This is a genomic window from Gimesia maris, from assembly GCF_008298035.1.
Lineage (GTDB): Bacteria > Planctomycetota > Planctomycetia > Planctomycetales > Planctomycetaceae > Gimesia > Gimesia maris.
The window spans coordinates 4,780,211-5,241,583 of the sequence record NZ_CP042910.1 but is presented as its reverse complement, the minus strand read 5'-3'; the positions used below and the strand labels follow the sequence as shown (position 1 = coordinate 5,241,583).

Annotated in this window: 351 protein-coding genes, 2 tRNA genes and 2 pseudogenes (2 of these 355 only partly in view); 182 read left to right on the top strand and 173 right to left on the bottom strand. The window is 50.0% G+C overall.

Annotated elements, in window-relative coordinates; genetic code table 11:
- Both GmarT_RS19260 and GmarT_RS19255 read right to left on the bottom strand, forming a co-directional pair.
- A protein-coding gene (locus tag GmarT_RS19260; protein WP_002647680.1) for an MBL fold metallo-hydrolase crosses the window boundary here: on the bottom strand, nt 1-574 show its 5' portion. Its footprint begins 266 nt before the window's first position; 574 of the gene's 840 nt are visible here — the first part of the coding sequence; its start codon is at nt 572-574; the stop codon falls past the left edge of the window.
- A 252-nt stretch (nt 575-826) separates the two neighbouring features.
- Entirely contained in the window at nt 827-1,888 is a 1,062-nt protein-coding gene (locus GmarT_RS19255) for a Gfo/Idh/MocA family protein (protein WP_002647681.1), read from the bottom strand.
- Between the two features lie 600 nt (nt 1,889-2,488).
- On the opposite strand from GmarT_RS19255, the gene GmarT_RS19250 reads away from it, so the two are divergent.
- From GmarT_RS19250 to GmarT_RS19225, 6 genes are all read left to right on the top strand, one after another.
- Nucleotides 2,489-2,692, top strand: coding sequence for a carbon storage regulator (locus tag GmarT_RS19250; protein ID WP_002647682.1), 204 nt, complete (start codon nt 2,489-2,491; stop codon nt 2,690-2,692).
- A gap of 121 nt (nt 2,693-2,813) precedes the next feature.
- Nucleotides 2,814-3,122 carry an acylphosphatase gene (locus tag GmarT_RS19245; protein WP_002647683.1) on the top strand — a complete coding sequence of 103 codons (309 nt, stop codon included), beginning with the start codon at nt 2,814-2,816 and terminating at the stop codon, nt 3,120-3,122.
- A 326-nt stretch (nt 3,123-3,448) separates the two neighbouring features.
- Nucleotides 3,449-4,375, top strand: a complete 927-nt coding sequence (locus GmarT_RS19240) for an ABC transporter permease (protein ID WP_002647684.1) — start codon at nt 3,449-3,451, stop codon at nt 4,373-4,375.
- Nucleotides 4,376-4,430: 55 nt separating this feature from the next.
- Entirely contained in the window at nt 4,431-6,518 is a 2,088-nt protein-coding gene (locus tag GmarT_RS19235) for an ABC transporter ATP-binding protein (RefSeq protein WP_002647685.1), read from the top strand.
- Between the two features lie 15 nt (nt 6,519-6,533).
- Complete coding sequence (locus GmarT_RS19230) at nt 6,534-7,127, top strand: HD domain-containing protein (protein WP_002647686.1); 594 nt, start codon at nt 6,534-6,536, stop codon at nt 7,125-7,127.
- 120 nt (nt 7,128-7,247) lie between these two features.
- On the top strand, nt 7,248-7,865 hold the full coding sequence (locus tag GmarT_RS19225; RefSeq protein WP_002647687.1) for a DUF3124 domain-containing protein: 618 nt from the start codon (nt 7,248-7,250) through the stop codon (nt 7,863-7,865).
- 20 nt (nt 7,866-7,885) lie between these two features.
- On the opposite strand, the gene GmarT_RS19220 is transcribed toward GmarT_RS19225, so the two are convergent.
- Complete coding sequence (locus tag GmarT_RS19220) at nt 7,886-9,481, bottom strand: glycosyltransferase family protein (protein WP_149303118.1); 1,596 nt, start codon at nt 9,479-9,481, stop codon at nt 7,886-7,888.
- Between the two features lie 370 nt (nt 9,482-9,851).
- On the opposite strand from GmarT_RS19220, the gene GmarT_RS19215 reads away from it, so the two are divergent.
- The 3 genes from GmarT_RS19215 (at nt 9,852) to GmarT_RS19205 (ending at nt 13,628) form a co-directional block, all read left to right on the top strand.
- Nucleotides 9,852-11,138, top strand: a complete 1,287-nt coding sequence (locus GmarT_RS19215) for a glycosyltransferase family 2 protein (RefSeq protein WP_002647689.1) — start codon at nt 9,852-9,854, stop codon at nt 11,136-11,138.
- Between the two features lie 129 nt (nt 11,139-11,267).
- Entirely contained in the window at nt 11,268-11,972 is a 705-nt protein-coding gene (locus GmarT_RS19210; RefSeq protein ID WP_044238996.1) for a class I SAM-dependent methyltransferase, read from the top strand.
- A 102-nt stretch (nt 11,973-12,074) separates the two neighbouring features.
- Nucleotides 12,075-13,628: a sulfatase family protein gene (locus tag GmarT_RS19205; protein ID WP_002647691.1), complete on the top strand. Its 1,554-nt coding sequence runs from the start codon at nt 12,075-12,077 to the stop codon at nt 13,626-13,628.
- A gap of 200 nt (nt 13,629-13,828) precedes the next feature.
- Here GmarT_RS19205 and GmarT_RS19200 read toward each other — a convergent pair whose 3' ends face one another.
- Nucleotides 13,829-15,247: a sulfatase gene (locus GmarT_RS19200; protein WP_002647692.1), complete on the bottom strand. Its 1,419-nt coding sequence runs from the start codon at nt 15,245-15,247 to the stop codon at nt 13,829-13,831.
- Nucleotides 15,248-15,485: 238 nt separating this feature from the next.
- Here GmarT_RS19200 and GmarT_RS19195 point away from each other — a divergent pair, with 238 nt between their 5' ends.
- Both GmarT_RS19195 and GmarT_RS19190 read left to right on the top strand, forming a co-directional pair.
- On the top strand, nt 15,486-16,343 hold the full coding sequence (locus GmarT_RS19195; protein WP_002647693.1) for a deoxyribonuclease IV: 858 nt from the start codon (nt 15,486-15,488) through the stop codon (nt 16,341-16,343).
- Nucleotides 16,344-16,660: 317 nt separating this feature from the next.
- Complete coding sequence (locus tag GmarT_RS19190) at nt 16,661-18,397, top strand: hypothetical protein (protein WP_149303116.1); 1,737 nt, start codon at nt 16,661-16,663, stop codon at nt 18,395-18,397.
- 107 nt (nt 18,398-18,504) lie between these two features.
- On the opposite strand, the gene GmarT_RS19185 is transcribed toward GmarT_RS19190, so the two are convergent.
- Nucleotides 18,505-18,855, bottom strand: a complete 351-nt coding sequence (locus GmarT_RS19185) for a PilZ domain-containing protein (RefSeq protein ID WP_002647695.1) — start codon at nt 18,853-18,855, stop codon at nt 18,505-18,507.
- A 533-nt stretch (nt 18,856-19,388) separates the two neighbouring features.
- On the opposite strand from GmarT_RS19185, the gene GmarT_RS19180 reads away from it, so the two are divergent.
- Both GmarT_RS19180 and GmarT_RS19175 read left to right on the top strand, forming a co-directional pair.
- Nucleotides 19,389-21,614: an efflux RND transporter permease subunit gene (locus tag GmarT_RS19180; RefSeq protein ID WP_002647696.1), complete on the top strand. Its 2,226-nt coding sequence runs from the start codon at nt 19,389-19,391 to the stop codon at nt 21,612-21,614.
- A gap of 251 nt (nt 21,615-21,865) precedes the next feature.
- A complete protein-coding gene (locus tag GmarT_RS19175) occupies nt 21,866-22,999 on the top strand; it encodes an SDR family oxidoreductase (protein ID WP_002647697.1) in 1,134 nt (377 codons plus the stop codon).
- Here the strand turns inward: GmarT_RS19175 and nusB are convergent.
- From nusB to polA, 5 genes are all read right to left on the bottom strand, one after another.
- The gene (gene nusB / locus GmarT_RS19170; RefSeq protein WP_002647698.1) at nt 22,992-23,507 is read right to left on the bottom strand and encodes a transcription antitermination factor NusB; all 516 of its coding nucleotides are present in this window, start codon (nt 23,505-23,507) and stop codon (nt 22,992-22,994) included. The genes GmarT_RS19175 and nusB overlap by 8 nt on opposite strands.
- Nucleotides 23,508-23,588: 81 nt before the next feature.
- Nucleotides 23,589-24,071: a 6,7-dimethyl-8-ribityllumazine synthase gene (gene ribH / locus GmarT_RS19165; protein WP_002647699.1), complete on the bottom strand. Its 483-nt coding sequence runs from the start codon at nt 24,069-24,071 to the stop codon at nt 23,589-23,591.
- A 155-nt stretch (nt 24,072-24,226) separates the two neighbouring features.
- The gene (gene rho / locus GmarT_RS19160) at nt 24,227-25,660 is read right to left on the bottom strand and encodes a transcription termination factor Rho (RefSeq protein ID WP_002647700.1); all 1,434 of its coding nucleotides are present in this window, start codon (nt 25,658-25,660) and stop codon (nt 24,227-24,229) included.
- A 227-nt stretch (nt 25,661-25,887) separates the two neighbouring features.
- A complete protein-coding gene (gene coaE, locus GmarT_RS19155) occupies nt 25,888-26,529 on the bottom strand; it encodes a dephospho-CoA kinase (RefSeq protein ID WP_002647701.1) in 642 nt (213 codons plus the stop codon).
- Nucleotides 26,530-26,822: 293 nt separating this feature from the next.
- On the bottom strand, nt 26,823-29,525 hold the full coding sequence (polA, locus tag GmarT_RS19150; protein WP_002647702.1) for a DNA polymerase I: 2,703 nt from the start codon (nt 29,523-29,525) through the stop codon (nt 26,823-26,825).
- Between the two features lie 607 nt (nt 29,526-30,132).
- On the opposite strand from polA, the gene GmarT_RS19145 reads away from it, so the two are divergent.
- Nucleotides 30,133-31,629 carry a hypothetical protein gene (locus tag GmarT_RS19145; protein WP_002647703.1) on the top strand — a complete coding sequence of 499 codons (1,497 nt, stop codon included), beginning with the start codon at nt 30,133-30,135 and terminating at the stop codon, nt 31,627-31,629.
- Nucleotides 31,630-31,733: 104 nt separating this feature from the next.
- On the opposite strand, the gene GmarT_RS19140 is transcribed toward GmarT_RS19145, so the two are convergent.
- A complete protein-coding gene (locus GmarT_RS19140) occupies nt 31,734-33,554 on the bottom strand; it encodes a DEAD/DEAH box helicase (protein ID WP_002647704.1) in 1,821 nt (606 codons plus the stop codon).
- Between the two features lie 538 nt (nt 33,555-34,092).
- Here GmarT_RS19140 and GmarT_RS19135 point away from each other — a divergent pair.
- Nucleotides 34,093-36,153: a prolyl oligopeptidase family serine peptidase gene (locus GmarT_RS19135; protein WP_002647705.1), complete on the top strand. Its 2,061-nt coding sequence runs from the start codon at nt 34,093-34,095 to the stop codon at nt 36,151-36,153.
- Nucleotides 36,154-36,270: 117 nt separating this feature from the next.
- A pseudogene (locus GmarT_RS19130) lies at nt 36,271-37,581 on the top strand (sulfatase-like hydrolase/transferase); the annotation flags it as partial.
- A 199-nt stretch (nt 37,582-37,780) separates the two neighbouring features.
- On the opposite strand, the gene GmarT_RS19125 reads toward GmarT_RS19130, so the two are convergent.
- Both GmarT_RS19125 and trpD read right to left on the bottom strand, forming a co-directional pair.
- Nucleotides 37,781-38,257 (bottom strand): DUF2203 domain-containing protein, encoded by a 477-nt coding sequence (locus GmarT_RS19125; RefSeq protein WP_002647707.1) that lies wholly within the window; start codon nt 38,255-38,257, stop codon nt 37,781-37,783.
- Between the two features lie 185 nt (nt 38,258-38,442).
- A complete protein-coding gene (gene trpD / locus GmarT_RS19120; protein WP_044238963.1) occupies nt 38,443-39,474 on the bottom strand; it encodes an anthranilate phosphoribosyltransferase in 1,032 nt (343 codons plus the stop codon).
- Between the two features lie 287 nt (nt 39,475-39,761).
- On the opposite strand from trpD, the gene GmarT_RS19115 reads away from it, so the two are divergent.
- From GmarT_RS19115 to GmarT_RS19085, 7 genes are all read left to right on the top strand, one after another.
- Nucleotides 39,762-40,907 (top strand): hypothetical protein, encoded by a 1,146-nt coding sequence (locus GmarT_RS19115; protein ID WP_149303112.1) that lies wholly within the window; start codon nt 39,762-39,764, stop codon nt 40,905-40,907.
- Nucleotides 40,908-40,959: 52 nt separating this feature from the next.
- Nucleotides 40,960-42,168 carry an outer membrane protein assembly factor BamB family protein gene (locus GmarT_RS19110; protein ID WP_002649837.1) on the top strand — a complete coding sequence of 403 codons (1,209 nt, stop codon included), beginning with the start codon at nt 40,960-40,962 and terminating at the stop codon, nt 42,166-42,168.
- 47 nt (nt 42,169-42,215) lie between these two features.
- The gene (gene crcB / locus GmarT_RS19105) at nt 42,216-42,611 is read left to right on the top strand and encodes a fluoride efflux transporter CrcB (protein WP_149303110.1); all 396 of its coding nucleotides are present in this window, start codon (nt 42,216-42,218) and stop codon (nt 42,609-42,611) included.
- Between the two features lie 251 nt (nt 42,612-42,862).
- Nucleotides 42,863-43,375, top strand: a complete 513-nt coding sequence (locus GmarT_RS19100) for a TIGR03546 family protein (RefSeq protein WP_002649818.1) — start codon at nt 42,863-42,865, stop codon at nt 43,373-43,375.
- Nucleotides 43,372-45,111, top strand: a complete 1,740-nt coding sequence (locus GmarT_RS19095) for a TIGR03545 family protein (protein ID WP_002649819.1) — start codon at nt 43,372-43,374, stop codon at nt 45,109-45,111. The genes GmarT_RS19100 and GmarT_RS19095 overlap by 4 nt, the downstream gene beginning before the upstream one ends.
- Nucleotides 45,112-45,520: 409 nt before the next feature.
- Complete coding sequence (locus tag GmarT_RS19090; RefSeq protein WP_149303108.1) at nt 45,521-46,690, top strand: M24 family metallopeptidase; 1,170 nt, start codon at nt 45,521-45,523, stop codon at nt 46,688-46,690.
- Nucleotides 46,691-46,878: 188 nt separating this feature from the next.
- Nucleotides 46,879-47,874 (top strand): cation diffusion facilitator family transporter, encoded by a 996-nt coding sequence (locus tag GmarT_RS19085; RefSeq protein WP_002649796.1) that lies wholly within the window; start codon nt 46,879-46,881, stop codon nt 47,872-47,874.
- Between the two features lie 103 nt (nt 47,875-47,977).
- Here GmarT_RS19085 and GmarT_RS19080 read toward each other — a convergent pair whose 3' ends face one another.
- Nucleotides 47,978-49,411: a porin gene (locus GmarT_RS19080; protein ID WP_157159016.1), complete on the bottom strand. Its 1,434-nt coding sequence runs from the start codon at nt 49,409-49,411 to the stop codon at nt 47,978-47,980.
- An 836-nt stretch (nt 49,412-50,247) separates the two neighbouring features.
- Between GmarT_RS19080 and GmarT_RS19075 the strand changes: the two genes are divergently transcribed.
- From GmarT_RS19075 to GmarT_RS19065, 3 genes are all read left to right on the top strand, one after another.
- On the top strand, nt 50,248-63,645 hold the full coding sequence (locus tag GmarT_RS19075; RefSeq protein ID WP_149303106.1) for a beta strand repeat-containing protein: 13,398 nt from the start codon (nt 50,248-50,250) through the stop codon (nt 63,643-63,645).
- Nucleotides 63,646-64,023: 378 nt separating this feature from the next.
- Complete coding sequence (locus GmarT_RS19070; protein ID WP_002649561.1) at nt 64,024-64,383, top strand: DUF3467 domain-containing protein; 360 nt, start codon at nt 64,024-64,026, stop codon at nt 64,381-64,383.
- Nucleotides 64,384-64,928: 545 nt separating this feature from the next.
- Nucleotides 64,929-67,805: a 2-oxoglutarate dehydrogenase E1 component gene (locus GmarT_RS19065; RefSeq protein ID WP_002649562.1), complete on the top strand. Its 2,877-nt coding sequence runs from the start codon at nt 64,929-64,931 to the stop codon at nt 67,803-67,805.
- A gap of 3 nt (nt 67,806-67,808) precedes the next feature.
- On the opposite strand, the gene fhcD is transcribed toward GmarT_RS19065, so the two are convergent.
- The 4 genes from fhcD to surE form a co-directional block, all read right to left on the bottom strand.
- Nucleotides 67,809-68,729, bottom strand: coding sequence for a formylmethanofuran--tetrahydromethanopterin N-formyltransferase (fhcD, locus tag GmarT_RS19060; RefSeq protein WP_002649563.1), 921 nt, complete (start codon nt 68,727-68,729; stop codon nt 67,809-67,811).
- An 86-nt stretch (nt 68,730-68,815) separates the two neighbouring features.
- Nucleotides 68,816-69,469, bottom strand: coding sequence for a response regulator transcription factor (locus GmarT_RS19055; protein ID WP_198139461.1), 654 nt, complete (start codon nt 69,467-69,469; stop codon nt 68,816-68,818).
- Nucleotides 69,459-71,507, bottom strand: a complete 2,049-nt coding sequence (locus GmarT_RS19050) for a PAS domain S-box protein (protein WP_002649565.1) — start codon at nt 71,505-71,507, stop codon at nt 69,459-69,461. Before GmarT_RS19050 ends, GmarT_RS19055 begins: the two co-directional genes overlap by 11 nt.
- 196 nt (nt 71,508-71,703) lie before the next feature.
- Complete coding sequence (gene surE, locus GmarT_RS19045; protein ID WP_002649566.1) at nt 71,704-72,498, bottom strand: 5'/3'-nucleotidase SurE; 795 nt, start codon at nt 72,496-72,498, stop codon at nt 71,704-71,706.
- 125 nt (nt 72,499-72,623) lie between these two features.
- Here surE and GmarT_RS19040 point away from each other — a divergent pair, with 125 nt between their 5' ends.
- Nucleotides 72,624-73,256, top strand: a complete 633-nt coding sequence (locus GmarT_RS19040) for a nucleotidyltransferase family protein (RefSeq protein ID WP_157159008.1) — start codon at nt 72,624-72,626, stop codon at nt 73,254-73,256.
- 398 nt (nt 73,257-73,654) lie between these two features.
- Nucleotides 73,655-74,986 carry a hypothetical protein gene (locus tag GmarT_RS19035; RefSeq protein ID WP_002649568.1) on the top strand — a complete coding sequence of 444 codons (1,332 nt, stop codon included), beginning with the start codon at nt 73,655-73,657 and terminating at the stop codon, nt 74,984-74,986.
- A 95-nt stretch (nt 74,987-75,081) separates the two neighbouring features.
- Here the strand turns inward: GmarT_RS19035 and GmarT_RS19030 are convergent, their stop codons facing one another.
- The 4 genes from GmarT_RS19030 to GmarT_RS19015 form a co-directional block, all read right to left on the bottom strand.
- Complete coding sequence (locus GmarT_RS19030; RefSeq protein ID WP_002649569.1) at nt 75,082-75,414, bottom strand: hypothetical protein; 333 nt, start codon at nt 75,412-75,414, stop codon at nt 75,082-75,084.
- 414 nt (nt 75,415-75,828) lie between these two features.
- The gene (locus GmarT_RS19025) at nt 75,829-76,167 is read right to left on the bottom strand and encodes a hypothetical protein (RefSeq protein WP_002649571.1); all 339 of its coding nucleotides are present in this window, start codon (nt 76,165-76,167) and stop codon (nt 75,829-75,831) included.
- Between the two features lie 162 nt (nt 76,168-76,329).
- Nucleotides 76,330-76,659 carry a hypothetical protein gene (locus GmarT_RS19020; protein ID WP_149303104.1) on the bottom strand — a complete coding sequence of 110 codons (330 nt, stop codon included), beginning with the start codon at nt 76,657-76,659 and terminating at the stop codon, nt 76,330-76,332.
- A gap of 821 nt (nt 76,660-77,480) precedes the next feature.
- Nucleotides 77,481-77,810 carry a hypothetical protein gene (locus GmarT_RS19015; RefSeq protein ID WP_002646249.1) on the bottom strand — a complete coding sequence of 110 codons (330 nt, stop codon included), beginning with the start codon at nt 77,808-77,810 and terminating at the stop codon, nt 77,481-77,483.
- A 632-nt stretch (nt 77,811-78,442) separates the two neighbouring features.
- Here GmarT_RS19015 and GmarT_RS19010 point away from each other — a divergent pair.
- On the top strand, nt 78,443-79,312 hold the full coding sequence (locus tag GmarT_RS19010; protein WP_002646250.1) for a formyltransferase family protein: 870 nt from the start codon (nt 78,443-78,445) through the stop codon (nt 79,310-79,312).
- A gap of 11 nt (nt 79,313-79,323) precedes the next feature.
- Here GmarT_RS19010 and GmarT_RS19005 read toward each other — a convergent pair whose 3' ends face one another.
- Nucleotides 79,324-80,007: a uracil-DNA glycosylase gene (locus GmarT_RS19005; RefSeq protein WP_002646251.1), complete on the bottom strand. Its 684-nt coding sequence runs from the start codon at nt 80,005-80,007 to the stop codon at nt 79,324-79,326.
- Nucleotides 80,008-80,296: 289 nt separating this feature from the next.
- Here GmarT_RS19005 and GmarT_RS19000 point away from each other — a divergent pair, with 289 nt between their 5' ends.
- Nucleotides 80,297-80,779, top strand: coding sequence for a hypothetical protein (locus GmarT_RS19000; RefSeq protein ID WP_002646252.1), 483 nt, complete (start codon nt 80,297-80,299; stop codon nt 80,777-80,779).
- Between the two features lie 33 nt (nt 80,780-80,812).
- Here the strand turns inward: GmarT_RS19000 and GmarT_RS18995 are convergent, their stop codons facing one another.
- Nucleotides 80,813-82,534: an SMP-30/gluconolactonase/LRE family protein gene (locus GmarT_RS18995; protein WP_002646253.1), complete on the bottom strand. Its 1,722-nt coding sequence runs from the start codon at nt 82,532-82,534 to the stop codon at nt 80,813-80,815.
- A gap of 389 nt (nt 82,535-82,923) precedes the next feature.
- Between GmarT_RS18995 and GmarT_RS18990 the strand changes: the two genes are divergently transcribed.
- The 5 genes from GmarT_RS18990 to GmarT_RS18970 all read left to right on the top strand — a co-directional run bounded on the left by GmarT_RS18990 (nt 82,924) and on the right by GmarT_RS18970 (nt 90,537).
- Complete coding sequence (locus GmarT_RS18990; RefSeq protein ID WP_002646255.1) at nt 82,924-83,475, top strand: NUDIX hydrolase; 552 nt, start codon at nt 82,924-82,926, stop codon at nt 83,473-83,475.
- A gap of 95 nt (nt 83,476-83,570) precedes the next feature.
- Nucleotides 83,571-84,686 carry a pyridoxal phosphate-dependent aminotransferase gene (locus GmarT_RS18985; RefSeq protein WP_002646256.1) on the top strand — a complete coding sequence of 372 codons (1,116 nt, stop codon included), beginning with the start codon at nt 83,571-83,573 and terminating at the stop codon, nt 84,684-84,686.
- A 160-nt stretch (nt 84,687-84,846) separates the two neighbouring features.
- Complete coding sequence (locus GmarT_RS18980; protein ID WP_002646257.1) at nt 84,847-86,535, top strand: serine/threonine protein kinase; 1,689 nt, start codon at nt 84,847-84,849, stop codon at nt 86,533-86,535.
- 217 nt (nt 86,536-86,752) lie between these two features.
- A complete protein-coding gene (locus GmarT_RS18975) occupies nt 86,753-88,477 on the top strand; it encodes a SpoIIE family protein phosphatase (protein ID WP_002646258.1) in 1,725 nt (574 codons plus the stop codon).
- 59 nt (nt 88,478-88,536) lie between these two features.
- Nucleotides 88,537-90,537: an ATP-dependent DNA helicase gene (locus tag GmarT_RS18970; RefSeq protein ID WP_002646259.1), complete on the top strand. Its 2,001-nt coding sequence runs from the start codon at nt 88,537-88,539 to the stop codon at nt 90,535-90,537.
- A gap of 21 nt (nt 90,538-90,558) precedes the next feature.
- Here GmarT_RS18970 and GmarT_RS18965 read toward each other — a convergent pair whose 3' ends face one another.
- Complete coding sequence (locus tag GmarT_RS18965; RefSeq protein WP_002646260.1) at nt 90,559-90,969, bottom strand: hypothetical protein; 411 nt, start codon at nt 90,967-90,969, stop codon at nt 90,559-90,561.
- A 449-nt stretch (nt 90,970-91,418) separates the two neighbouring features.
- Here GmarT_RS18965 and GmarT_RS18960 point away from each other — a divergent pair, with 449 nt between their 5' ends.
- The 7 genes from GmarT_RS18960 (at nt 91,419) to GmarT_RS18930 (ending at nt 105,233) form a co-directional block, all read left to right on the top strand.
- A complete protein-coding gene (locus GmarT_RS18960; protein WP_002646262.1) occupies nt 91,419-92,576 on the top strand; it encodes a serine/threonine-protein kinase in 1,158 nt (385 codons plus the stop codon).
- A 207-nt stretch (nt 92,577-92,783) separates the two neighbouring features.
- Entirely contained in the window at nt 92,784-93,695 is a 912-nt protein-coding gene (locus GmarT_RS18955; RefSeq protein ID WP_002646263.1) for a GDSL-type esterase/lipase family protein, read from the top strand.
- 69 nt (nt 93,696-93,764) lie between these two features.
- A complete protein-coding gene (locus tag GmarT_RS18950; RefSeq protein ID WP_002646264.1) occupies nt 93,765-97,250 on the top strand; it encodes a PVC-type heme-binding CxxCH protein in 3,486 nt (1,161 codons plus the stop codon).
- Nucleotides 97,251-97,480: 230 nt separating this feature from the next.
- Nucleotides 97,481-98,491: a tudor domain-containing protein gene (locus GmarT_RS18945; RefSeq protein ID WP_149303099.1), complete on the top strand. Its 1,011-nt coding sequence runs from the start codon at nt 97,481-97,483 to the stop codon at nt 98,489-98,491.
- A 325-nt stretch (nt 98,492-98,816) separates the two neighbouring features.
- Nucleotides 98,817-100,310, top strand: a complete 1,494-nt coding sequence (locus GmarT_RS18940; RefSeq protein ID WP_002646266.1) for an aldehyde dehydrogenase family protein — start codon at nt 98,817-98,819, stop codon at nt 100,308-100,310.
- Between the two features lie 316 nt (nt 100,311-100,626).
- A complete protein-coding gene (locus tag GmarT_RS18935) occupies nt 100,627-103,770 on the top strand; it encodes a PSD1 and planctomycete cytochrome C domain-containing protein (RefSeq protein ID WP_002646267.1) in 3,144 nt (1,047 codons plus the stop codon).
- A gap of 2 nt (nt 103,771-103,772) precedes the next feature.
- Entirely contained in the window at nt 103,773-105,233 is a 1,461-nt protein-coding gene (locus GmarT_RS18930) for a DUF1501 domain-containing protein (RefSeq protein WP_002646268.1), read from the top strand.
- A 3-nt stretch (nt 105,234-105,236) separates the two neighbouring features.
- Here GmarT_RS18930 and GmarT_RS18925 read toward each other — a convergent pair whose 3' ends face one another.
- Nucleotides 105,237-105,731: a hypothetical protein gene (locus GmarT_RS18925; RefSeq protein WP_002646269.1), complete on the bottom strand. Its 495-nt coding sequence runs from the start codon at nt 105,729-105,731 to the stop codon at nt 105,237-105,239.
- A gap of 136 nt (nt 105,732-105,867) precedes the next feature.
- The gene (locus tag GmarT_RS18920; RefSeq protein ID WP_149303097.1) at nt 105,868-106,890 is read right to left on the bottom strand and encodes a DUF1559 domain-containing protein; all 1,023 of its coding nucleotides are present in this window, start codon (nt 106,888-106,890) and stop codon (nt 105,868-105,870) included.
- 387 nt (nt 106,891-107,277) lie between these two features.
- On the opposite strand from GmarT_RS18920, the gene GmarT_RS18915 reads away from it, so the two are divergent.
- Nucleotides 107,278-107,847, top strand: coding sequence for a tetratricopeptide repeat protein (locus GmarT_RS18915; protein WP_002646271.1), 570 nt, complete (start codon nt 107,278-107,280; stop codon nt 107,845-107,847).
- A gap of 56 nt (nt 107,848-107,903) precedes the next feature.
- Here GmarT_RS18915 and GmarT_RS18910 read toward each other — a convergent pair whose 3' ends face one another.
- Nucleotides 107,904-108,707, bottom strand: coding sequence for a hypothetical protein (locus GmarT_RS18910; RefSeq protein ID WP_002646272.1), 804 nt, complete (start codon nt 108,705-108,707; stop codon nt 107,904-107,906).
- Nucleotides 108,708-108,838: 131 nt separating this feature from the next.
- Entirely contained in the window at nt 108,839-109,333 is a 495-nt protein-coding gene (locus GmarT_RS18905; RefSeq protein WP_149303094.1) for a hypothetical protein, read from the bottom strand.
- A 486-nt stretch (nt 109,334-109,819) separates the two neighbouring features.
- Between GmarT_RS18905 and GmarT_RS18900 the strand changes: the two genes are divergently transcribed.
- A complete protein-coding gene (locus GmarT_RS18900; RefSeq protein ID WP_081459475.1) occupies nt 109,820-111,298 on the top strand; it encodes an amidohydrolase in 1,479 nt (492 codons plus the stop codon).
- Nucleotides 111,299-111,309: 11 nt separating this feature from the next.
- Here the strand turns inward: GmarT_RS18900 and GmarT_RS18895 are convergent, their stop codons facing one another.
- Entirely contained in the window at nt 111,310-111,999 is a 690-nt protein-coding gene (locus tag GmarT_RS18895) for a protein-L-isoaspartate(D-aspartate) O-methyltransferase (protein WP_002646276.1), read from the bottom strand.
- A 123-nt stretch (nt 112,000-112,122) separates the two neighbouring features.
- On the opposite strand from GmarT_RS18895, the gene GmarT_RS18890 reads away from it, so the two are divergent.
- Entirely contained in the window at nt 112,123-113,601 is a 1,479-nt protein-coding gene (locus GmarT_RS18890) for a sulfatase (RefSeq protein ID WP_002646277.1), read from the top strand.
- A 12-nt stretch (nt 113,602-113,613) separates the two neighbouring features.
- Here the strand turns inward: GmarT_RS18890 and GmarT_RS18885 are convergent, their stop codons facing one another.
- From GmarT_RS18885 to GmarT_RS18870, 4 genes are all read right to left on the bottom strand, one after another.
- A complete protein-coding gene (locus GmarT_RS18885) occupies nt 113,614-114,501 on the bottom strand; it encodes a sugar phosphate isomerase/epimerase family protein (RefSeq protein ID WP_002646278.1) in 888 nt (295 codons plus the stop codon).
- Between the two features lie 49 nt (nt 114,502-114,550).
- A complete protein-coding gene (gene aroF, locus GmarT_RS18880; protein WP_002646280.1) occupies nt 114,551-115,567 on the bottom strand; it encodes a 3-deoxy-7-phosphoheptulonate synthase in 1,017 nt (338 codons plus the stop codon).
- A gap of 359 nt (nt 115,568-115,926) precedes the next feature.
- On the bottom strand, nt 115,927-116,865 hold the full coding sequence (locus GmarT_RS18875) for a hypothetical protein (protein ID WP_002646281.1): 939 nt from the start codon (nt 116,863-116,865) through the stop codon (nt 115,927-115,929).
- A gap of 232 nt (nt 116,866-117,097) precedes the next feature.
- Nucleotides 117,098-117,787: a 3-keto-disaccharide hydrolase gene (locus GmarT_RS18870; protein WP_157158940.1), complete on the bottom strand. Its 690-nt coding sequence runs from the start codon at nt 117,785-117,787 to the stop codon at nt 117,098-117,100.
- Nucleotides 117,788-118,235: 448 nt separating this feature from the next.
- Between GmarT_RS18870 and GmarT_RS18865 the strand changes: the two genes are divergently transcribed.
- Both GmarT_RS18865 and GmarT_RS18860 read left to right on the top strand, forming a co-directional pair.
- Entirely contained in the window at nt 118,236-119,960 is a 1,725-nt protein-coding gene (locus tag GmarT_RS18865) for a sensor domain-containing diguanylate cyclase (protein WP_149303092.1), read from the top strand.
- Between the two features lie 185 nt (nt 119,961-120,145).
- Entirely contained in the window at nt 120,146-120,943 is a 798-nt protein-coding gene (locus tag GmarT_RS18860) for a glycosyltransferase family 2 protein (RefSeq protein WP_002646284.1), read from the top strand.
- 15 nt (nt 120,944-120,958) lie between these two features.
- On the opposite strand, the gene GmarT_RS18855 is transcribed toward GmarT_RS18860, so the two are convergent.
- The 3 genes from GmarT_RS18855 to GmarT_RS18845 form a co-directional block, all read right to left on the bottom strand.
- Nucleotides 120,959-121,951, bottom strand: a complete 993-nt coding sequence (locus GmarT_RS18855; protein WP_149303090.1) for a leucine-rich repeat domain-containing protein — start codon at nt 121,949-121,951, stop codon at nt 120,959-120,961.
- Between the two features lie 42 nt (nt 121,952-121,993).
- Complete coding sequence (locus tag GmarT_RS18850) at nt 121,994-123,031, bottom strand: mandelate racemase/muconate lactonizing enzyme family protein (RefSeq protein ID WP_002646286.1); 1,038 nt, start codon at nt 123,029-123,031, stop codon at nt 121,994-121,996.
- A gap of 138 nt (nt 123,032-123,169) precedes the next feature.
- On the bottom strand, nt 123,170-124,465 hold the full coding sequence (locus GmarT_RS18845; RefSeq protein ID WP_149303088.1) for a HEAT repeat domain-containing protein: 1,296 nt from the start codon (nt 124,463-124,465) through the stop codon (nt 123,170-123,172).
- A 733-nt stretch (nt 124,466-125,198) separates the two neighbouring features.
- Here GmarT_RS18845 and GmarT_RS18840 point away from each other — a divergent pair.
- Nucleotides 125,199-126,131: a histone deacetylase family protein gene (locus tag GmarT_RS18840; protein WP_002646288.1), complete on the top strand. Its 933-nt coding sequence runs from the start codon at nt 125,199-125,201 to the stop codon at nt 126,129-126,131.
- Between the two features lie 19 nt (nt 126,132-126,150).
- Here GmarT_RS18840 and GmarT_RS18835 read toward each other — a convergent pair whose 3' ends face one another.
- From GmarT_RS18835 to GmarT_RS18825, 3 genes are all read right to left on the bottom strand, one after another.
- On the bottom strand, nt 126,151-127,179 hold the full coding sequence (locus tag GmarT_RS18835; protein ID WP_002646289.1) for a prenyltransferase/squalene oxidase repeat-containing protein: 1,029 nt from the start codon (nt 127,177-127,179) through the stop codon (nt 126,151-126,153).
- Nucleotides 127,180-127,298: 119 nt separating this feature from the next.
- Entirely contained in the window at nt 127,299-127,658 is a 360-nt protein-coding gene (locus GmarT_RS18830; protein ID WP_002646290.1) for a 2Fe-2S iron-sulfur cluster-binding protein, read from the bottom strand.
- A gap of 123 nt (nt 127,659-127,781) precedes the next feature.
- Nucleotides 127,782-128,252, bottom strand: a complete 471-nt coding sequence (locus tag GmarT_RS18825; protein ID WP_002646291.1) for a universal stress protein — start codon at nt 128,250-128,252, stop codon at nt 127,782-127,784.
- A gap of 488 nt (nt 128,253-128,740) precedes the next feature.
- On the opposite strand from GmarT_RS18825, the gene GmarT_RS18820 reads away from it, so the two are divergent.
- Complete coding sequence (locus GmarT_RS18820; RefSeq protein WP_002646292.1) at nt 128,741-129,835, top strand: hypothetical protein; 1,095 nt, start codon at nt 128,741-128,743, stop codon at nt 129,833-129,835.
- Nucleotides 129,836-129,844: 9 nt separating this feature from the next.
- Here the strand turns inward: GmarT_RS18820 and yidD are convergent, their stop codons facing one another.
- From yidD to GmarT_RS18800, 4 genes are read right to left on the bottom strand one after another with little or no spacing between them, the layout of a single operon-like run.
- Entirely contained in the window at nt 129,845-130,096 is a 252-nt protein-coding gene (yidD, locus tag GmarT_RS18815) for a membrane protein insertion efficiency factor YidD (protein WP_002646293.1), read from the bottom strand.
- Complete coding sequence (gene rnpA / locus GmarT_RS18810; RefSeq protein ID WP_002646294.1) at nt 130,096-130,500, bottom strand: ribonuclease P protein component; 405 nt, start codon at nt 130,498-130,500, stop codon at nt 130,096-130,098. Before rnpA ends, yidD begins: the two co-directional genes overlap by 1 nt.
- Nucleotides 130,497-130,940 (bottom strand): hypothetical protein, encoded by a 444-nt coding sequence (locus GmarT_RS18805; protein WP_149303086.1) that lies wholly within the window; start codon nt 130,938-130,940, stop codon nt 130,497-130,499. Before GmarT_RS18805 ends, rnpA begins: the two co-directional genes overlap by 4 nt.
- A gap of 5 nt (nt 130,941-130,945) precedes the next feature.
- On the bottom strand, nt 130,946-131,872 hold the full coding sequence (locus GmarT_RS18800; protein ID WP_002646296.1) for a DnaJ C-terminal domain-containing protein: 927 nt from the start codon (nt 131,870-131,872) through the stop codon (nt 130,946-130,948).
- A gap of 289 nt (nt 131,873-132,161) precedes the next feature.
- Here GmarT_RS18800 and GmarT_RS18795 point away from each other — a divergent pair, with 289 nt between their 5' ends.
- Both GmarT_RS18795 and GmarT_RS18790 read left to right on the top strand, forming a co-directional pair.
- A complete protein-coding gene (locus GmarT_RS18795; protein WP_002646297.1) occupies nt 132,162-133,517 on the top strand; it encodes an ABC transporter permease in 1,356 nt (451 codons plus the stop codon).
- 54 nt (nt 133,518-133,571) lie between these two features.
- Nucleotides 133,572-134,258 (top strand): ABC transporter ATP-binding protein, encoded by a 687-nt coding sequence (locus GmarT_RS18790; RefSeq protein ID WP_002646298.1) that lies wholly within the window; start codon nt 133,572-133,574, stop codon nt 134,256-134,258.
- A 102-nt stretch (nt 134,259-134,360) separates the two neighbouring features.
- Here the strand turns inward: GmarT_RS18790 and GmarT_RS18785 are convergent, their stop codons facing one another.
- Nucleotides 134,361-134,858 (bottom strand): hypothetical protein, encoded by a 498-nt coding sequence (locus tag GmarT_RS18785; RefSeq protein ID WP_149303084.1) that lies wholly within the window; start codon nt 134,856-134,858, stop codon nt 134,361-134,363.
- Nucleotides 134,859-135,385: 527 nt separating this feature from the next.
- On the opposite strand from GmarT_RS18785, the gene argB reads away from it, so the two are divergent.
- Complete coding sequence (argB, locus tag GmarT_RS18780) at nt 135,386-136,261, top strand: acetylglutamate kinase (protein ID WP_002646300.1); 876 nt, start codon at nt 135,386-135,388, stop codon at nt 136,259-136,261.
- A gap of 5 nt (nt 136,262-136,266) precedes the next feature.
- On the opposite strand, the gene GmarT_RS18775 is transcribed toward argB, so the two are convergent.
- Nucleotides 136,267-136,761, bottom strand: coding sequence for a DUF2231 domain-containing protein (locus tag GmarT_RS18775; protein WP_002646301.1), 495 nt, complete (start codon nt 136,759-136,761; stop codon nt 136,267-136,269).
- Nucleotides 136,758-137,747, bottom strand: coding sequence for a hypothetical protein (locus tag GmarT_RS18770; protein WP_044237711.1), 990 nt, complete (start codon nt 137,745-137,747; stop codon nt 136,758-136,760). The genes GmarT_RS18775 and GmarT_RS18770 overlap by 4 nt, the downstream gene beginning before the upstream one ends.
- A 154-nt stretch (nt 137,748-137,901) precedes the next feature.
- On the opposite strand from GmarT_RS18770, the gene GmarT_RS18765 reads away from it, so the two are divergent.
- The 7 genes from GmarT_RS18765 to GmarT_RS18735 all read left to right on the top strand — a co-directional run bounded on the left by GmarT_RS18765 (nt 137,902) and on the right by GmarT_RS18735 (nt 144,696).
- The gene (locus GmarT_RS18765; RefSeq protein WP_002646303.1) at nt 137,902-139,857 is read left to right on the top strand and encodes a hypothetical protein; all 1,956 of its coding nucleotides are present in this window, start codon (nt 137,902-137,904) and stop codon (nt 139,855-139,857) included.
- Nucleotides 139,854-140,525 (top strand): ABC transporter ATP-binding protein, encoded by a 672-nt coding sequence (locus GmarT_RS18760; protein WP_002646304.1) that lies wholly within the window; start codon nt 139,854-139,856, stop codon nt 140,523-140,525. Before GmarT_RS18765 ends, GmarT_RS18760 begins: the two co-directional genes overlap by 4 nt.
- Nucleotides 140,522-141,700, top strand: a complete 1,179-nt coding sequence (locus tag GmarT_RS18755) for an ABC transporter permease (protein WP_002646305.1) — start codon at nt 140,522-140,524, stop codon at nt 141,698-141,700. Before GmarT_RS18760 ends, GmarT_RS18755 begins: the two co-directional genes overlap by 4 nt.
- An 8-nt stretch (nt 141,701-141,708) precedes the next feature.
- The gene (locus GmarT_RS18750) at nt 141,709-142,683 is read left to right on the top strand and encodes a metal ABC transporter substrate-binding protein (RefSeq protein WP_198139413.1); all 975 of its coding nucleotides are present in this window, start codon (nt 141,709-141,711) and stop codon (nt 142,681-142,683) included.
- Nucleotides 142,661-143,182: a GNAT family N-acetyltransferase gene (locus GmarT_RS18745; RefSeq protein WP_063825429.1), complete on the top strand. Its 522-nt coding sequence runs from the start codon at nt 142,661-142,663 to the stop codon at nt 143,180-143,182. Before GmarT_RS18750 ends, GmarT_RS18745 begins: the two co-directional genes overlap by 23 nt.
- A 261-nt stretch (nt 143,183-143,443) precedes the next feature.
- Nucleotides 143,444-143,683 carry a hypothetical protein gene (locus tag GmarT_RS18740; protein ID WP_002646308.1) on the top strand — a complete coding sequence of 80 codons (240 nt, stop codon included), beginning with the start codon at nt 143,444-143,446 and terminating at the stop codon, nt 143,681-143,683.
- Nucleotides 143,684-143,844: 161 nt separating this feature from the next.
- Complete coding sequence (locus tag GmarT_RS18735; RefSeq protein ID WP_002646309.1) at nt 143,845-144,696, top strand: TatD family hydrolase; 852 nt, start codon at nt 143,845-143,847, stop codon at nt 144,694-144,696.
- A gap of 74 nt (nt 144,697-144,770) precedes the next feature.
- Here the strand turns inward: GmarT_RS18735 and mog are convergent, their stop codons facing one another.
- The 5 genes from mog to GmarT_RS18710 all read right to left on the bottom strand — a co-directional run bounded on the left by mog (nt 144,771) and on the right by GmarT_RS18710 (nt 152,064).
- Nucleotides 144,771-145,313: a molybdopterin adenylyltransferase gene (mog, locus tag GmarT_RS18730; protein ID WP_002646310.1), complete on the bottom strand. Its 543-nt coding sequence runs from the start codon at nt 145,311-145,313 to the stop codon at nt 144,771-144,773.
- A 184-nt stretch (nt 145,314-145,497) separates the two neighbouring features.
- Entirely contained in the window at nt 145,498-146,952 is a 1,455-nt protein-coding gene (locus tag GmarT_RS18725; protein WP_002646311.1) for a proton-conducting transporter transmembrane domain-containing protein, read from the bottom strand.
- Nucleotides 146,949-148,340, bottom strand: a complete 1,392-nt coding sequence (locus tag GmarT_RS18720; protein WP_002646312.1) for a proton-conducting transporter transmembrane domain-containing protein — start codon at nt 148,338-148,340, stop codon at nt 146,949-146,951. The genes GmarT_RS18725 and GmarT_RS18720 overlap by 4 nt, the downstream gene beginning before the upstream one ends.
- A 48-nt stretch (nt 148,341-148,388) precedes the next feature.
- Nucleotides 148,389-151,514 (bottom strand): DUF2309 domain-containing protein, encoded by a 3,126-nt coding sequence (locus tag GmarT_RS18715; protein WP_002646313.1) that lies wholly within the window; start codon nt 151,512-151,514, stop codon nt 148,389-148,391.
- A 211-nt stretch (nt 151,515-151,725) separates the two neighbouring features.
- Nucleotides 151,726-152,064: a hypothetical protein gene (locus GmarT_RS18710; protein WP_002646314.1), complete on the bottom strand. Its 339-nt coding sequence runs from the start codon at nt 152,062-152,064 to the stop codon at nt 151,726-151,728.
- 378 nt (nt 152,065-152,442) lie between these two features.
- Between GmarT_RS18710 and GmarT_RS18705 the strand changes: the two genes are divergently transcribed.
- Nucleotides 152,443-153,114, top strand: coding sequence for a carbonic anhydrase (locus tag GmarT_RS18705; protein WP_002646315.1), 672 nt, complete (start codon nt 152,443-152,445; stop codon nt 153,112-153,114).
- A 144-nt stretch (nt 153,115-153,258) separates the two neighbouring features.
- Here GmarT_RS18705 and GmarT_RS18700 read toward each other — a convergent pair whose 3' ends face one another.
- Genes GmarT_RS18700 through GmarT_RS18680 form a run of 5 tightly spaced genes read right to left on the bottom strand, consistent with a single transcriptional unit; the run spans nt 153,259 to nt 158,925 of the window.
- Complete coding sequence (locus GmarT_RS18700) at nt 153,259-154,929, bottom strand: formylmethanofuran dehydrogenase subunit A (protein WP_002646316.1); 1,671 nt, start codon at nt 154,927-154,929, stop codon at nt 153,259-153,261.
- A gap of 58 nt (nt 154,930-154,987) precedes the next feature.
- Entirely contained in the window at nt 154,988-155,242 is a 255-nt protein-coding gene (locus GmarT_RS18695) for an FmdB family zinc ribbon protein (protein ID WP_002646317.1), read from the bottom strand.
- Nucleotides 155,243-155,281: 39 nt separating this feature from the next.
- Entirely contained in the window at nt 155,282-156,265 is a 984-nt protein-coding gene (locus GmarT_RS18690) for an ABC transporter permease (RefSeq protein WP_002646318.1), read from the bottom strand.
- A 46-nt stretch (nt 156,266-156,311) separates the two neighbouring features.
- A complete protein-coding gene (locus GmarT_RS18685; RefSeq protein WP_002646319.1) occupies nt 156,312-157,844 on the bottom strand; it encodes a sugar ABC transporter ATP-binding protein in 1,533 nt (510 codons plus the stop codon).
- Nucleotides 157,837-158,925 carry a sugar-binding protein gene (locus GmarT_RS18680; protein ID WP_230682471.1) on the bottom strand — a complete coding sequence of 363 codons (1,089 nt, stop codon included), beginning with the start codon at nt 158,923-158,925 and terminating at the stop codon, nt 157,837-157,839. Before GmarT_RS18680 ends, GmarT_RS18685 begins: the two co-directional genes overlap by 8 nt.
- Nucleotides 158,926-159,303: 378 nt before the next feature.
- On the opposite strand from GmarT_RS18680, the gene GmarT_RS18675 reads away from it, so the two are divergent.
- Together GmarT_RS18675 and GmarT_RS18670 are read left to right on the top strand one after the other, a co-directional pair.
- A complete protein-coding gene (locus GmarT_RS18675; protein WP_002646321.1) occupies nt 159,304-162,228 on the top strand; it encodes a c-type cytochrome in 2,925 nt (974 codons plus the stop codon).
- Nucleotides 162,229-162,349: 121 nt separating this feature from the next.
- Entirely contained in the window at nt 162,350-163,603 is a 1,254-nt protein-coding gene (locus GmarT_RS18670; RefSeq protein ID WP_230682472.1) for a hypothetical protein, read from the top strand.
- A gap of 43 nt (nt 163,604-163,646) precedes the next feature.
- Here the strand turns inward: GmarT_RS18670 and GmarT_RS18665 are convergent, their stop codons facing one another.
- The 3 genes from GmarT_RS18665 to GmarT_RS18655 all read right to left on the bottom strand — a co-directional run bounded on the left by GmarT_RS18665 (nt 163,647) and on the right by GmarT_RS18655 (nt 170,663).
- Nucleotides 163,647-166,541, bottom strand: a complete 2,895-nt coding sequence (locus GmarT_RS18665) for a c-type cytochrome domain-containing protein (protein WP_002646323.1) — start codon at nt 166,539-166,541, stop codon at nt 163,647-163,649.
- A 67-nt stretch (nt 166,542-166,608) separates the two neighbouring features.
- A complete protein-coding gene (locus GmarT_RS18660) occupies nt 166,609-169,122 on the bottom strand; it encodes a DUF1549 domain-containing protein (protein ID WP_002646324.1) in 2,514 nt (837 codons plus the stop codon).
- 164 nt (nt 169,123-169,286) lie between these two features.
- A complete protein-coding gene (locus GmarT_RS18655; RefSeq protein ID WP_002646325.1) occupies nt 169,287-170,663 on the bottom strand; it encodes a DUF1501 domain-containing protein in 1,377 nt (458 codons plus the stop codon).
- Nucleotides 170,664-170,865: 202 nt separating this feature from the next.
- Between GmarT_RS18655 and GmarT_RS18650 the strand changes: the two genes are divergently transcribed.
- A complete protein-coding gene (locus GmarT_RS18650) occupies nt 170,866-171,627 on the top strand; it encodes an AraC family transcriptional regulator (protein ID WP_002646326.1) in 762 nt (253 codons plus the stop codon).
- 22 nt (nt 171,628-171,649) lie between these two features.
- Here GmarT_RS18650 and GmarT_RS18645 read toward each other — a convergent pair whose 3' ends face one another.
- The 4 genes from GmarT_RS18645 to GmarT_RS18630 all read right to left on the bottom strand — a co-directional run bounded on the left by GmarT_RS18645 (nt 171,650) and on the right by GmarT_RS18630 (nt 178,595).
- Nucleotides 171,650-173,137 (bottom strand): DUF1501 domain-containing protein, encoded by a 1,488-nt coding sequence (locus tag GmarT_RS18645; protein ID WP_002646327.1) that lies wholly within the window; start codon nt 173,135-173,137, stop codon nt 171,650-171,652.
- A 68-nt stretch (nt 173,138-173,205) separates the two neighbouring features.
- Nucleotides 173,206-176,328, bottom strand: coding sequence for a DUF1549 and DUF1553 domain-containing protein (locus GmarT_RS29560; protein WP_002646328.1), 3,123 nt, complete (start codon nt 176,326-176,328; stop codon nt 173,206-173,208).
- 93 nt (nt 176,329-176,421) lie between these two features.
- Nucleotides 176,422-178,071, bottom strand: a complete 1,650-nt coding sequence (locus GmarT_RS18635) for a LamG domain-containing protein (RefSeq protein WP_002646329.1) — start codon at nt 178,069-178,071, stop codon at nt 176,422-176,424.
- Nucleotides 178,068-178,595: a sigma-70 family RNA polymerase sigma factor gene (locus GmarT_RS18630; protein ID WP_002646330.1), complete on the bottom strand. Its 528-nt coding sequence runs from the start codon at nt 178,593-178,595 to the stop codon at nt 178,068-178,070. The genes GmarT_RS18635 and GmarT_RS18630 overlap by 4 nt, the downstream gene beginning before the upstream one ends.
- A 424-nt stretch (nt 178,596-179,019) precedes the next feature.
- Between GmarT_RS18630 and GmarT_RS18625 the strand changes: the two genes are divergently transcribed.
- The 5 genes from GmarT_RS18625 (at nt 179,020) to GmarT_RS18605 (ending at nt 184,415) form a co-directional block, all read left to right on the top strand.
- Nucleotides 179,020-180,270 (top strand): beta-ketoacyl-[acyl-carrier-protein] synthase family protein, encoded by a 1,251-nt coding sequence (locus GmarT_RS18625; protein WP_002646332.1) that lies wholly within the window; start codon nt 179,020-179,022, stop codon nt 180,268-180,270.
- 327 nt (nt 180,271-180,597) lie between these two features.
- Nucleotides 180,598-180,861 carry an acyl carrier protein gene (locus GmarT_RS18620; RefSeq protein WP_002646333.1) on the top strand — a complete coding sequence of 88 codons (264 nt, stop codon included), beginning with the start codon at nt 180,598-180,600 and terminating at the stop codon, nt 180,859-180,861.
- 21 nt (nt 180,862-180,882) lie between these two features.
- Nucleotides 180,883-182,268, top strand: a complete 1,386-nt coding sequence (locus GmarT_RS18615) for a phytoene desaturase family protein (protein WP_002646334.1) — start codon at nt 180,883-180,885, stop codon at nt 182,266-182,268.
- Between the two features lie 247 nt (nt 182,269-182,515).
- Nucleotides 182,516-183,943: a phytoene desaturase family protein gene (locus GmarT_RS18610; protein ID WP_002646335.1), complete on the top strand. Its 1,428-nt coding sequence runs from the start codon at nt 182,516-182,518 to the stop codon at nt 183,941-183,943.
- A gap of 46 nt (nt 183,944-183,989) precedes the next feature.
- Nucleotides 183,990-184,415, top strand: coding sequence for a 3-hydroxyacyl-ACP dehydratase FabZ family protein (locus tag GmarT_RS18605; RefSeq protein ID WP_002646336.1), 426 nt, complete (start codon nt 183,990-183,992; stop codon nt 184,413-184,415).
- A 13-nt stretch (nt 184,416-184,428) separates the two neighbouring features.
- On the opposite strand, the gene GmarT_RS18600 is transcribed toward GmarT_RS18605, so the two are convergent.
- Both GmarT_RS18600 and GmarT_RS18595 read right to left on the bottom strand, forming a co-directional pair.
- Entirely contained in the window at nt 184,429-185,712 is a 1,284-nt protein-coding gene (locus tag GmarT_RS18600; RefSeq protein ID WP_002646337.1) for an outer membrane protein assembly factor BamB family protein, read from the bottom strand.
- A 148-nt stretch (nt 185,713-185,860) separates the two neighbouring features.
- Nucleotides 185,861-186,370, bottom strand: coding sequence for an FxsA family protein (locus tag GmarT_RS18595; protein ID WP_002646338.1), 510 nt, complete (start codon nt 186,368-186,370; stop codon nt 185,861-185,863).
- Nucleotides 186,371-187,472: 1,102 nt separating this feature from the next.
- On the opposite strand from GmarT_RS18595, the gene GmarT_RS18590 reads away from it, so the two are divergent.
- The 3 genes from GmarT_RS18590 to GmarT_RS18580 all read left to right on the top strand — a co-directional run bounded on the left by GmarT_RS18590 (nt 187,473) and on the right by GmarT_RS18580 (nt 194,127).
- Nucleotides 187,473-188,723, top strand: coding sequence for an efflux RND transporter periplasmic adaptor subunit (locus tag GmarT_RS18590; RefSeq protein ID WP_002646340.1), 1,251 nt, complete (start codon nt 187,473-187,475; stop codon nt 188,721-188,723).
- A gap of 8 nt (nt 188,724-188,731) precedes the next feature.
- A complete protein-coding gene (locus GmarT_RS18585) occupies nt 188,732-192,196 on the top strand; it encodes an efflux RND transporter permease subunit (RefSeq protein ID WP_002646341.1) in 3,465 nt (1,154 codons plus the stop codon).
- 479 nt (nt 192,197-192,675) lie between these two features.
- Nucleotides 192,676-194,127 carry a TolC family protein gene (locus GmarT_RS18580; protein ID WP_002646342.1) on the top strand — a complete coding sequence of 484 codons (1,452 nt, stop codon included), beginning with the start codon at nt 192,676-192,678 and terminating at the stop codon, nt 194,125-194,127.
- Nucleotides 194,128-194,137: 10 nt separating this feature from the next.
- On the opposite strand, the gene GmarT_RS18575 is transcribed toward GmarT_RS18580, so the two are convergent.
- A complete protein-coding gene (locus GmarT_RS18575) occupies nt 194,138-195,283 on the bottom strand; it encodes a LolA-like protein (protein ID WP_002646343.1) in 1,146 nt (381 codons plus the stop codon).
- Between the two features lie 296 nt (nt 195,284-195,579).
- On the opposite strand from GmarT_RS18575, the gene GmarT_RS18570 reads away from it, so the two are divergent.
- Both GmarT_RS18570 and GmarT_RS18565 read left to right on the top strand, forming a co-directional pair.
- Complete coding sequence (locus GmarT_RS18570; protein WP_149303078.1) at nt 195,580-196,590, top strand: glycoside hydrolase family protein; 1,011 nt, start codon at nt 195,580-195,582, stop codon at nt 196,588-196,590.
- Nucleotides 196,591-196,722: 132 nt separating this feature from the next.
- The gene (locus GmarT_RS18565) at nt 196,723-197,025 is read left to right on the top strand and encodes a hypothetical protein (RefSeq protein WP_002646345.1); all 303 of its coding nucleotides are present in this window, start codon (nt 196,723-196,725) and stop codon (nt 197,023-197,025) included.
- 16 nt (nt 197,026-197,041) lie between these two features.
- Here GmarT_RS18565 and GmarT_RS18560 read toward each other — a convergent pair whose 3' ends face one another.
- Nucleotides 197,042-197,467: a hypothetical protein gene (locus GmarT_RS18560; protein WP_149303076.1), complete on the bottom strand. Its 426-nt coding sequence runs from the start codon at nt 197,465-197,467 to the stop codon at nt 197,042-197,044.
- Nucleotides 197,468-197,514: 47 nt separating this feature from the next.
- Nucleotides 197,515-198,261 carry a phosphatase PAP2 family protein gene (locus GmarT_RS18555; protein WP_002646347.1) on the bottom strand — a complete coding sequence of 249 codons (747 nt, stop codon included), beginning with the start codon at nt 198,259-198,261 and terminating at the stop codon, nt 197,515-197,517.
- A gap of 134 nt (nt 198,262-198,395) precedes the next feature.
- Here GmarT_RS18555 and GmarT_RS18550 point away from each other — a divergent pair, with 134 nt between their 5' ends.
- The 5 genes from GmarT_RS18550 to GmarT_RS18530 all read left to right on the top strand — a co-directional run bounded on the left by GmarT_RS18550 (nt 198,396) and on the right by GmarT_RS18530 (nt 202,824).
- Complete coding sequence (locus GmarT_RS18550; protein ID WP_002646348.1) at nt 198,396-199,280, top strand: DUF1853 family protein; 885 nt, start codon at nt 198,396-198,398, stop codon at nt 199,278-199,280.
- A 111-nt stretch (nt 199,281-199,391) separates the two neighbouring features.
- Complete coding sequence (locus GmarT_RS18545; protein WP_002646349.1) at nt 199,392-200,474, top strand: leucine-rich repeat domain-containing protein; 1,083 nt, start codon at nt 199,392-199,394, stop codon at nt 200,472-200,474.
- Between the two features lie 242 nt (nt 200,475-200,716).
- Nucleotides 200,717-201,157 (top strand): TadE family protein, encoded by a 441-nt coding sequence (locus GmarT_RS18540; RefSeq protein WP_002646350.1) that lies wholly within the window; start codon nt 200,717-200,719, stop codon nt 201,155-201,157.
- A gap of 35 nt (nt 201,158-201,192) precedes the next feature.
- Nucleotides 201,193-201,666: a TadE/TadG family type IV pilus assembly protein gene (locus GmarT_RS18535; protein ID WP_002646351.1), complete on the top strand. Its 474-nt coding sequence runs from the start codon at nt 201,193-201,195 to the stop codon at nt 201,664-201,666.
- 51 nt (nt 201,667-201,717) lie between these two features.
- Entirely contained in the window at nt 201,718-202,824 is a 1,107-nt protein-coding gene (locus GmarT_RS18530) for a pilus assembly protein TadG-related protein (protein WP_002646352.1), read from the top strand.
- Between the two features lie 140 nt (nt 202,825-202,964).
- On the opposite strand, the gene GmarT_RS18525 is transcribed toward GmarT_RS18530, so the two are convergent.
- Together GmarT_RS18525 and GmarT_RS18520 are read right to left on the bottom strand one after the other, a co-directional pair.
- Nucleotides 202,965-206,069 (bottom strand): tetratricopeptide repeat protein, encoded by a 3,105-nt coding sequence (locus tag GmarT_RS18525; RefSeq protein ID WP_044237720.1) that lies wholly within the window; start codon nt 206,067-206,069, stop codon nt 202,965-202,967.
- Nucleotides 206,070-206,374: 305 nt separating this feature from the next.
- Entirely contained in the window at nt 206,375-207,349 is a 975-nt protein-coding gene (locus GmarT_RS18520; RefSeq protein WP_002646354.1) for a linear amide C-N hydrolase, read from the bottom strand.
- Nucleotides 207,350-207,722: 373 nt separating this feature from the next.
- Between GmarT_RS18520 and GmarT_RS18515 the strand changes: the two genes are divergently transcribed.
- The 10 genes from GmarT_RS18515 to GmarT_RS18470 all read left to right on the top strand — a co-directional run bounded on the left by GmarT_RS18515 (nt 207,723) and on the right by GmarT_RS18470 (nt 216,507).
- Entirely contained in the window at nt 207,723-208,424 is a 702-nt protein-coding gene (locus GmarT_RS18515) for a 3-keto-alpha-glucoside-1,2-lyase-like domain-containing protein (RefSeq protein ID WP_002646355.1), read from the top strand.
- A 20-nt stretch (nt 208,425-208,444) separates the two neighbouring features.
- Nucleotides 208,445-209,014: a putative signal transducing protein gene (locus tag GmarT_RS18510; RefSeq protein WP_002646356.1), complete on the top strand. Its 570-nt coding sequence runs from the start codon at nt 208,445-208,447 to the stop codon at nt 209,012-209,014.
- A 15-nt stretch (nt 209,015-209,029) separates the two neighbouring features.
- The gene (locus GmarT_RS18505; protein WP_002646357.1) at nt 209,030-209,479 is read left to right on the top strand and encodes a hypothetical protein; all 450 of its coding nucleotides are present in this window, start codon (nt 209,030-209,032) and stop codon (nt 209,477-209,479) included.
- Nucleotides 209,480-209,622: 143 nt separating this feature from the next.
- Entirely contained in the window at nt 209,623-210,480 is an 858-nt protein-coding gene (locus GmarT_RS18500) for a hypothetical protein (RefSeq protein ID WP_002646358.1), read from the top strand.
- A 133-nt stretch (nt 210,481-210,613) separates the two neighbouring features.
- On the top strand, nt 210,614-211,849 hold the full coding sequence (locus GmarT_RS18495) for an acyltransferase family protein (RefSeq protein WP_002646359.1): 1,236 nt from the start codon (nt 210,614-210,616) through the stop codon (nt 211,847-211,849).
- Nucleotides 211,850-211,966: 117 nt separating this feature from the next.
- On the top strand, nt 211,967-214,108 hold the full coding sequence (locus tag GmarT_RS18490) for a hypothetical protein (RefSeq protein ID WP_002646360.1): 2,142 nt from the start codon (nt 211,967-211,969) through the stop codon (nt 214,106-214,108).
- On the top strand, nt 214,105-214,620 hold the full coding sequence (locus tag GmarT_RS18485) for an SMI1/KNR4 family protein (protein WP_002646361.1): 516 nt from the start codon (nt 214,105-214,107) through the stop codon (nt 214,618-214,620). The genes GmarT_RS18490 and GmarT_RS18485 overlap by 4 nt, the downstream gene beginning before the upstream one ends.
- Before the next feature lie 128 nt (nt 214,621-214,748).
- Entirely contained in the window at nt 214,749-215,285 is a 537-nt protein-coding gene (locus GmarT_RS18480) for a hypothetical protein (RefSeq protein ID WP_002646363.1), read from the top strand.
- Between the two features lie 118 nt (nt 215,286-215,403).
- Nucleotides 215,404-215,754, top strand: a complete 351-nt coding sequence (locus GmarT_RS18475) for a hypothetical protein (RefSeq protein ID WP_002646365.1) — start codon at nt 215,404-215,406, stop codon at nt 215,752-215,754.
- Between the two features lie 15 nt (nt 215,755-215,769).
- Nucleotides 215,770-216,507 (top strand): DUF899 domain-containing protein, encoded by a 738-nt coding sequence (locus GmarT_RS18470; protein ID WP_002646366.1) that lies wholly within the window; start codon nt 215,770-215,772, stop codon nt 216,505-216,507.
- A gap of 47 nt (nt 216,508-216,554) precedes the next feature.
- Here the strand turns inward: GmarT_RS18470 and GmarT_RS18465 are convergent, their stop codons facing one another.
- From GmarT_RS18465 to GmarT_RS18455, 3 genes are all read right to left on the bottom strand, one after another.
- Nucleotides 216,555-217,352 carry a hypothetical protein gene (locus tag GmarT_RS18465; RefSeq protein ID WP_149303074.1) on the bottom strand — a complete coding sequence of 266 codons (798 nt, stop codon included), beginning with the start codon at nt 217,350-217,352 and terminating at the stop codon, nt 216,555-216,557.
- Between the two features lie 215 nt (nt 217,353-217,567).
- On the bottom strand, nt 217,568-218,431 hold the full coding sequence (locus GmarT_RS18460; protein WP_149303071.1) for a hypothetical protein: 864 nt from the start codon (nt 218,429-218,431) through the stop codon (nt 217,568-217,570).
- A gap of 308 nt (nt 218,432-218,739) precedes the next feature.
- Nucleotides 218,740-219,114: a hypothetical protein gene (locus GmarT_RS18455; protein WP_002646369.1), complete on the bottom strand. Its 375-nt coding sequence runs from the start codon at nt 219,112-219,114 to the stop codon at nt 218,740-218,742.
- A gap of 95 nt (nt 219,115-219,209) precedes the next feature.
- Between GmarT_RS18455 and GmarT_RS18450 the strand changes: the two genes are divergently transcribed.
- Both GmarT_RS18450 and GmarT_RS18445 read left to right on the top strand, forming a co-directional pair.
- On the top strand, nt 219,210-219,797 hold the full coding sequence (locus tag GmarT_RS18450; RefSeq protein ID WP_002646370.1) for a DUF1990 domain-containing protein: 588 nt from the start codon (nt 219,210-219,212) through the stop codon (nt 219,795-219,797).
- Nucleotides 219,798-219,916: 119 nt separating this feature from the next.
- Nucleotides 219,917-221,557 carry an FAD-dependent monooxygenase gene (locus GmarT_RS18445; protein ID WP_044237729.1) on the top strand — a complete coding sequence of 547 codons (1,641 nt, stop codon included), beginning with the start codon at nt 219,917-219,919 and terminating at the stop codon, nt 221,555-221,557.
- Nucleotides 221,558-221,825: 268 nt separating this feature from the next.
- On the opposite strand, the gene GmarT_RS30250 is transcribed toward GmarT_RS18445, so the two are convergent.
- Entirely contained in the window at nt 221,826-222,491 is a 666-nt protein-coding gene (locus GmarT_RS30250) for an EF-hand domain-containing protein (protein ID WP_002646372.1), read from the bottom strand.
- A gap of 396 nt (nt 222,492-222,887) precedes the next feature.
- On the opposite strand from GmarT_RS30250, the gene GmarT_RS18435 reads away from it, so the two are divergent.
- A complete protein-coding gene (locus GmarT_RS18435; protein ID WP_002646373.1) occupies nt 222,888-223,490 on the top strand; it encodes a hypothetical protein in 603 nt (200 codons plus the stop codon).
- Nucleotides 223,491-223,569: 79 nt separating this feature from the next.
- On the top strand, nt 223,570-225,057 hold the full coding sequence (locus tag GmarT_RS18430; protein WP_002646374.1) for a leucine-rich repeat domain-containing protein: 1,488 nt from the start codon (nt 223,570-223,572) through the stop codon (nt 225,055-225,057).
- A gap of 18 nt (nt 225,058-225,075) precedes the next feature.
- Here GmarT_RS18430 and GmarT_RS18425 read toward each other — a convergent pair whose 3' ends face one another.
- Nucleotides 225,076-225,720, bottom strand: a complete 645-nt coding sequence (locus tag GmarT_RS18425) for a protein-disulfide reductase DsbD family protein (RefSeq protein WP_002646375.1) — start codon at nt 225,718-225,720, stop codon at nt 225,076-225,078.
- Nucleotides 225,720-227,045, bottom strand: coding sequence for an FG-GAP-like repeat-containing protein (locus GmarT_RS18420; RefSeq protein WP_002646376.1), 1,326 nt, complete (start codon nt 227,043-227,045; stop codon nt 225,720-225,722). Before GmarT_RS18420 ends, GmarT_RS18425 begins: the two co-directional genes overlap by 1 nt.
- 341 nt (nt 227,046-227,386) lie before the next feature.
- Here GmarT_RS18420 and GmarT_RS18415 point away from each other — a divergent pair, with 341 nt between their 5' ends.
- Genes GmarT_RS18415 through GmarT_RS18405 form a run of 3 tightly spaced genes read left to right on the top strand, consistent with a single transcriptional unit; the run spans nt 227,387 to nt 229,875 of the window.
- On the top strand, nt 227,387-228,331 hold the full coding sequence (locus GmarT_RS18415; RefSeq protein WP_002646377.1) for an outer membrane protein assembly factor BamB family protein: 945 nt from the start codon (nt 227,387-227,389) through the stop codon (nt 228,329-228,331).
- Entirely contained in the window at nt 228,328-229,074 is a 747-nt protein-coding gene (locus tag GmarT_RS18410) for a TlpA family protein disulfide reductase (protein ID WP_002646378.1), read from the top strand. The genes GmarT_RS18415 and GmarT_RS18410 overlap by 4 nt, the downstream gene beginning before the upstream one ends.
- 54 nt (nt 229,075-229,128) lie before the next feature.
- A complete protein-coding gene (locus tag GmarT_RS18405; protein WP_063825430.1) occupies nt 229,129-229,875 on the top strand; it encodes a TlpA disulfide reductase family protein in 747 nt (248 codons plus the stop codon).
- 21 nt (nt 229,876-229,896) lie between these two features.
- Here the strand turns inward: GmarT_RS18405 and GmarT_RS18400 are convergent, their stop codons facing one another.
- Entirely contained in the window at nt 229,897-232,905 is a 3,009-nt protein-coding gene (locus tag GmarT_RS18400; RefSeq protein WP_044237731.1) for a M56 family metallopeptidase, read from the bottom strand.
- 10 nt (nt 232,906-232,915) lie between these two features.
- On the bottom strand, nt 232,916-233,311 hold the full coding sequence (locus tag GmarT_RS18395; RefSeq protein ID WP_002646381.1) for a BlaI/MecI/CopY family transcriptional regulator: 396 nt from the start codon (nt 233,309-233,311) through the stop codon (nt 232,916-232,918).
- A gap of 369 nt (nt 233,312-233,680) precedes the next feature.
- Between GmarT_RS18395 and GmarT_RS18390 the strand changes: the two genes are divergently transcribed.
- From GmarT_RS18390 to GmarT_RS18380, 3 genes are all read left to right on the top strand, one after another.
- Nucleotides 233,681-234,064, top strand: coding sequence for a BlaI/MecI/CopY family transcriptional regulator (locus GmarT_RS18390; RefSeq protein ID WP_044237733.1), 384 nt, complete (start codon nt 233,681-233,683; stop codon nt 234,062-234,064).
- A gap of 11 nt (nt 234,065-234,075) precedes the next feature.
- Nucleotides 234,076-235,542 carry a M56 family metallopeptidase gene (locus GmarT_RS18385; protein WP_002646383.1) on the top strand — a complete coding sequence of 489 codons (1,467 nt, stop codon included), beginning with the start codon at nt 234,076-234,078 and terminating at the stop codon, nt 235,540-235,542.
- A gap of 66 nt (nt 235,543-235,608) precedes the next feature.
- Nucleotides 235,609-236,082 (top strand): hypothetical protein, encoded by a 474-nt coding sequence (locus GmarT_RS18380; RefSeq protein WP_002646384.1) that lies wholly within the window; start codon nt 235,609-235,611, stop codon nt 236,080-236,082.
- A gap of 147 nt (nt 236,083-236,229) precedes the next feature.
- Here GmarT_RS18380 and GmarT_RS18375 read toward each other — a convergent pair whose 3' ends face one another.
- Complete coding sequence (locus tag GmarT_RS18375) at nt 236,230-237,048, bottom strand: class II glutamine amidotransferase (protein WP_002646385.1); 819 nt, start codon at nt 237,046-237,048, stop codon at nt 236,230-236,232.
- A 77-nt stretch (nt 237,049-237,125) separates the two neighbouring features.
- On the bottom strand, nt 237,126-237,767 hold the full coding sequence (locus GmarT_RS18370) for a hypothetical protein (RefSeq protein WP_002646386.1): 642 nt from the start codon (nt 237,765-237,767) through the stop codon (nt 237,126-237,128).
- Between the two features lie 199 nt (nt 237,768-237,966).
- On the opposite strand from GmarT_RS18370, the gene GmarT_RS18365 reads away from it, so the two are divergent.
- Entirely contained in the window at nt 237,967-239,532 is a 1,566-nt protein-coding gene (locus tag GmarT_RS18365; RefSeq protein WP_149303069.1) for a sulfatase, read from the top strand.
- Between the two features lie 54 nt (nt 239,533-239,586).
- Here the strand turns inward: GmarT_RS18365 and GmarT_RS18360 are convergent, their stop codons facing one another.
- From GmarT_RS18360 to GmarT_RS18315, 10 genes are all read right to left on the bottom strand, one after another.
- Nucleotides 239,587-241,155, bottom strand: coding sequence for an alpha/beta hydrolase (locus GmarT_RS18360; protein WP_002646388.1), 1,569 nt, complete (start codon nt 241,153-241,155; stop codon nt 239,587-239,589).
- Between the two features lie 36 nt (nt 241,156-241,191).
- Nucleotides 241,192-243,195 (bottom strand): hypothetical protein, encoded by a 2,004-nt coding sequence (locus tag GmarT_RS18355; RefSeq protein WP_149303068.1) that lies wholly within the window; start codon nt 243,193-243,195, stop codon nt 241,192-241,194.
- A complete protein-coding gene (locus GmarT_RS18350; RefSeq protein WP_002649676.1) occupies nt 243,186-243,722 on the bottom strand; it encodes an RNA polymerase sigma factor in 537 nt (178 codons plus the stop codon). The genes GmarT_RS18355 and GmarT_RS18350 overlap by 10 nt, the downstream gene beginning before the upstream one ends.
- A 235-nt stretch (nt 243,723-243,957) precedes the next feature.
- Complete coding sequence (locus GmarT_RS18345) at nt 243,958-244,488, bottom strand: GNAT family N-acetyltransferase (protein WP_002649677.1); 531 nt, start codon at nt 244,486-244,488, stop codon at nt 243,958-243,960.
- Between the two features lie 41 nt (nt 244,489-244,529).
- Nucleotides 244,530-244,892 (bottom strand): GNAT family N-acetyltransferase, encoded by a 363-nt coding sequence (locus GmarT_RS18340; RefSeq protein ID WP_149303066.1) that lies wholly within the window; start codon nt 244,890-244,892, stop codon nt 244,530-244,532.
- 113 nt (nt 244,893-245,005) lie between these two features.
- Entirely contained in the window at nt 245,006-245,707 is a 702-nt protein-coding gene (locus tag GmarT_RS18335) for an SDR family oxidoreductase (RefSeq protein WP_002649679.1), read from the bottom strand.
- A 166-nt stretch (nt 245,708-245,873) separates the two neighbouring features.
- Nucleotides 245,874-247,394, bottom strand: coding sequence for a sulfatase family protein (locus tag GmarT_RS18330; protein ID WP_002649680.1), 1,521 nt, complete (start codon nt 247,392-247,394; stop codon nt 245,874-245,876).
- A gap of 273 nt (nt 247,395-247,667) precedes the next feature.
- Nucleotides 247,668-249,230: a sulfatase family protein gene (locus tag GmarT_RS18325; protein WP_002649681.1), complete on the bottom strand. Its 1,563-nt coding sequence runs from the start codon at nt 249,228-249,230 to the stop codon at nt 247,668-247,670.
- Between the two features lie 98 nt (nt 249,231-249,328).
- Nucleotides 249,329-249,661, bottom strand: coding sequence for an EthD family reductase (locus tag GmarT_RS18320; RefSeq protein WP_002649682.1), 333 nt, complete (start codon nt 249,659-249,661; stop codon nt 249,329-249,331).
- Between the two features lie 37 nt (nt 249,662-249,698).
- Nucleotides 249,699-250,478: a Tm-1-like ATP-binding domain-containing protein gene (locus GmarT_RS18315; protein ID WP_002649683.1), complete on the bottom strand. Its 780-nt coding sequence runs from the start codon at nt 250,476-250,478 to the stop codon at nt 249,699-249,701.
- A 277-nt stretch (nt 250,479-250,755) separates the two neighbouring features.
- Between GmarT_RS18315 and GmarT_RS18310 the strand changes: the two genes are divergently transcribed.
- Nucleotides 250,756-251,538 carry a carbonic anhydrase family protein gene (locus GmarT_RS18310; RefSeq protein WP_002649684.1) on the top strand — a complete coding sequence of 261 codons (783 nt, stop codon included), beginning with the start codon at nt 250,756-250,758 and terminating at the stop codon, nt 251,536-251,538.
- A 49-nt stretch (nt 251,539-251,587) separates the two neighbouring features.
- Here GmarT_RS18310 and GmarT_RS18305 read toward each other — a convergent pair whose 3' ends face one another.
- From GmarT_RS18305 to GmarT_RS18270, 8 genes are all read right to left on the bottom strand, one after another.
- Nucleotides 251,588-252,025, bottom strand: a complete 438-nt coding sequence (locus GmarT_RS18305; RefSeq protein WP_002649685.1) for a VOC family protein — start codon at nt 252,023-252,025, stop codon at nt 251,588-251,590.
- Nucleotides 252,026-252,061: 36 nt separating this feature from the next.
- On the bottom strand, nt 252,062-252,427 hold the full coding sequence (locus GmarT_RS18300; protein WP_044240608.1) for a DUF2200 domain-containing protein: 366 nt from the start codon (nt 252,425-252,427) through the stop codon (nt 252,062-252,064).
- 79 nt (nt 252,428-252,506) lie between these two features.
- Entirely contained in the window at nt 252,507-253,556 is a 1,050-nt protein-coding gene (locus GmarT_RS18295; protein WP_002649687.1) for a nucleoside monophosphate kinase, read from the bottom strand.
- 333 nt (nt 253,557-253,889) lie between these two features.
- Nucleotides 253,890-254,519 carry a class I SAM-dependent methyltransferase gene (locus GmarT_RS18290; protein ID WP_002649688.1) on the bottom strand — a complete coding sequence of 210 codons (630 nt, stop codon included), beginning with the start codon at nt 254,517-254,519 and terminating at the stop codon, nt 253,890-253,892.
- Nucleotides 254,520-254,611: 92 nt separating this feature from the next.
- Nucleotides 254,612-255,307, bottom strand: coding sequence for a spermidine synthase family protein (locus GmarT_RS18285; RefSeq protein WP_002649689.1), 696 nt, complete (start codon nt 255,305-255,307; stop codon nt 254,612-254,614).
- Nucleotides 255,308-255,603: 296 nt separating this feature from the next.
- Nucleotides 255,604-256,581 (bottom strand): ADP-ribosylglycohydrolase family protein, encoded by a 978-nt coding sequence (locus GmarT_RS18280; protein WP_002649690.1) that lies wholly within the window; start codon nt 256,579-256,581, stop codon nt 255,604-255,606.
- Nucleotides 256,582-256,661: 80 nt separating this feature from the next.
- A complete protein-coding gene (locus GmarT_RS18275) occupies nt 256,662-256,907 on the bottom strand; it encodes a hypothetical protein (RefSeq protein WP_149303064.1) in 246 nt (81 codons plus the stop codon).
- A gap of 309 nt (nt 256,908-257,216) precedes the next feature.
- Nucleotides 257,217-258,194 carry a hemolysin family protein gene (locus tag GmarT_RS18270; protein ID WP_002645468.1) on the bottom strand — a complete coding sequence of 326 codons (978 nt, stop codon included), beginning with the start codon at nt 258,192-258,194 and terminating at the stop codon, nt 257,217-257,219.
- A gap of 333 nt (nt 258,195-258,527) precedes the next feature.
- On the opposite strand from GmarT_RS18270, the gene GmarT_RS18265 reads away from it, so the two are divergent.
- Nucleotides 258,528-259,448 (top strand): sugar phosphate isomerase/epimerase family protein, encoded by a 921-nt coding sequence (locus GmarT_RS18265; protein WP_044237090.1) that lies wholly within the window; start codon nt 258,528-258,530, stop codon nt 259,446-259,448.
- 202 nt (nt 259,449-259,650) lie between these two features.
- Here GmarT_RS18265 and GmarT_RS18260 read toward each other — a convergent pair whose 3' ends face one another.
- The 5 genes from GmarT_RS18260 to GmarT_RS18240 form a co-directional block, all read right to left on the bottom strand.
- Nucleotides 259,651-260,400 carry a hypothetical protein gene (locus GmarT_RS18260; RefSeq protein WP_002645470.1) on the bottom strand — a complete coding sequence of 250 codons (750 nt, stop codon included), beginning with the start codon at nt 260,398-260,400 and terminating at the stop codon, nt 259,651-259,653.
- Between the two features lie 40 nt (nt 260,401-260,440).
- On the bottom strand, nt 260,441-260,881 hold the full coding sequence (locus GmarT_RS18255) for a hypothetical protein (protein WP_002645471.1): 441 nt from the start codon (nt 260,879-260,881) through the stop codon (nt 260,441-260,443).
- Between the two features lie 58 nt (nt 260,882-260,939).
- Nucleotides 260,940-261,170, bottom strand: a complete 231-nt coding sequence (locus tag GmarT_RS18250) for a hypothetical protein (protein WP_002645472.1) — start codon at nt 261,168-261,170, stop codon at nt 260,940-260,942.
- A 507-nt stretch (nt 261,171-261,677) separates the two neighbouring features.
- Nucleotides 261,678-263,474 (bottom strand): translation elongation factor 4, encoded by a 1,797-nt coding sequence (gene lepA / locus GmarT_RS18245; protein WP_002645473.1) that lies wholly within the window; start codon nt 263,472-263,474, stop codon nt 261,678-261,680.
- Between the two features lie 130 nt (nt 263,475-263,604).
- Nucleotides 263,605-264,135, bottom strand: a complete 531-nt coding sequence (locus GmarT_RS18240) for an SMI1/KNR4 family protein (RefSeq protein WP_002645475.1) — start codon at nt 264,133-264,135, stop codon at nt 263,605-263,607.
- A 165-nt stretch (nt 264,136-264,300) separates the two neighbouring features.
- On the opposite strand from GmarT_RS18240, the gene GmarT_RS18235 reads away from it, so the two are divergent.
- Complete coding sequence (locus tag GmarT_RS18235) at nt 264,301-265,227, top strand: secretin GspD/PilQ domain-containing protein (RefSeq protein WP_002645476.1); 927 nt, start codon at nt 264,301-264,303, stop codon at nt 265,225-265,227.
- A gap of 65 nt (nt 265,228-265,292) precedes the next feature.
- Here the strand turns inward: GmarT_RS18235 and GmarT_RS18230 are convergent, their stop codons facing one another.
- The gene (locus GmarT_RS18230) at nt 265,293-265,829 is read right to left on the bottom strand and encodes a DUF2251 domain-containing protein (RefSeq protein WP_002645477.1); all 537 of its coding nucleotides are present in this window, start codon (nt 265,827-265,829) and stop codon (nt 265,293-265,295) included.
- Between the two features lie 320 nt (nt 265,830-266,149).
- Between GmarT_RS18230 and GmarT_RS18225 the strand changes: the two genes are divergently transcribed.
- Complete coding sequence (locus GmarT_RS18225; protein ID WP_044237094.1) at nt 266,150-266,551, top strand: BlaI/MecI/CopY family transcriptional regulator; 402 nt, start codon at nt 266,150-266,152, stop codon at nt 266,549-266,551.
- Between the two features lie 3 nt (nt 266,552-266,554).
- A complete protein-coding gene (locus GmarT_RS18220) occupies nt 266,555-268,375 on the top strand; it encodes a M56 family metallopeptidase (protein ID WP_002645479.1) in 1,821 nt (606 codons plus the stop codon).
- A 62-nt stretch (nt 268,376-268,437) separates the two neighbouring features.
- Here the strand turns inward: GmarT_RS18220 and GmarT_RS18215 are convergent, their stop codons facing one another.
- The 3 genes from GmarT_RS18215 to GmarT_RS18205 all read right to left on the bottom strand — a co-directional run bounded on the left by GmarT_RS18215 (nt 268,438) and on the right by GmarT_RS18205 (nt 273,971).
- Nucleotides 268,438-271,392 carry a hypothetical protein gene (locus GmarT_RS18215; RefSeq protein ID WP_002645480.1) on the bottom strand — a complete coding sequence of 985 codons (2,955 nt, stop codon included), beginning with the start codon at nt 271,390-271,392 and terminating at the stop codon, nt 268,438-268,440.
- A 297-nt stretch (nt 271,393-271,689) separates the two neighbouring features.
- Nucleotides 271,690-273,261: an ABC transporter permease gene (locus GmarT_RS18210; RefSeq protein ID WP_002645481.1), complete on the bottom strand. Its 1,572-nt coding sequence runs from the start codon at nt 273,259-273,261 to the stop codon at nt 271,690-271,692.
- Nucleotides 273,258-273,971 carry an ABC transporter ATP-binding protein gene (locus tag GmarT_RS18205; RefSeq protein ID WP_002645482.1) on the bottom strand — a complete coding sequence of 238 codons (714 nt, stop codon included), beginning with the start codon at nt 273,969-273,971 and terminating at the stop codon, nt 273,258-273,260. Before GmarT_RS18205 ends, GmarT_RS18210 begins: the two co-directional genes overlap by 4 nt.
- Nucleotides 273,972-274,255: 284 nt before the next feature.
- Here GmarT_RS18205 and GmarT_RS18200 point away from each other — a divergent pair, with 284 nt between their 5' ends.
- Nucleotides 274,256-274,852, top strand: a complete 597-nt coding sequence (locus GmarT_RS18200; protein ID WP_002645483.1) for an RNA polymerase sigma factor — start codon at nt 274,256-274,258, stop codon at nt 274,850-274,852.
- Between the two features lie 57 nt (nt 274,853-274,909).
- Nucleotides 274,910-279,760 carry a serine/threonine-protein kinase gene (locus tag GmarT_RS18195; protein WP_002645484.1) on the top strand — a complete coding sequence of 1,617 codons (4,851 nt, stop codon included), beginning with the start codon at nt 274,910-274,912 and terminating at the stop codon, nt 279,758-279,760.
- A gap of 11 nt (nt 279,761-279,771) precedes the next feature.
- Here the strand turns inward: GmarT_RS18195 and GmarT_RS18190 are convergent, their stop codons facing one another.
- Nucleotides 279,772-280,365 carry a hypothetical protein gene (locus GmarT_RS18190; protein WP_002645485.1) on the bottom strand — a complete coding sequence of 198 codons (594 nt, stop codon included), beginning with the start codon at nt 280,363-280,365 and terminating at the stop codon, nt 279,772-279,774.
- A 255-nt stretch (nt 280,366-280,620) separates the two neighbouring features.
- On the opposite strand from GmarT_RS18190, the gene GmarT_RS18185 reads away from it, so the two are divergent.
- On the top strand, nt 280,621-281,532 hold the full coding sequence (locus GmarT_RS18185) for a peptidyl-alpha-hydroxyglycine alpha-amidating lyase family protein (protein WP_002645486.1): 912 nt from the start codon (nt 280,621-280,623) through the stop codon (nt 281,530-281,532).
- Between the two features lie 28 nt (nt 281,533-281,560).
- Here GmarT_RS18185 and GmarT_RS18180 read toward each other — a convergent pair whose 3' ends face one another.
- Both GmarT_RS18180 and GmarT_RS18175 read right to left on the bottom strand, forming a co-directional pair.
- A complete protein-coding gene (locus GmarT_RS18180; protein ID WP_002645487.1) occupies nt 281,561-284,173 on the bottom strand; it encodes a PVC-type heme-binding CxxCH protein in 2,613 nt (870 codons plus the stop codon).
- Nucleotides 284,174-284,516: 343 nt separating this feature from the next.
- Nucleotides 284,517-285,920: a DUF1501 domain-containing protein gene (locus GmarT_RS18175; protein ID WP_002645488.1), complete on the bottom strand. Its 1,404-nt coding sequence runs from the start codon at nt 285,918-285,920 to the stop codon at nt 284,517-284,519.
- A 326-nt stretch (nt 285,921-286,246) separates the two neighbouring features.
- Here GmarT_RS18175 and GmarT_RS18170 point away from each other — a divergent pair, with 326 nt between their 5' ends.
- The 6 genes from GmarT_RS18170 (at nt 286,247) to GmarT_RS18145 (ending at nt 294,144) form a co-directional block, all read left to right on the top strand.
- Entirely contained in the window at nt 286,247-286,786 is a 540-nt protein-coding gene (locus tag GmarT_RS18170; protein ID WP_002645490.1) for a hypothetical protein, read from the top strand.
- Between the two features lie 239 nt (nt 286,787-287,025).
- Nucleotides 287,026-288,780 (top strand): hypothetical protein, encoded by a 1,755-nt coding sequence (locus GmarT_RS18165; protein ID WP_002645491.1) that lies wholly within the window; start codon nt 287,026-287,028, stop codon nt 288,778-288,780.
- 180 nt (nt 288,781-288,960) lie between these two features.
- Nucleotides 288,961-290,328: a DUF4365 domain-containing protein gene (locus GmarT_RS18160; protein ID WP_002645492.1), complete on the top strand. Its 1,368-nt coding sequence runs from the start codon at nt 288,961-288,963 to the stop codon at nt 290,326-290,328.
- Entirely contained in the window at nt 290,318-291,859 is a 1,542-nt protein-coding gene (locus GmarT_RS18155) for an argonaute/piwi family protein (protein ID WP_002645493.1), read from the top strand. The genes GmarT_RS18160 and GmarT_RS18155 overlap by 11 nt, the downstream gene beginning before the upstream one ends.
- Nucleotides 291,860-292,047: 188 nt before the next feature.
- Nucleotides 292,048-293,595 carry a sulfatase family protein gene (locus tag GmarT_RS18150; RefSeq protein ID WP_002645494.1) on the top strand — a complete coding sequence of 516 codons (1,548 nt, stop codon included), beginning with the start codon at nt 292,048-292,050 and terminating at the stop codon, nt 293,593-293,595.
- 180 nt (nt 293,596-293,775) lie between these two features.
- Nucleotides 293,776-294,144, top strand: coding sequence for a potassium channel family protein (locus GmarT_RS18145; protein WP_002645495.1), 369 nt, complete (start codon nt 293,776-293,778; stop codon nt 294,142-294,144).
- Nucleotides 294,145-294,198: 54 nt separating this feature from the next.
- On the opposite strand, the gene GmarT_RS18140 is transcribed toward GmarT_RS18145, so the two are convergent.
- Nucleotides 294,199-294,633, bottom strand: a complete 435-nt coding sequence (locus GmarT_RS18140; RefSeq protein WP_002645496.1) for a hypothetical protein — start codon at nt 294,631-294,633, stop codon at nt 294,199-294,201.
- A gap of 291 nt (nt 294,634-294,924) precedes the next feature.
- Here GmarT_RS18140 and GmarT_RS18135 point away from each other — a divergent pair, with 291 nt between their 5' ends.
- The 3 genes from GmarT_RS18135 (at nt 294,925) to map (ending at nt 297,470) form a co-directional block, all read left to right on the top strand.
- Nucleotides 294,925-296,136 carry an alpha/beta hydrolase fold domain-containing protein gene (locus tag GmarT_RS18135; protein ID WP_002645498.1) on the top strand — a complete coding sequence of 404 codons (1,212 nt, stop codon included), beginning with the start codon at nt 294,925-294,927 and terminating at the stop codon, nt 296,134-296,136.
- Nucleotides 296,137-296,228: 92 nt separating this feature from the next.
- Entirely contained in the window at nt 296,229-296,663 is a 435-nt protein-coding gene (locus GmarT_RS18130; RefSeq protein ID WP_002645499.1) for a VOC family protein, read from the top strand.
- A gap of 60 nt (nt 296,664-296,723) precedes the next feature.
- Complete coding sequence (gene map / locus GmarT_RS18125) at nt 296,724-297,470, top strand: type I methionyl aminopeptidase (RefSeq protein ID WP_044237162.1); 747 nt, start codon at nt 296,724-296,726, stop codon at nt 297,468-297,470.
- A gap of 81 nt (nt 297,471-297,551) precedes the next feature.
- Here map and GmarT_RS18120 read toward each other — a convergent pair whose 3' ends face one another.
- The 3 genes from GmarT_RS18120 to GmarT_RS18110 form a co-directional block, all read right to left on the bottom strand.
- Entirely contained in the window at nt 297,552-297,878 is a 327-nt protein-coding gene (locus GmarT_RS18120) for a hypothetical protein (RefSeq protein WP_002645501.1), read from the bottom strand.
- 169 nt (nt 297,879-298,047) lie between these two features.
- On the bottom strand, nt 298,048-299,013 hold the full coding sequence (locus GmarT_RS18115) for an endonuclease/exonuclease/phosphatase family protein (RefSeq protein WP_002645502.1): 966 nt from the start codon (nt 299,011-299,013) through the stop codon (nt 298,048-298,050).
- A gap of 72 nt (nt 299,014-299,085) precedes the next feature.
- The gene (locus tag GmarT_RS18110; protein WP_002645504.1) at nt 299,086-299,418 is read right to left on the bottom strand and encodes a hypothetical protein; all 333 of its coding nucleotides are present in this window, start codon (nt 299,416-299,418) and stop codon (nt 299,086-299,088) included.
- Nucleotides 299,419-299,564: 146 nt separating this feature from the next.
- Between GmarT_RS18110 and GmarT_RS18105 the strand changes: the two genes are divergently transcribed.
- Nucleotides 299,565-300,044 carry a TIGR03067 domain-containing protein gene (locus GmarT_RS18105; protein WP_002645505.1) on the top strand — a complete coding sequence of 160 codons (480 nt, stop codon included), beginning with the start codon at nt 299,565-299,567 and terminating at the stop codon, nt 300,042-300,044.
- A 99-nt stretch (nt 300,045-300,143) separates the two neighbouring features.
- On the top strand, nt 300,144-301,289 hold the full coding sequence (locus GmarT_RS18100; protein WP_187782307.1) for a polysaccharide lyase 6 family protein: 1,146 nt from the start codon (nt 300,144-300,146) through the stop codon (nt 301,287-301,289).
- A 14-nt stretch (nt 301,290-301,303) separates the two neighbouring features.
- Here the strand turns inward: GmarT_RS18100 and GmarT_RS18095 are convergent, their stop codons facing one another.
- Both GmarT_RS18095 and GmarT_RS18090 read right to left on the bottom strand, forming a co-directional pair.
- A complete protein-coding gene (locus GmarT_RS18095) occupies nt 301,304-301,786 on the bottom strand; it encodes a hypothetical protein (RefSeq protein ID WP_149303056.1) in 483 nt (160 codons plus the stop codon).
- A 14-nt stretch (nt 301,787-301,800) separates the two neighbouring features.
- Nucleotides 301,801-302,943, bottom strand: coding sequence for an NPCBM/NEW2 domain-containing protein (locus GmarT_RS18090; protein ID WP_002645508.1), 1,143 nt, complete (start codon nt 302,941-302,943; stop codon nt 301,801-301,803).
- A 215-nt stretch (nt 302,944-303,158) separates the two neighbouring features.
- Between GmarT_RS18090 and GmarT_RS18085 the strand changes: the two genes are divergently transcribed.
- The 8 genes and pseudogenes from GmarT_RS18085 (at nt 303,159) to GmarT_RS18050 (ending at nt 310,097) form a co-directional block, all read left to right on the top strand.
- A complete protein-coding gene (locus GmarT_RS18085) occupies nt 303,159-303,704 on the top strand; it encodes a hypothetical protein (RefSeq protein ID WP_149303054.1) in 546 nt (181 codons plus the stop codon).
- Nucleotides 303,705-303,825: 121 nt separating this feature from the next.
- Nucleotides 303,826-304,428 (top strand): hypothetical protein, encoded by a 603-nt coding sequence (locus GmarT_RS18080; protein WP_002645510.1) that lies wholly within the window; start codon nt 303,826-303,828, stop codon nt 304,426-304,428.
- 79 nt (nt 304,429-304,507) lie between these two features.
- Nucleotides 304,508-304,882 (top strand): helix-turn-helix domain-containing protein, encoded by a 375-nt coding sequence (locus GmarT_RS18075; RefSeq protein ID WP_002645511.1) that lies wholly within the window; start codon nt 304,508-304,510, stop codon nt 304,880-304,882.
- A complete protein-coding gene (locus GmarT_RS18070) occupies nt 304,879-305,469 on the top strand; it encodes a hypothetical protein (protein WP_002645512.1) in 591 nt (196 codons plus the stop codon). Before GmarT_RS18075 ends, GmarT_RS18070 begins: the two co-directional genes overlap by 4 nt.
- Before the next feature lie 236 nt (nt 305,470-305,705).
- Nucleotides 305,706-306,264, top strand: a pseudogene (locus GmarT_RS18065) (hypothetical protein); the annotation flags it as partial.
- 210 nt (nt 306,265-306,474) lie between these two features.
- On the top strand, nt 306,475-307,341 hold the full coding sequence (locus GmarT_RS18060) for a hypothetical protein (protein ID WP_002645515.1): 867 nt from the start codon (nt 306,475-306,477) through the stop codon (nt 307,339-307,341).
- A 6-nt stretch (nt 307,342-307,347) separates the two neighbouring features.
- A complete protein-coding gene (locus GmarT_RS18055; RefSeq protein WP_002645516.1) occupies nt 307,348-308,436 on the top strand; it encodes a beta-ketoacyl synthase N-terminal-like domain-containing protein in 1,089 nt (362 codons plus the stop codon).
- Nucleotides 308,433-310,097 (top strand): FAD/NAD(P)-binding protein, encoded by a 1,665-nt coding sequence (locus GmarT_RS18050; RefSeq protein WP_002645517.1) that lies wholly within the window; start codon nt 308,433-308,435, stop codon nt 310,095-310,097. The genes GmarT_RS18055 and GmarT_RS18050 overlap by 4 nt, the downstream gene beginning before the upstream one ends.
- A gap of 109 nt (nt 310,098-310,206) precedes the next feature.
- Here the strand turns inward: GmarT_RS18050 and GmarT_RS18045 are convergent, their stop codons facing one another.
- The gene (locus tag GmarT_RS18045) at nt 310,207-310,428 is read right to left on the bottom strand and encodes a DUF2007 domain-containing protein (RefSeq protein ID WP_002645518.1); all 222 of its coding nucleotides are present in this window, start codon (nt 310,426-310,428) and stop codon (nt 310,207-310,209) included.
- 365 nt (nt 310,429-310,793) lie between these two features.
- On the opposite strand from GmarT_RS18045, the gene GmarT_RS18040 reads away from it, so the two are divergent.
- From GmarT_RS18040 to GmarT_RS18025, 4 genes are all read left to right on the top strand, one after another.
- Nucleotides 310,794-313,379, top strand: a complete 2,586-nt coding sequence (locus GmarT_RS18040; RefSeq protein WP_002645519.1) for an ATP-binding protein — start codon at nt 310,794-310,796, stop codon at nt 313,377-313,379.
- Nucleotides 313,380-313,391: 12 nt separating this feature from the next.
- Nucleotides 313,392-314,567, top strand: a complete 1,176-nt coding sequence (locus GmarT_RS18035) for a hypothetical protein (protein WP_002645520.1) — start codon at nt 313,392-313,394, stop codon at nt 314,565-314,567.
- A 192-nt stretch (nt 314,568-314,759) separates the two neighbouring features.
- A complete protein-coding gene (locus GmarT_RS18030) occupies nt 314,760-315,899 on the top strand; it encodes a hypothetical protein (RefSeq protein WP_002645522.1) in 1,140 nt (379 codons plus the stop codon).
- A 255-nt stretch (nt 315,900-316,154) separates the two neighbouring features.
- A complete protein-coding gene (locus GmarT_RS18025) occupies nt 316,155-316,553 on the top strand; it encodes a hypothetical protein (protein WP_002645523.1) in 399 nt (132 codons plus the stop codon).
- Nucleotides 316,554-316,846: 293 nt separating this feature from the next.
- On the opposite strand, the gene GmarT_RS18020 is transcribed toward GmarT_RS18025, so the two are convergent.
- The 8 genes from GmarT_RS18020 to GmarT_RS17985 form a co-directional block, all read right to left on the bottom strand.
- A complete protein-coding gene (locus GmarT_RS18020; protein WP_149303052.1) occupies nt 316,847-318,202 on the bottom strand; it encodes a hypothetical protein in 1,356 nt (451 codons plus the stop codon).
- Nucleotides 318,199-318,612 carry a hypothetical protein gene (locus GmarT_RS18015; protein ID WP_002645525.1) on the bottom strand — a complete coding sequence of 138 codons (414 nt, stop codon included), beginning with the start codon at nt 318,610-318,612 and terminating at the stop codon, nt 318,199-318,201. Before GmarT_RS18015 ends, GmarT_RS18020 begins: the two co-directional genes overlap by 4 nt.
- Nucleotides 318,599-319,207, bottom strand: coding sequence for a hypothetical protein (locus GmarT_RS18010; RefSeq protein ID WP_149303050.1), 609 nt, complete (start codon nt 319,205-319,207; stop codon nt 318,599-318,601). The genes GmarT_RS18015 and GmarT_RS18010 overlap by 14 nt, the downstream gene beginning before the upstream one ends.
- Complete coding sequence (locus GmarT_RS18005; RefSeq protein ID WP_052301238.1) at nt 319,207-319,803, bottom strand: Panacea domain-containing protein; 597 nt, start codon at nt 319,801-319,803, stop codon at nt 319,207-319,209. Before GmarT_RS18005 ends, GmarT_RS18010 begins: the two co-directional genes overlap by 1 nt.
- 1,301 nt (nt 319,804-321,104) lie before the next feature.
- Nucleotides 321,105-321,812, bottom strand: a complete 708-nt coding sequence (locus tag GmarT_RS18000) for a DNA alkylation repair protein (protein ID WP_002645529.1) — start codon at nt 321,810-321,812, stop codon at nt 321,105-321,107.
- Nucleotides 321,813-321,848: 36 nt separating this feature from the next.
- Nucleotides 321,849-323,306, bottom strand: coding sequence for a DUF1501 domain-containing protein (locus GmarT_RS17995; RefSeq protein WP_002645530.1), 1,458 nt, complete (start codon nt 323,304-323,306; stop codon nt 321,849-321,851).
- 3 nt (nt 323,307-323,309) lie between these two features.
- Nucleotides 323,310-326,828: a DUF1553 domain-containing protein gene (locus GmarT_RS17990; protein WP_002645531.1), complete on the bottom strand. Its 3,519-nt coding sequence runs from the start codon at nt 326,826-326,828 to the stop codon at nt 323,310-323,312.
- 387 nt (nt 326,829-327,215) lie between these two features.
- Nucleotides 327,216-327,509: a hypothetical protein gene (locus GmarT_RS17985; protein ID WP_002645532.1), complete on the bottom strand. Its 294-nt coding sequence runs from the start codon at nt 327,507-327,509 to the stop codon at nt 327,216-327,218.
- A 214-nt stretch (nt 327,510-327,723) separates the two neighbouring features.
- Between GmarT_RS17985 and bshB1 the strand changes: the two genes are divergently transcribed.
- Both bshB1 and GmarT_RS17975 read left to right on the top strand, forming a co-directional pair.
- Nucleotides 327,724-328,431 (top strand): bacillithiol biosynthesis deacetylase BshB1, encoded by a 708-nt coding sequence (gene bshB1 / locus GmarT_RS17980; protein WP_002645533.1) that lies wholly within the window; start codon nt 327,724-327,726, stop codon nt 328,429-328,431.
- A 310-nt stretch (nt 328,432-328,741) separates the two neighbouring features.
- Nucleotides 328,742-330,199: a Gfo/Idh/MocA family protein gene (locus GmarT_RS17975; protein WP_002645534.1), complete on the top strand. Its 1,458-nt coding sequence runs from the start codon at nt 328,742-328,744 to the stop codon at nt 330,197-330,199.
- Nucleotides 330,200-330,286: 87 nt separating this feature from the next.
- Here GmarT_RS17975 and GmarT_RS17970 read toward each other — a convergent pair whose 3' ends face one another.
- A complete protein-coding gene (locus tag GmarT_RS17970) occupies nt 330,287-332,011 on the bottom strand; it encodes a cation:proton antiporter (RefSeq protein ID WP_044237174.1) in 1,725 nt (574 codons plus the stop codon).
- Between the two features lie 417 nt (nt 332,012-332,428).
- Between GmarT_RS17970 and GmarT_RS17965 the strand changes: the two genes are divergently transcribed.
- On the top strand, nt 332,429-333,649 hold the full coding sequence (locus tag GmarT_RS17965; protein WP_002645536.1) for a hydroxymethylglutaryl-CoA lyase-like TIM-barrel protein: 1,221 nt from the start codon (nt 332,429-332,431) through the stop codon (nt 333,647-333,649).
- Nucleotides 333,650-333,686: 37 nt separating this feature from the next.
- On the opposite strand, the gene GmarT_RS17960 is transcribed toward GmarT_RS17965, so the two are convergent.
- A complete protein-coding gene (locus GmarT_RS17960; RefSeq protein WP_002645537.1) occupies nt 333,687-334,502 on the bottom strand; it encodes a phosphoribosylformylglycinamidine synthase subunit PurQ in 816 nt (271 codons plus the stop codon).
- A gap of 343 nt (nt 334,503-334,845) precedes the next feature.
- Between GmarT_RS17960 and GmarT_RS17955 the strand changes: the two genes are divergently transcribed.
- The 4 genes from GmarT_RS17955 to GmarT_RS17940 all read left to right on the top strand — a co-directional run bounded on the left by GmarT_RS17955 (nt 334,846) and on the right by GmarT_RS17940 (nt 338,991).
- Nucleotides 334,846-335,205 (top strand): hypothetical protein, encoded by a 360-nt coding sequence (locus tag GmarT_RS17955; protein WP_002645538.1) that lies wholly within the window; start codon nt 334,846-334,848, stop codon nt 335,203-335,205.
- Between the two features lie 110 nt (nt 335,206-335,315).
- Nucleotides 335,316-336,413 carry a prenyltransferase/squalene oxidase repeat-containing protein gene (locus tag GmarT_RS17950; RefSeq protein WP_230682473.1) on the top strand — a complete coding sequence of 366 codons (1,098 nt, stop codon included), beginning with the start codon at nt 335,316-335,318 and terminating at the stop codon, nt 336,411-336,413.
- A 33-nt stretch (nt 336,414-336,446) separates the two neighbouring features.
- On the top strand, nt 336,447-337,649 hold the full coding sequence (locus GmarT_RS17945; protein ID WP_081459434.1) for an NPCBM/NEW2 domain-containing protein: 1,203 nt from the start codon (nt 336,447-336,449) through the stop codon (nt 337,647-337,649).
- A gap of 136 nt (nt 337,650-337,785) precedes the next feature.
- Nucleotides 337,786-338,991 (top strand): PQQ-dependent sugar dehydrogenase, encoded by a 1,206-nt coding sequence (locus tag GmarT_RS17940; RefSeq protein ID WP_002645542.1) that lies wholly within the window; start codon nt 337,786-337,788, stop codon nt 338,989-338,991.
- A gap of 94 nt (nt 338,992-339,085) precedes the next feature.
- On the opposite strand, the gene GmarT_RS17935 is transcribed toward GmarT_RS17940, so the two are convergent.
- From GmarT_RS17935 to GmarT_RS17915, 5 genes are all read right to left on the bottom strand, one after another.
- The gene (locus GmarT_RS17935; RefSeq protein ID WP_002645543.1) at nt 339,086-339,460 is read right to left on the bottom strand and encodes a DUF2237 family protein; all 375 of its coding nucleotides are present in this window, start codon (nt 339,458-339,460) and stop codon (nt 339,086-339,088) included.
- Nucleotide 339,461: 1 nt separating this feature from the next.
- Complete coding sequence (locus GmarT_RS17930) at nt 339,462-340,385, bottom strand: TIM barrel protein (protein WP_002645544.1); 924 nt, start codon at nt 340,383-340,385, stop codon at nt 339,462-339,464.
- A gap of 259 nt (nt 340,386-340,644) precedes the next feature.
- Nucleotides 340,645-341,151 carry a YbaN family protein gene (locus GmarT_RS17925; protein WP_149303048.1) on the bottom strand — a complete coding sequence of 169 codons (507 nt, stop codon included), beginning with the start codon at nt 341,149-341,151 and terminating at the stop codon, nt 340,645-340,647.
- A gap of 125 nt (nt 341,152-341,276) precedes the next feature.
- Nucleotides 341,277-342,317 carry a TauD/TfdA family dioxygenase gene (locus GmarT_RS17920; protein ID WP_002645546.1) on the bottom strand — a complete coding sequence of 347 codons (1,041 nt, stop codon included), beginning with the start codon at nt 342,315-342,317 and terminating at the stop codon, nt 341,277-341,279.
- Between the two features lie 104 nt (nt 342,318-342,421).
- Nucleotides 342,422-344,425, bottom strand: coding sequence for a PAS domain-containing hybrid sensor histidine kinase/response regulator family protein (locus tag GmarT_RS17915; protein ID WP_002645547.1), 2,004 nt, complete (start codon nt 344,423-344,425; stop codon nt 342,422-342,424).
- A gap of 427 nt (nt 344,426-344,852) precedes the next feature.
- Here GmarT_RS17915 and GmarT_RS17910 point away from each other — a divergent pair, with 427 nt between their 5' ends.
- Nucleotides 344,853-345,398 (top strand): gamma-glutamylcyclotransferase family protein, encoded by a 546-nt coding sequence (locus tag GmarT_RS17910; protein WP_002645549.1) that lies wholly within the window; start codon nt 344,853-344,855, stop codon nt 345,396-345,398.
- A gap of 20 nt (nt 345,399-345,418) precedes the next feature.
- Here GmarT_RS17910 and GmarT_RS17905 read toward each other — a convergent pair whose 3' ends face one another.
- Entirely contained in the window at nt 345,419-345,898 is a 480-nt protein-coding gene (locus GmarT_RS17905; protein WP_002645550.1) for a hypothetical protein, read from the bottom strand.
- Nucleotides 345,899-346,189: 291 nt separating this feature from the next.
- Between GmarT_RS17905 and GmarT_RS17900 the strand changes: the two genes are divergently transcribed.
- On the top strand, nt 346,190-348,304 hold the full coding sequence (locus GmarT_RS17900) for an FAD-dependent oxidoreductase (protein WP_002645551.1): 2,115 nt from the start codon (nt 346,190-346,192) through the stop codon (nt 348,302-348,304).
- A 53-nt stretch (nt 348,305-348,357) separates the two neighbouring features.
- Nucleotides 348,358-349,806, top strand: coding sequence for a pectate lyase (locus tag GmarT_RS17895; RefSeq protein WP_230682533.1), 1,449 nt, complete (start codon nt 348,358-348,360; stop codon nt 349,804-349,806).
- Between the two features lie 16 nt (nt 349,807-349,822).
- Here the strand turns inward: GmarT_RS17895 and GmarT_RS17890 are convergent, their stop codons facing one another.
- The 3 genes from GmarT_RS17890 to rfbC are packed head-to-tail and all read right to left on the bottom strand — an operon-like array spanning nt 349,823 to nt 352,105.
- Nucleotides 349,823-350,491 carry a histidine phosphatase family protein gene (locus GmarT_RS17890; RefSeq protein WP_157158928.1) on the bottom strand — a complete coding sequence of 223 codons (669 nt, stop codon included), beginning with the start codon at nt 350,489-350,491 and terminating at the stop codon, nt 349,823-349,825.
- A 34-nt stretch (nt 350,492-350,525) separates the two neighbouring features.
- Nucleotides 350,526-351,560 carry a 4-hydroxythreonine-4-phosphate dehydrogenase PdxA gene (gene pdxA, locus GmarT_RS17885; RefSeq protein ID WP_002645555.1) on the bottom strand — a complete coding sequence of 345 codons (1,035 nt, stop codon included), beginning with the start codon at nt 351,558-351,560 and terminating at the stop codon, nt 350,526-350,528.
- Nucleotides 351,557-352,105 carry a dTDP-4-dehydrorhamnose 3,5-epimerase gene (gene rfbC / locus GmarT_RS17880; RefSeq protein WP_002645556.1) on the bottom strand — a complete coding sequence of 183 codons (549 nt, stop codon included), beginning with the start codon at nt 352,103-352,105 and terminating at the stop codon, nt 351,557-351,559. The genes pdxA and rfbC overlap by 4 nt, the downstream gene beginning before the upstream one ends.
- A 355-nt stretch (nt 352,106-352,460) precedes the next feature.
- Between rfbC and GmarT_RS17875 the strand changes: the two genes are divergently transcribed.
- Both GmarT_RS17875 and GmarT_RS17870 read left to right on the top strand, forming a co-directional pair.
- A complete protein-coding gene (locus GmarT_RS17875) occupies nt 352,461-353,495 on the top strand; it encodes a S1C family serine protease (protein ID WP_002645557.1) in 1,035 nt (344 codons plus the stop codon).
- Nucleotides 353,496-353,574: 79 nt separating this feature from the next.
- Nucleotides 353,575-354,669, top strand: a complete 1,095-nt coding sequence (locus GmarT_RS17870) for a S1C family serine protease (protein WP_002645558.1) — start codon at nt 353,575-353,577, stop codon at nt 354,667-354,669.
- Here the strand turns inward: GmarT_RS17870 and GmarT_RS17865 are convergent.
- Together GmarT_RS17865 and GmarT_RS17860 are read right to left on the bottom strand one after the other, a co-directional pair.
- The gene (locus tag GmarT_RS17865) at nt 354,661-355,437 is read right to left on the bottom strand and encodes a (5-formylfuran-3-yl)methyl phosphate synthase (protein WP_157158929.1); all 777 of its coding nucleotides are present in this window, start codon (nt 355,435-355,437) and stop codon (nt 354,661-354,663) included. The two genes, GmarT_RS17870 and GmarT_RS17865, sit on opposite strands and share 9 nt — an antisense overlap.
- 8 nt (nt 355,438-355,445) lie before the next feature.
- Entirely contained in the window at nt 355,446-357,047 is a 1,602-nt protein-coding gene (locus tag GmarT_RS17860; protein ID WP_002645560.1) for an N-acyl-D-amino-acid deacylase family protein, read from the bottom strand.
- 288 nt (nt 357,048-357,335) lie between these two features.
- Between GmarT_RS17860 and typA the strand changes: the two genes are divergently transcribed.
- On the top strand, nt 357,336-359,159 hold the full coding sequence (typA, locus tag GmarT_RS17855) for a translational GTPase TypA (protein ID WP_002645561.1): 1,824 nt from the start codon (nt 357,336-357,338) through the stop codon (nt 359,157-359,159).
- Nucleotides 359,160-359,208: 49 nt separating this feature from the next.
- Here typA and GmarT_RS17850 read toward each other — a convergent pair whose 3' ends face one another.
- The 4 genes from GmarT_RS17850 to GmarT_RS17835 all read right to left on the bottom strand — a co-directional run bounded on the left by GmarT_RS17850 (nt 359,209) and on the right by GmarT_RS17835 (nt 368,360).
- Nucleotides 359,209-365,355, bottom strand: a complete 6,147-nt coding sequence (locus tag GmarT_RS17850; RefSeq protein WP_002645562.1) for a hypothetical protein — start codon at nt 365,353-365,355, stop codon at nt 359,209-359,211.
- Nucleotides 365,356-365,600: 245 nt separating this feature from the next.
- Nucleotides 365,601-366,407, bottom strand: coding sequence for an SGNH/GDSL hydrolase family protein (locus tag GmarT_RS17845; protein ID WP_002645563.1), 807 nt, complete (start codon nt 366,405-366,407; stop codon nt 365,601-365,603).
- A gap of 219 nt (nt 366,408-366,626) precedes the next feature.
- Nucleotides 366,627-368,090: a trigger factor gene (tig, locus tag GmarT_RS17840; protein WP_002645564.1), complete on the bottom strand. Its 1,464-nt coding sequence runs from the start codon at nt 368,088-368,090 to the stop codon at nt 366,627-366,629.
- Between the two features lie 198 nt (nt 368,091-368,288).
- Nucleotides 368,289-368,360, bottom strand: a tRNA-Gly gene (locus GmarT_RS17835).
- Nucleotides 368,361-368,948: 588 nt separating this feature from the next.
- Here GmarT_RS17835 and GmarT_RS17830 point away from each other — a divergent pair.
- Both GmarT_RS17830 and GmarT_RS17825 read left to right on the top strand, forming a co-directional pair.
- Nucleotides 368,949-369,227, top strand: a complete 279-nt coding sequence (locus tag GmarT_RS17830) for a Flp family type IVb pilin (RefSeq protein ID WP_002645565.1) — start codon at nt 368,949-368,951, stop codon at nt 369,225-369,227.
- A gap of 137 nt (nt 369,228-369,364) precedes the next feature.
- The gene (locus GmarT_RS17825; protein WP_002645566.1) at nt 369,365-369,685 is read left to right on the top strand and encodes a hypothetical protein; all 321 of its coding nucleotides are present in this window, start codon (nt 369,365-369,367) and stop codon (nt 369,683-369,685) included.
- Nucleotides 369,686-369,811: 126 nt separating this feature from the next.
- Here the strand turns inward: GmarT_RS17825 and GmarT_RS17820 are convergent, their stop codons facing one another.
- Entirely contained in the window at nt 369,812-370,831 is a 1,020-nt protein-coding gene (locus GmarT_RS17820; protein WP_002645567.1) for a Gfo/Idh/MocA family protein, read from the bottom strand.
- 355 nt (nt 370,832-371,186) lie between these two features.
- Between GmarT_RS17820 and GmarT_RS17815 the strand changes: the two genes are divergently transcribed.
- A complete protein-coding gene (locus GmarT_RS17815; RefSeq protein WP_002645568.1) occupies nt 371,187-372,044 on the top strand; it encodes a hypothetical protein in 858 nt (285 codons plus the stop codon).
- Nucleotides 372,045-372,103: 59 nt separating this feature from the next.
- Here the strand turns inward: GmarT_RS17815 and ettA are convergent, their stop codons facing one another.
- Both ettA and GmarT_RS17805 read right to left on the bottom strand, forming a co-directional pair.
- Nucleotides 372,104-373,777 carry an energy-dependent translational throttle protein EttA gene (gene ettA, locus GmarT_RS17810; protein ID WP_002645569.1) on the bottom strand — a complete coding sequence of 558 codons (1,674 nt, stop codon included), beginning with the start codon at nt 373,775-373,777 and terminating at the stop codon, nt 372,104-372,106.
- 186 nt (nt 373,778-373,963) lie between these two features.
- Nucleotides 373,964-376,090 (bottom strand): DUF2079 domain-containing protein, encoded by a 2,127-nt coding sequence (locus GmarT_RS17805; RefSeq protein WP_002645570.1) that lies wholly within the window; start codon nt 376,088-376,090, stop codon nt 373,964-373,966.
- A gap of 201 nt (nt 376,091-376,291) precedes the next feature.
- On the opposite strand from GmarT_RS17805, the gene GmarT_RS17800 reads away from it, so the two are divergent.
- The 7 genes from GmarT_RS17800 to GmarT_RS17770 all read left to right on the top strand — a co-directional run bounded on the left by GmarT_RS17800 (nt 376,292) and on the right by GmarT_RS17770 (nt 388,374).
- Entirely contained in the window at nt 376,292-376,954 is a 663-nt protein-coding gene (locus tag GmarT_RS17800; RefSeq protein WP_002645572.1) for a nucleoside 2-deoxyribosyltransferase, read from the top strand.
- Between the two features lie 38 nt (nt 376,955-376,992).
- The gene (locus GmarT_RS17795; protein ID WP_002645573.1) at nt 376,993-378,324 is read left to right on the top strand and encodes an HD domain-containing protein; all 1,332 of its coding nucleotides are present in this window, start codon (nt 376,993-376,995) and stop codon (nt 378,322-378,324) included.
- A 105-nt stretch (nt 378,325-378,429) separates the two neighbouring features.
- Nucleotides 378,430-379,659, top strand: a complete 1,230-nt coding sequence (locus GmarT_RS17790; protein WP_002645574.1) for a formylglycine-generating enzyme family protein — start codon at nt 378,430-378,432, stop codon at nt 379,657-379,659.
- A gap of 237 nt (nt 379,660-379,896) precedes the next feature.
- On the top strand, nt 379,897-380,352 hold the full coding sequence (locus GmarT_RS17785; protein WP_002645575.1) for a MarR family winged helix-turn-helix transcriptional regulator: 456 nt from the start codon (nt 379,897-379,899) through the stop codon (nt 380,350-380,352).
- Nucleotides 380,353-380,412: 60 nt separating this feature from the next.
- Nucleotides 380,413-381,708, top strand: a complete 1,296-nt coding sequence (locus tag GmarT_RS17780; RefSeq protein ID WP_230682477.1) for an efflux RND transporter periplasmic adaptor subunit — start codon at nt 380,413-380,415, stop codon at nt 381,706-381,708.
- Nucleotides 381,709-381,720: 12 nt separating this feature from the next.
- Nucleotides 381,721-385,278, top strand: coding sequence for an efflux RND transporter permease subunit (locus GmarT_RS17775; protein WP_002645577.1), 3,558 nt, complete (start codon nt 381,721-381,723; stop codon nt 385,276-385,278).
- A 204-nt stretch (nt 385,279-385,482) separates the two neighbouring features.
- On the top strand, nt 385,483-388,374 hold the full coding sequence (locus GmarT_RS17770; RefSeq protein ID WP_149303042.1) for an FG-GAP-like repeat-containing protein: 2,892 nt from the start codon (nt 385,483-385,485) through the stop codon (nt 388,372-388,374).
- Between the two features lie 30 nt (nt 388,375-388,404).
- Here GmarT_RS17770 and GmarT_RS17765 read toward each other — a convergent pair whose 3' ends face one another.
- Complete coding sequence (locus tag GmarT_RS17765; protein WP_002645580.1) at nt 388,405-389,091, bottom strand: hypothetical protein; 687 nt, start codon at nt 389,089-389,091, stop codon at nt 388,405-388,407.
- A 686-nt stretch (nt 389,092-389,777) separates the two neighbouring features.
- On the opposite strand from GmarT_RS17765, the gene GmarT_RS17760 reads away from it, so the two are divergent.
- Entirely contained in the window at nt 389,778-390,830 is a 1,053-nt protein-coding gene (locus GmarT_RS17760; protein WP_044237120.1) for a DUF481 domain-containing protein, read from the top strand.
- Between the two features lie 21 nt (nt 390,831-390,851).
- On the opposite strand, the gene GmarT_RS17755 is transcribed toward GmarT_RS17760, so the two are convergent.
- Entirely contained in the window at nt 390,852-392,930 is a 2,079-nt protein-coding gene (locus tag GmarT_RS17755; RefSeq protein WP_002645582.1) for a M20/M25/M40 family metallo-hydrolase, read from the bottom strand.
- Nucleotides 392,931-393,236: 306 nt separating this feature from the next.
- On the opposite strand from GmarT_RS17755, the gene GmarT_RS17750 reads away from it, so the two are divergent.
- The 10 genes from GmarT_RS17750 (at nt 393,237) to GmarT_RS17705 (ending at nt 407,837) form a co-directional block, all read left to right on the top strand.
- Nucleotides 393,237-395,276: an AMP-binding protein gene (locus tag GmarT_RS17750; protein ID WP_002645583.1), complete on the top strand. Its 2,040-nt coding sequence runs from the start codon at nt 393,237-393,239 to the stop codon at nt 395,274-395,276.
- Complete coding sequence (locus tag GmarT_RS17745) at nt 395,273-396,469, top strand: acetyl-CoA C-acetyltransferase (protein WP_002645584.1); 1,197 nt, start codon at nt 395,273-395,275, stop codon at nt 396,467-396,469. The genes GmarT_RS17750 and GmarT_RS17745 overlap by 4 nt, the downstream gene beginning before the upstream one ends.
- Nucleotides 396,470-396,503: 34 nt before the next feature.
- Complete coding sequence (locus GmarT_RS17740; RefSeq protein ID WP_002645585.1) at nt 396,504-397,439, top strand: 3-hydroxyacyl-CoA dehydrogenase NAD-binding domain-containing protein; 936 nt, start codon at nt 396,504-396,506, stop codon at nt 397,437-397,439.
- Nucleotides 397,439-398,206 carry a 3-hydroxybutyrate dehydrogenase gene (locus tag GmarT_RS17735; RefSeq protein WP_002645586.1) on the top strand — a complete coding sequence of 256 codons (768 nt, stop codon included), beginning with the start codon at nt 397,439-397,441 and terminating at the stop codon, nt 398,204-398,206. The genes GmarT_RS17740 and GmarT_RS17735 overlap by 1 nt, the downstream gene beginning before the upstream one ends.
- 158 nt (nt 398,207-398,364) lie before the next feature.
- Nucleotides 398,365-401,604, top strand: a complete 3,240-nt coding sequence (locus GmarT_RS17730) for a DUF1549 domain-containing protein (RefSeq protein WP_002645587.1) — start codon at nt 398,365-398,367, stop codon at nt 401,602-401,604.
- A 45-nt stretch (nt 401,605-401,649) separates the two neighbouring features.
- Nucleotides 401,650-402,948 carry a DUF1501 domain-containing protein gene (locus GmarT_RS17725; RefSeq protein ID WP_044237126.1) on the top strand — a complete coding sequence of 433 codons (1,299 nt, stop codon included), beginning with the start codon at nt 401,650-401,652 and terminating at the stop codon, nt 402,946-402,948.
- Between the two features lie 160 nt (nt 402,949-403,108).
- Nucleotides 403,109-404,449 carry a sulfatase-like hydrolase/transferase gene (locus GmarT_RS17720; protein WP_052301239.1) on the top strand — a complete coding sequence of 447 codons (1,341 nt, stop codon included), beginning with the start codon at nt 403,109-403,111 and terminating at the stop codon, nt 404,447-404,449.
- A gap of 29 nt (nt 404,450-404,478) precedes the next feature.
- Entirely contained in the window at nt 404,479-405,894 is a 1,416-nt protein-coding gene (locus GmarT_RS17715) for a neutral/alkaline non-lysosomal ceramidase N-terminal domain-containing protein (protein WP_002645590.1), read from the top strand.
- Nucleotides 405,895-405,938: 44 nt separating this feature from the next.
- The gene (locus tag GmarT_RS17710) at nt 405,939-406,724 is read left to right on the top strand and encodes a 3-keto-disaccharide hydrolase (RefSeq protein WP_002645591.1); all 786 of its coding nucleotides are present in this window, start codon (nt 405,939-405,941) and stop codon (nt 406,722-406,724) included.
- Nucleotides 406,725-406,805: 81 nt separating this feature from the next.
- On the top strand, nt 406,806-407,837 hold the full coding sequence (locus GmarT_RS17705) for a nucleoside hydrolase (RefSeq protein ID WP_002645592.1): 1,032 nt from the start codon (nt 406,806-406,808) through the stop codon (nt 407,835-407,837).
- Between the two features lie 21 nt (nt 407,838-407,858).
- Here GmarT_RS17705 and GmarT_RS17700 read toward each other — a convergent pair whose 3' ends face one another.
- Nucleotides 407,859-408,473, bottom strand: coding sequence for a response regulator (locus GmarT_RS17700; RefSeq protein ID WP_002645593.1), 615 nt, complete (start codon nt 408,471-408,473; stop codon nt 407,859-407,861).
- 825 nt (nt 408,474-409,298) lie between these two features.
- On the opposite strand from GmarT_RS17700, the gene GmarT_RS17695 reads away from it, so the two are divergent.
- Nucleotides 409,299-409,949, top strand: coding sequence for a response regulator transcription factor (locus GmarT_RS17695; RefSeq protein ID WP_002645594.1), 651 nt, complete (start codon nt 409,299-409,301; stop codon nt 409,947-409,949).
- Between the two features lie 462 nt (nt 409,950-410,411).
- Entirely contained in the window at nt 410,412-412,118 is a 1,707-nt protein-coding gene (locus tag GmarT_RS17690) for an ATP-binding protein (protein ID WP_002645596.1), read from the top strand.
- On the opposite strand, the gene GmarT_RS17685 is transcribed toward GmarT_RS17690, so the two are convergent.
- The 3 genes from GmarT_RS17685 to GmarT_RS17675 form a co-directional block, all read right to left on the bottom strand.
- The gene (locus GmarT_RS17685) at nt 412,107-414,101 is read right to left on the bottom strand and encodes a PAS domain-containing sensor histidine kinase (protein WP_002645597.1); all 1,995 of its coding nucleotides are present in this window, start codon (nt 414,099-414,101) and stop codon (nt 412,107-412,109) included. The genes GmarT_RS17690 and GmarT_RS17685 overlap by 12 nt on opposite strands.
- 611 nt (nt 414,102-414,712) lie before the next feature.
- Nucleotides 414,713-414,796 (bottom strand) — tRNA-Leu (locus GmarT_RS17680).
- A 267-nt stretch (nt 414,797-415,063) separates the two neighbouring features.
- Nucleotides 415,064-415,447 (bottom strand): GlsB/YeaQ/YmgE family stress response membrane protein, encoded by a 384-nt coding sequence (locus tag GmarT_RS17675; RefSeq protein ID WP_002645601.1) that lies wholly within the window; start codon nt 415,445-415,447, stop codon nt 415,064-415,066.
- 259 nt (nt 415,448-415,706) lie between these two features.
- Here GmarT_RS17675 and GmarT_RS17670 point away from each other — a divergent pair, with 259 nt between their 5' ends.
- The gene (locus tag GmarT_RS17670) at nt 415,707-416,906 is read left to right on the top strand and encodes a VCBS repeat-containing protein (RefSeq protein ID WP_044237221.1); all 1,200 of its coding nucleotides are present in this window, start codon (nt 415,707-415,709) and stop codon (nt 416,904-416,906) included.
- On the opposite strand, the gene GmarT_RS17665 is transcribed toward GmarT_RS17670, so the two are convergent.
- The 6 genes from GmarT_RS17665 to GmarT_RS17640 form a co-directional block, all read right to left on the bottom strand.
- Nucleotides 416,907-417,968, bottom strand: coding sequence for a dihydrodipicolinate synthase family protein (locus GmarT_RS17665; RefSeq protein ID WP_002645603.1), 1,062 nt, complete (start codon nt 417,966-417,968; stop codon nt 416,907-416,909).
- Nucleotides 417,969-418,015: 47 nt separating this feature from the next.
- Complete coding sequence (locus tag GmarT_RS17660) at nt 418,016-419,056, bottom strand: NAD-dependent epimerase/dehydratase family protein (protein ID WP_002645604.1); 1,041 nt, start codon at nt 419,054-419,056, stop codon at nt 418,016-418,018.
- A gap of 97 nt (nt 419,057-419,153) precedes the next feature.
- Complete coding sequence (locus GmarT_RS17655) at nt 419,154-419,690, bottom strand: SelL-related redox protein (protein ID WP_002645605.1); 537 nt, start codon at nt 419,688-419,690, stop codon at nt 419,154-419,156.
- A gap of 81 nt (nt 419,691-419,771) precedes the next feature.
- A complete protein-coding gene (locus tag GmarT_RS17650) occupies nt 419,772-420,011 on the bottom strand; it encodes a hypothetical protein (RefSeq protein WP_002645606.1) in 240 nt (79 codons plus the stop codon).
- A gap of 73 nt (nt 420,012-420,084) precedes the next feature.
- Nucleotides 420,085-421,464: a DUF1501 domain-containing protein gene (locus GmarT_RS17645; protein ID WP_002645607.1), complete on the bottom strand. Its 1,380-nt coding sequence runs from the start codon at nt 421,462-421,464 to the stop codon at nt 420,085-420,087.
- 152 nt (nt 421,465-421,616) lie between these two features.
- Nucleotides 421,617-422,522, bottom strand: coding sequence for a YihY/virulence factor BrkB family protein (locus GmarT_RS17640; RefSeq protein ID WP_002645608.1), 906 nt, complete (start codon nt 422,520-422,522; stop codon nt 421,617-421,619).
- A 216-nt stretch (nt 422,523-422,738) separates the two neighbouring features.
- Here GmarT_RS17640 and GmarT_RS17635 point away from each other — a divergent pair, with 216 nt between their 5' ends.
- Nucleotides 422,739-423,434: a hypothetical protein gene (locus GmarT_RS17635; protein WP_002645609.1), complete on the top strand. Its 696-nt coding sequence runs from the start codon at nt 422,739-422,741 to the stop codon at nt 423,432-423,434.
- Nucleotides 423,435-423,530: 96 nt separating this feature from the next.
- Nucleotides 423,531-424,979, top strand: a complete 1,449-nt coding sequence (locus tag GmarT_RS17630; protein ID WP_002645610.1) for a right-handed parallel beta-helix repeat-containing protein — start codon at nt 423,531-423,533, stop codon at nt 424,977-424,979.
- A gap of 8 nt (nt 424,980-424,987) precedes the next feature.
- On the opposite strand, the gene GmarT_RS17625 is transcribed toward GmarT_RS17630, so the two are convergent.
- Complete coding sequence (locus GmarT_RS17625; RefSeq protein ID WP_002645611.1) at nt 424,988-426,481, bottom strand: leucyl aminopeptidase; 1,494 nt, start codon at nt 426,479-426,481, stop codon at nt 424,988-424,990.
- A gap of 102 nt (nt 426,482-426,583) precedes the next feature.
- Between GmarT_RS17625 and GmarT_RS17620 the strand changes: the two genes are divergently transcribed.
- Entirely contained in the window at nt 426,584-427,540 is a 957-nt protein-coding gene (locus GmarT_RS17620; RefSeq protein ID WP_002645612.1) for a nitrilase family protein, read from the top strand.
- A 2-nt stretch (nt 427,541-427,542) separates the two neighbouring features.
- On the opposite strand, the gene queC is transcribed toward GmarT_RS17620, so the two are convergent.
- From queC to GmarT_RS17605, 3 genes are all read right to left on the bottom strand, one after another.
- A complete protein-coding gene (gene queC / locus GmarT_RS17615; protein WP_002645613.1) occupies nt 427,543-428,244 on the bottom strand; it encodes a 7-cyano-7-deazaguanine synthase QueC in 702 nt (233 codons plus the stop codon).
- A gap of 162 nt (nt 428,245-428,406) precedes the next feature.
- Nucleotides 428,407-429,795, bottom strand: coding sequence for a DUF1501 domain-containing protein (locus GmarT_RS17610; protein ID WP_002645614.1), 1,389 nt, complete (start codon nt 429,793-429,795; stop codon nt 428,407-428,409).
- Between the two features lie 168 nt (nt 429,796-429,963).
- Nucleotides 429,964-430,605 carry a hypothetical protein gene (locus GmarT_RS17605; protein WP_002645615.1) on the bottom strand — a complete coding sequence of 214 codons (642 nt, stop codon included), beginning with the start codon at nt 430,603-430,605 and terminating at the stop codon, nt 429,964-429,966.
- Nucleotides 430,606-430,888: 283 nt separating this feature from the next.
- Here GmarT_RS17605 and argH point away from each other — a divergent pair, with 283 nt between their 5' ends.
- From argH to bioA, 5 genes are all read left to right on the top strand, one after another.
- Nucleotides 430,889-432,268 (top strand): argininosuccinate lyase, encoded by a 1,380-nt coding sequence (gene argH / locus GmarT_RS17600; protein ID WP_002645616.1) that lies wholly within the window; start codon nt 430,889-430,891, stop codon nt 432,266-432,268.
- Nucleotides 432,269-432,316: 48 nt separating this feature from the next.
- Nucleotides 432,317-433,120, top strand: coding sequence for a tRNA pseudouridine(38-40) synthase TruA (gene truA, locus GmarT_RS17595; RefSeq protein WP_002645617.1), 804 nt, complete (start codon nt 432,317-432,319; stop codon nt 433,118-433,120).
- Nucleotides 433,121-433,258: 138 nt separating this feature from the next.
- A complete protein-coding gene (locus GmarT_RS17590) occupies nt 433,259-434,431 on the top strand; it encodes a TFIIB-type zinc ribbon-containing protein (protein WP_002645618.1) in 1,173 nt (390 codons plus the stop codon).
- 233 nt (nt 434,432-434,664) lie between these two features.
- Nucleotides 434,665-435,657 carry a malate dehydrogenase gene (locus tag GmarT_RS17585; protein WP_002645619.1) on the top strand — a complete coding sequence of 331 codons (993 nt, stop codon included), beginning with the start codon at nt 434,665-434,667 and terminating at the stop codon, nt 435,655-435,657.
- Between the two features lie 101 nt (nt 435,658-435,758).
- Nucleotides 435,759-437,126: an adenosylmethionine--8-amino-7-oxononanoate transaminase gene (bioA, locus tag GmarT_RS17580; protein WP_002645620.1), complete on the top strand. Its 1,368-nt coding sequence runs from the start codon at nt 435,759-435,761 to the stop codon at nt 437,124-437,126.
- A 12-nt stretch (nt 437,127-437,138) separates the two neighbouring features.
- Here the strand turns inward: bioA and GmarT_RS17575 are convergent, their stop codons facing one another.
- The 4 genes from GmarT_RS17575 to aceE form a co-directional block, all read right to left on the bottom strand.
- Nucleotides 437,139-438,224, bottom strand: coding sequence for a hypothetical protein (locus GmarT_RS17575; protein WP_002645621.1), 1,086 nt, complete (start codon nt 438,222-438,224; stop codon nt 437,139-437,141).
- A gap of 79 nt (nt 438,225-438,303) precedes the next feature.
- Nucleotides 438,304-439,731: a dihydrolipoyl dehydrogenase gene (lpdA, locus tag GmarT_RS17570; protein ID WP_002645622.1), complete on the bottom strand. Its 1,428-nt coding sequence runs from the start codon at nt 439,729-439,731 to the stop codon at nt 438,304-438,306.
- A 47-nt stretch (nt 439,732-439,778) separates the two neighbouring features.
- Nucleotides 439,779-441,128 (bottom strand): 2-oxo acid dehydrogenase subunit E2, encoded by a 1,350-nt coding sequence (locus tag GmarT_RS17565; RefSeq protein ID WP_002645623.1) that lies wholly within the window; start codon nt 441,126-441,128, stop codon nt 439,779-439,781.
- Between the two features lie 58 nt (nt 441,129-441,186).
- Entirely contained in the window at nt 441,187-443,880 is a 2,694-nt protein-coding gene (gene aceE, locus GmarT_RS17560) for a pyruvate dehydrogenase (acetyl-transferring), homodimeric type (RefSeq protein WP_002645624.1), read from the bottom strand.
- A 671-nt stretch (nt 443,881-444,551) separates the two neighbouring features.
- Between aceE and GmarT_RS17555 the strand changes: the two genes are divergently transcribed.
- The 5 genes from GmarT_RS17555 to GmarT_RS17535 all read left to right on the top strand — a co-directional run bounded on the left by GmarT_RS17555 (nt 444,552) and on the right by GmarT_RS17535 (nt 450,920).
- A complete protein-coding gene (locus tag GmarT_RS17555; RefSeq protein ID WP_002645625.1) occupies nt 444,552-445,601 on the top strand; it encodes a sigma-70 family RNA polymerase sigma factor in 1,050 nt (349 codons plus the stop codon).
- Between the two features lie 116 nt (nt 445,602-445,717).
- Nucleotides 445,718-446,776: a pseudouridine synthase gene (locus tag GmarT_RS17550; protein ID WP_002645626.1), complete on the top strand. Its 1,059-nt coding sequence runs from the start codon at nt 445,718-445,720 to the stop codon at nt 446,774-446,776.
- On the top strand, nt 446,773-447,645 hold the full coding sequence (locus tag GmarT_RS17545) for a dihydroorotate dehydrogenase electron transfer subunit (protein WP_002645627.1): 873 nt from the start codon (nt 446,773-446,775) through the stop codon (nt 447,643-447,645). Before GmarT_RS17550 ends, GmarT_RS17545 begins: the two co-directional genes overlap by 4 nt.
- 186 nt (nt 447,646-447,831) lie before the next feature.
- Nucleotides 447,832-448,845 (top strand): DNA-binding transcriptional response regulator, encoded by a 1,014-nt coding sequence (locus GmarT_RS17540; protein WP_002645628.1) that lies wholly within the window; start codon nt 447,832-447,834, stop codon nt 448,843-448,845.
- A gap of 380 nt (nt 448,846-449,225) precedes the next feature.
- The gene (locus GmarT_RS17535; RefSeq protein WP_002645629.1) at nt 449,226-450,920 is read left to right on the top strand and encodes a serine/threonine protein kinase; all 1,695 of its coding nucleotides are present in this window, start codon (nt 449,226-449,228) and stop codon (nt 450,918-450,920) included.
- A gap of 33 nt (nt 450,921-450,953) precedes the next feature.
- Here GmarT_RS17535 and GmarT_RS17530 read toward each other — a convergent pair whose 3' ends face one another.
- Both GmarT_RS17530 and GmarT_RS17525 read right to left on the bottom strand, forming a co-directional pair.
- Complete coding sequence (locus GmarT_RS17530) at nt 450,954-451,220, bottom strand: hypothetical protein (RefSeq protein WP_002645630.1); 267 nt, start codon at nt 451,218-451,220, stop codon at nt 450,954-450,956.
- A gap of 13 nt (nt 451,221-451,233) precedes the next feature.
- Entirely contained in the window at nt 451,234-452,295 is a 1,062-nt protein-coding gene (locus GmarT_RS17525) for an Ldh family oxidoreductase (RefSeq protein WP_052301241.1), read from the bottom strand.
- Nucleotides 452,296-452,821: 526 nt separating this feature from the next.
- On the opposite strand from GmarT_RS17525, the gene GmarT_RS17520 reads away from it, so the two are divergent.
- Nucleotides 452,822-453,121, top strand: a complete 300-nt coding sequence (locus GmarT_RS17520; RefSeq protein WP_002645633.1) for a hypothetical protein — start codon at nt 452,822-452,824, stop codon at nt 453,119-453,121.
- An 8-nt stretch (nt 453,122-453,129) separates the two neighbouring features.
- Here GmarT_RS17520 and GmarT_RS17515 read toward each other — a convergent pair whose 3' ends face one another.
- Entirely contained in the window at nt 453,130-453,777 is a 648-nt protein-coding gene (locus GmarT_RS17515; RefSeq protein WP_002645634.1) for a hypothetical protein, read from the bottom strand.
- Between the two features lie 154 nt (nt 453,778-453,931).
- Here GmarT_RS17515 and GmarT_RS17510 point away from each other — a divergent pair, with 154 nt between their 5' ends.
- Entirely contained in the window at nt 453,932-455,656 is a 1,725-nt protein-coding gene (locus GmarT_RS17510) for an arylsulfatase (RefSeq protein WP_002645635.1), read from the top strand.
- A 155-nt stretch (nt 455,657-455,811) separates the two neighbouring features.
- Here the strand turns inward: GmarT_RS17510 and GmarT_RS17505 are convergent, their stop codons facing one another.
- The 4 genes from GmarT_RS17505 to GmarT_RS17490 all read right to left on the bottom strand — a co-directional run.
- A complete protein-coding gene (locus GmarT_RS17505; RefSeq protein WP_149303040.1) occupies nt 455,812-457,611 on the bottom strand; it encodes a hypothetical protein in 1,800 nt (599 codons plus the stop codon).
- A 381-nt stretch (nt 457,612-457,992) separates the two neighbouring features.
- The gene (locus GmarT_RS17500; protein WP_002645637.1) at nt 457,993-459,549 is read right to left on the bottom strand and encodes a UxaA family hydrolase; all 1,557 of its coding nucleotides are present in this window, start codon (nt 459,547-459,549) and stop codon (nt 457,993-457,995) included.
- A gap of 161 nt (nt 459,550-459,710) precedes the next feature.
- A complete protein-coding gene (locus GmarT_RS17495) occupies nt 459,711-461,183 on the bottom strand; it encodes a sulfatase (RefSeq protein WP_002645638.1) in 1,473 nt (490 codons plus the stop codon).
- A 34-nt stretch (nt 461,184-461,217) separates the two neighbouring features.
- Nucleotides 461,218-461,373: the 3' end of an arylsulfatase gene (locus GmarT_RS17490; RefSeq protein WP_002645639.1), read on the bottom strand. The gene runs 1,479 nt beyond the window's last position; the window shows 156 of its 1,635 coding nt (coding positions 1,480-1,635); its start codon lies off the right edge, out of view; it ends in the stop codon at nt 461,218-461,220.

Below are 461,373 nucleotides of genomic sequence, written 5' to 3'. Positions count from 1 at the left end.
CAGGGGCGGTATCTCCTGTGTAACAGACCAGCGGTACTCGAATCTCTTCGCTGACCTCAATCCCCGAGATGCGCGCGTCTCGAATATCGGTTTCCGGTTTCCCCTGAAATTCCGGTTTCAACTTCTTCCGGCAGTCCCAGACCTGAAACCCAAGTGAAGGAACCGTGTGTTTGGTCTGAAATGCAGTGACAGCGTGTTCCCGTGAAAGCTGTATTTCTTCTCCATCTTTTAAGCCAATCAGCTCACATTCCATCCGGCCCCGATCCAGTTTTTGCCAGCTTTTCAACATTTTCCAGACAGGATCGACCACTTCTTCAGGCAGGTAGATCGTGGGTGGGCTCATCTTCATCATACGCCGACGGGCGACAAAAGCAGGAAGTGCCGCCATGTGATCAAGGTGCGCATGGGTAATGAAAAATACGGCTGTCCCCATGAAAGACCAGGGACTGCCACCGAGGTCAAAGCCAAGTTTAAGTTCAGGGATTCTCCAGTAGCTTTGAACGGCGGCCCGTGAGTAGCCCTCAATGGTGAAGCCTTTATATTTCACAGATTGCAGAGGCAGATTTTCGAGCATAATCGTACTGGAGAATTCAAAACTTAATGATGACTCTGAAACGGGATCGGAATCGTGTTGATTCTCCGATTGTTGTTCAAAGGGATGTAAGTTTGTAATTTAAATGGTCAAATGGAACTTCAGAAATTGAAAGACTGTCAGGTTAACCCAATTCTTTCCGTATACCAATAAATACACCGCCGGAAATCGTAAAGCGTTCGAGATTCGGCGGTGAGTTCTCGGTTATATTGATCTGACAGGCAGTGATGACACTTATTTAACGGGAATGGATCGGCCTGTTTGAATACTTTTCGCCTCGGCGTAGCAGATTTTCAGGGCATCTCTGGCCAGTGCGCCTGATAATGCTTCCGGTTCTTCGCCACTTTGAAGAGCATCGACGGCTGCCTGTAATTCCAGGGTGAATGCCGCACACCACGCATCTCCCCCTTTGAGTTTCGGGTGTTTTAATTGACCATTTTTACTAATCAGTGTGAGAGGTTGACTGACAACCCATTCCTTGTTTTTGCCGACTCCCATTGTGCCTGCACCAAACAGTACGGTTGCGTCTTCAAAGTAGAGTTCGTATCCATGCGCGAACTCCAGGCCTCTTGTCGCAATTCCCCCACTGACACAACTGACCGCCAGGTTCGGGTCATCGTAATCGTAAACAGTGTGAACGTGGTTAATAAAACCTTTATTCTCAATTCCCCGTGAAGTGACTTTTGTGGGTACACCACACATTAGACTGATCAGGTGGTTATCATGGATGTGCAGATCAATTCCCCAGCCACCCAGTTTCTGGAAATCTTCGATGTTTTCGGACCATTTGGGGGGAGCCATCACGCGGCGGAAGTGGGCCGCCAGTAGTTTCCCATATTTATTGCTCCGGACACATTCGACGGCAAACTGAAATTCAGGGAAAAAGGGCAGAACCTGGGCAACCATGAATTGGACGCCGGCTTTCTCGGCGGCTTTCACCATTTTGTTGGCCGCTTTCAGGTCGATGGCGATCGGTTTTTCAACAAGGGTGTGTTTTCCAGCCCGGATGGAATCCAGGGCCACCTGTTCATGCATTTGGGTAGGCAGGCAGATATCAACAAGATCAATATCGGGATCTGCCAGCAGATCATGGTAATCGCTGTACTGCTTTATTTTGGATAAGTCGACCTGAGAACCTCGAGGGCCAAAGTTCCCTTCAATGCTGCTCCAGTCGCCTGCCAGTTTTTTGGAATCCCGGGTTGATATTGCAGTGACCTTCGCTCCTTTGAGTTTTCTGGCTCCTTCAAAATGAGCCATTCCCATAAAACCGATGCCGATAATTCCAATACGAACCATGATGTCCCCCTGGTCAGGTGGTCGAAAATCTGAGTTAGTTAATACTGTTGCTAAAGACTGACGACCGTGGCAGCAATCGTCAAGCTTTTCACAATCGGTTTTCAGGTTCTTGATCTAACTTCCGAAGCAGGGCTTCCGAATTATAGAAAAAGTGTTTCTGCCGGATTGTTACATATGGCCTGACTGGGGACTCAGGAAGATGCCGGGGTCCTGTTTCCATTATACCGGATAGCAGAGGTGTAGTTTTCGGGAGCGGACAGAAAGGTTGCGAAGGCTGTGCCTGCTTTTTGTGCATGTTTTATCCTGCGTAAAAAATGGGCAGGGAAATGGGGTGAATGGCGAGTCTGGTGGCAGTTTTTCGGGGTTGAAGCACCTTTGTGGTAATTTTTCAGTCTGGGGTAGACATCAGAAATTAAAAAGTGTTATCATACTGATGTCGACATCGTAGTGATGGCAGTTTGCTGGTGCAGAAGGCTGTTTTTCAGCAAACCGTCTAGATGAGTACTCTTTAACTACCCTCATCCTGCAAGTTGCTTCGACCTTATTTAATAAGGTAACAGGGAAGTATGAGGGGCCAGACAACGAAGGATTCGAAAAGAAATGCTTGTATTATCACGAAAGCCCGGTGAGCGAATTCGGATTGGCGATGATGTAACCCTGACGATTGTTCGAATCGGTCCGAATTCAGTCAGATTAGGCATTGATGCCCCACGCAGTATGAGTATCGTGCGTGAAGAACTGTGTATCGATTTTTCGGATCTGCCAGAAACAGAGCAGTTCTCAGAAGAAACGACTTCGCCTTAGGTTTGCTGTCTGTCCGTTATCATTTCCTGAGGCGTTCCGTCTCACTGGATCGCACATTCGTTGCAGATCTGAACTGCATAGTTTATGGATCACTTTCACTTCGTTTGTTAAAGCAGTCGGTATGTTTGCTGAATCAGGGCAATCCGATTTGTCTGTTCCTGTTACTTTGCGCGCGGTCTATCATGGTCAGGTGCAAGGGGTCGGATTTCGCTACCGGACTACGCGTCTTGCCCACCAGTATCCGATTACGGGGTATGTGAAAAACCTGCCTGATGGCACAGTAGAACTGGTCGTGCAAACACAGGATAAAACAGTTCTGGAGCAGTTTTTTGATGATATGATGCTCACATTCGCAACTAACGTCACGGATGTTTCAGTCGAAGAAATTGACTCGGAGGCGCATTATCAGCAGTTCCAGATCGAACGCTAAAGCTATGCAATTGAGCAGTTTCAGGTTGGTATAAAGCCAATTTGGCAAATTATAGCGAACATGCCTTCCAGATTGGGGAAATCAGAGCACGAATGACCCTGTATTCTTTACTTTCCCCACCTCTTCTCGGTAAAGTAATCAGTGCCCTGTGGGCTGTTGGCAGAGATTCCCGGTGAATGTGCTGGTAATTTCATAAGTTCAAAAATAAATCCAACGTCCAGATTATTTATATCGTAACTGACAGTGGGAAACTGCGCCTGAAATAGCTTCGGGCAGTTTCTTTTCTCGAAGCCTCAATACATTCTTAACTGATTGGTGAATGAACGATGGAAAGCCTCCTGGTTTTTTCAGCAGAGCCTGTTGACTTGATGGTTCAATGGTGGTTAACCGGAGCAGGTGTATTGCTCTACTTTGTGCTGTTATTTGGGGTGGCTGCATTCACCCAGGCAGGTGTAATTGCCAGAGCCACTACCAAAGAGGCAATTCGCCAGCCCGTGTTTCTGTTGCTGATGGCGATGGGGCTGCTGTTGCTGTTGCTGAACACGTTTCTGCCATTTTTCTCCATGGGAGATGATGTCAAGATGTTGATGGACTGTGGTCTGGCAACGATTTTGATTTGCAGTCTCTTACTGGCGGTCTGGTCTGCCAGTACCAGTATCGCAGATGAAATAGAAGGCAAAACAGCAATGACACTGCTGTCGAAACCGATTAATCGTCGCCAGTTTATTATTGGGAAGTACCTGGGGATTCTAAAAGCAGTCGTCTGGCTGATGTTGCCGATGGTGATTACTTTTCTACTGCTGGTCTACTTCAAAGTCGGTTATGACGCTCGTGAAGCTTCAAGAGACGCACCGACTCATGCCGAAAAAATGGCCGCTGTCTGGTTGATTTTACCTGGCATTCTTTTGATCTATATGGAAGTTGCAATTCTGGCTGCCATCAGTGTCGCTATTTCAACCCGGCTACCGATGATGGTGAATATGATTATCTGCTTTGGTATCTATATTATTGGTCACCTTACTCCCAATCTGGTGCAGGCCAAGTCGGAGGGACTGGAGTTTGTGAAATTTACCGGGCAGCTGATCGCTACAATTCTGCCTAACCTGGATAACTTTAACATGTCACCAGCGGTTGCAACGGGAACTGTCGTTCCGCCAGTCTATATTGGTCATTCGGCATTAAGCTGTCTGCTTTATTCCGGAATTGCGATTCTGGTTGCCTTTATTCTTTTTGAAGACCGTGACCTTGCCTGAGCAGCAGGGAGCGGCCTTCTTACACTCATGAATTAAAACAGATTCGGTGGGTCTTGTGTCAAACCGTCAGCCCAACGCCTTTCATCGTGCTTTCCCCGCACGGGAATTCTTTCGTGGATCTGCCAGAACTGTTCTGTTCTGGTCGCTGGTAAATGGCCTGCTGCTTATTCTGTTACTGGTCGATTTGTTTCTGATCATCGATCTGCTTGACCATCGCGGGCGAATCACACTTCATGGAGAGCAGAATGTCAAGCTGCTGCAGGAACTGAGGACAGCTCCTGTAAGATTGCCTGTAGAACATGAACAGGCAAAATCGGTTCCTGAGCCCGAGCAGGTTCGAGCTGATGGAAAGTCCTCTGTGCCCGGTGGTGAGCCTGAACCAAAACCATCCCCGATTGCAGAAATGCCTCGGTTGGAGATGGTGAGTCTTACGGACTCTGGTATTTTGCCATCCGTCTGGTGGACGTATTCCAAATATCAGATTGGTTTATTACCACGGATGTATCAGCGGGTTCCACTACTGCAGGAGAACCAGACAGCGCTGTTCACTTTAATCTGTTTTGCGCTGGTGGTTGCCAGTATTCGAGTATTGATCCGCTGGAGATCCCGGCAGAAGAGCTTGACAATCTCGCATCATGTTTCAATGAGCTTGCGAAATATGATTCATCGGCAGGCGTTGCGCCTGGGGCCAGGGGACCTGTCCGGCAAAGAGACTGAACAGGCTTTTCAGCTGTTTATTCGAGATGTGGGAACGGTCCAGCAGGGGGTGTTTCAGTGGGTTTATGGTCAGTCACGTCATCCAATCACTCTGCTGATTCTCCTGCTGTTTGCCATGTCGATAGACTGGAGACTGACCCTGCAGTGTATGATTCCGCTGGTGGCGGCCTGGTACTTTTTGCTGCAGCATCGCAAAAACTACGAACAGGAGCAGGCAAAAACACTGGTTGCAATTGAGACAGAGTTGTCTTTACTGGCAGAAAACCTGCGTAGTACCCGACTGGTACGGGGTTTCGGAATGGAAACAGCAGAGCATGACCAGTTTCAAAAACATTTGCAGAAATATACGGAGAATATCGCGACGCTCAAGCGCGTTGAGGGGTGGGGACATCGTGTCGCGCGCGGGCTGGCAGTGTTCTGTTCCTGCATGGTTCTGTTTCTTGTCGGGTATAAAGTGCTGGTGAGTCCAGACAGCCTGCCACTTTCGGCAGCTGTTTTGATGACAGGGATCTTTGCCTTTTTCTATCTGCCGGTAAATGGATTGTATCAACTGATAGAGATACGCGATGAAGCTAACATTTCAGCGAGTTCAATCTATCGTTACCTCAACCAGATACCCTCTGTAGGGCAGGCTGTCGGAGCGAAGTTTCTGGAACCTCTGTCTCAGGCACTGCAGTTTGAGAATGTCAGTTTTCAGTTGAACAGCAACAGTCCTCCATTACTCAAAGGGTTTGATTTGAAAATTCCCGCTGGTACCAGTACGGCCCTGGTATCTCTGGAAAAACTGGCTCCACGTGCTGTGAGTTATCTGATACCGCGATTTATTGAACCTCAGTCGGGTCGTGTTCTGATGGATGGTGAAGATACTGCCTGGGTGACTCTGGAGTCTTTGCGCGCGGAAGCGATCTATGTGAGTGGAAACGATCCCTGCCTGACAGGAACCGTCAAAGAGAATATCCAGTGCGGTGATGAGCGATACTCTCTGCAGGAAGTGATTGCTGCTTCCAAGGAAGCGCACGCGCATCAGTTCATCCAGAATCTATCGCAGGGGTATGAGACCGCGCTGGGACAGCATGGTGAAGAATTGACTGTGGGCGAATGTTTTCGTCTGGGGCTGGCCCGGGCATTATTGCGGAAGCCTGCTTTACTCATTATCGAAGAGCCTGAAGACATACTGGATGAGGATACTAAAACGCTTCTCGAAGATGCGTATTCACGAATTTTTCAGAATCGTACCGTTCTGGTGATTCCTTCACGAATTACAACCCTGCGCCGCGTCAATCAGGTTGTACTGATTCACGAAGGCAAGGTGGAAGCGGTCGACAGTCAGCCGAATCTGTTAAAAAAATCTGCCCTGTATCGCCACTGGGAATACACGCGTTTCAATCAGTTCAGGCATACTCAGGAAACTTCGAACGAACGTTGAATCAAAGAAACAGATATGGATATCCTTCATTCACCTGTAGTCGAGCATGCGATACGTCTGGCTGCGGTGGCTCACAAGTCTCAAAAACGGAAGTCTTCCGGCATTCCCTATATCGCGCATCCCATGAGTGTCTGCCTGATCCTGATGAAGGCTGGTTTCGATGATGAATCGATTCTGGCGGCGGCTGTACTGCATGACGTTGTAGAAGACACGGAATTATCAATCGAAGATCTGGAGACGCATTTTTCAGATGATGTTGTGCGGTATGTTCAGGAAATGACAGAAGAAAAAGAGACGGAAGAGGGGGAGAAACGGACCTGGCCGGACCGTAAACGAACGCACATTGAAGTAATGCAGCAGGCAGCGCTGGGGACAAGAGCGATCGAACTGGCGGATAAACTCCACAATCTCGAAGCGATGCTGTTTGATCTGCAGACCGAAGACAGGCAGGAGTTCTGGGGGCATTTCGGAGCCAGTCCTGATGAAATCATACAGTATTATCATTCGATGATCGAAGCAGCAGGTCAGTCTGATTCTGAACTGAAGCCGCTGGTCGAGAACTGTAACAGTCGGCTGGAAGAATTGAAAAAGTACCTGCCTTCTACATGAGAAGGCTACTGGTACTTTTGGTGTTGCTTTAGTTTAATACAGAGGTCTCGACTGCGCTTCGACTGTGAGACATGAATGACCGGGCTGTGACAGCTGTGTGAAATAGAAAGCGAGTGCACCATGCAAGGCAAACAGGAGTACCCCGACTGGTTTCTGTGGTTGTGGGAGAAGTGGTATGTTTTGTTTCTGTTGCTCGGAGCGCTGACTCTGATTTTTATCGGCAGTGCCGTTTATCTGGATAATCGATTTTCACAGGTTCAGAACCAGCTGGAATATGTGCCCCCACGCAGTTATCAGCCACCAGACCTGAAGAAGTATCAGGCTGACAAAGCAGATCTGGAAAAACTGACACGCAGACAGTCTCTGTATGTTCCCTGCTATTCCCACATCTATTATCACGGCGGCGCTCCTTTGCTGCTGGAAACGACATTGAGTATCCGAAACATAGACCGTGAACAGCCCGTATTTATCACAGCCATCAATTATCATGATACCGATGGCAAACTGGTGAAAACTTATCTTGATCAGCCAGTCAGTTTGACTCCCTTTCAGACGCTCGAATTTCTGGTGGAAGAAAAGGACAGTACCGGGGGATCCGGCGCGAATTTCCTGGTGTCGTGGGCTGGTGATGAAAGTGTGAACCAGCCACAGGTGGAAACCGTGATGATTGGTACTTCCGGACCGCGTGCGATTGCCTTCAGTAGAAGTGCGACTGTGATTTCAACCGGCGAGAATTGATTTTTTCTGAGATCATTCTGCTACTGTGATTCAACAGATTGTTTTTCCAGAGTCGTGTTTGTGTAGGGCGTCAACTTCAGGTCTTCAGGAGCTACTGAAAGCTGCCAGACTTTACGGTCAGGAAAGTAGTCGATCAGTTTCTGGTTTTCTGCGCTAGTCAGGGAGAGCGCCCAGACTACTTCCGAATGATCGATGTCGGCTCGATTATAAACCCAGTCAAAATGGGGGTTATGGTCGGGTGAGTACTTAACAAAGATCAGGTCTTTCTGAGGCATTTTTTTTAGCTGTTCAATCAGATTGACGCGACTGGTTGCCAACCGATGCTTCATAAGCATTCGTGGGTCTGATACATATTCAGATATCTGGGAAATCAGTGTGGCGATATAAATTATTCCCAGCCCAAACAGAAACACACGTCCCTGGCTATGGTTTTTCCAGTGCGCTGCGCGCCAGTGGCGTGCACATTGAATCAAAACGTAAAATACAAGAGGTATTATCGGTGCAAGGTAGTGTAGCTGAAAAAAAGTTGTACAGAGCAAATGGATCAGTAGAACAACCAGTAATATCGAGAGTGCGATTTGTGTCCAGGTGGATTTGATTGCCCAGGGGAGAGTCAGTAGCAGGGCCGATAATGGGAAGAAAATCATCTGAAAAATAAAGGTCTGGCTTTTACCAGAAACAGATTCAAAATACCCCTTAGGATCCTGTTGTTTCTGAAATTCGTTGAATGACCAGCCTGTGTGATATTTTTTGAAGTGGGATAATTCATTTTTTACCTCACGGGGAGTGCTCCAGACAAACAGAGGAGTTTGTGAGTAAGTTTCTTCATGGACCTGATAAGCGAACTGAGAAACACTTCCTGTGACAATCCAGTTATAATAAGCAAGTGCGCCTCCGATACAGACTGCGATCAGGCCAAATGGCAAAATGATTGACTGAAAAATAACCCGTTTGGAATAATCTTGTTGTGTGACTATCCAGAAAAATAAAGTGATCAGTGACAAGCATGCCGTAACAAATCCTTCAAATGGTCGACTGATAGCCAGAATGAATATCCCTGTTCCCAGAACGAATGTCATTCGTAGATCGGGAGTATTAATCAAGCGCCGCACTGAGCCAAATAAGAGTGCCGCTCCCAGAATGGCGACTCCGCCCCCGAAGTAGTTTTGCCCCCAGATCAGGATCAGGGGATGAAATGTTGCCATCAGCCCACCAGCAAGAGCCCACCTGGGGGGGACCCAGGCCTGCAGCATCCAGCAGACTGCAGCGCAGGCGAGGCTGATACTCAACCAGACTCCAAATAAAGGGTTTCCCGTCAAAACCTGACCCAGCGCCAGAAACAGACCTTGACCGGGTGGGTACTTGGATGCATAGGTCGGCTGTTGAATGATATGAAAGGATTGAAAATGTTTCCAAAACGGATGCGGCGGATTGGTCAGCCTGCCATGTGAAAAGGTATCTGCAGCCAGCAGGTAGCTGAATTCATCATGAATTCGAGGGACTGGTTTCTGGTAGTAAGAGCTGGCAGCAGAAACTAAAAAAGAGAGGAAAAAAACGGTGAAGATTGAGATTCGAGGTCGGCTGAAAAACTGAATGACAATGCGAAAACGATTCAATACCTTAAACCGAATCCATCGACACGGCAAACAGAGCACCAGGAGAATCAGTCCAGCAAGAAGCAGCCCGTTTTTCAGTAGCAGAGCAAATGTCATCAGTTACAGACCAGATTCAGTTGAAAAAAGTAATCAAATGGTTGGAGAGTAAATGCCGCTCAGACTCTCAAGGGGGAATTTGAAAGGTACTGTAGAGCTGGTAGAGGGTTGTGATCGGGAGTGAATTTTATTGACCACCCCCCCTAGTCTGTTTTATTATGTATAGGTTGCCAGGTCGGAATCAAGTTTTTTTATCAGCATATAAATTTTCTGAACAGTCGCTTGAAATAGTGACTTGCATCAGATCCTTACAAGAGTAAATGGGCTGCAAGTTATGGAGTCAAAATGGCTTACGATTGTCATTCCTGCATTGAATGAAGAAGATGCCATTGGTGGAACTATCAGGCGATGTCTGGATGCCCGTGAAGAGATTTCGCATCAGGCTGAACTCGATGGTATTGAGATTATTGTCGTGAGTGATGGTTCCACAGATCAGACTGCTGAGATTGCACAGAGTTTTGAAGATATTACCGTCATTGTGTTTGAAAAAAACCGGGGTTATGGGGCCGCGATCAAGGAAGGATGGAGGCGCGGTCGTGGCGATTATGTCGGTTTTCTGGATGCTGACGGGACCTGTGATCCCCGTTTCTTTGCCGCTCTCTGCGAGACGGCAATTGTTGAAAACGCGGATGTAACGCTGGGTTCCCGTCTGGGAGCTGACTCACAAATGCCAGTGATCCGCAGAGCCGGGAATCGTGGGTTTGCGTTTTTAATGGGCCTGCTCTGTGGTCGAAAAGTAACAGATACTGCCAGCGGAATGCGAGTTGTTCGTCGGAATGCACTCAAACACCTGTATCCATTACCTGATGGTCTGCACTTTACACCAGCCATGAGTGCCCGGGCATTGATGAATCATTTGCGAATTATCGAAATCCCCATGAAGTATGAAGAACGTATTGGCGAAAGTAAGCTGAGTGCGCTGAGAGATGGGATTCAGTTTCTTAAAGCTATTGGGGAAGGAGTCCTCTGTTACCGACCTGAAAAAATATTTTTGTCAGGATTCACTATCTGCATGCTGATGATTCTGATTCTGGCAGCTTATCCGACTGAATTTTACTTTCAGAATCATCGGCTGGAAGAGTGGATGATCTACCGATTTGTGGTCTGTCAGTTTCTCGGGTCAATTGGAATGGCGTTGCTGTTGGCTTCAGCGCTATCTACTCGAATGGCTTGTATGAGCTCAAGGCGGGAAGATTTCGTTGGTTTCTGGTCTTCAAACATATCCAGCCTGTTTACAGGAAAACCTCTGGTTGTCATTGCAGGATTTCTTACCTTCCTTGGTCTCGGTTTTTTGTGGCCGGGGATAGTTGAATTTATTTCGACTGGAAAAATAACATTGCACTGGTCCCGAGTCATTGCCGGTGCCTTCACGTTATTTTCTGTTCTACAGATATCGATCTTTGTGGTATTGATGAAAGTAGTGGAAATCTGGAGTTATGAGCAAACTTCTCTCGAAAAGAAGAGCTATAAATTGAATCAAGTTGAAAGAATTAATATCGGTGAATCGAGTCTGGAAAATGACCTGTATGTTGTAGAACCAGATTCCCGGGTAATGAAGTGATTTAGCAGGCTGTTACCATGAAGTAAATTGCAGTGCAATTTAAACTTTCAAGTTTACATTTCGGGACTGGTACCGGAACAGTCCACCCCCAATCGCTTTGAATCTGATTTTCAGGCAGATAAGAGAACTATGCAGACGCAACAGAACCTAAACACCTCGCAGATTGAGTACTGGCATCCCGGCAGTGAATGTTGCGATGAAATCTGGGAAGCCGCTTACCGACGTTTTGAGACTCCCCAACAGGAACTCAACAAATTTCTGAAGAGACTGCACTACATGGGGGTAGCCCAGTGGGAGAAAAACCTGAAAGTCGTTGAACTGTTTTGCGGTCAGGGAACAGGATTGAATGCTCTGGAGAAGTTGGGATTTCATTCACTGGCAGGAGTCGACTTGTCTCCCTGTTTATTGCAGCAGTATCAGGGAACGGCTCAACTATATGTTGCTGATTGCAGGGATTTGAAATTTGAAGACGGCAGTCGCGATGTGTTGATCGTGCAGGGAGGGCTGCATCATCTATCCGTACTTCCAGATGATCTGAAAAAAACCTTGCAGGAGATGCATCGTGTTCTTCGTCCAGGCGGCCGCGTTGTCATTGTAGAGCCCTGGCAGACTCCCTTTTTGAAATTCGTGCACACAGTCAGTGAAATCCGTCTCTTCAGAAAACTCTGGGCTAAACTGGATGCGTTTGCCATCATGACTGAGCAGGAAAGAACCACCTATGAACGATGGTTAAGTCAGCCTGTCGAAATACTCAGCCTGTTGAACAACATATTTCAGCAAGAGCAACAGATAATTGGCTATGGCAAGCTGATGTATGTCGGACGCAAGTTGTGATCCAGACAGCCTCGCAGACTTCGATTTCTACTGGTATATTGTAGTTTCGATTTTAATCACACTACGAGCATCTTCCGAAACGACATATCAGAGGGAATAGAAATGCTGCGACTCGCTTTGATTCTGACTGTGCTGTTAACCCTGGTCGCTACAGAACTCTCTGCTGCGAAACCGAATATCATTGTAATCATGGCGGATGACCTGGGGTTTGGTGATGTTTCCTGTTATGGTGCCACCGCACTTTCAACGCCTCACATTGATCGTCTGGCGACTGAGGGGCTGCGGTTTACCAGTGGTTACTGTTCTGCTTCGACCTGTACTCCCACACGCTACTCCTTTCTCACAGGAACCTATGCTTTTCGTGGGGAACGGACAGGGATCGCGCCTCCCAATGCGCCTGCCATTATTAAGCCGGGAACGGAAACGGTCGCATCCATTCTCAAACGTGCTGGTTATACAACTGCCGTGATCGGTAAATGGCACCTGGGACTGGGGAATGCCAATGGTCCTGACTGGAATGGTCAATTGAAACCGGGGCCACTGGAAATCGGTTTTGATACCTGCTTTTTGTTGCCGACGACCAATGATCGGGTGCCTCAGGTCTATGTCAAAGATCATCGAGTACTCAACCTTGATCCTGCTGATCCCTTATGGGTGGGGAGCAAAAAACCGAACGCCGATCATCCGACCGGGCTGACGCATCGAGAGTCTCTGAAGATGGACTGGTCGCACGGGCATAATTCGACCATTCATAACGGCATCAGTCGTATAGGTTATTATACCGGAGGTCATGCGTCCCGTTTTCGCGACGAAGATCTGGCTGACAAATGGGTTGAGAAATCAGTCGAGTTTATCGAACAGAACCAGGACCACCCATTCTTTCTGTTTTTTGCATCGCACGACATTCATGTTCCACGGATGCCTCATGAACGTTTTCAGGGAAAGACGCGACTTGGTTTTCGCGGCGATTCCATCATACAGCTTGACTGGTGCGTGGGTGAATTAATGAAAACGCTGGATCGATTGCAGCTGTCCGAAAACACGCTGGTTGTGTTCTGTTCCGACAATGGACCGGTTCTCGATGATGGATATAAAGATGGAGCGATCGAAAAGATCGGCACTCATCGCGCAGCAGGACCTTATTCCGGTGGCAAGTACAGCGTCTATGAAGGGGGGACACGCACGCCGTTCATTACCCGCTGGAAGGGCCACATTAAACCGGGCGTGAGCGATCAGATGGTCTCCACGATTGATTTACCTGCGAGTCTGGCTGCATTGGCGGACCAAAAAATTTCCTCCGAGAGTTGTCGGGATAGTTTTAATATTCTAGAGGCCCTGTTGGGTAAAGCAGACTCCCCGGGGCGAACAGAACTCGTGCAGCAGAATAACGGAAACAACGGAACCTATGCGTTACGAGCTGGAGACTGGAAACTGCATCGTTATGACAAAAAGACCGCGAGAAATGTAGTGGTTGAACAACAGCTGGAAAACACGATCGTGCCCCAGTTTCAACTGTTCCATCTGGAAGATGATCCCGCAGAACAGACAGATGTCGCAGCAGAGTATCCTGAAGTGACCGAGCGTCTGAAGCAGCGTTTGAATCAAATCATAACGTCGAAGGGGAGTCGTCCTGAACTTCAGACTGTGGATCAGTAGAACTGAAGTGTCATTTTCGCTGATCAAGCAGGTATTTTGACACAAGGATCAAAAAAAATGCATTGCATCAAAGCCACGCTCCGATTTTATCTCCTGCTTTTTATAGTCCCTGGTCTGGCATTAACTTTTACTGCAGCGGGGGAAACGAAAGAGGCTCAAAAGAGGAAGTCGGAGACCATTTATTGATTTTGAGAAGACGCTTAGAAAAGAGCTGGCTTCATCTGGGCATTCAGTTCGTTCCAGCGCGTTTGTAATTCCATTCGCTTCTCAGACTGTTCTGTAGCGAGATCAATCGTTTCGCTCTTATCATTGGCGAGGTTGTAAAGCTCCCAGACTGGTTTCTCGCGTGTTCCCCGCATCTGGACGATTTTCCAGTCACCGCTGCGGAGTGCGGCTTTGCGTCCCTGTCGCCAGAAAAAATCAGCGACTGGTAACTCCGTTTTCTGTTGCAGCAGGAGGGGAAGTAAGTTGCGGCCATCCAAATTCTGAGGGAGGGAGGCACCGGCAAGTGCCACGGAGGTTGGGAAAATATCCAGACTGCTGACAGGGACATCAATAGTCTGTTTTGGCGCGAGTGTGCCTGTCCAGCGCATCAGAAACGGGACGCGTAAGCCCCCTTCATACATGCTCCCTTTTTCACCACGCAGAGGGAGATTACTGGAAGTCAGTTCGCGGGTGGGACCACCGTTGTCGCTGAGGAAGACGATGAGTGTTTTTTCATCCAGGCCTGACTGCTGAACCTGTTTGAGAATCTTCCCGATACTTTGATCCATGGAAGAGAGCATGGCTGCGAAGATCTGTCGATGGATGTCTTCGATCTGTGTGAAATGCTGTATGTCTTTCTTTTTTCCCTGCAGCGGGCTGTGGACGGCATTGTAAGCGAGGTACAGAAAAAAAGGTTTATCCTGATGGCGATTGATAAAACTGACCGCTTCCCGTGTGAACGCATCGGTCAGATATTCTGTTTCATTCACAGGTTGTCCGCCTCGAATTATGGGGTTATTGGCGTCGTAGTCAGGTTCGTCGTATCCCATATGGGTCGAATAGATCAGGTTCTCACTGATCCAGCGTCCTTTTTGTCTTCCGGGGAGCGTTTTGCGGCGCAGCATGGTAGTGACTCCATGGTAAGGAGGGGGGACAAAGTAATGACCTTCATGCATGAAGCCGAAAAATTCGTCAAAGCCGTGTCGAAAGGGGTGATAGTCGGCTGTGCCTCCCAGGTGCCATTTTCCGATCAGGCAGGTGGTATAGCCCTGATCGTGGAGTCGTTCTGCGATGGTCTGTTCATCAGGGGGGAGTCCGGTCCCTGAATCTTCATTGCGGGCACCGATGGGATTGAACTCATAACCAAACCGGGTTGGGATTCTCCCTGTTAACAACCCTGCGCGCGAAGGACTGCAATTCGGCGCGGTCACATAAGCCTGTGTAAAACGAATGCCATGACTGGCAAGTGAGTCGATATGGGGTGTCGGGATTTGTGGGTTTCCCTGGCAGCCGAGTTCGCCATAGCCGAGGTCGTCGGCCAGTAACACAATGATATTTGGTTGTTCGGCTGCTGATAAAGAGTTCAAAAAGAAGGTGAGGCTACAGAACAGGGCGAGCACAGAGAGTAATTTCATCTTCGTTCCCACATTGATCGAACAAAAAACTGAGGGCTTACTTCGCGTTATCAATTGTAATAAGGAGTTAGAACTTTTCCCATCAATTTCAGTTGATTCGAGTGGAAACGATTGATGGTAAAGGAGAGTGTTCCGGTCTGAGACTGGAGCGGTCCGGCAGGAGTGTTTATACTGATTTTATTGAGCGAAGTTCTGTGAACACAATCTGAAATGAATCAATCTTTACTGGAAATGAAACATGCCTTTACTGGGAGCACATCAGTCGATCGCTGGTGGATACTATAAAGCCGTCGATACGGCAGCTGAATTTGAAATGGACTGTGTGCAGATCTTTACCAAGAATAATAATCAATGGCGGGCCAAGCCACTGACAGATAAGGATATCAATCTGTTTCGCGAACATCTGGAGTCGACCGGGGTAGGGCGACCGTGTTCTCATATGAGTTACCTGATCAATCTGGCGAGTCCCAAAGAAGAACTCTGGAATAAGTCAATTGATGCCGTTGTCGTGGAACTACAGCGTGCCGAGGCGCTCGGGCTGGAAGGTGCAGTGATGCATCCGGGCAGTTTTGTGACGTCGAGTGAGGAAGAGGGGCTCGATCGGATCGTGGCTGCCATTGATCGAATTCATCAGGAGACAGAAGGATTTCAAACGCAAATCTGGCTGGAAACGACAGCCGGCCAGGGATCCAATCTGGGGTTTCGCTTTGAACAACTGGCCTACTTGCTGAATCAGGTTCAAGATGGCGGGCGACTGGGGATTTGTGTGGATACCTGCCATATCTTTGCTGCCGGATATCCGCTGATCAAGAAGTCGGAATATAAGGCGACCATGTCTGAACTGGACCAGGTCATTGGCTTTGATCGCATCTGTGCCTTCCATTTGAATGACAGTAAGTGCGAATTCGGCAGTCGCAAGGACCGCCACGAGAATATAGGTCGTGGCTGCCTGGGGCTGGAACCGTTCCGTCATCTGTTGAATGACCCCGTATTTCAGGACCGTCCGATGTATCTGGAAACCCCTAAGGATGAAGAAGATGGGGTGCCTCTGGATCAGATCAACATGCAGACACTGCGTTCGCTGTGCAAAGGCTGAACGATTTCTGAAAAGACTGGTAAAATCCAAAATACCCTCTCATGCGATTAAAATCGCCCAGTCGATATAGGGTAACAGGCAATTAGTCGAGCGCTGTTGCGCGCTCGATGAATCAGCTTCCCAGAACCTCAACTCCCCATTGAGGTTACTACCCGCGACCCAGGCAGAAGATCGGCCCCCGTCCAGATCTCTGCGAGCAGATGACAGGATTTGTCGTTGTGAAGATCGGCCTACTAAAACGAAGTCTGCCAACGGTATATTTATCTCTGGTTCTCCTGAGCTGCCTCAGCGCAGGTTGCCTGAGTCAATCAGCAGAGATGATTTCACAGAATAAAGAGAAACCAGCCGGACCGCTGGTCGCATCAAAAACCAGCAGCAGCTTTAATTATTTTGCTCAAAAGGCAGATAAATCGAAAGAAGAAGTACCAGCTAAGGTTAAAATCAGTGGTACATACCCAGTCGATGAGTTCGAAGATTCCTCCCCAATAGAACTGGCATCGCAGGCAACTTCTACAGTACAGACGTCGCAGGGTGAACCGAAATCATCATCGCAGCGCTTGCAGGAACCAGTCAAAAAACCTGCCATCGAAGTTTCTGAAAGCTGGCGATCAAAGTCTTTGATTGCATCGGCGAAGCGTTATCCTGCTCAAATCGCTAAAAAATTTGATCAGAATACGGAACGCGTCAGGCAGGCGTCCAGTTCGATCTCCCAGGGAATCACTACGGGAATACAACATATTTCAAATAAGTCTCCTGTGGAAACTACAGCAGTGAATGATCTGGCCTCGGGGGCATCCGTCGCAGCGAAGGTCGAGGAAAAACCAGATCTCACGGATTCGCTCTCGAGTGCGAAAGAAGTCGACCGACTTCTGGCTGAGGCAAATCAGCAGAATGTCAGAGCAGAACTGACAGAATTAGCAAAAGATCTGCATCAGGATCTGGATCAGACCGCGCCTGCTTTTGAAGATGTAAATCAGGAAATGCGTAGATTTCAGATTAATTCGATTATGGACCGAGCCCGACGTGAACTGACTCAGAAAAACTATGAGTATGCAGAATTTCTTGCAGCGCAGGCATTAGAATCGAGCTACCGGGGACATGTTGCCTTTGGTCTGGAAGAAGAATCTCCCCAAATGCTACTGGAGAAGATTAAAAAGCAAATCAGCTTGGAAACCCCGACTGAAGTACAACGAGTGCAGCATGCAGAACCGGATGCAAAACCGAATCGAGGTCAGCAGGTTCCCAATTTCCAGTTTACTCCTTCGCGTGTGCATCCCTTGAAACGTCGTGCAGTGGAGCAGCCAGATACAGGGAAAATTCAACCAAAAGCCAAGACGGGAGGCAGCGATGAATTGCCCTTGATTGTTCCCCGAAATCTGGGGACCCAGCCTCAGAAGGTCCAGATCCAACCTCGTCAATCTGCAGTCAAACAGAAAACCCCTCACTCTGGAGGCATTTCGCTGGAACCACCTTCTTTTGATTTTCAACCAGAAGAAGACAACCGGGTGCCACGCGTAGAAAACCCACGCGTAGAAAACATTGAGAAGAAATCAACGGATTCAGTTTCCTCAGCTCCTACTTTGAAGCTGGAACTGGAAGAATTGCCCGATGAACCACCTGCTAAAATCAGGTTGAGTAGTCCCGAAGCAGGGGCTGAGCAACCGGTTACGGAACAGAAGAAGTCAGCGGGGCCAGGGCCACAACTGATGCTGCCCAAGCTGCCTGGAGTGCCAGGAGATTTAACTTCACAAGTCAAACCGGGGCGGGATACATCTGCTGCACCTGTCAATTTCAGTTCGAAAATTCAGGGAGCCCGATCGGAAAAGACATTTGAGGATTTACAGGAGCAACGTTCCGACAGTGAGCGCGCCCAGTCGCAGTCCAGCCTGACGTTAGATGAAATCGAGTGGGATCTGGAAGAACGAAAGACGACGGATCGCGCAGCGGAATGGTGGGGTATCCCCACTCTGTTAATGATTGCCGGAGGGGCGATCATTTTACTGCTGCTGTCTATTATTGTGGTCCTGCTCAAACGGGGAGCCAGTTCCAGTTGAGCGGTGAGCGTTGCTTCAGGTTCCCTGCGAATAAATAGCAGCAGCAGGCTCTGAGGCTGCCTGTGCTCGAATCGCCGAGATTGAGGGTGACGGGAACCTGTGTCAGGTTAATTTTCTGGCTTTGTGACGAACTCGCCACCGCTGATGAACATTCCGTTCTCGCAGGGAGTACACCACATAATCTGAACGCGATATTCAAATTCACGCGTTTCACTGGCCAGCTTTACATTGACTTCACCCGGATTCAACATGCCTTTGTGCAACAGCCCCAGACCCTGACGGCTGATTTCCCGCGTCATAGCCGAAATGGTATTGCCGCGCGCGGTTTTGACTTCAGCGGGTACTGAGAGCTCCAGTCGATCAACATCGCGGATATTGACGGTATCACTCTTGCCAAAACTTTCCAGTACATGTTTCAGGTCGTCCATTGTGGGACGGCTCCAGGGGGTATCTTCCATTAAATCTACTCCTGCTATGAAGTCAGTTATCAAGTATTGATTCGTGCTCTGGTTCGAATCTGATATTGAAATATAGAATACAAAAATAATTGAGGACTTTCTTAGTTTCAGATTACAGGTGCAATCCGATTCAGAGTGGTCGACGGTGAAAGGTGTGGGGGTTCGTCCAGATCCGGCGATTGTGCTAGATAAACCCTGACAGTTATAACGTCAGGCGAATCTATTCAGAGCCAGAAACACTTACGTATTGTAATGATTATCCACCCTGTGAAGGTGCGAGTTGTAACAGTCATTCCAAAGACACCAGCTGATTCTGCTATAACGTCTGATGATTAGAAATTCTGAATGACGCTGTATTCATTAGCGGTTCGATATCAAACTGGGATGGTCGCAGTAATAAATAGTTCTCAAAAGTGTGTTTGTTTTTAGTGTTGCTAACAGTGATGTAAGAACGTGCGCTGACTATTGATTACTCTGATTCGAGTACTTGAACTGGCTTCAGCAAGAGAAAGCAGATTGATCTACCAAATCTTATGATGATCTCTTCCTTCTATAATAAATACAGCAGGCAACTAATCTGGGGCGTATTTTGTACGCTGCCGATTTTGACATTTCTGGCAGAGTTACTGCCTTCAAATAACGATATCGAAACCTGGTTGCCTAAAGATTCCGATGTGCGAATCGTCTATGATCGATTTAAAGCTGAGTTCGGGGCAGAAGAGGTTGTGCTCGTCGCAGTGCAGGAGGGGCTGGATCGGCCTCTGCTGGTGGAAGCAACAGCCAGCCGTATCGAGTCTTTACCGACGGTCAGACAATGCTGGACTCCCCAGCGTCTCAAATCAATATTACACGAATTTAAAGTGGAACCGGCGGAAATCGACAATCGTCTGAACGGGCTGTTGATGAATTCCGAGAAGAATGTGGCAGGCATACTGGTTCTGCTTTCTGACACTGGTATCAGAAATCGGGCCGGGACGGTACAGGGGATTCGTGAAAAGCTGGAATACAATCAGTTAACTGGAAACGAAGTTCAACTGGCGGGTGCCCCGGTTGTGATTGCGGAACTGGATCGGCTGGGCAGCCAGAAAAGCAATAAAAAGTTCTTTATTATCACGTTACTGATCAGTCTCTGCCTGTTGTATTATTCTTTTCGGGAGTGGAAAAAAACACTGGCTACCCTGGGGCTGACGATCTGGGCCATCAATCTCACGACTGCCCTGATTTATCTGGGGGGGGGCGAAATGAATTTCATCCTCGGTGCCCTGTCGGTCATGGTCATGGTTTTTACACTGGCGATCTCAATCCACGTGCATCACTATGTTGCCAGCTGTATTGACGAACCAGATCCCCTGGCGGTTGCTTTGAAAATCGCCTGGAAGCCTTGTGTCCTGGCAACTCTGACGACAACAATTGGTCTGTTTTCGCTGACCGTCAGTGAGATCGGGCCCGTGATCCAGTTTGGGTATGCTGCTTCAGTCGGGACATTCGTGTCGCTGATTACCGGTCTGGGACTGACACCTGCTGTCTTAACCCTCTGGCCCATTGATCCCAAAATGGTTCATTCCGGCGGAAAACGCTGGAACTTTCAACAGTGTGCCAACTGGCTGATTGACCATGCCGGACGCGTCTCCATTGCCACGATCATCCTGGTGATGACTACAGGGGTCGGCCTGTTCAGCCTACGCACGAAAATTGATCCGCTGGATTTTCTTCCCGCAGAAGGGCGAGTCATACAGGATGTGCGTGCAGTTCAAAATAATCTGACGGAACTCGACTCGATTGAAGCGATAGTGGATTTTGGTGATGAAGAGATTCCTTTCATCAAAAAAGTAGAGCACATTCGCAAGCTGGAAACAATTATTCAGCAGCATCCTGCAGTACGACATACAATGTCACTGGCCAGTTTTTTTCCGAAACAGTTTCCTGAAAGTCCCTTTGAGACTGCCCGTCTGTTGTCTCATGCCCAGTCTGCTCATGGAGATAACGATTTTACTTCTGATGGCGAACGACTCTGGCGGATTTCAGCACGAATCAGCAGCGACGCCGATCTGCCACAGGATCAGGTTTATGATGAACTCGCCGTCATGATTGATGATCCCAATGTGATCCTGACAGGAGTGGCGCCCCTGTTAAGACGGGCGCAGAACCAGATATTTACAGGGTTCTGGGAGAGTTTCTCAATGGCATTTGTGATCATTACGATAGTGATGATTGTTTCTCTTCGGTCCATCAAAGCCGGTCTGGTCGCGATGGTACCGAATCTGACACCCATTTGTATTGTATTCGGGATTCTGGGCTGGTATCAGATTCCCATTGATATTGGCATCATGATGACGGCCAGTATTGCCCTGGGGATTGCCGTAGATGGAACGTTCCATTTTCTCGTCCGTTACCAGAGTCAATTTCGTCTGACGAGGAATTCCGCTCAGGCGTCGCGGGATTCTCTGCTGATGACCGGCGAACCGATCTTTACTGCGGCCGTCATAACGGGGGCGGGCATGTTGGCCCTCACGTTGAGTAATTTTGTCCCGACGGCCCGCTTCGGATATATGATGACATCACTTCTCGTGGCAGCCCTGGTGGGGGATCTGGTGTTACTCCCCTGTCTGCTGGCTTTGCGACCGAAAAAATCTGATGACCAGAATGAGTCTGATCACACGGACAGTAGTCAGTCGTCTCATGACCAGCAACACACTCCCCATTTCCTCAAGCAGCACCAGCATGGAGCGAAAGATCAGTCCGGAAAAGCAGTTGCATAATCTCTTCTAGCGCCGCAATCGCAATTGACTGGTATTCTGATGGCTTTTCTTAACCCCTAGATTGATATATGAAGCCAGTTCATTATCATTGAGGCTCCCCGACCCGTAACGGGTCCGCTTCTATAGGCCGGCAGGTCCATTCATCCTCGTTTTTCCTGAACCGATCAACGAATCGTGAATACTGAAGCATTGCAGATACCGGTTATTATATCACGACTCACTCTAACTTTCAGATCACAGCGGAACACAACATGGGATATCATCTGATTACAGGTGCTACAGGATTACTGGGAAGATATTTAATTCGAGATCTGTCTTCAGCAGGGGTTCCGCTGGCAGTACTGGTTCGTCCTACAAGGCGAATGACCGTCGATCAGCGAATTGATATGATCATGGCGTTCTGGGATGAACATCTGGGGCGGGAATTACCTCGTCCCGTGGTACTGGAAGGGAATATCAATGAGGAAAACCTCGGATTGAATGAGGAACAGCTGGCATGGGCGACAGAGAATGTAGATCGCATCATCCATTCCGCGGCCAGTCTCTCCTTTTACAGTACCAGTCATGAAAGTGAGCCATGGCGTTCCAATGTAGGCGGTGTCAAGAAGGTTCTTGATTTCTGTAAAACTGCGAATATCAAAAAGTTTGATCATGTTTCCACGGCGTATGTCTGTGGTTTACGGTCCGGTAGAATTATGGAATCGGACGTTGATGTGGGACAGGAATCCGGGAATGATTATGAGCGAAGCAAGCTGGAAGCGGAGCAGATGGTGCGCAGTGCAGAGCATATTGAATCTCTGACGGTCTTTCGCCCCGCGATTATTATTGGTGACTCGAAGACCGGATTCACGAATACGTTTCATGGTTTTTACGCTGCCTTGCAACTGGGACACACATTAACCCAGATGCAGTCTCCTGATGAAACAGGACGTTACTACGCGAAATCGCGTTTTACACTGGATGGAGATGAGTCGAAGAACCTGATTCCGGTGGACTGGGTCTCTGCAGTAATGTCTTACATCATTACTCATCCAAAGCATCATGAGAAGACCTATCACCTGACACCGTTACATCCGGTCCAGTCCCGGCTTGTACATGATGTTCTGGAAGCGACCTGTAATTTCTACGGGTCAGAATTCGCCGGGGCAGGAGTGGAACTGGAAGATCCTACCGAAGCAGAGCGACTTTTCTATGATCATATCCGCGTTTATAATTCCTACTGGCGGGATGATCCTGTCTTTGACAGTACGAATACTCAAACGGCGGCTCCCCATCTGCCTTGCCCGCACGTTGATCGCGAACTTCTGACGCGTCTGTCGCAGGCGGCAATCGATATGAACTTCAGCTGGAACGACCGTACGCCGCACCGTTTTGAGGTCAAGTAGCCCAGGGATTATTCATACGGGGCTTCGGTTTGGGTTCTGGATCCGTTGGTTGAGTTTCTTCCGGTGGAACCTCTTCGGCCTGTGGTGGAGGGGGAGGAGGCAGCGGTTCGTCTTTACGCTGAACCACTTTATCCAGGATGCCGTTTACGAACTGTGAAGAGTGCGCACTGCCAAATTCGCGTGCCAGTTCCACTGCTTCGTCGATTACCACAGCAGGTGGGGTATCCGTATGCAGCAATTCATAGGTACCCAGTCTGAGAATATTTCGATCGGTGACAGCCATTCGTTTGAGTGTCCAGTTTTCGGCAACTCTCACAATATGCTCATCAAGCTGTTGTTTGAATTCCATTACTCCGGTAAACAGTTCCCAGGCAAAAGTGCGGGCTGTTTTATTACGGCCATGCTCCTCGATCATCTCGCGGATTTCATTGATGGAAATATCCGGATTCAGATCGATCTGATAAAGCATTTGAACAACTAAAAAACGCGCCTGTTTTCGCAGAGACATGGGGATATCGCTAGTATAGAAAGAGGATGTAATAAATATGATGTCGTCGGAGACGACTGTGTGGTGTCAGCAGTTATCTTCTTACGCCTGATTTTGATCGATCGATTGCAAAAGATTGACCATTTCGATAGCAGCCAGGGCGGCTTCTCCGCCTTTATTGCCGACTTTTCCACCAGCACGGTCCATCGCCTGTTCCATCGTCTCACATGTCAGTACACCAAACAGCACGGGCACGCCACTTTCCTGGCTGCTCCGCATGATGCCGGCAGCGACCTGATGATTAATATAATCATGGTGCATGGTACTTCCCTGAATGACAGCTCCCAGGCAGCAGACAGCCTGATATTTACCACTTTTGGCCAGTCGGTCTGCAACAAGCGGCAGCTCAAACGAACCAGGTACCCAGAGTACCGTGATGTTTTCCTCGGCACCACCATGGCGACGAAACGTCTCCAGGGCGCCTTCCAGCAGTCTGCGTGTAATCAGCTCATTCCAGCGGGAAACGACAATTGCGAAACTCGCATCACGAACCAGTAAATCGCCTTCGATCAGTGTGTGCTTCATTGAGGTGGTAACTTATCAATCTTCAAAAATGGCAATGTTTAATCTAACAGGTAGATCAGCAGGTAGCATGGGAAAGTAGAGCCTCCCCCGGTATCTATTCTGATCCAGATCACATGAGTCAGAGCATCAGCAGAAATTGATTTGCGGTCAGCAGATCAACCCAGATTCATGCTCAATAAAAATTCTTCATTCGTTTTCGAACGTCGCATGCGGTTGGTAAGCAGTTCCATCGCATCTACCGGATTCATGTCGTTCAGCACACGTCTGAGAATCCAGACCCTGCGAAGTTCTTCTTCGTCCATCAGCAGTTCTTCGCGACGTGTTCCTGATTTATTCACATCGATTGCCGGCCAGATACGTTTTTCAACCATTCTGCGGTCCAGATGCAATTCCGTGTTACCGGTTCCTTTGAACTCTTCAAAGATGACTTCATCCATGCGGCTGCCTGTGTCCACCAGGGCGGTGGCGACAATGGTCAGGCTGCCGCCTTCTTCAACATTACGGGCGGCACCGAAAAACCGCTTGGGGTGCTGTAATGCATTCGCGTCTACCCCACCAGAGAGAATTTTTCCGGAGTGCGGGACTTCTGTGTTCCAGGCACGAGCGAGACGGGTAATTGAATCGAGGAAGATGACAACGTCCTCACCGTATTCTACCATGCGTTTGGCCTTTTCGATTACCATCTCCGAAACCTGGATGTGACGGCTCGGGGGTTCATCAAAGGTACTGCTGACGACTTCACAGCGGTCTCCACCAACCTGGCGTTCCATGTCAGTGACTTCTTCAGGACGCTCGTCAATCAGCAGGATGAAGACATACGCATCGGGATGGCTTCCCAGTACGCATTTTGCCATTTCCTGCAGCATGATGGTTTTACCGGCACGAGGAGGCGATACAATCAAACCACGCTGACCCATACCGACAGGGGCAATCAGGTCGACGATTCTCGTACTCAGGTTACCGGCGGGCGAAGAGAGTCGGAGACGTTCCTTCGGATGCAGTGGAGTCAGGTCGTCGAAGAAGACCTTGGTGGTCAGGATTTCGGGGTCACAACCATTGACGGCTTCCACACGCAGCAGAGCAAAATACCGTTCATTTTCTTTAGGGGGACGAATCTGTCCAGCAACGATGGCTCCCGTTCGCAGACCGAAACGACGAATCTGGCTGGGAGAAACATAAATATCATCGGGACAGGGCAGATAGTGGTAATCGGGGCTACGCAGGAAGCCGAAACCATCGGGCAGAATTTCCAGAGTCCCTTCACCAAACATCAGGCCGTTGACTTTGGTACGCTCTTTCAGAATCTTAAAGATCAGATCCTGTTTTTTGAGACCCGTATATTCTGTGAGATTTTCTTCCTTAGCCAGTTGCATCAGATCTTTCATCGTCAGCTTCTGCAGATCCGCAATATGAATCTCGCTTTGTTTGATTTTCTCATATCGTTCGTCTGCTGCCCTGGTAATGGCAGATTCGCGCTGATGCCTGGTTACGGGTTTTTCCCGTTTGGAGTCCTGGTCTAACTCGCTGATATTTTTTGAAGCCACTGTTCCGTCATTTTCAGATGTCTGAAGTTTTATGGATTTGGCCATAGTGAATGCTTTCCGAATTACAAAATTAAGTGAGATGAAGTCGTGTGGAGTTCTGGAGTCAATGCAGATGTGTCGAACGCGAAGATTAATTAACCTCTGGAAAGGTTCTCTGACTGAAAAGGCATCTGGGGGTTATCTATGAATTCATCAAAGAAGAGCTTCTCATTAAATTAGTTTGAATAACTTAAGATGCAGATGAGACACCCTGAAGTTCGTCGAATAGTCTATTAATTTTTAGTTATTTGTTTCCGAATTGAATCAATGAACTTTGATAGTTCAAGGCCAGCTGATTCCAGGTCCTGACCATTCTGGATCACACCATCTGCCAGTTTACGTTTTTCTGAGAGAGGCAGTTGATGTTTCTCCCGTTTTGTTAACTCTGTTTCTGACCATCCCCTGTTTTGAGTCACCCGTTTCTGCCGTTGCTCGAAGGGGCAGTCAATATAAACGATTTGATCGCATAACTCTTTCCATCCTGCCTCGACAATCACAGCGGCGTCTACCAGGATCGCATCGACCTGGTGGAGAGACCGGGCAGATTCAATTTCCTGTTCCAACCTGCGATGAATCACCGGATGCACGATGGATTCCAGTTGTTTTAATGATGTTTGTTGTAGTTTTGATTCTCCAAAAACAAGTCTTGCCAGTTCAGATCGATCAACATTTCCCTGATCATTGAACACGGCAGATCCAAACTGCTCTCGAATTTTTTCCTGAATCTCCGGAAAATCAAGTACCTCATGTCCGATTCGGTCTGCATCGATAATCATCACAGGCCGAAACGATTTGACTTTATTGGCAACCGCACTTTTGCCTGATCCGATCCCTCCAATCAGGGCTATTGTGGGAATGAATGTATGACGAGACACAAGATGATTGTGACAACTTGCAATGGTGGAAAATGGTTTGTTTACACATTCCTTCGCAACAGAAACTTACCACACAGGAGGTTTTTGATTGCTGAATCCCTTAGCAACAGGTAGATGAGACACATAGGCGTGCATTAATATCGTTACCGATAGCGTACAGGTTGTCAACAAAAAAAAGGAAAGATCGCTATTTTACGCTTAAATTTTATATTTTGATCGGACAGGTCTCCAATCCCCCGACAGTTTCTGCTGATCGAGGGAGTCGTGTCCCCGTTGAATTCCATTCCATCATTTTACTGATGTGGAATTTCCAGGGGGTTCTGTTCCAGCCAGTTAAGTCCGCTTGACATATCTACAATCAGGGGGACTTCGAGGTCCATGGCCGATTCCATCTCTTCCCGAACGATCAGACCCAGAGTGTCCAGTGCGGTGAGCGGAACTTCGAATACCAGTTCGTCATGGATCTGCATGAGCATCCGCCCCGGGTGCTGTTCCTGTTTGATTCGATCGCTGACATTCAGCATGGCCTGTTTAATCAGGTCGGCTGCAGACCCCTGAATGACGGTATTGATGGCGGTTCTTTCAGGCATGTTAAGCTGTTTCTGCACGCCTCCCCGCACTCCCTGGATTTCACGTTTTCTGCCACAGATCGTTTCGACGAATTTCTGTTTTGCACAATCTTCGAGGATCTGATCCAGAAATTCCCTGACGCCCTGATACCGGACAAAATAATCTTCAATGAATCCAGCGGCTTCCGATTGAGGGATACCGATCGCTTCTGATAAACCAAACGGGCTCTGGCCGTAGATGACACCGAAGTTGACCGCTTTCGCAGTGCGACGCATGTCACTGTCGACCTGATCGTGGGGAACACGAAAGATATCCGAAGCAACAGCAGTGTGAATGTCAGCACCTTCGCGGAAAGCCTGGCTCAGTGCGACATCCTGACTCAGGTGTGCCAGGATCCGGAGTTCGATCTGAGAGTAATCGGCACAGAGCAGTCGCCAGTTTTCGTCCTGGGGGATAAATGCTTTGCGAATCTGCCGTCCTTCTTGTGTTCTTACCGGAATGTTCTGCAGATTGGGGTCACTCGAGCTGAGTCGACCAGTGGCAGCAACGACCTGGTTAAAGCTGGCATGAATCCGCCCGGTCTCTGGATTAACAAGGCCGGGAAGTGCATCGAGATAGGTGCTCTTCAGTTTGGAGAGATGTCGATGTTCGGTGATTCTGGCAGGCAGGGCGTGCAATGGCGCGAGCTTCTCCAGCACACTCTGGTCCGTGCTGGGACCTGTTTTCGTTTTTTTGAATACAGGTAAATTCAGTTCCTCGAATAATACCGTTCGGAGTTGCAGTGGAGAGGCGATGTTGAATTCATGCCCGGCTATTTCGTGGATTTCACTGATCAGGGTCGTTAACCGTTTTTCAAGCAGTTGGCTCTGCTGTTTAAGCTCGGCAGTATCGACTTTGATACCGGTAAATTCCATTTCGGCAAGTATAGAGATGAGAGGCCGTTCGAGTTCCCAGTAGAGCTCCCATAATCCTGCGTGTTTGAGTTCATCCTGGAGGATTCTCGAGAGTTGCCAGGCGATTTCAGCGTCTTCTACCGCGTATTCCGCGACTTTGTCGACGTCGACTTCAAACATCTTCTTCTGCTGTTTGCCGGAGCCGATCAGTTCGGAGATGGGAATCATGGTGTGATTAAGATATCGTTCTGACAGTTTGTCGAGACTGTGTCCTCGTTCCCCGGCACTGATCAGGTAGCTGGCAACCATGGGATCGATGCTGACTCCCTGCAGGAACACGCCGACCCGCATCAATACAACCATGTCATATTTGATATTCTGATTGGTAATCAGGATTTCAGGGTCTTCCAGGATCGGTTTGAGATGTTCCAGCACATATTGAGGATCCAGGGCCAACTGACCTGAAGGGCCTTCAACGGGAATGTAGAATCCGCGGTGTTTTTCCCAACTGATGGCCCAGCCCACAATTTCTGCCTCTGCCGGTTTCAATCCGGTCGTTTCCAGGTCGACGCAGAATTCATCCTGTTCTTTGAGCAGGGCCAGAAATGTTTCAAATGCCGGTTTCGTGTCGATGGTTTCGCGAATTCGTTCGACAGGTTCCGGGGGGGCTTCTGTGGAGAGGACTTCTTTCATATCTTCAGCGAAGCGGCGAAATCCAAAGTCGACAAACAGCTGATGTAAACGTTCGCGGTCAGGATGAGTCAATCGGGAGGCTTCCCAGTTGATGTTGAGATCCAGCGACTGGTTCAGCGTCACCAGTTCGCGTGACATGCGGGCCTGATCGGCAAATTCTTTCAGGTTTTGCTGTAGTTTCGGTCCTTTAGCTTTGTCTGCGTTGGCCAGCACGCCTTCCAGGGTTCCAAACTGCTCGATCAGCGTTTGTGCTTTTTTAGGTCCGACCAGCGGTACTCCGGGAATATTATCCACGCTGTCGCCGACGAGAGATTGAAAATCAATCACCTGGTCAGGTCGGACGCCCCAATCGGCCTGGACCGCTTCTGCATCCATGAACTGATTTTTGCGAATATTGTACAGACGAATTGAATCATTGATGAGTTGTCTGGCATCTTTATCATTTGTGACGATCGTCGTTTCGATCCCTTTTTCATTTGCCAGACGGGCAATCGTGGCAAACACGTCATCTGCTTCCCAGCCGGGACATTCGATCACAGGGACCTGAAATCCTTTGACAACATCCATGATATGAGGGATTTGTGGGACCAGATCTTCGGGCATCGCGGAGCGATTCGCCTTATATTCCGAATAGAGATCATTTCGAGTGCCCGGGCCACTGGAGTCCATGGCAAAGATTAAATAGTCGGGAGAGTGCGTTTTAATGATGTTCAGGATATCGCGGGTGATGCCAAATATGGCATTGGTGGGTTGTCCCGTGGGACCGGTCATAGCCGGCACAGCATGAAAAACCTGAAATACCAGAGAAAACGTATCAATGATGTAAAGTGTTTCTTTCATAAAGATTTAGCTTTACCTGAAAATTTAAAAAGAGATTGCCGAAACTGGAAACATGCAGATGTTGTATTTTTAATGAAGAACAGATGCGGATGCGTAGATCACCAACCGGTCAGTCTGCCTGGTTCATTATTGGAGAGTGTGTCTCTGATCGCTATCAACAGACCTGTTGAAGTCGAAACTCAATGGAATCTTTTAACCAGATGGCCCGAGAACTTCGGGTTACTGTTATTTTGTGTAGTTTTTCTGCGAGTTCAAGTCAGGGCAGAAGGGGGAACCAATTGTCAGCATTCTGGAGTGCATCACATTTAACCCTGGAGTCTCTCAATCTGATAGACTCGATCCAAATCGTTCAGGAGACGCGACGGTAAAACCAGGGACAGTCCAGATAGAATCAGAATGCTGCTTGACACTGGTTTTCCTGCATTTAGAATAAAGTAAAGCAGGATGCCGGTCTTTCGAGTTTTCAGAATCGACTCAACATGGTTCCCTGAGATTCCTCAGAGCCGATCATAATCATAGCTGAAAACAGTATACACTTCAAAATACGAGCTGTCATGGTGCTGAGCTGCACCCGACGGTCACTTGAAAATCCTTAAGGTTTAAAAACATGGCTGCCAGTAAACCAACTGCTGTTCACTTTTCACTGATCTTTTTTGTCATGACCACCTTGATTGTAGGCGTGGCTGCTTATCTGGGGTATTCCGACCTGTCAGAAGCGAATACCAAACTGGATCAGGCTCAGAAAGATTCCCAGCGTGATAGCGTACTCGCTCGTAAGCTGGATGAAGAAATTCAGGCTCTGAAAAAGCTGATCGGTAATCAGCAGGAAGATGTGGGGCTTGATAATAAAACTCCCAATACGGTGATTGGTGCCACAGAGCTGGATATTAAAACTCACGCTGGTGTCCTGGCAGAGGCGACTGTTAAGGATTCACTGATCAAGCTCTCTGCCCAGCTGGATCAGACCAAAACTGAGCTGGCTGCAGAACAGAAAGCGAAAAATGAGCTGGAAGCCGCTTATCAGCAGCTCAAGGGCATCATGGACAAGAAAATCGATGAACATCAAAAGGCCCGAGTGAGTTCTGAAAAAGATCTGGCTGACACTCAGAAAGTCAAAGAAGAAGAAGTCGATGCGAAGGATCAGCAGATTGCTGCTTTACAGAAAGAAAATGAAGAAATTCTGATCGAACTGGATCAATTGCGTGAAACGAACGCCAAGACCATTAAAGATCTGGAAAACAAGAACAACACCTATGCCAGTCTGATTGATACGCTTCGCAGCCGTCTGGATCAGGTCCAGAAGTTCAGCTTTGAAGTGCCCGATGGTGTGGTCCGTACTGTTGATAACAGTACCGGCGTAGTCTGGATCAATCTGGGTGAAGCGGATCGTCTTCCTAAGCGGATGACATTCAGCGTTTATCGGAAAGCGCATCAGGGAATAGGCCGGGGTGAGGAAGATATTATTGGTGCTATCGAAGTTACCAAAATTCTGGGACCTCACCTTTCGGAAGCCCGGATTGTCGGGGATGACATTTATCAGCCCATCAGCCCTGGCGACCCGATTTATACTCCCCTCTGGGGCGTAGGACGTCCGGAAACCTTTGCTATTTCAGGAATTATCGACCTGGATGGCGACGGAAAATCGGATATGGATCTGCTGAGACGTGTCATTGAGAATGCCAATGCCAAAATTGATAATCAGGTTACCGAAAACGGAGAACGCATTGGTGACGGCTTAACCGTGCATACGAAGTTCCTGGTCATTGGTGAGTCACCTGATGTTGAAGCAGCTAAAACAGACGAACAGCGTGACAAAATGCAGGAACTGCTGGCCAAGATGAAAGAGATTCGTGAAGAAGCCCGTCTGAAAGCCGTACGTGTAATCGGTATCAATGACTTCTTGAGTTATATCGGTTATAAACCACAGCGGCGTTTGTTTGTCCCAGGTTCTGGAGTGAAATCTCCTATTAAGCAGGGGGCAAAAGTGACCGGTGTGAATGACGTTTCCTCAGGAACAGTCTCCCAGGTCTTTACTCGAAGTAAACGTCTGAAACAGCAGACTTCTTCCGGTCAGACATCCAAAGCATTTGGGACCGGTAAATAAACCCGTCTCGTACGAGTTGTTATTCCAATGAAAAAACCGCGGTTGCCTGAGAGCGACCGCGGTTTTTTTGTAGCTGTTTTCCTGACTATCAGGCTGCTGTCGGATTAAGCTTTCTGCTGTCTGGGTTTACCCTTTGATTTGAAACGCTTACGTTTCGGGGCACCTGATTCAGTCTGATCAAGTCGGGAGATGCGTAACTGTTGTCCGGAGACCCAGACATTTTTCAATGCCCGAAAGATATCGCGTGGCATGCCTTCCGGAAGATCAACAGTACTGTATTCATCGAAGATATCGATTCGTCCGATGTACTGACTGTCCAGGTTAGCTTCATTTGCGATTGCACCAACAATATTACCTGGTTTGACACCGTGGCTGCGGCCCACTTGAACGCGGAAACGCTCCATGCCTTCCTCGGGGGTTTCACTGGTGGCTCTTTCCCGCCTGGGAGTAAACACCTTCTCTTTATCCTTCGTGAATTCTTTGTTTTTGAATTCTTTTTCCCTGGAGAAACGGCGTTCAGACTGGAATTGAGGCTTTCCAGAACTGTCCCGCTGTCGTTGCGGGGTTTCCCGATGGGACGTTTCTCTTTGCTGTGGTGTCTCTTTCAGGAACAGGGGACGTTTTCCCTGGAACATACAGGCCAGGGCAGCTGCGATGTCGATCTCAGATCGCTCTGATTCCGTCTTGAATTCGCTCAGCAGTTTCTGGAACTGTTCGAAGTCTGGACTATCCATGGCTTTGGTCACAGACTCTTTGAAGCGTTCTGTACGTCGCTTATTGATTTGATTGATGGAAGGAAGTTCCATCCGTTCAATTTTAAGCTTGATCGCCCGTTCAATCCCGGACAGAGAACGCTGCTCACGGGGAGAGACGAACATAATCGCTTCGCCTGTGCGGCCTGCACGTCCGGTTCGCCCGATGCGGTGCACGTAAGCTTCGGAATCACCAGGCAGATCGTAGTTGATCACATGGCTGATCCGATCAACGTCCAGTCCCCGGGCGGCGACGTCAGTTGCAATGACAATGTTGACGTGGCCGGCTTTTAACCGTCCAACAGTGCGTTCGCGCTGCTTCTGCGGGATATCACCATTCAGTGGGGCAGCGAGAAAACCGCGCGCTTCCAGTTTTTCCGAAAGTTCGGTGGTGATGCTTTTGGTACGAACGAAGATGATCACGCCATCCGTTTCTTCTGCTTCCAGAATCCGGGTCAGGGCGTCCAGTTTGTGATGGCCTTTGGCCAGCCAGTACCGCTGGCGGATGGTATCAGCCGTTCGGGTTTTATCTTTGACCGTAATTTCCTGCGGTGATTTCAGGTAATTACCGGCAATGCGGCGAATCGCTTCGGGCATCGTTGCTGAAAACAATGCAGTCTGATGGTTATCGGGAGTCTGCTCCAGAATCCATTCTACATCGTCAATAAAGCCCATTCGCAGCATTTCGTCGGCTTCGTCCAGAACCAGGCAACGCAGGTTGTCGAGTTTCAGGGTGCCACGACGCATGTGATCCATCACGCGGCCGGGAGTACCGACAACGACATGGACGCCTCGTTTTAGTGGTTGCAGCTGTCCTTTGAAATCAGCGCCACCATAAATTGGCAAAACCTGTAAGCCTTTGAGTTGTGAACCATATTCTTTGAACGATTCGCCAACCTGAATGGCCAGTTCCCGGGTGGGAGCCAGAACCAGAACCTGTGGGGCTCTGAGTTCCAGGTCAATTTTCGAAAGTAAAGGCAGGGCAAATGCGGCCGTTTTACCGGTTCCGGTCTGGGCCTGACCTACCAGGTCTCTGCCTTCCAGCAGATGGGGAATGGTCTGAGCCTGAATTGGTGTGGGTGTGTCATATCCAAGTTCAACCAGCACATCCAGGATGGGTTGGCAGAGTTCTAAATCCGTAAATTTTGCCTGCGAAGAGACATCCGTTAACATACATCAACCTTTCGACGAACCATCAGCCGGGAAGGGCTGTACGTACTCGTCGTGTAATAGAGAAAAATGGGTCGTGCAAATAATTAGAAACAGGTGAGAGTCGGCCATTCCGGACTCAGGATTCATTTTCAGGGACTATGCCTGAAAAGAGTTCTCCTTGAAGCTCTGCTTCGTATCACCCTACTGCTACTGTTTGAGAGCGGAAACCATACAAGGTTCGGCAAATGTAGCTTTAACAACACGATAAAGATCAGCAAACAGCTGATACTTTATTAAGAGATTCTGGAGATCAGCCGTTAAAGTGGTCAGGTTGTTTCTTACAGGAACATGACATTCAGGGCTACTCAACGTCGGGAATTATATCACTGCCCCCTTTTAATTGCACGCCCTGAATCGTGAAAATCATAGAATATCTGGTTTCATAATCAGTTCTCAGGAAAACCAGACAAAAAGCCGTCCGGCACTTAAGTCGGGTGTCTGTTTTACTCTACAATGCCTGATATAAAGATCATCAGCCCTTTTTTCCCGGAGTTGTTATATGGATTCGCTGGATAAACCTTCGGCAGACAGTAATAAAGCAGAAGTCCCTGATGAACAGTCACTGCTCTGGCTGGAGGAGATTGAGGGCGAACGGGCTCTCGACTGGGTGAAGGAGCAGAATAAGTTGACTTTGCAGGCGTTGACCAGTGATCCACGCTTCGAGGAATATCAAAGTGAAGCCTTGCAGATTCTGACCGCCTCCGATCGGATAACCTATGGAACGCTGCGTGGTGAATTCGTCTATAACTTCTGGCGCGACGAGCAGCATGTACGTGGAATCTGGCGGCGGATGACTCTGAAACAGTTCAGACAGGAGTCAAAACAATGGGAGATCCTGCTGGATATAGACCAGCTGGCGGAGACAGAAAAAGAGAACTGGATTTATAAAGGTGTCGACAGTCTGGGACCTGCTCACGAACGTTGCATTATCGAGCTGGCACCCGGGGGGACGGATACTGCAGTATACCGTGAGTTTGATATTCCCTCCCGTACTTTTGTGAAGGATGGTTTCAACGTACCTCTGGCAAAAACCAATCTCTGCTGGGAGAACCGCGATCAGCTGCTGATTGCGACAGACTGGGGCGAAGGGAGTCTGAATACTTCAGGGTATGCACGCATTCTGAAACGCTGGAAACGGGGAACCCCTCTTTCGGAGGCGGAAACGCTGCTGGAAACGGATGTCAAAGAAACCTTTATCTATCCGATCGATCTGGAGCATGCCGGCCAGCGCGTCTGTTTTGTGATGCGAGGACACGATTTCTATCATTTCAGTTTCTACCTGGTGAATTCAGCAGGAACTTTAAGTCAGCTGCCTCTGCCACAGAAGTGCAGTCTGTCGGGATTGTTTGCAGGGCAGTTACTGGTTGAGTTAAAGGAGGAATGGCGTGGTTCTGCAGCGGGCTCATTGATCAGCATCTCGCTGGCAGAGTTTCAGAAGACCGGTGAGATTGGTGAAGTGCTGACGGTTTTTGATCCGGGAGAAAGTGGTACGGTTTCTCAAGTTCGATGTGCGAAGGATGCCGTTTACGTGACAGGAATCGAACATGTTTCCAGTCAGATCCGAGAAGTTCGTCTGCAGGATAACCAGTGGCAGGGACGACTGCTGCCCTGGGGCGAAAATGACGTCATCTCGATCAGTTCATCAGACAGCAGCAGCAATGATCTGCTTCTGGCACGCGATGGTTTTCTGCAACCGAGCAGCCTGTATTACGTCAATTTCTTCGAGGAAGTCGATGAGAAACTCCAGTCGACACCCGCGCGGTTTAATACCGATGGTTTGACGGTTGAGAAACACTTTGCCATCAGTCGTGATAAAACGGAAGTGCCTTACTTTATAGTCTACCGGAAAGGAATGAAGCTGGATCATACTGCGCCGGTTCTGCAATACGGGTATGGCGGGTTTGAAATCTCGATTCTACCTCATTACAGCCCGGTTATGGGAAAACTCTGGCTGGAAAAAGGGGGCGTGTATGTACTTGCTAATATTCGCGGGGGAGGCGAATATGGTCCGCGGTGGCATGATTCTGCGTTACTGGAGCATCGTCAGCGGGCGTACGATGACTTTTTCGCGGTCGCAGAGGCGGTACAAAGTAAAGGTTTCAGTTCCCCCAAACACTATGGCGCCATGGGACGCAGTAATGGAGGCCTGTTGATGGGGGTCGCTTTGACACAGCGTCCTGAGCTGTTTAATGCGATTGTGTGTGGCGTACCTCTGCTGGATATGAAACGTTTCAACAAACTGCTGGCTGGTGCCAGCTGGATGGCAGAATATGGAAATCCAGATCTCCCCGAGCAATGGGAGTTTATCAGCCGATATTCTCCTTTTCACAATTTAAAAACCGAACAGGCTTACCCGAAAGTGTATTTTTTCACTTCGACCAAAGATGATCGTGTCCATCCCGGCCATGCACGAAAGATGGCAGCGCGAATGGATCAGCTGGGTTATGAGTTCTTCTATTATGAAAATATCGAAGGGGGACACAAAGGGAACGCCAATCAGAAACAGGAGGCGATGCTCAGTGCACTGGAATATCTGTACCTGATGCGACAGCTCGCCTGACTCAGAATTGACACTTCAGTCCTGATTTGTTCCGATAGATATAGATTTCAAAGTCGCTTGCCCTGAAATCGCCTACCCGGATGATCTACCCGAAGAACCCACCGTGAGGATTTTCCTATGAGTTTCCGCCAGTCTCGTTTCTGGATCTTGCTTTTTGTTTGGGTCAGTTTCAGTGTGCCTGCGCCAGTAACAGCCGCTGAAAAACCAGAAAACAAGCGACCTAATATTCTCTTAATCACTGCAGACAATCTGGGGTATGGTGACCTGGGTTGTTATGGAAATCCGGTGATGAAAACCCCCATGCTTGATCAACTGGCGTCAGAAGGAGTCCGGTTGACCGATTTCTATACTGCCTCTCCCACGTGTACCGTGTCGCGGGCGACGCTTTTGACAGGCCGCTATCCCCAGCGTATTGGTTTGAATCACCAGTTGAGTGCGGATGAGAACTATGGTGATGGCTTACGGAAAAGCGAAGTATTGATCCCAGAGTATCTGAAGCAACAGGGATATCGTACGGCCTGTTTTGGAAAATGGAACGTGGGTTTTTCGCCGGGAAGTCGGCCGACCGAGCGGGGCTTTGATGAGTTTTTCGGGTTTGCTGCGGGAAATATCGACTATTATCATCACTATTACGCCGGTCGTCATGATTTATGGCGTGGTCTGAAAGAGGTATTTGTCGAGGGATACTCGACGGATTTATTTGCTGATGCGGCGTGTCAGTATATTTCAGCTGAAAGTGATCAGCCTTTTTTCATCTATCTGCCTTTCAACGCCCCCCATTTTCCCAGTCAGCGAAACAAGCAGCCCGGTCAGGGAAACGAATGGCAGGCACCGGATTTGGCATTTGAAAAATATGGTTATGACCCGCAAACTAAAAATCCACAAGAGCGGTATCGAGCGGTCGTGACGGCACTTGACTCAGCCATTGGACGTGTTTTAAAGCAACTGGATACGAGTGGTCTCAGGGATCAAACCATTGTGATTTGGTATTCGGACAATGGTGCCTTCATGCTGAAAGAACGGGGACTGGAAGTCGCCAGTAACAAACCATTGCGCGACGGCGGTGTCACTTTGTGGGAAGGGGGGATCCGTGTTCCAGCGATCATACGCTACCCCGGACATCTCAAGGCAGGCACCGTCAATCAGAGTCCGTTGATCAGCCTGGATATTCTGCCGACTCTGATCACCCTGGCAGGTGGTCCGCTTCCTGCAGAAAGGATTCTGGATGGACAGGATATGCTGCCGGCGTTGGCAGCACAAACTGCGCCCGAGCCGCGTACTTTCTTTTTTCAATATCGAAATTTCAGCGCAGTCCGCAGAGGAAAATACAAACTCGTGCGCATCAAACCCAATCAGCCATTTATGCTGTTTGATCTGGAGCAGGATCTGTCAGAAACCACAGACCTGGCAGAACGAAATCCAAAAGTCTTAAACCAACTTCAACAGGCGTATGCGGACTGGGAACGCGAAGTGGCTGAAAATGAAGAACGGCGTAGGAAGTCAGATAACGGAAGGTGAAGCACCGATTAGACTGTGTCCCGATTTACTGTAGCGTCTCCAGGGCCATTGAGACCAGGTACATCGAGTAAATCAGATTGAGAGACACTACGGTTATGTGTGACGCACTCTAGATCAGTGGTGGTTCTTCTCCGTTTTCCAGTTCATGATTGAGAGATTCTTCAAATAGCAACTGGCGGTCCGAGAAACCTTCATCCAGCGTATGCCAGAAGGTCACATCCTCTTCACCGGACTTCCAGCAGAGATAGACTTCTTTGCCATTGCGGAGTGCAGGAAAGTTGACGACTCCAAGTGCAGGGTCTTCCAACTCAACACCCAGTTCCCGGAGTTCGTTGATATAGGCTTCCAGCTGTTCGGTATCGTTTTCGATATCCAGTTCAGCCTGCAGTAGTTCTTCGCTGTAGACGGAATCTTCGTCTCGCGCAGAAGCGCCCGGGAGACGCTTGATTTCGCTGATGCGTTCACGGCGATCATGCAGGTTCTGATACAGCTCAACGATGTCTCTGACGATCACCTGGATGAGTGGAAGTCGAAGGTTGGCCTCTTCAGGTGTGAAAATCAGCTTTCTTTGTGCTTCAGCATTCATGATGAGACCTTTATTTCTTCTAAACAGTCTTCAATTCAGTCAGCAGGCGGCTTCACTTTACTGTTGATGACTGTAACTGGTTTGTCGTAAGTTTTGGGGAATTATAAGAGGATGTTCAGATTCGGCAAGTCAACTCTGTTGAAGACGTACTGAATTCTGATTTCTCCTCTCCAATTTCAATTGTTTTATCCCTCAGTAATCTTACTGGTAAACTTGATGAGATGTTTGAGTTTTTCAAATACTTTTCCCTCATCGATCAATCGAGCGACTTTTTGAACAGCTTGCTCCAGATTTGTAGCTTGTTCCGCTGCCAATAAGGCAGCGGAAGCATTTGCAACCACAATATCACGAGCAGGTCCGTGTTCACCATTCAGAATCTCAAGAATGATTTGAGCACTTTGTTCCGAGGAGTTGACGATCAACTGACTTACGTCACATTCTGGTAATCCGAAATCTGCAGCAGTCCATTCATAATAACGCAAATCAGTGCCTGTTATTTCAAAAACAGCTGTTTTTCCCCAGAGACTAACCTCATCCAGTTCTCCGTTTCCGCAGACGACCAATGCATGTTTTCGACCTAATTTTAGCAGGGCTTGAGCTATTTTTTCAGCTGCCTGTACAGAGTTTGCCCCCAATAACTGGTATTCAGCCTTCGCTGGATTCGTGAGAGGACCAAGGTAATTGAAGATCGTACGGATTCCCAGTTCCCGCCGTACAGGGGCAACATATTTCATGGCAGAATGTAACAGGGGAGCGAAACAGAAACCAATGCCGGTTTCTTTCAGGCATTGTCCAATTTGTTCAGGTGTGAGTTCCAGTTTCACTCCCAGGGCTTGTAAGACATCTGAAGAACCACTGGAACTGGAGACGCTGCGGTTGCCATGTTTGGCGACCGGGATCCCTGCTGAGGCAGCTACGATTGCAACCGCTGTGCTGATATTGAATGTATGAAGCTGATCACCGCCTGTTCCACAGGTATCCAGCAATCCCGTGCAGTGGGTCGGTATCGCCAGGGCCCGTTCCTGCATGGCCCGAGCCGCGCCAACCAGTTCTTCGGGAGTTTCCCCTTTTATGCGGAGTGCCGTCAGAAGTGCTGCTATCTGCACTTCGCTGCATTCACCCTGCATGATAGACGAAACCGCTTCGTAGGCAACTTCGCTTTCCAGATTCTCACCCTCAAGGATTCGATTCAGCATGGTGCTGAGTACGGTTGACATCGTTGTTTTCCAGATTCTCAAAAGCAGGCGGTTCCAGTCACAATGCAGATTATAGCAAAACCCGCTGCAGGAATCAGCCTATGACGTGATTGATTGGCGGAAGTAATTTTATTTCCGGTCAGCATCATTCTTGAAATCCCAACTGGAATCACGGGAAAAAATGCTGACTTACTTGTTGGTACAGGAAAGAAACTGGTACAATTCAGCTCCATAGATTCAGACACTCCGGTTGGTCCTCCAGTTCGCGGGGGATCATTTTATGTAACGATATCCAGCGGGAGACTCCCATGCAGCGAAGCCGTTTTCTTTACTGCCTGTTGTTTCTGTCCATGACATTGACCTCGGTCAATGCGAATGATGTGGAACAGCAGATCAAGCAAATCAAACAGGTTCAAAAGGAAGGTCAGGGGAATCAGACGGCTTCTCAAGCGGTCCAGCAGCTTTCTAAGGCAGATGCTTCTGCTTTAATCCCGATTCTATCCAGTTTTGAAGGGGCCAATCCTCTGGCCGTCAACTGGCTGTGTGGCGCCTTTGAAGCAGTGGCCGCCAATGCGATCGAGCAGAAACAGTTGCCGGCTGATAAACTGGAAGCATTCGTGCTCGACAAATCAAAGAATCCCCGGGCCCGTCGTCTGGCTTATGAAACTCTGATCAAAGTCGACCCGGATGCTACCGACCGGATCATTCCCGGCATGATTAATGATGCCAGTGTCACTCTGCGACGTGACGCCGTCAAACGTTTGATCGATGAAGCGAAGGCATTGGAAAAAGCAGGCAAGAAAGATCAGGCAAAACAGATTTATCAGCAGGCACTGAGTGGTGCCACCGATGATGATCAGGTGAAAGCCATCGTAAAGCCCCTGCGAGCGCTGGGTGAGAAAATAGATCTGCAGAAACATTTCGGATTTCTATCGGACTGGAAGATCATCGGGCCTTTCGATAACACCGAGCGAAAAGGCTACGATACGGCTTACGCACCTGAAGAGAAGCTGGACTTTTCAGTCGCTTTCGAAGGCAAAGAAGGGAAGGTGAACTGGAAGTCAGTCAATACCGATGATGATTATGGCATCTTTGATATCGCCAAAGAGATCTCGCCTTACAAAGGGGCTGTCATGTACTGTGCAGCCGACTTTTACAGTCCGGATGAGCAATCTCTGGAAATTCGACTGGGCACGCCTAATGCCTGGAAAATCTGGGTGAACGGCAAATTATTATTTGCCCGCAATGAATATCATCGCGGGATGGTGATGGATCAGTACAGTGTACCGGTCACATTTAAACCGGGAAAAAATGTTATTCTGCTCAAACTCTGCCAGAATGAACAGACAGAAAGCTGGGCACAGCGCTATCAGTTTCAACTGCGGATTGCCCGTCCTTCGGGAACAGGTGTGCTTTCGGAAAAACCGGAAGCGACTACACAACTGTCGCGCTGAAGTTTCCCCACCCTGAATCTCTTTAAGCTGCTTTCCTGAAAAGGATGATGTTATGAAATATGAATCGATCAAACTGATCATCCCGGTTCTTGCTGTCTGCTTGTGTTGCGGAGCCGACTGGCCTCAGTTTCGCGGACCTCTGACAAATAACGTTTCGCTTTCCGATGCACCTCCAGCGAAAGTGGATCAGGAAAGCATCGCCTGGACCGCTGATTTAGAGGGCAGAGGCGCATCGGGGCCGATCATTGTGGGAGACAAGGTCTTTTTGACCAGCACGACCGGGTTCAAGCAGGATCAACTGCACGTATTGTGCTTTGATCTGAAGACCGGCAAGCAACTCTGGGACCGCCAGTTCTGGGCCACGGGGCGGACGCAGTGCCATAACAAGATGTGCGTAGCAACTCCAACACCGGCCAGTGATGGCCAGAGAGTATTTGCGACTTTTTCCAGTAATGATGTGGTCTGTCTGGATCTGGAGGGAAACCTGATCTGGTTTCGAGGGTTGTCGCATGATTATCCCAATGCCAGCAACAGTCTGGGTATGGCTTCCTCTCCTGTCGTTGTGGGCGAAACTCTGATTGTACCAGTGGAGAACGACGATGATTCTTTCACAACGGGACTGGATGTAAAAACAGGAATTGCACGCTGGAAAATCAAGAGACCCCGTGTTGCCAACTGGACTTCACCTGCGATTTTAAAAGCATCACCAGACACCGAACCTCTGGTATTATTGCAATCCAGCGAAGGGGTCGATGCGATTTATCCCCAGACCGGAGAAACTGCCTGGCAGTACGAAGACGGAGCCGGTCGCATCCCCTCGACGACTGTCGGTGAAAATACCCTGTTTATCCCTTCGAACGGATTGACTGCTTTAACTCCAGGTTCCAGTAGTGAGCCTCCTAAAGTATTGTGGTCTGAACAGAAACTGTCACCTGCTACCGCCAGCCCACTGGTCTATCAGAAAAAGGTGTTTACCGTGAATCGTGCCGGTGTGCTCACCTGTGCCAGTCCTCAAACCGGGGAAGTGATCTGGCGGCTGCGTCTGAAAGGTCCGTTCAGCGCTACTCCCATCGCCGCTGCGAATCATCTTTATCTGATCAGCGAAAAAGGCTTATTACAGGTGGTTCAGCTGGGGGAGAAGCAGGGAGAAGTGACAGGGGAAGTTGATCTGAAAGAAACGATCCTGGCAACGCCAGCGATTTCTGATAATTCACTGTTTCTCCGCAGTGATAAGCATCTCTGGAAAATCTCTTCCAGGTAATTCGCTTGTTACCTTGCAGAATATCAGACTGAAAAAAGGATACACGGGTGTCACAACTGCTGGCTGTTGGACTGGGTGGCTTTATCGGGGCAATTGCACGTTACAGCATTACGGATTTCATGTCGCGGAAGTATCCCGGCTTTCCTGCTGGAACCTTACTGGTCAATGCCACCGGTTGTCTGTTAATCGGCATCCTGATGGCGCTGGTGACCCACAAACAGATCCACCCTTCCGAACGGGTTCACGAGCATGTCAGCCTGTTTCTGATTACCGGGTTGCTGGGATCACTCACCACTTTTTCCACGTTTGGACACGAAACCGTCAGCTTGATCAGGAATTCTGAGTTGCATCATGCCTTCCTGAATATATCGGGCAACCTGATTGTCGGTTTCTTTGCCGTCTGGCTGGGCTGGACCTCCGTGATGTTCTGGTTACAAAAATAACGAAGACTCGGTTATCCAGTGATCTAGCCGGTCGGAACGCCACAGGTTTCGGCATTCATTTGTCAGGGAATCAGGTTGCCTGTTGTCCCTGTCAACTTTTCAAATGTTAAGATTTTCTGATTATAACGATTAAGCTGAACTCCAGACCCAGCCGATATAAATCCTAACGGGGGGAATTCTGCCTGACCTGATTCAGGCAGGCAGAATCTTTTATTCCCTTGTTTCCAAGTTTTAGCGGAGTTCGCTGTAAAATGTCATACTGGCTTCGACCTCTGCGTTTTCTGGCAGGTGCCTTCAGTGGCGCCTCTTCTCCCCGTCAACTCGCTTTGGGTTTCAGTATGGGGATGATCATCGGCCTGGTTCCCAAAGACAATCTGATCTCAGTATTGTTGCTGTTTCTACTGGCCAGTCTCAAAATCAACCTCTGCTCCGCTTCGCTGGCGACTCTGTTATTCTCCTGGCTGACATTACTGCTGGATCCACTGAGTCATCTGATCGGTCGCAGTGTGCTGCTGGCGGCTCCGCTACAGGGGATCTGGCGCTGGTTTTATGAAATGCCATTGGCACCCTGGACTGACTTCAATAATACGATTGTCATGGGCAGTCTGATTCTAGGGCTGACGCTGTTTTATCCCGTCTATCGTTTGACTCGTCCACTGTTCGAAAAATACACACCGGTGCTTTCAGAAAAACTCCAGAAATATCGGATCGTACAGATTCTCTGGGGGACTGAAGTTGGTGTTGTGGCAGGGGATGCCGCATGAAATGGAATTATCTGCTCCCTCGATTGGCACTGGCAGCGATCATCTGGAGTTTTTTCGCATTTGCCTTTGATCCCCTGGTACGTTCAGCTCTGATGCAGGTTGGAAGTTCGCTGACCGGTACTGCGGTTGAGGTTTATGATCTGCAGACCGGTTTCTTTCCACCTGCGATCCAGACTGGTCCAGGATGTATTGTCAGTCCCCGGGATGACAAAAGTTATCTGGCCTGTTTTGAACAGACACAGTTAAAATTCTCCGGCAAGCCACTATTACATCGCAAACTGATCGTCGAAACGGCGTCGATTTCTGGTGTGGAATTGTATGTTCCCAGAGATTTGACAGATGAAACGACAGTACCTTCTTCTGATCCAGCTGAGTCTGGTTCCCGTGTCAGCTTCGGCAGATTTCGTCGGCTTTCGAATCAGCTGGGGCAATCCGGTTTGGATATTTTGAAAACGACAGCTGCGGAACAACTTGATCCAGGTCGTCTGCAAACCGTCCGGGTTTCCAAAACCATCCAGGGGGAATGGAAGCAGCGTTTTCAGACGTATGATACGCGTCTCAAGCAGGTCAAACAGGAAATTGACTCCGTTGAAAACTCGGTGAAAACAGCCGAGGGTAAGACGCTGGATAAAATTAAGACGTATGCCCAGTCGGCCGAGCGTGTGGATCAACTTGTTAACCAGGGTAAGCAGATTCGCAGTGAATTAAATTCACTCCCTCAAATTGCCCAGCAGGATTATCAGCGAATTGAACGGGCCAAAGAACAGGATCTGGCAAACCTGGATCAGTTACTGGAATCAGTCTCACCTGATCCTCATAAAATACTGCATACGCTGCTGGGAGACGAATTGTCACAGCAGGTTGAGCAGGTCCTTGGCTGGACGAATTTCATGTTCCAGACCGCACAGGCTATGAAAGATGAGCAGGAGCCGGAACGAATTCAGGGTGAATGGATCGATTTTCGCAGTGATGTCAACGAACCTGATGTTCTGTTTAAGGACCTTCGATTGTCTGGGTTTGCCCGGATGGACCAGGAAAAAATTCCCTTTCTGGCGGTCGTGAAGGGGCTCTCATCCACTCCCAGGCAATATCACCAGCCGATTCAAATTCAGGCACAGGTCGATGGCGCAGCCGAGGTCAAGTTCGCGGGAGAATTAAAATATTATGAGGTTGAACCAGCACACGAGTTTGTAGTGCACTTCAAATTACCTCAACAGAAAAAAATAACGATTCAAAAATCAGACAGGATTTCGCTGGCCCTGGTAGCAGATCAGACAGAGTGCCGCACACATCTGACCTTTCGTGAGCAGGACTTTCAGTGTCGGATCGAGTTCAGTCAGACACCGGTCCGGTTTGAATTGGAGAGCACTCGCCCCGAAGCACAATCGATAGCCAGGCTGTTGCAACATTCCCTGTCTGCAATCAATTCGGTGTCAGCTACAGTGCATGGTTCGGGATCGTATGACAGGCCGGAGTGGCGAGTTGAATCCCCGTTGGGAGAACAGGTTGCCCGTGGACTGACAGCAGCCTTTCAGGCTGAGATCGCCCGTGGAAAAGAAAAACTGGCTGCGGAAATTGAACAACTGGCAAGTCAGGAACGCGATAAGCTCGTTCAGGACCTGAATCGCGATTATTCCGCAATCCTGGCTGCACTGGAGGCGGAAGAGTCCAAAGTGCAGTCCGTGATTCAAAAAGTATCCGGCCGTCCCCTGGGGCTTCGCAGTTTGCTCCGTTAATCACCTGTAAATGTCTCTCCTGAATCAAGATCCGGACGAGGACATTTTGTCCCAGCTGCAGGCGTTGCTGGAAATTCCACTTGATTTCTCTTTTAATCTGGTATGATTAATAGCAGGAAAGGAAGTGCGTTGCAGGATGCTGTTATTCTTCTTTATTCGCCTTTCTTGGCTGCACACCTCCTGTCCACTACCTGAACTTCACCTCTTTTTCGGTCTGACGAATTTGATGAGATTAACTGTTAAGACGAATGCGGTCATTCTTGGCCGAGTTCTGTGATAAACGCTTGACTTCAGCAAATTTCGATACAAAACTCATTTATTGATTCTACATTCAAACATACGTATTTCCGAGGGGCCATTTACGTGTCTTTGAGATGTCGCCAGGAATTGTTTCATCCGGGAGTCTTATATGACTATCGTGGCAGTGAATGCTCATGCACCAATCTCTTCAGGAGAAATCCCCACGTCAGACCCCCGGCGTGCCACAGATGTTGAGCAGAAGCAGCAGCAGATCATTACAATTCTGGAAGAACTGGAACTGGATGCCATCCTGCTGCAGTCCCCCGAGAATATCGCCTGGTTTACGACGGGAGCCGATTTAACCCGTGCTGGTTCGAATGAAAGCTGTGCAGCCGTATTTATTACCCAGGATGCGCGGTTGATCGCCTGCAGTAATGTGGATGCGAATCAGATTTTTGACCGTTCCATTCCCGGGCTGGGATTCCAGATCAAAACACGTCCCTGGTATGAACCATTATCTCAGCTGATCCGGGACCTGTGCAAAGGCCGCAAAGTTGCCAGTGACACGGGCATCGAGTCGACATTGAATCTGTCTGAACGATTCAAGTCGATCCGGATTACTTTCAGTGATCTGGAAGGCGAACGGATGCGGGAACTGGGGAAACTGGTTTCCCACGCGGTTGAAGCGACTGCACGACGTGTCGAGCGAGGACAGACTGAGCAGGAGATTGCCGGCTGTCTTTCACATCGACTGTTGAAGCATGGCGTTACGCCCAAACGTCTGCAGGTAATGGTGGATGGACAGAGCATCCGCTACCGTCACTGGGGATATGGCGAGGATCGGCTGGAACGTTATTGTGTCATCTCAGCCGTGGGGTCCCAGAATGGATTGCATGCGGCTGCCACCAGAACAGTTTCTCTGGGCAAGCCTCCCTCCAGCTTCATCAAATCCCATCACCTGGCCTTGCTGATGCAGGCCACCGGGATGTATTTTTCCAAGCCAGGCTGGGCATTCTTCGATACCTGGAATCGCGTGAAACGGATCTATGAAAAGTACGAATGTCCTGATGAATGGCAGCATTCTGACCAGGCTGACATCATAGGTTATTTACCCGCTGAGACTTCGATTCTGCTAAACAGTGAGTTTACTCTGCAACCGGGCATGGCTACTTTCTGGCATCCTTCAGTTGGACCTGCCATGACTGGGGATACAATTCTGATTGAAGAAGATCAGACCATTATGATAACCCCGATGGAACAATGGCCCACTGCTAAAATCATGGTCAAAGAGCACCAGATTACCTTGCCTGATATCCTGATTCTGCCTGATGAAGCATAAGTATTGGCTTGAGGATCCGTCCGGAATTTAGAAAACCCGGGTGTATTTTCGCTTACTTTGTAAAGTCACTTGTCAAATCGAGGAATTCGAATCAAGATTAACTGAACGACAGATCTGCATCTGTCTGACTTTTTCAGGTTTGCTTCAGGCCTGGACTGTATTCAATTATTCTTTGTGTTGTCTGTCTAATGGATATTGCGAATTCCTCAGAAGATACAGGGGCGTCGTCAGAAGGCCCCCTGCTGGATGTCTTTCCAGAACCACTGGAAGTCTCCGAGGATATTTCGCGCCTCCGCCGACGCAGAACTACGCGTTTATTCAAGGTTGCCTGGCTGGGGATTTCGGTTCGTCTGTTTGTGATCGTCATGGAACTGGTGGGACTCTGGTTCCTGGGGCACTCGGTTCTGCTGGTTGATGCTCTGGCCAGTAGTGCTGACGTATTGACATCACTGGCCATCTTGTTCGCGATCCGACTGGCTGAACAGCCTCCCGATGACGATCACCCCTTTGGACATGGTCGCTACGAACCACTGGCAGGTTTTCAATTAGGCATCCTGATTCTGATAGTAGGAGCAGCAACCTTCGGGTATCAGTTGTTTGCGGCGATCAGCCACGCCCATTCTGAAGTCATAGGCTGGGTGAGCTGGACGATTCCGCTGTTCGCAGCGCTACTGCTGGAAGTCACCTGTCGGGTTGTGTTCAGAATGGCACAACAGGAGAAGAGCTCTGCCATGATCGCGGAAGCCTATCATTACCGGGTCGATGCGATCACCAGTTTTGTGGCTGCTTTCGGACTGCTGGTTGCCAGCCAGATTCCCGTGTATGGCCATCTGATTGATCACATCACGGCGATGATTCTCTCTGTGATCATGGTCTATCTGGGTTGGGTGGCAGCCCGGGAAAACCTGCACGAACTGACAGATAAGGTACCTCACCAGAAATATTTTGACCAGGTGAAAGCTTCGGCGATGAAGGTGGGGGGAGTGCTGGATGTAGAGAAGGTTCGTATTCAGACAGCGGGGCCGGATGCACATGTCAACATTGACATCGAGGTGAATCCCAATGAAACGGTCGATCAGGCCCATTTAACCGCGCAACAGGTCAGATATCAGATTCAGCTTGATTGGCCCACCGTGCGTGAAGTGGTGGTCCACGTCGAGCCTTATTACGAAGCAGACCACTGAGTTCAAAAAGCTGGACTGAATCCCGTTTTACTGTAGCGTCTCCAGAGCCATTTAGACCGAGTCTATTAGATTGAGAGACGCTACAGTTAAATGTAATGGGTTCTTAGAAGCGGATAATGACATCGCCACCCAGCAGGACCTGGTAGTCCGACTGGAAGTTGCGATAAGGTCCTTGAATATTGAGCAGATTTGATCGGGTATCAGACCAGTCGAAACGCAGTTCGGGTCGAACCGTGACACAGGGGTGAGGACGCCAGTTGGCTCCCACGGTCAGTTCATAATAATTTCCACCGGCAGCCACGAATTCCGGTATCTGCAGAACACGAGAGAAATTCTGGTCACGGAAATATTCAAATCGGGCTCCCCAGGCAAATGTCTCTGTGACGTCGTAGTACAGGTATTGATTGAACGAATACCACTTTGCCGGGACGACCTGAAACTGATTATTGATGGTACCATTATCCTGAATGCCAAAATCACTCTGGAAAACATAGGTCAGGCAGTCAGAAAAGTTATGTGATAATACGAAGCTGACGAGGGTCCTGTTGGCCGTGTTACTGACTCCATTGTCCTGGTCACCTGAAGTCAGGGTCAGGTTGATGCTGGTGTCTTTGTCACTGCTGTTCCAGCCGATGCCTGCCAAAAGTTCGGCATCATCGTTCGGGTCTTCCCAGGCATCCCAGCCACGGGCAACACCGGCGAGCAGCTGTAACTGTTCTGTGACCTGAAACGTGGTCAGAATCCCTGTGTGAGTGAATGGTTCTCCATACTGCATCGAATAGGAGTGGGAATAGAAGAAGTTATCTGGTGCCGTTACTTTTTCATATCCAATGGGGGTGTAGAAGTGACCGGCTTTGATGCTGACGCCATCCAGCCATGGTACATAAAGCTCTGCATAGAGCTGAGGCATCGCCAGACCGTACATGGCATATGTGCTGCCGCCACTGGTTCGGGGACCGTTTGCACTATTCCAGTGTGGTGATCCATCGGATTCGGTTTCCAGACCGAGTGCTGTGGTATAAAAATAGTCTGTACCGTAGAGCAGGTCAGCCCGAAAACCCCAGTCCAGTTCATCGCCACCATAATTTACCTGACGTTCCATGAACAGGTACAACTGATTCATCTGGTATTCATTGGAGCGGTCGTTAAAAGTGACCGGCAGGTTGAAATTATTGGAAGGTTTCTGGAAGTTTCCCGTAAATCCCTGGTCGAGCCACCCACCAACTTGGACACGGTTCGATTTCATCGAGGGGTAAACCGGGGAATGGCTCATGAGGAACTGGTCCAGGAAATTACAGCACTGGCATTCCGGCAGGCACATTTCATTTACACAATTTGTAGTTCCAGGGTCTGTGACCTCGCAGCCTGGTGTTTCCGGCATGGAGAGCGCAACAGGCTGGTACAAGCCTTCTGCTTCCCCCTGGATCTCAGCCACTGAGTCTGCCGTTTCGATCTGGTTTTGCTGACCAAATCCGGGTGCTGGCAGACTGATCGCCAGGGCAACTACAATCCATTGTGTGATTTTTTTTATTCGCATCTTATTCCAACTCGTGCGATAGTTTGGCGATAAAGCAATCTTGGTGGTCATATGTTTTTGCCTGGTTTTCCCTGAATTATCAGAAACCATCTACTGGTAGTGAATGATTCAAGTCAATCGGACAAGTAGTTCTCTGGATCGGTCTGATCTTTATCTGAAATCTATTCAGATCTGTGTCAAACGGAGCCAGACTTCCTCTTTCATTTTCGGCTTTCCCGAATGAACGGTCCGAACCTAATTATTTGTTAAGTACCCTCATCACACTGATTTTGTGGCTCAAACCCTATTCTCACCTCTTCTTTGCCTAATTTACTACAGAGTATGAGTGTAGTGTATAAAAAAGCACATGAATGCTTTGGTGCAGAGTGATTCGATCGAAATCTGGAAGTTTTACCAGTCCAAAAGAGGATGCTCAAAATTGTATATCAGTAAAGAAACCCGATCAGAAATGTTTCATAAGTTGAACACAGATGTTGACTTGAGGCAACATCCCTAACCAAACCTGTTACTGAACAGAATGTGATTTTCTCTCCTGACCATTCTGACAGTCCTACAATCCTAACCAGCTTGTGCAAACAACGCATAATGCCATTTTATTAATTGCAATTAGTAGGATCATAGGCAAAGATATTCCATTAAGCGCATTATTATCCGCGATCTTTAGCCAAACTCTCGTATTCAAAAAAAGAAAATCCTTTTAATGAACGGGCTGTTGACTGTTAGGTTTAATGCGTGCAATCGTCAAAGTAAGTGTCTATTTTGACAGTAAAAATCCCTCACTGATCATTCCGGTTTTTAACTGACCAATACCAGAAACTGATACGAGTAAAAATTCTATGAAGAGCCTGAAAAGATTGTTTGGCCGTAAGTCTACTCGCAAAGTAACCCGTCGATTTCCATTTCGGATCTCTCGTCCGATTGGATATGCAAGCCATGTAGAGCGGCTTGAGGATCGAACATTGCTTGCCAGTAATATCCTGGCCTCTCTGGAAAGCTCGGTGAACCAGCCGAATGATACAACAGAATTGCTGCTGAATATCGGCCCGGGCAGTTCACCAACACTTGGCTTTGAAGTGCATGCCACCGCAGGCTCCGCTTTTAATCCGGCTGCGATTCAGATCATCAATACCAGTACGAATGCTGTGATTCCATTGAATCTGGCGGAAAATGATCATGCCGGCACCTCAAATTCGCTGACACTGGCCACACTGGCTCCGGGCGAATACTCGCTTCTGGTCCACGGCCAGACTGCCGCCACTGGTGGATTCATCGTTGATGTATTTTTACCCGGCGATACCGATGGCAATGGTTCTGTAAATGATACGGAATATCAACATGCCCTGGCGGCATCCTATCAGCAGATGTTTGGTTACAATCATTACACGACACAGTTCCTGATTCAGCAGATGGGCCTCAATCCGAACACCAACTTCTACTCCCAGGAGCTGGATGGGGACATGGATGGGGACATCGATAACTACGACCTGCAGATGATGAACTCCAACCGTAATATCCCGCCGATTCATCTTGAACTGATTGGCGATCAGGACGCACCAGCTGTAGTTGCAGGCCTGCAGCTTGATTCAGGGGTTTCCAACTCGGACGGTATAACAAACGATCTCACGATTGTTGGTACGGTTACTGATGAAAGTCTGATTACACAGTTTAAAGTCTCCCTGGATGGGGGCGGCTTTGTGGATATCTTCGGGCAGCTCACCGGTGGTGCCAGTGGTGGATCTTTCACGCTGACCCGTGGCTGGCTGGAAACGAACCTGAACGGCGGCGGTTCTCTGGAAGGTGGCACGCACACGCTGCACTTCATGACTGTGGATGAACATGATAATGTCAGTGCTGCCGGCGTCTTTAACGTCAACTTTGAACTGGATACGATTGCACCTGCTACAGCGTCTGGCATTTCTGATCAAAATCTGGGCGAAGATTTCACGACCGTCAATCTGGGAGCACTCTCGACCTACTTCAACCAGAATGGTGGTACCCCCCTTAGCTTCCATGTGGATTCCATCACTGATGCCATTGTGAATGTTGATTTCTCAACTGGTGACCTGATTCTGAATTCTGTGCTGAATGCAAACGGTTCCACTGATATTGTCATTCAGGCTATTGATTTAGCCGGTAATGCCGTGCTTTCTAATACATTCACTGTGGCGGTCAACGCAGTGAACGATCCTCCCGTTGCCGTAAATGGTGACGCGACCGCCTCGGAAGATATTCTGAAAAGCTTTCCTGCACCGGGTGTACTTGATTTTGTCACCGATGTGGAGAACGACACACTGACCGTGACAGAGGTCAATGGTTCCGCAGGGAATGTGGCGATCCCGGTTACCATCGGAGCCGGTGGAGAACTGAATGTCGCCGCTGATGGTAGTTTCACATTTGATCCCAAAGGATCCTATGAATATCTGGCGGCTGGTGAAACAGATACCGAAACCTTTACCTACACCGTGAGTGATGGTAACGGTGGAACTGATACCGCAACAGTGACGATCACCATTCAAGGAGCCAACGATGCACCGGTTGTGTCAGCGGCCGTAACAACGACGGTTTCGGAAGATGATGCGAACTTCAACCTGGATCTGCTGACGAGTGCCAGCGATGTGGACAACGGTGCCGTTCTGGATGTGGACACCCTGGTAAATACATTGGGGGATGACGGCGGTATCTCTGTGAACGCCAACGGGACCTCCCTGGATGTAGACCTGAGCTACTATCAGTATCTGTCTGGCAGTGATACCGAAGTAATCACTTACACTTATAATGTGATCGATGGTCTGGGCGGCTCTGTGGCTCAGACGGTAACGATCACGATCAACGGTCAGAACGACGACCCGACGGTCAGTGATCCCGTGGCAACGACTGTGTCCGAAGATGATGCGAACTTCAACCTGGATCTGCTGACAAATGCCAGTGACGTGGATAACGGCGCCAGTCTTGATGTGTCTAATATCACTTACCAGTCCGGCGATGACAGTGGTGTGAACGTGAACGGGACCTCTCTGGATGTGGATCTGAGCTTCTACCAGGATCTGGACGCCGGTGACACCGAAGTAATCACTTACACTTACAATGTGATCGACGGTTTAGGCGGCTCTGTGGCTCAGACGGTGACGATCACAATCAATGGTCAGAACGACGCTCCCACTGTGAGTGCAGCCGTCGCTTCCGTAGTGTCTGAAGATGATGCGAATTTCAATCTGGATCTGCTGACGAACGCCAGTGATGTGGATGACAGTGCCAGTCTTGATGTGTCTAATATCACTTACCAGTCTGGCGATAACAGTGGTGTGACCGTGAACGCGAACGGGACGTCTCTGGATGTGGACCTGAGCTTCTACCAGTATCTGGACGCCGGTGATACCGAAGTAATCACTTACACTTATAATGTGATCGACGGCCTGGGTGGCTCTGTGGCTCAGACGGTGACAATCACGATCAATGGTCAGAACGACGACCCGTCTGTGAGTGCAACGGTGACTTCTGAAGTATCAGAAGATGATGCGAATTTCAATCTGAATCTGTTGACGAACGCCAGTGATGTGGATGACAGTGCGAGTCTCGATGTGGATAGCCTGTCGCACCAGTCTGGCGATAACAGTGGTGTGACCGTGAACGTCAACGGGACGTCTCTGGATGTGGATCTGAGCTTCTACCAGGATCTGGACGCCGGTGATACCGAAGTAATCACTTACACTTATAATGTGATCGACGGCCTGGGTGGCTCAGTGGCTCAGACGGTGACAATCACGATCAATGGTCAGAACGACGCTCCGACGGTCAGTGATCCCGTGGCAACGACTGTGTCCGAAGATGATGCAAACTTCAACCTGGATCTGCTGACAAATGCCAGTGATGTAGATGACAGTGCGAGTCTTGATGTGGATAGCCTGTCGCACCAGTCTGGCGATAACAGTGGTGTGACCGTGAACGCGAACGGGACGTCTCTGGATGTGGACCTGAGCTTCTACCAGGATCTGGACGCCGGTGATACCGAAGTAATCACTTACACTTATAATGTGATCGATGGCCTGGGTGGCTCTGTGGCTCAGACGGTGACGATCACGATCAATGGTCAGAACGACGACCCGTCTGTGAGTGCCACGGTGACTTCTGAAGTATCAGAAGATGATGCGAATTTCAACCTGGATCTGCTGACAAATGCCAGTGATGTGGATGACAGTGCTTCACTGGATGTGGGCAGTCTGTCTCTGCAGTCTGGTGATGATAGTGGCGTGAGCCTGAATGCTGACGGCACCTCTCTGGATGTGGACCTGAGCTTCTACCAGGATCTGGACGCCGGTGACACCGAAGTAATTACTTACACTTATAATGTGATCGACGGTCTGGGTGGCTCTGCGGCTCAGACGGTGACAATCACGATCAATGGTCAGAACGACCACCCGACCGTGAGTGCAACGGTCGCTTCCGAAGTGTCCGAAGATGATGCAAACTTCAATCTGAATCTGTTGACCAATGCCAGTGATGTGGATGACAGTGCGAGTCTTGATGTAGATAACCTGTCGTACCAGTCTGGCGATAACAGTGGTGTGACCGTGAACGCCAACGGGACGTCTCTGGATGTGGACCTGAGCTTCTACCAGGACCTGGACGCCGGTGATACCGAAGTGATCACTTACACTTATAATGTGATCGATGGCCTGGGTGGCTCTGTGGCTCAGACGGTGACGATCACGATCAATGGTCAGAACGACGACCCGACGATCAGTGCGGCTGTGGCAACGACGGTGTCCGAAGATGATGTGAATTTCAACCTGGATCTGCTGACAAATGCCAGTGATGTGGATGACAGTGCGAGTCTTGATGTGGATAACCTGTCGTACCAGTCCGGCGATAACAGTGGTGTGAGCTTGAATGCTGACGGGACGTCTCTGGATGTGGACCTGAGCTTCTACCAGGACCTGGACGCCGGTGACACCGAAGTAATTATTTACACTTATAATGTGATCGACGGTCTGGGTGGCTCTGTGGCTCAGACGGTGACAATCACGATCAATGGTCAGAACGACCACCCGACCGTGAGTGCCACGGTGGCTTCTGAAGTGTCAGAAGATGATGCGGATTTCAATCTGAATCTGCTGACCAATGCCAGTGATGTGGATGCCAGTGCTTCTCTGGATGTGTCTGATATCGCTTACCAGTCCGGCGATAACAGTGGTGTGACTGTGAACGCGAACGGCACCTCTCTGGATGTGGACCTGAGCTTCTACCAGGATCTGGACGCCGGTGATACCGAAGTAATCACTTACACTTATAATGTGATCGACGGCCTGGGTGGCTCTGTGGCTCAGACGGTGACGATTACGATCAACGGTCAGAACGACGACCCGACGATCAGTGCGGCTGTGGCAACGACGGTGTCTGAAGATGATGCAAACTTCAACCTGGATCTGCTGACAAATGCCAGTGATGTGGATGACAGTGCTGTTCTGGATGTGTCCTCACTGGTAAATACATTGGGGGATGACGGTGGTGTCTCTGTGAACGCGAACGGGACCTCCCTGGATGTGGACCTGAGTTATTACCAGTATCTGTCTGGTAGTGATACCGAAGTAATCACTTACACTTATAATGTGATCGACGGCCTGGGTGGCTCTGTGGCTCAGTCAGTGACGATCACGATCAATGGTCAGAACGACGACCCCATTGCTGTAGACGATACAGTCAATGTCAATAAATCGAATATCTACAATGGAGATGTTCTGGCTGACAACGGCGGGGGAGTAGACAGTGATCCGGATCAACTCACAACTTTGACAGTTACTGATATATTGAACCCGGCCGATGATAATTCTTTGGGAAGTATCGGAGCAGAGGTAACCCTGTCTTCTGGTGCAAAACTGACAATGAATGGTGTCGGGACATTCTCCTACGATCCTTCTTCTCATGTTGATATCGGTGATGTGGTCGGGACTGCAACGATCACGGATTCCTTTAAATATACGATCAGTGATGGAGATGGTGGATCGAGTACTGCCCTTGTTACCATCATCATTTCTGCCAATCAGCCGCCTGTTACAACGGTGGATATGTTTGCGACGGATGAAGACACCGGATTAACGAACCTTGATGTTCTGTCTAATGACTCCGATCCTGATGGTGATGATTTAACTCTGGATGTCACCGGTCTCTCAGGAGCATTTTCGACACAAGGTGCAGCAATCTCGCTGAATCCGGATAATACAGTTAATTATGATCCATCCGGATTACTGGATCACCTGTCAGAAGGTCAAGTGGTCGTCGATACCTTTACTTATACCGTGGTTGATGTAAAAGGGGGTGTTTCCGTCGGGACCGTCCAAGTTACATTGACGGGACGGAACGACGCTCCGACGATCAGTGCGGCCGTGGCATCGACGGTGTCCGAAGACGATGCAAACTTCAACCTGGATCTGCTGGCGAATGCCAGTGATGTGGATGACAGTGCTTCTCTGGATGTGGGCAGTCTGTCTCTGCAGTCTGGTGATGATGGTGGTGTGAGCCTGAATGCCGACGGCACGTCCCTGGACGTAGACCTGAGCTACTATCAATACCTCGCAGGTGGTACATCAGAAGTAATCAATTACACTTACAATGTGATCGACGGCCTGGGTGGCTCAGTGGCTCAGACGGTGACAATCACGATCAATGGTCAGAATGACGACCCGACGGTGAGTGCCGCCATCATATCGACGGTGACAGAAGATGATGCGAGTTACAACCTGAATCTACTGACGAATGCCAGTGATGTGGATTTGAACTCGATTCTGCTTGTGTCTGGTCTGACACTGGATAGTAATGGGGATGACAGAGGTGTAACATTCACCCTTAACTCATTTAATATAGATCCAAGTGCCTACAACTACCTGGCTGCGGGTGAATCTGAAGTTCTCATTTACTCTTATGTCGTGAGCGACGGTCTAGGGGGCTCGACAGCTCAGACTGCAACGATCACGATTACCGGTGTGAATGATGATCCGACAGTGAGTGATGCCGTGAGTACGGAAGTGTCTGAAGACGATGCGGACTTCAACCTGGATCTGCTGACGAATGCCAGTGACGTGGATAACGGCGCCAGTCTTGATGTGTCTGATATCGCTTATCAGTCCGGCGATAACAGTGGTGTGAGCGTGAATGCTGACGGGACGTCTCTGGATGTGGACCTGAGCTTCTACCAGTATCTGGACGCCGGTGATACCGAAGTAATCACTTACACTTACAATGTGATCGACGGCCTGGGTGGCTCAGTAGCTCAGACGGTGATGATCACGATCAATGGTCAGAACGACGACCCGACGATCAGTGATCCCGTGGCAACGACTGTTTCAGAAGATGATACGGATTTCAACCTGGATCTGCTGACGAATGCCAGTGATGTGGATGACAGTGCCAGTCTTGATGTGGATAACCTGTCGTACCAGTCTGGCGATAACAGTGGTGTGAGCCTGAATGCTGACGGGACGTCTCTGGATGTGGACCTGAGCTTCTACCAGGATCTGGACGCCGGTGATACCGAAGTAATCACTTACACTTATAATGTGATCGACGGTCTGGGTGGCTCTGTGGCTCAGACGGTGACAATCACGATCAATGGTCAGAACGACGACCCGACGATCAGTGATCCCGTGGCAACGACTGTTTCAGAAGATGATACGGATTTCAATCTGAATCTGTTGACCAATGCCAGTGATGTGGATGATGGTGCTGTTCTGGATGTGTCTAATATCGCTTACCAGTCCGGCGATAACAGTGGTGTGACCGTGAATGTCAACGGGACGTCTCTGGATGTGGACCTGAGCTTCTACCAGGATCTGGACGCCGGTGATACCGAAGTAATCACTTACACTTATAATGTGATCGACGGCCTGGGTGGCTCTGTGGCTCAGACGGTGACAATCACGATCAACGGTCAGAACGACGCTCCCACGATCAGTGCGGCCGTGGCAACGACGGTGTCCGAAGATGATGCAAACTTCAACCTGGATCTGCTGACCAATGCCAGTGATGTGGATGACAGTGCTTCTCTGGATGTGGGCAGTCTGTCTCTGCAGTCTGGTGATAACAGTGGTGTGAGCGTGAATGCTGACGGGACGTCTCTGGATGTGGACCTGAGCTTCTACCAGTATCTGGACGCCGGTGATACCGAAGTAATCACTTACACTTATAATGTGATCGACGGTCTGGGTGGCTCAGTAGCTCAGACGGTGATGATCACGATCAATGGTCAGAACGACGACCCGACGATCAGTGCGGCTGTGACATCTACGGTGTCCGAAGATGTCGTGAATTTCAATCTGAATCTGTTGACCAATGCCAGTGATGTGGATGACAGTGCGAGTCTTGATGTAGATAACCTGTCGCACCAGTCTGGCGATAACAGTGGTGTGACCGTGAACGGCAACGGCACCTCTCTGGATGTGGACCTGAGCTTCTATCAGGATCTGGACGCCGGTGATACCGAAGTGATCACATATACTTATAATGTGATCGACGGCCTGGGTGGCTCTGTGGCTCAGACAGTGACGATCACGATTAACGGTCAGAACGATGATCCGACAGTGAGTGCTGTCGTGAGTACGGAAGTTTCTGAAGACGATGCGAACTTCAACCTGGATCTGCTGACGAACGCCAGTGATGTGGATGACAGTGCCAGTCTTGATGTGGATAACCTGTCGTACCAGTCCGGCGATAACAGTGGTGTGACCGTGAACGCGAACGGGACGTCTCTGGATGTGGACCTGAGCTTCTACCAGGATCTGGACGCCGGTGATACCGAAGTAATCACTTACACTTACAATGTGATCGACGGCCTGGGTGGCTCTGTGGCTCAGACGGTGACGATTACGATCAATGGTCAGAACGACGACCCGACGATCAGTGCGGCCGTAACATCTACGGTGTCAGAAGATGTCGTGAACTTTAACCTGGATCTGCTGACGAATGCCAGCGATGTGGATGCCAGCGCCGTTCTGGATGTGGATAGCCTGACGAATACGACCGGTAATATCGCAGGAGTGAGCTTGAATGCTGACGGGACATCTCTGGATGTGGACCTGAGCTTCTATCAGGATCTGGACGCCGGTGATACCGAAGTGATCACTTACACTTATAATGTGATCGACGGTTTAGGTGGCTCTGTGGCTCAGACGGTGACGATCACGATCAATGGTCAGAACGACCACCCGACCGTGAGTGCCACGGTGGCTTCTGAAGTGTCAGAAGATGATGCGAATTTCAACCTGGATCTGCTGACGAATGCCAGCGATGTGGATGACAGTGCTTCTCTGGATGTGTCTGATATCGCTTACCAGTCCGGCGATAACAGTGGTGTGACCGTGAACGCGAACGGGACGTCACTGGATGTGGATCTGAGCTTCTACCAGGATCTGGACGCCGGTGATACCGAAGTAATCACTTACACTTATAATGTGATCGACGGCCTGGGTGGCTCTGTGGCTCAGACAGTGACGATCACGATCAACGGTCAGAACGACGACCCGACGATCAGTGCGGCCGTGGCAACGACGGTGTCTGAAGATGATGCAAACTTCAACCTGGATCTGCTGACCAATGCCAGTGATGTGGATGACAGTGCTGTTCTGGATGTGTCCTCACTGGTAAATACATTGGGGGATGACGGTGGTGTCTCTGTGAACGCGAACGGGACCTCCCTGGATGTGGACCTGAGTTATTACCAGTATCTGTCTGGCAGTGATACCGAAGTAATCACTTACACTTATAATGTGATCGACGGCCTGGGTGGCTCTGTGGCTCAGTCGGTGACGATCACGATCAACGGGCAGAACGACGCTCCTGTGGTGACCGACGAACTGGATGATATTTCCCGGGACGGACTGACGCCGGAAACAATCGATCTGGATCTCCATTTCAGTGAGCCTGATGCCGGCGATTCGTTGACTTATACCGTGGAAGCGCATGTTCTTGGAGATAATCCAGGAGATGCATTACCAGCTGATTTCTGGGCGAATGTGGCAGTCGCAGGCAGTGATTTAAATATTACTTATACCGATTACAGCTCGGAACAGGTGCGTCTGCCTCTGGTGATTACTGTGACCGCGCATTCGGATGACGGAGCTTCTTCCGATGAGACCAGTACGTTTACATTAACTCCCGTTCCGCAGGCCACATTGGATATCCGTCTGATTGCCCGTGATGTTGAATCCAGTGGCAGAGACTTTACCTCCTTCCGGTCCGAAGCTGACCTGGCTGCCATCATTGCCGGTGGTAAAGGGGGAGCACGGTTCCAGTTGACCAACGGTTTACAGGATCTGACTTATTCGATCAGTGGGCTTACTGATTACAATAATGCGAATGCCGGTGACGGACCAATCGTCGATATCCAGTCAGATCTGGTTGCTGTGCGAATTGTCGATACCACAAACAGTAACATTACGCTGTTTACTCTCTATCATCAAACCAATAGCGACGATAACCCGACTGTCGACTTCTCAGCAGGAACCATGACCGGTGTCTGGGCCAGTGATGATTCCACACCGTTTACCAGTGCGATTCTGGATAAGTTATACAATGGTGATCTGGCCGTCCAAGTCGAAATTACGGGTCTCGGTAAACCTAAACTGTCTGGAAAGAATATACTGGTATCACCAGAGGTCGATGATGTGAGTAATCTGCCTTCGTCGATCACACAGGTGGTACAAGACAACTATTATGTTGTGGAAATCTGGATGAGTGACATGCTGGCACAGGTGCTGGCCTCTCAGACGACAGAGACGTCGAATGTGTCTTCTGTGGTCCTGGACATGCTCTGGGATGTTGCGGATGCGTCACTGATTGGTTATGACTTCACAATAGCTTCTTCCGCTTTCGGCTTCCTGGCAGGTGTGGACAATGCTGATTTTAGTGGCGGTGTACTCGGAAATATCAATGCCACAACAGTACTGCCAGGATTAATTACCAATGGCTATGGCCGGATAGGCTATGCTACGTTTCTTGCAGACGGAGCGGCAGACAGCGTCGATTTCACGATTGACACTACCGATTTGATCTCTGGAGCCGATGGTGTGACCCGAGGGGGAAACATTGATTTCAGTCAGATTTCGATTACCAATACTTCCGTGGATCAGGTGGCTCCCTCAGAATTCTTTGTTCAGACCGATCTCAGTAATCTGACTGTTTCCGGGACAATCACAGTCGATGGTCAGGAAATCAATCTGCTGCCTCAGTCAGCCGGCTTGAATTCCACCAGCATCAGTGGGCGACTGGATGTGGTGTTCGATGATATCAATGATCCGGGAACGATTCAGATTGTTGATTCCTACATCGAAGTGAATCCCACCGGTGACGCCCGTCCTGACCGTGATCAGTCTGAGGATTATAATATTCTGGATCTGGCCGACTTCGGCCTGGTCGGTGATCAGTTGATCCCCAATGTGTTCGGACCCTATTCTGGTGAACTGAGTCTGGCGATTCGCGATGCAGTGGCCCAGGTGCTCTCCAGTCAGCAGGCGATTGATGGTTCCGGCAACTTTGATATCTCGGAAGACTGGGTCCTGGAAAACGGGCAACTGGACTCCCTTATTGCATTAAAAAATACATTAGCCGCTGGACTTGATGATACCGTGGTCGACTCTAATTCCGAGTCGACGTTTGATGAAACGATGTCGTTCTTTACTCCGTTAGATGGAGTCCCTGGAGGACTGGCATCTTGGAGTCAGGCGAAACTGACAGAAGTATCCACAGGTGTCTTTGAACTGCTGATTCCAATCAGTCGCCGTGTGGAGTTTACGACTGAGGATGGCTACGACATCGTGTTGAATCTGGTTGGTACAGCGACTGCCCGATTCGATGTGAACCAGAATGATACCGATGAAGCCGGTGATACGATCACGACGGCCGTAGATACGGAATTAACTTCCGGGACTCCCGGGACCAAGGTTTACCAGGGGATCATCGGCAATAACGGTTCGCTGGGCGATCCTAATCAGGATGTGGACATGTTTGAGGTTCAACTGAATGTCGGAGACACAGTCACCGTTGACGTGGATGCTGACATGTTCAAGTCCGGCCTGGACAGTATGCTGCGATTGTTTGATGCAACGGGTACCCCCATCTTGACCGATCTGGTAGATCAATTCGGCAATCCTGCAGGGGACATCGATGGTGTTGTTGATGATTCCGATGATGTGCCGAACGAATTTATCTTCAACAGTGGTTCCCTGGATTCTTATTTCTCGTTTACAGCCACGACCGCTGGCACTTATTACATCGGTCTGACTGCTTTTGCAAACTATGATTATGACGCGACGACTGGTGTGGGGTCGGGCTCTGCTGATCCATCTGACACCGGTTCTTATGACCTGACGATTACCGTTGAAAACGGCGGAGCTCCGTTGCATGGAACTCAGTCCATTGTGGTTGATGCTCCGCTGGAAGACGGGACGGCCGTTGATCTGGTTGTGGTCCGCAATCAGACAGAGCTGGGGTCAAACGGACATACACTCGCACTGCCTGCCAGTGATACCTGGATTGACGAGTGGAGTTCGTTCTGGGTAGAAGTTTATGTCGAGACAGCCGATGCCAGAAGTATTACTGCGGCGGTGGCCGACTTGAATTACAACACCAGTTTCTTCACCGCAACAGCGATTGAGTTTGGCAGTGCCTTTGCCGCCACCGGCGAAGCGGTGATTGATGATGCGACAGGTGTTGTGACCGGACTGAGTGGTATCGCCAATGGTGATAAAACCGGTTATGGTAAAAAGGCTCTGCTGGCACGGGTGAAGTTTGAATCTCTGGCCCAGGATGATGTCTCCATTGACTTTGAAGACAAATTCATTGGACCGCATGCACTGGGGCTGTCACTGAGCAATGTCAGCGTCAGTCTGTTCAATGATACCGAGACATCTCTGGTCATCGGCGATGCACCTGATACGGACCTGTGGGCGATTGCCTATGATGTGAACGACGATGATACCATCAACTATCGCGATCTGATTATCCTGGCTTCCGTGTATGGTGAGAATGTACTCGATACCAATTCTCCTTATGTCTGGGCATTGGATGCTGATAAGAGTGGTACGGTAAACTATAAGGATTTGAATTTCTTCGCATCCAATTACGGCGTTCACAAAGGGGGGGATAAAGATGTGGTTTATCCATCCAACTTCCTGCAACGCTGGTATGGTAAAACCACCGATATCACCGGAGATTCTTCAGTCGATCAGGTGATGGACGAAGCTCTGGCGATCTGGCAGGATGCGTTGGGACTGGAAGAAGCACCGGATATCCAACTGGTGATTACCAACCTGGGGGGAACTCAACTGGGTGAAGGTCAGATTACCGGTGTCGACTCTGAAGGACGACCTGTCTCCGGGATTGTGACTCTGGATGATGATGCCGCCGGCCTGGGCTGGTATTCGGGGCTGGATTCCACTGTCTTCAGTTCTTCTGAACTCGAAGGGGGCGTGGCATACACGGCTGATGCCAATTCCGATGCCGCCGGCCATTACGACCTGTTAACGGTACTGTTACACGAAATTGGCCACGTTCTCGGTTTTACAAAAACATATGCTCCGTTTGAAAGCTTTGTGCAAGCGGGCGTAGGTGAAACTCTGACCTTTGTAGGGAGTGGCTTTGAAGCAACGCTGACCGACGATGGTCTGCACCTGGATGATACGGTGCATGCCGGGGATGTGATGAATGCCACACTGGATCCGGGTGTTCGCAAACTGCCTTCGATTCTGGATGCCCTGATTCTGCAGTCTGCTCACGAAGCTGCTGCTTCCGGCAGCTTTGAAATCCTGGTGGGTGTGAATGCTCCGCTGATGGCGAATCTGCCACTGGTGGCGGAACCATCTGTGACCCCGGTAACCGAGAATGAGAATTCGCTGGTGACCGTGATCGCGCCTCTGGACGACCTGTCTCCGGTTGTGTTCGACGTGACCAGCAGTCTGCAGGCAGGCGATGAGCCGGTTCAGCATGCATGGAATCAGGTCATCAACAACCTGCTTCAGAGCCAGGGGCTGGATCAGAGCGATCTCGATCTGACCGTACTGGAAGGTCTGAGCGAAGAGCTGAGCAATGATCTGCGATTCAATGGTCTCTCGATTGTTGCTGGCGAAAAGATCGACCTTTCGGATCTGGTTGATCTGGAATCCGGTGACCTGGATCTGGCGGGGCTGAGTGAAGAAATCGATGCTGACTTCGACGATGTCTTCTCAGACTGGGCAGGTCCTATACTTTAAACAATCTGCGTGACTTTCAGGCCCTGGTGTGTATGCGAGTGCTGGCATCAGGGCCTTTTTTCTTGATACATCAGGGTCTGGAAGCTGTAGGGGAGATGGGTTATCAGGTTGCGTTTAGTCAACATGCACTCATTTTCGTAAACGCTTACAGGCTGTGTTTCAAGACTTTTAAAGACTTTGCTTTCTGTTCTTGAATGCTGAACACAGCGATGGTATGTTTCAGGTGTCTTGAGATCAGTCAGGGCAAATCAGTCAAGTTATTTCGGGGTGAACTGCCGAAGTTGAGTGGTGAGGTTCATTTCAAATCAGTTCAGGTCCCATATTTCTGGAACCAGTTACTTCTTATGATTTTTGTATCACATTGAGGAGAAAAAAAGCGTGAGTGCTAAGAAAGATGACAAACCAGCTGAAGAGACAACAGAACCTGCAGCAGAAGCAGCACAGGCTCCAGCACAGCAGCAACAGGTCAAAGTGAATGACGACAATGTGACTGCCAGCTACGCCAACTTCTGTCGCGTATCCAGTACTCCAGAAGAATTGATTCTGGACCTGGGTCTGAATCCTCAGCCACTGGATCCAGCAAACACAGAGATCAGTGTTGGTCAGCGGATCATTCTGAATCATTACACCGCCAAGCGTCTCTTGAGCGCTCTCTCAATGGCTTTACAGCGTCATGAGCAGGCCTTTGGTGTTCTGGAAACAGATATCCGTAAACGAGTTGTTCGTCAGCAGACATAGTGCTTTGTCGAGCTGGAAATTGAGGGTTGGGGGGATTGTTCAGGTGCTCCGTAGTCGCAGCCTGCGATATCTATTCAACCCGATATTTCAAAATGACATTCCACTGGTCTGAATGCAGTGATTGTCTTGATTCCCGTTGCCATGGGAAACGATTGCAGGTTACAATCACGAAAGATCAAGCCTACCCGCCGGCCCGATGTCCTGGACATCGGAGCCGGTTTTTTTTTGCTGTTGTCGGGAAGGGAATGGTCGAATAATGCATGTAATGGTCTGTCAGAGGGTTGAATCCCGATTTTCCGGTTTTTCCTGAAGATTTGGATAAAAGTATGGCAGCGGTTGAGTAGGAAAGTGAAATCGACTTTGGTAACTTTCTTTCGGACAGCGCAAGTCTGCTAGAGTACAGAGCTTTAAATCTCTGATCTAATACGGTAATGTAAAAGAAACATGTTTTAAACCTGTATTCGCGACAGAGCATTCTCCCTGCGTGTCGAGTTGACACTGTGCCTGCCCTGTCCGGATTCATAATTAAGCCCGGAGAGGGCAAAATGCTTGATAAACCAGATTCAGCTTCGTATTACTCTGAAGGCAATGGGCACTCTGACAATCAACTTCCAGAAGAAATAGTCAACGATTTAAGCTCGGAATCGTTAACCTTCGTGGAGTCGCTGTACACGAGCTATCTGGAGTCGCCGAGCTCTGTCTCCCAGGAATGGCGTGACTATTTCTCGAAGTTCCCGCAGAAGATGACCCGGAGCCGCAAACCGAATTTCGGGCCCTCCTTCAAACGCCATACCATGTTCAACCCTCCTGGCAGACAGGAACGGGAGGGTATGGACCGCCAGACGATGAAAATCGCCGATCGTCAGGAGCGCCTGGACCAGTTGATTCGTAATTACCGTGTGCGTGGTCACATTCTGGCTTCACTGGATCCCTTGGGAAAGAAACGGGCCACGCCTCCCGAGTTGATGCCTGAGTTCTATGATTTCTCTGAACGGGATTACGATCGCGTCTTTTCGACGTCGACATTTGGTGGTCCGAAGCAGCGCACCCTGCGCGAGATGATTCAGTGGTTAAGAAATACTTACTGCCGATCGATTGGTGCGCAGTTTATGCACATCGACAGTCTGCGTGTGCGGAAGTGGCTGCAGAACCGGATGGAAAGTACCGCGAACTTCCTGAAGTTCGAGCGTCCCGAATCGTTGCGGATTCTGCGCCGGTTGACTGATGCCGTTGTGTTTGAAGAGTTCATCCAGAAAAAATATGTCGGCCTGAAAAGTTTCTCGCTGGAAGGGGCCGAGAGCCTGATTCCGCTGCTGGATCTGGCGATTGAAAAAGCGGGTGAGCAGGGCGTAGATGAAATTGTGTTCGGAATGGCACACCGGGGCCGCCTGAATGTTCTGACCAACATCATGGGGAAAAAACCACGCGAAATTTTCCGCGAATACGAAGACTCTGTCCCCGAAATGAGTGTGGGCCGAGGCGATGTGAAATATCACCTGGGATACAGTTCCGACTGGATGACCGAATCCGGGCACAACGTGCACCTGACGCTCTGTTTCAACCCGAGCCACCTGGAATTCGTAAACCCGGTCGCGATGGGCCGGATGCGTGCCAAGCAGGATCGCTGGTCCAATATTGATCGAACCAAGGGGATGGTCCTGCTGATTCACGGTGATGCTGCTTTTGCCGGGGAAGGGGTTGTCCAGGAGAGCCTGAACCTGAGTGAGCTGCGGGGCTATCGAACCGGTGGTACCATTCATGTTGTCGTGAATAACCAGATTGGTTTCACAACGGATCCGGCACAGAGCCGTTCTTCCACCTACGCGACAGACGTGGCAAAGATGTTGCAGATTCCCATATTTCATGTGAATGGCGAAGATCCGGAAGCGGTTGCCCAGGTGGTCCGGCTGGCGATGGATTTCCGCAAAGAATTCCACCGCGATGTCGTGATCGACATGTATTGCTATCGTCGCCGGGGACACAATGAAGGGGATGAGCCGGCATTCACGCAGCCCCTGATGTACGACATCATCAATAAGCGTCCTTCAGTGCGAGACAGTTTTCTGCAGCGCATGCTGGAACGGAAGTCTGTGACCAAAGAAGACGGAGACCGGCTGCAGGATGAAAGTGTTTCTCACCTGGAGTCCGAACTGTCAGCGGCCCGGGTCGAGAATTATCCGCATACGGTGGAACTGCCGGCAGGCATCTGGGCTGGATACCGGGGCGGTCGCGAGTTACCGGCAGACCAGATTGATACCGGAATTCCCGAGAAGAGCCTGGTGAACCTGTTGCTGAAGCAGACAGAGGTCCCCGATAACTTTACGCCTCACAAGAAGATCCAGCGACTGCTGAATATCCGTAAGGAGATGGCAGAGGGGGAGCGGAAGATCGACTGGGGAACGGCTGAGGCCCTGGCATTTGCCTCCCTGCTGACAGAAGGCTATCGCATCCGGGTCAGCGGTCAGGATGCACAGCGGGGCACATTCAGTCATCGTCATGCCGTGCTGCATGATGTTAAAAACGGTAAAAAATTTACTCCCCTGAAACACCTGGTCGAAGGACAGGGGCCGGTCGAGTTTGTGAACAGCCCGCTTTCTGAAGCAGGCGTTCTCGGCTTTGATTATGGTTACAGTCTGGACTGTCCTGATGGTCTGATTATCTGGGAAGCGCAGTTTGGTGATTTCTGTAACGCGGCCCAGGTGATTATCGATCAGTTTATTGTGAGCGCGGAAGATAAATGGCAGCGTTACAGCGGCATGGTGATGCTGTTGCCTCACGGATTTGAAGGTCAGGGGCCGGAACACTCCAGTGCCCGCTTCGAGCGTTTTCTGCAACTGGCGGCGGAAAGTAATATCCAGATCGCGATGCCTACGACGCCGGATCAGTTTTTCCATCTGCTGCGTCGTCAGATGATCCGCAAATGGCGGAAGCCCTTAATTGTGATGACTCCCAAGAGTCTGCTTCGGCATCGTGACGCGGTTTCCAGCTTCAAGTCGATGAGTTCAGGGTCATTCATCAAAGTGATCGGCGACACCACAGACCTGAACCCGAAAAAGGTCAAACGGGTTCTGCTGTGTACCGGTAAAATCTACTACGATTTGAGTGAGCACCGTAAACAGGCTGAACGGGACGATGTGGCCATTATCCGGATGGAACAGCTTTACCCGGTTCCCAAAGAGGAACTGAAACAGGCGCTGGCTCCGTATCCGGAAGGGACTCCAGTGTACTGGGTCCAGGAAGAACCGGAAAACATGGGGGCCTGGCGGTTCATGTATTGTCGCTTCAAAGGCAATCTGTTTGGTCGCCATCCATTGAAAGGCGTTTATCGTCCGGCAAGTGCCAGTCCGGCAACCGGTTCAGGACGCAGTCATCAGTTTGAGCAGGAGATGCTGATTTCCGAAAGTTTTCGGGAAGAAGAGTAACGTCTACGGGCGGTCAATCAGGTCTTTGAGATGGAAATGATGTTTCCCCAGTTTACCGCCATAGTTACCGGCGGTAATCTGGAGGATCCCCGGTTGCTGACAGACGGTATGCAGACCTGACTTCATTGCCTGTTGCACGGGTTCAAATGCTGCACCATCGATGACAATTTCGTAGACGCAACCGGTTCCCTCCGGCAGATCCGAAGTTGTCTGTGCCTGTAAAGTCGGGCAATAGGCATCGTTGGTACTGGCCTTGAGTTTTGAATAGCGGGAGCCGACTTTGCTGCCGCTGCGGACGATGCCGCCGGGGAAGGGAAGAATAGTGAGCTCGACCTGCTGCATCGCAGAGACGGCTGCTTCTGTCGCCAGAAGCCCGCTTTTCTGATCGGTGGCACAGATTAAGAGGTTACCGCCGGCGACCCCCTTGAATGTACCCGTCTGATCTTCGCAGACAAACTCTCCATCCATCACGGGCACGCGCCAGAGTCTGCGATCTCCCCACTTCTTCGAGACCTGGAAACCGTCTCCAAAAAAACGAAGCTGGCTGCCTAAGGCAATGTTCTTTTCCGGATCTTCCGGGGTATAGCCCGAGTAACAGGCAGTGGTGGGGCAGGTGAGGATGCATTGTCCCACGCGGTTGGTGACGGCTTTTTCCAGGGCGGACTGGCCGAAGGCGAAGAACATGAGGCTGACACCGGGCCGTCCATCGGGGCTTTCTGCCGGGGAGAGAAATTTTTCTACACCGGCTTCGGCGTCACAGGCAATCACGCTGGTGGCATAGCCGGTAACTTCTGCTGCTGCGATTCTGACCCAGGATTCTGTGAGAGCCGTCACGATAATTCGCGTACCGACAGTGGTAAATGCTTCAGCAAAGGTATCGCATATGGGAACGCCGTTTAGTGCCAGTTCTGTATGATTATTCAAAATGGTTCCCGGGGAATCTCAAAGGGCAATGATAAAGTGATTAAAGCGGAATTGATTATTGCGGAATCAGAGGCAAAATCAAAGTCTCACTGGTTGCGGTTGTACTCGGGAACATCTTTGATCTGCAGATCCATCTGAATCAGTTTCGGAACACTTTTAGCCTGCATTTTTTTCATGATTTTAGCGCGGTGTGCTTCGACCGTTTTAAAACTGACATTCAGCGTTCCTGCGATTTCGCGGCTGGAGAAGCCGGCAACCACGTACTCCATGACTTCCCGTTCACGGCGGGTCAATAATTCTTTCCGCTCCATCAGATCCTGATTTTGTATCCGGTTCTGTTTGTTTTTGATGTCGGTTTCGATGCCTTTCTGAATGTAATCCAGCAGCACCTGATCGCTGACAGGCTTTTCGAGAAAGTCGATTGCTCCCGCTTTCATAGCCCTGACGGCCATGGGAACATCCCCGTAACCAGAGACGATAATGACAGGAATATCGTAGCCTCGCTCCCTCAGTTTTTCCTGTAATTCAAGACCACTCATGCCGGGGATTCTGATATCCAGGACCAGACAGCCGGGAATCTCGGGTGAGTAACTCTCCAGAAATTCACTGGCAAGTTCGTGCGTCTGCACCTTCAGACCGACCGATTCAATCAGCCAGCGGAGCGATTTTCTGATGGCGGGGTCGTCATCAACAACGAAGACAGTTGCTTCCTGCTGAATAGTCATGTTTTCAGATAACACTGATTCGATCTCCATGAGCTACTGGAAAAGTGAGAATAAAACTGGCCCCCTGTTTATTTCGGCGCGGGGTCAGTTTCCCGCCGTGCGCTTCAACAATGGTCTGGCTGATTGCCAAACCGACGCCCAGTCCTTTTTGTTTTGTTGTATAGAACGTTTCGAAGATAGATTTTTCCTGACCCTTTTTCAAACCTATTCCGCTGTCTGTCACAGATATCATCAGATTCCCTGACTGATCCTGATCGGATTGGATCAAAACTTTACGTTCTTCGGGAGGCTGTTCAGACATGGCTTCGAAGGCATTTAACAGCAGGTTGACCAGTACCTGTTCAATCTGGATAGCATCTCCAATGATCCGGAGCGGTCCCGGGCTTAATTCCATTTGCAGCGTGACAGCATTACGTTGAATCTCGTGTTCGAGGAGTGCGATCGAATTTTGAATGACTGCGTTGATATCCAGTATTTTCTGTTCTACTTCGCTCTTCTGAACATGTCTTCTGAGACGCTTGATTGTTTCGCTGGCGCGTTGTGCCTGACGCGACATCTCTTCGAGAGGTTCAATCAGATTATCCAGAGTTGTGGTTCCGGACTGAATGCGGCGGATACAGCCATTTGTATAATTATTGATGGCTGCCAGAGGCTGGTTCAATTCGTGCGAGAGTTCGGCAGCCAGTTCCCCCATTGTTGAGAGTCTTGACAGGTGGGCCAGTTCCGCACGCCGCCTCACCAGTTCCTGTTCTGCCTGTTTCTGCTGGGTGATATCGGTTGCAATAACCATGGCAGCGATGATTTTTTCTTCGCTCACCATGGCACTAATGCGACAGGAGTAGAGCGTTTTTTTACCTTCCGTGTTGAGCCCTTCTGTTTCCATCAGTTGTGTCATTCCCGAGTCGAAGACTTTCTGAAGTTTCTCGCGGGCTTTATGGATGTGAGACTGATTCATGTAACTGAAAATGGGTGTGCCGATGATGTCATCCATGTTGACTGATTCGATTTGATGATTGATAAAGAGAATGCAGCCTGCCTGATCCAGGGTCAGAATGGTGTCGGGGGCATTGGTCACCAGAGAGCGCCACTTGGCTTCCGTCTGTTGCAGCGCGTTATACAGTCGGTTTCGTTTGGTGTATTCTTCGTTCAGGATGGCATGTGCATGCTCCAGTTCGGCGGTACGGGAAGCGACTCTGGCTTCGAGGTTTTCGTTTAATTTTTCTAGCTCTTCCAGGGCAGACTGTTCCCTGGTGACATCTTTGACACAGGAGAGAAGAAATGTTTCACCCCGAAAATAGATCTGGACCGCGGAGAGCATCGTGCATAAACGGGTGCCATTCGGTATGATGAAGTCAAAAGAGAGCTCGCGCGCGGTCCCTTCTTTCTGGACTTTTTCAATCATCTCCCTGCGGGATTCTTTGCTGGGCCAGAAACCGATGTCAAAGGCGCTTTTCCCCAGAATGTATTCCCGGTTGCATTGCAGCGCGGTTAGAAATTTCTCATTGACCTCGATGAAGACACCCGTGTCGATTTCCGTTATACACATCGCGATCGGATTGAACTGGAATATCTTGCTGAAGCGTTCTTCGGAACGGCGGAGTTCTTCCTGTGAAGCGACTTTTTCGGTGATATCAATGGCAACTGAAAGAAATCCGTCGACGTGACCTTGTCCATCAAAAAACGGACTATATTCCACGTCAAAGACAAGCGCGCCTGCTGTCCGCCTGCGTTGTAACTCTTCACCGTTGAGTGTTCGTCTGAAAATCTCGATCAGTTCAGGGTCATCAGCGTACTCTTTGAAAATGGATTTCCCCACCCATTCTCCCGGGAGAAATCCCAGGCGGTTGAGGCCACCCCCTTCAGAGAGTGTGACGATTCCATGACGATCAACGGCCCAGATAATCAGCGGAGGGATGGAAAGGATTTTTCGCAGCAGTTGATGATCTGAGTCGAAGATATTTTGCAGGAGTTCGCCGGACTGCAGTTCCGGGAATGTTTCCGATAAGATCCGGGAGGAGAGCCTGTTGTGGTCTGGTGACTGATTGTGATTCACTGGGCACCTCCTCAGCAACTCTTTAGTCAGATCACTGGTATCTCTTTACGTGCATTGTGAATGCAGACCCGTTCAAGGGACAGGTTTGTGAACCAGGTTTCTGTCGCATGAAACTTGTTTTCTCTTCGATTATCCCGCATAGCCGGAGAATGTCAAACTTGGGAAGGTCATATTCATTAATTACCGTTATCAAAGATCAATCGAGTTCCAGGTCGATCTCGCTGCCAGACAATTTTGGTGATGATGATTGCAGGTGATCGTGATCTGTTAAGTCAAATTTAAGTGGTGTGACAGTGACAAAGCCTTCCGACAGTTCATGGATATCAGTGCCTGGTTCCAACTGATGGTTTTGAATGGGATCGAGGCCACTCCAGAAATAGGGACGCCCACGCGGATCCATGCGTTTTTCCATGACGTCGAAATGTCGTTTTACACCCAGGGAAGTCCATTTGACTCCCCGAGGCCAATCGGGTCGTATTTCTGGAAAATTGAGATTCCAGAGACGATCCGCCGGGTATGGATCCTGTAAGAGTTTTCTGATGATCGGAATACTCTGAGCGGCGCAGCGGTCATAGTCCGGTTTCGTGTCATTGGCAAAACTGCTGGCAGCCGAGATGGCGATGGAAGGAATTCCGGCAAAGGCACCTTCAATGGCTCCGGCGACTGTTCCTGAATAGAGAACATTGATACCCACGTTTGAACCGGAATTGATCCCACTGATGATCAGATCGGGGCGCTGCGGACAGAATTCCAGGATCCCCAATTTGACGCAGTCAGCCGGGCTGCCGGCAACGGCCCAGCCCCAGTGCTTTCCACTTTCGAATTCCTGATGTATCATCAGAGGATGTAAATAGGTGATGCTCAATCCCACGCCACTTTGTTCGGACAGGGGGGCAACGACTTCGACATCCCCGAGTTGAGTTAATGCTTTCTGAAGGCTGCGAATGCCTGGGGCATGAATACCGTCATCATTAGTCAATAAAATTTGCACGATGCGTCCTTAACTCTGAATCGTTCAGATCAGTCCTGAACGACAGCTTATCTTATGGCAGTACTTCACCGGTTTTCTGATCAACTATACCGGCCTGACACTATCTTATCGAAATGAGTGATTCAATGACAACGCGCCGTCTGTTTGCTATTGTTCCTGCGGCTGGCCGAAGTCGACGGATGGGAACGCATAAGCTGCTACTGAGACTGGGAACTGAAACGGTCATTCAGCGACTGGTGCGAGGATTGAGCGGAGAAAGGATCACAAAAACCGTGATCGTCGCGCGCCGGGATGATGAGCGATTTAAGAATCATCTGGCTGATTTGCAGGTCGATCTGCTTCAGCCGGAAACAGATCCGCCTGATATGAAATCCAGCGTTCAGTATGCGCTGCGGCATATTGAAGCACATTATCGGCCTGCCGATGACGAGGGGTGGTTACTGATTCCCGCGGATCATCCCGTGCTGGAGCCTTCTGTTATTGACGAATTATGTCAGGCTTGGGAACACTGCCCGGCTGCTGTGATGATTCCCACTTATCAGAATCGAAAGGGGCATCCCACTTTTTTTCGCTGGTCTCTGGCGGGAGAGATTTTCAAGCTGCCTGTGGAGCAGGGCATCAATGCGCTGTGGCAGAGCCGGGATCTGGTGCCTCATCTACAGGAATGTAATGTACCGGAAATTCTGGTGGACCTGGATACCCCTGCCGATTTTGATGCATTGAAAAAGAAATATCACACACAGATTGAAAACGACTGATGTATCCATTGATGTAGATGTTTTCATTTCCTGTTGCATGCGACAGACCGGATGTCGTTTCTATGATTCATGTTGAGTTCTGATAACAGTTTAGTTCGAACGGATGTTGCATTTGTGAAACTTTGCAGGTGATAACGATTATAAAGTGGCACAGACAACAAGCTCTTCACTAAAAAGAGATATCCCCCTTTTTTCCTCAAGTTGCCGAAACTATGTGATCTATGCTTGAGTGCTAAATAGAACAACCCGCGATGATTTTGATTTTTCCATGCGTGACGTCAGCTTTTGATTTGCATCTTTTTTCAGGTCATGTCAATAATGCAGGCAGTCATGTATGAAATGAAAAATCGGAAAACGCACACTTTCATCATGTGACGCACTTTTTTGGAGGGGGAAAAATGAAAAAGATTCTGGCCTTAGCGTTTGCCGCCGTGGCAATGCTGGCTGTCAATGATTCGGCGCAAGCCTGCAGGTATTTTGGAGCAGCCAGTTATAACTGCTGTCCGACCACTGCCTGCCAGCCAACAGCCTGTTATACCGCTTGTCGTGTTGAGCGGAAAACATGCTACCGTACTGTATATGATCAGATTGCAGAACCTCAGCAGTACACGGCTTATCGCACCGAATACGAGACAGTTTACGAAGACAAGCAGGAAACCTGTTATCGCATGGTGAATGAAACGGTTTACCGAGATGTTGAATATACGGTTCAAAAACCGGTATTTGAAACATCAGAGCGGGAAGAGCGTTACACTGTGCGACGACCGGTTGTCGAAACCAAGTACCGTGATTGCAGCTACCAGGTACAGCGTCCCGTCTGGGAAAATCATGAACGCGAGTGTCGACGGACTGTCATGCGACCTGTTGTCGAAACCATCGAACAGGAGTGTCGCCGGACCGTCATGCGACCTGTAACGGAAACGGTCAATCAGGAACGTTGTTATACGGTCATGAAGCCGGTAACGACATACCGGACCGTGCGTCGTTTACAGGGAGTCTGGGAAACAAAGCAGATTACCAAGCCTGGAAAATGCCGTCCCTGCTGGACGACTGATGCCTGCGGGGTTCCGCGGATGACCATGGTTCAGGTACCAGGGCGAACTCACTGCCGCAAGGTCTGGCGACTGAAACGTGTTGCCTGCCAGGTACCTTGCACCAAGTATGTGCCACAAGTGGTTCGACAGAACTGCCCGGTACAGGTAACCCGTTACGTACCCGAAGTCATTGTGAACAAAGTACCTGTGAAAGTCTGTAAAATGGTACCTGAAGTGGTTGTTTCTAAAATCCCCTACCGGACTTGCCGCTGGGTTACAGAAACAGTCGCTCAGAAAGTTCCTTATCAGACCTGTAACTGGGTTTGTGAAGAAAAGGTTCGTAAAGTTCCTGTTCAGACCTGCAGAATGGTGTCAGAGAAATGCAGCCGTAAAGTCGCTGAATGCGTCACGCGGAAAGTGCCTTTCACTGTCACTCACCGTGTTGCCCGTTGCGTACCCAAACAGGTTCCTGTCACCTGCACACGGTATGTCACTAAATGTGTAGCCCGTAAGGTTCCTTACGAAGTCTGCACCATGGTTCCTACCACAGTCTGTCCTACGACTGCCTGTGCTACTGGAAACTGTGATCTGGTTCCTCAAAACCGGGAAACAGCAAAACCAGTGGTTCCCGAACCGCAGCCTGAACCGGAAGCCAATCCGGAACTCACTCCTGTCAAGCCGAGAGTATCTGCTTAACAGGACGCTGGATTCGCGTGTGATGTAAATGAACAGAGGCAGGTTTCACTTGAAACCTGCCTTTTTTTTACGTTGAATTGTGAGACTGGATCTTCTTACCAGCCTTCAGTTCCGATGCTTGAGGTCCCGGTAACGAGATCACAACTGGTATTCTTATCACAGTCATCATAAGCATCCTGGAAATGACTGCCGGCCACATAACTTTTCATTTTGCCATGAGAACCAGCCTGGAATCCGGTAAAGCAATAGGATTGATTGAGTGCGCCGATGGCATTGGAAACGTCGTTTAACTCCGTATTCACGGCGACCGCGACTTCACTTAAACCGACGATCATCGCCAGAACAGCAATCGTCAGAACCAGCACCAGTTCCGCAGAGATCACGAAACCAGCTTCATCATTGTACAAACGCTGAACGATACGCAACATGAGAGAGTCCCCTTACTTAATCGTAGAGTGCGCCGACAGTTGAATGCGTGTTCAACCAGCGGCTATGTGAGAGAGTTGTAGATTGTGAGAGAGTATTTCTGCTTGTGAAGAGAAATCAGTGAGTGCTTGCTCAATGATCAGTTCACGCAAGCCGAATAATGCAGACGGTATGCCAGAACGGTTTCATCAGCTGATTTTTTCAGATGCGTATTACAGGTTATGTTTTACGCTGTAAAAGACTTAGGTCGTATCTGGGATTCCAGGAATCCGGAGGAGGCAGAATTGTGCGGCGGATTGAAGTGTTAAACAGTCTGAACATAGAGCGTAAACAAGCTGTAAGGTCGTGTAATCGAAAAAAGAACCGGCGGACGATCCGCCGGTTCTCTGAGAGAGCTTGTGTTTTTAAGCAATCGATTACGGTGTGACGCTTTCAGAAGCAGTTACTGCCGTCGTACCAGTTACCAGGTCACAGGTCGTGTTCAGATCGCAGTCATCTGCATTATCATTGAACATGGAACCTGCTACATAGCTTTTGTGTTTGCCATCACAGGTGGCAGTGGCGGCAAAACCGGTATAAGCATAACTTTGATTCAGTGAACCGATGGCGTTTGAGACATCGTTCAATTCGGTATTTACAGCCACAGCGACTTCGCTCAATCCGACGATCATGGCCAGTACTGCGATGGTCAATACCAGGACCAGTTCTGCAGAAATAATAAAGCCGTTTTCCTCTTTCCATAAAGCCCGCAACATGATTTTATCCCCTTGATTTTTTTAATGTCTACTTTGAGAGATGTTTGAACAGAATTGAAAAATGCTTGAACTCCACATGACGGAGTTTCATTTTCTTAGAAGTAAAAACTCTGCCTGGGAGCGATCCCAGGCAGAGTTTGGTTAACTTGAATCAGATTCAAATTATGGAGTAACTGATTCAGAAGCAGTTACAGAAGTTGTACCTGTTACCAGATCACAAGTTGTGTTCAGGTCGCAGTCATCAGCAGCATCGTTGAACATAGAACCGGCGTAGTGGCTCTTGTTTTTTCCACCAGTTCCAGCGAAACCTGTGTAGGCATAGCTCTGGTTCAGAGATCCGATTGCGTTTGAAATGTCGTTCAGCTCAGTGTTAACAGCAACAGCAACTTCGCTCAGGCCAACAATCATTGCCAGTACGGCGATGGTCAAAACGAGTACTAATTCAGCTGAAATTACGAAACCTGCTTCATCGTTCCAAAGTTGATTTAACATCTTAGTGAGTTCCTTGGTCTTAAAAAAAATAATTTGAGAGACGAGTTTGTGGTCTGCTTTCCGAGAAAGAAAACAGCCCACGACATATCGATAAATCACGCAAAGGCGAAATTTATCAGTTTGCCAGATTGAGAGACTACGCTCCATTCCGGCACTTTTGTGAAATCACCGGCCCGCGATTTCACAGCACAAACTGCAGTGTTGTATTCATCAAATTTCTATAAAATGCACGTTATGACCCGCGGAGCGATGGAAGCCCAGAAAATGATGCCGAAACATCATTCGCATTGAATGCTCTCTCACCTTCATGCAATGCCGTTGACTTCTCTTCTTCTTTCGGGGACAAGTCGCGAGAATTAGAAGAAGCCTCAACACGGGTCACAACGTTGCGAATCAATCAGTATCTGTTTCTTGTGAGGTCTAAATTTCAGTTATTGTTATCATTCAGTCTTGTTGCAGATCTCATAACGCAGTCGGTGTGCCATTTGGCTGGCGGGGAGGCGTTGTGAGAAGTCCACAGAGCGTGTGGACCTGAAGAAACACGATTTGAGAATCGCTATAACTGTAATCAAGGTTGTGATTTACAGATTCTGTCGGGAAAGGGCCAGCAGGGCGCAGAAAGTTTGACAGGTTGCATTCGGGCAACACTACTTATCAAAGTTTTTAAACAGTCTGTTAAAGAGACTGTGAATCAAATGCGTTTTTTTTGAAACATCGGAACTCTGCCAGGGACGAATCCCTGTCAGAGTTCCGAATGAGTCGATTTAACTGATTATATCAGTTTCTCTCAATTCACACCTTAAGACCAAGGTGTAGTCGTTTTAGAACGTAGTAGCTTCAGAAGCAGTGACAACGCTGGTACCTGTAACCAGATCACAAGTAGAGTTCAGGTCGCAGTCATCTACCGAGTCAGCAAAGCGTGAACCGGCGTAGAAGCTTTTGGTCTTTCCACCATTTCCAAGAAAACCAGTGTAAGCATAGCTCTGGTTGAGGGCACCGATTGCGTTTGAAATATCGTTCAGTTCAGTGTTTACAGCGACAGCGACTTCGCTCAGGCCAACGATCATGGCCAGAACAGCGATGGTCAGGACGAGTACGAGTTCCGCAGAAATAACGAAACCAGCTTCGTCGTTCCAAAGTTGATTCAACATTTTAGAGTTCCTTGTGTTTTACTTGAGAGTAACGTTTTTGTTTTCGGCCCTGATCGAGAAACCATGAACCGCGAGAGACAACCCGGATGCAGACAAGCTTCCAGGTCCCGGCAGTGGTCATCAACGGATCAGTAAGATCTTGAGAGGATCTCCCCGATACATCAATGACCGTAGGAAAGCAGCAGACCAGAACAAAAGGTGAGAACCGGTTCACTCACGATGTGCCTGGGTTCAGGAGTGTGGAGAACACATATCCCCCTGCTGAATTCCCATATTGCCAGTTATGCTGATCGCACAGACCATGCCGAAGGAACTTTCTTCATAAGCCTTACAGTTGGCAAAATACGCAAGCTTTTACTAACACCTTTAATGATTGCAGTTTAACATTAACCTTTATATGACTGGATCGTCGCAGTTGTTCAGCAGGAACTCCTGCTTTTGTAAGGAATCCGAAACACTGCTTTACATTTTCTGTTTACGAAATCCAACAAATGCTTACATTGAACAGGATTGATTCACGTGCTGGACGAATCCCTTTACCTCGGATAGAAGCTGCAGGGGCTGATGTGGTGATGTGATACAATTACTGACCGGGTTAGCAGTTCTCCCATTTGTGAAGGCGTAAAGACAACATGCAGGTAACGATCACAGCCGTCGGACCAGACAATCGCGGCTTAGCTGACCCTATCGTGCACTATGTGACGGGGGTCGGGGCAAATATACATGAAATCCAGATGTATGATCATGATTCAGAACGTCTGTTTGCGATGCTGCTGCGTATCGGCTGGCCGACGGATGTCGAACCAATCTCGGTGTTACGTGAGCGAATCATGCAGATTGGAACTCAAAAGGGGCTGACGCTCCGTGTGTGGGCCCGTGATGAATACGAGCGCCCCCCCAGAATTGCCATCTGCACGACCTATCGCAGTGAACCGGCGGCAGCGGTCTTGAATAACATCAAAGAAGGTGTGATCCAGGCGGAGCCGGCAGTGATTATCGGAAACCGGGACCGTTGTCAGTCACTGGCGGAAGCACATCAGCTGGAATTTCATAACATTGGTGATGACCGTGGGAATCCGGATAATGTGCGGATGGTGGAACTGTTCGACTCATATGACGTCGATTATGTATTACTGGCCCGGTACATGCGGGTGTTACCGCCGCGAATCTGCTGGAGTTTTGCCGGCGGCCGGATTATTAATCTGCATCATGGTCTGCTCCCCTCTTTTCCCGGCTTTCAACCCTATGAAGACGCATTCAGTCACCATATGCTGACGTTTGGCGCGACGATTCATTTTATTATTCCCGAACTGGATGCCGGAAATCAGATCATTCATCAGAATGCGTTTACCGTATCACCGGGAACTCCCCTGAAAGAGATCAAACGGATCGGTGAAACCGAACATGAGCCGGAATGTCTGGTGGAAGGTGTCAGACGCGTCATTGATCGGGAAGTCGAAATGCACTTTCATCGGGTGGTGGGGATCAACGGCAAAGACTGAAAGAATTGCTTTCAGTTTTTCAACTTTGATTTCACCAGTTCAAAGACCGAGTCGAACATGGGTTCGGTAAGGCGACCCGTGAAAGTGTTCTGCTGGCTGGGGTGATAACTGCCCACGAGCCAGTGACCGTCCGGAAACTGATATTCTGCTCCATGAGAAAACACAGGCCGCTTTCCGGTTAATTTTCCTTGGCGTTTCTTGAAGTCCAGCACTGCTTTCCAGCCGATTTGCCCGAGTGCCAGGAAGACCTGAACAGGCAGCAGGTCAACGGTCTGCTCCAGCCAGGGATGACAGTTTTCAATCTCTTCGCGGGTGGGTTTGTTCGCCGGCGGCGCACAATGGCAGGTGGCAGTGATGGCACAGTTAATTAATGTGAGTCCGTCTGAAATGTGTTCTGCTGCAGGCTGGCTGGCAAAACCTGCTTTAAACAGGGCGCGATACAGCCAGTCGCCACTGCGATCTCCGGTAAACATGCGCCCGGTACGGTTCGCGCCATGGGCTGCCGGAGCCAGTCCCACAATCAGCAGTTGTGCCGCTGAATCGCCAAAATTGGGGACGGGGCGTCCCCAGTAATCCCAGTCCCGGAATGACTTTCGTTTTTCCGCAGCAATTTTCTGGCAGTGGGTCAGTAAGCGTTCACACCTGGTGCACGTAATAATGTTCTGATTTAATTGATTCCACTGTGACTCTGACATGAATTCCTCAAGACGGCAGATGAGACGTCACCTGTGGGAAGTGAATATTGTAACGATTAATCCAACAGAGACGATTAAATACAAATAAACTGCACTATCAATACCAGTAAACAGGTCGAGTCGTCAAACCGGACTCTATATTTAAAAGTAACATTTTAAATTCGAGGCTTGATAATTCGTCTCCTGCCTCTTTAGGATAGTAGAGACGTTCTTCCAGCGCCGACAGAGTGTCGGTATACGTGTCCGCATCAGATTTTCTGCTTTTGTTCTCGTTTCAGGAACAGCAATTGTGTCAAAACTACAACTTCCTCTGATTTCACTGGTGGCTGCTATTCCGGGAGGCTTCTTAGCCTATCTGCTGGTGATGGCATTTTTAAACCATGCCGAATCAATGCCGACCATGCTGCTTGCGGTAGCTGGTACCACTCTGCTGATGAGCGGTGTTCTGGTCCTGATGCCCCTCGGGGCATTGATCTTTGGTCCCAAAGGGGGGGCGAAGAAAAAAGGTAAAGGCCTTGAGGAAGCAGAGTCGTTCGATGAAGACGACGAGGAGCTGGTCTCTGATTCTGCCGCCGAACTGTCCGGAGAATTCGAAGAAGATGATTTCGACGAAGCAGACGATGACATGTTCGAATCAGCGGGTGATCTCGAAGTCGGCGATGATTTTGATGAATTCGATGGTGCCGAAGCCAGCGGGGAATTGTCAGATGGAGAATTCGACTTTGCTGACGATGAATATGAGTTTGATGAAGATGAAGAAGAGGACAAATAAAGTTCGTCCTCTACTTCTCATCGCGGTTACTGCTTATTTCAGATTCTGCTGAAAGAACTGGTCCATATCTTCAACCATGTCATTGAACCACGGCAACTGGTTCCAGCATCCATGTTTCCCCTTGGGATATACTTTAATTCCGGTCGTAACGCCGAGCAGTTTCAGTTTTTCGCGGGAAGGGACATTGCGATCTGGGTTATCGAACTCACCTGTCATAAACAGGAGAGGCGGCGTCTGCTTGTTGAAATGGAGATAGACATCACTGAGCTTATACAGTTCGGGCGCTTCATCAATCGATTTTCCCAGCCACTGATTGGAATAGGATTTATCGCCGCTTTTTCGAGAACGTTCAGCAACTGTGCCGGAAGCCATTTCCATTGGACCTGCCATTACGATTGCTGCCTGCAGCCTTGAAGTCTGATCTGTGTATCCGGCATCGTCCTGCAGCTGTTTTTCATCAGCAGCAGCCGCCATCAGGCCGACCAGGTGACCGCCGGCAGATCCGCCCACAGCACCGATCTGTTCCGGATTCACGTGATATTGTTTCGCTTCTGCTCTCAGAAACCGGACAGCCGCATTACAGTCCTGTATTCCGGCAGGGAATTTTGCTTCATGTCCCAGGCGATAGCCGACCGCCATCGTGACATAGCCACGTTCTGAAAGGGCAACCGCCAGGGCGCGGAATTTGGTTTTGTCACCTTTCATCCAGCCACCGCCATGCACGACGACGATTGCTGGGAAAGGTCCTTTCCCCGCTTTAGGGACGAAAATGTCTGCCAGCAGCTTGCGGGTTCCCGTCTGTCCGTAGACCACATTCAAATGGGGAGTGATGGTTTCCGGAACTGTGGTGGCTGGACGCTTTGATTTGCTGTCTGTTGCGGAGACAGCGGGTTCCGGCATACAGCCGTAGGCATTCATGCGCTGACGATACAGACCGCCAAAGCCTGTAATATAAAGCGAACGCATGTCCGAGTCGCCGAAGGCACAGTTGATGGGGCGTGTGGGCGTAGGGATTTTTGCCAGCAGTTTCCCCGCCGGATTCCAGATCCAGATGTCAGCAGGTCCTGCACAGTAGACGTTTCCAGCGCGGTCGACGGTCATTCCGTCTGCCCCTTTATCGGGACCGGAATCCATTTTCGCAAACAGCCGCCCGTTTTGGATGACGCCGGGACTGGCGACATCATAGGCCCAGATTTCTTTGGGAACATAGGCGGCGACGTACAGGGTTTTACCGTCCGGTGACAGGATCAGTCCATTCGGCGTTTTGATATCTTTGACAGCCACTGACTGTTTACCTTCGGGAGAAATCCAGATCACTTCACCCGAACCGGTGAGAGTGTAATAGATGCCTCCCTGCTGGTCGACGACCAGATCATTAGGTTTGCGGGGAGGTTTGGCATCCGCGGGTTGACCGGCGATGGGAGTTTTCGTTTTACCACTCAATACACAGATCTGACTGTTTCCGTTATCGGACAGAAACAGTTTGCCATGATTGAAATAGCTGGCACTGATCCGGCCGGCGTCATCCAGAAAGACCGAAACTTTACCCGTGCGCGGAGAGTAGCGATACAGTTTGCCTCCTTTGACATCCGGAAAATACAGGCTGCCTCCCCCATCCCATGCGGGGCCATCCGCCAGACCGAAATCACTGGCGATTGTTTCCAGAGCAGAAGAGGTGTCAACAATGGAATCCTCTGCGTGAACCTGATTGGATAGCATGGTAAGTGCCAGGAGTAATAGAGCGAGCGGTTTCATAGATGTTTCCTGATATCTGAGGAAAGAAGTTCCCATTTAAAGTACGCAGTTAGCCTGCCGGCTGAATATTTGACTTGTGCTTCTGCAGGGCGGGTATGGCAAAAACCACTGAGGGCACATACAATCAGGGGAGGCAATAATATCAATCCTGGATCTCCGGCTTTTTGAGCGAACCTCTGCGGCATAATTCGTATCGGAATTTCAGACAGCAAACCAGTGTTTCTGTTCTGATGTTGAATGTGAAACCAGGTTCGTCTAATTTCCATTCTCAATAAACTGAATCTGCAGATCAATCGTTAAGGGGGCGAATGAGCCTGTTCCTTACCAGAAACTTCCGCAGCCAGTCCAGGGTATTCTATTCTGTCAAATTGAAAAAATGAGAGATCACTATGAGCGAGGAAGGTCAGGATTCCGATCAGACAATTATTGAACGCCGTTTTATCAGACTGATTCAGCGGGGGCGCTGGGAGTTTGTGCAGCGAGTCAACACTACAGGAGTGGTCTGTCTATTTCCGCTGACCGTGGACCAGCGCGTGATTTTCGTTGAGCAATTCCGTCCGCCTGTGGATGCGACCGTGATTGAATTCCCGGCAGGTCTCGCGGGTGATATCGCTGGTCAGGAGGAAGAACTGCTGGAGACAGCGGCTGCCCGGGAACTCCTGGAAGAGACTGGCTACCAGGCGGGACAGATGGTGGCGCTGGGGTCGACTGTGTCCTCTGCGGGACTGACGGACGAAGCGGTCGAATTTTTTCTGGCGCTGGATCTGCAGAAAGTCGGTGCAGGAGGCGGCGATGAATCCGAAAAAATCACGGTGCACGCGGTCCCGTTTACAGAAATCGAAGACTGGCTGGATCACGCGCGACAACGGGGGTGTCTGCTGGATGCCCGGATTTACGCCGGCCTGTATTTTATCACGAAACATATTCAGAAAAACGGGTGAGCGGTTCCTGCATTCATGAAACAAAGAAGATAACATGAACTGCCGTTAATAAAGTTGATGAAACCAACATTTCCATATCAGAGAACGAGAATCAAATGAGTGAAGAATGGATTGCCGATCGGATGCATCTGATTGATGCGTCTGGCATACGTAAAGTATTTGACCTGGCAGCAAAGATGGAGAATCCGATCAACCTGAGTATCGGACAGCCCCACTTTGACACACCGGATTCCATTAAAGATGCTCTCTGTCAGGCAGTACGGGATGGTAAAAATGCCTACAGCCAGACACAGGGGATCGCGCCACTGATCGGTAAAATTCAGGCACAGGTCGATGAGAGCTACGGTCATGCCGACCGTCAGGTCTTTATCTCCAGTGGCACGAGTGGGGCATTGATGCTGGTCTTGAATGCCCTGGTCAATCCTGGTGATGAGGTAATCATTTTCGATCCGTACTTTGTAATGTATACGCACCTCACGCGTCTGGTGGGGGGGAAGCCGGTTTTCGTGGAGACCTATCCGGACTTTTCCATCGATATCGAAAAAGTCCGTGCCGCGATTACTGATCGCACAAAACTGATTCTGTTTAACAGCCCGAGTAACCCGACCGGACACGTGGCTTCTGAAGAGGAGATCCGGGCGCTGGCGGAACTGGCGGCGGAGAAAAATATTGCGCTGGTCAGCGATGAGATCTATCGTTCCTTCTGTTATGACGAGCCCTTTGTGAGTCCGGCTGCGTATAACGAGAAGGTCATCGTGATCGATGGCTTCAGTAAATCTCATTCCATGACCGGTCATCGAGTGGGCTTTGTGCATGGGCCTCAGAGCGTGGTTCAGCAGATGATCAAGCTGCAGCAATACACGTTTGTCTGCGCGCCCCATCCGGTGCAATGGGCGGCGCTGGCGGCACTGGAGTGTGATATCTCAGATCGGGTCGACGAGTATCGGGAAAAACGTAATCTGATGCGAGAGCTGCTCTCGGAAAAGTACCAGATCTCCGGTGCGCAAGGGGCGTTTTACATGTTTATCCGCACTCCCTGGGGGACAGCAACCGAGTTCTGTACTGCGGCAATTCAGAATAATCTGCTGATTATACCGGGTAATGTGTTCAGTGGTCGGGATACGCATTTTCGTATTTCGTATGCCCAGGAGAATCCGATTCTGGAGCAGGGAGCCGCAATTCTGAATCGTCTGGCAGACCATCCCATGTGAAAAATCCGTTAACGGCCTGATTAACTCCCGGCTGAAGCCGGTTTTTTGAGACAATTGAAAACTTTCTCTATACCTGAAAGGGTATCACCTCTATTATGGAGAGAGTGTGCTGCTTTCTTTCAGTGATCAAACGACTTACGATACTGCCAGATAACAACTTATGCCATCTGAAAAGCCGCAGAATAAGACCAGTAAGGTTTCAGCAGAAACCCCTGACGATCGCTCTGTCTCTCCCCCTCGTGAGCCGGAGGGGTTGCGTCTACCCCCAGTGGGCAGTTTCGTAGAAGCTGATTCCACACAGGAAACCATCTATCGTTCCAGTGAGACCACACAAAAGATACATCCCCCTGTAGAATCAGGGAGTCTGATTGGCAAACAGCTGGGAGATTTCAAGATCTTACGTAAGCTGGGGCAGGGGGGAATGGCAACCGTGTATCTGGCCGAGCAGGTTTCGCTTAAACGTGAGGCTGCCATCAAAGTCATGCACAGTGAGCTGATGAGTGATGAGACGCACGTCAGACGGTTTGAACGGGAAGCCAAAGCCGCCGCCGGATTGACCCACCCCAATATTGTCCAGGTTTATATGACAGGTGATTTTGAGGGAACGCATTATATCGCGCAGGAATATGTGCGAGGCGTCAATCTGAAAGAACATCTGGCGCGAAATACTCCGCCTGACTGTACCTTGATTTTACGGATCATGCGACAGGTTACTGCTGCCTTGAATGCTGCGGCAGAAAAGGGGATCGTGCATCGGGATATCAAACCTGAAAATATCATGATCACCTCTAGAAAACTGATCAAGGTAGCTGACTTTGGTCTGGCACAGATTGGTCAGACGGAAGAACGGGTGAACCTGACCCAGGTGGGGACCACGATGGGAACCCCCCTGTATATGAGCCCGGAGCAGGTCAACGGCAGAAACCTCGATCAGCGGAGCGATATCTATTCGCTGGGAGTGACCTGTTATCATCTGATTTCAGGTAAGCCTCCCTTTCACGGTGAGACGGCTTTGTCGATAGCTGTCAAGCATCTGAACGAAGCAGCTTACCCACTGAAAAAACGTCGCCCCGATTTACCTGAAGAACTATGCAACCTGGTGCACCGGATGATGGAAAAAGATCCGAACAAACGGCCCGGGAACGCGGCTGAGTTAATGCAGGAAATCAAAAAGATATCGGAAGACAGTCCGGGGATTCGTAAACGCAGCTGGAGTGAAATGCTCCCTTTCCAGGGAAACCGAAGTTTTCAGAAACAGCTGCTGGCATTTGTGCTCGCATCCTTCTGTCTGGGAGGCGTGGCTGCTGCGGTCGGCTGGGTGAATCGTCCTGGTAATCCGCTGGAGGCGCCCTTCACGGTCTCCGGCAATGAGGATTCGGAACCGTCGTTTATCCCTAATGAAGAAAATGCATCCAGGCAGTTCTTTCTGGCGACCCGTCTGGGTGTCAGCGAAGATGCCTGGCAGGCCGTCATCAGCAATTTTCCGGATAATGAAATCTATACACCCAAGGCTAAAATCCGCCTGGGGGTTTTGTTAATCAGGCCGGGACGGTATGAGGAAGCCAAGGCGATTTTTCAGGAACTGGTCAATTCGGGTCAGGCTGAACAGGTTACCAATGGCTATGCGGGTCTGCTTGTCTTGGAAAGCCTGAATGGTCATCCGCGAAAATCCCAGGATATCTGGGAACTTTATGTGAATAACCACCAGGAGCAACTGGATGGCGAATTGAGAGAGATCGTCTATGACGCATTGGTATGGAACCAGAATTCTCCTGAAATTGAGAAGAAAGACTATAAAAAACTGTTCGAGTCATTACAGAGCGAAGAAGAGCAGAATTTTACTCCCTGATATCGGGGGCCATGCCGGTAGGTGTTCTGAGAATCTTCGGGAGTCTCCTTGACGGAAGCGCTGTCATTTTTCAGAAAATGTTATATAATAAGCTCTTGTACTGAATGGGCCGAGAGTTTTTCTGGATCTGTGAGATTTGAAGGCAGATTCAGATCAGAGTCTCGGTACCGGTTTGTTCAACTTTATCAGTCAAACTCCAGTCTAGTCGGGCACAACGGTGGCGATTTTACAAATACTCAAAGGGAAGGTTCCCGAACAGATCGTCGAGCTGAATGGCGACCGTGTGATTATGGGACGCCACCCGAATTGTGAGATTGTGCTCGATAATGTCGCCGTCAGTCGTTATCACGCCCAGATTCTGGAGAGCCATGGCTTTTTTTACCTGGAGGACCTGCACAGTCGCAATGGCACACTGTTGAACGGAACTGTCATTGAAGGGCGTACCGAACTGCATGAGAACGATACGATCAGTATCTGTGACATCCAGATGCAGTTCCTGCTGGACTATCAGCAATCTCCTGATTTCATAGATTCCGCGATTCAGCAGACACTGGAAGTCGCGAATCAGTCACTGAAACAGGACTCTCATCTTTCACTGGATGACACGGAACCTGCTGATGGCGTGCTGGATGGGTCTTCCATCATCAGCTCGCTGGATCTGAATACCAGCAGCCATTTACGAATCAACGTCAAGCCGGAAGTCAAGCTGCATGCCGTACTGGAAATCAGCCAGATTCTCAGTCGCGCTTTAAAACTGGATGAAGTACTGCCACGTATTCTGGATGGTCTGTTCAAGATATTTCCCCCTGCGGATCAGGGTTTTATCATGCTGCAGAGCCCGGAGCGAAAAAAACTGGTGGTGAAAGCAACCAAAGCCAGACGTACTGAAGATGAAGATTCAATTCGTATCAGTACGACGATTGTCCGCCAGGCGATTATGAGCGGCTCAGCAATTCTAAGTGCGGATGCGGTCGAAGATGATCGCTTTAAAATGAGTGAAAGTATTACTTCCCTGCGGATTCGCTCCATGATGTGCGTGCCGCTCGTCTCTCAGGGAGGGGATATTCTGGGAGTGATCCAGATTGCCACCCGCGATATCGGCCAGCAGTTTGATAAAGACGATCTGGACGTGCTGGTGGCGATTGCACAGCAGGCGAGCCTGGCGGTCGAAAATGCGAAGCTGCATGAAGATCTGGTCAAACAGCGGGATATTGAACGCGACCTGGAATTTGCGCATCAGATTCAGCTGGGATTGCTGCCTCACAATCGTCCGAAATATAAAGAGTATGAATTTTTTGATTATTACGAATCAGCCCAGAGTGTCGGCGGCGATTATTTCGACTATATTGAATTGCCCAGTGGAAAACTGGCGGTGACTCTGGGAGATGTGGCCGGGAAAGGTGTCCCCGCCGCGATTTTGATGGCGCGGTTGTATGCTTCAGCCCGGTATCAGGTATTATCACGAAATACAGCCGACAAAGCGCTGGCGGAATTGAATACAGAAATCGCTTCGAGTGGAGTGGGGCTGCGTTTTATCACCTTCGTACTGGCGGTCTTGGACCCTAAAAAACATACAGTGTCCATCGTCAATGCAGGGCATATGGCCCCCCTGTTGCGGAAAACGTCGGATGGCAGTGTCGAACCGATTGCCCAGGATAAGTCGGGGATGCCCCTGGGGGTTTTGAAAAAGCAGGTGTTTCATGTGGAAACGATCACCCTGGAGAAAGGGGATACCCTGCTGCTGTATACCGATGGCGTTACGGAAGCCATGGACCAGGATAACAAGTTGTATCATAAGGATCGACTGGTCAAATATCTGAAGTCGGGACCCGACGCCGCCGAGCCGCTCGTGAAGGGGCTGCTCTCGGATGTGGAATCTTTTCGCAACGATTCCATGCAGAAAGATGATATCTGTGTGGTCTGTTTCCGCCGCAAAAAATAAAAATAATACTGGCAGAACATTTCTGAAAGATCACTGGTTCTGCTGTTCAATCTCACCGGATGAGGTCCGCTTTGACTACAGATGTACTTTCTATTCTCGGCAGCGATGGCAAGATCGCGCAGCGGCTCGAAAAATATGAGCACCGTCCCGAACAACTGGAGATGGCAGAAGCCGTTGCCAAAGCGATTGATCAGAAACAGCATCTGCTGGTCGAAGCAGGAACGGGGGTGGGAAAAAGTTTCGCTTACCTGGTCCCTGCGATCCTGGCGACCTGCAAGCAGAATGAAACCCGTTCGGGGAAAGACCGGAAGCGGCTGATTGTCTCGACCAATACGATCAGCCTGCAGGAACAGCTGATTCACCGCGATATCCCGTTTTTAAATGCTGTACTTCCTGTAGAATTTTCTGCGGTTCTGGTCAAAGGACGATCAAATTATATCAGCCTGCGACGATTGAAAGGTGCCGTTGAGCGGGCGGGCAGTACTTTTTCGAAAGAAGAGGAACTAAGCCAGCTGGATCAGATCGTGCAGTGGTCCCATAAAACAACCGATGGCAGTCGTGCGGATCTGGAGTTTCGGCCTATCCCTAAAATCTGGGATGAAATTCAGAGCGAGCACGGCAACTGCCTGGGGAAACGCTGTGCGACTTACAACGACTGTTTTTATTACCGGGCACGCAGACGCGTCTGGAATGCTGACGTGCTGGTTGTGAATCATGCGCTGTTTTTCTCTGACTTGGCGATTCGCCGGGAGGGGAGCAGTATTCTTCCCGATTACGATACCGTGATTCTGGACGAAGCGCATACCATTGAAGCCGTCGCCGGTGATCACCTGGGACTGTCGATTACGAACAGTCAGTTCGATTATCTGTTTAATAAGCTGTATAACGATCGTACCCAGAAAGGACTGCTGCTGCATCACAATCTGGTTGACTGTCAGCAGCATGTGACGCGACTGCGATTCATGGTGGAAGATTTATTCGATCACCTGCTGGAATGGCAGGATAGTTCCGGACTGGCCAATCGTCGGATCAGACAACTGCCTCCGATTGAAAATTGCGTTTCACAGGAGATGCGATTACTGGCGGCCCGCATCGCGGAATACGCGTTTACGCTGAAAAATGAAGAAGAGAAAATCGAACTGTCGGCCGCGGCAGAACGGTGTACTGCATTGGGTGACTCCTTAAACAGCTGGCTGACTCAACAGGCGGAAGCGGATTCGGTCTACTGGGTGGAAGCCACACGTGGGCGCCATCAGCGGGTGAAAATGGTCAATGCGCCGGTGGATGTCGGGCCGGTGCTGCGTGATGAACTGTTCAACCAGGCGCAGACGGTCATTTTGACTTCAGCGACCCTCGCGGTCGGCGATCAGGATTTCAGCTTTACACGCTCCCGTCTTGGATTGACTCAGTCTGAAGAATTGAAACTGGGCAGTCCGTTTAACTACCAGGAGCAGGTACGCCTGATTCTGCCCGCTGCGATGCCCGATCCAGGGGAAAACCCGGCGGCGTATGAAGCGGCGGTTGCAGAGAAATTAAAGCAGTACATCGAACAGACCGACGGTCATGCCTTCGCTCTGTTTACAAGTTATAAAATGATGCAGCAGTGTGCCGATCGTATCAGTGGCTGGCTGTCGGAACACAACCTGGCTTTGTATCTGCAGGGTGATGGTCTGCCTCGTTCGCTGATGCTGGAGCGGTTCCGCAATAATCCGCGGGGGGTTCTGTTCGGGACAGACAGTTTCTGGCAGGGGATCGATGTGCCCGGCGATGCGTTGACCAACGTCATTATCACCAAGCTCCCTTTCAGTGTTCCCGACCATCCACTGCTGGAGGCCCGGGTCGAAGCGATTCGGAACCGGGGGGGAAATCCTTTTATGGATTACCAGATACCGGAAGCGATCATCAAATTAAAACAGGGCTTTGGCCGGCTGATTCGGACCGCCAGTGATTACGGGCAGGTCGTGATTCTCGATCCGCGCGTGCGCACCAAACGCTATGGTGAAAAATTTCTGGAGAGCCTGCCCGACTGCACGCTGATCATTGATGAGCAGGATGATTGAACGTCGCAAATAGGACTGGATCTATTCTGAACCAAATACGATATCGCTGCTGCAGAACGAACCGCCAAAATTATTGGCCAGCGTGACGACCTGATCCAGGCCATCCAGGAAGAGTGTGCGGCTCAGGTCATTGAGTGGATGCAGGAAGACGGACCAGAGGACGCCATCGCCGATTGCATAGCGGGCATCCAGGGAACGGTCGAAGTTGGCTTCCATCACATCCCACAGATCGTCTTCTTCCAGGTCTTCCTCTTTGAGGATGGGCGTCATGACGCGGACGCGGTCATGTTCTTCATCGACAATCAGAAAAAGGACTCGCTTACTGTATTCCACTTTCCAGCAACCCTCTCCCGCTTCCAGAATGTTACCCACTTCATCAATCAGTTGTGAAATCGATTGCGCGTTTAATGTTGATTTGACAGTCGCAATCATTGTCCTGCTCCTTGAACAAGTATCCTGAACTTTAGAAACTGGTGACCGGTAAAAAACAGTGTTGAACCTGACGGTCCGGTATCTTGTCCAAACCAGTACTTTCGGGAACTCCGCCCTGTTTTTGCTCACAGGATGTGATACGATTCCTGTGACCGGGCCAGTTTCAGTGTGCCTTTAATGTCTATTGTTTATCACTTCACTTCAAAAAAGCAACAATTATTTTAAATCGATCCAGAATAAAAGAATGCCGCCAATTTCACATTCGCCGATTCTGGATTATGATACGCGATCCAGAATACTCTCGAATTACTATTCAATCTGAAATCATTCTGCTTCAGACCCCTCGACACTTTGAATTTCAAATCAAAGCGGTCTTACCGGTCGCCGAAACGATTTCCGCCTGAATGTTATCGGGAGGGATTTGATCCCTTTATTGATGCGGAATTCCTTTGACTACTAATGAATCTTTACATCCTGTTTCGCTGGATGAACTAGACCAGCAATATCAGATCCTGCTCGACGGTAATTCTCTGGAGTGGCACAATCAACGTGTGTTTTCCCGGTGCCTGGGGGTTGGTGGTCAGGGTGTGGTCTACCTGAGTGCGCGGGAAGGTGCGGATGGATTCCAGATTCCCGTCGCTCTCAAATTATTTTCTCCCAAACGCTATGCTGATTCAGCAGCCTATCAGTCCGAGATGGCTCGACTGTCGCAGGTCGCGGCGCAGGTTGCCCGCGTTCAGGAGAATCACCTGGTTGCTGTACAGAATTTTGTCACAAGAAACCAGGTCTACATCATGGAGATGGAGTGGATCGACGGGTACGACTTGCGAAGTCTGTTGACGCCGGCAACCTTCAAGCAGATTCGTGAACAGGTTACGTCCCGTCGCTGGAGAAACATCAACAACAATGTTTTTACCAAAGGGGTTCAGCAGCCGCGACTGAAGCCGGGAATCGCTGTGGCGATCCTGCGCGAATGCCTGGCAGCGCTGGCGGCGTTGCATCGTAACAATATCATCCACTGTGATATGAAGCCTGCAAATATCATGCTCAAGCGGAGCGGGAATGCCAAGATTATTGATATTGGATCCGCCATAGATTTGAATAATCTGCCTTCCACGCAACCCTGTACACCAACATATGCGGCTCCGGAAGTCCTGTCCGGAGGACGGGCAACCCCCCAGTCCGACCTGGCCAGCCTGGGATATATTCTGATTGAAGTCATCACCGGATTTCAACCGTTTGCAAATCTGAAATATGCACAGCTCATTAAAGCCAAACAGAATATTCTGCAACAGCTTCCCCAGTGGTTTCCCGCAGAAGAGTTCGCGCTCAGTGAACCGTTGATGAAACTGATTCATCGCCTGGTTCATCCCGACCCGGCAGAACGTTTTCCGTCAGCCGAAGCAGCAGACCTGGGGGAAGATGGTGCGGCAGAGTTTCATCGCCTGCTCGTCAAAAGTGATCTGCCCAGCGATTATGAAAATGAACTGCGGCTCTGGATTGAGGAAGTCGAAACAGACTACTTTGAGGATATCCAGCTGAACTCCGATCCGAATACCACCGTATTTACAACACGCGAGTGGGAGGAAGAGGGTCAGGAATCATGAGAATCGGGCGGTCATCAGCGCTTTCAATTGCAGAAAGTGACGCGATATCTTTACAAGACTAATTAAACAGATACGATGAGCATTTGTTGTGAATCGTCGGTTCCTGTCCTGTTTTTTATATTTCCTGATTTGCTGTAACTCACACAGCCTGTTATTTTAGCGTAGTAGAACTATCCGCTTCTCAACTACAGCTATTGAGGTTTCTCCGTGAATCAGCGTCTCACCGTCTGTCTGCTTCTCTTTATATTTTTCTCAGCCCCATTCGCATCCGCGGCACCTCCTGCCCTGGAATTGAAATCGGGAGACCGGATCATTTTTCTGGGCAACACGATGATCGAACGAGCTCAAAAGTTCGGGAGCTGGGAAAGCGTGTTTCTACGCAGTTTCCCCCAGGCGAAACTCTCGTTTCGCAATCTGGGCTGGAGTGGAGATACGGTCTGGGCGGAGTCCCGGGGTATTTTTGATCCGCCGGCCGTTGGTTACCAGCGCATGATCAAGCAGATCAATGATCTCAAACCCAACTACATTCTGCTGGGATACGGGGGGAACGAAGCCTTCGCCGGTAAAGCGGGCTTATCTGCGTTTCAGAACCAGTTACAGAAACTGATCAGCGATCTGAAACCAACGGGCGCGAAATTGATTTTCATTTCGCCACACCGATATGAAAACGAAGGCGCACCGCTGCCAGACCCAAAGAGCCATAACCAGGACCTGAAGCTGTATGCCGATATTCTGCAGCAGACTGCGGAACAGGGAGATCATTATTTTGTCGATTTTTATTCGCAGTTGATTCCGGAACCAAAAGGAGATCCCGGTTTAGAGTGGACGACCAACGGGATTCATCTGACCAAAGGGGGCTACGAACGCGCTGCCGGCATCATTGCCGTTGATCTCGGATTGAAACCGATTGAACTGTCACCTGCTGTGGCTGATGAAGTGACCCGGCTGACTTTCGATAAGAACCGTGAATATTTTTATAACTGGCGTCCACAGAATATTACCTATCTGTTGGGTTTCCGAAAACACGAACAGGGGCAAAACGCCAAAGAGCTCCCGCAGTTCATTCCGTTAATCGAAGCCAAAGAAGCCGCCATCCACAGCCTGGTTTCTTCGCATTAGCTGTCTCTGAAAGAGTCCGACCCGCTAAAATATCCCGACCTGTTATAGATCTCTGCAAGGATCGTTCCTGTGATCAATCAAGCCGCTTCGCCGTTTCAACGTATTGTCCTCAGTTCCATTTGTCTGTTGTGCCTGTTTTCTGCTACGACCGTGCGAGCCCAGCGAGACCTGACGGATATTCCGCCGCCGGATCCGGAGTTGGAACGCAAGTCGTTCAAAGTGGCTGAGGGATTCGAGGTCAATCTGTACGCCGCTGATCCGCAGATCGCCAAACCGATTCAGATGAACTTTGATGCGCAGGGGCGACTCTGGATTGCCTCGTCTGAAATTTATCCACACATCAAGCCGGGTGAAAAAGCCAACGATAAGATTCTGGTGGTGGAAGATCAGGACGGAGACGGAACCGCTGATAAAACCACAGTCTTTGCTGATGGCCTGTTGATTCCCACGGCGGTCATACCCGGTGATGGAGGTGCTTATGTCGGAAATAGTACCGAACTGCTGTTTTTGAAAGATACTGATGGCGACGGCAAAGCCGATGTTCGCAAAACAGAGCTGGCCGGATTTGGAACCGAAGATACGCATCATATTCTACACACACTCCGCCGCGGACCGGCAGGACAACTGTTTTTCAATCAGTCGATTTATATTCACAGCCATATCGAAACACCGTATGGCGTACGCCGTTTGAATGGCGGAGGCATCTGGAAGTATCAACCTGAGACCATGGATCTGGAAGTGGTCATGCGGGGCATGGTCAACAGCTGGGGCCATCACTTTGATCGCTGGGGGCAGTCATTCTGCACGGACGGTGCCTATGGTCATGGAATCAATTACACATTTCCCGGCGCAGCTTTTGTGACCGCGGTCGGCATGGATCGGGTTCTGAAAGGACTGAATCTGGGCTCTCCCAAACATTGTGGACTGGAGATCCTCAGCGGCCGTCATCTGCCCGATGACTGGCAGGGGAACATGATTACCAACGATTTTCGTGGTCATCGTGTGTGCCGTTTTGTCGTAACCGAAAATGAAGCCGGCTATGTTTCGCGCGAGCAGGTCGAACTGATCAAAACCGATCATGTTGCCTTTCGACCGATTGATGTGAAGATGGGCCCCGATGGGGCAATTTATATTGCCGACTGGTATAATCCGATCATTCAGCACGGCGAAGTGGATTTTCGCGATCCCCGCCGCGATCATACGCATGGTCGCATCTGGAGAGTCACCTACAAAGGCAAACCGACATTACCACGACCGCAGCTGGTGGATGCGTCAAACCAGGAACTGCTGGAAGCTTTAAAATTGCCCGAAGAGTGGACGCGACAGAACGCCAAGAACGTACTGCGGGAGCGGGGCCGGGAAAAAGTGGAAGCCGACCTGAAAGTCTGGTTGAAAGCACTCGATCCTCAGGATCCGCAGTTTGAACACAATCAACTGGAAGGACTGTGGGTCGCACAAAGCCTGAGCAGTGTGCAGCCTGAGTTGTTGAAACAATGTCTGTCTGCGAAAGATGGTCGCGCCCGTGCTGCCGCCATTCGCGTTGCCCGGCACTGGAAAGACAAACTACCCGGGACTTATGCAATGATCGCGCCGCTGGCGAACGATGAACATCCCCGCGTGCGTCTGGAAGCAGTCCGTGCCCTTTCGTTGTACGACGAACCGACTGTGTTGACAGACGCCTACCAGGCACTCGATCACCCGGCTGATGAATTTCTGGATTACGCGTTGTGGCTGACGACCCGCGAAACCAAATCGATCTGGCTGCCGCAGGTGCTGGAAGGAACGTCGACACTGCAAAAACATCCGAAGAAGTTGCTGTTTGCATTAACGGCCGTCAATTCTCCTGAAGTCGCTCCGGTAATTACAAAACTGATTCAGACAGGCCAGATTCCGGACAGCGAACTTCAGACGAGTCTGAATCTGCTGGGTAAATTTGCTAATGCCGGCGATCTGCAGCAGCTATATGAACTGGCTCTCAAGCCGGATACGAAGCCCGGTCACCAGGCGGCAATATTGCGTACTTTGGCCCAGGCTGTCCAGGCAAGAAAGATACGTCCTACGGGCGAACTGGAAGCGCTGCAGCAGCTGTTCCGTTCCAAAAACCCGGCAGTACAGCAGGCGGCCATTGAATGTGCGGGACTCTGGAAAATCGCTTCCTTGCAGCAACCCATTCGTGAACTGGCGCAGTCGGATCAGACCGGTCTCGAATTGCGAAAGACAAGTCTCTATGCTCTGGCTCGGCTGGGAGGCAAAGAAAACCAGCAGTTGTTACTGAAACAGAGTAAGAGCGCAGAGTCAGAAGCCCTGTCGATAGCCGCAGTTGCTGCGCTGGCGGAGATGAATGTCAAACTGGCTGCCACACAGACGGTTGATCTGATGCAGACGGTGACATCACCGGATCAATTAGCCGCGTTGTCAAATATCTTCCTGCAGCGCAAGGGAGGGACAGGCGTGCTGGTGAATGCATTGAAGGGAAAAACAATCGCCAAAGATGCCGCGATTCACCTGGGACGCTCGATTCAATCGACGGGCCGTTCGAACCCGGAACTGGCCAAAGCGATTGCCGTGGCCGGGGGATTATCCAGCAGCGGAGCGCCTCAGCCGGTCAATCTTTCACCTGAAGAAATGGCTGACATGATCCATGCTGTGAAAACAAAAGGAGATGCGCGGCGTGGGGAAGCCATCTTCCGTCGGGAAGATCTGTCGTGCCTGAAATGTCACGCGATTGGTGGCGCAGGCGGCAAAGTCGGTCCTGACCTGATCAGCCTGGGGGGCAGTTCCCAGCCGGATTACATTGTCGACTCGCTGCTCAATCCGAATAAAGCGGTTAAAGAAAATTATAACGCGGTCACAGTGGTGACGCTGCAGGGAAAAGTATTTTCGGGCGTACTCGTGCGACGTTCCGACAGTCAGCTTGTGCTGCGGGATGTGAATAATAACATCATCAATATCCCCCTGGACCAGATCGACGAAGAAGCACCGGCTGCCTCACTGATGCCGGTGGGCCTGCTGGAAAAACTGACACAGCCCGAATTGACTGACCTGGTACGATTTCTGACGGAGCTGGGGAAAACCGACGCCTACACGGTGAGTAAGGACCGCGTGGTGCGTCGCTGGCGGGTGATGAAAGGGACGCCGGGCGCCATGAATGCGATTCGCCGGACACGACATGCGACTGCAGCGACTGAGAACCCGGCCTTCGTCTGGGAACCGGCTTACAGCCGCGTGGATGGCAGTCTGCCTGTCCGCAAGTTTGACGAGATTGGTAAGCTGCATGTCTCGAACAGGGCGACAGGCGCGGCGTTTGTCCGCTGCGAACTGGAAGCGCTTTCCCCCGGCAAGGCGATTCTGAAATTTGATTCTGTGGATGGTTTGAAAATGTGGCTCGGAGAAAAACCGATCGTCCTCAAGCCGGAGACCGAAATCGAACTGACGAAAGGCGTGCACCGCCTGACCTTCGCGATTGATCTTACCCCCGAACGAGATGTGCTGCGACTGGAATTGCTCGACGCTCCCAGTTCGCCCGCACAGGTGGAGATTCTTAACGGGAAGTGAAATCCGTCGAGACTGTGGCCAGTTTTGCTGTAGCGTCTCCAGGTCCGTTTGAACCGGGTCTAATCGAGCGAGAGTCGCTATGGTTTAACGTGATGCGCTCTCGAGTTTCAATTTGTCAAACAGTGTATTCAATTGTTGACCTGTAGCTACGCGTGTATATAGAATGGACCCGTATCACTTGACCATTGTTTATTCAAGTTGAATCGAGTCTGGATGAAAGTGTTCCCTCTGTGAGTACTCCTTATCCCCGTCGTCGTCGCAAGAAGCGACCTTCCTCAGAACACATGGCTGAAGCTTCTAAGCCGAAGGAAAAACGACGTACCGGCTCCCGGAAAAATGCCAGGAAGCGTAACGAATCGATGCTCCGCGTTGTTTTATTCGGTGCTGCCGGGCTGGCTGTGATCTACGGTCTGTTCTTCATGGACTGGCAGGATATTGGAGGCACATTGGGGATGTCCCGGTCTAACGATAAACTTTTAAAAGATCTGGAGTATTATCAGAATGAGCAGATCGATCTGATTAACACTTTTCAAAATAGTGAACAGGCAAAGGCCGCTATTCCCCGACTGAATGAGATCGCAAAAGAGCTGGCAATCATTTCTGCAGAATTCGATGATTGGGTGATTGTTGAAGACGAGGATGATATTAAAGCCGTGATGCAACTGCCGCCTGAAGTGAAAGAAGAACACAGTAGGTTTGCCAGAGAATTCAAGCAGAAACGCATACAGCACTCCGTTCGTCTGACGCAGGAAATCAATCGGCTCAAGAATGAGTCTGGTTTAGGAAACTTTATCGATGTTCTTGTTGTAAACTCACAGACTTTTGGCGGTCGTTATGCTCGGGAGTGGAAATTGAATAAAGCGAAAGAAGGTCTCTATAAAGAGGGTTATTCACCTGTCACCGCGGGAACAGTACTCACGATAGGGATGCAGCTTCAGGGAATTAATTCTCAGTATGACTGGCAGGATTGTATTGTCAAAGAAATCTACTCAGACGGTAAGGTGCGAGTCAATTTTATCGATGGTAATTCTGATAGCTTGTTTGGTGGTCAAGGCTTTCTCGATTATAAGTATGAGCGAGATCGACTGCGGATTCCTGATGTGGTTCTTCTCAAGAATACAACGTCGTCTGGAACGGGACGACGCATTGACGTCTCTGCTCCGCGTGTCACAGGTGGAAGTCAGAGACCGCGTAATGAAAATCCGCCTGCCAGACGTCCCCCTTCCGATCGGGCATTTTAGTGTTCTGACATTAACAGGCAGCGATTCAGTATGACCCACATTCCAGTGGAGAAGGAAGTTAGATTGCGTAGACTGGCAACGTTCGGAAAACAAGGGGTAAATTTGACAATAGCGGAACGGTGAAAACCAGTTCCCTCTCATCCTTCAAACTAAAAAGCGTTTTCAGTTAAAATCTGGATTGGTTCCAGTTATGATAAACTGTGGCAGCAGGAAGCGGTCGGCAATTATTAACGCAAGAAATCAGCCCCTGGATCATGCATCGCAATGCTAAGAAGATCGGGGCACGAAGCAGTCTTTACTGAAATTCATTGAACAGGAGCGCGCGATGTCAACAACTACAGCGAATGATCTGTATCCCGAAGTCCAGGCCTTTCTGGAAGGAGGACCACTCAGAGGAGTCGTCGGCGGAAAAGAGATCGAATCCACGGGAGGCGAGACCTTCGTGACGTCCGATCCCGGTTCGGGAAAACAGCTGGCGGAAGTCTTCAATTTTCAGGCCGCTGACGTGGATATGGCCGTTGATGTGGCGGACGCCGCGTTCCGCAAAACCGGCTGGGCCAAACTTCCACAGAATGAACGCAGTGCACTGCTGCATCGTCTGGCAGATGCTGTCGAACAACAGAAGCATGTGATTGCGCAACTGGAGTCACTGGACGCCGGCAAAATCGAAGGTCAGGCGCAAGGGGATGTGCAGAACTTTGTCGATACGATTCGTTACTTTGCCGATCTGGCGCAACACGTCCAGCGACGGTCGGTACTGGCGGTTAAGAATCACGAAGCATGGACCGTGCGTCAGCCGTACGGTGCATGCGGATTCATCTTCCCATGGAACTTTCCCTTTTTGCTGATTGGCTGGGGAATTGCGCCCGCTCTGGCTGCCGGTAATACGGTGGTGATCAAGCCAGCCGAAGATACCCCGATGTCCGCCATCTATCTGGCGCGGCTGGCCAAGGAAGTCGGGATTCCCGATGGCGTGATCAACGTTGTACCCGGCGATGGTGCTGTTGCGGGTGCTGCTTTGTCGGGGAACCCCAAGCTGAAACGCATGTCATTCACCGGTTCCCCTGAAGTCGGTCGTATGGTGGCGGAAGCCTGCGGTCGTAACCTGGTGCCCGTCAAACTGGAACTGGGTGGTAAGGGAGCCGCGGTCGTCTTTAATGATGTCGATATTCCCGATACCGCTGAAAAACTGGTGAATGCGATTACCTTTCACACCGGTCAGGTCTGCTGTGATGCGACCCGCTGGCTGGTTCACAAAAACATTTACGATGAATTTGTGAATGAATGCGTGGGCCGTCTGCAGAAAGTACAGGTCGGATATCAGCTGGATGATGCCTCGCAGATGGGGCCGGTGGTCAACGCCAAACAGCATCAGCGCGTGCTTTCCTATCTGGAAAAAGGACAGGCGGAAGGTGCGGAATGCGTACTGGAAGGGGGCGCTGCTCAAGTTCCCGGTTACGAAGGCTACTATGTCAAACCGGCTCTGCTGGCGGGGACACTGGACAACGTGGCCGCCCGTGAAGAAATCTTCGGACCGGTGGCGTTCCTGGCGCCGTTTGAAAATGAAGAGCAGGCGATTGAAATGACCAACAGCACGGATTATGGTCTGGCCAACAGTGTCTGGACGTCCGATCTGTCACGCGCCGCCCGTGTTGCCGAAGCCATGTGTGCGGGCAACAGCTGGATTAACGCTCATAATGTGTTTGCCCACGGTATTCCTTATGGCGGTATCAATAAGAGCGGCATGGGGGGCGGCGTACTATCTGTCGAAACGCTGTTTGATTACTGGCGGAGTCTGTCCGTCGTACGTCCTCTGTAAACAGGGCTGCTTTTTCACTTTGAAAACTACGGGAAACCCGCCAGTGTTCTTTTGTTTGAAACGCTGGCGGGTTTTTGTGTTTTCTGTGTCTGATTAAGTGGATCGTTCAACTCGGAGTGGCATTTCCAGTGAGTCGATTGAAATGCTCCTCTCCGCCGACATCGTAGCTTGACAGGCGTTATTCACAGGCTTTAAGATCAATATTACGATCCGCTTGCTGGGACCCACCTGTTCTCCCGGACCATGATGGCATGTTCCGGTTCTTAAGAGACGCACCAGGATCGAATTCAGCTTAAAAACACAGGGCATGATAAGTATGCGTACCCTTTCTCTGCGGCACTGGCTGCCACTGCTGCTGGTTGGCATTTCCTGTCTGACACTGTTTGCGGACGAAAAGCAGTCGGCTCCGGCTGCGAAAACTGAGGCGACAGTCGACTTCAGTCGCGATATCCGGCCGATTCTTTCCAATAACTGTTTTTTCTGTCACGGACCGGATGAGAAACATCGGGAAGGTGACCTGCGTCTGGATACGAAAGCGGGCGCTTTTGAGTCGGTGATTGTGCCCGGCAATCTCAAAGCGAGTGCGCTGATTGAACGCATCCTGTACAATGATCCCGACATGCAGATGCCACCGGCAGAGTCTGGTAAGAAACTGAAACCGGCGGAAATCGAACTGTTGAAACAGTGGGTTGCGCAGGGCGCGACGTGGCAGGAACACTGGGCCTACATTAAACCGGAACGGGCTGCCTTGCCGGAAGTGAAACAGAAAGACTGGCCGCAGAATGAGATCGACTATTTCGTGCTGGCGCGTCTGGAACAAGCGGGCTTGAAACCAGCGAAGCCCGCAGACAAGCGGACGCTGGTGCGCCGACTGTATCTGGATCTGCTGGGATTGCCTCCCTCGAAAGAGGAAGTGGATGCGTTTGTGAAATCAGAGGATCCCCGTGCTTATGATAAACTGGTTGATCGTCTGCTGGAATCACCACAATATGCAGAGCGGATGACACTCAAATGGCTGGACCTGGCCCGCTATGCGGATACGAACGGGTATTCGATAGATGGCGGCCGTCACATGTGGCTGTGGCGCGACTGGGTGATCGACGCCTTTTATAAAAACAAACCGTACGATGAATTCATCACGGAACAGATTGCCGGCGATCTGCTGCCCGGCGCGACGGACTGGCAGAAAGTGGCGACCGGTTTTAACCGTAATCATATGATTACCCACGAAGGGGGGACGATCCCCGAAGAGAATCTGGTCAACTACACCGTCGATCGGGTGAAGACGACTTCCGAAGTCTTCATGGGGCTGACCATGGGCTGTGCCCAGTGTCACGATCATAAATACGATCCGATTACGATGAAAGACTTTTATCAGTTTTACGCGTACTTCAATACGCTCGAAGATAAAGGGCTGGACGGTAACTTCGGCATCAACTCGGGCCCCAAAATAAAAGTGAAAACAGAAATTTCCTTTGCGGCTGCAGAACTGAAGGCGCTCGATCAGGAAATTACACAGATCCAGTCCAGGTTGAATCACCCCGATGCAGTCCGGCTGGCTGAGTGGGAAAAGCAGGCCCGTCTGGAATTGTCACAGCGCGGAAAAGATTTAAAACTGCACGAACTGGAAGTGGTCAAGATTTCGGACCCGAATACCCGTACCGAATTTGAAATCAGTGAAGAGGGGCACGTACTCGCGTTATCTCCCAGCGGACGCTCTCCCTCCATTTCATTGAAGATCAAGCCCGGAGTGGAAAAACTAACCGGCTTACGAATCGTATTTTATCCCAATGAAAAAATGCCCCGCAGTAGTATCGGCCATGGTAAGCCAGGGTCATTAGAGGGGGGATTTCTGTTAACCAGTTTTGCTGTTTCCGGAACGTCGGTTCCCTCTGATCAGGTTGACCTGTATGCGATGTTAAAGGTGGCCAGGTTAACGGCGAGTGCTTCGCATCCTGATTATCCTGTGGAAGGCTGCCTGGACCCGCGCGATCATACGGGCTGGTCGCCCGCGCCACAAAATCAGAGTCAGCAGAATCTGACGGTCACGTTCGATCGACCTTATGCAACAAAAGACGCCTCCTATCTCACAGTCATGCTGGTTTGGGGAGATGGAAAATTTCGGTACGGTCAGCGGTTAATGGCCGGAGATTACAAAATCTTTGGGATATCCGGTGTGGATGATGGCACGAATATTCCGGTCGAGATTCAGAAAATCTTGTCCGTTCCTCGGCATGACCGCGCTGAAAGACAAACGACTGCTCTGCAGCTGTATTACAGTCAGATTGCCCCCGAGTTCAAAAACCTGTGGTATCAACTGGAGAATCTCAAAGAACGCCGTCAGATGTTGACCGATGAGTTTGAGACGATGGTCATGAATAAGGCTACGAAACCCCGCGAAACGTATATTTTAGATCGTGGACAATACGATCAGCCCACCGTCAAAGTCAGTACGGGAGTGCCGGGCTTTTTACCGGGAGTGCCTGAGCAGAATCCTGGAAACCGATTGGCGTTAGCGGAATGGCTGACCGCCCGGGAGAATCCACTGACGACTCGCGTGGCGGTGAATCGGTTCTGGGAAATGCTGTTCGGGCAGGGTATCGTATCTACGACGGCGGACTTCGGTTCACAGGGAGACCCTCCCACGCATCCCCAGTTGCTGGACTGGCTGGCGGTCGAATTTTATGAGCAGGGTTGGGATGTGAAACACATTCTGCGGAAGATTCTGCTCTCGGCGACCTACCAGCAGTCTTCCGAGGGTACACCCGAACTCTGGAAAGATGATCCGCAGAACCGGTTACTGGCCCGCGGTGCCCGGTTCCGGTTACAGGCGGAAGTGATTCGAGATGCGACGCTGGATGTTTCCGGTCTGCTGGTCGAGCGAGTGGGAGGCGCGAGTGTGAACCCGTATCAGCCGGAAGGTTTGTGGCGGGAAGTGAGTCATTATGGAAGTTCCCCGGCGACGGCGCAGGTCTTCGTGCAGGATCATGGCGAGAAACTGTACCGCCGGAGCATGTATACCTACTGGAAACGAACGGTGCCTCCGCCGAACATGCAGACCTTTGATGCGCCGAATCGCGAAGTCTGTCTCGTGAGTCGCGCCCGTACGAATACGCCGCTGCAGTCGCTGGTGTTGCTGAACGATGTGCAGTTTGTAGAAGCCTCACGCAATTATGCAGAACGGATCATAAAAGAGGGGGGAGACGAGATCGACTCGCGTATCCGCTTTGCCTATGAGGAGGCATTGGGGCGTGCTCCTGAAGAATGGGAACTGAAAACGGTTCGGGCCGCCTACCAGCGTGAGTTGAAGAACTATCAGGCGAATGAAGGTGCGGCTGTGGCGCTGTTGAATCAGGGAGAATCGCAGCGCGATCAAGGTCTGCCTGTGGCGGAAGCGGCTGCCTGGACGACCGTGGCGAGCATGATTTTCAATACCTACGAATTTATCACACGGGGATAAGCATGGATCCTGTATTTGAATATGAACGAAATGTGACGCGTCGGACGTTGCTGGGCCGCTCGGCTCGCGGCATCGGTGGTGCGGCGCTGGCGAGCCTGTTGCAGCCGGAGTTGTTTAACGGGAGCGCGCAGGCAGAGACAACGATCCCCGTGGGGGTGAAGAAGATTGCGCCCAAAGCGAAGCGGATTATCTATCTGTTTCAGTCGGGCGGCCCTTCGCACGTCGATCTGTTTGATTATAAACCGGTACTGCGCAAGCTGCATGGATCGGATCTGCCTGATTCTGTGAAGGGAACGCAGCGGGTGACCGGGATGACGGCGCGGCAGAAATCGTTTCCTGTCGTCGCTCCTTTCTGGGAGATGAAACAATGTGGTGAGCATCAGACCTGGATCAGCGAGCGGCTGCCTTATACGCAGACGATTGCCGATGACATTACGATTGTCAAATCGGTGCATACCGAAGCGATCAATCACGACCCGGCGATTACGTTTATCAATACGGGTTCCCAGCAGATCGGCCATGCGAGTCTGGGGTCGTGGCTCAGTTATGGACTGGGTAGTGAAAACGAAAATCTGCCCGCTTATATGGTAATGCTGTCTCAGGGCACCGGCAAGAACCCCGGGCAGCCTCTGTTCGATCGGCTGTGGGGATCGGGTTTTCTGCCTCCCAGTCACCAGGGAGTCAAACTGCGTCCTGGATCGAGTCCGGTATTGTACCTGTCAAATCCGGCGGGCATTGATCGCAAACAGCGACGGAAACTGTTAGACGATCTGGCCACGCTGAACCGGGGACAGGCGGAAGAAATTGGCGATCCGGAAATTCAGGCGCGGATCAATTCGTATGAGATGGCTTACCGGATGCAGACTTCGGTGCCCGGACTGATGGATTTGTCGAGCGAGACCGAAAAAACATTTGAAATGTATGGTCCCGAAGTGCGTAAGCCGGGAAGCTTCGCTGCGAATTGTCTGCTGGCCCGGCGGATGACCGAACGAGGCGTGCGATTCGTGCAGTTGTTTCATCGCGGCTGGGATCAGCATGTTTCACTGAAGAGCCAGTTGCCGAACCAGTGCCTGGACGTGGATCAACCTTCAGCGGCTCTGGTCAAAGATCTGAAGCAGCGAGGTCTGTTGGATGAGACGCTGGTGATCTGGGGAGGTGAATTCGGTCGCACCGTTTACAGCCAGGGCAAGATTGGGAGTCCGAGTTCGGGCCGCGACCATCACGGGCGCTGCTTCTCAATCTGGATGGCTGGCGGCGGAATTAAACAGGGGTTTGAATACGGCAAAACGGATGACTTCTGTTACAACATTGTCGAGAACCCGGTTCACATCCGCGATATGAACGCGACGATTCTGCACTGCATGGGCATAGATCATCGGCGACTGACCTACCCTTATCGCGGCCTGGATGCCAAACTGACGGGAGTCGAAGAGGCCCACGTGGTCAAGGGGATTCTGAGCTGATCGTTACATGCGCTCAAGTTCAATTTTCAATGACTCGTTGTTCCCGTTTGGATCGATATTTACTTTGACCGGTGATTTGGTTGCATCGGAATAGATGGGCGGGATGATGTCATCTTTTTCCACAATTTGAATCGGCTCTGTGACTTTTGCCCCTTCCGCTTGTCCGTCAACGGGCATGGATTCGGTATCCGGTTCCTGTGAAGTGGACTGGTAAATTGTGACCCGGAATTCACCGGCGGCGGAACCATCTCCTTCGCCATACGTAGACATCACGAATGAACCGTCTTCATTAATGGTGCCGCCGGCGGCCTTGCCTTTTTGGGGAGTGAGTGGGACAAATGAAATGGCCCCGCCTCCGGCCATCGGCTTTCCATCATAGAGCACTACGCCACTTGTGGGAAAAACGGGTACATTACCGTCGTTACCGCAGCCAGTCAGGGTGGAAGCAAGACTGAGCAGCAGACAAAATTGGATGAAGTGAGGATTCTGGAATATCATGATATTGCTTCATGCTGAATCGGATTCCAACTGAGTTCACGATAAGAATGACTCAGTAGAAACTGAAAAGGTAAACAGGCAGTATTGAATGGTCCTGTTTTCAATACTGCCTTAAGAAGACGATGGAAAGATACCTTTAAAAGTTTTCGATGACTTCCCGCCCGCCGCGTGTGCTCAACGCGTGCCAGAGTGTCATGTCGATATTATCTGAGAAAAATCTTACCGAACCATCGGCCATGGCTCCCTGAACTCCACCGGCATGATAGCTGCGTGCAGCGGAATACATTTCGGTATAAGGTGACCCGATCTGGATACAGGGCATTCCTTCATCGGGGTAACTGCGACAGCCCCAGATTCCGTCCGGAGTGGTGCTGTTAGGGCCGGTCTGAGTGCTGAAAATATTCGCACCCATCACTCCGTATGGCCAGGTACCTCGAGTATCCTGACTGGAAGGGCCGGAGGAACTTTGCAGTCGAAACTTCAGTTCGCTTAAAGCCAGCGTGTTGGTAGTACCGTCTTTAATATCTCGAATGGAGATACTGGAATTATTCCCGAAGATGCCACCAATTTTAGCATCATTGGTATGCACACGCCCATATCCGGCTTTCCCGTAGTTGGCTGCATAATTTCCCCGGGCCAGGTGTTCCAGACCGGTTCCGTTGCCAAACTGCTCTCGATTGACTGGGTGTGACGGACACAACATGGCGTTGTACGGTTTACTGCCAACCTCCATGCCCTGTGAGGTATAAGTTCCATTTCCCAGCCAGTCCTGTACTTCGTTGCGTTCATTGGCGATGGTCATGAAATCGTCGAACATGGCAGACTGCTCCAGGTTGGCGAGGATCATGAGAATCCAGGAACCCCCGATGGCGACCGCCCCTGATCCATGGGCTCCGTTCGGGTTATCGCCGGCACCGTTTGCACTACCAGGGGGGAAAACATCATAGGTCGAATGGTAGTTCTGTAATGCGAGTGCGAGTTGCTTTAGATTATTTTTGCAGGATGACCGTCGGGCGGCTTCCCGTGCCTGCTGGACTGCCGGAAGCAACAAAGCGACCAGGATCGCGATAATGGCAATGACGACCAAAAGTTCGATTAATGTAAAAGCATGACGACGATACATCCGGGGAAGATAACGGCAGAAAGAAGAGTTTCGCATCCTGTGTTCCTTGTTACTTGAATCAGTATGAGTGAAGAACCAGAAAATGAGAGAATCAGATATCTGAAACTGAAACTCGTTTTCTCGAATATGCACGGTATGAGTTCGATTAAAATATCTACCCGGTTCCAGACGTTCAATCTCATTCTGGACGAGTCGGGTTTTATTCATCGATCATTAATCCGACGTTAATCTGATTCTGACTGAAGGGGGAGAAAATTGATGAAAATGAAATGTATTGCAGAGAAAGGGGTTGTGGTCTACATTACGCGCAGAGGGGATGTCTTCGCCTGATAGCGGTTGGCTGGGTTTAAGTGCATAACGTCATGCCGTTTATGTACTTATGTAAAAAGTATATCGTGGTCGGGTTCTACAAGGATGTGTTTGATGCTGAATTTGTCATTGCGCCTGCTTTCGGGAGGCGTGCTGTTGCTGCTCTGTCTTTCGGCATGTATTCCGGTTCCGATGACGACTCCTGAACTGTATCGGCCGCTCTCTCATTTCGATCCGGCGGATAATATTACGGATTATGAGAACCATCTGGCCCGCTTCAACGTGGCGATTGAAGCGGATGCGACCGACATTGATGCCCGATTTGCCCGCGCACTGCTGTATATGGGCGTGGGAAAATATCTGCCTGCCGAGGATGATCTGACGGCGGCGATTAAGGTGGCGGATCGACGTCCCGATTACAGCAGGGAACGTCTGGCTTCCATCTATTTGCATCGAGGGTTATTGCGTTGGAACGCCGAGCAGGTTGATCTGGCAATTGCCGATTATACGCAGGCTATTGAACTGGACCCGGAAGACTGGGAAGCTTATTTTCATCGCTGGCAGGCGTACAATCATCATGAAGAACCTGAGAAAGCCGAACAGGATCGCGAACAGGGCATGAAACTCAAGCCCAGTGTCTTCAAGAAAGAGTACGTGTTACGCTATGACGGGATCGTGCTGTAGACTGCAGGACCGCTGTGGAAAATGTTCTGATGCATTCCCGCTGGTTGAAGCAGTTTCTATTCTTTTCCGTATAGTTCTTCGTAATTCTTCCATTCTTTGCGATGGATCTCATAGCGGGATATGCCTTCGTTGGTGACTTCGATTACATCCCACCCATTTTTCATGTTGAAATAATCGTTGTAGTTACTGCCTAAGAGAATCAACGCTTTCAAAGGCGCTTGAGGCGTCAGGGGAGTCTTGACCGTCTGGAATTTCTCAATCTCAACTTCAGGCAGCTTCAGGTTTAAAGGGGGAATGTATTTTCCCAGCGACCAGGAAGCGATGATGGCGTCAGGGCTTTTGACAAACTCACAGTACCGCCCACCTCCAAAACCAAACTTTTTAAGATCGCCCTGCCAGTCTTCATTATACTTGAGGGCAATGTGTCTTCGTTGCCAGTCATAGTCTGCATTGTAAAAAAACAGACTCATTCCGTTGGTTTCTTCAAAATCGGCGACATTCCATTGGGTTGTTTCCAGCTTGGATGCGGGGATGTCACGTTTCATTTTCAGTTCAATGGGAAGATTGTTTCGAATATCAAAATAGACTTTATGGATATTGTTTGCCAGGTTCTGATTCTGCTGATCCAGAACCAGGCTGGAATAACCGGCGTAGCCACAAAAAGCGAGCTGGCCGACAAATCGGTAATTAAATGGGGTTTCAGGATTCTGTTTCAGTTTTAATGCGAGTTCTCGATCCAGGTGCGAATGAAAAAATGCATCCCCGGGCAGAAAGTAATTGTTACTGGCATGTGCTGGACTCTTCTGTGCTCCTAATGTGAGTGTCACTGTAATAAAACAGATGAGAGGCATTGTGCGCATGGAAAGAACTTTCTTTCTGAACAGAGTAGACACGAGACATGGTTGCCTAGCCTAATCTTGCCGACTCCTGGTCCTGGATGCAAGAAGAATCTGTGAGACTCATCTGAACCAATTGTTATCGTGCTCATTTTTCATGTATTGTCCCTGGTGCGTCTGGGGTATGATTCCCCTCTACTCCGGTAATAATCTTTGAGTACCATTTCACGTGTGGCGTTGAGTTCTTCGTCTGACATATTCTGGATTTTTTCCGGAGTCAGGTTGTGTGTCCAGCGTCTCACACGGCTCTGGGAGGTGCCACCCAGTCCGAGAAGTTTATCCATGCGTTCGCGGCAGCGGATCTGTTCGCGTTCGGAAAGATTCCCATACTGGAGTTTATACAGATAATACTGGTATGACTGGGCAAGCAGCTGCTCAAAGGGGATGGTCAGGCTCTCGACCATTTCCCGGCGGGCACGGGTAATATAGCGTTCGACCGAACGGGGAGAGATCTGATACTCTTTGCTGATGGCCCGTTTGATATCAGACGGGTGTCTGTGCAGGCCGAGTAACATTTTGACCGCCTCGAGCAGTTGATGACGCCGTTCGCTGGAAATACGGGTTCTGGTTCTGGGGGGAGTTGTCGTCATGTTTTTGTCTCCTGTCTGAAAAGGAAAAACAGATTGTGTAATGGAAAAGATCATGCAGGTTGGCTCGTGCAGGTCAACGGCAGTTATCAGTTCTGCGCCGGATTGACGCGGGACTGGTGGAGTCAGGGGGCAAAAGTGGTATCAGACTGCAGAAAACGTGCAGAAAGCGGGACCGATAAGCGATGAAAGGATCTGCAGTCATGCGACAGATACAGGTGATTTTCAAGTGGATAAAGCCGAGAATTCAGTTATCAGATTTCTTCTGGTTCAGGCTGTGCATTGCGATGAAAAACGTGCTATGCGCGCGACGCATAGCTGGAAAGTTTCTGTGGCTGCGCGACGGAGTCAAGTCAATTTCTTTCAGTGGTTCCCGATGAACTGTTTAAATGAAACTGAACAGGGAAAAGAGATGACAACCTGCGCAGGCTTTGGTAGTCTGAATTGATCCATTCTCAATAATGCATTCCGATTTCGGAGAGAAAAAACATGATGCGAGCGAACTTTGTGAAATCTGTCGGGTGTGTGCTGACTCTGTTTCTGTTGGTTCGCCTGGTCCCAGCGAAGGAAAAAGCTCCCGAGAAGCTGAGTGCACCCCAACAGACGGCGGTCGAGGATGTCACCAGGCGGGCAGATGATCTGAAAGCGGTCAACCAGTCGATCTGGAATTACGCGGAAGTTGGTCTGCAGGAAAATCAGTCCTCCCAGTTGCTGATTGAGAAACTGAAGGAGGAGGGGTTCACGGTGAAGAGTGGCGTGGCTGATATGCCCACCGCGTTTGTGGCGAGTTATGGAAGCGGAAAACCTGTGATTGGGATTCTGGCGGAATATGATGCGCTGCCCGGCCTGTCGCAAAAGACGGTTCCCTTTCGCGAAGCTCAGACAGAAGGGGGCGCGGGACATGCCTGTGGTCATAGTGGACTGGGGACAGCCGCGCTGGGGGCTGCATTAGCGGCGAAAGTCGCGATCGACAAGCATCAATTGAAAGGGACCGTGCGTCTGTATGGAACGCCGGCGGAAGAGACCGGTCTTGGGAAAGTTTACATGCTGCTGGACGGGCAGTTTGAGGATCTGGATATCTGTCTGCACTGGCATCCCTCCAATAATACCAACGTACATCTGGGGAGTTCGAAAGCGCTGGTGTCGGTGAAGTTCACCTTCACGGGTTTGCCTGCGCATGCTTCGGTGAGTCCGGAGAGTGGCGTGAGTGCTCTGGATGCGGTCGAGCTGATGAATACCGGCGTGAATTATATGCGCGAGCATGTAAAAGAAGATGCGCGGATGCATTACGTGATCATCGACGGCGGTGGTCAGCCCAACGTGGTGCCTGCGAAAGCGACCGTCTGGTATTACGTGCGGTCAAATACGCATGAGGATCTGGAGCGGAATTATAAATGGGTGGTTGATATTGCCAAAGGGGCGGCGCTGATGACGCGGACGAAACTTGCGGTACAGGTCGACACGGATAATCACGAGTTGATTCCCAATACGCCTTTATCGGAAGTGATTCACGGGAAGTTGATGACGATCGGGCCGCCTGAATTTTCTGAAGAAGAGAAAGCGTTTGCCCGCCGGATACAGCAACCACTGATTGAGGAGTTCGGTCAGCAGTTTCCGGTAGCGATAGACAGCCGCGTGCATTCATTGCTGGAATCGAAAACGTCGTCTAAAGGTTCGACAGACGTGGGTGATATCAGCTGGCATATTCCCACGGGGGGGTTGCGGACGACCTGTTTTGCTGCGGGGAACCCGGGACACAGCTGGCAGAACGTCGCCTGTATTGGCTCTTCGATAGGTGAGAAGGGAATTCTGTATGCAGCCCAGGCGCTGGCGGCAACGACTGTGGAGTTGATGGAGAATCCTGCTTTAGTCACCGAAGCCAAAGCGGATTTTGACCAGCGAATGAAAGACCGAAAATATATCACACTGATTCCGAAGGGACAGAAGCCACCAGTGAAGATCCGGTAATGAGCAGTTGGTTACTCAGGATGATCTGAAGGGTGTCCGTATTTACCGATCAGCGGGACGAAGACGAATGCCCCCAGGACTTCTTCAGAGAGTTTTCCATTGTTGAGCGTGAAGCGGTACATGCGCTGGCCGGTTGACTCAGAGCCGAGGGGGATAATGATTCTTCCTCCCTCGGAAAGCTGTACCTGATAGGGTTCAGGCAACTCCTCTGAAGATGCAGTGACGATGATGGCATCGAAGGGGGCTGCCTGGGTCAAGCCGAGCGTGCCATCCTCGGTGTAGACGTGAACATTGTCATAACCGAGGCGCTGCAGTCGTTCGGCAGCCTGACTGGCGAGTGCGGGAATGCGTTCAATCGTATGGACTTCACGGGCGAGTAGAGAGAGGACGGCAGCACCGTAACCGGAGCCCGTGCCGATTTCGAGAACCACTTCGTTTCCAGTCAATTGTGCAGCGGCACACATGAAGGCGACGGTATAAGGTTGAGAGATAGTCTGATGACAGTCAATGGGGAGTGCGCAATCATTATAGGCAAATCGCTGCGATTCGGGAGGAACAAACTGTTCACGGGGAACACGGGCAATGGCCTCCAGTACGCGGGGGTCAGTGATTTCCCGCTGGCGGAGGTGCTGTTCAATCATGGTCTGTCTGGCTGAAATGAAGTTGTCATCGCTTTGAACGGATTCGGAATTACTGCTCATGAGAGTACGTTCCCGGAAAAAGTGATTTGAAGTTCTAAAGAAAAATCTCCTTCAGTCTGTTATCATACTATTGTGTCAAATTGCGGTTACCTCGTACATCCTGTTTGGAGACGTTATAGAATAATGTGGTTTCGAAATATTATTTACAATCTATTGTTTTTTTGGGGTTCCCTGGTTGGGGTGGGCGCTGTTTCCGCTGCTGAAACTTCGGATAATTCGCAACCCAATGTGTTACTGATTGCGATTGATGACTTGCGAACAGAGCTGGGGTGTTACGGTCTGCCTTATGTGCAGAGTCCGTCGCTGGATCAATTGGCGTCGGAAGGAGTACTGTTTACGAACCATTTTGTGCAGGTGCCGACTTGTGGCGCATCACGCTATGCATTGCTGACGGGGCGCAGCCCCCGCAATTCTGGAGTGACGCGCAAAAACCAGGCATTTTACCAGGGGGACTCCGCCTTGTCTGTGAATCAGACAGCCGGGGCGCAGACGATGCCGGAACTGTTTCGGCGGAGTGGGTACCAGACGACGTGTATCGGCAAGATTTCCCATACGGCGGACGGCCGGGTCTTTGAGTATAACGGAACAGGTGATGGTCGTGACGAATTGCCTCACGCATGGGATGAACTGGCGACTCCTTTTGGTTCCTGGAAGCGGGGCTGGGGGATCTTTTTTGCGTATGCGAATGGACGCAGTCGGGAGGATGGCAGCGGAATCCGGGACCTGATGGAGTTCAAAGTCGAGCAGGATGAAGAACTGCCCGATGGTCTGCTGGCCAGGCAGGCGATTGAAAAACTGCGTGAATACAAAGAGGGGGGCAAGCCTTTTTTCCTGGGACTGGGATTCTTCAAACCGCATTTGCCATTTGTCGCGCCGAAACAGGACTGGGACGCATTTGAGAATGTAGAAATCCCGCCGGTCCCTCATCCGGAGAAACCAGAATCCGCGTACTGGCATAAGAGCGGCGAGTTTTACAATTACGACATGGAGTTTGAGAAAACCCGACCCCTGTCACGCGAGGCGCGGGAGAATGTGCGACGAGGTTACCTGGCGTGTGTGCGTTATACTGATCGGCAGGTGGGCAAAGTCTTAACAGCCTTGGATGAACTGGGGATGCGCGAGAATACGATTGTTATCGTTTGGGGTGATCATGGCTGGTTTCTGGGGGATTCCGCATTGTGGGCGAAGCATGCGCCACTGGAGCGGGCTTTGAAGAGTACGTTGATGATCCGCGCGCCTGGTGTGGCGGAGGCGGGGTTGAAGTCGGCTGCTCTGGTGGAGACTGTGGATATCTATCCTACGCTGATTGATTTATGTCAGCCTGCATTTCGGAAGACAGAATATCCGCTGGATGGTATGAGTCTGAAACCGATTCTGACGGGTGAGGAAACCGAGATTCGTGAAGCGGCGCTGAGTTACTGGAATGACGCAGTGAGTGTGCGCACACAGCAGTATCGAATGACGGCGAGCATGAAAAGAGGGAAGCCGACCAAAATTGAGCTGTATGATATTACAGAGAATCCAGACCCTATTGAGAATCTGGCAAAGTCAAAGCCGAAGGTTGTGGAAAAGTTGAGTAAGTTTCTTCCCGGAGAGAAGTGATTACAGAATCATTCAGAGCAGATGTGTTTTCATCCAGCTCAGATATTCGCTGGCGTACTCATTCAGATTATCGAGGCTGCCTCCGCCACGGACAGGGGAACACATTTCGTAGGTGGCGATACCGTTGAAGCCACCTTCTTTCAAACCGTGGAAGAAGGATGAGTAATCGATGAAACCTGTGCCGAATTTGACAGCACGGACCAGGTCTGGTTCCTGTCGCTGGTAGTTGATGAGGTCGGGCTGGTAAGTAAAGCGAGGGAGTTTGATGTAGTCGGCGTTGGTTGTGATGGCGGTGTGGGGCGCCATTTTGCGAGCGGCATCAAACAGATTTTCGCCGCGCAGCGCAGGGGACCAGGCATCGAAGCCGAGTTTGCAGTTGGGACGGTCGATATCAAACAGAAGTTCGAGCAGGGCATCGGAATGCACGCCGACATCATGATGGTTCTGAACGGCGAGGGTGACATCGTATTCCGCTGCCCGGTCACAGCATTCCTGTAACGCGGATACCGTTTGATTCCAGAGTGCCTGGGGTGTCTGTCGGGGAGAATCATAGGCGGTAAAGATGCGAACGGTTGAAGCACCCAGCTGGCTGGCGATTTCCGCGAGTTGCTGAACGTATTGAATCTGCAGTTCGACCAGGGGAACTTCGGCTGCAGCGGAGCCAGCGAAATCGGTATAGCCGCCGATGATTGCACATTTAATCTGATGATGTTTGAGGGCACCGTTGATGGATTCAATCAGTTCCGGAGAACAGTCAAGAGGTGCCAGGTGAGGACGTTTTCCCATGAGCATCACGGAATCGTAGCCCAGTTTTGCTGACTGCGAGATGAATTCATTCAAGCTCAAGGCATGCTGTCCCCAGAAACCGGCATAACTGACTGAAAAAAGACAGAGCTTCATGAACGGACTCCCGGGAACAGGTTGCTGTGAATGAGTGGAGATGGTCCGCTTATCCTAATTCTTTCCCGACGGCTGCTGCAACCTTGCGGCAGAGATCCATCGTCTGTGAGAAGGCGTCCGGTGTCAGAGACTGGGCTCCATCGCTCATGGCGCGGGAGGGGTCCGGGTGAACTTCCAGGATCAGGCCGTCACAGCCGGCAGCAATCGCAGCGGCACACATGGGAGGGACCAGGCTGGCGATGCCCGTTCCATGACTGGGATCGATGACGACAGGCAGGTGGGTGCGTTCATGCAGGTAAGGAACGGTGGCCAGTGGAAGTGTGAAGCGGGTATGGGTTTCGAATGTACGGACGCCACGTTCACAGAGAATGACCTGCTGATTTCCCTGGTCGAGGATGTATTCGGCGGCGAGCAGGAACTCTTCGATGGTGGCGGAAGGGCCACGTTTCAGCAGGACGGGCAGGCGGGTTTCGCCGACCGCCTGCAGGAGATGGTAGTTTTGCATATTGCGGGCACCGATCTGCAGGACGTCGGCATATTTGCATAACAGATCGACATGGTTTGGTGTCATGACTTCAGTGACGACGGCGAGACCGGTTTCTTCACGAGCCAGCGCGAGGAGTTTGAGGCCGTCCTCTTTCATTCCCTGGAAAGAGTAGGGGCTGGTACGGGGTTTGAAGGCGCCGCCACGAAGTCCGGTGGCACCAGCGGCTTTGACCTGGTGAGCGACCTGCAGGATCTGTTCTTCACTTTCGACCGAGCAGGGGCCGGCGATCACGCCGACATGCGAACCACCAATTGTAAGGTCGCGTGTAGTGACGACCGTAGGTTCTGGCTTGGTTTCTTTGCTGGCGACCTTATAAGCGGCGATGATGGGGACGACTTTTTCGACTTCAGCACAGGATTCCAGTACTTCCTGATGCCCGTCGCGTTTGATGCCTGCAGCGGCGATGACGGTTCGTTCTTCACCGATGATGACGTGGGCCTTCAGCCCCATTTCTTCGACGCGTCTGACCATGGCCTGGACCATTTCTTCAGTGGCATTGGGTTTCATCACAACAATCATGGCGTTGACTCATTTCTAATTCAGTCTCAGGGAATAAAAAAAGCCCTGTAACCAGTGAGGTTACAGGGCCAATCGATTTCAGGGTTTGTTCATCAGTTAAGAACGGTATGTATTCGATCGGTCAGGTAACCTGTTCCGGTAAACCAATAGCTCAAAAAGTGCCAGGCTGTAAAAAAAGACAGCCGCACTGAATTAAAGCTAAAAGTACCAAACCGATGTGTCACGGAGAAACTCCAAAAGGGTTAAAATATGATTTCTATCGAATTTCCATCGAAGAAAACCAACGCGTAAATCATACTCCTGCAGAGCAAATTAAGTCAACCGGGAAATTCAAAAGTTTCTCAATCGGCTGGAACGATTTAGAAATGAGGGCCTTTTGAACTTCTCTTATGGAAATGTGAGAAGCTGATTCCCTGTTTTGGGGGAGAGGATTTCGGTTCCTGCTGCTTCAGATCTGCAGGTTTAAAGTGAGGATGATTTTGATTGCTTGAGGAAGTGTGAGGTAACAGTGTACGAAATAATTCTGGAATATTGCCAGGATGTGTTTCGGCGGCGAGTCCACTGCGTGCAATGCGAATGTGCTGGATTGATTTCATCGTGGCAGACTGATGGAAACACTCTTCAGGATAGCAGGCCATGATGGCTGCCAGCATTTTTTCCCAGTGGTCGCTGCATTGACTGGTCAGTCCGGCCGGGAATGAAATTCGTAAACCGGCAGTGATCAGGTCCCAGGTCTGAACGGGGGAAGGGGCATTGAGGTTTGTAGACTGGTCTTCACCAAAATCGCGCGAGCGTTCCGGATCGTGGGCAAATTCCTGCATGTTGTACCGCAGTACAAACTGCCCCAGCATCAGGTCGGTCCAGCGTTCGATTGAGCGTCTCGTGGTATTAATTCGTTTAAGGGCATCGAGGCTCAGATGATTTTCTGCCACCATCACTGCCAGTACGATCCGTTTCAGATCCAGAAATGCCAGATAGAGGCTGCGGGCGATGGGTTCGGCCTGACGCTGTTTCCGCTTTTGATCGGTCACAGCGAGAACTGTCGTGACAACACGGATCAGCATTTCTTCCGCGAAGAAATCTTTAAAAATGGCTTCCAGTTCGGATTCCGAGAGTTCACCAGGAGAATCTGATTGAGCCAATGGCTCAAGGACACGTCGCCTGAGCTTCAGATGTTCCTGCCCGTGATACCAGAAGTCACAGAGTATATCGGACGAAAAAGGGCCAGCCCCTTCAATGAGCGAAAGACTTTGAGATGCAATGACTGCTGCGATTTCTGCGGTAATTTGCGAATTCAATGGAATGCCGTTCTACCTTGAGAGTGAAATGACCCGGTGCCTGGAATCACGAAGAATTCCCAGGCTTTCTCTGGCAGGGTAAACGCAAAAGGAATACCACTTTCTCGATGAAACGGGTGAGTCTATCTAAAGGCTGTTGATAAAACGGCTTATGAGAGGGACAAATCTCACGGTGTTCCTGTCGTATGATGACGTAATCCATCGGAGTGTTGATCAAAATCAACGTGTGGTTTTATTTCTGTGGTGCAGTTTTGGCGACTTCTGCGGGATCCAGTTTCCTTATGCGAATATTTTTCAAAGCAGCCGTCGTGCAGAAAGAGGTGATGCCGAAGGGACGGGAGAGTTCAACTTCGTGGCGGATTGAGATTTTGCGATCTTTCAGATTCTGATCGACTATCTGTTTTCCATCCAGCCAGACCTGAATCTTATGGTCGGTGACCTGTAGACGAATTTTATACCATTGATTCTTTTTAAATGTCTGAAACGTGGTCGTGCTGTTTTGTGATGCGTCATCTCCGTCGATGCTGGAAATACCACACAGGCTCCCCCCCCAGCCTCCCAGGATAAAGGAGCAGGGATCTTTTTTAACAGGAAAAGTCAGTCCACAGAAGAAGTCGGTTCCATCCACGCGCATAGCTTCCAGTTCGACTTCATAGTTCGTCAGGGGGAAATCTTTCGTGTCGACGAGAGTGGCGCCGGTCAGATCGACGCCCATTTCCAGAATCAGGTTTCCCTTTTCGACATGGACTTCACCTTCCCCTCCGAATTGAGGGACCTTCCAGCCATCCAGGTTTTTACCGTTGAACAGAGAGATCCATTTCGTTTTGGGTTGTTTCTCTGCTTTTGTGCTGGCACCTGCTTCTGCTTTTTTTGTCCCATTTTTTTCTGGCTGATCCTCTGCAGAGGCTGAGGGAGCAGTCATCAGGCTGAGTGTGATTACCAGAAGCAGAGAGGTTTTCGGCAATCTGATCTGAAGAAAGGAGTTTCGGAAATGATTCAAAATATTCATAGAAGACCTGACGCTTTGTCAAAAGTATTAGGAACGGTAAATACCTGTGTCAGCGATGCCTGGAGGAGCACTTATTTGAGTCTCATCCTGTTTCAGAGACAAGTGTTAGATTCGATAAGCGACTGACATCACCTTATTAGAGAATAACGGAGTCCAAATCGAAAGCGAAAAATATCGGTTTATCTGGATTATAACGAATTCAGGGATCAGGCAAAGTGATGAGTTCAAATCATTGTAGCTGTCTGGAAAATGTGTTCATCAAACGGCATTTTCTGGGCTAGGTTTTGAGTGAACCTCGTAGAGATTCCGCGGGATTCATCAGATAGAATCGCATTTGCAGGTTAGAAAGCGCAGGGCTCAGTTGTCTTACCTTATAGCATCAATCATCGAAGTATTCACTCACAATGTGTCGCAGGGCGTCACAAATGCCAGTGTTGCGGCCATCGCTGGTGTCTGTCTGCTGCAATATATTGTGTACACACTCAAGATGTCAGCCGTCCGCAAAGAGAACGAACAGTTTCAGCGTAATCTATCTGAATTTGAAGTCGAGTTACAGGATATTCAGTCTGATCGGGCGATGACGCTGATCGAGAATCATATCTTGAGAGAGTTCGTATCGCAGTCCGATTTCGATCAGGCAATCGAACTGCTCCTGAAACGATATGTTCCTTCACTACGAGATGGGTTTGGGTTGTATTTGAATCACATTGATGGCGAATTCAAGCTTCGTGAATCACGGGGTGTTTCGCGCAACACGAAAGCCGTATATGACATTGACCGGAGTTTACTGAAGCAACTGCGGAATCAGAATGTGCTTGTACTGCGTGGTGAAAAACTCCGGGAATCGAGTGTGTATCAATGTTTTCACGATCAGGACAAAGCCCGGATCCAAAAGCTGTGCCTGCTGGCCGTCTATGATAAAAAAGATATCTCAGGAATCTTTATTACAACGGATCTGTATCCTGAAGGGGTTGATGAAGTACAGCAGATCAAACTGGCGAAGCGACTGCTGATCTGTGTGTCTCGCAATATTGTCAAGAATCAGGATTTTGAATCGCATCGATTTGAGTTACGCGTGACACGTGAACAACTCGAGTTGCGTTCTTTAGCAGACCAGCAGTTCAAGACTCCCGTGATTATGCTGGAAGAGTTTCTGGATCGATTACGACAACTGACCAATTCAAGCCGAGCAGGTCTATTTCTTTCAACGCCCGGCGATGTGAGTGGCTGCAAGGCGATAGTCGAATGTGGAATCACGCTTCAGTCCGGTGTCAAAGCCCGCTGGCGTGAACATGAGATGAACCTGGTGCAACTGGGGCTCAACTCAGGGGAAAATACTTCTCTTTCGGGTGATCAACTGGAAAACCATGGGATTCGCTCTCTGGTGGGGGCCGCTCTGATTTCACCTCTGATCACAAACCGGAAACGTATTGGTGTGCTCTGTCTGACCAGTCAGGACAGTCAACCCTATGATGAACGATCATTAAGGCTGATCTCCTGGGCTTCACAGTTTTTATCCAATACTCTGTTGAAAGTGCTCAGCCATGCGACCATTGAACGTCAGGCGAAACAGGATGGTTTAACGGGACTGGTCAATCGACGTTCGTTTGATGAACTGTTTGAAGATCAGTTTCAGCGGGCCCAATCAGCCGAGATGGCCTGTTCACTGATTTTAATCGACCTGGATCACTTCAAATCGGTCAACGATACCTATGGTCATCAGGCTGGAGATGAAGTCCTGAGACGGGTCGCGCAGATTTTGCGAGAACGCATTCAAGAGATTCGCTCATCGGATAATGTCATTGCTGCCCGCTATGGCGGTGAAGAATTGGCAATTCTGTTACCAGAAGTGGGACTGACGGGTACGGAGCGAATCGCTGAAGTGATACGTCATTCTATTGAATCCAGCGTGATCAAATTTAACGAAGTGCACATCCCAGTTACAGCGAGCCTGGGGATCTCGACCTATTCCCCCCACATAATGGATAGTGTTCAGGCGATGTTAGCTGCTGCGGACAGTGCCCTGTATCAGGCAAAAGCGGAAGGGCGCAATCGAGTTTGCAGCCTGACTTCGACCCCGGTTTAAGTGAATCCTTAAAACGAGGCTGTTTTGACTTGTTTATGCAGATCTACTCATAAACAATGCAATCCCGAGTGCGACCAGTTCACGCCGTTTATTTCGAGCGAGGTCTTGCACTGCTACCTGCGGTATCCCTGTTCTGTATCTGGAAAATGAACAGCTCATCAACAACGTTCTGAATTTGATATCTTATGTCTGACCCCGATTCCATCTCAAACAACTCCTTGTCGGTCCGTGGGCGAGTCATTGCTGTGATGCCCGCCTATAACGCTGCCAGTACCCTGGAACGGACGGTGGCGGATATCCCTGAGGGCTCAGTAGATGAAATCGTACTGGTTGATGACTGCAGCAGTGACAATACAGTCGAAGTCGCAAAACGCTTGGGCTTAACGGTGATTCAGCATGAACGAAATAAAGGCTATGGTGGAAACCAGAAGACCTGTTATCGTTATGCCCTGGATGCGGGAGCAGATTATGTCGTGATGATCCATCCTGATTATCAGTACGACAGTCGGGTCATCCCTGTGGCAACCGAACTGATTCGGCTGGGGATTTGTGATGTGATTCTAGGTTCACGCATTCGAACCCGGGCGGAGACCCTGTCGGGGGGGATGCCTTTTTATAAATATGTCGCGAATCGCTTTCTGACGATTGTCGAAAATATTGCCCTGGGTCAGAACCTGGGAGATTTTCACAGTGGCTTTCGTGCTTACAGCCGCAAAGTTCTGGAGACGATTCCCTTCGACAAGAATTCGGATGATTTTATTTTCGACACTCAGTTCCTGGCGCAGGCAGTGCGATTTGGTTTTAAGCTGAGCGACATCCCGGTACCGGTTCGTTATTTTGAAGAAGCATCAAGTATCAATTTCAGACGCAGCGCCCGTTATGGAATACTGACACTGGCAGTGATGCTGCAATTCTGGCTAAACCGACTGAAGATCTGGAAATCGGATCTGTTCTCTCAGAATCAGCAGTATCTTGTCGATTGACTGAATCACTGGTGATTACTCAGTCTTTTGCTTCTCCGGTTTCTCCTTCTCCGGTTTCGTCTGGGCCGCATCGTATTCTTTCCAGAATTCATCCGCGGCTTTGACGGTATCAAAACTGGCGCCCAGACCTTGAATCGACGGATTATCCCTGATTACATCCATGCCTTTTGTGATGTTGGCAGGGGTAAAAATCAGACGCTGTAGAGGCATTCCTTTCAGAGGCGTCAAATCGGTCACAGCGGAATTCGCGAGGTTCAGTCGCAGAAACTGCATGCCCCGCAATGGGGAGAGATCAGCGACCTTCGTGTCCTGAATATCCAGGCTTTCCAGCAGCATGCCTTTGAGGGGGGAAATGTCGGTAATTTCCGTATTGGGAATCCAGAGCGTCTTGAGGGGCAGTGTATTGATCAGACCCAGATTCTTGACCTTTGTGTCAAACAGATTGAGTTGATTGAGGGGCATGCCTTCCAGTGGTGAAATATCTGAAACGGGGGTATGTTCCATCCTGAGAATGCGAATGGGCATGCCCTGTAAGGGGCTGAGATCACTGACGAACGACCCTTCCAGATAGAGTTCCTGTATTTTCATGCCCTTCAGCGGGCTCAAATCAGTGACCGGACAATGTGTAAGATCCAGGTACTGCAGATCCATGCCTTTCAGCGGACGTAAATCAGAAACGGGACAGTTCATCAGATCGAGAAACTGGAGTTTCATACCTTTCAGAGCAGAAATATCTTCCACTCCGACCAGTTTGGCTGAAATGATTTCTCCCTTTTGTTTCCCGAACTCGGCATTGTTCTGATAGTCGGGATTATTTTTCTTCAGGCGTTCGTGGATATCCTGTTCTGTCAGAACGACAGGCCCGGCAGGTGCTGTCGGGACTGGTGGATCTGGGGTTGTATCCTGGGCTGTCTTGTCCGGGGATGCTTCGTGGCTACAGCCGGTAAACATGAGGATGCTTATAAAACAACTCAGGGAATTGATGATCAGCAGGTTTTGATTTCTCATAATAGGCAGGGCTTCACGCATTTAAAATTCAAGACAGGTGATTCAGTTTACAAGTTGCAGATGATGTTCATCAAATAGCAGACCAAAGCCGGGACGATCCGAAACTTCGATCATACCCTGCCTGATGTCAGGTTGTCCTTTAACCCAGGTCATCCAGGGGCGACCGGTCTCTGCGAGTGGCTGGGAATCCAGTGCTGTGATGGCGTGCAACGCCCAGATTTCACAACCACGATGTGGACAGACACGTAAGCCGGCTTCCTTAGCCATTGTGTAGATTCTGATCAGTTCCGTCAAACCACCGCACCAGTTGACATCGGGCTGGAGCACGGTATGCAGTTTCTGCTCAATGAGCGGGCGAAACGCTTCTGAAGTAAACTCATGCTCGCCACCAGCGATAGGGACTTCCGTTTTTTCTTTAAGTACTGCATAGCCTGCCAGATCATCCGGGGATAATGGTTCTTCAATCCATTCGATTTGAAACGGTTTGATCGCTTGCGAAATGGAGATTGTTGATTCAATGTCCCATTTCATCCAGGCATCAACCATTAGTAAAGGGGAATTGCCGATGCGGTTCCGTGCCTGTTCGATGGAGGCGACCATCAAATCGCGCTGTTCAGGAGCAGCGACTTTTCCGAGATGCAGTTTATAACCGGCGTGCTCCCCGGTCGCAGTAAGATCCTCTGTTGACCAGACCGTGTGATAGGTTGGTATTTTTATTTCAGGAGTGCCTCCCAGAAGCTCGACCACCGGTTGTTGCTCCCGCTTTCCCTGCAGGTCCCACAAAGCCAGATCCACTCCACTGAGGGCCATGATGGCGATGCCTTTGCGACCAAAAGCCAGAGTGGCCTGATACATTTCGCCCCAGAGCTGTGAAATTTCTTCCGGGTTTCGGCCGAGCAGAAGATCGCGCAGGACAGTCTTGACCACGTGTTGTCCTGCCAGGCCTCCACCGCCGACTCCATAGCCTGTGATACCGGCATCGGTATCAATGGCAACGAGAATCTGGCCCAGGCTGGTACGCCAGTCGGGTGGAGAATTATTTCCAGCGGGTTGTATCGCGCGAATGTCTGTAATTTGCATGCTGCTATTCTACTGAAAAGTGATAGAAAAAGCAGGGACGTTCAGCGGGGTGGTTGATCAGAATCAGAGGAATATCTTTAGCTGAGCATTCAGAAGAGGAAACTGTCAGTCCGAGTGACTAAGCAGAAAAGAGAAGGACTATTTTCCTTCAGCGACCTGCTGGTTCTGAGGTTTGGCTTGTACGGGAGCGACCCGGAAGTTTTTGGGGAGATTCTTCTTCAACCAGTCATCCATTCCCTTGATGGTCTCAGCGTTGATTTTGGGGTTCACACCTGGTTGCAGAATGGCAGAGATCGGTTTGATGACCTGTTTGTAGGCGTCATTCACAACTGTCTGATTGACCTGCTGTTTGAACAAACCAGTGTTATCAGCTGCGTTCTCGGGCTTGAAGGCTAGATAGACATTCCAGAAACAGCGTTTCCAGAAGAATGCGTTAGGATTGCCATTGTAAGCCTGGATCATCTTTCGTGTCAGATCCACGATGGAATAGGTAATGAGTTTGATGTCTGCATTTGCTTTGAGTGGAAGCTTACCGAGATTCTCAGCAGCAGTAGACCTGACTTCCCAGGTCCGTTTTGCGTTACTCATGACTTTTAGTAATGCATCGGTGACGATTGGCTGTCGCGCGAGGTTATCGGTAATACCCATGGAACCGAGCGCATTTATCAGGCTGCGCTGATACCAGGAAAATTCGTTGACTGACTGCATCAACTCATCAATGATTTCTTCTGCAATTTTAACCCGTAACTGGTTGGTCGGATTTCCGGTCTGTCCGATTCGAGCCAGTCCGTTTGCAGCGACAATCTTAACCTCTGTTGTCTGAGATTTATCATTCAGAACTTTGACCAGGGGCACATAAGCCAATGTGTAAGCTACACGCTCCTTTTTCTTTTGCCGATCTTCATCTCGCAGATCAAGTTGCGAAAGTAACACGGCGGCACTGAACCGAACCAGGCGATGATTGTTGAGCAGATCCTGGGCTCGTTTTGTGAGTTCTTCGAGATAAAGTTCGCGTGCCTGATAGTTACCGGAGATCTTGCCGGAAAAATTAATATCACGCAGGATATTGGCCCGCAGTTTATTCAAGTCAGTCTCGTTTTCCGGTTTATTAGGATCCTGCTTGAAGGTCATCAGGTAGACGTGGTATTTCGCTCCTTCGGCAATCAGTTTTTTGTCTTCAGCAGAACTGATTTTTCCACCCCGCAACAATTTATCGAAATCCCTTAGTTTATTTTTTCGAAAATTGACTGCTTCGTCGGGAGACATTAACTCTTTGTATACATTCAATGCATTGGGGTCTGCCGGTTGCTGGCCGAGAAGTAACGAACTGGAACACAGTAACAGACCGACTGCCAGCAGAGAATGTCTACACACTCTGGCGGTCAGCATTTCAATTCCTGAAACGGCCTGATACGAGCATATGGATTGTCGCACGGAAAGTTCCTTCATTCAACGTTCTGCTCGAACCCCAGTACAATCAGAAGCACAGGGTTTTCTCGACTTCAATTGGGAGCGTTACATTCAAGGAAAATATTACACAAATAAGGCAAATAACTCTATGGCAGCCGAATAGATTTCCTGTGATTAACTGCCGACTGCTATTCTGGTTCCGAACGAAGCGGAATGAGGATATGGATCACTATAAATCATACGATAAATATTGAGCAGATACCAATCAAATCTGCCATTTTCGAGTGGCAGATTCAGGGAATCAGCGTTCCAATTCTACTTGCACGTTCAAAATAACTCAGTTGTCGCTGCAGGAAAAAATTCCACTGTCTTCCATGGCACTGTTTTATTATCTTACGGTATCGCTTTACCTTACGAACTGTCAAGATTTTTCTCAATCCTTAAGTCGGATTTCTTCTGCAATGTGAAAGCGTCTCCGAATTTACTGTGGGTCAGGAATAATGTATCAAATTCATGGTATCTGCAGAGAATACAGGTGTGAAGAAGATGTGAGTGATTGCGGTGAGAATGTTCAGATTCCCTCTTCCGTCTGAGACTCTTTATAACGGTTATCGGGATTTTAGAGCACATCACATTTAACCATGGCGTCTTTCGATCCATTATATTCGATTTAAATGAGCCTGGAGACGCTGCAGTAAAACTGGACACGGTCTAAGGAATTCAGAGGGTGATTCGCTCTTTCTGGAATGGATGTTGTATGACGGTTTATTTTCAGAGTAACAAATTCTTAAGGCATGAGACCGGGGCACACCCGGAAAGTTCTCTGAGGCTGGAAACGGTAATGAACCAGGTTTCCACCGCGGCGATTCCCAATCTAATGATATTGAAAGACCCTACGGTGGGAGCGGGAGAGGAACTATTACGGGTTCATCCTGAAACTTACTTAAATCAGCTTCAAGCCTTCTCAGCGGCTGGTGGGGGGCGCATTGAATCCGATACGGTGATGTCTGCCGACTCGTATGAAGTAGCCCGTTATGCTGCAGGCTGTGCGGTTGAAGCCGTGGATCGGGTGATCATGGGGCAGGTCAAACAGGTATTTAGTGCCAGCAGGCCGCCGGGACATCATGCCCTTTCTGATCGGGCAATGGGGTTTTGTCTGTTGAATAATGTGGCCATTGCCGCCCGACACGCCATCGACTTTCATGGATTAAACCGTGTGCTGATTGTTGACTGGGATGTGCATCACGGAAATGGCACTCAGGATATATTTTATGAAGAAGAATCAGTCTACTTTTTTTCTGCACACCGGCACCCGTTTTATCCGGGGACAGGTCTGGGGCATGAAACGGGATCAGGAGCGGGACTGGGCACGATCTGGAACCTTCCCCTGGCATTCGGGATCTCCCGGCAGGATTATTTCTCCCAGTTTGAGCGAATGCTGGTTGACGCGGCTGCCAGATGCCAGCCTGAACTGATTCTGATCAGTGCGGGATTTGACGCGCACAAGGATGATCCGATTGGTTCGCTGGGACTGGAGACGGAAGATTTTGGTAGATTAACCCAGCTGGTAAAGGAGGTGGCGCGTGAGTACTGCGGAGGCCGCATCGTCAGCCTGCTGGAGGGGGGCTATCATCCGCAGAGACTAGCAGAGTCGGTGATCTGTCATTTAACGCATTTGGCTAATGACTGAGTCGGTATCAGGAAGACAGCTATTTCTGATAGATTGGCAGATAACCTTTATCCAACTGCAGAATCGTGGCATTAATGGCAGTCGTATAGACGGGGCCGACATGGCCTTCCATCCAGGCACCGGATGCGGACTGCTTGCGTAGAATCTGCTTGCCGATATCTTCGATGTACTTATCCCAGTCTTTGGTTTCACCGCGGTACATGACCTGGGCGTAATAAAAATGAGCGTAATGCCAGTGGCCAAAGTAACGGTTTGAATTCCCGCCAGGCCAGATATTCTTTTTACAGAAATCGAGCATGTTTTTCAGGTGATCGGAGTCATATTCTCCGGCATTGAACAGGGCAGCACAGGCAGCGGCTGTGATTGCCGGTCGGGCACCGCCGCCGCGAATGCTGTATTGGACGCCTCCTTCTGGAGTCGTACAGTCTGAGATGTATTTCTTGGCGCGGTCAATGATTTTTTTATCAACGGGGATGCCGGCATTGCGACAGGCGCGTAACCCCTGGACCTGAGTGATACAGGTTGAGCCTTCATCGAAATCATTGCCGTCTTTGGCAGAAACATATCCCCAGCCACCACGTGTTGTCTGGGCACCGGCGCAAAAATCAACGGCTTTCATCAGTACTTTTTTGAGCTCCTCACGCCGGAGCGAGTCTTCTTCTTCGCCATAAACCTGGGAGAGGAAGACCATGGAATAGCCGTGACCATAGGTGTAATGATAGTCATTCTTATAACCGATCAAACCATTGGGCTGACTCATTTCCAGCAGGTAATCCACAGCGTTCTGTACGTTCTTTGCATACTTACCGCGCGTAGTTGTGGAACCTTCCGCCAGCAATGCATTACCGGCGAGCGCTGTCATTGCTACCCGGTACTGTCCACCATTGGCTTCCCAATATCCCTGTCGACGTTGTTCCCTGGCGAGATATTCCAGGGCGTTCGTGATCGCCTGCTGGATTTTCGGGTCACGATTTTTTGCCGAGACGATATTGGAACTGGACAGAATCAGCCCTGTAGTCACCAGGCATACTGAAAGAATGAATCGCATCAATTACTCCCTCTATTCAGAGGACCCGGCGAATTTTGTCAAACAGTGCCGGAAAAATGAGAAGCTCTGAACAAAATGTGGATCAGAATGATCAGAGCTACCCGGATTTGGGTTTCGGGTTATTTATCAACCCATTCTACGGGTTGAGGTTCAATTTCGGGTTTAGGCATATGGCCTGCGTCGGCACGCCCGCTCCCTTCCAGACGACTGATTGCCCGGACGGTCATATCATGATCACAGAGTATCTGACAGCTGAGACGGCAACCGGTGACTTCACGTGCGGCGAGTGTGTTCTTTTCAGCGACCGTCATTTTTTCAGGTTCACCTTCGATAAACTCAACTCGGCACGTCGTACAGCGACTTGCACCGCCACAGGCATGTAATTGATCGACCTGGGCATCTTCGGTCAGTGCCAATACCAGGCGCTTACCGGATTCCACTTCGAATTCTCCTACATTTTCAACAGTCAGTTTCGGCATTGTTTCCTCTGTATTTCAGTTGGGGTTGAGTCCGGAATTCATCGTGAATTGAGACACCTCAGTATATCTACGAATTTCCGGTAGTGTTAACTCAATAAATTATAGTGGGTTGCAGCAGATTATTTAAGTGGGCATTACAAATTCGTGCTCCGGGTGAGAAACCGTCAGTACCGGGCAAGGGGCTTTGCGGACCACTTTTTCAGCCACACTTCCCAGTAACATGTGTTTAAGTCCGGTTCGACCATGGGTTCCAATCACAATCAGGTCGATATCTGCTTTTTTGGCATAGCGGATAATCTCCAGGAATGCGGGACCGACGGTAACTTCACGTACGACTTTCAGGTTTTCCATGCCAGGCAGACCAGGCATTTCTTCCAGCTGTTTTTGAGCCAGTCCCTGCATGTCTGCTACCAGATCATTCATTGATGTTCCCATCATATTCGGTTCCGGGAACATGGCTACGGCATCCTGAACGACATTCAGCAAGTGCAACTCGGCATCAAATCGCTTGGCAAACTCACATCCGTAAAGCAGGGCCTGTTGTCCGAATTCACTGAAGTCGGTTGGTACGAGAATTTTCTTCAAATCAATCATGGGGTCACTCCTTGTTTCATTATATCCCTCTATTGCAGTTACATCAGAGACCGGTTTTGCACTCCTCTTTAACTATTCCTCAAATTGATCCTGTCTGTCCCGGTTATAGATCAATCGGAAAGATCAGCAATGAAAAGCAGGTATATTCCTTCAAGCTTAACAGATCCGGGAATCTGGCACAGCCGCTAATATCGTTATTTTAGTGATGTTCCGTACCGTGCAACCGCTTACAGATAATACGACCGTTAGATCACAAACAATAGCTTTATCAATCACGACACTTGCATTTGTGAGAAATCGTTTAAGCGAGAATAAACGGATGGCTGTTGCGCCTATTCTAACTGATTGGCCACTTTCATATATGCGAAAACGGCAGATTTAACCGATTTTTATTCCGTGTGCCATACCACATTTTATGAGCTTGTCAAATTGGGGAAGTGGTTTTTTTAATCGGCACTGTCTGATAGACCTGGAAAGAGGAATTCAAGATGTTACAGCCCTATTCGAAAACGATCTCATTATCACTGTGCATGTTTTCCATTCCAGGGTTAGCTGGCTGCCAGTATGTCCAACAGAAGGTTTATCAGCAGGCCGCTCGTCCCAGTGCTGAGTATCAGGAGCAGATTGAGACAACGGCTCCCCGATACAAGAGCCCGGGCCAATATCATCTGGCACCGGCTCCTGCTCCGCTTGAAGACAATTTTCCCCCAGCCGCTCCGCCGAGCCTGATCCCACCAGGGGGAGAACAGACATCAAATCAGAAGCGGTCTCTCATCCGAAGGGTCTCGGAGGAAGAATCCATTGATGATTCTGAATATTTTAAGTCGATGTTCGAAGATGAGCCGGAAGAGCCGGCTCAGAAGTACCTGGGACTGGTTCCTCATTATTCAACGGTTTCCTCTTCCATGTCGAACAAAGTGAAACAGATGAATGGAAAAGTCAAAGGCTTCTATTCCAGAATGAAATCACATGTGAAGACGCCGGACTGGGTTCGCAAGGTTTCCGGCAGTCATGTCGAAGTGATCGAAGAAGATCCTTTCTGTGGTGATCTTTCCTGCATCAATTCCACGCCTGTTTTGCAAGAGTTCGAGATGTCAGAAGAGATGCTGCAACCGGAACCGGTCAAACCAGCTCCGACACTGCCTGCCCCTCCGCAGAAACTACAGCCCCAGCCGGATCTGAAATCAAAGCCGTTACCGCAACTGCCTCCGCCCGGGGAAGCAACCAACTTCAATAATTCCTGGAGAGTATCAGCGATTCGTGAGCCGCTGGCTGTTGAAGAGTTTTCAACTTCAGAAGATCAGCTGGAAATGTGGCCGTACGCAAAACAGGTTCAACAACCGCAGCAGGTTCGTAAATTCGAATTTAAGACGGCGACCCCGGTTTCTGCTCCCGACTTTCCTTATGAACAGCCCGAGCTCAACCATCCCCGGGAACTGACAGTACCTTCAATGATTTCACAGGACGAGTCTGTTCCCCTGCGAAAAATCAGTCATGAACAGATTCAAATCGAAACGTTGCCTGCCCTGCGAAGTGTAACGGAGGATACACCAATCCAGATTACACCCCGCCGCGTTTATTAAAGGAATCGATTAAGGGGGATCGTAGCCTCCGGGGTGAAAGGGGTGGCAGCGACAGATCCGCAGGACGCCTTTACAGGACCCTCGGATGGCACCATATTTTTTCACCGCCTGAATGAAATATTCGCTGCAGGTCGGGTGAAACCGGCACTGTCTGCCTATCAGATGACTGAGTGTCATCTGGTAGATGCGAACGAGACCGATTAATGTCCGGGCGGGAAGTTGATACAGCATACGTCCGAATTGCAAGGCGATTTGTTTCATCAGCCAGACTGTTGCTCCAGACGACGTTTCAGCTTCTGCGAGAGATATTTCAGAGACTTCTGATATCCTTTTAAATCCCCGTCCAGATCAGCGCGGGGGATGGCAATCAGATCGAGCCCGGCAGGTAACTGAGATCGGATCAGTCGAAATGCCTCGCGTAGCAGTCTTTTCTTCCGTGCCCGCTGGATCGCATTCCCATTCTTTTTTGAGACACTCACACCAAGCCTGGTACAAGGAAGTTCGTTTCGAATTGCAAACAGCAGGAGATTCTGATCGCCGGCCCGCTGTTTTGCAGCATAGATCGCATCGAAATCCTGCTGGCTGCGAATGCGGTGTTCGCTCGGAAAACCGAATGGTTTGACTGTAGAGGGCTCTCGCCGGGCATTGTCCTGGGAACCGGTCATGATTCTGGTTTTTCGTCGTCAGTTTCTGCTTCCGCACTGGCTTCCACTGGTGTTTCAGTCTGTTCCTTTTTTGGGGGGGGCATCTGATTCGGATAAGGACGGCGAATCATGGTGCGTACGGAATGACCGAACAGAGAGGTGAAGATCAGAATTCCGATGCCGGCACCGGCCAACAGCCACACAATCAGGATCATGACCCCCAGTTCCCGCGGACGTTCATCTTTTTCAGGTTCTTTAGATTCCGTCTCAGTCTTTTTCCCTGCCGGATCGGCTGGAAGTTCCACGCCAGCCTGATCAGGAGAATTAACGGTAATCGAACCTGCTTCCTGATCCTGAGCTGCTATGGGCTGGAGTGCCAGGGATAGCGTGAGTGAGAACACGCAAAACAGGAACAGACGGCTGATCCATCGGCTGGAAATGGAAGCGAGATTCAGTTGCATCGAATTTACCATGCTTTCGATCGGGGTGATTCCTGTTGTAAATCCTTGAGTTGCTCATACAAGGCTTTTGCCTGATCGCTAAGTGTTTTGGGAGCGACGATTTTGATGGCGCAGATCTGATCGCCGGTCTGCCTGGTTTTCTGGTCCATGATTCCTTTTCCGCGTAGGCGCAATTTGCTGCCGCTGGATGTACCGGGAGGAATCGTGACGGTGACTTCGCCTTCTGTCAAAGTGGGGACATCTACTTTGGCCCCCAGTGCGGCCTCGGTGAGTGTAATCGGGACTTCCAGTAACAGGTTGCTCCCGTCACGTTTGAAATACGGATGTGCGCCCACTTTGATGGTCAGCAGTAAATCGCCGGCCGGCCCGCCATGAACACCGGGATTTCCCTGACCACTCAATCGGATGACAGAACCACTGTCGACGCCAGCAGGTATCTTGATCGTCAGACGCTCAGAACCGCTCCCTTTCTGCAGGCTGATTTCATGCTCTCCCCCAACGGCAGCCAGGTGGAAAGGGATATCGATGGAAAGACGTTTCGACTCCCCTTTTTGCGGACGGGGTTGGGCTCGCCTGGACCCACCTCCCCGAAACGCGCCACCGAATAAATCTCCAATATCAATGCCACCACCTCCAAAGAGGTCTTCGAAGTCAACCGGTCCCGCACCGCCGGATGACTGGTAATATCCACCACCACCCGGACCTGCCTGCTGAAAAGAGTGCCCAAACTGGTCGTATTGTTTCCGTTTTTTGTCGTCGCGTAAAACGTCGTATGCTTCCTGAACTTCTTTAAATTTCTGATCTGCTGATTTGTCATCCGGCGCCATATCCGGATGGTATTTACGCGACAGTTTGCGGTACGCTTTTTTAATTTCATCAGCAGTCGCGCTGCGGGAAACCCCCAGAATATCGTAATAGTCTCGTTTGCTCATGGATTTGAAATTCGTTCGATGTACCAGGCGGCTAAGATGGATCAAGCGAGCCCGCCATACGCCATGGCGCTTTCGCTCGTTAAATGCTTTCCTGAGAGAAGCTCAACTGGGAGCATTCTACGTTTGAAATTCACTGGTTTTCAAGTTAGCTCAGTCTATAACTGCTTATAATCAGTGCTTTTATTCTAAGAATACGAATGTAAATGATTCAATGATGGATCTGATCTGCGTAGAATGCCACTACCCTGCACAGGCTGAATCGAATCAACTCACTGGAAAACGGTTTTAAATGTTAAAATTTGCGATTAAAAATCTTCTGAGCCGCTCACTACGCTCTTTTTTGTGTTTAATGGGTTTGACGATTGCGATTGCCGGAATGGTGGGGTTGTTTTCCATTGCGGGAGGGCTGGAAGAGACCGTTTCTCAAACCTTTGGGAAAATATCGGGGATCGTAGCCATGCAGCCAGGCGCGCCCATCCCTTTGTTCTCGCGGATTCCGCGTACCTGGGGCGCCGAGATCAAAGAAGTACCGGGAGTGGCAATCGTCAATCCGGAAATCTGGTCCCGGGTGAATCTGATTGAAGGGAAACCTGTGATCAGTCCGCCTCGATTTCTGTTTGGAACGGATCTGCCCACCCGTTTAGAGTTGAAGCATGGAATCTATCGTGAAGCAATTTACGAAGGTCGATTTCTGGATTTGGAGGATCGCGGAACACTAAATACGGTCATCAGTCGACAGATCGCCGAACAGCATCATAAGCAGATCGGTGACCAGATCGAAGTGAATGGCCAGACAATGGATATCGTCGGGCTCTATGAGTCGGGTTCGATCCTGTTGGATGTTGCTATTATTCTGGATATTGACGTGGTACGCGAAATCACTCGATTCGATACGGATAGTGTGAGTTGTTTTTACATCGAACAGTCGGGAGATGTCCCCAATAATAAGCTGGTCCAGGACATTAAGGATCGGTTTCGTGGTCGCGAACTGGCTTCCTGGCAGCCGGCTTCCCTGGCGCTGGCCAGTTCTTCAGATACCAATCTCCTCAAAGATTTCATGACGGCGATTGACGAGACCTTAAAAGGGAATTCCACTGATGAATATCCCACTGACAAAAAAGGGGAGAACAACATTTCGAAACCAGCAGTTGCAGATCTTAAAACAGCTAAAACAGAATCTGAGAATGCTGAAAGCGGGTTGGAAGTCCGCTCTGCTTCCGACTGGGGCGAGCGACTGGATACGTTTACTGCGGATCTGGACATATTCCTGGGGCTGATGACGGGGATCGGCGTATTGATTGCGATGCTGAGTATCATTAACACGATGCTGATGAGCGTGATGGAGCGGGTTGTGGATTTTGGTATTCTGAAAGCGAATGGCTGGTCGAATCGGGATGTGATGCTGCTGATCACGGCGGAAAGTTCTCTGTTGGGGGTTCTGGGCGGCGTTCTGGGCGGCATCCTCGGTTTGATTGCCATCGCTGTCGTCAACTGGAAGTTTGCCAGCCAGGTGCACCTGTATGCCAGCCCGGGGTTACTGCTGTTTGGTGTGTTCTTCAGTACTCTGCTCGGCGTCCTGGGAGGTCTGTATCCGGCGATCTGGACGACGCGCATGACCCCGATTGATGCCATTCGTCGCGGCTGAGAGAGATTCACTCCTGGTACCGAATTTATTCTGGATTCAGAAAGCAGATAGAGAATGATTGAAGTTCGAAATGTACGGAAGATCCACCAGAGTGGTGAAACCGAAGTGCAGGCACTTCAGGGAGTGAGTTGTCAGTTTCCCGGTCAGAAGTTTTCGTTTATTCTGGGCCCTTCGGGTAGTGGCAAGAGTACTCTGCTGTACCTGATGGGGGCACTGGATACGCCATCTGCAGGTGAAATCTTCGTACAGAACCGATCTCTTTCAACGCTGAGTCAGAATGAACGCGATCTTTACCGCCGGGAAAAAGTCGGGTTTGTGTTTCAAAATTTCAATCTGCTGAAAAATCTGAATGCGCTGGAAAATGTCCTGGCACCCTATCTGCCTCAGGGGGTCACGGCAGATCAGAGACAGCGTGCCGAAGCATTGCTGCAGCAGGTCGGGCTTGGTAATCGGATTACGCATCGTCCCAGTCAGCTCTCAGGCGGAGAACAGCAACGTGTTGCAATTGCCCGCGCGCTGCTGAAACGCCCCCTTTTGATTCTGGCCGATGAGCCAACCGGAGAACTTGATACCAGAACCGGTAAGGAGATCTTCGATTGTCTGCGTGAGATGAGTGCAGAATACAAAACGACTGTCGTGATTGTCACTCATGATGAACGCTATATCCGGGATACGGATTTCATTCTCCGCTTGCGCGACGGAAAAGTGGCGGAAGAAGAAGCATTCGAACCGGTGGAATAACAAAGCCACGATTCATAAGTCATGAATCGTGGCTGGTCGCGTCACAATGATGTTTCGTTTTTGATCTGACTATGCAACTGGAGTGTGCCTTGGGATTGGATCTCAGACGGTGTCGATTTTACCGTCATGTGTTTTACGGAATCCGGGTCCTGCCTCTTCGGGGGGAGTGGCATAAACATTCAAACGCACGATCTCAAGATCTGTCAGGTGTCCTTCAATCGTAATGTAGGCGGATGAGGGATCATTGTTTGTGGATGAATCGGACTGTTCCAGGAAATTAAAGTGGAACCGGTTGACCGACTCGAAACGATCCAGGAGTTGCAATAAATCAAACTGGAAGCTGGCGGCGATGAACTGTCCGTCCCGCTGTCCTCCGACGATTTCTGTGCTGCCGAGAAACAGGCCCACTTCCCAGCATTCTTCTGTGAACTGACAGTCGAAGCCGACGCGGCCGACTTCGTCAAACGGGTTAAAAATGTCGGCGATCTCATCGACAAAATCATTGATCCATGAGGGGCGACAGTTAAGGTTAGATGTTTCTGAAGCAAAGTTTTCCATTTGTTTCATCAGGTGTTGAATCGGCAAGTGTGAGTGGGCCAACGTTGTTTCTCCGTCTCGGTCTTTGGGGTCTCTGAGTTGTTGTCAGGCATTGCAGTCTGTTGAGCGAAAGCACTCTCGTTCTGTAGAGTTATGTATCGGGGAATTCCCTGGAATGACCACACACCTTTTCAAGGCTTCTGAAGAGATGGCTTGTATCGGGTGTGTGTCGGTGCAAAATTGCCGAACCGGACTGTCGTGCCATTCTCTCTACTTGGCGGGGCGGTATTGATCAGTCCGATTGTGAAGCCTCAGAGAGGTTTGATTCAAGTTCGATTATGCCAGATTGGTCATCACAAAAACGGTAGAAACCTGGATTTAAGATAATTGCAGTTGAAGTTGAGACAAAAATCGTAATTTCAGTGAAAAAAGATGATCTCGAACAGTCTGATCTGTTGAGCAGCCCGGGGGGATTCACGTCCCGGCGACGACTGGTTTGACAGTGACTTCAAGACACTTACAATAGCCTGCTTGTCACAAGGTAACAAATCTGAAAACGTTGATGTGTCCGGAAGGATGAAAGGTTCATTGTGGAAGGTGCCGTTCGTAAAGCAGCTGTATTGATCGAAGCATTAAGCTGGATTCGCCGATTTCGTGGCCGTTATGTCGTGATCAAACTCGGGGGAAGTGCACTGGAGGAAGAGGCAGCTGTCAAAAGTTTCCTGACGGATGTGATCTTCATGCGTACGGTAGGTATGCACCCGATTCTGGTACATGGGGGCGGAAAAGCGATCAGCCAGGCTATGAACTCAGCGGGGATCGAGCCTCGTTTCGTGAATGGACGCCGCTTTACTGATGAGCAGACTCTGGAAATTGCCACCGATGTACTCGCCAATCAGATCAGTGCCTCGCTGGTACAGGAAATCCAGTCCCAGGGCGCAAAGGCAGAAGCCCTGCATTTTGGCACTCGAAACTGCCTGCGCGGAGAGCAACTGACTCTGCAGGCAGAAGACGGCTCTGCCGTCGATCTCGGGCATGTCGGCTTTGTGACAGACGTGGATCAGGATCTGCTGGCGGAAATCTGTCAGTCTGATGCGATTCCGGTGATTCCTTCGGTCGCCCTGGATGCATCGGGACAGAAGCTCAACGTCAATGCCGATACAGCCGCTGCTGCTCTGGCCCGGATTCTCAAAGCCGAAAAACTGGTGTTCCTGAGCGATGTGCCCGGGATCTTTCTGGACCGTCACGACCCGGAAACGCTGGTTTCGCATCTGGAGACACAACGCTGTCGTGCTCTGATTGCGGATGGGACCATCGATGCGGGCATGGTTCCCAAAGTGGATGCCGCTCTGGAAGCACTAGCCAGTGGGGTTGGCAAGGTGCATATTGTCGATGCTCGGCTTCCGCATTCAATCCTGCTGGAAATTTATTCTGATAAAGGGATCGGAACCGAAATTGTTAAGTAAACTGCTCAGGGCTGATTCATCGGGGGCGTTGGATCAGAGATCGCAGCAGGTTCCGGTTTGGAAAAACCGATCTCCGGATGTCGAATCAGGCCGCCCCAGTGGGCGGCGGCACTCCAGAAAACAGCGATGGCAATCGTACCTGTCAGAATGATGGCACGCTGCCAGCGGGGAATCTTCTCTCCCTGAAATCCCTGAACCAGGGCATTTCCCACGACCATCGCCAGCACGACCATCGCTAACAGGCAGGAGCGTGCGAGCACCGCATGGAATTCCACCGTCTCGGTATTCAGTTTAACCTGCTGTTCCAGCAGTTCGTAAGCGAGGGGCCCGGAAAAGTAAGCCACTGTTGCGATCAGCAGGATCGTCAATAACAGCCAGCAACAGATCTTAAACAGACGCTCGTCGCGGAAGATCCAGGCCAGCAGGAACAGGATTGAAAGTCCCCAGCAACCGACGATGGGGACGTGTACCGTCATCAGATGGACCTGAGCGGCATTCATTTTCGACCTGTCTCGATGGCTTTACTTGGATCAACGCCTTTGTCGACCTGGCTGTAATCGAGTTCACTGCCTCCCATACTGTGAGGAATCAGATAGCAGACCGTCATCACGATCGTGGCTGTGAAAACCGCAATGCGTCCTGTCGTTGTGTTTTTCTTGCGTGGGTTGAGCCCGACGACGGAGCAGGCAAAGACCCAGGCCAGGAACATGAACAGCATTTTATTGTCGGTCCAGTCACCCCCCAGAGGAAAGCCGGTCCAATATTCTCCGAAGGCATATTTCTGTACCATTGGTCCCAGAATCATACCTCCGACAGTCATCCCGCACAGAGTCGCCCAGGCAAGCTGTTTCATATTATAGGGAGCGAAGAGTGCAGACAGGCCGGAACGCATTCCCAGGAGAATGGATATAATCATTAATGTGACATGAGGAATCAGAACGCCGTCTGGTACGGGATCCTTAAAGCGAATCAAAACAAATTGATCCGCCTGCTCGGGGAAACGGCGTGCCTGACCGGAGATTTCTGCTTCGATGTAATATTGCAGCTTACCTGCTGCAGGCTGTTTGGGAAGTGCCCCTTCAAACTGTGTTCCAGATTCCGAGGTCACTGTTTCCATGGTGACAGGAGTGAAGTCGTCGTCAGTCCGGTAGCGTTTATAGTAAAGGGTGGCGGTTGCCGTTTTGGCTTCTGCCTGGGGGATGGGGAGTTCAACAGTCGCATCGTCCGTTGATTCATGCGTCCGAATGAGTTTGGCGATGATATTTCCTGCTACCGGTACCTTCATGGGATAGGTGGGGCCGGTGGCACGCTGATAAATCATCGCGGAGGCTGCCAGAATCACAGCCAGGAACCAGAGGGCGGTTCGTTTCAGTAGCCGTTCTTTCACTGGAGGGGGGAGTTCGGCGGTAACTTCTTGTGGTTCATTGGCTTCGGGCTGATCTGATTTCTGGTTTTCTTCCATCGGAGTCCCCTTTTTCTCAAGCATCGTGAATTCTTTATTCGTAGTGTCTTATAAGCAGGCCACGATTGCAATTCTATACTGTGTCTCGGTAGGATCAAATAGTACAGAAATGTAACAAAACCTGCCTGACCAACACTCTCCTTATTGATTCACAATCATTCTGCTGCGAATTTCAATTATGACCATGCGAGATGCCAACACAGTCTGCGATCCTGAGAGGCTGCCTGGCTCGAAAAATCGGTTTCTATCCTGCTTGCTGTTCTGTCTGGCTCTGTTGATTTGTGGACTGCTTCCCGAGACGAGTCATGCGCATCCGATTTCCGACAGCCAGGAAAATGTGTATGTGACTCGAGATAAAGTTTTGATTTCGATGCAGATCTATGTGGAAGACCTGTATTTTTTCCAGAAACTGGAACCCGACGAAGAAAATATCGTTTCGCAGGCGAAAATTAAAAAAGCGATTGAACAGCACAAACAGTTCCTGCTGGACCGCCTGCTGGTGCGCGATATCAATGGAGAGAAACTGCAAGGCAAGGTGGTTTCCGTAGATGATTCTTCGGTGAAGTCTGAAGGGGTCGCCATGAGCGACCTGATGCAATTTACCCTGGTCTTTGAACTGGAATTTCCCTTGGAGAAACCACCCGAGTTTCTGACTTTCAGCCAGGAACTGGTTGATTCCAACGCTGGTTTTCCGGCGATGGTTCGATTCAATCTGAAGCAGGAAGGCTCTGAAACTCCCTATGCCGTCGCGATGAAGCCCCGCGATCCACAGACGATTCGCTTCAACTGGGATCATCCGCCGCTAGATCCTGATGCGTCGGAGTCAGACTGGCAGAAATGGCTCAAAGAACGTCGCGAGGAGACACTGGGGATTACCAGCTATGGAACCATCTATTCGTTTCTGTACATTGAAGACTTCGAAGTACGCCACGAAATTCTCATCCCCCTGGCAACGCTGGAATCATTTTTTACTCTGGATAAAAAAGATCCAGACTTTCTATCGGTTGCAGAGCAGGAAGCCTCTCGCGCGAAGATAGAGAAATTCTTTGCAAAAGCAAACCCGATTGAGATTGATGGGATTACGGTGAAACCAGTTGTTTCCCGGCTCGATTTTTATGGACTCGATTTCACTGATTTTGCCAAACGAGCCGAGAAAAAGCGCGTCAGTCTGGCGAATGCCCGCGTGGGGATCATTCTGACGTATAGCACCAAAGGAACTCCCGATACGGTGAAAGTCACCTGGGATATGTTTAACCGCAGTGTCTGGAGTGTGGAAGCCGTCTGCTTTGCCTTTGACGAATCTTACAGGCCGGTCTTTTCCAAGTTGGAACGGAACAGTGAATTCGAGTGGGAAAACCCGGGACGGAAAGTCAGTCTGGATGTGAATCCGGTGGCCGTTACTCTGCCTGCGCGTTCTCTATGGACAATCCCCGTGGTAAGTGGTTTCGGATTTCTGTTGTGTCTCATGATGAGCTTGAGTCTGATTCGTCGAGGAGACTCACACAAGCGGACACTGACTGCTGTGGCTGTGCTGTTTTTTATCAGTCTGCTCTGCCTGCCTCTGGCTCAGGTCAGTTTTGCCAGTCCGCTGCAACGCGTGCCTGAGGTCTCCACTGATAAAGCAAAAGCGGTCTTTAAAACCCTGCATAAGAACATTTACCGCTCGTTTGATTATCATAGTGACAGTGATGTATTTGACGCCCTGGCAAAAAGTGCCGAAGGTTCGTTTCTGGAGACACTTTACCGACAGATTAACCAGAGCCTGAAAATGCAGGAACAGGGGGGGGCGATCTCACGTGTGACTGACGTCAACTGGGAATCCATCGAACTTCTGCCTGTACGAGGGGAGAAAGTCAAAGGTTCTCAGGATGAACGCAGTTTCGCAGTGAAATCAACCTGGACCGTTGCAGGCACGGTCGAACACTGGGGACATATCCATACGCGTACCAACCAGTATGAAGCCCTCTTTTATCTGGAACCGGTGGAGGGGATCTGGAAACTGACCGGCATGGACCTGCTGGATGAGCAGCGATTGCCATTTAAGACCATGCTGCGAGAAGTCAAAGAGGAAACACCTGCAAATACCGAGGAGCCGACTCCCGAAAAACAGTCAGCTGATACGAGTTCGCCATGATCTGTCTGCAATCGATCCAGTTTCGGTACCCGCAATCTTCATTTCGGCTGAGTATTCCTCAACTGGAAATCAAGGAGACAGAAAAGGTCGCCGTCGTTGGCCCCAGTGGCTGCGGGAAAACCACGCTATTGAATCTGATTTCAGGTATCCTGGTTCCCGATCAGGGTACCCTGATTTCCTGTGACATCGACTTGAATACGCTCAATGACAGTCAGAGACGCGTTTATCGAATTTCGAAAATCGGCTTTGTTTTTCAGGAATTTGAGTTAATCGACTATCTGAATGTACGCGAAAATATTCTGCTTCCGTATTATATCAATCAGGCGTTGAAGCTGGATCAGAACGTGCAGGACCGTGTACAGGAATTAGCGGTTTCCATGCAGATCGATCAATATTTAAATGGTCGGATCGATCAGATCTCTCAAGGGGAACGTCAGCGAGTCGCCATCTGTCGGGCCCTGTTGCCTCAACCAGAAATCCTGTTAGCCGATGAGCCAACCGGGAATCTTGATCCCGCGAACAAACGTTTGATTCGTGATTTACTGCTGGAACATGCTGCGCAGACCAATGCGACCCTGATTATGGTGACGCACGATGATCGTCTGTTAGACCAGTTTGACCGTACGATAGACATCGAGCAGTTCCACGAGGTGATATCAGCGTCATGAGTGGAATTCTCCGACTGACAATCCGCTATCTGCTCTATAATAAATTGAAGACGATTACGCTGGTTCTATGCGTCTCGCTGGCCATTTTATTGCCTGTGCTGCTGCAGTTTGGAGTAACACAGTTCGAGCGGGATCTGATGGCCCGTGCCAACGCCACTCCACTGGTAGCCGGAATGAAGGGGAGTCGCTTTGACCTGGCATTACAGAGTATGTATTTCAGTCAGGCGGAGCTGGAATTAACTACTATGCAGGAAGTCGAAACCATACAGGAAACTGGCTACGCGCTACCCATTCCTCTAGCGGTACGTTTCACTGCTCAAGGCGCGCCGATTGTGGGAACCACCATGGATTATTTTGAATTCCGCAAACTCAGGATCGCAGACGGTACCAGTCTTCAACGTCTGGGTGACTGTGTCATTGGATCCAATGTTGCGAAGCGACTGCAGCTGAAGTCGGGTGATCGATTAATGTCCGATCCCTTGAATGTATTCGATCTATCAGGAAACTACCCTCTCAAGATGCAGGTCGTGGGAGTGTTGGACCAGGCATACTCTCCCGATGACGATGCTGTTTTTGTCGATCTGAAGACGGAATGGATTATCTCCGGTATCGGACATGGTCATCAGAGTATCAATGCAGAAACAGATCAAGATCTGGTATTAAATAAGCAGGGGCAAAGCATAATCGCAAACGCCGCAGTACCCCAGTTCAATGAAGTAACCGAAGACAATCTGGCGTCATTTCACTTTCATGGTGAGATCGAGTCGTTTCCTGTAACTTCGATGATCCTGATTCCGACTGATCCGAAATCGGAAGTGCTGCTGCTGGGGATGTATGATACAAAAGAGTCTGCCATTCAGTTGATTCGCCCCGTCGAGATCGTAAATGAATTACTGCAACTGGTATTTCGCGTCAAACAGCTGTTCGATGCGAATACACTACTGGTGTCGATTTCGGTAGGCTTACTGTTGGCACTGGTGTTTATTCTGTCTTTGAGATTACGCCAGCGCGAACGACGGACGATGTTTCAACTGGGCTGCAGTCGATTGACGATCTGGAAACTGCAACTGACAGAACTGTGTTTCATCCTGGCAGCCAGCCTGATGATCGTTTCGATCCTGACCGCTGTGCTGCGAGTGTATATTCATCAATTAATGCGAATGTGGTTTATTTAATGGTGTCGATGATGCAGCCTGTATTCAAAGTATTCAGTTTGTACTTATTGCTGATGATTTCTGCGTGTCAGTCAAAAACGGATGAGGTCCAGCAGCAGGCAGCAGAGGAGAGTCCCCGGCTTGTCGTCGTGGTCAATTATCCGCTGCAGTTTATTGTCGAGTCACTGGTCGGGCCGGAGTTTCAAATTATGAATCCGGTGCCCCCGAATGAGAATCCGGAAACCTGGCTGCCCGGCAATACGACGACCCAGACCATTCAGCAGGCGGACCTGATTGTTACCAATGGTGCCGACTTTGCGGACTGGGTTAAAAAACTCTCTCTGCCTCGCTCAAAGGTCTTACGAACTTCCCTGGTGATTAAAGATGCTTTGATTACCGTTCCCGATTTTGAAGTTCACAGCCATGGAGCAGGTGGGGCGCACTCGCATGCGGGGACGGTCGCTTTTTTCTGGCTCGATCCCCGGTTGATGGCAAGGCAGGCGGAAGCGATTGCAGAACGCTTGATCAAACTGGATCCCGGATCGGAAAAAACGATCAGAGTCAATTTGGAAAAACTGAATGATTCATTAAAACCGTTAAACCACCAGTTGGATCAGCTGCGGGAAGATTATCCGGGACTGAACTGGTATTCCCGTCGGCCCGTTTATCAGTATCTCGCCAAACGATGTGACTGGACAATGCATCATCTGCACTGGAAATCAAATGAAAAACCGAACCAGGAGGACTGGAAGCAGCTCAAGACTTTACAAAAGCAACAGAAAATATCTCTGATGCTGTGTGAATCGGAGCCAACAGAGGAACTGGTCCGTGAATTAGCAGAGCAGGGGATTACCGTATTCACACTGGATCCTCTGACAGTCGCACCTGCACAGGGGGATTATGTCAGTAACATGCAGCAGCAGTTAACCCATCTGCAAATGTTTCTGAAACAGCAGCAAAAAAATCCACTCCAGAAAACCAATGATGATGCAGATTCGCTTTGAAAATTCATCGGACCAAACTGAAATCAGAACAATCAATGAAGCAGCCTTTGGTCAACCTGCGGAAGCAGACCTGGTGGACCGCTTGAGAGCGGGCTGTCCGGAACAACTTTCCCTGGTTGCGATCCGAGAGGATCAGCAACTGATTGGTCACATTCTGTTTACGCCGGCTGTGATCGACTATACGGACGGTTCCCATATCAAAGGTTGGGGGCTGGCCCCACTGGCCGTTTTGCCTGAATTTCAAAAGCAGAGAGTCGGGTCTCAATTAGTGCAGGCAGGACTGCAGGAGCTTGAGAATCGGAATCAGCCGTTTGTGATCGTACTGGGGCATCCGGAATATTACCTCCATTTTGGTTTTGAACCCGCATGGCAGTACGGACTTACATGTGACTTTACGGGTGAAAACCGGGATGCTTTCATGATCCATTTTCCGGGAAATGATTGTTTTCAGAAGAAACCGGGAAGAGCCCTGTATCATCCGGTTTTTTACTTGCCTTAATTACTACGACTGATGCATTTATACTGAAATTATGTTTCCACTTTCGGGGAAACTGAGTTGAACTCAGTTGAGAGAGTAGGAAGTACCGATGTAAGGTATATAATAAGGAGTGATTCATTGAATCCGGGAGCGGGTTCTTTGACGCGTTTTCGAGTCCGCTTCTCCTGTTGTATTTGTATACAGGTTGAAGCTGAAGATTCGTTGAAAACGCTCGTGTATCATCAAGGAGCTTCACCAGACGTAAAAATCCGAAAGGTTTAAATGATGCAAACAGCTTTACAGGTTTTGGATCGAGAATATCTCGAAGCCCGTTGTGCCCTGGTAGAACTTGCTGCGACTCTGGATCGCATTGACCGGGCTCACGATCATGAAGAAGGGGCGGGACGCTTGCAGGATTCCCGACTGGAACTCCTGAGTGAGGCAATCGCTCTTTTGCAAGAGGAGAGTCATCTGCCCAATCGATCAGAGCGGATGCTGTTGCTCTTCTCAGATCTCGATTAGTATTTTATCAGGCCTGGAAGGGCACGTTGGCCGAAATGGTCCGCACGCTGGATGGCGTGCTCGCCTGAAATGGGCCACCTGTTAAAACAGGATTGATGGACCCCAAGTCGAACCGAATTCCTCCCTCCCCGCTTTAATCAGATTTTATCAGTGAGACGATTATGCAAATCATTCAACCTCATTATCACGCGATCGCCCGTACAGCCCAGGACTACGAACGCATGGCCATGTCCGGCGTAGTTGCCGTTGCGGAACCTGCATTCTGGGCCGGCTTTGACCGTCTGTATCCGGAAACGTTTATTGATTATTTTCACCAGATCAGTGAATTCGAACCAACGCGTGCCGCCGAGTATGGCATCAAGCATTACTGCTGGGTTGCCGTGAACCCCAAAGAAGCAGAGAACCCGGAACTCAGCCGCGAAGTGCTCAAGCACATGCCCGAGTTTTATAAGAAACCGACTGTACTGGGTGTAGGCGAAATCGGTTTTCACAAAACCACTAAGAACGAAGAAGAGATTTTCGAAGCACAGGTCGAACAGGCCATCAAATATGATCAGTTGATTCTGATTCATACACCTCACCTGCAGGATAAAGTGCGTGGCACTAAGCGGACACTGGAAGTGCTGTCCCACATGAATGTGAATCCGGAACGGGTCTGGATTGACCATGTCGAAGAGCATACGATCCGTGAGCCTCTGGAAGCTGGCTACTGGGTAGGATTTACATTGTATCCCATTACCAAGTGTACTCCCAAACGAGCCGTTGACATGCTGGAAATGTATGGGCACGAGCGGATCCTGGTGAATTCCTCAGCCGACTGGGGACCCAGCGATCCTTTCACACTCCAGGAGTGTGTCGTGCAGTATCGAGCTCGCGGGTATTCCGTTCAGGATGCCATCGAAGTCTTCCACAACAACCCGGCTCGATTCCTGGGTCAGAATCCCAAGTTTGATATCAAGCCCGTTCGACTGGAAACGATTGAAGAGAACAGTGAAAATTTAGTTCAGAACTGACACTGATAGTCATATCTGAAATTGAAAAAGCAGGAGCAGCGATTCGTTCGATTGCTCCTGCTTTTTTATTGCGCCTATTTCTTTTTAGGGCGAAACGCTTTCAGGCGTGCTTCATCTGTTTCCAGAAAGGGACCTTCTAACAGATCAATACAGTAGGGCACAGCGGGGAATACAGCGTCCAGACATTCCTGAATCGCCTTGGGTTGACCTGGTAAGTTGATGATCAGAGTTCCTCCCCGGATGACGGCCGTCTGTCGGGACAGGATCGCGGTCGGTACTTTTTCCAGGGAGACTTTTCGCATCAACTCTCCAAAGCCTGGCATCTCTTTTTCAGAAACAGCCAGTGTTGCTTCGGGAGTGATATCCCGCTTTGCCGGGCCGGTCCCACCCGTGGTGACTACCAGGCAGCACTGTTCCTGATCGCAGAGTTCTTTCAGAGTCTTTGTAATCGTCTGCAGTTCATCGGGAATGACGCGTGCGAGAGGCAGCCAGTCACTTGTCAGAACTTCCGTAAGATAGTCCTGGATCGCAGGGCCGCCGCGGTCTTCATATTCGCCACGACTGGCGCGGTCGGAAACGGTTACAATTCCAATGCGGGCAATATTTGAATGTGGCACTGTAAGTCTTTCTGCTATCAATAAAAAGAGTCTTCCAGCACAACACTTTATAACCCGTTAGTCAGAATCGCAAGCGAGCAAATACAGTAAGGTAACACGTACTGCCGTACCTGTAAAACACTGGTTCAGCTTAAGGGGAGTTTGGATTAGAATTTCATCATCTTAAATCTTGGCGTAAACCAGTTCAGGGTTGTTCTGATTCCGGTAAATCGATTTCGCTGATCTTTGAATCAATCTCTGATTTACGGAAAATGGTTTCTCGCAGATGAATCAGTTCTATGGCGGCATGATTTCTGGAAGTGACTCCCGGTTGTGGATACAGTCCTCCACCCAGGATCAGGGCTACCAGAATTAAAATCGCCACATGTTCTGAAGGTCGTGCACGGAGCGAAATGGAAGAGGTGTGCCGTCCTCCGGTAAAGACGCGAAAATAGGCCTGCAAAATAGCAATACTGTTTAACGCGGCAGCAATCACAACAGCCGTTCCAACGAGGGGGTAAACTTCAATAGCTCCCTCAATAAGTAGTTCGGTTCCGATGAATCCCACCGTTCCGGGAAAGCCAATTGATGCCAGGCCGGTTACCAGAAACAAAGCTGCCAATGTGGGAGTGTGGTCATAAAGTCCGTGGTATTCTACGAGAGAAATTCGCCCGATTCTGGCTTCGATGGAACGGAATGTCAAAGCAAATCCTGCCAGCGAGATTCCGACGGAAATCCAGACACAGAGTCCTCCCGTTAACCCCAGGGGGGTCGCCATTTCTAACCCGACCAGCACAAGTGACGAGTGACTTAAAAACAGATAACAGAAGAATCGTCGCGCTTCCCGTTGCACCAGAGTCATACAGGCGGCATAAACGGCGGTTGTCAATGAAACCAGGGCGATGCCCTGTAATGCCCAATCTGGGGCAATCGGAAAAACCAGTCTCACTACCGCATAGGCTCCAGTCATCGGAGCGACAAACAGTAATGCAGTACCGAAGGTTGTTTTCTCAAAGAGATCCGTCATCCAGCAGTGTAATGGAATGATGCCACTGCGTAGCAGAGCGGCAGTCGTCAGAAAAGCCCCTGCAATCAGCGAGATCGAATCACCGGCCTCACTGAAGCTGGAAAGGACTCCTCCGACAACTAATAAAGCGATAAAGAGACCCATATGCAGAACATACACGCGGGTCGATCGTTTATGGGCTTTGATTTCCAGGTAAGGTAGTATCGTAGCTACAGAGAGTAGCAGGATAATCCCCCATAATTCCCGGCTGCTCAACGTAGCTAACAGAATAGATTCTGACAGCAGTGTACTGCTGAATGAAAAACGGTGCCCCTTGGTTTTTAACGTTGAAAGAACGGTAAGCAGATACAGCAGAGCTGCCAGGGGAAGCAAAGGCGCACTGAGTTCGTCCACGATAAAGAAGTTTTTATTAAAGAGCAGTTTAAAGATATTCAAATGGTCTCGTGCTTCAAAAGCATGCAGGCTTTCGAAGTCAATCCATTCACAGACAGATGTGAGAAAAACCAGACCGCAGATCAGGAGGCAACTCCTGTAGGCCTTGTCTCGATCATGTATCATTCTGACCCAAAGTGCGCCAAGCAGTGTGATCAGGATCGATAGTTCCATCCAGGGAAGATGGAGTTCGGGTATCATAAGTATTCCTCCAGAGATTCCGCATGCGGCTTAATCAGATCTGACTCTCTGGATTCTCCCCCCGAGAGAAAGTTGGTCCACCGACGTTCCAGACGATCACACAGGCGGAACAGGGCCATGAAAGGACGCACAATTAAGAGATTGATAAGTATATCCAGGTAGCCGCGTTCGAGTTCAAATCGGTAAAGCATGATCCGGTAGCGTTTCGGTATAAATCGAACCCACAAGGGTTTCTTTTGGGAAAGATGAGAGCCAATGGCATTTTCCAATGTGTGATAATCTTGTAATAACGAAGGCGCTCGCAGAAGTTGCAAGGTTCGCAGACAGGCATGGCCGATGATATGAATCAGTGCGATATATCGTAATCCGCATCCAATCTCGACAACGATAATGCCAACCTGGGTGAGAGAAGCAAATGCAAGCGCACTTTTGATATCAGTCTGGACGCGGGCAACAAGTGAGCCGTAGAGGGCCGAGATCAGACCGAGAAAAATCACCGCCAGTCGTAATGTCAGCGAAAGCTCGAGGATGGGACTGACACGTAACAGCAGGTAGGCGCCAAGATGGACAGAAAGCGATCCATAAAAGATGGCGCTGGAAGGTGTTGGTCCTTCCATAGCGCGAGGAAGCCAACCGGAAAATGGGACCAGGGCTGATTTCCCGGCTGCGGCAATGAGTAATAGTAGCCCGACAAACAAAGCGTGTTGTTCGGAAATGGTGGCTTGTCCATCCGGCCACGATCCCGTTCCCATCAAGCCGTCAAAGTCTCCTGCTCCGGTTAAATGATGTAACATCAAGGCTGCAATTAAAAACGCAGCATCGGCAATTCGGTAAATTGACCAGACACGCATTCCATTGCGAACAGGATTGAGCCTTTCGTGAAAAAAGGCAACCAGTAATGCCGAGGATAAACCAACAAGTTCCCAACCGAAAAAGAGTGTTTCTATGGTTCCCGCCAGTGAAGAAACAATCATGCCGAGCAGGAAGATGGCATAAGAGACGAAAAAACGGTTATAACCGGGTTCTCGATGCAGGTAGCGGCTGGCGAATGCACCAATTGTTCCACACAGAACAAATGACAGGATACAAAATGGAATCGACAATCGATCGAAAATAAATTTCAGATGAAAGTGAAAGTGCTGTTCGGGGATTACAACCCAGTTGCCAAGTTCTATGGGGACATACCGGATATCGAGCGAAAGCATTAGCCCGAGAATTGCAACTGATGCAAACAGTCCGACCATAACCATGGTTTGCGTTGCCTGTGCCATCAGGCGTTCCCCGATCGGCCGATTTATCAATGAGGTCACACCGAACAAAGCCAGGAGCAAAGCAGGGCTCACCACCACGCACACACCAAGAAAATGAAATACAGTATCAGTGTTCATTGTAATTCAGTCATTTTATTCAGAATAAGAAGAAGCAACTATCTCAGATTATGAAGAAAGATCATGATCTCGAATGGATGCGAATCCGAGATGATCGCGCCACCCTCGGTACCAGTCAATTGATGAACCGGTAACAGGGAGTTCATTCGTTTCCGGTTCGTACATTTCAAAATCACCGTTACGGAAAATATGAATCTGGGAAGTTTCAGCATTCAGCACGGCAAGTTGTATCCAGTTACCATTCACAAGTCTGGCAATCGAAATGTTGTTTGCGATAATTCGCCTCATGGTCTCTGGTGTTGTTTCAATTACAAAAAGCAAGCGAACTGGTTCATGGATTTCAACCATTTGCCAAGGCAGCCCGGGACGCAGATCACTGGCGGCGCCATCCATCACACCCAATAGTGATGTGATGTTGTGAGCCAGTTTTGTCCCGCAACCGTAGCCTGCCGAATCTACGTAGGAGAAGTAGTATTCAAGGTTAATTCCGGCACAGACCGGGATGACAGCCTGCAGCAATCGTTCTAGAATCGAGCTGTCTGCGTCATCCTGTGTCGGGTCATAGGATGTCAAAAATGCTCGCCGATCGAGAAACATCCCGCGACTCCACTCTCTGCGGCCGACAAAGCACAGAGAATTCGTGGCATGACCACACTCTGGTCGCGACTGTGAGAGATCTTCTGCGCGACCTTCGACATGCCGCAAGGCATCGTTCACAGAGAGTAACAGTTCCGCTGATTCAAATCGTCGGCAGCGTTCATGAGCACTGCGAGCGCGGGCTTCGTTGAGATCCTTCTCCGCTTTTTCAAACAATTCACGTTGTGAAATAGGGAGCCGATCCAGATCGTACCAGGTGATGCTGTCATCGCAGGTATTATGATAACATCCTGCAAAGACGGTTTTATCTGGGATAAACAGGTTACGTTCCGAAAGAATGCGTCGAACGCGATGGTCATTCGCCATTTGAGCAAAAGCTCGCGCATTCGGGCCACCACGACCTCCACCGCAGGCTCCACAATCATAAGCGGCTTTATGCGGGTTGTTGAGGCTGGCGGAGCCGTGCCCGCAAATAATCACCAACGGTGAAAACAACTCTGGTTTCGCGAGCCCCAACGCTCTCAGGCCACCTTCAACAATATTAGCCATTTCGTCAACAGAATAACCCAGTTGACCATTACTGGGCCCGGGCTGGTCGTCCATGCGTTCCAGTCGCAATTGCGTGATCGGAGGTTGAACAATACGATTAAACATACGACGGATTTGTGCTGTTGTACGTGGGAAAAGAATTCTGGCAACAAGCGGAAAGGCTGCCAGTGAACCGAGCAGCCCTGTCAATAAGCCTCCGATGAAGGTCCGGGTTCCGATGTGCGCTTGATGTGTTGCCCGTCCAAGCCGTCGTCGCGTTTCAGCTCGTCGTCGGCTGGCTTGCGTAAGGGAATAAAGCGTCTCTTCCTGGACATAGTGGGCGGGTTTGATATTCACGGGACAGAGCGGGCTGAAGTGTGCGTCGGCCGCACCACGGTAATACATGGCGACGCCGAAGAAACCTGCGATACCGAAGGTTTGACATTCAGGAGCAATTTCTTCCAGATGCCGCCGGAAGGATTCTTCGCGATCGTCAAGGCAGCAGGCAACCTGATATGCTGGATGTTGTGAAGTTTCGGACTTAGACTGATCCCGTTGTGTGCGTTGCCGGGCGGAATGAATCGCGACTGCATCGAGAGTTTCATTGCGATATTTTCGCTCGAATGCCAGATGATAAATCCGTCGGCGTTCGAGGCTGGAAAATAATTCAAACTCCTGGACGAGGGTCTCCCATTGTTCACTGGAAAGATGGAGAAGATCCTCAGGACTCCAGCCGCGTACCTGGGCGAGCTGGAAGATCGTAAATGCCCGCTGACTGGTTTTGTTCTGCGGATGTTTGTCCGTTTGCTGAAGCAGCTCATTTCGAATGGAATCTAATTGTCCCTCAAAGCCAAACGTATTCTGCATCACAAATTTGGCTGCCAGTCGATCAAGAATCAGACGCACCGCCAGAAATTCAATCAGGCTATCTGGCGGGGCTGTGTGGGGCATCCATTCGGCATTGGTTTCCATTTGCCACACCATGCCAGCCCAGCCACGCAGGGCAAGGAGCGTCTGGGAAATAAATTCGTCACACTCGTCATCGGCGACTCCCAGTAAAGTAAGCGACTCTGAAATCGATTCCAACGGGCCAATACCTGAAGACTGCAATCTTTGAAGTTCACGTCTCAAACCGGAAAGTTCACTAGCGGGGCCGATCGCGGATTCTGAATACAGTTGCAGAAATGAATGATAGAATCCCAACTCGCGTCCGGGTAAAGGCCAGGTGCCGAAACCCTGGTCAAGAAAGGCTGCACAAAAACGGATCAGCACATCGTGAACAATAAGATCGGTATCCTTACCAGTCGATGTCAGTAATAGATCACGATGTCTGGGGCGCTTCTGCGAAAAATTTGACTTTAATTTTGTGCTTTGTACTCTGTTGTAGCAGACGCGCCACAGGAAATGTAACACAAATGATTCCCACTTGTGATCATTCCATTTTTCTATCGATTCTTTCCCAAACTGAGAGAAGAGAGTTTCCAGGATGTGTTTTACCGACTGCTCACCTCTGTTGTCTCCATTCAGATAGTCACGCATGATCCAGTGACGCGTCATTGTGGTTGTTTTTTCGCGAATTGCCGGTTCGACTTCTTGACGAAAATGCCGCAAAGCATCAGTTTCTGCAATAAACCAGCGTAATTCAGAAACTGGTCCAGAATGCAGGGGGAACTGCAGCATTGCTAATCGGAGAGCGTATCGTGTTCCGAAATTTCCAATCAGGATTTCAGCGTTTTCGCCAAGATCAGACAATAATACTGCTTCGATATCACTGACACGAATCTGATCGTTCTCAAACTTTTTTCGGTAATGATCTTCCGATAAAAACGGATGGCATCCAAATGTTCGTCCTGCTTCGACGACCCCTTCTTCAAAGGACAGATCCTCGAATGCATGCAGAGTATTATGATGCACGAAAACGGTGATGGGACCTTGAGCTGGCAAGAGATGAGCAGCATGTTCGATTGCATGACGAAGTTCGGCGAACTGTTCAGAGTGATTCGATTTTGAATTTTGATCGTCGGTGTGAATATTTGCAAATTTGTTCATTGTTCTTCACAGAATAATAGATCCAGATGTCCGAATATATCCGCGTATGGAATCCAGTTGATTTGCGTACAACATGGAGCAGGGAAGAAGCAAATTCCTGGTATCATTTCACTGCATGAAATGACCTGAGAAGCTTCAACAGTAGCAGATGCAAGCGATAAGATTGATGCATCCAGACATAGCATAATCGTGATAGAAAGCGGCCTTGGGGTCAGCAGAGAGAACGTGGAGGCGCGCGAGAGCAATTCGGACTATCATTGACCAGCGGGAGGAAGAGGCATGCCTCTTGTAGTGAGCAGACACTCGATTTATCTAGCAGGAAATCGACCGTAACAGTGGCGAATAGAGAGAGTGTTGGCTCCCGTTTTTTTAGCTCTTCTTTAGGTTTATTCTTTTCAAATTTGCCAAAAGACTGGTTGACGGAGATTTCTTGTCCATCTTCTTCTGAAGCCAGGGACAGCGCAGTGCCAAAAAAGACCCCCCAGAAGAGAACGAATAAAACAAAGAATTTCATCAACTGTTCCAGCAACATTGATTGTCTCAGCAGCATTGATTGTTTCAGCAGTATTAGGTAGCTGGCTAAATGTACACGTTGGTTCGTTGCGGTTAATGCTGGTGAATAAGAATTATCAACGATCTAAACGATAGCATAATGATTTTAAGGAGCAACGGCAAGTTCGCATGCAGGATCGCCACCGATTGTTGTAACGAACGATTGTCTCGGCGCGCTTCCGGGTATTTTCCTCTCCACAGCCAGGCTTTAAATATTTCAAGAGAGCTGCAAATTTAACTTATTTTGAGAGCTGAACTGACTAGAATGAAGCGTGGTAAAATGTTAAATCACTCAATGGAAGTGTAGAATTATCCTAACCAGATGTTTACTGTACATTAAGTGCAATGATCCTATGAAGTAAGCAGGAGAATCAATATGCAAAAGCTCGTTGACGGAATTCACGAGTTTCAACGGAACTACTTTAGCCAGGAACAGAAGTTGTTCGAAACTCTGGTTGATGGCCAAAATCCGCTTGCGCTGTTCATCACCTGTTCGGATTCAAGAATCAATCCGAACCATTTAACTCAGACTAAACCGGGTGAGCTATTTATCCAGCGGACTGCGGGAAACATTGTTCCTCCTTACGGCGCTGTGTTTGGCGGAGAAGCCGCAACAATTGAATATGCCGTGAGTGCGTTGAAGGTCAAAGATATCATTGTTTGCGGCCATTCTCATTGCGGTGCAATGGGGGGGCTGCTTGATCCGGCGTTGCTCGAAAAGATGCCCGCTGTTAAATCTTATTTACAACACGCTGAATCAACACGTAGAATTGTCGATGAGAATTACTCACACCTGACAGATCCTCAAAAGCGTCTCGTTCTGACTGTGCAGGAAAATGTGCTCGTTCAAATCGAAAATTTGAAAACACATCCGTCGGTTGCGGCGGCGGTGAGTCGTGGAGAGTTAAAGTTACATGGCTGGGTTTACAAATTTGAAACTGGTGAGGTTTATAATTATAACCCGGACGAAGGACAGTTTCTTCCCATCCAGGATGAAGAAGTCGTTTTGTCACAACCAGAAGTAAATCGAACATTACCTCCAATTTAAAGCTTATAAGTCAGCACACTCATTTAGAATATTTTTTAGCAGGTCAGTTAATTGAGTTTTTAACTTACTTAACTGACCATGCTTTTAAATATTCACCCCACTACGTCACTCTCATGACTGATAGAAGTCTGCACTATCTGTGGTTTAGCGTAAGTCCAATTGGCAGGTGATTTCTTCTGCCTGGGGAACTTCCTGACTGTCGATCTGGTAGTTCCGGAAGCGAATCGAATAGTTGTCGTTAAACCAGCTTTCGATGTGTGGCAGAAATTCCTGATCAAAGTCGGGCGATGTGTAATAGGTTTTTCCAAACGCATGCGCCTGGATTTCTCCATCAGCGACAACCTGCTGACCATCTTTATAAACCCAGCGAGGGCGTTCGAACATTTCCTGTCGATTCTGCTGTGGTGCATAGATGGTGATGTCTGCATGGGCACCGACACCCAGGTGACCTTTATCTTTCATACCCAGCACCCGCGCTGGAGCAGCCCGGGTAATGATGGCAATTTCGTAGAGTGAATATTCCCGTTCCAGATCAGCCAGCACGCTGCGTTCACGAATTGCTTCGGGCATGCGGGAGAGAAATTCCAGGCGGAAGCTGCGATCCATCAACAGGTAGATGATCTCCGGATAATGATAAAAGGCCCCGCCATTCGGATGATCGCTGGTCATGATGACCCGCCAGGGATCTTCCATCAGCAGGTACCATTCCAGTGCAATCGCCCATTGCACCGCATTGATGAGACTTTTCTGCGGGCGGTATTCGATGGGAATCACACCACAGCTACTCTCCAGTTCACAGTCTGCCGTGTACCATTTATTCCGATTAATGTTATGCAGGAACTGGCTGAAAGGCGTATCACCGGTCATGGAGAGCGTAGTGCCGGGATTGATGTGTCCCACGTCAACCGTGATGTTTTCATGCGTATTGACATAATCCACCAGTTTTTGTGTCGCGGAAGAAAAGCTGGCAGGATCGTTGGGATCGCCGTCATAGGAATGAAACTGGACGTGTGCCAGATGCCCGCGATGGCCTTCCAGAGACTCCATTGTATTGAGCGTCGTTTCCCAGTTTCCGGGAATTCCCAGGTTATTGCAGTGGATGTGCACCGAGTGTGGCAGCTGCAGTCGGTCTGCAGTTCCTGCCAGTCCGCGTACGATCTGACGAGGCGTGACACCGAAATTCTGCACGGGGGAATCCAGTTCCTTGATTGTCTTGCGGCTGATCTGCTTCCAGTCTTCGACACCACCTGGATTGACAATCTTGATGGTATAACCTTTAGCCGATTCCAATAGCCAGGCGCAATATGCATCAAGGGCATTCTGATCCTGGTTCCGCAGATGCTTCATCACGAAGTGATTGTTGCCGAACAGCAGGTAGAAGCCTTTGTCCAGGATTGGCGTGTCCTGCAGTTCTTCGTGAGCATGGCGGGCATGCAGCCCTGGAATGGCGGCGTCCATCGCAGTCGTGTAACCAATACTGGCGAACAGATAGCCGGTGGCGAAGGTACTGGGAACCACGCCGCCTGTTCCCGAACGGGTGTGTTCACCGCGATAAATGGGGGGAGCCGTGCGTTTCAGATCCGGAGTCATTTTACGACCCGCGTTGACTTTGGGACCGGCAATATGACAGTGCATATCGATCCCGCCCGGCATCACGACGTATCCGGTAGCATCCAGAGTTTTTCCTGTGAACGAATCTGCGTTGGGGGGACGGTCAATGATCTTGCCGTCCTGAATCCACAGGTCACGGACTTCGCCGTTGACTCCATTCGCTGGATCGTAAATCGTTCCATTTTTAATCCGAGACAGAGACACAGAAGACTTTCAATGTAGCAGAGGATTCAATCAAGGAGCGCGTTCACCGGTTGGTAAATCAGTGGCGGCAGCAGTTGGAGCGACCACAGCCGGGATCAGCCATGGGGAGTTGGGATTTCTTATTAGAACTTTCCCCTTTGAATAACAGTCCGCCTGAAATCAGGCGTTCCACAGGAGCCGACTCACAAGTCCCGTTTAAAGGGAGGTTTGCTTTTTGACAAACGTCCCCCCAGGTCTGAAGCGATTCTGACATCCGATGGCTGACTTCTACCGTTTTACCGTTTACTTCACAGAAATATTCATAAGTTATCATGGTCAGGAATCCATAAATGATCTGATTGATTTATCCAATTTACAAACCGGACTGCTCGCTGGACCTGCGAAATTGTGCATATCGTTTTACCAGCTCATCGGTAATCACGCCGACTAAAATCACTGCGCCAATGATAGCAAATTCGAGTTGGGAAGGAATCCCCAGCATGGTAATTGAATTTCGAAGAACCCGCATCAGCGCCGCCCCGATTACTACACCCAGAATACTGCCTTCTCCCCCTCGGATACTGCAGCCTCCCAGTACGGCAGCCGCGATTGCATATAATTCATAAAAATTTCCAATCCCTTCGGGCTGAACGGAATTGATGTCTAATGCAAACAAAACTCCGCCTAAACCGGCCAGAAACGAGCAGATCACATAAGCCATGATGACCGTCAGGTCGGTATTGATTCCTGAATAGCGGGCTGCTGCTTCGTTATTTCCAATGGCTTTAAGATACCGCCCAAAGATGGTTTTATTCAGAAGAAAGGCGGCGATCAAAGCTACGCCGATCATGATCAGAAACGGAACGGGCAGTCTGAATCCTTCCAGAAACGGAATGTTGATTTTACCCGTCGCCAGGTAGCGCAGGCTGTCATGCGTTGCCCCGAAGCCCTGGGTCTGGTCTTCCGTAATTCCCCGGGCGATCCCACGGTAGATCAGAAGGCCACATAAGGTGACAATAAAAGGTTGCAGTTTCAATTTCGTAATCAGTAAGCCATGGGACAATCCGATTACAATAGAGAGTACCGCCGAAAATAATAAAGCCAGTGGGACAGGTACACTCATTTCCATGATCAGATAAGGGAGCAGGCTGCCAACCAGGCAGATCACAGAGCCGATCGACAGGTCGATTCCACCGGAAATAATGACAAACGCTACACCGATACTGATAATTCCAAACAGGGAAGTAAGCCGAATGACATTCTGCATGTTGTAGGCGGAGAAAAAATGCTCATTCGAGGCAGCCGTCACGATGCACACGAAAATCAATAAGATTAATATGCCCAGAATTTTCTTCATGATTCGATTTCTTTAGCGCGGTGGTATCTTGGTATATTGATTCAATTCAATTTGTCACTGTTTCACTGGTTTGGCCTGTCGCCAGTTGCATGATCGCTTCTTCACTGAGCTGCTCGCGTTTCAGTTCTCCTGTCAGCTGGCCTTCATGCATCACCAGAACCCGGTCCGAAATTCCGCGAATCTCTTCCAGGTCACTACTGACAAACAACACAGCCATTCCACTGGCAGCCAGTTTGTTCATGAGAAGATAGATTTCTTCCTTGGCGCCTATGTCAACGCCCCGTGTCGGTTCATCCAGCAACAGGACGCTCGGGTTCATGGCCATCCATTTTCCCAGAACTACTTTTTGTTGATTACCGCCTGATAAAAACTGGACGATCTGTCGATCACTGGGGGTTTTGATCTTCATGGCTTCGATCATTTCGCTGGAAATTGACTGTTCCCGGGCAAAGTCAATATGCCCCAGTCGTCCCTGGTCACGGGACAGACTGGCCAGGCTCATGTTCTCGCGGACCGCCATCTGCAGAACCAGTCCCTGTGCTTTGCGATCTTCTGGAACGAGTGCCAGACCGGCCTTGATCGCGTCTTGTGGAGATTGGATTTGAACCACTTTACCGTAGACGCAGATTGATCCGTTTACTGGCGAATCGATGCCAAACAGGACCTGGAGCAGTTCCGTTCTTCCGGCTCCCACCAGTCCTGAGATGCCTACGATTTCACTTCGCCTGAGAGTAAAGCTGATCGGATGCGATGGGTTTGCTGGCGTGCGCAGTTGTTTGACTTCGAGAATCACTTCGCCGGGTTCATGCGGAGTGTGCGGAAAAAACTGCGACACACTGCGGCCCACCATCATCTGCACCATGCGATCGTGGGAAATGGAAGCGCGATCCAACTCTCCCGCGTTTTCTCCATCGCGGAGCACTACGACACGATCTGCCAGGTCGTTGACCTCTCCCAGCCGATGTGAGATATAAATAATACTTACACCCTGCGCTTTCAGATCATGGATGACTGAGAACAGGGATTCTGATTCATGGAGGGAGAGAGAAGAGGTCGGCTCATCCATAATCAGAATGCGGGCATTGATCGATAAGGCTTTGGCAATTTCGACCATCTGCTGTTGCCCGACCGTGAGGTCTCCCACCAGCGTACGCGCGGAGAGATTCAAGCCGACACGTTTAAGAAGCTTTTCTGCTTCGATCCAGGTTTGCCTGTGATCGATTATGCCCCAACTACCGGGTTCGCGGCCCAGAAAGATATTGGCGGCGATATCGAGGTTTTCACACAGATTCAGTTCCTGGTGAATCAGCGCGATACCCAGATCCAGCGCGTCATCCACTTTAGACAGGGAAATCGGTTTTCCCTCTAATGACAACTTACCGGTATCGGGTTCCTGAACTCCTGCGAGGATTTTCATCAGGGTACTCTTGCCCGCACCGTTCTCGCCGATGACAGCCAACAGCTCTCCCTGATTCAGCGTCAGGCTGACCCGATGCAATGCTTTAACACCGGGAAACTGTTTTGAAATGTGTTTGACTTCCAGTAGCGGTGTTGAGTGAGCCTGTTTAGTGCTACTCATTCGACTTGGATACTTTCGGTTTATCGGGAGAGTCACTTTCATTCCCAGAAGGAAGCTCCGTCTTCCCGGTTTTTGTTTCAGAGGCAGCTGCCTGTTCGGTATCACCCGTCAGTTTCTTCAGTTCGTCCCAGAATTCCTTTATATTCTCTTTTGTGATTTTTCGTGCTGGAATGTGAATGATTTTATTTTCGGGGATTACAGATTTGTCACCATTCGCCAGGGCATTGAGCACCCGTACCGATTCGTATCCGTACTGATAAGGGTTCTGTACGACAGTACCCACCACGGTGCCATCAATGATGCCCTGCAGACTGGCAGCTTCTTCATCAAAAGACACGATCTTAATTTCATCGAGTTTGCCTGCATCACGTACCGCTTCCAGGCAGAGCGGAGGATTATAAGCGAACAGACCCACCATACATTTCAGGTTCGGGTATTTGGCGATTGCATCCTGTGCATTTGCTTTGCCCTGGGGGAAATCAAAATCATCGGTCCGTGTGTCGAGAATCGTGTATTTCTCGTTTTTGATCACTTTTCCGGGTTCATCGTATCGTGTGTTGTCATTTGAGCGGTCCATGACTTCGTCAATGACTCCTTGCCGACGCAAGCGAGCATTTGCCTGACCCAGCCGCCCCACAAACAGCATGATTTCTCCACCCTCCGGCAACGCTTCCTTGACCAACTCTCCACACATGCGACCTGCTTCGTAGTTATCCATGCCGATATAACATTCGCGGGGACTGTCAGGCGCATCGGAATCCTGAGTAATCAGTATCGAATTGTCTGCGATTTCTTTTAACAGATCATTCTGATTGGCGGGGTCAATTGGACTGATGGCAATGCCGTCGATGCCTTGTGCTAAAAGTTCCTGAACCATCCTTTTCTGGTCGGTCACTCCCTGGGGAGGCATGCGGACTTCGACGTTGACTCCCAGGTCCTCTCCTGCTTGTTCTGCCCCTTTTTCTGCAATGACCCAGAAAGAGGCAATTCCATTGGTCACGTAGGCGACATCATTTTTCTGGCTGGCTCCCTGTTTGTTGCACCCAGCAGGTATGAGTGAAATACTAAAGATTATTGCCAAAAGGCTGCAGTTCCGAATCAATTCGCGACAGGTTTTCAAGTGAGGCTCCTTGTTTTTATTGTGCGTACGATCAGCTCAAAGAATTGAGAAGAATATGATGAATGACTCCATTATATGATGCAATGAATTCGTAGAAATATCGAGTTCATCTGCGGGAAATCAATAAATAAAAATGAATCCAGACGAGTTTTCAATGCATAATCCAGCTGTTATGATGAAGGAGTCATTACATTTTAACAACCGATATCTGAAACCTTCCCGTGTTGTCGATCTGTTCTACAGAGATGCCGACAGGCTTTATTCGATCCAGTTGACAATACCACAATTCCGTCCAACTGCAATTCTATTTCCAATTGATCACGAATCAGGGGCAGCTACATGATTCAGGCTTTTCCATCTTTGTGTGTCGCCTTGAGCGCAATCCTTGTTTCTCAAACACTGCTGGCCGCCGATCCGGCAGAGTCGCCATCCACTCTGACATGGACGTTCCAGAATCAGGAACATGGCTGGACCGCATATACCGATTGCAAACTATCGGTCAAAGATCATCTTTTACAGGTGGACAGTACTGGAAAAGATCCGCACTTCGGTCGCGAACTGAAATCGGCAGCCGGCTGGAAGCAGGTTAAATTAAAACTGCGCGCTGACTTTCCTCTGAAGGGCGAGATTTATTGGAAAACGGAAAAAAATAACAGCTATGCGGATTCCCGTTCGGAACGATTTGATTTGAAGAAGAAAAATCCCGACTGGCAGGAACTGTCGTTCGTCTTTTACGCCGATTCTGAAATGACGGGCCTCAGAATTGATCCGGCCAGTCAAACAGGTTTGATTGAAATTGAATCAATCTCACTGGGTAATACGGAGGCACCGCGATCTGCAACAGCTACCCCCGCAGACCAGATCAAACTGCTCAAAGATTTCAAAGTAGAGTTACTGTATTCGGTTCCAACCGAAGTACAGGGGTCGTGGGTGAGTATGGCCATTGATCCCAAAGGACGGCTCATTACTTCCGATCAGTACGGCGACCTGTATCGCATCACCCCGGCAAAAATTGGTTCAAAAACAAATGATACCCAGGTGGAAAAACTGAAGGTCGATATGGGCATGGCACATGGGCTGCTGTATGCCTTCGACAGTCTGTATGCCGTCGTGAATGGTGGTAAGGAACGACCTTCGGGCCTGTACCGTCTCAAAGATACCACTGGAGACGGTCAGTTTGACGAAGTCAAATTCCTGCGTGAAATTAAGGGGGGCGGCGAGCATGGGCCGCATGCCATTATTCTTTCGCCTGATAAAAAATCGCTCTATATCGCTGCAGGAAATCATACCAGTCTACCCGAACCTGAGAAGTCTCTGGTTCCCCGCAACTGGAGTGAAGACCTGCTGCTGCACCGCCTGTGGGATGCCCGCGGTCACGCCGCCGGTAAACTGGCACCAGGTGGCTGGATCTGTCGGACTGATCCTGAAGGCAAAGAATTTGAAATTGTCAGTACGGGTTTCCGAAACGAATATGACATCGCCTTTAATCCGGAAGGGGAGCTGTTTACCTATGATGCCGACATGGAATGGGACGTGGGGTCTCCCTGGTATCGTCCGACGCGAGTGAACCATGTCACCAGCGGGAGTGAATTCGGCTGGCGTTCGGGGACGGGAAAATGGCCCGACTATTATCCTGACAGTCTGCCAGCTGTGGTGAATATCGGTCAAGGTTCACCGACCGGGATTATCTTTGGCACCGGTGCGAAGTTTCCTGCCAAATACCAGGATGCGTTATTTATTTCAGACTGGAGTTACGGGATTATTTATGCGGTCCATCTCAAGCCTCAGGGGGCCTCTTATGTCGCGACGTACGAAAAATTTGCTTCTGCTACGCCTCTGCCTGTGACCGATCTGGTTGTCAGTCCTGTGGATGGAGCATTGTACTTTACGATCGGTGGTCGCCGCACACAGTCCGGTTTATATCGTATTACTTATACAGGCGACGAATCGACGGCTCCTGCAGAACCGAATCCGGATGCGCTCGCCGGTCTGCGGGAACTCCGCCGCGACCTGGAAGAACTACATGGGCAGAAGAATGAAACGATCGTTTATTCCGTGTGGCCTTATCTCGGGCACGAAGATCGTCACATCCGTTTTGCAGCCCGGATTGCCCTCGAACACCAGCCTGTCGAACAATGGCAGAACTGCGTGCTGCTGGAAAAAGATCCCACGACGTTAATCACTGGCGGTATCGCGCTGGCACGTAATGGCAGTCCTGCATTCAAAACGCCGTTAGTAAATGTGTTAAAAAAACTGGACTGGAACAAACTCACAGACACGCAAAAAATGGATCTGCTGCGTTTGTATCAACTGGTCTTTGTCCGGATGGGAGGACCGACCGAAAAAGAACGATTGGACGTACTCGCACAGATCAACAAAGCCTATCCTGCTGCCAATTCGTTTATGAATCGCGAATTAAGCCGGGTACTGGTTTACCTGAATGCTCCCAAAGTAATTGAACGTACTCTGGAACTGCAGGACAAAGCACTCACCCAGGAAGAGCAGATTCATTATGCGAAAGTCCTCATGAATCTCACGACAGGCTGGAATGACAAGCTGCGAAAGAAGTACTTCGAATGGTATCTCAAGTCGACGGCCCATAAAGGGGGCATGTCGTTCAATAAATTCCTGGTCAATATTAGAGCGGAAGCGATCAAGAATCTGTCAGAAGCAGAAAAGAAAATGCTGAAACCGGTTCTTGAAGTCAATCTCGAAAAAGCAGAACCCATCGCAGAAGGGCCGCCACGACCTTTTGTTAAGAAATGGACGGTGGAAGAATTACTGAAAGCCGAAAACAGTGATCATACTCAGCGAAACTTCGAACAGGGACGTAAGATGTTCGCCGCTGTCGCCTGTTTTAAATGTCATCGCTTTGCCGGAGAAGGAGGAACTATTGGTCCCGATCTGACCGGTGCAGGCGGCCGCTTCAATGCACAAAACCTGCTGGAATCAATCATTGAACCTTCAAAGGTGATTTCAGATCAATATGCCTCGACCATGTTTATTCTGGATGATGGGCGCGTTGTGAATGGTCGCGTGATCAATCTCAGTGGCAAAAATCTGATGGTACTCACGGATATGGCTAATCCCAGTAAACTGACTTCGATTGACCGGGATACAATTGAAGAAATGCTGCCTTCCAAGTCGTCGATGATGCCGACGGGACTCATCGATACACTCACGAAGGAGGAAGCACTTGATTTATTGGCTTTCCTGCGATCTGGTGGAGATCCAGGGCATCCACTCTTTCAGAAGAAAGACTAATTTGAAACAAAGTTCTTTGTATAACGGCTCTGTTTTATATCTGGATTGAGAGCAAAACTGCTCTTGGAATCCATCACCTGAATCTCTAAAGGGATTAACTGATACGATGAAGAATCTCAGGATGATGTCTCGCAGAGACTGGATCGCCAGTGTCGCTGCTGCGTATGGGGTTGTTTCACAGCGTGTGAACGCGGCTCCTGTAAAGTCAGTTGAAACAAAATCGATTGCCGCGGTCGTATCAATCTATGAACCTAAAACACATGCTGATGTGTTGATTGGGAAAATCCTGGAGGGCTGGAAGCAGGATGGCGGAGCAGGGCCGGCTTTAAAGTTATCCTCGCTGTATGTAGATCAGTTTACCGATCTGGATCTGTCTCGAAAAATGGCCGCGAAATATAACGTGCCGATCTTTGATTCCATTGAAAAAGCGGTCACTGTAGGAACCGACCGGATACCCGTTGATGGCGTGATCAGTATCGGCGAACATGGCGAATACCCTATTAATGCCAAAGGGCAGCAACTCTATCCTCGTCGTCGTTTTTTCAAAGAGATAACTGATACCTTTCAGAAATATGACCGCGTTGTCCCTGTCTTTAATGACAAACATCCAGGGCCCGTCTGGGCTGATGCAAAATGGATGTATGATCGTGCCCGGGAAATGAAGGTTCCTTTTATGGCCGGTTCGTCTCTTCCCCTGACATATCGGAAACCCGAACTTAATTTACCGCTGGGATCTGAAATCGAGGCCGCAGTGGGAATCGGTTATTCTGAACTCGACAGGTATGGCTTTCATGCACTCGAGTGTTTTCAATGCCTGGTCGAGCGACGACAGGGGGCAGAAAGTGGTGTGAAGTGGGTGCAATATTTAGAAGGGGACGCCATGTGGAACGTCCTTGATGAAGGTCTCGTTTCCCGAGATGTCTTTGATGCCGCACTGGCAGCAGTTCCCAAAGTAAGGGAGGGGGATGTTCGTGATGACCCGGACGCCGGACTGTTTCTCTTCCAGTACAACGATGGGTTTGTGGGAGCATTGTTCATGCTGCAGTCAGTAAACCGTACTTCGGTGGCGCTCAAGCTCAAGGGACAAGCGAAACCTGTCTCCACTCAGTTCGAAGAACGAACCGAACCTGCACATCCTCACTTTGCATATCTGTTAAAAGGTATCGAATGCATGATTCACACGGGGCGCCCCAGCTACCCTGTCGAACGGACGTTGTTAACCACTGGTATTCTCGATCGGGCTCTGACCTCACGTTTTCAGGGCTGCAAAAAGCTGAAAACTCCCGAACTGGCGATTCGTTATCAACCCGTCGCCTATCCCCACGCTCCTCACCCGGATTTGAGTAGAAACCCCTCGCAGCAGTTAGCCAGATAAAGCCTGCCAGGCATGGTTTCACTTGACACTCCCTGCGAGTGTCTTAGTTCGAACTGGCAGCCAGTTTATCTTTGTGTTTTACATGCAGGAGCACTGGAATCGAAGTCTGGTTGCCTTCCTGGGCGGCTCGAAGATGGAACAAACGGGTTGTTTCCGGGACCCACTTGGCTGCGGTCAGATAAAAGGTCCGTTCGTTCATATTATCCAAAAGCAGCAGACCATTCAGGCCTATATTATCTACATAGACGCCGTGGGGCAGATTGCGGCCTGCATACTCACGACCGAAACTGACGACTCCCTGGTAACCATTTCGCAACAGCAGAACCCGGGCTGAAATTGTCTCGCCGGGATGGATGGTCAATTCAATGGGTTTGTCAGGTATCTCGGCAATATTATCACCGGCTACGTCCAGTTTGTCGGTTTCCATCTTCACCATGCGGATAATCAGTTTTGGTTTGTTGAGCAGTTTGATCTGTCCCAGTGGATTTACCGGATGTGTAACTTCTTTGTCACCGATCTTTGCGGTCGCGGTGACGGAAACGGTTTGATAGCGACCGTCGTTGGGCAGCGGTGCAACAAGTGCTCCAGAAGTTTCCGGCACCGGGTCTGCTGATAATACGCCATAAGCCCGGTCGTGACCGGCCTGGATGATAATCGGGCTGGTGACATGAAAGCCTGCAGGCACATCAGCAATATCAACTCGAATCGGTCCATTAAAGCCATCAATGCGGTCAGCGACGACTTCGATTTCTTTTCCACTGCCGGCGTTGACCTTGGGATTGGCTCCTTTTAACGTTACCTTGAAGTCCGGCTGTCGCGGACGAACGGTCAGTTCATAATGAAAGTCTTTCCCCTGAAAGCCGCGGACATCAGAGACACGCACATAATAGACGCCATCTTGGGGAGCTTTGAAAATCAACCGGGAATCGTCACCCAGTTCCCGCCTGCCGTCATCATTGTTTTCATAATAAATGGTGAAGACGGGGAGGCCATTCGGAGGCAGTTCTGTGCCAACCGGATGAGGTTCCACAATGTAGCAGGGCTCATGCAGGGCGTGAGTGATGGGACTGGTTCCAAAATAGGTGTAGCGTTTCCCGCCACTGCCGGGGTAGACATTGAAACCGGAATCGGGACCACGCGGGTAGAGCCAGAGTTTGACGACTTCACCGTTGCAATACAGGTATTCATTCAACTCCATTTCCTGCCAGTTCTGAATACGGAAATCATTGACGATGTTCGAATCTTTACCGCGGAAAGTAAAATAAGAATCGCGGACGGCTCGCAGCAGAATGCGCGGGATCTGTTTGCCTTCCGCATCAAGCACTTCGATTTTGGAATCGAGTTTGGATTTTTGGCGGGCAGCGTTTGTTTCGATGAGCCATTCCTGGCCAGCTTTGGATTCAAAACGATACAGGTCCAGGTCCGGCTGGTCGGGTTTGTCTGAAGAGATCACTCCGCTCACCACGACCGCAGATGAATCCAGCTTTGTAGCGTCGACCGGTTGATTATTGGGTTCCTGCTCTTTGAGAGTTACGGTTTTCGCCACCTGGGTTGCTGGTGCAGTTGCCTGATTGTTTGCAGCGGTCGGGGTCTGTGTTTCATCAGAAGGAGAAAGCTGCCTGGGTAATTCAATTTTCTCAAGCAGTCCGTTATTATAACCGACCAGGGTCTCTCTGGAATCAGTAGAGAAGACCACCGAGGTCGGGAGTGCCGGCAGATTTTCCTGTACGTACAATAAAATCAACTGGCTGGCATCCCAGATTTTCAACGACTGGTCATCGGAAATCGAAGCCAGCAGTTTGCCATCAGGGGAAAAAGCAATCTGTGTCACCGGATTTTCATGAGCGAAGCGGGCATAGATCAGCGGGTTGATTTTTGCAGAGGTGCGTGAGATAAAACGCCATTTGCGAATCCGGTTATCGGCTCCCGCGGCAAGAATAAAATTGCCATCCGGGCTGAACGTCACAGAGTACTGTTCCTTGAGGGGCTGACTGAGTGTGTCCAGACGCTTGCCTGTGGAGACCTGCCAGACTTTCACGGTAGCATCAGCCGAGGCGCTGATCAGCGTCGTACTGTCGGGACTGAATGCCAGATCGAAGATGGCGCCGTTATGTCCGGTGAGAGACCGGACCTGTTTTCCCGTCGCGATATCCCAGAGGATGATGTTCTGATCATAGCTGCCCGTCGCCAGCCATTTCCTGTCGGGACTAATCGCTGCCGCGTACAGCACATCCTTATGTCCCACGAACTCATGCAGTTTCTTTCCCGATTCCACATCCCAGATGGCAGCCTGGCCAAATAGACCTGTGGTGCCCGAAGAGGTAATCAACCACTCGCCATCCGGACTGTAACGGACAGAGTTCACTTTGCCAGGCAACCCTTTCCATGACTGAATGACTTTTTTCAGATCAGGTGAGAGGAGCTTGACTTCTTCAAACCGGGCGACAGCGATCTGATCTGTTTGCGGAGACCAGGCCAGTGATGTCACCGGCTTCTGTACGGATTTGGAAGGTTTAATGTCTGGTACTGTCAGTTCCATACGGGCAGGTTCTTTACCTGCGGGGCCTTTGGCTCCCTGGTTGACCCACTCGACCAGCAGGGCAATTTCTGCATCGGTCAGCTTTTCGCCACTGTCTTCCGGCGGCATGACCGGTTTGGCTTCGCCTTTGATCATGCGGATCAGTCGGCTGCTTCCACTGTCGCCTGGTAAGACGGCCGGTCCATGCTTGCCCCCTTTGAGCAATCCCTGGTAGGAGTCGATGGCGAATTTGCCTTCTGGATCATCTACGCTGTGGCAGCCTTCACAGTATTTACGGAACAGGGGTGCGATCTGTTTCGGGTAATCGACCTGTTTCTCTGCTGCAGACAGCGAGTCAGAAAAACTGGCCAGCACGCAAAGCGAACAGAACAGCATCAGTTTTACAGGAACATTTGTCATCAGGGACCTCAGATCAGCGCTATTAAAATAGATCTCTCAAAGTATCAGAATAATGGCAGCGAACATTTTAATGATTAAATAGAAACTCGCGGCTGCTCAGAACGCCCCAGAACAGATCTTCCACTGCCTGACGTTTTTCCGCAGGCGGTGTTTCCTGGAGGAGTTTCAACAGTTTGCTTTCTTCTGCCGCTGTCGGTTGGCGGGAAAGACAGAGCAGATAAATATCTGCGATCAGTTCTTTGTCTGTTTTTTTCGCCTCCAGCATTTTCGTGACGCGGCTGGCTTTGTCTTTGAGTTTGTTGTTGATCGTATCCCCGTTTGAAATATGCAGAACCTGGACCATTGTCGGTTCTTCCGTTCGTTCACATTCACAGGTAATCATCCGTTCGTTGCGACCAAATGTTTTCAGGAAGTATGAAATGACCGAAGAGTCGTACAACTGAATTGCCCGGGTTCCCTTGGGATAAAAATCCGTTTTCTGGGGGTTCGGCTCATAGTACATCGTGAATTCTGAAGGGACATCGGTTACCTGCGAAATCGCATCCAGCAGGACTTCCGCCATCATGCGACGGGGGTAGTAGCGGGAATAAAAGCGTTTTTCATCCTTGTTCTCGGGCAGGGGCTGACTGCTGCGCTGATAAGCGGCTGACCGCAGAATGACTTTCATCAATGCTTTCAGGTCAAAGTCATGATCCACCAGGTAACCGGAGGCAGCGGATAAAAGTTCTTCATTACTGGCCGGATTGGATTCCCGCATGTCATCAACTGCTTCAACCAGTCCTACGCCGAAATAATTTGCCCAGACACGATTGGTAATCGCGCGGCTGAAAAAGTCGTTGTTCTTAGAAGTCAACCACTCAGCCAGGTAGACGCGGCGGTCTTCAGGTGAGTTAATGTCGATCGGCGTGCCATCCAGGGGGGTTGGAGGTTGTGGTTTTCCCGTGAGTGGCTGCACCAGATCCCCTTCCGTGGCAACAAACAGGGTGCGAATGCCATCGCCGGCACTTTGCGAACCACCCCAGCCTTTGGCACGAACACGGGAGAAAAAGTTTGCCATCGCGTAATACTGGTTGTTGGTCCATTTTTCGAGGGGATGATTATGGCATTTGGCGCATCCAATCGACAGACCCAGAAATGCCTGGCTGACGTTTTCTGTCATCGATTCCGGATCCTGATGGATGGCATAAAAATTGGTGGCCCCGTTTTCGATACTGCTGCCCTGGGAGGTGATCAGTTCACGCACCATTTTATCCCAGGGAGTATTCTGTTTCACATGTTCGCGAATCCAGGCATGATAAGCTTTCACAGGTTCTGGTCGGATGAGGGCACCGTTGACCAGCAACAGGTCTGACCATTTGTACGTCCAGTAGTCGATAAATTCCGGTCGGTCCAGCAGGCGGTCGATCAGCTGATTGCGTTTGTCCGGATTCTGGTCTTTGACAAATGCCTGAACTTCGTCGGGGGTGGGCAGAGTGCCGATCGTATCGACATACACGCGGCGGATGAAGTCAGTATCATTCGACTGTGGTGAAGGGGGCAGGTTCAGGCGTTTTAACTGTTTGATGACCAGTTCATCGATGAAATTATTTTGGGGTGATTTGACATAAACTTCAGGAGCAATCTCCTGCGGATAGGGAGAGGTGATTTTTGAAATTGCGATTTTGCTGGAGTAATTACAGACGATCGCTCCTTCGCCGTATCCGGTGACTTTGATTAAACCTGCTGCATCAACCGAAGCTACACTCTCATTGACTGATGAAAAACTGGTCCAGCGCGTCACATCGCGGACCGAATGATCTGAGTAATGGGCCTGTACCAGAATATGTTGTGTCTGTCCATTTGTTAGAACAGAGCGAGTTGGTAAGACTTCCAGCCGTTCAATGACAGGATCAGCTTTCTCTGGCGCTGCGGCTCCCTGAGCGATCCATTCTGACAGAATGCGGTATTCGGGGGAATCTGTTTCGAAACGCACTCCTCCCTTATGGGGGACGGCACCCGTCGGCTTAATCAGAAACAGACTGCGTGCGGGATCGGAAAGTTCAATCCGTCTACCCCGCGACTGTTTGGCAATCGTGTAATAATCGCCGAGGACATCATAGGCTTTAAGTGAGAGACGAAATCCCCCTTTGCCGGCAAGTGCACCGTGGCAGGGCCCTGAATTGCAACCTGCCTTGGTTAAGATGGGTTGCACGTCATTCCGAAAGCTCCATGCATGGGGAATCTCGATCCCGGAGACAGAAACGGTGCTTTTAGCTTCCTGGTCACCAGAACGTGCTGTGATGGCAGCGGTGCCGTTACCGACCGGGATCAGTGTCGTTCCGCTGATTTTTACGACTGCCGGATTACTCGAAGTCAGAGTCACCTTGTCTGTAACAGGACCGGATATTTCACCATTGGTCATCTGCTGGACCAGTAGATCATGCCGTGCTACTTTGTTGTTAAGCTGAACCTGTTCGGGCAGGAGTACAATTCGATCACTGGTTTCTGCTGCAGAAACGGATTTCAGAACCGGACTGAAGCTGAACGAGGTCCACAGGCAGATCAGAATACTGAATCGGTTGATTTGTTTCGAGTAAGACATCGAGCACTTCTCTTGGGAAAAATAATTGCAAGTCGCGTGAGGAATCGAAGGATGTAATGCAAGTCATCAAATCAGACGACGGTGCCACCATCTTCGCTGCACGATTCGTAAAATCGCGTAATCTATGTACCATCAGCGTGAATGATCCGCTGACTCAGGATTGCTTAAAACAGCTCGCGGATTTCATGGTTACCCACATCCACAATCGGGAAGGGGCGTCCGGAAGGACCGGGTAAAACCGTATGCAAATCAAAACCCAGGCTATGATATACGGTCGCTGCGAGATCTCCGGGGGAAACAGGCTGATCAGCGGGAACACCGCCAATGGGGTCACTGCTGCCGACCACGCGTCCGCCCTGAACCCCACCGCCGGCGAAGTAACAGGTAAAACATTGAGGCCAGTGGTCCCGGCCTCCGGCGGGATTGACTTTGGGTGTTCTGCCGAACTCAGCCACGTTGCAGACCAGCGTTTCATCCAGCATGCCTCGATCATACAAATCTTCGATCAGGGCACTGTAAGCCTGGTCATACATGGGTGCTACAATATTTTTCATACCTTCAATCGAGGTGAACGGCTTGGAGCCGTGGATATCCCAGGTCACTTCATTGAAGACGGTCAGGAAGGTATTGATGGTGACAAACCGCACGCCGGATTCGACCAGTCGCCGAGCGAGCAGGCAGCATTGACCGAAGCGGTTCATACCATATCGTTCGCGGACCTTTTTGGGTTCTTTTGAAAGATCAAAGGCTTCCCGGGCTTCCTTACTGGTCATCAGCCGGTAGGCGGAATGGAAATTCCCGTTCAGAAGTTTCGCGTCTTCAGTGGATTCGAAGTAATTGATCGTTTCATCTACGACTTCACGGATTTTTTTGCGTCGTTCCAGTCGGGCTGTTCCAATCTCTTTGGGAGGCAGCATGTCAGGAACTTTAAAATTTGGTTTTGAAGGATCTGCCATGAGAGCGAAAGGATCGTGCGCTTTCCCCAGGAAGCCGCCCGCCTGTCCGTTAGGGAGATTTCCACCGCCGCGTCCCATCGTTTCGGGAAGGACAACGTTTGCAGGCAGGTCGGTTTTTCGTCCGCGGAGGTAATCAACGACCGAACCGATGTGGGGTGTATTAATTCCGCCGGTAAACAGGCGGCCGGTCTGCATCATCTGCCAGCCGGCATCGTGGACGGCAGCTGCCGTGTGATAACAGGATCGCACCAGCGAAAACTTATCTGCGACTTTCGCATGTAACGGCAGAATCTCGGAGATGTCGATCTCAGGGGATGCGGTGTTGATTGGTTTAAAGGGGCCACGAATTTCCGCCGGGGCATCCGGTTTCATATCGAAGGTGTCTAATTGACTGGGGGCTCCCAGGTTGAAGATCATGATGGCGGAACGATTGTCGTTCTTTTTATCCACCAGGCCTTTTTCTTTCGCTTCGAGATATTGGGGCAGCGAGAGTCCCATGGCGCCCAGCGTTCCGACCTGCAGAAAGTCTCTGCGTGTCACGCCGCTACAGGTATGTGCCGTGCCTCGACCGGTAAACTTCAGCATAATGCACCCCAATCAAATGGATTTCAACACAGAGTCGAATCTTCGAAAATCAACTCTGAAATGTGGTTCAATTTCGAAATTGAAAATAGACGAATAGCTGGATTCACTTAAAAAAACGCTGATTCGTTTATTTTCGCATATCGTAGACGCTCAGATCAATGTCGTCTTGTAGAAAACACGCATAAATTTGTATTATTTACGCATGTTCGATTCTCAGAAATTCCGTGATGACTTTTTGAAACGGCTGGATAACAAGCTCCATCTGGAAGAGCTGTTTAATTACATTCCGGATGCCTACTTTTTCGCGAAGGATGCCCAGGGACGTTTTATTAACATCAGTCACACCTGGATGGACATCCGCGCGATTCCCCGTGAAGAGGACATCATCGGTAAAACTGACTTCGACATTCATCCCAAAGATCTCGCAGAACAGTATGTGGCTGAAGATCAACGCGTGATGGAGTCCGCCAGTCCGCTGCCCAATCAGGTCTGGTTGATCCCGGACCGTCACGGAAATCTCAAATGGTATCTGTGCAGTAAAATTCCTCTCTTCGGCGATGGTGGCCAAGTCATTGGTGTCGCGGGGGTCCTGCGTGATATTAAAGTGGCCGGCACCGAGTTTCAGTCGTATCAGGAACTGGATAAAGTCATCGCATATGTTCTCGAGCATTATCAGGAACGGATTCAGATTTCCGATCTGGCCGACTTGATGTATTTGTCAGTGAGCCAGTTTGATCGCAAGTTCAAAAAGCTGTATCAGATCACGCCTCAGAAATATATTCTGCGTGTGAGAATCAACGCCGCCTGTCAATCCCTGACGAGAACCGAAAAAAGGGTGTCTGAAATCGCGCTGGAGTCGGGCTTTTATGACCAGAGTTATTTCACAAAACAGTTTGTGAATCTGATGGGCATTTCTCCTTCCGAGTATCGAAAAAAGTTCAAGTCGCACGAATCAATGTCTTAGAATCTGTCGTGATTGACCTGATTTATGCGATGATGTCATTAATCACATGGCCGCCCACATCTGTCAGGCGGAATCGTCGTCCACTGTAGAGGTACGTCAGTTTTTCATGATCCATACCCAGCAGACTGAGGATGGTCGCGTGGAGATCATTCACGTGTACTTTATTCTCTGCTGCTTTGAACCCGATTTCATCAGTCGCGCCATAGCTGGTCCCCGCTTTAACGCCGCCACCTGCCAGCCAGGTGGTGAAAGCGTGCGGATTGTGATCGCGACCCGGCGTGGCACCTTTCTGGGCGATCGGCAGCCGTCCGAATTCTCCTCCCCAGATCACCAGGGTTTCATTGAGCAGGCCCCGCGCTTCCAGATCAGCCAGTAATGCTGCAATCGGCTGATCGGTTTCTTCCGCGAAGCCACTGTGGTTGCCTTTAATATCGGAATGGCCATCCCAGCTTCGCTGGTTTTCCATGCCACCTGAATAGATCTGTACAAAGCGGGTTCCTCGTTCAACCATCCGGCGGGCAATCAGGCACTGTTTGGCAAAATGCTCGCACTTCTTATTGCCGATGCCATACTGTTCCTGAAGGTGTTTCGGTTCCTGGCCGATATCGAGGGCTTCCGGGGCGGCACTCTGCATCCGATAGGCCAGTTCGAAGCTTTCGATGCGTGCTGCCAGTTCCTGGTCACTATCATTCTGCTGCAGATGCTGGCGGTTGAGCGATTTCAGCAGATCCAGTTGCGAACGTTGTCGTCCTTTTTCGGTGAGAACCGCAGGGGGCTGCAGGTTATCAATCGGCTCACCTGTCGGACGCAAATATGTTCCCTGATAGACGCTGGGTAGAAAACCGGCGCCCCAGTTCAGACTCTGTCCTTTAGGCAACCCTCGTCCCAATGGGTCGGACATCACAACAAATGCGGGCAGACTGTTGCTTTCAGAACCGAGTCCGTAGGTCACCCAGGAACCGACACAGGGGTAACCCATTTTGGGCAGGCCGCTATTCATCATAAATAAGGCCGGACTGTGATTGTTTGATTCCGTATGTCCGGAGTGGATGAACGCCATTTTGTCGACGTGTTGTGCCATGTTCGGGAATATCTCGGACACCCATTTTCCGGATTCACCATACTGTTTGAATTTGAACGGGCTTTTCATGAGCGGGCCAACCGAATTCTGGAAAAAGCCGGTTTTGTTGTCGAAGCCTTCCAGTGCCACGCCGTCCCGTTTTTCCAGTTCGGGTTTATAATCCCAGGTATCGACCTGACTGGGACCACCGTTAATAAACAGCCAGATCACTGCTTTGGCTTTCGCCGGGAAGTGTGTCGGTTTGGGTGCCAATGGATTCGTGGCCTGTATCGAAGGAGCCGCCGTTGTCTGTTCCAGTACACCCTCCTGCTGAAGGAGACTGAGCAATCCGAGTGTTCCCAGACCGCTGCCAGCGCGTTTGAGTAACTGCCGTCGTGCCAGTAACTGGTTCAGTGAGATTGTCGGTAATTCGCTGGATGATGGTCTCATCTCAAAGCCTCTCAATATGAAATTCGTTTTAAAAACGGTTTCCCGGACAGTGGTGTCTCTCAGTCTTTTTAATTCGGGTAAATGAATTCGTTTGTGCTGAGTAATGCGTGTGTGAAATCCGTCAATGCCAGCAGGGTGGCATCCTGTTTCTTCTCCGCCTGATAGGATGCCTGGTGCTGTTGAATGAAAGCGAGAGAAATCGCGGTTTCACTGTCCGTTGGATTTCGACCCAGGGCGATCTGGTATGCCTTCTGAATGTTTGTTTCGATTGATTCCGGATGATCTTTGAGGAGACGTGCTGCGAATGAGCCGGCGCTTTTTCTGATGAAGTCGGCATTCATAAACAGCAAAGCCTGCGGTGCGATTGTCGTGCTGGAACGCTGTCCGATACTGACCAGTGCTTCGGGCGCATCGAACAGCTGCATCATCGGAATCAACTGGCTGCGTTTGATTTTGAAATAGATGCTGCGTCGCTGGTTTTCCTGCTGCAGTGAGCCGGGGCCATACATAGTCGGATCCAATTGATCGCCGACATAAAGTATCGCATCGCGGATGACTTCCCCTTCCAGGCGTTGAGGAGAGCGTCGCCAGTAAAGTTTGTTCTCCGGATCAATTTTTGCTTTGGCTAGATCGAAATCGGTGGACTGCCGATAAGTGGCGCTCAACATGATGTCTTTATGCAGTGGCTTTAACTGCCAGTTATGCTTGATGAGTTGATTTGCCAGGTATTCCAGTAAATCGGGATGAGTAGGGCGATCTCCCTGCAGACCGAAGTCGTTGGGAGTAGCCACGATTCCCGTGCCGATATGGTGTTGCCAGAGTCGATTGGTCATCACGCGTGCCAGCAGGGCGCCTGCGCCCTGTCGGGTATCGGTCATCCAGTCTGCCAGCGAGGCGCGGCGGTAAGATGTGGATGCCGATTTGGGAGGCGATTTGAGCCAGGACTCTTCTTTTTTGGGGGTACGCATCAGGACCTGCAGGAATCCCTGGTTGGCAACTTTGCCTTTCTGATCCGTGTCTCCTCTTGTGAGGTGGTAGGTTTCCTCGAAGAAGTCTTTCCCTTGCGTATGATGTCGAACCGGTTTGACATCTGGGCCCTCGCTGCAGATCATGACCTTGGTCAAAGCCGGTTGTGGCTCGATTTTGAGATGCAGTTCGACTTTCTCTTTCAGAGCGACCCACTTTGGATCCTGCTGTTCGAACTGACGTTTCAGAATCTCTTTCTGAACAGTGGACAGTTTCTCCGACTTTCCTTGCTGGACGAGTTGCAGAGCCTGTGAAAGTGCTTCGGGACTGCCATTCCCGGTTTTGACTGTAGAGGCTGTGGTACTGCTGACAGAAAATCGGGGACGTCCGATGCTGTGATTCACATTGTTTGTAAACGACATGGTGATGGTCAGCTCAGTTTCTCCTGCCTGATCCAGGGGCGTTTCCAGATCGAAGATGACCGCCTGGCCTTTGCCGATGCCTCCCAGGTCGACGGCCCAGCCTGATCCATATTGACCGTCAATGGCGCTGGCGGCTGAAAGCGTGGTCTGATTCTGTTCATGCGTCGCACGGGCGTTTGTCAGTTTGAGATCTTTGGCTGTCGCCTTTTTATCCTCAGCGGATTTGGCTTTGACTTTAAAGGCGGTCAAAGAGAAGTTCCCGTTCACCGCACGGCCAGGACCCTGTTTAGGCAGAGAGCGATGCGAGAGTGCTTCCAGGCGAATCGAATGAATGGGATGAACACTGGTACGCAGCGTGAAAGTGTAATTGTCCTGGTTGATATTCGGACCGCTGACGAGGACCGAGCCGTCATCCAGTTTTTCAAAACGGGCTTTACCTTTCGAGGTGTGGCCGATGACTTCGGGGACAATCCATTCATCGAGTGGCACGCTCGCTGTTTTGCCTGAATGAAGCCACTTCTGGAATGCCGGTTCTACGGATGCCGTTTCATATTCTTGTAATGCTTGCACCAGTGGTGCGTGAGCCTGGTCAAATGCTGCTTTGTCTTTCTTATATTTTTCAGGGTCCAGGTCGAGTTCGATTTCCGTGCGCACCGTGGTCGTAAATGTGGATAGCATCCGATAGTAATCATGACTGGGGATGGGGTCGAATTTATGATCGTGACAGCGGGCACAGCCGACACTCAGCCCCAGCATCGCCAGGCTGGTTGTATTGAGCATATCGTCCAGTGCGTCGTAGCGAGTGCGTTCGACTTCATTAGCCGTAATCTGAGTCGGGAAAACGCCCGCGCCCAGAAATCCGGTTGCCATGAGCGCCAGCGGATTGTCCGGTTCAAGTTCATCACCGGCCAACTGCCATTTGACGAACTGATCGTAGGGCATGTCCTGGTTTAAAGCTTTGATCACAAAGTCGCGATAGTGGTAAGCGTAGTTTCGGTCGTAATCGTGTTCGAAGCCGTGACTCTCTGCGAAGCGGGCGATGTCCAGCCAGTGGCGGGCCCAGCGCTCGCCGTAATGCGGGCTGTCCAGCAGCCGATCGATCAGGTTTTCATAGGCAGCGGGAGACTGGTCTGCCAGGAATTCTTCGATTTCAGCAGGTGTGGGGGGCAGGCCGATCAGATCAAAATAAGCACGGCGGATATAGACGCGTTTGCTGACTTCTTCATTCGGAGTCAGCCCCTTTTTCTGTTGTTGCGCAAGTATGAACTGGTCGATGTTGTTGTGGGCCCACTCATTTTGTTTCACCTTTGGGACAGCAGGCTGATGCAGTGGTTGAAACGACCAGAATTTGCGGTCATCGCTGGTGACCTGCATGGCTCCGTCATCTGCTGTTTCCGATGTCGCCAGTGGTTTGTCAAATGGAGCGCCCAGATCGATCCACTTCGCCAGGCTGTCTATCTCTTTTTCAGAGAGTTTCGGTTCCTTGAGGGGCATATAAGGTTCTTCACGGTGTTCGACCAGCGCCATCAGGTAACTGTCTTTTGCTGTCTTGTCAATCATTCCGCTCTCCAGCAGTTTTTTACGACTGGAGAGATCGAAGTCCGCTTTGATCGATTTTCCGCCATGACATTTCAGGCACTTGGCAACGAGCAGGGGGCGGACTTCTTTTTTGAAGAGATCAAGTCCCTGCTGCATGCGCCTGGCATGGTCGGCTGGCAGAACGGTTTTCTTTTCCTCCGCCAGGAGTGAGCCTGTGCAAACAAATCCCGATATCATCGTGAGCGCGATTAGAAGGTTTCGCATCAATGCCTCGTTGTAATGAAGTTTCTGCTGGTGAGAATTCAGGGAGTGATCGTCGATTATTATTATGACACAACAATTGGTGAGAGAAATCAATCAGGAATTCGGTTTTCCCGACTGATACAACTGCAATATTTCGTCAGCAGATAACGCACGGCCGAATAACGCGAATTCATCCAGACGTCCGTTTAAGCTGCGGATAGAGTGGGCGCCCGAGTGTTCCTGCGGTCGCCAGTTACCGATCTCAGCGGGGCCGATCACCAGGGGAATCGGATTTTCAATTTCATGATGGCTGACCGCAACGCCGTCCAGGTAGTGCACGACTTCCTGTTTCTGATGATCGTAAACGGTGACCAGAAAGATCCAGCGTCCCAGGTCAGTGGGCTGCAAAACGACGGGAGAAAAATAGTTTTTGCCGGGGCCTGTTTTCACGCCCAGAATCATTTCCCCTTTGTCACTGAGCTGCCAGTGCGGATTGCCGTCGTTGTAGCCGTCGGTCAGCATCAGCGAACTGAGCCAGCGGTCAAAGCCTTCAATGCGGACCCAGGCCATGAAGGTCAGCGACTGATATTCTCCGGGAATATGAGTACGCACCCGGTCACTGGTCCGTTTAAATTCCAGGCTGCGTTTCTGTGGCCAGCGACCCGACGTCCACTGGCAACCGACAATGGCCCCATGGGACGACGATGCTGGTTTCTGCTGACTTTTGTTATTCAGGGTGCGGAGCCAGTTGGAGGACTCTTCGAAATCATAATAAGCGACGATAGAAGGATCAGCCTTCAGTAAGGCATTCTGTTTCTGCCAGCGTTCAAACTGCTGTGTCTGCTGCTGTTCTACCAGTTGAGACAGTTCTTCCGGATTGATTAAAGGCAGGATGGCTTCCTGGAGTCGATCTATCGTGCCCCGCTGATTGAACTGCACGCCTTCGCCGGTGGTTAAACTTTGAACATTCGCAGGTGTTGACTGACTGTCAGTGGAATGCAGTTCTACCTTGCCGTCGATGACCTGTACCTGTCCGCTGCCGGACTGATCGAGTGAGAGCGTAAATTCTGTTCCCAGGTCAACCACGTTCAACCGGGATGTTTCCATCGTGAAGCCGTGCGCCTGTTCGGGGACAGACGCGCGAACTTTTCCAAATTGGCAGAATGCTTTGAGCGGTGAGATCAGTTTTACTGCTGCAGGACCTTCGATGAGAATCGAAGCGCCGCTGATCAGTTCGACCTGAATCGTTCCCTGTTTCAGTTTGAGCCAGCCGGCAGAGAGGCCGGCACCAGCCTGCAGATTTCGGTTGGTGTCCCATTCGACGCCGACTGCCTGTGTTAACAGGGCAATATGATCCGTCTGTGGTTGAGAGGTTTCATCGGCTGGTTGATCAATCGATGATTCAGCGATGGCAGACGATGAGTCTGCCCGGGTATTCCAGCCGGCATAGTAAGCCAGTGAAAGCAGGAGTGTCGCTGCGACCAGTGAAGAGACCAGCATTAGCAGAAAACGGGGAGATCTCAGTCGGGAGGGATGAGCTTGTGAAACTGGTTGAGGAACCCAGTCCGCAGGTTCTGTTGTTTCGTTAGTCCAGGTAGTGAGTCCGTTATGGACCTGCATATAGTCGATATAAAGTTGGCGCTGCTCAGAATCAGATGCGAGCAGCCGTTCCAGTTCTGCCTGTTGCTGGTCGCTGATGGTGCCCTGCAGGAAGGCGTCAATCAGAAGAATCGTCTGGTTGTCGGGTGTGGGGTTCTGGTTCATGATCCCATCTCCGCAGAGTGGAGTGTCTGTTGCATGCAGTCCATCAGTTTCAGTCGCAGACGTGATAGTTTCTTATAGAGTGCATCACAGGAACGTCCTGTCTGCTCGGCCAATTCTTTAATACTGATGTCAGCGTGATAGCAGTCCTGGATGAGTTTACGGCTTTCGGCATCCAGCTTTTGAATACAGTTCTGCAAAATCCGCTGCCTGTGTTCGCTTTCAGTCAGTGATGACGATTGTTGTGCAGCGATGAGTGAGAGGATTTCATCAGAAAAATAGTGCCGATCCCGGCTCTGGACCCGTTGGAAGTTCTTCACTTCATAAAAGGCGATCCCGCAGGCCCAGGAGGAAAAACTCTGAGTCTCGTCGAATGTATCCCATTTTCTCCACAGCACCAGGCAGGTCTGCTGAAACACGTCGTCAGCGTCTGTCTGGTGGGGGAGTAATGTTCCAATAAATCCGCGAATCAGATTGTGATGTCGCGCCAGCAGAGAAACAAATTGTTCATGGGGGATCTGATTCATTGGGGAGTCTGCAGCAAATTGTGTTTCCAGGGACAGGTCCATACTGATATTCGTACGCTCAAGGCAAAACCGGACGGAGAGAATCCGTTCTTTTTTGAACCCGGATCTGTTGGATTTGAGAAATCTTCTGTAAGCCTTCCTGTACTGAGGACTTAGGGCTTTAGATGTTAAGAAAATTATTCTGGTTGAGTCACATTTTTGTGAAGGTGTTTCTCCGCATGTTTCGCGATACAGAAATTATAGCAGAACCGAAGTTGATTCTATTGCGAATCGCAAATCTGAATTGCTGCGCCACTTGCGAGTTTACAGTAGAACGGGTAATCTCCTTGGGATAATATTTAACTTTTCCCCTGCCCGACCACTGCGGTCGTGTGGCATGTGGACCATCATTGTATTATCAAATCGATCAGAGTGGTATAAATCCATGCAGGCATCAATGGATGATCAAAGCAGAATCGTCATTACAGGGATCGGATTAACCGCTCCGAATGGCAACAATCTGGATGAATTTCGGCAAAGTCTACTGGCTGGCCGTTCGGGAGTTGTGGACTACAACATCCGCTATATGGGAGATGTCCTTGCCGGCGTCTGTAATTTTGACGAATTACGCTACCAGAAACGAAAAGAAGTCCGTCGCGGAACACGTGCCGGCTCTATTGCTGTCTACTGTGCGAATGAAGCAGTCAATCAATCTGGTCTGGACTGGGAAAACGTGGCCCGTGATCGTGTCGGCGTTTATCTGGGGATTACCGAGCATGGGAATGTCGAGACGGAAAACGAAGTCTACGAGATTTCGCAGTTTGATTATGATACCAAAGTCTGGTCGCATCATCATAACCCGCGGACTGTCGCAAATAATCCAGCCGGCGAAGTGACTCTCAATCTGGGGATTACCGGTCCTCATCTGACGCTGGGGGCTGCCTGTGCTGCTGGAAATGCCGGATTCATTCAAGGCGTGCAGATGCTGCGGCTGAATGAAGTCGATATGGCCTTATGCGGTGGCGTTTCCGAGAGTATTCACACGTTTGGGATTTTCGCCAGCTTCCAGAGCCAGGGAGCTTTAGCAGTGAATGAAGATCCCACGAAAGCCTGTCGACCCTTCGATGTGCAGCGGAACGGGATCGTGGTTGCCGAGGGGGGCGCTGTCTGTACTTTAGAGCGTCTGCCTGATGCATTGGCCCGCGGCGCGACGATTTACGGTGAAATTATCGGTTATGCGATGAATTCCGATGCCAGTGATTTCGTGCTTCCCAATTCAACCCGGCAGGCGGAGTGCATTCATCTGGCACTCAAACGGGCTGGTTTAAAGCCTGAAGATATTGATATTGTCAGCAGCCACGCCACGGCAACGCACCAGGGGGATATAGAAGAAGCGAAAGCGCTTGCCAGCGTGTTTGGCGATTGCCCCAACCTGGCGATCAACAATACCAAGAGTTTTATTGGACATGCGATGGGAGCCGCCGGCGCGCTGGAAATGCTGGGGAATCTGCCCGCATTCGAAGACGGTATCGCTCACGCCACACTGAATCTCGATGAACTCGATCCAGAATGCAAATTGCCTCAACTGGTTCAGAATACACCTCGTCAGATGGAACGAGTAGAATGTATTCTGAATAACTCGTTTGGAATGCTGGGAATCAATTCCGTTCTGATTGTCAAAAAATATTCTGCCTGATGGACACTGTTCAACGGCCATCAGTCCTTCTATAAACGAGCGTTGGATCTTTCGTTTAAGAAACAGTGTTCACCCATCGTAAATGCCGATTCCATATGGATTTTCTGAAAAACTCTGCTTTATCCGGGCCTGAGTCGGTTTAAATCCATTATTAGATCGGGTTATAGTATTCCTCATGAGGGGCGGGTTTTTCGGACCCGGCTTCTAGCGGGGAGATTCTTCGTTTGTTATAAGGGTCTTCCCCTGACCGGGTTTTCCCGTGATATTTGTGAGCTTCGCTGCACGAAATCGACGTTATTGGATTTTTAGAAAGTTTGGAGTTTCTGCATGGCGCCGGAACAAATCAGATCGGTAATCTTGGATATCTTGTCTCGTATTGCTCCCGATGAAGATCTTTCGGATCTGGACGACAGTGTTCCTTTCCGGGAGCAGATGGAACTGGACAGCATGGATTTTCTGGATATTGTCATGGAGTTACGCAAACTCTATCGTGTACAGATTCCCGAAGAAGACTACGGTGAACTGGTAACTATGGACAGCACTGTAACCTACCTGACACCACTCCTGAAGGATGCGGAAAGCACCGTCTGAATCCCGTAATATCCCTCCGCCATGACCTACGATTCAATCATTATCGGTGCCGGCCTGTCTGGGCTGGCCGCTGGAATCCGGCTGGCTTATTATGGGAAACAGGTTTGCATTCTGGAGAGGCACACCACGATTGGTGGCCTGAATTCCTTTTATCGCCTGCGCGGGCGAAATCATGATGTGGGCCTGCACGCAATTACCAATTATTCACCTCCCGGCGGAAAACGGGGGCCACTGAATAAAATTCTCAGACAGCTCCGCTTCAGCTGGGAAGACTTTGATCTCAGTCCGCAGTTCGGTTCTTCTGTCGTCTTTCCGGGGCACACACTGCGGTTCAATAACGAATTCTCATACTTCGAAGCTGAGATTGCAACGCAGTTTCCCAGCCAGATTGATGGCTTTCGCCGTCTGGTCGCGGAAATAGACACTCATAATATCGGCGACCTGGGACAGACCTGGATTTCCGCCCGCGCTCGCATGGCCGAGCATATTTCCGATCCCCTGTTAATCAACATGCTGCTCTGCCCGCTGATGTTTTATGGCAGCCCGTCAGAGCATGACATGGATTTCAATCAGTTCGTGATCATGTTCCGCAGCATCTATCAGGAAGGATTTGCCCGTCCCTACAAAGGTGTGCGGTTGATTCTGAAGAACCTGGTGAAAAAATTCAAATCGCTGGGAGGCGAACTTAAATTACGGGCGGGAGTACAGCAGCTGGTTACAGATGGCAAACACGTTTCAGGCGTGGTTCTCGATGATGGCCAGATACTCGAAGCGAAAAATGTGCTGTCATCAGCAGGGTCGGCAGAGACACTGCAGTTGTGTGGCGAGAATGTTACCGAGGATGATCGTTTTACTCCCGGGGAAATATCTTTTGTCGAAACCATTTCCGTACTTGATCAGCAACCTGCTGAATTTGATCACAACGAAACCATTGTGTTCTATAACGATTCCGAAGACTTTTACTACGAACAGTCGAAAAACCCGGTCGATGTTCGCAGTGGGATTATCTGCTCACCCAATAATTTTGAGTACGATCAACCGCTGGAAGAAGGTTCGATCCGGATCACTGCCCTGGCGAATCCGGGGTACTGGATGAATCTTCCGGAAGAAAAATATCTGGAAGCCAAGAAGTACTGGTACGATCAGATCCTCGAATCCTCAATGCGATTTATACCAGACTTCCGTTCGCATGTGATCGACGTCGATACCTTTACGCCGCGCACCATCAAAAAATTCACGGGTCATATCAATGGGTGTGTTTACGGTGCCCCGCAGAAAATCCTGGATGGTACGACTCCCTTCGATAATCTTTTCCTCTGCGGTACGGATCAGGGGTTTCTGGGGATTATTGGTTCAATGCTCTCCGGCATCAGCATAGCCAATCTGCATTTACTGAACGCGAAGTAAACAAAACAGACTGCAAAGATGCTGTACTCCTGCTTCTATGTCTGGCAAAAAGACATGATTTTTTCTATTCCTCTGAGGGGAATTGTCACACTTTTGTCACAGCATCCTGATTTATTGCGGTTTAGTAGACAAAGTCCCTGTTTTTCGATAAACAGGAGATGCAAAAACTTGCCATTCATGCTGGACCAGTGAACTGTCGCTGTCCTTTCTGTTTCATCTGCTACACTCAATACGACGCTGAATTATTATGGCCAAAGATTTTCTGAAAGACACTCAAGACGAATATGATGTCATTGTGATCGGCAGTGGTCTGGCAGGCATGACCTCTGCCAACATCCTCGCCCGCCAGGGATATTCGGTACTGCTCCTCGAACATCATTACCAGTTGGGCGGAATGGCCACCTGGTTCAAACGCCAGAATGGTCATATCTTCGATATTTCCCTGCACGGCTTCCCTTACGGAATGCTCAAGAGCTGTCGTAAATACTGGACCCAGGAAATCGCCGATTCCATCGTGCCTCTGCGCGGCGTTCGCTTCGAAAATCCACAGTTCTCTCTGGAAACAACATTCACGCGTGAAGATTTCACACGGCTGCTGATTGAGAAATTCCGCATTGCACCCGAGACTGTCAAAAACTTTTTCGATACCGCCCGCAAAATGAACTTCTTCGACGATCAGGGGAAAACGACCCGTGAACTCTTTGAAGAATTCTTCCCCGGTCGCGATGATGTCGTCCGCCTGCTGATGGAGCCGATCTCCTATGCCAACGGATCTACGTTGGAAGATCCCGCGATCACTTATGGAATTGTCTTCTCCAACTTCATGCAGAAAGGCGTCTACACCTTCCGTGGTGGCACAGACCGCCTGGTGAAGCTCATTAAAGCCGAAATGGAAAAGAACGGCGTCGATGTGCGTATTCGCACACAGGTCGAGAAAGTCGAAGTCAGTTCTGATCGTCGTGTGACTGGTGTTGTGGTCAACGGAAAACGCATTGGCTGCAAAGCCATCATGTCGAATTCGAACATCAAAGGCACGATTCTCAATCTCGTCGGTGAAGAGCACTTCGATCCGGAATTCATCGAAGAAACCAAAGCAGTGCGGCTGAATAACAGCAGTACGCAGGTTTATATCGCTCTCAAACCCGGTGATGAACTCAACTTCTGCGGCGATCTGCTGTTCCATTCCGAGCATAACGGGTTCGACATCAAAGCCATGCTCAGTAAAGAAGTCAGCAGTCGTACCTTCTCGTTCTATTATCCGGAAACGCGTCCCGGCAGTGATCGTTCACTGATCGTCTCATCCACGAATGCGAACTTCAGTGACTGGGCCGACCTCCCCGAAGAACAGTATGAAGCCGACAAAAATCATCTGATCGAAACCACTCTCGATTGCCTTGAGCAGTATGTTCCCAACATTCGCGAACGTGTGGATCACCTCGAAGCTTCGACGCCGCGCACGTTCCAAAGATATACGCAGCATCTGCAGGGCGCATCATTCGGCACCAAGTTCGAAGGTCTCAAAGTCAGTAAGGAACTGCCCGAACAGATTGAAGGTCTGTATCATGCCGGTTCGGTGGGCATCATCATGTCGGGCTGGCTGGGAGCCGTGAATTACGGGGTGATTGTCAGCAATGATGTGGATAAATATCTGACCCCCGCTGCCGCCCGCATTTAGTTCTTGCCGAATCTGACTTTAAACAAATACGAAACGGAATGTTCTCGTGAATCTGGATGATATCAAAGCCTGTATTCCTCATCGCGCGCCTTTTTTGTGGCTCGATGAAGTTGTTACGCTCGAAGAAAACAGCATCCATGCCCGCAAGTTCGTTTCGCCTGAAATCGACATCTTTCAGGGGCATTATCCAGATCATCCAGTCCTGCCCGGTGTGATTCTATGTGAAGCCGCGATGCAGGCCGCTGCCGTCTTCATTGCGAAAACGGATGCTCCTGATGCAGGCAAAGTTCCTGTCGCCACCCGCTTGAATAACACCAAGTTCCGCCGCATGGTCAAGCCGGGAGAAACGATCGACATTCAGGTGACGCTGACTGAAAAGCTGGGCGGTGCTTATTTCTTCAGCGGAAAAATATCGGTCGGAAAAGAGACTGCGGTCCGTCTCGAATTTGCAGTAACCGCTGCCGACGCGTAATTCAACGCATGGCTTATTTCCCAGTCGACTGATCTTCAATCCGATACAGAAAATGCTCGGTCCGCAGAATCAGTGACTTGCCTGCGACCGCCAGTGAAGCGACACAGCCTTCGTCCAGCTTGTTCGAGGCCAGTTCCTTGTATTTCTTGCCGGGTAGAAATACCCGCGTCACGCCTTCGCGATCCGGTGCGTAGATCTTACCGTCTGCATAAATGGGAGACGCGGAAAACGAACTGCGGTCCATGCGTTCTTTCCAGGCCTCATCTCCCGTCTCTGCATCCAGGCAGGTCGCGATTCCCTTGTCATCGATCATATACAAGAGACCGTCAATCAGTAACTGGGACGGCTTGGAAGGGATCCCTTTCTGTTCGATCCATTTGACATGCGTGTCCGTGACATTCCCATTACCACCCGGGTTGACTGCGTACAGATGGGCTTTTCCAAATCCGGTGCCGACGTAAATCTTTTCGCCGTCAAACAACGGACGATTGGCGGCAGAGTGCTGTGGATAATAGAACTTCCAGTATTCATCTCCTGTCAGCGGGTTGTACGAGATGGTCGCTTTCGCAGCGGGACTGATCAGTTGCACGCGGCCCTCGTATTCGATCACGCGAGGCGTAGCAAACGCTTTTTTGAAGTCGCCGTTCTTTGTGCCATAATCGATGTCCCGATCTTTCTTCCAGACTTCTTTCCCGGTCTCTTTATCCAGCGCGACGATGTATTGGTAATCGTAACCATCGTATTGCAGGATCAGCAGGTTCTGATAAATGATGGGTGACGATCCGGCGCCGCGCCAGTGGTTACAGGGATAGTCGCGTCGCTCCCATAATACTTTCGCAGTCTTTGTATCCAGACAGGCGGTACCATACGCGCCATAATGCACATAGATCCGACCCTCTTCAATAATGGGGGTGCTGGAGGCGTGAGAATTACTGGGGTCAATATACTGGGGCTTTTCGACATCAAAAATCTTTTTATCGTGCAGGATTTTTCCTGTATTGAAATCGACGCAGACGACACCCAGCTCTTTACCATCTTTGGTTGAAGTCGTCACCCACACCTGATCTTTCCAGACCACAGGAGAGGACCAGGCTCGCCCGTGCACCGGGGTTTTCCAGACGATGTTTTCTTTCTCACTCCAGGTGGTTGGCAATCCGGTTGCCTGCGATGTGCCATCCGCGTGTGGACCTCGGAACTGGTTCCAGTCGGGTTCTTCTGCCGTTACCAGTGATGCAGACATCATCATAGCCAGCAGGGAGACAGCAGAGAGCAGGCATCGAAAGTGGAGCAGTGGCATAGCAGATTCCTGAATTGAATGATAAACAGCGGGTAGGAAAGCAGGGTTGATCGGTGGTTAATAATTAAAGGAAGTTAACACGCACGCATGATGATTTGCCTGTTTTCGATTATAAGAGCCATCACCCCCGATGCAATTGTAAAGCCATTTATTCTGTTTCTGAAGAATCTTTACGAGTGAACTCCACGTCGATGATGTCCTCTTCCGGGGGAGTATCACTGGGGTCTGCCGATTGCTGAAAATCCTGAAAATGGGTGGCACTGGTATAGAAGGTGTTCTGTGAGCGTACCTGCATCAAGGCACGCTGTTTGAGCCATTCCCCGACCCGGTCTTTGAGTAGTTCTCGAACGGGGGGAATCAGCAGGGCAAAACCGACCATGTCGGTCATGATGCCTGGAGTAATGAGAAACGCGCCGGCAATCAGAATCATCAGTCCGTCCAGTAGCACCCCGGTGGGAGGTTGACCTTGTACCATGTGCTGCTGAATCTTCCGCCAGGCCTGTGATCCCTGTTTCCGCGCCAGCCAGGCGCCCAGAATCCCTGTTACCAGCACCAGCCCAAACGTTACGACAGGACTGGTCAGAGAACTGAACCAGAGCAGCAGCCACAGCTCGGCGAGAGGAATGATCGTAAACAGGAGGAACAGTCGTAACAACACAGTCAGTCACCGGTACTAAAGAAACGGGATGCGAGACATAATCTGATATTCTATACCAAACTGACATGGCTGAACATACCCACCCGAAGAATCGCTATGTTCGAACAGGGGAGATATACACATCAGCTATATTTCAGTAGTGTTTCGACTTCTTTACCACTGCTCGACTTTCACCTCACAGATTCGACTTGATCCCGAGGTGCCGTCGAAGAAACTACGCAGTTATGCGTCGCGCGCGTTGTGTTATTTTTTTCAATCTGATCAAAGTCCACTCGTAGTAAAATCAGCACTATTAATATTACTTGCAGGTAAGTGATTTCGCTTTTCTTTTTAACCGGACGTTCCGAATGAGCACCCGTTATCGGACCTGTTTCGAACACTTGAACGACAGGTTTACGCCTGTTTTGGAAATCATTCGACCTTCTTTTTACCTTAACTGGAAGAAACCTGCGTCAGACATGATTTCAATTCTCATTGGACCTTTCCCTAAATAAAACTGTTTAAAGTAGTGCAGCAAACTTAAGTTTCAGGTAGCTGTCAGCGGGTATTCAAAACGATCCAGACTGAACGGGCTGGCGCAAACCGCAGAATGCAATTTAAGCAGAATCAGGTTCAGGTCTGTCGAGTGATCTTCTCATACTCCAGGTCTCATATATTAACACAGAACTCTGCTGAACCTGCAGTTGAAAATTTAACTCATCGTTTTGAATCTTCTCACTCTGGCTGTAGCTGAAAAGCAGGGGCCGTTTTATTTCCTGTCCAGGCGGTTTTTGAAAAATAATCTCTGTCGGCTTCGCTCAAAGCCTGCATTTATTTGCGTAGCCAGGTGCAAAATGTTGCGTTTTCACATGCAATAATTTGCACTTTCGTCGGGGGTGGGGACGCATTGCTTTAAGAATATGATTCATAGAAATGGGGGTGACAATAAAACAGGTGCCACATTCTCACTGTAAATCAGGCATAAAAAGCTTCGGGCTTAGCATTTACTGGAAATTTCAATTCGACGGTATGTCGATTGCATAAGAGCTTCTCGTACATTTTTTTACTGTCCCCGATTTATGCTCCCGTACAGGACATGAGAAACAACTGCGAGAAAAACATAATGAAACTCTCACCGCTCTCAATCCTCAGTTTGATGCTCATTACTCTTTCTATGCATGCCTGCTCCAAACTCGAGGGGCATAGTGACGTTGAGCACCATGAAGAGCATCCGCAACACAAAATTGTTGTCACCAGTCCGATGAAGAAGGATGTGGTCAGCACACAGCAGTATGTTTGCCAGATCCACTCATATCGACACATTGAGGTCCGGGCTCTGGAGAGCGGGTACCTCGAAGAAATCCCGGTCAGAGAAGGGCAGTCGGTGAAGGCCGGCTCGACGATGTTCAGGATTTTACCCACACTTTACGAGGCAAAGTTGAACGCCGAGAAGGCTGAAGTCCAGCTCGCTCAAATTGAATACAACAATACAGAGCGATTATACAACCAGAAAGTGGTAGCCCAACCGGAAGTCGCACTTGCTGAAGCGAAGCTGGCAAAGGTGAAAGCCAGGATGCAACTGACGCAGGCTGAACTGGACTTCGCGACGATCAAGGCACCCTTTGAAGGCATCATCGACAAGCAACTGCATCAGCAGGGGAGCCTGATTTCTGAGGGAGACATTCTCACGACTTTGTCAGACAACAGTGTCATGTGGGTTTACTTCAATGTCCCTGAGGCACGTTATCTCGAATATAAAGCAGACCCAGACAGGGATAATATTAAAGTAGAACTCCAGCTGGCGGATGGTTCAAAGTTTCCGTATATCGGCAAGATTGGTGCGATTGAGGCAGATTTTAATAACCATACCGGAAACATTTCCTTCCGTGCAGATTTTCCCAACCCGAATGGTCTGTTGCGACATGGGCAGACCGGAACGATTTTACTCAGCCGTGTTATCAAGGATGCAATTGTTATCCCTCAACGGGCAACGTACGAAATCCTTGCCAAGAAGTATGCCTATGTTGTTGATAAGGAAAATCTGAAGGATCACATGGAGCAGGCAGCAGGACATGATGCACAGGGACATGAAAAGCATGGCGAAAAACACAGAGATCATCATAACGGAAAGCATGCAGAGGAACATATCGGGAATCATGAAAGCGAACATGCTGCAGATCATGGCATCGTGCATCAGCGCGAAATTGTAATCTTAAAAGAATTAGATGATATCTTTCTGATCAAAAAGGGGCTCGATGTGAACGACAAGATCATTTTAGAGGGGGTCCGTCAGGTTCGCGACGGAGAACCGGTGGAATACGAGTACCTGGCTCCTGAAGATGCGCTGGAGAATCTGAAGTATCATGCAGAATAGGAACCGCCATGTTTGCTAAATTTCTTCACCGCCCCGCATTGGCCATCGTGATCTCTCTGCTCATCCTGTTCATGGGAGGGCTGGCGATCTTTGGTCTGCCCATTTCGCAGTTTCCTTCTGTGGCACCACCGAGTGTCGTGGTCGCGGTTTCATTTCCCGGCTCGAGCGCCAAAATTCTGGTCGATTCGACTCTGGTGATTCTGGAACGAGCCATTAACGGTGTGCCGAATATGCGCTACATGAGTTCCGCGGCCACCAGTGCCGGTGAGGCATCGATCATGATCGTTTTCGAGCCGGGTACCGATCCGAATGTGGCGGTTTTAAACGTGAATAACCGAATTCAAATGGTGAAAAACCGGCTCCCTCCCATCGTAGAACGCGAGGGGATTATCGTCATGCAGAACATGACGAGTATGCTCATGTATGTGAACGTTTACAGTAAAGACCCCAACCACGATCAGAACTTTCTTTATAACTACGTCAGCGTCAACCTCCTGCCAGAAATCCAGCGGATCCGGGGCGTCGGTCGGGCCACGATCCTTGGCAACCGGGCTTATGCAATGCGAGTCGAACTGAATCTCGAACGCATGCGCGCCTATAATATCTCCTCAGCCGATATAATGGAGGCGATCAAAGAACAGAGCATCATAGGTTCGCCCGGACGGCTGGGTCAGGCGACGGGAACGACGTCGCAAACGATTGAGTATGTTTTGACCTGGGTGGGACGCTACAATAAGCCTGAGCAATACGAACAGATCATATTGAGGTCTAACCCCAATGGCGAGATACTGAGGCTCAGTGACGTCGCCAAAGTCTCACTGGGTTCTTCATTTTATGACCTGTATTCTGACATAGACGGTTTGCCTTCGGCTTCCATTGTGCTCAAGCAAACCCCTGGTTCCAATGCCGCAGAAGTCATTGAGGAAGTGAAGAAGAAGCTTGAGGAAGTCAAGGGGGAATCGTTTCCTCCAGGTATCGACTATGCAGTGAGCTACGACGTTTCCAGCTTCCTGGATGCCTCGATCGAGAAGGTGCTGCATACCCTGTTTGAAGCGTTCATTCTGGTTTCGCTGGTGGTCTACCTGTTCCTGGGAGACTTTCGCAGTACACTTATTCCAACCCTGGCGGTCCCGGTATCTCTGATTGGTACCTTCTTTTTCATGAGTATGTTCGGGATGTCGATCAATCTGATCACGCTGTTTGCTCTGGTACTGGCGATCGGAGTTGTGGTGGACGATGCGATTGTGGTGGTTGAGGCAGTACATGCCAAAATGCACGAGAAACATCTCTCGCCTTACGCTGCGACCAGGGAAGTTGTGCACGAGATCAGTGGTGCAATTATCGCCATTACCCTGGTGATGACTTCGGTATTCATTCCAGTGACATTCATGCCCGGGGCGGTGGGTGTATTCTACCGCCAGTTCGCTCTCACCATGGCGATGTCCATTGTGCTCTCCGGTGTAGTGGCTTTGACACTCACTCCGGTGCTCTGCGCGATGATTTTGAAACCTCATTCAAATCACGAACAGCAACGCGGTCTGATCGGTTTTGTGAACCGAGTCATCAGAAAGAGCACAGGCCGTTACGCCAATGTCTTGCGTGGTTTGCTGTCTCTCGCGCTCGGCCTGGGGGCAGGGTACGGGATCTATGAATTGCTGCATATCGAGTTTGTCCATGAACTGGTCTCCGAACAATTTCACCTTACTGAAACGAGAACACTTGTCATCAGTGGTGTGATGGCCGTGTTATTCATATTCACATTCCGGTCCATGTTTTCGGGAAGTGAACCGGGTGAAAAGAAGAAACGCGGACCACTCGGTATCTTTTTGCATCTGTTCGACCGGGGCGTTGAAAAGGTTACGGGCGGTTTTGTTGCCATCGTAAGTCGGATCGTATCAAGACGGCTGCTGACCATGCTTGTGATTGGTGGCTTCGGTTATGGAATACTGCTGGTGAATGAAGTACTTCCTTCGGGTTTTATTCCACTTGAAGATCAGGGCGTGATCTACGGGATTATCCAGACACCTCCCGGTTCAACACTCGAATATACTAACTCAAAATCACATGAACTGCAGAAGATCTGCCAGGAATTTGAGGAAGTAACCTCTGTGACCTCGCTGGCTGGTTATGAAATTCTGACCGAAGGTCGAGGTTCCAATGCTGGTACCTGCCTGATTAACTTAAAGCCCTGGGCCGAACGTGAACTGACTTCCAAAGAGATCATTGCGAAACTTGAAGAAAAAGGTCGTGAGATTTCCAATGTGAAACTTGAATTCTTTGAACCGCCTGCCGTTCCCGGGTTTGGTGCAGCCGGGGGATTTTCGCTTTGTCTGCTCGATAAGACAAACAGCGGCAACTACGAGGAATTCGGAAAAGTGACCGAAAACTTCATGACCGCGTTGGGAAAACGCAAGGAAATGAAAGGCCTGTTCACGTTTTTTGCCAATAATTACCCGCAGTATGAGATTATAATCGACAATGACGTGGCCATGCAGAAAGGGGTGTCGATCGCCGATGCGATGGATAACCTCTCCATCGTGGTGGGCAGCACCTGGGAACAGGGCTTCATACGCTTTGGCCAGTTCTACAAGGTTTATGTGCAGTCGGCTCCCGAGTTCCGCCGGTATCCGGAAGACCTGGAAAATATGTTCGTCAAAAACGATGATGGGGAAATGGTGCCTTACTCTTCATTTATGAAGATCAAGAAGACCCAGGGGATGAACGAGATCAACCGCTACAACCTGTATACCACCGCGATTATTCAAGGAGCGCCGGCGACAGGGTTCAGTAGTGGTCAGGCCATTGATGCGATCAAGGAGGTTGCCGAACAGACTCTGCCGCATGGTTATGGCATTGGCTGGCAGGGGCTTGCCTATGACGAGGCAAACAAAGGGAACACGGCGATTTACATCTTTGCGATCGTCGTGATCTTTGTGTATCTGGTTCTGGTAGGGCAATACGAGAGTTTCCTCCTGCCACTCGCGGTGATCGCCTCGTTACCTGTTGGTCTGTTTGGATCCTTCCTGTTCCTGAAGGCAATGGGATTAGCCAATGATGTCTACTGCCAGATTGGTCTCGTCATGCTGGTCGGTCTGCTGGGTAAGAATGCGATTTTGATCATTGAATTCGCTGTTCAGCGTAGACAGGAAGGCTTGAGCATTAAAGACGCGGCCATCGAAGGCGGTAATTTGCGATTCAGGCCGATTGTAATGACCTCTTTTGCCTTTATCGCCGGCCTGGTTCCCCTGGTCCGGGCTACCGGTCCGGGAGCGATTGGTAACCGCACAATTGGATCTACGGCAGTTGGCGGAATGCTCATGGGGACATTAATTGGAGTCCTGGTGATTCCCGGTCTTTATTACCTGTTTGGCAAGATGGCTGACGGGAAGAAAATGATCCGGGACGAACACGATGAACCGCTCAGTGAATTATTTGAGCGCGACTCTTTAGCAGAAGTTGATCATGGCGCCTGAGTTGATTTGAGTCGTTTCAGGCGTTGTGAACCACTTCGTATGTGAAGCAAAAACTGCTTGAAATGCATGGATATCCCCCTCTCTTCCCTCAGTGTCTCAGTGTTGTTCGGTAGTCCATTCCCCTCGGTTTCTCTATTTCGTGTATAATTCTGGCTTGCCATGAAATCAAATTAAGTTGAGATAGAACACAAGTCGAAGAAAGAACTGACTGTGATTGTTTTGACATGTATCTGAATCTGCCGCCAAACAAGGACATGAGCTGACAATCCACACAATAAATCCACACGGAAGTGGTTGTAAACCAGCAGCTTAAAGCTCTGGCCAAGTTGTCAAGGATTAGGCAGATGATTTTATCATTTCGATATTCTACCTCGAAGATAAAGAGACTCGCTTTCTGGCCGACGGTTATTTCGTCTCTGATGTTTTTACTCACGTCGTGTAAAATTCCCTGCCTTCAAGATGCGGATGAGGGACCGGGGATGCCGGACACCTTCAACGGAAGTTACGACGAAACCAATTCGGCAGAACTTGATTTTGCGGTACTTTTTGACGACCCCATGCTGTCGGGGTTGATTGACCAGGCAATGGTCGATAACCAGGAGTTGAAAATCCTGGCTCAGGACATTGATATCGCCAACAACGAGGCTTATGCCTGGACAGGGTCCTATCTGCCTTTCCTCAATTTGCGGGCTGGAGCAGGGATCGATAAACCCGGGCGCTATACCCGTTCCGGTGCTGTGGAAGATCAACTGCAGATCGCTCCCGGTAAGGGGTTTCCTGAACCACTCCCCAACTTCCTGCTCGCAGCCGATATCTCGTGGGAAATCGATATCTGGAGAAAGCTGCGAAACTCCCGGGATGCAGCTTCCTTGCGCTATCTGGCTACCGAGGAGGGGCGAAACTATATCACGACGCGTCTGATCGCAGAGATTGCAGAAAATTATTATGAGTTGCTGGCTCTCGACAAACGGTTAGAGACGTTGGACATCACCATCGGACTCCAGGAACGAAGTCTTGAAGTTGCCAAGGCAAACAAGGAAGCAGCGCGCGGAACAGAATTGGCCGTTCAGAGGTTCCAGGCAGAAGTTCGCAAGAATCAGAGTGAAAAGCTGATTATCCAGCAGAGGCTGATTGAAACAGAAAACCGAATCAACTTCCTCGCCGGTCGTTATCCACAGTCTGTCGAGCGCAAACAGGTGGATTTCTTCGAGCTCAATATGCACACGATTAACATTGGTGTGCCATCTCAAATGCTGAATAACCGTGCCGATATTCGCCAGGCAGAACGAGAATTGCAGGCAGCGGGTCTTGAAATCCAGGTTGCCCGGGCCCGCTTCTATCCCTCTCTGGTATTGAACGCCGGCGTGGGGTATTCGGCCTTTAATCCCCGCTATCTTTTTATTACGCCGGAATCGCTGGTTTATAATGCCGTCGGTGAACTTGTAGCTCCCGTGATCAACAGACGCGCCATCAAGGCGGATTATCTCAATGCAAATGCCCGACAGATGCAGGCCGTTTATAAATATCAGCGTACTGTTTTGAATGCGTTCACTGAAGTGGTTAACCGTATCAACAAAGTAGAGAATTACGGCAAGAGCGTCGAGATCAAAAAGCAGCAGTTGAGAGCACTTGAAGAATCGGTCGATGTTGCCACAAAACTGTTCCAGAACGCCCGCGCCGAATATGTCGATGTACTGCTGGCACAGCGTGACCTGCAGGATGCGAAAGTGGTTCTGATTGAAACCAAGCAGCAGCAACTGGCTGCCATCGTGAATACCTACCAGGCACTGGGGGGCGGCGGCGTGATCCCGACATATGATTACGGCCGGGTTACAATCACAGATGAACAATATGTGCCACCCATGCTCGAGGAAGATGCCTCACCGGCAGTGGATGGAGTTGTGCCACCCATGCTGAAAGAAGAAGAGTAAATCTCCCTGTTTATTTTTCTGTGCCCTGTCTGAAGTGTTTTACCCTGATTCCATCCGTAACAACTGATACCGGTGTACCTGCTTCGAAGTCCAGTTTTGTGAAGATATCGGTCGGCAGTTGCGGGTTCAGTTCAATGCTTTCGAGAGTATACTCTTTCCGCCTTGAAGGTTTTTGTTCTGAGTTTCGTTTTCCCTCTCTGGCTCGGTAGTAGTTCGTGTGAGCCTGGCTGGGGAACCAGACGCCGGGACTGACTTCCTGCCAGGCTTCAACAAGGGACGCTGAAATCGGGAGTTCCTTTGAAACGTGGTAATTGAAGTCCTCTCTGCGCACGGGAATCAGGTTTCGATCTTGAGACAGCCAGAGGTCCGTTCGAGACCGGGGTTTACCAGTCGAGTCGAAGGTCTCCAGCTGGAGTGTGGTGCAAACCAGGCCCTGAAACGTTTCTGTGCCCAGTTTCGTAACCCGTGCTGTCAAAGCGGACTTTCCGGTAATCGCCTGTTCGGCTTCTTTTCCAGTCAGAAAGCTGGAGAGCGAAACAGGTAGCTGTCCGGAATCAAACAGAAAACGATGGGGACTGGTCTGGTTCCGAGTTCCGGATGGTGAATCTGAAATCAGACCACGTTTCTGGTTACGCGGCGGTTCCTCGTTTTCTTCATCAGACATACTTTCTTTCCAGAAACTGCGAAAAGTTGTTCCATCAAACAGAGACAGGTTTTCTCTGGTTCCTGATTCGACTCGAATCCATGTTTCATTTGTGTGAATCTCCGCGGGATCTGACGCACGATAGCCATCCTGCAGCCAGTACAAGCCGAGAGTGAAGTTTAAAACAAACCGGCCTTTCGTGTGGATCTGCTGTCGGAACTTCTTCCCCTGTCTGATGAAAGAAATGGTAGACTGGCGTTTGATTGGTTGGGAACCCTCGTATTCAATTAACTCAGCCTGATCGATTTCAGTGGCATTCAGTTTGAACTGCAGATTCTGATACAAGGCTTCGTTCTGTTTTACCTTGGAAACTAATTGCTGCAGTTCCACTGATTGATCGGGCTGTTCTTGTGCACTGATTTTTGGGTTATTCAGGAACAGGCTGGCCAGCAGCAGGATTGTAAACTGTAATGTACAGGAATATTGATTGATCCGCGTATTGTTAAGCAGCATGCAACCGCTCCTTTACTGATTTGAAATCCGACCAGAGAATAGCAGGTGACTTTTCAGTCTACTATACTAATGGATAAACTGTCGCTGGTGAATTAGAAAAAGCAGATTCACTCCAGATCATTACAAATAATAATTCCAGACCAATGCACCTTGATCCCCGCGGATACAACTTCGCCATGAATTATGACCTGAAACAGCCTCGTCTTTCCTGCTTCTGTTTAGCGTTTGTGGTCCTCTTAATTTTGAAATATGTGTCTGACTGCAAAGCAGTTGGAGAGTGTGCAGACGTCATTCAGATGAGTTCAGGGCGCCATTTATTTCTGGACGACCAACTGATCGATTCTGAAATGACTGAGCACGTGAAACGACAGTTTAATCCGCCTCACGCGCTGCGCCGTGTGCTCAGGCCCGAAAAGTCGTGGGAAGCGTTGGGGTTCATTTTTTACTGCAGCGTGGTTGACCATGACGGGACGGCGATGCTGTATTACCGCGCTTATGATGGTGAAAAGCAGAAGCACTTCTGTCTGGCAACCAGTAAGGATGGACTAACCTGGAAACGACCTGAATTAAAGTTGAGCGACTATCAGGGATCGAATCTCAATAACATTTTCCCGTTTGAAGCGGTCGAAGCCGGTGTGTTTCTTGATTCACACGCGCCTGCGGAAAAGCGGTTTCGTCTGTTGCACAATCGGCACTGGCCTGATCCCGCGCGGGCCGGCGTCTATCTGTCCTCCTCTGCCGATGGAATACACTGGCAACTGTCGGACATACGTCTGCTGCCTCGCGTTCCTGACAGTCAGCCTTCCGCCTGCTGGGATCCGAAAACACAGGAATACGCGGTCTATCTGCGGGCCTGGGATCCCAAACGTTCGATTGGTCGTGTGGCTGTCAAAGACATCGAAGTACCCTGGCCTTATGATGAAAGTGTTTCTCCTCTACATGTCTGGGGCAAGAAAAAAGTGGCAACCATCAGCCGTGAACTGCCAATTGTGATGCGGCCCGATGACAGTGACCCCGAGAATGTGCAACTTTATACCAGTAATGTGTTCCGTTACCCGTGGGCAGAGAACGCGTATTTAGCTTTCCCGGCGGCTTATTTTCTGTATCGGGGTGCTCAATTAAAAGACCGTGCTTTGAATGGCAACGATGGGACGTTTGACGTGCAACTGGCGGTCAGTCACGATGGCATTCATTGGGACAGACAGCGGCAGGCCTGGATTCAACCAGATTATTTAGACGGCGTTCAACTGCAGTTGGTCAGTATGGGCACGGGGATGATCCGCCGAGGTCGCGAGCTGCATCAGTAGTTTGTTGGCTGGCCGCATACGCATGGTCGTCCGGTCGTCTGGAATCGTGATCTGATAAATCGTAAGGAATGGCTGAAACGCGATCGGGGTGGCATCTACTGCGCCACATCGCGTCTGGATGGTTTTGCCTCCATGGATGCAGGCAATCTACCGGGTACACTCACCACGAATCCGCTGAAGATAACAGGCTGTCAATTGAAATTAAATATCGACGTCTCTGGGACCGGAATTGCAACAGTTGCAATTCTGGATGACGCAGGCAACCCGATTCCCGGCTTTGCTGCAGCTGACTGTGAAGCGATTCACGCAGATTCTGTTGACTTTCCCGTGAAATGGAACGGTGGTCATGAATTGAAAGAACTGGCTGGCAAGTCGATCCGTCTGCAGTTTCGGATGCGGAATACGAAACTCTATGCGATTGAATTCACAGAATGAATAGGTCTGGACACGCTCAAACTTCTTCGGCGTCTGCTTCGATGGTCAGCAGATCGAGAAATGATAGAAAGTGATCCGCCACGAAATATTCCTCTGTCGAATCATCCAATCCCAACCCTTCCAGTAGGATCTGGAAGTCCTGATTCACGATAATCGTGGGCGTATCGTATTCCATATGATACGCCAGTATCCAGCGTTTGCCGACTTTGAAGGGGCGGCCAAAGAACTGAAACGATTCGACGGGATCAAATAAAGGCTCTAGATCCAGTAGCAGCGGTTCGGGAAGTTTGATGCCGAAGCTGTTATAAGAGTTTTTGTCCGGAAAATGTATTGCGTAAAACTGCTGAGCTGCATTGCTGCTGAGCGGACCAAAGACCTCTTCAAAGTCCAGCGGTTTGCGTTTGAACCAGTTCCAGAAAACCATAACAGTTGTCTCACTCACTTGTGATTATTTTTAGAACGACATTTGCAGGGTTTGCAGATCTGAAGTCACTTCGAATTAGTTTCAGGTTCTTCCTCATCGTCTTCAATCTGATTCCGGCTTTGCAGCCAGCGGGCGATGCTCCAGCAGAACAGGGCCCAACTGAGGCCCGCGATCCAGCCAGCGATAACGTCGGTCGGGTAATGTACTCCCAGATAAATTCGACTCAAACCCACAAGAATCGTCAGCAGGATTGCGACGCTGATCACATAAACTTTCAAAATGGTCCGCGGGATGACTGATGCCAGCAGTGCACCGAGAGTGAGATAAATTACTGCCGACAGCATGGAGTGGCCGCTGGGGAAGCTGCTGGTGTAGACGTGTGAGAGATGCGGCACCACATCGGGCCGCGGTCGGCTGATAAAATGCTTGAGCAGGGAACTGAGCAGCAACCCTCCCAGGGCGGCTGCCAGCAGCAGTGCAATCACGCGCGGCTTTTTTTCGATCCACAAATAGCCCGCCACGATCACCGTAAACAACACCAGGGCAGCCACCCCGCCAAACGCGGTCAGGTCGCGGCCCATTTCCTGTACCCAGACCGGCCCGATCGGAGTCGCCGGATCATCCGCTTTGCGTAATGATCGAATGACCCACTTGTCAAACGCCTGCGTTTCCTGTTCAAGTACTTCATCGGCAATTTCGATAAAGGCCCAGGTGGAAACAGCAAACCCCAGACAGACCAGCAGCAGCAGCGGTTCTCGACCTTTCAACCAGATAAGAGTTCGACGAAAGAATTCCAGAATTCGCTGATGCATGATTTCGACTCTGTCATTTCACTGCAGTAGTAGTTCACGATCATTGAACACATCGGTTTTAACATGTCTGTCGTGATCAATATTCCGTTTACTGTGATTGGTTATTTTATGCGAAACTGTTTAAACTGGGAATAATGAATCAAAAAAAGTACGACTCAATCCAGCATGATCTCGATAAATCACAGTCACTGCGTGACCTGCATTGGGCCATAACCAGCGCCTCTCTGATTTCGGACTCGAGCCAAGATCCCGGCAGGTGGGAGCCCCCGGACCTGTCGCTGATTAACGAACAGGAACTGATGGACTTCCTCGTGCCTTATTCCCGCTTCCGTGTGGGGCAGTACTTTGAAGGCCTGATATTATACTGGCTGGAACGGATTCGCAGGTTGAAAATTGTCGCGCAAAATCAACAGTTGTTTGTTGAGAACCAGACGGTCGGTGAAATCGATTTCCTGTTTGAAGACGAAACAGGGGAGTTGACTCACTGGGAGACGGCTGTGAAATATTATCTGCATTATCCCGCTGAAAATACGACCGGCAGTCATTTTATCGGCCCTAACGCCAAAGACAACTTTGAAAAGAAGTGCAGGCGGTTACTCGAATATCAGCTGCCTTTGAGCGAAACGCATTTTCCTGAGGTCGTGCGGCGTGTGGCGTTTGTCAAAGGCATCATTTTTTTCAATCCTCATCTGCCAGCATCCACCCCACTCCCGGAGCGGATGTCACCTGCACATCTAAAAGGCGTCTGGTTATATTTTTCTGAACTGGACTGGCTCAAAACGCAGTATAGCGACACTGTTTATCAGATCCGTGAAAAACCGGACTGGTTGTCCCCTGCTGTCAGAGATTCATGTATTGAGAAGTTATTGACTTTCTCTGAGCTAAAACGAGCTCTGGATGTTCATTTTCAGGAAGGGGACCGACCGCTGATGATCAGTATTTTAAAAGTCGTCGAGACTGACTGTCGGGAGATTAAGCGTCTGTTCGTTGTAGCTGAGAACTGGCCGGAGCAGAGTTAAATCATAATTTGTCTGGTAATTCTTTAATCCATTCCGCCTGGTGTACCGTTACTCGTTTGAGACTTCCGTATTCTGCTGAAACGAGGATTTATTCAGACGGTATTTCGATCGATGAATCATGCTGCCGATCCTACTTTGCATGGCATTCTGAAACGTACACTGCGTTCCCGCTGGTTTTGGGGTGTTAGCGGCCTGTCACTGCTGGTACTGACGTTCATTGCGACACCGTTGATACTCAGATATCGAACACTTTTCCATATCGCAGCTTTGGACGGTACAATTGATTATGAACAACCCACTTTTGAATATACCGTTTTCCCTTCTAACTGGGAAAATGTCATACGGCAGAATCGCGACAAAAATCAGATGAAGTCGTTCGATGAGGTGGAATCAATCAGTTTGGATGTGACGCAGGACAGTGACCTGGTCTGGCTGAATGATTTTCCGAACCTGGAAAGAATTTCTTTGAGTGGAAAAGGTCTCAGTAATACAGGTCTGGTTCACTTGAAGCGTTTTCACCGACTCAAAAGATTGATGCTCTGGAATACAAGCGTCAGTGATGATGGCCTGGTTCATCTAAAAGAACTGTCACAGCTTAATCATCTGGACCTGTTCTACACACCAGTGAGTGGCTCTGGTCTGGCACATTTACAGGGGCTGACGAACCTGACCTGGTTAAATCTGCAGGGAACGGCTGTTACGAATGCCGGGTTAAAACAGGTGAATTGTTTTTCAGCTCTGCGCGTACTCAATTTAAATCAAACCAGTATCAGCGACGCGGGCCTGGTTCATTTAAGAGACTTGCCGCAGCTAATAATATTGCAGCTGGAACAAACCCAGGTGACAGGCACAGGATTATCTGAACTGTCATCCCTGCCGAAGCTGTATTGCCTCAAATTGAATGGCTCGCTGATAAATGATTCAAGTATGAGCCATCTCAAATCATTCAAAACCTTGATAAGACTGGAACTGCAGGATACACAGATATCGGACGCCGGACTGGTACATCTTTCAGGTCTGCCTCTCTTGGATGCTCTTAATTTGAGTGGGACACAAGTGACCGATGCAGGCCTTGTTTATCTGCAGGGGCTTCCCCGACTGAAAAACGTTTATCTCAAAAATACTCAGGTGACTTCAGAAGGACTGGAACAGCGTAAATTGATCCTGCAGCAGTCCAGGGATCCTCTTCCATAAAAAACAATTATGTCAGTTCACACCTGTTTCACAGTGTTGATTCTGTTTATAAGTTGCTGATGTATAGTGCTTTGCACAATCAGGGTCGGAGCTCGACAAACAGTGGGCTGCATAATTGTTGCAACCCCTCAACCTGCTCGAAAAATCTGCCCAGGCCGATAAATCGTTATAAATTCTCAGCCAACTTTGAGAAATGGGTTAAGTTTATGTAGAGCCATTCATCAGAAAGTGAGATACAGGCTATGCAAAGACTTCAGCTTTCGAAACGCCGTCTGCTTTGCTCGAATTCACCGCGCGGAACGACTCTGGTTGAGATGGCGGTAGTTTTTCCTCTCTTTATTCTCCTTGTGTTCGGGCTGGTAGAATTTGTTCGCATGGGAATGGTCAAACAGGCTCTCTCCGATGCCGCCCGGGCGGGATGCCGCCGCGCAGCACTGACCAGTACGCTGACTCACGAAGATGCCGAGGCGACAATCCGCAGATTTCTACAGTCCGCAATATCCAATTCCCAGGATGTCGAAAAATGTCGCGTCACAATCACTCCTGAAAATCTGTCCGGAATGACATCCGGAGTCGAAATCACAGCCCGAGTAGAAGTGAACTACTCGGATATTTCATGGTTAGTTCCTGGTTTCCTGCAAAATACTGTATTGCAGGGACAGGCAATTATGAAGCGGGAATGACTGATTTTCATTTCGAGTAGAGGAAGTCCGGCACCATGTACGAACATCAAAAACGCAAAATACAGAAATCGTATTCCGAACGCCGTGGAGTGGCGGCAGTAGAATCAGCCTTAGTAGTACCACTTTTAGTCATGATCGCCATGGGGACGATGGATGTCAGTCAATATGTGAATGTGGCGCAACTGGTCAATGATGCTTCATACGAAGGGGCACGTCGTGCTTCTCAAAATAACGTGAAAAATCAGTCCGAAGTTGAGCAGTCGGTGCTGAATTATTTTACCAGCCAGTTTCCCAATCAGGCTTCGGGAGAAATCGGCAGTGCATTAACCGTAAACGTGCGTGATTACTTAGAGGCAAACATTCCAAATGGAAATCTGGAAACGGTTCCCTCCGGTTCCGCGGTTTCTGTGCAGGTTATCTTTCAGTTCAATTCAGTACGCTGGCTGTCTGGTTTTGCCGGACTGAATGGCGTTTCCATTGAAACGACAACTGTCATGCGTCGCGAATAAACATTTCTCAACAAGATCTCTCACATCACAGACTATCCAGGGGACAAACCGATGCCGGATCGAAGGTATGCGAATCAAACGGGACTGAAACAACAAAATCATCGCCGGGGAGCCATTGCTGTATTTACTGCGATCATGCTGGTTCCTCTGCTGGGAATGGTCGCGTTCGCGGTTGACTATGGCTATCTACTTAAGAAGCGGGCCGACCTGCAACGCGCCGCAGATGCTGCAGTGCTGGCGGCAGTACGGGATTTGATTCCCGATGCAAATGGGACTCAGGACCTGTCAAAAGTGCGGGCGACACTGCGTCAGTATGCGGATTTGAACATCGGAGAAATTGAGGGATTTCAGGTGCTCGATTCTGATATTCAGATCGGACGCTACAATCCCGAATCAGTCTATGATAACTTTACAATTCTCGACTGGGGCACCTTTGATACCGTGCGGGTCACGCTCCGCTTTGACACACAGGCAAACTCACCTGTATCACTGTTTTTCGCCCGGTTGCTGGGAATTAATGAATCAGACCTGAATGCCACTTCGACGGCAATCCTGCAGAAAGGGAGTCTGCTGGCGCCCGGTGTCGGTGTCATGCCATTCACGATTCCCAAAGCACAGTGGGATTCCACAGAGCCGGGCGAAGTCTGGACAATTTATGGCGATGGCAGACTGGAAGATAATATTGGAGCAGAAATACCTGGCAACTGGGGGACCTGTGACATCGGCAAGTCCTACAACAGTACTTCCGACATCCGGGATCAGATTGAAGTCGGATTACGCCAGGAAGACCTGGATGCACTTGCTGCAGAAGGACGAAATGATTCGACCGAATATATCGACAGTGCCCGGCCATTGTATCTGAATGGTGATCCGGGAATCTCAAGTGGTATGAAGTCGGCTGTCATGGCTGCGGAAGGGAAGACGAAGTTGATTCCCGTTTATGATTCCGTCATGGGAAATGGGAGTGGTGTGGAATTCCATGTGATCGGCTGGGCCGTGTGTGAGGTTATCGATTCCCATTGGGGGGGAGATAAAAACACTTATGTGAAGATTAAAAAATCTTACACCTATGATGGGTTTTTAAGGCCGAACACGGATTTGCGTGTGACCGATGGTGTGGTCGATGGTGCTTTTGCCGCTGCGGCTCTTGTACAATAAACGAGCAGAAGTGATTCAGATAGGCTATCGAGGATTCGATTCCTGACCCGCGCGGTTCAGGATCATAGCTGTTGCCTTGCCGGGAATCGATTTACAGCAGGAGACCTCGAAACGCTACACTATATTATGACACAAACCTCTCAGTCTGTTTTAGTTAACCCTTCATTCCCGGGGCCGATAGTCATTCCCTGTTTTCTGAGTACCTGTCTGCTTAATACGTTCGCCGTGAGAGGGAAGTCTTTCAGCATGACAGCAGAGTGCAGCAGTAAAGGGGTGGCTTCGTTGACCAGTTGGTTTGTTGCCAGGAAGTAGGCTGAGACCAGTTCCAGATTCTGGCGGATATCGCTGTGCGATTCTTTTGTCAGGTCTGTGACTATTTTCATATTCAGTTTGCGTTTGTCCGGTCGTTTGAGAAAAATCTGTAGTTTTTTCGCATATTCAATCCAGACCGCATAATCTCTGGCCATCACGGGATTCTTTTCTAAATCGACGGTTGCCTGCAGCAGGCGATCGCGTTCTGCCTTGTTACCGGTCTGATCGGCCATACAGCTTCCCAGCAGTAATGTGGCCGGTGAGATTCGCGATAAATCACGAGTAGTCATCAGCGCGACCGATGCTTTCTGCGGCTCATTGATAATTGAATAAAAATGAAACAGCATCGTCTGATAACCGGGAGTCGAATGCGCATTCACACTCTGGAAATAAGCTTCCAGCTTATTCTGTGCTGCTTTGGCATCTCCCTTGTTATGACACAGACACCAGCGCAACCATTCAGCTGTTTGTGAGCTGTAGCGGTCTGCCGAGTCTGAAAAGATCTTGTTGGCTGTCTCGAAATCCCCATATTTTGAATGCAGGGCAATCAGACATTGAAACGAGTCGGTAGAGCCTGAGCGAAAGGCATGTTCCGCGTGCTCGAACGCTTTGTCCTTCTCGTCTCTTCTGGCATGCCAGTAAGCGAGTTGTAGTTCCCAGTGAACCGTTTTTAAAGACGGACTTGGCAGTTCCAGCATCTTTCGGGTCAGCTTGACCCACTCTTCCTCTTTGTTCTGTTTCTGGTACAGGTAAGCCAGATGAGAATAGTAGTCGTCATCCTGGGAAATCGTTGTGAGATGTGCTAATACCCGTTGCAGATCCTGTTCTCTCGTTTCCTTATCTTTATCTTTTGAAGGTTTCTGATAGCGGTCAGCGAGTGCAGCGAAAATCATCACGGACTCGGGGTATTTTTTCTCCAGTGCCTGCAATTCTTCTGGAGTCGATTTCTTATTATCGATGATGACCAGCTGGGCAGCTTCCGATTTTGGACTGATAGCGGGCATGTCATCGAAATCCCTTTCCACATAATACTGATCAGAGACCTGGCGCAGGGAGAACAGGCTGGAATAGGTATAGTCAATCTGCCCAAATCGTGAATTGGTGGCCATCATGGGGAGTTGTGCCATCTGCATCCCGACTCTGACCATGGGGGCCAGGACCTGCTTATGTCGAAACGCGGGAGCCGGGGGACTGGGAAGAGACTGATTAACCTGATTCAGTAAAGCCATTACCTGGTTCGAATTCGTCTGTTGTAATTGAATCAGATTGTAGAATTGATGTGTGCGACAGATCGACTTGTAAAATTCAATGGTCGGCGTGGGGTCGAAGCCGACATAGTTTCGTGCCATATCTACGGTCACTTCGGCATTTGTGAAGCTTCGTTCCAGCAGCATGTGAGCCAGTACTGCGCTGGTAAACTCCCGTTTGGATTCCTTTTCTGCCGCCAGTTGATTCAGCCCGTTCATCAGCTCCTCCCGGGCAGCAATTTCCTGGTTCGTTGACGCTTTCTGTGTATAAGCAGTTAACGCTGATTTGATGTCAGGGGAAATCATGTTCAAATCAGGTATTTTTTGCAGGAGCAGTAGAATCGTATTCTGTCGGAGTATATCAGACGAAATTCGCATATGTCCCACGGTGCGGCCCAGGGACAGGCCATCACTGAGTCGCAGACAGTCCGGATTTTTTCCCAGCGCCTCCAGATAATTGGTCAGTGTCTGGCTGGACAGGCCGGACGCTTCAAACAACGCAGCCAGATAGAAAGGCCCGAGGTGCGGTGCAGTAGTCTCCCGAGGTTTTCTTAACGCTTCCAGATCGTAGTCGGCGATCGCTTTGGCATAATACAGGGGGGCCTGCATGGCAGTCACCGGCTTCCAGCGTCCCTCTTTGACAGCTGTTTCATACTCAGCCAGGGTCTCAGCTGCGTCGGCATGGCGACCGTAAATGGCCTGCAGATACGCCAGCAGGACGGTCGCCTGGGGAATGGCCTGGCCGGCAGTGCGGGTGCCTAGATGAGTTCTGGCAAAGGCTTCATATTCGGTCGCAGGTGTGGAGGCGACTCCTTTCGCACGGAGTGCATAGAGCATTCCCCGTGCTTTACAGACGGAACTGAAATCGCTCCAGTAAAATTCCGTCAGAACTCCCAGGTGCCCATACGCTTGTGCCAGTTGTAGATAGGCTTTCCAGTCAGGTCCGTTTTCATCGAGAAACTGATGCAGGCCTCTAATGATCTGGTACTGGGTTATATAATCGAACTTGTACTGATCTTTGAGCAAGGATTCTGGAATCCTGGCAAACTTGGATTTCACCAGAGGGCGTTCTGGAATTCCCAGTTTTTTAAGAAGAGCCGGAAAGTCCTCGCGGGATGCGGTCGCCATCACTTCTGCCATTTGAGGCAGGATATCAGGTTCCTTCCCATCAATCTTGAAATTTTTCTCCAGCAGAAACTGACGTTCGTCCCCTTTTTCCTGATAGATGGCAAGACCAAAGACGAGATATCCTTTCGATCCACCAGGCCAGTAAGTTGATGAGACGACTCCGATTCGTCCAAACTGAGGCAATGGATTTTCGGGTAACGATTCTCCCAGCAGTGCATCGCGCGTGCGACAGCCCAGGTGCTCGCGTGCGGCGATCAGAAGTGCCTGGCGCACCAGTTCACGCGATAAAGGACCGGGTTCCTTCTGCGCACCGCCGGCCAGGTAATGGCTACTCAAATATTCCAGACCGAAAACGGGCGTGCCATCTACAGAACCAACGGTTCCGGGTGGGCCGGGGGGCAGGCGGCATGTGGTCTCGGTGCTGCCCCGTTTCTTGCGTTCCAGGCTGAACTTGATCGGTTTGATCTCTGAATCGGCGGCATTGGTATCCTGGAGCTTCAGAGAAATACTACACTGAGCGAGAATCAGACAGGCAATCAGCGTCTGTACTGGTTTCATAATCATAACCTGAAATTTGATGAGAGAACCTGTTCCACGGATCTGAAGGCGCTGGATCCTGATGACAGTTTTAAGCTTATTTGTGAGATAAGGGTCTAGTCAATAGTACAGTTGCTGGTCTGGTGGTTATTTTGGAATTTGTCCCTGCGGGGCAGGGCAAAGCACGGATTCCCTCCGATCCAGTAACATAATTGAGACGGGTCAGTGTCGGAAATCTAACAGATGATCATCTAGATTCACCCTGTCGAAGATTGATGGTGCACTCCAGGCAGTCCGCAGTGTGTGATCGATCTCGCAAGACTTTTTCAGGCAGGTGCCATAAAAGGGTAAGGTTCTGCCGGCTGGAACTGGTCGGTCTGATCGCCGCTGAGATTATAGTTGCCTACCAGTGTCAGTTTTCGTGTGCCTGAACCGGGGCTGAAATCGATCTGGTTGAGATCAACCCAGACCATCCCCGGGCTGGCGGTGTCTTCGTAGAAATAGATTTTGTGTTTCTGATCACTGACCGTACGCCAGATGGTGGAAGAGATGTTCGGTTGATCGGGAGTACTGATTCCACGGGGAACACTCACATTCCGCATCACGCTGAAAACACTGGCGGCGGCCTCACGGGGGTTGGCTGTCTGCGTACAGGCATTGATATAAAAAGAGGCCCGGGCAAACCGATCTGCTGCCCGGTTGGTGCCCGGCAGCATGACCGTTCCACCAATCTGCTGCCAGTATTTGTTCAAGGCGATCTGCTCGTCGAAAACGGGAGAATTGGTCATGACCTGATGCTGACGGCCATGGTGGATCTTTAGCTCTCCCCCAATATATTCAAAAATGGCCGAGTCGCCTGAAGGATCGGAGAGGGAGAGATGAACCGTTCCCGCGGCCCCATTGGGGGCCACCACCGTCACCATCCGGAACGTCTCTTTGCGCAGTTCGCTGACGGCCTCTTCGACCGTCGCAAACTGGTCCAGCACATACTGCGCCCAGGCGGAAATGACAATCGCAGGCCGCGGATCGTCGTCGGCCGGGTATTCTGATTCCACCAGGTACAGTAGATTGGCCACCAGTCCGGCTTCATTCATGCCATCCGCGGTTCCGCCTTCATAGAGCGAGGCGACGACGGAGCCATATTGACTGTTCCAGCTTAATGAAGCGTCTCCCAGCCCTCCGTCGCGGGACATCCCCCGCGGAAAAATCCAGAGATTGCTCTGCAGGTCTTCTTTCCAGTCCATGGTTCGACCAGTCACGGTCTCGCCTTCCGGCCCCAGGTAAACCGCCCGTGTGCACATAATCTGCTTCCTTTTCAGAATCTGGTTTCAATCCAGTTTTTCCCTGTTTATTCAAAATCTCACTGCATCAAGTGGCTTGCTGAAATAACAAGCTACTTCCCCCCCTATCATAGCAAATTCTCTTGTTACTGTCAGACCAGGAAGGGGTATGCCTGAGTTCGCAGAAGTTTCTACTAAAAAAAACGATCCTTTGTATCAGCTATTACGTTGATGATTAGCAGGAGACTCAGTATTAGTTGCGGTGAAGTTGATGAAATATCCTCCGGAAAACTGTCCCCTTTTTCGGTTTCAGGAGTGAACAGTGTCTCTGATCGGGATAAAATAAGTTGTTTCTGAAAGTCTCTCCCTCCGGCGTTCAATAAAGGTGCTCAACATGTCGTGTCAACGGTGTCTGCTTACATTGGTTTGTCTGTTCTTTCCCTTCCCGACCTTCGCGGGTGCGCCGGAAGCCATTCGCGGCGATAATTATCAGCATACGCTGTTCACGGACGACTTCTCTGAATCAGAACTGGGCAAACAGTGGACGCTCTATAAAAGTTCGTCAGTGATCAAAGACGGCGTGCTGCAGGGAGTCGAACTCGAAGGTGGCGGACATGCCGCCGTGCATCAGTTGTTGACCAAACCTTATAGCGATGCGGAACTGACCGTTGATCTCAAGTTCGCTGGTTCTCCTTCTACCAATCTGACATTTAATCAACACAAGTTTAAAGGCTCGCATGCGGGGCACCTCTGTCGCGTGGTGGTCTCGCCCACCAAGGTGACGCTCCGTGATGGTAAGACCGGTGTCTTCAGTAATGAGATCTTCAAAAAACGCCGGTCCAAAGAAAAGCTGACGGCGGAAGAACAGACGATCCTGAAAAAGACGCAGGCTGATTTTTCCGTCAAGCTGGAAAAAGACAAGTGGTATACCGTTACCGTCCGTATTAAAGGGGATCTAATGCAGGCCTTCATCGATGGCAGGCTGATCGGTTCCCTGCAGTCACCCGGTATCGCACACGCGACCAAAGACAAGATTGGTCTGGTCACGCCGAAAGAGTCGATTCATTATGATAATGTGATTGTCAAAGTGCCTTGAGCATTCCAGGAGAGTAGCCTGTGTCCCATGAATTAATCACCGTAGCGACTTTAAGTTCACCTGTGGAAGCGAGTCTGGTTCAAAATGAACTGGAGGCGGCAGGCATTCGTTCGTTTATGTCGGATGAAGTCGCTGTCGGCATGGCCTGGTACCTGGGGAACGCGATAGGCGGAATCAAAGTGCAGGTTGCCGAGTCAGATGCGCCGCGTGCATTCGAAGTTGTGCATGACCATGAACCGGTAACAATTACCGAAGAGGATTGGCGCATCACAAAGGGTCTGGATGGCGAAACAGGAGACTTTGATGAGCAGTGGGAAGAAGATGAAACTGCCGATGCCGAAGTCACCGATTCCGATCTGAATCAAATGGTCGACAGAGCCTGGAAGATGGCCGTCTATGGCATCATGTTTTTTCCGCTGCAGTTGTATTCGCTCCTGCTGCTGGCAAAAATTGCGTTCAGAGGAGAGCACCTGTCAGTCGAACAGCGGCGCAAAGTGAGGTTCAGTTACTTTGTAAATACGTGGATGATTCTGGTATTACTGTTTCTGGCAATCGATGCTTCCACTCGGTTCTTTATGCAGTTTCAGTAACAGGCAGAAAATCTCATGACAAATATTTTCTCCCTCTTCGGAGGCCTGGCACTCCTGTATAGCTCACTCATGGCTTTCTCTACCTTTGACGAGACGCATACATTACTTCGAATGTTGAATTCTAAAAATGCAACCGTCATCCTGTTCTTCATAGCGGGATTCTTCTTTTTACCGTTTGTCATCACCCTCACTCAACTGGGCTTGAACGGAGATCAGGGGAAATCTCTGGTTGAAGGCGAACCATCCCTTGAATCAAAGGAACGGCATACGCAGCTTGCAGAACACTGTCCTACCTGGCAGTATGTCTGGAAAGGTTCTATCACTTCGATTGGTGTGATCATGATTGCGTTTACTCTCTTTGGAAACAGGATCGATCCCGCTTGTGCCTTTTTCTCAGCGATCAGTTTTCTCAGTGGATACTGGTTTGTCTTCGTCTATCCGACGGCCAGAAAGCTGTTTGGCTGAAATGAGTTTTCGAAACGTATTCTGATTTTAATGCCGGGGCGCTTGCTGTCTTCTACCTCGCCCATCATGCTCTTGAATGCCTGCTACTGAAAAATGAATAATGGCACTTCCCTGACTTCCCCCCCTTGAGGACCGAATTACCGATGCGATTCAGAATATTGTCACTGGGACTCCTGTTACTGTGCAGTTCCACCGCTTTTGCCCAGAAAGATGCTACCCAAAGTAGCGAGCCAAAAACTCTGGTCACTTTTTATGTGATGGGCGACGTCCCTTACAAACCGGCTGAAGATGTCCTGCTGCCGGAACAGATTACGAAGTTACCAGACGATGCGGAATTCGTCGTACATGTGGGAGACATCAAAGCAGGAAGTACCCCCTGTCATGAAGGCGTTTATCAAAAAGTCGCAGGGATGCTGGCAAAATCAAACGTACCGGTATTTATCATCCCGGGAGACAACGAATGGAATGACTGTGCCCATCCCGCGGAAGCATGGAAGTTCTGGGAACAGTATTTCATGCGGTTCGATCGCCGCTGGCAGCATTCTTTTAAGATCTTTCGGCAACTGGAGCGGGAAGAGAACTTTTCCTTCGTGAAAGGCAATGTATTATTTATCGGAATCAATCTGGTGGGAGGACGGATTCACGACTCTATGGAGTGGAAGCAACGCCATGCCGACAATCTGAACTGGGTACAGAGTAATCTGCGTCGTTTCGGAAACGAAGTCAGCAGCCTGGTCATTTTTGGTCACGCCAAACCGGTGAAAGCGCACAACGACTTCTTCGACCCGTTGAGTGAAACAGCGAAAGCATTTCAAAAGCCGATCCTCTACATCCATGGCGACGGCCATACCTGGATTTATGATCGTCCGTTTGCCGCGAAGAATCTGCTGCGTGTGGAAGTCGATCAGGGCGGGATCGCACCACCCCTGAAAGTGACGATCACAGATGATGCAACCGACCCCTTCCGGTTTGACCGACGTAACGGGAAGCCTGTGAAATAGGCAAGAATCCTTCAAAACAAGCCTGTAATCGTGCTTTGCATCATTTTTCTGTTTGTGTCTGCCCCGAGGTGCTGGCTAAACTGAGGTAACAACCTGAGTAACAGCTTCGATCACAGACAGACGGAATCAGAACATGTTTATTACCAGACTCGAATCACTGCGGGGCATTGCTGCTCTGATGGTTGCGGTGAGCCATTGTCTGATTGTGTTTGCTGTGAATCAGAATGAGATGATCTGGGCGACTCCGCTGCAGGAGACGCAGGGAACTCAGGCATTTATCACGCGGCTGTTGCTCATTCCCTTTAATGGCGGAGCCGCGGTGACGGTCTTTTTTGTTCTGAGCGGTTACGTGCTGGGGCTGTCACTCGACCGGAAGTCAAAATCACTGGGAACGTGCTTTGCTTTTTATGTGAAACGACTGTTTCGCATTTACCCGGCGTATCTGGTCTGCCTGACGCTGATCATTTTTTCAATCGCCTGCTTTCACACCTATACTGTGTATCCTGATACCTCAGTCTGGTTCAAAGAGTGGTACCAGAATCCGATTACCATCGATAATGTACTGGCCAATTACACACTCTTCGAAACCAATCTCAATCAGGTTGCGTGGACACTGAAGGTGGAACTGGTCATGTCCGTAGTGTTTCCACTGGCGTATATTGTCAGCCGAAGTACAGGCGCAAAACTGAATCTGCTCTTTCTGTTCCTGCTCATCGTCTGCAGCCTGATCCGCGCCTTGTTGCCGGGCAGTCTCTATTTTATGTATGGGTATGTATTTTACCTGGGGCTGATCTTGCCCACATTGATAGAGAAACTGAATCAACTTGTCAGTCTGAAAGCCTGGAATACACTGTTTCTGATCAGCATTGCCTGTTTAATATCGGCTCGCTCAGTGTTCTCGCCCGGTAATCTGTTCTGCGCAGTTCTGATGGAAGCGGTTTTTGCAACACTTCTGATCGCAATTCTTGCAGACGGAAAAACCAACCCGCTGCTGAGCCGTGTCCTGGATGTTCCGCTTGTCCGCAAGCTCGGCCAGTTGTCTTACTCATTCTATATCTATCATTTTATCATCCTGTACTGGCTCGCCTGTGGTTTGCTGGCTGTCGTCAGTCCGACTGTTACCGCTGCATATCCTGTTATGCTCGGTCTGTTGCTGGCTGTTGTGTCGGTTGTGATCAGTTATTATGTCGCATTCCTTTCGTATCATTTGGTCGAACGTCCGATGATTAAATGCGGGGCGGCGACCGCCGTGAAAGTGAGTCGCAGTTCTGGTACAGTCCCGAATGTTGCTCTCGCTTCACAGGAAACAGGTTCTATTTCCGAGAGCGGGATTGAAAGCCCGTCCTTCTCCCGGAAAACGGAAAAATAGAGTCTAAAACAGGTTTCGCTGATTTCAGTCTGGATGTGATCGCTGTAAAATTAAGGGAAACTGTGTCTCACCTGTTTTCCCCTGCCAATTAGACCATCCAACTGCTGGGATCATTCCATGCTACCGCAAAAAATATCTGTCTTTCGAATCGCTATTTGTGCTGCTTTGATATTCATCGCCATTAACCCGCTTTCCGCTGAGGAAAAATCCAGTGAATCTCGCGCGTATGAACGCTGGATCTGGACCGAGTTAATTGCCTTCGATAATCAGCAGGACGATTATGGCGTTCAACAGTATCTCGATAAAGCGGGATTCACTCCCACTTCGATATGCCTGTTGATAGGTTCCCCCGATTTTGTACTGTCACATCCTGGACTGGAGCAGGACTTCCCCCTCTATCCCGAGTACTGTTCGCGAGAAGGACATGAATTCAACCGCGAGCGAAAACGTCAGGACTGGACGAGCTATCAACTTCGCTCGCTCATTAAAAATTTACAAAAGCAGGGCGTACAGGTCTTTCTCAGCACCTTTGCGAAGTATACGCGGGATAGGACTCATCGCGAATGGATCAGCGATCATCTGGAAGTCCTACATGTCTGGAAGGGCTATGGCAAAGTCTGGGGATTGAATTGTCTGGCCCGGCTGAATGACGGCTCTTATTTCGAAGATTATTTTGCATCACAGATGGTCAAAACGCTGTCTGACTACGGTTTCGATGGCTGGCATGGTGCAGATGGATTTGGCCCACTTTCAGGAAATATTCACCTGACATCTTATTCTGACGATATGATCGAGCAGTTTCAAAAGGCATCCGGTCTGGAATTACCGGCTATTGTTACACAGGAATGTGGATACGATGCCGACAAATTGACGGCACGGGGAGACTGGATCCTGAAACACAAACGGGCGGAATGGAGTGAGTTCTATGCAGATCGCTGGGCGCGGTTCTGGTCGACGATGGTGGACGCCCTGCATGCCCGGCAGAAACAGGCGGTCATTAATTCTGCCTGGGGACGGGCTCCGTTTGAATCCCTCTATCGTTACGGCATTGATTATCAGCGAATTGCCCAGACAGGCGTTGATGGCGTGATCGTGGAGACCGTTGCCGCCAGCCTGGCGATGGACCCGCGCCTTTCCGCCGTCGATCGGCACGATGACTTCCTGTCCATGCTGATGCTTATGAGAGCCGCTCTGCCCGATACACGACTGATAAACCTGCAGACGGTGCATGATGTCGTGGAGCAGTGGGACGCTATTCATCATCATCCCACCGTGCTGGAACGGGAAATTCAAGCGCTGGCGAATGTGTTTCACATTATGCCCGATGGCTCACTCAAGCCCAGTTCCGACGGTTTTCTGATCTGCCTGGGCGATGGCCTGAGCCGCGAAGAATGGCAGTGGCTGCAGGAACGCTGGGATCTCGCTTTTACACAACCTCCACTACACACAGACGGCGTAACGGTTGTCTGGTCAGACGCCGCGTATCGCGCACAAATGGCTGATTTCATTAAAACACGCAGCTGGAATACGCATCGTCTCGTTGCAGAACTGATGGGGGCCGGGGCGACGATGCAGGCGACGATTAATGTAAAATATCTCAAGCAGGCGAAAGGCGCTATTCTCGTCCCCAATCCACATCTGCTGCCCGCTGAGGAACTGGCAAGCGTAATGCAATACCAGGGAGGCCCAATCATTCTGATCGGGCGTAAAGTGGCGTCACTGCCGTCCGCTGATTTTGAATTCAGCGATGTTTATCCACCCCATGAACTCTGGTGTGGCGTATATGGCACTGGATCTGAAACAGAGATCACAGAAGTAGAAATCATTCAGGATGAAGCAGAGACGCCTCTGGGCGATCTAACCGTTATCACCGCTCCCCGCAGTTACTGGACTCATCTGACTTATCGCAAAGTTTCTCCGAGCTTCCTGAAAGCGTGCGCCGAAACACTGCAACAGGTATCCCAGGCGATTACCGTCACGTCCGATCAGGGAGCGGTGGCGTTGATGCCAGTGAAACAGGCGGATGGACGCATTCGCTTGGCGATCAAGAGTCGCTCCCTGAGTTATGCACGTCCTGAAATTGATGTCAGGAAACCAATTAAGTCGGTCAAAGTGCTGACTGACTTCCCGAGTGTTGCCATTCATCCCCAGGGCTCAAAGTTCAGTGTGCGCGTTCCGGGGCGGGGCATTATCGTTGTCGAAATTGAGTTAGAAGAAATGAAGACGGCCCCTGTTTCAACGAAAGGTCAAAAACAATGATCCGCATCGAAGAACTGTTAGAGCGAATTTCGGATCTGACGGCGGAAGATCAGGACGAATTTGAGGTTACCGTCCAATTGCAGGACCCACTTTCGGCGGATGAGCTGAAAAGCCTGATCGATAACATACCACTGCCTCAGGAGCTGTGTGACTTTTATGCTGTTACCAACGGCATGGATCTCTTATCGGCAGAGCTGTTCGACGCGGATTCACTGCAGTACGTACAGGGATTCATTACGTTCCACAGTTTTGGTAATGGCGATTTTACCTGCATCGCAACGAAAAAATCGGAGTACCCGGAGGGGAGCGTGCTGTTCATGAATCATTGTCCTGACAGCGTGGTACAGGTTGCCGATTCTCTCTGTGACTGGATGGAGAAAGTGGTCGCCGAAATTCAATCAAAGGGTGGTTTGCTGCATCCTGCCGACTACTATCGTCACCCAGACGAGCAGGGCGTCTATAGCCATGTATTGAACGAACTTAAAAGTAAAGGCGACGAACTGCATAGTTGAGCTGTTGTTTTACAATCCATAGCAAAATAGGATCTCTTCAAATAACCGGGAATAAATCCTGCCTGAAACAGATCTCATAAGCAGTAAGCGAATCTGCTTCCTTGATCTTTTTCGGGTGAGGTTCCAGCATGTCTCAGACATTTCATCGATCCTTAAGACGTCGTCTTTACTGTTGGCTGAATCGTGAGCTGCGCAGTTACGCGGTTGCACGAGTGATGACATTCATGCTGGTCTTGTCGCTGCTGGCTCTGCCGGGCTGCAGTTATTTTTACGATCTGTTTCTGGAAGGCCAGGTATTGGCGGGAGCCGATCAAACACCGGTCACGGGCGCAAAAGTCACACTTGTATTTATGAACTCAGACGGCGCCACCTGTGTGACAGATTCACAGGGGCACTGGGAGTTAAAAGAGTCTCTGAGCGGTACCTGGTTTGAGTCCGGAAAAGACAAGAAGCGGTGGCTTAAATCTGATAAAATCAAGCTGCGCATTCAAGCCAATGGGAAGACGTATGTCGTGCCCTGTCCCCGTGTGGCGTTGCAGGATTCCTATGACTGCTTTGGTTTTGTGATGACGGTGCTGGAGATACAACCGGAACCAGAAGTCAGAGAACCGCTGCCTGGATTTCAGCCGCTTGAAGCCGTAAAGCCTTTCCATTCAATTGATTAAGGCAATTTAAAAATGCTCTGACGGAATGAAATAAGTTTTTCAGGTCCTGTCGATTTGACCGGGTGCCGTTCGACTACAGGGTAGAACATCAACACACCCTGTTTTGGAGGAGCATCTGATGCCATACGACACTGACTGTCACTGTCAGAGCTATCAGCTGCCGGGCGCGGGAGAAATCCCGAATGTGCAGACTCAGAGACGCCAATCCTGGTTCAAACAGGGGCTGGTTTCAATGCTGTCGACCCTGGTGCTGATTCTGATGCCGAAATGCCCGGTCTGTCTCGCCGCCTGGGTGACGTTTTTCACCGGAGTCGGACTTTCACTGGCCGTTGCAGCCTGGCTCAGGCTGTTCCTGATCGTGGCAAGCTGTCTGGTGCTGACGCTTTTTGTGTTCCTGCGGCTGAAACATTTCTTCTCTGCCTACCCGCTGACCGGCAGAGCAATGTTTCCTTACCGAAAACATTCTTAACCGAGGAGAATTACTATGAGTACCGAAAACGCTGTCGCCCATCCCGAGATTGTGACCCAGGAACAGTGGTTGAGCGAACGACTGGATCTGTTAACTGCTGAGAAGAAACTGACGCAGCAGCTGGACCGTGTCAATGCGCTGCGGCGTAAGCTGCCGATGGTCAGGCTGGAGAAGGATTATCAGTTTGACGGACCCGATGGCAAGCTGAGTCTACTGGATCTATTTGAGGGACGCCGCCAGTTGATCGTCTATCACTTCATGTTTGATCCTGACTGGGAGAAAGGCTGTGGAGGCTGTACGGGTCTGATTAATGCGATGGGTGATCTGTCAATGCTGCATGATCGCGATACCACTTTCGCGTTGATCTCGCGAGCACCCCTGGAAAAACTGTTGAAGATGAAGGCCGATCAGGGCTGGAACCGGACCTGGGTTTCGTCCTTCGAAAGCGATTTCAATTACGATTTCCATGTGACGCTTGATGACAAGATCACGCCGCCTCAGTACAACTATCGCACCCAGGCAGAGCTGCAGCAGCGCCAAAATGACGAGCCTTATTTTCTGTCGGGCGAAATGCATGGCATGAGCGTCTTTTTCCGGTTGGGTGATGAGATCTATCACACCTATTCCACTTTTGCACGAGGCTGCGAAGGCCTGACAAATGCCTACAGCCTGCTGGATATCACACCCTACGGTCGCCAGGAAGACTTCGAAGACTCCCCCGTCGCCTGGCCACAGAAGCCAACGTATGGTTAACGAAGGAGACGCTACAGAACAGAATGAAGGAAGGAGTCGGTTAGACGTCAGTCAGAAGACCTATTTCCGGCTTCCCATTCCTGAACTGACAGTTTCGCATCTTCCAGATCCTTCTGGTGATCTCTCCGGTTCATCAGAAAAATTCTCCAGTACAAACCGAAGTTCCAGATAAAAGTGATTGTCCAGCCAACGCTGATTCCGGTGGGAGCAGGTAGCAGTTCAAATCTGAAGGGAAGATAAATGATGAGACAAGCCACTGACCAGATGCCAAAGAAATATGATGCCTCATTGAAGTTTTTATTTTCACTTGCCGAAACAGGGATGCCTTCCTCTGGAATCTTATAACGGACAAACCAGCCACACAGTGGCAGAATTGGTAACAGTAAGTATTTGATTTGTTGAAAGTACCAGGCTGGCAGAATGCTGATCAGAGCTGTCACAGTGGCAAAGATGATGATTAATTTGTCCCAACGCTTTCGAGTATGTAGGAAATCATCAGGTCGAGGTGTTCGTGGTTTAATTGTATGCCGGTTTCTCAGTGGCAGCGCAATCTGATGGCAGAACAGCGGCCAGTTTTCCTGCCTGGATTCCAGGAAATGGTCTCGGAAATATTGAATCATCCAGAGTCGTTCTTCTTTATTAAAATAGAACAGGTTGATGGTTCCGACTTCGGTGGCAGTCTCGACTTTGATTTGCCCATGTGAATATAAACTCCACCGGATTACATCGATATTGGACAGTAAAATATACTTTTTCGAAAAGACTCCTTGCAGGATCAGATTTCCATTATGAAAGGCGACTGAGACATATTTCGCGATCAGAAATGACCAGAAAAAAATGCTCATTAGTAAACCCCAAAGCATACTAAAGAAGAGGGTAGCGGAGATTCGAGTTTCAGCAGGAGCGTTGAGGCACATTCCGTAAATAAAACCCAGGCCGATTATGCCAAATAAGATCAATGAGATTATGGCTTCGTTTTGCTCCTTTTTTCCCTGTCGAAACACTCTTTCCTGTTTAACTGGTTCGGACAAATCAGTTTCATCAATGGATTTCTCATTCATCATAACCGACTTTCTTTTCTGTCAGTTATCTGGGGAGAAGATCCGGCTTCCCATTCTTCGACAGAAGCTTTCGATGCTTCCAGCTGTTTTTTGTATTGGTTCTTGTCGAGTCGGTGACATTTCCAGAGCATGGCCGCCATTCCGATCAGTGTCAGACAGGCCATGAAAATATTATTATCAAGAAGCGGGGAATCAATAAACTTAAGTCCCACCAGGATGGTCAGGTAGGTAAGCAGCATCCCTCCTGTAAAAAAGAGAAAGGAACGCAGCTCTTTGTTGGCATTGATTACTTTTGAAACCATTCCCTCCTTAGGAGTAGAGAATCTCAGAAACAGCCAGAGCGCCGTAGGCGATAAAGGGGCAGACAAAAGATGCGGTTGATTAAATTTCAAGGTCGCCAGAACTCCTCCCACCGAAAACAATAGAATCCAGGGTAGCAAAAGCCAGTCCCAGCGTTTCCTGGTGAGCAGGACTTGATCATTGTCCGGCACAGGCAGTGCCTGGGGATCATAGCGCCTGAGCGGCATCGCCACACGATGACAAAAGAGATCCCAGCCCTCTTGATCTGGTTCGGGAATCTGCGCTCGAAGATATTCCATTATCCAGATCTGCTCTTCACAGGGGAAATTCTCGAGATGGATCGTGATTTTCTCCGTCAGGGACTTCAGTTTGATCATACCAGAGGGACTGGTGATCCAGCGGAGTTGTCTGATGCTTTCGAGATCTAGTTCTTTCCGCAGCAGGACTCCCTGTTCAATGAGTTTGTTGCCTTGAATTGTCAGTGATGCGAAATAATAAGCGAGAATCATCCAGACAGAACCGGTTGTCCAGAATAGCCAGAATACGATAGAGCATAATAACATGTAATACTCACCGTCTGACATTGCTGGATCTGTGAGTAGAAAATAGCAGGAAAAAAGCATCATTCCAGCAAAACCAAGAAAACAACATAGACCCTGGTAGAGACAGTTTCTACGGTATCGAAACTTTTGCTCTTCGCTTTGGGAATCCGGAGTTGCTGTGGGTGATCCATTCATAGAAATTTATGACTCAGTTCAAGATCAGACAAAGAGTTCCTTAATCTAACAAACGGATCATAGGAAGGCAGGATCAAAAAATATGCTGAAAGGAGACATTTTCTGATAAAGGGACTCGCCTGAATGTAACAAGTTCACTTCACATTCCAGCCTCCCGCAAATGCCAGGATCAACAGGTAACCCCAGATGGGAGCCGTGATCAACACGAAGCCACTGACAATGATGAGTGAGACTGCTACTTTCATAGAGCGGTGTCTGCGATAAGCGAAGTAGATGCCCGTTCCCCAGATGGTGATGGACAGTGGTGTCAGCAGTCGAAACAGGTAAATCATGAAGCGCCCCTGGGGAAAGAGAGGCCTCAGCAGATATGGCAGAATAAAAATCACAAACGCCCAGCAGGCGAATGTCGCCAGTAGTAATATCACTGACCAGACTGCTACAATCTGCCAGGGAAATGATTTGCTTTTTGTTGTGGATTCACTAAGACCTGTTTCTTCAGAGTGATTCATCAAACGCCTTTTCTGAATAGATTACAGGAATTGTAACAGAATACTCAGAGACACAAGACCAAAGTAGAGTGTCTGACATTTAAGGTATTGATAGCATGTTTCTGCTTCAGCAGCCAAAGGCAAAACAGATTGACGACTTTATCGAAGTTCAGGCACAGCTGGAGTTTACCTACTCATCAATTGGAGCGACGCGGTCACCTGCACCGCCTGACAGCTTTCAAGTCGATCATAACCGGATCTGTCTGGGGCAGGGGCGAGCCGTTTATGAACAGGCGAAGCGGGCACTGCAGGACTGGCAGCACTTTCGGCTGAACTGGGTGAGTCTGCATCATCCCGACGCCTTGCCGGAGCCAGGACAGACCGTGGCAATCCTCGCGCATGCGCTCGGTTTGTGGGTTCTGAATGCGAGTCGAGTGGTGTATGTGCTGGAAGAAACAGAGCCCGTTCAACGGTATGCCTTCGCGTATGGTACTCTGCCCGAACATGCGGAGTGCGGCGAAGAACGTTTTCAGGTGGAATGGCGGGCCGACGATGACTCGGTCTGGTATGATCTGTATGCTTTCTCTCGACCGCAGCAGTTGTTATCGAAAATCGCTTATCCCTATGTGCGTCGCAAACAGAAACAGTTTGCCCGCGATTCGCTGCAGGCGATGAAAGCTGCAGTTGGAAAAGATAAGAAATGACTCGCGAACAGAGTACCGTTATCTATATGATCGTTAAATGCAATCATTGCTGATGTCGTATACTGAGTACGTTTCAGCGACTAAAAGTATTGACTCGCAAGCCTGCAATGGAAAACAGAATGCCAAACGGTCATACAAGCCTACCACAATCTTCCCCGGTGCTCATTGTGGGTGCCGGTCCGACGGGGCTCTCACTGGCCGTGGAGTTGGCGCGACGGAATATTGAATGCCTGCTGATTGATCGTCGCCCGGAACCTTTGCCCTTTGATCGCGCAACGGTTATTCACAGCCGCTCGCTGGAAATCTTTGAGTCAATGGGTGTCATCGATGCATTTCTGGAGCGGGGGCATCTGATGCGAGGCTTTAATATCTTTGCCTATGGTCAGATCGTCGCCCAGACCGACTTCAACGGTCTGGAATGCCGGCATCCCTACGACCTGAATTTATCGGAAAATGAAACGGAAGAGATACTGACGGAACGACTCGTCGCGCTGGGAGGCGCCGTTACGCGGGGCTGGGAACTGAGCGGCCTGCAGCAGAATGAATCACAGGTTACCGCGCAACTGCGATCCACGGAGGGAACAGAACAGACTGTAATCGCAGACTGGCTGGTAGGGACTGATGGAATTCACAGCCGGGTTCGAGAATCCTGTGGAATTGATGTCGACGGCCATCGCTATCTGCGTCGCTGGGGAGTGATCGATGGCCATTTAAAAGACTGGCAGCATGCTCCGGATCGGGCGGCGATTCAAATTGAAGCACCCGCTTTGAATCCGATTCCTCTTCCACGGGAACGCTGGCGGATTTACTTCCGGGCCGATGATGACATCGACAATGCTGCGCTGCTGGAACAGATCAACGCCGGTCTCGAGATCCTGTCCCCCGGTTCCCGTCTGCATGAACCGGATGAACCGATGTTGTATCATACCTATCGGCAGTTGAGTGCCCACTATCAGTCGGGACGGGTTCTGCTGGCCGGTGATGCCGCGCATGCCTGCAGCCCGATTGAAGGGCATGGCATGAATATGGGTATTCACGACTCGTTCAACCTGGGCTGGAAGCTGGCGCTCGTTATTCAGGGGACGGCGGATGCGAAACTGCTGGAAAGTTATGAGCAGGAACGGCGGCCCGCTGCTGCTGCCGTGGGCGCTTCTGGAGACACCGCGGAAGCGCTTCGCAGTATTCCTAATGACCCGGCTGCCATCGAGCGGGTTAAACGTGCTCTGTGTGCCCTGCTGTATACGTCCAGGGGAAAACTGCAGGCGGCCCAGGCAGAATCTGAACTGGAACTACACTATCGCGATAGCCCTCTGGTCAGTGGTTACCATTCAGCTGGCGACGCAGCCCGGCAACATTGGTTGGGACCACTGCCCGGCGATTGCACTCCCGATGCCGGTCCACTCCTGAAGTCTGGTTCTGCTGAAGCCATTCAGTTGAGCCAGTTGATCTGCAACGAGGGACACAGTCTGCTCTGGATGGCCACCGATCAGACCGAGGTTCCTGATTTCGAAAAATTCCATCACAATCTGCAAGCCTGTGGCGAATTCTGGATCATCTCAACTGCTCCGCCACCAGAGTTCCTGCCAGAATCATCTCTTCAGGAATGCTGGCTGCATGATGTCGAAGGAAAGGTACATGCGCGGTTTGGTGTGATCGACGCCAGCCTGTTTCTGATTCGCCCCGATGGGCATATCGCATTTCGCAGTGAACCACCTGAGCTGGCGCGCGTCGCCAGTTATTTTGAGAACCTGTTCAATTAGCGCGTTGCATTTCGAGTTCAGCGCGCGAAGAGTGCCGGGAATCTCCCATCGACTGGTATAGCAGACAACATCGCTCGATCTCGGAATTCGAGGATGCTGCCTGCCCCAAGGAGTTACACCGTTTTCGTCTTGGATCGATTCCCGGCACAGCGATGATGTGGACCATCAGCACACATTTAACCTGCGCCCCGTTTTACTGTAACGTCTCCCAGGCTGTTTGGTACGAGTCAAATAGATTGGAAATCGCTCAGATTCTACAGGGTGAACTCTAACTATTAGGGTCTTTCGTTCGTGTGGTGTCCGGGTTCAGTCTCCCTTTGATCTTATACAGGGCTGCCTTCTTTTCATCGGTATCGATGATCCCGTCTCGGTTGGTGTCAAGCGTGCGGAAGAGTCGCTGCAGAGAGCGTGGAACTTCGTCTGGACTGACGACGGTGTCCAGATTGGTATCCAGTCGCTTGAAAATATCTTCGTTCAGTCCAAGTCCATTGACGTCGGAACGGCCGCTGAGCATTTTGGTGCGATCGATGACGGCCAGCTGTTCCATGCGGTTCAAAACGCCGTCACCATTGGCATCGGCGTCTTTTACTTTGGATCGCATCTTAGGAGGAACTTCATTGCCGACGATCATGCCATCCCGGTTCTGATCCAGACTCAACATCATCTGTGTGACCAGTTCTGCGGTATCCGTGGTGGTAGTCTGCGTCCCTGTCATGCCTCCTCCGCCACGCATCATACTGCCACCCATCTGCGCACCTCCACCTCCCTGCTGGCACTGACCTCCTCCGCCACCTTGCTGACCCATCTGTTGGCCTCCGCCGCCTCCACCACCGCGGGGGCCGCCTCCTCCACCACCACCGCCTCGCTGGGCAAAAGCGTCTGTGGAAAACATGGATAACGCCAGAATTGTAAGTAACATACTGAATTTTCGCATACGTAAAATCCCCCTATCGGACAACAGGTGTCAAACTAAAAAATACAGTTGGCCCGATACTGCAGTGGATTGCTCGCTTAATAGCGTCAGCTGCTGGAAACTGAAGTTTCCAAAACGAATGTTTTAAGACAGGAATAAATACATGGACTCATGGTCTGAGCTGTATCTCATAATATAATAACAGTTTATGAGAGCGGATGTTGTCGTTTCGAATCAGGATCTCACCCCCTGTTTATTAAAACGCAAACCGAAATGGTATTGCTACCAGCGTTTTGCAAAAAAGGGGAACCAAATTCCGGCATTAACTGATAAAGAGAGACATACCGTTCGACAGAGACTCAATGTGTTACAATGGAAGCTGAGAAGTATGTATCCATCGCATAAAGAAACATTAGTATGATCGTTGTCAAAAACAGAGACTGGAATCGTAATTACCGGGAAATTGTCATCGACAGTATCTATGACTCTTTTCCCCCGCAATCACACTTTGCGGACATTGATGGCGAACAGTTAGTACATGCCCGGGGGGATGACTACGATGAAATCATCCGGGACTTTTCAGGGAAGACCTGGGATCAGCTGGATCACAGGTTGATCTCAATTCACCATGAAGCGCCGGTATTCATGTCATATTGGGGGTTTCTGAAATTTCTTCCTGCCTGTTTAGTCGATTTGTTTGACGACGATACTCAGGTTATACATTCTGTCTGGAACCGACTGCTGGAACTGGAAAATGAAAGTACTGTCATTCCTCAGAGCAATGAGTTAAACAACGACCAGCGTATCTGCTGTATCCTGGCATTTGTCAGAGTCACTGATTTTCCCCTCGACACGAGGATGCCTGCGCGGACACCGGAAGAATACTATCACAATCCCAGTCCGGAGGCGGCGTTTAATATTGTCACTCTGGGATTGCATCACGAACGCATTGCTGCCATCCGCACACAAATTGAAGCGATCAATGACAGCTTCGTGGGAGAACGCTGGGACAGCGGGTAGATTTCACTTGAAACTATTGCATTGAGGTTGATCAATTGATAGTTACTCAAAATAGTTTGATACTCACCAGAGAATCACAATGAAAAAAAATATGATTTTAGTGCTGTGCTGTTTTATCTGCCAGGGATGTATGCAGTCTCCTCGAGATAAAGCAATTCAGGCCATCAGAGATGCGGGGGGTAAAGTCATCTTTGCACCGGGAACGGATGAAAGTACCGGAAATCTGGGAGACAAAACGGTCAGTATGGTGATGTTAAATGAAATTCCAGTAGACGATTCGATCCTTGTCCATGTCAGCAAACTGACTGAGGTTACCTCCTTGTGGATTATCGGTACCGAAATTACGGATCAGGGTTTGACACTACTTCGAGATTTACAGGGTTTACAAAGTCTGTATATTACAAACAACCAGATCTCTGATGCTGGTATCCAGCAACTTCCGCAAGTAAAGCTTGTTGAATTAACTCTTGGTGGAACAAAAATTACAGATGAATCTCTAAAGCATTTTTCAAATAGTTCAGACCTGAATACGTTAAATGTAGGAAAGACTGCAGTTTCTGATCGTGGTCTTCAATATGTCAGTCAATTCAAAAAGTTGGAAAGGCTCTATCTTCATGAAACTCAAATTACGGATGAGGGAATGCAGCAAATTCAGGGTTTGAAAAATCTCAAATCTCTCATGCTTAATGAGACTGAAATTACGGACTCAGGATTAACTGCTCTCAGAAATCTGGATCAATTGGAGGAACTCTTTCTCAATGAAACAAAAATCACTGGTGCGGGGCTCAAAAAATTAGAGCGACTTACTCGATTAAGTAAACTGATCCTTTCAGAAACAGATATTACTGATGCTGACATCAAATATCTGAAGGAGTTACCGGCTTTGAAGAGGCTGTATTTGGATCAGACTCAGCTGACTGATGATGGTCTGTCGCAAATCGTTGACTTTCCCAGCTTGGAAATGTTGGATGTATCCAATAATCAGATTACTGATGCAGGGTTGATATACCTGCTGCAAAACGGAAAACAATGGTCATCAATTAATCTGTCAGGCAATCAAATAACTGATGCGGGCTTATCTATCTTAGGAAAATCGCATATTGAGTTAACTCTTGATTTAAGTAACACTGAGGTGACCGACGCCGGACTAAAATATTTGACCTCAATGAACATGTTGTTCGGTTTATCACTCAATAATTGCCAAATATCAGACCAGGGCGTCCAGACTTTAATGGAATTACCTGCCTTGAAGTCAATTCAATTGAACGGGACTGACATCACAGATTGCAGTCTGGAAATTATTAAAACGAAATCCGATATGCTGGTACTCTATCTGGATGATACGAAATTGACAGATGCTGGTTTCAGTCAATTGCAGGGTTTGACTGGTTTGCAAATATTATCACTCAATAATACAGCAGTGACCGACGCCAGCTTGAAGTTCTTTAATAAGATGACAAAACTATTCGAACTCAATCTAAAACAAACTGCTGTCTCAGATGCAGCTGTTCAGAAATTACTGAAAAAAATCAATAAGACCGAACAGATCTGCCACATCAATCGGTAAGCCGATGGGTCACTTCTCTCATTCTTTTACTGAATTGAGTCGGTCCACTAGAATGGTAACATGTAGTCTCTTTTGCGTCGGGCTCAAGCAGCGAAATTCATCGCAGGCCTGGTATTGCACCTGGCTGCTGATTTCATATTCACCAGGCTGGGCCTCTTTCGTTACCAGAATCATCTGTTGAAATTCGACCTGGCCTGAATAAACGGGGTGGCTGTCAGCCGACTGGGAACGACCGGTTGGGGGAGTCTGCCAGTCCCCTTGAGTCTCAAATCCGTCAGGCAATTCCAGTTTGAGTTGCGTGGCGACATTTTCGGGTTGTGCCTCCAGCGACCGGATTTCCCACAAGGGGGCAATATCAAACTTCACTGTCACAGGGAAGCTTGCTCCCGGTTTTACTTGTTGATGTGGAATTTCAAGCAGAACCGCAACCTGCTGACCCTCCACGCGATCAGAAATCACGGTCTGGCTTACCTGCTGACTTGCAGGGGGAACACTGGTTTCCACCTCAGGTTGATTCACAGTGGTGCTGCTTTCCGGAATCACTTTCTGGTCAGAAGCCTGCTCACAGCCTGAGACTGTCAACAGAAAACAGCCCAGGCAAATCAGCGACAAGATGGCAGGAATACTGAAAACAGGTTGTCGGTTCAAAAGCAGAGCGTTCATTATTTCCTCAAATACAGCCAGACGTAACCGTGGGACTTTGCCAGATCGAAACTGCGGTTTCCCTTGCCGCGCATACTTGCCAGGAAGGGACGCATCTGCTTTACGAATTCCGCATCGTATTTCTCACTCGCTTTGGCTTCAGGGCTGTCTTTAAGGGCCTTATAAGCTTCCGACCATTCTTTTGTCGCTTTGTCGCTATAAAGTTCATCACCGGGATAGCGTTTTTTGAAATCCTCCCGCAAGGCTTCGATTTTTTTGCCATACGCTTTGCCGATCGTTTCCGCTTCGGACAGTATGCGCTCAACCTGTTTTTTTTCATCTTTCGTCAGGTCTTTACGAAAATCGTAAGTCGTAGTGAAATCACCGAGAATGAGATCCAGCTTGCCATCCTGGTTATAGTCGACGACTTCAATCTGCGCGCGAATGCCGGGAACAATCTCATCTTCATTCCAGATCACCTGGTTATAGCCGTTCCCGTCATGTTTGGAGATGAGAGTTTTTCCTGCTGCAAACTGAGGTGCGGTTTTCGAGCCTGTATTGCGAAACCAGGTGACGCTCCCTGCATCACTGCCTGCCAGAATGTCCCACAGGCCGTCCTGGTCCCAGTCGGCGATGACCGGACAGCAGTGTTTTTCCACCTCCAGTGGTTTTCCATCTGCATTGACAGTCTGGTTCTCAGCAGTAAAGGCATACTTTTTTGCATCTCCTTCGTTGAGGCGCAGTTTCAGATGACCGTCAAAGCAGCCAATCAGCAGATCGAAATCGCCGTCCGCATCCCAGTCGACCGGAGCGTAAAAACTGCCGAACGACTGGTAATCCTGTTTCTGTTTGACGCTGCTGCGGACGGGGACGCCCGCTTTGTCTTTCAGTTCGACAGGTGCGGCGAATTTGTGATCGGGCAGTCCACGAAAATAGAAGCAGGTACCCGGATCATAAGAACTGCTGATGAAATCCCGGATGCCATCGTCGTCCAGATCGACAAATCGGGGTTGTCCGCCGACGCAGCAGTAGATGTTGACTTTCGCGTCCTTGCCATCCGCCTGAACTTTCCCCATATCCATATAAACCGGGGCATCACTGCGCCCCACATTTTTGTAGTAACGAAACGTGCCACTGAAATCGCCCACCATCAGATCTTTGAGGCCATCGCCGTCCAGGTCTTCAATACAAGGGCTGCTGTGTCCCCAGGCGGCGCCGGTATCGATGATTTTTCCTTCTGCTTTCAGACGAACCGGTTGTTCAAACTGGTCATCCGCAAAGATCGGAATGGAAGAGATCAGATAGAAACAGAAGACGCACAATGGAAGCAGGCGGCGTGAAGTCATCGAAAATCCTCGCAGATGGTTAAGATGATGTTTCAGTTGTTCCGTAGAATCCTCTCACCGTAAAGAGAGTCCGTGTGCCTGCCTGATTGTCTGTTTATTTATCATTTTTATTGGAGAATAACGGTATTGTATCAGCTGCGTTTCAGGCTACTGTAGTTGATTCGCCAGATCAACTGCGATTCAGGAATTCTAACCAATGAAATTTAATGGAAAATCTGTCGATTCGATGGGAAAGGGATGAAACGAATTCTGTTCTGTGTTCCCACTGAGTTGCTGGAAGGTTATGATACATAAGCTTTTGAGGTTCAATCTTCACTCGAATGTAAGGACCAGCGGTTATCATGAAACGTGCCTCGCAGTTTTTAGTAATGTTATTAACCTGTCTGCTGGTAACCGCTGTTGCGTCTGCGGAACGACTGGTGCTGGTGAGCGCTTCCTATCAGAAGGACCTTCTGGCAATCTGCTCTGCAGATGGTAAGGTGCTCTGGACTTACAAAACAGCAGGACCGAAGAAAGGGCACGCCGGCCATCACGATGTGCAACTGCTATCTGATGGTAATATCCTGTTTCACGACAGCTGGACCGGCCTAAAAGAAATCACCCTCGATAAAAAAATCGTCTGGGCTTACGATTCCGCAACGATGAATGGCAATGCCGGTAAACGTGTGGACGTGCATGCGTTCTCCCGACTTCCCAATGGAAATACGGTGATCGTGGAAAGTGGCGTGGGACGCATCATCGAAGTCGATCCACAGGGTAAACTTGTGCATCAGTTCCCTCTCAAGAAAGGGGGGACGCAATCCACCCGTCTGATGCGAATTACGCCGAGGGGAACATACCTGGTCTGTTCTGAACAGCCTGGTGTGGTGACCGAATACAATCGGGACGGCAAAATGATCTGGGACTACCTGATCAAAACCCGTGTGTATGGCGCGATTCGTTTGAAGAACGGCAATACGCTGATCGCGTCCGGCAGTGGTAACAGTATTCGCGAAGTGAATTCTGAGAAAGAGACGGTCTGGGAGATCCAGGGTAAAGTGCCAGGGACGGAAATCGAGCTCAAATGGACCACCTGTCTGCAGGAACTGGAGAACGGCCACATCGTGATTGGCAACTGTCACGCCGGTCCGGAGAATCCGCAGATCATCGAACTGGACGCTGACAGAAATGTCGTCTGGCAGTTTGACGAATTCGATCTGGTCGGTAACGGTCTGGCATGCTGGCAGATTCTGGATGATTCTCAATCCTCACTGATTCGTAAACAACTCAAAGCACAAAAACCATGAGTATCTCCACCTACAACTCGATTCTATTCGCTCTAGAGATTGGTGCCTTCGTCGCGATCTGTGTCATGATCGTTTCGTTTTTTGGCATGATCATTCAATGGAGGACACCGCGACGAGGCCGCCACATCCTGCGGCTGCTGCTTTCGCTGGGGATCATTTTCGGCTGCATCGTGGTACAACAGGCGATTTTCTGGGGGATGCTGATGCCCACTTTGCGTGAACAGCAAATAGCAGAGCATGAGTCGGGACGTGCAAAACAGCTTGATGAATCGTCTGTTCTGAAGGTAGGGGACGAGGCTCCTGAATTTACACTCACGATGACGGACGATAAAGAATTTTCGATGTCAGAGGCACGAGGCGATGTGGTGCTGATCAATTTCTTCGCAACGTGGTGTGGCCCCTGTCGCCTGGAATTGCCTCATATTCAGAAAATCTGGGAAGCGCGCAAAGTTAATCCCCGTTTTCGACTGCGGGTGATCGGTCGCGAAGAAACGCTGGAAACCGTGAAGCTGTTCTGTGAAGAGAACGGTTTCACATTCCCTGCGGCCCCCGACCCGGATCGTGTCGTGTTTTCGATGTTTGCCCACGATTTGATTCCACGGACACTGGTGATTTCTCCAGAAGGAACCATCATCTTTTCCCAGGTCGGCTTTTACGAACCGGATGTCCCGAAGCTGGAAGCTCTGCTGGACGAGCAACTGGCCGGTCTGCCAGATGCGAAAAACAAAACGGTTGCAGAGTGAGTTGAACAGCATCGCATTATTTATTTTGTGCTGTGGTCATAGCTATGGTGATTTATGAGCGGAGAGACATACAATCTGGTTGTTAATTTCATAGCGATTGCAATGTATATTGCCATTGGTGTGTTGGTGTTTTCGCTGGGTTTTATGTTGTTACGTTGGAAAACGCCAAAGCGAAGAGGACATGCACTTCGACTTCTATCCTCAGTCATTACGATACTCGGACTTTATGCACTGCTTTACGTTGTTAACTTCTGGATCTTTTTACCGTCCCTGGTCCGCGAGAAAATCGCAGAAGAGAATGCATTCCTGGAGGAGCGGCTTACCAAAACATCCATTGTACTGGTTGGCGACACAGCGCCTGACTTTTCTGTAGCAACGATAGACGGCGAGTTGTTTTCCTTAGCAGCGGCGCGGGGCGAAGTGGTGTTGATCAATTTTTATTCGAACTGGTGTGGCCCCTGTCGTCTGGAATTGCCGTATATTCAGCAGATCTGGGATGAACACAAGAGCAATCCGGGTTTTCGTCTGCTGGTAATCGGACGAGAGGAAACAGAGGAGAAGGTAAAACAATTCTGTGAGGAATTCGATTTCACCTTTCCCGTCGCTCCCGACCCCGAACGAGAGATCTATTCCCAATTCGCCCACGAACTGATTCCACGGACCCTGGTGATCTCTCCTGGTGGGAAAGTGGTCTTCTCCTCGGTTGGTTTTTATGAAGACGATCTCGAGAAACTGAAACTTGTTCTCGACCAGCAGTTGGCCGGTCTGCCATTAGAGAAAAGTAAACCTGTTGTGGAATGAATAATTAGAGAACTGATTAATTTACTTTGAATTCTTCGCCGCCAGTGCTTTGTCGATTTGTTCGCTGATGATGTATTCCATAATCCGCAGGCTGACACGGGCCCCCTCTTCCGGGGAGAGTTCTTCGGATGAATCCAGGGAAATCGATAGTTTGTCAGCCGCATTCTGGATGTACATCTCGCCTAGTTCTCCATCCCAGAAACGCGGACAGAAGATCACACGACCATCCGGATCGATTAGATAAAAGCTGAGATCGAGAATGCCGCCATGATATTGAAAATTGGTGACACCTCCAGTTGGTGCGGATTGATCAATGGCGGCGTGCGTTTCAAAACCTCGGAACTGGTGGAAGGCGCGAATCTTTTCCTTGCTCGTGCCAGGGGGATAGAGTTCCAGGAAGACGACTTCTTTTTCGGCGTATTTCGTATGGAATGCCTTAATAGTCTGTTTGAGCATCTCAAGCCACTGCTGATTTTCCGCTGGAATCTGTTCAAAATCAAAATGCATCACATCGCCCAGAAATAACAGAACCACAACTTTGCCGCGGAAATCTGCGAGATTCCGTGTGTTTCCATCCACCCACTCCTGAATCTGCAGGGGAGGTGCCTGCTCAAGGAAGTTGACGAATTCTGGCGGTTCAGGTTCAGGCTCAGGAGACAGGGGGTGTATCTTCCCCGTGACATATTTCTGCCCGTCAATCTTGTTTTCATAAACGGTTCCCTCTGGAAACTGGAGTGCCAGTGTTTCTGGCTCAATCGGTTGATTGGCTTTGATGCTGACGACTTCCCAGGTTTTACAGCGCCCCTCGATAACGGGAATGGGTAGCTGTGCTAGCCTGGCCCGCTCTTCGGGTTTCAATTTATCAGACCGCTTTTGCTGTGTGGGGTAGTCCAATGTGTATTCCTGGTATTTAATCTTTACAGGATAATAGCTGTTCGCCACCTGTTTGATCTCGAGTGTCTCCAGGTGGTGACTCAAGCCAGAGATCAACTTGTTCGACGGATCAACAACCCCCCATTCAATGCGTAAAGGCAGATAGCCACGACTGGGATCGATCCAGGCTCGCATCCGCCAGCGTGTCTCCTGCGAGCGTTGAGGATAGGCGCTGAAACTGTCAACCAGAATGACGGATTGGCCGTTCATCTGGCTTCGACCTACGATCTGGTATTGATCTGAATCTTTTGACATGGAATCATCGAGTGAATACGTCGGCAATTTCTCATCCCATCGGTATGCCTTCAGACCCAACGGCGCACTGGTGTGAAGGGAAGGTATCTCCTTCAGTTGATTTCCAATCGAAGCCTGCAGGGAACTGCGTTCTTTATTCCTGCCAAACCAGTGCCTGAGGGGAGGCTGGTTGGCCTTTGACCAGGAGATGAGCTTGATCGAATCATAGTGCTGATTCAGATTCTCCGGAGGCCAGACAGGCCCTTGATCTAATTTGGGATTCTGCTGTCGTTCACTGTCGGACCAATAGGGCCAGCGCTGGTGGAATGAGGAACCATCGGTCCAGAAATAGCGTTGCTCGACTACTTTTTCTCGCAGTCGTTCCTGGATGGCTTCGGGAGTCAACTGTCGTTCAAGTTGCTGTTGCTTCAGTTGTAATGAAATATCCATAAAGCGAAATTCATCTTCACTGGGGACTTTGCCGTCCACAGTGATCTCGCTGCGATCCAGATTTGGAAACCGTTTAATCGCCTCCAGCTCAAACTGATCTCGTGTGATACAATTCATGTTCTCTTGTGATAACACTCGATAAGTCATCTCAATGGGCAGGAGATTCTGAAGATTGGCGTGGTACCCATTCAGGATCTCTTCCACAGTTGGTAATGTATCTATTGCGACTGCTGTTTCAGATTCCGTTTCTGTTTCCGTTTGAGAATGTACGGCGATAGGCGCAAAGGGGAGCAGTAGCAGTGCCAGCACTGCGATTCCTGTTTTTAATGGTCGCGAGAGGCGACAGCGAACGGAGTCACACATAATGGATTTCAACCGTTGCTCCAGAAAATGTTGTGAACCCATGCCTGTAGCCGCGGTGATCTGCTGTGATTGTGAGACGAATCCCATGGCTTTCACGAGGACTTCGGCATAAGCACGTCGCAGGTCCGGCAGTGTTTGAATGACCCAGGCATCACAGCAGGCTTCTTCCGTGATGCGAATTTCCCGACGCAGCCACCAGAGTAGCGGGTTCCACCAGTAAACTCCAGTGGCCAGCAGTTCCAGCAATCTTACCCAGTGATCGCGGCGTCGATAGTGGGCCAGCTCATGTAATAAAAGTGTTTCCCGCTCCGCCTGATTCAGTTGAGCAAGCAGTTTTGCTGGTAAGATGATGCGGGCCCGAATGCAGAACACCCAGAGCAGCGGAGAAATATTGGCTGAAATCAGTTCGACACGCGGCACCGACTTTAAGCCGATCCGTGCTGCCAGGGATGAAGTCTGTTGAATGAGGTCATGAGACGCCGGTTGAGTATGTCGTAATCGTTGCTGAAAACGAAGAATGCGAATCGCTGACAGCAGAAAACAGACGATACTTCCGGTTCCCCAAGTGAGTATAAGAGCGGTCAGGAAAGAAATCTCACGCAGCCTGTTCCACGAGAGGAAGCCGGTCATCCAGCGGGAGTCTGCTGTATGTTTACTGGAATCAGCCTGTTTATTCTGTAGATCGATTAACTTTGATTGAGCTGTGGAGTCCGATTCTGCAGGATGTTCTGACAGGTTTTTCAAAGGAGCCCGCGATTGCTGTAAAGAGGATGACTCCACAACTGATAAGAGTTCCTGCTTGTCTGAATGATTCGTGAGTGTGTCTGTCTGTTCTGTGCTCGAATTGTCTTCCACGAAAACGGCTTCCGCCGGAAACAGTTCGATTTGAGGCTGCCAGTAAGCCGGCATGATGAGCTTGACGAGAATCAGGACCAGCAGCAGATGGATAACCGCCGGGTTTTTGATCCAGCGGCGTAACAGCATGACCACGGCAAACAGGCCACCTGCAATCAATATATTACTGAGCATTCCATTCAGCAGTAGAGGCATGACCATCTCCTTATGGTTTTTTGTTTTGCTTCGCCAGATCGTCGATCAGATCCATCAGCACTTTCTGCTGCTTTCTGCTGAGATCGTGGTGTTGTGCCAACTGCGTCAGCAGTGGTGTGAGCGAGCCTTCACAGAGCGTTTCTGCAACTTCCTGCAATCGTCGCCCGACCAGATCATCGCGGTCAATCGTGGCTTCATAAGTGAATGCGATCCCCGCGGGTTCCCGTTTGACAAAACCTTTTGTTTCCAGGCGTTCCAGCAGTTTTTTTACCGTCGAGTAATAGGCGTCTACACGCTGCGGTTCCAGAATTTCTGTTATCCCGCGAATCGTGAGCGGTCCTTGACACCAAAGTACCTGCAGAACACTCAGTTCGGCTTCCGTGACATCACGCGATTTATTGGCCATGATTACCTCACCAGAACATAGGACATGCTGTCGCAGGTAAGGGTAGGACATGCTGTCTCAGGTGTCAAGATCTGCTTTGAGCAAATTGGGGAGAGCAGAACGAAATCCCGTTTTCATGAAATGTCAGCTATGGAAGTAGCACACCGGAAAACCTCGGCGTGTTGTTTTGCTGTTCTTAGTGAACCACTTATTTACCTTCAGCTATGTTCCCATTTCCTGGAGCAGGAAGTCCGGGGATGATGCTTGACTGAGAGATACCCAAAAAATATTCAGATTCCGATTGACTCTCATGCAAAATGCATTAACATCTAATGCAGAATGAATGAAAGAATGGGTTTATGCATATCCCGAAATCAACAGGAGCGGAAAGTGCCTGAAATCGATATTGATGTGACTGACACCGAAATGTCTGTACTGGAAATACTCTGGGAGCATCCGGAGGGAATTCCTGTGCGGGAGATCGTGTTGAAACTGTATGGTAGACACGAACATTCTCTGCATGGAGGAGTGAAGAGTTTTCTCGATCGCCTGCTGGAGAAAGGCCTGGTGGCCGTTGATAAAAGTGGTTTTGCGCATCGCTTTTCAGCTGTTCTGGATCGGCAGGAATTCGTAGGGCTGCAGTTAAAGAAGATGGCGGAAAGTCACTTTGGTGGTTCCCTCACACCAATGCTGCTCTCACTGGTAGATCAGGTCAAGCTGAATGAAAAACAACGAGCTTCGATCGAGAAAATCATCAAAAACATCAAAGACTAAGGAATATTCCGATGGGGTATCTGATGTATTGCCTGCTCTGGAATCTGATGTTCGTAACCGTGGCGTCGATATTGGTTTATCTGCTGGGTTTCACTCGCAGTCTCGATGAACGACCGGCATTACGGCATGCACTCTGGCTGCTGGTGTTATTAAAGTTCGTGACGCCACCTCTGTGGGCGGCTCCACTGCTCCCAGCTGTGCAGGCTAAACAGTCAATGCCGTCTGTTGAACAACAGGTGGCGGAAACAGATCGCGTGACGAAAACTCCGATCCATTCAGTTACGGAGGAATCTGCCGGGTTCTCGGTTCATCAAAGTACACGCACCAGAGTCAGGAGTCTGACCGTTTCGATGATTTCACAGATACTCGTCGGTCTAAGCTTGATTGTGACGTTCATTATGGGAGGGCTGGCGGTGATCCAATGGTCTCGTTTGAAAAAACTGTCGACCCATTTTATTGAGCCAGATCAACGCCTCGTCGAAATGCTGAAACGCGTCTGCCAATCATGTCATCTTTCGAAAACGCCAGAACTGGTTGTGGTCAACACGATTTGTTCTCCCATGTTGTGGGCAGGGTTCCGTCGTCCAACAATTATACTGCCACAGGCAATTGCAGAAACTTTAAATGAGGAACAGCTGCAACAGGTTCTGGCGCATGAAATTGGACATCTGGTTCGTAAGGACTATCTATCCGGGCTGCTGGCCTTTGGCGTCATCAGTCTGTTCTGGTGGAACCCGCTGGCCTGGCTCGCACGTCGGGAAATGTTTCTGGCAGCGGAAACCTGTTGTGATGCATTTGCGATTACGGTGACGTCCGGCTCGCGCCAGTCATATGCCAGAACACTGTTGGCTGCAGTTGACTTTACGAATCGTGACCGATCTGTGTTACCAGTCTGGGGGACACAATTTATAGAATCCCGATCTTTAGAGAGGAGAATTAAAATGGTTGCCCGTTCTCAAGTTAAAAGTGTATTAACACATTCGCATCGTGGAGTCATCGTATGCCTGGGCCTGCTGGTTCTTGTGATAGTACCCGTGCGGGCAGAAAAAATTATGATTACTCAGACAGAAAACGCGACAGAACAGGAGCAGGATATCAGAATTCAGGCTGACAGACTGCAACAGGACAAGGTAGTCGTTCCGCCTAATACCAGGTCAGCAAATTTGCCGACTATCGCGAATGTGAAACTGATTTCCTGGTCGGGTGCTGAAACATCGAGTCGAGCTTATTTCTTTGAAACAGCTCAGGCTGCAGAATCATTTGCCAATCTGGTTAAGGCATTTCAGATTGCAGACCAGTTTAAAATCGAAATTTCAGAAACAAAACCCATGCAGACCGATCAGGATAAACGGATTTGTATTATGCCGGCGAGCTACGCCAGGCAACTGGGGCTGGATGGAGATAAATATGTGTTGTTGCAAGGCACACGTGCGGCACATTCACATCTGGAAAAAGTCGTGAGTACACTGAAAAAGTGACAAAATAATGTTCTAGCCGTGTGGCGTTGAGGGAGTTTATTTTACGTATTTCAAAGGAGATGAGAGATGTTCGCTCAGAACAGAAGCAGACATGTCACGTTCCGTTTGTTACGGAGCTTTCTAACAGTTTGTGGAATCATTCTGCTGACAGGACTTCTGCAGGCACAAACAGACTCGAATTCTTCAGTTAAAGAGAAAGCGAAACCGGGGACGAGCGCATATCATCAGCCAGGTATTGCCGATGCCAGACTTGTTGTCTGGGGAGTCGATACTTCAATCAGAGCCTACTACTTCGATACCGGCCAGCAGGCAGAGTCATTCAGTCAAGCGATCAAAGAATTCCAGATTGCGACTCCTTTTCAACTTGTGGTTACGAAAGCCGAACAATCGATGGTCGATTATGACAAACAGAGAGTGGTGTCTCCCCCGAATTATGTGGAACAGATAGAGCGTAAAAACCAGGTGTTCGTATTACTGGAAGGCACGCGCAGGCAACATGCTCAAATCGAATCGGTGATGCGAACCGTCGGACGTGATTGAGGGGCTCACTTCAAAAAGACTGACGAGACGGAAAAGCCGGAGTAAAGTATCAGCTCTTTCATCGGCAGACGAATTATAACACCGACATTGATACCGCGAAGCAGAATATTCAACGTGTTCACAGAAGTTCCTCTCCATAAGAATCGTTCATGATCCCGGACTAAACTCAGTGACGGTGGATGATCCACATTCTACAGTCAGAATCGACGATTCGTGCACTTCCTCCCAGTGGTCGGTTAAATCGTCCAGTGGTTCCGAGACGACAATCACTGCGTCTTCAGGGAGAATTGCATAGGTCCCGTCCAGGTCATGCAAGGCTCTGAGGTGGCTACTGTGATACAATGTGCGCGACTGTCGATTGCTCGAATAACGAACTGCCCAGATTCGTTCACCGTCGGAGACGCAGGCGCTGAAATAGATGGCTCCTACAATCCCGGCGGCCTGGCGGGCCTGTTCGACGTGCCCTATTGTTCTCGCGAGAGCCTGGGGGGCATCGTCTTTTAAACCGAACGTCAACGCCAGGTAAAACAGGAGTTCCGAATCGGTAGAGCCTTCAATCGACAGGAACAGATCAGGGTCGACGTCAAACAGCAGCTGGCGTTTGAGCGAATGAAATTCAGGAATAGAGCCGTTATGCTGAAACAGCCAGTTCTGATAGTTGAAGGGATGGCAGTTGGTGTTCTGGACCGGTGTGCCTGTTGAAGCACGCACGTGTGAGAGGAACAGACCCGAATGAATGTGTTCGGCCAGATGCAGGAAATTGGTATCATTCCAGGCAGGGTGTGTGTCGCGATAAACGCCTGGCGTCGGATCATCGCCATACCAGCCCACGCCGAATCCATCGCCGTTCAAACTTTCCACGTTCTGCGTGGCGTGGCGGCTCTGGTCGATCAGCGAATGATTGGGGCGGGTCAGAACATCACTCAGTCTGAGCGAGGGACCGGAATAAGCGAGCCAGCGACACATGCGGGAATCTTTCTAAAACACGAATGATGTGAACTCAATGCATCTGTTCAAATGATTTGTGATGGACCCAATTAATGTCAGGGGGAAGCTGTATTCACCTCGACGTATCGTATCATCATCTCAGCCTCCTGGGTCCCGAAGGTTGAGACCACCTGTTCGAAGAGTTTTTGACGGGTACTTTTATTGGGGACTGTACCTACCAGATAAACCTGAGCTGCTGAGGAGTAATCAGTTTTGAGATCTGGATAGTTGCCAGAGGCGAGTAGCGATTCGAGTCTTTCAATTTTTTCCGTAGTCTGTCGTTGCGTCGATCGTAATTCTTCAATTAGGGCTCCCATTACGAATGCGATTGTGCTGCAGATAACCGTCAAAATAAGGGTCGCTGAAATCCAGCTTAAAATCGGGATCCAGGACCGGCTGGTGGGAGGATGTGACAGTTTTTGTTCTGGAGTTGTTTCGGGAGTAGTTTGGCTGTGGTCCCGTAATGCAACCCAGGCGAGAACTCCTAAAGCGAGAAGCAATCCGACGCCGGTTCCCTGGGTTGCCCCTAATCGAATGCCGCCAATGAAGGGATCAATTCGGGCTGCCCGCCCGGAGAAGAATACGGAATCGTAATAGTTTGGAAAGATAATGCTGATCCACAAGCTGGCGAGGCCGCCCAGTATGGCAAAAGTGACACAACTGAGTAAGACCGTCCAGAAAGATTCTTTCGCTGTCATGTATCTGGTATCCCAACAGTGAAGTGTAACGCCTGCTGATTGATTTTAATCAAACGGAAGAATCAGGGCAACAAAATACTAACGGGAACAGCGACTTGGTTAGACAGCAGCATCTGCAGACTGGTATATTAGGTGTCTTAAACCATCACTGGTTTTATTTCCCGTTCGGAGAATTCTGTATTAGAAAGATCGTCACACCATGAGTTCGCATTTAATCCGCTCACTGCGACTGGCTGTTATTTTCTGTCTTGCTCTTTTTCTCAGTGTCACCAGCTTACAGGCTGCGCGCTTTCAGAACCAGCAGGTCAAGCCTCCGAATATCGTGGTGTTTCTCGTGGATGACATGGGGGTGATGGATACGTCGGTCCCCTTTCTGACGGACTCGAAAGGACAACCGAAACGTTATCCGCTCAACGATTATTATATTACACCCAGTATGGAACGACTGGCGAAGCAGGGGATTCGCTTCAATCATTTCTACGCGATGAGTGTCTGTTCGCCGACGCGCATCTCAATCATGTCAGGTCAGAATGCCGCCCGGCACCACGCGACCAACTGGATCAACCCTCAAAAAAATAACGCCGGGCCACAAGGACCTCCTGACTGGAACTGGGCAGGATTGAAGAAAGACGACGTGACCTTACCGCGTCTGCTGGAGAAAGCCGGTTACCGTACGATTCATGTGGGGAAAGGGCACTTTGGGGCTGATGGATTTCCCGGAGCGGAACCGCTCAATCTTGGTTTTGATGTCAATATTGCCGGATCTTCATTTGGGGCACCGGGCAGTTATCATGGCATGAAGAAATTTGGCCTGGGAACCAGGCGGGCTCATCAGGCAGTCCCTCATCTGGAAAAATATCACGATACCGATATCTTTCTGACCGAAGCGCTCACAATTGAAGCCAATGCGACTCTGGCTGAAACCGTCAAAGCGGACCAGCCTTTCTTCCTGTATATGGCACATTACGCCGTACATGCCCCCTTTGATTCCGATCCTCGTTTCGCCGATCATTACAAGGACTCGGATAAACCGAAAAATGCTCAAGCCTTTGCGACGTTGATAGAAGGCATGGATAAATCGCTGGGTGATATCATGAATCAGCTGGACCAACTGGGAGTGGCGGAAAACACGCTGATCTTCTTTCTGGGCGATAACGGCTCCGATGCACCGCTGGGACATCAACACGCGGTCGCCTGTGCTGCTCCCCTGCGGGGTAAAAAAGGGGCACACTATGAAGGGGGCATGCGCGTGCCTTTCATCGCTGCCTGGGCCAAACCGGACCCGTCGAACTCTAATCAGAAGCTGCTGCCGATCCCCCAGGACGCGCTTCAGACTCAAATTGCCGCCGTCCATGATCTGTTTCCTACGATTCTCAAGGTTGCCGATGTCAAACCGCCTCAAGGTTACATCGTGGATGGTCAACCGCTCAATCAACTGCTCACAGGCCAGCCAGATAAAGCTCATCGGGATACCTTTCTGATGCATTATCCCCACTCGCCACACCGCAGTAATTACTTTACCGTTTACCGCGATGGAGACTGGAAAGTCATCTATCACTACGTACCTTCAAAAGATTCCGAAGACTCCCATTATCAGCTTTATAACCTCGCTAAAGATCCGTTTGAGCAGCATAATCTGGCGGTATCAGAGCCTAAACAGCTCAAGCGCATGATGCAGGCGCTGATGGAAAGTATGGAACAGCATGCAGCGCTCTACCCCGTCACCAAAGACGGGAAACAACCGCTGAAGCCGTTAATGCCCTGATTGTTTTGGGAAGACTGCTGAGGATTCCGTGTTCAGAAATCGTTTCCCGGCAACTCAGTCAATCAACTGGGAAAACAGGGAAGGGGCTCCAGTTGCTTGAAACTGGAGTGGCGGTAGAGTGATTTTAGCAGGGATGCGTTGACAGGCGTCTGTTGGGTTCTGTTCATTAAAGAAGTCGGTCAGGTATTTCAGAAAGCGGGGATCGAAACTCGCAGCGTGCTGGTTGGCCGCGTGAGTCCCTCCCTCGATGGTGAGCAGATGCCCGTGGGGGAAATACTTCAACAGTTCTTCCGCATTTTCAACAGGCGTCGATAAATCCAGTGTCCCATGAATGAGCAACACTGGTGTCTGGCTGATTTCAAATTGACGAAAAGCATCATCCACTACAGGCGTGGGAGTCACCTTCCGTGTGGCTGTATAAAACCAGTTGACATCACCTAACCAGCGACGGGCTGCTTCGTCCTCCAGTTCGAGTTGACGTTTATCAGTAATACCCAGACTGTGGTCAATCAATGTCAGTTGCAGGTTATATCGCTTCACCTCAGGTCGATCATCGATAATCTTCGCTGCCAGATACTGGTAATTCTGGTCATAAAGTTCCAGTACCATTTTCGGCCAGAGTTCGAGCATGTTGCGGGAATGGACGCGAGAATTCAAAATCGGTCTTGTCAGATAGTAACGAATATCATCGACGCCGATGACAACCTCAGTTGTTCCACCTCGACGCGGATGTTTGCCGCGCACGCGTACCGGCTGATTCTCCAGCCGTGTCAGCACGGTCTTTAAAGCTCCCAGTAATCCTGCTTCTGGCAGTTTGATCGTTCCGGAAGCACGGAGTTCGTTTTCGACTCGCTGGAAGACGTTCCAGATCCCGTTGGCACTGTCATAGGTATGATTGAGCGGTTCTACCCCCGACAGCAGCATGCGTTCGACCTGTTCGGGATGCTGCTTCAGGTAGGCCAGTGCCCACTGCGATCCAAAACTGCTGCCACGCAAGGCAATCTGTTTGTAACCGCAGGAACGCCGAATCGCATCGACGTCTTCAACCAGATGCAGAATATCATATCCCCGGAGATCGAACTGCAGTTTCTGACAAGTGAGAATCGAATTTTGTAAACCTGCCTTCAAGCGTGCGCCAGCCTTGTCAAATGTCAATGCTTCCAGTCGTTGACCCGGTTGCGCAAAACACAGTTCAGGCAGTTGGTGAATTCCCGGCACATGGCTGTTCCCACGCTGATTCACAATGACAACATCACGCGTCTGGTTGAAGGCGAGCATTTCAGCATATTTGTTATACCGTTTTTGCTGTAATCCTGCTGTAATCTGTTTTGCCGTCACCGCTTCTCCCGGTCCGCCGGGCAGGAAGAAAACCGGTGGCTGCCCGGTGGGCTTTCGGGCGGGGAACCGAAAATAATGCACGGTGATGTTACGACTGCTGGTAGCGGTCCGGTTTTCGGGAACCACGATCAAGGCTTCTTCTCCTTGTAGTTGTGCTCCAAACTGGCATGGCTGGATGAGACTGGTACCCACTGCAGGAGCAGTCTGCGCTGCAGTCGAAGCGGTGTTGGAAGGGATTCCGACGACGACCAGGAGTAAGAAGAATCGCGCGAATTGTACGAGCATAACGGTAACCCCGAAATGAATATAGGATCAGCAGCTTCATCCTAACGCAGAATCTTCGTTGGTACCAGAATTATCTTTACGAGGCAGGGGGGACGACAGAGTCGCATAGAGACACAGTGCCACTAACAGCATCGCGGCAAGCAGGCTGCGTTCGTAGTAGAGCCATTCGAATAACGTCAGTTGAGTCGCTCCGGGCAAACGATTCAGGCGATCGAGCGTCACCGCGGCGATCCATTTACGGTTTGCAGGTCGAAAATTGAGCGGACGCAGGTAAGATCGGACCCAGTTTAAATCGAGCCCCTCGGGAATACCATAGATCTGCATCAGTTCGACCGCATCTGAAGTTGCCAGCATTGATGCTGACACGCCTTGATACTTTTCGAATCCTCCAGCGATCTGGAAAGAGTGGGTCTGTGTGCTGTGAAACTCGCGTAGCCACTGATGGACTTGCTTGCGGTATTTCTCACGGTCGATGGGGCGGTCGATCACCTCTAATAACTGTGTCACGCGGAGGGCAGTCTCCAGCATATCGGACGTTTTGACGACCGGGTTTTCAAGAGTGACCAGTAACCGCTGCTCTAGAAAGTCCCGATCCTCAGATGAGAGTTGATTACTATCAGCCAGGGCATAGAAGACCCAGACGTTCTGATTCAGGCCATAGATTCTACGTGGTTTTCGTGGGTTGGCTTCAGGCAGTAGTGATCGTCGTTCTTCTTCCAGATCGGGAAGTGTATCAATCTGGTCGGGGCGCACGAGTCCTACCCGGAACGCACTGCCCAGAATAAAGGTTAAAAGATCTTGATCAGTGGCGATTTCGTTGTCTAAAACGGCGCGTGCGCGGGACAGATCCGGATGAAGACCTTGTTCGATCGTCCAGCGCGCGGGGATTTCCCAGTCCTGCCAGGAAAGATAGGGGTAACGACCCATCTCGAAAGATTCAACGTGGTGCAGAATACGATCTGGTGTCGCAGGCCACCAGATCTGATTGGTGAGCCACAGCAGTAACGGAACGGTGATGCAGACATAGAGTACTCCCGGTATCCATTCAGGACGTGTCACGTGCTGTGTAGCGCCCCCCTTTCTGGAGCGTCTAACATAAGCCCAAAGCACTGCAGATATTTGAACGGCAATCATGACAGCAAAAATCAACCAGCCATAGCCGCCAAAAATAGCAGGCTGGTTACCAGTTGACTTTCTAAAAGGCTGAAGAGCAATATAGAAAAGTCCAGTAGGGATGAGAAACGTAACAAATACAAGGAGCCAATGCGGGGTTTTCTGTTTCGATTGGAATGCCTCTCTCCCTCCTAAGCGAGCCATACTGAGGATCGGAAAGGGAAGTAGAATCAGCGTTCCCATGAGAAATACTGCGGCAATCAGTTTTTGATCGACGAAATGAATCTCGCTCTGTCCGATAAAAGGATTCTGCATCACCATGCTGAGCAGGCCTAAACCCATGAAACAGCAATGACCCACTAGATAGCGATTTCCCACACCGATCCTGGCAAAGCTCGTGAGGAAATATAGTAGCAGGCCGAAGGAAGCCAGCAGGAGCAGGAAGAGTAGCCACGTCGACCCGATCATCGGCAGGATGAGAACGGCTGCATATACCATGATCGCAGCGAACCTGTGGGATCTCCACCATTGCCGAACGGCTGCCTGCATTTCCCTGGCATCGCTGATGTCAGATTGATTCTCTTGCTGTACTTTGTGAATTTTTCTGGTACTGAAAAAAGTTGCCCCGACTAATAGAAATAAGCTGATCGCGGGGAGCGCCGCATAACCCAGCAGCTTCTGCGCCAGCGTTAGTGACGAAAGCTTGACCCCTCCGCCGGCAAACTTACCGCCGGTGATCAATGGCCAGGGGATGAATGTAGCAGCGACTGTCAGGACTGGATCAGCGGATTTCTGAGACACATCCTGAAGAGGTACCACACCCGCTTCGATTCGGTCGCGGATGCCTGCTTCAAATTCGTTTGCGTCAACCTGATGGGGGCGAAGTGCTGCTCTTAAGTCGGATTCAGAAACAAGTTCTACAGGCATAGCAACATCCTTCCTATTTGAGACGGGGAGACTGTTCCATCAAGCATTCGTCGCAATGTGCGGCGTGCCTGATAAAGTCGACCTTCGACCGTCTTTTCGCTGAGCGACAACAATACTGCGACTTCTTTGACGCTGGTTTCTTCCAGGTAATGCATCAGCACCACCTGACGCTGTTTGAGAGGCAGTTGATTAATGGCGCTGCGCAGCTTTTGCAGTTGGGGAGCCGGTTCCGGATCAGCAGGAGCGGCGACCGATTCGAGGGTCGTGGCTTCCACAGACACAACATGGTTTCGGCGGCGCTTGCGACTGCGGGCCCAGTTGCGATAGCGGTTGCGTGCCACACCACTCAGCCAAGGCCCAAAAACCTCAGGCTCCGACCAGAGACCGCGACAGGATTCTCGACTCAGGTACGCCTCGGCAAAGCTGTCCTGGGCAATTTCCGCAGCGTCGTTCCAGGGAGCCCCCCAGGCAGCGATCAGGCCTACCAGCGGTCCACGATAGAGTTCTATAAGTTGTGTCAGGTCCATGCTGATCCTTTCTCTATCTATGTAGTATCCGGACCTGTTGCTGATCACACAAAAAAAAGTAGAAATATTCTTGATTACAAAAAGAAATAGAACAGGTGTGTCGTACTTTGCGTTTTAGCGTGCTGGAATGAAAGTTTTGCTGAGTCGATCCATTATTTTAATGAGGTGAAAAATAGAACTTCCGTCACGCCAGAACATAACAGTTTCATTGCAGAAATGCCGGCAATTCGCTGGATTAGAAGAGGTAACCCAGCAAATCAACGGGTCCATCCGGCCAGATTTTCTTTCCCGTTTGTTTGACCATTAATTCATTTTCGAAACGCTCCCTTCCGACTCCATAATTTATGTGCTCATCAATTCTGAGCCAGGTAAGGTCGGTCGAGATGAATTGAAATCCATTTTTTTGATACAAACGATGATCATCGGCAACGAGGAACAGAAAATCGATTCCTTTCTCACTCGCCAATGCCGAAAGTTGTTCCAGTAACTCTGAAGCAATGCCTCTGTTTCTGTAACTGGTGGCAATACATAAATCTATCACTCCAAATATAGAGAACACTGAATTCCCAACTGAGATCATTCGATGGTCAATCCCCATTTGTCCAACCAGTATTTCGTCCTCAAACGCTAAAAATCTAAAATGAGGCAACTGTTTGAAATATGATCTTTCTTTCGAATCTTCGGGAAAGCAATCATTGCGCAGCCTGGTAATCTCGTCTTGAAGCTGAGGATCGATATCGTGTTCTATTTTTTCTTCAATATGCATTGCTAAACATTCTATAGTGTCTTGTTACACTACAAATACATTCACTGACATATCTCTCGCAGATGGGTACATTCAGGATCTCCTTTTACGCGGCGGAAACCCAGGCAACGATAAAAGGCATCGGCTTCCGGAGTGTCAGTACGCAGGCGCAGTTGATCGAACACACCCTGGCAGTGGTTCTGAATTTCTGTGACAAGCAGGCGTCCGATTCCTCTGCGTCGACTGTCTACTGAGACGTATAACCGTCTGACTCGACCCACGCGATCATCGTCTGTGTACGGATCGCGGTTCAGACCACATACGCCCACAACCTGCTGGTTCTGAATTGCCAGAAGCAGTATTTCGCCAGCCTGGTCAAATCGATTTGTTCCCTCTTTCCATTCCTGTTGCAGACGATCGAGCATGTGAAATCCCTCTGCTCTGGATTCGTGTGCCAGTGAATTTATCTGATAGGGATCTTTCAATTTATGTAATGTGATCAACTTGAGCCAGTTTCTGAATGAGACACTTCGAATGGTTAAACTGATCGAGTCAGGCCGCCATCAATGCGGAGATTTTGGCCGGTGATATATTTGGCACCGTCTGAAACCAGAAAGGCCACGGTTTCCGAAATTTCGTCCATCGTGCCATAGCGTCCCATGGGGATGCGCAGCCGCCGCTCTTCCGTTTCGGGCAGGCTGTCAATGAATCCAGGTAGAATGTTATTCATACGAATGTTATCAGACGCGTATTGATCGGCATATAGCTTGGTAAACGCGGCGAGACTGGCACGAAACGCGCCTGAGGTGGGGAACAGCGGATCTGGTTCGAATGCTGCAAATGTGGATATATTGATTATCGGTCCCCCTCCACGGGACTGCAGGATCGGAGTGACCAGCCGCGCGATGCGCACGACATTGAGAAAATAGACGTCCAATGCCTGATGCCAGTCGTCATCACTGATTTCGAGAATCTGTCCTTTAGGACCATGGCCAGCGCTGTTGACGACCACGTCGATTCCTCCAAAGGAATCTACGGCGGTCTCTACGAGTCGTTTTAAATCTTCCGGCTTTTGATTCGATCCGGTGACACCAACACCGCCCAGTTCTTCGGCCAGCGCTTCACCGCGACCTGAGGAAGAGAGGATCACAACCTTAAATTCCTGTTCAGCAAGCTTTCGAGCAATCGCAGCACCCATTCCGCTACCAGCCGCTGTAATAACTGCAACTTTATCTGACATCTGAAACACCTTCTACTTATTACTTAATGTTGAATTATAGGAAGACCACGAGTTGATACCTGATCTCGGTCTGTAAAGGGTATCAGATTTCATGTTGAAATACGTGTCTATAGTCTAGTCAGCAACCGAACGGTCTTGAATTGGTTTAATTGTATGAGTACCAAAACTACTGCTCTGCCCGCCAGTTGGCAAAGGAATCCAGGTAGGACCAGCGAAAATCCTTCTGCTTACGGTATTTCATATCTCGGTTGTTGAGTTGTTCCTTGACGAACGCTTCGAGATTCGCGGGGTCGAGAAAAGGATCGCGGGTCTGCTGTTGCAGTTTTGTCAAAGCGTTGATCAGTCGAGTCTTCACCATTGTATAATCAGGATCCTCGGCAAGATTATTCCATTCACAGGGATCCTGCTGCAGGTCATACAGTTCATAACGAGGGGGTTGAGACCAGCGGGTAAACACCTGTTTTGTTTGTGGAGAAATTGTTTTCTGGTCAGCGGCGGTTGCTCCAGAAATGACAAAATGAAGATGCGATTCGTCGAGATAACTGTCGGCGATCAGATTCTCTGTCCCCGGTCGTGGATTGGAAATCAGTTTATATCTCTCATCGCGAAGTGAATGCTGGATGTAACAGTTTCGCGGAAAAGAACCGGTTGTGAAGCCGAAAATATAGTCACGCCAGTTCTTGACAGGTGCGTCTGTGAGTAAAGGTGTCAGGTCACGTCCTGCCAGCTCTTCGGGAATCTCTCTTCCTGCAGCCGCGAGGGCGGTCGGTAACAGGTCCAGAGTTGAGGTCAGTTCCTTCCGCACCATTCCCGGGTGTGTTTTCCCTGGCCAGGAGACGATCAACGGGACACGGAGTCCACCTTCGTAGACGCTTCCCTTGCCGCGTGGAAACTGGGCTCCATGATCGCCGATGTAGAAGATGAGTGTGTTTTCGGTTGCTCCCGCTTTATCGAGTTCATTCAGCAGTAAACCCACTCCCGTATCCAGACGGGCCATACAATTATAGTAGTTGGCTACCTGTTTCCGCAGGCGTGGTGTGTCAACGCCGACCCAGGGCATCGGTTTCACATCGTCGGCAGTCAGGGGGTGGGCTGGTCGTCCGTTCGCTTGTTGAATGAAGGGGAGATGCGCGTCGGGAAAGTTGACCGACAGAAACCAGGGCTGGTCTTTCGTTCGCGCAAAGAATTTCGCCGCTTGAGAGGCGTAAGCAGTCACCGGTTCCCGGCGATTGAAATTCGCAGAGCGGATCGCGCGAAAATCAAATGGAAACGCATCTTCAGGATTTACATGGAGTTTTCCGATCAGCCCCGTTTGATAACCCTGTTCCTTCAACAGCGTGACAAAATTGGGGGTCTCCTTCTGGTACAATGCAAATTTATGCGTTGCCAGGCCGATCTGACCATTCTGATGTGGGTATTTCCCTGTCAGGAAACAGGCCCGCGAAGGCGAACATACCGAGTAAGGCACGAACGCGTTTTCAAACCGAACTCCCTGTTTCGCCAGTTGATCAAGGTGCGGTGTTTTCGCATACGGGTCGCCGTAACAGCCCAATTCTGGACCATTGTCTTCCGAAACGATTAACAGAATATTGGGTGGTTTGGCAGCAAGCGCAGAATGGGTGAGCATCCCGAGCAGAAAAAACAGTGACAGGGGAAGACAAGTTGATTTCAGAGAGTGTTGTGTCATGGCGATGTTACCTGGTTTATTCGAGTGTGTATCCTGAATCTCAGTACGAATCGTTGAATCCGTTTATTCTGTCAGAATCATGTGACTCAAGCCAGAAATTAACTCAATATAACAGTCAGTCTGAATCACATTAGTTACTGATTATGACAGAGAACAAAAAGGTGCTCCGACTACATTACAAATGAGGGCATTTGTTTGTAAAGATCCTCATGAATTATGAATTTCCTGTATCTATCCGTCAGAGAAACACTTTGAGAACTTTAACTGGCCACGTTACTGTTTCTGGACTTGTTCCAGAATTGCTGAGAGTGGTTTCACAACTTCCGGATGTTCCAGCCAGACGTTCTTTGTTTCTGAAGGATCCTGTTTAAGGTTGTAGAGCTGTCCTGTCGGTTCTCCTGCTGCGGGTTCGACTTCGCGGGCACGGGTGAAGCCGCCCGAACCTCGTTTGGGAATCATCTTCCACGGTCCCTGCCGAACGGAGAAGTGACCCCACAGCGAATGATGGATGGCATACTCTCGCAGTGGCGTATCACTTTTCTTACCGAGCAGGGCGGGTAGAATATTGACGCTGTCTTGTGCGTCTCCGTCAGGCAGCTTTGTATCAGTAATCGCGGCACAGGTTGCCAGCAGATCGGTGAGTTCTACCAGTTCGTCATTGGTTGAGTCAGCCGGAGTCTTGCCGGGCCAGCGGACGATAAAGGGGACCCGATGGCCGCCCTCCCAGATGTCAGCCTTCGTACCGCGCAGGTGGGCGTTCCCCTGATGGCCACGGTCTTTAACGTACTGCCCGCGATGATTGGGCTTGTAATGTTTGAGGTCATCGGTTTCCTGAGGCGTCCACCAGTGATATAGTCCGCCATTGTCAGAGGTGAAAATCACCAGCGTGTTCTCGGCCACGCCGGTACGCTGCAGGGCATCCATAATTGCTCCGACAGTCGCATCCACCTCAAGCACAAAATCACCATATTCGCCGGCTGCACTTTTGCCTTTAAATTCGTCGTTCGGCACCAGCGGCAGATGCGGTGCAGTGAGCGGGAAATACAGAAAGAAGGGCCGTTCGGGAGATTCTTTCCCGTGCCGTTCGATGTATTTGACGGCTTCTCCCGTGAGTGTGGGCATCACGCTGCGGATTGTAAAATCAGGGGAACGCATGCCCTGATCGACAGAAAGAAATTCGGTCTGAATCCGTTCCGAAGGAATGGTAGGAAGAATTACGGGGCGATCGTTTCTGATGAAACAGAAAGGAGACATATTCAGTGAAGCCGAGATGCCGAAGTAATAGTCGAAGCCGCTGGTCAAGGGGCCGCCGAGAATCGGTTTCGTGTAATCGACGTCATCCCCCACGCGGGGACGCTGACGTCGGTCGATGGGAACAGCGGGAACCGGCTGGCCATTCTTGTCTGTCCATTGCATACCCAGATGCCATTTTCCGATACACGCGGTGTCGTAACCCGCTTTTTTCAGCAGTGAAGGGACGGTGACCTGGTCCTGTTCGATGAGAGGCGGATCGAAGCCATCCAGTACCCGGTATTTCAATCGCGTCCGCCAGCAGTAGCGACCGGTCAGAATCCCGTACCGCGTCGGCGTACAGACGGCAGACGGCGTATGGGCATCGGTGAATTTCATCCCTTCTGCCGCCAGCCGATCAATGTGCGGCGTTTTGATTTTCGATTCCGGGTTGTAACAACTCACGTCACCGTAACCGAGATCATCGGCCAGTATATACACGATGTTCGACTGCTTATCGGCAGCGTGAGCAATTGGCAGAAAAAGACTCAGGAACAGACCGGAGAGAATTAAAATCGGACGGATCGATTGCGTGAAAGACTTCATCTTGTGATGACCTTCCTGTTATGTGAATGATGGTACTTGATCAATTCACTATAAGGATCGACGTGGCGAAAATGCAACAAACGTTGGTATATTCGCTCTCACGATCCTTTCAAGTCGACAGGAATCAATACCTGTTCCTCATTATACATAAACATAACGCCGCCGGTGGCAAAATTGGAGACATCTGCGATGGTGGCCTGACCTTCCGGGCTTTCGAGAACCGCCTGCATCCCGGCAGCCGATTCCGCATACAGGCTGACCATCAGGTAATAAGGCGGAGGGCTGCCTGCTTCTGCGGAAATGCATTTGCCGATGGTCCAGCCGGTGAGGCCTTTCATGGTTTTTGCCAGGGGGATATGGACTTCGTGATAATAGCGATCAAATTCGGCAGGGTCTTGCGGGTGTCCGTACATGACAGTCAGTCGATACATTTTCGAATCCTTCGGTCAGTCAAAGAAAAGTGAGCTTTTAATTATTCGCTAAACGCAGATCCCCAAACTGTCGGACCTGATCCGTTTCAGCGATTTCGGTCGGCAGCCGTTCCATCGAACTGGCGCCATAGAAACCATCGATTCCTGGTACGCGGTCAAAGATACACTGGGCGTCGTCGGGCATCGCAATCGGACCGCCATGACAGAGCAGCAAAACGTCGTCGTGCTCGCTTTTTGTGGCGTCGAACATCGTCATGCCGAGAGTGGGTCTGTCGTCAGTGAATTCAGAAGAAGGAGTCACCATGCCGGCGATGGCATGGGCGGCGTTGCTCAGTATCCGCCGCGAGACCGAGTTGAGCCCTGACACATCGACGACGGAGTACATCATAGTGATATCACTGTGTCCCACGTAAGGCCGTGTATCCCCGCTGGCGACGGTCGAGACGATCAGTTTGGGAAAACCGACGGGGAGTGCCTGAATCGCGGGGGAAACACTCGCTGTTCCGCCGCTTCCCCCGATCGCGATCACACCTGCCACCTGTTTTGCATTGACCTCATCCGGCAGCCAGTTGCGCAGCGCTGCTGCCATCTCTGTCACAGCCTGCCCCCGGTCAGTTTGTTGCTGCAGGAAGTCGGGACCGTCGGGATGGGAGGCTGCAACCGTCTGCGCGGTGATATTGGTTTGCTCTGAAGAGCCGCGGGTACTTAAGTCGACCAGCGTGACTTCGAGCCCCGTTTTGCGAATTGTGTCTGCTACAAAGCAGAGTTCGTCGGCTTTGGTGTCCATCGTGGCGAGCGCATAGACGGTTTGCGGCATGCGAGTTCTTCCATTTCTCGTATTCAACGGTTTCCAGTCAATCCAATGTTCATAGTGAGGATGCCTGTCTGATTTTGTCAAGTCCGGCAAAAGAATACGGCATCAGACCGAAAAGGTCAGGCTGTAGTGACTGTGATCTTCATTCTGACTCGAGATTGCAGAAATTATTGATATTCTGTGACTGTTTACAACACGACTACCTGCTGTGAGGTAGAGTTCCCGATGATAGCATAACCAAAATAGCCTGATGAGCTGGAACATATAAGGAAACACAAAGATGATCAGAATGAAAATTCAACCGTTGCTGGCCTGTTGTCTGTTGGGAATCTTGCTGACGGGCTGTGCACAAAATCAACCGGCCGTTGCCGAAGCTGTGGAGGAGAAAACCGACAAAGAGAGTTCCGAAAATGTGTCGGATATCAAACCGCTGGTGAATCGTGTTCTCACCCGGGAAGAGCAGGCAAAACTGACGCCGGAGGAAGTTCTGACTCTGTTGAAAGAAGGGAACCAGCGATTCGTGGCAGGAACCCTGACGGCCCGTGATCATTCCAGGCAGGTCCGTGAAGCAGCGCTGGGCCAGTATCCTAAAGCCGTTATTCTTTCCTGTCTTGACTCGCGTGTTCCCGTCGAAGATGTGTTTGATCGCGGCATTGGCGATATTTTCGTGGCCCGCGTGGCTGGTAACTTTGAGAACACCGATATCCTGGGCAGTATGGAGTTCGCCTGCAAAGTCGCGGGGTCCAAACTGGTATTCGTGCTGGGGCATGAAAGTTGTGGTGCCGTAAATGGAGCCATTGACGGCGTCGAACTGGGCAATATCACCTCCATGCTGGCGAACATCAAACCGGCCGTCGATCACTTTAAAGATTACAAAGGCGAGAAAACAAGTAAGAATCCCGAGTTCGTCAAAATGGTGATCGCACAAAACGTTCTGGGTACGATCGACCGCATCAGAATCAACAGCCCGATTCTCAAAGAGATGGAAAAGCAGGGCGAGATCAAAATCGTGGGCGGTGTTTACAATATGCAGACCGGCGAGGTTGATTTGCTGGAACAGTAACAGGCGCAGTCAGGTCGGCCTCAGACTCATATGCTTATCGGGAAATCTGTTACTTGAGTTCCTCGGCCAGTCCGATGAGAATTCCTTCGGGGCCTCGGATGTAGCAGAGCCGGTACATGTCTTCGTATTGGACTACTTTATCGACGAGTTCCGCACCACATTTGAGGAGCCGGGCGAGGGTATCGTCGATATCCTCCACGGTGAACATGACGCGCAGATAACCGAGTGAGTTCACGGGAGTGCTGCGGTGATCGGTGACGACAGACGGGGCAAGGAACCGGGAGAGCTCAAGACGGCTGTGACCGTCCGGGGTTCTCAGCATTGCGATTTCGACGCGCATGTCGCGTAATCCTGTGACGTTATCAGCCCAGTCCCCTTCGATGGGGGCGCGTCCCTCAAGCCTGAGTCCCAGTTCGGTGAAAAAATCAATAGCCGTATCGAGATCTTCTACCACGATGCCGACGTTGTCCATGCGTTTGACTGTCATATTCTCTCCCCGGCCAACGGGCGATTCCGTTGATCATTATTCTGTTCGCAGTATCTTTTCCATCTTCCGCCCTTTTGCCAGTTCGTCGACCAGCTTATCAAGGTACCGAACCTGCTGCGTTAATGGATTCTTGATCTCTTCGATTCGATAGCCGCAAATCATGCCTGTTATCAGGTGTGCGTTGGGGTTTAATTTCGCTTTCTGAAAGAATTGTTTAAATGTTATCTCGTCTTTGATGTGTTTTTCCAAGGCCTTTTTGTTGAATCCCGTCAGCCAGGTAATGACCTGATGCAATTCATCTCTGGTCCGGCCTTTCTTTTCGATCTTAGTCACATAGTGTGGATACACTTCAGCAAACGTGAGTTTCGCCATGCGTTCATCGTGGGGGGATGTGCTGTTCATATTACGATACTCCTTCTGGTTGTTGCGTAGTCGTTTTGCATTCACTTCGCGAATAGATCGCTGCATCAAGTTCAATTTCTTATCGCGTCTCCTGCTTTGGATAAGGTCTCAAACCCAGAAGCATCTCAGCTCTTTCTGTGAGCGGCTTGTCAGCGAATTTTGGATCAGTATACTCTGCGAGGTTGCTGGCGACGAGTGAATAGACGGTCTGACGATCCTGGCTGGTGTCGACTTCAACACACTTGTTTTTGCTCTTGAAGTGTTCCACGGTGGGGAGCGTTTCTGCCTTGAAGGTGTCGAATCTCAGCTTGATGCTCTCGATGTTGTCGTCACTCCTGCCGGAGTATCTGGCACGGCCCAGGATACGCTGCTCAAGCACGGGGTAGGGGCATTCGAAGTACAATATTTTAGGCAGGTCCGCTTCCTTGCCGAAGATCTCGTGCCAGGCTTCCAGATTAGACAGAGAGCGGGGGAAGCCATCCAGCAGGAAGTTGTTTCTGCCGGTCGTTCTGATCACCGTCTCCATCTTGTCCCGCAGCAGCGTCACAATGATCTCATTGGGGACCAGCTTTCCGGCCGTGATGAATTCTTCGATGATGGCGGCATTCGGACCTCCCGCCTGACGCGCGGCCCGGCAGAGATCACCCGTGGATAAATGAGTCCAGCCGAGTTGAGACTCGGCAAGTTCACACATCGTTCCTTTTCCAGCTCCGGGACCGCCTAGTACAAACACGACGTTGGGCTCGGGGCAGGGCTGTCGCGGATCGTAGTGATGGAGTGTCACTTGAGGCGCAGGTGCCACCCCTTTTTTGTAGACGTGCCATTCTCTGTCGGTGGGTGGCAGCGCATCTTCGCAGGTGATGTCGTAGGCAAGATGACCATCGAGACGGCAGATTCTCCACGAGTGATAGCTGTTGGAGTAAGAGAGCGCAGGGCTTCTCGCGGATTTTCCATCTGCACGATCCCATGCCATCTTGCCATTCCAGTAGCCCAGGCTGGAAATGGTTCCCGATTCCGATTCTACAGGCGGTGCCACCGAAGGAACGAAGAGACCATCTACTTCGGGCAGACCAGATCCAGACACTTCGATAAAGAAGGTATTGGGGGGTGGTTCATTCGTTTCGTGCATTGTCTCTGTTCCTGATAAATGACTACTTTGGTACCTTTTACCTGAATATGTGAATCCGTCCGGACGTCGAACGCGACCTGTCTGTAGGGCTACTTATATAAACGATCATGATGCGGGTAAACAGGGCATGAAAAACTTCTTAACAGATGATCTGTTCGTTTAAAACTAATTGCTAAAGATTAAAACATTCATCTCGATCAATGAAAGGAGCTTACATCCTGCCATCTGAGTGTCGCACCAACCGAAAGATGTTTCCCAGAAAAGAATCTCCCCTGCTTGAGCTTGTCGTCTGTTGTGGGGTTTTGAAATTCGAATATCTTACGGGGCACAAGGCTATTCACACAACTTGCGTTGAAGACGGACTGACTCAAGTGAGTTGTATGTCAGCAACAGTGCTCCTTCGGCGGCATATTTCTCAAACAAATTCGTGATCAGATACTCCTCGCCAGGCCAGGGATAGGAGAAAACGATGTCAAAATCTTCGGGACCAAGCTGTAGTTCATCGTATCCGTCTTCCGCATCTGTAATGAGCCATGAATACTCGGTATTGTTCTCGGCATAAGCTTCGTCGACACAGGATTCGGCGCCCGATGGAATGAAACTGCCTTGAACGAACTCTCCGGGCAGACCAAAATCATCTGCCATTCTGCGGGATTCGTCGACCAGTTCCTGCTCAATTTCTATGCCACAGGCCGCAAACTCAAGCATCGAAGCTAACAACGTCACTACGCCGAAACCACTCCCCCATTCGCAAAACGAAGTTCCGGAGGCAAGATTCGTATCGGTAATAGTTTGCAGAGCGTGGTAGACTGTTTTGAAATCAGACGGGACGAAACCAGTGGCGCGGCGTGGGCTGGCCTGAAGAAACTGGCTGACTCTTTCATCAGCTTCGTGCAGAAAAGCAACGATCTCAGCGGGCATGAACGAATCGTTGTTTGAGATTTCAATTTCTTCTAAAGACACATCAAGTAATCCTGTAAAAACTTCGTTTCAGTGTGAGGCACCACGCCCCGTTGAGTAAAGAAAAAGTCGATTCAGTATCGACTGCAGCAGACTCAGTCACGAGCAAAAAGCAGCCAGTCGGTCTGCTCTTCGTTAATCAGATTGTTGAAAACGGTTACGGGTTCTATACGAACTTCGCGGAACACCTCGTGCAATGCATCGACAAACCGCGAACTCTCTGCGTACGACCAGACACCTAGCAGCCCGTCTGCTTCAAGATGCAGCTTCGCACGCTGCAATCCATCGACCGTATAGAATTGACTGTTGGCTTTGTCCAGGTTGTCATCCGGCGAATGATCCACGTCGATGAGGATTAGATCATGTTTCTGTTTCGGCGGACTGGCGAGTCGCTGATAGACGTCACTCTGAGTGACATTGAGCCGGTGGTCTGCGTTCAGCTTGTCTGACAGCGGAATCAACCCTTGCTCCAGCCAGTGGATCACCTGCGGAAGAAATTCGATAACTTCGCAATGGGAAACTCGATCGGACTCGAGCGCTGTCCAGGCGGTATAACCCAGGCCGAGCCCTCCGACCAGTACGTGCAAGGCGGATCCTGAATGCATTTGCAAAGCGGTTTCCGACAGCGCCTTCTCAGAAGCCGTCAGGTAACTGCTCATCAGGAATTCGTGATTGAGCGTGACCTCCGTGACAATTGTCCCTGGTTCGCATAGCAGTTCACGACGACGCAAACAGAGTATGCCAAGTTCGGTGGGTTCGTAGGCGAGGATTTCGAAGAACGGAGGTTTCAAAGAAAACAGGGTTTCGTTAGGAATGAATGGTCAGCCTGACAGGCAACGTTGCGTATCTAATTTCTTTTCATTGTACGTGCTGGGGCACGCTCATACAAGAATCGTCTCATCGGATCTGATTGTGCAATGAAGGATGAGTTGACCTGCCGGGGACCAATTCTGGGAATAAGGTTCATATTCGCCACTTTTAAGGCTTCTAATCAGGCTTCCCACGAGTTTCAGGGATGGTGACGCGCCAGCGAGCTACTTCGGTTTTCCATCTCGGCATGAGTCAGAGACTCTGATTCACGCAATTGTTATCCGCCGGATTCGTCTTGAGCAGGAATCGCCAGATGGTAGCGGGTCGCCAGCACTTCAATGTCTCTTGAATCCTGCAGGCAGTCAATCAGATTCTGCGGTATCGAATCTATACCGTGCCGTGCTCCAGCCAGTGCGCCTACGATGGCACCCAGCGTATCGACATCGCCGCCCAGGCGTACGGCGAATGTGACAGCTTCGAGCCAGGAATCCGGGCAAGTAAGGATGCTATATATGGAAGCCAATACCGTTGGTATTACGAATGGAGTGATGATTGGTTTCTCGAATTCCGGGGTGCGCTGTCCGGCGTGGGCGATGAAATCCATCGCAGCTTCGTCATTCAGATGATTCGGCAATAGCTGAAGCAGGTCAGACATCTCGGAATTGATGTCATGGCAAGCGTCTGCGAGTATTCTACAGAATGAGTGTGGATTGATGTCGCTGGCTGACGACAGTTGTTTTGCCGCCATTGCGATTGCGACACCCCCGGCGACGCTTCGCGAATCCTGATGTGTGATACGCGAGACATCAGCGACCACCGGAATCAGTGACTGGTTGCTGGCAAACCAAAGCCCCAGTGCGGCGGTACGCATTGCGGTACCATTGCCAGCCTGACCAACTGGAGCGCCCATGTTACGATGGTCACCGGTGGCAAGGTATCGCTCGGCGGCTTGAGTACAGGCACCACCGGGACCGATGACGGAATGATGTCGCCATAGCTCAGCTATCTGCCGGGCAACATCAGCAACAACGATGTCATTTTGCTCGACGATAGACTGGATTGTCGCAAGCGTCAGTTGAGTGTCGTCGGTGTATTGGCCATTGGGATAACCGTGATATTTATGGAAAGATGCAGCCAAAGAGTCAGCCGATGGAATTGAGTCGGCCCACAGTCCCTCAAACGGCGCCCCCATCGCGTCACCTACAGCACCACCAAGGAGCGTTCCGAGTACTATGGACTTTGCTGGGAGCTTCATAGGATCGACTGGGGCGCATAACGATTGATAGACAGGATTTGATTCTGTCTAAAGCTATCAGGATTTTTGTTTATTATCAATTATACGCCAGGTTCTGATAAAGCCGCGCCAATGATAAAAGGTACCAGACCTGCAATCTGGATCAGAAATGGCTTACCCGCCCTATCCCAATGCATGCAAAGAAAAATGAGAGAAACAAAAGGTATGAATAAACAACCAAGTCCCCAAAGAACACTCTCTTGAAAAGTGACGATGATGAACCAAATTCCACCTACCGCTATGGCAATGCCGCCAATCAGCATTAATATCGCAACTAATATTCCCATAGATAACTCCTTATTTTTATAGGCTCTTATGATTGATAGACAGAATTTGATTCTATCCTAATCTATCCGATATTATGTATAGTGTCAACTTGTGGTCACGTACCCTGATGTTCATGTCGGGGTTATTCAGTTAAAACAGACATTACAGCGGATGCTGCTCCTTTTTTCTCTCAGGATCACGCAGCAGAACCACTGCGGATCGCCCCAACTCCCCGTCAGACGGGAACGACGGTCATTGAGCAATCTCTGATGTAATGGGCGGTCGACAAAGAAGTAGCAGATTCAACTCAAAATCAGATTCTTTCGGCTTTACTGTCTCATTGCCACATCCTTCTCATCCTCAATTTCGCCGACGATTTCTTCCAGTACGTCTTCCAATGTCACAATGCCGATTGTTTGGTCCCGCTGCTGAACGATGGCCAGATGCTGGTGGCGTGTGCGGAACTCCAGCAGCAGTTCGTCAGCGCGCATCTCACTGCTGACGACGAAGGGAGTAAGGCTGATTGTTGTAACGGATGCCTCTGTCTTGCCCTCCATAAGCATCTTCAGGATATCGCGGGTGATGAGCATCCCCTGGATTTCGTGAGGAGATTTCTGGAACACCGGGTAGCGCGAAAACTCCTGCGTGCTGATAAGCTTTGCCGCTTCGCTGACCGTAGCCGCAGCGGGAATGGAAATTACCTGTTCCAGCGGTGTCATGATATCCTGGGCCCTCCGATCGTTCAGACGAAAGGTCCGAAAGATCATATGTCCTTCGTTTTGTTCAATGTAACCACTCTTTCGCCCCCGTTTGACGAGCGCGCGGATCTGTGTTTCCGTTCCGATTCTTCTTTGTCCCCGTTTTACCTTGTTCGAGAGCCAGGCAAGTGCCACGCTGAGCGGATAAATGGCGACACCCAATGCACGAATCATCGGAGCTGCCCAACGCGCCAGTTGCGGCGCATAATGAGATCCCAGTGCCTTGGGAATGACTTCCGAAAAGACGATTGTTCCGAGCATCAGCACGATCGTGATGGGAACCAGAGCCTGTGCCCCGTAAAGTCTGAAAGCCTGCTGGCTGACGAGAATGGGCCCGAGTACATTGATCAGATTAGTGAGAATCACGATCACGGCCAGTGAATGAGTCAGTTCCTGCTTTACTTTCCGCAACCGTCTTGCACCGTGTTTGCCAAGTTGAATCAGTTCATCAATTTCAGGATGCGAAACGCTCAGAACGGCGGCGTCGACGGCAGCCATCAACCCGGACAAGGCGATAAATATGAGAATGGAACCCAGCAGCCAAACCATGAACTCACTTCCCCTGCAATAAGAATCTGGTGAGAATGTATTTCCTCGCCGACTATGTCACATATACGACCGCATTGCAACGTCTTGAACAGAGAAGGTTTCTACACCAGACGGGACCGCTATTTTATCATCCGGCATCAGTGAAAAACCGGAAGAGGACTCAGAGCGGGCCATGTTAGATATTTGGGTTTCCCCTCGAAAAGCATCTACATTCTCAGTGCCATGTATTCGTAAAGAATGTTACAATATGTCTTAAAGAGAGACACTTGTTTTTACTATTGTAGCCTTCAAACTGAAATCGACTGCCACACGACCAGATATCAAGGAGTTGACATGCTCACATCGGATTCACTTTCTCGTCGCCATTTTATGCTGTTAGCGGCTGCCGCTGCTGCTTCTTCTCCGTTTGTTGCCCAGGGAGCAGCGAGTCAGGATGGCTATCTCAAGGGGCGCCTGTATAAGACGCTGAAGATCGGGATGGTCAAAGCGGGTAAGTCGCTGGAAGAAAAATTCGCGCTGGCGAAGGAAGCCGGTTTTGATGGCATCGAACTGAATACGCCGGGCATCAACGTCGAAGAAGTGAACGCTGCCATCAAAGCGACGGGGCTGCCTGTAGACGGGTCTGTTAACTCCAGCCACTGGAGTGTGCGTCATACCGATCCGGATCCCGCAGTGCGTGCGAAAGCGTTGGAGAGTCTGAAAGAAGCGTTGCGTCAGACGCATGCGGTCGGCGGAAATACGGTCCTGCTGGTGGTGGGCAAGGGGAGCGACGGCCCCGAAGAAGAGATCTGGAAACGCTCGGTTGAGAATATTTCAAAGGCAATTCCTCTGGCGGCAGAACTGGGCGTACCTATCGCGGTTGAAAATGTCTGGAACCAGTTCTGCTACGACCACGGAGGGGACCACACTCAGACTGCAGACAAGTTTGTGAAGTACATCGACGAATTCGATTCCCCCTGGGTTGGCATGCAGTTTGACATTGGCAATCACTGGAAGTATGGCAGCATGGGTGACTGGATTCGGCAGCTCAACAAACGGATCATCAAGCTGGACCTGAAAGGCTTCTCACGCGAAATGGGCAAGTTCACCAAGATCGGCGAAGGCGATCTGGACTGGGCCGACGTCCGCAAGGCTTTGGCAGAAATCAAGTACGCCGGCTGGGCCGCAGCCGAAGTCGCTGGCGGGGATTTGGAACGCCTGAAAGAAATCTCCGCCAACATGGATCGCGTGTTCGGTTTGACGACACAATCCTGAAATCGATGAATCAGACGCTTTGCGGTGCAGGATCGACTGTGCCGTGAAGCGTCTTCTATCACTCTCACTTCGATTGCATCGACTTGGACAGTTTGATGGTCGATGTGACTTGCTTCTTTGCAACGACCGATGCGTCGAAGCTACCGAAAAATATTTACTATGAAATGTTGCTTTGATCAGCCAACTCCGGTTCACCGATATATCATGAAACATTTTCGAGTGGTGGTTCGCCGAGTTGCCAAAGTATTTTAATTTCTGGTGCGATGTTATCCGGAAGATCTTCGGCGACGCCAACAGGCAAATCAATGGTTGCAGTTGCGGGTTGGGACAGGGCGATCGAACCTGTTGCAGTACCGGCAACGGTTAAGGCAGTACCAAACGAATTACCAAAATTCGTGTTGGATCGCAGGAATATACCGTCGTGAAAACGGACGCGGCGTCCTTTACCATCCGGATAGCGAACAGATGCGCCCACCTCGAATGATTGTCGTTTTCCTTGCAGCTTGAGGGGAATCGGGATTGCTATACGGGCAAAGCCGAATCCCGCGGGTGGGCATTCGACCTCGAATGTTATTGCATCAATCTTTGCGCGAGTAAAGAAGAAGCCACGGGCGGGGCGCAAGGCAATACGTCCAACACAAGGTTTGTCCCGTTGGGTCTGGAAATAGGCGTCCATGAACGCGATGCCGTCATAGGGGGTCACAACAAACGCAAAGCAAAAGTCATTACGATTGAAATAGGTTCCCGTGAGAGCTCGCAAATAATCGTGTTCGAGATCAGCACGAAATTGCAGTTTGAGGATCACGCCAAGGGCAAAAATTGCTGCGATCGGGCCGCCTATGCGAAATCCCCATGTCATTGCGTCAGGACGATCGGCCGTCCATGCGAGTGCTCCGGCGATGCCGCTCACGATCATCAGTAATGCACATACGGATTTGGTTGATTCACCCATGGAACTCTACTGGTTGTCTAATTCTTAGTGGGGCTGATTTCTATCTTATCAATGATGACGATAAACCCAAAAGGTAAAGAAGTCCTGATAACACAAATACACAGATGATGTACTGCTTATCCAGTTGTTTCAATACAGGCAGAGACAATAAAGTAGCCGCCAAAAAATAGATCCCAAAAATGAATCCATAACCTGAACCTTCCCCTCCCTCCATAAATACAATGGAAAAATACAAGAGTGGAATAATTGAGTAACAGAGAAACGCAGAATATTTATTGATAATAGGTTTAGGATATTGTTCAAAAATAAAATAAAAAATCCATCCTGGTACTAAAAATATTGCTGGAAAAAATCCAATGAGATAGGGGTCATCTCTACGAAATGAGATATTAAAAATCAGAATAACAGTTAATGTATTAACAAATAATGTGAACCCAAAAATTGCAATGGTTTTTTTCGCTGTCTGATAAATAAAATTCATGATTTTGCTTCCCAGCGTTATTACGCAACACCATACTCAAACGGCAGTGTCTCGAGAATCAAGAAAAAACGACACCTTTAAGGCGATTCAGGCCGTTTTCATTCGTCTTGACGGTCATGATCCATCCCCAATCTTCCATCGTTGGTTCCAGATCGGGTTCCATTTGATTGTATGGGATGAGTCTCGCATAAAACCAGCCGGAGCAGTCTCCTCCGATGAACCAGGAATCCAGCAGCTCGTCCGGCATGTCGGTGAAGAACAATTTGGTATGGAATGACACGAATCTCATTTGTTTAAATACTCTTTTGTAGTCAGGAAGAAGCTGTATGAGGTCTTATGGAAAAGTTGAGAGATGATTCAGAGTGGTGGAATAAAGTAACCTGCTAAAGTGAATCCTCAGGTCGTTCTCTCGTCACGCTGTGATAAGCTATCATCCTCTTGATCGATGTAACATTCGCCGTGGCAGTAACTGCAAGAACGATCATCGTGTCCGCCAGTCGTATAGCGGCGATGTGCTATCCAGGCCTGTGCCTTTGTAGACCGGACAAATCCGTCCTGGTCTCCGCTTTTTCTTTTGTTCTTCGGGCATCCTGGTGCTCAGGTGGCCAAACTGGAATGAGGTAGAATGCTTCGACAAAACCCAATAATGACAGGGATATTGTAATTCTGTGTGATCTCAAATCAGTTGTCAATCTGCTATGCAGAAAGGTACAACGTAAAAGAAGTTCCGTTGAATGACTCGAGTCTGAAGAAGTGGAATATTGAAGACTCCCTTTTGGAAACTTCGCCTGCCTCCCTAATCCTTATCGGTGCGCAGGACGGAGACAAACGCTTTCTGGGGGATATTGACGCTGCCGAACTGTTTCATTTTGGCTTTGCCCTTTTTCTGCTTTTCGAGCAGTTTTTTCTTGCGCGTCACATCGCCGCCGTACAGCTTTTCGGTGACGTCTTTGCGGAACGGTGCGATTGTGGTGCGGGCGATGACTTCGCCTCCGATGGCGCCCTGGATCGGGATCTTGAACTGATGCCGGGGAATTTCTTTGGCAAGTTGTTCGCAATAGTGCAGCGCCCGCGGGCGGGCTTTTTCTCGATGCACGAGGTAGGCTAGCGTGTCGACCGATTCCTTGTTGACGAGAATATCGACTTTCACAATATCGGTTGTTCGATATTCAATCGGCTCATAGTCAAACGATCCGTAGCCGCGGGTAATCATCTTCAGTTTGCCGTAGAAGTCGAAGAGGACCTCTCCCAATGGCATCACACTGGTGACTTCGATCCGATTGGCGGACAGGTAATTCATCGTCTGGCTTTCCGAGCGATGTTCCCGGCAGAGTTCCATGACCGGGCCGACGTACGTCTCGGGAGTCAGGATCGAGGCTTTGATGTAGGGTTCGCTGGCTGAATCGATCGCCGTGGGATCGGGCCAGTAAGAGGGGTTGTCGACTTCGAGCGTAGAGCCATCTTTCAAAGTCAGATGGTACTTGACCGACGGGGCAGAGATCACCAGGCCGATGTCAAATTCGCGCTGGATACGCTCTTGAATCACATCCAGGTGCAGCAGTCCGAGAAAGCCACAGCGAAAGCCAAATCCCAGGGCTGCGGAACTGTCTTTTTCAAACGTGAGCGCAGCATCGTTGATCGCGAGCTTCTCCAGGGCCTTGGTCAGCTCCTGGTAATCCCCCGTATCCATGGGATAGATGGAGGAAAAGACAACCTGTCGGGCTGGCTGGTAGCCGGGAATCGGCTCCGCGGCCTGACGATTCAGCAGGGTGATCGTATCGCCGATCTCAATATCCTGCACACTTTTGACTCCCGCGACAACATAGCCGACTTCACCGGCGCTGAGCTGAGTTTTGGGAATGAGTTTCATCTGGTTGTAACCCACTTCATCCACTGTGAAGTCGCGACCAGCGTGCATGAAATGGATCGTATCGCGCGGCTTGAGAGTGCCTTCCATGATGCGGCACTGCAGAATCACGCCCCGAAACTTATCGTAGATTGCGTCAAACACGAGTGCTTTCAGCGGTGCGTCCGGATCGCCCTGGGGCTCAGGAAGTTTCTCGACGATGCCTTGTAATACGTCCTCGATACCAATCCCGTTTTTGGCGGAAATCGGGATCGCTTCGAAAGGGTCGAGCCCCAGTTCTTCGTCGATGGCCTCCTGCGCCCGTTCGATGTCCGCGGCGGGAAGATCGATCTTGTTGATCACCGGCAGCAGAGTCAGATTATGTTCCAGCGCCAGATAGAGGTTCGCGACCGTCTGGGCTTCGACTCCCTGAGAGGCATCAACTATGATCAAGGCGCCTTCGCAGGCCATCAGAGATCGCCTGACTTCATGTGAAAAATCGACGTGGCCCGGCGTATCGATCAGATTTAACAGATAGTCTTCACCATCCGGGGCCCGGTAGTTGAGGGTGATCGAATTACTCTTGATGGTAATGCCCCGTTCCCGCTCGATTTCCATCGAGTCGAGCATTTGTTCATGCAGTTCACGGAGCGATACGCCACCACAGGTTTGAATGAGCCGATCGGCGAGCGTGGACTTGCCGTGGTCAATATGGGCAATGATGCAGAAGTTTCGTATATGTTTCATCGCGTAGTTTTAGCAGAAAGCAGAGGAAAAAAACAACTGAGAAGCCAGTCGATGTGGATGGTGCGGCGGTAACGGTGTCTGATTTCCTGATGGACCTGTTTAAGGTCATGCTTCCTTGCTGGCACCTGCATTAGTTATATTTCTCGCATACGTGATCTACCCAGTTCGCAAATTGACATTTTCCATTTTCTTCGAGCCTAATGAATTCGGAACCATTCGTGGGAATATTGGTGTTGAACTGACTTTTGACCCAGTTTTGAAAAATTAAGTTCGGTTCACTTCCTACAGGTGGTTTCGATAAATCTTCAAATCCGAGTTCGCCGTACCCAATGGCAAGCAGTCGCAGGAAATCTTTAAAATTCGCAGCGAGAACTTTGATGCCGTCCCCTTCCGAACCTAAATGCACAACGGGGAAACTCTGATCGCCGGCATCCCAGATGCAATACAGGGAGCCATCCGCACCCGCGCCGAATTGAGCGAGTTTCTCATCGACATCTCTAAATCCAAACCAGTAGAACATGGTGTCTTTGTCGCCAGCACGCAGCTCAAAGTAACCGCTGATGGGATAACCATTTTGATTGGTCCAGTCGATTAATTGCTCGAGTTCTCTGGGAAATGGGATATTGGGGGGAAAGCCTTTTTTTATATCTTTACTATTCATCAGCTTCCTATACTTATAACGACATCTTATTCAAGTAACGTAAATCGTGTCATAGTGTAACAAAAAAAACGGAACGCAGGCAGACACTGATCCGCTAGCCTCAATTTACCCGGATTGACTCAAAACGACCAGTTCAAATAGAATTCGCGTCAAAGGAGCCTAAGCATGTTTGTACGCTATACCATGATTTTTGCGTTGTCTCTGACGACGATCAGTTTCGGTGCCGAACCGGAAGAGTGCCCTGAGCCTCAGAGACTTTCCCCAGCAGTGACCGGCAAGAGCCACAGTCTGTCGGCCCTGGATCACCTCAGCAGAGCGAAGGAGCAATTGAAAGCTGCGGGTCTGAGTGAAGAAGCAGAGCAACTGCGAGAGCTAACAGACCAGATCAACCAACGCATCAACCGAGAGCGCGCTGAGTTAGCGAAACAGATTACAGCGCTTCAGAAGCAGTCGGAACAACTGCGACAGCTGACGGGAAGACCGGACAAAATTCTCTGTCGCTGTCGCTTTCTTGAATTATCCAGCAAAGCAGCAGCAGAATTTGCAGCAGCAGCTGAGCCAGTGAAATCTACAAACGGCCAACGAAGTCATCCTGATCCCACCGTCTCGATTTTTAAGAATGCAGAAGAAGCCATCGAGCAACTGAAAAAAGCGGGCAGGGTGACGGTGGTGCATGGAAGTCCGGAAATAGTCACTGTTTCTGGTCAATCAGCAACGTCAATGAGCGGCGGTAAATATCCTGTCTTGATTCCTGCAGGGGACAATCAAACTTCGGTCGAGTGGAAGCGGTTCGGCGTGTTTTGTAAGGTGGAGCCGCGTTTGCTTGATAATGGAAGAATCCAGCTCGAATTCAGCCCGGAGATCTCGCAACGCGACTACGCGAACGCGGTTAAAGTGAATGGTCTTACAATTCCCGGTCTGACGGTGCGGCGCATCTACACACAGGCGGAAATGAACCTCGGGGAAACACTTGTGGTCAGAACCGTTTCGCCTGCGGGTGGCCAAAGTCAGGTGGTGAATGCGAAATCAGATACCACCTCTTCGGAAGATACCGTCACGCTGTTTATGGTCACACCGGTTGCCATTGATTAGCTGACCGCAGTAAACGAAGTTGATTTTCAGAACCCCACGGCCTGCGACCCCAGTGCATTGGCTGGTTATTTGTCTTCGTCAGCGAAAAAATGTGCCAGCTGTGATTCATCCCAATCGTGCGTCGCGGATGCGTCGGCTGGTGGTGGGAATCCAGTGCGACAACACCCCAGCCCTTCAGAGAAATTGTAAACAGCATGCGGATAGGAGTTAATGAAGAGTGCTGCTTTCATTCCATCGCCTGACCAGATGATATGCATCTCGGAGGGTTTGTCTCTATCGGTCACAGACTGAACGTTGTAGATGTGCAACGCGTCGATGATTGGATTTTCTGGTTGGTCCGTGTCGAGGGCGTAAAAGTAGCCCGTGTCGCCATCATCTTCAAAAACTACCTGATACCGCCCCATTAAAGAGTCGGATTGGACGACTGTTTCGACGCCGACGGTAAGCGTTTCCTTAGTTACAACACTGGCAGCGAGTCGCGGTGGCATGGCTTCGGTCCGGGCGGTGAAGGCGTTATCTGATGTCTGTCGCGACTTCGTGGGGGGCTCGCCGTTGCAACCAATGGCGAGCAGTAGAGCGAATGTCGTGAGGTACTGTTTCATTGGCAGATCACTAATAACACACACAGAATTGAATTCTGTTTTAACCTATCAGAATTACTATCGATTATCAAATAAAAACATCTAGACCTTTGCCGCAGTCAAGGGATTGAGGGAAGGTCAACATCACAGCCAGGATGAGATAATCGAACGAGGCGCAAGTGCCAAATCACCATGCAGACAGGGGTCTGCTGCTCTTTGCACTGACGAGGTTGAAAAACGATAGAGTTGCTCTGAACAATAAAAATCCGGCTTGCTCTTGTGTTTTATTACACAAGTAATATAATCTTGAATATTACACATGTAATAAAATGGAGTTCCTGATGACTAAAAGCAAAAAAGCTGTCCATTTATCCCCGGGAGAAATGGAATTGATGAGTATGTTCTGGGATAAAGGTCCGCTTACTCTCGCTGAAGCACACCAGGCCTTCCGTGAATTCGGAAAGCCCATTGCCTATCCCACGATGCAAACCCGTCTGAATCGGTTAGCCGCTAAGGGGCTGGTAACAAAAAGCGACCAGCGACCGGCTCTCTACCAGGCGGTCGCAACACAGCACCAGGCCACGGAAGGATACCTCGGGCAGGTTCTCGAAAAACTCACGTCCGGAAAAGTGGTTCCGCTCATGAAGCACTTGATCACGGAACGATCGCTGACAAACGATGAAGTCCAGGAACTCAAAAAACTTTTAGACGTTGCAGAACAGAATAGCCGAAAAGGGAATTAACGGATGCATTCAGCGTTCCATTATTTATTCGATGCGGTATTGAGAGCGACCCTGGCTCTCGGCATTACCGCTTTGATCGTCAGAGGACTGCTTCTCTGGCTCAAACCGTCCTCGCCTCGCTGGCATCAGGCAGCATGGGCACTGGTTATGCTACAGGGCATCATTTTTCTGCAATATTCGGTGGCTATTCCCTGGTATCCTAGTGAAATTAATAAAAGCATTTCTTTCGAATCCGTACCTCCCGGGAAGCTGGATGCTACAGCCGTCAATCCCACTGCAAATCCATTACCAGTGATGCTTACCAATTCGGATCGTGATCTTTTAACCAGCTTCAACTGGTTCTCTTTTGCCGCCTCGATCTGGATAACAGGATGCGGGCTGGTTTTGCTCTGGTGGATTTCCGCCTGCATCTTCTCGGCAAAACGTCTTCGCAACAGTGTATCAGCTACCGAAACATGGGCCATGGAGTGGCAGGCCGTCTTAAAACAGTACGGTATCCGAAAATCAATTCCACTGCACATCACACATGATGCTGGTCCCATGCTCGGTTTGTTGCTGCGAGGATTTCGCGTTTTCGTTCCTCGACAACTCTGGTCCAGCCTGACCGAAAAAGAGCGCATGGCTATTTTGCATCATGAACTGGCCCATCTCCGACATGGAGATATCTGGAAAGGATTCCTCGCACGGCTTGTGGTTTGCCTGCACTGGTTCAATCCTCTGGCATGGTGGACTCTCAACAAGCTCGATGAGTGTGCCGAATTGCTCTGCGATGATGAAGTCCTCTACAACAATCCGGATGCCGTCGCCGATTATGCACGTGCGTTGTTTCGCATCGGCAGTGATCCCCGTCAGATTCACTCCCCCTCATCCGCCGCCCGGGGAGGAAAATTGTATCACCGCATTCGACGAATCCTCTCTCCTGCCCCCCCGGAAAGGTCCATGATGAAACGCACTTTGCTGCTTGTCGTCCCCATGCTGCTACTTGCAATCAATCTTCTTGATTTCCAGCTTGTGGCTGAAGAAAAAACAACTCAGCCTGAATCCATCCCCCGAAAGGTCGCATTCGCTCCTCCCGTGACAAATCAACCACGGGAAAAAACACACACGCTCTCAAAAGAGGAACGCTTCAAGTATATCTCCGGCACAGGTTTGAATGTTTATATCTGGGACGCAGGAAATCTGAAGCTGAAATCACAAAGGTTTGGCGATGAATCTTCTTCTCTCTTCAGCGCGGTCAGGATTCTCACAGACCTCCAGAATGTCGACCTGGGAGGGAATTCCCAGCTCTGGGTGAACACGAAACTGGGCGGAGATTTTATCATCCGCAAGGGGACATCAACAGAAGACATCATTGAGGGCCTCGGCTCTGTGCTGAACCAGGATCTGAAGCTGCAGGCCTCCCTCGAATTCAAAAAAGTCGACCAGGAAGTCTACGTGGCACGAGGAACATTTCAGGCGGCCCCTCCAGGCCCTGCATGGAGGCGACCCGAGGATAAATCCTATTTGATCTACGGTAAGGAAGGTCCCGGTCCTGATAAACAACATGGCGAAGAGGATGCCGGGAAGTTCCCTGACTTCCTCAAAGCCATTGGCTCGCGTGTCGGCCGCCCTGTCCTGAGCGACATCAAAAATCCGCCTCAAGGTTCCATTGGCTGGCGAACCTATTTCGATCACTCCGAACGCACCACATGGAAAGATTTTCCCAGACAATTTGCCAAGAACCCTCAACTGGTCCTCAAGCACGTATCTGAACAAACCGGCTTGACGTTCCACGAGGAGAATCGCGAAGTCCGCCTGCTCTTCCTGGAGGAATTGGGTAATTGACATTCTCCTTTTGCACCGAAGCAAGGTGAATGCAGTGTATTGGGGTCAATATCGAATGCAACTCACTCTGGTGATTTGATCGTTCGCAGCTGAATTTTGGAGATCCGGTACGATACATTCTTTGTTTCAGCAAGGAACAATTCTCGTCCTCTGGTCGCTGCCGAATCAGAAGAATGCCGGAATCGTTTCGGATCCCCGTGCCAGTCGATGATCCGGTTGTCGTCGACGTCGACTTCCACGCTCTCTGGAGTGACGCGGCACAGGATGGTATGCTCTTTCTGATCGGGAAAGACGCCCCCCTGGTAAGTGCTTTCATTCTGATCGCCACCACGACCATCGAGAAAATGCAGACCGCACGCCCGTCCCAGCCAGCCATCGAGCGCCAGCATGGTGCCGTTATTCTTTTCGCCTGCAACGATTTCGAGCCCCAGTGTATCACGGCCTTTGAGTCGTGTGACGACCATTAACAACTCATAGGATGCAGGGGCCTCGACAGGCAACTTGAGTCGACCGCCACTTGAAGTTGGTGTGAACAGCACGCCGTTTTTCAGCTTCCACTCGCCGCTCAATGTATCGCGTTCTAAATCGATCAGATTAAGCAGGTCGACTGGTTTGCCAGGAACAAATTCAGTGAGATCCGCATTCGGCTGAAGCAGGAATTCCGGGACATGATTCGGATGATCCGCGACAAACCATTTGTGCTCCAGGAAACGCTTCTGGACCACCCTGTCTGTTCGATTCATGTCTTCATCGTGCCCATACCCGAATCCGTGCAGTAATTCGTGCGAGATCGCCCACGGATGCTTAAACCAGTTAAAGTCTCCTGTCATTCCGCTGAGAGGCATCGTCGTTCCGCCGTGACCACCAACGGCGCCTCCATTTAACCACCAGGTCAACTTGACGCGATACGAGGGGTTGAGCGGTATTTCCCGTTCTGAGGCAATTTCGCTCAGGCTTCGCTCGACCTTCGCCAGGTAGGCAGACGTTCGCCAGTTCATATAAGCAGGCGATGTTGTCGAAACGCGTTTTGACTTCCGGGCGACAAAACGTTCTGGAGACAGAACCAGTTCTGCGGGTTGATCCAATTGATATCGCGCTTTAAGGAGAACCGTGTCAGTCACATTTCCCAACCGCTGGACGGCTTCCTGTGTCAGGGGAGGCTTCGGCGGCGCGGCGCCATCACGCATTTGTACTTCCCAGTTCCAGTCGATGGATGATTTCTGGTGATCCAGAATATGCCCCTGGGGATCCATGAGGCAAATATCGGTCCATAATTGCCGTGCGTTGGGGCTTCCTAAATTTTCGTTCGTCAAGATTGCTGCACTCGCGCGGCCGACCAGTGGGCCCCCGAGTTCAAACAGATGACCGGTCGGGGGCTGAGGCAGTACGTAACCCCGAGGATGAAAAACCACTTTGCGACCGTTCTTAATCTGGAACCAGTATCCGAGCTTCAAAAAACGGCGATTCGTTAAAAACAAGCTGTTATTCGTGATAGGAAATTCATACTGAGAGTCGGGGAAATCCAGCTTCACACCTGCCGCGACGGGCGGCAATGATTCTGATTGCCAGCCAAAAGAAGACCGGACCATGGTCTCTGCTGTTTCCTGGATTCGGCGAATTTCATTCGTTTTCAATTCTTTCCATAAAGCGACTTGCGCATACTCGTTGCTGCCAAAGACTCGGATGCGGTAGCTTTCGTCTTTGGAGAGGACTAAAGAAACATTTTCTGCCTGTGCGTTTCGTTTCCATGATACGGCACCGGTCGGCAGGATGGATCGAATTCCCAGTTGCGTCAGCTCCAGTCTGCGGAAACCTTGCACCGCCAGTTGCGGTGTTGGAATTTGAATCGATTGAAGCCTGACGGTCGTGGCAGATCCGACTTCCACGCGGCTGCTTTTTAAGGCCACGAGAACCTGCGGGCGAGGTTGATGTTGCACTTCAAACCGGTAAGAGCCGGCAGGTAACGCGATAACGGTCCGCCCAAGGTGATCAAACACATGCTGTCTCGGGATAATAGTGGGACGTTTCTTATCTTTTTCATAACGCACAACTGTCAGAGAAGCGCCGACAACATGTTGGGGCAGGTCGCAGCGAATTTCAACAGGCCAAAGCTGAGAGATCGGGATACGAACTCGCGCAGTATAGTGGTCACTCCCTGGGGCGTGTCGGTCGTCAAATCGAATAGTCAATCGATCATCAGACTTGAGCAGTTGTACCGCGCCTCTCCCTTTTTTCTCAACCAACTCTGCGGCGGACAAATTCAGTCCAGCCGGGATAAAAAAGCCTTTCGATTCGGGTTTGAATACTGGTTCCGCATAGGGATCCCAGTTTCGATCATTCAACGACACTTTGCGTGGCCAGCTTGATTCATAGTGAGTCCATTTGACTTTATCGGAATCGATATGAATCGCGTCGGCACCGTCGATCTTTGTCTGAATATTCAATTCAAGTGGCTTCGGCGGAAGACCCGTTTCAGACGTGAGGTCTTGAATCATTTGTTTTGACTGCTTGCAAATCTGATCAGCAAACGTGATGAGTACTTCGTATCTGGCAGATCCATTGTGACCCTCATCATCAAAACGGACGATCAAGCCGTTGGCATCGTAACCCAGGCGAACCTGACCCCGACCTTGAATTTTATTGATGGTAGCGCCCGCCAGTCTGATGTGACTTTGCACGAAGGGTGAGTCACTACCCACCTGGAGTGTCTGTTGTTGTCGAGGAGACCAGGGTTGCCCATTAATCTCGACATGTGTGGGCCAGGCCCACGAACCATGCTTCCAGCGGACAGCGCGGTGTGAAATATGTAATTGATCTGTCCCGTCAATATTAGCCAGGATGTGTAAGCTGGTTCCGCTCTGAGCCGTTATGTCGTCGGACGCCGTGGCCGCCGATTCACTACCTACAGAGAAAAACAGAATCAGGATCAGAGGTAGTCTACGGACTGGCGAACTGTGAAAGGGAGATGAAGAGAAACAGGCTGAGGAGACGTTGTGAGTCATTTCATGTTCTTTCACATGTAATTCCAGTTCTGTTCCACGCTATGGTCAGGTCGTATGCCAGAAAGGCTTCCTCTCACATCTGAATTCTGATCAGAAACGTCATTTCATTATGCTATCATGCGGAACTGGCTAATCAAGGTTTCGTTTCAAGGTTGTAAACGGTTTTCAGTAAATGAGGACTCAGCCATTCGATCGGATGAAAACAATCAGTGGTCAATCGAACGGGGCGTATTACGGTTAAACCTAGTTTATGGAACTCTTTTACTCGGTTCAAAAAGTCTGGGAGACGCTACAGTTAAATATGAGCCATTCTCAGTCGTGGCGCAAGGCGGTGATCGGATCGATGCGTGCCGCCCTGCGTGCGGGCAGGATTGTTGCCAGGGTGGTGACGATCATGCTGAAAGCCAGCACCAGTGCCAGCAGCCACAGTGGGAACTCAATCACGTGCTGCTGCTCGAATGTTTTGTTTAATTGTTTTTCAAGTAGCGAAATGGTATACGATTCGATCGGTATTTTGATCGCCAGACCAATTGCCATTGCGCAGAGTCCGCCGATCAAGCCGATCAGTGCGCCTTCTATCAGAAACAGCATTTGAATCTGCCCTTCGCGGGCACCCAGGGCTTTCATGATGCCGATTTCCCGCGTGCGTTCGACGACGCTCATGACCATTGTGTTGGCGATCCCTACGGCGGAAATAATTAACGCGAAAATGGCGACCAGCGAGACGATAAGAGTGACCTGGCGGACCTGTTCCTGAATGAATTCGACCATCGAAATCAATGAGTATTCACGCAGACCCATCTCACGAATCTGTTTCGAAACGGCTTTGAGGTGTGATTCATGGTCAACCAGTACAGTTGCCTGATAGAAACCATTCTTCCTGATATGCGGGACTCGCAGCGCAAATTGCGTGGCCGTTTTGATGGGTAGCAGGAAGTCAGCGAAACCATCTGTACGACCGAGACTCATATGGTCGTTCGTTTCACTCTCTGTTGGACTGCGGTAAATTCCTGCTATGGTATACTCCTGGGCGATAATTCGTTCGATAGGTTCAGACCTGGAATCGGGATCGGCGGGCGTTGTCTGAAATGCTTTTTTCAAAGCAGCACGTTCCTGCTCAGGCAGAGGCAGTTCTTCGATCAGTGTCGGTATACGATCCAGCGCGCTGTTTAAGGCAGTTAACTCTTCCCTGCTGAACTCCACGTCGCCTCCACTGCGACGCGAGAGAGAGTACGCCACGCCTTCTGCTCCCAGGCGATGTTCGATTCTGACTCTGGTGCCGATGAGTTTTTGCATTTGAGATTGAGATACAAATCCCCACTTCCAGGCGACAAATTCGTTGAGCAGAATCACCGGTTCACTGTCCGACTCGAATGCTTTCCCCACCAGGATGCGTTCATGCAACATTTCTTCGTCGGCAGACACAGATGCGCCATAACCCTGCAGTTCCTTGTCCCCCTGGATGAGTGTGACGCTGGCGGACATTTGAGGGTGGATATTTTGCACATGTTGGATGGATTCGATTTTTTCGATCCGTTCCTGCGTCAGTCCGATTCTCTCGCCACCATGTTCTCTCTGCCAGTGGAGTATGAGCATTTTACGAAGACGTGCTCGCAGGGCTTCGTCTAAATCGCGATCCACTTCCAGCTCCTCAGCTGGTATCAGTTTCTCATCAACACTCCAGTTCTGAGTGACGTGGATCTGGCGCAGTTGCTTGCTCATGCTGAAGACCCGCATGACTGCCTCCTGAACGCCGCTTCGTGAGGCTAAAGCGAAGAGTAACATCAGCGAACCAATGACGACTCCGATCAGTGAGAGCGCCGTCCGGGTTTTCTGTCGTCGAATGGCAAGGAGCGACATGGAGACGATGTCAGTAAATTTCATGCGCTGTCGGCTCCTGAATCGTGATCCAGTCGGCCATCCTGCATATGCAGTACGCGCGTGGAAAAGCGATAGGCAAGTTCTTCGTCGTGCGTGACCAGGAGTGTTGCTGTATCGGAACTTTCAGTGAATCGGCTGAGAGACTCCAGGATCTCCGCGGCGGTTGAGGAATCGAGGTTGCCCGTCGGTTCATCTGCGAGTAGAAGTTCGGGACTGTTGATCAGAGCACGTGCAATGGCGACGCGCTGCTGCTCGCCTCCCGAGAATTCGCTGGGCCGGTGATCCATTCGCCCCGCTAAGCCCACTGCCGCTAATGCTTCCTTCGCCGCCGCGATGCGATCTGACTTTCCCCGGCGGGCGAAGACCATGGGCAATTCCACATTCTGTAATGCTGTGCGCCAGGGAACAAGGTTGTAAGCCTGAAAGATCATTCCCACACGTTCCCGCCGATAGTCTGCCATCTCTGCCGGCGAAAGTTTAGAAAGTATTCGTTCGGAAACTCTGATTTGTCCGTCTGTTGGTCGATCCAGCCCGGCGATCATATTCAGCAGCGTCGATTTACCTGATCCGGATTTCCCCAGTAAAGCCACCCGTTCGCCACGACGGACGACAAACGAGACTTCACGGACTGCGTCGACAGTCTGCTGCAATTTTCCGTACGATTTCGAGACGTCGGTCAGTTCTACGATTATGTTGTTCTCAATATACGACATGAGGGGAATATGGTTCTGTAATTCAGGATGTCCGGATTGAATTATTCTTGAGAAGATAAATATAGTATGTGGTCTATGAATGGTCTATTGAAGTCCTGGTCTGGTTGATCAATTTGTCTAACTCACTTTCCCAGAAGGTTCATTGCAAATACGAAACCCAGTAAACAGACCAGCCATAATGTAACAGGACCCGAGGGACTTTCGAAGGATTTCTGAGGAATGCTGATTTGGCTGTCAGATGCGGGACCGTACTGTGTATAACAGGATAAAGGAAGTACACAATTATGAACGCAACTCCTGATACACGAGCCAGTTTGCTGATCCGCGTCCGCGATCCTGCGGATCAGGCGGCGTGGCATGAATTCGTGGAAATCTATCGGCCGGTGATCTTGCGGTTGGCCAGACAAAAAGGAATGCAGGAAGCAGATGCAGAAGATGTGGCCCAACTGGTTTTGATAGCCATTTCCAAAGCAGTTGAGCAGCGTCCTCATGATCCAGAGCGGGCAATGTTTCGTACGTGGCTGCATCGGGTGGCGCACAATGCCATTCTGAATGCGTTGATACGTGGCAAGCCTGATCGGGGTTCGGGTAAATCGGAATTGCTGGCATTGCTGAATGAACATGCTTCGGAAAACGGACCAGATTCGAGCCTGTTACGGTTAGAGTATCGGCGGGAAGTCTTTCGCTGGGCTGCCCGGCATGTGCGTCAGGAATTCCAGCCGGATACCTGGGACCTGTTCTGGTTGACCGCTGTTGAGGGACGTGAAATTGAAGAAATCGCGCAGGAATTCAGAAAAAATCGAGGCGCCATTTATGCGGCCCGCAGCCGCGTAATGCGCAGGATTCAGGAGAAAGCAGCGGAGTACGAACGTGATCTATAACACGATACCTGTCAGAAGCTGCAGGAATGTGTGTATCCGTTGTCAGGAACTAATAGGATGAAGAACAAACCAACCACGTGTCAGCCGGAATCAATCGAACTGTTCCTGCAGCAGAAAATGAGTGACAGGGAACAGACCGATTTTGAGATTCACCTGGATCAATGCAGCGACTGTCGTCAGCAACTGGATGCGGCGGCTGCCAGTGACGATATCTGGGCCTCGGTCCGGGATTCGCTTCAGGACGAAACGCTTGCATTGGGATTTCCAGATGATGATTCTGCCCTGGATGTGATTACGGATCAGGTCGCTGCCTTCTCACATCATTCCGTGTTGAATCTGCTGACACCTTCGGATGACGAGCGGATGCTGGGGCGTCTGGGAACGTATGAAATTGTCGGGGTTATCGGCGCGGGAGGAATGGGCGTGGTATTGAAGGCGTTTGATCCTGCGTTAAATCGTTATGTGGCTATCAAGATTCTGGCCCCGCATCTGGGCAGCAGTGGAGCCGCTCGTAAACGGTTCTCACGAGAAGCGCAAGCCGCCGCCGCTGTCGTACACGACAGTGTGATTGAAATTCATGGAGTGGCCGAAACCGAAGGGCTGCCTTACCTCGTCATGTCTTATGTGCGAGGCCCGTCTCTGCAGCGGCGACTGGATGATACCGGTCCGCTCGCACTGGTGGAAATTCTGCGAATTGGAATGCAGGCTGCCAACGGGCTGGCGGCAGCGCATGCGCAGGGTCTCGTGCATCGTGATGTGAAGCCAGCCAATATTCTGCTGGCGGATGGCGTCGAGCGTGTCAAGTTGACTGACTTTGGTCTGGCCCGCGCCGCAGATGATGCCAGCCTGACGCGGACCGGCATCATCGCAGGAACGCCTCAATACATGTCACCCGAACAGGCACGCGGCGAGACGGTCGATCAGGCCAGTGACCTGTTCAGCCTGGGCAGTGTGCTCTACACGATGTGTACCGGTCGACCTCCGTTCCGTTCGGAAACCAGCTATGGCGTGCTGCGGCGGATCACTGATAAAGAACCGCGTCCCATTCGTGAAATCAATCCCGAGATCCCGGAATGGCTCTGTCAGATCGTCAGCCGACTGATGCAAAAAGAACCCGCCGCCCGTTATGCGACCGCCAGTGAGGTCTCTGGGGTACTGGAAAAATGTCTGGCTCACGTGCAGCAACCGACGGAAGTTCCTTTACCGGCTTCTCTCGAAAGTCAGACAGAACCCGGTGGTTTCTTTTCGAACTCAGGTCGTAAAACGGGAGTGCTCGGACTGCTCGCTGCTCTGGCTGCGGTTGTCGTGGGAATGTGTTTCTGGCAGGCCACCGAACCGCCTGATATCGCCGGTACTTGGAACAGTGAAGGCTGGGGAACTGTCACGCTGAACCAAGAAGAAGCGGGATTTTATGCAGGGATCTACAAACAGCCGGACAATACTGTACCGGGAAGTATTCGACTAAAATGGTCGCGCATCGAACGACGCTTTAACGGAACCTGGCGTGAGGGTGAGGCACGTTTCGGCAAGCTTTCGATTCGACTCGCGGATGATGAAATTCGCGGCGCCTGGACCACCAGTCGCCAGTCTCGCGTGAATCCGGGGACTCCAGAACTGGCGGACTTATTGTGGATTCGTGGGTCTGAAGGCAATGCTGCCCATCCTCTCATCGACGTTCCCGACACCATGATTTTAAAAGGGCATGTGGTCTCTGTCGCTGATGGGGAAGCCGTACTTTCACTGGGAAAGCAAGCGGGGGTTAAAGTTGGAATGAAACTGGCCGTCATGGATCAAGGGAAAATGTGTGGCCAAATCATCATTACCAAAGTCGAACAGATTCGATCGGTCGGACGGATCTTTGAGGAGAATAAAGAGGGCCCAGTTCAACCGGGCCAGCTTGTGATCTGTTTGAAAACGAGTGGTCCCATTCCTGCTAATCGGAAGTCCGTAAATCAATCCGCTCCTGCGAATGCAGATACTGCCAAGGATAAACTGTTAAAGGGAAGTGTGGTTTCTGTAGCTGATGGGAAAGCTGTCCTTTCCATTGGAGAGAAAGACGGAATCAAAGTTGGGATGAAATTGATTGCCCTTGATCAGGGACTTGTGAGAGGAAGAATCGACATCATCAAAGTGGATGAAAATCAATCTGTCGGACGCATTCAGGAGAATCAGCATGATACGCCAGTTGAGGTCGGAAACCTGGTCGAAAGCCCGAGACCGGGTACTCTGTCTGCAGTGAATTCCTATTTGAAAAGTCGTCCTGCTCCCTCTTCAGAGAGTATAGGCGAAGCTCTCCGTCAGCTCCATCCGGATCATTTTGGGAGCATGGAAGAGCCTGTCAAGGTCCGACCGAAAACAGACGCAGAAAAAGCGATTGCCCAGCTCTCGCTGATCTCGTTTCAGAATCGAACGCATCAGGCAGTGCACGGCATCATGGTGAATGACGGCGCGGGAACCTACGTGATTACAGCCGGTATGGGACCCGAAGCGAAACCGCCGATCGCTGCGCAAATCTATCTGGATATCCCGGGACGGGGAAAAATCGGGCTGGAGTACCAGAAAGAAAGTACGAAAGAATTATACCTCTACCATACGCAGAGGAAACTGACCGACTATCGACCGCTAGATGACATCCAGCTCGAAATTGGTGACCAGTTATCGGGGATTTTACTGGGAGGGACCAACGAATTATTTGTGACTCCCCATGCCACGCGCATTACCACTCTGAGATATAAGACGAAAACGGACGCGACAGGAAAGAAAAAGGGGGCTCCGCAACTGGTAGAATTCTTAATTGATCGTAAGCTGCATTCGGGAACTCCCCTCTTCAAAGAGGGTAAACTGGTGGGGATCACACGCAGCCGGCCTCGATATATGAGCGATCCTCTGCAAGGGACGTTTGTCATTCCCGTAGGAGAAATGGTTGAATTATACGACCGGTTGAAAAAAAATCCCGAATCCAGTTCCTCATTATCCAAACCAGTTGACGAAGATTCGGTCATCTCATCCTGGAATGGATTACCGCCGAAAACAGCTGCGGAAAAGGCGATTGCCCGGCTGGTGCTGGTCTACTTTCGGGATCAGTCCCGCCGCGCGATCCCCGGAATTCTGGTCGATGCCGGCTCTGAAACATGCGTGGTCACAGCCGGGACAGCGGGGATTATTCCAGAGGGAGCGCCCCATGCCGTTGATCGGACGTTTCTTGAGATTCCCAATCGTCCGCCAATTGAAGCGATCTATCAGAAGCAGAGCACGAAGGAACTGTTCGTGTATCGGACACAGCAGCAGCTGACCGACTATCAGCCTTCAGAATATGTGCTACTGGCGGTGGGCGATGAGCTGGCGGCCATGTATCCCGGAAGTTCTCCGCAATTGAGTCTGACCCCGCAGGCAGCACGCATTGTGGGATTTGACAACGAAGAGGAACTGGAGTTGCCTCCACTAAAGAATAAACATCGATTTGAAGGCCTCATTCAACTCGATTGCAGTTTGCCTGAAGGGACACCCCTGTTCAAGGAGGGGCAACTGGCGGGACTGACTTTGCTGGGGACCCGTTTTCTGGGAGAGAAGGCGAAGAAATCCTACATGGTTCCTGTTGAGCGTATTGCAGAGTTCTGTCGTGATTTGAAAATCGTGCCGGAAGGCAGTAGACAACTCACAGATGCCATCCAGAAATTCAACCAGCAACAGCAACTGGATCCCGTGGGCAAGGGGCAGCCGCTTTTGACAGATGACGAAGTCGTGGCAGCGGTCCGCTGGGCGTTGCTGGAAAAGAAAAATCAAGGACTTTCCGCAGATCAGTTAAAACAGTTTCGTGAAATCGCAGAGCAACGAAGACTGGCTGCCGGCTGGCGACTGGAATTCGTCACCACGTTGGACGGAGTCGACGAGGAGCGTTTTCAGGCCTGGCAGGCGCAACTGGTTCTCGATCAACCCGATGGAGCACCTTTCATCCACGTGATACGGACAAGACTGTTGAATCAACTGGATGCTGCAGGTCAACCTGTTCCACTCAAAGAACCGGGTCCCTTACTGCCGGACAACACACCTCTGGCTGCGGCAATCCACGGTTTCAATTCCACTCACCAGAGCCTGGGAGGAATGGATCAACCGCCATTAACCGAACAAGAAGTCATTGCCGCGATCCGCTGGATGAAAACAAAACGGAATGAATTGGATGTGACCAATACCGAATTCAAAATATTGCAGAAGATTGCAGAACAGCGTCAGCTCCCGGAGGATGTCGGCTTTGAACTCCTGACACTGTTTCAACCAGATGATGGCTACGAGTATCTGATCTGGTCGGTTCGGCTGACATTGCCTCGCATCGAGAATAATGTTCCCTATCCCCGTTATTCAATCATTCTAAGAAAACAGTATGTTCGCTCCCAGCCAATCGATAATGGCAAAATCTCCTGGGGGCCGGTCGCCGACAATGGCTTACAGGCGGGAGTTCGTTTCGAGCCCCAGAATGAACAGTATGCGACAGGACAGCAGGTGTTGCCTCGATTTTACTATCGCAACACGGGGGATCAGTTTGTTGAAATTATGCTGCCTCGTTTAATGACACATAGTTACTACACGAAACTCTCTGCCGTCGATGACACTGGCAAACCGGTTCCCATCGATCAGGACAGGAAGCCGGCAGGTCCGGTGGGCTGGTGGTTCTTACCCTTCGGCTTTGGTGCACAGCATGAAATCCGTGGTCTGCCGATTCGGCTGGGGGATGTGGAGCGGGGGCAGGCGGAAACCGTCATTCAGGCAAAACCGGGACAGTCGGTACGAGTCCGCTTTACCTTACCCAATTATGCCGATAAAAATGCGCCCCCATTAAAGACGGGGGAAATTCTATATTCGATGGCGGAACCAGAAAAAGAGGACGAGGCCTTCAGTGAACCGCAGAATTAATGCCTGTCGCGCTAGCGGTCTGCCGGCACAACACGGCGGCGGTAACTGATCAGGAGAACCAGAAACAGGCAGACAATGCAGATGGAAAGCGGGAAGAGCACGGTGGTCAGCGAATACGATTCCAGTGCCAGCAGCGCGAAAGTGTTCCTGATGAAGAATAAAAAGATGAACAGAATGCTTTCTTCAAACGGATGATCGTAGGCTTTGCGGATGGTCGGACCAAAGCCCAGCAGATCAATGATCGTCAACAGGATGACGGCCCACATCGGGTTGGAGGTGAAATACCAGCAGGGGATCGAGAGCAGGGCCGCACTGAAAAACAGTCGGTCGAGTCGCGTAATCGAAATGTCTCCGCGCTTAATAAAAGACAGAAAAGCGATGTAGACGGTGATCACTCCTGAAATGCCAATCGGCCAGGCACCGGTTCCCCCGTTCGCTTCGAGTTGGGCAAAAAACACAATCAGTGTGGTTGTGCCCCAGATGAGCCAGGAGAACAGATGAGGTCTGATTCGTCCTGCCAGAATCCCCCGTATGTACGGAATAAAGGCGGTGAAGGTGATCACGATCGCCAGGCCACTGAAGAGTAACTTGATACGGGGGTCCATGGATGATACCTGATATTCAACAGACGACTTGATACATACGGATCAGGTGGTGGGGCGGTAGCGGTACACTGATGTGCCCGTCCAAAAAACTTATCAATAAAGGGTTTCCGGGAAGTTGTCAATCCAAGGCGGTTTCCTGTTTGTGGTTTGAAACTCGACAGAGATGTCTGAGCCGCGTACACTCATTAAAAGACAAGCTGAAGTGAACTGTTCCTGAAACAGTCAACAATTTGAATACTCCCTGGAGTCACCCGCATGAATCTGCCTCGCCGTTTCTGTCTTTTGAGTTTCCCAATAATCTGTCTGATACTGACGGCCGAGTTTACTTTCGCAGCGGACAAAATCGATTTTGAACCCGCGGCAATCAATATTGAGCTGCCGGAAGGCCTTGCACTGGGACCCTGTTCGGCTGTGGATTTCGACAGCAAAGGGCGCATGTATCTGTTTCACCGGGGGCCACAGCCGATTCTCTGTTTTGACCAGAGTGGCAAGTTTGTGCGCTCATGGGGGGATAAACTGATCAGTCAGGCGCATGGCCTGCGTGTTGCCCCGGATGAGACTATCTGGGTGACCGACATCGGTAATCACATGGTGTTTCAGTTCAACCCGGAAGGAAAACTGCTGCTGGCGCTGGGGCAGGCGGGTAAACCTGGTGACAGTCAGGATCAATTTAATAAGCCAACGGATATCGCATTCGGACCGCAGGGAGAATTTTACATCTCAGACGGCTACGGAAACAGTCGTGTGATGAAATTTGCAGCGAACGGAAAAAATCTGGGCCAATGGGGGACCCCCGGCAAGGGACCGGGAGAATTCAATCTGCCGCATTCCATTCTTGTGGATGCAAAAGGCCGCGTACTGGTCGGGGATCGGGAGAACGATCGCGTGCAGATCTTCGATCTTGAGGGGAACCTGCTGGAAATCTGGACCGGATTTGCCCCGTACGGGATGGAATTTGATTCCCGTGGAAATTTGTTTGTAGCCGATGGTCGCGCGAACAAAGTGCTGCAGTTGAATGCAAGCGGTAAGGTCGAAAATTCCTGGGGGAAAACAGGGAAGGAGCCCGGAGAATATAATCTGCCTCACATGCTGGCCGTTGATGCTGCGGGGAATCTGTTCGTGACGGAAATTGGCGGGAAACGACTGCAGAAACTGCAGCGGAAATAGTGCCGTGAGTCGTCTGTCAGCAGCCGCATCATTTCTGAGACGCACCGCTTTCCAGAAACGCAAGCAGGTCTTTGATCTCCCGATCAGTTAAGGAGTTGACTAAACCTGAAGGCATGAAGGAGATCGGCGATTCGACCATCATTTCGACATCACTGCGGTCGAAGGTACGATTCTGCCCGTGGGCATCGCGGATGGTTTCTTTCACATACGAGCGCAGACGAATTCCCGTAAAGGTGCGACCATCAGTGAGAATGATCGTACGAGGCTGGTATTCGGGAGCCATTTCCCGACTGGGTTCGAGAATGGATTTCAACAGCCAGACGCGGTCCTGTTTGTCACCCAGACTGCTTAAGTCGGGACCGACGACATTCCCGCGACCGCCGTGCCGATGGCAGTGAGCACAGTTGGCCACACGACCGTGATGAAAGATACGACGACCGCTTTCCGGGTCTGCTGGTTCTTTCACTGTTTCCAGCGCCTGGATCCAGGCATTGGTGTCGGTCAGAGCAGGGCGTCCCTCACTAAGCGATTTCGGGTTCAGTGCAGCTGCTAACAGGTCTGCGGAATCCGGGTACTTGCCGGCTAAGCTCTTCAGGGACTGTTGTTGCGGAGGTGTAAGCGTAATCGAGCGGAGCGCACGCAAAGCTTCTTCGCGCACTGCGGGTTGTTTTGCTCCAGACAGTTGTAATAAAAGGTCCGTATTCTGTTCTGCCAGCGTGGCCAGTCCGGCGATCGCTTCCGCACGCAGAGTTTCACTTTGTTGAGCGTCTTCAGCGATACCAGCCAGGATTTTCCGGGCAGCGACGGGATTGCCCGCCAGTGTGCGGACAACTTCCAGCGAAAGCGTTTCATCGTTTACGTCCAGCAACTGCTGGAGCATTTCCAGCGTCAGTCCTTTGGGAAACTTTTTGACTGGCTGATTCCCCTCTTTGGGAGCAGAAAGCGACTGTGTGGGTAACAACCGTAGTGCATAAGCTCGGATGCGTGGTGCACTGTTCGTATCCTGAACTTTGGCTAACAGCAGTTCCGGGTTGCGGATGCCTGCCTCGGGTTTTCCCTGCAGTGTATTCCAGGTAGCGATGGCGGCTTCAAAACGTTTATAATCGAGGTCGCTATCGGACAATTTTGCTTCAACTAATGGCAGAAACGCTTTCAAACCATAATCAGAAATCCAACGGAGCGTCTCGAATTGTACATCCGGATTTTTGTCGGCGAGAAACATCGGGACCCATTTCTCCGGGGCCGCCTTGGCAAGTTTCAAAGCCATTACGGCCTGAATGCGATCTGCTGCCGACCAGGTGGCGACTTCTTGAGGAGTCCAGTTCGACGCATTTCGTGAGAGTGCCTGCAGGGCAGACTGCGCGAGGAACGGATCTTGATCCTGCGCGAACTGGAATAATTCTTTCCGTGTGTGCTTTGATTTACCACTTCGCAGGAGCGCCGCTAGTTCGGCTTGTTTCGTGGGCGGTTCCAGATCCATTTTTCCGACCCAGCTGGCTTTGTTCAGATCGATTTCCAGTTTCCACAAGCGTCCATAGCCGTGTGCCTGGTAACGACCGTCGACCCAGTCGCAAAGATAAAACACGCGTTTTTGTTTTGTTGAGGCAGGATCTGCGGCGATGCAACTCGGACGGAAGTAGCGGCTTCCTTTGACTAATGTAATGGGTTTGGATGTAAAGCTGGCACCCTGTGGGGTGAGCGGATAAAAGTCAATGCGATGATCACTCCACGAAGGGACCAGCAGCCCGCGTCCCAGAGGCAGGATTCCGCAGGGGGCTTCTCCCGAGGGGTGAATCATGGGGAGGGTGCCCCGCAATTCACCATTCCAGCTGACGAAGGGGTGATGTGCTTCCGAGCCATAGCTGCGCTCATAGCCGTAATCGCCTCCTTCAATGATGTGAAGTACTCGACAGGGGGGGCGTTCGCCGGGATCATTTTCTGCAGCGAAGATTTCGCCATCTGCGCGAACACAAATGCCAAACGGGTTCCAGAAACCTTCGGCAATGCGTCTCAGTTTTTTGCCATCGGCGGTGCAACGGAAGACGCCTCCTTCACCCGCTCCCTTAACAGTGACTCCATCGGTCCCCGTCAGTGACCAGGGTTTGGCATAATTTTCACCGAGAGCAAACACCAGGTCGCCATTCGGATCCCACGCCAGTCCTTCCAGGCCGTTATGAGGATAGTCGGCTTCACTCTTCAGTACGGCGATGTTCTCTTCGATATCGGCTTTGCCGTCGCCGTTGGTATCTTTGATGCGCAGAATTCGGTCCCGTTCGGCCAGATAGACCCAGCCATCCGGTCCCAGTTCCAGGTCCATGGTCGCATCGGTGGCATTATAGAAGTCCTGTCGTTTCTGGGCACGTCCTTCTTTGTTGAGGTCAGAAAAGATCAGGATTTCATCATGCTCGGGACCAACGTAATCGTCGGGTCGAAAGTGGGTATGTGTGGCGACGACCCAGATGCGGCCCTGTTCGTCCACATCCACGCCTGTCGGAGTGGCCAGCTCGGCATGTTCGGCGACGAGTGTCAGCTGTACGCCGGGTTGTAAAATTTTGACCTGCGGTTCGCGCTCGGCTGCCGGGAGTGAACTGATGGCGAAAAGAGAACTAAAGACCAGAAAACAGAGGGCAGGATATTTCATAGATGTTATTCTCTCGTGTACTCGCGTATTTGCGTTTGAGATCGTTAGACTGTGTCCAGTTTTACTGTAGCGTCTCCGGGGTCATTTGGACCCAGTCTCGCAGATTGAGAGACGCTATGGTTAAAAGTGATGCGCTCTAGCGTACTGGAACAAACAGGCAGGACGGTTAAAAAATTCTGTATTAACCATGTTGCTGAGGTGATAGATGTTTGTAAATTGATCTGGATTCAAAAGCCCGAGAAAGACATGAAAAAACGGGTTCAAGCACGGACTGGGCCTGTGAGTACCTGATTTCTGCCAGAAGCCACACCGTGAGTTGCTTCAAATCTAAACGGCAGACTCCTTACCCAAACAGTTCCATGATCGGTTTTCCCGTGGTCAGGGTGCGCAGGATACCTGTCGGGTCTTTGGGATCGTTGATGGGGATGTCGAGGGCGTGATAGATCGTCGCGGCCAGTTCTTCGGGGCGGACGGGATCATCGGTTGGATATTGGCCGTACTTGTTCGATTTGCCGTAGACCTGGCCTCCGGCAATTCCAGCGCCGGCGAGAATCGATGAGAAACAGCGGGGCCAGTGCTGACGACCGGGAGGATTCTGTTTGAGTACATTCGGCGTGCGACCGAATTCACCGGTCACCACTACGAGTGTATTATCGAGCATGCCGCGCTCTTTGAGATCGGAGAGTAAAGCAGCCAGCGCCTGATCCAGGCGAGGCAGACAGAAGCCCATGCCATACGAACCGTTGCCGAAGGCGTTGCCCATCCCCATATTGCCGCCGTGCATGTCCCAACTGCTGCTGGGCGGACCTTTTTTGTCATGATCTGCCTGGCCGGTCCAGCCGTTGACGGTGACAAAGCGAACCCCGGATTCTACCATGCGGCGGGCGAGCAGCAGATTCTGTCCGAGCGGATGCATACCGTATCGCTGACGGACCTGATCGGGCTCTTCATGCATGTCAAACGCCTTGCGGCCTTCGGCGCGGGTTAACGCTTCATAGGTTTTCTCGCGCAGGTCAGACCAGTCTTTGACGGTCTGGTCCCGGTCGAGCCGATCGGATTCCAGTTTGCTGAGGACTTCCTTTCGCTTTTCGAATCGCGGTTCGTCGTAGGGGGCGTAAATTTCAGGTGGCTTGAAATCTTTCATCGCCGGGTGATTATTCGCTGAGCCGACAAAGACAGGCGCATAAGCGGAACCCAGGTAGCCGCCGATACCGATGTTGGGAGCGCAAAACACTGGTGGTCCCACACATTTAATGAGCCAGGCGTTGGAGACGAAATTGCGTTTGCTGGGTTTGTGTCTGGCAACATGCGAGCCCAGGTAAGGTTGTTCGTTTGACATGCCCTGCTGTACGCGTTTGTCCGACTGTCCGCTGAGCAGGTTGTGCATCGCGTCGAAGTGATTGCTGATCGCTCCCGGATGCGACATGGAATTGATCAGCGTGAACTCGTCGGTCAGCTTTGCCAGTTCCGTGTGCATCTCATTGAGCCGCATGCCCGGCACTTTGGTGTCGATGGGCATGTAAGGCCCGCGGTACTCCAGCGGGGCCTCGGGTTTCATATCCCAGGTATCGAGGTGACTCGGCCCGCCACACAGCAGGATGAAGATGCAGGACTTTTCCGCCGCGACCGCTTTGACCGACGCGTCAACTTTGTCGCTCCCCATGACCATGCCCGGCATGCCGAGACTGAGCGTTCCCAAGCCACTCGCAATCAGGGCCTGCCTGCGGTTCATCTGGAATTCGTCCATCCTCAACCTCGCTTCGATTCGCATAAACTGGAGTTGATGTGTGGGTTATATCATTTTATTCAGAGATGCAACACAAGATTCAGGGATCCTGAGGAGATTGCTGTGATCGGGACTGAAAACGTAACTCGTGCGTGGGCCTTCTGATCGTGTCATGCCTGGTCCGCGGGACTCATCCTGGGGGGGAAACTCCCGTTGATCTGCGCCAGCAGCCTGATATGATTTCTTCATTCAGACCTTATATTATTGTTTTTCTTCTTTTACATTGAGCAGGCAGTACAGGGCACATTGATCTTTTGCGTGCCGACACGGGCCTGCGGGAGGCGGTCATGAGTAATCTGAGTCGAAGAGATGCTGTGAAAATGGTGGCAGGGCTTGGCATTGTTGCCACAGGAGCCGGAGTCATTGCAACCAGGGGATCGGACAGCGAAGCAGCCGCGAAACCCAATCAGGCATCAAACCATCCACCGGCTCCCGATCAGCAACCGGAAGCGGATGCAAATCAGATCGATAAGGAGCTGAAACGGGCGATTGAAAATCCATTTCAATACTACTTCCTGGAGAAGCTATCGTTTCAGGCACCGAAGACCAATCGTGCCGTGTTTTTTACTTCTGCTTATGGCAATCCGGAAAGAGAGTCCCGGGAGGAGAGAAAGTCCCGGGAGGAGAGACTGTCGCCGTCCACAATGCGGGTCTTTCGCGCGATTACCGATCAGGACGATTTTACCAGGCAGGGGGGAGTCTACTGGAAAAGTGAAGGCACGACCGGCCAGATCCAGTTCGAACATCCGGGGGGCCTCTTCCTCGCGCTGTTCGGTCCTGAAGGGATGGTCCACTGTTATTCCCTGTTTCATCTTTTCAAATGCTGAATCACCAGGTTCACTTTCAAGAACGACAACTGTCTCACCGGATCATCTCATGCAAAGATGGTCCTTTTTTCTTTGGTGATCCTTGACTTGATCAGCCCTGCCTGCAGCCTGCCCTTTCAGATTTTTCTGTCACCGTTTAAACAAATCTGGTATACTGCAGTTTCTATAGAAGTGAACCTGTCTTTTTCTCCCCTGTTCTTGGGGTCTTATTTATTTTCATTTCTTGAGAGGAGGCTGTCATGTCTGCGTCTGCTTCTCACCGCTCGGTCCTGCGTTACCTTTACAACCACAATCCGTTCTATGTCATTAGTGCGGTATTGATGTTGTTCGCCGTGCGGTCTGCTTACGGAACCATTGAGATCGGTTCCATCAATTGCTGGGTGATGATGGGAGTGCTCGCCGGGTATACGCTGCTGCTGGCGGGGATTGGTGTGCTGATTGTCCGCTGGGGCAAGGTCTGGGAAGATGCCCGTTCGATTCTGCTGCTGTTGCTGCTGTTGTTCCTGGGGGTCTCGGTCAGTATGGATGATCTGTTCTCGCGGATTACACCCGATCAGGGAATGCTGTTAATGATCGGCGGCTTTCTGTTTTCGGCGGTTGTCTCAGAAGCCGTGTTGTGGGGCGCCGGCATTCGCCTGGGCGCCCGCTATCGGATTCCTTATCACCTGTTCCTGGCGCTGTTTTATTTCGCTCCCTGGTGGTGTTCTCCCGAGATGCATCCCCGTCCGGCTGCCGAACTCGAATGGACGCTGTTTCTGTTCCCGGTGGTCGGCGCGATTCTGTTTTTGTTTCTGCTGCCCGCCGTCCGCGGCGGTGTTTCGTATGTTAAAGGGAATGGAACTCCCTGGGGCTGGCCGTGGTTTCCCTGGATTGCGTTTGGCATGTTTGCCGCCTGTATCAGCCTGCGTTCGTTTGCGCTGTGTCTTACCTTCGGGCCAGCCGGTCCCATGTGGATTACCTCGGGAAGCGGACCCCGACTCATTTCTTTTGATACGTTGTGGGGATTCTATTTTCTGATTCCGCTTGGCTTTGTCCTGCTTCTGTTGTTGCTGGAAGGCAGCCTGGTGACGAAGAATAAAACCTTTCAGGCAGGCGTGATCCGCTTTTCGCCGTTATTACTGTTGCTGGCGATGCCGGCGACGACGGGGCGGGTTCACACCGGTTTTCTTTTCAAAGTGACGGACGTGCTGGGCGGACCGATCTGGCTGACCCTCTGGCTGCTGATCGGCTTTTATCTGCTGGCAGCGGTGCGACGTGTACCAGGCGCATTCACAGCAGGGCTGGGAGCCGTGGCTTTGCTTTCTATCGTTGGCCCCCAGACACTGGGTTCGCGGACGCTGATCGAACCGACGCCCTGGCCGTTGCTGCTGGATGGCGGATTACTGCTGATGCTGGGGCTTCGCCAGCGTTCCTCCGGAATCTGTGCGGCAGGCGTGCTGGCGGCGACAGCCGGGATCTGGCTGGTGATTCCGGACACGGTGCTGTTCGAGTACCGGTTCACGACCTGTTTTCATCTGTTGTGGATCTCAACACTTGTGTTGGGGCTGACGATGAAGGATGACTTCAGTCGCGTGCTGCAATGTGCCAGTGCGCTGCTGGTCCCGCTGGTGGCGGTCGTCGTGATTCTGAATGAGCGTGCCATGGAAATCCCGCTGGCCTGGCGACTCTCTTATGTCGCCACATGGGCCGTGGGCTGTCTGTTGATTGCCCGGCTCTGGTCGAATCGCTGGTTTACGTATTCGTTCGCCGCGACGTTGAGTATTCTGCTCTACACCAGCGCGACCTACGGATTTCGGCTGGCAACGCGCACGCTGGATCAATCGGCGGTGATCGCGTTCCTCTGGTCGGTGGGCGCGTTGTTACTCGCATTCCTGATCAGCGCCCACAAAGCCCGCTGGCTGCCCGAATATGCCTGGTTAATCCCCCGGAAAGAAACGCCGCCGGAAGACGAAATATTACCGCCGCCACCTGAATCTTCTGATGAAGAGAAGTGAGGACAGACGGCAGAATATTTAAGGGGGCAGGTCTGGATGCATTCAGGCCTGTCCTCTTTTTAAAATATTAGAGTTGTAATGTAACGACAGCAACGTTGATAAATCTTTCCTAAGTGCGTTATACTTGCTAGCGAGGTGTAAACCCGAAAAAACGGAATCTTCAAGGGAGTGATGAATACGATGGCGAAAACTGTTCCGGTTTCTAAATTCACGGAACTCAGGGGATTAGATCGCATCTCTCACATCACACACGAGATGAACTGTCTTTTTCGTGTCATCTCGCAGGATGACGTTGGCATTGATGGCGAAATCGAAGTCGTAACACCTAAAGTAGACGGCAATGGCTACGAGACCAGCGGTGGCATCATTAAGGTGCAGGCTAAGTCGGGGACGAGCTATGTTAAAAAAGACCACGGCCTAACATTCGCAACTCCCGTTCGCATGGATGATCTTGAATACTGGAACCATTGCACATTCCCGGTATTCTTTATCGTCTACCATCCTGATGACGATGCGCTGTACTTCAAGGAGATTAAAACATATATCCGAGAGACTGAAAACGTTTGGCAGACGCCTCTGGAAGTCATCTTTAACAAAGCAACCGATCTCTTTACGGCGAACGCAAAGGATAATGTTTGTGAACATGCTGCCGTAAGTCCACCTCGGATTTCGTTCGATCAACAGGAGCGTCTGTATACAAATCTGCTGCCGGTCAAGCGACTTCCGAAGACATTGACTTATGCCAAAACCCGCCGCAAATCAGCGACACGAATCAGGGAAGAGATCGAAGGCTACAAACCACCTTTCTGCATCCACGATAAGCATCTCTATACGTTGTCTGATTTACGCAATGAAAAGAACGTGCTTCGTGAAGTTTGCGACGTGAATACAATTGAGGAGATGCCGTTCTCTGCTTGGATGGACGATTTCGACTTGCGAAATCATCTTGTATACATGGTAAACCAATTGTTTGGAAGCCATTGTTATCAGTGCGGATTGGCCTATAACCGGGACTTTAAGCGAACGTATTTTCCACGTGAATCTGATGACGATACCGATAAGAGTTTTTCTCGAACATGGAGGAGTCTTCGAACCAAGCGAGACGCACCGCCTCGAACTGTTGTCCAATTCTACAAATACGGGACATTTACATTTTGGCGACACTTGGCCGCTGAGTTTCGCTTTGAGCAGTTCGGAGAAAAATGGTTTCTACGGATCACACCAAAGTATCTCTTTACGGATGACGGTAAGAAGCCTTGCAACCCAACATTGGTCGGACCATACACAACAAAACTTAAGGCGATGGAACACAATCCGCAGGTTTTAAATCATGTGCTCTTCTGGGGACAAACACTTGCGAATGGCCATTCGAGAATCGAGATGACGCTTTTCGGAGAGACGCTTGTGGTGATCGAGCCTGAACCAGCAACAGTCATTGCGGAATTTGCAATTCCGTTTGATCCGGCAACCCATGAAGAGGAACCATCATCTCCCCAGTTGACTCTGTTTGGCTTAAGCGACATGGAGGATGATTCGAATGAGTATTAGCATAGAGTATCTCAAAGAGCCAAAGCTTCAATTCGGGAAATACTTTGAGCACCAAGACACGAAAACAGGGCTTGCCGAATTCGGACCGTTTGGGAAAAACATAGCTGGTCTCCATCCCTCTGAAATCAAAATGGGTTTCATTGGCACTCGTGAAACCATCGCTGGTGCGAAGGAATGGTTAGAAGAGTGTGGGACAGAAATCGAAAGTGAAAACTCGAAAGTTATCAAAGCCAAAATCAGGGAAGTAGACAATCTTCCGAGCTTGTTCGGTCAGGACATATTTGAAGACGAACACATTCATGAACCAATCGTTCGGTTGTACAAGATTCTGAATCGTGACTTCATCGGTTTCTCAAAGGATTCTGAATTTGAGTCGTGCTTCCAGATGAACGACCGGTGGGATCGAACGATTCGACAGAACGAAATCAACAAGACGCTTGGGATCGAAGAGAAGCAACGACGGATTTGGGAACTCGTCGAATTGTTTAACGGTCATATAAAAAGCCTTGCTGAGACAAGCCCCGCTCCAGATATCATCGTCCTCGCACTGACTCCTGAAATCATAGACGAGGCATACACCGTTCAAGTTACCGGCAATTTCTTTCTAAACTTCCGGCGTGCGATCAAAGCAAAGGCAATGCAGTGGGGCGTGCCTATTCAACTAATCCAACGTAGTACCATTCTTGGCAAGAAACCGAAGGGACGTAAGACACCGCTACAAGAGAAAGCGACCAGAGCTTGGAACTTTTGCACAGCATTGTATTACAAAGCCGAGGGTATCCCTTGGTGCCCTGTGACTGTTGAGAAAGACACGTGTTTCATTGGTGTCGATTTCTATGTTGCCCAAGAAGGTAAAGACAGCCTGACTATGCGGACCAGCGTGGCACAGGCGTTTGACTACCTCGGACAAGGACTTGTGCTTCGTGGTGATCCGTTTGAATGGAACTCCGATGCGAATGGAAAGAGCCCGCACATGTCTTGTGAAGGTGCCAGTCGCTTGGTTAGTGCAACGCTGAAAGAGTACATCAATGTCCGGGGAACGCCACCCAAGCGAGTCGTGGTCCACAAACCGTCACGTTTTTGGGGACATGACCATGGTGAATATAATGAACTCGATGGATTCATCGAAGGTATCCAGTCTGTTTTTCCCGGCTGCGACTACGATCTCGTCACTTTGACTCGTTCACGAATTCGGTTCTTTCGAGAAGGTCAGTACCCACCGGCACGTGGTTCATATTTCTGCATCGAAGATGAGGCCCATTTTCTCTACACGATGGGCTTTATTCCGTATCTTGAAACATTTCCCGGCAGTTACGTCCCCGAGCCATGGCAAATCCTCGAACGTCACGGCAGTAGTGCCCCGAAAGACTTGTTCCGGGAAGTGCTGGAACTGACAAAGATGAATGTTAATAATTGCTCGTTCGCAGACGGAACACCGATTACTCTGTCGTTTTCACAAAAGATCGGCGAGATTATGAAGCACGTGTCAGATGAAGATCTCGTTCAGACAAGTTATCGATTTTACATGTAAGGCAGTAGGAAAAAAGTAGCCTTAAAAATAGGCTGGGTTCGATAATACTGGACGAGATCCCCTCAGTATGATGAAGTCAGGTTTGTCTGCCTGATTTGTTCCCTTTCATCTCATTTGTTTGTAGTCTATTGATAGGACAAATTAAAGCACTTCATGCTCGCAACAGGCGCACAGCTGAGGAAATTATCATGCGAACTCCTTTAGTCATCCCGACCTGCTGCCTGATTCTGTTGTTGCTTGCCGCATCACCAACGCCGCTTTCCGCAGCAGCTGATAAACCGAACCGACCGAATGTGGTCATCATACTGGCGGATGACATGGGTTACGGTGACGTCACTGCTCTAAACAAAGGTAGCCGCATACCGACTCCGAATCTCGATCAGTTTGCGCGGCAGAGCCTGGTCTTTACTGACGCGCATGCAGCGGGATCGTATTGTGTGCCTTCCCGCTATGGCCTGCTTACGGGTCGCTACATGTGGCGGACGCGACTGGGATCGGGGGGCAATCTCGCTAACTTCGCTGGCACGTTGATTGAACCGGGACGCAGGACGATTGCGAATCTGATGCAGGACGCCGGTTATCAGACCGGGCTGGTCGGGAAATGGCATCAGGGAATTGACTGGAAGCTGCGGGACGAAAGCGCACGGGTACAGATTCGCGTCGATCCCAATTACCAGAACTTCAAAAACATCGACTTCGCTGCTCCCGCATTAAAGGGGCCGAAAGATTATGGGTTCGCCTACTCGTTCGGCACCGCCGGTTCCGCGGAGATGAATCCGTCGACGTTCATTGTGAATAACCGGGCGGCAGTCATTCCCACATTGACGACTGCCGAGGCAAAGGAGAAGTTTGGCGAATGGTATGGCCGGGACGATAACATCATTGCCGAGGGGTATACGATGGATCGTCTGGTGCCGACGCTTTCGAACAAAGCGTGCGAGTTTGTGGAGACCGCGGTCCGCTCGAAACCCGATCAACCGTTCTTCCTGTATTACGCGATGACGACGCCCCACAATCCGATTGTTCCCAACCAGGAATTCGTCGGTAAAAGTCAGGCGGGGACGTACGGCGATTTCGTCGTCGAACTCGATTTTCATGTGGGACGGCTGCTGCAGAAACTCAAAGACCTGGGTATCGCAGACAACACTTTGATTTTCTTCACCAGCGATAACGGACCCGTTGATCGGACGCGCGGCTATCCCCAGCGCTGGGTGCGGGGAGACACGCAGATTTATGGTCACGACAGTACCGGCCCGTGCAGCGGCTGGAAGGGGGGCCTCGAAGAAGGGGGGCACCGGGTACCGTTTATCGTCCGCTGGGCTGCGAAAATCAAACCGGGAGAAGAGTGTGCGACGACGATTGTCTTCAACGATGTGCTGCCCACACTGGCGGAAATGTTGAACGTCAAGTTAGACAGCAACACTGCTGAAGACGGCGTCAGTTTCTATCCGGCATTAACAGGTGCATCGCGGCCTGTTTCGTTTCACAAAGCGATCATCCACAATCATCACAACGGCCACTTCGCCGTCCGCCAGGGAGCGTTTAAGCTGATTATCAAAGGACCGAAAACGGTGGAAGAAGTTCTGGATGCGCGTGTTCCCGTGAAATATCAGCTATATGATCTGGACAAGGATATTGCCGAGTCGACTGACGTTTCAGCAAAACACCCTGAGAAAGTCAAACAGATGCATGCACTGTTGAAACAATACGTGAAGGCAGGTCGCAGTACTGATTGATACTGAGAGCTCAATGACCTTGTTCTGGACTTGAGTTGTTCGGGTAAGCTTGTTGGAGCGGTGGCAGGAGTTTATCTTACCTCTACAACATGTCACCCGGATTGAATTCGTATCAGCGACAGTCAGACTATTGCCTGTCTGTGATTCTCTTTCTCATACTTGCAAAATGAAAAGTGCCCCATGTTACGCCATCTGCTCGAAAAACGCTTGCCTCTGTTTCTCGAATTTCTCTCTGCTTTCAGGCGTTATGCGTCATATATTCAGGAGATTATCTACGGGTTGCTCCTGATTCTTTTCCTGGGAGCGATTCTGATCTGGAGATATGAGAATATCGATTTTGGGGATGCGATTTACTTTACCTGCATCACCGGTTTGACCATCGGCTATGGTGATATCACTCCTGAGACGACCATCGGAAAAATCGTGAGTGTCGGAATTGGCCTGATCGGCATGCTGGCGGTGGGGCTTTCCGTCGCGATTGCCACCCGTGCGCTGAATGATACCGCGGTGCGACATTTTGAAATCGAACGTGAAGACCAGGCCTCTTAAGAGCAAACCTGTGAGGAGCAATGTATTATGATTGAGTAGTCTCTTGATTGTCCGTTAATGATTATGATTCCAGTGATATTTCAACAGACGCAGTCCCGTCAGTTTATCAATCAGAGCGGAAGCAATACTGAGAACCACCACGGACAGGGCCGCTGGAACAATCCCGGTACAGAGACCAATCACTGCCCACAGGCTGATCTGGCCTGCAGTGACTCCATCCGAATGCAACAGAAATGTGGACATGAGCACCAGCCAGTAAGACAGCAGCGGGATACCCAGCAGGAACAGAAATTCCCGCCTGCGACTGGAACCAGATCGTTCTGCCAGAAACATGCCAACGGAGGCGCCCAGGCAAATTATGGCACCCTGCCAGTAATGCGAGAGCGCTCCAGCCAGAAGTATGAGTGCCAGAACTATCAGCAATCTCCGAAAGTCGACTGGTAGCGACGACTTTTGTTGGAAATCAGCATCGAGATTCTGTTCTGACATGCTTTAACCCTGGAGCGGAATAGACACAAGCTTGATCAACAGGACTTCTGATGATTGAGTCCTCAACACTGGTGTATTGTATATTCTATCTCACACTGAAATAATATTGCAAAAAGTAGGATTGTTAGAAGACAACAAGCTCTTTAGTCCGGTGAAGAATGTATTATCCAGGTATGGTTTCTGATTAAAAATGGCAGACATTGTCCGTCTGGTCACGGGAACAGACATCTTTGATTTGAAAAATGTGAATGAATCACGAAACCAGATCAGTCGTTTGGGGTTAATAACAGCATGAAACATTACATCATCATTTCAATTTGTTTATTTTCATGTACAACCACATTCAGTCAGGAGCCGAAACAGGTAGCCGGTGATAGAGACTCACGTCGCGCAGCGCTGTTAAAACGGTTTCCTGAAAGCGATACCAATAAAGACGGAGTTCTGTCTGCCCGTGAATTGGCGGCGCATGTGAAAAAACAGCAGAACAGTCCGGAAATGCAGGCGCGACTCAAACGCATGCTGCAGCGATTTCCCGAGGCCGATCTGGACAAAGATGGAAAGTTGAGTGGGGACGAATTACGAAAATTTCGGGCTGCCAACCAGAAGAAAGGGACGCCGCGAACGCGACGTGGCAATGTGCCCAAGGTCGTTGCGACCGTGCCTGATGTTGCTTATGGCGATCATCCATTGCAGCGGTTTGATCTCTGGCCGGTTCCCGATACGAAGAAACCGACTCCGCTGGTTCTCTTTATTCATGGCGGCGGTTTTCGCGGGGGAGATAAATCGCTGTTGAAACGGGGGCTGGTGGAAACCTGTCACAAAGCGGGCGTGGCTGTCGCGGCGATGAATTATCGCCTGACCGATACGGGGCCGTATCCCATGCAGATGCACGATGCTGCCCGCGGCTTGCAGACCATTCGACATCGCGCGAAAGAATGGAATATTGACCCGGAACGCGTGGTCTGCTTTGGTGGTTCTGCGGGAGCCGGGATCAGCCTGTGGCTCGCCTTTCATGATGACCTGGCCGATCCGGACAGTGATGATCCGATCGCCCGTCAATCAACACGCGTCCTGGCAGCGGGGGCAATGAATGGCCAGCCCACCTATGATATTCATACCTTTCGAAAATGGTTTGGCATTCCTGATCTGGCCATGGGGCCTGCGATGCCGGCCTTCTATCATATTGAAGGTGAGGCGGACATTAATAAACTTGCCGTCAAAGCCTTGATGCAGGATGCGTCGCCGATCAGTCATCTGGACAGTGATGATCGCGTAAGTGTTTATATGACGTATAGCCGTCCTGATTCCAAAGTTACACGCGATACGGAATCGGCTATCTGGGTCCACCATGTACTATTGGGGCTCAAGTTGAAGGAAGCGATGGACGCGCAGGGGCTGGAATGTACGGTGACGGCGCCTGGCATGCCTGCTGAAAAGAGTCCGTATGATTCACTGGAAGACTTTCTGATTTCCAAAGCTAAAGGGATCCGGGCAGGGGAGTGACGATTGTCTCTTTTTCTTGCTGCTGTCGCATGTGCCTGTTAAATTGATGTCACAGGTTTTCTTCCTACTATCTCCAGCAGCCGAGACTTCTTATGCCCGTTGATCCGTTTCATCTTGCCTTTCAGGTACGTGACATTGCTGAAGCCAGAGCCTTTTATGGCGGACTGCTGGGCTGTGGTGAAGGCCGCAGTGCCGAGACGTGGGTCGATTTCAATTTCTTCGGTCACCAGGTCGTCTGCCATCTGAATCCGACTTTGGGACCCGAGGGGAAAATCGCTTCGCACGCCAATCCTGTTGACGGTCATGGCGTGCCTGTTCCCCACTTTGGCGTGGTGCTGACGATCGATCGCTGGAATTCGCTGGCGGATCGACTGCGCGAACAGGATATAGAATTCGTGATTGAACCCTACATTCGCTTTGCCGGTCTGCCGGGGGAACAGGCGACGATGTTCTTTCTGGATCCCAGCGGCAATGCCCTGGAATTCAAAGCCTTCAAAGATATCGAAACGCAGCTGTTTGCGACTTGATCTGATTATGCTAAAGTCGTGTACTGGATTACTGGTTTAAAAACGAATGAGGAATATTTCGTGACAATCGAAACTGCAAAAGACCTGAGGGAATTAAGAAAGATCGGCCGAATCGTCGCGATTACCCTGCAGGAAATGATGGCCTGTACACAACCGGGCGTGACCACAGGTGAACTGGATCTGGTGGGGAAAGCGTTGCTGGAAGCTCACGGGGCCAGGTCCGCTCCAAAACTGACATACAATTTTCCCGGTTATACCTGCATCAGCGTCAATGAAGAAGCCGCGCATGGGATTCCCGGAAAGCGGGTGATTCAGCCAGGAGATGTCGTCAACATTGATGTCTCTGCTGAGAAGAACGGCTATTTTGCAGACACGGGCGGCACCTTCGTTGTGCCTCCGGGTAATCCTCTCAAAGACAAATTAATCGCTTCTACACAGATGGCTTTAACCGAGGCCTGTCACGCTGCAAGGGCAGGACGTCCACTGAATGGGATCGGGAAATCGATTCAGAAAGTCGCGAAACAAACCGGTTTTCGCATCATTCGCAATCTGTGTAGCCATGGTGTCGGGCGAGGTCTGCACGAGGAACCTGGTGAGATTCCCGGTTATTTTGTACCAGGAGATACCAGGGTTTTGCATGAAGGGCTCGTCATTACCATTGAGCCTTTCCTGTCAACGAAAAGCAGAATCGTCACGGAAGGCAATGACGGCTGGACCCTGGCAGGGGAGGCAGGAAACTTGTCAGCCCAGTTCGAGCATACCCTGGTCATTACGAAGGGCAAGCCAATCCTGCTGACGGTGGTTTGAACCGCTGGCTAAGACATTCCATTCAGCACCGATTATATCTATCGGTCGTCGCTGATGCTCCCAAGCATAGGCTGAATGGCTTTACATATTCCGAATGTATGCTCTCGTGATCGCTGACACTACCATCGTAAAGAAAAACAGGATCAGCCCGTAGCGCGTTTTTTGTTTTAACCAGCAGACTCCCGCGATGGACAGGCCGATGCCTGTAAGCAGTAAGGCACTGCCTCCTAATATGTTTTTCCAGGTGAGTGCGACGCTGTCGAGCGCCGGGTATTCACCGTTGCTGAATTCGATGGGCCCATGCTTAATATTGTAGTACACCAGCGAACCGAGCATCAACAGGCCGCCCGCAATTAAAAACAGGCCGAACAGGGAAGTCACAATTCCTGCGATCAGATGCCAGCGCATGATTGAAATGAACCTTACTTTTTAATTTGAAACGAAATCGCAGGTCGACCTCTTCGTGTCGACGCAGTTTTCACGAACTATAGATGATCGAACTGATCAGTAATTGTAATGACCACGGAAGCACGATGCTGGTTCATGGCTCATGAAAAATGCGTTAATTGTATGATTGCTATTTGTCGATGCCTGTCGCTTCAGAGCCTTTTGGTGTCGTCGCGATCTCTGCCATAACGCCGAAATGGTCGCTGGGCCAGTCTTTACCGACAGGTTGATTGAGTACGACGCGCGTTGAGACAACGCGTGCGTATCCGCGAAAATGGTGAGGGGAACCGAGGAAGATGTAATCGATGCGACGATGATGGTCGGACAGATGCCAGAACTGTTCGGTGGTCTTTTTCGCGTAGTGATTCTGCGTGGTCCACGTAGGACCCGCACCCCGGTTGCCCGCAGCTTTCCACGCATCATAGTAATGCGTGCTGTGTCCATCCAGACTTTGAAGTCCGGTGAGATAACGAATACCGGCAGAGTCAGGCGTGGCGTCGAAATCGCCGGCGATGATCGGCGGGAAGCCGTTGGGATCGCTGATTTCACGAATGAAACGGTCCAGCGCTACGGCATCGCGTTCGCGCTGGAGTTCCCGGTCAAACTGCCAGCGCGCCGTCCCGAATGTGGAAACGAACAGCAGCCGCCCGATGGGCTGTGGTGCTGTGATTTCAACCGCCAGGGCTTTCCCGCTGCCAGGCAGACTATGAAATGCTTTGCGTTTCAAAGGCCAGCGGGATGCGACCGCGACATCCAGCAGGCGGCGTTCTTTGTTATCAGAACCATCCGATTCATGTTCGATATGGTAGTTCAAGCCCTGCAGCAACTGTTTGACCTGGTGTTCTTCTTCCGGTTTCCAGCCCGCTTCCTGAAAGCCGATCAGATCAGGCTGCAGTGCGGTGATCTGCTCGCGCAGTAGTTTCATGCGAAGTTCGTACGGCTCTGCATAATTCCAGATGTTCGCCGTCAGAACCCGCAGCGGACGGTCAAGTGTTTCGGAGGAAGTTGGTTCCTGGCCTGATGAGACCTGGCAGACCACTGAAATAACGATCAACACGCTACAGCGGGTCAGCTGGTGGGAAGAAAGTCTCTGCATGTTAAGTGCTTTCATTAATTTCGGGAAAGTTCAGATGTTTGAGGCAACTGATACCTTTAGATTCTGAATCCGTTATTGTTTATCTTCGAGCCAGATACCAAACTTGTTCCAGATGTCTTCATCAAATACACCGCCAGCAGGTAACCCGGCGGTTTGTGCGATCCTCTTCCATTGATCTGAATCGAAAGAATCTGGAACTCTGTTGGCATTGATCAGATCAATTAACAGTCCTTCGAACGCCATTTCCGGCTCATTATGGTTAAGGTAATGATCGACTCCCGCGAGTTCATTCTGGTCGAATATCCCCCGGCAAGATTCAACCAGTTCCGCGACTTCTTCGCTTAATGCTGCGATGGCCTCGCTCGACAGCGGTTCGCGATAATCATCTGGACTCTTCTCAGTCATGTTGTGTTCCCTGGCATGATTCTGAAGGCTCCCCCTTTTGGGTTTCTGTGATGAAAAACATTGTAGATCACCTGCAGGTCTTCTAGGATAGAGAGTTGTACAAAGTGTGTTGACTGCTAATTTAGACTTCTACCCAGGGGAATATCATGAAACGCGCTCATTTCAAAAATCTGTTAGTCGGAGCACTCGCTCTACTCATGTCGATGACTACGCTTGCTTCTGCCGACGATGCCAAAGAGGCCGCAATCAAAAAAGACCACAAGCTGATTGAAGGAACCTGGAGGATCAAGACCCTGGAAGTCAATGGTAACAAAGCAGGTGATGCAGACGCCAGTAAGTTTACCGTAGTCAACGGTGCGGATGGAACCTGGAGCCTGCACTCGGAAGGGAACGAGGTCGCCAAGGGAACCAGCACTATTGATCCGACACAGAAACCCAGGACAATCGACTTCATGCCAACTTCAGGGCAGGATCAGGGACAAACGCTGCTGGGTATCTACGAACTCAAAAAGAATACCCGCAAGCTGTGTTTCGCACCTGCCGGTCGGAACCGTCCGACAGAATTTTCTTCGACCGCTGAGAATCAGCATATTCTGGTGACGTTCGAGAGAGTGAAGGCGGAGTAGGGAACCTCGTGAATTGAATTTAAGTCGAATATCGAGCTGAAGGTAGTGCACAGCCGAATGTTTTTCTTGATGAGACATATGTTACAGAGAATAGTTAAAATGCTAAAACAACTCTGTGTGTTCTTGACTGTTCTTCTCCTGGCAGTCTGTCACAGCATCGCGAATACGGAAGAGGTCCGCGTGGAAACGCCGGCCGCATTGCAATCTGCTGTGAAGTCGGCCCAGCCGGGAGACGTCATCAAGATCGTCGGCGCTGACTGGTCCGATGTCAAAATCAAACTCATACTCAAGGGAACGGAAGCAAAACCGATTACCGTGCAGTCACAGGTCGCGTTCACGGGTGCGTCGGAACTGAATCTGCTGGGCGAATATGTGGTTCTCGACGGATTTACGTTTCGGAACGGCAGTCTGAAGACAGGGCATGTCATCCGTGTGCGGGGTGCACACAACCGGGTGACCCGCTGCATCATAGACAACTATAATCCTGAAAATATCGAGACCCGGTATCAGTGGCTCAGTCTGTACGGCCATCATCATCGCGTGGATCATTGCCGGTTTGAAGGTCAGAAGCATTCCGGCACCACACTGGTGGTCTGGCTCGATGAAGACGGAGAAGTGGGACGGCACCGCATCGATCACAATCACTTTCTGAACCGTCTGCAGGGGAACGGCAACGGCTTTGAAACACTGCGGATTGGTACCAGTGAAACCTCCATGAAATCTGCGCAATGTGTCGTTGCTGAGAACCTGTTCGAAAACTGCGACGGCGAAGTGGAACTCATCTCCAACAAGTCCTGCGACAATATTTACGAACGTAATACCATTGTCGGCTGCGCCGGCGCTCTGACATTGCGGCACGGCAACAACTGCATCGTTCGCGATAATCTCATTCTGGGAGACGGCGATCGCCATTCGGGCGGCATTCGCGTTGTCGGCACAGGGCATCAAATCATCGGCAATCACATTGAAGGGGTAGGGGATCGAATCGACGGCGCGATTGCATTAAGTGCGGGAGTGCAGAACCCGAAGTTGAATCAACATGCACAGGTCCAGAACGTCCTTATCGAAGGTAACACGCTGATCGATAACGCGGGAGAAGAAATCGTCCAGGGGCACGGCCTGGGCAGCCGTTCGCGCACGCTGTTGCCGGAGAATATCAAGATCAAAAACACCCGTCGCACGGGTAAGCCACAACTCAAGCGATTGAAACCCGCTGACGTCGGCCCTGATGCGAAGCAGGAGTAAGTTCTCTCTGAGTTTTACTTCGATACGACCCTACAGAAGTACTCTTTTACATGCAGACCGACGAGGGGGGAATACCCCAGGTAGAGCCAGCAGGTGTCTGCGTTTTCGAAGGTGAGCAGGGTGAGATAGTCCTGGTCAACGGGCAGTGCGACGGCTTTTGTCAACAGTGCCAGTTGAGTGGACGTGCGGCCGAGCACATGCAGGGGCTCTTCCCGGGTCCAGCCTGCGAGGATGTATTCTTTGCCCGCTTTGATATAGCGAATTTCGGGCATCGTATAGATGGCACGATGCCCGTCGTATTGCACCGTCATCTTGCCCAGCAATCGTTCCAGTCCGAGGGTTGCTTCTGCAGACAGGTTGCAGTCCGCCTCCAGATGCTGCTTTGTTAGTGGCCAGTCAGATTTCCAGGTTCCCTCAAGACCGGTAGTCCAGTCTGGCTGCGGTTCGTTTACGGAGACGGTATCGGGGGCTGCTTCCACCCATCGTTTCCTTTTCATCTCTGAATTCAGATCTATTTCAAAACATGCGGATCAAGCCAGACGGCGTGTGCTCCCCGATTAATTGCTTTTGTTTCAGTTCGAATCATCAGTCTGTTAATGTTCCTGACAGAAACTTTACAGAACAGCACATCCTTATCATCTTTAACGGAGGCTTTCCAGAGAACCCGGTTATCTCCCAGTACCATAAATGTAATAGTACCAACAAATTGATAATTATCGTCCTTGAGGGCCACGCCGGTCACAAAAGTTTTGAAATGACCGTCCAGTTGATAAGACACGCTTGCGGAACCTCTACTTGCTGGAACCATGCCCAGACCATTGGGAAATTCAAGCTGATTGACGGTAAACAGTCCCTTGCCATTTCCCGCGTCACCATTTTTTCCGAAAGGCCATCCACCATGAACCACATCTTCTTCCTGCATGTGATTCAGATACCGCAGGGGCATTTCGTTTAACCTGGCATTCAGTGCTGCTCGATCAGGGCCAAGAGTGCGCGACCAAGCCTGGCTATACAGGTCATAAGCGTGCATTTCCAGTTCCTGCTTCGTTGAGCCTTTCTCTTTATCAGCTAACTGATACCAGCCATTGGCGACTGTCAGCAGCGCATCTGCATCATTTGAGTTTGCGATTTCCTGCTTTGCCAGGGTTTGATATTCCGCATCATCCCCTTTGGCGAGCCAGAACAGTCCCTCTTTCCAGTTGTTCAACTTTAAAGCGACAAACTTTCCATATAAAGACGCTGCGTTCGCGTCGTTTGGATTCTCCTGCAGTTTTTGATGAGCTTTTTCCACGTCACGATATTCGAGCGACAGCATAATACTGCGTTTTTTTAAGCTGTTCGCCAGCGTAAAGGCATGGTTGCTGCGTGCCGATTTACCGATCTTGCTGGCGAAAGTAGCGATTTTCACTGCAGAAGAATAATCGCCTGACTGGATCGCAGACTGACTGGCGTTGATCGCGTCAAACGCCACATCTTTCAACCTCCCCTGGGAAGGTGCTGATTTAGCTGCCTGTAACAACTGCCTGTATTTCTCATCGAAATCGATGTTCTCAACAGGGGGAAACGCCTGCAGAAGCTGAGTCCCGCCTGCAAGGAGCAGGGCAGACAAGAAGATAAATGTGTGAATAAGAAACTGACGTCTCTGCGGTAACATGACTCAATCCAATCGCGTGTTTTTTTGAGCGCCTGCGTGAAATAGACAGAAATACAGTTCCTATCCTAAATGAATCAGCGTGCCGTTCCAAGCATTCTCTCTAGGGTTTCCACCGGAATTTCCCATTTGTGTTGCCATTTCCGGCTGGTATCATGGAGTGAATGCTCGAACTAAAAGTTACATCGTTACCTGGTGTGAAGTCTCTGGGGAACCCTATGTGCTGTCTCCGAATGCTGCATCATCTGATACTCAACATGGCAATCCTGATCACAGTCTGGGGCTGCACCCAGGCGGTTCCTGATAAGCCGAGTGAAAATTCCTCGGAAGTGACAACGGAGACTCAGCAGAAGTTCGCGTCTCCTGAAGAAGTCACCTCTGCCCTGGAATCGCGCTGGTCACTGGATGACATCAAAACCTATTGCATTCCGGAACGACGCTACAACCCTATGTGCCAGAACCTGGTGACAGACGTCGGAGTGACCTGGGAGGGAGCTCTCCACGAAAATGTACCGACGGGCTTTGCCTCGATCAGCTGGTACGGCACAGCAGTGGAGGGCAGGCTGCATGAATATTCGTTAGGCGTGAGTCGAGGCGAAAATTACTGGTTGCTGGAAATCGGGAATGTCAACTCATTCGACAGGCAACCCCGTGTCGCGCCCGATCCCTCAGGACCATGCTTTATCGGCAGCGCGCCCGCTGAAAATCAGGGATCTGGCAATTCAGATTCGGATGGCTTTGTTTCACCAGTCAAACGTGATTAGGTTACTAGAGTTCAAAGCAATGAGTTAAGCGTGTCAGAGAAATTGAAAGATGGAATCGGGGTCTGACCCCTTTGCATCCTGCCCCCTTTGTTTCTCCCAGTCATTGAGGTGAGGCCATAGAATGCCTGTGAAGATTAAACCATTAACGAAAAAACAACTTCGAGAGGTTTTTGAGTCCTATTCGGACGTATTTGCCCATTGGGACAAAGACGTCAGTGCTGCTACGTTTGCTAGAACTTCTGGACCGGTCAAACAGCAAGTATGGTTTGAAGGATTGCGGTCCGGTGAATACCGTCCGGCGTCAGGTGTACGAATACGAGTAGCTCCCGATGTGGCAATGCTCCACCAGTTTCTGGATATTCGCCATCGTCAGATCTTGCACTCTCAGCATGAGGCGATGCAACCGTCTGTCATCGCAGCAATGACGACTCAGTTCATGCCGCACCTCAATCAGCCGCTCGATGCTGCCGAAGTCTTACGTTTGTGTGAAGCAGAAGCAACAAACAACATTTCTGATATTTGTGGCGTTGCAGCACTAGCGGCTTATCTGGGCAGGTCAAATTTGGCTCTTGAATGGTGCAAGAAGGCAGAGGCATCTATGGCCCGCCTCGGGCGACAACCTGCCGAATGGGAACTCTCACAACACGACTTTGTGAAGCAACTTGATCTTGCCTTAAGATCAAATGCTGAAGCAGCATTCTTGAAGAAGTTTATGGTAAGCTAGTGCCCCGTCATTTTTAATAAATGGGGTTGCAGAGCTTGAGTAAATATCAGATCCTTCACACATTCAAGGAGGAACTGATATGGAAAAGAAATACATCGTTCGGCTGTCGCAGAAGGAACGTGATACGCTTACGGATGTCCGCAAGCGGCTGAAAGGTTCACCACAGAAGGTCAGGCGAGCAGAGATTCTGTTGAAGGCGGATGCGCGGGGGCCGAACTGGACTGACACGAAGATCGCTGAGGCGTTTTCGTGCCGCGTGCAGACCGTTGAAAATCTCCGGAAACGACTGGTCGTCGAAGGGTTTGAGATCGCCTTGAATGGCAAGCCCCGGGAATCACCACCGAGACAGAAAGTTCTCGACGGCAAGCAGGAGGCGAAGGTGATTGCCATGCGTCTGGGGCAGTTTAGAACACGATTTGGCGCACCAGCGCAGGAGATATTCAGACAACGATGACACCAAAACAGTTTGACAAAGTGGCACGCCAACTCTTTGCAGGTGTGCTGTCAGCATACGGATTCACTTGTGAGGGATCTCGATACTGTACGTTCTACCGTAAGTATTCTGATGAACTATTTCATTTCGTGCTTCCTGACTTGGGAACTCATGGGACATGGTTCGACGTGAAGGTGTTTCCGGCATCTCCATTGCTCGACCCGTTGTTTCAAGAGGATTTCCCCGATGACGTGGGGATTCCGACAGACAGCTATTCTTACTTGAGTGAACGAGGCATTGGTCTCGATCAGGAAAAGTTCAACTGCAAAACTGAGGAGAATATGCGTCATCGATTCGAGGCGAGCGTGCGACCGGCACTGGAAGATCGGGCGATACCTTATCTCGATCAATTTTGCTCGATTGATGACATCGTCCCCGTGTTGAGTAACCCTATATTCCGTGGGATCGGACTGCATCTTGTTGGCAAGATGGAAGAAGCCATTCCACTGCTACAACAACAAAGGGAAAGGTTGTCATTGTTAGACAGTGATACCCCGGCCATTTCAGCACGGCTGAGGTTCATCGAAGAATTGCTCGAAGGCTTTTAGCGATATCAAACACAGCCTAATTATGTTGCCGTTGTCCATTACCAGCCGACGACTACGTCGGCTTCTGCATCACGATCATCTCAGGCTGTGCCAGTTTGAACGGTTTCAGCTTGGCCGGTTGAGCAGGCTTCTATGGCTTGAACACTGGCATGCTTGATATCTAAAAACTTCAATAATGGTTTAAACGCAAATTAAACTCAGCTTGACCAATTATTTTTGTAATTTGAATCGTATCCATGTCTGATCTCACTCAAAAACTAGCCATCTTCGGCTGCCTGCTCTTCACCAGTTTCTGTTTGTGGAAAGCGGGAGCGGGGCTGATTGGTGGTGCGGATACCGAGATTCTGCCCTCTGCACAGGCGGTAGTTCTTCCTTCAGGGACGCCGCCGCGGGTGGTGACGACGCCGATTCAACAGATGCGGCCCGGGATGCGGGTGGACGGTCGGAATCCACTGCGCATTCAAACGGAAGCGACAATCGATCCTACGCCGGCAGGCTGGCGGCTGGTCTCGGTGCGGATGCGGAAACCGGACGGCAGTGATTTCGAAGCAGAACTGATGCGGCCCTTAAGCTGGATTTATCGCCACCGCGCAGCCGGGTGCGGTGATTGAGCTCAACATGCCGGAACTGCATGTGGTGGGAGCAGCGGAAGTGCTTTCGATCTCCGCCTGTCCGCCTATTGATCCGGGTGACGGGCCGGTTGTGCTTTCGACGTTCAAGAACATCGCGAACAATGTCCTCAACATTTATGTGGAAGGGGAAACCGAACCGATCGGCGTCACCGCCGGGCATCCTTGTGGTGTGCATTAGGCTCTCTGTGCTTCCAGTAAATTCAGAGTGCGAATAATTATATGTGAGAGGACTCATTAAAACAGGGGCGCTGCCCCTTTCAGTCTTGTTTCTAATCGAGATCAGAACGCTTAAAGATCGTCTCTCAAATTATTTGAAACAGTTTATGGTATGGGTGTCTTGCGAGCATTGTGTGTTATTGTATAGTATTATTCGATGCAACGATTTCCCTATATCACCGATTACATAAACGAAGTATTCGCGAAAGAAATAACGCAGTGGGATTTTATTCTGCTGCGTCCATTGCTGATCGTATTCTATTTCTTTTTACGGTTCATCAGCTTTCCGATCAAGTTTATTCTGCGACGTGGTCCACTTGGATTTGAAGGATACCTGATCGACTTCTGGATGGCCTTTGGCATAAAGTATCTGGCCCGCCATGAAGCAGCTGAGTTGTTTATGCGGCACGTGCAAATCGAGCCACTGCTTTATCGTCATATGCTTGCACGTCGTGAAACAGCGACAACAGAAAAGCAAGAGAGAAAGCTGAATGGGATCGACGGAGAATTCGGTGTCGAGAATACGAAAACCATTGTCAATCATAACCTGACAATCGGGCACGACCTGCTCTCCTACGAATTGATTGATCGTTTTGACAAGACCGTCTTCCTGGAAAATCTGGAATACATTAGATCAATTAAACCTGAAAGCCACGAAAACTTCAGTAAAGCGGTACTGGAAGAAAACCGAAAACACTCGTTTCAGCTTTTAGGGGCCACGAACCTCGTTATTTTGATTGTAACTGTCATCACTATCTTTGGTGACTTAAAAACCACAATGACGGCTTTGAACTCGTTTGGTTCCGACTCGGTGCTCTTATGGTGTATGAAACAAATCTACGCCGAGAATAAGCAGGTTCAGATCGACCTGGATTTCTTCATGCAGGAAGTGAATAATCGAGGACATTACAACAGCAGCGCTTTTTTTTCCAATCCGAGTCAGTATCTCTACTATCACATCGTTTTTGACGAGGTCGTCTATGACATGCTGATGAATCAGCCACCGGTTTCTAAGGATTCTTGAATTTTAATGTCCTGCTATATCACGCGAACTGCTTCTTATCTCCCCGGCCCTGCAGTAGAAAACGACGAAATCGAGCGGTTTATCGGATCGCTTGCAGGTGAAGCTGCGACGAAAGAAAAAATCTTATCGATGAATGGGATCGTGCGTCGTCATTACGCACAGGACCACTTACAACAAAAAACACATGATGTTTATGGACTAGGCTCCCGTGCCGCGCAGCAATGCCTGAGTGATTACAAAGAAGCTGATTCAATTACTTATCTTGCTGCGGGAACCACTTACACGCCACTGGCGGCTCCCGGATTTGCATCGATCCTGCATCATCGGTTACAGGCAGACGGTTACCTGAATTATCCCGTCGAGATCAGTTCTCACGCAGGAATCTGTTCATCAGCCGCCAATGCCATGGTGGCTGCGATCCGGTCGATCTCGGCAGGCCATCATCGTTCGGCACTCTGTGTCGGTGCAGAGCACGCCTCAGAAATTTTAAAGTCAAGTGTGATTCAACCGATCGACGATCGATCTGAACACGAAAATTTACGAAACAGCCGCTGGTTTATGTCGATTTTTTTGCGGTTCATGCTTTCCGATGGTGCGGGAGCTTTTCTACTGCAGGATCGCCCTGACTCAGAAAAATTATCACTGCGTGTAAACTGGACTCACTCCATGTCGTTTGCTCATGAAGCGCCGTTATGCATGAAGCTGGAAGGCCGCACAGCTCTGCTGAGTCAAGATCTTTCTGTTTTATCGAGCTACCTGGTTCCGCTGGCAAGCAAATTTCTGAAGATCGCCCTCGAAGCTCAGCGCGATTCTCTCGACTCATATTCTAAAATATTACCCCATATGTCGTCCTATTTCTTTCGGCGTAAAATGGAACGTGTCATCGCCTCTCATTCCAGTAATCCACAGAATCCGGTTCCCTATTGGACCAATCTTGCAACCGCTGGAAATACCGGTTCTGCCAGCATCTATGTCATGTTGGACCAGTTCCTCAGACAGCATGAACTGCTTGATGGCGACCGGATTTTGCTGTTCATTCCGGAATCGGGACAATTCAATTTTGTGCTTGTCAGCCTGACAGTGGTGCTGCCATGACAGGCACAGGTCCAAATCCAAAGGTGACAGCAAAGCAGAAAAGACTTGCTATCATTGGTGGAGGCAGCAGTGGACTGATTAGTCTGAAGAATTCGCTCGAATCGCTCAAGGAATGGGACATTGTCTGTTATGAGAAGTCGGATCGAATCACTGGCTGTTGGGGAAACCCCTATCCAGGCTTCGTCTCGACTTCCACCAAATACACCACTCAATTTTCATGCTTTACTCCCTTCGATGCCAATGTGAAGCCGGATGGGGGTGCGAGTCGATCTGAGTTCTTTCGGAATGATGAATATGGTCAATATCTGGAGCAGTTTGCAGAAACGTTCTCACTCCATGGTCATATTGCCACACAACATTGTGTGGACAAGCTGTGTCGCGATGTCGATCGAGGTGGCTGGCAATTATCGATTACCGACTTGAAAGAAGAACATGCTGAACCAATCACAGAATATTTCGATTCTGTTATCCTCTGTACCGGCTTGACTGCTGAACGAGTACAAATCGACTGCAAGATCAAGATTTTGTCTATTCCCGAACTGCATCATCCTGTCGGGCTGGGGCACATCACTGAGAATCGTATTGTGGTTATTGGCGGTGGAGAGTCTGCCGTCGATTATGCAAACCGTCTTTCGCGACCCGAGCTGAATAATCAAGTCTTTTTGTCCTTAAGGTCAGGGATTCGAGTCAGTCCCAGGTATCATCCCATTCGAGGAGTGCCATCGGACTTTTTGAGAAATCGATTGCTGCTGTCGATTCACGAAGATATTCGAAACTGGATCGGGCAACGATTCGTCGAACTGCGAATCCGCTACCAGGAAACCTTTCGCCGATTGTTTCCTGCAAAAAAGGGGGCTGATGTATCAACCAGTGAAATGGATCAGGACGTAAATCAGATCCGCAAAGAATGGGCTTATAAACTCACAAAAACGGCAAAAGATGACCTGTTCAACATGTTTCATAACAAGAGTGATGATTTTTTAGACGCTGTTGCCGCAGGCAGAATTACTATAGTCGGACCTCCCGTTGACAATCAGTTCACAGTGTTTCGCCGTTTTGATTCCGATCAGGAAGAACACATCGAGCCGTCTCTCGTTGTTCCGGCAGTGGGGTACCAGGGAAGACTGAGCGAATTGTCGGAAGGGCACCTTCAACTTTCGGACTTTTATCTGGGTTGCATACATACCACTTATCCGGATATGTTCCTTGTCGGTTTCGCACGTCCGATTATTGGAAATATCCCCTCCATTAGCGAGGTGCAGGCACGTTTTGTGTGCGGATTAATTGCTGAAACGTTTCCTCGTCCTGCCAATATCGAGACACTGCATCGGGCAGATTCCCTCCGCAGGAAAGTCCGCTATAAGGAATTGAGATTAGAGTCAATTTACCCGGTGGAGATGTTTCCTTATTGTGACCAGTTAGCCAGGTTGATGAACACGTTCCCGACATTGCGTGCTCTCGGCTCATTGTCCGTCTGGTGTCGAATGCAACTTACTCCGGCGACAACGATGCATTACGACTATCGTGAAACGCAGTCACGCGAGCGAGATGCAACAACCCCGGTCTACATGCCCGGTTCATTAATCATTATTCTGCTGGTGATCAAGCCATTCGACTTCGTGTACCGAACTTTTAGAAGATTGTTCAAGCGAAACCTCTGAATCCTTTGTTTGCCATTGTCTAAACGCGGGGCTGTTGTTGAAGTCCGACAACATCATGCGAGACCAAAAAATTTGGGGAGCAGCGTAGGTAGGATCGGGGATGTCCCCGTTAGCCGTTCTGTTGCGCGATGATTGTATTGGCTGCTGCCAGTTGATCCTGCATGACGAGCACCTCCACCACTCCGGGTGCTTCAGCCCGGAACTGCGCGGTCAGGCCTCCGGTGCTGGTCGCTTTAATTCCATGCTCATTTAAGAGAGCAACAATCAGTTCTCCTTCCAGTTCATCCGCGGCGGTGGTCACGGTCACAAGTCTGTCGTGTTGAGCAGCCATGGTCAGTACTCCTGGTGGTCACTGACAGAGTCCAGACTCCCCCGTTTAATTGATCGAGTGACAAGAATCGAAGCAGAGACGATTACGAAGGCTGATTTTCTGAATAATCGATGCTTATGCTTGAATGTGCGGATCTGGATGTTCACAATTGAACATTGATTCTCTGTTCTATACAACCAGCATCAGGGGGCCACAATGCAGCATGACGCACAGGGCAGCCAGTCAACCGAATTTTTAATACAGCGCGGTTGAATGACAGAAAGTATGATGAACTGAAGAGGGTAACGGGGTCTGACCCCTTTAAAGCTCCCCTTAAATCTATTCAATTTGATCTATCGATTCGACCTTAGATAGAAGGTGACACTATGCCCAATATGGAATTCGATTTCCAGGGTCTGATACAACTGCTGGCCAAGAATCTGTATAGCGAAAAACGCGTCTTCATCCGTGAACTCATCCAGAACGCTCATGACGGGATCCTTCGTCGCCAGTCACGTGAATCCGATGCGTTTTCACCAAGGATCGATATCGAAAGTCGACCAGACGAACTTCAATTCATTATCCGCGATAACGGGCTCGGAATGGACTTGAACGACATCGGCGAATACCTGGCTGTCATCGGACGTGGAGCAACGAGACTTGAAAAGGGGGACGTCACCGGATTAGTCGGTCAGTTTGGAATCGGCTTTCTCTCGGCGTTCATCGTGGCCGAGCGTGTTGAAGTCGAAACACGAAAGACTGGCGACGACGATGGGTGGAAGTGGTCAAACAGCGGCACTCAGGAATACACGGTAAGCAATGTCAGTAAGGACTCATTTGGAACGACCGTGACTGTCTTTCTTAAAGGGGAAGAGGACAAAGGTGTCATCCATCCGGAAGAAGTTGACAATGTCATTCGTAAATATGCCGACATGCTGAAAGTGCCGATTCATCTAAACGGCAGCCGCGAACCGATCAACCAGATGATTATGCCTTGGGACCGTGACGGATTGAACGAAGAGACGCGTGCCCGGGAAACACAAGTCTATCTGGCAAAGACCATGCCCGACAGCGCGCTTGCCCTTATTGATGTCGACATCGAGAATCCTGGTCCTACGCGAGGAGTGCTTTACATTTCCGACCAGCGTTCGCTGCCCAACCATGAACAGCCTCCGGGAAGGGTGAGGCTTTATCAGCAGAGAATGTTTCTGTGTGAAACGACGGACCTGCTGCCACCGTGGGCTCGGTTTGTCCGGGGAGTGATCAATACTTCCGCAATCATCCCCACCGCTGCACGTGACAACTTTGTGCGCGATGACACGACCGATCGCATCAAAGAAGAATTCGGACACCTCATCATTGAACGGCTGCGTGAACTTTCGCTGGACGAGCCACAACGCTTCCAGAGAATACTGAAATATCACGATATCGGTATCAAGGCAGCCTGCTACGAATACGATGAGCTTTTCCGAAACGTGGCCAACCTGCTCGAATGGCGGACGAATTGTGGGGGCAAGGCGATCGATGAGGAGAGCTACAGCGGATTTTACTGGCGACGCCTGCCTGAAATTCTTTCGGCGTTGCCTAAGTCGGAATCCGGTCCCCAGGCTCTGCCCTGTTTCGCCACGGCGTTCTCGGCGAATCAGTATTTCAATATGGCGGAATCTGCAAACTCGCTGGTGATTGACGCCAGTGGCCCCTTTGAAATGTTGCTGCTTGAGAAATACGCAGAGTTCGAAGACGTTTCCATTAAAATTATACGCGTCGATCAGATTGACGACCCGAATATCTTTCGCCACCTGGAAGAGCATCAGGAAGAGGTTCGATTTCAACGTCTGGCAACACGCATGGAACAGGTGGTTAAGCCCCGAGGCAGATCAATCCGTGTCGAGGCCCGGAAGTTCAAACCAGCAGACCTGGCTGCACTGATTCGCACCACCGAGCGTTCCGAGATGCACCACCAGGCAGAGGATCTACTGAATCAGCCTAATACACCACAGAGTATGCGTGAGATGGCGGAGACACTGCTCAAGATGACCACGGCAGAATCGATGCGGCTCACCATTAATGCGGACAACAGCCTGATTCGTGATATTGCCGAACATCCCGAGTTGTTCGGCGAACCGGAAGTCGATGAGATTCTCAGTGGCATCTACAACAACGCAATTCTCTTTAATCAGGACCTTTTAACTACGGAAAACACTCAGATTCTGAATCAGCAGATGCATCGGCTGTTAGTGAAACGCTGGGAAACCGTGGCTGACATGGCAGAGGCGGTATTGCTGCAACCGGAGAGGGACCAGCCCGAACTGGATGTGGTGCCTGCGAAAAATCCGGAGCGACAGCACCGCTGTATCTTCATGGTGACACCAGAGACTGCGGAATTTGACGACGTCATCGAAGCCGGCCGCACTGTTGTGGAAGAACGCTGGAAATGTGAGTTGCTCCTGGCTCGTGACCTGAAACAGAAATCGACAGACGGCATTCGTCGGCTGATGAATCGGGCTGACGCATTTATTGTCGAGTTTACGACCATGCAACCGCAGCAGATGCTTGAAGCCGGCGCCGTTCGATTTGATCCTCGCTCACGTCCCGCTGTGTTACTGCGCGACGAGACGCACGTAATGCGAGAGGACATGCGCTTCGATCCGGGAAATCAGAACTGTATTGTCTACAGCAATCGGGGAGACAAGTCGCTGGTGGACTATCTCGACCACGAAATGCAGAACGATGTCCACATCGCGAAGCTGCTCAAGGATTCTGCGCGGCAGCGTTTTCTCTCCTCCCGTAGACTGGTTGAACTGTTTAAGCCAGTCACGCTGGACGCATTAATGGTTCGTACCCTGGTGAGCAGATTCCCTACCGAAGAACGCTGGCGAGAAGTGACAGAGGAAGACCTCGCCGACTGCCTGGATGAACATCAGGGCTTCGCCAGCATACTTCTTGATAACGTCCACAAATCACTGAATTGAAGGCTTTAGCAAATGGGACCGGAAGCATATATACTGATAGATCATGCGTACGAGGCTTACAGGCAGGGACGTTTTGTAGAAGCGGGAGTGCTGGCGGGTCAAACATGCAATGATGCGAAAAAGGCAGGCAAAGACGAACTGGCATACGAATTGGGCTTGTTCGAAGTGCAATGCCTGCTGCGTGCAGGTAAACCGTTGGGGGCATTGAATCGGCTGCTTACGATGAAGTCCTGGAAGGCGCCGCTCCATGAGTATTTGTTCCAGATGAAAAAACAGACTTTCGATCTGTTGCGGAGTTACAATCCCGATGTGACGCAGTTAGAAACGCGGCTTGGAGAACTGGAAAGACTTGCCAAAAGCGCTCTTGATGGAGTCGTTGCCGACTTCCGACTATATGAGTATCTGTATTTGGAAGATCAGGGCAAGGATGAGAAGGCCCTCAATTCCATTGAGCTGGCGTGGTCGGAACGCGGCGCAGGAACCATGAACCACGCTCACTCAACTGCTTCTTATGGATGCCTTGTGAACCTGCGCTTGAATCGCCGCCCGCAGGCCGAGGACTGGGTAAAAATCATGGAGCGTGATGGCGAGATCACATGTCTGGGATATCGAGCCGACCTCGCGGACTGCAAGGCTGAACTCGCCCTGTTTGATGGTCGTTACGAGGACGTGTTTCACTATGCACAGCAGCAACGTCGAGTCGCCATGGAATATGCGGATAAGATACGCGTCCACGAAGCAATCGAAAAACAGGTGCGTTCGCGACTGCTTGATGCAACAAACGGAGACCCTGTCGATCGCTTGTCCGGGGTGTTAGACGTCTTCAAACAGGCGATTCCCGGGAAAAACAGCCTTCAATTACAGTTTCGTTTCAGTCTACTGCTGCTTGACATCCGGCTCGCTGCAGTACGTTGGGCTGTGGGCATGCAACCTGCAGAAGATTCCTGGTATCAGTCACCGCAAGTCGTGGCCTGTGACCTGCGCGTCGCGAAGGACGAAGCCATCCGCCGGATTGATAAGACAAAGGCTGCCATCCGACGTGCAGGCAAAATCGCTCGACAATCGGATCAGGCATTTTGCTGTGACTGGCGACAGGAAGCGGTAAATCACCGTAGAGAGCGGCTCCAGAAAATTGTTTCCAATCTGGATCAAGGCGTGACTTCCGATTTCACTGTAAACAAGGTGTAAGCAGGAATTACATGAGGGAGAGAGAGGGGGCAGATCCCATGCTGTTCGGCCTGGTAGCCTATGATGAAAAGAACTGCTCCCTTAATTTTCCTCCCGGGGAAGATCTCGCCGACTGCCTGGATGAACAATAAAGGCTTCGCCAGCATACTTCTTGATCACGTTTGCAAATCACTGAATTGAAGGCTGTCATCAATGGATTACGATGCATACATTTTACGCGAACATGCGCACGAGGCTTACGGACAGGGACGCTTTGTGGAAGCGGGAATGATGTTTGGGCAATTATGCAACGATGCGAAGCAGGCAGGCAACGAAGGAATCGCATTCCAATTTGGATTGAACGAGGTGAAGTGCCTTAAGCGTGCGGGTAAACCGTTGGAAGCATTGAATCGCCTCCTTTCTATGGAATCATGGGAGGTGTCGCGACACGAGTCTTTGTTCTCAATGAGAGAAATGACTTTCGATCTGCTGCGGCTTTACAATCCCGATATGACGCAGTTAGAAACGCGGCTTGGAGAACTGGAAAGTCTTGCTGGAAACGCTCTAGAAGGAGTCGTTGCCGACTTACGGTTCTGTGAGTATGAGTTCTTGGAAGATCAGGGCAAGAATGAGAAGTCTCTCAATGCCATAGAACTGGCGTGGTCGGAACGCGGCGCAGCAACCATGAATCACGCTCACGCAACTGCTGCTGCCGGATGTCTTGTGAACCTGAGCTTGAATCGCCGCCCGCAGGCCGAAGACTGGATAAAAATCATGGAGCGTGATGGCGAGACCGAATGCCTGGGGTATCGAGCCGATCTGGCAAACGCCAAGGCTGAACTGGCCCTGTTTGATGGTTGTGCTGAAGACGCGTTTCATTATGCACAGCAGCAACGTCAGGTTGCCATGGACTATGCAGATTTGATACGTGTCCACGAAGCCATCGAAAAACAGATACGCTCGCGCTTAATTGATGCAACAAACGGAGATCCTGTCGATCGCACGTCCGGCGTAGTAGATGTTTTGAGACATGATCTTTCCGGGAAACGCAGCGTTCAATTGCAGTTCACTTTCAGTCTGCTGATGCTTGACATCCGGCTCGCCGCAGTACGCTGGGCTGTGGGCATGCAACCCGCAGAAGATTTCTGGTATCAGTCACCGCAAGTCGTGGCCAGTGACCTGCGCGTCGCGAAGGACGAAGTGATCCGCCGGATTGATAAGACAAAGGCTGCCCTCCAACGTACGGGCAAAATCGCTCGTCGAGTGGATCAAATATTTGACTGTGACTGGAGACAGGAAGCGGTCAACAGCCGAAGAGAGCGGCTTCAGGAAGTGGTTTCCCATCTGGATTGAGGTTTTGACTTCTGATGTCGCTGTCAACGGGGAGTGATCAGGAATCACATGAGGATTCAGGTGGATCAGGCGTCTCCGTTTTTATAAGTCTGGCCAATCATTGACGACGACTGCGGCGACGTGGGGCCGCAGCCTGGAATAAGACGATTGAGGATAAAAAGGGACAGGAGGCAAATAAACGACTCCTGCTTTAAATCTCCTGACCCCGTAAGTCTCTCCGCATATAGAGGCATAGATTTATGAAAGGGTTACTTAATGGATAGAAGTGAATTACAAAAGTGTGAAATACCATCGAATGATAAGTGGGTGGTGACACAGAATCATATTTTGACGATTACTGCTGAGGAAGCGAAACATGTAACGGGTTTTGGTGAAGGCTTTAAAATCTGGGATTTATATTTTTTACAAGACATGTTTCACGCCGTTTCTACAGATAAAATGTATGTGATTGATGTTGGTTGGTATCCAGAGGGTTCACCTGAGGGACATTATTCTTTAGTTTTAATTGAAAGAAACCCGAAGGAAAATATTTATAATTGGAATGAACCACTTGTTGAATATGAGACCCGGTCTCTTGATCAACTACTCTCAAAAATAAGAGACCTGATGTCTGACGAACAGAAAATAGAGGCAGGAACAAATGAGGGTAGTTAAAGGGGGCAAGAGACAAATAATCGGAAGACAAAGAAGACATAAAGGGGGCGGGACCAATCCTGTTCGGCACAGTTTATACTACATGTAAAAAAACACCACGAACAGTGTTTTTCAGAGAGGTAATCGGGGTCTGACCCCTTTAGCGTTGTCTACAATGAGTAAATCTAAAAAGAGTACAAAGAAGCTAACATCACAGAAGTCAAACACTCGCAAAAAAACTTGAAACATATCTAACGGGCAAAAGGGGGGCAGAAGTGGAAACAGAGTCGCTGAAACTTTTAATACTTCCCTAATTATTTTAGTACTTCTTGCCATCTTTCAAGATGAGTAGTGCCTCCGCTAAGTGTGGTTTGTGTTCCCCATAGTTCTGCTGCAGCCTTCAATTTGCCGATTATTTCCTCGTTACTTGCAGATTTAATCCAGTCGCGTTCTGCGATTCTTGAAAGGAGAAAGTGATAACGACAACGTTTTGCTGCAGCTGGTGTCTGTGCTAGTCTTTTAGATTTTGGGGTAGATCGATGCATTTCACCAAACTCTGCGAAAGCATGTATTTCATCAGAAATAATCCCTTTACAAATTACGCACCCACAGACTTTTTTATAGAAATCTTTGGGGGTTTTAATCTCTAATGAATCAAAGCACCGTTCAATTTGAGGTACTCCAAATCGCCTGCGAACCTGTGGAAGGTAGTAACGAACTGTGGGGGTAGACTGCCCAATTATAGGAATAACATCCTTTTGTTCGCCATAACCTACACCATGACTGAGGCCTGAAAGGCCATGTTTACTAAGAGCCATACTAAAAAAACCACCATGTCGACTATAAACAGAAACCTTGTCACTTAATGTTTCTACTAAATTTCGAAAAGCGGTCAAGTGCTCAATGCTTGCAGAATCTTCCTGAAAAGCACTAAACCAAAACCAAACTCCCTTCACACCAGTACTTGGTAGCTCTGCCTTGATTCGTTCGATGAATTTCTTATTTAACAGAAAAGAGGAATCAGCACAGATCATTATATGGACGGGATGCGATGTGATATTTCTGGCAGTGGTAGTAGCTAATCTGAGATTAAGATCAAGCCATTCGTTCTCATTGCTAGGTTCGATGTAGAAGTAAGGTGCATAAACAGCGACTGGTCTTGGTACTTTATCAATGAATTGTACTAATTCAGAATCTGATGAAAATTCCTCTGCGATTCTGTGCAACTGGTATTCAGCAACTTGACTACATGCAGATTCTATATTTGAGTCATTGAAATCGTTCCAAGTAACAGATGAATTTCTTTCTAGTGCCTCTGCAAATGGATCGCCAAGCTGATTTGCTAATTTACTATATGATCTTTTGTAATCGCGTATTAGTTCACCATTTCGTTTTTGATCAGATTTTATCCAATCTAGATCACGTCGTAATACTCCTTTTCTGTCTGCATATTCTCCGAAGGCATAAGTCATAGGGTCTATGTAAAAAGGAAGCTCCCTTTTTTTACCACCGAACCTAACCAAAAGACTAGCTGTTGCTCCAGGTGTAGCTTCAACTAAATTGGCATTGACCGCCAAACCATCAAAAAAACGCAGGGTCTTATCGAAGTATTCTTTTTCAGCATGAGTTCCCAAACGTAGGATCAAATTTGGTTCAACAACTGGCATCATTCAGTTCCCATTAATAGGTCAATGTAATGATCACGGTAATGGGGACGAACAACTGGTGAGGGAAGTGGTTCAATTATTTGGCGACAGCGTCCTGTTTCAAAGACACTAATCAAACCAATACCGTTTTCTTGAAGCAAAGATATATCGACTTTAGCGATGTTTATAGAGGGAAGTGCAATGTAAACGAAATCCGCGCAAAGCTGGTAAATACTTGCTTGTTCAAAAGCTCTTTTCCATTTAGACAATTTCAACTCTACAGCCACAGTGCTCCCTAATTTTTGCGAAAACCCAAAAAGGTCAATTCGATATTCGTAAAATGGCAATTCGTCATATTGACGTCTGAACGTTTTGCGTCTTTGATAATTAGCAACTGGTTCGAGCAAATTTGATTCAAGATCAAAGCTCAGCATATTTTAACCTCACGGATACTATTGTTCGGTAATGAATTAATCGAAATATGACAGATATAATTGCAGACATAATTGCTAATACAGAAATCGTGCTAAATGATGCAAGGACCCATAATGAAATATCAACTTTTGTTGCTTTGTCTATTAGAAATATAAAGCTCGAAAAAAGTTGCCAGCAGAACAAACCCAAAACAATATTTCTGAACGAATCAGTCCAGAAACACCATCTTTTGCTTGCATTAAAAAGCGAATGATAATCGCAAATGAATTCAATTCGATCCTCTAGAAAATCGCGAATGGATTCACGGTAAATTTCACTACCAACTGGATTTACTGAGCGTTCAACATAAGTTCCACCATTTGGTCCGAGAACCGGTGAAGGAACAGCACCCGGACTCTCAAAAACCGGATTTAAATTTATTTCTAGAGCTCTACAAATTTTTCTGCGTAGTTCTCGTAGTGTTTCGTTGTTCCCCTTGAGTGATGCAGCAAAGCCATCAGTTCGGTCACTGTAAGCATAGAAAGCTGCTAGTGATCCAAGTAATACAGCGACATGAATTCCGAGTAACAGTTCAATTAATTCGGAATGACACATTATTTATTTCGTCCTCGAAAAACCTGATCCTTAATTTCCGATTCTACGGTCATGTCTGGATACTTTTCATAGACATAATACAACAAATCAGATAGGGAGTATGTGCCATATTTCCGTTTGACGCGACGGATTCCTTCACTTAAAGGTTTGTATTCTTCAGATTCCAGAAGGGACTGTATCCGTTGCGTTCCTTCATCTGTAATTTTAAATCGACGTTCTTCAAAAGCATCAGCTGCAGCTATTCCATCCACAGCTTCATCATTGGAGTTCTCTGCCCCGTCACCGAGCAATTCTTCAAAATCGAGCAACTCTACTTCTGCTGCCTCTCCAAGAGTAGCATCAGCGGTCACTTCAGATTCAACAAATCCGAGGTTCTCTAAAAACTCCAAATCGTCATATAGTTTTGAAGAATATGGACCAGCCTTATATGCAGAAAAATCAAATCCATTTTCAGTAGGAGTCAGATTCTCCTCACGCTCCAATAAATAAAGAAGTTTTTGCAAACGTGTAATTCCACCGATGCCTTTAGCGATCTCGCCGTCTGGGTCTATTCCCAACATCAACAGGACAAGATTACGACGACTAATAGTGGGCATTAAGAGTCTCCTGGAGCTAAGTGCTTCCAATATGTTTGATTCTATGACTCATACAGTTGTACTCTGATTTCACATTTGAACATATGTACTAAAGTGCTATTGCTATGATTAGAATCTGTTTGTGAAACATTTTCAATAACTTAGTTGGATGCCTTTGAAATAATAAAGACTATTTCAGGAGATCCCATTTACTGATTTTAGAATGAATTTCCTATATCGATTATCGGTTTTTCTTACTGTTCACTACAGTGTTGTTATGAGCATGTTGGTCTTGAACTAACATTTAAGGACCGGGTAACAGCTATTGCCCGGTCATTGTTCCGTAAATATTCGCCCAGGAACGCGGTATCTCAAAATTGACGATATATACAGTAGGCTTCAGGTATGAAGGTGTTGTACTTCCCGATCTTCACCTCGCCTGACTGGTGGCTTTCCGTATTATGAGTGGGTTATTGTTCTGTCTGCTTCCTGCCCGAATTTTATTTGGGGGCAACCCTTTTGTTACTGGTGGAGGCTGGTTGCTCGATCACTGTTGGCGAGCCAATAGTGCCACACCTGAGCTGATTGTGGGGGCAGACAGTGTTTCTTAATTGTTTCCGAGGTTGATTCATTTAATGTCTGCTTTTTCTATATCGAAGTTAACCGCGGCTAACGCCGTGCGGCTGATTTTCTGGGGGATTCGGCAGCTGGAATGACTGATTAGTCGCAGGGTATTCGCCCTGGTTGTCTCACAACTGTAACAACAGTTCGAATTAAAAAAATGCTATGGGTAAATGTGATCCGCTCCCGCTTCTGTTATGGAATGCTCCTGGTTTTGAATGGATGGCCTGGATGAAAATGGAAACTTTCTTTGTCTCTTTGGGGAACGGAAAAATGTTGTGCCAGTGGGTGGGATTTTCTCAAAGGGCGTGGGCAGGTCAAGAGCTGATGCTACAAAATTTGTGGCGATATTGGCTGAACTGTGCCGACAGGGGGGCGATGCCGGGGCGTTCCGTGGCGACAGGGGGGCGATGTGCTGGCGATCCACAGAGAATGTTTGAGCAGCCTTTGGTCAAAATGGTTCAGAAACAGGGGACTTTTATAGTACAGGTTTTGTCAGTGGTTCGCGGTGATCAGCTGCAAAAATACTGGACCACGCGCGCGACACACTTATAAGCGGGGATGATGGCGAACGGCGGGCAGGCGTCAAGAGGAATCTTTTCAGTAAAGACTCACTTTATACAGCAACGAAGGATCAGGTGAACTCAGGGAGGAGTAACCAGATGCGCGTCTTAAATCATCAGCAGAGTATTGCCTGTCTTTCAGCAGCGGGCTGTCTTGCGTTTTTTGCCGATGGTGCCGCGCTGCTGAACTTTGTGAATGTAGTCGATGGCAGCAGGGACTTTGCAGGCGGTCTGACCCATGTCGACCGAGACGGTGCCGATCTTTTCTGCGGCACGCAACGCAGCGTCGGTCAGGCTGTTGACATAACAGCCGGTGGAAATCACGAAGCCGTTCATTGCATAGCGGACCATGTTGGGCTGCTCGTGGATTGTCTGTGTGACCTGTTTGAGCAGTCGTTTGAGTTCGGTCAGGTCGAGTTCGGCGTCGTCTTTGATCGAGACGAGATTACTGAGCGTTGTCCAGCCTGTCTGAGCTTTGGCTTCCTGACGGGCGGCGATCCATTCGCGAGCCAGTTCGATCCCGTAACGACTCTCGGCTGTCACCGCAGCGACCACGGTGCCACAATGGGTGATACAGTTGGCTTTACTGAGCCAGCGACGCAGATCCGTTTTCGTCATACGGTTTTCATCGGCGATCAGGCCGGCGAGGTACTGTGCGTCGTAATTCCCGGTGTCGTAGAGATCGAGGGCCAGCTGGTAATCGGTTTTGATCTGCTTCTGCAGAATCTTGAGGTCGGCGATTTTAACGCCGAACACCGGGTCGCGGGCACCGTGGTTCATCAGGATGCGTCTGGTGGAGTCGGTTCCCAGTTTTTCCAGCTGCGCTACGATTTCGGTGACGGTCATCTTGATTCTCCGGAGGCGAGAGAACGGGTTGACGCTTTACGCGAGAATGTCTTTGATCAGGTGGTCTTCGTCGGCGGGGCCGATGAGGCGCTGGTCGAGTCCCTGGTAGGGGAATTTGAATTTGCGGGCTTCGAATCCGGTGAGGTGCAGGATGGTGGACTGCAGATCGCGGACGCTGGTTTTGTTTTCGGCGACGAAATAACCGAGTTCGTCGGTCTGGCCGTAGGAGAAGCCTTTTTTGATGCCTCCGCCGGCCATCCAGATGGTGTAGCAGTGGGGGTGATGGTCGCGTCCGAGGAACTTGGAGCCGTTGCGTTCTTCGTTCATGGAGGTTCTGCCGAACTCACCACTCCAGACGACCAGTGTTTCATCGAGGAGTCCGCGCTGTTTGAGATCGGAAATCAACGCGTAGAGGGGGCGGTCGATGTCTTTGGTTTTCTTGGGGACGCCGGTGATCAGGTCGTTGCCTTTACTCGTGCCATGCATGTCCCAGCCGTAATCGAAGAGCTGGATGTAACGCACGCCGCGTTCGACCATGCGCCGGGCAAGCAGACAGTTGTTGGCGAACGACGGGGCACCGTCGGTGGTGCCATACAGTTCGTGGGTCTCTTTGGTTTCGCTGGCGAGGTCGACGGCTTCGGGGACCGACATCTGCATGCGGAACGCGAGTTCGTACTGGTTGATGCGGGTGAGGGTTTCGGGGTTGCCGAACTGCTTGAGTTCGAATTCATTCAGCGACTTCAGGGCATCCAGACTGCGCCTGCGGACATCGCGGTTGATGCCTTTGGGGTTGGAGACGTAGAGGATGGGATCGCCTGTGGTGCGACATTGCACGCCCTGATAGACGGAGGGGAGGAAGCCGCTGCCCCAGAGACTTTTTCCGCCACTGGGATCGCTGCCGCCACTGAGCAGCACCATGAAGCCGGGCAGGTTCTTGTTTTCAGAACCGAGACCGTAGGTGATCCAGGAGCCCATCGAGGCGCCGCCGAAGCGGGGGGAGCCGGTGTAAAGGAACAGTTGGGCGGGCGCATGGTTGAACTGGTCGGTGTGCATCGATTTGATGACGGTGATTTCGTCGGCGACTTTCTGGAAGTTCGGGAGCAGCTCGCTCATCCAGATTCCCTCTTCGCCGTACTGTTTGAATTTGTACGGGGTGCCCAGCATCTTGGGGTGCCCTTTAATGAAGGGGAAGCCGCGGCCTTTGAGGAACGAATCGGGACAGGGCTGCATATTGCGTTTGATGAGTTCGGGTTTATAGTCGAACAGTTCCTGCTGCGGAGGGGAGCCGGCCATGTGCAGAAAGATGACGCTTTTGGCTTTGGTCGGCAGCCGATACGGGGGGAGTTCGGCATCGTGTTTCGCAGGTGTGCTGGCGGCGGTGGGATTGTTCTCGGCGAGCAAAGCGCCCAGCGCGAGAGAACCGATTCCGGTGGAACCCTGGGCGAGGAAATGTCGTCGGGTGACTGCCTGCAGCTGTTGTTGTTTGAGATTCATGATTTATCCTTTGGTGAGCACACCATCCATATTGAGGAGTACATTAGCGATGATTGTCCAGGCAGCGAGCTCGGCTTTGTCGTATTGAGCGGAAATCGGTTTCAGCGGGTTATCCAGAAGTTTCTCTGCTTCTTCGGGATGGGCTTTGTAAAACGCGAGTTCCGATTCGTAGAGTTTCAGCAGCGGTTCAATCTGTTCGGGCTGTGGTGGACGAACCAGGCAGAGCTGCAATCCATATTCGATGCGGGTGCGGGGCGTGTCTCCCGAGAGGAAGAGGCGTTCGCCGAGTGCCTGGGCGATTTCGATGAAGACGGGGTCGTTCATGGTGATCATCGCCTGCAGCGGTGTGTTGGTACTGATGCGTCGGATCGTACAGATTTCCCGGCTGGGGGCATCGAAGGTCGCCATGGACGGGTAGGGGACGGTTCGGCGCCAGAAGGTGTAGAGCCCGCGACGAAAGCGGTCTTCATCTTTACTGGTAGCCCAGGTGCGTTGACCGTTGAACGCGGCTCTCCAGATGCCTTCGGGTTGCACGGGGTAGACGGAAGGACCGCCGATGGTTCGGTTGAGCAGGCCACTCAGAGCGAGTGCCTGGTCGCGGATCATTTCGGCTTCCAGTCGATAACGGGCACCGCGAGAGAGCAGACGGTTGTCGGGATCTTTTTCCAGATGCACGGGCAGGGTGGTGGAATCCTGCCGATACGTGCTGGACATGACGATGGTTTTCAGGAGGGCTTTCATGTCCCAGCCGTTGTTGACGAATTCGGTGGCGAGCCAGTCGAGGAGTTGCGGATGACTGGGGAGTTCACCCTGGGTGCCGAAATCTTCTTCGGTAACAACGAGTCCTTTGCCGAACAGTTGAGACCAGAGACGATTGACGGCGACGCGGGCCGTCAACGGGTTCTGAGGATCGGTGAGCCATTTCGCAACGGCGATACGGTTTTTTGGGGTTTCTTTGGGAGGCGGATTGAAAGAGCTGAGGACAGCGGGTTCAACACGATCGCCGGGAGTGAGGAAGCTGCCTCGAACCATGGTGTGGGTTTCGCGCTGTTTGTCGACAGGGAGTTCCTGCATGACGGGGAGCTGCGGGTAAACGGGTTTGGCTTTCTGCAGTTTCGCGATCTGATCGCGGGTTGCTTTCAAAGCGGGAGCGATGCTGCGGTAGTAGGCGGCGAGTTTGTTCTGGTCGGCGGGACTACGGTCTGCGGGTTTGGTGTCGACGATGGCGAGGAGATCATCGCTGACTTTGAGTCGGGGTTCGAGTTTGGATTCGGTAGTGTAGGAGAGTCGGAATCGTCCGAGGGCGTATTGAGGATCTTTGTAATTGTGAGACAGTTTGATGAGCAGCCGCTGTTTGCCGGAATCGGCTGCGGGTTTGTTTTCCAGAATAAAATAAGCAGAGTTGGGTTTGCCGAACTGCGGTGCGATGCCCCAGCCTTTCTGGTTCCTGCTGGCCGGGTCGATGCTGCCAGTGACCGGGAAACCGGACTGCGAGAAGGAAGCGAAGGCACGACGGATCGGGAGGGAACGTTCATTCGAAACAGGCAGAGTGACAGACGGTTTGGGAGAGTCGGCGACAATGGTTTGCCAGACGACGTTGCGTGCATCGTCGAGCAGGCTGACTCTGAAGTTGGCCAGACGTTCGCCACTACCGTCGGTGCGGTTCCAGATGACGACGCGGTCGAGCGGAGTATTTTCTTTCAGTTTGAGTTCCCACCAGGGGGCGACTTCGGTTTTCGTATGAGTCGTCGACTTTGCATTGAAGTAATGGCCGTCGGTGTTGCCGTCAATCGCGAGACTGGCGGGTCCGTCGTAGGCAACGCTGGACTGGGTGGCGGTTCCCTGGGCGGCGATGTTCTTGTCCTGCTGGAAGACCTGGACTTCGGCGAGCGAAAGAATCTGCTGTTCGGCTCCCTGCTGTTCGATCCGCAGGAACTGGCCCTGCACCGGGGTGTCTGCGTGGAGCGGTTTACCGGTGAGGCTGATTTCCGAGAGGACGAAGTTGCCGTCCTTGGCGCGGCCGGGCCCTTGAGCGGGCAGGCTGGGATCGGGCAGGACTTCGAGTCGCAGGGCTTTGAGAGTCTGCAGATCGACTTCGGTTTCGATGGTGTAGGTTTCGTTCGAGGGAGACCCGCTGGCGAGAATGGATTGATCGTCGCGGATTTCCAGTTTGGTTTTATCGGAAGAGGAAGTTGCAGCGAGCGGAGTCAATGTCTGCCAGTCGGGTTTGGCGTGCAGAGTGGCTTCCCATTTCTGCTGGGCGGCAGCGAGTTCCGGCGTTGGTGTCTGCAGGCGTTTGTTGAGTGCCGCGATTTCGGTTTCGATGCGGCTGGTTTCTTTCAGCATCGCTTTGGTCGGAGCAGCGATGGTAGGGGCATCGGTGGGTTGATCGTTGTCTGCGGTCTGATTGAAGAAGGCGTAGAGCTGATAGTATTCCTTCTGCGAAATCGGATCGTATTTATGAGTATGACATTTCGCACAACCCATGGTCAGGCCCATCCAGACCTGGATGGTCGTATCGACACGATCGCTGACCGCGGCGACGCGGAATTCCTCATCATCGGTTCCGCCTTCGGTGTTGGTCATCGAATTACGATGGAAAGCAGTGGCGACCTGCTGTTCGAGCGTGGCTTCGGGCAGGAGGTCACCGGCCAGCTGTTCGAGGGTAAACTGATCGTAGGGCATGTTGTTGTTGAGCGCGGAGATGACCCAGTCACGATATCGCCAGATGGTCATGCGGAGTGGGTCGGAGCCATAACCTTTGGAGTCGGCATAGCGGGCGAGGTCGAGCCACTTTCGGGCCCAGCGTTCGCCGTAAGCAGGATCAGCCAGGAAACGATCGACGAGTTTATCGTAAGCGTCGGGAGATTTGTCTTTGAGGAACTGATCGACTTCGGCCTGAGTGGGAGGCAAGCCACGGAGATCGAAGCTGAGGCGTCGGATGAGTGTATGGCGACTGGCTTCCAGGCTGGGTTTAAGGCCGGCTGCTTCGAGTTTCGCCAGAACGAAGTGATCGATGGCATTGGTGGGCCAGTTCTGTTGTGTGACGGTCGGCAGGGGAGGACGTTCGGGAGGAATGAACGACCAGTGCCGGGAGTAGGGCGCGCCCTGGTTGATCCAGGCTTTAATTTTGGCAATCTGTGCGTCGGTCAGTTTTTCTCCGACCTCGGGGGGCGGCATGACGGCGTATTCGTCTTTGGAAATGATGCGGCGAACGAGTTCGCTCTGATCGGCTTTGTTGGGGATAATCGCGTGGGCATCACTGGGAAGTTTCGCGATAGCGGCAGGACGCTGATCGAGGCGGAGTTCTGCTTCGCGGGTGCCTTCATCAGGGCCGTGACAGTGAAAACAGTTCTTGGAGAGAATGGGGCGGATGTCGCGATTGAAGTCAATGTCGCTGCTGGCGGCGGACTTCTCTTGTGCTTTTGCTGCGGGAGATTCCGCGTAAACCACTGTGGCAGCGGCGATGAGCAGGAATGCGAGGCCTGCCTGAGGAATTCGTCCCAGGGAGAGATCAAACATGGGTATTCACCTTCGGGTAGGAACGCAAGCCGGTGCGCAGGTGAGTTGACACTATTGCAGATTCGCATCAGAGTGTCGCCTGATTCCGTCATTGCTATTTCAGGTTTGGTGACACCAGTCCGTCAGTCTGTAAGATCAACGGTAGCTGACCGTTTGAGAAACAGTCAGCAGGTAAGTTCAAATAAAGTTGGAGGCTCTAAAGCCACCTCATATATTAACTTCCGGAGTGAGCAGATGCAAGAAAATGTCCCCATTTGTCGGGAGATGCCGCTCATGAATGAATTTAAACTGAATCCAGTTTTACGAAAGCGTCTCCCGTTCTATTGGAACGGAGCAGCATAGATCGAGAGAGGCGATGGTAAATGTGATGTGTTCCAGAAGTGCGGACTATTCGATTCCCAGGTTTCGCTCGATGTTACGGGCTTTATTGCTCATGACATATTTCTGCCACCAGCCATCGGGATCGGATTCTTTCGGGCGATCGCCGCGTGCTTCATCGCCGACGTAGCTCCACTGGTCGATTTCTTCTTCACCGCTCCAGTCTGCATCGAATGGTTTGGGTTTGAAGACCCGCATGGTTTCACGGTTCAGTTCAGAGATAGGCTGCATGATGGCGTTACAGCCTGTCACGAAGAATAACGCGGGAGAGAGGACGAGACACGTCAAAATCAACGATTTCATGAGATGTTCCTCCATACAATCTACGCCGGATGAGGACAAGCTGGTCCTGAACCGTTAAGATTGATGGTCACCTGATTGGATGTGATAATTATTGAGTGGGGGGAGATCCCCGTGAGAGAGAGTGCAGCATTTTAATGATTTTGAAAACTGAGTCTACCCCTGTTTGTAGCGGTGGGGCTCAGGTGGTTTTGATCCCTGCTATGAAGGAGTTTACGTGGATTCTGCTTTAGATGTACTTGTTGTGGCTCCGCATCCCGATGACGCGGAAATCAGTGTGGGGGGAACGATTCTGGCCTGTAAATCAGCGGGGATGCGAGTAGGGGTTGTGGAATTAACCAACGGTGAACCAACGCCTTATGGCAGCCCGGAGATTCGGGAGCAGGAGACGGCAGCATCAACGGCCGTGCTGAATCTGGACTGGCGCGCGAATCTGGGACTGCCGAACCGGAGTCTGGAATCGAACCTGGAGGCACGGCGTGAACTGGCGATAGTCTTTCGGACACAGCGTCCGCGGATCATTCTGGGGCCGTACTGGGAAGATGTGCATCCCGATCATGTCTCAGCCAGCCAACTGGTGGATGCGGCTCGCTTCTGGGCAAAGCTGAGCAAAACGGACATGCCGGGGGAGCGATATTGGCCGCCTCAAATGTATTACTTCTGGAGCATCCATCTGCGGATTCACCCGAAACCGAGCTTCGTTTTTGATATTTCTGAGCATATTGATCAGAAAATGCAGGCAGTTCAGTGTTATGAAAGTCAGATGCTCACGGGGCGTCCGACGGAACATCCGACGGTCTTGGACGACATCAGAGACCGCGCACGCTACTGGGGCTGGACGATTCATCGGGCATATGGTGAACCTTTTGCCAGTCGGGAAGAGATCGGAATTCAAAGTTTTCTACCATTAACGTCTGCGGAATGAGCGTAGAGAGGGTTGGATCTGCGGATTAATTCAATCGATGAAAAAGCTCTGATTCAGAAAGAAAATAAGCCTGTTTGACCACTGATTTTCGGATCAACCTTGAAAATATGTACTTTCATCGGTTACACTTTGATGAAGAGTGTTAAGAATTTATTTTGAAACACAGAATTACGAAAGGTGCGTTCATCGGATCTATACGATCTGATTCCCTTTCAGAATACACAGAGAAGTTCTTGTTTCAACCCCGCCTTATTATGTGCACAGTGCAACCCTACCTTTCTGACAATATATATTGAGGAGAAAAAAGAAGATGTCTCAACAATCTCGTCGCGAATTTCTTGAACAATCGATGTTTGCTGCCGCTGGTGCAGCCGCCTTGAGCACTTCGATTCCTCAGCTGTCAGCAGCCGAGTCACAGTCCAGCAGCCCGAATGAAAAGCTGCGGGTCGCATTACTGGGTGTGAATGGCCGTGGTCAGTCTCACCTGAATGCCTTCGCCGGTCGGAAAGATACCGAGATCGTAGCCATCGTGGATCCGGACGAGAGCGTCGGAATGACGAAAGGTGTGGGTAATGTTTATAAGAAAACAGACAAAAAACCAGCTTATTACAAAGACCTGCGTAAAGCATTTGACGATCAGGATATCGACATCGTCAGCATCGCGACTCCCAACCACTGGCATGCCCTGGGAGCGATCTGGGCCATTCAGGCTGGCAAAGATGTTTACTGTGAAAAACCTGTCAGTCACAACGTGAGTGAAGGTCGACGCATTGTGGAAGCTGCCCGCAAGCACAATAAAATTGTTCAGACTGGAACGCAGTGTCGTTCTCAACCCGGTCTGATTGACGCCGTTGAATTTGTGAAAGCGGGGGGTATTGGCGAAGTCAAACTGGCCCGTGGTACGTGTTACAAACGTCGTAAATCAATCGGACCAAAGGGTAACTACGATGTCCCTGCCAGCGTTGATTATGATCTGTGGCTCGGACCTGCTCCGATGGCACCATTGACCCGTCAGCGATTCCATTACGACTGGCACTGGCAGACGCCAACTGGTAACGGTGACCTGGGTAACCAGGGGATCCACCAGATGGATGTCGCCCGCTGGGGTTTAGGTGTTGATAATGTGGGTTCCAGCGTCCAGGCATATGGTGGCCGTTTAGGTTACACCGATGCCGGTGATGTTGCGAATACCCAGGTCAGTATTCACCAGTTTGGCGACAAGCGACTGGTCTTCGAAGTACGTGGTCTGGAAACCGACGATTACCGTGGTGCAAAAGTAGGAGTAATCTTCTACGGAACCGATGGTTACGTTGTGATTCCTTCCTACAACCGTGCATCTGCCTTTGACCTGGATGGAAAACTGATCAAGAAATTCTCTGGATCAGCAGACCACTTTGCGAACTTTGTGGATGCTGTTCGCAGCCGTAAAATCAGTGATTTGAATGCAGATATTGAAGAAGGTCATGTTTCCAGTGCTCTATGCCATCTGGGTAACATCTCTTACGAACTTGGCGAAAAGATGCCTGTGAAGGAAGTTGCCGGCGAGTTCAAGGGAGACAGTGAAGCCCTGGAAACTCTGGGCCGATTCCGCGATCACCTGGGCAACAACAAGCTTGACCAGGATGACACCGTAATCAGCATGGGCCCCAAACTGTCTCTGGACAGCAAGTCAGAAACCTTTACCGGTGGCATGGCTTCCACAGCAAATCCGATGTTGTCTCGCGAATATCGTAAACCATTCGTGGTTCCGACTACCGCCGAGCTTTAGGATTTTGCAGACGCTATTATTTATGATCAGGCCCCTCAATCTTTGTGATAGAGGGGCCTGTTTTGGTCAGGCAGAGCCAGCCAGAACTCAGGGAGAATGGCCGTCCCTGTTTTCCTCTGTCTCGCGCGAGGATCTACTCATTAACTGATAGAGTGATGAATCAAGGAACTGTTGTGCCAGGCATTCCCCCACATGTTCTTCCTCATCGACAATCACGTCTGCACCTGCTGCCAGAAGTTGCCAGTGATGCAGATGGTAGCGGCAGCGAACATAAAGAGAAGTTCCCGGCGCCATCTGGCGTACCAGGTGAATGATCTGTCGACATATTGTTGGACTGGGAAGGGTGATAATCACCAGTCGCGCGCGGTAAAGCCCCGCATGCTCCAGTACTTCGATCTGAGTCGCATCTCCCACTTGTGCCTGCAGTCCATACTGTCTGGCGATCTGGAGGTTTTCGTGGTTCAAATCGATGACGACGATTTGCTTCAGACCGACCTGCAGCAGTTCTCCGGCGACCCGTTGTCCGGCAGGTCCGAAACCCAGAATGATAATGGAATCGGAATCCGTTTTCGAAACAGGTTCTGTTTCAACTGAACTGGCATTTACCTGGTCGGCCGGAGGCAATGGATTGGGTTGCGTTAGTCGGCGAATCATTACAGCAGCTCTTGGAGCCAGTTGGATCAAATAGGGAGTCAACAACAGAGTTGCGATGGTCGCAGCAATCATCGCGCGGAAGGTGGATTCAGAGAGGATACTGACTCCCGGTTCGCCGTGGGCAACGGTTGCCAGCACAAACGAAAATTCTCCCACCTGGGCCAGGCAGAGTCCTGTTCCCAGGGCAAACTGCCATGGTTGACCACAGAGGTAAGCCAGTCCGAATGTGATAATCAGTTTACCCAGGACGATCGCAGCGACCACCGCCAGCACGAGCCCGAGGTGACCGGCAATCCAGGTCAGGTCAGCGAACATGCCGACCGCTGCAAAAAACAGGGTAACGAGAACGGTTTTCAGTGGCTGAATATCGGCCCGGATTTGAGTGGCAAATGGAGAGATCGCCAATAAAACACCGGCGACAAACGCTCCGAGCGCAGGACTGAGCCCGAGCTGGTGCGCCGACCAGGCAGACCCAGCGGCCATCAGCATTGCCAGGAGAATTGGAAAATCACGATTTCGTCTTAGAGAAGAAAGCTCGAGCACGCGCGGCAGGACAAAATTGAACAGTCCATAAAACACGATGACAAAGACAGCCGCCAGGACCAGGGAAAGTCCCAACTGGAGAATGACATCGCCCGGGGTTCCTCCATTGAGCAGAGCCGTGACAATCAGCATCAGGGGAATGACGGCAATGTCCTGAACCAGCAGGATGCCTAACGCTGTTCGCCCATGGGGCGAGTCTAGTTCTGCACGATCATTTAACATCCGAACTACGCAGGCGGTACTGCTGAGCGCAATCATTGCTCCGACGGCAAGGGATTCAGCAATAGAGAATCCCAGGAATGCCGTCACCATTGCGCCTGCCAGCAGTGTAAAAAACACCTGCAGAGTACCTGCGAGTAACGGGACACGTCCCAGTCGGCGGAGGCGGGGGAGTGAGAATTCGAGGCCAATGGCAAACAGCAGGAGCGCCACCCCCAGTTCCGCGAGGTCGAAGATGTCTTTCTGGTTAGAAACCCAGCCAAGTAAATTTGGTCCGACCAGTGTTCCCGCTGCAATGTATCCTAATAACGCACTTTGCCGCAGTTGTTCGGCGATAGTTCCCAGCAGAAGTGCTGCCCCCAGCAGGAGCAGAATGCTCGCCAGCGATTTCCACATGGATCCATCTGAGACAGCAATTACAGGAAATAATTCTGGCAGTAAACTACAGCAGGGGAGATAAAACATTATCTGGCGGATCCTTGGTCTCTGTCAACTTCCATGTCTGGTAATCAATCTGCGCCTGTTATTGTAGACCTGTCTGACAGGTGGGCCAACTGCTTCAATGTGCAATTCGGGTTTTATCAGTTCGACTTATGGCACAGGGTGGGGGCGAATTATAGAATATAGTACTGATGACTGTCATTAGATCAGAGCCTCTCTTTTTCGAAACAGAAGTGTAATTTGAGTTATTGGAAAGGAGTGGCTTGAAATCCATCTGGAACATCAAAACTAGTACTGTATAAAACGTGAAACGGAGTTATAATCGGCGGCAACTCCGATTTCAGGACTCTTCCTTTTGTATGGATGCATTTGATGTTTCAGTTTTTCTCCGGCGCCAAGAAGCAGATCAAGAACAAGGTCAAACGGGCGGTGATCAGGCATCACCGTCGCACGGGAGCGGTGCTGTTCAGCGACACGACACTTCGCGATGGCGAACAGATGCCAGGGGCGACGCTGGATCCAATCGAAAAACTGCAGATCGCGAAAGCCCTCGAAGCGGCGGGAGTCCACTCACTGGATGCCGGCTTTCCAGCTTCCTCACAGGCAGATATTGATGCCATCCAGAGTATGGTGGGGGTGATCAAAAAGCCTGTGCTAACGGCTTTGTGTCGGACTTTACCAGGTGATGTGGATGCCGCTGATGAGGCGCTGGCAGGGAATCCCCCGCACAAACGCGGCGTCAGTCTGTTTTGTGGTACGAGCCCGTTACATCGTCAGTTCAAGCTGGAGAAAAGTAAATCCGAAGTACTGAAACTGATTGTGGACAGCATTCAGTATGCAGCGGAGAAGTTTGACATTGTGGCGTTCAGTCCAGAAGACGCCAGTCGCACGGAAGTGGATTTTTTATGCGAAGTCTACCGGGAAGCGATCGCCGCCGGTGCAACCACTATAGGTTTTCCGGATACAGTGGGCATTCTGACGCCTTGGAAAGCGCAGGACTTTATCTGTCGGATTCAGGATGAAGTACCCGGTATTGAAAACGTGCTGCTGGCAGTCCATTTTCATAATGATCTGGGACTGGCGGTGGCGAACACATTGGCCTGTATTGATGCCGGAGCGAATGTGGTGCAGTGCACGGTTAACGGAATCGGTGAACGGGCTGGAAATGCAGCTTTGGAAGAAGTGGCAATGGCGCTGCATCTGCACCAGGAAGAATACCAGCGTCCCCATCAACTGGATGTTTCTCAGCTGGCACCACTTTGTAAACTGGTAGCAGAGCTGACCGGGATTGCGCTGTCACCTATGAAACCAGTTGCCGGCAGTAATATCTTTGCGACCGAAGCAGGTATTCACCAGGATGGCCTGTTGAAGAATCCTGATACTTATCTGCCGTACAGACCGGAAACAGTGGGTGAAACCGGGATTCGACTGGTGCTCGGGCGTCATAGCGGCCGAAAAGCGATATTGCATCGGCTGCACGAACTGGGGAAAGAACCCAATGAACAGGTTGTGCAGCGGGTATTACAGGCCATCAAAGAACTCCCGAAGGGAGAGCTTGTCGACGATGATCTGTTGTTAAACCTGACAGACTGATTTCCAACTCTGAATTCGAGCAGGGAATTGTATCAGGTTATACAAAGTAGTTAACGGCATTGCGGAAGAGTTGCATACCGGCTCCTTCACCAGTGAGTCCCAGGCGCGTCCACTGAGGATGCTGTGTGGCGAACAGGAACCGTTCCGGGTGCGGCATTAAACCTAATACACGGCCTGCAGGATCACTGAGGGCTGCAATGTTACAGGCAGAGCCATTCGGATTCACAGGGTAGGGCAGGATTTCTTCCTGGAGCATGGTTTCCGTGTCCCCGGCGTCCCGGTAACACATGGCGATCTGTTGATTGGCTTTCCAGCCTTCGATGATGGCAGGGTCATTGACCGCAATGCGACCTTCAGCGTGGGCGATGGGAAGTTCGATCTGATCGATTCCCTTCAGAAACACATTTTGAGGAGCCACGACTCCCAGGTTGACCCAGAGTGACGTGTATTTTCCATTTGTGTTCCAGGTCAGGGTGGCATCGCGGGACTGGTCAGCCTGAGGAGGCCAGCCTGCTGCACCGCCAGGCAGGATTCCCGCTTTAAGCAAGACCTGAAACCCGTTACAGATCCCCAGAACAAGTTTATCTGCTGCCAGAAAGTTCCCGATCACATCAGCCAGTTGTCCCTGAAGATGGCTGGCAAAGATGACGCCCGCACCCACATCGTCCCCGTAACTGAAACCGCCGGGGAGACAGAGTATCTGGTAGTCGTTCAGTTGGCTGGGATTTTTCAGGAGTTTCAAGAGATGAATCCGGGTGGACTCGGCTCCACACAAATCAAATGCATGTGCTGTCTCGATATCGCAGTTGGTGCCAGGGGCACGTAACACACAAACTTTGGGAGGAGTAGACATAAGAGCAGAATTCATCCTTTTGCAATTCAATTTCAATTTGCGAAGTCTTGTCACTTCGTTACTGAGGATGCTATTCCGAAAACGGCTATAGTTCCAGCGTCAGCAGCCGCTTAGCCTTCGAAAAAGCAGGTTTTCCTGATTCGTGCAGTTTTGATCAAGATTGTACATTCATAAATAGATAAATACGAGCAGGTTATGACAAAGAAACGAATACAGATGAGTGAAAAACCGGTCTATTCGCTGCATGTTGGATCTGTTATAGTTCCTGCCTTATCCCAGAGCCCGTTCCGGCTTGATTCTCTTCCTGAGGGGCCAGCCTGATTTTTTCTGAGTACCCTGTTTTATGAATCCCTGTGTTCGATTGTTGCTGATTGCATTGCTGTTGCCTGTCTGTACGGGCTGCATTAATGCTTCAAATACGCGGATTTCCCGTGTTTTTTCGGGACGTCAGGCAATGACACGCAGCGATAAAATGGAAGAAAGGAAAATGCTGGAACTGGAAGATCCTTTGCCATCCAGTGCCCTGGGGCCAGATGTCGTGCGTCCGCGTGATTTCAGTACACAACGGACCGAGTCACGACTGGCGATCGAACAGTCTATTCGCACACGGCCTTACGTTCAGCCGCGTCCGGGAGAGACATTGCATCCCGTGCCTCAATTGTCGGATGGAAACTCGAAATATCCGGAAGTGATCCGACCTTAATCGGTTACGTGAACCGGTTTTTCCTGACTACAGCTTTTCATTACCCTGACATATCGTACAATGTGTAAATGAAGCGAAGCTTTCAACTCTGTTCAGGGTCAGTGGCTATTTTGCGATATCGATTTTTTCACAAAGAACAACGACCAGTCTTTCGTACCCTCATTGCGAGACTTCTGCTTGTTTCAGGTCTTATGATCGCAGGTGGACATGCAAATGTGATGGCACAGGCGGAGATTAACCGTTCAATCGATGCGCAGGGAAAAAAGTATTACACCCTGCAAACGCGGACAGCCGTCAGTCGTGGTCTGCAGTTTCTGGCAGAACGACAGCATACTGATGGTTCTTTTGGTTCTGGTTCTACTTTTAAAAGCAATGTCGCGGTGACAGCATTGTGTGGAATGGCTTTCCTCGCGGATGGTAGTACACCGGGTAGAGGTAAGTATGGAATCCAAGTGCAGAAAGCGGTTGATTTCATTCTGGCTTCCTGCAAGCCTTCAGGCTACATCATTTCACCCGACAGCATTTCCCATGGACCGATGTACGGTCACGGATTTGCCACATTATTTCTGGCTGAAGTTTATGGGATGACACACAGCAAAGATGTGCGTGCGAAACTGGAAAAGGCAGTCGAGCTGATTGTGAAATCACAGAATGCTAAAGGGGGCTGGCGATATACGCCGGAGAGTAGAGATGCGGATCTGTCTGTGACCGTTTGCCAGATCATGGCGCTCCGGGCGGCTCGGAATTGTGGGATCTTTATTTCTAAAGATGTGATTGATCGCTGTATTGACTATGTGAAACAGAGCCAGAACCCGGATGGCGGATTTCGCTACCAGCTGGTGCGTCAGGCAGAGAGCGAATTTCCCCGATCCGCTGCGGGTGTTGTCGCCTTATACAGTGCAGGCATCTACGAAGGTCCAGAAATCGAAAACGGTCTGGGTTATCTGATGCGGCATCTGCCCAACCAGCGTTACTTCCGCGGCAGTCACTATTATTACGGACAATATTACGCCGTACAGGCAATGTGGCAGGCAGGAAAAAATTACTGGGAAGGCTGGTATTCGGCAATTCGCGAAGAGCTGATCTCCGGGCAGATGTCCAGCGGCAGCTGGAGGCCGGACAGTTCCAACTGTGTCGAATACAGTACTGCCATGTCGTGTATCGTTCTGCAGATTCCCCGGAATAATATTCCCATCTTTCAGCGTTGAAAATCTTCAGCTTTTATTGTCCCTGGTGACCTCATGCGATCAATGCTGTTCTGCCTTCTGTTCATTCTCATAGGACTCATATTTCAGAGCCAGATACAGGCAGCGGAGCTGGAACTGGTCAGTGGAAAAAAACTGGACGGGACACTGATAGAAATCAGGCAGAACCAGTTGACCATGCAGATGAAGACGGGACGTGAGACTGTCGCAGCCGCAGATACCATTCGTGTCTATCTGGACCATCACCGACTTCCCTGGAAAAAAACGGGGATGCTGAGATTGGCAAACCATGATCAGATTCTGGGCGATCTGGTGCGTTCTGAAGAGGAATATCTGCTGATAAAAATGAATACGCTTCCGGGGCAGCCGGAATGGCGCGTTCCGCTGGAGACAGTTACGGCCGCTTTTTTTGACTGGCCAGCTTCGCGTTTCACTCGTACCGAGTTGCTGACAAAAATAGACTTACAGAAACAAAATGACGACCTCTTCTTTCTGAAAAATGGCGATCATCTGCAGGGAGAGTTTATCAGTTTCAATGAGAAAACGTTCCGCTTTGACTCCAGTGCAGGAGAAACTTCTGTTCCACGCGGAGGAATCCAGTGCTTCTGTTTTAACCCGGAGCTGGTCAATTTTCCTCAGCCGGATCAATTGCGCTATGTATTGACTCTTACAAATGGGACTCGAGTTACCATTTCGGAACTTGCAGTGAGCCAGGAACATGTTGCGGCGAAAACTTTATTCGGCGCCAGTCTAACTTGTCCCATCAGCATGGTCGAAACTATTACGCCAAAGGGGGGAAAGGTGATTCCGCTCTCCGATGTGAACCCTGCCTCCTACCAGTTTACTCCATATTTGAGCCGAAAATGGGATTGGCAACGCAATCGAAATGTACTTCGCGGGCCTCTGGTCACTGAGGGAACAGAATATTTCTCCGGCCTGGGGATGCACAGCGCAAGCGAGTTGCGATACCAGTTGGATGGAAAGTACTCCGGTTTTCAGACTCTGGTAGGTCTGGATGAAGCTACGACCGGGCGGGGAGACGTGGATGTATTGATTCTGGTGGACCAGCGCGTCGTCTTTCAGAAGTCCCTTTCAGAAGAACAGCGGCGGATGGTTGAGGTCCCGCGTATCGATATGACTGGCGCACAGGAACTGATACTGAAAGTCGAGTTTGGTAAAAATGCTGACATGGATGATCATGTCAACTGGCTGCGTCCTGTTCTGTTGCGGTCAGAGTGAATCCGTTTTTCTGAATGCCACACTAAAGTTGACTTGTCAATCAGTAGCATCATGGAACGGTTTTATCTATTCTGGTTAGCAGCTTCGCACGATTGTCCCACCTGTTAATTTCAAACCATTACAAAGAAGACATCTTATGAAATCCATTCCTACTCTGCTGTTTCTGTTTACGCTGTGTTTAACTGCATCGCTGATTGCTGAAGAACAGGTCGATACTTCTCCGGCGCCTGTGAAGATTGTAAAAGTATTTCCTTACCTGAAAATTGACCGGCCGATTGTAATAACCCATGCAGGCGATGATTCGAACCGTCTGTTTATAGCCGCGCAAAAAGGGAAAATCTTTGTTGTTCCCAATACGCCGGAAGATGAAGATCTGGAAGAAGGCAAATTGTTCCTCGATATTTCGGAACGTGTGTCTTATCACGATAAGAAAAATGAAGAAGGATTACTGGGACTGGCTTTTCATCCCGATTACAAATCCAATGGCGAATTTTTCGTGTACTACAGTACGCCGGGCAAATCACATAATTATTCTGTGATATCCCGCTTCCGGGTTTCCAAAGATGATCCTGATAAAGCGGCTGCCGATTCCGAAGAAGTTTTAATGCGTGTTGCACAACCTGCCTGGAATCATAACGGCGGGACAGTCGTTTTCGGGCCGGATGGGATGCTGTATATCGCCTTTGGCGATGGCGGGGCTGGCGGAGATGCGTTTCATAATGGACAGAACCTTTCCAGCGTGCTGGGCAGTATCTGCCGGATTGATGTGGATCATAAGTCGGAAGGATTGAACTATGCGATTCCCAAAGACAATCCCTTTGAAGACGGGAAGAAAGCAACTTTCCCCACCATCCGCAAGGAAATCTGGGCATACGGATTACGAAACCCCTGGCGGATTGCCTTTGATCCCAAAACCGGTGTGCTGTGGGCAGGCGATGTCGGACAAGGAATCTGGGAAGAAATTGATCTGATTGTCAAAGGTGGAAATTATGGCTGGTCCGTACGCGAAGGGAAGCACCCGTTTGGTCTGAATGGCGTTGAGCCTCGTAAACATCTGATCGAACCGATCTGGGAATACAATCATGAAGTCGGCAAATCGATCACGGGGGGATCGGTTTATCGCGGGAAAGCAATTCCCGCCATTGCAGGGGCTTACATTTATGGTGATTATGTTTCCGGCAAATTCTGGGCGTTGAACTACGACGCTGAGAGTAAAAAAGTCACCGCCAATCATGTGATCGAATCTCCCAGTATCCCGATGATGACGTTCGGGACGGATCAGAATGGCGAAATGTTTCTCTCTTCATCCTTCAGTGAAATCTTCATGCTGAAAGCAAAATAGAGAGTCCACGGAAATCAACAACCAATAAAAAACCACGGCAGACCAGATAACTGGCTCCGTGGTTTTTTTGTCTGGAAATGGAATTCCTGGAGAATCAGACTTTGACGGCGTACTCCTGCAGATCTTCGAGGTCGACAAATTCGAGCGTTGAAATGTGACAGGCTTCCAGTTTGACGCGGGGAGCCATCCCTGCTTCGAGCGCTTCTTTCCAGCGTTCGACACACAGGCACCAGCGATCTCCCGGTTTCAACCCTGGGAAATCGTACATCGGATGGGGCGTGCTCAGGTCATTCCCGCGCTCTTTCGAGAATTCGAGGAACTCAGCAGTCGCTTCAATACACACCGTATGCAGCCCCATGTCGGAGGCGCCCGTATTGCAGCAACCATCCCGATAAAATCCAGTCACAGGGTCCAGGGAGCAGGTTTCCAATTCCGTTCCGAGAACATTTTTTGCTTTTCTCTGAGTCATGTTAGAACCGGTCTACCTCTCTATATGCTTCGATGACGGCCATGTCACCTTCTTTACCTGGTTTGGAATTACCGTGTTCCATACCAATAATTCCGTCAAAGCCTTTGGAGTGAATGTGCTTGAAGACATTCAGATAATTGATTTCACCCGTACCCGGTTCTTTGCGACCCGGGTTATCGCCTGACTGAAAATAGCCAATTTCATCCCAGCTGTTGTCGATATTGACAATCAGGTTGCCTTCGGTGATCTGCTGATGATAAATATCAAACAGGATTTTACAGGAAGGACTGTCAACGGCTTTACAGAGAGCATAAGCCTGAGGAGACCCCTGCAGGAACACACCGCCGTGATTGGCAAACCAGTTGAGTGGTTCCAGGACCATCACCATACCGTGCGGTTCAAAGATGTCGGCACAGCGTCTGAGTAATTCGATCACGTTGGCAGTCTGATAGCCTTCTGCCAGACGACTGCGGGGGCCTTCGTCCAGATTTCCCGGAACGACGGTCATCCATTTCGCATTGACGCGTTTTGCAACTTCCACAGAATCTTTGATGTCTTTCAGTACGGAATCCCAGACATCTTTATCCTTACGGGTAAAAGTGGTTTTGCCGATCGAGCCGTGCGCCACGAACACACCCATCTGCATGTTGAGCTTTTCCATTGTATCAGCGATTTGCTGCTGCAGTTCTTTGGGTTTCTTTTTCATGCCGTTGTCTTCCCAGGCAGTGAAGCCCTGGTCGGCAGCAAATTTCAGCTGATCAATGGGATCATTCCCGGCAGCATTTTTAAACATGCCGAAATGGGGACCGTATTTGAGCTGGAATGGTTTTGGCTGGTCTACTCCTGCGGCTTGTGCAGCAGTCCGGGCTAAGATGGCAGCACTGCCGGCTACCATACTGTTTTTCAGAAAATCTCGACGCTGCATCTGCTGGACTCCTTGTTGTGGAATGAATGCTGGTGCGTGCCTCAATCGATGATGTCACACGATATTATGTCGGGATTCGAATCCAAAGTGCATGAAACGTAAATGTCTTTCCGGATTCGAGTGCATGTTGACTCGCTGAAGCTATTCTAGTCAAAACGGACTGAGGATGCACCCGATTTTACATGGAATCATCTGCCACAAATAAAAGTCAGCCAGGAGCCCTGGAACAGTAATCTCAGTGTACTGTTGAGTTTGTTGTTCAGGAAAGGCCGGGCAGGCGAATTACGACTACGATTCCAATGCAGGCCAGCATCACCAGCACTGATTTCACTAGAATCGAAAGTGGAGAAAGCAGTAATGTGGCGGCAATGACCAGGACAACAATTGAGATTGCCTGAATTTTGACACTAAGTCGCACGCCGCCGTCCTGTTGCCATTCTTTGAGAACCTGTCCGAGAACGGGCGAACGCAGCAGCGCTGCATTTAAACGCGGAGAAGTTCTGATCAGAAAATAACTTGTCAGTAAGAGAAATGGTGTGGTTGGCAGAACAGGTAAAGCAACTCCCAGAACACCGAGCGCAAAAAACAGGGTAGCCAGAATGAGGAAGATGATTTTTTTGACACCGGTTACAGTCGGCACGGTTGTTTGATCAAGTGTGTCGAGAAATTCAGGATGGATTTCCTCCAACGCAATGCGATCGAACGTGTTTCCGGTTTGATCGGATTCACTGGAGAGGTCGTCTTGCGGCTGCGAATTACGAATCATGTGATCCAAGATCTGAATGGGCCCTGAAACAGAAAGATTCTCAATTTTAACTGAATCCCGGTGTGCCACAAGCCCGAAACGCAGCCAGATACCTTGAGGCAGATCCCGCAAAAAAACGAATCAATTTAATGGGAAGGCAACATGCCACCACGAACGGCGCCAGCAGCAGTGCTCCCGTAATTGTCTGCAAATAGAGGGTTCAGGGGACGACTGTTGGGAACGGCTAACCAGACGCGCAGTAAATGCCGTTTCAAATGTGATTCGTCTGCATCTTCAAAGTCATCGCGACGATGAAAAGTGACCCAGTTATTCAGGAAAAGCAAGTCGCCTGGTTCCTGTCGAAAGGTGACACTCAATTCGGGAGATTCCGCTACCGCTTCTAACTGGTCAAGTGCTTCGCGCTGTTGAGAAGTCATATCGGGGAGATCGGGTGACGCATAAGCTCGCTCGATCAAAACTCGCAGAAAACTGCCGGCAAAGTGTCCGTCCTGAACAGAAAAGACCGGTTGCTGACAGAATGGTTTCTGGTTCCCAGTGTCGACATTGTGTCTGAGGTAATAAAAAGGTTGCATCAGAATTTTTGTCAGCTCGGGAAAACGCCGCCGCATTTCGTTAAACAGTGAAACAGAACTGACCAACTGGTTGTTGCCTCCCGAACGTGCCTGCTGCAGGCAGAGAAAACCGATCACATCACAGCGGTCTGTGTGGAAGCTTAAGCGTTTGCGAGTGTTAGGACCGCGTGCCTCTTTCTGTCCGACCTGAAAGCCTTCATCGCGCACATGGAATATCTTTTCCCCATTTGCACTTTGTGAAACTGGACTTCCCAGGTGTACCGAGATCAGCCAGAACAGGATTTCCAATTCGGGAGCAGAGTAATGTTCAACAGGCAGTCGCTTCAACTGGCAAGCCCCCGAGCCGGTTTCCAGCTGTTGCTGAATCTGTCGTATTACGGGACTGACTTGCGGAAGGGGAAAGCGGGACGGGGTGATTTGTTCCCGCGACAAATTTTCTTTCAAGACAACATCAAGTGCCAGCTGGAGGTCGTCCAGTTGATTCTGATCGAAAGTAACTTGCCAGTCATCCCGAGCGAATAATTCACTGCCTTTCCAGGCTGCCGGGATGGAAAACTCTGTCGGTAGATTTTCTGCCGCCTGCAAGTCACTCACGCTGAATCAGCTCCTTAAAACACAAGATCAACTCGGGGAATATCTTTTGTTGATTTTAACAGATTCATTCAGTGGGGAAAAGTTGACTGAGCAATTCCAGATGTTTATTGATGAATCAGATTTTTCTGGCTTTCCTTTTTCAGACAACCATTGATTGTTTCAATGAGCCTCTTACGGTCAATGGGCTTGCTGAGATATTCATCACAACCGACCGCAATACATTTTTCACGATCGCCGGGCATGACATTAGCGGTTAAAGCAATGATGGGTTTTGTAAATCCCAGGGACCGGAGACGGCGTGTTGTCGTATATCCATCCAGAACCGGCATTTGAATGTCCATCAGTATCAGATCGTACTCGGAACCGATTTCCTCATCCGGTATTTCATTTTTCTGCAGTTCATCCAGTGCCTGTTGACCATGTTCGACAACCTTCACATCAGCACCAGCTTTGCTCAGTAAAAACTTGATCAGCCGTTGATTGTAGATACCATCTTCCACCAGCAGAATACGACTGTTTTTTCTGAGAAGATCAGAACTGACTTTAGACGATTTGATTTCGCGGATTAAACTGGCAGAATTATATCGATACATTTTTTCACGCCTGAGATCTCCCGTGGCGATCGATAGTAATATCGAAGTCTGAGAAGCATCTCCTGTCTGTTTAGAGACAGAGATCTGTCCTCCCAGAATAGCTGCCAGTTGCTTTGAGACGAACAGTCCCAGTCCCGTTCCACCTCCCAGACCTGGCAAAGCGTGTTCTTCCATTTGTGAGCTGGTAAAGAGAAGTTTCAATCGATCAATATCTAGTTTATTATTTTTAAATGTAACCCTGAATAACAGGATTGCTTTTCCCTCGGAGTCGGAATCAGAACTGACATTCAGATCGATACTTCCTTTTTCGGATATTTTAATTGCCAGGCCAAGAATATTTGACAGTATCTGTTTAAGGCGAATCGGGTCAGATTTAATTGTTTCCGGCAAGTCGTGCTCACAGGCAATTTTGAGGGCTAACTGCTTTTGCTCTGCCTTTCGACGCATTAAGGTTCGTACGTTTTCAATCACAGTGATTGGAGAACATTCGAGTAACTCCAGGTCAAACCGGCCTTCTTCGATTTTCGAAAGATCCAGAAAATCATTGACCGTGTTCAGCAGGTATTCCCCATTGATATGAATGGTTTCAGCGGAAGTCTGTGTAAATGGATCTTGAGCTGATTCGAGTATCATTTCAGAGTAGCCCAGAATCGCAGTGAGGGGAGTGCGAATTTCATGGCTCATCATCGCCAGAAAATTCTTTTTTTCCTCTTTCGCGTGAAATGCTTCCAGTCTTGCGAGTCTCAATTCTTCTTCTGTCTGCACACGCAGATGGATATCCGTCATTGAACCAGTCATTCTGACGGCCTGGCCGGAATCATTACGCAAAACATTTGCATAACCACGAAACCAGCGATACGTACCGCCTTTAATCCGCAGGCGGTACTCCAGCTCAAAGGGACTATTATTAATTAAAGCATCTTCAAAAGCCTGAAATGTATGTTCCACATCATCGGGATGCAGCAGGAGCTTCAAGGTATCCATACTGGAATCGATTTCCTGATTCTGATAGCCAATCAGTTCATAAAAACGTGGGGACCACCATTGCTCTGTTGATTTCAGATTGAGCCAGTCCCAGACTCCGTGAGAGGAATAGCTCAACAGCCCCTCAAGATGCTTTTCAATATTTCTGGAAGATTCGACCTGCTGATCCTGTTGCAGCAGATCGCGACTGGTTGCAAAGAAGCCGGATAGCTCACCAGACACAGAGGGGCGTAACTCGGCACAACATTGAAACCAGCGATATTGTCCATCCGCGCGTTTCAGTCTGTACTCACATTGAAACGCTGTTTGTGCCGCGAACGCCTCATGCCAGGTCTGCAGAAATTCATCCAGATCATTAGGATGAATAAACTTTTGCCAGCCCTCATTGAGATTCTGTTCGAGAGTACTGTTTGTGAACAGAAGCCAGGCTTGATTAAATAGATCAAACTGCTGATCTGAATTTGAAGCCCAGATCAACAGGCTTTGATTACCGCTGCTCTGATCGGGTTCTGGTGTCGGGATGAAGGTCATTTGAAAATCCTGTTAAAGCTTTGATGTTACTCATATATTATCTCTCTGGAATCACAGCTGAATCGCGGTATATTCGGACTTTTTTGAATTCCGGACTTTGTTTGCAAGTAAAGGAGATTTAGTAAATGGAATCTCCTCAGACAGGTTTTTCTCTGCTTGGAAAATCATTATTAATTTGCAGATATCATGAGGTATTTCACTCGAATTCCAGGCAAAAAAAGCGGGAATCGAATCTGATTTAACAGTTGATTTAATTAGAGGAATCAAACGTTAGATGAGGGGGCGCCTGTCGAGTATTCCCCTCCTTAAGCTGACTGGTCATCAGGACTGTCAGTGTACTAAAATGACATGGGAGTAATGTGCTGTGATTCCCTGCATCTTATCAGTTAACGGTTATGTGTTAATGAGCATTCCAGAAGGCCATTTGATGAAGCAGACACTTAATTATTTTGCCTACGGATCAAATCTTCACCCTCTGCGTCTGCAGTCAAGGATCGGCGTGTGTCAGATTCAATCAGTTGCACGCCTGGAAAGGGCGCGACTCTGTTTTCACAAAGTGGGGCTGGATGCTTCGGGGAAGTGCGATATCGTATTGGCCGCTGATTATGACACTACAGTCTGGGGGGCTGTTTATCAGATTTCACCAGAACAGAAAATATTGCTCGATGAGTATGAGTCGCTGGGAAAAGGGTATCAGATCCTCAATACAGAAGTCATGTCGGCTGATAACCAATGCCTGCCCGTTTATACTTATCAGGCAATGCCAGATTTCATTGATCCTCAATTACAACCTTTTGACTGGTACCATGAGTTCGTATTGCAAGGGGTTTCCTATCATGAGTTCCCCGCAGAGTATCGTGAAACCATCCAGGCTGTCGAAATGATCAAGGATCCGGATCAAGAACGGACTGCACGCCATCAGACTCTGTTAAGTGAACTTCAGAAGTCGTTACAGGGAAAGCAGGCTGATTGAATTCCGGAGAACTCTTTTCGTTAAAGCCAGTGGGAGATGATTTCGTAAATCATCTCTTCTTCCAGTGTCTCATGTGCCAGTAACTGGTCGACCAGGTCTCCCATCGCTGCCCAGTACGAATCTTCTCTTAACAGGTGGTACAGGCTGATGGTCTGTTTTTCCAGATATTGCATTCGGGCTTCGCGCTGCGGAACCAGCACCGCTGCTGCCTGCCAGGCCTGCTGCCAGTCTCCCGACCATTCTGATACGAGAGCCGGATGAAACGGGTCTCCGGTATGGATCATCTCTGCAACCGGTCCCGCTAATGCGACCAGCACCGCTTTTTCAAGACCGGACTTCTGGTTGAAAGCCCCTTCAGGCCAAGAAATCTGTGCGTCGCCAAAACGCTCCGGTCCATCATCCCAGTCGGGATCTACCGTGACTGAATGGACGCGGGCACCAGCGTAGATGGCGATCAGGACATGGCCTGCTTCATGGTAAGCGGTGAGTTCTTCTGTCATTCCTGATCCGGGACGTTTTATTTCATAATCGTGAAGTGAATAGTATGTCCTAATCAGAGCAGGGAATCAAATCAAACACTTCCGTTGTGAGCAATCAGGAAATCAGAAATATATGGAACAGGTGATCTGTTTCTAAATCTTCTTCTCAAAACACATTCCTGCATGAACGAAGATCTGAGGGCTGTTTATTGCTTTGTATTGGTTTGACTCTGCGATAGAATGGACGACTCAAAATCGAAATAATCCATTGATATGAATTAATGAGCTATACAACCTGGAGAAATACGACCTATGAATTTTGTTCGTCACCTTATCGTAGGCTGTCTGAGCCTGACATTGATTTCCCAAGCCGTTGTTGCGGCAGAAGAATATGATATTGTCATCTACGGCGGAACCTCGGGAGCAGTCACAGCTGCCGTTCAGGCAAAACGCCTGGGGAAATCTGTCGTCATTGTCTGTCCCGATCAACATCTGGGAGGATTGTCCAGTGGAGGTCTGGGTTGGACGGACACCGGTAATAAAGCCGTCATTGGTGGTTTGGCACGGGAATTCTATCATCGAGTCTGGAAACATTATCAGTCTCCCGAAGCCTGGCAGTGGCAGAAACGCGCGCAGTATGGAGACAAAGGCCAGGGGACTCCTGCGATTGATGGTAAACAGCGGACGATGTGGATTTTTGAGCCGCATGTTGCCGAACAGGTCTTTGAAGATTTTGTGAAGGAGTACGAGATCCCCGTCTATCGTGACGAATGGCTGGATCGCAAGCAGGGAGTGAAGAAGTCAGCAGATAAAATCAGTTCCATCACGACACTCAGTGGGAAAACGTTTACAGGTCGGGTCTTTATTGATGCGACATACGAAGGAGATCTGCTGGCAGCCGCCGGAGTGAGTTATCATGTCGGGCGTGAAGCTACGAGTGTCTATGGCGAAGAGTGGAATGGCGTCCAGACAGGCGTATTGCATCACCGGCATCATTTCGGTCCGAATGCGGTCAAAGAGAAAATCAGTCCTTATAAAATTCCCGGCGATCCAGCCAGTGGATTACTCCCGCGCATCAGTGGCGCTGATCCCGGAAAGTATGGTTCAGGTGATGATAAAATTCAGGCTTACTGTTTTCGCATGTGCCTGACCAATCATGAAGAGAACCGCGTTCCCTTCCCCAAACCCGAGGGCTACGATCCGGCGCAGTATGAGCTGATGCTGCGAATTTATGATGCCGGCTGGAGAGACACGTTTGCCAAGTTTGACCCGATTCCAAATTTTAAAACAGATACGAACAATCACGGGCCGATGAGTACGGATAATATCGGATACAATTATGATTACCCGGAAGCCTCGTACGATCGCCGGAAAGAAATCATCCAGGAGCACACCACGTATCAGCAGGGCTGGCTCTATTTTATTGCCAATGATCCACGCGTTCCGCAGGAGGTTCAACAGAAAATGCGCAAATGGGGACTGGCGAAGGATGAGTTTACTGATAACGGAAACTGGCCGCATCAGCTCTATATTCGCGAAGCCCGCCGCATGATCGGCAAGTTTGTGATGACAGAAAATGAGCTTGTGAAAAAACGTCCTACACCTGATTCGGTCGGCATGGGATCATATACTATGGATTCGCATAACGTGCAGCGATATGTAACTCCCGAAGGCTACGTACAGAACGAAGGTGACATCGGAGTTTCGACGCATGGCCCCTACGAAATTGCCTACGGAAGCCTGGTTCCGAAAAAAGGGGAATGCGGCAATCTACTGGTACCGGTTTGTGTTTCCAGTTCGCATATTGCCTTTGGTTCGATACGTATGGAACCGGTCTTTATGATCCTGGGGCATTCTGCAGCAACCGCAGCGGCGATCGCCCTTGACCAGAATCTGGATGTGCAGGATGTTCCTTATCATTCATTAAGAGCACAACTGATCAAGGAAGGGCAGGTTCTGGAAGCACCTCCCGAAGTCAAATTCGGAAAGAATGGAGTGAATCCCGCGACCTTGAAAGGGATCGTTTTGGATGACAGCAAAGCAAAGCTCACCGGTGCCTGGACTACCAGCCATTCCGCAAAAAAGTACATTGGTTCCAGTTACAGTCACGAATCCAACACCCGCGATGGAAAAGCGACCGCCCGGTTTGAAACGAAAATTCCAGAGGGGGGGCTTTATGAAGTACGGTATGCCTATACCCCGAATGGAAATCGGAGCTCCCAGGTTAAAATCAAACTGCAACATGCCGGGGGAACAGAAACCCGTACCATCAATCAGAAAAAACTGCCGCCGCTGGAGGGACTGTTTATATCGCTGGGTGAATATGACTTCACTCCGGATCAACCGGCAGTTGTTGAAGTTTCAAATGCAGGAGCCGACGGGTATGTGATCATTGATGCGGTTCAGTGGATCCCTGTGAAAGAGTAATCTGTCTGTTTTCTCATTTCTAACTTGATTTAGAGGAGTCATCAGTCGTGTTTATGAAAAACAAAAGTCTTTCGCTTCTGTTGTTTTTGGCTCTGGTGACAATGATCAGTTTAGAGGCCCGGCTGATGTCAGCCGCCGAGATCGATTCGAAAGAAAATGTCTCTCTCGCCATGCGAAAGTCAAGTGAATATTTTCGAAATAAACTGGCCGTACACGGGGGCTACGTCTATTACTACAGCCTGGATTTGCGGGAACGCTGGGGAGAAGGAAAGGCCGGACCGGATCAGATCTGGGTGCAGCCACCGGGTACTCCCACTGTCGGATTGGCTTATCTGTCTGCTTACAAGACCACAGGCGACTCATTTTATCTTGATGCGGCTACAGACGCCGCGCTGGCCCTGATTTATGGACAACTGAAGTCAGGCGGGTGGACCAATTCGGTTGAATTTAATCCGAAAAGCAGGTTGACGGCCGCATATCGTAATGGGAAGGGCAGGGGACGGAACAATTCAACTCTCGATGATGGCATTTCTCAGTCAGCGATTCGCCTGTTGATTCACGTTGATCAGGCCCATCAGTTTCAGAATCAGAAAATTCATGAAGCGGCAGAGATCGCTTTGAATGCGTTACTCGCTGCTCAGTTTCCGGTAGGCGCATTTCCCCAGGTCTGGACGGAACCGGTAAATAAAGTTGCTCCGAAAGCAGGGAACTTCCCGGAATACGACTGGCGGACTGAAGGTCGCATCAAGAATTACTGGGACTATTATACTTTGAATGATGGACTGGCCGGTTATGTATCGACAGTGTTGATTGAAGCGTATGAAATTTACCAGGACCCACGTTATCAGCAGGCTGTATTCAAGCTGGGTGATTTTCTGATTGCATCACAACTGCCGCAACCTCAGCCTGCCTGGGCGCAGCAGTACAACTATGATATGCAACCCATTTGGGCCCGCCGCTTCGAACCACCCGCCGTGACGGGGGGAGAGACTCAGGATGTGATAGAAACACTGATGAAAATTTATCAATTCAGTGGCGGTGAGGAGAAATACCTCAAACCGATTCCCCAGGCGCTGGCCTGGTTAAAAAAATCACAACTGCCGGACGGTCAACTGGCTCGCTACTATGAACTCAAAACCAATCGTCCACTGTATATGACGCGCAGCGGTAAAGACTACAGTCTGACTTATGACGATTCTGATCTGCCTCGCCATTATGGCTGGAAAATTAAATCGAAACTTCCTCAACTGCAGCGGGAATACAATTTACTTAAGACGGGAAAGCAGCAAACTACCAAAACAAACCGGCGTGAGCTTTCGGTACGAGTCAAAACGATCTTGAATAACCTGGATTCTCAAGCACGCTGGATCAGCACCAGCACGGGAGAGCGCCTGGTGGGACAACCTAAGTTTCCGGTCAACAGCCAGTATATCGCCAGTGAAGTCTTCAGTGAGAACCTGGAGACACTGAGCGCCTATCTGGAATTACTCAAAACCAACTGAAGGGACGCCAGCGAAATCAGTGCGGAATCCCATTCAGGTGAAAGATGGAGTTCATCGTGATGACTTTCGTTTCGCCCTGCTGGTAACGGATGAGGTTGATCCCGGTATTGGTCTGTGCAAGATCTTTGGCCTTGCTTATTTCCAGACCCAGCACCCGCGCGAGGTACACCCGGTTCACCACGTTGTGCGCAACCACGACAATCGTTTCTCCCAGATGCCGGTCCAGCAGACTCTGGATGGCAGGCTCTGTCCGGTTGAGCACATCGCCGTACGATTCTCCCCCTTCATACCGGTTTTGATACGGATCATGTATGAACGCATCATAAGCTTCGGGAAATTCCTGCATGATTATGTCCCAGGATTTTCCCTCCCAGAGACCTACATCGCATTCATGGATTTCAGCCACTTCTTGAGGAGTCAACCCCAGTGGTTCACAGATCGCTTCAGCAGTTTCCCGGGCTCGAATCATGGGGCTGCAGTAAACATGATGGATCGGACTGGTGGACGAAAGGAACTGGCCTAATGCGGCAGCCTGTTTTTGACCTGATTCACTCAGACTGGGGTTGATCCCACACCCCTGCAGGATGAAGGGACGCTGTTCATTGGGAGGCGTGGCCCCATGGCGGATCAACAGCAGGTTTGTGACATCCGTTTCCGGGTGAGGTACCATTTTAGAAAGTTTCATATCGGGTCCTGTCGAAATAGCAGATCGCGAACTCTTATCGATGTGCCTGATGCTGCGACAACCTGGCAGCAGCTTTGGTCGCTTCGATGATGCCTCGGGTTTCAGGGACAGTATCACTCCAGGCAATGTCAAAGGCTGTGCCATGGCTGGGGCTGGTTCTCACGATTGGCAGACCGAGTGTGATGTTGACTGCCTGATCAAAACCGAGCAATTTAAAGGGAATATGACCCTGATCGTGATACATGGCGACGACGGCATCGAACTCACCACGGACAGCTCTGCGAATCAGGGTGTCTGCTGGCAAGGGGCCGGTCGCGTCAAGCCCTGATTGAATCGCCTGTTCGACTGCGGGGGAGATGATGCGTGCTTCTTCATCGCCGAACAGACCATGCTCACCCGCGTGCGGATTCAAAGCACAGACGGCTACTCGGGGGTGGGCAACTCCCATTTTTTGCATCAGTCCCGAGATGAGTCTGATTTTTTCAAATATCGCGTCAGTGCTGAGTAAACCGGGAACGCTGGCAATTGATGTATGTAATGTGGTGTGGACGATTCCCAGACCGGCAGGAGACTGGATTGCAGCACCATGTGGCAGATAGAGCATCATACCATAATCAGCGACGCCACAGCGGTCAGCCAGAATTTCGGTATGACCGGGGTAATCAATGCCGGCCAGTCGGAGCGATTCCTTATTCAGAGGAGCTGTGGTAATGGCATCCATCTCTCCGGACAGGCAATCATCAATGGCACTCACCAGATAATCATAGGCACCCTGGCCAGAGCGGGCATCAATTTGACACGGGACAACCTCGGCGACATTCGAGTTACCACGATCAATACAGTTCGCGATTCCCACCCGGAATTCCAGACTGTCTGAAATGGATTCGATTTCACGGATCTGAAGTTGGGAGCCGGATTGTTGTGATGCACGTCGGAGAACAGCAGCATTCCCATAAACAACAGGCCGACAGATCTGAAAAATTTCAGAGCCGCTGCAGAGCACGTCCAGCAATTGCGGACCAATGCCTGAGACATCACCCATGGTCAATGCGATGAGAGGCAATTTCATAGTGATTCGAATATTTCACATTCCGAGAGAGGAAGTCCCTTACGGTCTTTTTCAGACAGAATTGGTTCGTCTGAGAGAGGCCATTCGATTTCTAAAGCAGGATCATTCCACAGCAGGGTTCGCTCATGTTCTGGAAAATAATAGTCAGTGCATTTATACATGAAGTCTGCACGCGGGCTGAGAACATAAAAGCCGTGGGCGAATCCAGCAGGCACGAAGAGTTGTTTATGGTTCTCTGCCGACAGCAGAACCGAAATCGATTTCCCGAATGTGGGAGAATTCTTTCTGAGATCAACACAGACATCCAGGATTTCGCCTTCCACTGCAAAAACCAGTTTTGCCTGGGGACGGTGAATCTGAAAATGTAATCCACGCAGGATACCAGCAGAGGACCGTGAGTGGTTGTCCTGTACAAAAGGTCCTGGTATTCCTGCCTGTTCATAGCGTTCCTGCTGAAAGGTCTCTTTGAAGAAACCACGATCATCAGAAAAAACGCGGGGGGTGATGATCACTAAGCCGGGAAATTCAGTCTGTTGTATATCCATATGACAACAAATTCTTTCTTGAGAGGAGACGGGCTTTTACGAGACGCATGTTGAAAATAGAAGACGTGGACTAATAATAGCGAATTTTCTGTTGGATAAAAGCAATGCTAAGAGTCTGATCTCTTAGTTCTCAAAATCTTTTCAGGTGTCTGAAACATACCCAAGTCCCATTAGTAAAGGAATTTAGAATAATAGACTACCTCTGAGTTTTTCCTGTTTTTTCTTGAAAAGTGTAGGCTGTATCGCGTATTCTATAGTCAACACATTTTACCTGAGGGATACAGCCTTATCAGCTGTTAAGTGAAGCCTTATGAGACAAACCCTTAAAATCAATACCAGAACGGCGGTAACAGTGATGCTGAGATCCCTTCTCACTGGTGCAGTGATTGTTGCTGTCGGATTTTCGACAGCACCGCTGTCTGCTCAGGACGTCAAAGTTCAGAAGCCGGTTTCGGCTACCCCTGCGGCTAAACTGTCTGAAGTCTTCTTTAAAACAGTTCCTGATTCTCTTGAAGATCTTCAGGAAATTGAGCGACAGGTTACCTCACTGACCAGAATGGCCATTGAGAGTACCGTCTCTGTCCGTGTAGGAGAAGCACAGGGTAGTGGAGTGATAATCGATAATAAAGCCGGCTATATTTTGACTGCAGCTCATGTCATTGGCCTGGCACAAAAAAATGCGACAATCATTCTACACGATGGTAGAACCTTAAAAGGGCGTACCATGGGATTGAACCGTGGGCTCGATGCCGGGCTGGTCAAGCTTGTGGAAGACAATGAAGTTGATATCAGCAAACTGTCTGCAGTGAAAATGGGAGATATTTCTGAAATTGAGGCTGGTGAATGGGTCATGGCGACAGGTCATCCGAATGGCTATCAGTCAGGGCGTGCTCCCGTCGTGCGACTTGGTAGAATTGTCTCCCGTAAGAAACATCTGCTGCAAACAGATTGTACTCTCATCGGCGGGGATTCAGGTGGCCCCCTGTTTAATATGCAGGGGCAGGTTGTAGGAATCCACAGTCGTATTGGTCCCTCTACCAGCTGGAATTTTCATATTCCCGTATCCGCGTTTCAGGATGACTGGGAAAAACTTGTTTCTGGTGATATGTGGGGCGCAAAGCCACTGGGGCAGAACGCCGTGCTGGGGGTGAATGGCGAAGATACTGACCGGGGCTGTAAAGTCACGGCAGTCACCCGCGGGTTTCCTGCTGAAATTGCCGGGTTACAGGCAGACGATATCATTATCCAGCTCAATGACGAGAAAATCACTGGAATCGAACAGCTGGCCGAGGTCGTACAACAGTACAAGCCCGGTCAGACAGTCCAGATTACATTTATACGTGCGGGTAAGAACATGACTTTTGAAGTTCAACTCGCCGCACGTGACTGAGATATGACAACTCAAACTCGATCTTGGTTTCTGCTCCGAAAAAAAGATCAACTGAAAAACCATACGTGAGGAGATAGACTTGAACCAGGATCAAAATACGAGAAAGCATAAAACACCTGCTGTCCGGTTTGTTTTATTGCTTTCAATTGTATCGGTTTGCATGGGCTGGCAGTCTTCTCAGAGTTTTGCCTGGGATCAACTGCAGCCCAGCCAGTTGACCAGTGGCTCACAGATGCGGCGGGCTTTTCGCTCAGTCGTTTCGACTCCACGTTCATGGACCGTCCGCGTTCGTTCCGATGGCAAAGAAACATCTCTGGGAGCCATTGTAGAATCCGATGGGTGGATCCTGACTAAAGCCAGCCAACTGGAAGGGGAAGTCACCTGTGAATTATCGACGGCGGAACGCTACCAGGCTGAAATCATTGGGGTCGATGGAAAACTCGATCTGGCTTTGATCAAAATAGACGCTAAAAATCTACCTACCGTGAAATGGAAGTCCGACGCGGATCCCCAGGTGGGACAATGGCTGGTCACCCCCGGTTTAAGCATGTCTCCAGTCAGTGTCGGTGTGCTCAGTGTTGCCCGACGGAAAATCGATCCTGCTCCCGGAGTTCTGGGGGTTCAGATTGACGACGCCGTTGGTGGCGCCCTGGTCAAACACGTCATGCGTGAAAGTGGAGCAGAAGAAGCGGGATTGAAGCCGGGAGATGTGATCCTGAGTGTCGCTGGTGAAGAGATCGACAGTGCCCGTGCACTTTCCAATTTCGTGCGTAAGTTTTTGCCCGGTGACCGGGTTCTTGTTAAAGTCCTTCGCGAAAAAGAAGAAGTGACTGCGGTTGTCGTCCTGACTGATCCTCAAATGCTGATTTATGATCGCCTGCGGGAAATGCAGAAAAAAATGGGCGGTGCTCTCAGTCGTCGAAAAACGGGATTCACCGAAGTTCTGCAACACGATACCGTCTTACGTCCGGAAGACTGTGGTGGTGTAATTGTTGATCTGCAGGGGAATGCCATTGGTTTGAATATTGCCCGTGCCGGCAGAACCAAATCATTCGCCATCCCGGCCAATCACGTCGTTCCCATGATCCAGAAGCTGAAGTTGAAAGAATATGCCCCTTATAATCCATTGAAGGATGCCAGGCAGCATACCGTCTCAGCAACCACCTCATCCTGATCGCATTGATTTTTGCCTGAAACTCATCTGCTTCCGGAAGTCTCTGATGGCAGATTCCTGGATCGCACTGGTTCTGCTGTAGCCGAGACAGGCAGCGCCGCGGATGCCAATGATGTCTGGTGCCAGATCGGACAGGATTTCCAGGTCTTGAATACGCAGAGAACCAGCCAATGCAATTTTCAGTTGTCTGGCTCGCGCCAGTTCGATGATCTCACCAAGTGTTTCGGGAGAGAGCAGATCCAGCAGCCTGCCGTTCTGTTTTGAGAAAGTGTCAATCAGCAATCCAGCACACCCATTTTCACAGGCTGTTTCCAGAATTTTGTATGGCGAGAGGGAATCGGCCCGTCTCCAGTCTGCATAGGCAACCGCGATCCATTGATGTTGATGTTTGCTACTCTCTTCGATCCGTTGGATCAGGTTCTGCCAGTCTGAAATCCAGTGCGGGGATCCATTGCATTGCGAGAATCCCATCTTCAAAAAAGTAATCTCTGAGGGAATCGACAGGCTGCTTTGTCCTGTATTCCATTCGCAGAGTTCTCCCAGCGCCATACTGAGAGGGATGGTCACAGAATATTGTTGACAGTACCCAATTGCAGCATTGAGTATTGCATCATCGACTCGCCCGAGTGCACCGCGACGAGGGTCTTTGAAGTCGAGTATTTCACAACCTCCAGCGATCGCAGGAGCGATTTCTGCTCCGTTCCTGACACTGACCAGTAACTGTGTGTGCTGTAGATTCAATGCTGCGTCTTTTCTGAAATGACTCACGGCGGTGATTACTTCTCTTTTTTCGCAGCTGTCTGATGGCGCAGTGCTTTACCAGCCAGGCTGCCAGTAGGAAAACCGGCATTGATGGCAGGGCTGCCATTCACAAACAGATAACGGATTCCCTCGGAATACTGGTGGGGATTGTCGAATGTTGCTTTATCAATCAGGGTTCTGGTATCAAAAACGACGATATCAGCGTACGCTCCTTTCCGCAGGTAGCCTCTGCCTTTGAGCCCCAGAATATCTGCCGGCAGGCCAGTCATACTTCGTACGGCATGTTCCAGGGGAATCACTTTCTGCTGCAGAGCGTAATAACTCAGCTTGCGGGGAAAGGTTCCATAGTTGCGAGGATGAGGACGATCCGATCCGGGCAGGTAAGCCCGGCCGTCAGAAGCGGTGGCCACCCAGTCAATTTTCATGATCTGACGGACGTCGGCTTCATTCATACTGAAGTTGACGACAGAAGCACCACCCTGACGTGTGATTTCCAGAACAATGTCCAGTACGCTCTTGTTCTCTTTCTCTGCAATCTGCAGCAGATTTTTACCCACCCAGTCCGGGCGATCAGAATAGCGGGCGATGCGAACCGCTTTTCCCTCTTCGCGCTTTTCAATATTACTTTGAATGGCTTTGATGATTTTTTCTGAGGTCTCAGGAGCTTCCAGTCGGGCCACGAGTTCTTTGTTACTGCCAGCTCTGGCCCAGGCAGGGATCAGCGTGGCTCCCAGGGAGGTGCTGGAAGCGATATAGGGATATTGATCGGCGGTGACTTTCTGTCCCTGTTTGCGGGCATCCTCAATCATGGCGGCGGCCCGGATCACCAGCCCCCAGGCATCCTGGCCGCTGGATTTGAAGTGGGAAATGTGAACGGGCAGCTTTGCCTGCTGACCGATTTTCAAGGCCTCGTTGACGGCGGCCAGTAGTTCCGTGCTTTCATTGCGAATATGGCTGGTATAGATCCCCTGGAAACGTGACACGATTCGAGCCAGTTCCACCAGTTCGTCCGTTCCGGCATAGGAACTGGGGACATAGATCAGCCCGGTAGACATGCCCCAGGCACCATCCTGCATGGCTTTCTCAGCTAGAGCTTTCATCTTCTGCAGTTCCTCGGCTGTGGGCTCACGCTGTCCGGATCCCATGACTTCGTCACGCAGGGATCCCTGCGGTATCAGATGCAGAACATTTGTTCCGCTTCCCGCAGCCTCGATGATACGGTAATATTCTTCTGTATCGACCGGGCCACTGCCACAATTTCCAGTCACAATTGTGGAACATCCCTGGGTGACATAATTCATGTTCGCCCGGGTTAAAGGCGAAATAATCTGCCGGTCACTGTGGTTATGCAGGTCGATGAATCCCGGAGCTATGGTCAGTCCGTGACAGGGAATCGTCTCTCTGGCAGTCCCTTTGATCTCGGGGCTGATTTGTACAATCCGGTCGTCTTTGATTGCGACATCGCCAGGAAATCCTGGTTTTCCCGAGCCATCAATGATCGTTCCCCCTTTGAGCAGGATGTCAAACGAAGACTCATCCTGGGCAAAAAGTGTGACTGACGGAACGAAAGTGAAGAAATAAAAACAAAGGCAAATCTGCAGACGTAGATAGTCCATAAGATATAACCCCTTTGTGGATAACGAATTTAAGGTGAGAACTCTTACTTTGTGAAGATTGCGCATCGTATTTGGTAAAAGTATCGCTAAAACCGATCAGAACTACCAGTAAGAATGTCCAATTCTGGGCTTTGCGTTAGTAATCTATTGTTGATATATTTTGCGGCTTCTATAGTTGCCTGATGCGCTGAGAGGCGGTTTTTTGGCGAAACCCTCTGTTCCCTGTAAGGAACGTTTGAATATTAAGACGGTTTCCCGAGAGATCCATTTTGGGAAGAATTAAGAGTCATGAAACGAGAAGATGTGCGGAACATTGCGATTATCGCGCACGTGGACCATGGGAAAACGACACTGGTCGATGCCTTGCTGCATCAAAGTGGCCATTTCCGTGATTCTCAATTAAAGGGCGACTGTATCCTGGATTCCAACGATCTGGAACGGGAACGCGGCATTACGATTCTGGCCAAGAACATCGCATTGATGTATAAGGGCGTAAAAATCAACATCATCGACACTCCAGGCCACGCTGACTTTGGCGGGGAAGTCGAACGTGTGCTCCGCATGGCCGACGGTGTCCTGATTCTGGTAGATGCATTTGAAGGACCTCGTCCACAGACCCGCTTTGTTTTGAAAAAAGCACTGGAATGTGGTTTGAAGCCTCTGGTCGTCATCAACAAAATTGACCGTTCCGACTGCCGACCCGATCATGTCTTAAGTGAGATGTTCGACCTGTTCGTGGAATTGGAAGCTGACGATGAAACCCTCGACTTCCCTTATATCTACGCCAGCGCCCGCGAAGGTTTTGCGACGCATGATCTGGATAACTTCGGCAACAGTATTCATCCGTTGCTGGATATGGTACTGGAAAATGTTCCTGCTCCCGATGTGAATCAGGATGCACCACTGACCATGATGGTGACCACTCTGGAATGGTCAGAGTATGTGGGACGTGTTGCTACCGGCCGTATCAGCAGTGGAAAAGTTCATACCGGCGAACGCGTAACCCTCATCAAGCGTAATGGGGACCATCTGAAGTGCACCGTCGATTCAGTAGAACTATTTAATAATCTGGGACGGGCTCCCGTTGATGAAGCTTCTGCCGGCGATATTGTCGCTCTGGTGGGGCTGGATAACCCGGAAATCGGTGATACCGTCGCCTGTGCAGAAAAACCGCAGGCCCTGGTTCGCATCGATGTCGATGAACCAACTCTGTCCATGCTGTTTACCATCAACAGTTCGCCTCTGGCAGGACAGGATGGAAAGTATGTGACCAGCCGAAACCTGCGTGATCGACTGATGCGGGAACTGGAATCGAATGTGGCTCTTCGTGTGACCGAGCGGGAAGATAAAGATTCCTTCTCTGTCTCAGGTCGTGGGATTCTGCATTTATCCGTATTGATTGAGCAGATGCGACGTGAAGGTTATGAACTGTCTGTCGGTAAGCCGGAAGTCATTCGTAAGAAAATTGACGGCAAATGGCATGAACCATTTGAATCTCTGGAAGTAGATGCTCCCTCAGAAGTCGTTGGTTCCGTGATGGAACTGGTCTGTGCCCGTCGTGGACAGATGATCGATATGACTTCCAGTGAAACGGGGATGTCTCATCTCAAGTTTTCCATCCCTGCTCGTGGTCTGATTGGTCTGCGTACCCGTCTGCTGAATGCAACCCGCGGCGAAGCAATCATCAATCACCGCTTCGAAGCCTATAAGGTGACAGAAGGGGACGTCCCGCGACGTGCGAATGGCGTACTGATTTCGCAGGATAAAGGTCAGGCCGTCGGATATGCCTTATGGAAACTTCGTGACCGGGCTGAGTTCTTTGTCGGACCCGGTGCAGACGTTTATGAAGGTATGATCGTCGGCGAGAACGTCCGCAATAACGACCTGGTTGTGAATCCCATTCGTGGTAAGAAACTGACCAACGTGCGTGCTTCCGGTTCGGATGAGAACATGGTCCTCAAACCGCCTCGGGACATGAGTCTGGAAGCGGCTCTGGAGTACATTGAGTACGACGAGTATGTGGAAATTACTCCAAAAATCATCCGATTGCGAAAGATCTATCTGACGGAGAATGAACGTAAACGCAATCATCGAACGACGACCGATGTATAATCTCGAATGATTCGCGCTGCTGTGAATCGTCCGGATTCACAGCAGCCGGTCAACGGTCCCATGTTTTGAGCTGACCCACCAGTTCCAGCATTTCGTTTCTGCGTTTCTCAAACATCCCGAACAGAGTCAGGATGCAGATCCCCAGGCTGATTCCAAACGCCCACCACGGCCAGACATGACCCAGCGACTGGGAAGCATGCCAGATCATACTCACTATCGAGAGCACCAGAAATGACGATCCGGCATAGAGGAAGGCGCGTACCCGGAACATCATTCCGGCGAAGACACCCAGCACTGACAGGCTGCAGAGGATCACGGGTGGCCACAGGCTGTTCGCGACGCCCGCGATAAACATGTCTCCCGTCGAACTGATATAGATGGACATCGTGGCGAAATATCGGATGGCAGTCAGTTGTGCTGTGTTGAGTTTCTCTCGATTCAAGTGCGTGGCGATCAGCACGGAGAGGGCAGGGGGGATCAACCAGAGTTGAGGATGTTGCGTAAAGACCTGCCCCTGTTCCATCCAGAAGGCCCACAAGGCACCATTGCCGGCAAGTGCTGCCAGAGTTGTGTAGACGAACGATTTTCGCCATAAGCTCATCGTGACATACACGATTCCAATTAACAGCAGAACCATCGAATACTCGCCCACAATGGGTGACTGCTCATGAGAGGCAGCGTGAATCCAGAAGCTGAGTGCCGGGAGTAAGGGAAGGAAAGTTCCCGTTCGCTGTAGCGGTTCAGAGAGTACATTCAGGCCGATACGATCGAATAATTCACCGACTCCCGCGCCTGCGAAGGCAATGGCAATCACAATGTATGGCCAGTAAGGGAGCAGGTACCCGCGGAACAGTTCGGGCATGGTCAGGTAGATGTGCAGGAACAGCAGTGCCAGCACGATTTCGGCTGCATACACATACCACATCCGCCGTTTCAGGGATAATTGAAAGGGATCGTATTTGGGAATTGCTGCCATCAGGATCAGGGCGGCAGATAAAGAAACCAGCGTCAGAGAAACGACACCAATCCTGGCAGCGGAGAGTTGCAGAGGAATTCCAGCGATTCGAAATCCTGCTTCTGAGATCAGAATAGAGAAAAGCGAGAAACCCGCTGCTGACAAAAATGTGCGTGAACTTATACGAACGGCTTCCGACCAGTCGGCTGTGAGGGATCTCCATTTGACCTGGATGACAGTCAGAATCAGACTCAGCACGGAAACAACTTCCAGCAGACGAATCAAATGATCGAGCCAGTAAAAGTTGTTTTTTACCGGGAGCAAAACCCAGCCAGCATAGACAAAACCGATACCGGATGCCAACAGGGTTCGTTTCTTAAACGGCAGGGAATACTCACTGAGATCACTGAATGCATAAAAAGCAAATCCTGTAATCAAGGTTCCTGCCACCGACCACCACCGTAGACTTGATTCTTCAAAACTCAGTACACTGTGGAGCAGAGCCAGGATCGAATAAACGGCGAGGATTGTGATTGCGGAAGGCAACCAGCGGCTGGAATGCTGAATTTGCTTTGGCATTCTGAGGCTGTGAGTGAGCGGTATCACAGCGCCACGTAACCGCCACAGGATTCCAATCAGACAGGCATAACCGGAAACAGCCAGCCCCGAGTGTTGCGCCAGCAGACGAAGTTCTGTTTCGTTACTCAGGAAAGTACCGATATAACAGATGCCTATGAGAAAAAGTGCCTGCAGGCTGTAGCGACTTTTCGGATCCCAGAGTAAAGCGATTAATAGCAGTGTCACTGACAGTAAGGTGGCCCAGCCTGCAAGATCGCGAATGACGGGGACTTCTGATTGTAACAGAAATGATCGAGTGACTGTGATCAGGAGGGTGTAGAACAGGATCGTGAATGTCAGAATTCGCGAGATGATCTGCTGGAGGGCCGGCGATTCAACCGTTGTGATGTCCTTTTTGGCCCGTTGCATCTGATACAGATCAATTGTCAGCCAGCACCCGGATATGACGGCAGCCGTTGTGATCATCCATTTAACCAGATCAATTGCCTGTTGCGCAGAGACGGAATCGGTCTGTAGATTCCAGGTGGCAGTCACAAAAAAAAGTGTCCCCAGCAACGCAGATGCCAGCGATGCGTATTTCAGAAATTCTTTGCGAAGAGAAATGCCCAGCAGGAAATAAACCAGCGTTCCAAAGCCGGCGATGGTTGTTGCAGGCAGAGGTCTCAGCGCATCGTACCAGGCTCCTCGAAACGCGTACAGAAACAGCGTCACGACCAGAACCTGACTCCAGTAGAAATGCCGTCTGACGCTTGGCAGTGCTTCTGAGGGCTGATTATTCAATCGATGTTTCAACAGGAAACTGAATGTATGGAGGCTTCCTACCAGTATCAATCCCGCTTCCATCAGGAAATTGATTTTCCAGGCAGGCATTTCAGAGTGCTGGCGGAAAAGAATTGTTGCGAATCCAATCGAGGCACAACCGAGAAATGTCATGCCGTTAGTCAACAGGCTGCTGGTGAAGCGTCGCGAAAACCACCAGAGGAACCCGGTTGCCAGACCGAGTGACACCAGCACGGTTCGTGGAATCTGAGGAAAGAATTTTTCCCAATCCTGTAGAGGGTTTGACAGATTCATCAAAAATGGGAGCAGGTAAGGTCCGGCAATCAGGCAGAGCATGGTAACAGCATGTACGCGAATCAGAGGCCAGTTAACAGGTGTCAGTGTGAGAGGTGTTTTCAATTCCGGGCTGATTTTCGGTAGCAGCTTCAGCCAGCAGAGACCATACAGTGAAGATGCGAGACCCGTTAAGATGGATGTTCGAAGCCAGGAAGCCGCTCCAAAGGAGGAGATGGGTTCGGTGAAGCTCATGATCGTTCCCGTGATGACAACCAATGCCAGGAAGTGAGAACCCATCAACATCCAGCCTGCTGATCGAAAATGAATCGCATAGCAGACCACCGATACCAGCAGGAGTATGAGAGGCATACAGAATGTCAGCATGGGTATGACGCGATCTGATATAGAAACAAGCTGCGGATCATGGGAAAAATCCAACCAGTAACCATTGATCTGAAAGATGGTGATTACGGATAGTGGCAAAGTGACCCCCAGCACGCTCAGATTACGCCAGGTTGTTTTATCCGCCAGCAGTCGAGGCAAATATCGCAATCGAATTTCTTTAACTTTCAGATGATTCAGAAGCGATTCCGATTTGATGATCAGCAGCATCATTGCCAGCGAGTACAGACTTAAACCCCACCGCAAAATATCTGCTGCACAATTCTGTTCTATAAAATATCCGGCGATCAGGAAAGGAACCAGATAGGAGATAAACAGGACCCCCAGCGCCGTTCCTGATTGAAAGCGACTGTTAAGATAAGGCAGGCAGGCCACGATCAGCAAACTGAGGCAGAGCCAGCTCCAGTAACTGAAGGCTTCGGAGGCAAATTTAAGCTGAAAGCTGAAGAGAGGCAGATACTGATCGAAGCCACTTATGTTGGAGACAATAATCAGCAGTAGCAATGCCATAATCAATCCGGGTAGCGAGTGCAGTCGCTTTGGTTTTGGACTGGTCAGGACAATACCGACTAATACCATAATGTATATGAAGAAAACTGCCAGAAAGGGAATGGCAAGACGGTGAATCGCTGCAATCGCGTAGGAATCCTTCAACTGAGTTAGAATTGCCGGGTACAGGGCGGCGCAAAGGACGAAGCCTGTTGCCATGATCGATCCAGCCAGCAAGGCCGGTTGTAGATTCCTGCGAGCGCTGCGCGAGAGAGCTCCCAGCATATTCCGAGAATACTTTTTCGAATGGATGACTGACCCTACCAGAATCCAGATTATGACAGCCAGGATGTGAATCAGCCAGAAACGGGGGTGTTCAAAACCATCGCCTTCCCAGAGGCGGTATCGCATACCGATGGCTGTTGCAGAATACAGACTGCCGGCTGTTCCTGCGAACTGCGAACACAGAAACCAGCGATCGGATTTTAAAATCAACGCTATGGAGATCCAGATCAGCATCAGCCAGAACGAATAAAATGCGTGCATTTCTGCAGACAGGTTTTGTAACAGCACGTAGGGTATCATGAGCAGCGATGTGCATACTGATCCAGCAATCATCGGTCTGGTAAAGTGATTCGACTTCACTGGAATCAGCGACCAGGCGGGTTGAGTGGGGTTTCTGTTCCGACACCAGTAATGCAGTCCAATCAGAAACAGCAGTCCTGTCGTAGCATGGATGAAACATCCCCAGACAAAAGGCGCGTCAGGAAACAGTTTCAAATGGGAGAGTCCATCCCGAATCGAGAGATTCAGGCAGAGTGCATGTTGGAGTGTCAGAAAGCCGAGGAACGATGCAATAGCGGAGAGAGACTTTCTTTGTACTCGCCAGTTGGCCAGAAGACAGAATATCGTATTCATCAGCAACGCGAGCGTGGTCCAGTTTAAATCAGTCTGAGTAATAAAACCGGCATACGCTGCGATCAAAGTTGAGAGGATTGAAAAACATCCCGCGGTGTACAGGAAGTAGCGGGCGTCTTCCTGTTTTCCTGTTCGATTTAAAAATAATGCACCTGCAGTGGTCAGAATAGTAAAGATCGCAAGCACGATCGAACTGCGTCCCAGCAGCAGTGCTTCGATGAGTGCTGTCTGTGAGGTGCCCTCCCAGGTGATCGTACCGGTGAGAAGATGAAAGCCCAGCAGGCCGGCAATGGCTGCAGAAATCAATGCTGGGATCTGACAGAGAGCAAACCGTCCCTGGATAGCGAGGCTCGACAGACTGATGCAATTGACAATCCCCAGGACAATCAGAATGTCAACGCGTGGCCAGGCGATCGCAAAATTGATCAAGATCATTAAAGCGGAAAAGATGGCGATGGAAGAACCCGTCAACGCCCAGTGGGGAGTAGCATCTCCATTCTTCCGGTGATGCAGGACCAGTCCCAGGCCCAACAGTAGAATTTCCATCAGGCTGAATAAAGGAGTCAGGCAGGAAAACGTTTCGAGGCGGTTCGTTGTGTTCCAGATCAGCAACCAGCAGGGGGCCAGTACAGCGAAGACGGACAGACCGCCGAGTGTGACCAGTTCCCGGGCTCGGGAATCTGTGACCTCCTTCCACTTCAACGTCTGCTTGAGGATCAGGGCCACGCCGACGATAAAACATCCTGCTGGCAGGATTGCCAGAAGGTTCGTCTGTAAAAAGGTAGGCTCACTGGATGCCACCCGGGAAATAATCAACTGTCCTGCTGATGTTCCCAGTACGATCCCCAGTAAGGGAAATCGACCAAAACTGACGAGGATACGACTGGCGGAACTGACCATCCAGCCAAACGCGGCAAATCCGATACTGATTGCCAGAATAAAGAGCGGGTCGGTTGCCGGTCGATGATCGGAGAGACGAATCCCGGCCAGGAAGTTAAGTGGAACGAGTAGCACGGTAATCAATAACAGGCCGCGACTCGTTGATTCCAGTTTCCAGCGTTTGAATGTATACAGACCCGCTCCATGGATAGCAGCTGTTGCCAACAGGAAGAGCAGAGCCGGCAGATAGGGGATCTGGTTTTTGAGTGTCGACCAGAGGCTCACGACCAGCCCGATAGCGCTGCCGACAATCAGCAGGCCACTGACCAGTTCTCCCCAGCGAATATTTTTATCTTCCATGAACGCGTTCAACAGAGAGCCAATCGCTCTTTTTTCTGTTGGTGGTTCGAGGCTCTTACTCTGCTGGGTTAGTTTCTGTGACGAGAGTGAGAAAATTTCCGGTTTGAGTTGAGTCGCAGAGTCTTCTAGAAAATCACTCTCATCCAGAAAGTCTGTGACTTCTTCAGCTGCGATTTCTGGTTCAACAGGAGTGGGGACTGGTGACTCGGTCCTGACTTTGGCCATGGGTTGAGTCGATTGAGGTGATGGTGCAGGTTCAGGACGCGTCGGCGAAATGAATTCTTCGGTCGTATAGTGGAGCAGTTTCTGAAATTCCTGCTCGGGAATCTTCCCTTCATAATACAGTCGTCGCAGATAACGTTGCGCAATCTGTCGATCCTCGTTGAAAGTGATTTCCAGAGGTGGTTGTACAGAGGGGGCGTGGGCAGATTCATCACTCAGGGATTTAAGGGTCGAAGAGGCTCGGAAAAGTGAAGCAATCAGTACCCAGATACCATGTCCTACCACGGTGATGATCATCAAGCCAATCAAAATGCTGAGGTAGAAGATACCAGCCATACTGCTGCTTTCTAAAGATGATGAGCGTCATGAGTAATCGTAGTGCTACATAATTAATCAGGCGTCCGAATTTCCAATATATCACTTTCTAACTTTATTTTAGTTCAAATTATATCAACATTATTTTACTAACTTCCAGAATGGCAACAGATTAGGTCTTTTTGACCTGCATCTGAGTCGTGATTTACTCCTGCTGAGATATTGTTCGGATATCTGTTAGGGGAGCTATGGCTCGCAATCGTGCTTTAAAAAACGGAAATTCGAGTGCCCTCTCTCAAAATGCGAGCCGGTTGTGGTTTCTCCTTCAGCTTTCCCCACCGACGCCTGGTAGAAGGGGTTAACCGAGTAATAGAATAAAATGAATCGAACCAGTGATTACGGGCAGTCATTGCGTTCAGTTCAGGCAGATCCCAATGAGAAAGAATCGTTTTCCAGAGATTGACTCGCTGAGAATAGCGATAGTGAATCGGATCAAAACCATACCAATCTCTGGGGGCAGTTACGACCGAAATTTTGTCCTGATCCGCGAGCTTGATCAGGCTCTGGTTTAAATCTCTGACTTTGATTTTGAGGTCTGCCAGAGTAGCCGGGTTACTGGGAAAGAAGAGTCGTCGCGTCAGTTCAAACCTCCAGGATGAGAGCTGCGCGAGACTGGCCTCCGGAAGCAGGGTGATTGTGATCTGTGCCTGATGTTCCTTAAGCTGTTTTATACAGTGTTCGACCCAGCCCAGAATGGTATCAGTAGATTGACCATAGATCAGGTCGTTGCCGATGTCAGTTAACAATGCCCGAGGAGTGGACTTCTCTGTCAGCGCGGTGGGGAATGCGTCCCAGAGTTGACAGCGGGTTATTCCAGGCAAGGCCCGATAGAGGACACGACTCCAGTTGCCATAGGATCTTCCGTGTCCCATTGCCGTGTAGATATCCAGTGGGGATTTCAGGGAGGATTGCAGCAATCGCAGGATCAGCGGGAAGTCACGAGTCAGATTACTTGCCCCGAGTAAAATGATCGGGGGACTGGTATGAGAGATCTCTCCCGGTGCAGCAGTCATCGTTGCATGGTACCTGTAGTGTATTTGGATTCTATGTATTCAGGATCAGGCTGATATTTTAATACATTCTGTTTATTCGAATAGACTGATTGTTATTATGATGAGTTGGACCAGGCCCATGGACGGAAACTGAGAGAGATTCCGGTCCAAATAAAAAAGCGACACTGCATCAACAGTGTCGCTTCGGGTAAATCAATTTTTAGGAAACCGGTGAAGAAATTATTCTTCGTCTGCTTCTTCAGTTTCTTCCTCTTCTGCAGCAGAAGCCGAGAAGCTGGAGCAGACCGAACGTGCCACGGCAGAGATTTTATTTTCTTCTTGTGGTTTCATTTTAACATCGGTGTATTCTGCTTTTTCCAGAATGACGTCAACTGCTTTTCGTTCACGCAGCTGTGCTTCCAGGTTTTCGATCATTCCAGATTTGACCATGCGGGCCCGAATCCGGCGTGGGCTTTCACCCTGCTGCATTGCCATGTAGTAAATTTCCATGTCAATTTCAGAAGGTTGTACTTCGAGGTTTTCTGTGGTCGCGATTTTGTCGAGTACAAAATGTTCCTTCAGAGCCTGACGCGTAGTCGAAATGGCTTTTTGACGTAATTCATTTTCGCGAGCCTGAATATCCTGGCGGGAGAATCCAGCCTGTTGCATTTCCAGAATTTCACGACGCAGTGCGTTCTCAACCTGCTTGGAGACGAGTGTTTCCGGCAGATCCCAGTCGGCAGATTCTGTGATCTTGTCCAGAACCTGAGAACGGGTAGACTGACGTTGTTCGTAAGTCAGCTGGCGTTCCAGGATATTCTTGACTTCTTCCCGGAGTTCTTCTTCAGATTCGGCACCGATCCGTTCCAGCAGTTCTTCGTTGATTTCTGGAGTTTGAATAAACTTGACGCTTTTGACGGTAAACAGGGCTTTGACTTTTTCGCCCCGCATCTCGATCTGATCTGCTTCGCCGGAAACTTCCACTTCGGTTTCGCGGGTGTCACCAGTTTTGACGCCAGTCATCAGTTCACCAAAGTTAGTGATTTCGGCATCATGCAAACGCAATACAGGACGCAGGGGAACAACCAGTTCGGCGATTTCGCTGAGGTGTTTGCCATCGTGTTCGAATTTGATGGAAAGCTCCAGGTAGTCCTCTTTTTCAGCGGCGCCTTTGCGCTCTTCCATTTCGCCGTACTGGCCGAGGAAGCGAGTCAGGTATTCGTCAACGTCTTTATCTGCGATCTCACGTGCAGGACGTTCCAGTTTCAAACCTTTGTATTCAGGAAGTTTGAAATCAGGGCGAACTTCCACTTCGAATTCGAAAGTGAATTCGCCGTCTTCCGGAATTTCCAGGCTTTCAATATCAATTGTAGGTTCGTTGATCGGGTCAAGATCATTATCTTCCGCGATCAATTCCAGGCTTTCCATTAAGACCCGTTGTTTTACCTGGTCAGAAAGTTCCTGACGGAAGCGTTTTTCAATCAGCTTGGTTGGCACATGTCCTACACGGAAACCGGGGACTGTTGCCTGGCCACCAAGCTCGGAGACAGACTCTGAGTAATAATGGTCAATATCAGCGCGAGGAACCGTTACGGTTACATGTTTTTTACAGGGACCTACCTCATCGATTTTGGCGGTCACGGACATCTTGTACTCGCCATCCGCTGAGACGGTTTCTTCTGTTGTTGCGAGTTCGTCAGACACGGTCCAATCCTTTTCTTTTACTTGTGTGTTGGAAACAGCAATGGGGCATTACCTAAAAACGGCACTCAATCTGAGGGTGGCAGCAGCCAGCTGCGACGTTGCGTATTGGGTGATACTACTTAAAGTATGAAAAGCCCCGCATTCAAATAAGATGGGGGCTCGGTTTCTGTCCCTGAGATTCTGCATGCGAAAAAAAAGAGCGGGTGAAGGGATTTGAACCCTCGACAGCCACGTTGGCAACGTGGTGCTCTACCACTGAGCTACACCCGCGAGTCGGCCTGTACCTGACCTTTAGTGAATATGTCACCGTTGGTAGTGGTACTTGCTTCCTGTGCCTCAGATTATGTCTTGTTATCCGCTGAGGTCAAGAGTACGAGCGGAAGTAAATCGTGGATATCAGACACTTTTTTGATTTTTTGCAGTGAAACTACACTCTCCACGGTCCATTACAATCAGACTCTGACAATTGAATTAATTATACCGACTCCTCTCAGGGTGAACTGAGGACAATTGGGACCTGTGTTGCCGATTTCCCACGTGTTGCTTTCAGGCATCTTTGCGCTAAGTAATTAAATATTAACCGGTTACGTGTGATTGACAGCCGGTTGCTCTCGGCGTGTTGCTTTTTCGCCTCAAGTGGCAGACATCCGTTTCAGAGCGGTACCAAAAATATCCTGCTGAGTCTGGTTTTTTTATCTCCCTTTACAGTAACCACTTACGATTCCAGTTCTGAACAGTTTGTTAAAAAAGATTTACGGTTGGGCCCCTTTGGTATTCAGCTTGCTTTACATCCCTTTATCAACTTTGAAACACAAACCACTCGATGCAAACCTTTCATACACTTTGGAGACCACCACGATGAAAAACATTATCAACCAACTGATCAACGACGAAGCCGGCTTCATTGTTTCTGCAGAACTCGTACTCATCTCCAGCATCGCCGTGCTGGCCATGATCGTCGGACTGTCTGAAGTCGCCAACAACGTCAACCAGGAACTGGAAGATGTCGGCAGTGCCTTCGCCAGTATCGATCAGTCTTACAAATTGAGCAACGCACATGGCCACAAAGCCTGCACCGATGGCAGCAGATTCAACGACTGCCCTGACTTCTGCTCCGGTCAGTGGGACGTGCAGTAATCCCCAGGCAGAACTCTTCAACTACCCGAAACGTGCTTTCTTTCCAACGACAGCCGCCTGCAGGGCCTCACCACCCCTGCAGGCTTCGAAACACCCGAAACAAAAATGAACCAATTCTCTTTCCGGAGTCCATCACCATGAAAACTACGCTGATCCGTTTAATGAACGACGAGGCCGGCTTTATTGTCTCGTCCGAGCTGGTCCTGATTTCCACCATCGCCGTGCTGGCTATGATTGTCGGGCTGAGTGAAGTCGCCCATGGCGTCAACCAGGAGCTGGAAGATGTCGGGAGTGCCTTCGGGCGGATTAACCAGAGCTACTACGTTGCGGGAGCTCACGGCCATAAAGCCTGCACGGACGGCAGCAGCTTCCATGACCAGGTTGACTTCTGCGATGGCGAGAACGATATCGTCTGCGACCGTTCACCACGTAAAGAAGGTAGCGGCTACTACAACTGATGGACGGCCTTGAATGGCTGATAAAAACGTCCGGCTTTCCGAGCAGGAAAGCAAGCTTGCATCGAGGCGGAGGTCTCCACCTCAGGCACTCTCATCGAACTGGTGAGAGTGCCTTTTTTTATGCGCTTATTTGGGAAAGAAATCTGCCAGGTTCACGACGGTTTCAGTACGTGCCGAATAATCCAGAGCATTCAGAACCCGTTGAGTGTTAATTCCCAGATCGGGCCATTGCTGCTCGAGGTGTCCCGAGCGAATGATCTTACAGAAATGATTGATCATGCAGGTTTCCTGCAATGGGTTTTCTGTTTCATACTTTGTGGAATTCCCCTGAGAATCCGTGATGCGAAATTGTGGCGTGGTATTTTCCCAGGGACGAGTGAAATCGTCGCAGACCAGGGATGCTTTTGTTCCGGCCAGTTCAAACCATTTACGCATACTGACATCAAATCCACAGTCAAAGGAAGCGATGCGATCTTTGCTGAACCACATGATTCCGGAGAAGTTAAGGTCTACATCATTGTAAGGCCTTGCAGTTCCAAAAACTTTTTGTGGCAGTTCATTGAATGCCCACAGGGCGGCTCCAATACAATACCAGCCCAGATCACCCAACGAGCCACCGCCGAGGTTTCGCTGTAATCGGAGATCATTTTCAGGGATTGTATCCCAGCAGAATGTGAACGCGGAGGTAAGGCGACGGTGTTCTCCGAGGGAATCACTGCGGATCAGATCCAGTATTTTTTTCGCTCGCGGATGATGATACCACATGACCCCATCCATCAGTTGCACTTCGTGTTCCAGGCAAACACGTCGCATTTCGCGCGCCTGATTTACATTCAGTGCCAGTGGCTTTTCACAAAGAACGTGCTTGCCGGCTTTTGCAGCACGGACAGTCCACTCGCCGTGAAGTGAAGGGGGGAGCGGGATGTAGACAGCGTCGATTTCGGGGTCATGCAGGAGAGCTTCATAGCTGCCAACACTGCGTTTAACCCGATGTTTCTTTGCCCATGCAGCTGCTTTCGCAGAATCGCGACTGGCGACACAGGTTAATTCAGCATTCTCTGCCTGATGAATGGCGACGCTGATTTTCTCTGCAATACGAGCCGTACCCAGGATTCCCCAGCGTACGGTCCGGTTTGAGTCTCTCATATAAATGTGTTCCAAAGCGGTATGAAAAAAGATTTATGAAAAAAAAATTGAAATCTTCAAATCAAATCGTTATTGTTGAGAGAGCGAGCAGCTTGTCTTTTCTAATATTCAATTCTTAGTTTCTTGTATTTTCTGCTCAATATCACAGACTTTTCAAGTTCTGTAAAGTGTTCGTCGTTCAGTTTACCCGTCAGTTTTTAAGTCGCGCTCATATCACTATTCAAATTCACCGGGCTTAATGAGGCAAACACGTTTCTTGTGTGCACGCCTTGAACATATGCGTTCTAAAAATGCGTTCGCATTGAACACTAATACCGAATCACCAGATGCGTGATGTGGTAGACAGGAGTTAAAAATGGTCAAACGAATACAGTTGCCAGTTGTTCTTGGAATGGTGTTATTGATGTGTAGTACATCCGTCGCGCCCGTCAATGGCACACCTAAAAAAGGTCCCATGACCATCTTGAGTCTCAAGAAGGATGCACCCCAGGTGGATCTGTTTGAGGGGATTGAAGACCATCAACTGGGAGCCCGCGTCTACCCCATGAGTGCTTACAGTTCCTCCGTTCTCATTTCCAATCTGACGAAGGAACCGCTTACCGTCAAAGTCCCTGCTGCCGTTTCTTCGGTACACATCTTGGCACAGGCGGGACCAAACCCGGGACTGTTGCAAACTTTGCAGGGAGGATCACAGACACAGGTGGGAGACAGCCAGGCGGTGGGGGGCAACCTGAATCCAGTCGGTAATAATCAGAATATCGATTTCAACGGCCTGTTTACAATTCCGCCTGAACAAACAGTGAAATTAAAACTCAGTTCAGTTTGTCTGGAACATGGTAAACCTTGTCCCTCCAGTCTCAAAACATATGAACTCCGGCCCATTGAATCTCAAGTAAAAGATAAAGCACTCGTGTTAGTGCTGCAGAAATTTAATCCGAAACGTGATGATCTGGAAATGGTGCAAGCCATCGCCTGGCATCTGAGTAGTCATCTGGGCTGGCAGGAACTCGCCAGTAAGAAGAAACATCAGATCGTCGGTGGTGGAGTTCCCTACTTTACTCCAGCGCAGCTGATTGCAGCGAAAAAAATAGTGGAGGTTGCCAGGATAGAATCGCATAAACTGGCAGCCCGGGAAAAGAATTCATTTCCGGAATCCAAAAAGGATTTAGATAAGAGTCCTGTATTGAGTCGTGTTCGCCAAGATCGACGCTAATAAAAACAGGGGACCTGGAACGTCCCCTGTCTGATCTCAATTCTGGTCAGAATAAAATATTAGCGTGAAAGTGGTTTAAACTGCAATCGATGCGGTGAGTCTGCATCTTTGCCCAGTTCTTCATGCCGTTTGGCTTCGTACATTTTGTAGTTGCCTTCAAACCAGCGAACCTGGCTGTCTCCCTCGAAAGCGATGATGTGTGTTGCCAGTCGATCCAGGAACCAGCGGTCGTGGCTGACAACCAGGGCACAGCCGGTATAATGCTCCAGGCCTTCTTCCAGGGATCGCAGCGTATCGACATCCAGATCGTTGGTTGGTTCGTCCAGTAACAGCAGGTTTCCACCGGATCGCAGAAGTTTAGCCATGTGGACCCGGTTGCGTTCTCCACCGGACAATTCACCAACCAGTTTCTGCTGATCGGGGCCTTTGAAGTTGAATCGACCAACATAGGTACGGGCATGAATGCTCGATTTTCCTACGACCAGATGTTCGTGCCCCTGAGAAATTTCTTCGTAGACAGTCTTCTTCGGATTCAAAGAATCGCGACTCTGATCGACATACGACAGCTCTACCGTTTCCCCTAACTCCAGGGTCCCGCTGTCAGGTTGTTCCTGTCCCATAATCATTTTAAACAGAGTTGTTTTGCCGGCCCCGTTCGGGCCAATCACTCCGACGATACCGCCGCGTGGTAATTCAAAATTGAAATTTTCAAACAAGAGTTTATCACCAAAACCTTTGGTCAGATTTTCAGCGACGAGTACGCGGCTGCCCAGAGGTCTGGAAATTGGAATTTGGATATCTGATGCATCGTCCCGATTCGCGTAATCTTCTGCGGCAAGTTCTTCATAGCGTTGAACGCGGGCTTTGTTCTTGGTTGCCTGGGCCTTGGGAGACATGCGGACCCATTCCAGTTCCCGCTTAAGGAATTTCTGCCGTTTTGATTCCTGTTTTTCTTCAACCGCGAGACGTGCCTGTTTTTGTTCGAGCCAGGATGAATAATTACCTTCAAAGGGGATGCCCCGTCCGCGTTCGAGCTCCAGAATCCAGCCAGCGACGTTATCCAGGAAGTAGCGATCGTGGGTAATTGCGACGACGGTACCCTGGAAGGTGTGCAGATAACGTTCGAGCCAGGCGACTGATTCCGCATCCAGATGGTTTGTCGGTTCGTCCAGCAGTAACAGATCCGGATTTTGCAGCAGGATTTTACACATGGCGACACGGCGTTGCTCACCACCAGAGAGAGTACCGATCACGGCATCACCGGGGGGCACCCGCATCGCATCCATGGCGATTTCGAGTGTACGGTCAAGTTCCCAGAGATTAGCTGCGTCAATCTGATCCTGCAGTGTTGCCTGCTCTTCGATCAGCTTTTCCATCTCTTCAGGACTGGGGTCTTCGCCGAACTTCATGTTGACTTCATTGTAACGATCCAGAATGGCCTGAGATTCAGCCACCGCTTCAGCGATACACTCTTCAACTGTCTGTTCCGGGTTTAAATCGGGTTCCTGTTTAAAGTAACCGATTTTGATTCCCTTGGCTGGACGGGCCTCGCCAGAGAAGGTGGTATCCTCTCCTGCCATGATTTTCAGCAGTGTACTTTTACCCGCACCATTCGTACCCAGGACACCAATTTTTGCACCCGGGAAAAAGGACAGCCAAATGTCTTTCAGAACCTCTTTCTGTTCAAAGACTTTGGTAACACCTTCCAGTTGCATAATGTATTGTTGAGCCATGACTTATTCTCTTGTCCTGCAGGACGGATAATCTGGATTAAAAAATGAGTATTGAACGCATCTGTGAGATATGCCGCATACCATAGCTGTACGGTCACTGCAAGTCACTCGAAACGGGGGACTACTCTCGTAAATAGTCAAAAAACCCGGTAAACGGCGCTGATTTTAATCATCCGGAAGCAGAATTCAAGGGCGCGCGGGGAGCGGCTTTTGTGAGGAAGCAGATTCCGGTTTTCGCTTTAAGATGATGAAATACCCATCGGTTTGATCAGGAAGCAACTCCCAACGTTCGGGGTGATCGTGGTATTCAGGGATCTGATCAGGAGTTTTAATTTCGCTATAGGGGTGTTGAGTATCGATAACAATATAATCTGTATCAACTGGAACACCTGACTGGTACTCATTCACCTTACGGAGATAGTTGCTGTAATCATATGAGCGGTCAAAATGGGTGAACCGGGGGTGAACAAAATCAGTGGAAGCGACGCGACTCCCAGGCGGGACCTGTGCCAGTACTTTCGGAAACTGTGCTGCGCGTTCACCGGGAACGTAAAGCCGTTTCCAATACCATGTCGAACCGGAATCCCAAAAGACGAGCCCCAGTGGGCTCAGGCTGAAGAAGAAAGCTGTTGCCAGCGACGAACTCCAGAGAAAGTGTACGGCGAAGTTCTGTCCAGAGGCAGGGATGATTTTAAATCTGGATTTGTGTTCTTCCAGCAGTTTTAGAATATTCCCCAGTGCAAAGGCGGTCGCCCAGCAGAGAATGGGGACAATTGGTGCATGAAAATGATGACGTGGATCATGAGCGATTTCATTCAGACAGAGCAGGCCAAACAGCGGCAACGCGACCAGAGTTCTACTGGGGGACAACACTGGCAGTAATCCCAGGGGGACCAGTAATGCCAGAAAATAAATCAATGTATCGGGTCGAATTAGTTCCCCCAGCAGCATTCCTGGATTAAAGAGAATATTTTTAACGACTTCGCCCAGCGTACTGCCAAAATTGCTGAAGTAGCCAACATAGTGTACCTGCTCGCCACTTCGAAACCAGGGGATCGCATATTTGACAACGAACAGCAGATAAAGGACCGCGAATACAGAGACACCAATTCCCGGTGCAACTGTACGAAATAAACTCCGTTTTGATTCTGTGGATAATTGCTTTCTCGCACACCATTGCTGCCAGGCGATCCAGAGTCCCAGCGGTCCCAGGATAATGGCGAAATCTTCTTTCGCGGTTAATGACAACAACAGGAGGATTGCTGCAGTCTTCCAGCGTTTCAGTTCCAGGCCTTCCAGCGCGAACAGAAGTACGGGAACGCCGAATGAAATTGGACGGAATGTTTTCAGGTCGATTGCTATGTCCAGAAACTGCAGAGGGAAATAACAGAGATAGGCAGCCACCATTGCTTTCCCTGCCGTGGTGGATTCAGTGTTTCTGACCGCCATGCGATACAGGGGAATTGCTCCTGCTGCCAGCGCAACAGTCTCGCACAGTTCCATCGTCAGGTGAGATGGCCAGATCAGATAGACTGGAAGCAGGAACAGATGAATGAACTGAATGTGTTCCCCCCAGAACAGCCCCTGATCCAGATAACTGCGAAATCCTTTCCCATGAGAAAAGTTCCAGAGGTGCTCTTCATACATGGCCGAGTCGCCGTGGGGTATCAGTAGCCCGTTGTATAATTGCCAGTTCATCCAGGTGAAAAGAATCGTAAAAATACCTATCATCAGCCAGGCGGTGCAGGGGATGGGAACCTTTGGTGAGACTTCTTGTTCAGCGACAGGATGATTGTGCTGTGATGGGATCAGCATACTCGCGAAAGTTGCCAGCCAGCCGGCGATGCTGATCGCAAACCAGAATTGCGATGTTGCCAGTACAATCGATTCGACGCTGCTCCAGCCCACAATGAAACATGTGATTCGCAATATTTCCCAGACGGCAGGCAGCAGCCACCAGCGAAATCCGCGGATGCCCCAGTCTGTTAAAACTGTTGAGAAGGGTTGACCATGTATCTTAGAGATCAGGAAAGCACCGATGATCCAGAAACCACAGGCAGCGGTTAATAGATAGAGCAGTAAAGGAAAGAAAGGAATGTAGGCGGTCTGACTGGCCGGGTCGATTTCACCGGACCAGACCTGAAGCAGAAACTGCCAGAGCGGGGCACTCACATACAGGGTCGCGATGTCTTGAGTCCCGAAGATCGTCTGTAAAGCCAGAGTCACAGAACCACTGCCGAGTAGAATACAGAGCAGGGCAAAGGTAAACTGTCGGCTATCGATAGATGATTTGGTGGCAGAACGCTGGTTCATGAATTTCGATCTGGATTCAGGTACATTGCAGAAAGTCGTGACAGGACGGCAGTTCAAATACCAGTTTTTTAGAGAAGCAGCCTGAAAAAAATCTGATTCGGGTGAAAAAAAACGGGGGCTTGCTACAATACTCTGCACAACCCCTCTCAATCAACATTCTAAATGGTTTTCATTCAGCAGGGAAGCATTACAGGTTAGACCATGAAACATTCTGATGAGTCGATTCGCGTTTACTGTGCAGGTCCGCTGTTCAATCGTAGTGAGCGTGAAGAAATGACGGCGATCGCCGACCAGTTAATGGAGTCTGGTTACACAGTCTATCTGCCTCACCGTGATGGCATGGAGTTTCGACTGATTCTGGATGTACTGGTAGAACGTAACTGGGATACACCGACGGCTGCCCAGTTTCTGCATGAAGCGATCTTTGCACTGGATGTTTACCAGCTGGTTATAGAGTGTGAGGCCATGGTCTGGAACCTGAATGGTCGTACTCCGGATGAAGGCGCGGTTTCTGAAGCAGCGATGGCCTGGGTGCTGGGCAAACCGTTGATTGCCTACCAGGATGACGTCCGCTCACTGATTCAGGGCCGAGTCAATCCGCTGCTGGTGGGGATGGTGGAATTTGAATCAGTCGATGAAATTGGTCTCATCCCTGATACACTTTCTGCAGCCATTAATAATCAGGGGATCACGTCTCCTGTTTCGACAGATCAGTTACCTCTTAAAGTTCAAAAGGCTGTCAAAGCGGGGCAGGTTTTGTGGAAAGCACTCTGTTCCGAAGGGGCACAGGAAAATAATGAAATGATTGCCTCTGTCGTCGAAGAACTCTTTGCTCCCAATGATCCCTCTACAATTCTTGCCTGATCTGTAAGATTAAGCGACCGGAAAACTATTAAATTCTTATGAACCATCCTTATGTAGAGATCCCGGAGTTATCGAGTCTGCAGTCAGGCAGCGGTCTGGTGAGAATTCCCTACCAGCAGGATGTGCCTTTTACAAAACGTGTGCGGGCGCTGGTCGATACAGCTGAATTTCGCAGACTGTCGCATATCACGCAGCTGGGTTTTACTGCCCTTGTTTATCCGGGGGCAACACACACGCGGTTCGAGCATGCACTGGGCGTATATCAGAATGCGCTGCAGTATCTCTGGCAGTTAGGCAAAGATCCGCGTTTCACTGCCACGATTGATGTGCATACGGCAGAAGTTCTGATCGCAGCGGCTTTGCTGCACGATCTGGGGCACTGGCCTTTTTGTCATCTGATTGAAGATATGTCGCTGGAAGGGATTCCACGACATGAATCATTTGCCAGAGAGTTTCTTTCAGATGGTCGTGAACTGGCAGAAATTCTGCGGACAGAATGGGAGATTGAACCGGCCGAAGTACTCGACATATTAGTACCCAGTTCAGACACTGCGGAAATGCGGCTGGTCCGCTCGATTCTCTCCGGGCCAATTGATATCGATAAAATGGATTATCTTGATCGGGACAGCCTGCACGCTGGTGTTCCCTATGGTCGAAATTTTGATAAAAACAGACTGATTCAGTCATTGATGGTTAATGCCGGCGGCGATGGCCTGGCGATTGGTTCCAAGGGAAAAACGGCGGCAGAACTGATGGTGTTTGCCCGCTATGTCATGTTCAGCGAAGTTTACTGGCATCATGCCGTTCGTTCCGCCAGTACCATGTTTGCGCGTGCCTTCTTTCATCTGTATCCGCATCTGGATCTTTCCAGTTATTTTCAATTGACGGAAGCCGACTCCATTTCTGTGCTACGTGCTCAGGCACGCGGAACGGAATGTGAGCGCCTGGTGGAAGGGATTTTCAGTACGAAGCGGCTGTTGTATAAACGCGTGGCTGAATTCAGTTATTATGAATCTTCCGAAGTTTTCAAACTGATTGCGCATCAGCCGGTTTCTTCCCTGGTTCGCTGGAGCGAAAGTCTGGCAAAACGGCTTTCACAGAGATTTCATCAACAGGTTGCCTCCACGGATATTCTGATTGATGCCCCCCCCACGCATCGCGAAGTTGAGTTCAATGTCGAAATATATTCCTCACGCGAAGCAAAATATCAACCGCTGCATGTCGTCTCACCGGTTGTAGATACACTGGCTCGTAAGCAGTTTGATGATTTTGTGAAACGGGTGCGGGTTTTTGCCCATCCCGACATTGCCCGGCTTTGCGTCCAAATGGATGATTTTGAAAGCATGTTAATTGAGTCAGTCACAGAATGATTTGCGTGCGATAAAAAAAACGCTGTTTTTCATAAACTTGCTGTGATAGACTTATGGATATCAGAAGTTTTATCAGACGCTTTTTTTAAATGGCTGGTCTCGAACATGGTCCGAAATTATCAATGCAAAGCGAAAGTCTGTGCTGGTATTGCGGGATTTTCTCTGCTGTTCATCGCAGGATGCGGGGGAGACAGTGAACCGGTCAGGCAGTCACAACAGCCTCGCCAGGCTACCGACGCTTCTTCTAATATGCGGGCACCAACTTTAAAACCACCCAGTGTCAAACCGACTCCGAAAAGAAATGTAAATAAATCTCAGGCTGCGCCTGTGGGGAATCCGAACGATCAGTTCGAAGTAGTCGATTACGTACACAACTATGAAATTCAGAAATCGGATCCATCAGCTCAGTCAAAAGATGAATTTGTAGCGATGCTGCCGACGGGACCGGGAGTCAATTCTTCCAGTTTTTCTATTGTCAAAACCGGTACAGAGGCTGAACCCAATCAATCGGACCCTGCATTCAAATTGCCGGAAGGCTTTACGGTGATTAAAGAGGCCGGGTATTCACAATCGGGGCTTCCCAATCGAATTCGTTGTGACGGAGACTACAGTGAAATGGTGCTGGTGCCTGCAGGTGTTTCCGTTCAGGGAGTCGTTGCGGGAGATGCGAATGCAAAGCCTCAGTTTTCCGTTTATCAGGATGCCTTTTATATTGACGTGCATGAAGTAACGCTGGAACAGTATCGTCGCTGGCGTTCAGAAATGATTGCAAAGAAAGGAAAGGTCCCCGAGCCTGCAGGCAATGATTCTCAACCCGCGAATTTGCCGGCGATGGGAGTTTCTTATACGGACGCGCTCAATTATTCACGAACGATGGGTAAACAGCTTCCCCGTGAGACCCAATGGGAAAAAGCTGCGCGGGGGGAACTGGGTTTTTCCTACCCCTGGGGGAGTGGCAGGCCTCTCTGGCAGGTGACTCGTCATCCGGGACAAATTGATCCGGTGGCAACGTTTCCCGGCGATCGCAGTCCCTACGGAGTTTATGACATGGCGGGAAATGCGCGCGAATGGTGCGATGACTGGTATTCGAAAAATGCGTATAAGGCAGCATTGGCTCTGTCGGATGCAGGTGTCGTTCGTGACTGGCAGGGACCACGGCGAGCCGTCGAACCCAGTATGCGAGTTGTACGCGGGGGCCAGAGTTCCTGGGAAGTCTGGAAGAGAGCGGGAGAGAATATGCGAACCCCACCTGCCGATGTCGGTTTTCGCTGTGTGCTTAATCTCAAGTCCGCTACAGCAGGAACAGAACAAACAAAAACAGACAGCGCTTTCTGAGCAGTGGTCTGTGTTGTTTTTTTGCAACATTGTTTGTTCCGAGTCTCCTGGTCCTGCAGGAATCGGTCTCTTTCCCTGAAAAAAACGCTGGATCTCCTCAAACAGCTTAAATAAAAGCTTCAATGCGGGATAGATCGCGAATTCAGGTCTTGTCACAGGGTAGACCCAATTAGTATAACAGGGCTAATGATTAGCGTGGCTAATGAATTCGAATTCTCGAATTACAGGGAGAAACTGATGCTGCAATATGACTTTGAAGAAAGTGTCGGTTACTGGATCACCATGACCTCTCACTTTTATCAGGATGCATTGAATCAGGAATTGCTTCCTTACGGGATCACGTTTCGTCAGTTTCAGGTCATTGGCTGGCTGGTTTATGAAGGGCCTCTCTCGCAGGTTGAGCTGGCTGACCGGATGATGATCGAGCCTCCCACACTGGTACGCATTCTGGACCGAATGGAACGCGATCAATGGATCACGCGCGAGAATGATCCCCAGGACCGCCGTCGTAAAGTGATCACTGTCTTACCGGAAGCCAAGCCGGTCTGGTCAAAGATGGTGGCCTGTCTTAAACGTCTCAGGAAGAAAGCAACCGAAGGCATGACTCCCGAACAGGTGCAGACATTAAAAGTGCTGTTGGCCCAGGTTCAGGAAAACCTGGGAGCCAATGTCCCGGAACTTGAAAGTTCCTGAACCACCAAAATTCTTCCTTCAGGCAGATTCAACAAACTTGATAAAACGTTGAGGAATCAAATGAGAATAGCAACCAGTCTTGCTGTAGTGATTTGTGCAATGATCATGGCAGCCCAGCCACTTCCGGCACAACGGGGGCCTGCGAATGTCGATGTGGCAAAGATCGTCGAACGTGAAGTTGCCTCGGGCCAAACCTTCGTGGGGACTGTAATGCCCATTAAACGAAGTGTGATTGGCAGTGCTGTCGGTGGGCGTGTGGCAGAGTTTCCCGTGAATGAAGGAGACTTTGTTCGTGCCCGGCAACCATTGGCTCAGTTGCTGACGAACACAATTAACCTCGAATTGGATTCCGAAAAAGCGACTCTTGATCTGCGAAAAGAGGAATTGAATGAACTGGTAAATGGAACGCGACCCGACGAAATTAAACGGGCGAAAGCATTAATGATGGCTGCGAAAGCAGACAGTGAATATCAGCAGAAACGTCTAAAACGCCTGGAATCACTGTATGCCAGAAAAGCAGTTAATGATGATGATATTCAGGCGGTCGTGTCCGAATCAATTCGCGCAGAAGAAATGTTTTCGGAAGCGGAAGCTGCTTATAAGCTGGCCGTAGAAGGTCCCCGCAAGGAGCAGATTGCGCAGGCGAAGGCCCGGGTAGCCGTTCAACAGGCGCTGGTCGACAAACTCGAAAGCCAGGTTGTCAAACATACAATCATCTCCCCCTTTGATGGTTACGTGGTTGCGGAACATACTGAAGTTGGTCAATGGGTGAATTCAGGAGAACTGGTCGCAGAAGTGATTGCTCTGGATCACGTTGATGTCAGTGTGCAGGTCCTGGAAAATCATGTACCGCATGTTCAACTGAAATCGGAAGTCCGGGTCGAAATCCCCGCCATTCCCAATCAAGTCTTTACGGGCGAAGTGGTAATGATTGTGCCACAGGCAGATATCAGAGCACGAACATTTCCGGTGAAGGTTCGTCTTAAAAATGAGATTAGGAAAGACGGCCCATTGCTGAAATCAGGTATGCTGGCGCGGGCTGTTCTCCCTACCGGTCCCAGGTTGAAGGCGTTAATGGTTTCCAAAGATGCTCTCGTTCTGGGAGGACCGACTCCTATGATCTATGTGGTGGAGCCAGGAAAGAAAAACTCCAAACTGGGTAAGGCACGTGCGGTTCCCGTACAGGTAGGCGTAGCTGATGGCCGTCTGATTCAGGTGAAAGGGGACCTGGAGAGTGGGGGCTATGTGGTCATTCGAGGCAATGAACGTTTACATCCCGGGCAGGATGTCATGATCTCAAATGTCCTGGAACCCGATGCCCTACCCACAGCCAAAGCCATTAATACTGACGGTTAAAGAGGAACAACAATGAATCTGATTAATGCCATTGTACATAATCCCGTCAAAGTGACAGTGGGCGTGTTGATGACCGTATTGTTCGGCCTGGTTTCTCTGACGCGCATGCCGATGCAACTGACGCCCGAAGTACAACGTCCTACAATTACAGTCGAAACGCGCTGGCCTGGTGCCAGTCCGCAGGAAGTGGAACGTGAAATTGTACTGGAGCAGGAAGAACAGCTAAAGAGCGTGGAAGGTATTACCAAACTGAGTTCGGAAAGCGCGGATTCTAAAGGGACCATCACGCTGGAGTTCCTGGTTGGTACCAACATGGATGAAGCCTTACTGAAGGTGAATTCCCGTCTGCAACAGGTTCCCGAGTATCCAGAAGACGCCGATCAGCCAATCATCAGTACAGCGAATGCTGCAGATCGCCCGATTGCCTGGTTCATTCTCAGCAGTCGTCTGCCTTCTGATGAAAAAATTGTCGCATTTCAGGAGGCCCACCCGGAAGTCAAAGAACAGCTTGAGATCGTTCGCAATACTCCCAATCCGGGGCTGGCGATGCTGCGGTTGCGTCTGCTGGCTGAAGAATATCCAGCAGTTCGTGGTGGAATTCTTCCTGAAAAAGATATCGAAGTCACGAAATTACGGCGTTTCGCAGAAGACGAAATTGAAGCGCGATTCGAACGTGTTTCAGGCGTTTCCCAGTCAAACGTATTAGGTGGTCTGGAAGATGAATTACAGGTGGTGGTGGACTCCGAGCAACTGGCGGCACGGCAGTTAACGATCAGTGATGTTCGCAATGTGCTCAGAGGTCAAAATGAGGATACATCGGCCGGTGACTTCTGGGAAGGGAAACGTCGCTGGGTCGTGCGAACGCTGGGACAGTTTCGAAATAAAGAAGAAGTTGAGAATCAGTTGCTTGCGGTCAGTAATGGTGCGCCGGTCTATGTGCGAGATGTAGCAGAAGTACGTCTGGGTTACAAAAAGCCAGATGGTCTGGTCAGACGGTTTGGTGAGTCGAGTATTGCAATCAACTGTGTCCGTGAAACCGGTGCCAATGTTCTGGATATCATGGATGGCTTGCGAGAAGCGGTCAAAGACATCGACGAAAATATTCTCAAACCACGTGGGCTGCAACTGGTGCAGGTTTATGATGAAACCGATTATATATATTCTTCAGTCGACCTGGTGAAGAACAATATCTTTATCGGCGGTGCACTGACCATGATCGTATTGATGTCATTTCTGCACCTGGGTATGCGTACGCTGATCGTCGTGCCTTTTATTATTGTTACAGCCGTCGCTGCGACTTTTATCTCTCCCTGGTTTTTTGCTGTCAGTCTGGCATTGATTATTGGGTCTGGATTCTGGTTTGCCCGTGGAGCATTAGTGGTCGGATTGGCGATTCCGACCAGTATCATTGGTACCTTCCTGATTCTGGGCGCGCTGGGGCGTTCCTTAAACGTAATCAGTCTGGCTGGTCTTGCTTTTGCGGTCGGGATGCTCGTCGACAACGCAGTGGTCGTGCTGGAAAATATTTATAGACGTTATTCACTGGGAGAATCTCCTTTTCAGGCGGCGATTAAGGGGACACAAGAGGTCTGGGGCGCAGTTCTGGCCTCGACTTTAACGACCATTGCCGTATTCCTGCCTGTGGTTTTCATTGAGGAAGAAGCGGGGCAGTTATTTCAAGATATCGCGCTGGCTATTAGTGCAGCCGTCGGTCTGTCACTCATTGTTTCGATGACTTTGATTTCAACTGCTTCAGCACGTCTACTGCATAAACGAGATGACCAGGGGCTTGAAGACCACCAGATTTCCAGTCACCCGGAAGATGATATTGATCAAACCGTGAAAAAAGGCGCTCTGCATCGTGCTGTTATTGGGCCGATTGAATCAGGCGGCGCCTTATTTGTGAAGTCGATTGTGGGTATGAATGCCTGGATTCAGAAAGGGATTATGAGACGACTGGTTGTGGTCTGCCTGCTGGTGGGAGCCGCGGTTGGTGTCAGCTGGCAGTTATGGCCGAAAGTGGAATATCTGCCGACCGGTAACCGGAATCTGATTTTCTGTATTTTAATTCCGCCTCCCGGCTACAACCTGAACCAGTTGATGGAACTTGGGGAGTCGGTTGAGTCAGATCTACGCCCTTACTGGGACATTGACCCGGAGAGTGATGAAGCAAAGCAACTGAATTATCCTGTCATTGGAGACTTTTTCTTTGTGGCACGTGGACGTCAGGTCTTTATGGGGATTCGCGCTTTTGATTCTCAGCGTGTTGCGGAACTGATTCCCCTGGTGCAGCAGGCAGGATCAAAACTGCCCGGGACTTTTACCGTAGCAAAACAGTCCAGTCTGTTTGAACAGGGATTGACTGGGGGACGGACAATTGAAATCGAAATCATAGGTCCCGATCTTGAGAAGCTGGTTGCTATGGGGGGGCAGATTCTGGGGAAATCCAAGCAAATGATCCCCAATGCACAGGTACGTCCGATTCCCAGTCTCGATCTTTCCAGTCCGGAAGTACATATCCAACCGAAATTGATGCAGGCTGCTGAAAATAGAGTCAGTAGCGCCGATCTCGGGTATACGGCCAATGCGCTGATTGATGGTGCATTTGCTGGCGATTACTACCTGGGCGGAGATAAAATCGATCTGACGATCATCGGTCAATCACGTCATATTCAGAATACTCAGGATGTGGCAGCCCTCTCGGTAGCAACTCCGGATGGTAGACTGGTTTCATTAGGAGCTTTGGCGGATGTGGAAATCACAAGTGGGCCGGAACAGGTGAATCATCGTGAGCGGCAGCGTGCGATTACGATTGAAGTGTCGCCCCCTGAAGAAATGGCGCTGGAAGATGCCATGGATCAGATTCAGTCAGAAATCGTTCAGCCGATGCGCGAAAACGGACAGCTGGCAGGCGGCTATCGTATCAACCTTTCCGGTACAGCCGATAAGCTACGCGATACCTGGGCGGCTTTGCAGTTTAATGTACTGCTGGCGTTGATGATTACCTACCTGTTGATGGCGGCATTGTTCGAATCGTGGCTGTATCCGCTGGTTATTATATTCAGTGTGCCCCTCGGCGCGGTCGGTGGAATTCTGGGGCTCAGTATTCTGAATCTATTCATGCTGCAGACTCTGGATGTGCTTACCATGTTGGGCTTTGTGATTCTGATCGGAACGGTGGTGAACAACCCGATTCTGATCATTCACCAGTCTCTGAATCATATCAATGAGGATGGTATGACTCCCCGGGAAGCGATTCTGGAAAGTATCCGAACCCGTATTCGGCCGATCTTTATGACAACTACCACAACCGTGCTGGGCCTGTTACCTCTGGTTTTGTTCCCCGGAGCAGGAAGTGAACTCTATCGCGGACTGGGAAGTGTGGTGCTGGGCGGTTTGATTGTTTCCACTCTGTTTACACTGATACTGGTTCCCACGCTATTCAGTTTAACGATGGACGCCAAAGCATGGGGACTGAATCTGTTACGACCCGGCACATTTAAACGGCCTCAAGAAACTGCTGCATCTCCTGAGGTGGAAGTGGAATCGAAGGAAAATGTAACTGTATAAAACGAGCTTGCCTGGTAGTGCCGGGTAAGCTGTCCTCATAGAATACATTATGTGACAGCGCGGATTGGGGGTGATCCCAGTGCTCACTTCCCTTCCGGAGGGAAAGTAGACATGTTCTGTGAAGTCATTCGGATTCGCCCAGGCAGAAAACTCCTTTTGTAGTGTGAAAGTATCAAAACTGTGGTGCGTGCTATCTGGATCAGTGTGATACTTCTGACTGTGGGATTGACTACCTATTTTTCAGGAATGCTGGAGCAGGAACCAGACGCGATCTTTCAACGGGCATCTTATGCATTCCGCATGGGTAAAAATGAAGAAGCGAAACAGCTTGTGAATCAGTTGCTCGATACTCCTTCACACCAGGTTCCGGCAGCCATGCTGGGGGCTGAGATCGCGGTCAAAGAACGTAAGCCGGTTGAGGTCATTTGGTATTATGAGCATGTCCCCGATAATGGCAGTCGTGAGTCATTAAAAGCCAGAACCCGTTCCGGCGAACTCTATCTGTTTCAGCTGAAACAGCTGTCAAAAGCACAGGATGAATTTTTACGAGCGCAGAAGTCGTTTCCCGATGATTCACACCTTCTTGAGCGGTTATCTTACCTGTATGGACTGACCGCGCGTTCCTGGGAAGCGGTTCCAGTCAGGATCAAACTGCTTAAACAGGACCGTATTAATCCCCTGATTCTCTATCTGCTGGCAATGAGTGACCGGTCTCTGGAAAATCCACAGCTGATTTCTGAGTATTCAGAAGTGGCACCGGAAGATCCACTGGTTCAACTTGTTGAAGCACGGCAGGAAATGGACCGGCAGGAATATGCCGCCGCGGAAGTACGATTGGTGAAACTGGTTTCGGCTCAACCCGAACTGAGTCAGGCGCAGGTATTACTGGGGCAAATTCTGTTACTGAACAATGAAGAAAATCTCTTCAGGAAATGGCAGGGTTCCCTGTCAGATCATGTTCGCCAACATCCCGATATCTGGAGTATCGAAGGACAATGGTATCAGAAACAGGGGAAAACGGACTTAGCCATTCGTTGTTTTGCAGAAACGCTCAAACGGGATTCAACGAATTCGACAGCCTGCTATCAACTGGGACAACTGTTGAAACAGGCGGGAAATCAGAATGCGGAGAGACTGCTGGAGTACGCGAAGAAACTGCAGAAGTATGAAGGGCTCGTCAAAGTGGTCTATGGTGATAGAGATCTTCAGGTTGCGCCGCAGATGGTCGCGCTGGCAAAAGAGCTGGGCTTGTTCTGGGAAGCGTATGGCTGGAGTCGGGCTTCACTGCTGATCGACCCTCAACTGGAGTGGGCTCAGATAACGATGCGTGATCTTGAACCTGAACTGACCGGCTTGGAACTGACCAGAATGATTGCAGGCAGGAATCCTGTCGCGCAGTTAGCGCTCCCCATACAGAAGTCGGTTTCAGGGGAAAGAATGACAGAGCCAACAATTCGGCGCGATGAGGAGGATGTGATCTCTTCCATCTCGTTTGAGGAAGTTTCTGAAGTGGCGGGGGTTTCCTTTCAGTATTTTAATGGCCATGATTGGCCTGGTACTGATCATAAAATGTATGAATTCACCGGCGGGGGAGTTGGCGTCCTGGATTTTAATGCGGATGGCTGGCCTGATCTCTATCTGACACAGGGAGCCACTTGGCCTGCGAATGAACAGCAGAAGCAATATTATGATCGTCTGTTTGAAAATCAGGGAGATGGAACATTTCGTGACGTAACTGGTTCAACGGGAATTTTTGAAAACCGATTCAGTCAGGGCGTTACGATCGGAGATCTGAATAATGATGGTTTTGATGATATCTATGTGGGTAACATCGGTTTCAATCGACTGTATCTGAATAATGGAGACGGAACTTATACAGAATCAGATCAGGCGAAAGGGGCAGAGGACGACTGGACAACCAGTTGTCTGATTGCTGATTTGAACGGCGATGGCGGACCGGAGATTTACGCTGTCAATTATCTCACCGGAGATGATATTTTTGATCGCGTCTGTCAAACTGTTGATGGATCATTGAGGTCCTGTATGCCTTTGAACTTTCCCGCGGCACAGGATCAGTTATTCGAGAATATGAATAACGGTCAGTTTGAAAATATTACTTCATCTTCTGGTATCCAGGTCGCTGAGGGAAAAGGGCTGGGAATTGTTGCAGCGGATCTGAAGGGGAAGGGGTTTCCTGATCTGTTTATCGCCAATGATGCGGTTGCTAATTTTTTTATGGTGAACCAGGGAACGGGAAAGACAACATTCCAGGAAGAGGCACTGTTGTCAGGACTGGCTTTCAACGCGCAAGGGCGAACAGAAGCCTGTATGGGGGTTGCAGCGGGTGACGCTGATACAGATGGTCTGCTCGATATTTATGTGACTAACTATTTCCGGGAAACAAATACGTTATACCGACAGCTTTCTCCTGATTCGTTTATTGATGGAACGCAGCGGGCGAATATGGCCGATACGACCCTCTATCAACTTGGATTTGGAACACAGTTTCTGGATGCGGACCTGGATGGTCTGCTGGATCTACTGATTGTCAATGGGCATGTCGAAAATCTGTCTGCCGACGCGGTTCCCTGGCAAATGAAGCCCCTGTTGATGTTGAATCGGGGGAAAGGAATATTTCAGGAATTGCAGATACCTGAATCAGGGCCATTTTTTCAACAGAAGAGGTTGGGAAGAGGGCTGGCTCGACTCGACTGGAATCGAGATGGCCTGGAAGAGGCGGTAGTGGGCAGTCTGGATCAGCCAGTAGCTCTGCTTAAAAATACGACAAAATCACACGGTCATCGGCTTGTCGTTACTCTGACGGGGACCAAATCCAGCCGCGATGCCATTGGCACAACAGTGCGATTGAAAAGAAATGGGCAGACACTCGTGCGTCAATTGACAGCCGGCGACGGGTATCAGGCGCGGAATCAACGTGATCTGGTTTTTGGAACTGGCACGATCACGACTGATGTGCAGCTCGAAGTAAGCTGGCCTTCAGGTCTGAAGCAGGTTTTCGAAGGGATCGCCGTTGATCAGGAGATTCAACTGATCGAAGGGCAGGCAGCACCATCTGTCAAACGAATCTACGAATGAGATGTCCTGAGCGGTGCGCAGGGATTCGGATTATTCGAAATCGATGCCGAGGCGATACTTCAACTGATCCAGCTCTTCAATAGATTCATCACTGGATGAGTGCACGTGTTCTGCCTCTGTGATAAATTTCAGGTCGGTGATATGTGGGATCCCATATTCGTCCAGTGTCTGTTCAAACTGTTCAATTCCCTGGCCATACATAATCAGCAGCTTGTGTTCATCGAACTGAACTTCCAGAGGAATCTGTGGGTTCAAAACAGCAATTCCCGCACAGCCATCATTCAGGAGCAGGTCTTCGTAATCGTAGAGCGTACTTTTCAGAACAGGCAGATCCATGTGTTCGCGATACAGGTCCTGATGCTGGTTGTTAGAACCGTCGTGGCTGGTTTCCAGTACGACATCGACTTCATGTCCCAGCGGATCCAGCAGGTCAATAAAGAGGTCAAACAGGATTTCCCGGGAAGCGGACGCCATCAGGACAGGGATTTTAATCCCGGTCTCTTTATCGGTGTAAACATCGTGACGATAGCCTGCCTGAGGTACGACTTCCAGGTCGTAAGAAGGACGGATGGCATCAGTCAGCATGAAGTTGCCATATTTGGCAATTCTCAAATGTGTTTCCAGCTGATCTTCCGAGAGACTTTCGAAACTGCTGCGCGCTTTACCGGCGGCATTATCACGATAAGTCGTCTTCAAGAATCGTTTCAAAAATCCCATAATTCAATCTTTCCCCCTCACGACAGGCAACAATCATGTCACCAACCGGGCTGGAACAGCCCATGTATTGCTTAATGTTTTGGTTTGTTGTGTTGACTGGTCAGTAAGTTCATTACTGCTGCTGGCCCGGAACGAACTGCAATCAAAAAACTCTAGCACGCAAAATCAGGCGCGGTCTGAAGTACTCAGGATCTTGTCTGCTTTTTTGCTGAGTTTGAGGCAGGAAAGCCGGAAGGATGAGATACAGAAGGAGTTCCAGACAGTTAAAAGATCCGGTTATGCTGATCAGACAAGTTACCGGATCTGATTTGCAGGACCAAAACGGTCAAAACTGATGCATTCCCTCTGATTGTTACGATACATCGGAGTCAGAAAAAAATACAAAGCGTTTTGTATTCAAATGTTATATAAGTGACTGCTTAATAGTGGTTTAAGATGATTTATCGGTCTTGTTTCTGAACAGGATACATCCCTTGCCAGATCCAAAGACTATTTACAAAAACACATTGCAGTGAATCCGGATGCTTACTAGAATCCGACCCCCTCTCTCCCGTTCTGAATTTGTGAACTCCACAACGATATCCTGAATCTCACAACTGAGTTGTACAGCCACGGATGGTTAAATGGGTTGTTCTACCCCCTTTATTCAATCTGAAAATCGCTTAAGATTCTTACTGATACATTTAGTGTGTCTGTGGGGGTTGACGGGCATTGTGTATTCGGCTGAAGACAGCGAAGTGGAAACACTTTATCTGAAGAGTGGCGAGTATTTTTCAGGTGAAAGCATAGGTTTTGAGGATGGAAACATTTTGTTCCGGCTGCCGGACGGACAAGTGCACTCCATTCTGCTCGAGAACGTCGATCGTCTGGAATACCAGGAGGCCGGTACCCAGTCAGGTAAGGATGATCAACTCCTGATCAGTAATGACAATGCAGAACTACCACCATTACCCTCAATGATCAATCAGGTTCCTGTACCTGAGCCATTGGGAGTGGCCCCCGATCTGGATGAGGGGGTGGATGAAGAATCGGCTTTCGGTCAAATCACAGAATACTCCGATCAATGCTGGGAGTATGTCGAAATCTGGACAAAACGATTCGAACTGGGGGGGTCATATCTGGCGGGGAATACCGATCGTAGTTATGTCACAACTGGACTGAACCTCGAAAAATCTGACAATAATAACTTGTTTGAATTTGAAATTGGTGGTCGCTGGGGGCAATCGAATGGAGTTCGGGATGCCAATCGCTGGTATGGAAATGCCACTTTAGATATCGCACGCTCGACTAACTGGATCGTCTTCTTCACGAATAAAAATACATACGATGAATTCGAAAATCTGGACTGGCGCGGCACGATTTCATCTGGTCTGGGATATCGGTTTATTAACGAAGATGATCGACGACTGATTGTGCGTATCGGTCCTGGTGGAACGCGCGAAATTTATAACAGCCCCACCTTAAAACGAACCACGTTCGATATATTTGCAGAGCTTGAGTTCAAGTATCCACTTTCCGATCACATCAAGCTGGAACATAAGCAGACCTGGACTCCCAGTGTAGATATCGCACGGATTTTACGTGTCACTACCGAAACCGGTCTGTTGTTCAAACTGGATAATCAGGATCGCTGGAATCTGCGAGTGGGGCTGCTGCAGATTTATAACTCGTTTCCCAACGCCGGACGCAAAAAAAGCGACTATACGGGAAGTGTCTCACTGGTTTATACGCGCAAATAATTGTCTCAATTGCTGCCGAGTTTATTTGGGTTTTCCCAGTTTAACAGTCAGTTTGACCCGTTTTCCCTCACGTAGGACTGTCACTTCTACCTCCTCTCCTGGGGAGAACATACGCAGTGCCAGATCGAAGTCATCCAGTCCGTCGATTTTTGTTTTTCCCATTTTGACGATCGTGTCACCGGCTTTCAGACCCGCTTTATCAGCAGGGCTTCCGGGAGAAGCACCGGAAATATGATAGCCGGGACCTTCGCCCCCAAAATCAGGAATACTGCCAAAATAAGGACGATTGCCAGAGCGCATCGTCGCAGCAGGGCGTTCGATTTTCACATACTCAGGACGTTTCGGGTTTTCGGCAGTCGCTATGGCGATCTCCTCCAGGAAACCGACCACTCGCTGCATGCCGGGGATGTTGATTTTGTCCCAGTCATCGGAAGGTCGATGATAGTCGCTGTGAGTGCCGGTAAACAGGTGGAGCACGGGGATTTGCTTACCGTAGAAGGAACTGTGATCACTGGGACCAAAACCCTCTGGTTTGAGTGAGAGCTTCAAATCGTATGTTTTTGCTGTTTCCTTAACCAGTTTTTCCCAGCGGGGAGCCGTTCCCGTACCGAAGACCGTGAGTTTATCATCGGTCAGTCGCCCGACCATATCCATATTCAACATGGCAACGGTATTCTTGATATCAAACACAGGGTTTTTGACATAATGCGCGGAACCAATCAGCCCTCGCTCTTCGCCGGTAAATGCAATAAAGACGATTCGACGCGGCAGTGGTGTTTTACGGGCTGCCAGTTTACGTGCCAGTTCAATGAGCGCGACGGTTCCGGAGGCATTGTCATCTGCTCCGTTATGGACGTCTGTCGAACCGGGGGCCAGTGAGCCTTCGCCTCCATATCCCACGTGATCGTAGTGGGCTCCAATCACGATTGTTTCATCAGCATGCGGGCCTTTTCCTTCGAGCACGCCAATCACATTTTTGATTTCCGTACGTATCTGTTCGACAGAGATTTCACCTTTGGCTTTCCAGTCTGTCAGGGCGAAACTTTCCGGTTTCAGATCTTGATCAATGTTCTTTTCCAGTTCCTTCAGCAGGGGCTTTCCGGCGGCTTTGAACAGCTGGTTACAGGCATCTATGGAAATATGCGCGATCGGTATAGAGCGACCATCACCACTGCCGGCGTAACCGAACTCCATCAGCTTATCGAACTTTGCATCTTTTAAAACCTGGCGCGCCTGTTGAATATCATGGAGTGCTTTTTTGAGTTCGCGTTCTGCTTCTTCCTGTTTTTTTTCGTTCGCTTTTGACCAGTTATCTGTCGCTGTAATCAGTTCTTCGACGGCATCCTGTTCCAGTTCTTTCGCTTCCTTTTTATTTTCCTCGGTAGAATAGTAGTCATTCACGAACAGAATCGCTTTGGCTCCTTTACCGAAAGCCGTGCTGACCTTATACCGCAGGGCAGCATAACGGGAGATTCCATGGGCGCCGGCAAACGGGCTTTTTTTATCTCCCTGTTGAGGCGTCCGCCGCATGATGATCACGACTTTGTCTTTGACGTCCACATCAGCGTAATCATTGTATTTCAGATCGTCAGCATCAATGCCATAACCGCAGAATACCAGTTCCGCATCGAATTTTCCCGAGCCTCCAAAAGAGCAGGCGCGAAAATCATGGTCGTATTTCAGGGGAATCGTTTTTCCGTCCGGGCCCGTCAGTTCCAGCTGGTTCACCGGTCCCAGTTTACTACCGGTATTGATCGTGAATTTCTGGAACGCACCCTCTTCGATGACCTTTACATTCAAACCGGCCTGTTGAAACTCTCTGGCGATAAAATCTGCAGCCTGGTTAATGCCTTGTGTATCGACACCGCGTCCCTCCAGCTCGTCAGATGCCAGGTATTTGATCGCATCCAGCATACGTTTTCCACTGGTAGAATCGGGTTCTGATTGGGCTTTGACCTCGGGTTTGACGGGGCTTGCAGGAGTTTCACCGTATACGAGAGAAGAGTCTGAGTTGGAAAACAGGCTCAAACTGACCAGTGTGAATAAACAGGCTCTGTAACCAATGATATTAATTGCAGATTTAATATTCCAGTCAGACATAAAACCTCTTTCTCTTTTGATTTGTCTGTAAAACAGGACTTTACGTACTACGTCAACAATGGCGCGCGTGTTGGAATGACAAGGCGATGTCCCCCGTCATTCAAGTTACCGTATGTTCTATTTTCGCATTTGCCAGACGGAATGGAAGTCAGTCCCCAGGATTAAATGGAAAATCAAAGTGGATCTCAACTCATTTTGACTGTTGCATTTATGTGGAACAAGCCTGAACTGGCGATTTGATGGGGGAACGGTTAGAGTTTATTTTTTATACAGACTTGAGACCCCCGATTGATAATGGAACCATCAATGGAGATTTCCACAGCAGCGCTAATCGACTGTGGTCTACCAGCACAGGACGCGACACAGCTGGTTGATTTACTGAAACAGATCCCCGTCACATCGGAGAAGGAACTCTGGCATTTTCTGATTACAGAAGTCCTGACCGCAGAGATCCCGTTCAGCGTTCATCAATATTTGTACCAGCATGTTTTTGAGAAATGTATTTCAAACGGTGAGCCGGCACCAGCCTGGTTTCCTGGTGAACGGGAACACAATCATTCTCATCTCGCGGAATGGGTGTTTGATTTGAAACTGGATGGTTTTGCTGCCGTTTACGACTGGTCAGTTTCTAACCGGGTGGAATTTACGGCGAAGTTATTAGAATCTCTGAGAATCCAGTTTCGGGAATCACCTAAGCAGATCATGGATCTGCACGCTGGTGTCGAGCAGATTGAGTGGCTCAGGGGTGCGTCGTTGAACATCGTGGAATCCTGTCTGCGGGAGAAATCAGAGCAAATCGCGATTCTGTTCCAACGCAGTACCGACGAAGTACAGCAACTCAGTTATCGGGAACTGAGAGCATTAACAGCGCGAGTAGCGAATGGTTTAACAGAGGCGGGCATCGAACCGGGGGAACGTATTGCCGTAATGTTGCCGATGACTCCTGAATCGGTGGCCATCTTCCTGGGGATCATTGCTGCCGGTTGTGTAGTCGTCACTATCGCAGACAGTTTTTCCGCCGAAGAAATGCAGGTGCGTCTGAAAATTACCGCACCTCGGCTGATCTTCATTCAGGATGTCATTACCCGTAATGGACGTCAATTGCCCTTGTATGCGAAACTGGAATCCTTGTCTGAGTTACCGGCGGTCGTGCTGCCGGAATCGGCATCGCATACCGTTTCACTTCGCGAGCATGATCAACTGTGGTCGGATTTTCTCTCAGCGAGCCTGGAACTGAACTGTGTGCCCCGAAAACCACAGGATGAAACGACGATTCTGTTTTCGTCGGGAACAACGGGCAATCCCAAAGGCATCCCCTGGGATCAGACAACACCGATCAAATCAGCGGGTGATGGGTATCTACATCATGATATTCATGCAGGAGACATTGTCTGTTGGCCGACCAATCTGGGGTGGATGATGGGACCCTGGCTTGTGTACGCCGCGTTGATCAATGATGCCACGATTGCTCTGTCAGATGCTGTGCCCACCAGTCGCCGGTTTTGTGAATTCGTTCAGAATGCAGGCGTTACCATGCTGGGACTGGTGCCAAGCATCGTATCGGCCTGGCGAAGTCAGGAAACGACCGCGGGACTGGACTGGTCTCACATCAAGGTTTTCAGCTCCACAGGTGAGTGTTCGAATCCAGATGACATGTTGTGGCTGATGTCACGTGCCGGATACCGTCCTGTGATTGAATATTGTGGGGGAACGGAAACTGGAGGCGGATATATCACGGGGACCGTCCTCAAACCAGGCGTTCCCGGTCTGTTCTCCTGTCCGGCGCTCGGTTTTGAATGGCTGTTATTAAACGAAACTGGCAAGGAAACTGCAAATGGCGAAGTCTTCTTTGTTCCCCCCGTGATTGGACTCTCAACGCGATTGATCAACCGGGATCATCATGAAGTCTATTATGCTGATATTGCACCAGGACCCGACGGTCAGGTGCTCCGCCGTCATGGTGACCAGATTGAAGCGTTACCCGGCGGCTACTTTCGGGCGCATGGACGCGTTGATGATGCCATGAATCTGGGAGGGATCAAGGTCAGCTCTGTACAGATTGAAGAGCTGTTGACGCAAACTTCTGGAGTGCGAGAAGTCGCTGCGATTGCGGTTCCTCCTTCAGGAGGAGGACCAGGCCAGTTGGTGATTTTTATGGTGATGCAAGAAGGAGCAGCATTTGTCGCAGCAGAGATACAGCAGCAGATGCAGCAGATCATTCGCAGTCAGCTCAATCCGCTTTTCAAAATCCATGCCGTTCGAGAAATCGAACAATTGCCCCGAACCGCATCTAATAAAGTGATGCGGCGAAAATTACGTGATTTATATCAGAATGAGGAATTATGAGTCAGCAGAAACAGACAAGAGTCGCCGTACTCAGTGCCGCCCGCACACCGATCGGTGCTTTCAACGGGGCTTTTAAAGATCTCTCCGCAGTCAACCTGGGAACGATTGTCGCTAAGGAAACATTGAAACGGGGGCAACTGAGTGCCTCACAGGTCGATGAGGTATTTCTGGGGCAGGTATTTACGGCGGGGTGTGGTATGAACCCGGCCCGGCAGGTGGCACTCAACGCAGGTATGCCATTCGGCGTGCCCGCGACCACGGTGAATATGGTGTGTGGTTCTGGTTTGAAATCAGTCGCTTTGGGTGTGCAGTCGATTCTGTGTGGCAATGCCCGCGTTGTGCTGGCAGGGGGCATGGAAAGTATGAGTAATGCTCCGTATCTGCTGCAGGGTGCCCGCAGTGGTTACCGGATGGGAAATCAGCAACTTGTGGATTCCATGATTCACGATGCCTTGTGGGATGCCTTTTACGACTGTCACATGGGAATAACGGCTGAAAACCTTTCCGAGAAATATGATATCTCCCGCGAGGCACAAGATCGCTATGCGGTTCAAAGTCAGGAACGCTGTCAGGCAGCCATCGAAGCCGGGAAATTCGAAAAGGAGATCGTGAGCGTTCACGTCACGAGCAGGAAAAAAGAAGCAACCCTGGTCACTGACGATGAATATCCCCGCAAAGGGACCAGTTATGAAACGATCTCCTGTTTACGGCCTGCGTTTAAACCGGAAGGTACTGTGACAGCTGCGAATTCCTCTGGAATCAATGATGGTGCCGCGACTTTGCTGATTGCTGGCGAAAGTTTTGTTGAAGACAATAAACTGCAACCCCTGGCTTGGATTCGCGCGTTTTCCAATGTAGGGCTGGATCCACAATTTATGGGCATGGGACCCGCTCACGCAGTCGATGCACTATTGAAAGCTGAAAAACTTAAACTGAAAGATATTGGCTTGCTGGAAGTGAACGAAGCCTTTGCGGCTCAAACTCTGGCTGTCGGTAAAACACTGAACTGGGATGAGGAGCGGGTGAATGTGAATGGCGGAGCGATTGCCCTGGGACACCCCTTGGGAGCCAGTGGTTCGCGGATAGCGGTTAGTCTATTGCACGAGATGCAGAAGCGGAAGACACAACATGGGATTGCTTCGCTGTGTATTGGCGGAGGCATGGGGATTGCCATGTTATTCGAAGCGGCGTGAGTGATTTAGTCATCAAAAGAAAGTATAAGGTCAGATGCAGGAAATCGGAATTCTAGGAGCTGGATTGATTGGTGCCAGTTGGGCTACTTTTTTTGCAGCCCAGGGGCTGAGAGTTCGCATCTTTGATGTGAATAACACCGTCAAACAGCAGGCGCAGGAGCTGTCTGTACAAAATCTGCAACGTCTGGCAGATCTGGAACTGATTTCTCGCAAGGATGCTGCAACAGCAGAGGAGAAGCTGAATGTCGTTGATTCTCTGGCGGAACTGCTGACTGACGTGGAATATGTGCAGGAATCGGTGATTGAAGATTATGAAATTAAAGCAGACGTCTATCAGCAATTCGAGCAGTATGCTCCAGAAGCAGCAATTCTGGGTAGCAGTTCTTCAGGATTGTTGATGACGCGGATGCAGACGGTGATGCAGCATCCCGGACGGGCATTGATCGCGCATCCTTTCAATCCGCCGCATCTGATCCCGCTGGTGGAACTCGTTCCCGGCGAACAGACTGCTACTGAAACAATGGAAACAGTCAAAGAATTTTTTCAGGGACTGGGAAAACATCCCGTAATCCTGAACAGGGAAGTCCCTGGACACATTGCCAATCGACTGGCGGCGGCGGTCTGGAGGGAATCACTCTCACTGCTGGATGCGGGGGTCGCCAGTGTAGAAGACATTGATGCTGCACTTTGCAAAGGACCCGGTCTGCGGTGGGCGCTGATGGGCCAGCATCTGATTTATGAACTCGGCGGTGGGGCAGGCGGATATCAGAAGTTTATCGATACGATCGGGGCTTCTTTTGAAGCATACTGGGAGGATATGCAAAACTGGACAAGTATCCCCGAATCCGCAAAGTCGAAGGCAGTTTCCGGAACACAGTCATATCTGAATCAGAAAAACCGTAATGAATGGGCTGCCTGGCGAGATGAGAAACTGGCCCGCATTCAACAGATTATTAGTGAGGAGAAGTGATGTCTTTACCTCGAACTGCTTTGATTACAGGAGCCGCGAGTGGTATTGGTGCCGAAATTGCCCAGACTTTGTTTCGAGAAGGTTGTCATGTGGTGATTGCTGATCGGAATGAACCAGACTATCTGGCGAGCCTCAGTGCGGAAGATCAACGAACACGGTTCATTTCCATAGATCTGTCCCAAGCGGCTGATTGTCAGTCACTGGTTGAACAAACTATGAAAGAATTCGGATCGATTGACATTCTGGTCAACAATGCGGGATTTCAGCATGTGGCCCCGTTGGAGGATTTTCCGGAAAGTGTATGGGAAAACATGCTGCAGGTCATGCTGACCGCGCCGTTTCTATTAACGAAATATGTCCTACCCGGCATGAAGCAGCAGGGGTGGGGCCGCGTTATTAATATGGGTTCGATCCACTCCCAGGTAGCGTCGCTCAATAAAGCTGGTTATATCGCGGCGAAACATGGTCTGGTAGGTCTCACAAAATCGACGGCTCTGGAAGGAGGGCCGTTTCAGATTACTGCGAATGTCATTTGTCCCGCGTACGTCAGGACACCACTCGTCGAACAGCAGATCGCTGCGCAGGCAGAGTCACTGGGAATCAGTGCAGAACAGGTCGAAAGTCAGGTCTTTCTGAAAGCGTCTGCGACCGGGAAAATGATCGAACCTGCTGAAGTTGCTGCGATGGTCTCTTATCTGTGCTCTGATCAGGCGAAGTCAATCACCGGTGCCTGCTGGACCGTTGATGGCGGTTGGACTGCTCAATAATTCGGGGGCGTGTTCAAGCAAAGGCGGTCCGAAATCACGAAAATCAGCCGATAAGTCATTTATTTAACATTGCTTAGACAGGGTTGACGTATTAAGGTGTGTTTATGTAAGCGGCTCAATTGGTTACCTGTTGGAATTCCATTTCAAAGAGGTGAGAGATGCTGGTCCGACGGTGGTTTCTCCTGGCCTTGTTCGCGGTTATTTTTACGCAGCCGGTATTTCCGGCGGAGAAGGTTGCTCCCGTTGAAGCCAGAACTCCCGAACAGCTGGCAGTGGAAGGACTACGGCGATTCTGTACGAATCTGCAGACAAATAAAGATGGTAGCGCTCGTCTCGTCCGGTTAAGCAAACCGCATGTCACACTTGAAGCATTGAACCAACTGGAACAATTCCCTCGACTCGACTATCTGGCAATGGTCTGTCCTCATCTGGGTGATGAAGCTCTCCTGTATATTCGAGATCTGACGAACCTTGATACCCTGATGCTCTCCGAATCAGCGGTTGGTGATTCGGGTTTGAGTTGTCTGAAGAAACTCAACAAACTGGAGCGGCTTTATCTGGACAATACGAAAGTCACCGATGCCGGTCTACAGCATTTATCTTCCCTGAAGCAACTCAAGGTGCTTTCCTTGCGAAATTTGAATGTAACCGACCAGGGAATGCAGACGCTGGCAGATCTGAATAATCTGGAAGTGCTGTTTCTGTCCGGAACGCAAGTAAGCGATGCCGGATTGAAATCGCTTACGGAACTGAAACAACTGAAAATTCTCTATCTTGCACGGACCGCAATCACAGGTTCGCAATTGTCAGCATTGAATACATTAGAGAGCCTTGAGCACCTGTCGCTGAATCGAACGAAATTACAGCCAGTTGTAGTGGATGCATTATCGGGTTTGACTCAACTGAAAGGTCTGGAGATCCAATATACGGGACTGGGTGAATCCTCTATTCAACAACTCAAAAGGAACTTGGAAAAGACGAACATATTTACTGGTGAGAAGTCAGATGCTTCAACCACACCTGTCTTATTTGCTGGATCAGATTCCATTCAGTTGAAAGCTGTTTTACCTCCCATTCAGGAACGTATCTCAGCCGGTGAAAAACTCAAGCCTGATTTCCAGCAGCATGTCATTCCGCTGCTGGGACGACTGGGGTGTAACAGTCGGAACTGCCATGGATCGTTTCAGGGACGTGGTGGTTTTCAACTGTCGATGTTTGGCTACGATTTCAAACTGGATCACGACAACCTGCTGAAACGGATTGACAAAGCACACCCTGAACAGAGCCTGGTGTTGAACAAGCCCACTTCGGAAGACGAACATGAAGGGGGCGTACGACTGCCGCCGGGTGGCTGGGAACAGAGTCTGTTACGAGAGTGGATCAAAGCTGGGGCAAATAAAAATGAGAAAAACTCCCCCCGGTTTATTCGTCTGGATGTGACGCCGCAGCAGGTCGTTTTTTCTGAAAAAGGAGAGGCAGTCTCCCTCAATGCCATCGCGGTCTGGTCGGATGGCACTCGTGAAGATGTGACCTGCCTGACCCGATTTGAATCCAAAGATGATAGTGTGGCTGCAGTCACTCCGGAGGGAATCATTCACTCCCGGGGTCCCGGGGATACGTACGTCATTTCCTATTATGACAACGGCATCTTTTCAACTCAGGTCATTCTGCCTGTTAAGAAGTATGAAGACAATCAATATCCCGATGTACCGACGCCGACCAAAGTGGATCAGCATGTCATCAACAAGTTGCGTAAGCTCGGAATTCAGCCATCGGAGTTGTGCACAGATGAAGAATTTCTCAGACGTGTCAGCCTGGATATGACAGGTACGCTGCCTGCACCAGATGAAATACGAGAGTTCCTCAAGGATACGTCTACAGAAAAACGAGCGCAAAAAATCGAGGAACTGCTTGAGCGTCCTGCGTATGTCGCGTGGTGGAGTATGAAACTCTCCGATCTCACGGGGAGTAATGCCGGATATCTTGGCGGGACCGAAATGGCACAACCGGTTGCCGGTCAATGGAACGCCTGGATTCAGAGGCGCGTAGAGGACAACATCGGCTGGGATCAAATCGTCTCCGGTATCATCTTGGGAACCAGCCGACTGCCCGGACAGACCTTTGAAGAATTCATGGCCCAGCAGAGTGAGTTTACCAGTATTAAAGATCGGGCCGACTTTACTGCGCTGGATAACACTATGCCACACTATTGGGCGCGGGGGAATATGACGGTTCCCTCAGATAAAGCGCTGGCCTTTGGTTATACCTTCCTGGGAATGCGGCTGGATTGTGCGCAATGCCATAAACATCCGTTCGATGAATGGTCGAAGCAGGATTTCGAACTCTTTACCGAATTCTTTACCCGGATTAAATTTGGCGTGCCCCCAGATGCAGCTGTGCTGCATGAGCAGACGCGGAATATGCTGGGGGTTCCCGTGAAATTGAATACAGCTGCGTTACGGAGACAGAGTTATTTACGAATCGCAGCGGAAGGACGATCAATTCCCTGGCGCGAGGTTTATATTGAACCTGCCAAAACTGAAAAACAGGTTGCCAAACTGCTGGGGGGAGAGGAAATTGATATCAGTGAGAGCAATGATCCACGAGAGCTGTTGATGCAGTGGATGCTGAACGAACCGAATCACTATTTTGCCAAAGCATTTGTGAACCGGATCTGGGCTCACTATTTCAATGTCGGTATTATCAATCCACCGGACGATCTGAATCAAGCGAATCCGCCCAGCAATAAGGCACTGCTTGATTATCTGGTGAATGGGTTCATTAAGAGTGGATATGATATGAAGTGGCTGCATCGGACGATTGCCAACAGCCGCACCTATCAGCTCAGCTGGCGGCCGCATCTGACGAATCGAAAGGATACGCGTAATTTCAGTCACGCGGTACTGAGACGCCTGCCGGCGGAAGTTGCCATCGATGCCATTCTGCAGGCTACAGCCAGTGAGAAACAGTTGGCAAAACTGGCGACCCACACAGATCGGCGTAAAATTACACAGCATCCGCTTTCCTATCAGACCCGTGCTATTGATTTTTCTCTGCTGGTTTTTGGAAAACCTTTACGAACTACCAATTGTGATTGCGAACGTCAGGATGAACCGACACTCCTGCAGTCGCTGTATGTGCGTAATGATTCGGAAATGCTGGGCCACCTTACACGTTCCGACAGCTGGCTGATGGAACTGAAGGGAAAATCATTCACACAGTCTGAACAGGGAATGCTGGTCACAGAGGCGTATCTGCGCACGCTTTCTCGATTACCGGAAGAATCAGAATGGAAAGAAAGCCTGAAGCATTTGCAAAAAACGGAAACAGTTCAGGAAGGTTTGCATGACCTCTTGTGGGTGTTACTCAATACTCAGGAATTCATTACCAATCATTAATTCAGTGAGACAGATGGGAAAAGATCGTTCCCGGAGAGAGCAAAGATGATGAATCAACAGGAAATCAGTAGACGCAGCGCATTACAGATTGGATTTCTGGGAGGGCTTGGATTATCGTTGCCGGGATTTATGAAGTTGACGGCAGCCAATGCTGAGTCTGCGGTTTCGAAGACCAGAAAAGCGGATGCTGTCCTGTTCCTGAATCTGGCGGGAGGTGTTTCGCATCTGGATACGCTGGACAGGAAACCTGATGCGCCGAGTGAGACGCAAGGAGAGTTTCAATCCATTCAGACGTGTCTTTCCGGATTTAATGTCTGTGAGTACATGCCCAGGTATGCGGCGAAAGCGGATCAGTTTACTTTGATTCGAGGCATCTCTCATTCGGCGGGTGCTCATCCCCAGGGGCAATCCTGGATTTCTACGGGGAATCGACCGGTACCCGCGTTGATTTATCCCTCACTCGGTTCGGTGGTCAGTAAGGAAATCTCAAGTAAGCCGGACCTTCCGGGTTATGTGGCGATTCCCAAAACCGAATGGAATGCCGGCTATATGGGGGATGCATATGCGCCCTTTAAAACCAACACTGTTCCGCGACCGGGACAGCCTTTTCAGGTTCGAGGAATTTCTCTACCTGAAGGTCTCACGCTGGAAAAGGTCAATCAGAGACAGCAGTTGCTCGATAAACTGAACCGACGTTTTAAAAACGAAGCGACCGAGAGCCAGTTGCTGGAAGCATTAGACCAGTTCGGCTCACAGGCATATAACATGATCACTTCAAAACGGGCACGGACAGCTTTCGATGTGGAACAGGAATCAAAGTCGATTCGTAACCTGTTTACACCCGATGAATTTAACCAGTCTGTCTTTCTGGGGTGTCGCCTGATTGAATATGGTGTGCCTTTTGTGACGGTCACCTATGCTGGCTGGGATACGCATACAGAAAACTTCGCCGGTCATCGTCGGTTATTACCTGCATTGGATGGTGGAATGACGGCGGGACTGGAAATGTTGAAGCAGAAAGGGTTACTGGAACGAACCCTGATTGTAATTATGGGCGAGTTCGGCCGCACACCTAAAATCAATGTCAATGCAGGTCGCGATCATTATCCGCGCGTGAACTGGTGTCTGATGACGGGGGCTGGAATCAGACCAGGTCAGTTCATCGGTGGAACAACCAAAGCTGGAGATGCGCCTGATGAAGGTACTGAGATCAAGCCCGATGATATCGCTGCGACAATCTATCACAGCCTGGGGATCGACCCACTGATGGAGTACTTCACCAATACCGGCCGTCCCACGATGCTGGTCCCCCACGGTCGAGTCATGCAGGAATTGTTTGCCTGAACCCATCTGGGACAGAGATTTCAATTTCAGCTCTCCTGATGGTTATGATTGATTTGTATCACAGCCTGCGGTCTAATAAGGTGATACGAATTCGTGAATCTAAGCTGATGCTGAATCTTTCCTGTATTGCATCGGATTCTCCTGTGTACGAGGCCGCTCCGTGATAAGAACTCTGATCATCGCTCTATCGGTGTATACATTGCTGCCTGCTCTTTTATCTGCTGCAGACGCGATATCGAAACCTAATATCGTATTGATTATGGCTGACGATTTAGGGTATGGCGACCTGAGCTGTTACGGGAGTCAGAATTGCAATACCCCTCATCTGGATCGGCTGGCTGCCAATGGTATCAGATTTACTGATTTTCATTCCAGCGGAGCAGTCTGCAGTCCCACACGAGCAGGCTTGCTGACTGGCCGCTATCAACAGAGAGCCGGGATTGATGGAGTGGTCTATGCGAACCCGAAGAAGAACCGACATCATGGTTTGCAGAAAAATGAAATCACGCTGGCACAATGCCTGCAGGATGCGGGTTACCAGACAGGCATGTTTGGCAAATGGCATCTGGGTTATCAAAGACAGTACAATCCGACATTTCGTGGGTTTCAGCAGTTCGTGGGGTACGTGAGCGGGAATGTTGACTATTTTGCCCATCTGGATGGGACCGGAGTATTTGACTGGTGGCATAACGCTGAGTTGAACCGTGAAGAGCAGGGGTATGTGACGCATCTGATCAATGATCATGCCCTGGAGTTTATTCGTCAGCAACAAGAAAAACCATTTTTTGTCTATATCGCACATGAAGCCGTGCATTCTCCCTATCAGGGACCCCATGATCAACCGATGCGCAAAGAGGGGGGCGGCGATATCAAGTCTGCGAAACGAAAAGATATCGCGAATGCCTACCGTGAGATGAATACCGAGATGGATAAAGGCATCGGACAAATAGTCGATGTCTTAAAAGAAGTGAACCTGACTGAAAAAACATTCATTTTCTTTCTGTCCGATAATGGTGCTAACAAGAATGGTTCGAACGGAAAGCTGCGTGGTTTCAAAGGCAGTCTCTGGGAAGGGGGGCATCGTGTGCCAGCGATTGCCTGCTGGCCTGGGCGGATTCCTGAGGGAACGGTGTGTGATGAGCCCGTCATCAGTATCGACTTGATGCCTACCATTCTGGAATTGGCAAATGCGAAAATCCCTGCGGGACACAAGCTGGATGGGGTCAGTCTGGTTTCATTATTAAAAGACCGGAAATCACTTGTGCCCCGCCAGATATTCTGGGAATACAATGGCAAATCTGCAATGCGACAGGGGCATTGGAAACTGGTTCTGAATCAGACTCGTAAAGAACCGATTGAGTTGTATGATCTCACTCGAGATATGTCAGAATCAAAAAATCTGGCTGACAACCAGCCACAACGAGTTCAGCAAATGCAATCTGCACTCGCTGCCTGGAAGTCAGATGTGCAGAAAACCGCAACAACTCAACCTGAAAAATAAATCGTAAACTGCTGGCAGGAGAACCAAACATGCTGCGTTTCATATTCTTGATCTTTTTACTGTTACCTGTTTGCCAGCTGAAAGCCAAAGCGGCTTCGGATTCATTACAGGCGGGAGCGGCGAAATACGATATTACACCGCGAAGCTTTCCCGTCTCAATGACAGGGAGCTTTCAGGATCGAAAGGCGCAGTCTGCGCATGATCCATTGCATGCTCGAGCTCTGGTTTTAAAGAGTGGTGATACCAGTATTGCTTTTGTTGTTTGTGACATCTGCCTGATTTCCCGCGAGATATTCGATGCCGCCAAGCAGCAGGCATCTCTCAAGACCGGTATTCCCGCCAGCAATATGCTGACTTCAGCTACTCATACGCATACCGCTCCGACTTCCGTTCCTCTGGCACAATGCCACCCCAGTCCGGAATACGTGCAGTTTCTGACAGAAGGAATTGCCCAGTCCATCGTCAACGCGCATGCCCGCCTGGAACCGGCTCAAATCGCCTGGGGAGTTGCACAGGAACCAGCAGAAGTGAATAATCGGCGGTGGTATGTCAAAGAAGGGGAGATCCAACCTAATCCCTTTGGAAAGATGACCGACAAAGTCCGAATGAATCCCCCACGTGGAAGCGATATTCTCATCAAGCCAGCTGGTCCCATTGATCCGGCGATTTCCTTTCTTTCGGTTCAGACTGCCGAAGGACGACCTCTCGCGTTGCTGGCAAATTATTCCCTGCATTATGTGGGGGGAATTCCGCCGAATCAGCTCTCTGCCGATTATTTTGGAGAATTTGCCCGTCAGATCAAAAAGAGGTTGGGAGGAGACGAAACTTTTGTGGGCATTATGTCGAATGGCACGAGTGGAGATATCAATAACTATAATTTCAGGGAACCTCGTCCCCGTGCGGCGGCTTTTGAACGCGTGATTGCCGTGGCGTCTGTGATTGCTGATAAAACATATGATGCGGTAAAAGATCTAAAGTATCGAAGTGATGCAGAAATTGTCCTGCAGGAACGGACTCTGGATCTGGGGATTCGTAAACCGGATCAGGGAGAGCTGGAGTATGCTAAAAAACTGTTAGCTGCCGCCAAAGACCCCGACCGCTTAACCACCAACGAAGTCTATGCCAGGGAAACAGTCAATATTGATAAAGGGCCCGGTACCGTGAATATCAAACTGCAGGCACTGCGAATCGGCGAGTTGGGAATCGTAGCGATACCCTGTGAAGTATTTGCGGAGATCGGTCTGGAGATAAAACAGAAAAGCCCGCTTAAACCAACTTTTGTTATTGCGCTGGCAAACGGCTATAACGGTTATCTTCCCACTCCGGAGCAACACGTACTGCAGGGGTACGAGACCTGGAGATCAAGCTGGAGTTATCTGGAAGTGGATGCCTCAACCAAAATCAATCAGCAGATCTTTCAGATGCTGAATCAGATTTCAGACTGAATTCAATTTTGTAATCATCCAATATAAAATACCGAGGTCAAAATATGAAAAAGCAGATTGCGCTCATCTGTCTGGGATGTCTGGTTTTACTGCAGTTCCACCAGACCGGTTGTACTTCTGAGCCAAATCAGTTGTCGGAACAGGAACAGCTGCAGGGATTCAAGCTCTTGTTTAACGGCAAGGATCTTTCAGGCTGGCAGCACAGTGGAAACTGGAAAGTCGAAGATGGCATCATTTCACGTGCCGGTAAAGGGGGGAGCCTGGTTTATGAAACGGAGCATGTGCCCGACAATTTTGAATTGAAGTTTGAATGGAAGGTCGGGGAAGGCAGCAACAGCGGTGTGTATTACCGTCCCGGTCAGTATGAATATCAGATACTGGATAACAACAAACATGTGGATGGTAAGAATCCTCGTACCAGTGCTGCTTCCATCTATTTTTGTCTGCCTCCATCACACGATGCGACACGTCCTGTGGGGGATTGGAATACGGGACGAATTGTCTGCCAGGGAACTGTCATTCAACACTGGTTGAATGGGGAAAAAGTAATCGATCTGGATTATACTGACCCGCGCTATGCCTGGCATGTCGAACTGCTGGCGAATCGGGGAGGGGATCTGGCTGATCGGGGCGCGAAACTGTCTCTGCAGGACCATGGTGATCCAGTCTGGTATCGCGGTATTAAAATGCGGAGCATCTCTGACTCTGAGAAACTGAAACGTAGTGATGTGAAGCCGGCAGAATTGTCTGATACAGTAATGGCTGCGGAACAACGGAAATTACAGCAGATCATGGAGAAACGTGCGCGGCAACAACAGAAAAAGAAATAAAGGTTTGCTGAAATTATTTCAACCAAGTGATGTGATCACATAATCTGATTCTCAGTATTACAATATAGGAAGCTGATTTTCATGTTCTGGAAGCGTTTAGGTGGATTCTGTATTCTCGTGTTATTGACAACCAGGCTTGCGTCGGCGGTTGAGCCGGTGCAGGTGATTTTTGATACAGATATCACTGGCGATGTCGATGATGTACTGGCTCTGGCCATGTTACACACTCTGGCGGATCGAGGGGAATGCGATCTGCTGGCGGTTACCATTTCTAAAGTCAATCCGCTGACGGGACCATTTACAGACGCGACGAATACTTTTTACGGGCGAGGTGATATTCCCATTGGAGTGACTCGCGATGCCCAGAAACGAGAAAGCCGTTATCTGAAGCTCATCAAAGAAAAGCAGGGGAACCGGAGCCGTTATCCGCATGATATCAGTTCGAATCAACAACTCCCGGATGCGGTCAAGCTACTGCGTAAAACGCTAGCGGCGTCAACTGACGGTTCCGTAGTGATTATTCAGGTCGGTTTAGCAGCAAATCTGGCTGATCTGGTAGAATCGAAGGCGGATGAAATCAGCCCGCTTTCTGGTCCTGAATTGATCAGAAAAAAAGTCAAACTGGTCTCTGTGATGGCAGGTGCATTTGAACCGATTGATGGAAACATGCATTTTCTGGAAGCAAACGTGCGTAATGGAATTCAATCCATGCAGCGATTTGTTCGCCAGTGGCCTCAGAGTACACCTGTCGTCTGGAGTGGTTTTGAAATCGGTATTGCCGTGCGGTATCCACGCGAGAGTATTGCCCGGGACTTTAATTACATAGAACATCACATTGTACGTGAAGCGTATCTGCTGCATAGTGGTCCAGAACACGATCGTCCCAGTTGGGACTTAACGAGTGTGTTGTATGCCGTTCGTCCGCACGATGGTTATTTTGATCTGTCCGAACCCGGAAAAGTGACTGTCGACGATGATGGGTTTTTGAGTTTTCATCCAGCGAAGCAGGGGCGGGATCGCTATTTAAAAATGAATCCCCTGCAGGCGGTGCAGGTGAAAGAGGCGTTACGAAGCCTGGTCAGTCAGCCTCCAGTGTCTCGAAAACTCAAGTAACAGTGCCTCAGGCTTGAATGCTTACTGTAGAGAATTTCGACTGACTTCTTCCAGTAATGTATCAATGGAATCACACATCTCTTTTTTGAGTGCGTGCAGACTATTTTGCATTTCTTTGAGTTGATCAATTCGATTATTTGTATTTACGGGCCGAGAGCTGTGTTTATCTTCCTCGGGGTTATCTATCTGTGAGGAGACAGTTACCGCCTGACCAGTACTGACCTCTTCACTCTCTACTGTAGCCGAATTTTTTAATTTTGTTACGAGCAATTCAGTGTCGATGGGTTTGACCAGGAGGTCTTTAAATCCGAGTGCCAAAGCCTCACGTGTTAATTGCTTCATTTTAGGTGAAGACGTGCCATGTTCTTTTGTCACCATCAGATAAAAATTCAGCGGTGGAATTACTCCTTCATCATTAAACCGTTCGATCTTGGCGGCCGCCTTGTATAAATCCAGGGCATTCATTGTCGGTAGAAACAGACTTGTCAGGACAGCATCTATCGAGAAATCTGTCTTCAAGATCAGCAGGGCTTCTTCTCCACTTTCTGCTGAGACGGTCTCGAAGTGATGGAGTCCCAGCTTCTGGTTCAGACTCTGACGGATGAATCCGATTTCGTCGACAATCAAAATTTTCATGGTTCTATCCTGATGTGAATTTAAGAATCGATCGCGATAGCCATCTGATTTGAAAGAAGTTCACATAATCTTGTATCGCCTTCTCGAAAAAAAATAAAAATGGGGGAAATTACCCAATTTATTGCACTGTATTCACCTCAATGTTGAATGAGGTGTTAAATTAGAGTAGAAGAGGTGGAATGCGTATAGTGGGTGTTCTACTTGTGGGTTGAAGACAATTAAAACGGGGATAGGCAGAGATCACTGTGTCGTTTCAGGAAATCACTCGATCAGAATTGACTGTAAGCTGAGACGATTTTTGATTGAAAGCCTTTAAACAGTGAGCCTGTGAATATTTAGAATCAACGTTATCAGACACTTAAGACTGTATCCTATTTAACTGTAGCGCCTCCAGGTCCCATTAGGATCCAGTATAATAGATCAAGAGACGCGATGATTAAATGTGATACACTCTAGTCATTTTTTACTGATGATTCCCTTTTTTCTAATTGAGTTTGCATTACCTTTCCACTGAATCCCCTCTTAGTGGATACAACCTGTGTGTACTACTGGTGTGTGTCCATCATTTCATACAAATGAATGCCTACGGACAATAGGTACTGCTTGATCTCCCTGAAGAGTATCGAGATTATCTCCTTTTGGCGAAAGTGTTTAAGGTGAATTGTCATGCTTAAACAATCTAAGCCAAATCTTTAAAAGATAAGATGATGCGGAAGTATGTAAAGTGGTTTGAAACGAACCTTATTCTCTTTGAGTCGTATCACTAAATATTTTTATACAGCATCAAAATATTTATTATCAGATTGCAATACATTTGAGGGCCAAATGACGGAATTTTATGTTTACATCATAGACGATGATCCTGATGTTTTAGATTCAATTGCCTATCTGTTGCGAACTTCCGGCTACACAGTCAAACCGTTTAACAGTGTTTTTTCTTTTCTGGAATCCAATGATCTTGAAACGCCAGGTTGTGTGCTGATTGATCTGATCATGCCGGAAATCTCTGGTATCGAAGCAATGCAGTTATTAGACAAGCGTCAGATTCGTTTTCCGGTAATTATAATGAGTGCTTATGGGGATATTGAAAAAGCAGTCTCAGCAGTTAAGCAGGGGGCCTGCGAATATCTGGAAAAGCCATTTGCCAAAAATAAGTGTATTCAGGCAGTAGAAACGGCGCGGACAATCTGGAATCAGAGAACTGATGAGACTGGTGATAACGGCATACAATATCTGCAGTTGTATGATGGTCTCACCCGTCGAGAAAAACAGGTCTTTCATCTGATCGCAGAAGGACATTCCGGTAAACAGATTGCGAACTCCATGACGATCAGTTATCGGACGATGGAAAAGCACAAGGCGAATGTACTCAATAAATTAGGTGTTTCCAGTACCACTGATATCGTACATATTCTTTATAAGATTAAAGATATGCCCGGCTATCGAAAAAATGATGCATCTGACTCACCTCAATAAGGTTGTAACTTCAAAGTTACTCAATCCCTTCCCAAGGCTCTGTTTACGGAATAATTTACCCCATTCCGCAAACTTAATCTTCGCGTTATGAATTGGTTTCAGACTGTTAGCTTGCGTCCAGAATTTCTTGAGCTTCTTCAGGGCATCTCGGACAAGAATTGTAGAACGAGACACACTCAGCCTAAATGGGATCCACTTTGATCTATTCCAGTCTGGGTTTTAGCGGTGAATCGTTACCAGTTTCAGCAAAGAGGCATAAATCCAAATGCTTGAAGCTGCAATGGGGGGAATCCCCCATCAATTGAGAGGGTCTTATCAGTCGATAAAAAAACATACTGGTGTTATGAACAAGGTGTGATCGATTCAGTGAACACAACATTGTATGATTTAAAACATATTTTTTAAAAGGGGAAAAATCCAAAAGTAGAGAGGCGCAGTATTACCGACAAATAAGGGCCAGGCATGAGTTCCAGACAAACCGCATATTGTAAAAATTACTTTTCTCAGCAGATCCTGAAATTCTGTGTAGATGTGGTTATCACGATGACCGAAGAAGGCAGGATTCTGATGGCGAGCCCTTCCATCGAATCAGCCTGGGGATGGAACACTGAGGAGATTTCTGGAAAGAACATCTATGAACTGCTGACAGAAGCATCCCGTAAGCCGTGTCTGCATTGTATATCAGAGTGTGTGGTCTCTGGTAATTCTGCCGTTTGTGAACTTGTTGTTAAACGTAAAGACCAGTCCTGTAGTCTTTTTGAGTTAATACTCCATCAACTGGAAGATTCGTGCGAAGGCAGTCAATTCATCGGTATTTTCCGTGACAAATCGGAGCGGTTTCGGCTCCAGGACCAGCAGACTGAATATCTGGAACGTCTGAAGCTGACTCGACGGGAACTGAAGCGTAAAGAATTCGAACTCAAATCAGCACTCAACATGGTTGAACAGGCTAACCAGGTGAAAAATGAGTTTCTGTCGAATATGAGCCATGAGATTCGAACACCGATGACCGCGATCATCGGATATTCAGAAGTACTGAAAGAATCAGTAATTCAAGCTGAGCAACACGATCTGATAGAGACCATCCAGAGAAATGGTGACCATCTTCTGCAGGTGATAAACGATATTCTGGATATCTCAAAAATCGAACTGGGGCAGTGTGAACTGAAAACAGAAGCGTGCTTTCCTTTGCAAATCGTGCAAGAGGTGATTGCTTTACATCGACCGAAAGCAGTTCAAAAGGGACTACGACTGCTTACCAATATTCATGAGTCAATTCCCGAAACAATTCAGTCTGATCCGATACGGCTGAAGCAGGTCCTGAATAATCTGGTGAGTAATGCGGTCAAATTTACAAATAACGGCTTCGTTCGTATTGAAATAAGAACGTTTAATCGGTCGAATTTCGAGCGACTGCTGCAGTTTAATGTGGCTGATACCGGAATTGGTATTTCAAAGGATAATCTGAAACGTATTTTTGATCCTTTTACCCAGGCAGACAGCTCTATGTCGCGACCTTATAGTGGTACAGGACTGGGATTAACTTTGAGCCAGAAACTGGTGCAGTTGCTGGGCGGAAAGTTGTCTGTTCAATCAACTGTGAACCAGGGAAGTATATTTTCTGTTACATTGAATGCAGGTAATAAAACTTCTGAGATTCAGCAATCAGGTAGACGGCTGGATCTCGACAATCAAAAAACGCTGTCGCTCACATCAACTGATGCAAGAAGAGGGGGAAACTCAACAGCCGAAAAAGGCAGGGTATTGCTGGTTGATGACACTCAGGAAATTCGCACTCTCTTCAGTTATATGCTGGCAAAAATGCAGTTGGAAGTCGTGACTGCTTCGAATGGTAGAGAAGCGATTGAGAAAATCCAGCAGGCAGAGGGGCAGGGGGAACTGTACGATCTCATTCTGATGGACATGCAGATGCCAGTCATGGATGGTTACGAAGCGACTCGGTTTCTCAGGAGTCAGAATAACCCGATTCCTGTAATTGCAATTACCGCGCACACTTTAATTACGGATCGGGAAAAATGTATCGCGGCAGGTTGTAGTGACTATCTGGGGAAACCAGTCAAGTTTAATGTCCTGTCTGAAATGGTTTCCCGTTATCTGACAGCTCTACCGGAATTACAGAATACTACTGAAACTGCTTCAAGCCGTTGAGTCTGCGTGGTCCTGATGAGGCTGAAACGCAGGTAGTGACAGATGGAAAATCGCGCCTCCCTCGGGATTGGGGGTATACCACAATTTTCCACCGGATGCATCGATGAGTGAGTGGCTGAGTGAAAGTCCGATACCGACCCCATCCTTTTTGGTTGTCGTGAACGGAGTGAATAACCTTTCTTCAAGGTCAGCCGGGATCCCGGGGCCTGTATCCTTGATAGAAACCTGAATCACATTGCGTTCGACTGCGGCCGTAGAAATCGTCAGGATTCTTGGAGACGGGCTGTGCGCCATGGCCTCAACCGCATTCTTCAGCAGATTGACCAGTACCTGCTCAATCTGGACCTGATCTGCATAAACCATGATGAAATGATTTTCGGCCAGTGATTGAATCTCTATCTGCTTTAAGTGAATCTGGTAGCTGATTAATTGTATCGCCGTTCGGATACTAGAGTGTATATTAAACAGAAACCTTTGCTGCTTTCGTTTTTTGACCAGTGATCGCAATCGCTGAACGAATTCCCCGGATCGCAGCGACTGTTGGATCACTTTATCAACCAACTCAGAAATATCTTTCCCCTGCTCGAGTAAGGCTTTGATGGCAGTACTGTAATTGGCAATCGCAGTCAGGGGCTGATTCAACTCATGCGAAAGACCTGCAGCAAGTTCCCCCATCACAGAGAGGCGGGACACATGAGCGAGTTCGTCCCGGTATTCCTGAACCATCCGGTCAGTTTCGTGTTTTTTTGTGATATCCTGAATCGTACCGTACATCAATGATGTTGAGTGGCCAGGCAGGTATTTGAGTGCCGCCTGTTGATGTACATAGCGGATTTCACCGTTCGGTCTGATAATCCGATGTTCGATGCTGAATGGTAGGTCGTTCTTTAATGTGTTGACGATGACTCGTGAGACTAAATCCCGGTCTTCCTCATGAATAATCTGCAGAAAGGAATGATAGTCTGGCTGGTGTTCCGACTCAGGCAGTTTCAAAATGCGATAAACTTCTTCCGACCACCAGAGGGTGTCATTCTGAGGATCCCATTCCCAACTGCCGATATGCGCTAACCGTTGAGCTTCATGTAATCTTGAATGAACGCGGTTCACTTCTATTTCAGTTTTCCTTCGCTCTGAAATATCCTGGATGATGACCAGGACTTCCTCCGGCAGATACGGAAGCAATCTCGCTTGAAACCAGTGCGTACACAGATCAGATTGCAGTGTATACTCAAACTCGGCAGCTTTCTGAGTCTGGATTAACTGGTCAATTGCCAGTTCAAACTGGGAGCCTACGGAATCCGGAAACAGATCACAGATCTGCTTCTGATGCAGTACTTTTGTCGGAAGCAGAAAATCATTCAGTTTTCCACTGACATCGCCGACTATGGTTCCGTCAATACTCATGTGGAAGAACAGGTCAGGCTTGACCTGCAACATCGCTTCAATTTGCGCTGTCAATCTGGTCACTCTTTTTTCTGCAATCAGCCGGTCAGTAATATCGACAGCAGAGCCGAGAATCTGGCAGACCTTTCCCGCTTTGTCATAGTATGGCTCAAACGTAATATCCAGATCCATCATTCTGGATTCTGAAAGTTGCACTTTTGTCTCGAAGCGGATGACCTCTCCCTGTGCTGCTTTCCGAAACGCCTGTTTGAGAGACTGCTGCACCTCGGAGGAATATGACCACCAGTATGTTTCCCAGAATGATTTTCCAATTACATCTGATGTTTTAAACTGACTCGTTTCCAGGGGGACACGATTTAGTTCGAGAATGATACCTTCTATCGAAAAGACACCCTCAAAGGCAAACAGGTTGCCAAATCTGTTCTGAGTGTGTTGTGACGAAAGTGGCAGTTGCTTTTCGGGCAGCCTGTGGATCAGAGCTTCCCGCTTGCTGTTTTCATTAAACTGCGTGAGTGGTGCAGGATTGGAAATGAAATGACTGGATCTCTGTAAGCTCTTCTGTTCTGTTGGGGTGTCCATGCCGGATCTCGCGCCTCGGATAGATTATCGAGTGTGTCAGTCTTTGAATTTCAGATTGAATAATCGTGGAATTCAAACGAAAATAACGCAGGCGGATTTCTAAATGGATCTTGGATTGAGATTAGCATCTGAACTGGCAGATTCTCCAAGACAAATGCCATTCGATAACCGGGAATGGATACAAACTGGTCCTGGCGCATCAAGTGTATTGCACCTGAGTGTTGTTTGATTGTCTGATGATTCTGATTACATGCGTCTCAAACTCGAGTAATTGTTCAGTATCCATAAAGCGGACAGAGATGTGCTATTATGTCCATTTTCTGAAAATTGATAAACCCCGGTTTACTCTTGGACATGAATGTCAGATTGACGATACAAATTCAGTTGGATCATTCCATCTGAATCAGTCACAAATCTGATGTAATGCAAATCAATCCAGGTCAAATCAAGGAATACCGGGCAGGACCCTCAGTCAATTTCATTAAGGGATTTGAGACCCGAGAGAGGATCTGGATCGCATAGAAAAATGCACTGACGAAAGAGCGACTGATAATAAATCAGTAGATCTGTTCCTGGCAGCATAATTCTGTGAGAGGGATCTCAGAAAGAGATAGCCGAGGCGGGACTCGAACCCGCACGCCCTTTACGGACCCGGGATTTTAAGTCCCGTGCGTCTGCCATTCCGCCACTCGGCCATGAATATAAGTGTTTATAGTGTTTTGATTTATGGGGGTCAACCTAGTTTAACTCAAAAAAACACGCCAATTCCCCGCCATTGATGATATTTTTATTCGGCGGTCTGCTGCTTTAGTGTTGGTGTCTTGAGTTTGTGGCTCAAGTTCGATTTCAGCTGGATCACTGTGAATCGGGTTGAACGAAGTTCACAGGTGCTGTTCAACTCGTTCCTGCAGGAAGAGATTTCTGTTTCTAATAGGAATTCAGGAGTTTGAATCGGCTACTTCTTAATAAGTTTCGTCAGCCAGACCTCTTGCACGGCGACGTCGGCGACGACGGTGCAGCCAGCGTTCACCATCTTCGGCTTCTGCAAAGAAAGAACCTGAGAGGAGTCTGTAGAAAAAGAGGAGCACAAATGCGCCGCCTGTTGCTGCAATAAAACCAAACGTGCTGATCGGCGTGACCTTGGCACCGTCCCAGAAAAACATCAGTGTGCCACAGCCGACAACACTGCCGCCGATGCCCATCAACATGGTGCTCACAGCGCCACCGGGATCTTTTCCGGGCATAATCGCTTTGGCGGCCAGACCGACCAAGGTTCCAAAACCTACCCAGACTAACATTTCGTTTACGGCTTCCTGAAGAATTCGACTGGTATTGTCATCAAACATTATGACGGTCCTTCGTCGATAAGTGCTTATCGAGATATGATTTAGGGTGATGAGTCGATGGTGGTGATTCGGTAGCGGAGAGGAGACTTTTATTACTCACTTTTATCATTATCGTCAATCCCGGTCTGAAACTTGGGTAATGAACGATCGATTTGATTTTTGATTAAAGTTTTGTAGAGTTGGAATACGGATTTCGAAATGCTTGATCGATCTGGAGTATCTGACAGACTACATTCTTCGCGTCCGGGTAAATGAATTAATGAAACGAGTTAATCAGTTTCTTGTATTGAGTGCTTTTACTGCTCTGACTGTCTTTACATCGCTGACGCAAGGCGCTGAATTTCAGAAAAAAATTCTGACTGATAAATATTTCGCGGATGGAATCACAAGTGGCGATTTCAAGCATGACGGGCAGCGCGATATCGTAGCCGGTCCTTACTGGTATGCAGGTCCCTCTTTCGAGAAAAAGCACAGTTTTTACGAACCGGTATCCTGGCCACCCGCTGATAGCCCCAGTAACTGCATGCTGGAGTTTGTATACGATTTCAATATGGATGGCTGGGATGATATTCTGGTACTGGGACGCGTGCATCTACACAAAGCATACTGGTACGAAAATCCGCGTATGGAAAACGGGGACTGGAAAAAACATTTCGTGTTCGAACGCGTTCAGGGTGAGTCACCGCTCCTGGTCGATGTGACCGGAGATCAAAAACCGGAACTGATCTGTCATTGGAATAATCACTGGGGGTGGTTGGCACCTGACTGGAGTGCTCCTGAGAAACCCTGGCGTTTTCATGCTGTTGGCCCGCCACGGGAATGGAACCGATTCTATCATGGAACGGGTGTCGGCGACCTGAATGGAGATGGGGCAATTGACATCGTGATTAATGATGGCTGGTTTGAAAATTCGGCGCAGCGAGCTGTAGACTGGAAGTTTCATCCTTTTCTGTTTTCAAAAGAGAAAGGGGGAGCACAGATGCTGGTCTATGATGTTGATGGAGATGGTGACAACGATGTCATCTCCAGCATAGATGCCCACGGCTGGGGACTGGCCTGGTTTGAACAACAGCAGAAGGATGCGCAAATCACTTTTATAATGCATAAAATCATGGGTGATCGCAGTGAATTGAAGCAGTATGGTGCCGCATTCACTCAGCCACATGCTCTCGCTTTAGCTGACATTGACGATGATGGTCTGCAAGATGTTGTGACCGGTAAACGAAGGTGGGCTCATGGTCCGAACAGAGATATCGAACCCGCGGAAGCACCTGTGGTTTACTGGTTTCAACTGCAACGCAGCGAGGGTGGTAAAGTCAGCTATGTTCCTCACCTGGTCGATGACTGGTCAGGCATTGGCGTGCAGATTGAAGCTTCCGATGTCAACCAGGATGGGAGAACTGATATTCTGACTGCCTCCAAACTGGGAACCTTTCTGTTTCTGAATACAGCGGAATAATCAGCCACTGAGCCAGTCGTCCCGGTGTGCCGCAACAAACTCGTCGTCGTTCAGATGCGGGTAAGCTGCATAGATGCGGTCGATTTCTTCCAACTGACCGGACCCCATAACCTCGTCGGTATCCAGGCACCAGGTTCCTTCCAGCAGGCCCTGACGTCGCAATACTTCGTGAATACCGGGGATACAACCCTGGAAACGATTGGCGACGTCAAACAGCACGGCGTTACAGTCTGTGACTTCTGTATTGCGGTGTATAATTGAGAGCGGAATCTCCGAATTCGCTTCTGCGACCTGCTGGCATTCTTTGAGGATCTCCACGGCTTTACTGGTCCAGACAGCCCAATGACCAAGCAGGCCGCCTGCGATCCGTCTTTCAACCTGTTTTCCCTCAGAGTTGAAACGGAAAGGTGTAACCAGATCGAGTACGATGTTGTCATCGTTGCCGGTATATAAAGCGATCTCGTCGCGGCCCGATTCAACAACCGCTCGAATGACATCCAGAGTATGGTAACGATTGAAAGGCGCCATTTTGATCGCAGCGACATTTTCGATTTCACAGAAGCGACGCCAGAAGGAATAAGGTAACAGTCGTCCGCCAACATCGGGTTGCAGATAGAAGCCGAATACGGGAATGACTTCTGAAACGGCGTGACAATGTTGAATCAGCGTCTCTTCGTCAACATCTTTTAATGCAGACAGACTAAGCAATCCGAAATGATAGCCGGCTTCACGCGCGATAGCCGCTTCGCTGGTGGCCTGTTTCGTATTACCACAAATCCCGGCGACACGCAGCAGATGTTGATCGCGGTGTTTATCAGCCCGGTTCATTTCCTCGGCTGCCAGTTCCAGGACGGGCTGATACAGATCAATGCCGGGATTGCGAATTTCAAACTGTGTGGTATGCACGCCGACGGCCAGACCGCCGACACCGCTGGCAATATAGTAACGCGAGAGTGCCCTTTGTCGTCGTTCGTCCAGTTTTCGGGATGCAGTCAATGCCAGGGGATGAGCGGGGATTGCGGTTCCCTGCTGCAGTGTTTTGAGAATTTGTGAAGAGTTCACGTTAAAAGTTTCCTGTTTCACCGAGTATTCGAGACAACTGGTCGAGATTAAAATTTACCGCTGCGCGATTCAAAATGCGTTGGCTTGCCCAGCAGGGGGCGTTCATTTTGAATCCAGTCAGCAGTCCAGTCGAAGATCTGGTTAATGTCTACCAGGGGCGCTCCATATCGTTCGTGTCCGAATTGTCCGTTATTGAGTAAAGCATCTTCAGCCGCTGATCCTGTGAATTGCGGCTGTTTGTTGAACCGCTTTCCAAACTGTTCACAGATCTCACGGACTTTGAGTATCTGGGGACCAGAGACATTCAGGTAAGCGGGGGGAGAAGCAGCGTCGGGCATCGAGCAGAGTGTCATCGCATTCGCGTCTCCCTGCCAGATGACATTCACGAAGCCCATGGAGAGATCAATCGTCTGCTCATGGTAGACCTGCAATGCCAGATCGACGAGTACGCCGTAGCGGCATTCCGTTGCGTAATTCAGACGGATGATGTTCATTGGGATGTTGAGGGTGCGGCTGAAGTGTTCGAACATTCGTTCGCGCCCCAGGCAGCTCATCGCATATTCACCCACGGGATTGGGTTTATCGGTTTCCACCGAGCCCTGGCTTGTTGCCGGAACCAGGCCATAAATATTACCGGTTGAGAAGGCAGTGATCCGACTGTTTTGATATTTGTTACAGACCAGTGAGGGCAGGTAGGTATTCATCGCCCAGGTGAGCGACTCGTTTCCTGTCGCTCCAAATTTCATGCCCGCCATGTAGATCACATGGGGGACGTCGGGAAGACTGCTGATGAAATCGGATTTGAGCAGATCACCTTGGATGGTCTTAATGCCCATTGCTTCCAGTGGTTGTCTACTGGTCTCATCAGAGAAGCGACTCACACCAAAAACCCGTCTTTTGATGCCCGCTGCTTCATCTCCACGTAGAATCATGCGGGCTAATGTCGGCCCCATTTTACCGGCAATGCCGAGGAGAATAATGTCTCCTGTTGTCTGCTGAAGAGCCTGGACTACCTGGGGGGTAGGGCGGCTTAAGAGTTCGTCTAGTTGTTCGACCTGGTTGATTGTCTCAGGGAAATCAGTCGTCATAATGCGGGTGAAACTATCTGTATTGAGAATGAAAAAGGATTATTTCGTCTCACCGCATTATGGCAGGTTCGTGGTTGAATTGGAAATCCACGTCAAGTTATTCCCGGGGAAGCTCACAGGACAGGAGTTGATTCCAGTCGGGCAGGTCAGCAGAGTTTTTGGAGAAGTAACTGGCGACGACTTTACCTTGATCAAGAATCAGGGCCGCTCCCAGTTGTTGTACGTCTTTACCAGGTATACCGGGAAGATAACCCGAAAGGACTGTGGATTTGAATCCGGACCACCAGACCGCGGGGCCCACAGTTTCAGCCAGACTACCTCGTCTGACCTGAAAGAGTTCATAGAGCGTGCGATCCGGATCGCTGAAACTGTATACGTTTCGTAACTCATAGCGGGCCAGTAAGCTGGACGCCTCTTTTTCGTCCATCATGTGCACGATGGCCAGTTGCAGATGTCGTTCTGCCAGTTGAGCAGAGAGTGATTTCAGTTGATCGAGTACCTGACGACAGAAAGGGCAGCCGCCGTGTCTGAGAAAAACGACCAGTACCGGGGCTGCTTCCGACAGCTCTATCAGTGTTTTTCCCTGACTGGAAGGAATGCGGGAAAGGGACTCCCGGAACGGGTCAGAGTTCATGGGATCTTTCACTTTGAGAATTATAGTTCTGATCAGACGGTTGGGGGAGATCAGCACAGAAGAAAACAGTATCTATCAAGCTTACCACAAAGCGTCCGGATGTGCTTTATGGAAGTCCGAAATTTCCTGTACGGTATCTTCGATTGTTTCCAGGTCCGAATAAAACATGGCAGTGGGATCAATCTGCTTTTCTTCCAGAAAATCGATTTCCGCCTGCACATGAGGGATGGTTGCTATCTGAGGGAAAACGATCAGCCAGAGTAGACAGACTCCTGTTAAGAGTAACAGGAATTGAACCCATTGCTGTCGGGAATGTGTCATACTTTTGGGAAATTCTTCAGAACTTGAGTCAGGAGTCGTTGGAGGCACTTGAATATACAGACTGTAGGAGAGTTTAAAATAATTCGTGGATGACTTCACCATGGTCGATGGCCGCAATGGGTCTGCCGGAATGATCGAGGAAATAAGCTTCGGGATCCATACCCAACACGCGATAAATGGTGTGGTGAATATGGCCGGGACGTACTGGTCGGTCGACAGGTGCTTCGCCCAGTCGGTTGGTAGCACCGACGATGCGTCCCCCTTTCACGCCTCCGCCTCCCATCAGGCAGGTCATCGAGTTCCCCCAGTGATCGCGTCCCGGGGTTCCCATGCTGAGGGGAGGCCCGCCGTTGCCGCCATTATTCATCCGCGGAGTCCGGCTGAACTCGCCGCAAAGTACGACAAGCACTTTCTCACTCAAGCCGCGCTGGGCCAGATCTTCAAACAGGGCACTGACTGCCTGATCCACGCGCGGCAGATAACTTTCCATGCCGCTCTCGAGATTCCAGTGGTGATCCCAGCCGCCAAAATGCACGGTGACGAAGGTTGTTCCCGCCTCGACCAGGCGACGTGCCAGTAGAACGCTTTGACCCCAGGTGTGCCGACCATATTTTTCACGCAGTTCATTATCTTCTGAATTCAGATCGAATGCCTGCCGGGCCTTTTCGCCGGTGACCATTTCGTAGGCTTTCTGGTCCAGGCGATCCATGGAATTGAGCATGCCTGACTGATCCACTTCGCGACGTAATTGATCGAAACTTTTCAGTAATGACTTACGGTTTTTGAGACGATCGATTGACAGTCCGGTTGTGGGATTGAGGTTCTTGACCTGGAAATTTGGACTGTTGGGATCGGACTCGGTTTCGAACGGGTCATGTTGAACTCCCAGAAAATTTCCTCCGAAATAGCCCGGTCGCAAACCGATGCTGGATGCATAGGGTACAGAAACATAAGCAGGCATACTGGGATCGCGGGGGCCCAGGACTTTAGTTGCCATTGATGAAATCGACGGATTTCGACCAGGCGTGCTGCCACCACTCACGCCACCCCGACCTGTGAGCATCCAGTGACCACCGGTAAAGTGATCGCCGGTATTATGGTGCAGTGAGCGGACCAGCGAAAATTTGTCTGCACACTTTGCCTGCAGGGGAAACATTTCAGTGATGTCCATACCCGGCACATTGGTGTGGATGGGATTCCAGATCCCCTTGTATTCACTGGGTGCTTCGGGTTTCAGGTCATAGAGATCCATATGGCTGGGACCACCGTCCAGCCAGAGCAGGATCACCGAAGTGTCTTTCTTTTCGATTCCCGCCTGTTCAGCCAGCGATTTCGCATGCAGAATTTGAGAAAGGCTGGCTGACCCCATCCCGGCTATCCCTGCCTGTAGAAAATGGCGTCTGCTGATGCCATCACAGTACTTCCCTGATTTACCAAATTCAACGCGGAACATATTTGCGATCCTGGGCGTGAAAAAAAAATAAGAGTTCACTTATGCGTGCATTTTATTGAGGGCGATCTGGTTTCGTCAATAAGGAACCGCATCGAATTATGTTGATTATCCGGTCGGGGAGACAGGAACTTCAGGGAAAAACTGAGTCACTGTCAAACTGTTTCTTCTGATTTCAGTTTGGCAGCCCGGTAGATGACACCGTTGATTTCGCCACCGGTCATCAAAATCGCGCCTGTCAGGTAGAGCCATACCAGCAGCACAATGAATCCTCCAATGGTGCCATAGGTTTCGTTGTAATGGGCAAAATTTTCGACATACAGTCGAAAACCCTGCAACATCAGGACCCAACTGATGATGACGAACATACTTCCGGGAGTAAAAATCTTCCAGGGGAGCTTGATACTGGGGACGGCCCAGTAAATTACAGAGGTGGAGATCAACATGAAACCGCAGGCCACCGACCAGCGGGCGCCGGCTGAAAATAAAAGATGTATCCAGGTTGAGTGAATGTTCGCGACCAGGAGACTGGCAATTTCTGGCCCCACAACCAGAAGAATGGAAGCTGTGAGCAGCAGGATCAAGACGCCAAAAGTCAGGAGCAACGCCAACCCGCCTGACCGCAGGAAGGAGCGGCGATGTTCGACTTCAAATACAGAGTCCAGCCCCACTTCCATTGTAATAAACAGACGAGTTCCCCCCCAGGCGAGCAGAAAGATGCCGCCCCCAATCAGGCTGAGAGTTGTTTTCTGCTGGATATCCTCAATCTGAGCAAACAGCATACTTGAGACATTGCTGGGTAACCCCTGATTGATGGCGTTTTCGACGCTCAGGATGACGCCCCGAATCGGTAATTGTGCAAGGCAGCCAATAATGACAATCAGGAGAGGAAAGAAAGTGAAGATGGAGTAGTAGGCAAATTGCGCGCTATGGGCGCTGAGGTGGTGCTTGTCATATCCTTTCAGCGTTCGAACGATCAAGTCCCAGAGGGTCAGGCCGCCAAATTTCCACATGGCGCGGAATCCAATTTTACCCAGCTGTATCTGTTCACGTTCAGTCATGTCAGACCATTCTTATCTGTTGTGATTTCGTACTTTACGGCGAGTGAAGAGGTTACGTTTGCTTAAAGGCAATACCCTTATAATTCCTATAATCATTAAAGATTAACATTTTGAAATGTCGATGACAGTGATAAGGGGAACTTGCAGAAAAGTTTACCTTCGTCGAAATGCTATACACCTCATATCTGAAGAACAGAGATTAATCGGATTTTCAAAATGAATTCGTTGCTCAAACTGATTGCTGGAATAGTCCTTTGTCTGCCGCTGACCGGCTGTGCCAGTCCGGGATATTATGACCCAGCTACTGGCATGATCTGCAGCGGGCCCATGTATGGCCCTACAGATTTCATGGATGATATCAAATGCAAGCTATCAAAGCACCGTGCACAGCGGATGATGAAGCATTGCTGCAATCCCTGTTCAAGCTGCGATCCCTGCAACACCTGTAATTCGTGTGATCCCTGTGGTGCTGGAGGATTTGGTAGTACGATTCCCGGCATGGTTACATCAGGAACATTCAGTTATGGTGGGGACGATGGATCCATGCAATCCTACCCCACACCAAACTATGCTCCGCAGTCCAGTTGTCCCACCTGTGGTCCTCAAGGCTATCAGGGGCCACAAACTTATGAAACTCCGCAAACCTACGAAGGCGAATATCTGCAGGAGTCTGTCCCACCCGAGGCAACTCCGCACACAGGGCCTGCTACCGTAGTACCCCAGAAAATCTCACCGGTACCCAATCACGGACCAAAGGGGGTGATAGGCAAACCAGCGCCGGCTCCCGCCGCAGAAGAACCAATGTCCTCGGTTCCTCCCGCATTGTTACACGCTCCGACAGTCATTCCCAGTTCTGCTCAACCGCGACAGGGAGCACGCCCGGTTCAGTGGGTTCCCGCTCAGGTTCATTAGCCTGTCACGATCTCAAAAATTCGGGCCAGCAGGCTATGTGGGTGAGCATCCCTGTTCTCACTAAAATAAGGGATTGTTCAGAAAGGACCAAGTGGAGTGAAACAACCTGATTGTGTCAATCAGCAGTATCTCAGGTTGCGAAGCCTGTCTTCTTCCCGCGTCCTGATCCTACTGACCTGCAGTCTGTTTAGCCTGTTCACAACAGTCGTTGAAGCGACGATTTACGAAGTCGGACCTGGGAAGAAATATCCCCTGGTTGAGAAAGTTCCCTGGGAAACTCTGGTCGCCGGGGACGAAGTTCAGATTCACTGGCGGCCACAGCCTTACCATACTAAATGGGTTCTCTGTCGACGTGGGACGAAAGACAAGCCGATTGTCGTCAAAGGCATTCCCTCTGAAAAAGGAGAACTGCCCGTAATCGATGGACGCCGTGCAATGACACGTCCTCAATTGCGTTTCTGGGGAGAACAGCGGGGTATCATCAAGATTGGCGGTGCGCGCGATCCGGAAGATACGATGCCCGCCTACATCGTGATTGAAAATCTCGACATTCGCAGTGCACGGCCCTCCTTTTTCTATTTCTGCTCGGATGGTCTGCAGAAATATTTTCAGAACGCAGCAGCGATTTTTATCGAAAAAGGGGAGCATATTACGATTCGTAACTGCTACCTGCATGATTGCGGTAATGGATTGTTCGTAGCGTATGACACAAAAGACCTGCTGGTCGAAAACTGTTCGATCTACCATAACGGGATTGCCAACAGTTACTACGAACATAATGTCTACACAGAGGCAGCGGGAATTACCTTTCAGGGAAACTACCTGGGGCCCTTACGAAAAAACTGCCTGGGGAATAACCTGAAAGATCGTTCTGCAGGACTAGTGGTAAGATACAACTGGATTGAAAGTGGAAACCGCCAGTTGGATCTCGTGGATTCTGAAGGGGGCGATACAATTCGTTTCGATCCCCGCTATCGCAGTGCCTACGTGTATGGGAATGTTCTGGTTAAACTCGAAGAGGATTCCAACAGCCAGATGATTCACTACGGAGGCGACAGTGGCGATGAAAGCGCCTACCGAAAGGGAACGTTGTTTTTATATAACAACACACTGGTTTCACGGCGTTCCTCGACAACGCTGGTCAGACTCTCCACGAACAGTGAGCACCTGGACTGCCGCAATAATATTTTATTTACCACGCATGCCGGCAGCAGTTTAGCGATTCTGGATGAGAAAGGGACGGCGGCTCTCAGCTATAACTGGGTCAAACCAGGCTGGAAAGCCGCCCATTCAAGCAGCTTTGGGAATGTGAATTCGGAAGCCGAAATTCATTCCGGCGATAACCCTGGTTTTCAGGATGTAGCGAAAAACCTGTTCTTCCTGACTACGAAATCAGCGTGTCTTAACAAAGCCGGACCGTTGCCAGCGGCTGTACAAAACAACTTTCCGGTCGTCCAGCAGTTCAAAGGTCCGCGGGGAATCGAAAAACGCCCCGCAGCATCGTTGAAAGACCTGGGGGCGCTGGAAAGAGTATCAGAAGAGTAACGTTCTCCCTATTTGGTCGAGCCGTACTGAGCAGCAACTTCAACCAGTGTTTTGACCATACAGCCAGTCCCGCCCCCTTCACGATGGGGGGCATTCGCTGAGGCGAAGGCCGGTCCGGCAATATCCAGGTGCACCCACGGCGTTTCACTCACAAAGTTTTCCAGGAATTTGGCGGCTGTGATCGCACCGCCCCAGCGGGTTCCCACGTTTTTGAGGTCAGCGACATCGCTTTTCAACTGGTCGGCAAACTGTGGAAACATTGGCAATTCCCAGACGTCTTCTCCGCTGGCTTGCGCTGCATCCTGGACCACTTGGGACCATTCGGCGTTATTCGCGAAGACCCCGGTGACTTCTTCACCCAACGCGACAACGCAGGCTCCCGTTAATGTTGCCAGGTCAATTATATTTGCTGCGCCACGATCAACGGCAAAAGAAAGAACATCTGCCAGAACCAGTCGCCCTTCAGCGTCGGTATTGAGGACTTCGATGGTTTTCCCGTTACGGGCCGTCAGGACATCACCCAGTTTATAAGACGATCCATTGACCATGTTTTCTACCAGACCCATGTAGCCAATAACATTCACGGGTAGTTTGAGCTGGGCGATCGCATTCATGGCGCCGAGAACGGCAGCAGCACCCCCCATATCGCATTTCATCGTTTTCATACCATCGCTGGGTTTCAGAGAAAGTCCGCCACTGTCGAAGGTGACCCCTTTGCCTACCAGGGCCAGTGTGGGAGCTGAGGCATCTGCACCCTGGTATTTCAGAATGGCGAGGCGTGCCGGCTGATCACTGCCTTGTGCGACAGCCAGCATGGAGCCCATCTTTTCCTGTTTGAGTTGATTTTCATCGAGTATCTCTGCTTCCAGCCCTGTTGACTTCGCGACTTCCACTACGCGGTCTGCGAAGCTGACGGGGAAAATATCTCCGGCATGGCGGTTGACCATCTCTCTTGCGAGGTTAATTGATTCTCCCAGAATCGTGCCTCGATCTACAGCCTGCTGGCATTCTGCTGCATCACCGCTGCCTGCGATAGTGATCTGCTGAAAGGGGAAGCGTGCTGTCTCTTTGCGGTACAGATCCTGTCCGACTGCACCCACGATCATTGAAGCGCTGGTCACAGTGGCGAACTGTTCTGTTGTGAGAGAACTATTTTCGACTTCGGGCAGGGCAACGACGATGCTGGTATCTGGCTTACTGGAAATCGAACGGGCGGCGGTCTTCATCGTTTTTTCGAGCGATGCGAGACTGATACTTTCAGCAGTCCCCAGCCCAGCCAGTAAAATGCGTGGTGTCTTGATTTCGGTGATCCCCAGCAATGTGGTCGTGGTGCCCGCCTTGCCTGTGAAATCTTCGCTTTCGATGAGACGGGATAGGAGACCGCCTAGAGTCTGGTCCAGTTCTGTAATTGAGGCGCTCAGGGGAGCCGATTCGGCCAGCCCTAAAACCAGCCAGTCAGCAGTGAGAGAGGAGAGTGATTCATTTGTGAATTGCGTAGCCATCGGTTCGATCAGTCCCTTTATTGTTGAAAATCATCAGATTAAGATAGGTTTGTTCCACAGATAGGTTGTCCCACAGTTTAGCAGATCAGGAATAAAAACCAAATGAGAGACATCAGGATTGCTGTCGTTCAGTTTGAACACCGTAATGGGGACAAAGCTTTTAACCTGCAGCGGATTCGTGAACTCTCACAACAGGCGGTCGAACAGGGAGCGGAAATTGTCAGCTTCCATGAATGTTGTATCCCCGCTTACACGTTTGTGCAATCATTCTCGAAAGAGGAACTGCTGGATCTAGCGGAACAGGTTCCCGATGGCCCGAGTACCCGGGAACTGATGCAGATCTCACAGGAGGTGGGAGTGCCAATTCTAGCGGGGCTCTTCGAAGTTGATCAGGACGAAGTCTATAACACGTATGTTTGTGTTGACGGCAACGAACTCGTAGCACGGTTCCGCAAACTGCATGCGTTTGTGAATTCGCATTTGGCTTCAGGGAGTGAATACGTGGTCTTCGAACTGCGGGGCTGCCGCTGTGGAATTTTGATCTGTTATGACAATAACCTGGTTGAAAATGTGCGGATGACGGCAATGCTGGGGGCTGACATTATTTTCATGCCTCATGTGACCTGCTGTCTGCCGTCTGTAATGCCGGGTCGTGGGCTGGTTGATCCTTCACTCTGGCACAATCGCGCGCGTGATCCGGTCAGGTTGCGTCAGGAATTTCAGGGACCCAAAGGCAAAGGGTGGCTGATGAAGTGGCTGCCTGCACGGGCCTACGATAATGGCGTGTATGCGATCTTCACAAACCCGGTTGGCATGGATGACCAGGAGGTCAAACCAGGACTCTCGATGATTCTGGATCCGTTTGGGGAAATCATTGCCGAATGTACCAGGCTGGGCGATGACATCGCCATTGCCTTGTGCACGGATGAAAAACTGCATCAGGCCGGCGGACGCCGCTACATACGTGCCCGTCGACCGGATCTGTATGGAAAACTGGTTGAAGCACCGGCGGAGCCACCGGTCACCGAGCCTGGTTGGGAACTGAAACCGTCCAGTTAAGTTTAGCTGTCTGCTTTTAACGCGGGATCAGCAAAACCGGCTTCCGCAAATCCTTTGGCACGCAGTTGGCACGAGTCACAGTGTCCGCAAGGAGTACCATCAGGCAGGGGATCGTAACAGCTGTGTGTCAGTCCGTAGTCGACACCAAGTTCCATACCTGTTTTGATGATATCCGCTTTCTTGAGCGAGATCAGGGGCGTATGGATTTTCCAGTGGCCGGAGTGCTCAACTCCGGTTTTGGTGGCTAGAGAAGCGACGGTCTGGAACGCACTGATAAACTCGGGGCGACAATCAGGGTAGCCGCTGTAATCGACGGCGTTTACGCCGATAAACAGATCGTAGGCATTCAGCGTTTCTGCCCAGGCTAATGCGAGTGAGAGAAAAACAGTATTCCGTGCGGGGACGTAGGTAATGGGAATTCCGGTTTCCAGATCATGTTCAGAGCGATCTTTGGGGACATCAATATCAGCGGTCAATGCAGAACCACCAAAGACGCGTAAATCCAGTGGGAAGATCACGAATTTTTTGACATCGAATGCCTGGCAGACCTTCTTGGCGGCTTCCAACTCGTGTCGATGACGCTGGCCGTAATCGAATGACAGGGCATACAGTTCAAATCCGGCATCGGCAGCAATGGCTAATGTCGTTGCCGAATCGAGGCCTCCACTGACGAGAACGACGGCTTTGGGGACTTCAGTCGTCATTGATATACAGACTCCTTCGAGGATCAGTCGCGATTATAAAACCTGTGAGCAGGTTGAAAACTGAAAACTAGCAGGAGCGATCTGTGGATGCAATCCCCTCGGAAATGATCGAGTTGAGTTTTCTGGAACTCAGTGGAAATACATGATGTAGCAGAAGTAAACTTAAAATAACCCCTCGATAATTTCTCCGTTTGCAATGGGAGTGGGGCGTGGGAGACGGGGGAAATATGTTTGATGCGAATTGATGCCCAGAGCATGGTAGATTGAAGTCGCAATGTCTTCGGGCCGCCAGGGCCGAGTGCTGGGAAGGCTGCCTTTGCGGTCCGTGGCTCCGATGACAACTCCTCGTTGAACCGGGCCTCCTGCCATGAGTACACTACCGGCATTCGGGTAGTGGTCGCGTCCCGCAGTCGCATTTATTTTGGGTGTGCGACCGAATTCCCCCATCGCGATGACAAGAGTCGTGTCCAGCAGCCCACGATCTTCCAGATCATCAAGTAAAGCAGAGAGGGACATATCCAATTGAGGCAAGTTGCCGGGACCGGCATAGCTGTGCCACCGTTTATTTTCTGGCATTCCAGCTGGGCGCCCGGCGAAAGACATCATGGAATCAAACAGCCAGCCATGGTTATCCCAGGTGCCATTCGTTTTTGCATTTCCAAAGAGGCCTCCCTGGACGGCTTGATTGATTGTTACAAATCGTGCACCGGCTTCAATCAGCCTGCGGGCCAGTAAGACACGGCGACCATATATGTTGTCTCCGTAACGTTCACGTGTGTTAAGGGGCTCATCGTTCAGATTGACTGCTTTCTGCATTACACCACTGGTCAGCATGGCAATTGCTTCGTCGGTGAACTTGTCGACCGATTCCAGTTGCGAATTTTTCACATCGTGCAGTCGACTCAAGTTTTCTAACTGATCCAGCATTGATAGCCGATTTTCGAATCGCGTTCGCGAAAGATTCAATCCCCCCAGTTCCATGTCTGGTTTTTGCGGATCTCCTTTGAGATCAAACGCGGAGTAGGCAGTTCCCAGGTAACCGGGAGGGTCTGTGTAGCGAGCGGCAACTGGAATGCCCAGGTGGGGAGGAACTCCGGGCACTCGACTACCGTATAATGCTGAGACAAGGCAACCAAAGTTAGGGAAATACTGTTTGCCTGGGGGAGCAAATCCACTGGCTACATGTTGAGAACCGGTACTGTGTGAACCACTTTTGCCCTGCCAGGAGCGAATGATGGCTACTTTATCCATTCGGGTCGCCAGTAGAGGAAGTTTTTCACATATCTGTGTGCCAGGCACATTGGTGCTCGTAGGTTTCCAGGGGCCACGAATTTCTACGGGTGCGTTTGGTTTGGGGTCGAATGTTTCGAAATGGCTCGGGCCTCCTGCCAGGAAAATGAAGATACAGGAGAGGTCAGGTTTGTCTGGACCGGCTGACGCTTGCAGAACCTGTGGCAAGTTTAAGCCGAAGAGCCCGACACCGACCTGTAAGGCCTGACGTCGATTAAGCAGATGAGGTGCGCACATCCCGTTTTTAAAGACTTCAGTCATCTGTTTGGCCCGTCTTCAATAAGTGGAAGATGATCGGAGAGATTGAGTAAATAATTTTACCAGATCAGATTAGTACAGGCTAGACAAAGTCCCCAAAGAGAGAGGCTCAGATCGATTATGAGCAGGAAATGTGCGGCAGATTGCAAGCGAAGCTATGGCAACTGAAGATCAAGGTAGAGAAGGAAACATCGATGTCCATGCCAGGGCGGTGTAAAAGTCCTGTAATCCGGCGAACTGATATCCAAAGGGAATGATTCGTGGATTATACATGCGATCATAATTACCGAACCCACGAAACTGGAGTGAGCCAAACTGGAACGAAGGTCGGTAACCGTTGTAGTAAAATGTGTTTCCCTGATAGGGTGAGCCAAACCAGTTGGAACGGATGAAATCACCATACATGTAGCTGGCCGGGAAACCCTGCAGACGGGTGAATGTGGAACTCTGATACCAGGGCATCGATCGCAGGTAATAACTGCGATTGATCGGTGTCGAACGTGCGGTGCAGTTTTCACAAACCGCGGTGGATTTGACATCTGGGATCACACGCGGCGCGATGACGATCAGATCTCTGGAATCAGGACTGGTGGCAACAGCTTGCGGGCTTGGATCCAGTGGAAAACGGGTTTCCCGTGTGGCATACGAATTCACACCTGGAGCCGGTGAAATCTGAACTATCCATTCCGGAGTTGTGTCAGTAGCTGTGGTTTCCGAGCGGGAATCTGGTTTCTGGGCTTCAATGGCGGCCTGGGACCGGGAACTTGTCAGCAGGCAGACGATGACTGTCAGGAGTGGCAGCAGGTTTTTCATGGCAGTGACTTCAAACTTCAAATCATGATCTTAAAAATATTTTGATGCGTGGCAAAAAAGCAACGCTCTGAATTCCATCGTAGAGGGGGAAAGAGACCATTTACCAACAAAAATCCAGATTACCCGGCCAAAAAGCATAAATTATGGCTGCATTTTCACTCCGGGCTGGCAGGCGGCTTGATGGATGGCGGTCTGCTGATTAATCTCCTGTTCAGGACCTGTTGTCTTCTATAGCAGTGATCCGAGTTCAACTTTCAAAATCAACATGCAGTGGAGATATACCGTGGCCGCAAAAGCCTGGGGAGGACGATTTCAACAGCAGACCGATGCCCGCGTGGAAGCGTTTACGGAATCGATCAGTTTTGACAGCCGACTGGCGGCAGTGGACATTCAGGGCTCACAGGCCCATGCCCGGATGTTGGCCAGGGTGGGACTGATCAGTGATGACGAATGCACGCAGATCGTTGAGACGCTGACCCAGATCGGTAATGAAATTGAAGCCGGAAACTTCGAGTTTCGTTTCGATCTGGAAGACATCCACATGCATATTGAAAGCGCACTGATTGAGCGTGTTGGCGATGTAGGACGAAAACTGCATACGGCACGGAGCCGCAACGATCAGGTTTCGACTGATCTGAAGCTCTACACACGCGAGGCGATTCATCGCGTGGACGGTCTGCTTAAGGATCTGCAGACCGCGTTTGTCGAACGCTGCGGTCGAGACCAGGATCTCGTACTGCCCGGCTTCACACATCTGCAGCGGGCGCAACCGGTGAAAGCCGCCCATTACTGGCTGGCTTACTGTGAAAAGTTTGATCGCGATCGTCAGCGACTGGCAGACTGTTTGAAGCGTGTGAATGTTTCTCCTCTGGGTGGGGCAGCACTGGCGGGGACTTCATTGCCCATCGATCGGCATTATACGGCGGAACTGCTGGAATTCACTGACGTAGCCCGCAATAGTCTGGATATTTCCAGCGACCGGGATTATCTTGCGGAATTCTGTTTCTGTATGGCGTTGATCGCAACCCATCTGAGCAACTGGGCTGAAGAGTGGATTGCCTGGTTCTCGACTGAATTCGGGTTCATCAAACTGCCTGATGCGTTTACTACCGGATCGTCGATCATGCCCCAAAAACGGAATCCGGATGTACTGGAACTGATTCGCGGTAAGTCGGCTCGACCGATTGCCGATGTGCAGCAGATTCTGGTGCTGCTCAAAGGTTTGCCGATGGCTTACAATCGTGACATGCAGGAAGACAAGCTGGCGTTGTTCGATGCTTACGATACAGTGGCTGCCTGTTTGGAACTGGCGGCAGCGATGGTAGAAGGGGCAGAGCTGCAGCAGGAAACTATTGCGAACAAGCTGGAAGACGGATTTCTTGACGCGACCGCACTAATGGAATACCTGATCAAAAAAGGAACGCCAATGCGGACCGGACATGGCATCGTGGGCAAGCTGGTTTCGGTGTGTGAATCCCGTTCGATTCGTCTGGTGGATTTGCCGCTGGAAGAACTACAGCAGGCCTGTCCGCAGATTGAAGAAGACATCTACCAGGTGTTGGGGGCACGGAATGCGATGGCGGCGCTCTGCAGTTTTGGATCGGGAGGTGAAGTACCGGTACAGGAACAGACAGAATACTGGAAAGAGAAGCTGGGATTGTAAGGAGAACTTCCGGCGATTTCTTTTTCTGCGTCTGCTGATTGAGCGTTCATGAGAAATATTAAATTGACCTTGGCCTATGATGGATCGGAATATGCTGGGTGGCAGGTGCAACCCAATGGGCCGTCCGTCCAGGCCTGTGTGGAAAAAGCGATTGAACAGCTTACGCAGCAGCGCAGTCCGGTGCTGGTCGCAGGTCGTACTGATGCCGGCGTGCACGCGTTAGGTCAGGTGGCCAGTTTTCAGACGGAATCAGCCATTCCCTGTAAGAATCTGCAAACAGGATTACAGCGGTTTCTGCCAGAGAGCATCTGTGTGCGCGAAGTACGGGAAGTACCGCCGGACTTTCATGCTACCTATTCCGCGATTCAGAAACGGTATCGGTATGTGATTCACAATTCAGCGGTTCCCTATCCGTTCCTGAAAAAATATGTGAGCGAGTTCGGTCGTCCTCTGGACTCAGACCGCATGCATGCCGCCGGTCAGCAGCTGCTGGGCCAACATGATTTCCGCTGTTTCGAATCGCATTATCCCAATAAAGCAACCAGCGTGCGGACGATTACAGAACTGACTGTGCAGCGGACCGGGGTCTGGCCTGTGTGGGGAGTATTAGAACAGGCGCATCTTTCGATGGAGAATTCTACTTCAGCGGAGTTCATTACCGTCGATGTTGTTGCTGACGGATTTTTGTACAATATGGTGCGCGCGATTGTAGGTACGCTGCTGGACGTAGGCGTTGGTCGCTGGACCTCAAACGATGTACAGAAAATTCTGACCGGAATGGACCGTTCACAGGCCGGGCCAACAGCGCCGGCCTGTGGTTTGTACCTGGTACAGGTTGACTATCCGGAATGAATTCTGCAAATTAGATTTGATCCCGATCGGTAAAAATTACGTTTGCTGTAAGTCGAGTGTTCTTAACGGACCGGGAGTAAAACCATTCGGATTCAGAGAGATTGAGGGGCCCGCCACCTTCAATACGGAAAGTGAAAGATGAGTCAACCACCACCTTTGCCACCGCATGATGCCGATGAGCCTATCTTTCTGGAAGACTCATTTGACGGAGGAGGAGAACGGATTGATGATGAAAATGGTCGCATTTTCCCCTGTGAGAGTTGTGGCGCCGATCTGGTCTTCAATATCAAAACACAGAAGCTTCGCTGTGGACATTGTGGATATCAAAAAGAGATCGGGATTGATCCGAATCGGGAAATCGTAGAGCAGGACATTCATGCCATGCTGGCTCACCTGCGTGAACTGCGGGAGCAACCGGCTCAGGAAGGAGATGGTCAGGAACTGGAAGTGCGCTGCGAAAGTTGTGGTGCCACGCTGCTGTTTGTGGATTCGGTCACCAGCTCTGAGTGTCCTTACTGTGCCTCTCCCATTCAGCTGGAGCATGCACATACCTCAGATCAGCGGGTCCCCGTGGATGCGGTGCTCCCGTTTCTGATCGAGGAATCTGTGGCGCGGCAGCAGTTGAAAGCCTGGGTTAAGTCGCTGTGGTTTGCGCCGAATGAATTTGTGGAGAAGGGCGTAGAAGGGAAGTTTCATGGCGTTTATATGCCATATTTCACTTACGATTCCATGACCAGTACCCGTTATTCCGGTCAGCGGGGTGAATATTATTATGTCACGGTGGGGAGCGGGAAGAATCGTCGTCAGGAAAGACGGACACGCTGGTATCCCGCTTCGGGAGCCTTTCAGCGTTTCTTCGATGATGTGATCATTCTGGCTTCGCACGGCTTGCCTCGCCAGTTGATACGGGAGCTGGAACCGTTTCCATTACATCTGATGGTTCCGTTTAAGCATGCCTATCTGGCGGGCTTTACTGCGCGAACTTATGAGATCGAACTGGATGACGGGTTCGTGCTGGGAAAAGAGCGGATCGATGCTGCTTTGTATTCCGAAGTCTGCAGCCGCATCGGCGGCGATACCCAGCGGGTTGATTCAGTCGAGAGTCATTACGATGCAATTACGTACAAGCACCTGCTGTTGCCTTTGTGGCTGATGAGCTACAAGTATAAGGATACGCTGTATCAGGTCGCCGTGAACGCAGCGACCGGCGAAGTGAATGGGGAGCGTCCTTACAGCTGGGTGAAAATCATGTTTGCTTCACTCGCCGCAGCTGCAGTGGCTATCGGTGGAACCGTGCTGTTCAATCAGTAATGACCAACTTGTCTGCTTGAGTGAGATTTGCCGGAATCACCGGATTTGTTCAAGTTTCTGACCTGTATTCACGGACAATGCGCAGTAGTCTCCAGAAATTAGAAACAGATGCCTCACGACGGTTGCCGATCTGTCCACAGGGAGGTAAAAAAACGTAAGATTCCGCATTAATCCTGACCTGTGTTCAGGGGCAGGTACACTGGTAATATTCAATGTTAAGGAGTGCTTTAGAGATGACTCATCCGATTCGAGTTGCGGTAACCGGGGCAGCTGGCCAGATTGGTTATGCCATGCTGTTTCGCCTGGCTTCCGGGGAAATTTTTGGCCCTGATCAGCCTGTCATTCTGCATCTTGTGGAAATTCCTCCGATGCTGTCTGCGTTGGACGGAGTTGAGATGGAGCTTGACGACTGTGCCTTCCCAACTCTGGCTGGTGTTGTCAAAGCGGACAGCGACCACCTGGAAGATGCGTTTGCAGACTGTAACTTTGTCGTCTGCGTCGGAAGTATTCCCCGTAAAGCCGGCATGGAACGTGGCGACTTGATCCGGATTAACGGTCCCATTTTCACCAGCACCGGTAAGGCAATCGAAGCAGCAGCCGCTGAGGATGTGCGGGTTCTGGTTGTCGGTAATCCCTGTAACACCAACTGTCTGATCGCGATGAGCAATGCTCCCAAAGTTCCCCGTGATCGCTGGTACGCCATGACCCGTCTGGATCAGAATCGTGCCATGACCCAGATCGCCAAGAAAGCAGGTCAACCTGTTTCTGCGGTTAAGAACATGAACATCTGGGGTAATCACTCAGCAACTCAGTTCCCTGATTTTTATCATGCTACCATCCACGGTAACCCGGTTCCTGAAATTATTGAAGACCATGACTGGTTGCGCGGCGAATTCATTGAAACTGTGCAAAAACGTGGTGCTGCCGTTATTCAGGCCCGTGGCGCTTCCAGTGCCGCTTCTGCTGCGAACGCTGCCCTTGATACCATTAAGAGCATTATCACACCGACACCGCTGGGCGAAAGCTTCTCAGCCGCTGTCTGCAGTGATGGCAGTTACGGAGTTGATGAAGGCCTGATCTGTGGTTACCCACTGACCAGTGATGGAACTACCTGGAAAATCGTCGAAGGTCAGGAGCATGATGATTTTGCTCAAGCCAAGTTTGAAGCGACTTTACAGGAACTGCGGGATGAACGCGATGTCGTTCGCGATCTGCTGCCTGGTTAATCCCGTTTCAGATTTTGAAGTATCAGTGAAAGAGTCACGCTCCATCGACGTGGCTCTTTCTGTTTTTAATTACCGCGCACGAATCAGAACCGAGTGGAACAATGCAGTCTGACGAGTTACGTAACATCGATAATGAGCATGTCTGGCATCCCTTTACCCAGATGCAGGGGCATCGCGATGAAGAGGTACCAATCATCGAATCAGGCGATGGTTTCTTTCTGATCGATACGGACGGACGTTCGTACCTGGATGGAGTTTCGTCACTGTGGTGCAATGTGCACGGACATCGCGTGCCTGAACTGGACCAGGCAATTCGCGCTCAACTGGATCAAATTGCACATTCGACATTACTCGGGCTGGCGAGCGTCCCCTCAATCGAACTGGCAGAGGAACTGGTAAAACGGACGCCCGCTGATTTGACAAAGGTGTTTTATTCTGACAGTGGATCGACAGCGGTGGAAATTGCGCTGAAGATGGCGTTTCAGTATCACGCAAACAAATCGCCCGCCGATTCACAGACTCGTGATTTGTTTGCCTGTATGCAGCACGCTTATCATGGCGATACGATTGGTTCGGTGAGTGTTGGCGGGATTTCAATTTTTCATCAGATCTTCGGCAAACTGCTGTTTGAATCGGTACAGATTCCGTGTCCTGTCGCTTACCACCGTCCCGAGGGATATACAGAAGAAAGCTATCTTGAATTCTGCTTTGCTGAGTTAGAACGACTGCTTGCAGAAAATCATGAGCGACTGGCGGCTTTTGTAATTGAACCTCTCGTGCAGGGGGCAGCCGGGATGTTGATGCATCCTGCTGGATATCTGAAACGCGTGCGGGAGCTGACTCGTCAGTATGGAATTCCACTGATTGCCGATGAAGTAGCAGTAGGCCTGGGGCGGACCGGGACCATGTTCGCCTGTGAGCAGGAAGGAGTAACTCCTGATTTTCTGTGTCTGGCGAAAGGAATCACCGGCGGCTATCTGCCGTTAGCGGTGACGATGGCAACGGATGAAATTGCGGCTGCTTTCGAGGGCGCTCATACCGACTACAATGCCTTCTACCACGGGCATACTTATACGGGGAACTCCCTGGCATGTGCCGCGGCCCTGGCGACGTTGAAGCTGTTTGATGAGAACAGGACGCTGGATAACGTTCGGGAGACTTCTGCAGTATTGACACAGCGGCTGGCAGAACTCAAGGAGCATCCTTACGTGGGAGAAATTCGCCATAAAGGAGTGATGGTCGGTATAGAACTGGTCGCGGATCGTGAAACCCGGACTGCTTTTCCAGCAGAGCTTCGTTTAGGACACCAGGTGACCCTGGCTGCGAGAAAGAACGGCGTGATTGTGCGTCCGCTGGGCGATGTGGTGATTCTTATGCCGGCTCCTGGAATGCCCGCTGAACTGGTTGAGCAGTTGTGTGATACCGTGTTTGCCGCGATTGATGAAGCGATACAAATGCAGGTAGCTTAATCCGACCTCTGCCTATTTCTGCTCATCTGGCTGATCTGAACCAGCTGGCGGATCTTGTTTCTGCTGTCCCATCTGTTTGAGCACATCATTAATGTCGACGGTCTCGATATCTTTCAGGCTGTCCATCGACATGTCAGGGCGCTGCATCAGTTTCGCGGTTCGACTGCGGGCAAATTTCTGATCGCTGACCATGAATCTCCAGATCAGAAAAACCAACGTGATACTGATGACCAGAAACAGGCTGACAATGTATTTGACTGCTCCTGAAGATGAGGGGGCGGGCTGGTTCGTTGGTGGGAACCAGCGGATCTGGCGGGCAATCAGCAATGGTGCCGTCTGAAGCTTACCGGCTGCAGAGAGATAACCAGATTTTTTAAAGTAATATCCGGTGATCTGAACTTCAGGCATCTCAGCGAGATCCTCACCCTTTGGGATCCCAGCCGGGAGTTGAGTGCAGAAGACTCGCCAGGGATGAGTGCCGGAATCCTTTGAGAAAAACCAACCCTCGTAAAGGGAATCGACTCCGTACGTGTTTTTTTCTACAGAAACAGATTTGAGTCGTTTCAAGTGACCCTTTACTGTCATCAGTGATCCTCGGTACTGGGGAGATTCTGTCATGACAACAACAAAAGGGGGCGCCGGTTCTGCCGACTGTTCCAGGACGTTTTGCGGGATGGCTGCTGCTTTAGCCAGCAGATAATAAAGAGCGTTTACTTCATGAGTACGGATACCCAGGTTACTGTCTGAGACAGGATTCAACAAGCGGGGATCAACACGTACATCATATTCACCGGTTTCCAGCCGGGCGATGACTTTTTCAGGTACTTCGATTTCAGACGCTGGTTCTGAGCGAAATTCGTCTGGTTTCAGCGGTGATTCTTCCCTGACGCTGAAGTCAATTGCGCGGGGGGGCTCTTTGGCCTGCTGTCGAGCAGGCTCGTCTGCAGGGCGTCCCGTGAGCCAGTACCAGTTTTGTTCTCGTGAAGCATAAAGCATCGCGAAAAAAATGACACCCAGAGCGGCAACCAGTCGAAACAGCCGAACCTGATCACGGCGACTGAAATAAGAAGGCGTCGTTGATCGTTTATGAAATCGCATTCAACAACGCCCTTTATGCTGGTTCCTATTCTCAATAAATCCGCCTGCAGACTGAGTCGCCTGCAGGTCGGAGAGTCGATTATTTTCTTTTGGGTTTATACATGTGCGTCGCCTGACCAGTGAAGGCTTCTGCTCCTTCCATCAGGGTCTCCGAGAGCGTGGGATGTGCATGAATGCTTTCGGCGACGTCCTCTGCGACCGCGGCCATTTCGACAGCCATTACGCCTTCCGCAATCAGTTCACCGGCACCCGGTCCGACAATCCCGACGCCGAGCACACGCCCGGTTTTTTTGTCGAAGATCATTTTGGTGAGGCCTTCCGTGCGGCCCAGAGTCTGAGCCCGTCCTGAGGCAGCCCAGGGGAAACGAGTGATTTCCACATCCAGTCCCTGGTCTTTGGCTTCCTGCTCGGTCACACCACACCAGGCGAGTTCCGGGTCGGTGAAAACAACCGCGGGAATGGCGATGTTATCGAACTCGCCGAATTCACCGGCTATGCTTTCGATGGCGACTTTGGCTTCACGGGTGGCTTTATGTGCCAGCATCGGTTCGCCGGCAATATCACCAATCGCGTAGATGTGAGGCTCGGCAGTTCGCTGCTGTGCATCGTGTTTGATGAAACCGCGTTCGTCCAGCTCCAGTTTCGTATTCTCGAAGCCGATGCCTTTTTTATTCGGACGACGGCCGATCGAAATCAACACACGGTCGAAGACCTGCTGGGGTTCGACCCCTTCACCACTCAAGTCGGCTGTGATTCCGTTATCACCGGGAGTCAGTTTTTCGACTTTGGTATTCAGGTGAATGGCCGCAAAACTTTCGGTAAGCCGTTTCTGCAGCGGGCGCACCAGATCACGGTCTGCACCGGGCAGAAGTCCGCCTGTCATTTCCACAACCGTTACTTCCGAGCCCAGGGCGGCATAAACACTGCCCATCTCCAGACCGATGTAACCGCCGCCAACGACGAGCAGTTTTGTGGGGATGTCGGCCAGTTCCAGGGCACCGGTAGAATCCATGATCCGATCATCATCCAGATCAAAGACGGGAGGCACAGCTGGTGAGGAACCTGTGGCGACAATCGCGTATTTGAATTGAATGGTTTCGGTTGTTCCATCCTGTTTTGTGACTTCGACGGAGTTGGCATCTTTGAAACGGCCGAAGCCTTTGAGGATTTCCACGTTGCGGGCGCCAGCGAGTTGCCCGATTCCGCCGGTCAATTGTGTGACGACCTTGTTTTTGAAGTCCCGGAGCTGATCGAGGTTGATTTCCGGCTTCTGAAAGGTAATGCCCCACTCAGCGGATTCTCTGGTTTCATTGATCAGTTTTGCGACATGCAGCAGTGCTTTGGAAGGAATACAACCCCGGTTCAGGCAGACACCCCCGGGGGCAACGTCATCATTGACCATAATGACTTTGTAGCCTTTGTCGGCAGCTTCAAATGCGGCTGGATAACCGCCGGGGCCACCGCCGATGACAACAATATCCGTTTCTCTGGTAGCTGATCCAGACATAATATCGATAAACCTCTTATTGAATTACTTCAGTGTAGATAACGATCTCAGCAGTCAACCAGCAGATTGAACGGATCAGAGAGCAAACTGGAAAGACGCACGATGAATCGAGCAGCGTCTGCACCGTTGATGACCCGGTGGTCGTAGGACAACGACAGAGGCAGCATCAGGCGGGGAACAGGACTATCATTCAGCAGTTGGAATTCATGTCGCGAACGTGACATACCCAGGATGGCGACTTCAGGATAATTGACGATTGGCGTAAAGGACGTTCCACCAAGTCCACCCAGGTTGGTGATGGTAAAGGTTCCGCCCTGCATGTCATTCATTTCGAGTCTGCGATCACGCGCTTTGATAGCCAGCGCATTCATTTCGTTGGCAATGGTGATGATGTTTTTCTTGTCAACATCTTTCACGACAGGGACAACCAGTCCATTTTCGGTATCAACGGCGACACCGATGTTGATGTAGTTCTTGTAGACAATTTCATCGGTCTGCGAATCGAAGCTGGAGTTAAAACTCGGATATTCGTGCAGAGCGATAGCGATGGCTTTCATGGCCAGCGCGGTCATCGTAACTTTGGGACCCGAATAATTGGGCTTGGAGATAAAGAGTTTTCGCGCAGTTTCGAGGTCAGTGATATCCGCCAGGTCATGTTGAGTGACGTGCGGAATGACCTGCCAGGACAGACTGAGGTTTTTGGCAGAGACACGCGACAGTTTGTTGAGTTTCTTGCGTTCGACTTCTCCAAACTGAGTGAAGTCCGGCAGCGGAGGTACGGCGATTCCACCGCCACCGCTGGAAGGTCCACCATTGGCAATCAGGTTTTTGACGTAGTCTTCGACGTCTTCCTGAGTAACACGTCCACCGGGACCTGAGCCACTGACCTGATACAGATCGACGCCCAGCTTACGTGCCAGTTTGCGGGTCGCAGGTCCGGCGGGAACAGGTGCTTTATTACCCGATGAATCTGTATCCGCTGGCCGCACTGGAGCCGTTGCCGGCTGGGAGGCCGACTTGCTTTCCTGTCTGGGCTTCTCCTTCGATTCTTCCTCAACCGACTGTTCTTTCTGGGCCGTCTCTGGCTCTTCTGCTACCGGTTCTTCAGCCTTGGTTTCTGCCGATTTTTCTTCTTTGGCAGGAGCGGATGCATCACCGTTGGATTCATTGATCAACAGTAAAACGGCACCAATCGATACCGAATCGCCTTCAGAAACTTTGAGCTCTTCAATGGTCCCTGAGTAAGGCGATTCCAGCTGGACCACCGCCTTGTCGGTTTCGATGTCCATCAGAACCTGTCCCTGCTCCACTGTATCGCCTACTGCGACGGAGATTTGCCCGACATCTGCTGTCTCGACACCCTCACTCACTTCAGGAAGTTTAAATTCAGTAGCCATAGTTTTGTGTTCTATCTTCTTGTTGGTAATGCTTCAATAAAACCTGTTGGTATGAGAATTAAGCGAGCCGAGGATTTACTTTCTCTGGATCGATTCCCAGTTCTTTGATGATGGCAGGTAGTTTTGATTTATCGAACTGGCCTTCTTCGGCTAAAGAGACCAGTGTCGCGACCACTACATTTTCTGCATCAATTTCAAAATGACGTCTGAGTGATTCACGGGTTTCACTGCGACCGAAGCCATCGGTTCCCAGGACACAGTAATTTCCAGGGATGTCCTCACGGATCTGGTCGGCGACGAGTTTAATGTTATCGCTGGAAGCGATAAAGGGACCTGCAACTCCTTCAAATGTCGTTTGCAGATACGATTTCTGTGGCTCAGCATCCGGGTGCAGCCGGTTCTCACGTTCCACGTCTTTCACATTACGGGCCAGCTGGTTGTAGCTGGTGACACTCCAGACGTCTGTCGCGATATTAAACTGTTCCGCCAGAATTTCCTGGGCCCGCAGTACTTCACGCAGGATGGGACCACTACCAAACAGTTGAGGCCGCATCGAAGTAGCCGGTTTTTCGACTTCCTGAGCACGGAACTTGTAAATTCCGTTAATGATACCTTCGACGACATGATCGCCTTCGGGCATCGGTGCCATTTCGTAGTTTTCATTATAGACGGAGAGGTAATAGAAGATCTCTTCACCTTCCTGATACATGCGACGCAGACCTTCCTGGATGATAACTGCCAGCTCAAAAGCATAAGCAGGATCGTATGCCAGGAGTGTTGGTACTGTGGAAGCCATGACGTGACTGTGTCCGTCCTGGTGCTGCAGACCTTCTCCATTGAGAGTGGTTCTCCCGGAAGTACCGCCGAGCATAAAGCCTTTGGTACGGGAATCGGCGGCGGCCCAGACCAGGTCGCCGACACGTTGGAAACCAAACATGGAATAATAGACATAGAAGGGAATCATATTGACGCCCTGGTTGGCATAGGCAGTACCAGCTGCTATGAACGAGGAGATGGCTCCTGCTTCATTGATGCCTTCTTCCAGGATCTGTCCATCTTTCGCTTCTTTGTAGTACATCAACTGATCGCGGTCGACCGGCTCATACAGTTGTCCCTGGCTGGCATAGATCCCACACTGTTTGAAGAGGCCTTCCATCCCGAAAGTACGGGCCTCATCCGGAATGATGGGTACAATGCGTTTGCCAATCACTTTGTCTCTCAGCAGGTTACCCAGCAGGATGCCGAAAGCACCGGTGGTGGAGCCTTTTTTCCCTGCCATACTTGTCAGGAATTTATCGAGCGATTCCAGAGTTGGAGTTTCCAACCGTTCTTCGGTGGGCGTGCGCTTGGGGAGATAACCACCCAGTTCTTCCCGTTTTTTCTGCAGATACTGCATTTCGGGACTGTTTTCATCCGGTCGATAGAAGGGGGTGTCTTTGACGTCTTCATCGCGAATGGGGATACCAAACCGAGATCGGAAATCTCTCAGTTCTTCTTCGTTAGCCTTTTTCACATTGTGAGCGATGTTGCGGCCTTCGCCTGCTTCACCCAGACCGTAGCCTTTGATGGTTTTCGCCAGGATTACGGTGGGGGAGCCAGTGTGGTTTACAGCAGCGTTAAAAGCGGCATAAACTTTTTCTGGATCATGACCGCCACGTTTCATGCGTTTGAGCTGGTCATCAGACAGGTGTTCTGCCATTTTAGCCAGTTCGGGATTGTCCCCGAAAAAGTGTTCGCGGATGTAGGAACCGGGTTCGACGACGTACTTCTGGTACTGCCCGTCGATGACTTCCCCCATCCGTTTCACGAGCAGACCATCTTCATCTTCAGCCAGCAGAGGATCCCAGTCACTGCCCCAGACGACTTTGATGCAGTTCCAGCCGGCACCACGGAAGGCGGCTTCCAGTTCCTGAATGATTTTACCGTTACCACGAACGGGACCATCCAGACGCTGCAGGTTGCAGTTGATGACAAAGATCAGGTTGTCAAGGTGTTCGCGGGATGCGAGTGTGATCGCGCCCAGTGTTTCGGGTTCATCCGTTTCTCCATCGCCGACGAAACACCAGACTTTGGATTTCGATGTATCCATGATGCCACGGTTATGCAGATAACGCAGAAAGCGTGCATGGTAAATGGACATAATAGGTCCCAGACCCATGGAGACAGTAGGGAACTGCCAGAATTCAGGCATCAGCCAGGGGTGCGGGTAGGAGGACAATCCACCGCCACGGGGAAGTTCCTGCCGAAAACGTTCCAGGTTTTCTTCTGTCAGACGACCTTCGACGAAGGCGCGGGCGTAGACACCTGGAGAAGCGTGTCCCTGAAAGTAGACAACGTCACCGGAGTGATCTTCCGTCCGGGAATGGAAGAAGTGGTTGAAACCCACTTCCCAGAGTGTGGCAGCAGAAGCATAGGTTGAGATGTGTCCGCCGATGCCGTCATGGTATTTGTTGGCACGCACAACCATGGCCATCGCATTCCAGCGGATGATGCTTTTGATGCGTCGTTCAATCTCACGGTTACCGGGGAACGGTGTCTGCTCGTCAACGGGAATGGTATTGATGTAAGGTGTGTTGGCCGTAAAGGGCATTGTCACGCCTTGACGGTAGGCGCGTTCCTGCAGGATCGCCAATACATTTTTGACTCGTTCTTTTCCGTATCGGATGATGAGGTCATCCAGCGATTCAAACCATTCTTCGAGTTCCGCCGGATCGACTCCAGGCACTGCACCTGTAACTGTCTGTTCTACCATGAGATATGGTTCTTTCAACCTGCTTAAGTATTTTCGATGAGCGTAACTTCTCTTAGATCACTGACTGTAGCCATCCTGGCAGAAATCACGCAGATGAGTTCTCAACAATTCTAGGAATGCACCGTGAGTAAGGGAACTGTCACGGTTCTTTTTTAAGATCGTTCAGCTTCCGGTTTAGAGTTGAGGATGCTGCAACGGATCTCAGTTAGGGAAATGCTAACTAATTTCAGTCTGTTTTGCGAGTCAAAGTAACGGGTCTAAACTCTTTAATAGACATAGCAAACGGCAAACAGAACTGAGACAGGGTATGGGAAGGAAATTTTGAGGAAAATGGGAAGGGGATTGTGAAATGGATTCCAGGGAACACGAATGAGTTCACCCCTTATTTTATTGATCGGCTGTTGTTGAATATGGCGTGAGTCCGTCTCAGAATTCCTGTTGGTGTAATAATACTCAGTTGTGTTTTGACTGGTCAAAACTTCTGCCGTGAAAAGCAGAACCCGAAGTGTCCACAACTTATTATCTGGTCTTAAGATCATTAATTATCGCTCATTTTTAACAATTCTATCTGTTAAAATTGTTTTATCAAATCAGATTCCCTAGTATGAGCGCAGCGTCTCTGAAGGAAGATCGCGATTTGTGTCAGCATCACACGAACGAGTTTCTATTTCATGTACAGTACATCCATGGCTGATTTCCTGCAGGAAGATTCATTCTCCCAACTGGGTGAGCGGGCGATTCTTGCAGACCAGTCGAAGTCCTGTCAGTGTGAATTGCTGGCCGTCAAAAAAGCAGCCCGCATGAGGAAGGTCTGCGTCACGCGTGAGCTTCAGAAACGAGCTGAGCAGATTTATGCGACTGAGATCGAATACGTCTACAGTGAGCGTTTTGAGAATAATGCCGCCAGCGATGAAATTCTGCAACCACTTCAGAATTTGTGTGCAGCACTCAATACGGATTCAGACTACGAATTGTCGGAGTTTGATTTCCAGCAGGCACAGCTGTATGCAGTCCCTCTGCTGGATAAAGAACAGGAAGTCATACTCTTTCGTGGTATGAACTACCTCAAATACCGTGCTGAGAAATTGAAGTCACAGATTGATCTCAAATCTCCCTGCATCGGTCTGTTAGACCGGATTGAACAAAAGCTGAAAGACGCGCGGCGTCTTAGAAATTACATCATTCAGGCCAATCTGCGTCTGGTGGTCTCGATCGCTAAAAATCTGACGGATCGCGCTAACCTGTTCGAAGATATCGTCAGCGATGGCCATCTGCCGCTGATTCGGGCCGTGGAGATATTTGATGTCGATCGTGGTAACCGGTTCAGTACCTACGGGACCTGGGCAGTGCGTAATTTTCTGTTTCGGACTACAAAAAAAGGGCGAAAATACCGCAAAACCTTTTTGAATGGTGCGGAAACTCTGGCGCTGGGATTGAGCGATATCCGTTCGACAATGCGGTCACATGAAACCTACCATCAGAACATTGACGATGTTTTGCAGAAGGTATTACACACTCTGGATGAACGGGAACAGGTCATTCTGAAACGTCGGTTTGGTCTTGCGCAATCAGACACACCCGAAAAATTTCGTGAGATTGCAGAAGACCTGGGCGTCAGTACCGAACGGGTTCGACAGTTGACAATCCGGTCACTGCAGCGAATGCGGGAAGCGATAGAGGAACAAAAGCTGGAAATACCGGATATTCCGGAAATCCTTTGAGTTCCCTGTAAAGAAACCCTGCAGCATAATTGGTATCGCGCGCCTGCTGTGTTATAAGAAACACAGGCGAAAACGCCTTTACCTTACGTTTCCCTTTTCACCATAGTTGAAAAATCATGAGTCCCGATTCCGATCCGCAAACCCAGCCCGAAGAACCCTCAGTCGATGACGAGAGTCACCTGATCCGATTACAGAAGTTTCTGGCTGCCACAGGTCTGGGCTCCCGGCGTCATTGCGAAGAATATATCGAAACCGGGCGCGTGAGCGTTGATGGCGATGTTATCACGGAGTTAGGGGCGAAGATCGATCCGGAGACGCAGTTCATCGAAGTAGATGGCGAGCGTGTTCGACTGCAGCCACGTCGTTATTATCTGCTGAATAAACCATCCGGGTTTCTCTGTACCAATAACGACCCTGCCGGCAGGAGACGGGTGGTTGATCTGTTTCCGAATGACGGTCAGCGGTTGTTTACCGTGGGGCGACTGGATGAAAACAGTGAAGGGTTGATCCTGGTAACCAATGATGGCGAACTGGCCCAGCGGCTGGCGCATCCCCGGTATCGTGTTGCTCGCACTTATCATGTGCAGGTGGTGGGTAACCCGCCACGCGAAAAACTGGACGAACTTCGGAAAGGAGTTCGTTTTAAAGAAGGCGTGTTTCGGGTCTCTGGTCTCAAGTATCTCAAAAAACAGGGTAAGAGCGCCTTTCTTGAATTAACGCTGCATGAAGGACAGAATCGTGAAATTCGTCGCATGATGGCGCGAATCGGTCACAAGGTCATCCAACTGGTGCGGATCCGCTTTGGCCCATTGAATCTGGGAAAACTCAAAACTGGGGAATCCCGGCGCTTGAGTGACACGGAGTTGAAAAAATTACGACAATTGTTAAATGAGAAACATTCTCCGGACATCCGTCACCGTAAGGGGAAGAAAAATGCCGCTCCTGCGAAAACGCGGGCGCCTCGTAAATCTGTGGGTAAACGATCAGGGGAACGGGGGGCAGCTGCTGGTAAATCTGTTTCAGAGAGAATTTCAGGCGGAAAAAAGACGGGGGGAAAACGATCCGTTTCCACGGGGCGAAAACCTGCAGCAGACTCCTCGAAACCGAAAACAACAGGACGTAGAATCATCGGCGATGTTGCGGAAAAACGGACACGTCAAGGAAAGCGAAAATGACAGAGTCTTCACAATTCAGCAATTGTGCAACTCCCCAGTATCTTTCAGCCCGTGTGGTTGAGCAGGAACGCATGGCGCAGGACACATATCGATTGCGTCTTGAATGTCCTGAAGTGGCTCAAGTGATATTACCCGGTCAGTTTTTCATGGTGCGGGAACCGGGAGTCAATGATCCACTGCTGGGACGGCCTTTCGCGTTGTATGATACCTGTCTGGATGAAAACGGAACGGCAATCGGACTCGATTTTGGTTACGTCGTCGTTGGAAAACTGACGTCGCGGATGACGCACTGGCAACCCGGAGATCGAGTCGAAATCTGGGGACCTCTGGGAAATGGGTTTCCATACCCGGGCAGTGGTTCACTGGTCATGGTAGCAGGTGGAATCGGGCAGACCCCGTTTCTGGCTACGGCGCGGCAGGCATTGGGTCTGCGGAAATACGGTCAACCCGAGCAGACACTGTCTGCACTGCCGGAGCGTGTGAGCCTGCTATACGGCGCGCGTTCAAAAGAGTACCTGGCAGGTCTGGATGATTTTCAGTTGGAGGGACTGGATGTTTCAGTGGCAACCGACGATGGTTCGTATGGGCATCAAGGCTTTGTGACCGAACTCTTACAACAGCAAATCGAAAGCGATTCACCGCCAGCAACTGTTTTCTGTTGCGGACCGGAGCCGATGATGGAAGCGGTCAGCAGAATTACTTCGCAGGCGGGAATTTCCTGCTGGCTGTCTCTGGAGACTCCGATGGCGTGTGGCTTTGGTGCCTGCTTCAGTTGCGTGGCGAAAGTCCGGATCAGCGATGATGAGTGGGATTATCGGCGGACTTGTGTTGAAGGACCGGTTTTCAATGCAGAATCGCTGATATTTTAGCCCCGTTTTCTGTTTTTACGTGAGTTTTTCGATTTTGAGCCTGAGGCTGCCGCCGGTCTGGGGCATTCAGTGAACCGGGATGTGCCGGCAAAGCATAACTTCCTGTAAAGGCAGCGGTTGCAGCGAGTTCATATTGACAATTCTCTTTAAAAAACTCTATAGTCCTGCCAGCAGACAGGCCCGATAATGAGCGTGAAACATGATAAGCACAATCTGATCGACGCGGACTCATTTGCCGGATTTCCGCAAACAGAGGCAGATTCCGCCTACACCGAGAATACGGAACAATCATCGGATCGTTTTTTACAGCAGCCGATTCCTTCTGGTTTTAAAGCTCTGTTTATCAGTAGGGTCCGACCGGTTTGGGTCGGGCTGGCATTGCGCCTGGATGCGATTGGCTGTAGTGAACCGCGTTTTGAATGGGTATCCACAGCAGAGGAAGCTTTAACTCAACTGCGAAACGACAGCTATGACTGTTTGTTGATCGAGATCGATAGTGAAACCCGAAAGTCTCGATTAGAACTTTTGAATGCGATTCGAATCAGCGGTTGCCATGAGCCTGCCATACTCCTGTTGGCTGGCCCGGATGATCAGGTTACTCAGGCTGCTTGTGAAAATCAGGCGGAAGTGCTCGTTTCGACTGCAATGTGGGAGTCACCCGCGCTGTTAAGTGTCGTGCAACGTGCCTTATCCATGCAGCAACTGTGCGAAGAAAACCATCAATTGCAGGTGGAAAAACACCGGCGTCTGATTCGCGAGCGGGATGAAGCAGAGCGGCTCCTGAATCAACAGCGATCAATGGTCGAAGAACTGCAGAACCTGGTTTATCCAGATGTCTTAAGTGATCAGCAGTCTGATTCAGAACTGCCGGGAACATCAGGGCTCCACAAATCCGATCCGCCAGTAGAACTTCCGCAGATTCCGTTTGAGGTTCGAGATTATTATCACGAATTATTACGGACTTATGTGATCATGGGAGCGGGAAACCTGAAGGATGAAATCCTTCAGATTGCGGAATTACTGGCGGCTGCAGACTTAACTCCTCCACAGGTTCTTGAATTCCATCTGCAGTGTGTTGAGTTGATTGTCAAAGGCCTGGGAAATCGCAGTTCCCGCCATGTGATGAGTCGGGCTGATCTACTGGCGCTGGAGATGATGGTTCATCTGGGAGAATGCTATCAGAAAAAAAAGAGGGGTTAGTTTTATTGAGGTTTTGGGGCCATCTGATTTGAATCATTAAATCTAATTTCACCGATCGTTGGCTGAGTGAGTTCAGGATATGAAGCATTTTTGTAAGCATCTATCAGGAAATAGCTTATGAGTTCTATTTATTATTTATGGGACGCGATCAAAAAGTACTGTAATTCATTTCCTGAACCGCGTATAATAGAGCAAAATTATCTGTGCGATGTGGTCAGTTATTTATATTCTTTCCCCATGAAACGCAGATCCGGATCATGTTTTGAGTGTCATGGGAGACAAATGCATCGGGATTGGCTGTTTCTGGACTTGAGAGAGGCTCGCTAATTCTGATCCGCAGTTTGCATTCACAATAATTGATCATGTCTGGGACATTGAGGATGGGTTCTGAACAACACGCGGGGGCGAAGACTCCGGCTTTAGCTACATTGATACCCGAGGAATTCAAAAAAGAGGCGGGCAAGTTCTGTCCGCATGCCGGTGTCGTATCACGTGGTTCCGGTATGTTTCAGGAGCAGGGACGACTCCTGCTGCTGAGTCGACTGAGAATGGCATCTCTATTGCTGGCTCTGGCTTCTCTGGCGTTTCTGATACGAGGATTGTGGCTGGGTGAGTTTGACGACTCGCATGGTCAGGAAATGCTGATTCTGGATTCGATCGTGACGGGAATTCTGTTTGTCGTCTCGGGGGTTCTCTGGTTGAAACCCTGTATGTGTTTGTGGCGTTTGAGGATTTGCGAGGCAATTACTTTCGGCACACCTGCTGCCTTTTTTATCTGGTGGCATTTCTGTGAACTGTGCGCCTGTGATCCCGTACTGCTGGGCAAGGTGGCGTTTGCGTTTCCGTTGCGTACGGTATTCCCCTGGATGATCCTGATCTATACCTACGGGTTTTTCATTCCCAACTCCCTGCGGGGGGTGATCTCTGTGGTAAGTCTGATGGTGATCAGCCCGATTGCCGGAGCTATGATGACCGGGATGCAGGTGCCCCAGGTTTCGGAAGTGCTCTACTCAGGCGGATTGTCTGAGATGATCATTCTGCTGTTGATCGCTGCCAGTACCGCCGTCTATGGATCACATCGTGTGGGCAGTTTGAGACGTGAAGCGTTCGACGCGAAAAGCATCGGTATGTACACATTGCGCAAACAGGTTGGCAGTGGGGGGATGGGAGAAGTCTATCTTGCAGAACATCGTCTGCTGAAACGCCCGTGTGCGATTAAACTGATTCGGCGGGATAAAGTGGACGATGAAAACGTCCTGTTGCGGTTTGAGAGTGAAGTACAGGCGACTGCGGGGTTGACACATCCCAATACGATTGAAATCTATGATTACGGTCATACGGAAGAGGGAACGTTCTATTATGTCATGGAGTTTTTGCCCGGCTTGAACCTGCAGGAAATAGTCGAGCGATTTGGCGTATTGCCTCCGGCACGGGTTGTCTACCTGTTGAAGCAGGTCTGTTCTGCGCTGGCGGAAGCACATCATAAAGGACTGATTCATCGAGATATCAAACCGGGCAATATCTTTTCAGCCGAGCGTGGCGGGCTGTACGATGTTGCCAAACTGCTGGATTTTGGACTAGTCAAGGATAATCGTTCGAATGTAGATTCGCTGAATCTCACAATGGAAGGTGCAGTCGTTGGGTCACCCCTTTATACCAGTCCTGAAGCAGTGACTGGAGATGGTACACCCGATCCCCGGTCCGATATTTATTCGCTGGGAGCCAGTGCCTACTACTTGTTGACGGGTAAACCCGTTTTCGATGGCGAAAATGCGTTGAAGGTCATCTTTGCCCATGCGAGTCAGGTAGTGATTCCTCCCACTTCAATTAATCCGCAGATCCCGGAAGAACTGGAAGCATTCATCTTGAAATGTCTGGAGAAAAAACCAGAGGATCGATACCAGAGTGCTGAAGAACTGAGCGCGGCATTGAAAACCTTGCCAGTTGATGATTGGACCCAGGAGCAGGCCATTGAATGGTGGTCTGAAGCAGAGCATCTGGTACAACTGGAACCGGATGTGGAGTACGCCTCGGACTACATGAAAGCCACAACGATTCTGCCTGTGAATGCCTGACCCCCACCGATTCTCTGAGTTTTACGTGGGGGTTTATGTTTTCCGATGCTGCCAGTTCAAACGGTCCCGGGTCAGGAAACCATGCCTGATGGCACAGTCGACGCAGTAGAGTTCGTGGCCGTTTGTCACCACGATTTCACCATGCATTAACAGGTGGAAGTGGTCCTGCCCGGGAGATTTGGAAAAGCAGTATTCTTTGGAAGACGAGCGTTTCACGATGAGGTTGATGTTGTCTGTCTCATTGACGGGAACATACAACCGCGCGTCGGGGTTCTGATTCTGATCCGTTTCGTTTTCCATTTTTGAATACAGACTATCCCTGGACTTCTGGTACAGGAACACCCAGTTCGGCAGCAAGATTGGATAAGGCTTCCCAGTTTCCTTTGTCCAGAGAGATCCCTGATGTTTTGCGTGTGGCCGCGGTTTTCTTTTCCGGATCGCCTGGCAGGAAGACCTCACTGATTCCCTCTTTGAGAGGGACGCTTCTGACGTATTTCTCCAGATTGCTAATTTCGTTCATCAGATGGTTCTGGCCTCCCAGGTGGCCGGGATCGATGACCACAACGAACACACAGTTTCCCTGTGGTGGTGGCGGGTCAGGAAAGGCACATTGTCCGCCTGAGAGCGCACCGCAGAGCATTTCTACCATGAAAGAGAGTCCGAAGCCTTTATATGCCTGGTCTCCGCCCATAGGGAGAATCGTGCCTGGAGGATCACCGTAGAGCATGTTGGGGTCAGTTGTTGGATTTCCATCGGGGTCCAGAATCAGTCCGGGAGGAACCTGTTCACCTGCAATCTTTTTGATGCGAACTTTACCTTCTGCAGTGGCTGATGTACCGAAGTCAAGTACGAAAGGACCTTCTGCACCGCCGGGCATGCCGATACAGATGGGGTTGGTACCCAGTCGAGGTCGCTTTCCCCCTACCGGAGCAACGCGGGGGGCAGAGCCGTGTGTATTAGCGCAGATGATGGATGCCATCCCTTTGGCGGCAGCCATTTCTGCATATTCTCCCAGGCGACCGATGTGTGAAGCACGTTTCAGTGTGCCACAGGAAACGCCCAGTGTTCCCGCTTTTTCAATCAAACGATTCATCAGATCGTGCATGACGGTCTGACCAAATCCCCAGCAGCCGTCACCGGTAATCGCTGCGGGAGTTTCGTTGAGAATCTGCAGTTTCTCACCTGCTTTCAGGATTCCTTCTTTCACGCGTCCCAGATAAAAGGGAAGACGCATCACGCCGTGGGAGTCGTGACCCAGCAGATTGGCGTCGACCAGACTATGGGAGACGATCCGCGCTTCTTCTTCGTTCGCGCCTCCCTTGAGCAGGAGAGATTCGGTAAAGTTTTGCAGAGACTGAGCTGAGATAACGGGCACTTCAGGAAGTCCTTCAGAGAAGTAATTTGGTTGAGCCAATTCTGGACAATAAGTTGAATTGCAGTTTGCATCAGTTTCTATCATACAAACTATTTTATATTCGGTAAATTTAAGGGATATCAGGATTTTCCCTGTTGTTCAGAAAAAACGATCCGTTGAGCAGGGATCTTTGGATCTCCCGGACAGTAAAGTGAAGCAGCTGTTCTGATTAGATAAAAGAATCCGGACCGGTGAGGGACTGTACTTCAGAAAGTCAGACCCTGTTACTGTGCTGGTCTTCAGTCCGGTTTTTTGAATTTGATGGAATTCCGGGAAATTGTTCTCTCTTGTAACGAATACAGAAAATTCATCATCTGCTCAAATTTTAACAAAGAGACGGGCATCTCAACTCTTCTGACAGATGCCAGTCTGGCTGGACGATACTCGTCAGGTCAACCTGCTGATTTGGGATTAGACAAATAGTGAGCGGGCCGCTCACTTCACTGAAAAAACAGGTGAACGAGAATTATTGCGAGAGGGATAGTGAATGAGTTTCAGTGTAGATAACATCCAGTCACTTAACGAACTGCGACAATTTATTCATAAAACGCTGTGTGAAAAAGAGAATCTGCTGGAAGAGCAGTTCTCGATGACAGAGATGTCTCTGATACGGCGTGGACGCAGTTGTGGGCTGCAGTTCTCAATCAATGGCCCGCGAAGCGTACGACTGGGAGCTATCTGGGCATCTGATTCTAATATGGTCTACTTTTATGACGCACGTGGTGAACGCTATGCCAAGGTGCATCTTCCCAATCGAATCTTTATGGCTGAAGAAGAAGCTGCCTGACCGCTGGTTTATTCTGCGTCGTTTCGCTTCCCGTCCAAGATCCGTTCTGCGCTGGTGGTCGTCAGTTCCTGCAAACGAACTGCCGCTCTGGTGCTGCCATACTTTTCCGCATTCCGATAATGCAGGATCGCAATCGCAGGCGTGGAGTGTTTTTTCTCCGCCAGTTGTCCCAATTGATAAAAACGCTCTGCTTTCGACTGTCTGATTTCACTGGCATTTGAATTTGTTTCCGAAGACGAAAGTGATCTGCCTGCTGGGTGACTGGAAGCCGTCTGATTCAGTAGCTGGTTTCGCCAGTGATGGTGCGCTGAAGGAACATTCCGGGAGTTGCGTAAGATGCGGGGAGCAGAATTGAGCAGCATCTGGTCCATGGCTTCAAAATCGTGGATGTAGACACCGACACTGCTGGTCGAACTCTGAAAAGAGTGACCGTAGCGGGAACCGCTGCGAAACGGACCACTCTGTCTGGAATGAATGGCCCCTGATCGAATCCCTCCCAGCAAAGCTGACCCTCGATCAGGAACAGTGAGTGTTGTTCCCATTGAAAATTGTTGTACGATGGGTTGCTGGATTCTAACGGCCTGCGCTTCAGCAGTTTCGATATGAACTGCCATCAGACAGATAATCATACTGCAGCCGGTAATTATGAGTTTCATGACAGGAGACTCCGCCTGGAGAACGCGGTTATTAGATGTATCGTAAAGCATCAGTCATAGCTCGACAACCTTTTTTTCGGATGAAACCCGGAACAGAGTATGATGTAGGCTTATTTTTATGTAACAACGTCCTCATACATTACCCGGAGTAATAATGAATCAGTTTACTATCTCTACCGTAAAGTGGTTTGCAGGCTTTCTGTTACTGGTGTCATACTCGTTCGGCTGCGAGGGAACTTTATGCGCTGAGAGCCGTCCCAACGTGATCGTCATTCTGACGGACGACCAGGGGTATGGGGATGTGGGGTTTCGCGGGAATTTGAAAATCAATACGCCGCATCTGGATCGGATGGCGGAAAAGAGTATAGAGTTGACCCGCTTCTATTGCAGTCCTGTCTGTGCACCAACGCGCGCCAGCCTGTTAACAGGACGTAACTATTATCGCACGGGAGTCATTCATACTTCGCGTGGCGGAGCAAAAATGCAGGGGGAAGAAGTCACGGTTGCTGAGCTGCTGCAGCAGGCGGGTTATCAGACCGGGATTTTCGGGAAATGGCATCTGGGAGATAATTATCCGATGCGGCCGCAGGATCAGGGGTTTGCGGAATCGCTGATTCATAAGAGTGGGGGAATTGGTCAGAGTCCCGACCAACCCAACAGTTATTTTCATCCAAAGCTGTGGAAGAATGGAGTCGCGTTTCAGTCAACTGGATATTGTACGGACGTGTTTTTTGATGCAGCTCTGGACTTTATCGATCGGCAGACAAAAACAGAAAAACCGTTTTTTGTCTATCTGGCAACGAATGCTCCCCATACGCCTCTGGAAATTGCTGAATCTTACTGGAAACCTTATCAACGGCAGGGACTTGATGAAACAACCGCCCGTGTTTATGGAATGATTACGAATCTGGATGAAAACATCGGGAAGCTGTTGTCGCATCTTGAACGATCTGCTCTGGCAGAGAAGACAGTGGTTCTGTTTCTGGGGGATAACGGTCCACAGCAGAAGAGGTATACCGGAGGTCTGCGCGGGCGGAAATCCTGGACTTATGAAGGGGGGATCCGGGTTCCCTGTCTGGCGCAATGGCCTGGTCATTTTCGGGAAGGAGAGAAAATAGATCAGATCGCTGCGCATATCGATCTGATGCCAACGTTACTGGCACTGACGGAGACACGTTGTCCCGAATCTCTTAAGTTGGATGGAGTCGATCTGTCACCACTGTTGACAGGCAGAAAAGAGAAGTTGCCGGCACGAAGTCTGTTTTTCCAGGTGCACCGAGGTTTGACGCCACAACGCTATCAGAATTATGCCGTGGTGACGGAACGATTCAAACTGGCAGGTTACCCTGGTACTTTTGGAACCGAAAATCTACTACTGCAGGCAGAACCTGTTCTGGAATTCTATGATCTTTCGACAGATCCAGGGGAGCAGAAGAACGTGCTGCATTCGCATCCTGAGACGGTAAAGGCTTTACTTAAGCAATATGAGGACTGGTTTTCAGAAATGAAAGCAACAAGAAATTTTGAACCGGGTCTGATCGTGATTGATCGGGAGCAGGAGAATCCCAGCATCCTGTGCCGTTATCAGGATGGCTCATTCCAAAAGGGGGTGTCAGAAGGCTGGATGGTGAAAATCGTCCGATCCGGGTTATATCGAATCAAGATCAATCGAAAAACAGCGAAGCCTGGCAGGCTGTCTGTGAACTGGCAGGGCAGGACTTTGCATGATTTCCTGTCACCCGGGGAATCTGCGGCCGAGTTCGAACTGAAAGCCGGGACCGGGTTACTTGATATCTGGTTTCAGGCAGAAGGAGAAGACCGGGTCTACCCTGGTGATAATAGTTCGCTGGGTGATGTAGTCCTGACCCGGATTAAATAAAAAACCGGCAGGGAAGTCTGATTCCCGGCCGGTGATGTTGTTTCATTTTGTCAGTGGAATACTCTAGACTGTGTCCAGTTTTACTTTAGCGTCTCCAGGGCCAGTTGGACTGAGTATATTCGATAGAGAGACGCTATGGTTAATTGTGATGCGTTCTAGTAGTTCCAGTCCAGACCGACACTCCAGGTCCCGACACTCCAGGTCTCGCGTTTCAAGTCGATCGAAGGGAAGAGTCCTCTGGTTGGCATCCCTTGCCAGAGAATGCTTTCATAAGGTCTGGCGATATCTCCGGCCACGATGTAGGTGTAGCCAACTTTCAGCTTCGCTTCTTCGAGCAGTTTCATACGTTTGAGCACAGGGACTTTGTCAAAGAGTGCCATTTCTGCAAAGATCGATTGTTCAAAGAGAGGTGAAACGTGTGTGTGACTTTGTGTGTCTGTGAATGCGTTCGGGTTTGGATCAGTTGCTGTCGGATCAATCAACGCTTTGGGACGATCCACATCATTGGGATCAGCCCGGATAATCATACCGACATTATCCCCTTTCAGCTGAATCTTTTCCTGGTTTGCCATCAAGCCAAACTTGGTCTGTCCCCAGAGTTTGAATTTTTCGCCACCCAGGTCAAACTGAAAACCAATTTCCGGACCAGCCAGATTGGTTCGCACTACGTTGTTAACATAAGTCGTAGTGGGAGTGACTGGCAATCCAGTTACCGGATCCAGGGGAGCAACAAAGAAAGCCGTTGAAGTACCAGTGCTACCTCCTCCGGTACTGTCATCTTCGACTACCCCCGCATTATCAACGATTCCGTCCTGGTTTTCATCGGTTCCTGAAGGAAGCGAGAACAGTTTCAGGTCCGGACGAATCCCGGCAATATTGGTAGCATCACTGTAAAGCAGCCCACTGTCGCGACCAACAAAACTGAAAGCTTCTCTGACGTGCATGTATCGGGCTCCTGCGAGTCCGCGGATCTTCAGGGCTTTCTTATCCACAAACGGAGTGGACATCCAGGTGGCGTTGGTACCCCATGCCTGACTGACAACCTTAATGTTGAAGTCCAGGTCATAAGGGACTGTGACACCATTCACGCTACCATCATCCAGAGGCAAGCCTCTCAGGTTCATCAGTTCATTCTGGAGAACCGTATTGATTTCGGCAGTAGTGACGCCGGGGATGGAAGAGACTACTCCCGTCCCGGAAGGATCAATATAATTAGGCGGTGACAGCAGAATATCCATAATCGCCTGATTCGCTGGATTTGGCTGATGGGTAGAATCTTCAATCGCAGACCATGAAGTGTCAGCCTGTGTCAACCACCAGCCCACGATTTCAAATCCACTTTCATCGTCGTTCGTCCAGCCCCAACGCAGTCGGGCACCAGGTGCATTCAGATTTGGTATGACATCATAGGTTGTCTGATCGAAGTAGTTAAAACCTTCGTTTTCACTGAATTGATCATAGAATTCTTCATCGGTGGCATCAATCAGTTCATCTTCTACCAGGCCCAGGTAGGAGATCGATCCGTCGTTACCCAGTCGCATGCTGCCTGGTCGACGATAGCGACCGAACAGAGCTTCCATGCTGAAGAAATGTCGTTTTCCATGATTACTGGAATTGTACATCCAAAGCCCGTCACTCTCGACGCGATGTTGTTGGAACATCTTTTCGAAGGGAGTTATTTGCGGAAACGCACTGACGGGTGCCTGGGGACCAGCGTTCATGGGTACTCCCGGTGCAGTCGGAGCCCCGTAGGGTCCGGCTGGCGGCTGAAAGTATCCAGGCGGTGGTGGTACCATGGTTCGTGCATATGGAAGATTTCCGGGGTCGTATGATACAGGTTGTACCATCCCGGCTCCCTGGTATGAGGGCGGATATCCCTGCGCATGTACTGTTGAGTGTGCATGCGAGATGAGAACGATGCTCAATACCGGTGCTAGCCAATGAAGAAGCCGCATCTATACGTCCTTACAAACAGCGGAAACTTTGATAACAATCCGCGCGGTCTAATACGGAAAAGCGCGGAGTCTGTTGCTGGTTATATCGGACAGTGCTTCTGGTAAACTGTAGCGATTATTCGGAAGATGCCGAATTTTCCTGTTTCAATAGTCCTGACGGATTTACGGGCACAGTTATTATGGTGACGCATGTGTACTGTCCAGGCGTGTGATTCCCTGAGACAGACTCCGCTCGATTTTGTTTGAATCGGTAGAGCGTAGTCGTAAACTATTGATAGATAAAGAGATGTGTATGAAGACGAAGGTTAGGGAAATGAAACAGTAAAAGAGTGCTGACTTATCAGAAGTCCGCAGATCCGATTCTGTGTAATTACGACAAAATTAGAGGACCGGGCCGATACTCCAGGGGCAAAACTCCTCATCTCCGATTCCCTGGACCTCGCTTTTGGTTTTTTTACCACTGGCAACTTCAATGATCAACTCAAAGATTTCCCGTCCCACCTGTTCAACAGAAGTACCATGCAGGATGCGGCCCGCATCCAGATCCATATCATCTTCCATGCGTTCGAACATGGGGGTATTAGTCGAAATTTTGATACTGGGAACCGGTTTGCAGCCAAAGCAACTACCCCGTCCGGTAGTGAAGGCGACCACATTCGCACCGCCGGCGACCATGCCGGTAACAGAGGCCGGGTCATAACCGGGCGTATCCATAATCACAAAGCCTTTTTCAGTGACAGGTTCAGCAAAGCGATAGACTTCCCGTAACGCGGTGCTGCCTCCTTTGGCAATGGCTCCCAATGATTTTTCGTAAATTGTGGTGAGGCCTCCTCTTTTGTTACCCGGAGAGGGGTTGTTATCAATGACGACACCAAATTTTCCGGTGTATTCTTCCCACCAGCGAATACGTTCGATGAGTTTTTTTCCGATTTCCGGAGTGATGGCCCGTCTCGTCAGAAGGTGTTCGCCGCCATAGATTTCGGAAGTTTCCCCCAAAATCGAAGTGGCACCGTGGGCGACCAGCAGATCACTGGCAATGCCGAGCGCAGGATTGGCGGTTACACCACTGTTACCATCACTGCCGCCGCATTCAGTACCCAGAATCAGTTCAGAGACGGGAATCGGTACACGGGTGACATCATTAACCTGGGGCAGATATTCTTTCAGCAGAGCTGAAACCTGCTTCACTGTTTTGGCAATTCCACCGATATCCTGAATGTTGAGTACCAGAGGTGCGTTTACAGGTTGCTCTTTCAGGTTGGGAAGCTGCACGAGACCTTCTGAATCGGAAAGAAAAGCACCTTGTCCTGTTTCACAGCCCAGTCCCAGAATGACGTAAGCGCCTATGTTGGGATGTTTCGCAAAGCCACCCAGAGTACGCATCAGTTGATGATGGTCTTCTCCGTCGTACTGCATTGCACATCCCCCCTTGTGAACCAGTGGGATGATTCCATCAATATTAGGGAAGTCTTTGAGCGAGGTTTGAGCCAGTTCCCGGGCGATGTACTTGGATGCGGTCGCAGAGCAGTTCACCGTGCTGACGATTGCCAGATAGTTTCGGGTGCCCGCTTTGCCATTGGGACGCCGATAACCCATAAAGGTGCGGCCCGTAATCGGCTCGGGAGGCGCAGGAACATCAGTCGAGTAAGCGTAATCCAGGCTTAGTTCGCCTGCTGCCAGGTTATGGCTGTGAATCCAGTCGCCGGGTTCAATATCACAGGTGGCAAAGCCGATCACCTGCCCGAATTTCCGGACCGGTTCCCCTTTGTTGATTTGTTTAATCGCGACTTTATGTCCCAGATCAATGTCTTCCCGGGTTGTCACACTTTCTGTTTCGGTTAATTCACATTCCTGATTCTCGCCGACCGAATTGCGGGCGATGGCGATATTGTCTTCGGGATGTAATTTTAACAGGGGGGAGTGGGCGACGGCAGACATGTTCAATTAACGATCTAAATGAGAAATAAAGAAGTACTACAGCTGACTCAGATGACGCACCGAGTGCTTTCTGCTGAACCCCAAAGGGCACAGACTATAGATATATATAATAGAATATCTCGATTTGCGACTGCAGAATCAAGGGATGGATAGCACAACGGTCAGTTTGTCTGATCAATGCGTGTCTTTCTTCGTTCAGGTACCGGTTGATTTGTGCGGCGATTCCAGAACTCAGAGGCCCGTGCGGGATCGTATTTCGGGTTTTTGACGGGCAGGGCGGCTCCTGTTCGGGTTCTCCAGTCTGCCAGTTTCTGCTGCAGTTCCACCGCCTTTTCTGGATTCTTCGCTGCCAGATTAGTGGTTTCTGAAAGATCCTGTTGGAGATTATATAGTTCCAGGTTTCCATCTGCGAAGAATTCAATCAGCTTCCAGTCTCCTGCGCGAATGGCACTGGCCGGGGTCGAGTGATGGTAATGCGGGTAATGAAAATAGATCTCCTCGCGGTTGAGATGGCTGGAAGGATCTTTTAAGAGTGGAAGCAGGCTTAAGCCATCGATGGTCTGATGTTCCTGCAGAGTAGTGTGTGCGATCTCGGCGAAGGTTGGCCAGAAATCGATGCTGATAGTTGGCTCAGCGCATGTTTTACCGGCGGCAGCGACACCGGGCCATTTGATGATCAGTGGAACTCGAATGCCTCCTTCATAGAGTGAGCCTTTCTCATCTCTAAGGGGAGCGTTTGTGGAAACAATGTCTCCGCCTGAAAAACTTTGTCGCAGACCACCATTGTCTGAAGTGAAAATTACCACGGTATTCTCAGTCAGCTTCAATTCCTCCAGAGCAGCCACGATGCGGCCCACACTGTCGTCCACGTGTGCCACCATCGCAGCGTATACGGGATTATTGATTCCGTAAGCCGGTTTGGGTTTCTGCTGATATTTCCGGATCATCTGTTGTTTGGCTTCCAGCGGAATATGAACGGCATAATGCGAAAGCTGGACGAAGAAGGGTTTTGATTTGTTCTGTCTGATAAACTCAATCGTTTTATCAGTCAGGAAATCGGCAAGATAAGCCTTGTTGGGAATCCTAGTCGAAGGGGTCGTGCGAAAGCGGGGGGCAAAATGCCGACCGCCTGTAACCAGCGAAGTCTGGTATCCCTGCTGGTCCGGATTATGTGATTCCGGTCCCAGGTGCCATTTGCCAAAATAGGCAGTGTTGTAATTTGCAGATTGCAGGAGTTCACCTGGCGTGACGATTTCCAGTGGCAGATGGGGAGCGTTTTCAGGGACGATCAGTTTTTCGAACGGACGCCAGTGGCCGGGGATGAAGTCGGTCAGATGCAGTCGCGCCTGGTATTGGCCTGCCTGAATACTGGCGCGCGTGGGAGAGCAGACCGGGCAGGCAGCATAAAAATCAGTGAAGCGCACGCCGTCGCTGGCCAGTTGATCGATATGGGGTGTGTCGTGAAACTGATTTCCGTAGCTGACAGGATCGGGCCAGCCCATATCGTCAATCAATATGAAAACGATATTGGGTCGGTCAGCGGAGATCTTCTGCTCTGCGTGTAACGCTGTAACTGAAATCAGCAGTAAACACACGGCGAATAACAGGCTCTGATGAAGTGATTTCAGGTTCATGTCGAGATCCCCTTTAAGAGAAGAGATGCGTGGTTTACTTTTTACGATAAAAATCGGGACCCTTGCTGCGATATCCAGGGGGAGGCAGTTGCTCCCAGGGGACGACTCCCACTTTCTCTGCCCAGGCCTGCCAGACATCTGCGAGCGCGGCAGATCGCTCCGGTTGTGATTTTGCCAGATCATTTAATTC

Bases quoted from the DNA above. Each gene is read 5' to 3' on its own strand.
- GmarT_RS19255 (WP_002647681.1), bottom strand. From the start codon at position 1,888: ATGGTTCGTATTGGAATTATCGGCATCGGTTTTATGGGAATGGCTCAT.
- GmarT_RS19250 (WP_002647682.1), top strand. From the start codon at position 2,489: ATGCTTGTATTATCACGAAAGCCCGGTGAGCGAATTCGGATTGGCGAT.
- GmarT_RS19245 (WP_002647683.1), top strand. From the start codon at position 2,814: ATGTTTGCTGAATCAGGGCAATCCGATTTGTCTGTTCCTGTTACTTTG.
- GmarT_RS19240 (WP_002647684.1), top strand. From the start codon at position 3,449: ATGGAAAGCCTCCTGGTTTTTTCAGCAGAGCCTGTTGACTTGATGGTT.
- GmarT_RS19230 (WP_002647686.1), top strand. From the start codon at position 6,534: ATGGATATCCTTCATTCACCTGTAGTCGAGCATGCGATACGTCTGGCT.
- GmarT_RS19225 (WP_002647687.1), top strand. From the start codon at position 7,248: ATGCAAGGCAAACAGGAGTACCCCGACTGGTTTCTGTGGTTGTGGGAG.
- GmarT_RS19215 (WP_002647689.1), top strand. From the start codon at position 9,852: ATGGAGTCAAAATGGCTTACGATTGTCATTCCTGCATTGAATGAAGAA.
- GmarT_RS19210 (WP_044238996.1), top strand. From the start codon at position 11,268: ATGCAGACGCAACAGAACCTAAACACCTCGCAGATTGAGTACTGGCAT.
- GmarT_RS19205 (WP_002647691.1), top strand. From the start codon at position 12,075: ATGCTGCGACTCGCTTTGATTCTGACTGTGCTGTTAACCCTGGTCGCT.
- GmarT_RS19200 (WP_002647692.1), bottom strand. From the start codon at position 15,247: ATGAAATTACTCTCTGTGCTCGCCCTGTTCTGTAGCCTCACCTTCTTT.
- GmarT_RS19195 (WP_002647693.1), top strand. From the start codon at position 15,486: ATGCCTTTACTGGGAGCACATCAGTCGATCGCTGGTGGATACTATAAA.
- GmarT_RS19190 (WP_149303116.1), top strand. From the start codon at position 16,661: ATGATTTCACAGAATAAAGAGAAACCAGCCGGACCGCTGGTCGCATCA.
- GmarT_RS19185 (WP_002647695.1), bottom strand. From the start codon at position 18,855: ATGGAAGATACCCCCTGGAGCCGTCCCACAATGGACGACCTGAAACAT.
- GmarT_RS19180 (WP_002647696.1), top strand. From the start codon at position 19,389: ATGATGATCTCTTCCTTCTATAATAAATACAGCAGGCAACTAATCTGG.
- GmarT_RS19175 (WP_002647697.1), top strand. From the start codon at position 21,866: ATGGGATATCATCTGATTACAGGTGCTACAGGATTACTGGGAAGATAT.
- nusB (WP_002647698.1), bottom strand. From the start codon at position 23,507: ATGTCTCTGCGAAAACAGGCGCGTTTTTTAGTTGTTCAAATGCTTTAT.
- ribH (WP_002647699.1), bottom strand. From the start codon at position 24,071: ATGAAGCACACACTGATCGAAGGCGATTTACTGGTTCGTGATGCGAGT.
- rho (WP_002647700.1), bottom strand. From the start codon at position 25,660: ATGGCCAAATCCATAAAACTTCAGACATCTGAAAATGACGGAACAGTG.
- polA (WP_002647702.1), bottom strand. From the start codon at position 29,525: ATGAAAGAAACACTTTACATCATTGATACGTTTTCTCTGGTATTTCAG.
- GmarT_RS19145 (WP_002647703.1), top strand. From the start codon at position 30,133: ATGGCTGCCAGTAAACCAACTGCTGTTCACTTTTCACTGATCTTTTTT.
- GmarT_RS19140 (WP_002647704.1), bottom strand. From the start codon at position 33,554: ATGTTAACGGATGTCTCTTCGCAGGCAAAATTTACGGATTTAGAACTC.
- GmarT_RS19135 (WP_002647705.1), top strand. From the start codon at position 34,093: ATGGATTCGCTGGATAAACCTTCGGCAGACAGTAATAAAGCAGAAGTC.
- GmarT_RS19125 (WP_002647707.1), bottom strand. From the start codon at position 38,257: ATGAATGCTGAAGCACAAAGAAAGCTGATTTTCACACCTGAAGAGGCC.
- trpD (WP_044238963.1), bottom strand. From the start codon at position 39,474: ATGTCAACCGTACTCAGCACCATGCTGAATCGAATCCTTGAGGGTGAG.
- GmarT_RS19115 (WP_149303112.1), top strand. From the start codon at position 39,762: ATGCAGCGAAGCCGTTTTCTTTACTGCCTGTTGTTTCTGTCCATGACA.
- GmarT_RS19110 (WP_002649837.1), top strand. From the start codon at position 40,960: ATGAAATATGAATCGATCAAACTGATCATCCCGGTTCTTGCTGTCTGC.
- GmarT_RS19100 (WP_002649818.1), top strand. From the start codon at position 42,863: ATGTCATACTGGCTTCGACCTCTGCGTTTTCTGGCAGGTGCCTTCAGT.
- GmarT_RS19095 (WP_002649819.1), top strand. From the start codon at position 43,372: ATGAAATGGAATTATCTGCTCCCTCGATTGGCACTGGCAGCGATCATC.
- GmarT_RS19090 (WP_149303108.1), top strand. From the start codon at position 45,521: ATGACTATCGTGGCAGTGAATGCTCATGCACCAATCTCTTCAGGAGAA.
- GmarT_RS19085 (WP_002649796.1), top strand. From the start codon at position 46,879: ATGGATATTGCGAATTCCTCAGAAGATACAGGGGCGTCGTCAGAAGGC.
- GmarT_RS19080 (WP_157159016.1), bottom strand. From the start codon at position 49,411: ATGCGAATAAAAAAAATCACACAATGGATTGTAGTTGCCCTGGCGATC.
- GmarT_RS19075 (WP_149303106.1), top strand. From the start codon at position 50,248: ATGAAGAGCCTGAAAAGATTGTTTGGCCGTAAGTCTACTCGCAAAGTA.
- GmarT_RS19065 (WP_002649562.1), top strand. From the start codon at position 64,929: ATGCTTGATAAACCAGATTCAGCTTCGTATTACTCTGAAGGCAATGGG.
- GmarT_RS19040 (WP_157159008.1), top strand. From the start codon at position 72,624: ATGACAACGCGCCGTCTGTTTGCTATTGTTCCTGCGGCTGGCCGAAGT.
- GmarT_RS19035 (WP_002649568.1), top strand. From the start codon at position 73,655: ATGAAAAAGATTCTGGCCTTAGCGTTTGCCGCCGTGGCAATGCTGGCT.
- GmarT_RS19030 (WP_002649569.1), bottom strand. From the start codon at position 75,414: ATGTTGCGTATCGTTCAGCGTTTGTACAATGATGAAGCTGGTTTCGTG.
- GmarT_RS19025 (WP_002649571.1), bottom strand. From the start codon at position 76,167: ATGTTGCGGGCTTTATGGAAAGAGGAAAACGGCTTTATTATTTCTGCA.
- GmarT_RS19020 (WP_149303104.1), bottom strand. From the start codon at position 76,659: ATGTTAAATCAACTTTGGAACGATGAAGCAGGTTTCGTAATTTCAGCT.
- GmarT_RS19015 (WP_002646249.1), bottom strand. From the start codon at position 77,810: ATGTTGAATCAACTTTGGAACGACGAAGCTGGTTTCGTTATTTCTGCG.
- GmarT_RS19010 (WP_002646250.1), top strand. From the start codon at position 78,443: ATGCAGGTAACGATCACAGCCGTCGGACCAGACAATCGCGGCTTAGCT.
- GmarT_RS19005 (WP_002646251.1), bottom strand. From the start codon at position 80,007: ATGTCAGAGTCACAGTGGAATCAATTAAATCAGAACATTATTACGTGC.
- GmarT_RS18995 (WP_002646253.1), bottom strand. From the start codon at position 82,534: ATGAAACCGCTCGCTCTATTACTCCTGGCACTTACCATGCTATCCAAT.
- GmarT_RS18990 (WP_002646255.1), top strand. From the start codon at position 82,924: ATGAGCGAGGAAGGTCAGGATTCCGATCAGACAATTATTGAACGCCGT.
- GmarT_RS18985 (WP_002646256.1), top strand. From the start codon at position 83,571: ATGAGTGAAGAATGGATTGCCGATCGGATGCATCTGATTGATGCGTCT.
- GmarT_RS18980 (WP_002646257.1), top strand. From the start codon at position 84,847: ATGCCATCTGAAAAGCCGCAGAATAAGACCAGTAAGGTTTCAGCAGAA.
- GmarT_RS18970 (WP_002646259.1), top strand. From the start codon at position 88,537: ATGAGGTCCGCTTTGACTACAGATGTACTTTCTATTCTCGGCAGCGAT.
- GmarT_RS18965 (WP_002646260.1), bottom strand. From the start codon at position 90,969: ATGATTGCGACTGTCAAATCAACATTAAACGCGCAATCGATTTCACAA.
- GmarT_RS18940 (WP_002646266.1), top strand. From the start codon at position 98,817: ATGTCAACAACTACAGCGAATGATCTGTATCCCGAAGTCCAGGCCTTT.
- GmarT_RS18935 (WP_002646267.1), top strand. From the start codon at position 100,627: ATGCGTACCCTTTCTCTGCGGCACTGGCTGCCACTGCTGCTGGTTGGC.
- GmarT_RS18930 (WP_002646268.1), top strand. From the start codon at position 103,773: ATGGATCCTGTATTTGAATATGAACGAAATGTGACGCGTCGGACGTTG.
- GmarT_RS18925 (WP_002646269.1), bottom strand. From the start codon at position 105,731: ATGATATTCCAGAATCCTCACTTCATCCAATTTTGTCTGCTGCTCAGT.
- GmarT_RS18920 (WP_149303097.1), bottom strand. From the start codon at position 106,890: ATGCGAAACTCTTCTTTCTGCCGTTATCTTCCCCGGATGTATCGTCGT.
- GmarT_RS18915 (WP_002646271.1), top strand. From the start codon at position 107,278: ATGCTGAATTTGTCATTGCGCCTGCTTTCGGGAGGCGTGCTGTTGCTG.
- GmarT_RS18910 (WP_002646272.1), bottom strand. From the start codon at position 108,707: ATGCGCACAATGCCTCTCATCTGTTTTATTACAGTGACACTCACATTA.
- GmarT_RS18905 (WP_149303094.1), bottom strand. From the start codon at position 109,333: ATGACGACAACTCCCCCCAGAACCAGAACCCGTATTTCCAGCGAACGG.
- GmarT_RS18900 (WP_081459475.1), top strand. From the start codon at position 109,820: ATGATGCGAGCGAACTTTGTGAAATCTGTCGGGTGTGTGCTGACTCTG.
- GmarT_RS18895 (WP_002646276.1), bottom strand. From the start codon at position 111,999: ATGAGCAGTAATTCCGAATCCGTTCAAAGCGATGACAACTTCATTTCA.
- GmarT_RS18890 (WP_002646277.1), top strand. From the start codon at position 112,123: ATGTGGTTTCGAAATATTATTTACAATCTATTGTTTTTTTGGGGTTCC.
- GmarT_RS18885 (WP_002646278.1), bottom strand. From the start codon at position 114,501: ATGAAGCTCTGTCTTTTTTCAGTCAGTTATGCCGGTTTCTGGGGACAG.
- aroF (WP_002646280.1), bottom strand. From the start codon at position 115,567: ATGATTGTTGTGATGAAACCCAATGCCACTGAAGAAATGGTCCAGGCC.
- GmarT_RS18870 (WP_157158940.1), bottom strand. From the start codon at position 117,787: ATGACTGCTCCCTCAGCCTCTGCAGAGGATCAGCCAGAAAAAAATGGG.
- GmarT_RS18860 (WP_002646284.1), top strand. From the start codon at position 120,146: ATGTCTGACCCCGATTCCATCTCAAACAACTCCTTGTCGGTCCGTGGG.
- GmarT_RS18855 (WP_149303090.1), bottom strand. From the start codon at position 121,951: ATGAGAAATCAAAACCTGCTGATCATCAATTCCCTGAGTTGTTTTATA.
- GmarT_RS18850 (WP_002646286.1), bottom strand. From the start codon at position 123,031: ATGCAAATTACAGACATTCGCGCGATACAACCCGCTGGAAATAATTCT.
- GmarT_RS18840 (WP_002646288.1), top strand. From the start codon at position 125,199: ATGACGGTTTATTTTCAGAGTAACAAATTCTTAAGGCATGAGACCGGG.
- GmarT_RS18835 (WP_002646289.1), bottom strand. From the start codon at position 127,179: ATGCGATTCATTCTTTCAGTATGCCTGGTGACTACAGGGCTGATTCTG.
- GmarT_RS18830 (WP_002646290.1), bottom strand. From the start codon at position 127,658: ATGCCGAAACTGACTGTTGAAAATGTAGGAGAATTCGAAGTGGAATCC.
- GmarT_RS18825 (WP_002646291.1), bottom strand. From the start codon at position 128,252: ATGATTGATTTGAAGAAAATTCTCGTACCAACCGACTTCAGTGAATTC.
- GmarT_RS18820 (WP_002646292.1), top strand. From the start codon at position 128,741: ATGTTACAGCCCTATTCGAAAACGATCTCATTATCACTGTGCATGTTT.
- yidD (WP_002646293.1), bottom strand. From the start codon at position 130,096: ATGAAACAAATCGCCTTGCAATTCGGACGTATGCTGTATCAACTTCCC.
- rnpA (WP_002646294.1), bottom strand. From the start codon at position 130,500: ATGACCGGTTCCCAGGACAATGCCCGGCGAGAGCCCTCTACAGTCAAA.
- GmarT_RS18805 (WP_149303086.1), bottom strand. From the start codon at position 130,940: ATGCAACTGAATCTCGCTTCCATTTCCAGCCGATGGATCAGCCGTCTG.
- GmarT_RS18800 (WP_002646296.1), bottom strand. From the start codon at position 131,872: ATGAGCAAACGAGACTATTACGATATTCTGGGGGTTTCCCGCAGCGCG.
- GmarT_RS18795 (WP_002646297.1), top strand. From the start codon at position 132,162: ATGTTAAAATTTGCGATTAAAAATCTTCTGAGCCGCTCACTACGCTCT.
- GmarT_RS18790 (WP_002646298.1), top strand. From the start codon at position 133,572: ATGATTGAAGTTCGAAATGTACGGAAGATCCACCAGAGTGGTGAAACC.
- GmarT_RS18775 (WP_002646301.1), bottom strand. From the start codon at position 136,761: ATGAATGCCGCTCAGGTCCATCTGATGACGGTACACGTCCCCATCGTC.
- GmarT_RS18770 (WP_044237711.1), bottom strand. From the start codon at position 137,747: ATGCTTGAGAAAAAGGGGACTCCGATGGAAGAAAACCAGAAATCAGAT.
- GmarT_RS18765 (WP_002646303.1), top strand. From the start codon at position 137,902: ATGACCATGCGAGATGCCAACACAGTCTGCGATCCTGAGAGGCTGCCT.
- GmarT_RS18760 (WP_002646304.1), top strand. From the start codon at position 139,854: ATGATCTGTCTGCAATCGATCCAGTTTCGGTACCCGCAATCTTCATTT.
- GmarT_RS18755 (WP_002646305.1), top strand. From the start codon at position 140,522: ATGAGTGGAATTCTCCGACTGACAATCCGCTATCTGCTCTATAATAAA.
- GmarT_RS18750 (WP_198139413.1), top strand. From the start codon at position 141,709: ATGATGCAGCCTGTATTCAAAGTATTCAGTTTGTACTTATTGCTGATG.
- GmarT_RS18745 (WP_063825429.1), top strand. From the start codon at position 142,661: ATGATGATGCAGATTCGCTTTGAAAATTCATCGGACCAAACTGAAATC.
- GmarT_RS18740 (WP_002646308.1), top strand. From the start codon at position 143,444: ATGATGCAAACAGCTTTACAGGTTTTGGATCGAGAATATCTCGAAGCC.
- GmarT_RS18735 (WP_002646309.1), top strand. From the start codon at position 143,845: ATGCAAATCATTCAACCTCATTATCACGCGATCGCCCGTACAGCCCAG.
- GmarT_RS18725 (WP_002646311.1), bottom strand. From the start codon at position 146,952: ATGATACCCGAACTCCATCTTCCCTGGATGGAACTATCGATCCTGATC.
- GmarT_RS18720 (WP_002646312.1), bottom strand. From the start codon at position 148,340: ATGAACACTGATACTGTATTTCATTTTCTTGGTGTGTGCGTGGTGGTG.
- GmarT_RS18715 (WP_002646313.1), bottom strand. From the start codon at position 151,514: ATGAACAAATTTGCAAATATTCACACCGACGATCAAAATTCAAAATCG.
- GmarT_RS18710 (WP_002646314.1), bottom strand. From the start codon at position 152,064: ATGCTGCTGAGACAATCAATGTTGCTGGAACAGTTGATGAAATTCTTT.
- GmarT_RS18705 (WP_002646315.1), top strand. From the start codon at position 152,443: ATGCAAAAGCTCGTTGACGGAATTCACGAGTTTCAACGGAACTACTTT.
- GmarT_RS18695 (WP_002646317.1), bottom strand. From the start codon at position 155,242: ATGATAACTTATGAATATTTCTGTGAAGTAAACGGTAAAACGGTAGAA.
- GmarT_RS18690 (WP_002646318.1), bottom strand. From the start codon at position 156,265: ATGAAGAAAATTCTGGGCATATTAATCTTATTGATTTTCGTGTGCATC.
- GmarT_RS18685 (WP_002646319.1), bottom strand. From the start codon at position 157,844: ATGAGTAGCACTAAACAGGCTCACTCAACACCGCTACTGGAAGTCAAA.
- GmarT_RS18675 (WP_002646321.1), top strand. From the start codon at position 159,304: ATGATTCAGGCTTTTCCATCTTTGTGTGTCGCCTTGAGCGCAATCCTT.
- GmarT_RS18670 (WP_230682472.1), top strand. From the start codon at position 162,350: ATGATGTCTCGCAGAGACTGGATCGCCAGTGTCGCTGCTGCGTATGGG.
- GmarT_RS18665 (WP_002646323.1), bottom strand. From the start codon at position 166,541: ATGACAAATGTTCCTGTAAAACTGATGCTGTTCTGTTCGCTTTGCGTG.
- GmarT_RS18660 (WP_002646324.1), bottom strand. From the start codon at position 169,122: ATGTCTTACTCGAAACAAATCAACCGATTCAGTATTCTGATCTGCCTG.
- GmarT_RS18655 (WP_002646325.1), bottom strand. From the start codon at position 170,663: ATGCTGAAGTTTACCGGTCGAGGCACGGCACATACCTGTAGCGGCGTG.
- GmarT_RS18650 (WP_002646326.1), top strand. From the start codon at position 170,866: ATGTTCGATTCTCAGAAATTCCGTGATGACTTTTTGAAACGGCTGGAT.
- GmarT_RS18645 (WP_002646327.1), bottom strand. From the start codon at position 173,137: ATGAGACCATCATCCAGCGAATTACCGACAATCTCACTGAACCAGTTA.
- GmarT_RS29560 (WP_002646328.1), bottom strand. From the start codon at position 176,328: ATGCGAAACCTTCTAATCGCGCTCACGATGATATCGGGATTTGTTTGC.
- GmarT_RS18635 (WP_002646329.1), bottom strand. From the start codon at position 178,071: ATGAACCAGAACCCCACACCCGACAACCAGACGATTCTTCTGATTGAC.
- GmarT_RS18630 (WP_002646330.1), bottom strand. From the start codon at position 178,595: ATGAATCAGATCCCCCATGAACAATTTGTTTCTCTGCTGGCGCGACAT.
- GmarT_RS18625 (WP_002646332.1), top strand. From the start codon at position 179,020: ATGCAGGCATCAATGGATGATCAAAGCAGAATCGTCATTACAGGGATC.
- GmarT_RS18620 (WP_002646333.1), top strand. From the start codon at position 180,598: ATGGCGCCGGAACAAATCAGATCGGTAATCTTGGATATCTTGTCTCGT.
- GmarT_RS18615 (WP_002646334.1), top strand. From the start codon at position 180,883: ATGACCTACGATTCAATCATTATCGGTGCCGGCCTGTCTGGGCTGGCC.
- GmarT_RS18610 (WP_002646335.1), top strand. From the start codon at position 182,516: ATGGCCAAAGATTTTCTGAAAGACACTCAAGACGAATATGATGTCATT.
- GmarT_RS18600 (WP_002646337.1), bottom strand. From the start codon at position 185,712: ATGCCACTGCTCCACTTTCGATGCCTGCTCTCTGCTGTCTCCCTGCTG.
- GmarT_RS18590 (WP_002646340.1), top strand. From the start codon at position 187,473: ATGAAACTCTCACCGCTCTCAATCCTCAGTTTGATGCTCATTACTCTT.
- GmarT_RS18585 (WP_002646341.1), top strand. From the start codon at position 188,732: ATGTTTGCTAAATTTCTTCACCGCCCCGCATTGGCCATCGTGATCTCT.
- GmarT_RS18580 (WP_002646342.1), top strand. From the start codon at position 192,676: ATGCCGGACACCTTCAACGGAAGTTACGACGAAACCAATTCGGCAGAA.
- GmarT_RS18575 (WP_002646343.1), bottom strand. From the start codon at position 195,283: ATGCTGCTTAACAATACGCGGATCAATCAATATTCCTGTACATTACAG.
- GmarT_RS18570 (WP_149303078.1), top strand. From the start codon at position 195,580: ATGAGTTCAGGGCGCCATTTATTTCTGGACGACCAACTGATCGATTCT.
- GmarT_RS18565 (WP_002646345.1), top strand. From the start codon at position 196,723: ATGGATGCAGGCAATCTACCGGGTACACTCACCACGAATCCGCTGAAG.
- GmarT_RS18555 (WP_002646347.1), bottom strand. From the start codon at position 198,261: ATGCATCAGCGAATTCTGGAATTCTTTCGTCGAACTCTTATCTGGTTG.
- GmarT_RS18550 (WP_002646348.1), top strand. From the start codon at position 198,396: ATGAATCAAAAAAAGTACGACTCAATCCAGCATGATCTCGATAAATCA.
- GmarT_RS18545 (WP_002646349.1), top strand. From the start codon at position 199,392: ATGAATCATGCTGCCGATCCTACTTTGCATGGCATTCTGAAACGTACA.
- GmarT_RS18540 (WP_002646350.1), top strand. From the start codon at position 200,717: ATGCAAAGACTTCAGCTTTCGAAACGCCGTCTGCTTTGCTCGAATTCA.
- GmarT_RS18535 (WP_002646351.1), top strand. From the start codon at position 201,193: ATGTACGAACATCAAAAACGCAAAATACAGAAATCGTATTCCGAACGC.
- GmarT_RS18530 (WP_002646352.1), top strand. From the start codon at position 201,718: ATGCCGGATCGAAGGTATGCGAATCAAACGGGACTGAAACAACAAAAT.
- GmarT_RS18525 (WP_044237720.1), bottom strand. From the start codon at position 206,069: ATGAAACCAGTACAGACGCTGATTGCCTGTCTGATTCTCGCTCAGTGT.
- GmarT_RS18520 (WP_002646354.1), bottom strand. From the start codon at position 207,349: ATGTGCACACGGGCGGTTTACCTGGGGCCGGAAGGCGAGACCGTGACT.
- GmarT_RS18515 (WP_002646355.1), top strand. From the start codon at position 207,723: ATGTCGTGTCAACGGTGTCTGCTTACATTGGTTTGTCTGTTCTTTCCC.
- GmarT_RS18505 (WP_002646357.1), top strand. From the start codon at position 209,030: ATGACAAATATTTTCTCCCTCTTCGGAGGCCTGGCACTCCTGTATAGC.
- GmarT_RS18500 (WP_002646358.1), top strand. From the start codon at position 209,623: ATGCGATTCAGAATATTGTCACTGGGACTCCTGTTACTGTGCAGTTCC.
- GmarT_RS18495 (WP_002646359.1), top strand. From the start codon at position 210,614: ATGTTTATTACCAGACTCGAATCACTGCGGGGCATTGCTGCTCTGATG.
- GmarT_RS18490 (WP_002646360.1), top strand. From the start codon at position 211,967: ATGCTACCGCAAAAAATATCTGTCTTTCGAATCGCTATTTGTGCTGCT.
- GmarT_RS18485 (WP_002646361.1), top strand. From the start codon at position 214,105: ATGATCCGCATCGAAGAACTGTTAGAGCGAATTTCGGATCTGACGGCG.
- GmarT_RS18480 (WP_002646363.1), top strand. From the start codon at position 214,749: ATGTCTCAGACATTTCATCGATCCTTAAGACGTCGTCTTTACTGTTGG.
- GmarT_RS18475 (WP_002646365.1), top strand. From the start codon at position 215,404: ATGCCATACGACACTGACTGTCACTGTCAGAGCTATCAGCTGCCGGGC.
- GmarT_RS18470 (WP_002646366.1), top strand. From the start codon at position 215,770: ATGAGTACCGAAAACGCTGTCGCCCATCCCGAGATTGTGACCCAGGAA.
- GmarT_RS18465 (WP_149303074.1), bottom strand. From the start codon at position 217,352: ATGAGCATTTTTTTCTGGTCATTTCTGATCGCGAAATATGTCTCAGTC.
- GmarT_RS18460 (WP_149303071.1), bottom strand. From the start codon at position 218,431: ATGTTATTATGCTCTATCGTATTCTGGCTATTCTGGACAACCGGTTCT.
- GmarT_RS18455 (WP_002646369.1), bottom strand. From the start codon at position 219,114: ATGAATCACTCTGAAGAAACAGGTCTTAGTGAATCCACAACAAAAAGC.
- GmarT_RS18450 (WP_002646370.1), top strand. From the start codon at position 219,210: ATGTTTCTGCTTCAGCAGCCAAAGGCAAAACAGATTGACGACTTTATC.
- GmarT_RS18445 (WP_044237729.1), top strand. From the start codon at position 219,917: ATGCCAAACGGTCATACAAGCCTACCACAATCTTCCCCGGTGCTCATT.
- GmarT_RS30250 (WP_002646372.1), bottom strand. From the start codon at position 222,491: ATGCGAAAATTCAGTATGTTACTTACAATTCTGGCGTTATCCATGTTT.
- GmarT_RS18435 (WP_002646373.1), top strand. From the start codon at position 222,888: ATGATCGTTGTCAAAAACAGAGACTGGAATCGTAATTACCGGGAAATT.
- GmarT_RS18430 (WP_002646374.1), top strand. From the start codon at position 223,570: ATGAAAAAAAATATGATTTTAGTGCTGTGCTGTTTTATCTGCCAGGGA.
- GmarT_RS18425 (WP_002646375.1), bottom strand. From the start codon at position 225,720: ATGAACGCTCTGCTTTTGAACCGACAACCTGTTTTCAGTATTCCTGCC.
- GmarT_RS18420 (WP_002646376.1), bottom strand. From the start codon at position 227,045: ATGACTTCACGCCGCCTGCTTCCATTGTGCGTCTTCTGTTTCTATCTG.
- GmarT_RS18415 (WP_002646377.1), top strand. From the start codon at position 227,387: ATGAAACGTGCCTCGCAGTTTTTAGTAATGTTATTAACCTGTCTGCTG.
- GmarT_RS18410 (WP_002646378.1), top strand. From the start codon at position 228,328: ATGAGTATCTCCACCTACAACTCGATTCTATTCGCTCTAGAGATTGGT.
- GmarT_RS18405 (WP_063825430.1), top strand. From the start codon at position 229,129: ATGAGCGGAGAGACATACAATCTGGTTGTTAATTTCATAGCGATTGCA.
- GmarT_RS18400 (WP_044237731.1), bottom strand. From the start codon at position 232,905: ATGCCTCTACTGCTGAATGGAATGCTCAGTAATATATTGATTGCAGGT.
- GmarT_RS18395 (WP_002646381.1), bottom strand. From the start codon at position 233,311: ATGGCCAATAAATCGCGTGATGTCACGGAAGCCGAACTGAGTGTTCTG.
- GmarT_RS18385 (WP_002646383.1), top strand. From the start codon at position 234,076: ATGGGGTATCTGATGTATTGCCTGCTCTGGAATCTGATGTTCGTAACC.
- GmarT_RS18380 (WP_002646384.1), top strand. From the start codon at position 235,609: ATGTTCGCTCAGAACAGAAGCAGACATGTCACGTTCCGTTTGTTACGG.
- GmarT_RS18375 (WP_002646385.1), bottom strand. From the start codon at position 237,048: ATGTGTCGCTGGCTCGCTTATTCCGGTCCCTCGCTCAGACTGAGTGAT.
- GmarT_RS18370 (WP_002646386.1), bottom strand. From the start codon at position 237,767: ATGACAGCGAAAGAATCTTTCTGGACGGTCTTACTCAGTTGTGTCACT.
- GmarT_RS18365 (WP_149303069.1), top strand. From the start codon at position 237,967: ATGAGTTCGCATTTAATCCGCTCACTGCGACTGGCTGTTATTTTCTGT.
- GmarT_RS18360 (WP_002646388.1), bottom strand. From the start codon at position 241,155: ATGCTCGTACAATTCGCGCGATTCTTCTTACTCCTGGTCGTCGTCGGA.
- GmarT_RS18355 (WP_149303068.1), bottom strand. From the start codon at position 243,195: ATGCCTGTAGAACTTGTTTCTGAATCCGACTTAAGAGCAGCACTTCGC.
- GmarT_RS18350 (WP_002649676.1), bottom strand. From the start codon at position 243,722: ATGGACCTGACACAACTTATAGAACTCTATCGTGGACCGCTGGTAGGC.
- GmarT_RS18345 (WP_002649677.1), bottom strand. From the start codon at position 244,488: ATGCATATTGAAGAAAAAATAGAACACGATATCGATCCTCAGCTTCAA.
- GmarT_RS18340 (WP_149303066.1), bottom strand. From the start codon at position 244,892: ATGCTCGATCGTCTGCAACAGGAATGGAAAGAGGGAACAAATCGATTT.
- GmarT_RS18335 (WP_002649679.1), bottom strand. From the start codon at position 245,707: ATGTCAGATAAAGTTGCAGTTATTACAGCGGCTGGTAGCGGAATGGGT.
- GmarT_RS18330 (WP_002649680.1), bottom strand. From the start codon at position 247,394: ATGACACAACACTCTCTGAAATCAACTTGTCTTCCCCTGTCACTGTTT.
- GmarT_RS18325 (WP_002649681.1), bottom strand. From the start codon at position 249,230: ATGAAGTCTTTCACGCAATCGATCCGTCCGATTTTAATTCTCTCCGGT.
- GmarT_RS18320 (WP_002649682.1), bottom strand. From the start codon at position 249,661: ATGTATCGACTGACTGTCATGTACGGACACCCGCAAGACCCTGCCGAA.
- GmarT_RS18315 (WP_002649683.1), bottom strand. From the start codon at position 250,478: ATGCCGCAAACCGTCTATGCGCTCGCCACGATGGACACCAAAGCCGAC.
- GmarT_RS18310 (WP_002649684.1), top strand. From the start codon at position 250,756: ATGATCAGAATGAAAATTCAACCGTTGCTGGCCTGTTGTCTGTTGGGA.
- GmarT_RS18305 (WP_002649685.1), bottom strand. From the start codon at position 252,025: ATGACAGTCAAACGCATGGACAACGTCGGCATCGTGGTAGAAGATCTC.
- GmarT_RS18300 (WP_044240608.1), bottom strand. From the start codon at position 252,427: ATGAACAGCACATCCCCCCACGATGAACGCATGGCGAAACTCACGTTT.
- GmarT_RS18295 (WP_002649687.1), bottom strand. From the start codon at position 253,556: ATGCACGAAACGAATGAACCACCCCCCAATACCTTCTTTATCGAAGTG.
- GmarT_RS18280 (WP_002649690.1), bottom strand. From the start codon at position 256,581: ATGAAGCTCCCAGCAAAGTCCATAGTACTCGGAACGCTCCTTGGTGGT.
- GmarT_RS18275 (WP_149303064.1), bottom strand. From the start codon at position 256,907: ATGGGAATATTAGTTGCGATATTAATGCTGATTGGCGGCATTGCCATA.
- GmarT_RS18270 (WP_002645468.1), bottom strand. From the start codon at position 258,194: ATGGTTTGGCTGCTGGGTTCCATTCTCATATTTATCGCCTTGTCCGGG.
- GmarT_RS18265 (WP_044237090.1), top strand. From the start codon at position 258,528: ATGCTCACATCGGATTCACTTTCTCGTCGCCATTTTATGCTGTTAGCG.
- GmarT_RS18260 (WP_002645470.1), bottom strand. From the start codon at position 260,400: ATGGGTGAATCAACCAAATCCGTATGTGCATTACTGATGATCGTGAGC.
- GmarT_RS18255 (WP_002645471.1), bottom strand. From the start codon at position 260,881: ATGAATTTTATTTATCAGACAGCGAAAAAAACCATTGCAATTTTTGGG.
- GmarT_RS18250 (WP_002645472.1), bottom strand. From the start codon at position 261,170: ATGAGATTCGTGTCATTCCATACCAAATTGTTCTTCACCGACATGCCG.
- lepA (WP_002645473.1), bottom strand. From the start codon at position 263,474: ATGAAACATATACGAAACTTCTGCATCATTGCCCATATTGACCACGGC.
- GmarT_RS18240 (WP_002645475.1), bottom strand. From the start codon at position 264,135: ATGAATAGTAAAGATATAAAAAAAGGCTTTCCCCCCAATATCCCATTT.
- GmarT_RS18235 (WP_002645476.1), top strand. From the start codon at position 264,301: ATGTTTGTACGCTATACCATGATTTTTGCGTTGTCTCTGACGACGATC.
- GmarT_RS18230 (WP_002645477.1), bottom strand. From the start codon at position 265,829: ATGAAACAGTACCTCACGACATTCGCTCTACTGCTCGCCATTGGTTGC.
- GmarT_RS18225 (WP_044237094.1), top strand. From the start codon at position 266,150: ATGACTAAAAGCAAAAAAGCTGTCCATTTATCCCCGGGAGAAATGGAA.
- GmarT_RS18220 (WP_002645479.1), top strand. From the start codon at position 266,555: ATGCATTCAGCGTTCCATTATTTATTCGATGCGGTATTGAGAGCGACC.
- GmarT_RS18210 (WP_002645481.1), bottom strand. From the start codon at position 273,261: ATGAAATTTACTGACATCGTCTCCATGTCGCTCCTTGCCATTCGACGA.
- GmarT_RS18205 (WP_002645482.1), bottom strand. From the start codon at position 273,971: ATGTCGTATATTGAGAACAACATAATCGTAGAACTGACCGACGTCTCG.
- GmarT_RS18200 (WP_002645483.1), top strand. From the start codon at position 274,256: ATGAACGCAACTCCTGATACACGAGCCAGTTTGCTGATCCGCGTCCGC.
- GmarT_RS18195 (WP_002645484.1), top strand. From the start codon at position 274,910: ATGAAGAACAAACCAACCACGTGTCAGCCGGAATCAATCGAACTGTTC.
- GmarT_RS18190 (WP_002645485.1), bottom strand. From the start codon at position 280,365: ATGGACCCCCGTATCAAGTTACTCTTCAGTGGCCTGGCGATCGTGATC.
- GmarT_RS18185 (WP_002645486.1), top strand. From the start codon at position 280,621: ATGAATCTGCCTCGCCGTTTCTGTCTTTTGAGTTTCCCAATAATCTGT.
- GmarT_RS18180 (WP_002645487.1), bottom strand. From the start codon at position 284,173: ATGAAATATCCTGCCCTCTGTTTTCTGGTCTTTAGTTCTCTTTTCGCC.
- GmarT_RS18175 (WP_002645488.1), bottom strand. From the start codon at position 285,920: ATGGACGAATTCCAGATGAACCGCAGGCAGGCCCTGATTGCGAGTGGC.
- GmarT_RS18170 (WP_002645490.1), top strand. From the start codon at position 286,247: ATGAGTAATCTGAGTCGAAGAGATGCTGTGAAAATGGTGGCAGGGCTT.
- GmarT_RS18165 (WP_002645491.1), top strand. From the start codon at position 287,026: ATGTCTGCGTCTGCTTCTCACCGCTCGGTCCTGCGTTACCTTTACAAC.
- GmarT_RS18160 (WP_002645492.1), top strand. From the start codon at position 288,961: ATGGCGAAAACTGTTCCGGTTTCTAAATTCACGGAACTCAGGGGATTA.
- GmarT_RS18155 (WP_002645493.1), top strand. From the start codon at position 290,318: ATGAGTATTAGCATAGAGTATCTCAAAGAGCCAAAGCTTCAATTCGGG.
- GmarT_RS18150 (WP_002645494.1), top strand. From the start codon at position 292,048: ATGCGAACTCCTTTAGTCATCCCGACCTGCTGCCTGATTCTGTTGTTG.
- GmarT_RS18145 (WP_002645495.1), top strand. From the start codon at position 293,776: ATGTTACGCCATCTGCTCGAAAAACGCTTGCCTCTGTTTCTCGAATTT.
- GmarT_RS18140 (WP_002645496.1), bottom strand. From the start codon at position 294,633: ATGTCAGAACAGAATCTCGATGCTGATTTCCAACAAAAGTCGTCGCTA.
- GmarT_RS18135 (WP_002645498.1), top strand. From the start codon at position 294,925: ATGAAACATTACATCATCATTTCAATTTGTTTATTTTCATGTACAACC.
- GmarT_RS18130 (WP_002645499.1), top strand. From the start codon at position 296,229: ATGCCCGTTGATCCGTTTCATCTTGCCTTTCAGGTACGTGACATTGCT.
- GmarT_RS18120 (WP_002645501.1), bottom strand. From the start codon at position 297,878: ATGCGCTGGCATCTGATCGCAGGAATTGTGACTTCCCTGTTCGGCCTG.
- GmarT_RS18115 (WP_002645502.1), bottom strand. From the start codon at position 299,013: ATGCAGAGACTTTCTTCCCACCAGCTGACCCGCTGTAGCGTGTTGATC.
- GmarT_RS18110 (WP_002645504.1), bottom strand. From the start codon at position 299,418: ATGACTGAGAAGAGTCCAGATGATTATCGCGAACCGCTGTCGAGCGAG.
- GmarT_RS18105 (WP_002645505.1), top strand. From the start codon at position 299,565: ATGAAACGCGCTCATTTCAAAAATCTGTTAGTCGGAGCACTCGCTCTA.
- GmarT_RS18100 (WP_187782307.1), top strand. From the start codon at position 300,144: ATGCTAAAACAACTCTGTGTGTTCTTGACTGTTCTTCTCCTGGCAGTC.
- GmarT_RS18095 (WP_149303056.1), bottom strand. From the start codon at position 301,786: ATGAAAAGGAAACGATGGGTGGAAGCAGCCCCCGATACCGTCTCCGTA.
- GmarT_RS18090 (WP_002645508.1), bottom strand. From the start codon at position 302,943: ATGTTACCGCAGAGACGTCAGTTTCTTATTCACACATTTATCTTCTTG.
- GmarT_RS18085 (WP_149303054.1), top strand. From the start codon at position 303,159: ATGTGCTGTCTCCGAATGCTGCATCATCTGATACTCAACATGGCAATC.
- GmarT_RS18080 (WP_002645510.1), top strand. From the start codon at position 303,826: ATGCCTGTGAAGATTAAACCATTAACGAAAAAACAACTTCGAGAGGTT.
- GmarT_RS18075 (WP_002645511.1), top strand. From the start codon at position 304,508: ATGGAAAAGAAATACATCGTTCGGCTGTCGCAGAAGGAACGTGATACG.
- GmarT_RS18070 (WP_002645512.1), top strand. From the start codon at position 304,879: ATGACACCAAAACAGTTTGACAAAGTGGCACGCCAACTCTTTGCAGGT.
- GmarT_RS18060 (WP_002645515.1), top strand. From the start codon at position 306,475: ATGCAACGATTTCCCTATATCACCGATTACATAAACGAAGTATTCGCG.
- GmarT_RS18055 (WP_002645516.1), top strand. From the start codon at position 307,348: ATGTCCTGCTATATCACGCGAACTGCTTCTTATCTCCCCGGCCCTGCA.
- GmarT_RS18050 (WP_002645517.1), top strand. From the start codon at position 308,433: ATGACAGGCACAGGTCCAAATCCAAAGGTGACAGCAAAGCAGAAAAGA.
- GmarT_RS18045 (WP_002645518.1), bottom strand. From the start codon at position 310,428: ATGGCTGCTCAACACGACAGACTTGTGACCGTGACCACCGCCGCGGAT.
- GmarT_RS18040 (WP_002645519.1), top strand. From the start codon at position 310,794: ATGCCCAATATGGAATTCGATTTCCAGGGTCTGATACAACTGCTGGCC.
- GmarT_RS18035 (WP_002645520.1), top strand. From the start codon at position 313,392: ATGGGACCGGAAGCATATATACTGATAGATCATGCGTACGAGGCTTAC.
- GmarT_RS18030 (WP_002645522.1), top strand. From the start codon at position 314,760: ATGGATTACGATGCATACATTTTACGCGAACATGCGCACGAGGCTTAC.
- GmarT_RS18025 (WP_002645523.1), top strand. From the start codon at position 316,155: ATGGATAGAAGTGAATTACAAAAGTGTGAAATACCATCGAATGATAAG.
- GmarT_RS18020 (WP_149303052.1), bottom strand. From the start codon at position 318,202: ATGATGCCAGTTGTTGAACCAAATTTGATCCTACGTTTGGGAACTCAT.
- GmarT_RS18015 (WP_002645525.1), bottom strand. From the start codon at position 318,612: ATGCTGAGCTTTGATCTTGAATCAAATTTGCTCGAACCAGTTGCTAAT.
- GmarT_RS18010 (WP_149303050.1), bottom strand. From the start codon at position 319,207: ATGTGTCATTCCGAATTAATTGAACTGTTACTCGGAATTCATGTCGCT.
- GmarT_RS18005 (WP_052301238.1), bottom strand. From the start codon at position 319,803: ATGCCCACTATTAGTCGTCGTAATCTTGTCCTGTTGATGTTGGGAATA.
- GmarT_RS18000 (WP_002645529.1), bottom strand. From the start codon at position 321,812: ATGACCGTCACCGAAATCGTAGCGCAGCTGGAAAAACTGGGAACCGAC.
- GmarT_RS17995 (WP_002645530.1), bottom strand. From the start codon at position 323,306: ATGAATCTCAAACAACAACAGCTGCAGGCAGTCACCCGACGACATTTC.
- GmarT_RS17990 (WP_002645531.1), bottom strand. From the start codon at position 326,828: ATGTTTGATCTCTCCCTGGGACGAATTCCTCAGGCAGGCCTCGCATTC.
- GmarT_RS17985 (WP_002645532.1), bottom strand. From the start codon at position 327,509: ATGAAATCGTTGATTTTGACGTGTCTCGTCCTCTCTCCCGCGTTATTC.
- GmarT_RS17975 (WP_002645534.1), top strand. From the start codon at position 328,742: ATGTCTCAACAATCTCGTCGCGAATTTCTTGAACAATCGATGTTTGCT.
- GmarT_RS17970 (WP_044237174.1), bottom strand. From the start codon at position 332,011: ATGTGGAAATCGCTGGCGAGCATTCTGCTCCTGCTGGGGGCAGCACTT.
- GmarT_RS17965 (WP_002645536.1), top strand. From the start codon at position 332,429: ATGTTTCAGTTTTTCTCCGGCGCCAAGAAGCAGATCAAGAACAAGGTC.
- GmarT_RS17960 (WP_002645537.1), bottom strand. From the start codon at position 334,502: ATGTCTACTCCTCCCAAAGTTTGTGTGTTACGTGCCCCTGGCACCAAC.
- GmarT_RS17955 (WP_002645538.1), top strand. From the start codon at position 334,846: ATGAATCCCTGTGTTCGATTGTTGCTGATTGCATTGCTGTTGCCTGTC.
- GmarT_RS17945 (WP_081459434.1), top strand. From the start codon at position 336,447: ATGCGATCAATGCTGTTCTGCCTTCTGTTCATTCTCATAGGACTCATA.
- GmarT_RS17940 (WP_002645542.1), top strand. From the start codon at position 337,786: ATGAAATCCATTCCTACTCTGCTGTTTCTGTTTACGCTGTGTTTAACT.
- GmarT_RS17935 (WP_002645543.1), bottom strand. From the start codon at position 339,460: ATGACTCAGAGAAAAGCAAAAAATGTTCTCGGAACGGAATTGGAAACC.
- GmarT_RS17930 (WP_002645544.1), bottom strand. From the start codon at position 340,385: ATGCAGCGTCGAGATTTTCTGAAAAACAGTATGGTAGCCGGCAGTGCT.
- GmarT_RS17925 (WP_149303048.1), bottom strand. From the start codon at position 341,151: ATGATTCGTAATTCGCAGCCGCAAGACGACCTCTCCAGTGAATCCGAT.
- GmarT_RS17915 (WP_002645547.1), bottom strand. From the start codon at position 344,425: ATGACCTTCATCCCGACACCAGAACCCGATCAGAGCAGCGGTAATCAA.
- GmarT_RS17910 (WP_002645549.1), top strand. From the start codon at position 344,853: ATGAAGCAGACACTTAATTATTTTGCCTACGGATCAAATCTTCACCCT.
- GmarT_RS17905 (WP_002645550.1), bottom strand. From the start codon at position 345,898: ATGACAGAAGAACTCACCGCTTACCATGAAGCAGGCCATGTCCTGATC.
- GmarT_RS17900 (WP_002645551.1), top strand. From the start codon at position 346,190: ATGAATTTTGTTCGTCACCTTATCGTAGGCTGTCTGAGCCTGACATTG.
- GmarT_RS17895 (WP_230682533.1), top strand. From the start codon at position 348,358: ATGAAAAACAAAAGTCTTTCGCTTCTGTTGTTTTTGGCTCTGGTGACA.
- GmarT_RS17890 (WP_157158928.1), bottom strand. From the start codon at position 350,491: ATGAAACTTTCTAAAATGGTACCTCACCCGGAAACGGATGTCACAAAC.
- pdxA (WP_002645555.1), bottom strand. From the start codon at position 351,560: ATGAAATTGCCTCTCATCGCATTGACCATGGGTGATGTCTCAGGCATT.
- rfbC (WP_002645556.1), bottom strand. From the start codon at position 352,105: ATGGATATACAACAGACTGAATTTCCCGGCTTAGTGATCATCACCCCC.
- GmarT_RS17875 (WP_002645557.1), top strand. From the start codon at position 352,461: ATGCTGAGATCCCTTCTCACTGGTGCAGTGATTGTTGCTGTCGGATTT.
- GmarT_RS17860 (WP_002645560.1), bottom strand. From the start codon at position 357,047: ATGGACTATCTACGTCTGCAGATTTGCCTTTGTTTTTATTTCTTCACT.
- typA (WP_002645561.1), top strand. From the start codon at position 357,336: ATGAAACGAGAAGATGTGCGGAACATTGCGATTATCGCGCACGTGGAC.
- GmarT_RS17850 (WP_002645562.1), bottom strand. From the start codon at position 365,355: ATGGCTGGTATCTTCTACCTCAGCATTTTGATTGGCTTGATGATCATC.
- GmarT_RS17845 (WP_002645563.1), bottom strand. From the start codon at position 366,407: ATGACTGCTGCACCGGGAGAGATCTCTCATACCAGTCCCCCGATCATT.
- GmarT_RS17830 (WP_002645565.1), top strand. From the start codon at position 368,949: ATGAAAAACATTATCAACCAACTGATCAACGACGAAGCCGGCTTCATT.
- GmarT_RS17825 (WP_002645566.1), top strand. From the start codon at position 369,365: ATGAAAACTACGCTGATCCGTTTAATGAACGACGAGGCCGGCTTTATT.
- GmarT_RS17820 (WP_002645567.1), bottom strand. From the start codon at position 370,831: ATGAGAGACTCAAACCGGACCGTACGCTGGGGAATCCTGGGTACGGCT.
- GmarT_RS17815 (WP_002645568.1), top strand. From the start codon at position 371,187: ATGGTCAAACGAATACAGTTGCCAGTTGTTCTTGGAATGGTGTTATTG.
- ettA (WP_002645569.1), bottom strand. From the start codon at position 373,777: ATGGCTCAACAATACATTATGCAACTGGAAGGTGTTACCAAAGTCTTT.
- GmarT_RS17805 (WP_002645570.1), bottom strand. From the start codon at position 376,090: ATGAACCAGCGTTCTGCCACCAAATCATCTATCGATAGCCGACAGTTT.
- GmarT_RS17800 (WP_002645572.1), top strand. From the start codon at position 376,292: ATGAAACATTCTGATGAGTCGATTCGCGTTTACTGTGCAGGTCCGCTG.
- GmarT_RS17795 (WP_002645573.1), top strand. From the start codon at position 376,993: ATGAACCATCCTTATGTAGAGATCCCGGAGTTATCGAGTCTGCAGTCA.
- GmarT_RS17790 (WP_002645574.1), top strand. From the start codon at position 378,430: ATGGTCCGAAATTATCAATGCAAAGCGAAAGTCTGTGCTGGTATTGCG.
- GmarT_RS17785 (WP_002645575.1), top strand. From the start codon at position 379,897: ATGCTGCAATATGACTTTGAAGAAAGTGTCGGTTACTGGATCACCATG.
- GmarT_RS17780 (WP_230682477.1), top strand. From the start codon at position 380,413: ATGAGAATAGCAACCAGTCTTGCTGTAGTGATTTGTGCAATGATCATG.
- GmarT_RS17775 (WP_002645577.1), top strand. From the start codon at position 381,721: ATGAATCTGATTAATGCCATTGTACATAATCCCGTCAAAGTGACAGTG.
- GmarT_RS17765 (WP_002645580.1), bottom strand. From the start codon at position 389,091: ATGGGATTTTTGAAACGATTCTTGAAGACGACTTATCGTGATAATGCC.
- GmarT_RS17755 (WP_002645582.1), bottom strand. From the start codon at position 392,930: ATGTCTGACTGGAATATTAAATCTGCAATTAATATCATTGGTTACAGA.
- GmarT_RS17750 (WP_002645583.1), top strand. From the start codon at position 393,237: ATGGAGATTTCCACAGCAGCGCTAATCGACTGTGGTCTACCAGCACAG.
- GmarT_RS17745 (WP_002645584.1), top strand. From the start codon at position 395,273: ATGAGTCAGCAGAAACAGACAAGAGTCGCCGTACTCAGTGCCGCCCGC.
- GmarT_RS17740 (WP_002645585.1), top strand. From the start codon at position 396,504: ATGCAGGAAATCGGAATTCTAGGAGCTGGATTGATTGGTGCCAGTTGG.
- GmarT_RS17735 (WP_002645586.1), top strand. From the start codon at position 397,439: ATGTCTTTACCTCGAACTGCTTTGATTACAGGAGCCGCGAGTGGTATT.
- GmarT_RS17730 (WP_002645587.1), top strand. From the start codon at position 398,365: ATGCTGGTCCGACGGTGGTTTCTCCTGGCCTTGTTCGCGGTTATTTTT.
- GmarT_RS17725 (WP_044237126.1), top strand. From the start codon at position 401,650: ATGATGAATCAACAGGAAATCAGTAGACGCAGCGCATTACAGATTGGA.
- GmarT_RS17715 (WP_002645590.1), top strand. From the start codon at position 404,479: ATGCTGCGTTTCATATTCTTGATCTTTTTACTGTTACCTGTTTGCCAG.
- GmarT_RS17710 (WP_002645591.1), top strand. From the start codon at position 405,939: ATGAAAAAGCAGATTGCGCTCATCTGTCTGGGATGTCTGGTTTTACTG.
- GmarT_RS17705 (WP_002645592.1), top strand. From the start codon at position 406,806: ATGTTCTGGAAGCGTTTAGGTGGATTCTGTATTCTCGTGTTATTGACA.
- GmarT_RS17700 (WP_002645593.1), bottom strand. From the start codon at position 408,473: ATGAAAATTTTGATTGTCGACGAAATCGGATTCATCCGTCAGAGTCTG.
- GmarT_RS17695 (WP_002645594.1), top strand. From the start codon at position 409,299: ATGACGGAATTTTATGTTTACATCATAGACGATGATCCTGATGTTTTA.
- GmarT_RS17690 (WP_002645596.1), top strand. From the start codon at position 410,412: ATGAGTTCCAGACAAACCGCATATTGTAAAAATTACTTTTCTCAGCAG.
- GmarT_RS17685 (WP_002645597.1), bottom strand. From the start codon at position 414,101: ATGGACACCCCAACAGAACAGAAGAGCTTACAGAGATCCAGTCATTTC.
- GmarT_RS17675 (WP_002645601.1), bottom strand. From the start codon at position 415,447: ATGTTTGATGACAATACCAGTCGAATTCTTCAGGAAGCCGTAAACGAA.
- GmarT_RS17670 (WP_044237221.1), top strand. From the start codon at position 415,707: ATGAAACGAGTTAATCAGTTTCTTGTATTGAGTGCTTTTACTGCTCTG.
- GmarT_RS17660 (WP_002645604.1), bottom strand. From the start codon at position 419,056: ATGACGACTGATTTCCCTGAGACAATCAACCAGGTCGAACAACTAGAC.
- GmarT_RS17655 (WP_002645605.1), bottom strand. From the start codon at position 419,690: ATGAACTCTGACCCGTTCCGGGAGTCCCTTTCCCGCATTCCTTCCAGT.
- GmarT_RS17650 (WP_002645606.1), bottom strand. From the start codon at position 420,011: ATGACACATTCCCGACAGCAATGGGTTCAATTCCTGTTACTCTTAACA.
- GmarT_RS17645 (WP_002645607.1), bottom strand. From the start codon at position 421,464: ATGTTCCGCGTTGAATTTGGTAAATCAGGGAAGTACTGTGATGGCATC.
- GmarT_RS17640 (WP_002645608.1), bottom strand. From the start codon at position 422,522: ATGACTGAACGTGAACAGATACAGCTGGGTAAAATTGGATTCCGCGCC.
- GmarT_RS17635 (WP_002645609.1), top strand. From the start codon at position 422,739: ATGAATTCGTTGCTCAAACTGATTGCTGGAATAGTCCTTTGTCTGCCG.
- GmarT_RS17625 (WP_002645611.1), bottom strand. From the start codon at position 426,481: ATGGCTACGCAATTCACAAATGAATCACTCTCCTCTCTCACTGCTGAC.
- GmarT_RS17620 (WP_002645612.1), top strand. From the start codon at position 426,584: ATGAGAGACATCAGGATTGCTGTCGTTCAGTTTGAACACCGTAATGGG.
- queC (WP_002645613.1), bottom strand. From the start codon at position 428,244: ATGACGACTGAAGTCCCCAAAGCCGTCGTTCTCGTCAGTGGAGGCCTC.
- GmarT_RS17610 (WP_002645614.1), bottom strand. From the start codon at position 429,795: ATGACTGAAGTCTTTAAAAACGGGATGTGCGCACCTCATCTGCTTAAT.
- GmarT_RS17605 (WP_002645615.1), bottom strand. From the start codon at position 430,605: ATGAAAAACCTGCTGCCACTCCTGACAGTCATCGTCTGCCTGCTGACA.
- truA (WP_002645617.1), top strand. From the start codon at position 432,317: ATGAGAAATATTAAATTGACCTTGGCCTATGATGGATCGGAATATGCT.
- GmarT_RS17590 (WP_002645618.1), top strand. From the start codon at position 433,259: ATGAGTCAACCACCACCTTTGCCACCGCATGATGCCGATGAGCCTATC.
- GmarT_RS17585 (WP_002645619.1), top strand. From the start codon at position 434,665: ATGACTCATCCGATTCGAGTTGCGGTAACCGGGGCAGCTGGCCAGATT.
- bioA (WP_002645620.1), top strand. From the start codon at position 435,759: ATGCAGTCTGACGAGTTACGTAACATCGATAATGAGCATGTCTGGCAT.
- GmarT_RS17575 (WP_002645621.1), bottom strand. From the start codon at position 438,224: ATGCGATTTCATAAACGATCAACGACGCCTTCTTATTTCAGTCGCCGT.
- lpdA (WP_002645622.1), bottom strand. From the start codon at position 439,731: ATGTCTGGATCAGCTACCAGAGAAACGGATATTGTTGTCATCGGCGGT.
- GmarT_RS17565 (WP_002645623.1), bottom strand. From the start codon at position 441,128: ATGGCTACTGAATTTAAACTTCCTGAAGTGAGTGAGGGTGTCGAGACA.
- aceE (WP_002645624.1), bottom strand. From the start codon at position 443,880: ATGGTAGAACAGACAGTTACAGGTGCAGTGCCTGGAGTCGATCCGGCG.
- GmarT_RS17555 (WP_002645625.1), top strand. From the start codon at position 444,552: ATGTACAGTACATCCATGGCTGATTTCCTGCAGGAAGATTCATTCTCC.
- GmarT_RS17550 (WP_002645626.1), top strand. From the start codon at position 445,718: ATGAGTCCCGATTCCGATCCGCAAACCCAGCCCGAAGAACCCTCAGTC.
- GmarT_RS17545 (WP_002645627.1), top strand. From the start codon at position 446,773: ATGACAGAGTCTTCACAATTCAGCAATTGTGCAACTCCCCAGTATCTT.
- GmarT_RS17540 (WP_002645628.1), top strand. From the start codon at position 447,832: ATGAGCGTGAAACATGATAAGCACAATCTGATCGACGCGGACTCATTT.
- GmarT_RS17535 (WP_002645629.1), top strand. From the start codon at position 449,226: ATGGGTTCTGAACAACACGCGGGGGCGAAGACTCCGGCTTTAGCTACA.
- GmarT_RS17530 (WP_002645630.1), bottom strand. From the start codon at position 451,220: ATGGAAAACGAAACGGATCAGAATCAGAACCCCGACGCGCGGTTGTAT.
- GmarT_RS17520 (WP_002645633.1), top strand. From the start codon at position 452,822: ATGAGTTTCAGTGTAGATAACATCCAGTCACTTAACGAACTGCGACAA.
- GmarT_RS17515 (WP_002645634.1), bottom strand. From the start codon at position 453,777: ATGAAACTCATAATTACCGGCTGCAGTATGATTATCTGTCTGATGGCA.
- GmarT_RS17510 (WP_002645635.1), top strand. From the start codon at position 453,932: ATGAATCAGTTTACTATCTCTACCGTAAAGTGGTTTGCAGGCTTTCTG.
- GmarT_RS17505 (WP_149303040.1), bottom strand. From the start codon at position 457,611: ATGCGGCTTCTTCATTGGCTAGCACCGGTATTGAGCATCGTTCTCATC.
- GmarT_RS17500 (WP_002645637.1), bottom strand. From the start codon at position 459,549: ATGTCTGCCGTCGCCCACTCCCCCCTGTTAAAATTACATCCCGAAGAC.
- GmarT_RS17495 (WP_002645638.1), bottom strand. From the start codon at position 461,183: ATGAACCTGAAATCACTTCATCAGAGCCTGTTATTCGCCGTGTGTTTA.